At 60.0% G+C, this 455,142-nt stretch carries 416 protein-coding genes, 7 tRNA genes, 5 pseudogenes and 1 riboswitch (2 of these 429 only partly in view); of the genes and pseudogenes, 273 read left to right on the forward strand and 155 right to left on the reverse strand.

Features of this window, described 5'->3' with window-relative positions:
* The 4 genes from ACZ5VE_RS01335 to ACZ5VE_RS01350 form a co-directional block, all read right to left on the reverse strand.
* Positions 1–1,224, reverse strand: the 5' portion of a protein-coding gene (locus ACZ5VE_RS01335; protein ID WP_464456296.1) for a M20 aminoacylase family protein. 15 nt of this gene lie to the left of the window's left edge; 1,224 of the gene's 1,239 nt are visible here — the first part of the coding sequence; its start codon is at positions 1,222–1,224; the stop codon falls past the left edge of the window.
* Between the two features lie 2 nt (positions 1,225–1,226).
* Positions 1,227–2,207 carry an ABC transporter permease gene (locus tag ACZ5VE_RS01340; protein WP_464456297.1) on the reverse strand — a complete coding sequence of 327 codons (981 nt, stop codon included), beginning with the start codon at positions 2,205–2,207 and terminating at the stop codon, positions 1,227–1,229.
* The gene (locus ACZ5VE_RS01345; protein ID WP_464456298.1) at positions 2,207–3,814 is read right to left on the reverse strand and encodes an ABC transporter substrate-binding protein; all 1,608 of its coding nucleotides are present in this window, start codon (positions 3,812–3,814) and stop codon (positions 2,207–2,209) included. The genes ACZ5VE_RS01340 and ACZ5VE_RS01345 overlap by 1 nt, the downstream gene beginning before the upstream one ends.
* 117 nt (positions 3,815–3,931) lie before the next feature.
* Entirely contained in the window at positions 3,932–4,687 is a 756-nt protein-coding gene (locus ACZ5VE_RS01350; RefSeq protein ID WP_464456299.1) for a DUF3047 domain-containing protein, read from the reverse strand.
* Positions 4,688–4,782: 95 nt separating this feature from the next.
* Here ACZ5VE_RS01350 and ACZ5VE_RS01355 point away from each other — a divergent pair, with 95 nt between their 5' ends.
* On the forward strand, positions 4,783–5,757 hold the full coding sequence (locus tag ACZ5VE_RS01355; RefSeq protein ID WP_464456300.1) for a Bug family tripartite tricarboxylate transporter substrate binding protein: 975 nt from the start codon (positions 4,783–4,785) through the stop codon (positions 5,755–5,757).
* A 6-nt stretch (positions 5,758–5,763) separates the two neighbouring features.
* Here ACZ5VE_RS01355 and ACZ5VE_RS01360 read toward each other — a convergent pair whose 3' ends face one another.
* The 7 genes from ACZ5VE_RS01360 to ACZ5VE_RS01390 form a co-directional block, all read right to left on the reverse strand.
* The gene (locus tag ACZ5VE_RS01360; RefSeq protein ID WP_464456301.1) at positions 5,764–7,917 is read right to left on the reverse strand and encodes a glycoside hydrolase family 31 protein; all 2,154 of its coding nucleotides are present in this window, start codon (positions 7,915–7,917) and stop codon (positions 5,764–5,766) included.
* On the reverse strand, positions 7,914–8,954 hold the full coding sequence (locus ACZ5VE_RS01365; RefSeq protein ID WP_464456302.1) for an ABC transporter ATP-binding protein: 1,041 nt from the start codon (positions 8,952–8,954) through the stop codon (positions 7,914–7,916). The genes ACZ5VE_RS01360 and ACZ5VE_RS01365 overlap by 4 nt, the downstream gene beginning before the upstream one ends.
* A gap of 36 nt (positions 8,955–8,990) precedes the next feature.
* Entirely contained in the window at positions 8,991–10,031 is a 1,041-nt protein-coding gene (locus tag ACZ5VE_RS01370; protein ID WP_464456303.1) for a carbohydrate ABC transporter permease, read from the reverse strand.
* 10 nt (positions 10,032–10,041) lie between these two features.
* Positions 10,042–11,019 carry a carbohydrate ABC transporter permease gene (locus ACZ5VE_RS01375; protein ID WP_464456304.1) on the reverse strand — a complete coding sequence of 326 codons (978 nt, stop codon included), beginning with the start codon at positions 11,017–11,019 and terminating at the stop codon, positions 10,042–10,044.
* A 107-nt stretch (positions 11,020–11,126) separates the two neighbouring features.
* The gene (locus ACZ5VE_RS01380; RefSeq protein ID WP_464456305.1) at positions 11,127–12,398 is read right to left on the reverse strand and encodes an ABC transporter substrate-binding protein; all 1,272 of its coding nucleotides are present in this window, start codon (positions 12,396–12,398) and stop codon (positions 11,127–11,129) included.
* A gap of 202 nt (positions 12,399–12,600) precedes the next feature.
* A complete protein-coding gene (locus ACZ5VE_RS01385; protein WP_464456306.1) occupies positions 12,601–13,740 on the reverse strand; it encodes a Gfo/Idh/MocA family protein in 1,140 nt (379 codons plus the stop codon).
* Positions 13,741–13,759: 19 nt separating this feature from the next.
* The gene (locus ACZ5VE_RS01390) at positions 13,760–15,352 is read right to left on the reverse strand and encodes a glycerol-3-phosphate dehydrogenase/oxidase (protein WP_464456307.1); all 1,593 of its coding nucleotides are present in this window, start codon (positions 15,350–15,352) and stop codon (positions 13,760–13,762) included.
* Positions 15,353–15,486: 134 nt separating this feature from the next.
* On the opposite strand from ACZ5VE_RS01390, the gene ACZ5VE_RS01395 reads away from it, so the two are divergent.
* Together ACZ5VE_RS01395 and glpK are read left to right on the forward strand one after the other, a co-directional pair.
* On the forward strand, positions 15,487–16,290 hold the full coding sequence (locus tag ACZ5VE_RS01395) for a DeoR/GlpR family DNA-binding transcription regulator (protein ID WP_464456308.1): 804 nt from the start codon (positions 15,487–15,489) through the stop codon (positions 16,288–16,290).
* The gene (gene glpK, locus ACZ5VE_RS01400; protein WP_464456309.1) at positions 16,287–17,792 is read left to right on the forward strand and encodes a glycerol kinase GlpK; all 1,506 of its coding nucleotides are present in this window, start codon (positions 16,287–16,289) and stop codon (positions 17,790–17,792) included. The genes ACZ5VE_RS01395 and glpK overlap by 4 nt, the downstream gene beginning before the upstream one ends.
* 46 nt (positions 17,793–17,838) lie before the next feature.
* Here the strand turns inward: glpK and ACZ5VE_RS01405 are convergent, their stop codons facing one another.
* Positions 17,839–18,822, reverse strand: coding sequence for a Bug family tripartite tricarboxylate transporter substrate binding protein (locus ACZ5VE_RS01405; protein ID WP_464456310.1), 984 nt, complete (start codon positions 18,820–18,822; stop codon positions 17,839–17,841).
* Between the two features lie 172 nt (positions 18,823–18,994).
* Complete coding sequence (locus ACZ5VE_RS01410) at positions 18,995–20,131, reverse strand: porin (RefSeq protein WP_464457413.1); 1,137 nt, start codon at positions 20,129–20,131, stop codon at positions 18,995–18,997.
* Positions 20,132–20,206: 75 nt separating this feature from the next.
* Here ACZ5VE_RS01410 and ACZ5VE_RS01415 point away from each other — a divergent pair, with 75 nt between their 5' ends.
* Positions 20,207–21,424, forward strand: coding sequence for a hypothetical protein (locus ACZ5VE_RS01415; RefSeq protein WP_464456311.1), 1,218 nt, complete (start codon positions 20,207–20,209; stop codon positions 21,422–21,424).
* A 77-nt stretch (positions 21,425–21,501) separates the two neighbouring features.
* Here the strand turns inward: ACZ5VE_RS01415 and ACZ5VE_RS01420 are convergent, their stop codons facing one another.
* The 3 genes from ACZ5VE_RS01420 to ACZ5VE_RS01430 form a co-directional block, all read right to left on the reverse strand.
* Positions 21,502–22,992, reverse strand: coding sequence for a tripartite tricarboxylate transporter permease (locus ACZ5VE_RS01420; RefSeq protein ID WP_464456312.1), 1,491 nt, complete (start codon positions 22,990–22,992; stop codon positions 21,502–21,504).
* Between the two features lie 77 nt (positions 22,993–23,069).
* The gene (locus tag ACZ5VE_RS01425) at positions 23,070–23,534 is read right to left on the reverse strand and encodes a tripartite tricarboxylate transporter TctB family protein (RefSeq protein ID WP_464456313.1); all 465 of its coding nucleotides are present in this window, start codon (positions 23,532–23,534) and stop codon (positions 23,070–23,072) included.
* Positions 23,531–24,505: a tripartite tricarboxylate transporter substrate binding protein gene (locus tag ACZ5VE_RS01430; RefSeq protein ID WP_464456314.1), complete on the reverse strand. Its 975-nt coding sequence runs from the start codon at positions 24,503–24,505 to the stop codon at positions 23,531–23,533. Before ACZ5VE_RS01430 ends, ACZ5VE_RS01425 begins: the two co-directional genes overlap by 4 nt.
* Before the next feature lie 138 nt (positions 24,506–24,643).
* On the opposite strand from ACZ5VE_RS01430, the gene ACZ5VE_RS01435 reads away from it, so the two are divergent.
* Both ACZ5VE_RS01435 and ACZ5VE_RS01440 read left to right on the forward strand, forming a co-directional pair.
* Positions 24,644–25,336, forward strand: a complete 693-nt coding sequence (locus tag ACZ5VE_RS01435) for a response regulator (RefSeq protein ID WP_464456315.1) — start codon at positions 24,644–24,646, stop codon at positions 25,334–25,336.
* Position 25,337: 1 nt separating this feature from the next.
* A complete protein-coding gene (locus ACZ5VE_RS01440) occupies positions 25,338–26,750 on the forward strand; it encodes a sensor histidine kinase N-terminal domain-containing protein (RefSeq protein WP_464456316.1) in 1,413 nt (470 codons plus the stop codon).
* Between the two features lie 159 nt (positions 26,751–26,909).
* Here ACZ5VE_RS01440 and ACZ5VE_RS01445 read toward each other — a convergent pair whose 3' ends face one another.
* Entirely contained in the window at positions 26,910–27,755 is an 846-nt protein-coding gene (locus ACZ5VE_RS01445; protein WP_019429835.1) for a MurR/RpiR family transcriptional regulator, read from the reverse strand.
* A gap of 163 nt (positions 27,756–27,918) precedes the next feature.
* Positions 27,919–29,382 (reverse strand): glucose-6-phosphate dehydrogenase, encoded by a 1,464-nt coding sequence (gene zwf / locus ACZ5VE_RS01450; RefSeq protein WP_464456317.1) that lies wholly within the window; start codon positions 29,380–29,382, stop codon positions 27,919–27,921.
* Positions 29,383–29,546: 164 nt separating this feature from the next.
* Between zwf and tal the strand changes: the two genes are divergently transcribed.
* From tal to ACZ5VE_RS01495, 9 genes are all read left to right on the forward strand, one after another.
* Positions 29,547–30,494: a transaldolase gene (gene tal, locus ACZ5VE_RS01455; protein ID WP_464456318.1), complete on the forward strand. Its 948-nt coding sequence runs from the start codon at positions 29,547–29,549 to the stop codon at positions 30,492–30,494.
* A 144-nt stretch (positions 30,495–30,638) separates the two neighbouring features.
* Positions 30,639–32,174, forward strand: coding sequence for a glucose-6-phosphate isomerase (gene pgi / locus ACZ5VE_RS01460; protein ID WP_464457414.1), 1,536 nt, complete (start codon positions 30,639–30,641; stop codon positions 32,172–32,174).
* 169 nt (positions 32,175–32,343) lie between these two features.
* The gene (locus ACZ5VE_RS01465; protein WP_464456319.1) at positions 32,344–32,691 is read left to right on the forward strand and encodes a J domain-containing protein; all 348 of its coding nucleotides are present in this window, start codon (positions 32,344–32,346) and stop codon (positions 32,689–32,691) included.
* A gap of 68 nt (positions 32,692–32,759) precedes the next feature.
* Positions 32,760–33,167: a hypothetical protein gene (locus ACZ5VE_RS01470; RefSeq protein WP_464456320.1), complete on the forward strand. Its 408-nt coding sequence runs from the start codon at positions 32,760–32,762 to the stop codon at positions 33,165–33,167.
* Positions 33,168–33,241: 74 nt separating this feature from the next.
* Entirely contained in the window at positions 33,242–34,633 is a 1,392-nt protein-coding gene (locus tag ACZ5VE_RS01475) for a TolC family protein (protein ID WP_464456321.1), read from the forward strand.
* Between the two features lie 2 nt (positions 34,634–34,635).
* The gene (locus ACZ5VE_RS01480; protein ID WP_464456322.1) at positions 34,636–36,051 is read left to right on the forward strand and encodes a multicopper oxidase family protein; all 1,416 of its coding nucleotides are present in this window, start codon (positions 34,636–34,638) and stop codon (positions 36,049–36,051) included.
* A 53-nt stretch (positions 36,052–36,104) separates the two neighbouring features.
* Positions 36,105–36,623, forward strand: coding sequence for a cupredoxin domain-containing protein (locus ACZ5VE_RS01485; RefSeq protein ID WP_464456323.1), 519 nt, complete (start codon positions 36,105–36,107; stop codon positions 36,621–36,623).
* 13 nt (positions 36,624–36,636) lie between these two features.
* A complete protein-coding gene (locus ACZ5VE_RS01490) occupies positions 36,637–37,383 on the forward strand; it encodes a DUF411 domain-containing protein (RefSeq protein ID WP_464456324.1) in 747 nt (248 codons plus the stop codon).
* A gap of 118 nt (positions 37,384–37,501) precedes the next feature.
* Positions 37,502–38,020, forward strand: a complete 519-nt coding sequence (locus ACZ5VE_RS01495) for an acyloxyacyl hydrolase (RefSeq protein ID WP_464456325.1) — start codon at positions 37,502–37,504, stop codon at positions 38,018–38,020.
* A gap of 130 nt (positions 38,021–38,150) precedes the next feature.
* Here ACZ5VE_RS01495 and groL read toward each other — a convergent pair whose 3' ends face one another.
* The 3 genes from groL to ACZ5VE_RS01510 form a co-directional block, all read right to left on the reverse strand.
* Positions 38,151–39,797, reverse strand: coding sequence for a chaperonin GroEL (gene groL, locus ACZ5VE_RS01500; protein ID WP_464456326.1), 1,647 nt, complete (start codon positions 39,795–39,797; stop codon positions 38,151–38,153).
* Positions 39,798–39,885: 88 nt separating this feature from the next.
* On the reverse strand, positions 39,886–40,173 hold the full coding sequence (groES, locus tag ACZ5VE_RS01505; RefSeq protein WP_108285148.1) for a co-chaperone GroES: 288 nt from the start codon (positions 40,171–40,173) through the stop codon (positions 39,886–39,888).
* 152 nt (positions 40,174–40,325) lie between these two features.
* Entirely contained in the window at positions 40,326–40,910 is a 585-nt protein-coding gene (locus ACZ5VE_RS01510) for a helix-turn-helix domain-containing protein (protein WP_464456327.1), read from the reverse strand.
* A gap of 232 nt (positions 40,911–41,142) precedes the next feature.
* Here ACZ5VE_RS01510 and ACZ5VE_RS01515 point away from each other — a divergent pair, with 232 nt between their 5' ends.
* The gene (locus tag ACZ5VE_RS01515; protein ID WP_464456328.1) at positions 41,143–41,976 is read left to right on the forward strand and encodes a lysophospholipid acyltransferase family protein; all 834 of its coding nucleotides are present in this window, start codon (positions 41,143–41,145) and stop codon (positions 41,974–41,976) included.
* 12 nt (positions 41,977–41,988) lie between these two features.
* Positions 41,989–42,855 (forward strand): LpxL/LpxP family acyltransferase, encoded by an 867-nt coding sequence (locus ACZ5VE_RS01520; protein ID WP_464456329.1) that lies wholly within the window; start codon positions 41,989–41,991, stop codon positions 42,853–42,855.
* Here the strand turns inward: ACZ5VE_RS01520 and ACZ5VE_RS01525 are convergent.
* Both ACZ5VE_RS01525 and yihA read right to left on the reverse strand, forming a co-directional pair.
* Positions 42,849–43,802 (reverse strand): alpha/beta fold hydrolase, encoded by a 954-nt coding sequence (locus ACZ5VE_RS01525; protein WP_464456330.1) that lies wholly within the window; start codon positions 43,800–43,802, stop codon positions 42,849–42,851. The two genes, ACZ5VE_RS01520 and ACZ5VE_RS01525, sit on opposite strands and share 7 nt — an antisense overlap.
* A 168-nt stretch (positions 43,803–43,970) precedes the next feature.
* Positions 43,971–44,642, reverse strand: coding sequence for a ribosome biogenesis GTP-binding protein YihA/YsxC (yihA, locus tag ACZ5VE_RS01530; protein WP_464457415.1), 672 nt, complete (start codon positions 44,640–44,642; stop codon positions 43,971–43,973).
* Between the two features lie 170 nt (positions 44,643–44,812).
* Here yihA and ACZ5VE_RS01535 point away from each other — a divergent pair, with 170 nt between their 5' ends.
* From ACZ5VE_RS01535 to ccsB, 3 genes are all read left to right on the forward strand, one after another.
* Positions 44,813–45,445, forward strand: coding sequence for a c-type cytochrome (locus tag ACZ5VE_RS01535; protein WP_464456331.1), 633 nt, complete (start codon positions 44,813–44,815; stop codon positions 45,443–45,445).
* A 183-nt stretch (positions 45,446–45,628) separates the two neighbouring features.
* Positions 45,629–47,764, forward strand: a complete 2,136-nt coding sequence (locus ACZ5VE_RS01540) for a cytochrome c biogenesis protein ResB (protein ID WP_464456332.1) — start codon at positions 45,629–45,631, stop codon at positions 47,762–47,764.
* Positions 47,761–49,074, forward strand: a complete 1,314-nt coding sequence (gene ccsB / locus ACZ5VE_RS01545; protein WP_464456333.1) for a c-type cytochrome biogenesis protein CcsB — start codon at positions 47,761–47,763, stop codon at positions 49,072–49,074. The genes ACZ5VE_RS01540 and ccsB overlap by 4 nt, the downstream gene beginning before the upstream one ends.
* A gap of 32 nt (positions 49,075–49,106) precedes the next feature.
* Here ccsB and ACZ5VE_RS01550 read toward each other — a convergent pair whose 3' ends face one another.
* A complete protein-coding gene (locus ACZ5VE_RS01550; RefSeq protein ID WP_464456334.1) occupies positions 49,107–49,487 on the reverse strand; it encodes a response regulator transcription factor in 381 nt (126 codons plus the stop codon).
* Positions 49,488–49,556: 69 nt separating this feature from the next.
* Positions 49,557–51,032, reverse strand: a complete 1,476-nt coding sequence (locus tag ACZ5VE_RS01555; protein ID WP_464456335.1) for a sensor histidine kinase — start codon at positions 51,030–51,032, stop codon at positions 49,557–49,559.
* 92 nt (positions 51,033–51,124) lie between these two features.
* On the opposite strand from ACZ5VE_RS01555, the gene msrP reads away from it, so the two are divergent.
* The 4 genes from msrP (at position 51,125) to ACZ5VE_RS01575 (ending at position 53,860) form a co-directional block, all read left to right on the forward strand.
* Complete coding sequence (msrP, locus tag ACZ5VE_RS01560; protein ID WP_464456336.1) at positions 51,125–52,120, forward strand: protein-methionine-sulfoxide reductase catalytic subunit MsrP; 996 nt, start codon at positions 51,125–51,127, stop codon at positions 52,118–52,120.
* 64 nt (positions 52,121–52,184) lie between these two features.
* Positions 52,185–52,784: a protein-methionine-sulfoxide reductase heme-binding subunit MsrQ gene (locus ACZ5VE_RS01565; protein ID WP_464456337.1), complete on the forward strand. Its 600-nt coding sequence runs from the start codon at positions 52,185–52,187 to the stop codon at positions 52,782–52,784.
* 313 nt (positions 52,785–53,097) lie between these two features.
* A complete protein-coding gene (locus ACZ5VE_RS01570; RefSeq protein ID WP_464456338.1) occupies positions 53,098–53,628 on the forward strand; it encodes an SRPBCC family protein in 531 nt (176 codons plus the stop codon).
* Positions 53,629–53,713: 85 nt separating this feature from the next.
* A complete protein-coding gene (locus tag ACZ5VE_RS01575; RefSeq protein WP_464456339.1) occupies positions 53,714–53,860 on the forward strand; it encodes a hypothetical protein in 147 nt (48 codons plus the stop codon).
* 4 nt (positions 53,861–53,864) lie between these two features.
* Here the strand turns inward: ACZ5VE_RS01575 and lysA are convergent, their stop codons facing one another.
* Both lysA and lptM read right to left on the reverse strand, forming a co-directional pair.
* Positions 53,865–55,163 carry a diaminopimelate decarboxylase gene (lysA, locus tag ACZ5VE_RS01580; protein ID WP_464456340.1) on the reverse strand — a complete coding sequence of 433 codons (1,299 nt, stop codon included), beginning with the start codon at positions 55,161–55,163 and terminating at the stop codon, positions 53,865–53,867.
* Complete coding sequence (gene lptM, locus ACZ5VE_RS01585; RefSeq protein WP_464456341.1) at positions 55,160–55,465, reverse strand: LPS translocon maturation chaperone LptM; 306 nt, start codon at positions 55,463–55,465, stop codon at positions 55,160–55,162. The genes lysA and lptM overlap by 4 nt, the downstream gene beginning before the upstream one ends.
* A gap of 12 nt (positions 55,466–55,477) precedes the next feature.
* On the opposite strand from lptM, the gene cyaY reads away from it, so the two are divergent.
* On the forward strand, positions 55,478–55,807 hold the full coding sequence (cyaY, locus tag ACZ5VE_RS01590; protein ID WP_464456342.1) for an iron donor protein CyaY: 330 nt from the start codon (positions 55,478–55,480) through the stop codon (positions 55,805–55,807).
* A gap of 56 nt (positions 55,808–55,863) precedes the next feature.
* Here cyaY and ACZ5VE_RS01595 read toward each other — a convergent pair whose 3' ends face one another.
* Complete coding sequence (locus ACZ5VE_RS01595) at positions 55,864–58,254, reverse strand: penicillin-binding protein 1A (RefSeq protein WP_464456343.1); 2,391 nt, start codon at positions 58,252–58,254, stop codon at positions 55,864–55,866.
* A 265-nt stretch (positions 58,255–58,519) separates the two neighbouring features.
* Here ACZ5VE_RS01595 and ACZ5VE_RS01600 point away from each other — a divergent pair, with 265 nt between their 5' ends.
* The 38 genes from ACZ5VE_RS01600 (at position 58,520) to tatC (ending at position 92,510) form a co-directional block, all read left to right on the forward strand.
* On the forward strand, positions 58,520–59,191 hold the full coding sequence (locus tag ACZ5VE_RS01600; RefSeq protein WP_464456344.1) for a hypothetical protein: 672 nt from the start codon (positions 58,520–58,522) through the stop codon (positions 59,189–59,191).
* A complete protein-coding gene (locus tag ACZ5VE_RS01605) occupies positions 59,191–59,772 on the forward strand; it encodes a hypothetical protein (protein ID WP_464456345.1) in 582 nt (193 codons plus the stop codon). Before ACZ5VE_RS01600 ends, ACZ5VE_RS01605 begins: the two co-directional genes overlap by 1 nt.
* A complete protein-coding gene (locus tag ACZ5VE_RS01610; RefSeq protein ID WP_464456346.1) occupies positions 59,769–60,869 on the forward strand; it encodes a hypothetical protein in 1,101 nt (366 codons plus the stop codon). Before ACZ5VE_RS01605 ends, ACZ5VE_RS01610 begins: the two co-directional genes overlap by 4 nt.
* A complete protein-coding gene (locus ACZ5VE_RS01615; protein ID WP_464456347.1) occupies positions 60,866–62,320 on the forward strand; it encodes a type IV pilus secretin PilQ in 1,455 nt (484 codons plus the stop codon). Before ACZ5VE_RS01610 ends, ACZ5VE_RS01615 begins: the two co-directional genes overlap by 4 nt.
* Positions 62,321–62,447: 127 nt before the next feature.
* Entirely contained in the window at positions 62,448–63,011 is a 564-nt protein-coding gene (locus ACZ5VE_RS01620) for a shikimate kinase (RefSeq protein ID WP_464456348.1), read from the forward strand.
* A 32-nt stretch (positions 63,012–63,043) separates the two neighbouring features.
* Positions 63,044–64,156: a 3-dehydroquinate synthase gene (gene aroB, locus ACZ5VE_RS01625; protein WP_464456349.1), complete on the forward strand. Its 1,113-nt coding sequence runs from the start codon at positions 63,044–63,046 to the stop codon at positions 64,154–64,156.
* 9 nt (positions 64,157–64,165) lie between these two features.
* The gene (locus ACZ5VE_RS01630; protein ID WP_464456350.1) at positions 64,166–65,341 is read left to right on the forward strand and encodes a deoxyguanosinetriphosphate triphosphohydrolase; all 1,176 of its coding nucleotides are present in this window, start codon (positions 64,166–64,168) and stop codon (positions 65,339–65,341) included.
* A 66-nt stretch (positions 65,342–65,407) separates the two neighbouring features.
* Positions 65,408–66,607 (forward strand): MFS transporter, encoded by a 1,200-nt coding sequence (locus tag ACZ5VE_RS01635; RefSeq protein ID WP_464456351.1) that lies wholly within the window; start codon positions 65,408–65,410, stop codon positions 66,605–66,607.
* A gap of 62 nt (positions 66,608–66,669) precedes the next feature.
* Entirely contained in the window at positions 66,670–67,224 is a 555-nt protein-coding gene (locus ACZ5VE_RS01640; protein WP_464456352.1) for a DUF1415 domain-containing protein, read from the forward strand.
* The gene (locus ACZ5VE_RS01645) at positions 67,221–68,087 is read left to right on the forward strand and encodes a class I SAM-dependent methyltransferase (RefSeq protein ID WP_464456353.1); all 867 of its coding nucleotides are present in this window, start codon (positions 67,221–67,223) and stop codon (positions 68,085–68,087) included. Before ACZ5VE_RS01640 ends, ACZ5VE_RS01645 begins: the two co-directional genes overlap by 4 nt.
* Before the next feature lie 48 nt (positions 68,088–68,135).
* Positions 68,136–68,843 carry an REP-associated tyrosine transposase gene (locus tag ACZ5VE_RS01650; protein ID WP_464456354.1) on the forward strand — a complete coding sequence of 236 codons (708 nt, stop codon included), beginning with the start codon at positions 68,136–68,138 and terminating at the stop codon, positions 68,841–68,843.
* 133 nt (positions 68,844–68,976) lie between these two features.
* Positions 68,977–73,668, forward strand: a complete 4,692-nt coding sequence (locus tag ACZ5VE_RS01655; protein ID WP_464456355.1) for a glutamate synthase-related protein — start codon at positions 68,977–68,979, stop codon at positions 73,666–73,668.
* Positions 73,669–73,697: 29 nt separating this feature from the next.
* The gene (locus ACZ5VE_RS01660; RefSeq protein ID WP_464456356.1) at positions 73,698–75,179 is read left to right on the forward strand and encodes a glutamate synthase subunit beta; all 1,482 of its coding nucleotides are present in this window, start codon (positions 73,698–73,700) and stop codon (positions 75,177–75,179) included.
* Positions 75,180–75,282: 103 nt separating this feature from the next.
* Positions 75,283–76,098 (forward strand): ABC transporter ATP-binding protein, encoded by an 816-nt coding sequence (locus ACZ5VE_RS01665; protein WP_464456357.1) that lies wholly within the window; start codon positions 75,283–75,285, stop codon positions 76,096–76,098.
* Positions 76,095–76,877: a lipid asymmetry maintenance ABC transporter permease subunit MlaE gene (mlaE, locus tag ACZ5VE_RS01670; RefSeq protein ID WP_464456358.1), complete on the forward strand. Its 783-nt coding sequence runs from the start codon at positions 76,095–76,097 to the stop codon at positions 76,875–76,877. The genes ACZ5VE_RS01665 and mlaE overlap by 4 nt, the downstream gene beginning before the upstream one ends.
* Positions 76,878–76,887: 10 nt before the next feature.
* Positions 76,888–77,367, forward strand: coding sequence for an outer membrane lipid asymmetry maintenance protein MlaD (mlaD, locus tag ACZ5VE_RS01675; RefSeq protein WP_464456359.1), 480 nt, complete (start codon positions 76,888–76,890; stop codon positions 77,365–77,367).
* Entirely contained in the window at positions 77,364–78,095 is a 732-nt protein-coding gene (locus tag ACZ5VE_RS01680) for an MlaA family lipoprotein (RefSeq protein ID WP_464456360.1), read from the forward strand. Before mlaD ends, ACZ5VE_RS01680 begins: the two co-directional genes overlap by 4 nt.
* A 161-nt stretch (positions 78,096–78,256) precedes the next feature.
* Complete coding sequence (locus tag ACZ5VE_RS01685) at positions 78,257–78,829, forward strand: MlaC/ttg2D family ABC transporter substrate-binding protein (RefSeq protein WP_464456361.1); 573 nt, start codon at positions 78,257–78,259, stop codon at positions 78,827–78,829.
* 11 nt (positions 78,830–78,840) lie between these two features.
* Positions 78,841–79,116: an STAS domain-containing protein gene (locus tag ACZ5VE_RS01690; RefSeq protein WP_464456362.1), complete on the forward strand. Its 276-nt coding sequence runs from the start codon at positions 78,841–78,843 to the stop codon at positions 79,114–79,116.
* Positions 79,117–79,200: 84 nt separating this feature from the next.
* Positions 79,201–80,136: an ABC transporter ATP-binding protein gene (locus tag ACZ5VE_RS01695; RefSeq protein ID WP_464456363.1), complete on the forward strand. Its 936-nt coding sequence runs from the start codon at positions 79,201–79,203 to the stop codon at positions 80,134–80,136.
* Entirely contained in the window at positions 80,133–80,888 is a 756-nt protein-coding gene (locus ACZ5VE_RS01700) for an ABC transporter permease (RefSeq protein ID WP_464456364.1), read from the forward strand. The genes ACZ5VE_RS01695 and ACZ5VE_RS01700 overlap by 4 nt, the downstream gene beginning before the upstream one ends.
* Positions 80,889–80,894: 6 nt before the next feature.
* Entirely contained in the window at positions 80,895–81,137 is a 243-nt protein-coding gene (locus ACZ5VE_RS01705) for a BolA family protein (protein ID WP_108313500.1), read from the forward strand.
* 50 nt (positions 81,138–81,187) lie between these two features.
* Positions 81,188–82,453: a UDP-N-acetylglucosamine 1-carboxyvinyltransferase gene (gene murA / locus ACZ5VE_RS01710; protein WP_464456365.1), complete on the forward strand. Its 1,266-nt coding sequence runs from the start codon at positions 81,188–81,190 to the stop codon at positions 82,451–82,453.
* A 1-nt stretch (position 82,454) separates the two neighbouring features.
* A complete protein-coding gene (hisG, locus tag ACZ5VE_RS01715) occupies positions 82,455–83,096 on the forward strand; it encodes an ATP phosphoribosyltransferase (RefSeq protein ID WP_464456366.1) in 642 nt (213 codons plus the stop codon).
* 14 nt (positions 83,097–83,110) lie between these two features.
* A complete protein-coding gene (hisD, locus tag ACZ5VE_RS01720) occupies positions 83,111–84,454 on the forward strand; it encodes a histidinol dehydrogenase (RefSeq protein WP_464457416.1) in 1,344 nt (447 codons plus the stop codon).
* Positions 84,451–85,536, forward strand: coding sequence for a histidinol-phosphate transaminase (gene hisC / locus ACZ5VE_RS01725; protein WP_464456367.1), 1,086 nt, complete (start codon positions 84,451–84,453; stop codon positions 85,534–85,536). Before hisD ends, hisC begins: the two co-directional genes overlap by 4 nt.
* A complete protein-coding gene (gene hisB, locus ACZ5VE_RS01730; RefSeq protein ID WP_464456368.1) occupies positions 85,533–86,123 on the forward strand; it encodes an imidazoleglycerol-phosphate dehydratase HisB in 591 nt (196 codons plus the stop codon). The genes hisC and hisB overlap by 4 nt, the downstream gene beginning before the upstream one ends.
* 2 nt (positions 86,124–86,125) lie before the next feature.
* Positions 86,126–86,782, forward strand: coding sequence for an imidazole glycerol phosphate synthase subunit HisH (gene hisH / locus ACZ5VE_RS01735; RefSeq protein WP_464456369.1), 657 nt, complete (start codon positions 86,126–86,128; stop codon positions 86,780–86,782).
* A 46-nt stretch (positions 86,783–86,828) separates the two neighbouring features.
* Positions 86,829–87,569, forward strand: coding sequence for a 1-(5-phosphoribosyl)-5-[(5-phosphoribosylamino)methylideneamino]imidazole-4-carboxamide isomerase (hisA, locus tag ACZ5VE_RS01740; protein ID WP_108332550.1), 741 nt, complete (start codon positions 86,829–86,831; stop codon positions 87,567–87,569).
* 19 nt (positions 87,570–87,588) lie between these two features.
* Positions 87,589–88,449 (forward strand): D-hexose-6-phosphate mutarotase, encoded by an 861-nt coding sequence (locus tag ACZ5VE_RS01745; protein WP_464456370.1) that lies wholly within the window; start codon positions 87,589–87,591, stop codon positions 88,447–88,449.
* A gap of 27 nt (positions 88,450–88,476) precedes the next feature.
* The gene (gene hisF / locus ACZ5VE_RS01750; RefSeq protein WP_464456371.1) at positions 88,477–89,277 is read left to right on the forward strand and encodes an imidazole glycerol phosphate synthase subunit HisF; all 801 of its coding nucleotides are present in this window, start codon (positions 88,477–88,479) and stop codon (positions 89,275–89,277) included.
* Positions 89,278–89,279: 2 nt separating this feature from the next.
* The gene (gene hisI / locus ACZ5VE_RS01755; protein ID WP_053171708.1) at positions 89,280–89,669 is read left to right on the forward strand and encodes a phosphoribosyl-AMP cyclohydrolase; all 390 of its coding nucleotides are present in this window, start codon (positions 89,280–89,282) and stop codon (positions 89,667–89,669) included.
* Positions 89,670–89,674: 5 nt separating this feature from the next.
* Positions 89,675–90,067 (forward strand): phosphoribosyl-ATP diphosphatase, encoded by a 393-nt coding sequence (locus ACZ5VE_RS01760; protein WP_464456372.1) that lies wholly within the window; start codon positions 89,675–89,677, stop codon positions 90,065–90,067.
* A 24-nt stretch (positions 90,068–90,091) separates the two neighbouring features.
* Entirely contained in the window at positions 90,092–90,454 is a 363-nt protein-coding gene (locus tag ACZ5VE_RS01765) for a DUF4870 family protein (protein WP_464456373.1), read from the forward strand.
* Positions 90,455–90,482: 28 nt separating this feature from the next.
* Entirely contained in the window at positions 90,483–90,839 is a 357-nt protein-coding gene (locus ACZ5VE_RS01770; protein ID WP_464456374.1) for a histidine triad nucleotide-binding protein, read from the forward strand.
* Positions 90,840–90,948: 109 nt separating this feature from the next.
* A complete protein-coding gene (gene tatA / locus ACZ5VE_RS01775) occupies positions 90,949–91,185 on the forward strand; it encodes a Sec-independent protein translocase subunit TatA (protein WP_464456375.1) in 237 nt (78 codons plus the stop codon).
* A gap of 26 nt (positions 91,186–91,211) precedes the next feature.
* Positions 91,212–91,679 (forward strand): Sec-independent protein translocase protein TatB, encoded by a 468-nt coding sequence (gene tatB / locus ACZ5VE_RS01780; RefSeq protein WP_464456376.1) that lies wholly within the window; start codon positions 91,212–91,214, stop codon positions 91,677–91,679.
* Positions 91,680–91,721: 42 nt separating this feature from the next.
* Complete coding sequence (gene tatC, locus ACZ5VE_RS01785; protein WP_464456377.1) at positions 91,722–92,510, forward strand: twin-arginine translocase subunit TatC; 789 nt, start codon at positions 91,722–91,724, stop codon at positions 92,508–92,510.
* Between the two features lie 79 nt (positions 92,511–92,589).
* Here the strand turns inward: tatC and ACZ5VE_RS01790 are convergent, their stop codons facing one another.
* Positions 92,590–93,747, reverse strand: a complete 1,158-nt coding sequence (locus tag ACZ5VE_RS01790) for a S1C family serine protease (RefSeq protein WP_464456378.1) — start codon at positions 93,745–93,747, stop codon at positions 92,590–92,592.
* Between the two features lie 84 nt (positions 93,748–93,831).
* Between ACZ5VE_RS01790 and ACZ5VE_RS01795 the strand changes: the two genes are divergently transcribed.
* Both ACZ5VE_RS01795 and pdxA read left to right on the forward strand, forming a co-directional pair.
* Positions 93,832–94,584 carry a Nif3-like dinuclear metal center hexameric protein gene (locus tag ACZ5VE_RS01795; protein ID WP_464456379.1) on the forward strand — a complete coding sequence of 251 codons (753 nt, stop codon included), beginning with the start codon at positions 93,832–93,834 and terminating at the stop codon, positions 94,582–94,584.
* Between the two features lie 11 nt (positions 94,585–94,595).
* The gene (pdxA, locus tag ACZ5VE_RS01800) at positions 94,596–95,672 is read left to right on the forward strand and encodes a 4-hydroxythreonine-4-phosphate dehydrogenase PdxA (RefSeq protein WP_464456380.1); all 1,077 of its coding nucleotides are present in this window, start codon (positions 94,596–94,598) and stop codon (positions 95,670–95,672) included.
* A gap of 13 nt (positions 95,673–95,685) precedes the next feature.
* On the opposite strand, the gene mscL is transcribed toward pdxA, so the two are convergent.
* Complete coding sequence (gene mscL / locus ACZ5VE_RS01805) at positions 95,686–96,117, reverse strand: large conductance mechanosensitive channel protein MscL (RefSeq protein WP_464456381.1); 432 nt, start codon at positions 96,115–96,117, stop codon at positions 95,686–95,688.
* A gap of 139 nt (positions 96,118–96,256) precedes the next feature.
* On the opposite strand from mscL, the gene petA reads away from it, so the two are divergent.
* From petA to ACZ5VE_RS01835, 6 genes are all read left to right on the forward strand, one after another.
* Positions 96,257–96,853 (forward strand): ubiquinol-cytochrome c reductase iron-sulfur subunit, encoded by a 597-nt coding sequence (gene petA, locus ACZ5VE_RS01810; protein ID WP_464456382.1) that lies wholly within the window; start codon positions 96,257–96,259, stop codon positions 96,851–96,853.
* Positions 96,854–96,864: 11 nt separating this feature from the next.
* Positions 96,865–98,274: a cytochrome b gene (locus ACZ5VE_RS01815; protein WP_464456383.1), complete on the forward strand. Its 1,410-nt coding sequence runs from the start codon at positions 96,865–96,867 to the stop codon at positions 98,272–98,274.
* 20 nt (positions 98,275–98,294) lie between these two features.
* Positions 98,295–99,062 carry a cytochrome c1 gene (locus tag ACZ5VE_RS01820; RefSeq protein WP_464456384.1) on the forward strand — a complete coding sequence of 256 codons (768 nt, stop codon included), beginning with the start codon at positions 98,295–98,297 and terminating at the stop codon, positions 99,060–99,062.
* Positions 99,063–99,154: 92 nt separating this feature from the next.
* A complete protein-coding gene (locus ACZ5VE_RS01825; RefSeq protein ID WP_019429763.1) occupies positions 99,155–99,766 on the forward strand; it encodes a glutathione S-transferase N-terminal domain-containing protein in 612 nt (203 codons plus the stop codon).
* A gap of 18 nt (positions 99,767–99,784) precedes the next feature.
* The gene (locus ACZ5VE_RS01830; protein WP_464456385.1) at positions 99,785–100,231 is read left to right on the forward strand and encodes a ClpXP protease specificity-enhancing factor; all 447 of its coding nucleotides are present in this window, start codon (positions 99,785–99,787) and stop codon (positions 100,229–100,231) included.
* A 57-nt stretch (positions 100,232–100,288) separates the two neighbouring features.
* Positions 100,289–100,364 (forward strand) — tRNA-Thr (locus ACZ5VE_RS01835).
* An 89-nt stretch (positions 100,365–100,453) separates the two neighbouring features.
* On the opposite strand, the gene ACZ5VE_RS01840 is transcribed toward ACZ5VE_RS01835, so the two are convergent.
* Positions 100,454–100,762 carry a hypothetical protein gene (locus tag ACZ5VE_RS01840; RefSeq protein ID WP_464456386.1) on the reverse strand — a complete coding sequence of 103 codons (309 nt, stop codon included), beginning with the start codon at positions 100,760–100,762 and terminating at the stop codon, positions 100,454–100,456.
* A gap of 227 nt (positions 100,763–100,989) precedes the next feature.
* Between ACZ5VE_RS01840 and secA the strand changes: the two genes are divergently transcribed.
* From secA to ACZ5VE_RS01860, 4 genes are all read left to right on the forward strand, one after another.
* A complete protein-coding gene (gene secA / locus ACZ5VE_RS01845) occupies positions 100,990–103,737 on the forward strand; it encodes a preprotein translocase subunit SecA (protein ID WP_464456387.1) in 2,748 nt (915 codons plus the stop codon).
* An 82-nt stretch (positions 103,738–103,819) separates the two neighbouring features.
* Complete coding sequence (gene argJ, locus ACZ5VE_RS01850; RefSeq protein ID WP_464456388.1) at positions 103,820–105,049, forward strand: bifunctional glutamate N-acetyltransferase/amino-acid acetyltransferase ArgJ; 1,230 nt, start codon at positions 103,820–103,822, stop codon at positions 105,047–105,049.
* Positions 105,046–105,936, forward strand: a complete 891-nt coding sequence (locus ACZ5VE_RS01855; protein ID WP_464456389.1) for an ATP-binding protein — start codon at positions 105,046–105,048, stop codon at positions 105,934–105,936. Before argJ ends, ACZ5VE_RS01855 begins: the two co-directional genes overlap by 4 nt.
* Positions 105,933–106,415, forward strand: a complete 483-nt coding sequence (locus ACZ5VE_RS01860) for an NUDIX domain-containing protein (RefSeq protein ID WP_464456390.1) — start codon at positions 105,933–105,935, stop codon at positions 106,413–106,415. The genes ACZ5VE_RS01855 and ACZ5VE_RS01860 overlap by 4 nt, the downstream gene beginning before the upstream one ends.
* Before the next feature lie 30 nt (positions 106,416–106,445).
* On the opposite strand, the gene ACZ5VE_RS01865 is transcribed toward ACZ5VE_RS01860, so the two are convergent.
* The 7 genes and pseudogenes from ACZ5VE_RS01865 to ACZ5VE_RS01895 all read right to left on the reverse strand — a co-directional run bounded on the left by ACZ5VE_RS01865 (position 106,446) and on the right by ACZ5VE_RS01895 (position 112,666).
* Positions 106,446–106,661: a DNA gyrase inhibitor YacG gene (locus tag ACZ5VE_RS01865; protein WP_464456391.1), complete on the reverse strand. Its 216-nt coding sequence runs from the start codon at positions 106,659–106,661 to the stop codon at positions 106,446–106,448.
* On the reverse strand, positions 106,658–107,413 hold the full coding sequence (zapD, locus tag ACZ5VE_RS01870) for a cell division protein ZapD (RefSeq protein ID WP_464456392.1): 756 nt from the start codon (positions 107,411–107,413) through the stop codon (positions 106,658–106,660). Before zapD ends, ACZ5VE_RS01865 begins: the two co-directional genes overlap by 4 nt.
* A 22-nt stretch (positions 107,414–107,435) precedes the next feature.
* The gene (gene coaE / locus ACZ5VE_RS01875; RefSeq protein ID WP_464456393.1) at positions 107,436–108,053 is read right to left on the reverse strand and encodes a dephospho-CoA kinase; all 618 of its coding nucleotides are present in this window, start codon (positions 108,051–108,053) and stop codon (positions 107,436–107,438) included.
* 3 nt (positions 108,054–108,056) lie between these two features.
* A complete protein-coding gene (locus ACZ5VE_RS01880) occupies positions 108,057–108,902 on the reverse strand; it encodes a prepilin peptidase (RefSeq protein WP_464456394.1) in 846 nt (281 codons plus the stop codon).
* 1 nt (position 108,903) lies between these two features.
* On the reverse strand, positions 108,904–110,118 hold the full coding sequence (locus ACZ5VE_RS01885) for a type II secretion system F family protein (RefSeq protein ID WP_464456395.1): 1,215 nt from the start codon (positions 110,116–110,118) through the stop codon (positions 108,904–108,906).
* Positions 110,115–111,317 (reverse strand): annotated as a pseudogene (locus ACZ5VE_RS01890) (GspE/PulE family protein); the annotation flags it as partial. The pseudogene ACZ5VE_RS01890 and the gene ACZ5VE_RS01885, both read right to left, overlap by 4 nt.
* A gap of 188 nt (positions 111,318–111,505) precedes the next feature.
* On the reverse strand, positions 111,506–112,666 hold the full coding sequence (locus ACZ5VE_RS01895) for an ABC transporter ATP-binding protein (protein ID WP_464456396.1): 1,161 nt from the start codon (positions 112,664–112,666) through the stop codon (positions 111,506–111,508).
* 195 nt (positions 112,667–112,861) lie between these two features.
* Between ACZ5VE_RS01895 and ACZ5VE_RS01900 the strand changes: the two genes are divergently transcribed.
* Complete coding sequence (locus tag ACZ5VE_RS01900) at positions 112,862–114,496, forward strand: ABC transporter permease (RefSeq protein WP_464456397.1); 1,635 nt, start codon at positions 112,862–112,864, stop codon at positions 114,494–114,496.
* A 183-nt stretch (positions 114,497–114,679) separates the two neighbouring features.
* On the opposite strand, the gene ACZ5VE_RS01905 is transcribed toward ACZ5VE_RS01900, so the two are convergent.
* Complete coding sequence (locus ACZ5VE_RS01905) at positions 114,680–115,624, reverse strand: ion transporter (protein ID WP_464456398.1); 945 nt, start codon at positions 115,622–115,624, stop codon at positions 114,680–114,682.
* Positions 115,625–115,658: 34 nt separating this feature from the next.
* Positions 115,659–117,173, reverse strand: coding sequence for an acetyl-CoA hydrolase/transferase family protein (locus tag ACZ5VE_RS01910; protein ID WP_464456399.1), 1,515 nt, complete (start codon positions 117,171–117,173; stop codon positions 115,659–115,661).
* A 228-nt stretch (positions 117,174–117,401) separates the two neighbouring features.
* On the opposite strand from ACZ5VE_RS01910, the gene ACZ5VE_RS01915 reads away from it, so the two are divergent.
* The 7 genes and pseudogenes from ACZ5VE_RS01915 (at position 117,402) to ACZ5VE_RS01945 (ending at position 122,761) form a co-directional block, all read left to right on the forward strand.
* Positions 117,402–118,292 carry an MBL fold metallo-hydrolase gene (locus tag ACZ5VE_RS01915; RefSeq protein ID WP_464456400.1) on the forward strand — a complete coding sequence of 297 codons (891 nt, stop codon included), beginning with the start codon at positions 117,402–117,404 and terminating at the stop codon, positions 118,290–118,292.
* Between the two features lie 133 nt (positions 118,293–118,425).
* Positions 118,426–118,737: a c-type cytochrome gene (locus ACZ5VE_RS01920; protein ID WP_464456401.1), complete on the forward strand. Its 312-nt coding sequence runs from the start codon at positions 118,426–118,428 to the stop codon at positions 118,735–118,737.
* A gap of 12 nt (positions 118,738–118,749) precedes the next feature.
* A complete protein-coding gene (locus ACZ5VE_RS01925; protein WP_464456402.1) occupies positions 118,750–120,024 on the forward strand; it encodes an FCSD flavin-binding domain-containing protein in 1,275 nt (424 codons plus the stop codon).
* Positions 120,025–120,037: 13 nt separating this feature from the next.
* Positions 120,038–120,475, forward strand: a pseudogene (locus ACZ5VE_RS01930) (thiosulfate oxidation carrier protein SoxY); the annotation flags it as partial.
* Between the two features lie 39 nt (positions 120,476–120,514).
* Complete coding sequence (gene soxZ, locus ACZ5VE_RS01935; RefSeq protein ID WP_464457417.1) at positions 120,515–120,841, forward strand: thiosulfate oxidation carrier complex protein SoxZ; 327 nt, start codon at positions 120,515–120,517, stop codon at positions 120,839–120,841.
* A gap of 78 nt (positions 120,842–120,919) precedes the next feature.
* Complete coding sequence (locus tag ACZ5VE_RS01940; RefSeq protein WP_464456403.1) at positions 120,920–121,621, forward strand: Crp/Fnr family transcriptional regulator; 702 nt, start codon at positions 120,920–120,922, stop codon at positions 121,619–121,621.
* A gap of 129 nt (positions 121,622–121,750) precedes the next feature.
* A complete protein-coding gene (locus ACZ5VE_RS01945; protein ID WP_464456404.1) occupies positions 121,751–122,761 on the forward strand; it encodes a sulfate ABC transporter substrate-binding protein in 1,011 nt (336 codons plus the stop codon).
* 200 nt (positions 122,762–122,961) lie between these two features.
* Here ACZ5VE_RS01945 and ACZ5VE_RS01950 read toward each other — a convergent pair whose 3' ends face one another.
* Positions 122,962–123,300: an ArsR/SmtB family transcription factor gene (locus tag ACZ5VE_RS01950; protein ID WP_464456405.1), complete on the reverse strand. Its 339-nt coding sequence runs from the start codon at positions 123,298–123,300 to the stop codon at positions 122,962–122,964.
* Positions 123,301–123,425: 125 nt separating this feature from the next.
* Here ACZ5VE_RS01950 and ACZ5VE_RS01955 point away from each other — a divergent pair, with 125 nt between their 5' ends.
* From ACZ5VE_RS01955 to ACZ5VE_RS02010, 12 genes are all read left to right on the forward strand, one after another.
* The gene (locus ACZ5VE_RS01955; protein WP_464456406.1) at positions 123,426–124,481 is read left to right on the forward strand and encodes an efflux RND transporter periplasmic adaptor subunit; all 1,056 of its coding nucleotides are present in this window, start codon (positions 123,426–123,428) and stop codon (positions 124,479–124,481) included.
* Positions 124,482–124,493: 12 nt separating this feature from the next.
* Entirely contained in the window at positions 124,494–127,730 is a 3,237-nt protein-coding gene (locus tag ACZ5VE_RS01960) for an efflux RND transporter permease subunit (protein ID WP_464456407.1), read from the forward strand.
* Between the two features lie 27 nt (positions 127,731–127,757).
* Complete coding sequence (locus tag ACZ5VE_RS01965) at positions 127,758–127,967, forward strand: YgaP family membrane protein (RefSeq protein WP_464456408.1); 210 nt, start codon at positions 127,758–127,760, stop codon at positions 127,965–127,967.
* 29 nt (positions 127,968–127,996) lie between these two features.
* Positions 127,997–129,367, forward strand: a complete 1,371-nt coding sequence (locus ACZ5VE_RS01970; protein WP_464456409.1) for a TolC family outer membrane protein — start codon at positions 127,997–127,999, stop codon at positions 129,365–129,367.
* Positions 129,368–129,403: 36 nt separating this feature from the next.
* Positions 129,404–130,678, forward strand: coding sequence for an NAD(P)/FAD-dependent oxidoreductase (locus ACZ5VE_RS01975; protein ID WP_464456410.1), 1,275 nt, complete (start codon positions 129,404–129,406; stop codon positions 130,676–130,678).
* A gap of 71 nt (positions 130,679–130,749) precedes the next feature.
* Complete coding sequence (locus ACZ5VE_RS01980) at positions 130,750–131,103, forward strand: carboxymuconolactone decarboxylase family protein (RefSeq protein WP_464456411.1); 354 nt, start codon at positions 130,750–130,752, stop codon at positions 131,101–131,103.
* A gap of 238 nt (positions 131,104–131,341) precedes the next feature.
* Positions 131,342–132,334, forward strand: a complete 993-nt coding sequence (locus ACZ5VE_RS01985) for a sulfate ABC transporter substrate-binding protein (RefSeq protein WP_464456412.1) — start codon at positions 131,342–131,344, stop codon at positions 132,332–132,334.
* Positions 132,335–132,344: 10 nt separating this feature from the next.
* A complete protein-coding gene (gene cysT, locus ACZ5VE_RS01990) occupies positions 132,345–133,208 on the forward strand; it encodes a sulfate ABC transporter permease subunit CysT (RefSeq protein WP_464456413.1) in 864 nt (287 codons plus the stop codon).
* Positions 133,205–134,107 (forward strand): sulfate ABC transporter permease subunit CysW, encoded by a 903-nt coding sequence (cysW, locus tag ACZ5VE_RS01995; protein WP_464456414.1) that lies wholly within the window; start codon positions 133,205–133,207, stop codon positions 134,105–134,107. Before cysT ends, cysW begins: the two co-directional genes overlap by 4 nt.
* Before the next feature lie 161 nt (positions 134,108–134,268).
* Entirely contained in the window at positions 134,269–135,363 is a 1,095-nt protein-coding gene (locus tag ACZ5VE_RS02000) for a sulfate/molybdate ABC transporter ATP-binding protein (protein ID WP_464456415.1), read from the forward strand.
* A gap of 87 nt (positions 135,364–135,450) precedes the next feature.
* Positions 135,451–136,386, forward strand: a complete 936-nt coding sequence (locus tag ACZ5VE_RS02005) for a cyanophycinase (protein WP_464456416.1) — start codon at positions 135,451–135,453, stop codon at positions 136,384–136,386.
* A gap of 150 nt (positions 136,387–136,536) precedes the next feature.
* Positions 136,537–137,751, forward strand: coding sequence for a tyrosine-type recombinase/integrase (locus tag ACZ5VE_RS02010; protein WP_464456417.1), 1,215 nt, complete (start codon positions 136,537–136,539; stop codon positions 137,749–137,751).
* Positions 137,752–137,985: 234 nt separating this feature from the next.
* On the opposite strand, the gene ACZ5VE_RS02015 is transcribed toward ACZ5VE_RS02010, so the two are convergent.
* The gene (locus ACZ5VE_RS02015) at positions 137,986–138,108 is read right to left on the reverse strand and encodes a hypothetical protein (RefSeq protein ID WP_464456418.1); all 123 of its coding nucleotides are present in this window, start codon (positions 138,106–138,108) and stop codon (positions 137,986–137,988) included.
* 447 nt (positions 138,109–138,555) lie between these two features.
* Between ACZ5VE_RS02015 and ACZ5VE_RS02020 the strand changes: the two genes are divergently transcribed.
* The 9 genes and pseudogenes from ACZ5VE_RS02020 to ACZ5VE_RS02060 all read left to right on the forward strand — a co-directional run bounded on the left by ACZ5VE_RS02020 (position 138,556) and on the right by ACZ5VE_RS02060 (position 145,072).
* Positions 138,556–138,828, forward strand: coding sequence for a hypothetical protein (locus ACZ5VE_RS02020; RefSeq protein ID WP_464456419.1), 273 nt, complete (start codon positions 138,556–138,558; stop codon positions 138,826–138,828).
* A 285-nt stretch (positions 138,829–139,113) separates the two neighbouring features.
* A pseudogene (locus ACZ5VE_RS02025) lies at positions 139,114–139,473 on the forward strand (JAB domain-containing protein); the annotation flags it as partial.
* Positions 139,470–140,204, forward strand: coding sequence for a hypothetical protein (locus tag ACZ5VE_RS02030; RefSeq protein ID WP_464456420.1), 735 nt, complete (start codon positions 139,470–139,472; stop codon positions 140,202–140,204). The pseudogene ACZ5VE_RS02025 and the gene ACZ5VE_RS02030, both read left to right, overlap by 4 nt.
* Positions 140,205–140,233: 29 nt before the next feature.
* Positions 140,234–140,575 (forward strand): helix-turn-helix transcriptional regulator, encoded by a 342-nt coding sequence (locus tag ACZ5VE_RS02035; protein WP_464456421.1) that lies wholly within the window; start codon positions 140,234–140,236, stop codon positions 140,573–140,575.
* Entirely contained in the window at positions 140,575–140,826 is a 252-nt protein-coding gene (locus ACZ5VE_RS02040; protein ID WP_464456422.1) for a hypothetical protein, read from the forward strand. The genes ACZ5VE_RS02035 and ACZ5VE_RS02040 overlap by 1 nt, the downstream gene beginning before the upstream one ends.
* A 4-nt stretch (positions 140,827–140,830) precedes the next feature.
* Entirely contained in the window at positions 140,831–141,013 is a 183-nt protein-coding gene (locus ACZ5VE_RS02045; protein WP_464456423.1) for a hypothetical protein, read from the forward strand.
* A gap of 4 nt (positions 141,014–141,017) precedes the next feature.
* On the forward strand, positions 141,018–141,302 hold the full coding sequence (locus tag ACZ5VE_RS02050) for a helix-turn-helix domain-containing protein (RefSeq protein WP_464456424.1): 285 nt from the start codon (positions 141,018–141,020) through the stop codon (positions 141,300–141,302).
* Entirely contained in the window at positions 141,299–144,349 is a 3,051-nt protein-coding gene (locus tag ACZ5VE_RS02055) for a DUF927 domain-containing protein (protein WP_464456425.1), read from the forward strand. Before ACZ5VE_RS02050 ends, ACZ5VE_RS02055 begins: the two co-directional genes overlap by 4 nt.
* A 3-nt stretch (positions 144,350–144,352) precedes the next feature.
* A complete protein-coding gene (locus tag ACZ5VE_RS02060) occupies positions 144,353–145,072 on the forward strand; it encodes a hypothetical protein (protein WP_464456426.1) in 720 nt (239 codons plus the stop codon).
* Between the two features lie 773 nt (positions 145,073–145,845).
* On the opposite strand, the gene ACZ5VE_RS02065 is transcribed toward ACZ5VE_RS02060, so the two are convergent.
* From ACZ5VE_RS02065 to ACZ5VE_RS02085, 5 genes are all read right to left on the reverse strand, one after another.
* Positions 145,846–145,920, reverse strand: a tRNA-Arg gene (locus ACZ5VE_RS02065).
* 40 nt (positions 145,921–145,960) lie between these two features.
* A complete protein-coding gene (locus ACZ5VE_RS02070; RefSeq protein ID WP_464456427.1) occupies positions 145,961–147,145 on the reverse strand; it encodes a vWA domain-containing protein in 1,185 nt (394 codons plus the stop codon).
* Positions 147,139–147,768: a GNAT family N-acetyltransferase gene (locus ACZ5VE_RS02075; protein WP_464456428.1), complete on the reverse strand. Its 630-nt coding sequence runs from the start codon at positions 147,766–147,768 to the stop codon at positions 147,139–147,141. Before ACZ5VE_RS02075 ends, ACZ5VE_RS02070 begins: the two co-directional genes overlap by 7 nt.
* Positions 147,765–148,001: a hypothetical protein gene (locus ACZ5VE_RS02080; protein ID WP_464456429.1), complete on the reverse strand. Its 237-nt coding sequence runs from the start codon at positions 147,999–148,001 to the stop codon at positions 147,765–147,767. Before ACZ5VE_RS02080 ends, ACZ5VE_RS02075 begins: the two co-directional genes overlap by 4 nt.
* Positions 148,002–148,010: 9 nt before the next feature.
* Positions 148,011–148,853, reverse strand: a complete 843-nt coding sequence (locus ACZ5VE_RS02085; protein WP_464456430.1) for an AAA family ATPase — start codon at positions 148,851–148,853, stop codon at positions 148,011–148,013.
* Positions 148,854–148,959: 106 nt separating this feature from the next.
* On the opposite strand from ACZ5VE_RS02085, the gene ACZ5VE_RS02090 reads away from it, so the two are divergent.
* Positions 148,960–149,619, forward strand: a complete 660-nt coding sequence (locus tag ACZ5VE_RS02090; protein ID WP_464456431.1) for a c-type cytochrome — start codon at positions 148,960–148,962, stop codon at positions 149,617–149,619.
* 110 nt (positions 149,620–149,729) lie between these two features.
* Here ACZ5VE_RS02090 and grxD read toward each other — a convergent pair whose 3' ends face one another.
* The 4 genes from grxD to hemA all read right to left on the reverse strand — a co-directional run bounded on the left by grxD (position 149,730) and on the right by hemA (position 153,502).
* Positions 149,730–150,053, reverse strand: a complete 324-nt coding sequence (grxD, locus tag ACZ5VE_RS02095) for a Grx4 family monothiol glutaredoxin (protein WP_464456432.1) — start codon at positions 150,051–150,053, stop codon at positions 149,730–149,732.
* A gap of 103 nt (positions 150,054–150,156) precedes the next feature.
* The gene (gene prmC, locus ACZ5VE_RS02100) at positions 150,157–150,990 is read right to left on the reverse strand and encodes a peptide chain release factor N(5)-glutamine methyltransferase (protein WP_464456433.1); all 834 of its coding nucleotides are present in this window, start codon (positions 150,988–150,990) and stop codon (positions 150,157–150,159) included.
* Positions 150,987–152,072, reverse strand: a complete 1,086-nt coding sequence (gene prfA / locus ACZ5VE_RS02105) for a peptide chain release factor 1 (RefSeq protein ID WP_464456434.1) — start codon at positions 152,070–152,072, stop codon at positions 150,987–150,989. Before prfA ends, prmC begins: the two co-directional genes overlap by 4 nt.
* Before the next feature lie 158 nt (positions 152,073–152,230).
* Positions 152,231–153,502 carry a glutamyl-tRNA reductase gene (gene hemA, locus ACZ5VE_RS02110; protein WP_464456435.1) on the reverse strand — a complete coding sequence of 424 codons (1,272 nt, stop codon included), beginning with the start codon at positions 153,500–153,502 and terminating at the stop codon, positions 152,231–152,233.
* Positions 153,503–153,636: 134 nt separating this feature from the next.
* Between hemA and ACZ5VE_RS02115 the strand changes: the two genes are divergently transcribed.
* The gene (locus ACZ5VE_RS02115) at positions 153,637–153,912 is read left to right on the forward strand and encodes a hypothetical protein (protein ID WP_464456436.1); all 276 of its coding nucleotides are present in this window, start codon (positions 153,637–153,639) and stop codon (positions 153,910–153,912) included.
* A gap of 36 nt (positions 153,913–153,948) precedes the next feature.
* On the opposite strand, the gene ACZ5VE_RS02120 is transcribed toward ACZ5VE_RS02115, so the two are convergent.
* The 6 genes from ACZ5VE_RS02120 to ugpB all read right to left on the reverse strand — a co-directional run bounded on the left by ACZ5VE_RS02120 (position 153,949) and on the right by ugpB (position 159,821).
* Positions 153,949–154,782, reverse strand: a complete 834-nt coding sequence (locus ACZ5VE_RS02120) for a dienelactone hydrolase family protein (protein WP_464456437.1) — start codon at positions 154,780–154,782, stop codon at positions 153,949–153,951.
* Between the two features lie 66 nt (positions 154,783–154,848).
* The gene (gene ugpQ / locus ACZ5VE_RS02125; protein ID WP_464456438.1) at positions 154,849–155,583 is read right to left on the reverse strand and encodes a glycerophosphodiester phosphodiesterase; all 735 of its coding nucleotides are present in this window, start codon (positions 155,581–155,583) and stop codon (positions 154,849–154,851) included.
* 9 nt (positions 155,584–155,592) lie between these two features.
* A complete protein-coding gene (gene ugpC, locus ACZ5VE_RS02130) occupies positions 155,593–156,612 on the reverse strand; it encodes a sn-glycerol-3-phosphate ABC transporter ATP-binding protein UgpC (protein ID WP_464456439.1) in 1,020 nt (339 codons plus the stop codon).
* On the reverse strand, positions 156,612–157,466 hold the full coding sequence (gene ugpE, locus ACZ5VE_RS02135; RefSeq protein ID WP_464456440.1) for a sn-glycerol-3-phosphate ABC transporter permease UgpE: 855 nt from the start codon (positions 157,464–157,466) through the stop codon (positions 156,612–156,614). The genes ugpC and ugpE overlap by 1 nt, the downstream gene beginning before the upstream one ends.
* Positions 157,467–157,500: 34 nt before the next feature.
* Positions 157,501–158,382 carry a sn-glycerol-3-phosphate ABC transporter permease UgpA gene (gene ugpA, locus ACZ5VE_RS02140; RefSeq protein WP_464456441.1) on the reverse strand — a complete coding sequence of 294 codons (882 nt, stop codon included), beginning with the start codon at positions 158,380–158,382 and terminating at the stop codon, positions 157,501–157,503.
* Between the two features lie 134 nt (positions 158,383–158,516).
* Positions 158,517–159,821 (reverse strand): sn-glycerol-3-phosphate ABC transporter substrate-binding protein UgpB, encoded by a 1,305-nt coding sequence (ugpB, locus tag ACZ5VE_RS02145; RefSeq protein ID WP_464456442.1) that lies wholly within the window; start codon positions 159,819–159,821, stop codon positions 158,517–158,519.
* 271 nt (positions 159,822–160,092) lie between these two features.
* Between ugpB and ACZ5VE_RS02150 the strand changes: the two genes are divergently transcribed.
* The 10 genes from ACZ5VE_RS02150 (at position 160,093) to aspS (ending at position 172,914) form a co-directional block, all read left to right on the forward strand.
* Positions 160,093–163,971 carry a DUF3683 domain-containing protein gene (locus ACZ5VE_RS02150; protein WP_464456443.1) on the forward strand — a complete coding sequence of 1,293 codons (3,879 nt, stop codon included), beginning with the start codon at positions 160,093–160,095 and terminating at the stop codon, positions 163,969–163,971.
* A 16-nt stretch (positions 163,972–163,987) separates the two neighbouring features.
* Complete coding sequence (locus ACZ5VE_RS02155; protein ID WP_464456444.1) at positions 163,988–164,404, forward strand: gamma-butyrobetaine hydroxylase family protein; 417 nt, start codon at positions 163,988–163,990, stop codon at positions 164,402–164,404.
* A gap of 110 nt (positions 164,405–164,514) precedes the next feature.
* On the forward strand, positions 164,515–165,246 hold the full coding sequence (gene ubiE, locus ACZ5VE_RS02160; RefSeq protein ID WP_464456445.1) for a bifunctional demethylmenaquinone methyltransferase/2-methoxy-6-polyprenyl-1,4-benzoquinol methylase UbiE: 732 nt from the start codon (positions 164,515–164,517) through the stop codon (positions 165,244–165,246).
* 39 nt (positions 165,247–165,285) lie between these two features.
* Positions 165,286–166,266, forward strand: a complete 981-nt coding sequence (locus ACZ5VE_RS02165; RefSeq protein WP_464456446.1) for a Tim44 domain-containing protein — start codon at positions 165,286–165,288, stop codon at positions 166,264–166,266.
* Positions 166,267–166,312: 46 nt separating this feature from the next.
* Positions 166,313–166,870 carry a hypothetical protein gene (locus tag ACZ5VE_RS02170; RefSeq protein WP_464456447.1) on the forward strand — a complete coding sequence of 186 codons (558 nt, stop codon included), beginning with the start codon at positions 166,313–166,315 and terminating at the stop codon, positions 166,868–166,870.
* On the forward strand, positions 166,867–168,432 hold the full coding sequence (ubiB, locus tag ACZ5VE_RS02175) for a ubiquinone biosynthesis regulatory protein kinase UbiB (RefSeq protein ID WP_464456448.1): 1,566 nt from the start codon (positions 166,867–166,869) through the stop codon (positions 168,430–168,432). The genes ACZ5VE_RS02170 and ubiB overlap by 4 nt, the downstream gene beginning before the upstream one ends.
* Positions 168,433–168,472: 40 nt before the next feature.
* The gene (locus ACZ5VE_RS02180; RefSeq protein WP_464456449.1) at positions 168,473–169,918 is read left to right on the forward strand and encodes a high affinity choline transporter 1; all 1,446 of its coding nucleotides are present in this window, start codon (positions 168,473–168,475) and stop codon (positions 169,916–169,918) included.
* An 86-nt stretch (positions 169,919–170,004) separates the two neighbouring features.
* On the forward strand, positions 170,005–170,337 hold the full coding sequence (locus ACZ5VE_RS02185) for an FmdB family zinc ribbon protein (RefSeq protein WP_464456450.1): 333 nt from the start codon (positions 170,005–170,007) through the stop codon (positions 170,335–170,337).
* A 25-nt stretch (positions 170,338–170,362) separates the two neighbouring features.
* Positions 170,363–171,034 carry a DUF502 domain-containing protein gene (locus tag ACZ5VE_RS02190; protein ID WP_464456451.1) on the forward strand — a complete coding sequence of 224 codons (672 nt, stop codon included), beginning with the start codon at positions 170,363–170,365 and terminating at the stop codon, positions 171,032–171,034.
* Positions 171,035–171,099: 65 nt separating this feature from the next.
* The gene (aspS, locus tag ACZ5VE_RS02195) at positions 171,100–172,914 is read left to right on the forward strand and encodes an aspartate--tRNA ligase (RefSeq protein WP_464456452.1); all 1,815 of its coding nucleotides are present in this window, start codon (positions 171,100–171,102) and stop codon (positions 172,912–172,914) included.
* Positions 172,915–173,161: 247 nt separating this feature from the next.
* Here aspS and ACZ5VE_RS02200 read toward each other — a convergent pair whose 3' ends face one another.
* A complete protein-coding gene (locus tag ACZ5VE_RS02200) occupies positions 173,162–173,590 on the reverse strand; it encodes an RNA recognition motif domain-containing protein (RefSeq protein ID WP_019430095.1) in 429 nt (142 codons plus the stop codon).
* A 165-nt stretch (positions 173,591–173,755) separates the two neighbouring features.
* Positions 173,756–174,364, reverse strand: coding sequence for an ABC transporter ATP-binding protein (locus tag ACZ5VE_RS02205; RefSeq protein WP_464456453.1), 609 nt, complete (start codon positions 174,362–174,364; stop codon positions 173,756–173,758).
* Positions 174,365–174,405: 41 nt separating this feature from the next.
* Between ACZ5VE_RS02205 and nudB the strand changes: the two genes are divergently transcribed.
* The 6 genes from nudB to ACZ5VE_RS02235 all read left to right on the forward strand — a co-directional run bounded on the left by nudB (position 174,406) and on the right by ACZ5VE_RS02235 (position 178,918).
* Positions 174,406–174,873: a dihydroneopterin triphosphate diphosphatase gene (nudB, locus tag ACZ5VE_RS02210; protein WP_464456454.1), complete on the forward strand. Its 468-nt coding sequence runs from the start codon at positions 174,406–174,408 to the stop codon at positions 174,871–174,873.
* Positions 174,873–175,625 carry an endonuclease/exonuclease/phosphatase family protein gene (locus ACZ5VE_RS02215; RefSeq protein ID WP_464456455.1) on the forward strand — a complete coding sequence of 251 codons (753 nt, stop codon included), beginning with the start codon at positions 174,873–174,875 and terminating at the stop codon, positions 175,623–175,625. Before nudB ends, ACZ5VE_RS02215 begins: the two co-directional genes overlap by 1 nt.
* Before the next feature lie 2 nt (positions 175,626–175,627).
* Entirely contained in the window at positions 175,628–176,857 is a 1,230-nt protein-coding gene (gene clsB / locus ACZ5VE_RS02220) for a cardiolipin synthase ClsB (RefSeq protein WP_464456456.1), read from the forward strand.
* Positions 176,858–176,943: 86 nt separating this feature from the next.
* The gene (folE, locus tag ACZ5VE_RS02225) at positions 176,944–177,666 is read left to right on the forward strand and encodes a GTP cyclohydrolase I (RefSeq protein ID WP_464456457.1); all 723 of its coding nucleotides are present in this window, start codon (positions 176,944–176,946) and stop codon (positions 177,664–177,666) included.
* A gap of 9 nt (positions 177,667–177,675) precedes the next feature.
* Positions 177,676–178,098 carry a BLUF domain-containing protein gene (locus ACZ5VE_RS02230; RefSeq protein WP_464456458.1) on the forward strand — a complete coding sequence of 141 codons (423 nt, stop codon included), beginning with the start codon at positions 177,676–177,678 and terminating at the stop codon, positions 178,096–178,098.
* 4 nt (positions 178,099–178,102) lie between these two features.
* The gene (locus tag ACZ5VE_RS02235) at positions 178,103–178,918 is read left to right on the forward strand and encodes a DUF429 domain-containing protein (protein WP_464456459.1); all 816 of its coding nucleotides are present in this window, start codon (positions 178,103–178,105) and stop codon (positions 178,916–178,918) included.
* Positions 178,919–179,011: 93 nt separating this feature from the next.
* On the opposite strand, the gene ACZ5VE_RS02240 is transcribed toward ACZ5VE_RS02235, so the two are convergent.
* Entirely contained in the window at positions 179,012–180,292 is a 1,281-nt protein-coding gene (locus ACZ5VE_RS02240; RefSeq protein ID WP_464456460.1) for a Y-family DNA polymerase, read from the reverse strand.
* A 202-nt stretch (positions 180,293–180,494) separates the two neighbouring features.
* On the opposite strand from ACZ5VE_RS02240, the gene ACZ5VE_RS02245 reads away from it, so the two are divergent.
* Complete coding sequence (locus tag ACZ5VE_RS02245; protein WP_464456461.1) at positions 180,495–181,451, forward strand: putative transporter; 957 nt, start codon at positions 180,495–180,497, stop codon at positions 181,449–181,451.
* A 29-nt stretch (positions 181,452–181,480) separates the two neighbouring features.
* On the opposite strand, the gene ACZ5VE_RS02250 is transcribed toward ACZ5VE_RS02245, so the two are convergent.
* The 4 genes from ACZ5VE_RS02250 to ACZ5VE_RS02265 all read right to left on the reverse strand — a co-directional run bounded on the left by ACZ5VE_RS02250 (position 181,481) and on the right by ACZ5VE_RS02265 (position 186,584).
* Positions 181,481–183,166 carry a SulP family inorganic anion transporter gene (locus ACZ5VE_RS02250; RefSeq protein ID WP_464456462.1) on the reverse strand — a complete coding sequence of 562 codons (1,686 nt, stop codon included), beginning with the start codon at positions 183,164–183,166 and terminating at the stop codon, positions 181,481–181,483.
* Positions 183,167–183,189: 23 nt separating this feature from the next.
* Positions 183,190–184,518, reverse strand: coding sequence for a sulfatase family protein (locus ACZ5VE_RS02255; protein WP_464456463.1), 1,329 nt, complete (start codon positions 184,516–184,518; stop codon positions 183,190–183,192).
* 20 nt (positions 184,519–184,538) lie between these two features.
* Positions 184,539–185,513 carry a Bug family tripartite tricarboxylate transporter substrate binding protein gene (locus ACZ5VE_RS02260; protein ID WP_464456464.1) on the reverse strand — a complete coding sequence of 325 codons (975 nt, stop codon included), beginning with the start codon at positions 185,511–185,513 and terminating at the stop codon, positions 184,539–184,541.
* 72 nt (positions 185,514–185,585) lie between these two features.
* The gene (locus tag ACZ5VE_RS02265) at positions 185,586–186,584 is read right to left on the reverse strand and encodes a Bug family tripartite tricarboxylate transporter substrate binding protein (RefSeq protein ID WP_464456465.1); all 999 of its coding nucleotides are present in this window, start codon (positions 186,582–186,584) and stop codon (positions 185,586–185,588) included.
* A gap of 115 nt (positions 186,585–186,699) precedes the next feature.
* Here ACZ5VE_RS02265 and ACZ5VE_RS02270 point away from each other — a divergent pair, with 115 nt between their 5' ends.
* Together ACZ5VE_RS02270 and ACZ5VE_RS02275 are read left to right on the forward strand one after the other, a co-directional pair.
* Positions 186,700–187,224 carry a MarR family winged helix-turn-helix transcriptional regulator gene (locus ACZ5VE_RS02270; RefSeq protein ID WP_464456466.1) on the forward strand — a complete coding sequence of 175 codons (525 nt, stop codon included), beginning with the start codon at positions 186,700–186,702 and terminating at the stop codon, positions 187,222–187,224.
* Positions 187,221–187,718, forward strand: coding sequence for a thermonuclease family protein (locus tag ACZ5VE_RS02275; protein WP_464456467.1), 498 nt, complete (start codon positions 187,221–187,223; stop codon positions 187,716–187,718). Before ACZ5VE_RS02270 ends, ACZ5VE_RS02275 begins: the two co-directional genes overlap by 4 nt.
* A 117-nt stretch (positions 187,719–187,835) precedes the next feature.
* On the opposite strand, the gene ACZ5VE_RS02280 is transcribed toward ACZ5VE_RS02275, so the two are convergent.
* The 3 genes from ACZ5VE_RS02280 to gpmA all read right to left on the reverse strand — a co-directional run bounded on the left by ACZ5VE_RS02280 (position 187,836) and on the right by gpmA (position 190,906).
* Positions 187,836–188,594, reverse strand: coding sequence for a HesA/MoeB/ThiF family protein (locus ACZ5VE_RS02280; protein WP_464456468.1), 759 nt, complete (start codon positions 188,592–188,594; stop codon positions 187,836–187,838).
* Positions 188,595–188,613: 19 nt separating this feature from the next.
* Positions 188,614–190,065, reverse strand: a complete 1,452-nt coding sequence (locus ACZ5VE_RS02285; RefSeq protein ID WP_464456469.1) for a S41 family peptidase — start codon at positions 190,063–190,065, stop codon at positions 188,614–188,616.
* Positions 190,066–190,168: 103 nt separating this feature from the next.
* On the reverse strand, positions 190,169–190,906 hold the full coding sequence (gene gpmA / locus ACZ5VE_RS02290; RefSeq protein ID WP_464456470.1) for a 2,3-diphosphoglycerate-dependent phosphoglycerate mutase: 738 nt from the start codon (positions 190,904–190,906) through the stop codon (positions 190,169–190,171).
* 125 nt (positions 190,907–191,031) lie between these two features.
* On the opposite strand from gpmA, the gene ACZ5VE_RS02295 reads away from it, so the two are divergent.
* From ACZ5VE_RS02295 to ACZ5VE_RS02310, 4 genes are all read left to right on the forward strand, one after another.
* Positions 191,032–191,433: a rhodanese-like domain-containing protein gene (locus ACZ5VE_RS02295; protein ID WP_464456471.1), complete on the forward strand. Its 402-nt coding sequence runs from the start codon at positions 191,032–191,034 to the stop codon at positions 191,431–191,433.
* Between the two features lie 16 nt (positions 191,434–191,449).
* The gene (grxC, locus tag ACZ5VE_RS02300) at positions 191,450–191,710 is read left to right on the forward strand and encodes a glutaredoxin 3 (protein ID WP_464456472.1); all 261 of its coding nucleotides are present in this window, start codon (positions 191,450–191,452) and stop codon (positions 191,708–191,710) included.
* Between the two features lie 138 nt (positions 191,711–191,848).
* Complete coding sequence (gene secB / locus ACZ5VE_RS02305) at positions 191,849–192,310, forward strand: protein-export chaperone SecB (protein ID WP_464456473.1); 462 nt, start codon at positions 191,849–191,851, stop codon at positions 192,308–192,310.
* Positions 192,311–192,328: 18 nt separating this feature from the next.
* The gene (locus tag ACZ5VE_RS02310; protein ID WP_464456474.1) at positions 192,329–193,330 is read left to right on the forward strand and encodes an NAD(P)H-dependent glycerol-3-phosphate dehydrogenase; all 1,002 of its coding nucleotides are present in this window, start codon (positions 192,329–192,331) and stop codon (positions 193,328–193,330) included.
* Positions 193,331–193,566: 236 nt separating this feature from the next.
* Here ACZ5VE_RS02310 and ACZ5VE_RS02315 read toward each other — a convergent pair whose 3' ends face one another.
* The 5 genes from ACZ5VE_RS02315 to metG form a co-directional block, all read right to left on the reverse strand.
* The gene (locus ACZ5VE_RS02315; RefSeq protein ID WP_464457418.1) at positions 193,567–194,403 is read right to left on the reverse strand and encodes a segregation and condensation protein A; all 837 of its coding nucleotides are present in this window, start codon (positions 194,401–194,403) and stop codon (positions 193,567–193,569) included.
* Between the two features lie 97 nt (positions 194,404–194,500).
* Complete coding sequence (locus tag ACZ5VE_RS02320) at positions 194,501–194,704, reverse strand: DUF3460 family protein (RefSeq protein WP_464456475.1); 204 nt, start codon at positions 194,702–194,704, stop codon at positions 194,501–194,503.
* Positions 194,705–194,780: 76 nt separating this feature from the next.
* A complete protein-coding gene (locus ACZ5VE_RS02325; RefSeq protein WP_464456476.1) occupies positions 194,781–196,460 on the reverse strand; it encodes a SulP family inorganic anion transporter in 1,680 nt (559 codons plus the stop codon).
* 39 nt (positions 196,461–196,499) lie between these two features.
* Positions 196,500–197,237: a YoaK family protein gene (locus tag ACZ5VE_RS02330; protein WP_464456477.1), complete on the reverse strand. Its 738-nt coding sequence runs from the start codon at positions 197,235–197,237 to the stop codon at positions 196,500–196,502.
* Between the two features lie 27 nt (positions 197,238–197,264).
* Positions 197,265–199,358: a methionine--tRNA ligase gene (gene metG, locus ACZ5VE_RS02335; protein WP_464456478.1), complete on the reverse strand. Its 2,094-nt coding sequence runs from the start codon at positions 199,356–199,358 to the stop codon at positions 197,265–197,267.
* 70 nt (positions 199,359–199,428) lie between these two features.
* Between metG and apbC the strand changes: the two genes are divergently transcribed.
* Entirely contained in the window at positions 199,429–200,550 is a 1,122-nt protein-coding gene (gene apbC / locus ACZ5VE_RS02340; protein WP_464457419.1) for an iron-sulfur cluster carrier protein ApbC, read from the forward strand.
* Between the two features lie 178 nt (positions 200,551–200,728).
* The gene (locus ACZ5VE_RS02345; protein ID WP_464456479.1) at positions 200,729–203,119 is read left to right on the forward strand and encodes a response regulator; all 2,391 of its coding nucleotides are present in this window, start codon (positions 200,729–200,731) and stop codon (positions 203,117–203,119) included.
* A 93-nt stretch (positions 203,120–203,212) separates the two neighbouring features.
* Here ACZ5VE_RS02345 and ACZ5VE_RS02350 read toward each other — a convergent pair whose 3' ends face one another.
* Together ACZ5VE_RS02350 and ACZ5VE_RS02355 are read right to left on the reverse strand one after the other, a co-directional pair.
* Positions 203,213–204,775, reverse strand: a complete 1,563-nt coding sequence (locus ACZ5VE_RS02350; protein WP_464456480.1) for a benzoate-CoA ligase family protein — start codon at positions 204,773–204,775, stop codon at positions 203,213–203,215.
* A gap of 90 nt (positions 204,776–204,865) precedes the next feature.
* Complete coding sequence (locus tag ACZ5VE_RS02355) at positions 204,866–206,437, reverse strand: 3,4-dehydroadipyl-CoA semialdehyde dehydrogenase (RefSeq protein ID WP_464456481.1); 1,572 nt, start codon at positions 206,435–206,437, stop codon at positions 204,866–204,868.
* A gap of 208 nt (positions 206,438–206,645) precedes the next feature.
* Here ACZ5VE_RS02355 and ACZ5VE_RS02360 point away from each other — a divergent pair, with 208 nt between their 5' ends.
* From ACZ5VE_RS02360 to ACZ5VE_RS02445, 18 genes are all read left to right on the forward strand, one after another.
* Positions 206,646–207,560, forward strand: coding sequence for a helix-turn-helix transcriptional regulator (locus tag ACZ5VE_RS02360; RefSeq protein ID WP_464456482.1), 915 nt, complete (start codon positions 206,646–206,648; stop codon positions 207,558–207,560).
* A gap of 159 nt (positions 207,561–207,719) precedes the next feature.
* A complete protein-coding gene (boxC, locus tag ACZ5VE_RS02365; protein ID WP_464456483.1) occupies positions 207,720–209,378 on the forward strand; it encodes a 2,3-epoxybenzoyl-CoA dihydrolase in 1,659 nt (552 codons plus the stop codon).
* Between the two features lie 83 nt (positions 209,379–209,461).
* Entirely contained in the window at positions 209,462–210,889 is a 1,428-nt protein-coding gene (gene boxB / locus ACZ5VE_RS02370) for a benzoyl-CoA 2,3-epoxidase subunit BoxB (protein ID WP_464456484.1), read from the forward strand.
* Positions 210,890–211,200: 311 nt separating this feature from the next.
* On the forward strand, positions 211,201–212,502 hold the full coding sequence (gene boxA / locus ACZ5VE_RS02375; RefSeq protein WP_464456485.1) for a benzoyl-CoA 2,3-epoxidase subunit BoxA: 1,302 nt from the start codon (positions 211,201–211,203) through the stop codon (positions 212,500–212,502).
* A 6-nt stretch (positions 212,503–212,508) separates the two neighbouring features.
* Positions 212,509–214,230, forward strand: a complete 1,722-nt coding sequence (locus ACZ5VE_RS02380) for an NADH-ubiquinone oxidoreductase-F iron-sulfur binding region domain-containing protein (protein ID WP_464456486.1) — start codon at positions 212,509–212,511, stop codon at positions 214,228–214,230.
* Between the two features lie 121 nt (positions 214,231–214,351).
* Positions 214,352–217,138: a formate dehydrogenase subunit alpha gene (fdhF, locus tag ACZ5VE_RS02385; RefSeq protein ID WP_464456487.1), complete on the forward strand. Its 2,787-nt coding sequence runs from the start codon at positions 214,352–214,354 to the stop codon at positions 217,136–217,138.
* A 79-nt stretch (positions 217,139–217,217) separates the two neighbouring features.
* Positions 217,218–218,702, forward strand: coding sequence for a sensor histidine kinase (locus tag ACZ5VE_RS02390; protein WP_464456488.1), 1,485 nt, complete (start codon positions 217,218–217,220; stop codon positions 218,700–218,702).
* 30 nt (positions 218,703–218,732) lie between these two features.
* Positions 218,733–219,290, forward strand: coding sequence for a DUF3305 domain-containing protein (locus ACZ5VE_RS02395; RefSeq protein ID WP_464456489.1), 558 nt, complete (start codon positions 218,733–218,735; stop codon positions 219,288–219,290).
* Positions 219,287–219,991: a DUF3306 domain-containing protein gene (locus ACZ5VE_RS02400; protein WP_464456490.1), complete on the forward strand. Its 705-nt coding sequence runs from the start codon at positions 219,287–219,289 to the stop codon at positions 219,989–219,991. Before ACZ5VE_RS02395 ends, ACZ5VE_RS02400 begins: the two co-directional genes overlap by 4 nt.
* Entirely contained in the window at positions 219,918–222,068 is a 2,151-nt protein-coding gene (locus ACZ5VE_RS02405; RefSeq protein WP_464456491.1) for a 4Fe-4S binding protein, read from the forward strand. Before ACZ5VE_RS02400 ends, ACZ5VE_RS02405 begins: the two co-directional genes overlap by 74 nt.
* A 9-nt stretch (positions 222,069–222,077) precedes the next feature.
* A complete protein-coding gene (locus tag ACZ5VE_RS02410; protein WP_464456492.1) occupies positions 222,078–222,704 on the forward strand; it encodes a TorD/DmsD family molecular chaperone in 627 nt (208 codons plus the stop codon).
* 253 nt (positions 222,705–222,957) lie between these two features.
* Entirely contained in the window at positions 222,958–223,164 is a 207-nt protein-coding gene (locus ACZ5VE_RS02415; RefSeq protein WP_464456493.1) for a formate dehydrogenase, read from the forward strand.
* 46 nt (positions 223,165–223,210) lie between these two features.
* Complete coding sequence (locus ACZ5VE_RS02420; RefSeq protein ID WP_464456494.1) at positions 223,211–226,171, forward strand: formate dehydrogenase subunit alpha; 2,961 nt, start codon at positions 223,211–223,213, stop codon at positions 226,169–226,171.
* Between the two features lie 10 nt (positions 226,172–226,181).
* Positions 226,182–226,784 (forward strand): formate dehydrogenase FDH3 subunit beta, encoded by a 603-nt coding sequence (fdh3B, locus tag ACZ5VE_RS02425; RefSeq protein WP_108285983.1) that lies wholly within the window; start codon positions 226,182–226,184, stop codon positions 226,782–226,784.
* Positions 226,785–226,786: 2 nt separating this feature from the next.
* Positions 226,787–227,011: a hypothetical protein gene (locus ACZ5VE_RS02430; protein WP_464456495.1), complete on the forward strand. Its 225-nt coding sequence runs from the start codon at positions 226,787–226,789 to the stop codon at positions 227,009–227,011.
* Between the two features lie 17 nt (positions 227,012–227,028).
* A complete protein-coding gene (locus tag ACZ5VE_RS02435) occupies positions 227,029–228,210 on the forward strand; it encodes a formate dehydrogenase subunit gamma (RefSeq protein WP_464456496.1) in 1,182 nt (393 codons plus the stop codon).
* A gap of 14 nt (positions 228,211–228,224) precedes the next feature.
* On the forward strand, positions 228,225–228,560 hold the full coding sequence (locus tag ACZ5VE_RS02440) for a hypothetical protein (protein WP_464456497.1): 336 nt from the start codon (positions 228,225–228,227) through the stop codon (positions 228,558–228,560).
* A 70-nt stretch (positions 228,561–228,630) separates the two neighbouring features.
* Positions 228,631–229,512, forward strand: a complete 882-nt coding sequence (locus ACZ5VE_RS02445) for a formate dehydrogenase accessory sulfurtransferase FdhD (protein WP_464456498.1) — start codon at positions 228,631–228,633, stop codon at positions 229,510–229,512.
* Between the two features lie 86 nt (positions 229,513–229,598).
* On the opposite strand, the gene ACZ5VE_RS02450 is transcribed toward ACZ5VE_RS02445, so the two are convergent.
* Positions 229,599–230,042, reverse strand: a complete 444-nt coding sequence (locus tag ACZ5VE_RS02450) for an REP-associated tyrosine transposase (RefSeq protein WP_464456499.1) — start codon at positions 230,040–230,042, stop codon at positions 229,599–229,601.
* A 200-nt stretch (positions 230,043–230,242) separates the two neighbouring features.
* Here ACZ5VE_RS02450 and ACZ5VE_RS02455 point away from each other — a divergent pair, with 200 nt between their 5' ends.
* The 3 genes from ACZ5VE_RS02455 (at position 230,243) to ACZ5VE_RS02465 (ending at position 234,099) form a co-directional block, all read left to right on the forward strand.
* Positions 230,243–232,813 carry an ABC transporter permease gene (locus tag ACZ5VE_RS02455; RefSeq protein ID WP_464456500.1) on the forward strand — a complete coding sequence of 857 codons (2,571 nt, stop codon included), beginning with the start codon at positions 230,243–230,245 and terminating at the stop codon, positions 232,811–232,813.
* Between the two features lie 150 nt (positions 232,814–232,963).
* On the forward strand, positions 232,964–233,368 hold the full coding sequence (locus tag ACZ5VE_RS02460) for a group II truncated hemoglobin (protein ID WP_464456501.1): 405 nt from the start codon (positions 232,964–232,966) through the stop codon (positions 233,366–233,368).
* A 92-nt stretch (positions 233,369–233,460) separates the two neighbouring features.
* Positions 233,461–234,099: a Smr/MutS family protein gene (locus tag ACZ5VE_RS02465; RefSeq protein WP_464456502.1), complete on the forward strand. Its 639-nt coding sequence runs from the start codon at positions 233,461–233,463 to the stop codon at positions 234,097–234,099.
* A gap of 134 nt (positions 234,100–234,233) precedes the next feature.
* Here ACZ5VE_RS02465 and ACZ5VE_RS02470 read toward each other — a convergent pair whose 3' ends face one another.
* Complete coding sequence (locus tag ACZ5VE_RS02470) at positions 234,234–235,061, reverse strand: symmetrical bis(5'-nucleosyl)-tetraphosphatase (RefSeq protein ID WP_464456503.1); 828 nt, start codon at positions 235,059–235,061, stop codon at positions 234,234–234,236.
* A gap of 118 nt (positions 235,062–235,179) precedes the next feature.
* On the opposite strand from ACZ5VE_RS02470, the pseudogene ACZ5VE_RS02475 reads away from it, so the two are divergent.
* From ACZ5VE_RS02475 to ACZ5VE_RS02610, 28 genes and pseudogenes are all read left to right on the forward strand, one after another.
* Positions 235,180–236,488 (forward strand): annotated as a pseudogene (locus ACZ5VE_RS02475) (hemolysin family protein).
* A 245-nt stretch (positions 236,489–236,733) separates the two neighbouring features.
* A complete protein-coding gene (locus tag ACZ5VE_RS02480; protein WP_464456504.1) occupies positions 236,734–237,033 on the forward strand; it encodes an H-NS histone family protein in 300 nt (99 codons plus the stop codon).
* A gap of 175 nt (positions 237,034–237,208) precedes the next feature.
* On the forward strand, positions 237,209–237,760 hold the full coding sequence (gene nusG / locus ACZ5VE_RS02485) for a transcription termination/antitermination protein NusG (protein ID WP_464456505.1): 552 nt from the start codon (positions 237,209–237,211) through the stop codon (positions 237,758–237,760).
* Positions 237,761–237,824: 64 nt separating this feature from the next.
* Entirely contained in the window at positions 237,825–238,547 is a 723-nt protein-coding gene (uppS, locus tag ACZ5VE_RS02490) for a polyprenyl diphosphate synthase (protein ID WP_464456506.1), read from the forward strand.
* Positions 238,548–238,826: 279 nt separating this feature from the next.
* Positions 238,827–239,699, forward strand: coding sequence for a glucose-1-phosphate thymidylyltransferase RfbA (gene rfbA / locus ACZ5VE_RS02495; RefSeq protein ID WP_464456507.1), 873 nt, complete (start codon positions 238,827–238,829; stop codon positions 239,697–239,699).
* Positions 239,700–239,758: 59 nt separating this feature from the next.
* A complete protein-coding gene (locus tag ACZ5VE_RS02500) occupies positions 239,759–240,058 on the forward strand; it encodes a nucleotidyltransferase domain-containing protein (RefSeq protein ID WP_464456508.1) in 300 nt (99 codons plus the stop codon).
* A 104-nt stretch (positions 240,059–240,162) separates the two neighbouring features.
* A complete protein-coding gene (locus ACZ5VE_RS02505; protein WP_464456509.1) occupies positions 240,163–240,531 on the forward strand; it encodes a hypothetical protein in 369 nt (122 codons plus the stop codon).
* A 7-nt stretch (positions 240,532–240,538) separates the two neighbouring features.
* On the forward strand, positions 240,539–241,087 hold the full coding sequence (rfbC, locus tag ACZ5VE_RS02510) for a dTDP-4-dehydrorhamnose 3,5-epimerase (protein WP_464456510.1): 549 nt from the start codon (positions 240,539–240,541) through the stop codon (positions 241,085–241,087).
* A gap of 132 nt (positions 241,088–241,219) precedes the next feature.
* Entirely contained in the window at positions 241,220–242,680 is a 1,461-nt protein-coding gene (locus ACZ5VE_RS02515; protein ID WP_464456511.1) for a phosphomannomutase, read from the forward strand.
* A gap of 4 nt (positions 242,681–242,684) precedes the next feature.
* Positions 242,685–244,151: a mannose-1-phosphate guanylyltransferase/mannose-6-phosphate isomerase gene (locus tag ACZ5VE_RS02520; protein ID WP_464456512.1), complete on the forward strand. Its 1,467-nt coding sequence runs from the start codon at positions 242,685–242,687 to the stop codon at positions 244,149–244,151.
* Entirely contained in the window at positions 244,152–244,943 is a 792-nt protein-coding gene (locus tag ACZ5VE_RS02525) for an ABC transporter permease (protein ID WP_464456513.1), read from the forward strand.
* Positions 244,943–246,163 (forward strand): ABC transporter ATP-binding protein, encoded by a 1,221-nt coding sequence (locus tag ACZ5VE_RS02530; protein ID WP_464456514.1) that lies wholly within the window; start codon positions 244,943–244,945, stop codon positions 246,161–246,163. Before ACZ5VE_RS02525 ends, ACZ5VE_RS02530 begins: the two co-directional genes overlap by 1 nt.
* Positions 246,160–247,482: a class I SAM-dependent methyltransferase gene (locus tag ACZ5VE_RS02535; protein ID WP_464456515.1), complete on the forward strand. Its 1,323-nt coding sequence runs from the start codon at positions 246,160–246,162 to the stop codon at positions 247,480–247,482. The genes ACZ5VE_RS02530 and ACZ5VE_RS02535 overlap by 4 nt, the downstream gene beginning before the upstream one ends.
* Entirely contained in the window at positions 247,482–251,240 is a 3,759-nt protein-coding gene (locus tag ACZ5VE_RS02540) for a glycosyltransferase (RefSeq protein ID WP_464456516.1), read from the forward strand. Before ACZ5VE_RS02535 ends, ACZ5VE_RS02540 begins: the two co-directional genes overlap by 1 nt.
* 48 nt (positions 251,241–251,288) lie before the next feature.
* Positions 251,289–252,968, forward strand: a complete 1,680-nt coding sequence (locus ACZ5VE_RS02545; protein WP_464456517.1) for an NTP transferase domain-containing protein — start codon at positions 251,289–251,291, stop codon at positions 252,966–252,968.
* A gap of 1 nt (position 252,969) precedes the next feature.
* Positions 252,970–253,359: a GtrA family protein gene (locus ACZ5VE_RS02550; RefSeq protein ID WP_464456518.1), complete on the forward strand. Its 390-nt coding sequence runs from the start codon at positions 252,970–252,972 to the stop codon at positions 253,357–253,359.
* On the forward strand, positions 253,356–254,051 hold the full coding sequence (locus tag ACZ5VE_RS02555; RefSeq protein WP_464456519.1) for a glycosyltransferase family 2 protein: 696 nt from the start codon (positions 253,356–253,358) through the stop codon (positions 254,049–254,051). Before ACZ5VE_RS02550 ends, ACZ5VE_RS02555 begins: the two co-directional genes overlap by 4 nt.
* Positions 254,048–256,078, forward strand: a complete 2,031-nt coding sequence (locus ACZ5VE_RS02560) for a hypothetical protein (RefSeq protein WP_464456520.1) — start codon at positions 254,048–254,050, stop codon at positions 256,076–256,078. The genes ACZ5VE_RS02555 and ACZ5VE_RS02560 overlap by 4 nt, the downstream gene beginning before the upstream one ends.
* A gap of 10 nt (positions 256,079–256,088) precedes the next feature.
* Positions 256,089–256,691, forward strand: a complete 603-nt coding sequence (locus tag ACZ5VE_RS02565) for a phosphatidylinositol-specific phospholipase C/glycerophosphodiester phosphodiesterase family protein (protein WP_464456521.1) — start codon at positions 256,089–256,091, stop codon at positions 256,689–256,691.
* Positions 256,688–258,736: a uridine kinase gene (locus ACZ5VE_RS02570; RefSeq protein ID WP_464456522.1), complete on the forward strand. Its 2,049-nt coding sequence runs from the start codon at positions 256,688–256,690 to the stop codon at positions 258,734–258,736. Before ACZ5VE_RS02565 ends, ACZ5VE_RS02570 begins: the two co-directional genes overlap by 4 nt.
* Positions 258,733–259,485, forward strand: coding sequence for an HAD family hydrolase (locus ACZ5VE_RS02575; protein WP_464456523.1), 753 nt, complete (start codon positions 258,733–258,735; stop codon positions 259,483–259,485). The genes ACZ5VE_RS02570 and ACZ5VE_RS02575 overlap by 4 nt, the downstream gene beginning before the upstream one ends.
* A complete protein-coding gene (locus ACZ5VE_RS02580; protein ID WP_464456524.1) occupies positions 259,482–260,507 on the forward strand; it encodes a class II aldolase/adducin family protein in 1,026 nt (341 codons plus the stop codon). The genes ACZ5VE_RS02575 and ACZ5VE_RS02580 overlap by 4 nt, the downstream gene beginning before the upstream one ends.
* A 19-nt stretch (positions 260,508–260,526) precedes the next feature.
* On the forward strand, positions 260,527–262,266 hold the full coding sequence (locus tag ACZ5VE_RS02585; protein WP_464456525.1) for a hypothetical protein: 1,740 nt from the start codon (positions 260,527–260,529) through the stop codon (positions 262,264–262,266).
* 159 nt (positions 262,267–262,425) lie between these two features.
* Complete coding sequence (gene gmd / locus ACZ5VE_RS02590; protein WP_464456526.1) at positions 262,426–263,460, forward strand: GDP-mannose 4,6-dehydratase; 1,035 nt, start codon at positions 262,426–262,428, stop codon at positions 263,458–263,460.
* Between the two features lie 31 nt (positions 263,461–263,491).
* Positions 263,492–263,779, forward strand: coding sequence for a nucleotidyltransferase family protein (locus ACZ5VE_RS02595; protein ID WP_464456527.1), 288 nt, complete (start codon positions 263,492–263,494; stop codon positions 263,777–263,779).
* Positions 263,776–264,120, forward strand: coding sequence for a HepT-like ribonuclease domain-containing protein (locus ACZ5VE_RS02600; protein WP_464456528.1), 345 nt, complete (start codon positions 263,776–263,778; stop codon positions 264,118–264,120). Before ACZ5VE_RS02595 ends, ACZ5VE_RS02600 begins: the two co-directional genes overlap by 4 nt.
* The gene (locus ACZ5VE_RS02605; RefSeq protein ID WP_464456529.1) at positions 264,117–264,974 is read left to right on the forward strand and encodes an NAD-dependent epimerase/dehydratase family protein; all 858 of its coding nucleotides are present in this window, start codon (positions 264,117–264,119) and stop codon (positions 264,972–264,974) included. The genes ACZ5VE_RS02600 and ACZ5VE_RS02605 overlap by 4 nt, the downstream gene beginning before the upstream one ends.
* Complete coding sequence (locus ACZ5VE_RS02610; protein ID WP_464456530.1) at positions 264,899–266,113, forward strand: glycosyltransferase family 4 protein; 1,215 nt, start codon at positions 264,899–264,901, stop codon at positions 266,111–266,113. Before ACZ5VE_RS02605 ends, ACZ5VE_RS02610 begins: the two co-directional genes overlap by 76 nt.
* Here ACZ5VE_RS02610 and ACZ5VE_RS02615 read toward each other — a convergent pair.
* Positions 266,110–267,249: a glycosyltransferase gene (locus ACZ5VE_RS02615; RefSeq protein WP_464456531.1), complete on the reverse strand. Its 1,140-nt coding sequence runs from the start codon at positions 267,247–267,249 to the stop codon at positions 266,110–266,112. The two genes, ACZ5VE_RS02610 and ACZ5VE_RS02615, sit on opposite strands and share 4 nt — an antisense overlap.
* Before the next feature lie 182 nt (positions 267,250–267,431).
* Between ACZ5VE_RS02615 and ACZ5VE_RS02620 the strand changes: the two genes are divergently transcribed.
* The 6 genes from ACZ5VE_RS02620 to ACZ5VE_RS02645 all read left to right on the forward strand — a co-directional run bounded on the left by ACZ5VE_RS02620 (position 267,432) and on the right by ACZ5VE_RS02645 (position 273,531).
* Entirely contained in the window at positions 267,432–268,889 is a 1,458-nt protein-coding gene (locus ACZ5VE_RS02620; RefSeq protein ID WP_464456532.1) for a lipopolysaccharide biosynthesis protein, read from the forward strand.
* 23 nt (positions 268,890–268,912) lie between these two features.
* Positions 268,913–269,929: an acyltransferase family protein gene (locus ACZ5VE_RS02625; protein ID WP_464456533.1), complete on the forward strand. Its 1,017-nt coding sequence runs from the start codon at positions 268,913–268,915 to the stop codon at positions 269,927–269,929.
* On the forward strand, positions 269,926–270,753 hold the full coding sequence (locus ACZ5VE_RS02630; RefSeq protein WP_464456534.1) for a glycosyltransferase family 2 protein: 828 nt from the start codon (positions 269,926–269,928) through the stop codon (positions 270,751–270,753). The genes ACZ5VE_RS02625 and ACZ5VE_RS02630 overlap by 4 nt, the downstream gene beginning before the upstream one ends.
* The gene (locus ACZ5VE_RS02635) at positions 270,750–271,577 is read left to right on the forward strand and encodes a glycosyltransferase family 2 protein (RefSeq protein ID WP_464456535.1); all 828 of its coding nucleotides are present in this window, start codon (positions 270,750–270,752) and stop codon (positions 271,575–271,577) included. Before ACZ5VE_RS02630 ends, ACZ5VE_RS02635 begins: the two co-directional genes overlap by 4 nt.
* Entirely contained in the window at positions 271,574–272,359 is a 786-nt protein-coding gene (locus tag ACZ5VE_RS02640) for a glycosyltransferase family 2 protein (protein ID WP_464456536.1), read from the forward strand. Before ACZ5VE_RS02635 ends, ACZ5VE_RS02640 begins: the two co-directional genes overlap by 4 nt.
* A 68-nt stretch (positions 272,360–272,427) precedes the next feature.
* Positions 272,428–273,531: a glycosyltransferase family 4 protein gene (locus ACZ5VE_RS02645; protein ID WP_464456537.1), complete on the forward strand. Its 1,104-nt coding sequence runs from the start codon at positions 272,428–272,430 to the stop codon at positions 273,529–273,531.
* A gap of 140 nt (positions 273,532–273,671) precedes the next feature.
* On the opposite strand, the gene ACZ5VE_RS02650 is transcribed toward ACZ5VE_RS02645, so the two are convergent.
* The 6 genes from ACZ5VE_RS02650 to ACZ5VE_RS02675 form a co-directional block, all read right to left on the reverse strand.
* Positions 273,672–274,922: an O-antigen ligase family protein gene (locus ACZ5VE_RS02650; RefSeq protein WP_464456538.1), complete on the reverse strand. Its 1,251-nt coding sequence runs from the start codon at positions 274,920–274,922 to the stop codon at positions 273,672–273,674.
* A gap of 425 nt (positions 274,923–275,347) precedes the next feature.
* Positions 275,348–276,484 (reverse strand): formate-dependent phosphoribosylglycinamide formyltransferase, encoded by a 1,137-nt coding sequence (purT, locus tag ACZ5VE_RS02655; RefSeq protein WP_464456539.1) that lies wholly within the window; start codon positions 276,482–276,484, stop codon positions 275,348–275,350.
* 67 nt (positions 276,485–276,551) lie between these two features.
* Positions 276,552–277,820: a serine hydrolase domain-containing protein gene (locus ACZ5VE_RS02660; protein ID WP_464456540.1), complete on the reverse strand. Its 1,269-nt coding sequence runs from the start codon at positions 277,818–277,820 to the stop codon at positions 276,552–276,554.
* Positions 277,821–277,831: 11 nt separating this feature from the next.
* Complete coding sequence (locus tag ACZ5VE_RS02665) at positions 277,832–278,830, reverse strand: adenosine kinase (RefSeq protein ID WP_464456541.1); 999 nt, start codon at positions 278,828–278,830, stop codon at positions 277,832–277,834.
* Between the two features lie 83 nt (positions 278,831–278,913).
* Positions 278,914–279,840, reverse strand: a complete 927-nt coding sequence (gene ispH / locus ACZ5VE_RS02670) for a 4-hydroxy-3-methylbut-2-enyl diphosphate reductase (protein ID WP_464456542.1) — start codon at positions 279,838–279,840, stop codon at positions 278,914–278,916.
* Positions 279,840–280,283, reverse strand: a complete 444-nt coding sequence (locus ACZ5VE_RS02675; RefSeq protein WP_464456543.1) for an FKBP-type peptidyl-prolyl cis-trans isomerase — start codon at positions 280,281–280,283, stop codon at positions 279,840–279,842. The genes ispH and ACZ5VE_RS02675 overlap by 1 nt, the downstream gene beginning before the upstream one ends.
* Positions 280,284–280,412: 129 nt before the next feature.
* On the opposite strand from ACZ5VE_RS02675, the gene radC reads away from it, so the two are divergent.
* The 6 genes from radC (at position 280,413) to ACZ5VE_RS02705 (ending at position 285,006) form a co-directional block, all read left to right on the forward strand.
* Positions 280,413–281,084 carry a RadC family protein gene (gene radC / locus ACZ5VE_RS02680; RefSeq protein ID WP_464456544.1) on the forward strand — a complete coding sequence of 224 codons (672 nt, stop codon included), beginning with the start codon at positions 280,413–280,415 and terminating at the stop codon, positions 281,082–281,084.
* Positions 281,085–281,343: 259 nt separating this feature from the next.
* Positions 281,344–282,408, forward strand: a complete 1,065-nt coding sequence (locus ACZ5VE_RS02685; protein WP_464457420.1) for an IS110 family RNA-guided transposase — start codon at positions 281,344–281,346, stop codon at positions 282,406–282,408.
* 388 nt (positions 282,409–282,796) lie between these two features.
* Positions 282,797–284,104 carry a serine--tRNA ligase gene (gene serS, locus ACZ5VE_RS02690; protein WP_464456545.1) on the forward strand — a complete coding sequence of 436 codons (1,308 nt, stop codon included), beginning with the start codon at positions 282,797–282,799 and terminating at the stop codon, positions 284,102–284,104.
* Positions 284,105–284,135: 31 nt separating this feature from the next.
* Complete coding sequence (locus ACZ5VE_RS02695) at positions 284,136–284,606, forward strand: hypothetical protein (RefSeq protein WP_464456546.1); 471 nt, start codon at positions 284,136–284,138, stop codon at positions 284,604–284,606.
* Between the two features lie 37 nt (positions 284,607–284,643).
* Positions 284,644–284,733 (forward strand) — tRNA-Ser (locus ACZ5VE_RS02700).
* 99 nt (positions 284,734–284,832) lie between these two features.
* Positions 284,833–285,006 (forward strand): hypothetical protein, encoded by a 174-nt coding sequence (locus ACZ5VE_RS02705; protein ID WP_464456547.1) that lies wholly within the window; start codon positions 284,833–284,835, stop codon positions 285,004–285,006.
* 132 nt (positions 285,007–285,138) lie between these two features.
* On the opposite strand, the gene ACZ5VE_RS02710 is transcribed toward ACZ5VE_RS02705, so the two are convergent.
* The 6 genes from ACZ5VE_RS02710 to ACZ5VE_RS02735 form a co-directional block, all read right to left on the reverse strand.
* Entirely contained in the window at positions 285,139–285,747 is a 609-nt protein-coding gene (locus ACZ5VE_RS02710; RefSeq protein ID WP_464456548.1) for a response regulator transcription factor, read from the reverse strand.
* Positions 285,748–285,834: 87 nt separating this feature from the next.
* Complete coding sequence (locus tag ACZ5VE_RS02715; RefSeq protein ID WP_464456549.1) at positions 285,835–287,151, reverse strand: tryptophan--tRNA ligase; 1,317 nt, start codon at positions 287,149–287,151, stop codon at positions 285,835–285,837.
* Positions 287,152–287,164: 13 nt separating this feature from the next.
* Entirely contained in the window at positions 287,165–287,833 is a 669-nt protein-coding gene (locus ACZ5VE_RS02720) for a site-2 protease family protein (RefSeq protein WP_464456550.1), read from the reverse strand.
* A 185-nt stretch (positions 287,834–288,018) separates the two neighbouring features.
* Complete coding sequence (locus tag ACZ5VE_RS02725; RefSeq protein ID WP_464456551.1) at positions 288,019–288,642, reverse strand: L-threonylcarbamoyladenylate synthase; 624 nt, start codon at positions 288,640–288,642, stop codon at positions 288,019–288,021.
* A 30-nt stretch (positions 288,643–288,672) separates the two neighbouring features.
* Positions 288,673–289,569, reverse strand: a complete 897-nt coding sequence (locus tag ACZ5VE_RS02730) for a DMT family transporter (protein WP_464456552.1) — start codon at positions 289,567–289,569, stop codon at positions 288,673–288,675.
* On the reverse strand, positions 289,566–290,408 hold the full coding sequence (locus ACZ5VE_RS02735; RefSeq protein WP_464456553.1) for a 3',5'-nucleoside bisphosphate phosphatase: 843 nt from the start codon (positions 290,406–290,408) through the stop codon (positions 289,566–289,568). The genes ACZ5VE_RS02730 and ACZ5VE_RS02735 overlap by 4 nt, the downstream gene beginning before the upstream one ends.
* Positions 290,409–290,567: 159 nt before the next feature.
* Here ACZ5VE_RS02735 and ACZ5VE_RS02740 point away from each other — a divergent pair, with 159 nt between their 5' ends.
* Positions 290,568–290,816, forward strand: a complete 249-nt coding sequence (locus tag ACZ5VE_RS02740) for a YfhL family 4Fe-4S dicluster ferredoxin (RefSeq protein WP_019430476.1) — start codon at positions 290,568–290,570, stop codon at positions 290,814–290,816.
* 15 nt (positions 290,817–290,831) lie between these two features.
* On the opposite strand, the gene pth is transcribed toward ACZ5VE_RS02740, so the two are convergent.
* The 7 genes from pth to ACZ5VE_RS02775 form a co-directional block, all read right to left on the reverse strand.
* A complete protein-coding gene (gene pth, locus ACZ5VE_RS02745; protein WP_464456554.1) occupies positions 290,832–291,467 on the reverse strand; it encodes an aminoacyl-tRNA hydrolase in 636 nt (211 codons plus the stop codon).
* 114 nt (positions 291,468–291,581) lie between these two features.
* Complete coding sequence (locus ACZ5VE_RS02750; protein WP_464456555.1) at positions 291,582–292,211, reverse strand: 50S ribosomal protein L25/general stress protein Ctc; 630 nt, start codon at positions 292,209–292,211, stop codon at positions 291,582–291,584.
* A 99-nt stretch (positions 292,212–292,310) separates the two neighbouring features.
* Positions 292,311–293,288 carry a ribose-phosphate pyrophosphokinase gene (locus ACZ5VE_RS02755; RefSeq protein ID WP_464456556.1) on the reverse strand — a complete coding sequence of 326 codons (978 nt, stop codon included), beginning with the start codon at positions 293,286–293,288 and terminating at the stop codon, positions 292,311–292,313.
* A 41-nt stretch (positions 293,289–293,329) separates the two neighbouring features.
* Positions 293,330–293,406, reverse strand: a tRNA-Gln gene (locus ACZ5VE_RS02760).
* Between the two features lie 34 nt (positions 293,407–293,440).
* Positions 293,441–294,286, reverse strand: a complete 846-nt coding sequence (ispE, locus tag ACZ5VE_RS02765) for a 4-(cytidine 5'-diphospho)-2-C-methyl-D-erythritol kinase (protein ID WP_464456557.1) — start codon at positions 294,284–294,286, stop codon at positions 293,441–293,443.
* A 35-nt stretch (positions 294,287–294,321) separates the two neighbouring features.
* Positions 294,322–294,822 (reverse strand): lipoprotein insertase outer membrane protein LolB, encoded by a 501-nt coding sequence (locus ACZ5VE_RS02770; RefSeq protein WP_464456558.1) that lies wholly within the window; start codon positions 294,820–294,822, stop codon positions 294,322–294,324.
* A complete protein-coding gene (locus ACZ5VE_RS02775; protein WP_464456559.1) occupies positions 294,819–296,540 on the reverse strand; it encodes a tetratricopeptide repeat protein in 1,722 nt (573 codons plus the stop codon). Before ACZ5VE_RS02775 ends, ACZ5VE_RS02770 begins: the two co-directional genes overlap by 4 nt.
* 77 nt (positions 296,541–296,617) lie before the next feature.
* Here ACZ5VE_RS02775 and mutM point away from each other — a divergent pair, with 77 nt between their 5' ends.
* Together mutM and mutY are read left to right on the forward strand one after the other, a co-directional pair.
* Positions 296,618–297,433 carry a bifunctional DNA-formamidopyrimidine glycosylase/DNA-(apurinic or apyrimidinic site) lyase gene (gene mutM, locus ACZ5VE_RS02780; protein ID WP_464456560.1) on the forward strand — a complete coding sequence of 272 codons (816 nt, stop codon included), beginning with the start codon at positions 296,618–296,620 and terminating at the stop codon, positions 297,431–297,433.
* Positions 297,418–298,458, forward strand: coding sequence for an A/G-specific adenine glycosylase (gene mutY / locus ACZ5VE_RS02785; protein ID WP_464456561.1), 1,041 nt, complete (start codon positions 297,418–297,420; stop codon positions 298,456–298,458). Before mutM ends, mutY begins: the two co-directional genes overlap by 16 nt.
* Before the next feature lie 94 nt (positions 298,459–298,552).
* Here the strand turns inward: mutY and rapZ are convergent, their stop codons facing one another.
* Genes rapZ through ACZ5VE_RS02800 form a run of 3 tightly spaced genes read right to left on the reverse strand, consistent with a single transcriptional unit; the run spans position 298,553 to position 302,007 of the window.
* On the reverse strand, positions 298,553–299,419 hold the full coding sequence (rapZ, locus tag ACZ5VE_RS02790; RefSeq protein WP_464457421.1) for an RNase adapter RapZ: 867 nt from the start codon (positions 299,417–299,419) through the stop codon (positions 298,553–298,555).
* A complete protein-coding gene (recN, locus tag ACZ5VE_RS02795; RefSeq protein ID WP_464456562.1) occupies positions 299,416–301,110 on the reverse strand; it encodes a DNA repair protein RecN in 1,695 nt (564 codons plus the stop codon). The genes rapZ and recN overlap by 4 nt, the downstream gene beginning before the upstream one ends.
* A gap of 3 nt (positions 301,111–301,113) precedes the next feature.
* Positions 301,114–302,007 (reverse strand): NAD kinase, encoded by an 894-nt coding sequence (locus ACZ5VE_RS02800; RefSeq protein WP_464456563.1) that lies wholly within the window; start codon positions 302,005–302,007, stop codon positions 301,114–301,116.
* A 28-nt stretch (positions 302,008–302,035) separates the two neighbouring features.
* Here ACZ5VE_RS02800 and hrcA point away from each other — a divergent pair, with 28 nt between their 5' ends.
* Together hrcA and ACZ5VE_RS02810 are read left to right on the forward strand one after the other, a co-directional pair.
* A complete protein-coding gene (hrcA, locus tag ACZ5VE_RS02805; RefSeq protein ID WP_464456564.1) occupies positions 302,036–303,040 on the forward strand; it encodes a heat-inducible transcriptional repressor HrcA in 1,005 nt (334 codons plus the stop codon).
* A 36-nt stretch (positions 303,041–303,076) separates the two neighbouring features.
* Positions 303,077–303,153: transfer RNA gene (locus ACZ5VE_RS02810), tRNA-Ile, on the forward strand.
* Between the two features lie 142 nt (positions 303,154–303,295).
* On the opposite strand, the gene ACZ5VE_RS02815 is transcribed toward ACZ5VE_RS02810, so the two are convergent.
* Complete coding sequence (locus ACZ5VE_RS02815) at positions 303,296–314,569, reverse strand: YDG domain-containing protein (RefSeq protein ID WP_464456565.1); 11,274 nt, start codon at positions 314,567–314,569, stop codon at positions 303,296–303,298.
* 211 nt (positions 314,570–314,780) lie between these two features.
* Positions 314,781–316,535, reverse strand: coding sequence for a ShlB/FhaC/HecB family hemolysin secretion/activation protein (locus tag ACZ5VE_RS02820; protein WP_464456566.1), 1,755 nt, complete (start codon positions 316,533–316,535; stop codon positions 314,781–314,783).
* A gap of 208 nt (positions 316,536–316,743) precedes the next feature.
* Here ACZ5VE_RS02820 and ACZ5VE_RS02825 point away from each other — a divergent pair, with 208 nt between their 5' ends.
* Positions 316,744–318,192 (forward strand): sensor histidine kinase, encoded by a 1,449-nt coding sequence (locus ACZ5VE_RS02825; protein ID WP_464456567.1) that lies wholly within the window; start codon positions 316,744–316,746, stop codon positions 318,190–318,192.
* A complete protein-coding gene (locus tag ACZ5VE_RS02830) occupies positions 318,189–318,863 on the forward strand; it encodes a response regulator transcription factor (protein WP_464456568.1) in 675 nt (224 codons plus the stop codon). The genes ACZ5VE_RS02825 and ACZ5VE_RS02830 overlap by 4 nt, the downstream gene beginning before the upstream one ends.
* Positions 318,864–318,943: 80 nt before the next feature.
* Here the strand turns inward: ACZ5VE_RS02830 and ACZ5VE_RS02835 are convergent, their stop codons facing one another.
* The 3 genes from ACZ5VE_RS02835 to ACZ5VE_RS02845 form a co-directional block, all read right to left on the reverse strand.
* On the reverse strand, positions 318,944–320,572 hold the full coding sequence (locus ACZ5VE_RS02835) for a potassium channel family protein (protein WP_464456569.1): 1,629 nt from the start codon (positions 320,570–320,572) through the stop codon (positions 318,944–318,946).
* A gap of 11 nt (positions 320,573–320,583) precedes the next feature.
* Positions 320,584–321,138: a hypothetical protein gene (locus ACZ5VE_RS02840; RefSeq protein WP_464456570.1), complete on the reverse strand. Its 555-nt coding sequence runs from the start codon at positions 321,136–321,138 to the stop codon at positions 320,584–320,586.
* A 192-nt stretch (positions 321,139–321,330) separates the two neighbouring features.
* Entirely contained in the window at positions 321,331–322,353 is a 1,023-nt protein-coding gene (locus ACZ5VE_RS02845) for a P1 family peptidase (RefSeq protein ID WP_464456571.1), read from the reverse strand.
* A gap of 55 nt (positions 322,354–322,408) precedes the next feature.
* Between ACZ5VE_RS02845 and ACZ5VE_RS02850 the strand changes: the two genes are divergently transcribed.
* The 7 genes from ACZ5VE_RS02850 (at position 322,409) to greB (ending at position 328,369) form a co-directional block, all read left to right on the forward strand.
* Entirely contained in the window at positions 322,409–323,374 is a 966-nt protein-coding gene (locus tag ACZ5VE_RS02850) for an ABC transporter permease (RefSeq protein WP_464456572.1), read from the forward strand.
* Positions 323,364–324,209, forward strand: coding sequence for an ABC transporter permease (locus tag ACZ5VE_RS02855; RefSeq protein WP_464456573.1), 846 nt, complete (start codon positions 323,364–323,366; stop codon positions 324,207–324,209). Before ACZ5VE_RS02850 ends, ACZ5VE_RS02855 begins: the two co-directional genes overlap by 11 nt.
* A gap of 6 nt (positions 324,210–324,215) precedes the next feature.
* Positions 324,216–325,220, forward strand: a complete 1,005-nt coding sequence (locus tag ACZ5VE_RS02860) for an ABC transporter ATP-binding protein (RefSeq protein WP_464456574.1) — start codon at positions 324,216–324,218, stop codon at positions 325,218–325,220.
* On the forward strand, positions 325,220–326,062 hold the full coding sequence (locus tag ACZ5VE_RS02865) for an ATP-binding cassette domain-containing protein (protein WP_464456575.1): 843 nt from the start codon (positions 325,220–325,222) through the stop codon (positions 326,060–326,062). The genes ACZ5VE_RS02860 and ACZ5VE_RS02865 overlap by 1 nt, the downstream gene beginning before the upstream one ends.
* Positions 326,059–327,576: an ABC transporter substrate-binding protein gene (locus tag ACZ5VE_RS02870; protein WP_464456576.1), complete on the forward strand. Its 1,518-nt coding sequence runs from the start codon at positions 326,059–326,061 to the stop codon at positions 327,574–327,576. Before ACZ5VE_RS02865 ends, ACZ5VE_RS02870 begins: the two co-directional genes overlap by 4 nt.
* Before the next feature lie 54 nt (positions 327,577–327,630).
* Positions 327,631–327,707 (forward strand) — tRNA-Arg (locus ACZ5VE_RS02875).
* Positions 327,708–327,814: 107 nt separating this feature from the next.
* On the forward strand, positions 327,815–328,369 hold the full coding sequence (gene greB / locus ACZ5VE_RS02880; RefSeq protein ID WP_464456577.1) for a transcription elongation factor GreB: 555 nt from the start codon (positions 327,815–327,817) through the stop codon (positions 328,367–328,369).
* 20 nt (positions 328,370–328,389) lie between these two features.
* On the opposite strand, the gene ACZ5VE_RS02885 is transcribed toward greB, so the two are convergent.
* From ACZ5VE_RS02885 to ACZ5VE_RS02900, 4 genes are all read right to left on the reverse strand, one after another.
* Positions 328,390–330,660: a RelA/SpoT family protein gene (locus tag ACZ5VE_RS02885; RefSeq protein ID WP_464457422.1), complete on the reverse strand. Its 2,271-nt coding sequence runs from the start codon at positions 330,658–330,660 to the stop codon at positions 328,390–328,392.
* Between the two features lie 105 nt (positions 330,661–330,765).
* On the reverse strand, positions 330,766–330,966 hold the full coding sequence (gene rpoZ / locus ACZ5VE_RS02890) for a DNA-directed RNA polymerase subunit omega (protein ID WP_062402588.1): 201 nt from the start codon (positions 330,964–330,966) through the stop codon (positions 330,766–330,768).
* A gap of 31 nt (positions 330,967–330,997) precedes the next feature.
* The gene (gene gmk, locus ACZ5VE_RS02895) at positions 330,998–331,618 is read right to left on the reverse strand and encodes a guanylate kinase (RefSeq protein ID WP_464456578.1); all 621 of its coding nucleotides are present in this window, start codon (positions 331,616–331,618) and stop codon (positions 330,998–331,000) included.
* A gap of 11 nt (positions 331,619–331,629) precedes the next feature.
* Positions 331,630–332,532, reverse strand: coding sequence for a YicC/YloC family endoribonuclease (locus ACZ5VE_RS02900; RefSeq protein ID WP_464457423.1), 903 nt, complete (start codon positions 332,530–332,532; stop codon positions 331,630–331,632).
* 179 nt (positions 332,533–332,711) lie between these two features.
* Between ACZ5VE_RS02900 and rph the strand changes: the two genes are divergently transcribed.
* From rph to hemW, 3 genes are read left to right on the forward strand one after another with little or no spacing between them, the layout of a single operon-like run.
* Positions 332,712–333,473: a ribonuclease PH gene (gene rph, locus ACZ5VE_RS02905; RefSeq protein WP_464456579.1), complete on the forward strand. Its 762-nt coding sequence runs from the start codon at positions 332,712–332,714 to the stop codon at positions 333,471–333,473.
* A gap of 19 nt (positions 333,474–333,492) precedes the next feature.
* Positions 333,493–334,107 (forward strand): RdgB/HAM1 family non-canonical purine NTP pyrophosphatase, encoded by a 615-nt coding sequence (gene rdgB / locus ACZ5VE_RS02910; protein WP_464456580.1) that lies wholly within the window; start codon positions 333,493–333,495, stop codon positions 334,105–334,107.
* A 16-nt stretch (positions 334,108–334,123) separates the two neighbouring features.
* Positions 334,124–335,326 carry a radical SAM family heme chaperone HemW gene (hemW, locus tag ACZ5VE_RS02915; protein ID WP_464457424.1) on the forward strand — a complete coding sequence of 401 codons (1,203 nt, stop codon included), beginning with the start codon at positions 334,124–334,126 and terminating at the stop codon, positions 335,324–335,326.
* Between the two features lie 19 nt (positions 335,327–335,345).
* Here the strand turns inward: hemW and ACZ5VE_RS02920 are convergent, their stop codons facing one another.
* Positions 335,346–335,906: a hypothetical protein gene (locus tag ACZ5VE_RS02920; protein WP_464456581.1), complete on the reverse strand. Its 561-nt coding sequence runs from the start codon at positions 335,904–335,906 to the stop codon at positions 335,346–335,348.
* Positions 335,903–336,271 carry a hypothetical protein gene (locus tag ACZ5VE_RS02925; protein WP_464456582.1) on the reverse strand — a complete coding sequence of 123 codons (369 nt, stop codon included), beginning with the start codon at positions 336,269–336,271 and terminating at the stop codon, positions 335,903–335,905. Before ACZ5VE_RS02925 ends, ACZ5VE_RS02920 begins: the two co-directional genes overlap by 4 nt.
* An 83-nt stretch (positions 336,272–336,354) precedes the next feature.
* Between ACZ5VE_RS02925 and ACZ5VE_RS02930 the strand changes: the two genes are divergently transcribed.
* Entirely contained in the window at positions 336,355–337,320 is a 966-nt protein-coding gene (locus ACZ5VE_RS02930) for a Gfo/Idh/MocA family protein (protein WP_464456583.1), read from the forward strand.
* A gap of 57 nt (positions 337,321–337,377) precedes the next feature.
* On the opposite strand, the gene ACZ5VE_RS02935 is transcribed toward ACZ5VE_RS02930, so the two are convergent.
* The 8 genes from ACZ5VE_RS02935 to ureA all read right to left on the reverse strand — a co-directional run bounded on the left by ACZ5VE_RS02935 (position 337,378) and on the right by ureA (position 342,174).
* Positions 337,378–337,465: transfer RNA gene (locus tag ACZ5VE_RS02935), tRNA-Ser, on the reverse strand.
* Positions 337,466–337,526: 61 nt separating this feature from the next.
* Entirely contained in the window at positions 337,527–338,198 is a 672-nt protein-coding gene (gene ureG, locus ACZ5VE_RS02940) for an urease accessory protein UreG (RefSeq protein ID WP_464456584.1), read from the reverse strand.
* Positions 338,195–338,884: an urease accessory protein UreF gene (locus ACZ5VE_RS02945; RefSeq protein WP_464456585.1), complete on the reverse strand. Its 690-nt coding sequence runs from the start codon at positions 338,882–338,884 to the stop codon at positions 338,195–338,197. The genes ureG and ACZ5VE_RS02945 overlap by 4 nt, the downstream gene beginning before the upstream one ends.
* Positions 338,874–339,446, reverse strand: coding sequence for an urease accessory protein UreE (gene ureE, locus ACZ5VE_RS02950; protein WP_464457425.1), 573 nt, complete (start codon positions 339,444–339,446; stop codon positions 338,874–338,876). Before ureE ends, ACZ5VE_RS02945 begins: the two co-directional genes overlap by 11 nt.
* Positions 339,447–339,601: 155 nt before the next feature.
* The gene (gene ureC / locus ACZ5VE_RS02955; protein ID WP_464456586.1) at positions 339,602–341,320 is read right to left on the reverse strand and encodes an urease subunit alpha; all 1,719 of its coding nucleotides are present in this window, start codon (positions 341,318–341,320) and stop codon (positions 339,602–339,604) included.
* Between the two features lies 1 nt (position 341,321).
* Complete coding sequence (locus ACZ5VE_RS02960) at positions 341,322–341,675, reverse strand: urease subunit beta (RefSeq protein ID WP_464456587.1); 354 nt, start codon at positions 341,673–341,675, stop codon at positions 341,322–341,324.
* Positions 341,676–341,682: 7 nt separating this feature from the next.
* Positions 341,683–341,853 (reverse strand): hypothetical protein, encoded by a 171-nt coding sequence (locus ACZ5VE_RS02965; protein ID WP_464456588.1) that lies wholly within the window; start codon positions 341,851–341,853, stop codon positions 341,683–341,685.
* An 18-nt stretch (positions 341,854–341,871) separates the two neighbouring features.
* The gene (ureA, locus tag ACZ5VE_RS02970; protein WP_464456589.1) at positions 341,872–342,174 is read right to left on the reverse strand and encodes an urease subunit gamma; all 303 of its coding nucleotides are present in this window, start codon (positions 342,172–342,174) and stop codon (positions 341,872–341,874) included.
* 224 nt (positions 342,175–342,398) lie between these two features.
* Here ureA and urtA point away from each other — a divergent pair, with 224 nt between their 5' ends.
* From urtA to urtE, 5 genes are all read left to right on the forward strand, one after another.
* Positions 342,399–343,670, forward strand: a complete 1,272-nt coding sequence (gene urtA / locus ACZ5VE_RS02975; RefSeq protein WP_464457426.1) for an urea ABC transporter substrate-binding protein — start codon at positions 342,399–342,401, stop codon at positions 343,668–343,670.
* Between the two features lie 164 nt (positions 343,671–343,834).
* On the forward strand, positions 343,835–345,418 hold the full coding sequence (gene urtB / locus ACZ5VE_RS02980; RefSeq protein WP_464457427.1) for an urea ABC transporter permease subunit UrtB: 1,584 nt from the start codon (positions 343,835–343,837) through the stop codon (positions 345,416–345,418).
* Between the two features lie 14 nt (positions 345,419–345,432).
* Positions 345,433–346,557, forward strand: coding sequence for an urea ABC transporter permease subunit UrtC (gene urtC, locus ACZ5VE_RS02985; protein WP_464456590.1), 1,125 nt, complete (start codon positions 345,433–345,435; stop codon positions 346,555–346,557).
* On the forward strand, positions 346,554–347,429 hold the full coding sequence (urtD, locus tag ACZ5VE_RS02990) for an urea ABC transporter ATP-binding protein UrtD (RefSeq protein WP_464456591.1): 876 nt from the start codon (positions 346,554–346,556) through the stop codon (positions 347,427–347,429). The genes urtC and urtD overlap by 4 nt, the downstream gene beginning before the upstream one ends.
* 117 nt (positions 347,430–347,546) lie before the next feature.
* Positions 347,547–348,251: an urea ABC transporter ATP-binding subunit UrtE gene (gene urtE, locus ACZ5VE_RS02995; protein ID WP_464456592.1), complete on the forward strand. Its 705-nt coding sequence runs from the start codon at positions 347,547–347,549 to the stop codon at positions 348,249–348,251.
* 6 nt (positions 348,252–348,257) lie between these two features.
* On the opposite strand, the gene ACZ5VE_RS03000 is transcribed toward urtE, so the two are convergent.
* The 11 genes from ACZ5VE_RS03000 to ACZ5VE_RS03050 form a co-directional block, all read right to left on the reverse strand.
* Entirely contained in the window at positions 348,258–349,088 is an 831-nt protein-coding gene (locus ACZ5VE_RS03000) for an urease accessory protein UreD (protein ID WP_464456593.1), read from the reverse strand.
* A gap of 22 nt (positions 349,089–349,110) precedes the next feature.
* The gene (locus ACZ5VE_RS03005) at positions 349,111–349,878 is read right to left on the reverse strand and encodes an ABC transporter permease (protein WP_464456594.1); all 768 of its coding nucleotides are present in this window, start codon (positions 349,876–349,878) and stop codon (positions 349,111–349,113) included.
* 12 nt (positions 349,879–349,890) lie between these two features.
* A complete protein-coding gene (locus ACZ5VE_RS03010) occupies positions 349,891–350,709 on the reverse strand; it encodes an ABC transporter ATP-binding protein (RefSeq protein WP_464456595.1) in 819 nt (272 codons plus the stop codon).
* A 245-nt stretch (positions 350,710–350,954) separates the two neighbouring features.
* Positions 350,955–351,989, reverse strand: a complete 1,035-nt coding sequence (locus ACZ5VE_RS03015; protein WP_464456596.1) for an ABC transporter substrate-binding protein — start codon at positions 351,987–351,989, stop codon at positions 350,955–350,957.
* 172 nt (positions 351,990–352,161) lie between these two features.
* A complete protein-coding gene (locus ACZ5VE_RS03020; RefSeq protein ID WP_464456597.1) occupies positions 352,162–354,459 on the reverse strand; it encodes an NADP-dependent malic enzyme in 2,298 nt (765 codons plus the stop codon).
* Between the two features lie 219 nt (positions 354,460–354,678).
* Positions 354,679–356,166, reverse strand: a complete 1,488-nt coding sequence (locus ACZ5VE_RS03025) for a nucleobase:cation symporter-2 family protein (RefSeq protein ID WP_464456598.1) — start codon at positions 356,164–356,166, stop codon at positions 354,679–354,681.
* A 153-nt stretch (positions 356,167–356,319) separates the two neighbouring features.
* A complete protein-coding gene (locus tag ACZ5VE_RS03030; RefSeq protein ID WP_464456599.1) occupies positions 356,320–357,162 on the reverse strand; it encodes a phytanoyl-CoA dioxygenase family protein in 843 nt (280 codons plus the stop codon).
* Between the two features lie 2 nt (positions 357,163–357,164).
* Positions 357,165–358,418, reverse strand: a complete 1,254-nt coding sequence (locus ACZ5VE_RS03035) for a M20 family metallopeptidase (RefSeq protein ID WP_464456600.1) — start codon at positions 358,416–358,418, stop codon at positions 357,165–357,167.
* Positions 358,415–360,190, reverse strand: coding sequence for a 2-oxo-4-hydroxy-4-carboxy-5-ureidoimidazoline decarboxylase (gene uraD, locus ACZ5VE_RS03040; RefSeq protein WP_464456601.1), 1,776 nt, complete (start codon positions 360,188–360,190; stop codon positions 358,415–358,417). The genes ACZ5VE_RS03035 and uraD overlap by 4 nt, the downstream gene beginning before the upstream one ends.
* Before the next feature lie 83 nt (positions 360,191–360,273).
* On the reverse strand, positions 360,274–361,224 hold the full coding sequence (puuE, locus tag ACZ5VE_RS03045; RefSeq protein WP_464456602.1) for an allantoinase PuuE: 951 nt from the start codon (positions 361,222–361,224) through the stop codon (positions 360,274–360,276).
* Between the two features lie 20 nt (positions 361,225–361,244).
* A complete protein-coding gene (locus ACZ5VE_RS03050) occupies positions 361,245–361,910 on the reverse strand; it encodes a GntR family transcriptional regulator (RefSeq protein WP_464456603.1) in 666 nt (221 codons plus the stop codon).
* Positions 361,911–362,051: 141 nt separating this feature from the next.
* Here ACZ5VE_RS03050 and uraH point away from each other — a divergent pair, with 141 nt between their 5' ends.
* From uraH to ACZ5VE_RS03070, 4 genes are all read left to right on the forward strand, one after another.
* Positions 362,052–362,405 carry a hydroxyisourate hydrolase gene (uraH, locus tag ACZ5VE_RS03055; protein ID WP_464456604.1) on the forward strand — a complete coding sequence of 118 codons (354 nt, stop codon included), beginning with the start codon at positions 362,052–362,054 and terminating at the stop codon, positions 362,403–362,405.
* 131 nt (positions 362,406–362,536) lie between these two features.
* Entirely contained in the window at positions 362,537–364,012 is a 1,476-nt protein-coding gene (xdhA, locus tag ACZ5VE_RS03060; protein ID WP_464456605.1) for a xanthine dehydrogenase small subunit, read from the forward strand.
* Positions 364,013–366,373, forward strand: coding sequence for a xanthine dehydrogenase molybdopterin binding subunit (xdhB, locus tag ACZ5VE_RS03065; RefSeq protein WP_464456606.1), 2,361 nt, complete (start codon positions 364,013–364,015; stop codon positions 366,371–366,373).
* Between the two features lie 322 nt (positions 366,374–366,695).
* On the forward strand, positions 366,696–367,358 hold the full coding sequence (locus tag ACZ5VE_RS03070; protein ID WP_464456607.1) for an HAD family hydrolase: 663 nt from the start codon (positions 366,696–366,698) through the stop codon (positions 367,356–367,358).
* A 6-nt stretch (positions 367,359–367,364) separates the two neighbouring features.
* Here the strand turns inward: ACZ5VE_RS03070 and ACZ5VE_RS03075 are convergent, their stop codons facing one another.
* Entirely contained in the window at positions 367,365–367,883 is a 519-nt protein-coding gene (locus ACZ5VE_RS03075; RefSeq protein WP_464456608.1) for a hypothetical protein, read from the reverse strand.
* A gap of 127 nt (positions 367,884–368,010) precedes the next feature.
* Between ACZ5VE_RS03075 and xdhC the strand changes: the two genes are divergently transcribed.
* The 4 genes from xdhC (at position 368,011) to ACZ5VE_RS03095 (ending at position 371,738) form a co-directional block, all read left to right on the forward strand.
* Positions 368,011–368,787: a xanthine dehydrogenase accessory protein XdhC gene (gene xdhC, locus ACZ5VE_RS03080; RefSeq protein WP_464456609.1), complete on the forward strand. Its 777-nt coding sequence runs from the start codon at positions 368,011–368,013 to the stop codon at positions 368,785–368,787.
* 181 nt (positions 368,788–368,968) lie between these two features.
* A complete protein-coding gene (locus ACZ5VE_RS03085; RefSeq protein WP_464456610.1) occupies positions 368,969–370,180 on the forward strand; it encodes a urate hydroxylase PuuD in 1,212 nt (403 codons plus the stop codon).
* A 125-nt stretch (positions 370,181–370,305) separates the two neighbouring features.
* A complete protein-coding gene (locus tag ACZ5VE_RS03090) occupies positions 370,306–371,235 on the forward strand; it encodes a ZIP family metal transporter (protein WP_464456611.1) in 930 nt (309 codons plus the stop codon).
* Between the two features lie 29 nt (positions 371,236–371,264).
* Positions 371,265–371,738 carry a Dps family protein gene (locus tag ACZ5VE_RS03095; RefSeq protein ID WP_464456612.1) on the forward strand — a complete coding sequence of 158 codons (474 nt, stop codon included), beginning with the start codon at positions 371,265–371,267 and terminating at the stop codon, positions 371,736–371,738.
* A 154-nt stretch (positions 371,739–371,892) separates the two neighbouring features.
* Here ACZ5VE_RS03095 and ACZ5VE_RS03100 read toward each other — a convergent pair whose 3' ends face one another.
* Genes ACZ5VE_RS03100 through ACZ5VE_RS03110 form a run of 3 tightly spaced genes read right to left on the reverse strand, consistent with a single transcriptional unit; the run spans position 371,893 to position 376,355 of the window.
* Complete coding sequence (locus ACZ5VE_RS03100) at positions 371,893–373,626, reverse strand: aldehyde dehydrogenase family protein (RefSeq protein WP_464456613.1); 1,734 nt, start codon at positions 373,624–373,626, stop codon at positions 371,893–371,895.
* Between the two features lie 39 nt (positions 373,627–373,665).
* Positions 373,666–374,712, reverse strand: coding sequence for an alpha/beta fold hydrolase (locus ACZ5VE_RS03105; RefSeq protein ID WP_464456614.1), 1,047 nt, complete (start codon positions 374,710–374,712; stop codon positions 373,666–373,668).
* A 41-nt stretch (positions 374,713–374,753) separates the two neighbouring features.
* Positions 374,754–376,355 (reverse strand): GMC family oxidoreductase, encoded by a 1,602-nt coding sequence (locus tag ACZ5VE_RS03110; protein ID WP_464456615.1) that lies wholly within the window; start codon positions 376,353–376,355, stop codon positions 374,754–374,756.
* 191 nt (positions 376,356–376,546) lie between these two features.
* Between ACZ5VE_RS03110 and ACZ5VE_RS03115 the strand changes: the two genes are divergently transcribed.
* From ACZ5VE_RS03115 to ACZ5VE_RS03130, 4 genes are all read left to right on the forward strand, one after another.
* Entirely contained in the window at positions 376,547–377,506 is a 960-nt protein-coding gene (locus ACZ5VE_RS03115; RefSeq protein ID WP_464456616.1) for a helix-turn-helix transcriptional regulator, read from the forward strand.
* Positions 377,507–377,775: 269 nt separating this feature from the next.
* A complete protein-coding gene (locus ACZ5VE_RS03120; RefSeq protein ID WP_464456617.1) occupies positions 377,776–378,615 on the forward strand; it encodes an oxidoreductase in 840 nt (279 codons plus the stop codon).
* A 43-nt stretch (positions 378,616–378,658) separates the two neighbouring features.
* Positions 378,659–379,675, forward strand: a complete 1,017-nt coding sequence (locus tag ACZ5VE_RS03125; protein WP_464456618.1) for an AraC family transcriptional regulator — start codon at positions 378,659–378,661, stop codon at positions 379,673–379,675.
* A gap of 12 nt (positions 379,676–379,687) precedes the next feature.
* On the forward strand, positions 379,688–380,197 hold the full coding sequence (locus ACZ5VE_RS03130; RefSeq protein WP_464456619.1) for a hypothetical protein: 510 nt from the start codon (positions 379,688–379,690) through the stop codon (positions 380,195–380,197).
* Between the two features lies 1 nt (position 380,198).
* Here ACZ5VE_RS03130 and ACZ5VE_RS03135 read toward each other — a convergent pair whose 3' ends face one another.
* The 3 genes from ACZ5VE_RS03135 to tkt form a co-directional block, all read right to left on the reverse strand.
* Positions 380,199–381,629 carry an 8-oxoguanine deaminase gene (locus ACZ5VE_RS03135; protein ID WP_464456620.1) on the reverse strand — a complete coding sequence of 477 codons (1,431 nt, stop codon included), beginning with the start codon at positions 381,627–381,629 and terminating at the stop codon, positions 380,199–380,201.
* A gap of 168 nt (positions 381,630–381,797) precedes the next feature.
* On the reverse strand, positions 381,798–382,760 hold the full coding sequence (locus tag ACZ5VE_RS03140) for a D-2-hydroxyacid dehydrogenase (RefSeq protein WP_464456621.1): 963 nt from the start codon (positions 382,758–382,760) through the stop codon (positions 381,798–381,800).
* A gap of 33 nt (positions 382,761–382,793) precedes the next feature.
* The gene (tkt, locus tag ACZ5VE_RS03145) at positions 382,794–384,782 is read right to left on the reverse strand and encodes a transketolase (RefSeq protein ID WP_464456622.1); all 1,989 of its coding nucleotides are present in this window, start codon (positions 384,780–384,782) and stop codon (positions 382,794–382,796) included.
* Positions 384,783–385,326: 544 nt separating this feature from the next.
* On the opposite strand from tkt, the gene ACZ5VE_RS03150 reads away from it, so the two are divergent.
* The 4 genes from ACZ5VE_RS03150 to ACZ5VE_RS03165 all read left to right on the forward strand — a co-directional run bounded on the left by ACZ5VE_RS03150 (position 385,327) and on the right by ACZ5VE_RS03165 (position 388,906).
* Entirely contained in the window at positions 385,327–385,932 is a 606-nt protein-coding gene (locus ACZ5VE_RS03150; RefSeq protein WP_464456623.1) for a TetR/AcrR family transcriptional regulator, read from the forward strand.
* A 109-nt stretch (positions 385,933–386,041) separates the two neighbouring features.
* Positions 386,042–387,043 carry an NADP-dependent oxidoreductase gene (locus tag ACZ5VE_RS03155; RefSeq protein WP_464456624.1) on the forward strand — a complete coding sequence of 334 codons (1,002 nt, stop codon included), beginning with the start codon at positions 386,042–386,044 and terminating at the stop codon, positions 387,041–387,043.
* A gap of 66 nt (positions 387,044–387,109) precedes the next feature.
* Positions 387,110–388,078: an alpha/beta fold hydrolase gene (locus ACZ5VE_RS03160; protein ID WP_464456625.1), complete on the forward strand. Its 969-nt coding sequence runs from the start codon at positions 387,110–387,112 to the stop codon at positions 388,076–388,078.
* Between the two features lie 204 nt (positions 388,079–388,282).
* On the forward strand, positions 388,283–388,906 hold the full coding sequence (locus ACZ5VE_RS03165; protein WP_422169347.1) for a tyrosine-type recombinase/integrase: 624 nt from the start codon (positions 388,283–388,285) through the stop codon (positions 388,904–388,906).
* Positions 388,907–389,070: 164 nt separating this feature from the next.
* Here ACZ5VE_RS03165 and ACZ5VE_RS03170 read toward each other — a convergent pair whose 3' ends face one another.
* From ACZ5VE_RS03170 to ACZ5VE_RS03180, 3 genes are all read right to left on the reverse strand, one after another.
* Entirely contained in the window at positions 389,071–389,964 is an 894-nt protein-coding gene (locus tag ACZ5VE_RS03170; protein WP_422169348.1) for a DMT family transporter, read from the reverse strand.
* Between the two features lie 52 nt (positions 389,965–390,016).
* Positions 390,017–390,688 (reverse strand): helix-turn-helix domain-containing protein, encoded by a 672-nt coding sequence (locus ACZ5VE_RS03175; RefSeq protein WP_464456626.1) that lies wholly within the window; start codon positions 390,686–390,688, stop codon positions 390,017–390,019.
* A gap of 342 nt (positions 390,689–391,030) precedes the next feature.
* Complete coding sequence (locus ACZ5VE_RS03180; protein WP_464456627.1) at positions 391,031–391,915, reverse strand: LysR substrate-binding domain-containing protein; 885 nt, start codon at positions 391,913–391,915, stop codon at positions 391,031–391,033.
* Between the two features lie 142 nt (positions 391,916–392,057).
* Here ACZ5VE_RS03180 and ACZ5VE_RS03185 point away from each other — a divergent pair, with 142 nt between their 5' ends.
* The 13 genes from ACZ5VE_RS03185 (at position 392,058) to ACZ5VE_RS03245 (ending at position 403,759) form a co-directional block, all read left to right on the forward strand.
* Positions 392,058–392,807 carry an SDR family NAD(P)-dependent oxidoreductase gene (locus ACZ5VE_RS03185; protein ID WP_464456628.1) on the forward strand — a complete coding sequence of 250 codons (750 nt, stop codon included), beginning with the start codon at positions 392,058–392,060 and terminating at the stop codon, positions 392,805–392,807.
* A 60-nt stretch (positions 392,808–392,867) separates the two neighbouring features.
* Positions 392,868–393,851, forward strand: a complete 984-nt coding sequence (locus tag ACZ5VE_RS03190) for a TRAP transporter substrate-binding protein (RefSeq protein ID WP_464456629.1) — start codon at positions 392,868–392,870, stop codon at positions 393,849–393,851.
* Positions 393,852–393,901: 50 nt separating this feature from the next.
* Positions 393,902–394,420, forward strand: coding sequence for a TRAP transporter small permease (locus ACZ5VE_RS03195; RefSeq protein ID WP_464456630.1), 519 nt, complete (start codon positions 393,902–393,904; stop codon positions 394,418–394,420).
* Positions 394,417–395,676 carry a TRAP transporter large permease gene (locus ACZ5VE_RS03200; RefSeq protein WP_464456631.1) on the forward strand — a complete coding sequence of 420 codons (1,260 nt, stop codon included), beginning with the start codon at positions 394,417–394,419 and terminating at the stop codon, positions 395,674–395,676. Before ACZ5VE_RS03195 ends, ACZ5VE_RS03200 begins: the two co-directional genes overlap by 4 nt.
* Before the next feature lie 64 nt (positions 395,677–395,740).
* Positions 395,741–396,583: a transketolase gene (locus tag ACZ5VE_RS03205; protein WP_464456632.1), complete on the forward strand. Its 843-nt coding sequence runs from the start codon at positions 395,741–395,743 to the stop codon at positions 396,581–396,583.
* Positions 396,580–397,584 carry a transketolase family protein gene (locus ACZ5VE_RS03210; RefSeq protein WP_464456633.1) on the forward strand — a complete coding sequence of 335 codons (1,005 nt, stop codon included), beginning with the start codon at positions 396,580–396,582 and terminating at the stop codon, positions 397,582–397,584. Before ACZ5VE_RS03205 ends, ACZ5VE_RS03210 begins: the two co-directional genes overlap by 4 nt.
* Positions 397,585–397,702: 118 nt before the next feature.
* Positions 397,703–399,010: a glycerate kinase type-2 family protein gene (locus ACZ5VE_RS03215; protein ID WP_464456634.1), complete on the forward strand. Its 1,308-nt coding sequence runs from the start codon at positions 397,703–397,705 to the stop codon at positions 399,008–399,010.
* A gap of 128 nt (positions 399,011–399,138) precedes the next feature.
* Positions 399,139–399,765, forward strand: coding sequence for a Crp/Fnr family transcriptional regulator (locus ACZ5VE_RS03220; RefSeq protein ID WP_464456635.1), 627 nt, complete (start codon positions 399,139–399,141; stop codon positions 399,763–399,765).
* 81 nt (positions 399,766–399,846) lie between these two features.
* Positions 399,847–400,176: a thioredoxin family protein gene (locus ACZ5VE_RS03225; RefSeq protein WP_464456636.1), complete on the forward strand. Its 330-nt coding sequence runs from the start codon at positions 399,847–399,849 to the stop codon at positions 400,174–400,176.
* A gap of 53 nt (positions 400,177–400,229) precedes the next feature.
* Entirely contained in the window at positions 400,230–400,700 is a 471-nt protein-coding gene (locus ACZ5VE_RS03230) for a hypothetical protein (RefSeq protein WP_464456637.1), read from the forward strand.
* Between the two features lie 111 nt (positions 400,701–400,811).
* Positions 400,812–401,894: a PA0069 family radical SAM protein gene (locus tag ACZ5VE_RS03235; protein WP_464456638.1), complete on the forward strand. Its 1,083-nt coding sequence runs from the start codon at positions 400,812–400,814 to the stop codon at positions 401,892–401,894.
* Between the two features lie 44 nt (positions 401,895–401,938).
* A riboswitch (yybP-ykoY riboswitch) is annotated at positions 401,939–402,105 on the forward strand.
* A gap of 12 nt (positions 402,106–402,117) precedes the next feature.
* Positions 402,118–402,696 carry a TMEM165/GDT1 family protein gene (locus ACZ5VE_RS03240; RefSeq protein ID WP_464456639.1) on the forward strand — a complete coding sequence of 193 codons (579 nt, stop codon included), beginning with the start codon at positions 402,118–402,120 and terminating at the stop codon, positions 402,694–402,696.
* 22 nt (positions 402,697–402,718) lie between these two features.
* Positions 402,719–403,759: a DMT family transporter gene (locus ACZ5VE_RS03245; RefSeq protein WP_464456640.1), complete on the forward strand. Its 1,041-nt coding sequence runs from the start codon at positions 402,719–402,721 to the stop codon at positions 403,757–403,759.
* 10 nt (positions 403,760–403,769) lie between these two features.
* Here the strand turns inward: ACZ5VE_RS03245 and ACZ5VE_RS03250 are convergent, their stop codons facing one another.
* Both ACZ5VE_RS03250 and guaD read right to left on the reverse strand, forming a co-directional pair.
* Positions 403,770–404,006 (reverse strand): oxidoreductase-like domain-containing protein, encoded by a 237-nt coding sequence (locus ACZ5VE_RS03250; protein WP_464456641.1) that lies wholly within the window; start codon positions 404,004–404,006, stop codon positions 403,770–403,772.
* The gene (gene guaD, locus ACZ5VE_RS03255) at positions 404,003–405,358 is read right to left on the reverse strand and encodes a guanine deaminase (RefSeq protein WP_464456642.1); all 1,356 of its coding nucleotides are present in this window, start codon (positions 405,356–405,358) and stop codon (positions 404,003–404,005) included. Before guaD ends, ACZ5VE_RS03250 begins: the two co-directional genes overlap by 4 nt.
* Positions 405,359–405,526: 168 nt before the next feature.
* Between guaD and ACZ5VE_RS03260 the strand changes: the two genes are divergently transcribed.
* The 4 genes and pseudogenes from ACZ5VE_RS03260 to ACZ5VE_RS03275 all read left to right on the forward strand — a co-directional run bounded on the left by ACZ5VE_RS03260 (position 405,527) and on the right by ACZ5VE_RS03275 (position 410,246).
* Complete coding sequence (locus ACZ5VE_RS03260; protein ID WP_464456643.1) at positions 405,527–407,068, forward strand: ABC transporter ATP-binding protein; 1,542 nt, start codon at positions 405,527–405,529, stop codon at positions 407,066–407,068.
* A complete protein-coding gene (locus tag ACZ5VE_RS03265) occupies positions 407,055–408,140 on the forward strand; it encodes an ABC transporter permease (RefSeq protein ID WP_464456644.1) in 1,086 nt (361 codons plus the stop codon). The genes ACZ5VE_RS03260 and ACZ5VE_RS03265 overlap by 14 nt, the downstream gene beginning before the upstream one ends.
* On the forward strand, positions 408,140–409,060 hold the full coding sequence (locus tag ACZ5VE_RS03270; protein ID WP_464456645.1) for an ABC transporter permease: 921 nt from the start codon (positions 408,140–408,142) through the stop codon (positions 409,058–409,060). Before ACZ5VE_RS03265 ends, ACZ5VE_RS03270 begins: the two co-directional genes overlap by 1 nt.
* Before the next feature lie 50 nt (positions 409,061–409,110).
* A pseudogene (locus ACZ5VE_RS03275) lies at positions 409,111–410,246 on the forward strand (BMP family ABC transporter substrate-binding protein).
* 105 nt (positions 410,247–410,351) lie between these two features.
* On the opposite strand, the gene ACZ5VE_RS03280 reads toward ACZ5VE_RS03275, so the two are convergent.
* Positions 410,352–410,738 (reverse strand): RidA family protein, encoded by a 387-nt coding sequence (locus ACZ5VE_RS03280; RefSeq protein WP_464456646.1) that lies wholly within the window; start codon positions 410,736–410,738, stop codon positions 410,352–410,354.
* Between the two features lie 151 nt (positions 410,739–410,889).
* On the opposite strand from ACZ5VE_RS03280, the gene ACZ5VE_RS03285 reads away from it, so the two are divergent.
* From ACZ5VE_RS03285 to ACZ5VE_RS03350, 14 genes are all read left to right on the forward strand, one after another.
* A complete protein-coding gene (locus tag ACZ5VE_RS03285; protein WP_464456647.1) occupies positions 410,890–412,425 on the forward strand; it encodes an ABC transporter substrate-binding protein in 1,536 nt (511 codons plus the stop codon).
* A 26-nt stretch (positions 412,426–412,451) separates the two neighbouring features.
* Complete coding sequence (locus tag ACZ5VE_RS03290; protein WP_464457428.1) at positions 412,452–413,411, forward strand: ABC transporter permease; 960 nt, start codon at positions 412,452–412,454, stop codon at positions 413,409–413,411.
* Positions 413,404–414,246: an ABC transporter permease gene (locus ACZ5VE_RS03295; protein WP_108311604.1), complete on the forward strand. Its 843-nt coding sequence runs from the start codon at positions 413,404–413,406 to the stop codon at positions 414,244–414,246. Before ACZ5VE_RS03290 ends, ACZ5VE_RS03295 begins: the two co-directional genes overlap by 8 nt.
* Positions 414,243–415,271: an ABC transporter ATP-binding protein gene (locus ACZ5VE_RS03300; protein WP_464456648.1), complete on the forward strand. Its 1,029-nt coding sequence runs from the start codon at positions 414,243–414,245 to the stop codon at positions 415,269–415,271. Before ACZ5VE_RS03295 ends, ACZ5VE_RS03300 begins: the two co-directional genes overlap by 4 nt.
* Positions 415,268–416,215 carry an ABC transporter ATP-binding protein gene (locus ACZ5VE_RS03305; protein WP_464456649.1) on the forward strand — a complete coding sequence of 316 codons (948 nt, stop codon included), beginning with the start codon at positions 415,268–415,270 and terminating at the stop codon, positions 416,213–416,215. The genes ACZ5VE_RS03300 and ACZ5VE_RS03305 overlap by 4 nt, the downstream gene beginning before the upstream one ends.
* 3 nt (positions 416,216–416,218) lie before the next feature.
* Positions 416,219–417,484, forward strand: coding sequence for an amino acid deaminase (locus ACZ5VE_RS03310; protein WP_464456650.1), 1,266 nt, complete (start codon positions 416,219–416,221; stop codon positions 417,482–417,484).
* Positions 417,485–417,496: 12 nt separating this feature from the next.
* Positions 417,497–418,411: a MurR/RpiR family transcriptional regulator gene (locus ACZ5VE_RS03315; protein ID WP_464456651.1), complete on the forward strand. Its 915-nt coding sequence runs from the start codon at positions 417,497–417,499 to the stop codon at positions 418,409–418,411.
* The gene (locus tag ACZ5VE_RS03320; RefSeq protein WP_464456652.1) at positions 418,408–419,829 is read left to right on the forward strand and encodes an N-acyl-D-amino-acid deacylase family protein; all 1,422 of its coding nucleotides are present in this window, start codon (positions 418,408–418,410) and stop codon (positions 419,827–419,829) included. Before ACZ5VE_RS03315 ends, ACZ5VE_RS03320 begins: the two co-directional genes overlap by 4 nt.
* A 59-nt stretch (positions 419,830–419,888) precedes the next feature.
* A complete protein-coding gene (locus tag ACZ5VE_RS03325; RefSeq protein ID WP_464456653.1) occupies positions 419,889–420,938 on the forward strand; it encodes an adenosine deaminase in 1,050 nt (349 codons plus the stop codon).
* 95 nt (positions 420,939–421,033) lie between these two features.
* The gene (locus tag ACZ5VE_RS03330) at positions 421,034–422,119 is read left to right on the forward strand and encodes a BMP family ABC transporter substrate-binding protein (RefSeq protein WP_464456654.1); all 1,086 of its coding nucleotides are present in this window, start codon (positions 421,034–421,036) and stop codon (positions 422,117–422,119) included.
* Positions 422,120–422,218: 99 nt separating this feature from the next.
* Positions 422,219–422,788: a dCTP deaminase gene (dcd, locus tag ACZ5VE_RS03335; RefSeq protein WP_019425458.1), complete on the forward strand. Its 570-nt coding sequence runs from the start codon at positions 422,219–422,221 to the stop codon at positions 422,786–422,788.
* Between the two features lie 54 nt (positions 422,789–422,842).
* Positions 422,843–424,294, forward strand: a complete 1,452-nt coding sequence (locus tag ACZ5VE_RS03340) for a DEAD/DEAH box helicase (RefSeq protein ID WP_464456655.1) — start codon at positions 422,843–422,845, stop codon at positions 424,292–424,294.
* 176 nt (positions 424,295–424,470) lie between these two features.
* Positions 424,471–426,591 (forward strand): TonB-dependent receptor plug domain-containing protein, encoded by a 2,121-nt coding sequence (locus ACZ5VE_RS03345; RefSeq protein WP_464456656.1) that lies wholly within the window; start codon positions 424,471–424,473, stop codon positions 426,589–426,591.
* A gap of 13 nt (positions 426,592–426,604) precedes the next feature.
* Positions 426,605–427,480 (forward strand): alpha/beta hydrolase, encoded by an 876-nt coding sequence (locus ACZ5VE_RS03350; RefSeq protein ID WP_464456657.1) that lies wholly within the window; start codon positions 426,605–426,607, stop codon positions 427,478–427,480.
* Positions 427,481–427,665: 185 nt separating this feature from the next.
* Here ACZ5VE_RS03350 and ACZ5VE_RS03355 read toward each other — a convergent pair whose 3' ends face one another.
* Both ACZ5VE_RS03355 and ACZ5VE_RS03360 read right to left on the reverse strand, forming a co-directional pair.
* Entirely contained in the window at positions 427,666–428,871 is a 1,206-nt protein-coding gene (locus ACZ5VE_RS03355; RefSeq protein ID WP_464456658.1) for a M20 aminoacylase family protein, read from the reverse strand.
* A gap of 16 nt (positions 428,872–428,887) precedes the next feature.
* Complete coding sequence (locus ACZ5VE_RS03360) at positions 428,888–429,883, reverse strand: Bug family tripartite tricarboxylate transporter substrate binding protein (protein ID WP_464456659.1); 996 nt, start codon at positions 429,881–429,883, stop codon at positions 428,888–428,890.
* Between the two features lie 120 nt (positions 429,884–430,003).
* Between ACZ5VE_RS03360 and ACZ5VE_RS03365 the strand changes: the two genes are divergently transcribed.
* A complete protein-coding gene (locus ACZ5VE_RS03365; protein WP_464456660.1) occupies positions 430,004–430,909 on the forward strand; it encodes a LysR family transcriptional regulator in 906 nt (301 codons plus the stop codon).
* 16 nt (positions 430,910–430,925) lie between these two features.
* A complete protein-coding gene (locus ACZ5VE_RS03370; protein ID WP_464456661.1) occupies positions 430,926–431,657 on the forward strand; it encodes a sulfite exporter TauE/SafE family protein in 732 nt (243 codons plus the stop codon).
* 70 nt (positions 431,658–431,727) lie between these two features.
* Here ACZ5VE_RS03370 and ACZ5VE_RS03375 read toward each other — a convergent pair whose 3' ends face one another.
* Entirely contained in the window at positions 431,728–432,705 is a 978-nt protein-coding gene (locus ACZ5VE_RS03375) for a GMP reductase (protein WP_464456662.1), read from the reverse strand.
* 213 nt (positions 432,706–432,918) lie between these two features.
* On the opposite strand from ACZ5VE_RS03375, the gene ACZ5VE_RS03380 reads away from it, so the two are divergent.
* Positions 432,919–435,345, forward strand: coding sequence for a UvrD-helicase domain-containing protein (locus ACZ5VE_RS03380; RefSeq protein ID WP_464456663.1), 2,427 nt, complete (start codon positions 432,919–432,921; stop codon positions 435,343–435,345).
* A 170-nt stretch (positions 435,346–435,515) separates the two neighbouring features.
* Positions 435,516–435,992, forward strand: coding sequence for an FKBP-type peptidyl-prolyl cis-trans isomerase (locus ACZ5VE_RS03385; RefSeq protein ID WP_464456664.1), 477 nt, complete (start codon positions 435,516–435,518; stop codon positions 435,990–435,992).
* 155 nt (positions 435,993–436,147) lie between these two features.
* Here ACZ5VE_RS03385 and ACZ5VE_RS03390 read toward each other — a convergent pair whose 3' ends face one another.
* The 6 genes from ACZ5VE_RS03390 to ACZ5VE_RS03415 all read right to left on the reverse strand — a co-directional run bounded on the left by ACZ5VE_RS03390 (position 436,148) and on the right by ACZ5VE_RS03415 (position 442,969).
* Complete coding sequence (locus tag ACZ5VE_RS03390; protein ID WP_019429602.1) at positions 436,148–436,870, reverse strand: ABC transporter ATP-binding protein; 723 nt, start codon at positions 436,868–436,870, stop codon at positions 436,148–436,150.
* A gap of 22 nt (positions 436,871–436,892) precedes the next feature.
* Positions 436,893–438,818, reverse strand: a complete 1,926-nt coding sequence (locus ACZ5VE_RS03395; protein WP_464457429.1) for a branched-chain amino acid ABC transporter ATP-binding protein/permease — start codon at positions 438,816–438,818, stop codon at positions 436,893–436,895.
* A gap of 2 nt (positions 438,819–438,820) precedes the next feature.
* Positions 438,821–439,699: a branched-chain amino acid ABC transporter permease gene (locus tag ACZ5VE_RS03400; RefSeq protein WP_019429604.1), complete on the reverse strand. Its 879-nt coding sequence runs from the start codon at positions 439,697–439,699 to the stop codon at positions 438,821–438,823.
* 92 nt (positions 439,700–439,791) lie between these two features.
* Positions 439,792–441,036, reverse strand: a complete 1,245-nt coding sequence (locus ACZ5VE_RS03405; RefSeq protein ID WP_464456665.1) for an ABC transporter substrate-binding protein — start codon at positions 441,034–441,036, stop codon at positions 439,792–439,794.
* Between the two features lie 180 nt (positions 441,037–441,216).
* Entirely contained in the window at positions 441,217–442,002 is a 786-nt protein-coding gene (locus ACZ5VE_RS03410) for a BPSS1780 family membrane protein (protein WP_464456666.1), read from the reverse strand.
* Positions 442,003–442,006: 4 nt separating this feature from the next.
* Positions 442,007–442,969: a homoserine kinase gene (locus ACZ5VE_RS03415; protein ID WP_464456667.1), complete on the reverse strand. Its 963-nt coding sequence runs from the start codon at positions 442,967–442,969 to the stop codon at positions 442,007–442,009.
* A gap of 145 nt (positions 442,970–443,114) precedes the next feature.
* On the opposite strand from ACZ5VE_RS03415, the gene ACZ5VE_RS03420 reads away from it, so the two are divergent.
* A complete protein-coding gene (locus ACZ5VE_RS03420) occupies positions 443,115–443,585 on the forward strand; it encodes an SRPBCC family protein (RefSeq protein ID WP_464456668.1) in 471 nt (156 codons plus the stop codon).
* Positions 443,586–443,639: 54 nt separating this feature from the next.
* Positions 443,640–446,522, forward strand: a complete 2,883-nt coding sequence (polA, locus tag ACZ5VE_RS03425; protein ID WP_464456669.1) for a DNA polymerase I — start codon at positions 443,640–443,642, stop codon at positions 446,520–446,522.
* Between the two features lie 3 nt (positions 446,523–446,525).
* On the opposite strand, the gene ACZ5VE_RS03430 is transcribed toward polA, so the two are convergent.
* The gene (locus tag ACZ5VE_RS03430) at positions 446,526–447,173 is read right to left on the reverse strand and encodes a glutathione S-transferase (RefSeq protein WP_464456670.1); all 648 of its coding nucleotides are present in this window, start codon (positions 447,171–447,173) and stop codon (positions 446,526–446,528) included.
* A gap of 110 nt (positions 447,174–447,283) precedes the next feature.
* On the opposite strand from ACZ5VE_RS03430, the gene ACZ5VE_RS03435 reads away from it, so the two are divergent.
* Complete coding sequence (locus ACZ5VE_RS03435; RefSeq protein WP_464456671.1) at positions 447,284–448,186, forward strand: dienelactone hydrolase family protein; 903 nt, start codon at positions 447,284–447,286, stop codon at positions 448,184–448,186.
* 96 nt (positions 448,187–448,282) lie between these two features.
* Positions 448,283–449,164 carry a ZIP family metal transporter gene (locus ACZ5VE_RS03440; protein WP_464457430.1) on the forward strand — a complete coding sequence of 294 codons (882 nt, stop codon included), beginning with the start codon at positions 448,283–448,285 and terminating at the stop codon, positions 449,162–449,164.
* A 9-nt stretch (positions 449,165–449,173) separates the two neighbouring features.
* Here the strand turns inward: ACZ5VE_RS03440 and ACZ5VE_RS03445 are convergent, their stop codons facing one another.
* From ACZ5VE_RS03445 to ACZ5VE_RS03455, 3 genes are read right to left on the reverse strand one after another with little or no spacing between them, the layout of a single operon-like run.
* Entirely contained in the window at positions 449,174–450,031 is an 858-nt protein-coding gene (locus tag ACZ5VE_RS03445; protein ID WP_464456672.1) for a sulfurtransferase, read from the reverse strand.
* A 15-nt stretch (positions 450,032–450,046) separates the two neighbouring features.
* A complete protein-coding gene (locus tag ACZ5VE_RS03450) occupies positions 450,047–450,934 on the reverse strand; it encodes a DMT family transporter (protein ID WP_464456673.1) in 888 nt (295 codons plus the stop codon).
* 13 nt (positions 450,935–450,947) lie between these two features.
* Positions 450,948–452,075 carry an aromatic ring-hydroxylating oxygenase subunit alpha gene (locus ACZ5VE_RS03455; RefSeq protein ID WP_464456674.1) on the reverse strand — a complete coding sequence of 376 codons (1,128 nt, stop codon included), beginning with the start codon at positions 452,073–452,075 and terminating at the stop codon, positions 450,948–450,950.
* Between the two features lie 260 nt (positions 452,076–452,335).
* Here ACZ5VE_RS03455 and xseB point away from each other — a divergent pair, with 260 nt between their 5' ends.
* The 3 genes in view from xseB to dxs are tightly spaced (at most 3 nt apart) and all read left to right on the forward strand, a layout consistent with a single transcriptional unit that may run on beyond the window.
* Positions 452,336–452,590, forward strand: coding sequence for an exodeoxyribonuclease VII small subunit (gene xseB, locus ACZ5VE_RS03460; RefSeq protein WP_464456675.1), 255 nt, complete (start codon positions 452,336–452,338; stop codon positions 452,588–452,590).
* Positions 452,587–453,492, forward strand: coding sequence for a polyprenyl synthetase family protein (locus ACZ5VE_RS03465; protein WP_464456676.1), 906 nt, complete (start codon positions 452,587–452,589; stop codon positions 453,490–453,492). Before xseB ends, ACZ5VE_RS03465 begins: the two co-directional genes overlap by 4 nt.
* A 3-nt stretch (positions 453,493–453,495) precedes the next feature.
* A protein-coding gene (gene dxs, locus ACZ5VE_RS03470; protein WP_464456677.1) for a 1-deoxy-D-xylulose-5-phosphate synthase crosses the window boundary here: on the forward strand, positions 453,496–455,142 show its 5' portion. 210 nt of this gene lie beyond the right edge of the window; 1,647 of the gene's 1,857 nt are visible here — the first part of the coding sequence; it begins with the start codon at positions 453,496–453,498; its stop codon lies beyond the right edge, outside the window.

Raw genomic sequence — 455,142 nt, forward strand, 5'->3', positions numbered from 1 at the left:
AGGCAAGGCCTGCTCTACCAAACTGGCATGCAATGCAGCGCCCAAGGGCAAGATGTCGTCGTTGAAGTCGTATCGGCTGTTGTGCAGCGGGTGCGGCCCCGGGCCATGCGGCAAGCCTTGCCCGATGCGGATGTAAGCACCCGGCTTGGCCTGCAACATGAAAGAAAAATCTTCACCGCCCATGCTGGGCATCATGTTGCGCCAGACCTTGTCTTCGCCCACCAAAGCGGCGGCCACATCGCAGGCAAACTGCGCCTCGGGCACGGTGTTCACGGTGGCAGGGTACACGCGCTCGTAGTGCAACTCGGCAGAGGCGCCAAAGCCTTGGGCTATGCCGGTGCACAAAGAGCGCAAGCGCTCTTCGATCTGGTCTTGCACGCTCTCGCTGTAGGTGCGCACGGTGCCCACCAAGGTCACTTCACCGGGAATCACGCTCATGGCGCCGGGATGACCGCCCTGCATCGAGCAGATGCTGACCACCGCTTGGTCAAAAGCCGACAGGCTGCGTGACACCACGCTTTGCGCGGCGGTGATGATGTGGCCCGCCACCACCACCGGGTCAATCGCCTGGTGCGGGCGTGCGCCATGGCCGCCTTTGCCGCGAATGTGGATCTCGATCCGGTCCACCGCCGCCTGCATGGGGCCGGGGGTGATGCCAATCACGCCCAAAGGTGTTTCGGGCGAGTTGTGCTGGGCATAGACCTGCTCGCACGGGAAGCGTTCGAACAAGCCGTCTTCCATCATGGCGCGCGCACCCGCATAGCCTTCTTCACCAGGCTGAAAAATCAGCACGGCCGTACCGTCAAAACGCCGGGTTTCGGCCAGGTAACGGGCTGCGCCCATCAGCATGGCGGTGTGGCCGTCGTGGCCGCAGCCATGCATCAGGCCAGGTGTGCCCGACTTCCAGGTGCATTCGTTGAACTCGGTCAGCGGCAGCGCGTCCATGTCGGCGCGCAGGCCGATCATGCGGCCAGGGTTGCTGGCCGCGCGGCCCTGACCGTGCACCAAAGCCACCACGCCGGTTTTGCCAATGCCGGTGTGGATGCTGTCCACGCCGCAGACCTTGAGCATCTCGGCCACGCGGCCCGAGGTGTAGACCTCTTCAAAACCCAGCTCGGGATGGGCGTGCAGGTCGCGCCGAAAGGCGGTGAGTTCGGGGTGAAATTGAGCAATGCGCGCAAACGCGGCACCACGCCCCAAAACGGATTGCAAAGAAGCCCCCATGTTCAGTGCCCCCCAGGCTTGCCCACGCGCAGGCGCGGATCAACCACAAAATAAAGCAAGTCGACGATCAGGTTGATGACCACGAAGATCAAGGCGATCAGGCACAAATAAGCCGCCATGACCGGGATGTCGGCAAAGGTCACCGCCTGAATGAACAGCAAACCCATGCCAGGCCACTGGAACACCGTTTCGGTGATGATGGCAAACGCGATCAAGCCACCCAATTGCAAACCGGTGATGGTGAGCACCGGCACCAGCGTGTTTTTGAGGGCATGGCCAAAATGGATGGCGCGGCTGGACAAACCCCGGGCTCGGGCGAACTTGATGTAGTCGGCGCGCAGCACTTCCAGCATTTCGGCACGCACCAAGCGCATGATCAAGGTCAGCTGAAAAATGGCCAACGTGACCGCAGGCAGCACGATATGGTGCCAGCCCTTGGCCGTGAGCAACCCGCTGGACCACCAGCCCATTTGCACCACATCCCCACGGCCAAAGCTGGGGAACCAGCCCAGGATCACGGCAAACACCAGAATCAGCAAGATGCCGATCAGGAAAGTTGGCAAGGACACGCCGAGCAATGACACGGTCATGATCAACTGGCTGATCCAGGTGCCACGGCGCAGCGCCGCATAGACCCCCATGGGCACTCCGATGGCCAAGGCCAGCGTGGCAGCCACCAGCGCCAGCTCCAGCGTGGCGGGCAAGCGCTCAGCGATCAGGCGCGACACCTTGGCACCTTGGCGCAAGCTCAGGCCGAACTCGCCTTGCACCGCGTTCGACAAGAAGTGCCAGAACTGCACAAAGAAAGGTTGGTCCAGGCCCAGGCCTTCGCGCAATTCCTTGATTTGATCAGGCGTGGCATCTTGGCCGAGCAAGAACACGACCGGATCGCCCACATACTGAAACAGCAAAAAGGCAATGAAGGCCACTGTGATCATGACGACCACCGCCTGAATCAGGCGCTGCAAAATAAAGGCGAGCATCAATTGACCTTGATCAGTGTCCAGTCGAGTCGGTTATCGGCGCGGTGGACCACGTCGACGTTTTTCTTCATCGCCCAAGGGATGACCTGGTTGTGCAGCGGAATGTGAGACACCGTGTCATTGGACAACTGCAAGCCCTCGGTCAACAAGCGGTTGCGCACAGGCAAGTCGGTTTCGGTCTTCACACGGTCCACGACATAGTCCATGCGCGAGTTGCTGTACCGACCCACGTTGTAGTTGCCGTCGCCCCCTGTGCCCACAGTGCGCACCAGCGACTGCAGGCTGTACAAGGCATCAAAAGTGGGGACGCCCCAACCCAGCATGTAAATGCTGGCTTCATAGCGCTGGATCATGGGGAAGTAGGTCACCAGTGGCAGGGTGCGCAGCTTGGCTTTGACACCCACCTTGGCCCACATGGCGGTGATCGCTTGGCAAATTTCTTCGTCGTTGATGTAGCGGTTGTTGGGGCAGGCAAAGTCCACCTCGAAACCTTGCGGATAACCGGCGTCGGCCAGCAGCTTGCGAGAGGCGTCCTGAGAATAAGGGAAGCGCGCATCCACATCCTTGGTCCAACCGTTGACTTGCGGTGCCACCAGCGTTCCCGTGTTTTGCGACAGGCCACGCATGGTCACGCGGTGGATGGTGTCGATGTCGATCGCCTGGTATAAGGCCTTGCGCACCTTCACGTCTTTGAGCGGATTTTTGCCCTTGACGTTGGAGCCTGGCAGCTCATCACGGTGCTGGTCCATGCCCAAAAAGATGGTGCGGTTTTCAACCCCGTCCATCACCTTCAGGTTGGGGTTGTTGCGCATGCGGCCCAGGTCTTGCGGGCTGGGGTCGAGCACAAAGTCGATCTCGCCCGACAGCAAAGCTGCCGCGCGGGTCGCTTCGTTTTTGATAGGGGTGTAGATGATCTCGGTGACGTTGGTGGGCACCTCAGACCAGCCCCACCAGTTGGGGTTTTTCACCAGCACCAGTTTTTGGTCCGGCTGCCATTCTTTGACTGTGTAGGCCCCGCTGCCCATGGCGTTGCGGTGGGCAAAGTTTTCATCCTTGGATTTGGAGTCTTTCGGTTCAACCGACTTGTTCTTTTCGGCCCAGGCCTTGCTCATGATGCGCAGCTCGGTCAGCTGGTTCATCAGGACCGGGTTGGGGCCGCTCAACACAATGTCCACCGTGTTGGCGTCCACCTTCACCACTTTGCTGAAACCTTGTGTGAAGACGTTGAAGTTGGAGGTCTTGGCGCGTGCACGCTCTAAAGAGAACACCACATCGTCCGCAGTCAGGGCCGAGCCATCGCTGAACTTGACGCCTTTGCGCAAATTGAAGCGGTATTGCGTGGCCGACATCTCTTTCCAAGAAGTGGCCAGCTTGGGCTCCACTTTGAAGGTTTTGCTGTTGTAGTACACCAGCGAGTCAAAAATGGCAGCATGCACGCCGTTGCCCAAGGCGTTGTTTTGCGAATGGATGTCGAGCGTGGGGATGTCACTGGCGCTGGACCATTTGAAAGGCTTGGCCTGCACCGCAGTGGCCCCCATCAACCCAGCCAAGCCCAAAGACAGCACCAAGGCCGTGGCGCAGACAGGCAAATTTGCGGCATTTTTCATCAAAGTCACCTTGATCATGAAATGTGTTGGTCAGAGGTGGCTACTATGCAACATTCAGGCCCACCTCAGGGAGAGGGAATTCCCCCAAATGGCGTGTCGCGCACAAGACTGGTGCAATCAATCAAGCCGGATGTCGCCATACCAAGCTCTAACGCTGCTGCGGGTGTTGTCGGAATCGGTCATGATGGCCACACCGACCAAAGCCCCGGGCGCTTCGCCGAACGCCTTTTCAAAATCAGCCCGCACATCACGCTGGTAGTGACGCCACTGCATCAAGTGAGCCGAACCAGACTCCACGACCCACTTGCGCACGCGGTCGGTACGCGGATTAACGATGACCGAATCCACTGGACTGTGATTAGACCAAACATACATCAATGTGGCATAAGGCAAAGGCTCGCCTGTGAGTGCTTCTGTCAAGTCGCTGAGCGTTGCATTTTTGGCAGAAAAACGGCTGCGGTCGCCGTCAAAGGCCAAAATCAAACGCACCGGGGAATCACCACGACCCAGCTCAGCCATATCGGCCGCAGGCATCAGGTTTTCGACTTGCCATTCAAACCGCAAACGCCCTAACTTCTCTGGCACCACGTTCACGCGTTGCCGCAACAAGCTGGCCGACGATTGCGCATGGGCTTGAAGCACTTGGCGATGACCATGCTTTTCCAGTTTGAATGCGGTGCGCAACTTGCCGGGCAAAGACACGGCCTCCCATTGCGCTTTGTCTTGCGGGCGGAAATGCAAGCCACCTGACGCAGACACCGAAGCCCCCACCACAGACTTTTGCTCACTCACGCCATGGCTGGCGCAGCCTCCCAAAACAACCAGACACAGCAAACCCCTAGCGCTCCAGCCCCATGACCCCGTAAAAACCATGAATACCCCTTCAACACCGATGCAAGACAATGGCGCTTGCACACTACTGTTACTTTTGATTCATTTTTTGAATTATTCATTCTGGAAGCATCGACATGTTCAACCGCCGTCATTTGCTGCAATCCTTGGCTTTGAGCACACTGCCCGCAGGCTGGGCACAGGCTCAATCAGCTTTCCCTTCCAAGCCGCTCAAAATCGTGGTGCCCTTTGGCGCTGGCGGCGTGGCCGATCTGACGGCAAGGGCCGTGGCTCAAAAACTGTCCGAGAATTTGGGGCAACCGGTCATCATTGACAACCGCCCCGGCGCAGGCGGTATCGTGGCAGGCGAACTGGTGGCCAAAGCCATACCCGACGGCCACACCTTGCTGCTGATGTCCAACGGCACGGCCGTGAGCGCCGGCTTGTTCAAGACCCTGCCCTTCAACCCCCGGGGTGACTTTGCGCCCGTTTCCTTGCTGGGCCTGTTCGACATTGCCATCGTGGTCCCCGAGTCGTCACCGCACAAAACCCTGGCCGAGCTGGTCAGTTTTGGGCGCGCCAATCCGGGCAAACTGAACATCGGCACCATCAACATCGGCAGTACCCAGCACTTGGCTGCAGAGTTGTTCAGGTCGCAGGCCAATTTGATCAGCCAGATCATTCCCTACAACGGCACCCCGGCCGTGATCAATGCCTTGCGTGGGGGGCAGGTCGATGCGGTGGTGGAAATTCTGGGGCCGCTCAAGCCCCAGATCAGCGCCAAGGCGGTTCGCCTGCTGGGGGTGATGGGCGCATCGCGACCTAAAGACCAGCCGCAAGTTCCAGTGGTGCGTGAGCTGTCGGGTCTGAGCAACTTCAACGTGTCGTCCTGGAATGCCTTGGCTGCACCCGCCAAAACGCCCAAAGCCGTGGTGGATCGCCTCAACGCCGAAGTGGCCAAAGTGCTGTCAGAACCCGAGATGGTCCAGCGCTTGGCCAGTTTCAACGTCGAAGCCAAAGCCAGCACACCTGCGCAATTGGCGCAGTTGCTGGACAGTGACATCAAACGCTGGAGCGACGTGATTCAGAAGGCGGGTATACCGCAGTCCTGAAAAACGTCAAAACACCAGCGTTTCCGACACGGGGTCGTCGAACCTGGGCAAGACCCTGGGTTGAGGATGGGCCACAGGAATCTGCGCGCCAGCGCGGGCAAACAGCGGCAGGTGGTTCAGGGGCGCATCCACCTCATGCTCGGTGCCTGCCGCCATGGGTGTGCGGGTGTGAAAATCAAACCACTGCTCGCCTGGCGGCAGCTGAGGCAAATACACACGGCGTTGCGTGGCGCCTTGCGCCACGACAGGTGCCACCAGCAAGGCATCGCCCAGCATGAAATCGTCGCAGTCCTGCAGGCAACGCGCATCGTTCGGGAAGTTGAAGAATGTGGGCCGAATGATGGGCTCATGCTTGTGACTTGCCGCTTCAAAGCATTGCCACATGTAGGGCAGCAACAGGTAGCGCAAGCGAATGGCCTGGGTGACCGCCTGGGTGACCTCCGGGTGCATCCAGGGCAAATTGCTGACGTTGCCCTCTTTCCATGAGTTCATGACCATGCGTGGGTTCAGGCTGCACGCCTGGACCCAGCGCAAGAACAACTCCGCGTCCGGGATAGGCCCGTAAAAGCCGCCCACGTCATGCCCGATGTTGAACATGCCCGACAAACTCATTTGCAAGCCCGTGCGGATGTTCCACTTCAGGCTGGCCCAACTGGTGGTGTTGTCACCCGACCAGGTTTGGGCATACCGCTGCAAGCCTGGTGGGCCCGCACGGGTGATGGTGAAAACCAGATCATCCTGACCCGTTTCGCGGGCATGGGCTTGCTGCGACTCGAAGGTGGCACGGGTCATCAACAAACCGTGCAAAGGGCGGCTGCGGTGCATCGGCAAGGTCTGCCCCAGGCCCGCACTGTAGGCATCTTCTGCCTGAATGGCGTATTCATTGTTGTCGTTCCAGCCCACGTCGATACCGCGTTGCAAAATCTGCGCCTTGAGCTGTGATTGCCACCACTGAATGGCCTGTTCACGGGTGAAGTCCAAGTGCGAACCCTGACCATCCCAATAAGGCTCCACCACAGGTTGGTGGCTGCCTTCATGCTCGATGAACGCGCCTTGGCTGGCCAATTCGGCATAGGCAGGGTGGTCGTCCAGCAAACAGGGCTTGAGGTTGGCCACCAGCTTCATGCCAGCGGCATGGAATTTGGCATTGACCCGCTCGGGGTCCGGGAACTTGCTGGTGTTCCAAGTGAACACATAGCGCTGCTTGCCCCGGCTCGAATAACCCGAGCCGTAATGGAAAGCCGAAATCGGTACGCCATGTTGCTGGCACTCGTCCACAAAGGACTCCAGCAACGCCTGGGCGTTGGGCGAATCGGCCAAGCCCATGGCCGTTTGGGCAAAACCCAAGGTCCAGCGCGGTGGCAGCAAGGTACCGCCCACCAGTTGCACGAATTGCGCCACCACTTGGGCAGGGGTCTCGCCCACCATCAGGTAATAGTCCAGATCGCCATCGTCAATTTCAGTGGTGCGAAACAAGCCGTGGTAGTTGTCATGTTCACAACCCAGATCGAATGTGCAAGCCGACAAGGTGTCGTAATAAATGCCCACCCACAAACCGTCGACCGTACGGGTCATCAAAAACGGCCAATGCTTGTACAACGGATCGCCATGCTCCGGGTCATAGCCAATGGAGTCCTGGCCCAGACAACGCAAACGCCGGCCATGCAAGTTCAGTGGCCCCGTCTTGTCGCCCAGACCAAAGTAATGCTCCTGCGGATCGCGCACCACACAATGGCGCACCAGGCCAGTGCGCTTTTCGCTCAAATACGCACTGGTTACACGGTCAGACTGAAAAACCTTCCCGCTGCCCGGCTGCGTCCATTCCAGGCGCACAGGGTCTCCGTTGCCGCCCGTCCATTGCACCGCCAGCTTGTCGGTCTGCAAGCCTTGTCCGTTCGCTGCCACCGCCAGTTGGGGGCGGGCAAAGCCAGCCAGACTGGGTCGCTCGCGCCCTTGCCATGGCACATCTTCGCCAGCCACAGGGGCAATCGCCCAGGTTCGAGGCTCTTTGTAACCTTGTTCAGGTTGCCAGCTCACGCGTGCAAGGGTGTTGGACAAAAAGACCACGCTCAGCTGACCGCCAGGGCTGAGTGCGGCCACCGCATCGGCCTCGGGCGCGCCAGGCTGGGTTTGCCAGCCAGAAGTTGCAACGGGTTTCATGCGGCAGTCCTTTCAATGCGTTGATCCTGAGCGTCAAAAACATGCAAGTGGTGTTCGGCCACCGTCATGTGAATGGTCTGCCCCGCAGACAAGGCCTGTTCGCCGTCGACCAGCAGTTCGACGCGCGTCTGGTCGGTCAGTTCAGCATGCACAAGGCGTTGGGCACCCATGTATTCGGCATGGCGCACCGTCATGGACAAACCTTCTCCGGGTCCACACCCTTGCCAATGTTCAGGGCGAATACCCACTTGATGCGCCTGCGACGGCACCCATGCCGCCAAAACCGGGCAGGCCCGGACCAGCGCCGCACGCATGAAGTTCATGCGCGGGCTGCCAATGAACCCCGCCACAAAGGTGTTGCAAGGTTTTTCATACAACGACACCGGTGTCCCCACCTGCTCCACCAAGCCTGCACGCAGCACCACAATCTTGTCGGCCATGGTCATGGCCTCCACCTGATCATGGGTCACATAAATCATGGTGGCCCCCAAACGCTGATGCAGCTCACGCAACTCGCTGCGCATGGACACGCGCAACTCGGCATCCAGGTTCGACAGCGGTTCGTCAAAAAGGAAAATTTTGGGGTTGCGAACAATCGCCCGGCCAATCGCCACCCGCTGACGCTGCCCGCCCGACAACTGGGTGGGGCGCCGTTGCAGCAAGGGGTCCAGCCGGAGCAAGGTCGCCGCCTCGTGCACTTTGCGTTCAATGTCGGCACGCGGCACCTTGGCGTTTTCAAGACCAAATGCCATGTTGTCATACACCGTCATGTGCGGATACAGCGCATACGACTGGAACACCATGGCACAGCCGCGTTCGGCAGCCCCCACGTCATTGACACGCTGCCCATCGATCAGCAATTCACCATCGGTGGGTGTATCCAGCCCGGCGATCATGCGCAAAAGAGTTGACTTGCCACAGCCAGAAGGGCCGACAAACACCACAAACTCGCCATGGGCCACCTGCAAATCCACGCCGTGGATCACCGGGGTTTGGTCGAATTTTTTATAAAGAGAACGTAATTCAAGAGTGGACACGATCGACTACCTGACAAAAATATAAAAACAAACCGCTCACTTCACCCCGGCACCTGCGATGCCGGTGGTGATGTAACGCTGAAGGAAAGCAAACACCAAGGTGACGGGCAACAAGGTGATGACCGTCATGGCCAACAGGTAGTGCCACTGGGTATTGAGCTCACCCTGGAAAGAGTTGAGCGCCAGCTGCAAGGTGAAAAACTCGTTTTTGGACAACACGATCAAGGGCAACAAGAAATCGTTCCAGCGCCACATGACCGAGAAAATAGCCAACACCGCCAATGCGGGTGCCGACAAAGGCAACACGATGCGCCAATAAATGCGCCACTCGCTGGCGTGGTCCATGCGGGCCGCCTCGATCAGCTCATCCGGAATGGTCAGCATGTACTGCCTGAGTAAAAACACCCCGGTGGGCGTGGCCACCGCCGGCAAGATCACGCCCCACAAACTGTTGAGCAAGCCCACCTGATTGATCACCAGAAACACCGGCACCAAGATGATGGTGGGCGGGATCATCAGCGTCGCGATGATCAGAAAGAACACCCCCTTTTGCCCGCGAAACTTGTACTTGGACAAGGCAAATGCAGCCATCGAGTTGAACAACAAGGTCAGCACCGTGGCCACCACCGTGATGAACACACTGTTCCAAAGGTAGGTGCCAAACGTGAACTTGCCAAACAACTCGGTGTAGTTGCCCCAGGCGAATTTCAAGGTATTGACCGGCGTGCGTTGACGGATGTTGACTTGCACCCGCTCCTCTGGTGCCGCCGGGTCCACCATGCTGGCCATGATGCCCATGCGCTGAACCTGTGCCATTTCGCGTTGGCGACCATCGTCTAACGTCACCGTGAACAGCGGCAAGGGCTTGTCATGCCCCGCCACCACCACGGTTTTTTGAGCGTAAGGCATGAAGGTAGGTGGAAATTGCCCAATGGCTGCCTCGGTCTTGAACGACGACATGAGCAGCCAGACCACGGGGGCAAACATGGTGAACAAGCCCACCACAAGGTAGGCGTAACTGAGCACATCGGTCCAATCCAGACGCTGGCGGCCTCGCGTGCGCAACAAAAAATTCATCCAAGCCATCTCAGCGCCCTTTCTGGCCAGCTTCGCTGGCCCGAGTCAGACGCAACTGCGCCAAAGTCAACACAATCAGGAAAAACGCCAATGCCAACGAAGCTGCCGCAGCCAAACCGTACAAATGGATTTGCTCCGCAAAACCGGTCTGGTAAATGAACTGGACAATGAACGTGGTGGCCGAACCCGGACCGCCGCCTGTCAAGACAAACACCTCGTCAAAGACCTGAACCGCACGAATAGCCGCCAGCACCAGAACCACAATGAGGTTGGGCATCAGCAAGGGCAGCGTGATGCGGGTCAAGGTGCGCCAAGGACTGGCACGGTCCATTTCGGCCGCTTCGTACAAGTCTTTCGGAATGGCCTGAAGTCCGGCCAACAAAATCAGGGTGTAAAAACCCATGTGCGCCCAGATCGACACGAACACGGTCCAGAAAAAAGCCCACCCCGACTCGGTCAACCACTGCACAGGTGACATCTCGAACGCCACCAGGCCCGCGTTGAACGCACCCTGGCTTTGCAGCAACCATTTCCAGATCAATGCCACCACCACGGGCGACAACAAGACCGGGTAGAAAAACACCCCACGCCAAAACCCCCGACCCAGGATTTTCCGGTTGAGCACAAGTGCCGTGACCATGGCCAGCAACACCATCAAGCCCACCTGAATGAAGCTGAACTTCACGGTGTTGAAAATCGCCCGCCAGAACACGTCTTTGCGGCAGGTCGACAAGTCCAGGTAATCACCGCATTCGAAGAGAATCTGAAAATTCTCAGCCCCCGTGAACGGTCGACTCAAGGGCATCAGGTTGACGCCGCCTGTGACGGCATAAACCAGGTTGATCAAGATGGGCAAAAAACAAAACAGACCAAAAACAAACAAGTTGGGCGCAACAAACAACCACCCCAGCCGTTGCAGACCCAGGCGCTGCTGACCGAACCTGAAAAAAGGCTCCAGCAGATTGAAAAAGAAAGCAAGAAATCTCATAAAGGAACCTCACCCCGCGTACAAAGCGGGGCGATCTGCAAACTCATAAAAAAAGCGGTGTGGGCATCTGCATGCCCACACCCTCGTTCACCCAAACCGGTCAGTGATTACTTCTGGGCTTGTTTGATCGCGTCTTGCATGTCCGCATTGATTTTGTTGACGGCCTCGTCCGTGCTCATTTCACCCACAATGGCTTGCGTCACACGGCTGACTGTGGGCAGCATGATGGCGCGGTTGAACTTGTAGCCTTGGAATTGATAGGCCACAGGCGCGAGTTGCGCTACACCCGCACTGAACACACCCAAAGCGGCCTTGGCTGCGGGCTTAGCGCTGGCATAGTCCACGCCCTTTTTGGCCAAACCGGCGTGTGCAGGAATGTTGTTGGTGCGGGCGCTGAACTCGGCATAAGCCGCCTCGGACGCCATGAAGTCCATGAAGGCCCCAACTTCTTTGGGCGATTTGCTGGTCTTCAACGCCACCCAGGCCGCACCACCCGGGATGCCCGAGCATGCAGCAGGGCCGCACGGGTTGGGCACCGCCACCCAGTCAAAATTACTGCCTACCTTGTTTTGCAGGTTGCCGATTTGCCAGCTGCCAGCCAACACCATCGCCACATTGCCGTTGATGAATTCATCGATCGACGAAGCGTAGGTCGAGCCCCCTGTGCCTGCCCACACTTCGCGCATCATGCCGCCGTCTTTGTGCCATGCGACAAATTTGTTGACCGTATTTTTGTACCCTGCATCAATGACGGGGTTGCCCTGGGCATCAAAGATTTTGGCGCCATAGCTGATGGCAGGCCCAGCGAAACGGTGGCCAGAACGGTCCCAGGCGGCAGCGGCCTTGAGTTGAGTGGCCTTGGCCACTTTGCGGCTGGCTTCCATCCAGTCGTCCCAAGTGGCTTTGGCACCAGGCATGGGCACTTTGGCTTGCTCAAACAGTGTCTTGTTCACGAAAGGGCCGGTCATGGTCAATTGCGACATGAAACCGTAAATGCCCTTGTCGGTGGCGCTGGGGCGCAACCAAGGGGCTGTTGCGCCAAAGTTGTCATCCCAGTACTTGCGGTTTTTGAGGTGTGCAGAAATGTCCATGTAGTACTTGGACAGCCCACCCAAGTCGGTCACACGGGCAATGTCCGGGCCCTGGCCAGCAGCCAGCTGCACGGGCAGTTGCTCCACGATGGTTTTGTAAGGCACGTTATCGACCACCACTTTGGTGCCCGGATTCTGGGCTTCAAAGCGCTTGGCCATCTCAGCGGTGACCTCGCACTCGATGCCATCCTGGTAGCACATGACACGGATCTCTCCTGCATGGGCCAAACCCGCCAAAGCGGACAGACCAGCGGCCAAGGCCAGGGGACGGATAAAGACAGATTTCATGGTTGACTCCTCGTTTGGTTGTGTGAAATGAATATAGTTGAATGATGCTCAAACATGCATATCGTTTGTACGAATGCAGAATGAATCGCCCCCTTGCGCACGCACTGACCCGAGCACGACATGAGCGCTGCCAACAGACAAAACGCCACACACTTTGTGCGTGATGTCTTGGGCTAATGCAAGCTGCATGGTGTGCATGGCCTTAAATCTGCCCCAGCGCATAAGCACCCTGGGTCAGATCAATGGCCTGGCCTGTGCGAGCGGACTCCTGCGCGGCCAGCCCCATCAGCACTGCCGCCAAGCCATCCTTGAGGCCCACCTCCACCGGACCCTGGCCTCGTACCACCGCATTGAAGCGCTGGTGCTGATAAAAAGTGGAGCCGTTATGGTCTCCAGCGGCCAAGGCCACGGGGTCTACCGGCACATCCAGTTCGCGTGGGCCTTTGGGCTCGCGTGGACTGATCACCACCTTGGGCACAGGGGGTTCACCCAGATGCGCAGGCCAGAAGCGCCCCGGCCCGGGGACAAAGCACTCGGCCTTGCCATGCGAACCCACCAGCGAAATTTCTTCCTGGTAACGAGCGCCCTCGGCGAACATGCACAGCTCCAGCAAAGCGCGCTGGCCGTTGGCAAAGTCCACCACCACATAGGCGTTGTCCAATATGTCGGGCACACCCTCGGCGTAGCGCTCGTCCAGGTGGTTGTGCGCCACCGAAGCGGACGCATACACCCGCACCGGTTCGCTGCGCAGCACATGCCGCATCAGGTCGAAAAAGTGGCAGCACTTCTCGACCAGCGTACCGCCGGTGTAACGGTTGAAGCGATTCCAGTCGCCCACCTTCACCAGGAAGGGAAAACGGTGCTCACGAATAGACAGCATGGCGAGCGGTCCGGTGTTTTGCTGGCTGTGGGCTTCTTCGGTCAAGCGGGCCACCGGTGGCATGTAGCGGTATTCCATCGCCACCCAGATCGGCGCGGGATACGTGCGCCCCAGTTGAGCCAGTTCGCGCAACGCTTCAAGTGAGGTGCATGCAGGCTTTTCCAGCAACACGGGTAAAGGCCGCAACGCGGCGATTTCGGCCAACTGCTCGGCGTGCCTGAAATTGGGGCTGGCCACCAAAAGGCAGTCGACGTCGTGGGCGGTCACGACCTCTGCGAGGTTCGCTGCACGCTGACTGCCTGGTGCCAGCGCCAGACTGGCCGCGGCCATCGCGTCATCCGGCTCGAAAATCCGGGTCACCGATGCACCCGGCAACAAGGCGATGTTGCGCAGGTGCTCCTGCCCCATCATGCCGCAGCCGATGATGCCGTAGCGCACATTGGAAATCGTATCGAGGTTCACAAGCCTGTCTCCATCACATTCATGCGGCCGCCAAATCGGACGGACTCAACTGGTATTGCTGGCACAAGGCCAAAAACGCAGGCAGCGCCGGATCCAGACCCGTTTCCTGCTGCAGCAACTCGGCCACGCGTGGGGCCATTTGTGCGGCCAGGCGTGCGTCCAAAAACAAAACGCGCCAGCGGCGTGCCAGCATGTCTTCCACCGTGATGGCCCATTCTGAACGCGCACAGTAACGCACGATCGCGGCGGTCAAACCCAAACCCAGCAGTTCGTCACAGCCCGGGGCATGCTGCACCGCGTCGGCTTGCGTGCCCAGCAAGTGCATGCCAGGCGCATCACGCAAACTGACAGACCGAACACCCGATGCTGGCGCACCAAACAACCGGTGACTTTCGGTGTGAGCCTCATGCAGGGCGACCGGCAAATCACCCGAGACCACCAGAGCGGCCATCACCTCTTGGGCCATGCTGCGGTAGGTCGTCCATTTGCCACCGGTGACCGTGACAAAGCCTGGTGCCTCAAGGGCAATCAAGTGCTCACGGGACATTTGCGCCGTTGAGCCTGCCTGGGCATCCCCGGTGTCCACCAACGGTCGCAGTCCCACCCAGACGCTTTTCACATCGTGTGCCTGCAGGCGCACGCCCAAGGCCCGTTCGGTCTCGCCCAGCAGAAAAGCCAATTCTTCAGCCATGGGACGCGGCTCCTGCGGAGCATCGTCACGTGGCGTATCGGTCGTGCCGATCACCGTGGCCCCCAACCAGGGCACAGCAAACAACACACGCCCATCTGAAGTTCGCGGCACCAGCACCGCTTCGGTCAACGGCAAACGCGCACGGTCCACCACCAGATGCACCCCTTGGCTCGGCTTGACCAGGCCATGAATGACCGATGAAGCCGCCGACGGATGACGTGACGTGGGCGACAGGGCCAACTGCCGCAAGGCATCGACCCAAACGCCAGTGGCATTGACCACACAGCCAGCAGTCACCACGGCTTGCTGACCGTTCAGGCCGTCTTGCAAAGTGACTTGCCAGCCTGCGCCATGCCGCGCCATGCCGACCACCCGCACATGGTTGCGCACCCGGGCACCGCAGGCCTGCGCTGTTCGGGCCAAAGCCAGTGCCAAGCGGGCGTCCTCAAACTGACCATCCCAGTAGCGGACACCCGCTACAGTGCCGGGCAAGGCCCCCCCGTTGCCTTGCAAGTGGCGCAGACCCAGGGCCTCGGTCGCCCCCAAACTCAGGCGCCCCGCCAGCCATTGGTACAGCTTGAGCCCCACGGTCGTAACAGCCCATGACAGCCAACGCCGCTCATGCACCACAAAAGGCAGGGGCTGCGCCAAATGGGGCGCCAAACCCAGCACGATGGCCCGTTCACGAAGGGCCTCGCGCACCAGCTTGAACCGTCCCTGTGCGAGGTAACGCACCCCGCCATGCAACAACTTGGTCGAGCGCGACGACGTGCCGCAAGCAAAGTCACGCGCCTCCACCAAGGTCACGCTTCGCCCCTCCAATGCAGCCTGCACAGCCACGCCCAAACCGGTGGCACCGCCACCGATCACCAGCACATCGCACGGTGCCCGGGTCCAGTCTGAAAGATCAGGTCGAAACATAATGGAGTGAAAAAATTGATTATTTATGTTCGTTTATTTTCTTTTTATGGTTATACATCCAAAATAAACGATCACATATGCTCGAAATCCCTAGTTTTGCAACATCCAAAAACGGTTACAACAGGGCCATGACCATGGCACTCAATCCCAGACAACAGGCCATGCTGCACCATGTGCGCGAACATGGCAGCCTCAAAACCGAGGCTTTGGCAGCCCAATTCGGCACCACACTGCAAACCATCCGTCGTGACATCCAGCGACTGACCGAAACCGGCGCCATGGAACGGTTTCATGGTGGCGTGCGCGCCATCGACAGCAGCACACGCAACACCACTTACACGCAGCGCCAGCGCACCCACGCCGAGGCCAAACAGCGCATTGCGCGTACTGTGGCGGCCGCCATTCCGCCAGGTGCCAGCCTGTTCATGAACATCGGCACCACCGTCGAAGCCGTGGCCAGCGAACTGCTGCACCATGCCGATTTGCGGGTGATCACCAACAATTTGCATGTGGCACGCACCTTGACGGCCAACCCGCAATGCGAAGTGCTCATGGCCGGGGGCACCGTGCGCCACGAAGACCTGGGTGTAGTGGGAGAAGCGGCCTTGTCATTCATCCGCCAGTTCAAGGTGGACATCGGCCTCATTGGCATCAGCGGCATTGATACCGATGGCACCCTGCGCGATTTCGACATGCGCGAAGTCATGGTGGCCCGCGCCATCGTCGAGCAATCTCGCCAGGTCTGGCTGGTGGCCGACCACAGCAAGTTTGGGCGTGCCGCCATGATCGAAATGGCCCCGCTCAAAGCGCTGCACACCTTGTTCACCGACGCCCCCCTTTCCCCTGATTTTGAGAGCCTCTTGCGCGATCAAGCCGTTCGCTGCGTGGTGGCCCCCTCCAAAGACATGTCTCCGGACACCTCGACCGACAACCCATGACACATCCCACTTATTTGCTGGCCCTGGACCAAGGCACCTCCAGCTCCAGGGCCATTGTTTTCAACGACCACGGCCACATCGTCGGCACGGTGCAACAGGAATTCCCTCAAATCTACCCCCAGCCCGGCTGGGTCGAGCACGACCCACTGACCCTCTGGCAAAGCCAACGCGACACAGCACAAAAAGTGCTTGCCCAATGCGGCTTGACGGCCGCCGACATCCGGGGCGTGGGCATCACCAACCAGCGCGAAACCACCCTGCTCTGGAACCGCCAGACCGGCCAGCCGCTGCACAACGCCATCGTCTGGCAAGACCGGCGCACCGAAGCGCTGTGCCAGCAATGGCGCGAACAAGGGGTGGAGCCTCTTATTGAGCAACGCACCGGCTTGCGACTGGACGCTTATTTCTCGGCCACCAAACTGCGCTGGTTGCTCGACCAAATTCCTGGCGCACGCGCGCAAGCACAAGCAGGCGAGCTGGCCTTTGGCACCGTAGACACCTGGCTCATTTGGCAACTGACCGGAGGCCAAAGCCACCACACCGACACCAGCAACGCCAGCCGCACCCTGCTGCTGAACATCCATACCGGGCAATGGGACGATGAATTGCTGGCCCTGTTCGACATCCCGCGGTCCGTGCTGCCCGCGGTGCAGGCCTCTGTGGCCGATTTTGGACGCGTGCAAAGCGGCTTGCTGGGGCCGGGGCCGGGGCCTGTCATTGGCGGCGTCGCTGGCGACCAACAATCGGCCTTGCTGGGACAAGCTTGCCTGCAGGCGGGCGAAGTCAAAAACACCTATGGCACAGGCTGCTTCATGCTCATGCACACCGGGCACACCGCACTGCAAAGCCACAACGGCCTCATCACCACCTGCGCCGCACACCTGCAGCCCGAAGCCACCCCCGAATACGCCCTGGAAGGCAGCGTGTTCATGGGCGGTGCCGTGGTGCAATGGCTGCGCGATGGCCTCAAAGCCATCACGCACAGCAGTGAAGTGGAGGCACTGGCCTCCAGTGTCAATGACAGCGATGGCGTGGTGTTGGTCCCCGCATTTGCCGGTTTGGGTGCGCCCTATTGGCTGCCCCATGCCCGTGGCAGCATACAAGGCCTGACCCGTGGCAGCAGCGTGGCCCATATTGCCCGTGCAGCACTGGAAAGCATTACCTTGCAAAGCACCGTGTTGCTGCAAGCCATGCAAAACGACGCCAAGCACCTGCCGCATCTGCAAGTCAAGGCCTTGCGCGTGGACGGCGGCGCTTGCACCAACAACCTGCTCATGCAAATGCAGGCAGACCTGACGGGGCTGCCGGTGATCCGGCCTCAAACCACCGAAACCACCGCCTTGGGCGCAGCCTTGCTGGCAGGACTGCAGCAAGCGGTGTTCAGCCACCCCGGCGAGCTGCGTGAACGCCTGGCCACCGAACGTGTTTTTGAACCGCAATGGAGCCGTGACCGAGCAGAGACCAAACTGGCCGCTTGGAATACCGCTGTTCAACGCAGCTGAAAACCACCATATACCCGATGGCGCGTTCAGCGAAAACGACGCTCCCTCAGAGCTGGTCGATCTGAATGCCCTGCTGGCGCACCACTTTTTTCCAACCCTCCAGATCGCTGCGGATGAATTTGTCCATGTACGCCACGCCTTGCGGCGCAGACTCCAGCGCATCGGCCTTGAAGCGTGCCTGCACGTCGGGCATGGCCGTGATGCGCAGCAAGGCCTGGTTCAAGCGATCGACCACGTCGGCAGGCGTACCCTTGGGTGCCACCAAACCAAAATAATTCAAGGCACTCAAATCGGCCAAACCCTGCTCGGCCAGGCCCGGCACTTGCGGCAATGACGGGTGACGATGACCGGTGGTCATGGCCAGGGGCTTGATACGCCCATCGCGCACAAACGGGGCCAAGGCCGGAATGGTGCCGGTCAGCACATGGATTTGGCCACCGATCATGTCCATCGTGGCGGGGGCAATGCCCCGGTAGGGAATGTGCACAATCGACACCCCTTTTTGCGCCTTGAGTTGCTCAAGTACCAGGTGGTTGATGCCGCCTGCGCCGGCCGAGCCGTAATTGAGCTGCCCCGGACGGGTCTTGGCATAAGCCACCAATTCGGCCAGGGTGTTGACCGGCAGGTCTTTGTTGCAAGCCCACATCAAAGGCCCCTGGGCCACCATGCCAACCGGCGCAAAACTGGTCACCGGGTCGTAGCCCGCACTGGGCAACACAGCAGCAACGGTGGTGAAAGGGGCTGCCACCAACAAGAGGGTGTGCCCGTCGGCCGGGCTTTGGGCCACAAATTGCGAACCAATGGCACCGGACGCCCCGGTGCGGTTTTCGACCACCACACTGGTGCCCCACAACTCGCCCAACTTCTGCGCCAGCAGACGCCCCATGGCATCGGTACCCGCCCCTGCTGCAAAAGGCACCACGATGCGCACCGGCTTATCGGGGTAACTGGCCGCATGCGCCCCCAGGGCATTCACAAAACTGCCGGCGGCAGCGTACGCCAGCCATTGGCGGCGAGATAAATGGGGCATGCGCATGGTCGAGCTCAAAACGTCACGAAAAATAAACCAATTGTGATGCACGGACATGTCGGCTGCATGACAAGCATCCATGTGATGGCGGTGCACACAACAAAAAACCCACCGTGTTGCCACGGTGGGTTTTTCAGCTTTTAACTCTCAGCTGGCTTGCGCCAGCGTCAAATTAGAAGGAGTGAGCAATGCCCAGGTCGAAAGATGTGACCTTGCTGTTGCTAGTAGCTGGGTTTGTAGTTTCAACGTTGTTTTTACGTGTTTGCGAAGCCACGTCTGTGTAAACGTAAGTGCGCTTGCTCAGGTCGTATTTCACGCCCAGACCAAACTTGTTGTCGTCTTTCTGACCGGCAGCACCGTTGCCGTTCCACACGCTGTAACCAACGCGCAGTGTGGCTGCACCCAAGGGAGCAGCAGCGCCGATGGTCCAGTTTTTGATCTTGCCATCAGCAGCAACTTGTGAAGTTGCACCACCAGTGGGCACCGCAGAAGCAGGAGCAGAGAAAGTGATGTTGTTACGCTCGGCAGCAGTGCCGCCTTTGATGGTTGCGTAGCTGGCGAACAACTTGGCAGCACCCAGATCGTAGTTACCGTAGACCTGTGTGATGGAGTCACCAGCACGGTTTTCCTCGTTACCCAAACCAACGACCAAAGGACCATTGGCGTAAGTGGCATTCAAAGACAGGCTTTTGCCAGAGTAAGAGGCAGGAACAGCAGGAGCGGTTGCGGCTGCAGTGGCGACAGTCTTAGGCGAGTAGCTACCGCTCACGGTGAAACCACTGAAGGTGGGCGATGTGTACCAGAGTGCACCGTCGATACGGCCTTCACCGCCAGCAGCGTAGTCAGTCGCGAAACCAGCAGCGTAAACGCTACCAGCAACAGTGCTCACACCCCATGGGTCAGAGTTGCCGCCGTTAGGCAATTGCAAAGCGGTCAGGCCGCGGCCCAACATCACGGTACCGAAACCACCAGTCAAACCAATGCGTGTTTCGCCTTGGAAGAGAGGACGTGTAGCGGAGGATTCAGTATTGCCAGTGGCTGGATCGAAACGCATTTGTGCGTTAGCCAGAGCTTTCATGCCACCGCCCAGGTCTTCGGTCACGCTGAAGGCGATGCGGTTGTTGTTACCAGAGCCAACGGAAGTCTTGGCAGCACCAGGAGCAACGTTGCTCACGTTTTTGACGCCAACGTCAAGGATACCGGAGATGGTCACGGTGGATTGTGCGAAAGCAGCGCCTGTGGCAGCAACAGCAGCCAGAGCAGTTAGATTGAATACACAATTACAGAGTGAAAATCTACAGTGACAAATGACAGGCTATACATTTGTACCATGATGAAAGTTAGCCCCTTATTAGCGCCTCTTTGTGCCAGTCTTGATGATTTCATGGCCAAACCACTGGACATCATCCGTTTGTCTGGTGAGTCGGCTGTGGCCATCCTGGACACCAACAAGCCTGTTTTCTATGTGGTGAGTCCTGCCGTTTGGGAGCAAATGGCCAATGCCCGGGTGTTGGGGGAAAAGGCTGTGGCGCAGTCCGAGTTGACGGGTTCAGTGTTGACGCAAGGGCCCATGCGGCTCAACCGGTTTGATGCCTTAGCCGAGCAACTGCTCGAAACAGAGAGCCAGCGGGTCAAGCGGGGTGAGTTGAGTGCGGCCTCTGTGGGCATCTTGCGCAACCGCCTGGACGCGCATGTGCTGCCATTTTTCAAATACATCCCGCCTTCTCAGGTCACGCCTGCCTTGATGGATGGCTTTGTCAAGCGACTGACCGATTTCCAGATGAGTTCTACGACGGTGTCGCAATACCTGGTGGTGATACGCAAGTTGCTGAAGTTGGCCATCCGGCACGGGTTTTTGAATGAAATTCCGGAATTGCCAGAGGTCAAGGTGGCCAATCGACCTCGCTCGATGCTGAGTTTGCAGGAATACACGGCGGTGGTTCGCACGGCGTACAGGTTGTCGCGTCAAGGTGTGAAGGCACCGGCGGTCAAGGCGTCTAGCGGACACCGTGAGCGTTTTTGGGTCGCACCGCGCAACATGAGTCTGGCACCCGATATGGCCTGGGTGATTCGGTTCATGGTCAACAGTTTTGTGCGACCTGGGGATTTGCGTCAGCTCAAGCACAAACACGTGCAGGTGGTGCGTGGCAACGACAGTTTGTATCTGCGCCTGACCCTGCCCGAGACCAAGCGGCACGACACCCCCATGGTGACTTTGCGGCCAGCGGTGCATGTGTACGAAGCTGTGCTGGCTCATGGCAAGAGCCTTGGCTATGGCGGCCCTGAGGATTATGTTTTCTTGCCAGGAGAAACCGACCGCGGCTATGCCTTGGCGGTGCTGGGCTTCTGGTTCAAGTGGGTGATGCGGGAGGCGGGTGTTTCGCCTGCTGATGCATTGGGTCGTTTGCGCACGCTTTATTGCTTGCGCCACACGTCGATCATGTTTCGGCTTTTGTATGGCCAGGGCATTGACATGTTGACGCTGGCCCGCAATGCCCGCACATCGGTGCAGATGATTGAGCGTTTTTACGCTTCGGCCCTTGATGGGGAGATGAATGTGGCCATGTTGCAAAGCCGGCGGACATCAAATAAGAAAGTTTGATGTCCGCGGCTGTGCTTATGTCTTGAATGGATACCCGCGTGCGCGGGCATGACAAATGGGTTAGTCAGGGGCGTCAGTCAACGCGTGGCGGTGTAGCGCTTCCACAGCGCCGGCACGATCAACAGCAGCACCGCCACGGCCATCAAGCTGCCAGACAATGGCCGCGTGAAGAAGGTGGACCATTCGCCTTGGCTGATGGTCAGTGCCTGGCGCATGGATTGTTCGCCCAGTGGCGCAAGGATCAAGCCGACGATCAGGGGCGCAGCCGGGAAGTCAAAGCGGCGCATGATGTAACCCAGCAGGCCGAACACAAACAGCAAGCCCACGTTGAACACCGAGTTGCCTGCACCGTACACGCCCGCCGTCGAGATGACGATGATGCCGGCATACAACCAAGGTGGCGGGATCTTCAGCAGTTTGACCCACAGGCTCACCAACGGCAGGTTGAGCACCAGCAAGATCACGTTGCCGATGTAAAGACTGGCGATCAGCGTCCACACCAGGCTGCCTTGTTGGCTGAACAACTGAGGGCCGGTCTGAATGCCGTAGCCTTCAAAGGCCGACAGCATGATGGCTGCTGTGGCCGAGGTGGGGATGCCCAGTGTGAGCAGGGGCATGAGCACGCCCGCCGCTGCGGCGTTGTTGGCGGCTTCGGGGCCTGCCACGCCTTCGATGGCGCCATGGCCAAACTCTTCGGGGTGTTTGGAGAGTTTTTTCTCGGTGTAGTAAGACAGCAAGGTGGGCAGCTCGGCACCACCTGCAGGCATGGCACCAATTGGGAAGCCAAAGAAGGCGCCACGGAACCAGGGTTTCCAGGAGCGCGCCCAGTCGCTTTTGCTCATCCACAGGCTGCCCGACAGCTTCATCACCTCGCCGGTCTTGGATTCGCGCCCTTGCCAGGCCAGGTACAAGGCTTCGCCTACGGCAAACAAGCCCACTGCAGCCACAGTGACTTCGATGCCGTCTAGCAGTTCAGGTCGACCAAAGGTGAAGCGGGGTTGTCCGGTTTGCAGGTCGACGCCCACCATGCCCAGCAGCAGGCCCAAGCCCAGAGCCACCAAACCGCGCAACATGGAGTTGCCCAGCACCGCCGACACCGCCACGACCGACAGCACCATGAGGCTGAAGTATTCAGCGGGGCCAAAAGCCAGCGCCGCTTCAACCACCCAAGGGGCCACAAAGGTCAGAGCCAGCGTGCCGACGGTGCCCGCCACAAAACTGCCAATGGCAGCAGTGGCGAGGGCTTGACCCGCACGGCCTTTGCGAGCCATTTTGTTGCCTTCAAGCGCGGTGACCACGGCCGACGATTCGCCAGGGGTGTTGAGCAAGATGGAGGTGGTGGAGCCGCCGTAGGCCGCGCCGTAATAAATGCCTGCGAACATGACGAACATGCTGGTGGCAGGCACATGGTAGGTCAGCGGCAACAGCAAAGCGATGGTCAGTGCGGGCCCAATGCCGGGCAGCACACCCACCAAAGTGCCGACAAAGCAACCGACAAACCCCCACATCAAGGTGGTGGGCTGCAAGGCAATGGCAAAGCCACCCATCAGGGCGTTAAAAGCTTCCATGGGGTATCCGATCGAAAAACATTGAACATGTTGAGGCTGAGTTTTTTGAACTCAGCCTCAGACGGGCCAGGCCCGCGTCAAATCAACCAAGGCAGTGCAGGGCCCAAGCCAACGCCCAACAGTTGCGCAAACACAAACCAGAAGGTACTGGCAATTGCAGCGCAGACCATGGCCGATTTGAGACCCAGCGGAGCGTCAAAAGCACGGGCCACACCCATGCCGCACAAGGTGCCGGGAATGACAAAGCCCAGCGAAGTCACCAGCGCAATGAAAGCCACGCCGCCGCCCAGCAAGCTCAGCACGCGGGCATTGGCGCCGGGCAGCGGCGATTGGTCCGGGGCTTGGCTTTCGTCGGCCTGCTTGCCACGCCAAGCGCTGACGCCATAAAGCACGGCGAACACGCTGAGCGTGGCCACAATCACACCCGGGGCCAGTACGGGGCCCACCGTCATCTGCATCAAGGATTCAGGAATGACCGAGACCTGCCATGCGGCCAAGCCGCACAGCGAGATCAACAAGATGGCAACGTGAACCGGTGTCATGCCAGGCCCAGCTCTTTCATGAGGACCACTTTTTCTTCGATGTCCTTGGCCAGATCGCGTTCAAACGGACGCTCGGTCATGAACGCGTCGGTCCACTTGCGTGTTTCCAGTTCTTGGCGCCATGGTGCGGAAGCGTTGAGCTTGGTGACGAAGTCGATCATGGCTTCGCGCTGGGCGACCGAGATGCCGGGTGGCCCGAACACGCCACGCCAGTTGGATTCGGTCACGTTCACACCCAACTCGGTCAGGGTGGGCACGCTCACACCGGGAATGCGGCGCTTGCCGGACACAGCCAGAGGGATCATGCGACCGGCCTTGATTTGTTCTTCAAATTCGGACCAGCCCGAAATGCCTGCGGTGACCTGGCCACCCAAAATGGCTGCGTTGGCGGGGCCGCCGCCAGCAAAAGCCACATAAGCGGCTTCACGGGGGTTTTTGCCCAAGGCTTTGATCAGCATGCCCAAAATCAGGTGGTCGGTGCCGCCTGCGCTGCCGCCTGCGACCGAGACGGCCTTGGGGTTGGCCTTGATGGCAGCTTCCAGGTCTTTCCAGGTTTTGATCTTGCCGTTGGCAGGCACCACGATCACGCCGGCTTCTTCGGTCAGGCGGGCAATCGGGGTCACGTCCTTGATGGTGACGGGGCTCTTGTTGGCAATGCCCGCGCCGATCATGACCGAGCCGCCGACCATGAGCGTGTTGCCCTGACCTTTGCGCTGGTTCACAAAACGGGGCAGACCCACCATGCCGCCAGCGCCGCCGACGTTTTCAAATTGCATATTGCCCACCAAGCCTGCGGCCTTGGCGGCGCGTTCCATGGCGCGGGCCGTGCCGTCCCAGCCACCACCAGGGGCAGCAGGAACAAACATGTTCATGTTGGCAATCAGGGGCTTGGCCTGGGCCCAAGCGGGCAGCGTCATGGATGCACCTGCGGCAGCGCCGAGTGCCAGAAAATCGCGTTTGGACATTTGCATTTCAGTCTCCTGTGTAAAAATGAAACCACGGCTGCCCATATTTCAGGCAGAAGCCGCCATTCTGATGCGGGGCACAGCCCCAAACTGTCAATCACCTGTCAATTCTGTTCAGTGAATACCCTAAAGCCCCAGGTTCTCTTGGTTGAGGACACACCGGACATTTCGTTGTGGCTGGGGACCGCTTTGCGTCAAGGCGGCATGGCGGTCAGTTTTGCCACCGACGGTGTACAGGCCGATCGGTGTTTGCAGCCCGGGCACGGGTTTGATGCGGTTTTGTTGGATTTGCAGTTGCCCGGTCGCGATGGGCTGAGCGTGCTGCAAGCCTTGCGCGAGCGCGGCGATGCGGTGCCGGTTTTGATCTTGACGGCCCGGGCCAGCGTGCCTGACCGGGTGTTGGGTTTGAACATGGGGGCCGACGACTATTTGCCCAAGCCGTTTGACCTGAGCGAACTGGAGGCGCGTTTGCAGGCCTTGCTTCGGCGGCCCGGGCGGGTCAAAACCGCGGTGTTGCGCTGCGGCCCTTTGGCTTTTGACCTCGATGCAGGGGCGGTGCAACTGCACGGGCAACCGTTCCCATTGACCAAACGCGAAGCCGCGGCGCTCAGGGTGCTGCTGGCGTCGCCGCAACGCACTGTCAGCAAGGAGCAGCTCCATGCCGAGGTGTTTGCTGACGAGGCCACGGGGCTGGATGCGGTGGAAGTGCTGATCTACCGCTTGCGCAAAAAACTGGAGGGGGCGTCCGAGACAACACACGGGCAACCCGAAGTGGCGATCACCACGTTTCGCGGCATGGGCTACATGTTGACTTTGCCTGCCGCGCCATCCCGCTGATATGAGCGTGCAGACCCCGCATTCGGCCAAGGCGGCAGCCTCTTTGCGCAGGCGCTTGCTCAGCTGGATTTTGTTGCCACTGGCGGGGCTGATCGGCATCAATGCCTGGGTGGGCTATGGCAATGCCGTGCAGGCCGCCAACGAGGCCTATGACCGCTCCTTGTATCTGGCCGCACGCACCTTGGCCGAAGAGCTGGAGTGGCGCGATGGTCGCTTGCAACTGGATGTGCTCAAGGCGGCGGGGTATTTGTTTGAGAACCACACGGGCTCGCGTCTTTTTTACAAAGTGACGGCCCTGGGCGGGCAATGGCTGGCGGGCGATGCGGCACTGCCCAGCGCCCCTTTGCGTGAAAAAGCGGCGGTCAAATATTTCGCATTGGTGCAGTTTGACGATGGGGTGTATTTGAACCAGCCCGTGCGCCTGGCCGAGCTGACCCACGTCATGGAGGAGTCGGGTCTGGACGACGCGCTGATCAAAATCACCGTGGCCGAAACCATGGAGGCGCGTCAGCAGCTGATTCAGCATATTTTGTGGGACACCTTGGGCAGCCAGGGTTTGCTCTTGCTGGCTGCCGCGTGTTTGGTGATCTTGGGCGTGCAGCGCGGCATTCGCCCGCTGGAGGCGTTTCGCCAGCAATTGGCGCACAAAGCCGATGATGATTTTTCGCCGATCCAGCCACCAGATTTGCCGCGTGAACTGCGGCCCTTGATTGACACCTTGAACAGTTACCTGGAGCGTTTGGGTCGATTGATCGACATTCGAAAGCGGTTTTTGGACAACGCCGCGCACCAGCTGCGCACACCGCTGACCGTGCTCAAGACCCAGCTCACGCTGGCGCAGCGCAACGCCGAGCCGGAGCAAGCCGGTGCGCTGATTTTGGCGGCGCGCCAAACCACCGACGATGCCGTGCGCTTGACCGAGCAGTTGCTGGCCATGACCCGCGTGGAACATGCCCGTGAAATGCACAGCCCGCAAGCCGTGGATTTGGTGGCCTTGGCCAAGCGGGTCACGCAAGAGCACCTGATGCGCGCCCACCAGTTGGGCGACGACTTGGGGCTGGAGGCGCAAGTGGCGCGTTGCGAAGTGCAGGGGGTTGATCTGCTGCTGCATGAAGCCTTGAGCAACCTGATCGACAACGCCATTCACCATGGGCCCGCGGGCGCGCACATCACGGTGCGTGTGGGTGAGCGCTGGCTGGAGGTGGAAGACGATGGCCCGGGCATTGCGCCAGAGCACCAGGCCCATGTGTTCGAGCGTTTCTACCGCGCAGCGCCTGCGGGGCTGCCAGGCAGTGGCTTGGGTTTGGCCATCGTGAAAGAAATCGCGAGCCAGCACGGCGCGCAAGTCAGTGTGCGCAGTCCGGTCGGTGATGGGCACGGTACGGCGATACGCATGAGCTGGGCAGCGAGCTGACGGCCCTTAACCCGGCAGGAGACTGCTTGCTGGGGATGGTGTCACTTGTGGTTCACAACGCATCGCCAGCAGGCTGGCTCCTACAAAAGAAAACATGGGCCGCAGGCTGCCTCCTAACAAATGTGTTTTTGTAGGAGCTTGCCTGCAAGCGATGCTGCTTCAGGTGTAACGCTTGCTGCGCAGGTTGTTTTTCATGTCGCGCAGGTTGGGCTGCAGTTCTTCGCCGATGCGCAACGCCACGGTGGTGGCCAGGATGTCGATGATCAGCAGGTGCAACAGGCGCGAGACCATGGGGCTGTATTTGTCGTAGCCCTCGGGGTGATCAGCCGTCAGGTGGATGTGGCCCGCACTGGCCAGGGGCGAGCCGCTGGCGGTGATCACTATTGTTGTGGCGCCTTGCTTTTTGGCGATGTCGCAGGCGTCCATCAGGTCGCGGGTGCGGCCCGAGTTGGAGATGATCACGGCGCAGTCGCCCGGCTTGAGCATGGAGGCGCTCATGACCTGCATGTGGCCGTCGCTGTAGGCGATGGCGTTCACGCCCAGGCGGAAGAATTTGTGCTGCGCGTCCTGCGCCACGATGCCGGAGTTACCCACGCCATAAAACTCGATGCGTCGGTTGGTTTTTTGGGTGGCGGCCAGCGCTTGTGCGGCGTGCTCCAGCGCGAAGGAGCTGGCGTCGTTGCGGTACTTCAAAAACGCCGCCACGGTGTTGTCGATCACCTTGACGGCGATGTCGCTGGTTTTGTCGTCCACGTCCACGCTGCGGTGGATGAAGGGCACGCCCTCGCTCACGCTGCCAGCCAGTTTGAGCTTGAAGTCCGACAGGCCGTCATAGCCCATGCTGCGGCAAAAGCGCACCACGGTGGGCTTGCTCACATGCGAGCGGTCGGCCAGTTCGGTGACCGGCAAATTGGCAAAGGCCCTGGGGTCCGCCAGCACGAGCTTGCCCACGCGTTGCTCGGCCGGGGCCAAGGAGGGCAAAGAAGCCTTGATTCGTTCGAGCATGGCAGGTCTCCAGTTGAGTTCAAATGTTTTTGTGGACGGAAACGACTTTGTGGGAGCGAGCCCCCGCTCGCGAATGTTGACTTTGAGCTCTTTGTGCATTCGGCCGCAGGGGCAGCCTCCCACAAATTCAAAGCCAGACACAAGGTGTCGATTCCTTCAGCGCTCAGATCTCTTCAGACCAGCAAAAGCCGTCGCGCGCGATCATGGCACTCGATGCGCTCGGGCCCCAGGTGCCTGCGGCGTAGGGGCGTGGGCCGATGGTGTCGTTTTTCCAGTGTTGCAGGATCGGCTCGACCCAGCGCCAGGCTTCTTCTTGTTCGTCGCTGCGCACGAACAGGTTCAGGCGGCCGTCCAGCACGTCCAGCAACAGGCGTTCGTAAGCGCCCACGCGCTGGCTGCCAAAGCGCTTGTCAAAGTCCAGGTCCAGGTGCACCGGGCTCAGGGTGGCACCGCCACTGCCTTCGCCGCGCTTGCTTTGGCCTTGTGCAAACAGGTGCAGCTCCAGGCCGTCCTTGGGTTGCAGGTGGATGACCAGTTTGTTGGCGTGGCCCACGGGGCTCTTGAAAATTTCGTGCGGCGTCTGGCGGAAATTGATCTCGATGTGCGCCTCCCGCGAAGCCATGCGTTTGCCGGTGCGGATGTAAAACGGCACGCCCGCCCAGCGCCAGTTGGCGATCTCGGTGCGCAGCGCCACAAAGGTTTCAGTCGTGCTCTGAGGGCTCACGCCTTGTTCTTCGCGGTAGCCGGGCACGGCGTGGCCGAACACATTGCCTGCGCTGTACTGGCCGCGAATGACGTGCTGGCTCAGTGTCTCGGGGGTCCAGCGCTTTAAGGCGCGCAGCACCTTGAGCTTTTCGTCGCGGATCGCATCGGCGTGGGCGTTGATGGGCGGCTCCATGGCAATGGCGCACAGCAGCTGCAGGGCATGGTTTTGCACCATGTCGCGCAGCGCGCCGGTGGTCTCGTAAAAGCCGCCACGTTTTTCTACACCCAGCTCTTCGGCCATGGTGATCTGGATGTTGGCGATGTGTTCACGCCGCCACAGGGGTTCAAACAAGGCGTTGCCAAAGCGCATGGCAAACAGGTTTTGCACCGCAGGTTTGCCCAGGTAGTGGTCAATGCGGAAGATCTGCTGCTCTTTGAAGACCTTGCCCACCGCCTCGTTGATGGCACGGTTGGAGGCCAGGTCGTGGCCCAGCGGCTTTTCGAGCACGATGCGGGTCTTGGTGGTGTTCAAGCCGTTGGCGGCCAGTTGTTCGCACACGGTGGTGAACAGGCTGGGCGCGGTGGACAAATACATGACCACGTTGTCGGTCTCGCGTTCGGCCAGGCGGGCAGCCAGCGCGGCATAGGCCTCGGGCTTGGACAAGTCCATGCGCACGTAGCACAGCAAGCTGGCAAAGCGGGCGAACTCTTCGGGGTTGGGGCGCTTGTCGCCTTCGACCTGCTCAAAGCGCGACTGGATTTGCTGGCGGTACTGTTCGTCCGTCAGGTCATCGCGGCCCACGCCGATGATGCGACCGCCCTCGGGCAGGGTGTCGTGGCGGTAAGCCTGGAACAGGGCGGGCATGAGTTTGCGCCAGACCAAATCGCCTGTGCCGCCGAAGAAAACAAGATCAAAAGCCATGATGTTCTTGAGTTACATGAAAAATTGATTTGTAATGTAACTTTGTTTCACTGATAATTCAAGTCGGCTTTCAAAATACCGACCCAATACGCCGTCTGTCACCCCAGACTGGACCCGGTATCAGCCCCTTTCATTCCTTTTTGCCTACTTTTGCACGGACCGCCATGAACCAACTCGACGCCCTCAAGCAATTCACCACCGTGGTCGCAGACACCGGTGATTTCAAGCAATTGGCCCAGTTCCAGCCGCAAGACGCGACCACCAACCCGTCGCTGATCCTCAAAGCGGTGCAAAAGCCCGAATACGCGCCCCTGCTGGCCGAAACCGTGGCCGCCCACCGGGGCCAGCCGCTGGATGTGGTGATGGACCACCTGCTGGTGCGTTTTGGCAGCGAGATTCTCAAGACCATTCCTGGCCGTGTCTCCACCGAAGTGGATGCCCGCCTGAGCTTTGACACCGCCGCCACCGTGGCGCGGGCCCGCCGCATCATGGGCTTGTATGAAGCGCAGGGCATTGCCCGCGAGCGCGTGCTGATCAAGATCGCCTCGACCTGGGAAGGCATTCAGGCCGCCGCCGAGCTGGAGCGCGAAGGCATCCGCTGCAACCTGACGCTGCTGTTCGCGTTTTGCCAGGCCGTGGCCTGCGGCCAAGCCAAGGTGCAACTGATCTCGCCCTTTGTGGGCCGCATTTACGACTGGTACAAAAAAACCGCAGGCGCTGCCTGGGACGAGGCTGCCCAATCGGGCGCCAACGACCCCGGCGTGCAGTCGGTGCGAGCGATCTTCAACCACTACAAAAAGCACGGCATCGCCACCGAAGTCATGGGCGCATCGTTTCGCAACATTGGCCAGATCACCGCGCTGGCCGGTTGCGATTTGCTGACCATCAGCCCCGAGCTGCTGGCGCAGCTGGCCGCCACCGACGCGCCGCTTGGCCTGGCTCTGGACGCGGCGGCGGCCCAAGCCATGGACTTGCCCGCAGTGCGTTATGACGAAGCCTCGTTCCGCCTGGCGCTGAACGAAGACGCCATGGCCACCGAAAAACTGGCCGAAGGCATCCGCGCCTTCTGCGCCGATGCGGTCAAGTTGGAAGACCTGATGAAGAAGGCCTGAAACCCGTGCCCACTGTAGGAGCCAGCCCCGCTGGCGATCATTCGCAGACCATACCCTTCGAATCGCCAGCAGGGCTGGCTCCTACAAAAAATCAAACTCTTGTAGGAGCTTGCCTTGCAAGCGATTCAATCATTGAAAGCCCCCATGCGCTGTGACCAGACCCCCGCTTGGAAAAACCTGCAACACCATGCGCAGGCCGTTGCTGGTTTCGATTTGCGCACCGCTTTTGCGCAGGACGCAGGCCGTGCGCAGAGCCTGAGCCAAACCGCACCGCATGTGTTTGCCGACCTGTCCAAAAACCATGTGGACGCCACCACCGAGGCCTTGCTGCAAGAGCTGGCGCGCCAGACCGGGCTGGCATCGCACCGTGACGCCATGTTCCGGGGTGAGCACATCAACCACACCGAAGACCGCCCCGTGATGCACTGGCTGTTGCGCCAGCCCGAGGGCAGCTTGAAAGGTGCGCTGGCCGAGCCGCTGGCGCTGGTGCACGGCACTTTGGCACCCATGCTGGCTTATGCCGAGCAGGTGCGTGGCGACGCGCAGATCACCGATGTGGTCAACATCGGCATCGGTGGCTCTGACCTCGGGCCGCAAATGGCGGTGCTGGCGCTGCAAGACTTCGTCATCCCGGGCAAGCGTTTTCATTTCGTCTCCAATGTGGATGGGCATGAGCTGGCCGGTGTGCTCAAGGGCCTGAAGGCCGAGAGCACCTTGTTTTTGATCGCGTCCAAAACCTTCACCACCATCGAGACCATGACCAATGCCCGCTCGGCGCTGGGCTGGTTCAAGTCGCAAGGCGGCACCGATGTGGCGCGGCATTTTGCGGCGCTGACTACCAACGTGGCGGCTGCGGCCGAGTTCGGCATCACCACCACCTTTGGCTTTTGGGACTGGGTGGGCGGGCGTTATTCGATGTGGTCGGCCATTGGCTTGCCGGTGGCGATCGCCATCGGGGCGCAGGGCTTCAAAGACCTGCTGGCGGGCGCGCATGCGATGGACAAGCACTTTCAGACCGCACCGCTCGAAGCCAACCTGCCGGTGCGCCTGGGTTTGCTCGATGTCTGGTACCGCAACTTCTTGAACTACACCAGCCGCTCGATTGCGCCTTACCACAGCGCTTTGCGCCGGGTGCCCGCGTATTTGCAGCAACTGGAGATGGAGAGCAACGGCAAGCGGGTGGACCGCAATGGCCAGGCCCTGCCGTACGGCACCTCACCCGTGTTGTGGGGCGAGCCCGGCACCAACGGCCAGCATGCCTATTTTCAGATGCTGCATCAGGGCACGGACGTGGTGCCGCTGGAGTTCATCGCCGTCAAAAAGCCCACGCACAGCCTGAAAGACCACCACGAACTGCTGCTGGCCAACGTGATCGCGCAGGCGCAGGCGCTGATGCTGGGCAAGGCCGACGAAGGCGGTCACAAGCACTTCACTGGCAACCGGCCCAGCACTTTCTTGCTGCTGGATGAACTGACGCCCGCCAGCCTAGGGGCACTGATCGCCTTGCAGGAACACCGCGTGTTTGTCAGCGGCTCGGTCTGGGGCATCAACAGCTTTGACCAATGGGGCGTGGAGCTGGGCAAGGTGCTGGCCAAGGACATCCATGCGCGCATCGTTTCGGGCGATGTGGCGGGGCTGGACGCTTCCAGCGCCGCTTTGCTGCAACGCGTGCGGGGTTGACGCGACCGGACTGCGCAAAATCCGGCGTGTTCACCGGCATGTTGGTAGGGGCTTGGGGCCGTTTAGTCTTTGATGGCCAGATGGACTCCAAAGTTCGCTTTTCACAAATTGATACGTTTAAATTACAGATTTATTTAATTTAAAGGTGTTCATATTTTATGATTTGGCCATGCACTCGAACATGGACCTTTACAGCGAACTCGGCGTCACACCTCAGGCTGAGCCCGAAGTCATCCGCGCCGCTTACCGTGCGCTGGCGCTTCGGTACCATCCTGACCGTCAAGCGGGTGCCTTGGCCCATGCCAAGATGGCGCGCATCAACCACGCTTACAGTGTTTTGAGCAAGCCTGAAACCCGCCGCGCATACGACCAAAGCCTGCGCAAGCCCCTGCCCGCGCAGCATGTCCGTTGTGTCGCACCCCAGATTCACGTCACCTCGGGTCGTGCGTTGACCCGCAGTGTCCAGCCGTTCTTGACCACTTACGACCAGCGCGGCCGCCTGCACGCCTTTGTCTGAGCGTTGCCTTTGAAGGGCATGCCGATCTGGCGTGTCTGGCCCTCATAGGCTTGGCTTATGATTTGGCCATGCGCCGACTTTTCCTTTGCTTCCTGCTGTGCCTGATGCCTTTGCGGCTGTGGGCGGGCGTCTGGATGCCCATGGCGCAGAGCGGTTCGCACCATGCCCCCACCTCGGCACATGTCAGCCTGGCCCCGCATGATGAGGCCCAGGCAGCGCATCACTGTCACGAGGCCACGGCGGGATCGGCACAAGAGGCCCAGTTGCAAACACCCGCCTCGCTGGGCACCGCTGTGCAAAAAGTCGACTGCCAGGATGGCACTTGCCAGCTGTGCGGCGTGTGTCATCAAAGCGCAAGCCTCGTGATGTGGCCTGTGTTTGTGCCTGTTTTTCAGGCCCACCCGCTGCCTGTCGGGGCGTCTTTGGCGCATGTGGCCCGCTCGTCTCCGCCACTGACCAAGCCCCCCATTTCCTGAAACTCACGCCACAGGTGCGTCTGCTCGCTTTTGAAGCGGGTCGATGCCGTGTTCGTCTGTTTCTGGAAATCGACATGAATCCCCTTTTGAAAAACGCCTTGGGGCCTTGGGTCTTGGGCCTTGCCATGTGCTCGGGTGCGGGGTCTGCAGTCTGGGCGCAAGCCAAGCCTGCCACAGCACCACCCTCTGCCCATGTGCATGGCGCCCAGCCCGGCACCTCATCGGCCCCTGTACCGTCAAACCCTTTGCCACCGGCCACGCCAGGCCAGCCACCCTTGAGTTGGCAGGATGCCAATCGGGCCGTGGCGCAGTTCCCGCGTGGCCATGTGGACGTGCTGCGCTGGGAGCAAAAGAACATGCCGCCCTTGCAGCCCTTGCAGCCCTTGCAAGATGCGCCCGCGCACCCCGATGCGGGGCAGCTGACGCTGGAGCGCGCCACGCGTTTGGCCCTGCAGGACGAGGCCAAGTGGCTCAAGCCCGGCATGAGTGCCTTGGAGGTGGCCGAAGTGCGCCAGCAAGCGGCGGCCGTGCGCCGGGACGTGCAAAAGCGCTGGGTTGATGCGGTGGCGAGCCGCCAGTCGGTGGCACACAGCCGTGACATTCTGGCCGTGGCGCAAGCCGGGGCCGAGTTGGGCCAGCGCATGGCACAGGTGGGCAACTGGAGCCGTGCAAGGCAAATTCAGGAAGAGCTGCTGCTGTGGGATGCGCGTGCGCGTTTGGACAAGGCGCAGCTGCAAGCCGACAGTGCGCTGCAGGCTTTGTGGCTGCGCGTGGGTGCCGGCATGACGGCGCAGGCCTTGGCGCAGCAGCTGCCCTTGCACCTGCCCTTGAATGTGCCCTTGAATGTGCCCTTGGCAGGTGGCGCTCAGGCCAGGGATTCTGTCGCGTCGGACGATTTGGAAGCTCTGCAGGCGCAGGCCTTGCAGGCCCATTTGCGCTGGCCTTTGGAAGACCTGCAGGCGCGCCGTTTGATTGCTGGTTTGGGCATGAGCGATGCCGAGCTGCAGGCGGCCCAAAAAGCCCTGGGCGAGTTGGCTGGGCAAGAGCAGCCCCAGTGGGACCCGCGCACCATGCGCTGGGGCCATGCCTTTGAAAGCGCTTGGCAAGCCCGCCTGCAAGCCGACCGGCTGGCGCGGCAGGTGCGTGCTGATGTGCAGCTGGCCCTGAACACGCTACAGGCGGCAGGCCAAACTGCGCACCACACCCAAGCCGAAGTGCTTCGGCTGCACACCGAACTCTCGCAGCAAACCGGGCTGCGCTACAACGGCATGCTCAAGAGCACTTGGGATTTGCTGGCCAGCGCCCGCACCCGCATCGACAGCGTGGACGCGGCCTTGCAGGCGCAACGCCAGCTCTGGCTGGCCCATGCCGACCTGATGGCCGTGCTGGCAGGCCTGCCTTATTCGGCCCTGGCCAGCGATGCGTCTGGCGCATCCAGCCCTTCCAACAACCCCGCAGGACACTGAGCATGCAACGCCGAGATTTTTTCCACAAAGCCATGGCCGCTGCAGGCTCCATTGCAGGGGCAGCTGTCGCCACCACCGCCGTCAGCCGCAGCGCGCTGGCCGCCTTGCCCGAGCCCGTCATCCAGACCCGCCCGGACACCGCACCACCCTGGACGCCGCCGGGCGTGACCGGGGCCGGACGCCCCTACAAGCCGGTGGTCACCCTGAACGGCTGGACCTTGCCCTTTCGCATGAAGGACGGCGTGAAAGAGTTCCACCTGGTGGCCGAGCCGGTGGTGCGCGAAATGGCACCGGGCTTTGTCGTCAACATGTGGGGCTACAACGGCCAAAGCCCGGGCCCGACGATCGAGGTGGTCGAGGGCGACAAGGTGCGGATTTTTGTGACCAACAAATTGCCCGAGCACACCACCGTGCATTGGCACGGCCAGCGTCTGCCCAATGGCATGGATGGCGTAGGGGGCTTGAACCAAAAGCAGATTCCCGTGGGCAAGACCTTTGTCTATGAGTTTGTGGCGCGCAGGCCGGGCACCTTCATGTACCACCCGCATGCCGATGAGATGACGCAAATGGCCATGGGCATGATGGGCCTGTGGATCACCCACCCCAAGGCCAAGCACCCGCTGATCGCCGAGGTGGACCGTGATTACGCCTTCTTGCTCAATTCATTCGACGTGACCCCGGGTGCCAAAACGCCCAACGTGAACACCATGCTGGACCAGAACATCTGGAGCTGGAACAGCCGCGTGTTTCCGGGCATCAGCCCGCTGGTGGCGTGCCTGAACGACCGGGTGCGGGTGCGTGTGGGCAACCTGACCATGACCAACCACCCGGTGCACATCCACGGCATCGAGTTCGAGGTGACGGGCACCGACGGCGGCCCTGTGCCCAAAACGGCGCGCTGGCCCGAGGTGACCACCGACGTGGCTGTGGGCCAGATGCGGCAGCTGGAGTTCATCGCCGACGAGCCCGGCGACTGGGCCATGCACTGCCACAAGAGCCACCACACCATGGGCGCCATGGGGCACGATGTGCCCACCATGATCGGCGTGGACCATCGGGGCCTGGTGCAAAAAATCGGCAAACTCATCCCCGACTACATGCTCATGGGCGAACGCGGCATGGCCGACATGGGCGAGATGGAAATGGAACTGCCCGAGAACACCTTCCCGATGATGACCGGCACTGGCCCTTACGGCCCCATCGAGATGGGCGGTATGTTCACCACGCTCAAGGTGCGGGCCGACCAGAAGCCGGGCGACTACAGCGACCCGGGCGATTACAAGCCACCGGCGGGCACGCAGGCCTATGAATACACCGGCCCGGCGGCGGCCACGCCCCGTGCACCGGATGCGGCCTCCACGCCGACTGCGGCACCTGCTGGCCACGTGCGCAAACCCGAAAACCACAAACACCACTGAGTGGTGCCCTTTACCCACGCACCTGTATGCCTGTTTATTTTCAAGGACATGTCATGAACCGTTTGTTGACCGCATTGCTGCTGAGCACGGGCTTGCTGACCCTGTTGGCCCAGCCCATGGCCCACGCACACTCACCTGCTGCCCACCAAGGCCACCACGCCAAAATGCAGGAGGCCACGCCTGCCGAGCATGCCGAGCAAAAAGACTGGGGCATCGCAGGCGATCCGAAAAAAGCCAAGCGCAGCATCCAGATCCGCATGAGCGACGACATGCGTTTCGCGCCCAAAGAGATTCAGGTCAAGCTGGGCGAGACCGTGCGCTTGGTCGCGGTGAACGCGGGCAAGGTCTTGCACGAGATCGTGATCGGCACGCCGCAAGAGCTCAAGGCGCATGCCGAGATGATGAAAAAACACCCCGGCATGGAACACGACGAGCCCTACATGGCGCATGTGAACGCAGGCCAAAAAGGTGCCATCGTCTGGACCTTCAACCGCGCGGGCACGTTTGAATTCGCCTGCCTGATCCCCGGCCATTTCGAGGCGGGCATGATCGGCCGCATCACCGTCAAGTAACAGGAGAAGTGCCATGCAAAGACGTCAATGGCTCCAGGCCGCAGCCCTCGTGGGGCTCACGGCCACCGGCTTTCACCGCACTGCGCTGGCGCAGGCCACCACGGTGCAGGTCTGGAAAGACCCCAACTGCGGCTGTTGCCACCTGTGGGTCGAGCACCTGCAGGCCGGTGGTTTCAAGGTCGAGGTGCGCGACGTGGGCAACACCGCTGCGCGCAAACGATTGGGCATGCCCGAAAAACTGGGCTCCTGCCACACCGCCACCGTGGGCGGCTACGTCATCGAGGGCCATGTGCCCGCCACCGACATCCACCGCCTGCTCAAAGAGCGGCCTGTCGCACTGGGCTTGTCGGTGCCCGGCATGCCCATGGGCAGCCCGGGCATGGACGGCCCCGAATACAAAGGCCGCAAAGACGCCTACGCCGTGCTGCTGGTGCAAAAAGACGGCAGTGCCCAAAGCTTTCAACGCTACCCGGGCCAAGGCCGCATGGCGCAGCGCGGTGGCGTGCAGCGGGTGAGCGATGCGGCAGTGAGCTTGCCCTGGGTCACGGCCGAAGTGCGGCGCATCGACAAGGCGGCTGGCAAGGTGGCGCTCAAGCACGGCGAGATCCCGAATCTGGACATGCCGCCCATGAGCATGGTGTTTCAGGTGAAAAATCCGGTTCAGCTCAATGCCTTGCAAGTGGGCCAAAAGGTGCGCTTTCAGGCGGTGCAGGAAAACGGCGCTTACTGGGTGGTGCAGATCGAGGCAGCGGCCCTTTGACGTTGGGCACCAAGGGGCGCTGATTTTCGGGTTGGCCCGAGTTCAGTGGCTTTGATAACTGTTCTGTTGAAGCTGTTTTCGATAATCAATATTGAAAATACCAACAGAGGAGATGGATGTGCTGAACAGTGCTGCGGCCATTGGCGTTATCTTGGGATCAGCGTGGTTTGCCGCTGTGCCAGAACCCACCTCAGTCAACAAAGAAACCGTGAGCGTTTCCTACATGACCGATGTGCACAACAAAGAATGGGACCTTTCCCTGACAAAAGACAAAAGCGCCATCGATGCGTCTTACCAGTCCAAACCGACCCGTTTTTATGGCCTGAGATACGGTGCTTCGGCCATGCTGAATGCCCAAGGTACTTACATGTTAGGCCCAGGCATCGGCAAAACCATCGATGTCAAAGGTTTTGACATGACGCTGTTCATTTACCCCTCTTATTCGGTCATCAAGGGTGATGACCGCGTTCGTTCATTGAGTGGCAGTTTTAACTTCCGGACAACATTTGATGTCACGTATCGCCTCAACGAGAAGACGAAGTTGGGCATTGGCCTGATGCACATCAGCAATGGCGGCTACAAAGAGCCTAATCACGGGCTGGAAGCTGTTCGACTGACTTTGGGGCGCGACTTTTGAAGCATGGGTCAGTGGCGTTCATTCCGGACTCAGCCAGTCGGCGCAAAAAAGCCCCGCAAGACTTGCATCTTGCGGGGCTTTGTTTTGGGCCGGGCGAGGGCGCAAACCCTCAGTCCGGACAGCCGGGCAATTACATGCCCATGCCGCCCATACCACCCATGCCGCCCATGTCAGGCATGCCGCCAGCGCCGGATTCTTCTTTCGGTGCTTCGGAAACCATGCACTCGGTGGTCAACATCAAAGAGGCCACAGACGCTGCGTTTTGCAAGGCAGTGCGTGTCACTTTGGTGGGGTCCAAGATGCCCATTTCGATCATGTCGCCGTAGGTGTCGTTGGCAGCGTTGAAGCCGTAGTTGCCTTTGCCTGCCAATACAGCGTTCACCACAACAGATGGCTCGCCACCAGCGTTGTAAACGATTTCGCGCAAGGGGGCTTCGATGGCTTTCAACACCAGTTTGATACCGGCGTCTTGGTCAGCGTTGTCACCTTTGATGGTGCCAGCCGTTTGACGTGCACGCAGCAATGCCACGCCGCCGCCAGCCACGATGCCTTCTTCCACAGCAGCGCGGGTGGCGTGCAATGCATCTTCCACGCGGGCTTTTTTCTCTTTCATTTCGACTTCGGTGGCAGCGCCGACCTTGATCACGGCCACACCGCCAGCCAACTTGGCCACGCGCTCTTGCAGCTTTTCGCGGTCGTAGTCAGAAGTGGCTTCTTCGATTTGCACGCGCACTTGCTTGACGCGGGCTTCGATGTCGCCAGCAGCACCAGCGCCGTCGATGATGATGGTGTTTTCCTTGCCCACTTCGATGCGCTTGGCTTGACCCAGATCGGCCAAAGTCACTTTTTCGAGGGTCAGGCCCACTTCTTCAGCGATCACTTTGCCGCCGGTCAGTATGGCGATGTCTTCCAGCATGGCTTTGCGACGGTCACCAAAGCCAGGGGCTTTCACGGCGACAACCTTCAAGATGCCACGGATGGTGTTCACAACCAGAGTCGCCAAGGCTTCGCCTTCGACTTCTTCGGCAATGATCAGCAAAGGACGGCCAGCTTTGGCAACGGCTTCCAGTGTGGGCAGCAGATCGCGGATGTTGCTGATCTTCTTGTCGAACAACAACACGAAGGGGTTGTCCAGCAAAGCGGCTTGCTTTTCGGGGTTGTTGATGAAGTAAGGCGACAGGTAGCCGCGGTCGAACTGCATGCCTTCAACGACGTCGAGTTCGTTGTTCAGGCTCTTGCCGTCTTCCACGGTGATCACGCCTTCTTTGCCCACTTTGTCCATGGCGTTGGCGATGATTTCGCCGATGCTGGTGTCGCTGTTGGCAGAGATTGAACCGACTTGGGCGATTTCTTTGCTGGTTGTCGTAGCCTTGGTGGCCTTCTTCAGCTCTTCGATCAAAGCAGTCACTGCTTTGTCGATGCCGCGCTTCAGGTCCATCGGGTTCATGCCAGCGGCCACGTACTTCATGCCTTCGCGCACGATGGCTTGGGCCAGCACGGTGGCGGTGGTGGTGCCGTCACCAGCGTTGTCAGAAGTCTTGGAAGCGACTTCCTTGACCATCTGAGCGCCCATGTTTTGCAGCTTGTCTTTGAGTTCGATTTCCTTGGCCACGGACACACCGTCCTTGGTCACGGTGGGGGCGCCGAACGAGCGCTCCAGAACCACGTTGCGGCCTTTAGGGCCCAAAGTCACTTTGACCGCATTGGCCAAAATGTTCACGCCTTCAACCATGCGTGCGCGGGCTTCGCCGCCGAAAATTACGTCTTTTGCTGCCATTTTGATAGCTCCTAATGCTTGAAATTATTTAATCGGTTGAGGACAGGGCGAACGGGCGCTTCGCGCGTCGTTCGGACTGTCCCGCAAGTTATTCAACTACCGCGAACAGGTCTTCTTCTTTCATGACCAACAGCTCGTCGCCTTCGACCTTGACGGTCTGGCCGCTGTACTTGCCGAACAACACGCGGTCGCCGACTTTGACGCTCAGGGCTTTGGTCTCGCCTTTGTCGTTGGTTTTGCCAGGGCCGACGGCCAGGACTTCACCTTGATCGGGCTTTTCAGCAGCCGAATCGGGGATCACGATGCCCGAGGCTGTTTTGGTTTCGCTTTCGATACGCTTGACGATCACGCGATCGCCCAAAGGACGCAGTTTCATGGAATCTCCTGGATTTGAAACAAGGGTTGAAAAACAAAAGCACCAGAAAAACAGGTGCTGCTGAAATCTGAGGCGGAATGACTGTTAGCACTCGCTGCCTTCGAGTGCTAATGATAAGGGCATTTGCCCCTATTTCAAGTGCCAGGCATTTTTTACTGGCTGGTCGGGCGGTGTGTGGCTGTCTCGCTGACGTGGGCGCTGCCCAGCATGTAGCCATAGACCAGATCGGTGCTGATGTCACCGTCAAACAGGTTGATCTTTTGGGCCAGATGCAAGGGGCTGCCCGAGGGCAGGTGCGCGCTGTTGTAGACCACGATGTGGGCGGTTTGCATCAAAGTGTCTTGCAGGTGCAGCGGCGCATTGTGCAGCCACGGAATTCGGGCATCGATGAAAAAAGTCCCCACATGCTGGTGAATGCCCATCAAATCCAGCGGGTGGGTGACCAGCTTGACATGGTCCCATTGCCCCAACTGGCCCAAAGCGGGTGGGACGTGTGCGCTGTCGTGCAGGATGCAGATCAGTGGCTTTTCGGGTGCTGCCTGCGGGCCCGAGAAGCCTTGCTGTTTGCAATATTGGGCGAGGGATGACGACAGGATTCGCCGGTGCCCGCCTTGGGTGACATAGGCCTTGAAGATGCCGTTTTCCACCATGCGCTGAACAGTGCCCACCGACAAGCCCAGTATCTTGGCGGCTTGGCTGGTGCTGAAATAGGCTTGGTTGATGCTGCTGTTTTTCATCGTGAATTCCTCAAGAGGGCCACAGAGGGTGAGGTTTGAATTTTTTGGGCTGTTTGGATGTTATGGCCCGTTTGGCCGCTGTGGCGGGGCGTGAACCGGTAGCGCGGTGAACAAAAACAGGTAGCCCCGCCAAGGGGGGCTGGGCAGCGGGGCGGCATTTGTCGGGTGCGCAAGTCCTTGCCTTGTGCCTCGTTGTGGGGACGTGTGTCAGTTCAGGGCAAAATCACCCCCCATGTTGAGTTGGTTCCGCTTTTTTTCCCGTTGGCCTTTGTGGGCCCTGCACGCCATGGGCAGCGTGGGGGGCTGGCTGGCCTGGTGTTTTTCGGGAAGCTACAGACGCCGTTTTCTGAGCAATGTGCGTCAGGCGGGCTTGGGGTGGCGCACGGTGCTGCGCGCCGTAGGACAAGCCGGGCGCATGTCGGCCGAGCTGCCGCGTTTGTGGCTGGGCCGCACGCCACACCTGGCGTGGGCCGATGACCGCGCTGCGGTAGAGGCTTATGCCACTGGCCAAGGTGTGTTGTTCTTGACGCCGCACATGGGTTGCTTCGAAATCACGGCCCAGGCCTTGGCGCTGCGCTTTTCAGCGCAACACGGGCCTTTGACGGTGTTGTACCGCCCCGCCCGCCATGCCGGTTTGGGCGAAGTCATGGGCTTGGCGCGGCAACGCCCGGGTCTGGAAGCGGTGCCCACCACTTTGGCGGGCGTTCGGCAAATGATCAAGGCTTTGCGTTCGGGGCGCGCTGTGGGTTTGTTACCCGACCAGGTGCCGCCCGAGGGCATGGGGCAGTGGGCGCCATTCTTTGGCCAACCGGCTTACACCATGACCTTGGCCGCCCGACTGGCATTGCAAACCGGCGCGCGGGTGGTGCTGATCTGGGGTGAGCGCTTGTCCTGGGGGCGCGGTTACCGTTTGCACACCCAGCCGCTGGGCCATGCCCTTTCAGACGATCTGGACACCGCCGTGGTCCAGATCAACCAAGCCATGGAGTCGTTGATCCTGCAGTGCCCATCGCAGTACATCTGGGGCTATGCCCGTTACAAACATCCCCGATCTGCGTCGGCCTGATCTGTTGAACACATGGTGAATTTGCTGATTGCTTTCATGCGCTTGTGCGCGCGCCTGCCCTTGTCTTGGGTCAGGGCGCTGGGGGTCGGGTTGGGCTGGTTGTTGTGGCACGTGGCACGGGAGCGGCGGCACATTGTCAGGGTCAATTTGCGCTTGTGCATGCCCGAGTTGTCGGAGGCAGAGCTGCAGGTGCTGGCTTATCGCCACTTTTTGGCCTTCGGGCAGTCGGTGCTGGACCGCTCCTGGTTGTGGGATGCGCCGGAGGCGGTGGCGCGCGGCCGACTGCGGTACGTGGGCGATCTGGACGCCTTGACCGCCCCAGGGCCGCTGGTGGTTTTTGCCCCGCATTTTGTGGGGCTGGATGCCGGCGGTCTGGCGGTGGGCTGGTGTGTGCCGCGCAACGTGGCCTTCATCTTCGTCAAACAGTCCAACCCGAAGGTGGAAGCCTGGGTCCGGCATGGCCGTGAGCGTTCGGGCAATGCGCGACCTTATTTCAGACACGAAGGGGTGCGGCAGATATTGGCAGGGCTCAAAAAGGGTGAGCCTTTGCATTTGTCCCCTGACATGGATTTTGGCCGTGGCGAGTCGATTTTTGTGCCCTTCATGGGGGTCGAGAAAGCGGCCACTGTGCCCTCTTTGTCGCGGTTTTCAAGGGTGGGCGGTGCGCGTGTTGTGCCGGTGGTCACGCGCATGACGCCGCAGGGCTATGACATTGAAGTCCATGCGCCGCTGGTCGACTTTCCGAGTGCCGATCTGGCGCAAGACACCATCCGCATGAACGCCTTGCTGGCCGACTGGGTGCGCACCATGCCCGAGCAGTATTACTGGGTGCACAAGCGCTTGAAAACCCGGCCTGAGGGCGAGCCTGGCGTTTACTGATTCGGTGGCGTCAGAAACGCCGTGATTTCGCGGATCACGCGCCCGGGTTTTTCATGCACCACCCAGTGGCTGGCTTTGGCAATGGGCACCAGTTTCAAATCCGGCACATGCTGCGCCAGGCCTTCGGTCAGGCAGGGCAGCAAAGCGACGTCGTCTTGCGCCCAGAGCACCAGGGTGGGCATGCCGATGTGTAAGGCCTCTGGCGGGATCTGAACCGCCGATGCACCCGGGTCTTGCGCCGTGGCGGGGCGCAAAGGCGAGGCCCGGTAATAGTTGAGCCCACCTTGCAGGCCGTGCCGCCAGACCTGGCGATAGCGCTCTTTGACTTCGGCGGTGAGCCAGCGGGCTGGCTCGGGCGCGTTGCTGCCGGGGGGCTGCGTGAGTGAGGGCAGTTCGCTGTCGTGGCCATCCAGAAAACCCAGCAGCCGTTCAAAGTCGTTGGCGGCCAGTTGCGCAGCGGCATCGGGTTGCACCAGAAAGTTCATGTAGGCGCTGGCGGCTTGCTGTTCTGGGTGGCTTTGCAGTGCTTTGAGGAAGGGGCCGGGGTGGGGCGAGTTGACGATGACCAGTTGGCGCAGCCGTTCGGGGTGCTGGTTGGCCATGCTCCAGGCCACGGCACCGCCCCAGTCGTGGGCCACCAAAGCGGCCAGCGGGGCTGAGCCTGATTCATGCGCGATCAGGGCCACGATGTCTTGCACCAGGTGTTTGGCCCGGTAGGCTTTCACATCTTCCGGAGCGCTGGATCGTTCATAGCCGCGCAGATTGGGCGCGATGCAGCGGTAGCCGCCGTTTTCGGGTTTGGAAAAGTGGACCAGCAACGGGTCCCACACCCAAGCAGCTTCGGGAAAACCGTGCAAAAACATCAGCACCGGGCGACCGGGTTCACCGCAAGCGCGGCAGCTCAGGGTGATGCCATGGGGCAGGTCTTGCTGCCAGGTCTGGATCATGGGGCGCTCCTTGATGGGTTGAACATGCAGGCGTTGGCAGGTCGTTGCCCCTTGAATCGCCAGCAGGGCTGGCTCCTACAAAGCCCAGCGCCCGTTGTGTTCTGTGTAGGAGCTTGCCTGCAAGCGATGACTCGCAGACCACAAGCGCTGATATTCAGCAGCCTGGGCTCACTCGTCCAGGGCTTCGGGTTCTTCTTCGGGCGGTTCGGCAGGCACCGGGGCTGGCGCTGCGCCTTCGGCCGGGTGGGTCCAGTCCCACAGCAGTTTGGCCACTTCGTCCACGCCTTGTTTTTTCAGGGCCGAAAAGAGTTTCACCTCACCGCCGCCCGCTTGCAGTCGCGCAATCGACAAGGCTTTGGCCTGCTCGGCGCGGGTCAGCTTGTCGGCCTTGGTCAGGATGATCAAAAACTTCAGGCCTTCTTCGACCCGGGGGCGGATCACTTCGAGCAGGATGTCGTCGAGTTCGGTCAGGCCGTGGCGCGGGTCGCACATCATGACGATGCCGGTCAGGTTTTCGCGGCTGACCAGGTAGTTGGCCATGACCTGTTGCCAGCGCAGCTTGTCCATTTTGGCCACGGCGGCATAGCCGTAACCGGGCAAGTCGGCCAGCACGGCGTCGGTGATGCCTTGCTTGCCTAAAGCGAACAGGTTGATGTGCTGGGTGCGGCCGGGCTTTTTGGAGGCAAAAGCCAGCTGCTTTTTCTGCGTCAGGGTGTTGATGCAGGTGGACTTGCCCGCATTGGAGCGGCCCACAAACGCGATTTCGGGCGTGTCCATCGCGGGCAAATGGTGCAGTTGCGCGGCGGTGGTCAAAAAGCGGGCGGTGTGCATCCAGCCCATGGGCGTGACCGCCGGTGGGGTGGCGGGCGCGGCTTGGGGCGAGGGGGTGGAAACGCGGGGGCTGGAGCTCATAAATCAGGGGGGCCTTGGGTCGTCAGGAAACTGACGCAGACCTCATTGTAGAATCCTTGGGTTTTGCGCCCCCTTCTTCCAACTATTGGACGACGCCCATGAAGTCAATCGCCTCTTTCCTGATGTCCGTCACCCTGTCCGCCGTTGTGGCAGGTTCTGCTTTGGCCAATCCCGCAGCGGCCCCGGCTGCTGTCAAGCCTGATTTGGTCAAGGGCGAAGCCGCATTTGCGATGTGCGTGGCCTGCCACGCCGCTGACGGCAACTCGACCACCCCGGTCAACCCCAAGCTGTCGCAGCAACACCCCGAATACCTGATCAAGCAATTGCAAGAATTCAAATCGGGCAAACGCGCCAACGCCGTGATGAGTGGCATGGTCGCCGGTCTGAGCGATGACGACATGCGCAACATCGCTTACTGGCTCGCATCCAAGCAAGCCAAGCCCGGTTTTGCCAAAGAAAAAGACACCGTGGCCTTGGGTGAGCGCATTTACCGTGGTGGCATTCCAGACCGCCAGATCGCCGCTTGCGCCAGCTGCCACTCGCCCAACGGCGCGGGCATGCCCGCCCAATACCCCCGCGTGTCGGGTCAGCACGCTGACTACACCACCGCCCAACTGGTCGCTTTCCGTGATGGCGTTCGCAAGAACAGCATCCAGATGACCCAGGTCGCCGCCAAGATGAACGACCGCGAAATCAAGGCTGTGTCTGACTACATGGCCGGTCTGCGCTGAGCGCAGTTCGACCTCGCCTGGGGGCTATCCCTTGGGCGCATGGGGTCTTCATTCGGCCTTCAGCAGGCTGAGCCACAATCGGGTCCCCGGCTGTGACGTGACCCATCAAGGCCGGTGATCCGGCCTTTTTTGTTTGTGGCGGGCTGTGGCCCGCTTTTGCTTGCCTGTGGACACTTCTGCACCATGACGACTGTTGCCTCCAGCCCCGAATCCGAACGTGGCGCACCCCGCTGGCAAGCGCTGCTGGAACTGTTGTCGTCCATGCGGTTTGCGATTTCGCTGTTGACCGTCATTTGCATTGCCTCGGTCATTGGCACGGTGCTCAAGCAAAACGAACCTGCCTCGAATTACGTCAACCAATTCGGACCGTTTTGGGCCGAGTTTTTTGCGGCCATGAAGCTCAACGCGGTGTACAGCGCCTGGTGGTTTTTGCTGATTCTGGCTTTCCTGGTGCTCAGCACCAGTCTGTGCATTGCCCGCAACACGCCCAAGATCCTGGCCGATCTCAAGACCTACAAAGAAAACATCCGTGAGCAAAGCCTGAAAGCTTTTCACCACAAGGCCGAAGGCATGCTGCACGAAACGCCTGAGGCGGCGGCGAACCGCTTGGGGCAGTTGCTGGCCACTGGCGGCTGGAAGGTCAAGCTGCAATCGCGTGACACGCCGCAAGGCACAGGCTGGATGCTGGCGGCCAAAGCGGGTGCGGCCAACAAAATCGGCTACATCGCGGCGCACTCGGCCATCGTGTTGGTGTGCGTGGGCGGCTTGCTCGATGGCGATTTGATCGTGCGTGCCCAGATGTGGTTTGGCGGCAAGGCGATTTACAGCGGCGGCGGCCTGATTGCCGATGTGCCTGCGCAGCACCGTCTGTCGGAGCGCAATCCGGCTTTTCGGGGCAACCTGATGGTGGCCGAAGACACGGCTTCCAGCACCGCCATCCTGAGCCAGTCCAGTGGCATCTTGTTGCAAGAACTGCCCTTTGCCATTGAGCTCAAGAAATTCATCGTCGAGTACTACTCGACCGGCATGCCCAAGTTGTTTGCCAGCGACATCGTGATCCACGACAAAGCCACGGGCGAGAAAAAAGAAGCCCGTGTCGAGGTGAACCACCCGGTCAGCTTCAAGGGCATCGAGATTTACCAATCCAGCTTTGACGACGGTGGCTCCAGCGTCAAGCTGCAGGCCGTGCCCATGAGTGCTGCCACCCGGCCTTTTGAGGTGGATGGCACGGTTGGCGGCAGCACCGAGTTGAGCAACGGGCCCGAAAAAATGAGCCTGGAGTTCACAGGTCTGCGCGTCATCAACGTCGAGAACATGGCGGGCAATGGCGCACAAGGGCAGGGCGTGGATGTGCGCAAGGTCGATTTGCGCAGCGCCATCGACCAGCGCATGGGCGCGGGGCATAAAACCACCGAAACCAAAGTGCTGCGCAACGTGGGGCCCAGCGTGAGTTACAAACTGCGCGACGCCGCAGGCCAGGCCCGCGAATACAACAACTACATGCTGCCCGTGGATGCGGGCGATGGCGTGTCGGTGTTCTTGCTGGGCATGCGCGAGAACCCGAGTGAGCCTTACCGTTATTTGCGCCCTCCCGCCGATGAAAACGACAAGCTGGACGGGTTCCTCCGTTTGCGCGCCGCCCTGGCCGACCCTGCGTTGCGCGAGCGTGCGGTGCAGCGCTACGCCCGCAAGGCAGTGGACCCGAAGCGGCCCGAGTTGACGCAGCAATTGGCCGGTTCGGCGGCCCGCGCGTTGGGCCTGTTTGCCGGACAGGAAGAGGTCAAAGGCAAAAAAGTGGCGGGCTTGCAGGCCTTGGCGGATTTTCTGGAAGCCAATGTGCCCGAGGCAGAGCGCGGCCGTGCAGGCGAGATGTTTGTGCGCATCCTGAACGGGGCCTTGCTCGACCTGGACGCCGTGGCCCGCGAGCAAGCAGGGGCCAAGCCTTTGCCTGCGGACAAGGTGCAGGGTTTCATGTCGCAATCGGTGCTGGCGCTGTCGGATGCGCCGTTTTACCCTGCACCCATGACGTTCTTGCTCAAAGACTTCAAGCAGGTGCAGGCCAGCGTGTTCCAGGTGGCCAGAGCCCCGGGCAAGAATGTGGTCTATCTGGGCTGTTTTTTCCTGATCCTGGGTGTTTTTGCGATGCTCTATGTGCGTGAGCGGCGTTTGTGGGTGTGGCTCGCACCACAAGGCAGCAACCCAAGCGACGGCACGCAGGTCACTTTGGCCTTGTCGTCCAACCGCAAAACCCTGGATGTGGACCGTGAATTTGACCAACTGAGCGCCCGTTTGTTGGGACGCTCCGAGAAAAACCCATGATGACTACTGTGACTTTGAACCCCGGTTATTTCTCTCGCCGCAGTGTGCTGGACTGGGGCTTTGCCGCCCTGGCGCTGCTGGGCATGGTGTTTGCCTTCAGCCGCTACAGCCAGTCCATGGACGTGTATGAGCAAGGCATTTTGGTGGCCAGTGTGCCGGCTGCTGTGGCACTGGCTTGGTTCTGGCGGCCCATGCGCACCCTGATGCTGGTGGTGGCCGGTTTGTCCCTGTTTGCCATCAATGCCTACCAGGGCGATTTGGCCCGCGCCGAGCAGGTGTTCTGGCTCAAGTATTTCCTGTCCAGCCAATCCGCCATTTTGTGGATGAGCATGGTGTTTTTCATCAGCACCGTGTTTTATTGGGCGGGCATGTTCATTCGCGGGCAAGGCGACAACCTGGAGACCCTGGGCAGCCGCATGGCCTGGGTGGGTGTGGCGCTGGCCTTGATCGGCACCATGGTGCGCTGGTATGAGAGCTACCTGATCGGTGCCGATGTGGGGCACATCCCGGTCAGCAACCTGTATGAAGTGTTCGTCATGTTCTGCTGGATGACGACCGGTTTTTACCTGTATTACGAAGACCATTACCGCACCCGCACCTTGGGCGCTTTTGTGATGCTGGTGGTCAGCGCCGCGGTGGGCTTTTTGCTTTGGTACACCTTGGTGCGCGAGGCGCATGCCATTCAGCCTTTGGTGCCTGCCCTCAAAAGCTGGTGGATGAAGCTGCATGTGCCGGCCAACTTCATTGGCTACGGCACTTTTGCCTTGGCCGCCATGGTGGCGTTTGCTTACCTGATCAAGCAGACCGCAGGTGAAACCCGATGGTACAAGCTGGCACCTTTGTGGTTGCTGGGCATTGTGTTGTGCTTTGAACCTGTGGTGTTCCGCAAGTCACCCACCGAAGGGGGCAGTGGCTACTGGATGGTTTATTTCGGTATTTCCGCCTTGATCGTGGCGGGCATTTTGTTCGGTCGCCGCCGCATTGCCGAGCGCCTGCCGGCGTTTGAGGTGCTGGACGACGTGATGTACAAATCCATCGCCGTGGGTTTTGCCTTTTTCACCATCGCCACCGTGCTGGGGGCGCTCTGGGCCGCCGAGGCTTGGGGCGGTTACTGGAGCTGGGACCCGAAAGAAACCTGGGCCCTGATCGTGTGGCTCAACTACGCAGCCTGGTTGCACATGCGGCTCATGAAAGGCCTGCGTGGCACCGTGGCCGCCTGGTGGGCGTTGATGGGCTTGGTGGTGACGACCTTTGCGTTCCTGGGCGTCAACATGTTCCTGAGCGGCTTGCACAGCTACGGCACGCTCTGATGCCGTTTGGGTGTGGCGAGCGCCACACCCGGTCAGGACGTTCGGGAGGCCGACAGGGCTTTTTCCAACACCTCGAGCATCTCTTGCGTGTTGAAGGGTTTCCACAAAAAATGCACGGCGCCAGAGTTGTTGGCCAATTGGGTTTCGTGGGGCTGGCTTTCCCCGCTCATGAAAATGACGGGAATGTCGTTGCCATTGGCCTTGAGCTTGGCATTCAGTTCCAGGCCACTCATGCCCGGCATGCGCACATCGAGCAAGAGCACATGGGGTGCCTCGGTGGCAGGCGCGTTCAGATAGGCAAAACCACTCTCATGAACGCGCACGGTGTACCCCTGACGCTCAAGAACCAAGGCCAACATTTGTCGAATGTCGGCGTTGTCATCTACGACATGGATCAAGCCTGATTTGCTCATTTTTAACTAATAGAACTGCAAAAATAAATTTTACAGTTTGACTTGGATGTCGGGTGAATGCCTTGCATTTCAGCCCGCGTGTTCAGACGGAATCAGCCACAACTGGATGCAGGCACCACCCCCTTCGTTGACGGCTGAATTCTCCATCTGGGTATGCCCTCCCCAAAGCCGAACCATGCTTTGGGTCAGCAGCAGGCTGAGCCCGAAGCCGTGCGCTTTGCTGGAGACCACGGGTCCGCTCAATTGCTGAAGCAGCTCGCTCGGCAAACCGGGGCCGTTGTCCTGAATTTGAAGAACCACCCAGTTTTTGTCCTCTTTGTGCAGTGGCAAAAGGGTGATCGCGATGCGCGGTGAGGCTGTGTTCAGGCTCATCAAGGCATCCATGGCGTTCGCGATCAGATTGAACATGATCCGCTGCAGCATCACTTCGTTGGCTTGAACTTTTTGGGGGCCATTCAGCTGGCTCGACAGCAGGATGTCAATGCCCCGTTGGGCCGCTTCACCTTGCAGGATCGGAAAGACAGATTGGATGGCTTGATGCAGATCGACATGCGCCATTTGGTCTTGCCCCCGGACCATCAGGCGGCGCAAGCTGCTGACCATTTCGCTGGCTTTGCCGGACAACACCATGAGGCTGTCCACCCGGGTTTGAAGCTGGGGGGCGTCTTGCATGGGCGCCACCTGGCTGTGCAGATCGTACAAACCCAGCTCCAGCGCTTGCAATGGCTGGCTGATGTCGTGCACCAGCATGGCCGAAAAAGAAGACAGGCTGCTCAAGGCCGACACCCGGGCGTTGAGCATCAGCAACTGGTCACGTTCTTTGACCAGCGCACGCATGGCCTCGCTTTCTGCTTGCGCTTGTTGTTGCCCCTGGAGTGCGTCCTTTTTCTCTTCGTTGGATTTTTCGAGCGAAAAACCCCAATAACCGAAGCAGATCAAGACCATGGCCAGGATGGTGGACAAGGTCACCAGATTGCTGACCCAGGAAAAAGAAAAGACGTTCAAGTAGTTCAAATTGCCGGAAACGGCATATTGGTACAAGCGGTTGAGGTAGGCCGATGCATGGATCGCAAAAGCCACTTGAATCATCATCAAGCTGCGGCTTTGGAATGTTCGCCTCAGTTGCCATATCAAGTAAGACAGCGTCAGATTCAGGCAGACAAAGACGGCTGAATAGGCCAGTACGCCCGTGGTTCTGACACTGCCGGTCTCATACAACCAGACCAACAAGACGGCCCAGCCCATCATGGGGACTGTCATGTAGGGCCAGCGCCAAGCAGGTTTGTTCAATTCGCGGCGCAGCGTTTCAATCATCAACAGCCAGGAGGCGCAGGCACCTGACCACGCCAAGATGTAGGACAGGTATTCCGAGACGAAAGGCCGCAAAGCGATGGAGCACACAGAAAGGCTGTAAACCGAGATGCTGATGAACCACAAGCGCGTGATGTCATTGCGACGGCCCGTCAGCAGCAGCCAAGTGCCCAAAGGCAAGGCGATGTGGATCGCGATCACGACGTAGATCAGCAAACCGATCGCAGGATGCATGGAGGCTCCTTGAATGGCAGACACTGCTTGGGCAAAGGTGTCTTAAAAAGTTCAGAATACACAGCTATTTTCAGCCCAAACCAGGACCGTCCATGATCATTCAGCCAAACAAGTCGGGGTTTCAGCACAGCATCGCCAGCGAAATCACCCCTGAATCGGTCTACCAGACGCGACGCGACATGATTCGCAGCATGGCTGCAGGCTCTGCGGGCTTGGCGTTGACGGCTTGGGGCATGCGCGAAGCCCATGCGCAAACCCCACGGGCAGGCCAGCTGGCTCCGCTGTCCTCGGTGTCATCGGCTGTGCCCGGTGCCCTGACCATGGACAAACTCACCGCCTACAAAGACGCCACCACCTACAACAACTTCTACGAGTTCGGCACCGACAAAGCCGATCCGGCCAAGCGTGCCCACACACTGGTCACCCAGCCCTGGACGGTGGAGATCGAAGGCATGGTCAAAAAGCCCGGGCGCGTGAATCTGGAAGACCTCATGAAATGGGGGGCCATGGAGGAGCGCATTTACCGCCTGCGTTGCGTCGAGGGTTGGTCCATGGTGATCCCGTGGATCGGCTATTCGCTGGCCGATTTGATCCGCAAGGTCGAACCCCAGCCGGGTGCCAAGTTTGTGGAGTTCGTGACCCAGGCCGACCCCAAGACCATGCCCGGCGTGCGCGGTGGGGCTTTGGACTGGCCTTATGTCGAAGGCCTGCGCATGGACGAAGCCATGCACCCGCTGACCCTGCTGGCCTTTGGCATGTATGGCGAGGTCATGCCCAAACAAAACGGTGCGCCCCTGCGCTTGGTGGTGCCCTGGAAATACGGCTTTAAAAGTGGCAAAAGCCTGGTCAAGATCCGCTTCACCGACAAGCAGCCCGTGTCCTCGTGGGAAAAAGCCGCGCCGCAGGAATACGGTTTTTATTCCAATGTGAACCCGAACGTGGACCACCCGCGCTGGAGCCAGGCCACCGAGCGCCGCATTGGTGAGGACGGCCTGCTGGCCAAAAAACGCAAGACGCTCATGTTCAACGGTTACGAAGCGCAAGTGGGGCAGTTGTATGCGGGCATGGATTTGAAGAAGTTCTTCTGATGCAACTCTGCTTTGTTCGGGCTGCCTCTGTCTCGACCCTTGCCCCAGCCCTGATCCCTGCCGCATGAGGGCCTGGTTGCGCACACGCATGGCCTGGTGGGCGCTGCTGGCACTGGGTCTGATGCCACTGGCCTGGCTGGTCCTGCAAACCCTGCAAGACCAACTGGGGGCCAACCCCGCCGAAACCTTGATCCGCGCCACCGGCGACTGGACGCTGCGCGCCCTGTGCGTGGTGCTGGCCGTGACTCCGCTGCGCACAGCACTCGACTGGCCCGAGCTGGTGCGTTTTAGGCGCATGCTGGGTTTGCTGGTGTTTGGCTACGCAAGCCTGCATATGCTGTGCTACGCGGGTTTTGACATGGGTTTTGAATGGGCCGACATGGCCCAAGATATTGCCAAACGTCCTTTCATCCTGGTGGGCTTCACCGCCTTCCTGATCCTGCTGGCCCTTGCGGCCACATCGTTCAACCGTACCATGCGCTGGCTGGGCGGCAAGCGCTGGCAAATGCTGCACCGGGGCGTTTATGCGGTGGCCGTGTTGGCCGTGTTGCATTTCTGGTGGATGCGTTCGGGCAAGCAGAATTTTGCCGAGGTGCTGGTCTATGCGGGTGTGCTGGGCTGCTTGCTGGGGTGGCGGGTCTTGCGATGGTTTAGGCGTTGGTGAAGCCAATGATTTATCTGTGAACGATAACGGCTTGATTTTTGAAAATCCTGTTGTTTGACAATGGCTTAGGTTGCAGTGTCTATGAAGGCTTGCCTGTCCATCTCGATCGGTTATTGACGGGCCAGACGGTGCGCGAAGTCAATGCACAGCGGTTGAAACCCAGTTTTTGAATTTTGAGTCCTTGGAGCACCCCGGTATGCAGGTGATGAGGGATTGAAGTTGGAGCAACTCCTTAGTTTCGAGGGGTCTTAAGTATTATTTTTGATCCCGCCATGGAAAATCACCGGCCTATGCTTGATCAGGAAGGACGTCCATGAAAAAGAAAACCCTATCGTTGCTGGCCGCTCTGATTTTGTGCGCTGGCGGTATGCTGGCCATTGGAGCTCACGCCGAAAAAACGGACTTGTTGACGCACCAGATTGAAACCCGGTTGCAGATACAGGCACCGGCAGAGCGGGTGTGGGCTACATTGCTCGATTTTCCAAAACATGCGCAGTGGAACCCGTTCATCCGGCACATCGAAGGGCAGGTCCTTGTCGGCGAAAAGCTGCAGGTGCGTGTCCAGCCCGTGGGCGGCAACGAGATGGGCTTTTCACCCACCGTGCTGGTCGTCAAGCCTCAAGAGGAGTTGCGCTGGCAGGGCCGGTTCATCCTGCCTGGTTTGTTTGATGGCGAGCATTACTTCTTGCTCCGGCCAGACGGTGCCGGGGGCGTTTCATGGGTGCATGGAGAAAAATTTTCTGGCCTGCTGGTGCCGTTTCTCAAGGGATCGCTAGAGACAGGAACCCGTGCCGGATTTGAGGCAATGAATGAAGGTCTGCGGAAAATTGCAGAACAGCGTTGAGAGGGCTTGGGCAACATGGCCCGGCAAAGCCATGTCGCAGATTGCACAGTAAGCCGGTCTTGGCCGGGAAAGCTTTTACAAGGCCTTGTCACCCGAAGGCAACCCCGAGTTTGTAATCAGCATCAAAGTGGTTCACGCCTTGGCTTGCACTTGTACGCCTGGCCTTCGGTACTCAAGGCCGCCGGTTAAGACTCATTTCACGCACGGGTTGCGTCCGCGTGTTGCGTGGTGATGGCTCAGACCAGTTGTTCTAGCGCAAACGTGTCAAACGCCGACTCGCGCTGGCGGATCAGATGGGCCTTTGTGCCATCGACCAGAATCTCGGCAGCGCGGCCGCGGGTGTTGTAGTTGCTGGCCATGCTCATGCAGTAAGCGCCCGCCGACAGCACGGCCAGCGTGTCACCGGCTTGCACCAGCAATTGGCGGTCGCGGCCGATCCAGTCGCCGCTCTCGCACACCGGGCCCACAATGTCGTACACCGTGCCATCGGCGCTCACAGAGCCCGCACGCGGTGTGACGGGCACGATCTGGTGAAAGGCTTGGTACATCGCCGGGCGGGGCAGGTCGTTCATGGCGGCATCGACGATGCAAAAATTCTTTTGCTCGCCTGGTTTCAGGTACAGCACCTCGGTCAGGCACACACCGGCATTGCCCACCAGTGAACGACCCGGCTCGATCATGAGCTGGCGCTGGCCGTAGCCGCGTGCATCCAGCTTGGCCAGCAACTGCGCCCACAGCACATCGGCTTCGGGCGGCGTGTCGCCGTTGTAGTTGATGCCCAGACCACCGCCAAAGTCGATGTGGTGAATCGGGATGCCCGCTGCTTCGATCTCGCCCACCAGGTCCAGCACGCGGTCCATGGCGTCCAGATAGGGCGTGGCTTCGGTGATTTGTGAGCCGATGTGGCAGTCGATGCCCACGACTTTGAGGCCCGCCAAGCTGGCGGCGTGGCGGTAGGCGCGCAGGGCGTCTTCGTGCGCGATGCCGAATTTGTTGCCCTTCAGGCCCGTCGAGATGTAGGGGTGGGTCTTGGCGTCCACGTTGGGGTTCACGCGCAAGCTGACTGGGGCTTTTTTGCCCAGACTCACGGCCACCTCGCTCAGCACGTCGAGTTCGGCTTCGCTTTCGACGTTGAAGCAGCCAATGCCCACTTGCAGGGCCTGCTTCATCTCGGCGCGGGTTTTGCCCACGCCTGAAAAAATCACCTTGGCCGGGTCAGCACCTGCCGCCAGCACGCGGGCCAGCTCGCCGCCCGAAACGGTGTCAAAGCCGCAACCGGCATCGGCAAAGACCTGCAGCACAGCCAAGGTGGAGTTGGCTTTCATGGCGTAGCAAATTTGCGCGTTGCGGCCCGCAAAGCCCCGCTGGTAGGCAGCCAGGGCCGACAGCATGGCCGCTTTGGAATAGACAAAAAGCGGGGTGCCGTGTTCGCGGGCCAGGTCGGACAAACGCACGCCCTCAACCATGAGCTGATCGCCTTGGTAAGCGATGTGAGGTTGGCCGGGCAGGCCTTGGGGTGTGGCAAAAGCGTTCATCGTGGGGTGGCCGCGGGGGCCTCGGGTGCAGTGAGGGGGGCTGTGGCGGGCGCACCTGAAGGTGCGGCCACAGGCGCAGTGGGTTCGGTTGTGGCGCTGGGTGATGCTGCGGGTGATGCAGCGGGGGCGTTGGATGCCGGTGAGGCTGGCCACAGCTTCAAGGTTTGGGGCAGGGTTGCCCGCCCGGCAGACTCGGGTGTGCGGGGCAAAACCAGCGGGCCTTTTTGGCCGCAAGCGGTCAACATCGCCGCACCGCCGACAAGGGCATGCGCCGTGACTAGAATCTTCAATACCTTCAACATGCAGCGATTGTAATGACCGACCTTGAATTTCTGGACCAAGCTGAACGCCTTCTCGCGGGCGTGGAGATCAGCAGCGATCGCCTGAACGACGACACCGACGCCGACATCGACAACCAGCGCACCGGTGGCATGGTCACCCTCACGTTTCCCAACCGCAGCCAGATCGTGATCAACCTGCAAAAGCCCCTGCACGAGGTGTGGTTGGCGGCCCGTTGCGGTGGTTTTCATTACAAGTTTGATGGTGCCCACTGGATGGACACCAAGGGGCAGGGGGAGTTTTGGGAAAGCCTGTCGCGTTACGCGTCAGAACAAGCCGGGCAAAGCCTGTTGTTCAAGCCCTGAGAAGGGGCCCGACGGCCCCAGCATCCACCGGCGAAAGTGGTTTGCTGGGGACCATTTCAGTTCCTGAACAAATCCAGAATCCGGTTGCGCTCTTCTGCCGGAGGCGTTGCATGCGGGGCTTTGCCTGAAGCCTCGTTGCCCGTGCCCAAGGTGCTGATGCCGCCACCCTTGGCATATTCCTCGTACATCCAGTCACCGCCCACGTTCACCAGGCCTTCTGGCACCGGTGGCTCGGAAACGGGGACGCCACGCAACGCCGTTTCCATGAAACTGATCCACACTGGCAGGCTCAAGCCGCCACCGGTTTCACGGTCACCCAGTTTGCGTGGGGTGTCGTAGCCAATCCAGACCACCGCCGCCAATTGGTGCTGGTAGCCCGCAAACCAGGCGTCCATCGCATCGTTGGTGGTGCCCGTTTTGCCATAAATGTCCGGACGGCGCAGCGTGGCTTGGGCGCGTGCAGCGGTGCCTGAACGCGTGACTTCTTGCAGCAGGCTGGTCATGACAAAGGCATTGCGTGCCGGTATGGCCGAGGACGCCTCGTCTGGCTGTGTGGGCGCAGGGCTTTCCACCAGCACCCGCTCTTTGAAGTCGGTGATGCGGGTGATCAAGTGGGGCTGAACCCGGTGGCCGCCATTGGCAAAGACCGAGTAACCGGTGGCCATTTGCATGGGCGTGACCGATCCGGCACCCAGCGCCATCGTCAGGTAAGCGGGGTGCTTGTCTTCGTCAAAGCCAAACCGGGTGATCCACTCCTGTGCGGGGCGGGCGCCCACGGCTTGCAAGACCCGGATCGAGACCATGTTTTTCGATTTGGCCAAACCGGTGCGCAGGCTCATCGGGCCGTCAAACTTGCCGTCGTAGTTTTTGGGCTCCCAGGGTTGCCCGCCCGTGACGCCGCTGTCAAAGAACAAAGGCGCATCGTTGACCACGGTGGCCGGGGTGAAGCCTTTTTCCAGCGCCGCTGAATAAATGAAGGGTTTGAAGCTGGAGCCCGGTTGGCGCCAAGCCTGCGTCACGTGGTTGAATTTGTTTTTGGCAAAGTCAAAGCCCCCTACCAAGGCCCGAATAGCACCGGTTTGGGGGGTGAGCGCAATAAAGGCACCTTCCACTTCGGGCAATTGGGTGATCTCCCACGCGCCTTTGGCGGTCTGGGTGATGCGCACCAGAGCGCCTTTGCGAACCTGCTTGGCCGGTGGTGTCTTGTCAGACAGACCTGATTGCGCGGGTTTGAGGCCATCGCCCGTGATGCTGATTTGCTCACCGTTTTGACGAACCACCACGACTTTGCGGGGCGAGGCTTCCAGAACCACGGCAGACAGCACATCGCCGTTGTCCGGGTGGTCTTCCAGTGCGTCATCGATCGCGTCTTCCATCTTCTTGGGGTCGGCAGGCAGGTCGATGAATTTTTCGGGCCCACGGTAAATCTGGCGGCGCTCAAAATCCATGATGCCCTGGCGCAGCGCCTTGTAGGCGGCCATTTGCTCGGTCGATTGCACCGTGGTGTACACGTTCAGGCCGCGGGTGTAGGTTTCCTGCCCATATTGGGCAAAGACCATTTGCCGCACGGTTTCGGCCACGTATTCGGCATGCAGGATCTTCTTGTCGGCCGCAGACCGCAATTTGAGGGGCTCGGCTTTGGCCTCTTTGGCCTGGGCGGTGGTGATGTAGCCGTTTTCTTCCATCCGCTCGATGATGTAGAGCTGACGTGACCGGGCGCGTTTGGGGTTGCTGATCGGGTTGTAGGCCGAAGGCGCTTTGGGCAAGCCTGCCAGCATGGCGGCTTCGGCGATGGTGATTTCCTTGAGCGGTTTGCCAAAGTAGATTTCACAGGCGGAGGCAAAGCCATAGGCCCGGTTGCCCAGGAAAATCTGGTTCATGTAGATCTCAAGGATCTGGTCCTTGCTCAACATGTGTTCGAGTTTGTAGGTCAGCAAAATTTCATAAATTTTGCGCGTGTAGGTTTTCTCGGATGACAAATACACGTTGCGTGCCACCTGCATGGTGATGGTCGATGCGCCCTGACTTTTCACACGGCCAATGTTGGCTACACCTGCACGCAAGATGCCCAGATAGTCCACGCCACCATGTTGGTAAAAGCGGTTGTCCTCGATGGACAACACCGCGTCTTTCATCACTTTCGGGATGTCTTTGATCGGGGTCAGGTTGCGGCGCTCTTCGCCGAATTCACCCATCAATTGGCCGTCGGCGGTGTAGATGCGCAAAGGCAGCTTGGGCTTGTAATCGGCCAAGTCTGAAATGTCAGGCAAGTTGGGGTAGGCGATCACCATGGCCACGCCCACCACCATGAGGACGCACAGCAGTCCGGCTGCCATGAGGCCCAGTGCCCACAAGGCCAATTTCACAAACCATGCGGTGGGGGTGGACGCTGGGGCAACCTCTCTGGGGCGTTGCTTTTCTGGAGAGGGGGTGTCTTTGGAGGGCATAGGTGGGCTGGTGGTGCAGCCAACAAGGCGCAGGCTGCCGCACATTATAAAAATCCTAGACTGAGCCTACAGCGGTTCTAAAAGACTTTTTAATTATTTGGTTTTCAAAAAATTGTCATGAACGCTGATTCATGTTACAAAACCTTTCTCTGAAGACCATTCAGGTCTCTTGACGGGGAGGCACAGCATGCAGGCATTGGCGCATTGGTGGCGGCGGTTGACTTCTCGGTCGGCCCGCCAGGCCTGGGGTTTGGCCCCACACGGAATGGCCTGGGATTTGGTGGGATTGACCCGGCAAAGCCATGGCTTGGCCAAGGTGCACACCACGGTGTCTTTGCAGGCACCCGCTGGTTGGGCTTTTGCTGATTTGGCTTGGTTGAGCCAGGCCTTGCGGCACAACGGGCGTTTGCGAGGCGGCGGGCGGCACCGCTTGAACATGGCGCTGCCTGCTGCCCATTTGCAAGAGGGGGTCATCGACTTTCCGGCGCAGTTGCCAGAGGAGGATTGGCTTTATGAAGTGCAGCTGGAGGTCTCTCAGGCACTGCAGTTGTCACCCGATGAGGTGAATTTTGACTTTGAGCCCGCCCCCTTGACCGATGGCCTTGTGCAGCGTGTGCACTGGATAGGATGCGCCCAGGCGCACATGGTGGAGTTCAAGGACTGCACGCGGGCGGCGGGTTGGCGGCTGGCTGCGGTCGAGTCTGAAGCCCAAGCGGCCCAGCGTGGCGTGCGCGCATTGCAAGGGGGCGTGTCCAGTTTGTTGACCCAGGCCCCGCAAGACTGGCAGTTTCGCTTGGCAACGCCAGCCGGTTCGATGGACGACGGCGGATCACCCGATTCGGACGAGGCGATGGATGAGGCCATCAGGCAGGTGCTGAGTACGCCAACGGGCGCCCGCTTGGTGGCATCCGGCCTGGCGCTGAAGGCGTGGCAGTGATGCGTGCGTTCAACTTGCTCCATTACCCGAGCCAGGCTCGGCAGCAAAAGGTTTTTCATCGGTGGTGGAGCAGCTTGGCCGGGCTGCTCTTGGGTGGGGCCATGGCCTGGGGCTGGCTGCAATGGCAAGACCTTCAGACCGCACGGCTTCAGCAAGAGCAAAGCCTCTTGCAAGCGAGCTTGGCCACGCGCACACAGCTGGCCAAAGAAGCGGCGCACCGCCAAACCCAATCGCGCCTGGAAACTGAGCAGGTGGCGCATTTGAAACAGGTCGCGCAACACCAGCAGGCTTGGGCGGCTTTGCATGACAGCTTGCAAACAGAAGCCCGGCAAGGAGGTTTGCGGCTGGAGCGCTTGCAGGCCGAGGCCGAAAAAATCGAGTTTCACGGCACGAGCCTGCATGTGGACGCGATCACCCATGCCCAGCAAAGACTGTCCGAACAGATGGACCATCCCTTGGCGCTGGCGAGCATCACGACCGCACCGCATGAGGGGGTGAGCTTCGTCTGGCAGGCCGTGTGGCCAGCCGTGCAGGGCGCTTCGTTGACGCCGTTGCCGCGCGCATCAGGACCTAAGCCATGAGCCTTGACAAGCAGTCAGGCTACCCGGTGCGCGAACAGTCGGTGTTGGCCGTGCGCTGGCCACACCTGCAACGCTTGCTGGAGCGCTGGCTGCGCCGGTGGGGTTTCGCGATCTCGGGTTGGGTGGTGGGCTTGTCGGGTGTCTGGTTGGCCCAGGCACAGGTCAGCGAAGACCATGCCAGCGCCTTGCAAGCGGTCGAGCGACTGCACCAACAACTGGCGGCCTTGCCTGCTGGCTTGTCGGCCAGCCCTGAAAAGCCATTGGCCCCCGAGCAGCAGAGCCTGCTCACGAGTCTGCCAGTGCAGGCGCGGCAAGGGCAAATCTGGGTCGATTTGCAACAGGCCTTGACGGCAGGTGGATTGAACCTGTTGTCTTTGCGCCCCTTGCCACCGAGCTTGGCGCAAGCAAGCGCTGCACGCCTGCCCAGTCAGGCGGTGGCCGTGCGTTTGCTGGGCCGTTTTGAGGATTGGTCCCGTGTTTGGGCCGCCTTCACCCAAGCCGGACCGGTGTGTTCCATCGACCGGATCAGCATGGCGGCAACCGCTCACTCTGAAGAGGTCCAGATCGATGCGGTGTTGCGGGTTTGGCTGCGCCCCGGCGATGTGGGTGTCCAGGCACAGGCGGAGCCTGAAGGGGCCTGGGACAGGCTCACCTGGCCCGAGCAGAGTCAGCCAGGGCGTTCGGGGGTGACCTTGTTTGCACAGGCCAGACAGGCAGGCTCGCCTTCGAGCGGCGACGCCATGCGCTTGGCCGAATCGACCGATGCCAGCGCCACAGGCGCGTCGGGTGCGACTGCAGCGGCCGCCGTTGCCGCGACAGTTCCGGCGGCGAATGCTTTGCCCGAAGACCCTCGCCAATGGCCTTTGGCCCGTGTGCGTTTGACGGGGCTCTGGCAACAAGGGGCCGATCGGCAAGCGATCTTGTCAGCGGGCCCGCATTGGGCCCGGGTGCGTCAGGGGCAAAGGGTCACACAAGAAGGACACCGGGTCGCGGCCATCACCGAGGCGGGTGTCAGCTTGCGCTTGGCTCAGGGGCCGATGTTCGAGCTGACTTGGGGCGAACGGCGTGACGAACCCAAAGACGGGACCAAGCGATGATCCACTTTCAAAAATCTGTTGTGCAGGCGTGTGTTGGTCTGCTGGGCTTCAGTCTGGCGCTCTCCTCATGGGCGCAATCTGCCGACAAGCCTTTGCCGCAAACCCCCTTGGCGCCCGATGCCGTCATGAACGCAGGGCCGGGTTCTGGCCTGGTCGTGCCAACGCTGGACAATAAGCCGATCAGCTTGAACTTTCAGAACATCGAGTTGAAGGCCTTGCTGCAGGTGTTTGCCGAATTTTCGGGCTTGAATGTGGTGCCCACCGATGGGGTGGTGGGGCAAGTGAGCGTGCGCCTGAACGAGGTGCCGTGGCAGCAAGCCCTGAACATCGTTTTGCAATCGAAAGGGCTGGTCTCTCGCCAAGAGGGCCGCGTGCTCTGGGTGGCGCCGCAAGGTGAATGGACTTTGCGTGAAAAAAAGCAATTGGATTCTCAGGCCGCTTTGGACGCGGTGAGTCCCCTGCACATGCTGTCCTTGCGTTTGCAATATGCCCGTGCCACCGAAGTCGCCCAGCGTTTGCAGGGCGGCGCAGCGGGCAGCACCGGCGGGCGTTGGCTGAGTGCGCGTGGCAGTGTGTTGGCCGAGCCTCGCACCAATCAGCTGTTCATTTCAGATTTGCCCGCGCGCTTGCTCGATCTGGAAAAAATGCTGGCGCAACTGGATGTGCCCGTGCGGCAAATTCTGATCGAAGCCCGCATCGTGGAGGCCGACGACCAGTTTGGTCAGTCGCTCGGTGTGCGCCTGGGGGCGGGGCTGGCCATTCCATTGAAAGTGCAGGGGCGCTCGAACACGCTGAGCGTGGGGGCGACCAACCAGCCTGCGGCCGCGGGTTCGGTGGCAGGCAACCAGGTCAACTTGCCTGCGGGCTCGGCAGGGCAAACGGTCAGTGGTCCGGCCACTTTTGCGGTGTCGCTGTTCAATGCCGCCGCTGACCGGTTCATCAATGTGGAGATTTCGGCACTGGAGGCCGCAGGTCTGGGCAAGGTGGTGTCGCGGCCCCGGGTGGTCACGGCCGACCAGACCAAGGCGCTGATCGAGCAGGGCACCGAATTGCCCTATCAAACCGCTGCAGGCAATGGCGTGACCGTGATTTCATTTCGCAAAGCCAACCTCAAGCTCGAAGTCACGCCGCAAATCACGCCCGACGGCTCGGTCGTGCTCGATGTGGATGTGAACCGCGACAGCGTGGGGCAAATCACCCCGGCCGGTTACGCCATCAACACCAAGCATGTGAAAACCCAGGTGCGGGTGGAGGATGGCGGCACCGTGGTGCTGGGCGGCATTTACGAAGAAACCAGCCGCAACGACGAAGCCAAAGTCCCGGGCTTGGGGGATGTGCCCGGTTTGGGCTGGTTGTTCAAAAAACGCGACCAGACCCAGCGCAAAAGCGAGTTGCTGATTTTCCTCACCCCCCGGGTCATGGCCGACGGCCCCGCCACCGTCCAGCCCTGAGCCTGGCGATCTCGGGCTGCTGCTCGATCAGCGCAAAACAGGTCGAGCCGGTCGAATACACTTGGCGACTCTGAGTTGCTGGCCGTTTTTGTGCAGGGCCAAGCCGATTTTCCAGTGTGAGACTTCCTTGAGCATCATCTTCGTGGGCCTTCCGGGCTCGGGCAAAACCACCATCGGCCGGCAACTGGCGCGCCGTCTGGGGGTGCCCTTTGTCGATTCTGACCATGTGATTGAGCACCGTTTGGGTTGTTCGATCCGGGAGTTCTTTGCACGTGAAGGCGAAGACAGCTTTCGCGATGTTGAGCAACAGGTGCTGGACGATCTGACGCAAACCCATGAAGGCGTGATTGCCACTGGGGGTGGTTCTGTCTTGCGCGAAGCCAATCGCCGTCATTTGCGCGAACGTGGCCATGTGATTTACCTGCGGTCCACACCCGAAGACGTGTTTCGCCGTGTTCGCCACGACACGGCGCGGCCTTTGTTGCAGGTGGACGATCCGCTGGGTCGATTGCGTGCACTGTTTGAGGCGCGTGACCCCTTGTACCGTGAGGCGGCCCACTTCGTCATCGAAACCGGGCGGCCCTCGGTGGCCACGCTGGTCAACATGATCGTCATGCAACTTGAACTGGCCGGGCATTTGCCTGTGCAAGCCCCAACGCCAGCACGCGCACAGCCTGCCGCCAACCCCTGAAATACGGGCCAAAGCCCCTACACTTGGGGGCTATGTCAGAGCACACCCCCACCCTTGAAAAAGTCGCCATTTCGTTGGACGACCGCAGTTACGACATCCACATCGGCCAGGGCCTGATCGGCCGCCCTGACACTTGGGTGGGTTTGCCCAAGGCGCAGACGGCCATGATCGTGACCAACGAGACCATCGCGCCGCTGTACGAAGCTGCTTTGCGCGCGGCCATCGCCCCGCATTACAAGCAAGTCCACACCGTGGTGCTGCCCGACGGCGAGGCCCACAAGGACTGGCCCACCCTGAACCTGATTTTTGACGCGCTGCTGGCCAAAGGCTGTGACCGCAAGACTGTGTTGTTCGCTTTGGGCGGTGGCGTGATCGGTGACATGACCGGCTTTGCCGCCGCCAGCTACATGCGCGGCGTGCCTTTTGTGCAGGTGCCTACCACGCTGCTGTCTCAGGTCGATTCGTCGGTGGGCGGCAAAACCGCCATCAACCACCCGCTGGGCAAAAACATGATCGGCGCGTTTTACCAGCCGGTGCGGGTGGTGTGTGACCTGAACACCTTGCAGACCCTGCCCCCGCGTGAACTGAGCGCGGGCCTGGCCGAAGTCATCAAATACGGCCCGATTGCCGACATGGCGTTTTTGGACTGGATCGAGGCCAACATCGACGCGCTGATCGCACAAGACCCGCAAGCGCTGGCCCATGCCGTCAAGCGCAGCTGCGAGATCAAGGCGGGGGTGGTCGGGCAGGACGAGCGCGAAGCGGGCCTGCGCGCCATCCTCAATTTCGGGCACACCTTTGGCCACGCCATCGAAGCCGGTCTGGGCTTTGGCGTCTGGTTGCACGGCGAGGCCGTGGGCTGCGGCATGGTCATGGCTGCCGAACTGTCGCAGCGTCTTGGCAAGGTCGATGCCGCCTTTGTGGCGCGCCTCAAGGCCTTGATCGAACGCGCCGGTCTGCCGGTGCGCGGCCCGGTGATCGACGCGGCCGACAACGCCGGGCACTACATTGAGCACATGCGCCTCGACAAAAAAGCCGTGGGCGGCGACATCCAGTTTGTGGTGATCGACGGCCCCGGCCAAGCGACTGTGTGCGGCGCGCCCGATGCCATGGTGCGTGACGTGATCAACGCCTGCTGTGCCTGAGGCGATGCCATGTTGATGCGCGATTTGGCTGAAGTTTCCTTTCCGGCCTCCGGCAGTTTGTCGGCCTTGGCCTGCGACCCGGCGCAAACTCGGGGTCGTCGCTTTGCCGAGCCCGCCGCGCCCACGCGCAATGCGTACCAAAGAGACCGCGACCGCATCGTGCACTCCACCGCGTTTCGGCGGCTGGTCTACAAAACACAGGTGTTTCTGAACCACGAGGGTGATCTGTTTCGAACACGCCTGACGCATTCGCTCGAAGTCGCGCAGTTGGGACGCTCGATTGCCCGGGCGCTGGGGTTGAATGAAGACCTGGTCGAGGCTGTGGCGTTGGCGCACGATTTGGGCCACACGCCCTTTGGCCACGCCGGGCAAGACGCGCTCAACGAGTGCATGACCGACCACGGTGGCTTTGAGCACAACCTGCAAAGCCTGCGCGTGGTGGACAAACTCGAAGAACGCTATCCCGCGTTTGACGGCCTGAACCTGAGTTTTGAAACCCGCGAAGGCGTGCTCAAACATTGTTCCCGCACCAACGCCGAGCATCTGGAGTTGGCCGAGCCGGGCGGGGTGGGGCGGCGCTTCATCGACCGCACCCAACCCAGCCTGGAGGCGCAGCTGTGCAACCTGGCCGACGCGATTGCCTACAACGCGCACGACATCGACGACGGCGTGCGCTCGGGCCTGATCAGCACCGATCAATTGCTGCAGGTTGAGCTGTTTGCCCATTACCACCAGCAGGCGCTGGGGGAACACCCGGCGCTGGCGCAAAAGCCCCGTCGGCTTTTGTACGAAACCATCCGTCGCATGCTGAGCGACCAGGTGTATGACGTGATCGACACCACCCGCCAAGCCGTGGCCAAGGCAGGTGTGCGCACGCTGGAAGAAGCCCGACAAGCCGGACCGTTGGTGGCTTTCAGTGCCGACATGAAAGCCCGAAGCAGCGAACTCAAGAAATTCCTGTTTGCCAGCTTGTACCGTCACCCGCAAGTCATGCAGACCACAGGCCAGGCTCAGCAAGCCGTGCGCGAGTTGTTTGAGGCCTATGTGGCGCAGCCCTTTGAGATGCCCACTGACTTTGCCGCCAGCGCCGACCTGCACCGCTCGGTGGCCGACTACATCGCCGGCATGACCGACCGCTTTGCCCTGCGCGAACACGAACGCCTGACTGGGCGCAAGCTGCTGTGAGCCTGTTGAGCGGTTTTTGTGGGAACGAGCCCCTGCTCGCGAATGTGCGAGCAGCCAAGGTGTGTGATGACCGCCCCACGTTCTGACCGCGCCGCTTGGCTGGTCGTGCTGGCCGGAGGCGTGGCCGCCTTGCAGGTCGGCAAACTCCCACCTGCTTTGCCCGCGCTACAGGCTGAGCTGGGCTTGACGCTGGTGCAGTCCGGCTTCCTGTTGTCCATTGTTCAGTTGGCCGGTTTGAGTCTGGCCGTGTTCATGGGTTTGTGGGCCGACGGCATGGGCCTCAAACACAGCATGGTGCGCGGCCTGTGCCTGTTGGCGCTGGCCAGTGGTTTGGGGGGCTTGGCCACCTCGGTCACGGCTTTGCTGGCGCTGCGCGCCCTCGAAGGCCTGGGCTTTTTGCTGGTGGCTCTGCCCGCGCCAGCCTTGATCCGCCGCCTGGTGCCGCCCGCGCAACTGCCCGGCATGTTGGGCGTGTGGGGGGCGTACATGCCCACCGGCACGGCGTTGGCCTTGCTGGCCGGGCCGCTGTTCATTCCTGCTTGGGGTTGGGGGGCTTGGTGGTGGTTGTTTGCCGCCGTGTCCTTGGGCATGGCCGCGTGGCTTTGGCGCAGCGTGCCTGCCGACCCGATCGCCCGCGCCGCTGCGGATGGGCAGGGGCCGGGGCAGGGCGCTTGGCAGCGCTTGCGCCGTACCCTTGGCGCCCGTGGCCCTTGGCTGGTGGCGCTCACTTTTGGCACGTATTCGGGGCAATGGTTGGCGGTGGTGGGCTTTTTGCCATCGATTTACGCCACCGCTGGCGTGAGCGGTGCGCTGCTGGGTGTGCTCACCGCCTTGGCGGCAGCGGTCAACATCGTGGGCAACATGGCCTCGGGCCGACTGCTGCAGCGTGGCTGGGCACCCCGCGCCACGCTGTGGCTGGGCTTTGGCGCGATGGCGCTGGGCAGCACCGTGGCCTTTGCCTCTTTCACTGAAACCCAGCCCTGGCTGCGTTATGCCGGGGTGCTGCTGTTTTCGGGCGTGGGCGGGCTGGTGCCAGGCACGCTGTTCAGTCTGGCGGTGCGGCTGGCCCCGGGCGAGCAGCAGGTGGCCACCACCGTGGGCTGGGTGCAGCAACTCTCGGCCTTGGGCCAGTTTGTCGGCCCGCCCGTGGTGGGTTGGGTGGCGGCGCAGGCTGGCGGCTGGCAACTCACACCGTTGGTCACGGTGGGGTGTTGCGTGTGTGGGGTGGTGCTGGCTTGGATGGCTGGGCGGGAGTTGGCGCGGTAAGCGCACGCACGATGACCACGAGCTGGGCGAAACCCTCACGCCCAGCAGGCACAATCTTGCCCATGACCGACATGAATACCCCCGAAATTACCGACACCGTGCGCTGGCTCGAACGCGCCGTGATCGGCCTGAATCTCTGCCCCTTTGCCAAAGCCCCGCATGTGAAGGGCCAGATCCATTACGTGGTGAGCGAGGCCAAGGGCCTCGAAGGCCTGCGCGATGAGCTGATTGAGCAATTGCAGGCGCTGGCCGCCATGCCTGCTGAAGCGCGCGAAACCGTGCTGCTCATCGTGCCGCAGATGCTGCGTGACTTTCTGGAATTCAACGACTTTCTGGACGAAGCCGATGCCGTGCTGCAAGAGCTGGACATGGAAGGCGAGTTCCAGGTGGCGAGTTTCCACCCCGAGTTCCAGTTTGCCGACACCGAGCCGGACGACATCACCAATTTCACCAACCGCTCGCCTTACCCCACGCTGCACCTGCTGCGCGAAGAAAGCATCGACCGGGCGGTGGAGGCTTTTCCCGAGGCCGAGATGATTTACGAAACCAATATGGCCACGATGGAGAAGTTGGGTGTCGAGGGTTGGAAAAAGCTGGACGTGGGGCCGACGCCATGAAAAAACGCGCCCCCGCGGCAGCGGCCACAACCGAGTTGCCCCCCGAAGTGCGCCCTGGCCAATCGGTTGAATTGCTCAAGCAGCTGCACATCCTGACCCGCGACGGCAAGCTCAACCAGGATTCGCGCCGCAAGCTCAAGCAGGTCTACCACCTGTTCCAGTTCATCGAAAAGCTGCTGCTGGAGCTGCCTGCCAGCGACACCGGCCCCACGCTGGCCGACCACGGTGCTGGCAAGTCGTATCTGGGCTTCATCATTTACGACCTGTTTTTCAAGGCCCTTGGTCAAGGCACGATCTACGGCATCGAAACCCGCAGCGAATTGGTCGAGTCGTCCAAGGCGCTGGCCGAGCGGCTGGGCTTTGCGCGCATGCGCTTTTTGAACGTGAGCGTGGCCGAATCCACCCAAAGCAACGAGCTGCCCGCGCAGATCGACGTGGTGACCGCGCTGCACGCCTGCGACACTGCTACCGACGATGCCATCGCCTTCGGCCTCCAAAAGAAAGCCAAGTACATGGTGCTGGTGCCTTGCTGCCAGGCCGAGCTGGCCCGAGCGCTCAACCAGAACAAGGCGCTCAATTTGCAGCGCACGCCCCTAGCCGAGCTGTGGCGTCACCCCCTGCATACCCGCGAAGTGGGCAGCCAGCTGACCAATGTGCTGCGCTGCCTGTACCTGGAGTCGCAGGGCTACCAGGTCACGGTGACCGAGCTGGTGGGCTGGGAACACTCCATGAAAAACGAGTTGATTCTGGCCAAGTACACCGGCCAGAAAAAACGCGCCTCCGGCGAGCGCCTGCTGGCGCTGCTCAAGGAGTTCGGGGTGGAGGGGCTGATGGGGGCCAGGTATCCGTTGGCCACGAGTTAATTGGGGTCAGATCCCGATTAAACTGGCTGCCTCGCACAGCGCATTCCCATGGCCCGCCAACCCCGCCTCACCGTTGCCGCTTACCCGCACCACGTCATCCAGCGCGGCAATGACCGGCAGGCCATCGTGCGTGACGATGCCGACCGGGAGCGCTTGCTGGCGCTGTGGCAAGAGCACGCCAGGACGTTCAAGGTGGCCATCCATGCCTGGGTGATCATGGACAACCACTTCCATTTGCTGCTCACGCCCGAAACGGACGAGGGCTTGCCGCAGATGATGCAGGCGGTGGGCCGGGCCTATGTGCGGTACTTCAATCTGCGGCACCAGCGCACTGGCACCTTGTGGGAAGGGCGCTACCGCAGCAACCTCATAGAGAGTGAGCGCTATCTTTTGGCGTGCATGGTCTACATCGACCTCAACCCGGTGCGGGCGGGCATGGTGGCGCAGCCTGCCGACTACAAATGGTCGAGCCACAGGCACTGTATTGGGCAGGCGAGTGCCCCATGGGTGACGCCACATGCCCTGTTTTGGGGCCTGGGCAACACCCCGTTTGCCCGCGAGGCGGCGTATGCCGAACTGGTTCAGGCCGGTTTGGCGCAGTCCGAGAAGGACCAGTTGACCCAAAGCGCCCTGTCGGGCTGGGCCCTGGGTTCGGACGATTTTGTGGGGCAATTGCAGCAAACCACGACCCGGCGATTGGTGCCCGGCAAGGCCGGTCGGCCTTTCAAAAAGACGGCCAATTCGGCGTCCGATTGAACCTGTCCCCAATTAAATTCAAGCAGCAAGAAAACAAAAATTAATTGGGATCTGACCCCAATTAATTTTCTTGGCATGCTTGCTGCAGTGCACTATGATCAACCCCCTGCGTAAAAACCCTTAGGAGTGCGCCATGACCACGGCAGCCGATAAAGAACATTTCCAAACCACCGGTCTTTATGACCCGGCCAATGAGCACGATGCTTGCGGTGTCGGCTTTGTGGCCCATATCAAAGGGCACAAGACCCACGCCATCGTGACGCAGGCACTCAAGATCCTTGAAAACCTGGACCACCGGGGTGCTGTGGGTGCGGACGCGCTCATGGGCGACGGTGCCGGTATCCTGATCCAGTTGCCCGATGCGCTGTACCGCGACGAGATGGCCAAACAGGGCGTGAGCCTGCCGCCTTTCGGTGAATACGGTGTGGGCATGGTCTTTCTGCCCAAAGAGCATGCTTCGCGCATGGCCTGTGAGCAGGAGCTGGAGCGCGCCGTCAAGGCCGAAGGCCAGGTGGTGCTGGGCTGGCGCGATGTGCCGGTCAACCGCGACATGCCCATGTCGCCCACCGTGCGCGAAAAAGAGCCGATCATGCGCCAGATCTTCATTGGCCGTGGTGCCGATGTGATCGTGCAAGACGCGCTGGAGCGCAAGCTGTATGTGATCCGTAAGACCGCCAGCGCCGCGATCCAGAACCTGCACCTGACGCACAGCAACGAGTACTACATCCCCAGCATGTCCAGCCGCACCGCGGTGTACAAAGGCCTGCTGCTGGCCGACCAGGTCGGCACCTATTACCTGGACTTGCAGGACGAGCGCTGCGTCTCGGCCCTGGGTCTGGTGCACCAGCGCTTCTCGACCAACACATTCCCTGAGTGGCCATTGGCTCACCCGTACCGCTATGTGGCGCACAACGGCGAGATCAACACCGTCAAGGGCAACTACAACTGGATGAAGGCCCGCGAAGGCGTGATGTCTTCGCCCGTGCTGGCCAATGACCTGCAAAAGCTGTACCCCATCAGCTTCGCGGGTCAGTCAGACACCGCCACGTTTGACAATTGCCTGGAACTGCTGACGATGGCGGGTTACCCCATCAGCCAGGCCGTGATGATGATGATCCCCGAGCCCTGGGAACAGCACACCACCATGGACGAGCGCCGCAAGGCCTTCTATGAATACCACGCCGCGATGCTGGAGCCATGGGATGGCCCCGCCTCGATCGTGTTCACCGACGGCCGCCAGATCGGCGCCACGCTGGACCGCAACGGCCTGCGCCCCTCGCGTTACATCATCACCGACGACGACATGGTCATCATGGGTTCGGAAACCGGCGTGCTGCCGATCCCCGAAAGCAAGATCGTGCGCAAGTGGCGTCTGCAGCCCGGCAAGATGTTCCTGATCGATCTGGAACAAGGCCGCATGATCAACGACGAGGAACTCAAATCGAGCCTCGCCAGCAGCAAGCCTTACAAGCAGTGGATCGAGAACCTGCGCATCAAGCTGGACGATGTGGCCGAAGCCACTGTGGCCCCCGCGTCCGATGTGCCTTTGCTCGACCTGCAACAAGCCTTTGGCACCACGCAAGAAGACATCAAGTTCTTGCTGGCCCCGATGGCCTCGGCCGGTGAAGAAGCCATTGGCTCCATGGGCAACGACAGCCCGCTGGCCGTGCTGTCCGACAAGAACAAGCCGCTTTACAACTACTTCAAGCAGTTGTTTGCGCAAGTGACCAACCCGCCGATTGACCCGATCCGCGAAGCCATCGTGATGTCGTTGGTGTCCTTCATCGGCCCCAAGCCGAACCTGCTGGACATCAACCAGGTCAACCCGCCCATGCGCCTCGAAGTGAGCCAGCCGATCCTGGACTTCGCCGACATGGCCAAGCTGCGCAACATCGAGCAAGCCACCAAGGGCAAGTTCAAGAGCGCCACGCTGGACATCACTTACCCCGCGCTGTGGGGCCGTGAAGGCGTCGAAGCCAAGCTGGCCTCGCTGTGCGCCGAAGCCGTGGACGCCATCAAGGGCGGCCACAACATCCTGATCATCAGCGACCGTGGCGTCAACGCCACCCAGGTGGCTGTGCCTGCGCTGCTCGCGCTGTCGGCCATCCACCAGCACCTGGTGACCGAAGGCCTGCGCACCACCGCTGGCCTGGTGGTTGAAACCGGCACCGCCCGCGAAGTGCACCACTTCGCCGTGCTGGCCGGTTACGGTGCCGAAGCCGTGCACCCCTACCTGGCCATGGAAACCCTGGCCGCGCTGCACAAAGAGCTGCCGGGTGATTTGTCTGCCGACAAAGCCATCTACAACTACGTCAAGGCGATCGGCAAGGGCTTGTCCAAGATCATGTCCAAGATGGGCGTGTCGACCTACATGTCGTATTGCGGTGCGCAGCTGTTCGAAGCCATCGGCATCAACTCTGAGACCATCAACAAGTACTTCACCGGCACCGCCAGCCGCGTGGGCGGCATCGGCGTGTTCGAGATCGCCGAAGAAGCCTTCCGCATGCACACCGCCGCCTTTGGCGACGACCCCGTGCTGGCCACCATGCTCGACGCGGGCGGCGAATACGCCTGGCGCGCCCGTGGCGAAGAGCACATGTGGACGCCCGACGCGATTGCCAAGTTGCAGCACTCCACCCGTGCCAACAACTTCAGCACCTACAAGGAATACGCGCAGATCATCAACGACCAGAGCAAGCGCCACATGACGCTGCGCGGCCTGTTCGAGTTCAAGATCGACCCGTCCAAAGCCATCCCGCTGGAGCAGGTCGAGCCTGCGGCCGAGATCGTCAAGCGTTTCGCCACCGGCGCGATGTCGCTGGGCTCGATTTCGACCGAAGCGCATGCCACCCTGGCCGTGGCCATGAACCGCATCGGCGGCAAGAGCAACACCGGCGAAGGCGGCGAAGACTCGGCGCGTTACCGCAATGAACTCAAGGGCATCCCGATCAAGGTCGGTGATTCGCTCAAGAGCGTGATCGGCGAAGAAAACGTCGAAGTGGACCTGCCGCTGCTGGCGGGCGACAGCCTGCGTTCGCGCATCAAGCAAGTCGCTTCGGGCCGTTTCGGTGTCACCGCCGAATACCTGTCGAGTGCTGACCAGATCCAGATCAAGATGGCCCAAGGTGCCAAGCCCGGCGAAGGCGGTCAGTTGCCCGGCGGCAAGGTGTCCGAATACATCGGCAAGCTGCGGCACTCGGTGCCCGGTGTCGGTCTGATCTCGCCACCACCCCACCACGACATCTACTCGATCGAGGACTTGGCCCAGCTGATCCACGACCTGAAGAACGTGGCACCGCACAGTGACATCAGCGTCAAGCTGGTGTCCGAAATCGGTGTCGGTACGATTGCCGCTGGTGTGGCCAAGTGCAAGGCCGACCACGTCGTGATCGCGGGCCACGACGGCGGTACCGGTGCTTCGCCCTGGTCGTCCGTCAAGCATGCGGGTAGCCCATGGGAAATCGGTCTGGCCGAAACCCAGCAGACCCTGGTGCTCAACGGCCTGCGCGGTCGCATCCGCGTGCAGGCCGACGGTCAGATGAAGACCGGCCGCGACGTCGCCATTGGCGCCTTGCTGGGTGCGGACGAATTCGGCTTTGCCACCGCACCGCTGGTGGTCGAAGGTTGCATCATGATGCGCAAGTGCCACCTGAACACCTGCCCGGTGGGCGTGGCCACGCAAGACCCCACGCTGCGCGCCAAGTTCACCGGCAAGCCCGAGCACGTGGTCAACTACTTCTTCTTCATCGCCGAAGAAGTGCGCCAGATCATGGCCCAGCTGGGCATCGCCAAGTTTGACGACCTGGTGGGCCGTGCCGACCTGCTCGACATGAAGAGTGGCGTGGAACACTGGAAGGCCCGTGGTCTGGACTTCGGTCGCCTGCTGGCCGTGCCGCAAGTGGCCTCCACCGTGGCCGTGCGCCATGTGGACACGCAAAACCACGGCCTCGAAAAAGCCCTGGACAACGTGCTGATCGCCAAGAGCCGCGCCGCCATCGACAAGGGCGAAAAAGTCCAGTTCATGGAAGTGGCCCGCAACGTGAACCGCTCGGTCGGTGCCATGTTGTCCGGTGCCGTGACCAAGGTGCACCCCGAAGGTCTGCCCGACGACACCTTGCGCATCCAGCTCGAAGGAACGGGCGGTCAGTCATTTGGCGCTTTCCTGGCCAAGGGCATCACGCTGTACCTGATCGGTGAAGCCAACGACTACACCGGCAAAGGTCTGTCGGGCGGTCGCGTGGTGGTGCGTCCGAGCCTGGAGTTCCGTGGCGTGGCCGCGCAAAACATCATCGTGGGCAACACCGTCATGTACGGTGCGACCACGGGTGAAGCCTTCTTTGCCGGCGTGGCCGGTGAGCGCTTTGCGGTGCGCCTGTCGGGTGCCACGGCGGTGGTCGAAGGCACTGGCGACCACGGCTGCGAATACATGACCGGCGGCACCGTCGCGGTGCTGGGCAAGACCGGCCGCAACTTCGGCGCGGGCATGAGCGGCGGTATCGCTTATGTGTACGACGAAGACGGCGAATTCGCTTCACGCTGCAACACCGCCATGGTCAGCATGGAAAAGGTGCTGTCTGCCGCTGAGCAGGAAGTGCAGATCGACCGCAATGTGTGGCACCGTGACCAGACCGACGAAGCACAGCTGAAGAAACTGCTGGAAGACCACCACAAGTGGACCGGCAGCCAGCGTGCCCGCGAGTTGCTGGACAACTGGGCCACGGCCCGTGCCAAGTTCGTGAAGGTGTTCCCGAACGAATACAAGCGTGCTCTGGGCGAGATCAACGCCCGCAAAGCAGCCAAGGCCGCCAAGCCCGTGGCCGCCTGAGCCCAACGTCAAGAATCGAAGGAAACATCATGGGAAAAATCACAGGTTTCATGGAATTCGAGCGCATCGAAGAGGGCTACCAGCCCGTGACCGAGCGCCTGAAGAACTACGGTGAGTTCGTGATCGGTCTGACCGAAGAGCAAGCCAAAACCCAGGCTGCGCGCTGCATGGACTGCGGTACGCCGTTTTGCAACAACGGCTGCCCGGTCAACAACATCATTCCGGATTTCAACGATCTGGTCTACCACGCCGACTGGAAGAACGCGATCGAGGTGCTGCACAGCACCAACAACTTCCCCGAGTTCACCGGCCGCATTTGCCCCGCGCCTTGCGAAGCCGCCTGCGTGGTGAACTTCAACGGCGACGCCGTGGGCATCAAGTCGATCGAGCACGCGATCATCGACCGCGCCTGGGCCGAAGGCTGGGTCACCCCCCGTCCTGCCAAGGTCAAGACCGGCAAAAAAGTGGCCGTGATCGGCGCTGGCCCCGCAGGCTTGGCGGCTGCCCAGCAGCTGGCCCGTGCGGGTCACGACGTGACCCTGTTCGAAAAGAACGACCGCGTGGGTGGTTTGCTGCGTTACGGCATCCCCGACTTCAAGATGGACAAGTCGCACATCGACCGCCGCGTCAAGCAGCTCGAAGCCGAAGGCGTGACGATTCGCACCAGCACCCTGGTGGGCAGCTGGCCCAAGGACTCCAAGGTCACCAACTGGGCCAAGGAAACCATTTCTGCCGAGCAGCTCCAGAAAGACTTTGACGCCGTGTTGCTGACCGGTGGTTCCGAGCAGTCGCGTGACCTGCCCGTGCCCGGCCGCGACCTGGATGGCATCCATTTCGCGATGGAGTTCCTGCCCCAGCAAAACAAGGTCAACGCGGGTGACAAGCTCAAGGGCCAACTGCGCGCTGACGGCAAAAACGTCATCGTGATCGGTGGCGGCGACACCGGCAGCGACTGCGTGGGCACCAGCACGCGCCATGGTGCCGTGAGCGTGACCCAGTTCGAGGTCATGCCCGAGCCGCCTGAAAAAGAAAACAAGTCGATGGTCTGGCCTTACTGGCCGATGAAGCTGCGCACCAGCTCCAGCCACGACGAGAGCGCCGAAAAAGGCCTGCTCAAGCGCGAATTCGCCATCTCCACCAAGCAGTTCATTGGTGAAAAAGGCAAGGTCACCGGGCTGAAAACCGTGCACGTCGAGTTCAAGGACGGCAAGATGGTCGAGGTGCCCGGCACCGAGAAGGAATACAAAGCCGATCTGGTCTTGCTGGCCATGGGCTTCACCAACCCGGTCGCCACCGTGCTCGACGCCTTTGGCATCGACAAGGACGCCCGTGGCAACGCCAAGGCCAGCACCGACTTCACCGGCGGCTATGCCACCAACGTGAACAAGGTGTTTGCTGCCGGCGACATGCGCCGTGGCCAGTCCTTGGTGGTTTGGGCGATCCGTGAAGGCCGTCAAGCTGCGCGCGCTGTGGACGAGTTTCTGATGGGCGCAAGCGACCTGCCACGGTGACTTCCAAAGTTCTAGGTAAAATCCCTGAACTGCGCAGGTTGACGAACCGTTAATCTGCGCCATAGACCCTCACAAAAGCCGGTTTGCCCGGCTTTTGTTTTTCATGAGCACATCCAGCCATCCCTCACTCGTTGAACTGAAAGACCTGACCTTCGGGTACGGCGACCGTGTCATTTTGAAGAACCTCAGCTTCAATGTGCCGCGTGGGAAAGTCACGGCCTTGATGGGCGTGTCTGGTGGTGGCAAGACCACGGTGCTGCGCCTGATTGGTGGACAGATCCGGGCCAGTCAAGGGCGTTTGCTGTTTGACGGCGAGGACATCACCTCCATGCGCCAGACCGAGCTGTATGCAGCGCGCCGCCGCATGGGCATGCTGTTTCAGTTTGGCGCTTTGTTCACCGACATGAGCGTGTTCGACAACGTGGCGTTTCCTTTGCGTGAGCACACGACGCTGTCGGAAGACCTGATCCGTGACATCGTGCTGATGAAGCTTGATGCGGTGGGTTTGCGTGGCGCACGTGATCTGCGTCCATCGGAAATTTCCGGGGGCATGAGCCGCCGTGTGGCCTTGGCCCGCGCCATTGCGCTCGACCCTGACCTGATCATGTACGACGAGCCCTTTGCCGGGCTCGACCCGATATCGTTGGGCACAGCGGCACGCCTGATTCGCCGCTTGAACGACAGCTTGGGCATCACCAGTGTGGTGGTGTCGCACGATGTGACCGAGACCTTTGAGATCGCCGACCATGTGGTCATTCTGGCCAATGGGGGTGTGGCCGCGCAAGGCACGCCTGCCGAGTTGCGTGCCAGTGCTGACCCTTTGATCCACCAGTTTGTGCACGCCCTGAGCGATGGCCCGGTGCCCTTCCATTACCCCGCGCCATCGGCTGCGCAGGACTATGACCGGAGGTCGGCATGATCACCAATTTGTTGGGTGCTTTGGGGGCCACCACCCGCCAGATGTTGGCCGATTGGGGCTTTGGTGCCCGTCTGTTCCTTAAGCTGGTGGGCATGTCCGGCGCAGCCCTCAAACGCTTTGGTCTGGTGCGAGACCAGGTGCATTTTTTGGGCAACTATTCTCTGGCCATCATCACCGTATCGGGTTTGTTTGTGGGCTTTGTGCTCAGTTTGCAGGGCTATTACACCTTGCAGCGCTATGGTTCGGCCGAGGCGCTGGGCTTGTTGGTGGCTTTGAGTCTGGTGCGTGAACTCGGCCCGGTGGTGGCGGCTTTGCTGTATGCCGGTCGTGCCGGGGCATCGCTCACGGCCGAGATCGGTCTCATGCGGGCAGGCGAGCAGCTCACGGCCCTCGAAATGATGGCCGTTGATCCGGTGCAGCGCATTTTGGCCCCGCGTTTTTTGGGGGGCATCATCGCCTTGCCCTTGTTGGCGGCGGTGTTCAGTGCGGTGGGCATTTTTGGCGGCTATGTGGTGGGCGTTTTGCTCATTGGCGTCGACGCAGGTTCGTTCTGGAGCCAGATGCAAGGCGGTGTGGATGTCTTTAAAGACGTGGGCAATGGCATCATCAAAAGCGTGGTGTTTGCTGTTGCGGTGACTTTCATTGCCTTGCTGCAGGGCTATGTGGCCAAGCCCACGCCCGAGGGTGTGGCCAGTGCCACCACCCGCAGCGTGGTGGTTTCTTCTTTGTCGGTATTGGGGCTGGATTTCATCCTGACCGCGATGATGTTCAGCATTTGAGGAGGACGGCATGCAACGTTCAAAAAATGATGTGTGGGTGGGGTTGTTTGTGTTAATCGGTGCCGCAGCGGTGCTGTTTTTGGCGCTCAAGTCGGCCAATTTGTTGACGCTGAATTTCAGTTCAGACTACGCCGTCACGGCCAAATTTGACAACATCGGCGGCCTCAAGCCGGGCGCTGCCGTCAAAAGTGCCGGTGTCGTGGTGGGCCGCGTCAAAAAGATCGAATTCGACGGCGAGTCGTTTCAGGCCAAAGTGACACTCGCTTTGCAAGAGCATGTGGCGTTTCCGCAAGACAGCTCGCTCAAAATCCTGACCAGCGGCCTGCTGGGCGAACAATACCTGGACATCACGCCCGGTGCCGACGAGAAAAATCTGGCGGCAGGCGACAAGATCGGCTCCACGCAGTCGGCTGTGATTTTGGAAAACCTGATCAGCCAGTTCCTGTACAGCCAAGCCGAAAAACCAGCAGCAGAAAGCAAGAAGCCATGAAACGCCCGATCCGTAAAATTCTGATGCTGTGTGCTGGCTTTGTTGTGTTGGCTTTGCAAGCTTGTTCGAGTGTCCCGAATGCCGACGCAAGAGACCCATGGGAGTCGATGAACCGTCGCATTTACAGTTTCAATGATGTTTTGGACAACGTTGCCATCAAACCTGCGGCCAAAGTTTATGTCAATGTGCTGCCCAGTCCTGTTCGCACAGGCGTTCACAATTTTCTGGGCAACCTGGGCGATGTGTGGTCGATGGTGAACAGCGCGCTTCAATTGAAGGGTCAGGCCACAGTCGAAACCTTCATGCGCATCAACGTGAATACATTTTTCGGTTTGGGTGGCGTGCTGGATATCGCCACCGAAATGCGGCTTGAAAAGCGCAAAGAGGATTTTGGCCAAACCTTGGGCTACTGGGGTGTCAAGCCGGGTCCCTATGTTGTTATACCTATTTTGGGTCCTTCGACTCTGCGTGACGCCTTGGCCACGCCGCTGGATTTCAAGGGAGATGTGGTTCAGCAGTTCAAGGATTCTGCAACCCGAAATGTGCTGTCCGTAACCCGTGCAGTGGACGCCCGTTCGGACCTGCTTCAGTCGGTTGATGTCATCAAAGAGGCTGCTTTGGATCCTTACTCGTTTATGCGAGACGGGTATTTGCAAAAACGTCAGAACGACGTTTATGACGGCAATCCCCCCGCTGTCTTTGATTACGGTGAGTCAGAGACGCCCTGATTAAAACCCCATCAAATCCGGCTTGCCTCTTGTTACAGTTGTTCACATGTGGCGGGCCAGCTCGCCGTATAGTGACCCATATGAATTTTCCATTCCTATTGCCCTTGAATCGCCGTCAATTTTTAGCCACTGTCAGTGTCTTTGGACTCAGTTCAGTGCAGATGCCAGCGTGGGCCGCAGACGAAGCCCCCGAGGTGTTTATCAAGCGGATTACCAATGACACCCTGGACACAATCAAGGCTGACAAATCGCTGCGCAACGCAGATGTGACCAAAATCATCCAGTTGGTCGATGCCAAGTTGATGCCGCATGTCAATTTCCGCCGCATGACTGCGCTTGCGACCGGACCCGCATGGCGCAAAGCCACGCCAGAGCAACAAAAACGCTTGCAAGAAGAGTTCAAGATTTTGTTGGTGAGGACCTATGCAGGAGCGCTCAGCCAGGTCAGCGACCAGGTCGTGGTGGTCAAACCTTTGCGTGCAGGCCAGGAGGACAAAAACCTGGTGGTTAACACCGAAGTGCGCGGCAAAGGCGATCCGATCCAGCTGGATTACCGCCTTGAGAAAACACCCGGTGAGGGCGCGGGCTGGATGATTTTTGACCTGAATGTCCTCGGTGTCTGGTTGATCGAGAATTACCGCACCCAGTTCACCAAAGAAATCAATGCGGGTGGCATTGATGCGTTGATTGCCAGTCTGGCCGCACGCAACAAGACCAACGCCAAGGCCTCTTGAGCGCCGTCCACATGAGCGCACTGAAGTTACCCCCCAGCTTGTTGCACGAACAGGCCAATGCCTGCCTCGCGCAGTGGGTGGCGCAATTGACGCTCGAAACCCAGGCTGCGGTGGAGGTCGATGCGTCGGCACTCATCGAATTTGACTCCTCGGCTTTGGCGGTCTTGCTGGGTTTGCGGCGGGTCGTCGCGGCGCAAAAGGGCAGCTTGCAAGTGACGGGCATGCCCGCCCGCTTGCGCCAATTGGCCAGCTTGTACGGTGTGCTTGAACTGCTTTCGCCTTCCTGAAAGTCTTATTTCAGGGTCTTTTTGCCCTGATTGCCCCGCTCTTGCCCGGTGTCTGCAGGCCAGCACTTAAAATAGACGTCTCCCATGTCTGCGCTCTCTTTTCAATCCGTCTCCAAAAGCTACCCTGCCAGGCAGGCTGGCGCAACCGCGTTCAAAGCACTCGATCAAGTGAGCTTTGAGGTTCAGGAGGGGGAGTTTTTTGGCTTGCTGGGTCCGAATGGCGCAGGCAAAACCACCTTGATCAGCACATTGGCGGGGCTGTCCCGCCCCACACAAGGCCGCGTGCTGGTGCACGGCCATGATGTGCAGACCGACTACGCCGCTGCACGCCGTTTGCTGGGTGTGGTGCCACAAGAGCTGGTGTTTGACCCGTTTTTCACGGTGCGCGAGTCCTTGCGCATCCAGTCGGGCTATTTCGGCGTCAAGAAAAACGATGCGTGGATCGACGAGTTGCTGGACAGCCTGGGCCTAGCCGACAAAGCCAATGCCAACATGCGTCAGCTGTCGGGCGGCATGAAGCGCCGTGTGCTGGTGGCGCAAGCCTTGGTGCACAAGCCCCGCGTGATCGTGCTCGATGAACCCACGGCCGGTGTCGATGTCGAGTTGCGCCAGACCCTGTGGCAGTTCATTGCCAAACTCAACAAGCAAGGCCACACGGTCTTGCTGACCACCCATTACCTCGAAGAAGCCGAAGCCCTGTGCGGCCGCATCGCCATGCTCAAGCGCGGCCAGTTGCTGGCGCTGGAGCGCACTTCCGACCTGTTGCGTTCGGCCACCAGCCAGGTGTTGCGCTTCAAGCTCGATGGCGAGCTGCCGCCTGCGGTTGCCGCGATCGCCCGTGTCACGGGCCGCATCGTGCAATTGCCGGTGCACAACGCGGTGGAAATCGAACAGCACCTGGCCACCATCCGCACGGCAGGCCTGGTGGCCGAAGACGTCGAGATCCGCCAGGCCGATCTGGAAGACGTGTTCCTTGAAGTCATGAACCGCAAACAACCTGTTCAGGGAGCATCGGCATGACCGGCTGGCAAACTCTTTTGTACAAAGAGGTGCTGCGTTTCTGGAAAGTCGCTTTCCAGACTGTGGCCGCGCCGGTGCTGACCTCGGTGCTGTACATGCTGATCTTTGGCCATGTGCTCGAAGACCACGTCAAGGTCTACGACCAGGTGGCCTACACCTCGTTTTTGCTGCCCGGCTTGATCATGATGGGCGTGCTGCAAAACGCCTTTGCCAACAGCTCGTCGAGTCTGGTGCAAAGCAAGATCATGGGCAGTTTGGTGTTTTTGCTGCTCACGCCTTTGTCGCACCGCAGCTGGTTTGTGGCCTATGTGGGCTCGTCGATAGTGCGCGGCCTGGCTGTGGGTTTGGGCGTGTTCGTCATCACCGGCTGGATGGTCAACATCCATTTCATCTACCCGCTGTGGATTTTGGCGTTTGCTTTCATGGGCGCGGCCATGATGGGCGCATTGGGCGTGATTGCCGGGCTGTGGGCTGAAAAATTTGACCAAATGGCCGCTTTTCAGAACTTCATCATCATGCCGATGACGTTTTTGTCGGGCGTGTTCTATTCCATCCATTCGCTGCCGCCGTTCTGGCAAAAGCTCAGCCACCTGAACCCGTTTTTCTACATGATCGACGGCTTCCGCTATGGCTTTTTTGGCCAAAGTGATGTCTCACCCTGGATCAGTCTGGCCGTGGTGGGCACGGCTTTGGCGCTCATCAGCAGCTTGACCCTTCACCTTTTGCGCACCGGCTACAAAATCCGGAGCTGAACCCCCATGAACGCAGAGCAACTTCAAGCCATCATTGCCGCAGGCCTCGACTGCACCCACCTCACCGTGGAGGGCGATGGCCGTCATTGGAGCGCGGTCGTGGTGTCCGAGGTGTTCGCAGGCATGCGCCCCATTGCACGCCACCAGCGCGTGTACGCCACGCTGGGTCAGAAAATGCACACCGACGAAGTGCATGCCTTGTCGATGAAAACCTACACGCCCGCCGAGTGGGCTGCGCAAGCGAACTGAACACCATCTCTCACTTGAGCCCCCGCTAAAAACGCACACTGAGCTGACCCATGGACAAACTGAAAATTCGCGGCGGCAACCGCCTGCAAGGCACGCTCGATGTGTCGGGCGCTAAAAACGCGGCCCTGCCTGAGCTGTGCGCCGCCTTGCTGAGTGCCGAGCCCGTCACGCTGGCCAATGTGCCGCGTCTGCAAGACGTCTCGACCATGCTCAAGCTGATCCGCAACATGGGCGTGACCGCCGAGCACCACGAAGACGGCCGCGTCACCCTCGATGCCGGTGGCCTGAACAACCCCGAAGCGCCTTACGAGCTGGTCAAGACCATGCGCGCCTCTGTGCTGGCCCTCGGACCTTTGCTGGCCCGTTTTGGCCACGCCAAAGTGTCTTTGCCCGGCGGCTGCGCGATTGGTTCGCGCCCGGTGGACCAGCACATCAAGGGCCTGCAGGCCATGGGGGCCGAGATCACGGTGGACCACGGTTACATGCTGGCCAGCCTGCCTGCAGGCCGCACGCGCCTGAAAGGTGCACACATCACCACCGACATGGTCACCGTCACCGGCACCGAAAACTTCCTGATGGCCGCCGCGCTGGCCGAAGGCGAGACGGTGCTGGAAAACGCGGCGCAAGAGCCCGAAATTCCCGATCTGGCCGAGATGCTGATCAAGATGGGGGCCAAGATCGAAGGCCATGGCACGCGCCGCATCCGCATTCAGGGTGTCGAGCGCCTGCACGGTTGTGAGCACCAGGTGGTGGCGGACCGCATCGAAGCGGGCACGTTTTTGTGCGCTGTGGCTGCCACCGGCGGCGATGTGGTGCTGCGCCATGGCCGTGCTGACCATCTGGAAGTCGTCATTGAGAAGCTGCGCGATGCTGGTGCCACCATCGAAGCTGGCGAGGGCTTTATCCGGGTCAAGGCCGATGGCCGCTTGAAGGCCCAGAGCTTTCGCACCACCGAATACCCCGGCTTTCCGACCGACATGCAGGCCCAGTTCATGGCGCTCAACTGCATTGCGCAGGGTGCCAGCAAGGTGACGGAAACCATTTTTGAAAACCGCTTCATGCACGTCAACGAACTGGTGCGCCTGGGCGCGCACATCCAGATCGACGGCAAGGTGTCGGTGATCGATGGCGTTGAAAAGCTTTCGGGCGCGACCGTGATGGCGACCGACCTGCGCGCCTCGGCCAGCCTGGTGATTGCCGGCCTGGTGGCCGAAGGTGAAACCATCGTCGACCGCATTTACCACCTGGACCGCGGCTATGACCGCATGGAACTGAAACTGCGCGGCCTGGGGGCCGACATTGAACGAGTGAAGTGACATGATCACATTGGCCCTGTCCAAAGGACGTATCTTTGACGAAACCCTGCCGCTGCTGCTGGCCGCTGGCATCGAGGTGCTCGAAGACCCTGAAAAATCCCGCAAGCTGATCCTGCCCACCAACCAGCCCAACGTGCGCGTGGTGCTGGTGCGCGCCAGCGATGTGCCCACCTATGTGGAATACGGCGGGGCCGATCTGGGCGTGACGGGGCTGGACACCCTGATCGAGCACGGTGGCCAGGGCCTTTACCAGCCGCTGGACCTGAACATCGCCAAATGCCGCATGAGCGTGGCGGTGCGCGCCGACTACGACTACGCCGCGCAAGTGCGCACGGGCGCGCGCCTGAAAGTGGCCACCAAATACACCGCCATTGCGCGTGACTTTTTTGCCACCAAGGGCGTGCACGTCGACCTGATCAAGCTCTACGGCAGCATGGAACTGGCCCCGCTCACAGGCCTGGCCGATGCGATTGTGGACTTGGTGTCCACCGGCAACACGCTCAAGGCCAACCACCTGGTCGAGGTCGAGCGCATCATGGACATCAGCTCGCGTCTGGTGGTCAACCAAGCTGCGCTCAAGCTCAAACAAGCGCCGATTCGCGCCATCATCGACGCCTTTGCAGGCGCCGTGAAAAAAGTCTGAAAGACATGAACGCCATGGGTCTGTACGCCAAACCATTGCAACTGAACACGGCGGACGCCGGTTTTGAAGCGGCCTTCGCGGCCCGCCTGCATTGGTCTGCCGACACCGACGCCGCCATCGAGCAGCGCGTGGCCGACATCCTGGCCGATGTGCAGCAGCGCGGCGACGCGGCCGTGCTGGCGTACACCCAGCGCTTTGACGGCCTGCAAGCGGCTGACGTGAAGGCGCTCGAAATTACCCAGGCCGAACTGCAAGCCGCGCTGGACAGCCTGCCTGTCGTGCAGCGCGAAGCCCTGCAAGCCGCAGCAGTCCGTGTGCGCAAGTACCACGAAGCGCAAAAGAAGGCTTCTGGCGAGAGTTGGTCTTACCGTGACGAAGACGGCACCCTGCTGGGCCAGAAAGTCACGCCGCTCGACCGCGTGGGCATTTATGTGCCCGGTGGCAAAGCCGCTTACCCGTCGTCGGTGTTGATGAACGCCATTCCTGCCCATGTGGCCGGGGTGCAGGAAATCATCATGGTGGTGCCCACGCCCGCTGGCGTGCGCAACCCGCTGGTGCTGGCCGCTGCCTGTGTGGCCGGTGTGAGCCGCGCCTTCACCGTGGGCGGCGCGCAGGCGGTGGGGGCGTTGGCTTACGGCACCGCCATCATCCCCAAGGTGGACAAGATCACCGGCCCGGGCAACGCCTATGTGGCCAGCGCCAAAAAGCGCGTGTTCGGCACAGTGGGCATCGACATGATCGCGGGCCCCTCAGAAATTTTGGTGTTGGCCGATGGCAGCACGCCCGCCGAATGGGTGGCGATGGACCTGTTCAGCCAGGCCGAGCACGACGAATTGGCGCAAAGCATTTTGCTGTGCCCCGATGCGGGCTACATCGCCGAAGTGCAGGCCGCCATTGACCGCCTGCTGCCCGAGATGCCGCGCCGCGAGATCATCGCCAAGAGCCTGAACGACCGGGGTGCGCTGATCCTCACGCGCAACATGGAAGAAGCCTGCGCCATCAGCAACCGCATCGCCCCCGAACACCTCGAAGTCTCCAGCCGTGACCCGCACCGCTGGGAACCGCTGCTGCGCCATGCGGGCGCGATCTTTTTGGGCGCGTTCACCAGCGAGTCGCTGGGCGACTACTGCGCAGGTCCCAACCACGTGCTGCCCACCAGCGGCACGGCACGTTTCTCGTCACCGCTGGGTGTGTACGACTTCCAGAAGCGCAGCAGCCTGATCGAGGTCAGCGAAGCTGGTGCCCAGCCGCTGGGCCGCATCGCCGCCGAGCTGGCTTATGGTGAAGGCCTGCAAGCGCACGCCCGCGCTGCCGAATTGCGTTTGAACCCTGTTCCCCCCATGCGAGAGTCCAAATGAGCACCGTGAGTCCGACATTGATGCAACGCATCCGCCAGGACGTGCAGTCCATGCACGCCTACGCCATCCAGGATTCGGTCGGCATGGTCAAGCTCGACGCGATGGAGAACCCACACCGCCTGCCTGCTGATTTGCAAAAAGCCTTGGGCGAGCGCCTGGGCGCGTTGGCGCTCAACCGTTACCCTGATGGCCGCGTGAACGACCTGCGCGCAGCGCTGGCCCAGCACGCGGGCATGCCCGAAGGCTTCGACATCATGCTGGGCAACGGCTCGGACGAATTGATCTCGCTCTTGGCCATGGCTTGCGATGTGCCCGGCGCTTCCATTTTGGCCCCGCTGCCCGGCTTCGTGATGTACGCCATGAGCGCCCAGCTGCAAGGCCTGGCCTTCCACGGCGTGCCGCTGACGGCTGACTTTGAACTCGACGAAGCTGCCATGCTGGCCGCTATTGCCGAGCACAAACCGTCCATCGTTTACCTGGCTTACCCCAACAACCCCACCGGTAACCTGTGGAACGACGAGACGATCGAGAAGATCGTCCTCGCCCAAGGCGCACAAGGCGGTCTGGTCGTCATGGACGAGGCTTATCAGCCCTTTGCCAGCAAGAGCTACATGGACCGCATCACGCGCCATACGCATGTGCTCTTGATGCGCACGCTCAGCAAATTTGGCCTGGCCGGTGTGCGTCTGGGTTACATGGTGGGCCCCAAGGCCCTGGTGGCCGAGATCGACAAGGTGCGTCCGCCCTACAACATCAGCGTGCTCAATTACGAGTGCGCTTTGTTCGCGCTGGAGCACGCCGAGGTGTTTGCCGCTCAAGCCAAAGACCTGCGCGAGCAACGTGCCCGCCTGCATCGTGAACTGGCCGCCTTGCCCGGCGTGACGCCGTTCCCCAGCGAAGCCAACATGATCCTGGCGCGTGTGCCCGATGCGGCCAAAACCTTTGACGGTCTGAAGGCCCACAAAGTGCTGGTCAAGAACGTTTCTAAAATGCACCCATTGCTGGCCAATTGCCTGCGCCTGACGGTGGGCACCGCCGCAGAAAACGACATGATGCTTGCCGCCTTGAAAGAATCGCTATGAACCGTACCGCTGAAGTCACCCGCAAGACGGCCGAGACGAACATCCGTGTCGCCATCAACCTCGACGGCACGGGCCAGGCCAAGCTGGCCAGCGGCATTGGTTTTCTGGACCACATGCTTGACCAGATCGCCCGCCACGGTTTGATCGATCTGGACATCGCTTGCGAAGGCGACCTGCACATCGACGGTCACCACACCGTCGAAGACATTGGCATCACCTTGGGCCAAGCGTTCGCGCAGGCCATTGGCGACAAAAAAGGCATCCGCCGTTATGGTCATGCTTATGTGCCGCTCGACGAGGCTTTGAGCCGCGTGGTGGTCGATTTTTCGGGCCGCCCTGGTTTGCACATGGACGTGAACTTCACCTCCGGTTCGTTGGGTTCTCTCGATACCCAGCTGGTGTACGAGTTCTTCCAGGGCTTTGTGAACCACGCCCTGTGCACGCTGCACATCGACAACCTCAAGGGCGTGAATGCACACCACCAGTGCGAGACCATCTTCAAGGCCTTTGCCCGCGCCGTGCGTGCCGCGCTCGAACTCGATCCGCGCTCTGTGGGCGTGATCCCATCGACCAAGGGAAGTCTCTGAGCATGAGCGTCAACCGTGTCGCCGTCGTCGATTACGGCATGGGCAATCTGCGCAGTGTGGCGCAGGCGGTGATCCATGCAGCGTCCAGCGTGGACCATGCCGAAGTCACCGTGACTTCAGACCCGCAGGTCGTGCGCGATGCGCACCGCGTGGTCTTGCCGGGGCAGGGGGCCATGCCCGACTGCATGCGCGAACTGCGCGAGTCGGGCTTGATGGATGCTGTGCTCGAAGCCGCAGCCAGCAAGCCGCTGTTTGGCGTGTGCGTGGGCATGCAGATGCTGCTGGACCACAGCGACGAGGGCAACACTCCGGGCTTGGGTTTGATCCCTGGGCGCGTGGTCAAGTTCGAGTTGGCCGGACAAATCCAGCCCGACGGCACCCGTTACAAAGTGCCGCAGATGGGCTGGAACCAGGTGTGGCAAAGCACACCACGCCACGCGCTGTGGGATGGCATCGAAGACGGCAGCTGGTATTACTTTGTGCACAGCTTCTATGCCCAGGTGGCCAACCCGGCGCACTGCGCGGCCGAGACCGATTACGGTGGCCGCTTTGCCTGCGCGATTGCCCGTGACAATATTTTTGCGACCCAGTTTCACCCCGAAAAAAGCGCGGCCCAGGGCCTGGCCTTGTTCCGCAATTTCCTCCACTGGCAGCCTTGAGTGGTCTATCACTGCCGTTTTTTCTTTCACCTGCTTTTAATTTGCCATGATTCTGATCCCCGCCATTGACCTCAAAGACGGCCACTGCGTTCGCCTCAAGCAGGGCGATATGGACCAAGCCACGACCTTCGGGGAAGACCCCGCTGCCATGGCCCGCACTTGGCTCGAAAAAGGCGCACGCCGTCTGCACCTGGTTGACCTGAACGGCGCATTTGCAGGCAAGCCGCAAAACTTCGGCGCGATCAAATCCATCCTCAAGGCGGTGGGCGACGACATCCCGGTGCAGCTGGGCGGCGGTATCCGCGATCTGGACACGATTGAAAAATACATCGACAGCGGCCTGCGCTACGTGATCATCGGCACCGCTGCCGTCAAGAACCCCGGCTTTTTGAAAGACGCCTGCACCGCCTTTGGCGGCCACATCATCGTGGGCCTAGACGCCAAGGACGGCAAAGTCGCCACCGACGGCTGGAGCAAGCTCACCGGCCACGAAGTGGTGGACCTGGCCAAGAAGTTCGAAGACTGGGGCGTCGAGTCCATTATTTACACCGACATCGGCCGTGATGGCATGCTCAGCGGCATCAACATCGACGCCACCGTCAAACTGGCCCAGGCCCTGACCATCCCGGTCATTGCCTCGGGCGGCTTGTCCAACATGGCCGACATCGAGCAGCTGTGCGCCGTCGAAGACGAGGGCGTGGAAGGCGTGATCTGCGGCCGTGCCGTGTATTCGGGTGACCTCGATTTCGCGCTGGCGCAGCAACGCGCCGACGAACTCAACGGCTGAACCCCACAGGACTCTCCAGATGACCGCGCTGGCGACTTGTCGCGACACCGTGTTCGCCGGTTTGCCCGCTTGTGAGTTGGCCTTGCCGCAAGGTGACCGCTTGGTGGTGGCCTTGCATGGTGCGCATGTGCTGTCCTGGCAAACCGGTGGCCACGAACGCCTGTACCTGAGCCCGGCCAGCGTGATGAACGGGCAGGGTGCCATTCGCGGCGGTGTGCCGGTGTGCTTTCCGCAGTTCAACCAGCGCGGCCCGATGGCCGACCGACTGCCCAAACACGGTTTTGCCCGCAACGTGGTATGGCAGGCCGATGAGCCGGTGTTGTCCGCACAAGCGGCCAGTCTGACGCTGCGCCTCACTGACAGCACCCAAACCCGCCAATGGTGGCCACAGGCTTTTGAAGCGCAGTTGCAGATCGATCTGACGCCCGGCGATTTGCGCCTGAGCCTGCGTGTGCACAACACCGACACCCAGCCGCTGGCGTTTTCCGGCGCGCTGCACACTTATTTCGCCGTGCCCGATGTGACCCAGACCATCCTGCAAGGGCTGGGTGGGCTGGCCGAATGGGACTCGCTGACCGACACCCACGCACAAGCCCCCGACACGCTGCACTTTGCCGCCGAATTCGACCGGGTTTATACGGCGGCACCACAGCCCATGACGCTGAACCAGAACCTGCGCATCAGCCAAAGCCCCAGCTGGGCCAACACCGTCGTCTGGAACCCGGCGCAAGACCTGTGCAAGCGCCTGGCCGACATGCCCGACGACGGCTGGCGACAGATGCTGTGCGTCGAAGCCGCACAGGTCTATGACCCCATCACCTTGCTTGCGGGCGGGCGGTGGGAAGGTTGGCAGCACCTGCAGGTGCTTGCAAACGCTTGACCACTGAGATTTGAAAAGAGAACCCCCATGCTGGCCAAACGCATCATTCCTTGCCTTGACGTGACCGGCGGTCGCGTGGTCAAGGGCGTCAATTTTGTCGAACTGCGTGACGCCGGAGACCCGGTCGAAATCGCCGCCCGCTACAACGAGCAGGGCGCTGACGAACTCACGTTTTTGGACATCACCGCCACCAGCGACGGGCGCGACGTGATCCTGCACATCATCGAAGCCGTGGCCTCGCAAGTGTTCATCCCGCTCACCGTGGGCGGCGGCGTGCGCACCGTCGAAGACGTGCGCCGCCTGCTGAATGCCGGGGCAGACAAGACCAGCTTCAACTCGGCCGCGATTGCCAACCCGCAAGTCATCCGCGAAGCTTCGGCCAAATACGGTGCGCAGTGCATCGTGGTGGCCATCGACGCCAAACGCCGCACACCTGAAGACGAGCAGCGCATCGGCACGAATGGTTTACCCATGGGCCCGGGCTGGGACGTGTACAGCCACGGCGGCCGCAAAAACGTGGGCCTGGACGCGGTGGCCTGGGCCACCCAAATGGCCGAGTACGGCGCAGGCGAAATCCTGCTGACCAGCATGGACCGCGACGGCACCAAAAGCGGCTTTGATTTGCAACTTACCCGCGCCGTGAGCGACGCCGTCAGCGTGCCCGTGATTGCTTCGGGCGGCGTGGGCAACCTCGACCACTTGGCCGACGGCGTGAGCATCGGCGGCGCGGATGCGGTGTTGGCGGCGAGCATCTTCCATTACGGTGAATACACCGTGCAGCAAGCAAAAGCGCGCATGCGCGAACGTGGCATACAGGTGAGGTTGTGAGCATGAACTGGCTCGACAAAATCAAATGGGATGACAAAGGCTTGGTGCCGGTCATTGCCCAGGAACAAGGCTCCGGCGATGTGCTGATGTTCGCCTGGATGAACCGCGAGGCGCTGCAAAAGACGGCCGAGCTGAAGCGCGCGGTGTATTTCAGCCGCTCCCGCAACAAGCTGTGGTTCAAGGGCGAAGAGTCTGGCCATGTGCAGACGGTGCACGACATCCGCATCGACTGCGACAACGATGTGGTGTTGCTCAAAGTGACGCAGCTGGGGCATGAGCCGGGCATTGCCTGCCACACGGGCCGCCACAGCTGCTTTTTCCAGAGCCTGCAAGCCGATGAGTGGCAGGCGGCGGACCCGGTCTTGAAAGACCCTGAAACCATTTACAAGTGAACACGATGAGTTCTGCTAACACTTTGGCACCGTCTTCAGAAGACACGTTGGCGCGCCTGGCCGCCATCATCGAAAGCCGCAAAGCCATCAACGGCGGCGACCCCGAAAAGAGCTATGTGGCCCGCCTGCTGCACAAAGGTCCGGATGCCTTCTTGAAGAAAATCGGCGAAGAAGCCACCGAAACCGTGATGGCCGCCAAGGATGTAGACCACGGCGGCGATGCGTCCAAGCTGGTCTATGAAGTGGCCGATTTGTGGTTCCACAGCATGATCGCGCTGGCCCACTATGGCCTGACGCCTGCCGATGTGGTGAACGAGTTGGCCCGCCGCGAGGGCCTGAGCGGGCTGGAAGAAAAAGCCTTGCGCAAAGTGCAAGAGCGTGAGCGTTTGGGCGAATAACGTCAACGTTTGGGCGAATAAACCATGACCGACCAGCCCGTGGACGATAGTACCCACACCATCAGCTGGGTGAGTTACATCCTGCACCTGATTGTGGCGGTGAGCGCCATCGTGCCGGGTGCGCAGATGGGCCCGGCTTTGCTGGTCGTGGCGCTGATCATCGACCTGGTCAAAAAAGGCGATACCGCAGGTTGGGAAGCGACCCATTTCAGCTTCCGCATCCGCACGGTGATCTGGGCTGCCTTGCTGTATTTGGTGACTTTCCCGCTCTGGTTTTTCTTTGTGTTCCCAGGTTGGCTGGCTTGGGTGGCCATTTCCATCTGGTTTTTGTACCGCATCGTGCTGGGCATGGTGCGTTTGAACGGGCAGCGCCCGGTGACCGACTGAATTTTTTGACTCAAGAGCCGATCCAACCATGACCGACGCCAACTGTATTTTTTGCAAAATCATCGCGGGCCAGATCCCCTCGCGCAAGGTGCACGAAGACGAGCATGTGTTCGCCTTCCATGACATTGCGCCCTGGGCGCCCATCCATTTCCTGATCATCCCCAAGTTGCACATCCCGTCGATGGCGCAGTTGGCCCCCGAGCATGCGGGCCTGATGGGGCACATGATGACCCTGGCCCCCAAACTGGCCTTGCAAGAGGGCTGCGGGCCTTACCCTGAGGGCGGCTTCCGCATTGTGGTCAACAATGGCCTGGAAGGTGGACAGGAAGTGCACCACCTGCACATGCACGTCATGGGTGGTCCGCGCCCTTGGCTCAGGGGTTGAAACGGGCTTGAAAACACGACGGCAAGCCTCAATTCCTTGCTGGATCCAGGCAGATCGGTTCGGGGGGACGTCTCCCCTTAGAATCCACCACCTACGTTAGGAGATATTCATGGGTTCTTTTTCCATTTGGCACTGGCTGATCGTGCTGTTGATCGTGGTCATGGTGTTTGGCACCAAAAAGCTCAAGAACATGGGCTCCGATCTGGGCGGTGCAGTCAAAGGCTTCAAAGACGGTATGAAAGATGGCGGCAAGCCCGATGAAGCGGCACCTGCTGCTGGTCAAGTGGCCTCTTCGGCACAGGCTGAAAAAACCACCATCGATGTTGAAGCCAAGACCAAGTCTTGATCGCTTGAACGACCGAACGCTGCACTGTGCTTGATTTAGGCATTTCCAAGATGGCGCTGATCGGTGTCGTGGCGTTGATCGTCATCGGCCCCGAGAAGTTGCCCAAAGTTGCGCGCACGCTGGGCACTTTGCTGGGCAAGGCGCAGCGCTATGTGGCCGATGTCAAGGCCGAGGTCAACCGGTCCATGGACCTGGAAGAACTCAAGAAGATGAAAGAGTCGATGGAGTCGGCTGCTCGCGATGTCGAGCAGTCCGTCCAGACGACCGCCTCGGAGTTTGAAAAAGACTGGGCCGAAACCACGACGGGCTTGACCCATGATCTGCCTGCCTACGAGGCACCGCCGCCGACTTACAAAAACCCGGACAAGAATTGGCGCCTCAAGCGGGGTGCTGTGCCGCAGTGGTACAAGGCCCGTTCGGGTGTTCGCACCAAAGCCCTCTCAGGTGCTGCGCGCGTTGCGCGTTACCGTCCCAAGTCCTTCAATTCCCTGTGATGGCTTTGCACCTGGGGTGCTTGCTGTCCAACCCACTTCGCCATGTCTGACTCCCATTCCAAGCCCGAAGACGAACTTGCCGGTTCAGAGCAGCCCTTCGTGGCGCATTTGATTGAGCTGCGCGATCGACTGATTTGGGCGGTGGCTGCCGTGGGGGTGGCTGCAGTGGCTTTGGCGATTTACCCCGGCCCCGGCGATCTGTACGACATCCTGGCAGCGCCCTTGATTGTGCATTTGCCCAAAGGGGCGACTTTGATCGCCACATCGGTGATTTCGCCGTTCATGGTGCCCCTCAAGATTTTGATGATGTCGGCGTTTTTGATCGCCTTGCCCGTGGTGCTTTACCAGGTGTGGGCTTTCATTGCGCCCGGCCTGTACGCCCATGAAAAGAAATTGGTCATGCCGCTGGTGGTGTCCAGCACGGTGCTCTTTTTCATTGGCGTGGCGTTTTGCTACTTCTTTGTCTTTGGCCAGGTCTTCAGCTTCATTCAGAGCTTCGCCCCCAAAAGCATCACGGCCGCTCCTGACATCGAAGCCTATTTGAGCTTTGTGCTGACCATGTTCCTGGCCTTTGGCCTCGCGTTCGAGGTGCCTGTGGCCGTTGTGGTGCTGGCCCGCATGGGCGTGGTCAGTGTGCAAAAACTCAAGGAGTTCCGGGGCTATTTTGTGGTCCTGGCCTTTGTGATCGCCGCGGTGGTCACGCCGCCTGATGTGGTGTCTCAATTGGCCTTGGCCATTCCCATGTGCTTGTTGTACGAGTTGGGCATTTGGGCCGCACAGGTGTTCATCAAACACACACAAGCGCCAACGGAGTCTGAAGACGTGGCTTGACGGCATCAATCCCTTCAAACAAAAGAGGCCGTGAGGCCTCTTTTGCATGGTGCGGGGTTTCGTTCTCCTCGGGCCTGTTTTATTTGCGCTGTTTGCTGGCAGCAGGGCGTTCGGCGGGGGTCAGGCGCAGATTGACTTCGCCCTGGCGGCGCCAGACATTCACCTCGGCCGGGACGCCAGGTTTCAAACTGGCGACCTGGGTCAACAACTCGGCCACATTGCCCACCGGGTGCCCAGCCACTTTGACGATCACGTCACCAGGCCGAATGCCGGCCGTGGCTGCAGGGCCATTTTTGAGCACGCCGGTGATCACCACACCCGATGGCAGGGCCGGGCCTGATTTGGGCAGTTGAAAGCTTTCTGCCAATTCGGGCGACATGTCTTGCGGCTCGACCCCGATCCAGCCCCGGATGACTTTGCCGTTTTTCAGCAAATCCTGCATGACTTGCTTGGCCGTGGAAATGGGGATGGCAAACCCAATGCCCATGCTGCCACCCGAGCGCGAATAAATGGCGGTGTTGATGCCCATCAGGTTGCCGTTCACGTCGATCAGCGCGCCACCCGAGTTGCCGGGGTTGATGGCGGCATCGGTCTGGATGAAGTTTTCGAAGGTGTTGATGCCCAGCTGGCTGCGGCCCAAGGCGCTGACGATGCCCGAGGTCACGGTTTGCCCCACGCCAAAAGGGTTGCCAATGGCCAGCACCACATCGCCCACTTGCAGGTCTTGGGTTTGCCCCAAAACGATCACGGGCAATTTGTCGAGGCTGATTTTGAGCAAGGCCAGATCGGTGTCGGGGTCGGTGCCAATGACTTTGGCCGCTGCCCTGCGGCCATCGGCCAGCACGACCTCAATGTCGTCCGCATCTTCGATGACGTGGTTGTTGGTCAGGATGTGGCCCTCGGGGCTGACGATGACCCCGCTGCCCAAGCCCGCCGGGCTTTGTTCTTCTTGTTCACCGTAGAAAAATTTGAACCAAGGGTCTTGGCTTTGGGCGTTTGGGTTGTTGGCTTTGCTGGTGTTGATGCTGACCACGGCTGGGGAGGCTTGGCGGGCAGGGGCGCTCAGACTGCCGGCCGGGCGATTGAGTGGCGAGCCTGCTGGTGCCTGAAGCAAGGTCATGCCATCGGCTGACCGCTGCGCACTGCGCAGCCAGTCGGGCTGCAAGGTGGCGACCACAAACCAGACAGCCAGCAAGACCGTCACCCACTGGGAAAAGAGAAGCCAATAACGTTTCATGGTTTCAGATTGTCCTTGATTCGGGTCATCTGTTCTGGTGCCTTGCGCCACAATACCCACCCAAGACAGAAAGCCCCCTTTGATATGACCAACGCCAAAATCCTGGGTCAGGCCTTTGATAACCTGCTCCAGCCTGACAAGTTCCGCGATTACGGCCCCAATGGCCTGCAGGTCGAAGGTGACCGTGACGTGACATTGCTGGTCAGTGGCGTCACGGCCAGCCGGGCCCTGATCGAAGCCGCGATTGAAGCCGATGCCGATGCCATTTTTGTGCACCACGGCCTGTTCTGGCGGGGCCAGGACGGGCGCGTCACCGGCTGGATGCGGGAGCGGCTGCGTTTGTTGTTGACCCACGGCATCCACCTGTTCGCTTACCACTTGCCACTCGATGCCCATCCTGAATTGGGCAACAACGCCCAATTGGCCCGTGTGTTGGGTCTGCAGGTCGAGGGGCGATTCGGTGAGCAAGATCTGGGATTCGTGGGCGCTGGCACACAAATTTGGTCTCGGCCCCAGGCACTTGCCGACCATGTCGCGGCGGTGTTGGGGCGTTCTGTGACTTGCGTTGGTGACAGTGATCGGCCCATTCGCCGTGTGGCTTGGTGCACGGGTGGCGCGCAAAGCTACTTTGAGGCAGCCATTGCCCAGGGCGTAGACGCCTTCATCACCGGTGAAATATCCGAACCTCAAGCCCATCTGGCCAAAGAAACAGGCGTGGCTTTTCTGGCGTGTGGTCACCACGCCACTGAGCGTTATGGCGCTCCGGCTGTCGCGGCGCGTGTGGCCCAAGAGCTGGGCCTGCAACACCGTTTCATCGAGATCGATAACCCCGCTTGAGATGAACCCACATGACGTTTGAACCTGACTTGTTGACGCCCCAAATCCAGCAACCCATGGCCATCACGCCAGGCGACCCGTGCGGCATTGGCCCGGAGATCATTGCCCGTGCCTGGTGCATGGCCCCTGAGTTGACGCAGGGCTGTTTTGTGGCGGGCGATGTGGGCTTGATGCGCCGGGCCATGGCTTTGGTGCAGACGCAGCCGAATTTTCCCATCTGTGAAATCCAGACGCCCTCAGAGGCCTTGTCCGTGCCACCGCGCTGCTTGCCCGTGTTGCAGGTTGTGCCCGTGGCCCCTGTGTTGCCCTGGGGTCAGGTCGATGCCCGCGCCGGTCAATTGGCGGGTGAGGCCGTGTTGTGGGCCACCCGTGCGGCTTTACGCGGCGAAGTGGCCGCGCTGGTCACCGCGCCCTTGCACAAAGAAGCTTTGCATGCGGCAGGGGCGCCTTACAACCAATACCCCGGTCACACCGAGTTGCTGCAAGCCGAGGCGGCTAGGCATGTGGGGGTGTCTGTCGAGCAGATGCCCGTGCGCATGATGCTGGCCAACGATGAGCTGCGCACGGTGCTGGTGAGCATCCATGTGTCCTTGCGCGATGCGCTGGCTGCCATCACGGTCGAGCGTGTGTTGCAAACCTTGCGCATCACCGATGCCGCATTGACGACCGTCTTGGGTCGGAAGCCACGCATCGCTGTCGCGGGCGTCAACCCGCATGCAGGCGAGGGCGGTTTGTTCGGGCGTGAAGAAATCGAGGTTTTGCAACCTTGTTTGTCGGTGGCGAGGCAGGAGGGGTTGGATGTGCACGGTCCTTATGCCCCCGATACCGTTTTCATGCGCGCCCGCAAGCAGACCGATGGTCGGCGTGAATTCGACGTGGTCATCGCGATGTACCACGACCAGGGCTTGATCCCGGTCAAATACCTGGGGGTGGAGCAGGGCGTGAACGTCACGCTGGGCTTGCCCTTGATCAGAACCAGCCCGGACCACGGCACAGCCATGGACCTGGCAGGCAAAGGCTTGGCCGATGCCCGCAGCATGATCCAGGCCATCCGCATGGCGCGGCAAATGGTCAGCGGCGTGCACTGACCTTTGGGGTGCTTCAGCCCTTGTTTTTCAGGCTGTCGCGGATTTCGCGCAGCAGCAACACGTCTTCCGGCGTGATGGGGGCAGCAGCGGGTGCCGCAGGTTCAGTCTTGACTGCAGTCAAACGGTTCATCTGTCGGATCATGACAAAGATGATGAACGCCAAAATGATGAAGTTGAGTGCCACTGTGAAAAAGTTGCCGTAGGCGAACACAGCCCCCAGTTTTTTGGCTTCGATCAAGGACAAACCTGCAGCCTGACCGGCCAAGGCGATGTAGTAATTGGAGAAATCCAGACCGCCAAAAATTTTGCTGACCAAGGGCATGATCAGATCGCTGACGGCCGAGTCCACAATTTTGCCGAATGCCCCGCCGATGATCACACCGACAGCAAGGTCCATGACGTTTCCCCTGACAACGAAAGACTTGAATTCTTTGGAAAATGACATTTAAAAATCCTCTAATGATGTGAGTGAACCTCTATTGTGAAGCAAGACCGATAGCGTGACCAAGCTTGTAAGTCGGTTGTCTGTTTCACTCCGCTACAATCCCGGGTTGACCCTGATAACGACTCGCTAGAGGATTCCCATGAGTGACACCCCAGTCGACAGCAGCAAACGGACCTGGCTGATTGCCTCCGGTTGCGCAGGTGCCGTAGGCGCTGGCTTTGTGGCCACCCCCTTCGTCAGCAGCTTTCAACCTTCCGAACGCGCCAAAGCGGCCGGCGCCGCCGTAGAAGTGGATATTTCCGCTTTGAACCCGGGCGAGAAGCTGACCGTCGAATGGCGCGGCAAGCCCGTATGGATCATGAAGCGCTCGCCCGAGCAGCTCGAATCCCTCAAGAAAATCGAAGGGCAGCTGGCCGATCCTGCATCGGCGCGCAATGCTTACCCGACACCCGAATATGCCAAGAATGGACACCGCTCCATCAAGCCTGAAATCATGGTGGCTGTGGGCATTTGCACCCATTTGGGTTGCTCGCCTGGCGATAAATTCGCATCTGGTCCTCAGCCTTCGCTGCCAGATGACTGGCAAGGTGGTTTCCTGTGCGCGTGCCATGGCTCGACATTCGACCTGGCTGGCCGCGTGTTCAAGAACAAACCAGCGCCTGACAACCTCGAAGTGCCTCCGCACATGTACCTGTCTGACACCAAATTGATCATTGGTGAAGACAAGAAGGCTTGATGGAGAACAACATGGCTGAATTCAAAGAAATCTCCCCCAACGCCCCCGCAGGCGAAAAATTGCTCAACTGGGTGGACAACCGCTTCCCCCTGTCCAAGCTCTACAAAGAGCACATGAGCGAGTACTACGCACCCAAAAATTTCAACATCTGGTACGTCTTTGGCGTTCTGTCGATGTTGGTTCTGGTCATCCAGATCGTGACCGGTATTTTCCTGGTCATGCATTACAAGCCTGATGCTGCCGTCGCTTTTGCTTCGGTCGAATACATCATGCGCGATGTGCCGTGGGGCTGGTTGATCCGCTACATGCACTCCACAGGTGCTTCGGCGTTCTTCATTGTGGTGTACCTGCACATGTTCCGTGGCCTGATTTACGGCAGCTACCGCAAGCCACGCGAGCTGGTTTGGATCTTCGGTTGCGCGATCTTCTTGTGCCTGATGGCCGAAGCCTTCATGGGTTACCTGCTGCCATGGGGCCAAATGTCCTACTGGGGTGCCCAGGTGATCGTGAACTTGTTCTCGGCCATTCCTTTCATCGGTCCTGACCTGGCTTTGCTGATCCGTGGCGATTTCGTGGTCGGCGATGCCACCCTGAACCGCTTCTTCAGCTTCCACGTGATCGCGGTGCCTTTGGTTTTGTTGGGCTTGGTTGTCGCGCACATCATTGCGTTGCACGAAGTCGGCTCCAACAACCCCGATGGCGTTGAAATCAAGGGCCCGAACGCTCCCAAGGATGCGAATGGCCACCCTCTGGACGGTATTCCTTTCCACCCTTACTACTCGGTGCACGACATCATGGGCGTGAGCGTCTTCTTGATGGCTTTCACTGCGATCGTGTTCTTTGCGCCTGAATTCGGTGGTTACTTCCTCGAATACAACAACTTCATTCCGGCCGATCCGCTGACCACGCCTTTGCACATTGCACCTGTGTGGTACTTCACGCCGTTCTACTCGATGCTGCGTGCCATCACCAGCGAAATGATGTACGCCTTGATCGCTTGCGTGGTGATCGGTGCCGTGCTGGCCGTGGCCAAGGGCAAGCTGCCTCAGCTGCTCAAGGGTGCCGTGATCGGTGCGGCCGTGGTGATCTCTGCCTTGATGCTGGCCATTGATGCCAAATTCTGGGGTGTGGTCGTCATGGGTGGCGCTGTCGTGATCCTGTTCTTCTTGCCATGGCTCGACAACAGCCCTGTCAAGTCGATCCGTTACCGTCCTGACTGGCACAAGTACCTGTACGCCGTGTTTGTGATCAACTTCCTGATCCTGGGCTACCTCGGTGTGCAGCCGCCATCGCCTATCGGTGAACGTGTCTCCCAAGTCGGTTCCCTGTTCTATTTCGGCTTCTTCCTGTTGATGCCTTGGTGGAGCAAGCTGGGCACGCCCAAGCAGGTTCCTGACCGCGTGACCTTCACGCCTCACTGAGATCACGGAGATTCAAGAACATGAAAAACCTCAAGAAACTCGCACTGGGCTTTGTGATGGCCCTGGGTCTGATGGCTGGTGCTCAAGCCTCTGGCGGCGGTGCAATTGCCTGGGACAAGGCCCCCGTCAAGACCAATGACCTGGCGTCTTTGCAAAACGGTGCCAAGCTGTTTGTCAACTATTGCCTGAATTGCCACTCGGCTGCTTTCATGCGCTACAACCGCTTGAAAGACATCGGTTTGACCGAGCAGCAGATCAAGGACAATCTCTTGTTTGCCACGACCAAAGTCGGCGACACCATGAAGTCGGCGATCGATCCCTTGCAAGCCAAGGAGTGGTTCGGCAAAAACCCACCCGACTTGACCTTGATGACGCGTTCGCGTTCGGGCCACGGCGGCACGGGTGCTGACTACCTCTACACCTACCTGCGCAGCTACCACCGTGATGCGACCAAGCCCACCGGCTGGAACAACATGGCTTTCCCGAACGTGGGCATGCCCAACGTGTTGTGGGAGTTGCAAGGCGAGCGTGAGCCTGTCTTCGAAGAAAAAGAAGAGCACGGCCACACGGTTCAAATCTTCAAAGGCTGGAAGCAAACCAAGCCCGGCACGATGACGCCTTTGCAATATGACCAGGCCGTGGGTGATTTGGTCAACTACATGCACTGGATGGCCGAGCCTGCTCAAAATACCCGAGTCCGTATTGGCGTCTGGGTTCTGATTTTCTTGTCGTTCTTCACCTTTATTGCTTGGCGTCTGAATGCCGCATATTGGAAAGACATCAAGTAATTGATCTTTCACCCGGTTATTCGCCGGGTTCTGTGGAGTGGTGGGTTCAAAAGACCCCCCACTCTTTTTGATTTTTTGAGGAGCTTCTTGCCATGATGGTGCTTTATTCCGGAACCACTTGCCCCTTTTCCCACCGCTGCCGCTTTGTGCTGTTTGAAAAAGGCATGGACTTCGAAATCCGCGATGTGGACCTGTACAACAAGCCCGAAGACATCAATGTGATGAATCCCTACGGGCAGGTTCCGATTCTGGTTGAACGCGACCTGATCCTGTACGAATCGAACATCATCAACGAGTACATTGACGAGCGCTTCCCGCACCCGCAATTGATGCCCGGTGACCCGGTTGACCGCGCCCGTGTGCGCCTGTTCTTGCTCAACTTCGAGAAAGAACTGTTTGCCCATGTGTTGACACTGGAAAACCGTGCCCTCAAAGGCAATGACAAAGCCCTGGAAAAAGCCCGCTCGCACATCCGCGACCGCTTGACCCAATTGGCCCCTGTGTTCCTGAAGAACAAGTTCATGTTGGGTGACAACTTCTCGATGCTCGACGTGGCCATTGCACCGCTGCTCTGGCGCCTCGACTACTACGGCATTGAACTCAGCAAAAACGCTGCACCTTTGCTCAAGTACGCAGAACGCATCTTCTCGCGTCCAGCCTACATTGAAGCGTTGACGCCGTCCGAAAAGGTCATGCGCAAGTAAGTTGGTGTGGAGCCTACGATGATCAGTGCTGCCGAACTGCCTTCCACGCGCCCTTACTTGATCCGTGCGTTGTACGACTGGTGTTCCGAAAACGGTTTCACGCCTTACGTGGCCGTCAAGGTCGACAACTCCGTGCAGGTGCCGCGTGAATATGTGCAAGGTGGTGAGATCGTGCTGAACGTCAGCATGGACGCCACCAGCTCGCTCAAACTGGGCAATGAGTTCATTGAATTCAAAGCCCGGTTTGGTGGCAAGCCGCGCGACATCATGGTGCCGATCCATCGGGTCATGGCCATTTATGCCCGTGAAAACGGCCAAGGCATGGCGTTTCCTGTGAGCGATGACGAGTCGCCTGTCGCTGGTTTATCGGCTGTGGGCGTGTCAGACGCCACTTTGGACGATGGCGACGAGCCCACGCCACCACCGGCAGCACCTGCGCGTCCTGCACTCAAACGGGTCAAGTAAAAAATTAACGAACCCGGTCCCAGATATGGGCCAGGATCAAGTTAGAATCTAGCCCGTGCCGCTTTAGCTCAGTTGGTAGAGCACCCGCCTTGTAAGCGGTAGGTCGTCAGTTCGAATCCGACAAGCGGCACCACAAACCTGAAAAGGCCCTGATCCACGATCAGGGCCTTTTTTTTGGGGTTTTGGCGGGGGTGATGCGTGTAACACGCGAACCGAAGCGGGCTAAACAACCCTGTTTTGAACCTTGATGCGAATCGATGTGACGCTCAGGCTCTTCTGTGCCAAATGGGCCTGAAAAGCGGGCACCAGTTGGCGCAATTTGGCGGCCACGGCATTGGAGCTGACCAACAGGCACCAGCAGCCGTCTTCGATCGGACCTGCTTGTACGCTGGCCCGCAGGGGGGCGGGCAGCAGGGTTTTGATGGCTTGCAAGCGGGCCGACGACTCGCGAATCAGGTCTGCCAAACGTGCAAATGTTGGCGACTCTTGCGCGGCTTGTTGCAGGGGAATGGCGTGGTGTCGTCGTTGCATGGTTGGCTGTGTGTTCGCCCATTATCCGGCAGCTGACAGGGCTTGAGCCAGCTCCTCGAAAACAGCCATGCCCAGAGGCTAAAATCATTGGGTTAAGCGGGCGCCAGTGGCGGCTTGCTGTGGGGTCGGTGGGTTGTATCCCGCGGGCCCGGTTTCCTTTGAACCTTTTAACTTGACAGGATAGACGGTCTGTTTCTCAGCTTTGGCTGAAGGTGGATCTTGTAGACATGGCCATCCCATTCCTCACCAAAATTTTCGGCAGCCGAAACGACCGCCTGCTCAAGCAATACCGCAAAACGGTGGAGCGCATCAACGCACTGGAAGCCGGACTGGAGTCTTTGAGCGACGACGAATTGCGCGCCAAAACCCAAAGCTTCCGCGAGCGCTTTGCCGCTGGCGAAACCCTGGATGCCTTGCTGCCCGAAGCCTTTGCCGTGGTGCGTGAAGGCTCCAAGCGCGTCATGAAGATGCGCCACTTCGACGTGCAGTTGGCAGGTGGCATCGCTTTGCACAACGGCAAGATTGCCGAAATGCGCACAGGCGAGGGCAAAACACTGACCTCCACATTGCCCGCTTACCTGAACGCTTTGGCGGGCAAGGGCGTGCACGTGGTCACCGTGAACGATTACCTGGCCAGCCGTGATGCGAAATGGATGGGCAAGCTCTTCAACTTTCTGGGTTTGTCGGTGGGTATCAACCTGGCCCAGATGGCGCGCGAAGAAAAGCAGGCGGCTTACAACTCGGACATCACCTACGGCACCAACAACGAATACGGGTTTGACTACCTGCGCGACAACATGGTCTATGAAGCCCATGACCGCGTCCAGCGCCCCCTGAACTACGCCATCATCGACGAGGTCGACTCAATCCTGATCGACGAGGCCCGCACGCCTTTGATCATCAGCGGCCAGGCCGAAGACCACACCGCCACTTACCTGTCGATGAAGCAGGTCGTGCCTTTGCTCACCCGTCAGGAAGGCGAAGCCGACCCCCGCACGGGCGAGGGCATCATCACCCCCGGTGACTTCACGCTGGATGAAAAATCGCACCAGATCTTCCTGACCGAGCAAGGTCACGAAAAAGCCGAAGCGGTGTTGGCCCAAATGGGTTTGATCCCTGAAGGGGCGAGCCTGTACGACCCGGCCAACATCTCGTTGATGCACCACCTGAACGCCGCCTTGCGTGCGCAGCACCTGTACCACCGCGACCAACACTATGTGGTGCAAGAGGGTGAGATCGTCATCGTCGACGAGTTCACCGGTCGCTTGATGACGGGCCGCCGCTGGAGTGATGGCCTGCACCAGGCCGTCGAAGCCAAAGAGGGTGTGCAGATCCAGGCCGAAAACCAGACCCTGGCCTCCATCACTTTCCAGAACTATTTCCGCCTGTACAACAAGATCGGTGGCATGACCGGAACGGCCGATACCGAGGCGTATGAATTCCAGGAAATCTACGGTCTGGAGACCGTGGTCATTCCACCGCACCGCAAGAGCCAGCGCGAAGACCAGCTGGACCGTGTGTATAAGACATCGCAAGAGCGCTACACCGCTGCGATTGCCGACATTCGCGAATGCCACGAACGTGGCCAGCCTGTGCTGGTGGGCACCACCTCGATTGAAAACTCGGAGCTGATTGCCCAGCTGCTGACGCAAGAGAAGCTGCCGCACCAGGTGCTCAACGCCAAGCAGCACGCACGTGAAGCCGACATCGTGGCGCAAGCGGGTCGCCCCGGCATGATCACGATCGCCACCAACATGGCCGGTCGCGGCACCGACATCGTTTTGGGTGGCAACATCGAAAAAGACATCCAGGCCGTTGAGGCCGACGAAAGCTTGTCAGAAGAGGCCCGCCAAGCACGCATTGCTGAGCTGCGCGAGCAATGGAAAGCCGTGCACGAACAGGTGAAGGCTTTGGGTGGTTTGCGCATCATCGCCACCGAGCGCCATGAGTCACGCCGAATCGACAACCAGCTGCGTGGCCGTTCGGGCCGCCAGGGTGACCCAGGCTCTTCGCGTTTCTACCTGAGCCTGGACGATCCGCTCATGCGCATTTTTGCGGGCGACCGCGTGCGATCCATCATGGACCGCTTGAAGATGCCCGAAGGCGAAGCCATCGAGGCGGGCATCGTCACGCGCAGCATCGAAAGCGCCCAACGCAAAGTGGAGTCGCGCAACTTCGACATCCGCAAGCAATTGCTGGAGTACGACGATGTGTCGAACGACCAGCGCAAGGTGATCTACCAGCAGCGCAATGACATCCTGGATGCACAAGACCTGAACAGCCAGATCGCATCGTTGCGTGAAGGCTGCTTCACGGATCTGGTGCGTCAATACGTGCCCGCAGAGACCGTGGAAGAGCAGTGGGACTTGGCCAGTCTTGAAAAAGCGCTGACCGATGAGTGGTTGCTCGAGGTCAATTTGCGCGACAAGGTGCAAGCCTCCAATGCCATCACCGACGAAGAAATCCTGGAGACTGTGGTGGCTGCAGCCAATACCCATTTCCAGGCCAAGCTCGACAGCGTAGGGGCGGACAACTTCACCTCTTTTGAACGCATGGTCTTGCTGCAAAGCATCGACACGCACTGGCGCGAGCACCTGAGCGCACTCGACTACCTGCGCCAGGGCATTCACTTGCGCGGTTACGCGCAAAAGCAACCCAAGCAGGAGTACAAGCGCGAAGCGTTTGAGCTGTTTGGCCAGTTGCTCGATGCTGTCAAAAACGAAGTCACCCGCACCTTGATGACGGTGCGCATCGATTCGGGTGACCAGATCGAACAAGCGGCCCACGACATCGAAGAGCGGGCCGAGCACATCAGCAACGTGACCTACAGCGCCCCTGACGAGTCGGGTGAACCCCAAACCGTGGCGGCTGATCTGGCCGGTCTGCAACAAGAGTGGGGCCCTGTGGGCCGCAATGAGCCTTGCCCTTGCGGCAGTGGCAAGAAGTTCAAGCAATGCCACGGCAAACTCGCCTGAGTTTGCTGCGCGGATGAAACGGGCTTCGGCCCGTTTTGTTTGTGTACCGCCCAAACCATCACTGTTTTCCTGAAAGACCACCATGCCTGTGAATTTGCCACCACTGGACCCTGCACAACTCAAGCCCATCGCGGGCGTTCGCATCGGCATTGCCGAAGCCGGTGTGCGCAAAGCCAACCGCAAGGACCTGACCGTGTTTTTGCTGGACGAGGGTGCCAGCGTGGCGGGCGTGTTCACCAGCAACCGCTTTTGTGCAGCGCCGGTGCAGGTTTGCCGTGAACATTTGGCGGTGGGCAGCGCCGTGCGTGCCTTGGTCATCAACACCGGCAACGCCAATGCGGGCACTGGCGCACCGGGCCTGGCCCATGCGCGTCAGACCTGTGACGCGCTGGCCAAGTTGCTGCAATGCACGCCTGCGCAAATTTTGCCGTTTTCGACCGGCGTGATCATGGAGCCTTTGCCGGTGGACCGCATTGTGGCAGGCTTGCCCGCGGCTTTGGCTGACGCACAAGCCGTGCACTGGGCCAAGGCCGCCGAAGGCATCATGACCACCGACACCCAGCCCAAAGCCGCCAGCACGCAAGTGACCGTGGGCGGCCAGAGCGTCAGCATCACCGGCATCAGCAAAGGCGCGGGCATGATCCGTCCCAACATGGCCACGATGTTGGGCTTTGTGGCCACAGACGCCTGCATTGATCCGGCTTTGTTGCCCACGCTGGCCAAGCAACTGGCCGATGGCTCGTTCAACCGCATCACCATCGATGGCGACACCTCGACCAACGATTCCTTCATGCTGATCGCCACGCACAAGGCGGGCAACGCACCCATCACATCGCTGGACAGCGCTGAGGGCCAGGCCTTGCTCAAGGGTTTGATGCAAGTGGCCCGTCAGCTGGCCCATGCGATCGTGCGCGATGGCGAGGGCGCCACCAAGTTCATCACGGTGCAGGTCGAGGGTGGCCGCACGGGCGAAGAGTGCCGTCAGGTGGCGTATGCTATCGCGCATTCGCCCTTGGTTAAAACCGCCTTCTTTGCCAGCGACCCCAATCTCGGCCGCATTCTGGCCGCAGTAGGTTATGCAGGCATCGCCGATCTGGACCAGGGCCTGATTGAGCTGCATCTGGACGACGTGCATGTGGTCTCGCAAGGCGGACGCCGCGCCGAGTACCGCGAAGAAGACGGCCAGCGCGTCATGAAGGGCAGCGAGATCACCGTGCGCGTGGGCCTGGGCCGGGGGACCGCCACCGACACGGTGTGGACCTGTGACCTGAGCCACGAGTACGTCACCATCAACGCGGATTACCGTTCATGACCGCCTCTTCCCATTTAGCATTAGACCAGCTGCTGGCCAAAGTCAGCCAGTTGGTGGACCGCATCGAGTCGGTCTTGCCCCAACCCCTGTCTGCGCCCGACTGGACGCAGGCCATTGCCTGGCGTTACCGCAAGCGCTCGTCCGGCCACGGCGTGCTCGAACCTGTGCGCCATGTGGCGGCCATGACGCTGGCCGACTTGAAAGAAATCGACGACCAAAAAGAAAAGCTGCAGCGCAACACCGAGCAGTTTGTGCAGGGCCGCCCGGCCAACAACGTGCTGCTCACAGGCGCACGCGGCACCGGCAAGTCCTCGCTCATCAAGGCGTGCCTCAACACCTACGCGCCCCAAGGTCTTCGCCTGATCGAGGTGGACAAGGAAGACCTGACCGATTTGCCCGACATCATCGAGGTGGTGGCGGGACGCGACGAAAAGTTCATCGTGTATTGCGATGACCTGAGTTTTGAAGACGGTGAGCCGGGCTACAAGGCCCTCAAGTCGATTCTGGACGGCACCGTGGCGGCATCGACCCCCAATGTGCTGGTCTACGCCACCAGCAACCGCCGCCACTTGTTGCCCGAGTACATGAGCGAGAACCTCACCTACAAGCACACCGACGACGGCGAAGTGCACCCGGGCGAAGGCGTGGAAGAAAAGATTTCCCTGTCCGAGCGCTTTGGCCTGTGGATCAGCTTCTACCCCTTCTCGCAAGACGAGTACCTGACCATCGCCGGCCAGTGGCTCAGCGCCTTGGGCGCCACGCCTGCACAGATCACGGCGGCGCGTCCTGATGCTTTGTTGTGGGCCTTGGAGCGTGGTTCACGCAGCGGCCGTGTGGCCTACCAGTTTGCGCGGGACATGATGGGCCGCCAACCGGGTCAGGCATGAGCAAAGACCTTTTGGTGGCCGACGGCGAGCGTGAGCGCCAAGACCTGAGCGCAGGCCAGGTCGAACGCGCAGTGGTCGATGTGGCCGTGGGCGTGCTGATGCAAGCCGATGGCCATTTTTTGTTGACCTCTCGCCCCGAAGGCAAGGTCTACGCAGGCTATTGGGAATTCCCGGGTGGCAAGCTCGAAGCCGGTGAATCGGTCGAGCAAGCGCTGCGCCGTGAACTGCAAGAAGAGCTGGGCATCACGATCGGTGAGGCGCGGGCCTGGAAAACCCAGATGGTCGATTACCCGCACGCCTTGGTGCGGCTGCACTTTTGCAAGGTGTGGGACTGGCAGGGCGAGTTGCAAATGCGCGAAGCGCAGTCACATGCCTGGCAGACGCTGCCTGTCGCGGTCACGCCCGTGTTGCCGGGCACCATTCCTGTTTTGGCGTGGTTTGCTGAAGAGCGTCAATTCACGGGTGCCACGCACAACTGAATTTTGGCTGGGGCGGCGCGAACTCGGGGCTTATTGCAAACGTGGATCGCCAAACGGCTCGTCGGGCGGCGTGTCGTCGGGCAGTTTGAATTCTTCGCTGGCCCAGGCGCCCAAGTCGACACCTTTGCAGCGGGCGCTGCAAAACGGGCGATAAGGGTTGGTGCTGCTGTAAAGGCTCTGGCCCGCACAAGCCGGGCAGCGCACCTTGCGGGGCTTGAAGTCTTGAGGCTGGTTCGAATCGCTCATGCGCACAAAGACATCTCAAAAGCCACGTCATCGGTGGTGGCCACCAGTTTGCCATCGCTTTGCTGGCGCATCATGCGAATGACCACCAACAAACGGTTGCAGCTGATTTCGGGCGTGATGCCCAGCGACGGATCGATTTTGAGGCGCAGCAACTGAAAAGTGCGCCCTTGCGGTAGGTTTTGTTGCAATTGGCCAGCTGTGGCCATGACTTTTTGGCTGCTGCCGGATTCACGCAGCATTTGCAGCAGCAACTGGATGGCTTGTGCCAAAGGCCCAAACGGTGCCACCCATTGCGCCAAATCGTTGGCACGGCTCGATGCTTCGTGGTGCTGCCAAGCGTAATAGGCGGGCAAATCAAACTCGCAGGTGCCACCCGGAATGACAGCGCGGCTGCGCAAAGCCATCAGGAAATCGTTGTCGTTCAGGCTTTGGCCAATTTTGCCGCTGACCTGGTTGAGCGCTTCGAAGTGCTCATCCAGTTGGGCGATCAGGCCGTCGAGGGCTTTTTCGGAGATGGCCGGGTTGCCGCGGTAGCCGTTGTAAAGCTGCCTTTGGCGTTCCAGGTCTTTCAGAACGTCGGATTTGAGCTCCGAGCGTGAGGCCACTTCGATGATTTCAAACAAAGTGGTCAGCGCAAAGTGGTGGTCCAAGGCCTCGGTGCGGGCCATCAATTGGCCCAGGCGGTTGAACAGTTGTTGCAGGCGCAGGTAAGTGCGGATGCGTTCGTTGAAGGGGTATTCGTACAGTATCACGCGGCGTCTTCCAGTGCCGCCATCATAGCCCGAAGTCAGCAGCCACTTGGGCCACCTGGCCCTCTAATTCGGCCAGACTCAGCCCTTGGTTGAAGATCACCACATCGGCACAGGCCAGGCGTTGTGCCCGGGAGGCTTGCAAGGCGATGATGCGGTCAATTTCTTCGACCGCCAGACCGCTTCGGGCCACGACCCGTTGGCGTTGCGTGGCAGCATCGCAATCGACCACCACCACCCGGTCAACCTGTTTGCGCCACCGCTCGCCCGACTCCACCAGCAGCGGCACATCGAACACGAGGCAACGCTGGCTGTTTTGCAATGCGGCCTGCGCCTGTTCGGCCGTGATCAGGCTGACCAGTGGGTGAATGATGGCTTCGAGCTTGGCTTTGGCATCGGCATTTTTGAAAATCTGCTCCCGCATGGCTTGTCGGTCCATCGCGCCATGGGCATCGATCATGTCCGGGCCAAAGACTTGCGCAATCGGGGCGATCGCCCGCCCGCCCGGTGCGGTCACGCTGCGCGAAATCGCGTCAGCGTCGATCACGGCCGCACCGCGGGCCGCCAACATGGCTGCCACGGTGCTTTTGCCGCTGCCGATGCCACCGGTCAGGCCGATGCGCCAAATACGCTGAGTGTTCATGGTTTAAACAGGCAAGCCGGGCAGGGGGCCAAAGGCCATGACCCACAAACCCGCCAGGGCCAAAAAAGGACCAAACGGAATATAGCCGTCTTCGGGCAGGCGCTGGCGCACACGCAGCCAGATGCCCACGATGGCACCGGTGATGGACGCGATCAGCACCAGCGACAGCAAGGCGGGCCAGCCCAGCCAGGCACCCAGTGCCGCCAGCAGTTTGAAGTCACCTTGGCCCATGCCCTCCTTGCCGGTGACCAGCTTGAACAGCCAATAAACCGACCACAAAAACAAGTAGCCCATGACGGCCCCCCACAAGGCCGTGGACAAGCCGATCTGGCTCAGCCCCAGGCTGGCGGCCAACAAACCCGCCCACACCAAGGGCTGGGTGATGGCATCGGGCAGCAAGGTGGTGTCGGCGTCGATGGCCGCCAGGGTGACCAAAGCGGCGGCAAAACCCGCCCAAGCCAAAGCAGCGCCGCTCAGGCCGTGTTGGGCAAAGCTCCAGACAAACAAACCACTGGTCAACAGTTCCATGACCGGGTAGCGCCAGCCGATCGCGGCGTGGCATTGGCGGCAGCGCCCTTTGAGCCCAAGGTAGCTGAGCACCGGGATTTTTTCGGCCCAGGACAAGACGTGGCCACAGTGCGGGCAATGTGAGCCGGGCACGGCGATGTTGAAAGGCTTGTGCGATGGCTGCTCGGTGTGAGGGTGGCTGTCGGGGGCTTGTTCATGCAGCGCCGCAGCCCATTGGGCCTCCAGCATGCGGGGCAGTCGGTAAATGACCACATTCAGGAAGCTGCCCACCACCAAGCCCAGCAAAGCTGCTGCGCTCAAAACAGGTAAATCAATGGCCATCTCAGAAAACCTGACCGAGGCGAAAAATGGGCAAATACATGGCCACAAGAATACCGCCAATCAGGCCGCCCAACACGACAATGATCAAGGGTTCCAGCAAACTCGACAGGCCGTTCACCCGATCGTCCAGCTCGGTTTCCATCAGGCCACCCGCCCGCGCCAGCAAGTTGTCCATGGCACCAGTCTCTTCGCCCGTGGCGCACAGCTGCACGATCATGGGTGGGAATCGGCCCGTTTGGCCCATGGCTTCGCTCAAGCGGCTGCCTTGCGCCACTTGTCTTTGCAGTTGCAAAGTCACGCGTGCAAATACAGCGTGGTCGCAGGCTTGCGCCACAGGCCCCAATGCTTCTGCCAAGGGCACGCCGGCTGCCAGCAAGGCCGACAAGGTTTGCGCCCAGCGTGCCACCACCGCCGTGCCGATGAGTGGTCCTAGCACGGGCCATTTGAGCAACCAGCGGTCCCGGGTGACGTGGAACCGGGCTTGTGCGGCTTGCGGGCGTTGCCAAAACCAGAGGCACAGCACAACGCCCAAAAACGCGACGGGACCCGAGGCGCTCAAACCATCGCTCAGCGCCACCACCATTTGTGTGGCCCAGGGCAATTCGGCCCCGAATGACTTGAAAACGTCCTCGAATACGGGCACGACAAACACCAAAATCAGCACCAAAACCGCGATGGCCACCCCCATCACCGCCGCGGGGTACATCAGCGCGGAACGCACGCGTGAGCGCAAGGCTTCGTTCTTTTCCAATGTGTGTGCCAAACGCTCCATCATGGTGTCCAGAATGCCAGCCGATTCACCCGCCTGGACCATGCTGCTGTAAAGACCCGTGAAATGCGCCGGGTGCCTGGCCAAGGCCTCGTGCAAAGCCGCGCCGGAAGCCACATCGTTGTGCACCTGTTGCACGATGTCCACCAGCGCAGCAGACGTCAGACTGCGCGACAGCATGTCCAGCGATTGCAAAAGGGGAACCCCCGCGCGCAGCAGTGCCGCCAGTTGTCGGGTCATGAGCGACAGGTCGCCGGGGCGCACACGCGGCGTGCTGTCCCACCACAAGCGCTGCAGCCGCACTTGCTGCACGCCTTGTTTGCGCAATTGGGCGCGGGCCAGTCCGGCAGCGTGGGCATTCACGCGTCCCTGCACGGGACGGCCTTGGGCATCACGCCCCTGCCATGCAAAAACCAGGGGTGGGCGCTGTGTGTCGGGCTGGCTCATGCACCGTACCGGGTGTTGGCCAAAACCTCGTCAAGCGAGGTGATGCCTTTGAGCACTTTGCGCAGACCTGCCAGCCGCAATGTCGCCACACCCTCACGCTGCGCCAGTTGTGTCATTTCCTGGTTGCCCGCATCGGACAAAATCAGAGCCTGCATGTCGGCACTCACAGGCATGACCTGAAAAATGCCGGTGCGCCCGGCAAAGCCCTTATGGCAATGCGCACAACCCACAGGCTTGAAAACCTCGACCGCATCGCCAGGCAACAAAGCCGCAGGCAGGCCTGCTTGCAGCAACACATCCGAAGGCAGGCGAACGCGCTCTTTGCACAAGGGGCACAGGCAACGCACCAGTCGCTGCGCCGTGATCAACGTCACGCTGGCGGCAATGTTGTAAGAGGCGGTGCCCATGTTGCGCAAACGCACCAGGGTGCTGGGGGCGTCGTTGGTGTGCAAGGTGGACAACACCAGGTGGCCCGTCTGCGCGGCCTGAATGGCGATGTTGGCCGTCTCCAGATCACGCACTTCGCCCACCATCAGGATGTCCGGGTCTTGCCGCAAAAAGGCCCGCAAAGCGATGGCAAATGTCAGGCCGGGCTTGTCTTGCACATTCACCTGGTTGATGCCTTGCAGCTGGATTTCGCAAGGGTCTTCGACCGTGGCGATGTTCACTTCGGCCGTGTTGAGCAGGTTCAGGCAGGCGTAAAGCGATTGTGTTTTGCCCGAGCCTGTGGGCCCGGTCACGAGCACCATGCCGTGCGGGCGGTGAATGGCTTCCACCAAGCGAGCCAGGTCTTCGGGCTCGTAACCCAGTTGGTTCAAGTCGAGTTGGGCCTGCGCTGAGTCCAGCACCCGGATGACCAGCTTTTCACCAAACAAGGTGGGCAAGGTACTGACACGCAAGTCCAGTTCGCGGCCACTGGCCAATTGCAGCTTCATGCGCCCGTCTTGCGGCAGGCGTTTTTCGGCAATGTCCAGTCGCGACAACACTTTGATGCGCGAGGCCAGGCGGTCTTTCAGCGCCATGGGCGGTGTTGCCATTTCACGCAACTCGCCGTCGATGCGCATGCGCACCCGGTAATGGTGCTCATACGGCTCAAAGTGCAAGTCCGAGGCTTTGAGTGCGACCGCCTGCTCCAGCAGTTGCTGAACCCAATGGACCACAGGCGCGTCGTCGATGGCCCCCAGCGTTGGGCGGTTGCTGAGCTTGTCCAGCATGGCGTCTCCCTGAATTATTTTGTTTTCTTTTGAAAACGCATCATGAGCCGCCTTGGGCTGTTTGTAAATGCAGGCAGCGAAAGCCGTCAGGCGGCACGGCGGTCAGGTGCGGGGCTTGTGGGTTAGCCGGGATGTGGCAGTCGGCATGACCGCTGCCCAGGCACTTCAGTGCTTCAGACGAATTTGACCGGCTGGTATTGCGGGTCGGTGTGTTCGCATGCTTCTGCCTTGGCGCAGGGCATCTGGCAGAGTTCTCGGTTGTTCACCGGGCAAACACGGTTGAAGGTGACGACGTGGTCCACCTCGGCACGGATGCCGATCCATTCACCCAGTTTGTGGTCGTGGTGGCTGGGCACATGTGCCATCAGCTGTTCGCCTGTGGCCAGGCGCAGGGTGTACAAAAATTCCGAACCGCGAAACGCCTTGCGGATGATTTCCGCCTTCACCGGGGCGTGGTCGTCGTGCACGATGTCGTCGGCCCGCAGCAACACGTCGCATTGACCGCCTTCAAACGCGCAAGGCAAGGGGCATTCGGCCACATCGCGCAGTTCGCCCACCGGGGTGCTGACCAGGATGTGCCCGTCTACTTCGCGCAGCGTGGCGGGGGTGAACACGCCATGACCAATGAAGTCAGCCACGAAGCGGGTGGCCGGGCGGTGGTACAGGCTGTAGGCATCGTCCCACTGGTGGAGTTGGCCTTCGTTCATCACGCCGATCACGTCGCCAATGGCAAAGGCTTCAAGCTGGTCGTGCGTGACCAGCAAGGCGGTGGCCTTGGCGGCTTTCAGGATGTTGCGCACCTCGTGGGCCAAACGCTCGCGCAGGTCGATGTCGAGGTTGGAAAACGGCTCGTCCAGCAGCAGCAAGTCGGGCCTGGGGGCCAAGGCGCGGGCCAAGGCCACGCGTTGCTGTTGCCCCCCCGAGAGTTCGTGCGGGAAACGTTTGTCGGCACCGCCCAAACCCACCAGCTCCAGGACTTCGGCCACGCGTTGCTGGTGTTCGGCCTTGGGCAGATGGTTCAAGCCAAAGCCCACATTGCGGCCCACGTCCATGTGTGGAAACAACGCGTAGTCCTGAAACACCATGCCAATGCGGCGGTTTTCTGCGGCTTCGGTGTGACCCGCTTCGCTGACCACGCGGCCAGACAGCAGGATCTTGCCGCCAGAAACCGGCTCCAGCCCGGCCACGGCACGCAGCAGTGTGGTCTTGCCGCAGCCCGATGGACCGATCAGTACGCCAATGTCACCTGCACGCAAGCCCAGGTTCACGCCGCGCACGGCAGGCGTGGGTCTGCCGGGGTATTGGATGTCCAGTTGGCGAAGTTCTAGAAACATGAGATGGATTGTAGGCAGGTTGGTCGGCCTTTCATGGCGTGGGCTGATCGCCAGCAGGCTGGCTCCTACAGGTCAGAGGATCTGTGGGGGTGGGAGCTTGCCTGCAAGCGATGGGGGCCGCAAGACCCAAGCATCTGATTCGCCAGCAGGCGGGCTCCTACAATAAGCCATGACCTTGTTGAACCCGGTTTCTTGATGCTGCACACCCTGGCTCGCCGCTTGTCGGGTCTTCCCTCGCTGTTTTATGCCTTGTTGGCACTGGCTTTGGCCATGCCGGTGTTGGCCGTGCTCGGCTCGTGGTTGCAATGGAATGGGCAAAGTGCCGAGATTTTGCGGGAGATGGGGCGCACTGTGCTCCCCGATTACGCGCTCACCACCTTGGGCCTTTGCCTCATGGTGGCGGTCGGTGTCACGGTGTTGGGCCTGGCCACGGCAGCGCTGGTCACGCTGTTTGATTTTCCGGGGCGGGGTGTGTTTGAGTGGTTGCTGCTTTTGCCGCTGGCCATGCCCGCTTATGTGGTGGCCTATGCCTACACCGACTTTTTGCAGTTCAGCGGACCGCTGCAAGTGGCTTTGCGTGAAGCGCTGGGTTTGCAAGGTCGCTTGTGGCCCGATGTGCGCAGCGTCTGGGGTGCGGCGCTGGTGTTCACGCTGGCGCTCTACCCCTATGTCTATCTGCTGGCCCGCACCGCCTTGGTCGAGCGGGCTTCGGGCCTGATGGAAGCCGCCCGGCTGCTGGGTGCGCCGCTGTCACGCCGCATTCGCGAGATCGCTTTGCCATTGGCCCGCCCGGCGGTGGCCGCTGGCGTGGCGCTGGCGCTGATGGAAACCCTGGCCGATTTTGGGGTGTCCAGCTATTTCGGCATTCAGACCTTCACGGCCGGCATCTACAAAGCCTGGTTGTCGATGGACAACCGCATTGCCGCAGCGCAACTGGCGACCGTGTTGTTGGCCGTGGTGGTGGTCTTGCTTCAATTGGAGCAGCGGGCTCAAAAACGCATGCGTTTCAACCAGGGGCGTGGTTCACGCCAGGGCTCTGCCGAGGCGCAGCCCCTTTTGCTGCAGGGTGCTCGCCGGGTCATGGCTTGGGCGGTGTGCAGTTTGCCCGTGCTGTTGGGCTTTGTGTTGCCCGTGCTCATCATGCTGCGGGCTTTGGTGGCAGAGACGACCGATTTGCCCTGGGACCGTTTTGGCCAATGGGCGTTGACCAGTTTGCGCTTGGGCGCGGTGACTGCCTTGTTGGCGGTGGGCGTGGCGATGGCGCTGGCTTTCAGCGTGCGCACACGGGCCGACCGCATCAGCCAGGGGGCCATTCAGCTGGTTGGCTTGGGCTACGCCATTCCCGGTGCGGTGGTGGTGGTGGGCTTGCTTTTGCCTGTGGGCTGGATTCAGCAGACCTGGCCTGCATCTTCGGCTGGGGCCTGGATCACGGCCACTTCTTTGGGCTTGGTTTGGGCTTATCTGGTGCGCTTTTGCGCCGTGGCCTTGCAATCGGTGCAAAGCGGTTATGCGCGCATTCCGGCCAGCCTGGACGATTCGGCCCGCATGCTGGGCGTGACCGGTTGGGGCCTGATGCGCCGTGTGCATGCGCCCTTGTTGAAACGCACCACTCTGGCGGCCATGCTGTTGGTGTTTGTGGATGTGATGAAAGAGCTGCCTGCCACCATGGTGTTGAGGCCTTTCAACAGCGACACGCTGGCGGTGGTGGCCTACCAGTTGGCGCGAGACGAGCGCTTGGGCGAGGCCGCTTTGCCCTCGCTGGCGCTGGTGCTGGTGGGTTTGATCCCCGTGATCATGCTGAGTCGCACATTGCGACAGTCAAACAACTGATCTCTCCATTGGGGCGGGCGTTAGCTTGCCACGCACTCAGGCGTGTTTGCGGCCAATCGCTTGCAGGCAAGCTCCTACAAAAGAGGCACGGTATTGGTTTTTGTAGGAGCCAGCCTGCTGGCGAATCAGGTGTGTGCAGCTTTGCTGCCAATCGCTTGCAGGCAAGTTCCTACAAAAGAGGCATCAAATGGGCTTCTTGTCGGTCAGGGATTGTTCTTCGATGATCTGCCGGACGATGGCCCGGGCATGGTCTTCGGTCAGGCTGAATTCCTGGCGCAAGTGTTCAATGGTTCGTCGCTCTTTGGCACTCAGATGGCCGTCTTTGAGGACTTCTTCCACCTCGGTGGTGAATTCAATTTCCTGTGTTCGCACGCGTGTGGCAAACGCCGAGGCCACGATGCCAGTCAGCAGCGCCACCGTGAACACCCCTGACAAGGCGGTAAAGGCCCCGATCACTTTGCCCCAAGCCGAGATGGGCGTGGCATCGCCATAGCCCACGGTGGTGATGGTCACGATGGACCACCACATGGCGTCGGGGATGGTGCCGAATTTGTCGGGCTGCAAGGCATGCTCGGCGTAGTACATCAGGCATGAGGTGATCAGGATCGACAACGCCAGCAAGTAAAGCGCCGAGATGAAGGCATCTCTTTCTGCGTAGATGGAGGCGATCAGGTCCTCCAGCGCCGTGGAGTAATGCGACAACTTCAAGATGCGCATGACCCGGATGACACGCAAGAAGCGCAAATCCAGACCTGGCAACAAGGATTGCAAGAAAAACGGCACGATCGCCAGCAAGTCGACCAGGCCATGAAAACCGAGCATGTAGCGCAGACGCCGACGGTTGGCGTTGGCATGGGCGTTGGTGTGGTGGTTTTTCTCTGCGGCTGTCCAGATGCGCAGCAGGTATTCGATGCTGAAAAAAACAATCGACACCGTGTCGAACCAGGCCAAAGCCTGGTGGTGTTGCGCGCCGATCGAGGGCACGGATTCGATGACGACCGCCACCACATTGCACAGCACCATCAAGGTCAACACCCAGGAAAATACCCAAGCGGTCTTTTGGTCTTTGTGGCTTTTGAGCTCGAGGATCAGAAACAGCCGGTGTCTCAGCGGGTGGTGTGCATTCATGCGCACATCTTAGACAAGAATGCCCGGGCGGCTTTTACATCTGCCCTGTCTTGAGGTAACGGCTGTGCCAGCTCAGCGCTTCGTCCATCATGTGGGGCGTGTGCAGGCCGGCGCCGCTGTGGCGGGCGCGCTCCATGTAGTCCAGCAATTGGGGCCTGAATGAGGGGTGAGCGCAGCGCTCCACAATCAATTTGGCGCGTTGGGTCGGGGCCAGGCCACGCAGGTCGGCCAAGCCTTGTTCGCTCACGATGACCTGCACATCGTGCTCGGTGTGGTCGTGGTGCGACACCATGGGCACGATGGCCGAAATGCGACCTTCTTTGGCCACGGAAGGTGTCATGAAAATCGACAAATAGGCATTGCGCGCAAAGTCGCCCGAGCCACCAATGCCGTTCATGATGCTCGAACCCATGATGTGGGTGGAGTTCACGTTGCCGTAAATGTCAGCCTCGATCATGGCGTTCATGGCGATCACACCCAAACGGCGCACCAGCTCAGGGTGGTTGCTGATCTCTTGTGAGCGCAACACGATGCGTTGGCGGTAAAAGTCGATGTTGTCCTTGAACTCGGCCGCAGCATCGGGGCTGAGCGACAAGGCGGTGGCCGAAGCAAAGGCCAGTTTGCCCGAGCGCAGCATGTCCAGCATGCCGTCTTGCAACACTTCGGTGTAGGCCGTCAGGTTTTCAAAAGGGCCTTGGTTCAGACCGGCGAGCACCGCATTGGCCACATTGCCCACGCCCGATTGCAGCGGCAGCAGTTCTTTGGGCAAGCGACCCACCTTCACCTCATGTGTCAGGAAGTCGATGATGTGGCCCGCGATCCGGGACGACACTTCGCTGGGTGGGTCAAAAGCCGAGTTCCGGTCAGCGTGGTCGGTCACCACCACCGCGATCACCTTGGACGGGTCGCACTGCAGATGGGGCTGACCGATCCGGTCACTGGTTTTGACCAAAGGAATCGGCTGTCGGTGTGGCGGCAATTGCGTGCCGTAGTAAATGTCGTGCATGCCCTCCAGTGCGGGGTCCTGGTGCAGATTGACTTCCAGAATGATCTTGTCGGCTTGGTCCAGCCAGGTCTTGTTGTTGCCCACCGAGGTGGACGGGATCAAGCGCCCATCGGGCAAGATGCCCACCACCTCGATCACGGCCACATCCAGCTGGCCCAGAAAGCCAAACCACGCTGCTTGCGCCACATGCGAGAGGTGCATGTCGGTGTAAAGCATTTGTCCGGCGTTGATCAGCTTGCGGCAAGTCGGGTCTGACTGGTAGGGCAGCCGCATCTCGATGCCTTGGGCCTGGGCCAGTGCGCCGTCCAGCTCGGGGGCGGTGGAGGCGCCCGTCCACAGACCAATGCGGGCATGGGTTTGGCCCGATGCGTGCAAGGCCGCCAGCCGTGCTGCCAAAGCCTGCGGCACCGCCTTGGGGTAGCCTGCACCGGTGAAACCGCTCATGCCCACGTTGGCACCGATCGGGATCAGTTCGGCCGCTTGCGCCGCGGTCATGATTTTGGCGTGCAGGGCAGCATTTTGGATGCGGTCAGGGATGCGCATGGGGGTTTCCGTGTGTGGCAGGGGCTCAGCGCCCGGGTGTCAAAGCTGGTGGCTGTGATCAACGTGAAAAGTCTAACAGGTACTTTTGAAAATATAAGGGTAAACCCTTTGTTGAGGGCGCACGCATCCTCATTGAGCAGGCCTTTTCAGGACGGGGCGTATGCGGGTGCCCCTGCGGTTGAATGTCGATTGCGCCTAAACTCGATTCCATCTTTTCAGACCGACGCCATGAGCCCACTTGCCCCAGCACCCGTCCGTCCCCTGGTCCAAGGCATTTTTGACCCGGCCACCTGGACCGTGACCTATGTGGTCTATGAAGCCGCAGGCACGGCCTGCGCCATCATCGATTCCGTGCTGGATTACGACCCCAAGTCGGGGCGAACTAGCACAGCCAGTGCGGACAAGGTGATTGACTTTGTGCGCAGCAAGGGCCTGCAAGTGGCCTGGATTTTGGAGACCCACGCCCATGCGGACCACCTGAGTGCGGCGCCTTACTTAAAAGCCCAACTGGGTGGCCAAACCGCCATCGGTGCCCACATCACGGCCGTGCAAAAAGTCTTCAAGGGCGTCTTCAACCTGGAGCCCGACTTTGCGGTGGATGGCCGCCAGTTTGACCACCTGCTGGCCGATGGACAGCGCCTGCCTTTGGGCAACTTGCAACTGCAGGCCCTGTCGGTGCCGGGTCACACACCGGCTTGCATGGCCTACCAGGTGGGCGATGCCGTGTTTGTCGGTGACACGCTGTTCATGCCCGATGTGGGATCGGCGCGGTGCGATTTTCCGGGGGGCGACGCCCGGGCCTTGTATGCCTCGGTGCAAAAGATCCTGAGCCTGCCGCCACAAACCCGCTTGTTCATGTGCCACGACTACCCGCCTGAGGGGCGTGCTGTGCAGTACGAAACCACCGTGGCCGCCCAGCGTGCGGGCAACATCCACCTGAAAGAGGGCACCAGCGAAGCCGACTTTGTGCGCATGCGCACGGCCCGTGACGCCGGTTTGGCCATGCCGGTTTTGATCTTGCCTGCGGTGCAGGTCAACATTCGGGCTGGGGCCTTGCCACCGGCCGAAGCCAATGGCGTGGCTTATCTGAAGATCCCGCTGAACGCACCCATATCTTGATTTGTGCATAAGCAAAGAACAAATCAATGGTTTGAAACGGACGGCCAGGTCGCGCAGAATGGTTGCGCGCGCGGACTGCACGGCCATTGACGTGACCATAATGCCGGTGGCGATTATCTTCCGAGGAAAAACAATGAAAATTCAACACATTTTGATGGCATCTGCCGTTTGGATGACGGCGGGGTTGTCGCAGGCCCAGTCTGCCGATTCGGCCCAGGTGCGCAGCTGGGCGGCTTCTTGTGCGGCTTGCCATGGCACCAATGGCCATGCCCAGCCTGGCATGACCGCTTTGGCCGGTGTCCCCAAAGAATGGATTGTGCAAAAAATGCTCGACTTCAAGGCTGGCCGCGCGCCCGCCGCCACCGTCATGCACCAGTTGGCCAAGGGCTATTCTGACGAGCAGATCACGGCCATCGCGGCTTATTTTGCCGCGCAAAAACCATAAGGACACACCGCCATGCAACGTCGTCAATTTTTGCAAACCGGCTCCGCTTTGGGGGCCGTGGGGCTGTTGTCGGGCTGTGCCACTGTGGGCGGTGGCAAAGGCCCCAAGGTGGTCGTCATCGGTGGCGGTTACGCGGGGGCCACGGCCGCCAAATACATCCGCATGTGGTCCGATCAAAAAATCCAGGTCACTTTGGTTGAGCCCAATGAGGTCTTCATCTCCTGCCCGATTTCCAACCTGGTCATCGGGGGCAGCAAAACCATCGCCGACATCACCACGCCTTATGACAACCTGACTAAACGCCACGGCGTGCAGATCGTCAAGGACCGCGTCAACAGCATCGATGCCGACAAACGCACCGTCAAGCTGGCCGGTGGGGCCGAGTTGACGTATGACCGCTTGATCGTCTCACCGGGTGTCGACTTCATGTGGGAAACGCTGCCCGGCATGAACAAGCCCGGTGCCAAAGACAAAGTCATGCATGCTTGGAAGGCTGGCGCACAAACACTCACCCTGCGCAAGCAACTCGAAGCCATGCCCGACGGCGGCGTGTTCGCCATGTCGATCCCGCTGGCACCTTACCGCTGCCCGCCCGGTCCTTACGAGCGTGCTTGCCAGGTCGCCGATTACTTCAGCAAAGTAAAACCCAAGAGCAAAGTCTTGATTTTGGACGCCAACGACGACGTGACCTCCAAGGGCGCGTTGTTCAAGAAGGCCTGGGCCGAGCGCTACAAAGGCATCATCGACTACCGCAACAAGCACAACGTCACCGATGTGGACGCCGCCACCAACACCTTGAAGTTCGAGTTCAACGACGACATCAAGGCCGACGTGCTCAACGTCATTCCCGGCATGCGTGCCGGTGATGTGGCGGTCAACGCGGGTCTGGCCACTGCCAACAAGCGCTGGTGCGAAGTGGACTTCCTGACCTTTGAATCCAAGGTCGCCAAAAACGTGCACGTCTTGGGCGACTCGATCCAGATCGCCCCCGGCATGCCCAAGTCCGGCCACATGGCCAACCAGCACGGCAAAACCTGCGCGGCGGCCGTGGTGGCTTTGCTGACCGATCAGCCTGTCAACACTTTGCCGATCTACAACAACACCTGCTACAGCTTTGTGAGCGCCGAAGAAGTGGTGCACGTGGCCAGCGTTCACCGCTATGACGCCGCGCAGAAAACCATGCTCACGGTGCCGGGCTCAGGCGGATTGTCGGGCGCTGCCAACGCGTTGGAAGGCCACTATGCGCTGGCTTGGGCGCGCAACATCTGGGCCGATACCCTAGCCTGATCTGTCCATGCCCATGATTCCCTCTCGCCGTCACACCCGCCGCCAACTGCTGCAATGCGCCGCAGCTGCTGGCGTGTGCGCATCACTGGGGCCTGTGCAGGCTCTGGCTGCCTCGCCCGCCTTTGAAGGCAAAACCCTGGCGCAGGTGGCCAAGGCCCTGGGGGCCAAATCGGTCGCGGCCAGCGCCGATGTGCGACTGAACACCCTGGACTACGCAGAAAACGGTGCGGCTGTGCCGGTGGACATCGCCACATCGCTGTCCGGTGTCGAGCGCATGGTCTTGTTTGTTGAGAAGAACCCCACGCCCTTGATTGCTGTTTTTCAGCTCAGCGAGTGGGTGGACGGCGCCTTGACGCTGCACACCAAGATGGCCCAGACCTCGGCCGTGTATGCGATGGTGATCATGGCCGATGGCCGTGCCCTGTATGCCAAAAAAGAAGTCAAGGTGGTGTTGGGCAGTTGTGGATCGGTCTCTGAAACGCCGGACAACGTGGATGCCAAACGCCCCACCGAACCCACCCGCATCCGTGCACAAATTCAGGGTGACTCGGCCCTGGTGCGCATGCGCATGGCGCACGAGATGGAGTCGGGCCAGCGCAAGAATGCCGCAGGCAAACTGGTACCCGCCTGGCATATTGACCACGTGTCGATCCAGCTCAATGGCAAACCTGTTCTCACGGCTGATTGGGGTCCGGGTGTCTCGCGCAACCCGTATCTGCAATTAACCCTCAAAAAAGCCAAAGCCGGCGACAAACTCTCGGTCGTCTGGCGGGACAACAAAGGTGCCATGCGCACCGACGATTTGTTGTTGGTTTGATCTGACCCTTTGGCCTACGGGCCTATGCCTCTGGCCCTTGTCAGTGGGGCGCAGTTTGGGCATGCTAAATTCAAAACCATGATTCCCATCCAAACCGACTCCACCTGGAAAGGCACCTCAGACTGCCGCAACTGTGGCATTCGGGACATGGTGTTGTTTGCTGACCTGAACGAGCAAGACTTTGGTGAAATCCACACGCCGATTGACGACATGGTTTTTGCAGTCGACTCAGTCCTTTACAACGAAGGGCAAACGGCATTGGGTGTGTTTACCTTGCGCAAAGGCATGGTCAAGCTGGTCAGAGCCACAGCCGATGGTCGTGAGCGCATTGTTCGTGTTTTGCGGCAGGGTGACGTGTTGGGCTTGGAAGCACTGGCCACCGAACGGTATGACACCGAAGCCATCGCGCTGGTCGAAACCAGCGTGTGCCGCATTCCCTTGTCGGTGCTGCACCACCTGTCTGCCACTTCACCGCGCCTGCACAAACGCCTGATGCAAAAGTGGCAACAAGCCCTCAAGGATGCCGATGACTGGCTGGCCGATCTGAACTTTGGCTCCGCACGTCAGCGCGTGGCCGCGTTGGCACTCAAAATGCGCGACCCCGAGCAGCCCCACTTGACCTCGTTTTTTGCGCGAGATGACATGGGTGCCATGCTCGACATCCAACTCGAAACCGTCAGCCGTGAGATCAGCGGCTTGGTTCGCGACGGTGCCCTCAAGCCCTGCGACAAGCAAGGCCGCCGCTACGAAATTCTGAACGACGCGATGTTGTTGCGCTGATCGGCTTGTACGTTCGCGCTTGATAGATGTTTGCCTTATTAGAAAATGAGAAAACAGTCGTTTGAGTTTTAAGGCTTGGCTTCCAGAATCCATTCCATCAACTTTCTGATGCGAACCCACTGGACACCTATGACAACCCATCGCCGCTTCTTCCATTTGTTGGCCTTCGCCGCCATCGGCCTGACCGCCGTGTGCGCACAAGCCCAAGCGCCCGTCAGCCTGCTCAATGTGTCTTACGACCCGACCCGCGAGCTGTACGCCGAATTCAACCAGGCCTTTGCCAAACACTGGAAGGCCAAGACCGGCCAGGACGTGAGCATCAAACAATCGCACGGCGGTTCGGGCAAGCAAGCCCGCTCGGTGATTGACGGGCTGGATGCCGATGTGGCCACCCTGGCGCTGGCCGGTGACACCGACGCTTTGCACAAAAACGGCAACCTGATCCCCAAAGACTGGCAAAAGCGCTTGCCGCACAACAGCTCGCCCTACACCTCGACCATCGTGCTGGTGGTGCGTCAGGGCAACCCCAAAGGCATCAAGGATTGGGACGATCTGGTCAAGCCCGGCATCAGCGTGATCACGCCCAACCCCAAAACATCGGGCGGTGCCCGCTGGAACTACCTGGCCGCCTGGGAATTTGCCAAGCGCCATTACGGCAGCGAAGCCAAAGCCAAAGACTTCGTGACCGCGCTTTATAAAAACGTGCCCGTGCTCGACACCGGGGCCCGGGGCTCGTCCATCACCTTCGCCCAGCGTGCCCAGGGTGACGTGTTCATCAGCTGGGAAAACGAAGCCAACCTGCTGGAAAAAGAATTCGGCAACAAGATCGACGTGGTCTACCCGTCCATTAGCATCCTGGCCGAGCCCGCCGTGGCCGTGGTCGACAAAAACGTGGACCGCAAAGGCACCCGCGCGGTGGCGCAGGCCTATCTGGACTACCTCTACACCGACGAAGGTCAGGACATCGCGGGCAAAAACTTCTACCGCCCCATCTCGCCCAAGGCCCAGGCCAAATACGCCAAGCAATTCCCCAAGCTCAACCTGTTCACCATCGACCAGGCCTTTGGCGGCTGGGAAAAAGCCGACAAAGCCCACTTTGCAGACGGCGGCAGCTTTGACCAGATTTACACCAAGAAGTGATCTGTCACTGAGAGGTCAAGTTCAAACTTGATCGGGATGCAAAGCCCGCTGGTGATGATCGCTTGTGGGCTTTTTCTATGGTGCTCAGAATTTGGCGTGTGAATGGGCATCACATAAACATTGAATGAGGTCGTCAACAGATGTGGGTTACGCACCACACTGACACATCAGGGTGACCCATTTAGCTTTGGAGCCAACTGTCAGGACAGCGATGTGAACGCAGCACGCCGTTCGGCCGACTTGTTCATCTGGCGGGCGATGTTGCCGCAGACCAGATCGCACAACTCAAAGATCGAAGGGTCGGCGATGCGGTAGTACGCACTGGTGCCTCGGCTTTCGCGCTCGACCAGGCCTTGTTGCGTCATCAGGGCCAGGTGGCGCGAGACGTTGGCGGCAGTGAAGCCACACATCTGGGCCAGCTCGCCCACATTGCGCTCGCCTGAGCGCAGGATGTTGAGGATTTGCAGCCGGGTGGGTTCGGCCAGTACCTGAAAGTAAGCCGCGACTTCCACCAAAGCGCCTTCTGGCAATTGTTCCATGGGGGTGAACTCCTGAGGTTTTGGGTTTTCATCACGCGGTGATTGACCGTCTGATTTTATTGTATCATTGCATAATTAATCAATCAGTTAAATAAGCAAATAAGCAAGTTGAGAAGGACAAGACGATGAACCGCATCCCCATGCTGACCCTGGCCGCTTTGCTATTCCTGTCTGCGCAGGGCGTGGCCATGGCCGCAGAGCCTGCCGCGCTGAAGGTGATCACGGTGGAGGGCAGTGCCGGCCAGGTCGGCAACAGCCTGGACGGCGTGGTCGAGGCGGTGCGCCAAACCACCTTGTCGACCCAGGTGGCGGGGGCGGTGGTGGCTTTGCATGTGAAAGCGGGCGACAAGGTCAGGGCAGGGCAGGAGTTGCTGCGCATCGATGCACGCGCAGCGCAGCAGGGCGTGGTGGGCGCCAGCGCACAGGTGGATGCCGCGCAGGCCAATCTGGCCGTGGCCGGTCAGGAGTTGGAGCGGCAAAAGCAGCTGCTGCAAAAGCAATACATCAGCCAGGCCGCTTTTGAGCGCGCACAGGCGCAGTGGGACGCCGCCAAAGCGCAGGTGAAAGCGCTGCAGGCGCAGACGCAGGCGGCACAAACCCAGTCGGGCTTTTTCATCGTCAACGCGCCTTACGCGGGTGTGGTCAGCGAGGTGTCGGTCACCTTGGGCGACATGGCCATGCCCGGGCGTGCCTTGGTGACGATGCACGACCCCTCGGCCCTGCGCGTGACGGCGGCTGTGCCCCAGGCCTTGCTGGCCGCTGTGAATGCGCAGCAAAAAGCGGTTCGCTACGAGCTGCCCGGTGTGGCGGGTTACGCCACACCACAAATCCCACAGCAGGTGCAGGTGTTGCCCTCGGTGGACCCGGTCACGCACACCGGGCAGATCCGCTTGGGTTTGCCTGCGGGCATGGAAGGGCTCGCACCGGGCTTGTTTGCGCGGGTGTGGTTGCCCACAACGGCGGCCAGCCAAGGGGCGGTTCACCGCGTGTATTTGCCCACCAGCGCCATCGTGCGCCGCGCCGAAATGACAGGTGTTTATGTGATCAACGCGCAAGGCAAGCCCGGCTTGCGCCAGGTGCGTCTGGGCCCAACTTCGGGGGATCGGGTGGAGGTCTTGAGCGGCGTGCGCGCTGGCGACAAAGTCGCAGCCGAGCCGCAACTGGCTGGCGCTGTGCGTTGAAAGGGCTCTGACATGAACGAGCCTAAAAACCAAAGCCTGGCATTGAGCATTTCAGGTCGCATCGCGGCCTTGTTTCAGAGCGCACAGATCACCCCGCTGCTGGCCTTGGTGGCCTTGCTGCTGGGCATTTTTGCGGTCATGGTCACGCCGCGCGAAGAAGAACCGCAGATCAACGTGACCATGGCCAATGTGCTGGTGCCTTTCCCGGGTGCGGCCGTGCGCGATGTGGAGCAGATGGTGGCCATTCCGGCCGAGCAGGTGCTGTCAAAAATTGCGGGCGTGGAGCACGTCATGTCGGTCTCACGCCCCGGTGTGGCGGTGCTGACGGTGCAGTTCAAGGTGGGCGTGCCGCGCACCGAGGCGCTGGTGCGTTTGCACGACACCATTCGCGACAACGCCGACTGGCTGCCCAAAGGCCTGGGCGTGATGGAACCTTTGATCAAGCCCAAGGGCGTGGACGATGTGCCCATCGTCACGCTCACCCTGTTCAGCAAAAGCGATGACGCCAGCGCCTACAACCTGGAGCGCGTGGCGCACAGCATGGAGGCCGACCTCAAGCGCGTCAAAGGCACGCAGGACGTGCAGACGCTGGGCGGGCCTGACCGCGCGGTGCGGGTAGAGATCGAGCCCGAGCGCATGGCCGGTTTTGGCGTCACGGTGAGTGACCTGCGCATGGCCCTGCAGTCGGCCAACTCGGGGCTCCCGGTGGGCGAGCTGATCGCTGGCAACAAGAGCGTGAGCATCGAGGCCGGGCCTTTCCTGTCGCAAGCCAGCGATGTGGCCGACTTGGTGGTGGGCGTGCAGGGGGGGCGTGCGGTGTTCCTCAAAGACGTGGCCAAGGTCGAAGAAGGCCCCTTGCCCGCCACGCGCTATGTGACGCACGGCCTGGGCAAGGCCGCGGGTGGGGGTGAATACCCCGCCGTGACTTTGACCATTACCAAAAAGCCGGGTGAAAACGCCATCGACGTGGCCAACGCCGTGATGGACCGTGTGGCCGCGTTGCGTGGCACGGTGATCCCCGATGAGGTGCAGGTGGCCGAGACGCGCAACTACGGCGCCACGGCCAACGACAAGGCGCAAAAGCTGATCCAGAAACTGCTGTTTGCCACCGCCTCGGTGGTGGCGCTGGTGTTCATTGCGCTGGGCAGGCGCGAGGCGGCGATTGTGGGCACGGCCGTCATTTTGACGCTCACGGTGACGCTGTTCGCCTCGTGGGCTTGGGGCTTCACGCTCAACCGCGTGTCGCTGTTTGCGCTGATTTTTTCAATCGGCATTTTGGTGGACGACGCGATCGTGGTGGTGGAAAACATCCACCGCCACCAGCAGCTGTTCCCGGGTAAAACACTGGCCGAGATCATCCCCGGTGCGGTCGACGAAGTGGGTGGCCCCACGATTTTGGCCACGCTGACGGTGATCGCCGCGCTTTTGCCCATGGCGTTTGTGAGTGGCTTGATGGGCCCGTACATGAGCCCAATCCCGATCAACGCCAGCATGGGCATGCTGCTGTCGCTGGCGATTGCCTTTATGGTCACGCCTTGGCTGGCCCGCATCTGGATGAAAGACCCGCACGCGCATGCAGCGGGTGAACACGCTGCACCGACTGGCTTGGCCGCCAAGCTGGGCCCTTTGTTTGAGAGTGTGTTCACGCCCTTGCTGCACCACGAGCAAGGTGGGCGCAACCGCAAGTTGCTGGGTCTGGGCATCGCTGGCTTGATCGCTTTTTCTCTGGTGTTGCCTGCGACCGGCCTCGTGCTCCTCAAGATGCTGCCCTTCGACAACAAGTCGGAATTTCAGGTGGTGGTGGACATGCCTGCGGGCACGCCTGTCGAAGAAACCGCCGCCGTCATGCGCGAGCTGGGTGCCCACTTGGCGCAACAGCCCGAGGTGACCGACTACCAAGCCTATGCAGGCACTTCGTCGCCCATCAACTTCAACGGCCTGGTGCGCCAGTACTACCTGCGTGCAGGTGGCGAGGTGGGTGACATGCAGGTCAAGCTGGTGGACAAACACGACCGCAAAGACAAGAGCCATGCGATTGCCACACGCTTGCGGCCTGAGCTGCAGGCCATTGGCCAGCGCTTTGGTGCGAACGTCAAAGTGGTGGAAATGCCACCCGGCCCACCCGTGATGGCCCCCATCGTGGCCGAGATTTATGGGCCTGACGCCGAAGGTCGCCGTGGCGTGGCCAAGGCGGTGCGTGCCATTTTTGAAAGGACCAACAACGTGGTGGACGTGGACGACAGCAGCATCGCCGCCGCCCCGCGCAAGCTGCTGCTGGTGGACCGCCGCAAGGCTGCGGCGCTGGGCATTCCCCAGCAGGCCATCGTGACCACCTTGCGCGCAGGCTTGGCCGGAGAGGCCACCACCTACCTGCACGATGGCAGCAAGTACCCGGCTGCGGCTTTGATCCAGTTGCCCGCCGAGCGGCATGGCGACTTGTCGGCCCTGCTGCAACTGACGGTGCGCGGCACATCGGGCAAGCTGGTGCCCATCCGCGAACTGGTCACGGTGAGTGACAGCGAGCGCGAGCAGCCCGTGATCCACAAAGACCTGCTGCCGGTGAACTTTGTGACCGCCGACATGGCGGGTAAGCTCGACAGCCCGCTGTACGGCATGTTCAAGATGCGCAGCGCCATCCAGAAAATCCAGACGCCCGACGGCATAGCCCTGAACGAATACTTCATCAGCCAGCCATCAGACGCATGGCGTGGCTACGCCCTTAAGTGGGATGGCGAGTGGCAGATCACCTACGAGACCTTCCGCGACATGGGTGCTGCCTACGCGGTGGGCTTGGTGTTGATCTATCTGTTGGTGGTGGCGCAGTTTGGCTCTTATCTCACGCCGCTGATCATCATGGCGCCCATCCCGCTGACCCTCATCGGCGTCATGCCCGGGCACGCGTTGCTGCAGTCGCAGTACACCGCGACCAGCATGATCGGCATGATCGCGCTGGCCGGGATCATCGTGCGCAACTCCATCTTGCTGGTGGACTTCATCAACCTGCAGGTCAAAGAGGGCATGCCCTTCAAGCAGGCCATCGTGCAGTCGGCCATCACGCGTGCCCAGCCCATCATGCTGACGGGCGGCGCGGCCATGCTGGGCGCATTCTTCATTCTGGACGACCCGATCTTCAATGGCCTGGCCATCTCGTTGATCTTCGGCATCTTTGTCTCGACCATCCTCACATTGGTCGTGATCCCCACGCTCTACTACGCGGCTTACCGCCGTCAGTACGAGAGCGCCCCATAAGTTTCATCAACCCTTAGGAGCAATCTCATGAAATCCTGGCAAATCGTCCGCCTCGTCGCAGGCACCTTCATCCTCTTGTCGCTGGCCTTGGGCATCGAAGGCAGCCCCATCTTTGTGAGCCCCTGGTGGCTGGCGTTCACCGCCTTTGTCGGGGCCAATCTGCTGCAAAGCGCTTTGACTCAATGGTGCCTGATGGATTCCATCTTGCGCAAATTGGGCGTTGAGCCTGGCTGCTGATTCATCCTGATTCAACACGGAGCGTCAACATGAACCCACGCACGCTGCTTGTGGCCGCTGTTCTGGCGCTTTGCACCACAGCCGCCCTTGCCACCGACCTGTTGCAGGTCTGGGAGGCGGCACGCCAGCATGATCCGCAAGGCGCCATCAGCCAAGCCAGCCGTGCGGCCGGGGGCACACGCCAAGAGCAGGCTGCGGCCTTGTGGCGCCCCAGCGTGGGACTGAGCGCCAGCGCGGGCTGGGCCAACGGGAAAAGCCAAATGAACGGCGCGCAGTTCACCATGCCGGGGGCTGCGCCTGTGGGTGGTGCCTCGTTTGCGACTTCGGTCAACGGTGGCACCGCCACCCGCTGGTCGCTCAACGCCAGACAGGCGCTGTACAACCCCGAGCGCCGCGCCCAAAGTGCCCAGCTGCAAGTAGCCGCACAGGCCAGTGAGCACGAATGGCAACTGGCCCAGCAGGACTGGATGCTCCAGACCACGCAGCGTTACTTTGATGTGGTGCAGGCCGAGCGCCGTCTGGCACTGGTGTTGCAGCAACAGCTGGCGGTGGACAAAGCCTTGACCGAAGCGAAAGACCGCTTCAAGTTGGGCGATGCCCCGGTGACCGACACCCATGAAGCGCAGGCCCGTGCGCAGGCTTTGGCCGCCCAGGCCATTGCGGCCAGCAACGAGCTGGACATGGTGCGGCAGGTGCTGGCTGATGTGACCGGCTTGCCGGTTCAGACGCTGAAGCTGCAAGCGCCCGGTCGTGTGGCCGCAGGCCAGTCCATTGAACCCTTGGCCTCTTGGCTCCAGCGGGCCGAGCAAAACAACCCGATGCTGAAGTTGCAAGAAGCCCAGGCCGATGCCGCGCAGCAGGACATTGAAAAACACCGTGCGGTAGCCTCGCCCACACTGGACCTGGTGGCGCAGGCTTCACGCGACCGGCTCAGTGGCTCGGGTGACTTCGGTTCGGCCAGCAACACGCAGAGCCAACAGATGGTCGGTGTGATGCTGAATGTGCCTCTGTACACCGGTGGCTGGCGCAGCGCCAAGTTGCAGGAAGCCACGCATTTGCATGACAAAGCCCGCGCTGAGTTGGAGCGCAGCCGCCAGCAAGTGGGCCAGATGACACGTGCCGCCTGGCAGGCGGTGCAAAGCGGGCAGGCTCGTCTGGCTGCGCTGGACGCGGCCCGCACGGCCAGCCAGGCGCGACTGGCTTCAACCCAGTTGGGCCGTCAGGTGGGCGATCGCACCACGCTGGATTTGCTCAACGCGCAAAACGATGCCAGTGCTGCCGAGCTGTTCTGGCTGCAAGGCCAGATCGACACCTTGATCGCGCAGTTGCGCCTGCACGCCATGGCCGGGCAGCTCGGTGTGTCCCAGCTGCAGACGCTCAACGCGACGTTGGCGAACTGATTTCAAACCCATTTTTCATTCACCGGAGGAACAACCATGGCCCATATCGTGATTCTTGGTGCAGGCGTGGGCGGCATGCCCGCTGCTTATGAGATGCGTGAACTGCTTGGCAAAGAGCACACCATCACCGTGGTGAGTGCGGTGGATTACTTTCAATTCACACCGTCCAACCCCTGGATCGCGGTCAACTGGCGCCAGCGTGACGACATCACGCTCAAGATTGCCCCCCTGCTGGAGCGCAAAGGCATTGCTTTCATGGCCCAGCCGGTGACCCGCATCCAGGCCGAAGACAACCAGATCACGCTGGCCGATGGTCAAGTCATTTCTTACGACTACCTGGTCATCACCACCGGCCCCAAGCTGAGCTTTGACGAAGTGCCCGGTGCCGGTCCACACGGTGGCCACACGCATTCGGTGTGCACGGTGGACCATGCCGAGTTGTTCTGGAAGGACTACCAGGCCTTTCTGGAGAACCCCGGCCCGGTGGTGATCGGTGCCATGCCGGGTGCCAGCTGCTTTGGTCCGGCCTATGAATTTGCCTTCATCCTGGCCACCGATTTGCGTCGCCGCAAGCTGCGCCACAAGGTGCCCATGACCTACGTCACCAGCGAGCCCTACATCGGGCACCTGGGCCTGGGCGGGGTGGGCGACAGCAAATCGATGCTGGAGCGCGAGTTCCGCAACAACGACATCAAGTGGATCACCAACGCCAAAACCACCAAGGTGGAGGCAGGCAAACTGTTTGTCACTCAGGTGGACGATCTGGGCAACGTTTACAAAGAGCACGAGGTGCCCTTCAAGTTGTCGATGATGTTGCCCGCATTCAAAGGCATCGATGCCGTGGCCGCTGTGCCCGAGCTGTGCAACCCGCGTGGCTTTGTGCTGATTGACGAGTTCCAGCGCAGCAAGAAATTCAAGAACATTTTTGCCGCAGGCGTGTGCGTGGCGATTCCACCGGTCGAGGTCACACCTGTGCCCACGGGTGCGCCCAAGACAGGCTACATGATCGAGACCATGGTGACGGCGATCGCGCACAACATCGCGGCCGATCTGTCAGGCCAGCCCGCCACCGCCAAAGGCACCTGGAACGCCATTTGCCTGGCCGACATGGGCGACACCGGTGCAGCTTTCGTGGCCTTGCCACAGATTCCGCCACGCAACGTCAACTGGTTCAAAAAGGGCAAGTGGGTGCATTTGGCCAAGATCGCTTTTGAAAAGTATTTCCTGAGCAAGATGAAAAGCGGCAATTCCGAGCCGGTGTACGAAAAATACGTGCTCAAGGCTTTGGGCATCTTCCGCCTTGAAAAGTAAACCAGCACTGCGTTGACGAGAATATGAGCCAGCAGGCCATCATGGTGATGACTGAATTAAGAAGGAAGCACATGAGCACGTTTGACCACCCCACGTTGATCCAGAACATCAGCCACGGCATGGGGACTTTGCGTAAAGCACAGCCTGAGGCCATGCAGGGCTTTGGCCAATTGGCCAAAGCCGCCATGACCGAAGGTGCGGTCAGTGAAAAGCACAAGGAGCTGATCGCGCTGGCGATCGGCATCACCCAGCATTGCTCGGGCTGCATCGGCTTTCATGTCAAGGCCTTGCGTCGATTGGGTTGCACGCGCCAGGAGCTGGAAGAAATGCTGGCGGTGTGCGTTTACATGGGCGGCGGCCCCGCTTTGATGTACGCAGCCGAGGCCGAAGCGGCTTGGGATGCGTTTGCACCTGCGCAGGCCTGAACCCGCATTCATTTTCCCTTTGGGGGCTTTGCCAGCCCTTGAGAGACCTTGCTGAAAGCGCACGAATGTCCGATGCACCGGATGTTTATGCGCTTATCTGTTTGCCGATATAAGCAAACAACAAATGATTCGTTTGAGAATGAAGCAGCTGCACCCACAATCGCTGCCATGACTGGATGTCTGCCCATCGTTGCATGGGTAGGCTCAAAAGCCCTTTTCATTTTCGAACTGAATCTCCATGAAAAAACTCACGCATATCGCTTTGGCGGCCACATTGGCCTTGTCAGGCCTGTCGGCCAGTGCCCAGACCTTGCTCAACGCTTCGTATGACGTGGCCCGCGAGTTTTACAAGGACTACAACACGGCCTTTGTGGCGCACTACAAAAAGACCACCGGCAAGGACGTGAAGATCGACCAGGCCCACGGCGGCTCCAGCGCGCAGGCGCGTGCCGTCAACGACGGTCTGGAAGCCGATGTGGTGACCATGAACACCACCACCGATGTGGACTTTTTGGCCAGCACGGGTGTGGTGGCCAAGGACTGGAACAAGCGGTTTCCGCACAGTGCATCGCCCACCACCTCGACCATGCTGTTCCTCACGCGCAACGGCAACCCCAAAGGCATCAAGGACTGGGACGATCTGGTCAAGCCCGGCATCAAGGTGATCGTGGTCAACCCCAAAACCGGTGGCAACGGTCGCATGGCTTATCTGGCCGCCTGGGGCTATGTGAAGAAAAAGGGCGGCTCGGACGCCGATGCGGCCGAGTTTGTGGGCAAGCTCTACAAAAACGTGCCCGTGTTGGCCAAAGGCGGGCGCGATGCGACCACCATCTTCTTGCAACGCAACATCGGCGATGTGCTGGTGACCTTCGAGTCCGAAGTCGTGTCTGTGGACCGCGAGTTTGGTGAAGGCAAGGTGGATGCGATCCACCCCTCCATCAGCATCGTGGCCGAGAACCCGGTGGCCGTGGTGGAGCGCACGGTGGCCAAAAAAGGCACGGGTGCCTTGGCCAAGGCGTATCTGGATTACTTGTATTCCGAAGAAGCGCAAGAGATCGCAGCCCAGCATGCCTTGCGTCCCCGCTCGCCAGCTGTGCTCAAGAAATACAGCAAGACCTTCAAGCCTTTGCAGTTGTTCACCGTGAACGAGGTCTTCGGTTCGTTTGCTGAAGCCCAGAAGGTTCACTTCAACGACGGCGGTCAGTTCGACAAGATTTACACCGTCAAATAAGTTTTTTTCCATGACCGCATTGCCCATTGCGGCGTCTGCCAAACGGCGGACGCCAGTCAAAGTGTTGCCCGGGTTCAACCTGACCCTGGGCTTCACCATTTTTTACCTGAGCCTGATCGTGTTGATCCCCCTGTCGGCGCTCGTCTTCAAAACCTTCACCTTGACCTGGGAGCAGTTCTGGGTTGCCGTGACGGGCCCTCGCGTCATGGCGTCTTACCGCCTGACCTTTGGGGCTTCGCTGATCGCAGCGCTGGTCAATGTGGTGTTTGGCTTGCTGGTGGCCTGGGTGCTGGTGCGCTATGACTTCTTTGGCAAAAAGATCGTCGATGCGTTGGTGGACTTGCCCTTTGCCTTGCCCACAGCGGTGGCGGGCATCTCGCTCACGGCATTGTTGGCGGGCAACGGCTGGGTGGGGCAATACCTGGAGCCCATGGGCATTCAGCTGGCCTTCAACCCCAATGGCGTGGTGATCGCGCTCATTTTCATTGGCTTGCCCTTTGTGGTGCGCACGGTGCAGCCGGTGCTGGAAGACACTGAAAAAGAATTGGAAGAAGCCGCGACCTGCTTGGGCGCAACACGCTGGCAGACCTTCAGCAAGGTGATCTTTCCATCCATTGCGCCCGCATTGCTGACGGGCTTTGCCATGGCCTTTGCCCGCGCCATTGGCGAATACGGCTCGGTCATCTTCATCGCGGGCAACATGCCCATGGTGTCCGAAATCACGCCGCTCATCATCATCGGCAAGCTGGAGCAATACGACTACGCAGGCGCGACGGCGGTGGCCTTGGTCATGCTGGGCTTTTCGTTTGTGTTGCTCTTGGTCATCAACGCCCTGCAAACTTGGCAGCGCCGCCGTTCAGGAGCCTCGTCATGAGCCAAGCACTCACCACCAAAAAGGTCCAGGCCGGCACTACCGAGTCGCGCTGGATTCGCTACAGCCTGATCGGGCTGGCGCTGGTCTTCATGTTCTTGTTCCTGGTCTTGCCCCTGGCAGCGGTCTTTACCGAAGCCTTGCGCAAAGGACTGGATGCTTACTTTGAAGCACTCCAGGAGCCCGATGCCTGGTCGGCCATCCGCCTGACCCTGATCACCGCTGCGGTGGCGGTACCGCTGAATCTGGTTTTTGGCGTGGCAGCAGCTTGGGCGATTGCCAAGTACGAGTTCAAGGGCAAGTCGCTCTTGACCACGCTGGTGGACTTGCCGTTTTCAGTGTCACCCGTGGTCGCAGGTTTGATCTATGTGCTGATGTTCGGTGCCCAGGGCTGGTTTGGCCCTTGGCTGCAGGCGCACGACATCAAGATCGTGTTTGCGGTGCCCGGCATCATCTTGGCCACGGTGTTTGTGACCTTTCCGTTCATTGCCCGCGAGCTGATTCCGCTGATGCAGTCGCAAGGCAATGACGAAGAACAAGCGGCCATCGTGCTGGGGGCCACCGGCTGGCAGACCTTCTGGTATGTCACGTTGCCCAACATCAAATGGGGCCTGATTTATGGCGTGATTTTGTGCAACGCCCGGGCCATGGGCGAGTTTGGTGCGGTGTCGGTGGTGTCGGGCCACATCCGGGGCCAGACCAACACGGTGCCGCTGCATGTCGAGATCCTCTACAACGAATACCAGTCGGTGGCCGCATTTGCCGTGGCATCGCTGTTGGCCTTGCTGGCCCTGGTCACGCTGGCCATTAAGTCGGTGATCGAGTGGCAGCACGAAAAAGACATGAAGGCCGCTGCCGATATGCCGCCTGAGCGACCGTTGACCGAGGTGACGCAGCCATGAACTTTTTTGTGGGAGCGAGCCCCCGCTCGCGAATCTGTGCGGTGGCACAACGTGCATTCGGCTGCAGGGGCAGCCTCCCACAGAGTTTGCAGCCAGCCACGACCTTTTTGTGGTTTTGACCCGTCTGCCACTTCCATACCGAACACACATCAAGACACACCATGAGCATCGAAATCCGCAATGTCCACAAACAGTTTGGCGACTTCACGGCGCTGAACAATGTCAGCCTCGACATCGAATCGGGCGAACTCGTCGCGCTGCTCGGCCCTTCGGGCTGCGGCAAGACCACGCTGCTGCGCATCATCGCGGGCCTTGAAACCGCAGACCAAGGCAGCATCGCCTTCAGCGGCGAAGACACCACCCATGTGCATGTGCGCGAGCGCCAAGTGGGCTTTGTGTTCCAGCACTACGCGCTGTTTCGCCACATGACCGTTTTTGAAAACGTGGCCTTTGGCCTGCGCGTGAAGCCACGCAACCAGCGCCCAAGCGAATCCGAAATCAAACGCAAGGTGCACGAGCTGTTGGGCTTGGTGCAGCTCGACTGGCTGGCCGACCGTTACCCCTCGCAGCTGTCCGGCGGCCAACGCCAACGCATTGCGCTGGCCCGTGCGCTGGCGGTTGAACCCAAGGTGCTTTTGCTGGACGAACCTTTTGGCGCGCTGGACGCCAAGGTGCGCAAGGAGTTGCGTCGCTGGTTGCGCCGCCTGCATGACGAGTTGCATGTGACCAGCATCTTCGTCACGCACGACCAGGAAGAGGCGCTGGAAGTGGCCGACCGCGTGGTGCTCATGAACAAGGGCAACATCGAACAGATTGGATCGCCGCAAGACGTGTGGGACCACCCGGCCAGTCCGTTTGTGTATGGCTTTTTGGGCGATGTGAACCTGTTTCACGGTCGTGCGCATGAGGGTGAAATGCTCATTGGCGCAGACCAGCATGCGATTCGCCTGGACAGCCCGGAGCACGTGCAGGTGCAAGACTCCAAGGCTTTCGCCTATGTGCGTCCGCACGATCTGGATGTGGCCCGTTTCAAGCCGGGTGTTGCCAATACGGGCATCGTGGCCAAACTGACCCGTGCCATTGTGGTCGGGCCCGTGGCACGCCTGGAGCTGGAGCCGGTTGAGGCGGGTATGTTTGGCAAGGACGCGGTCATTGAGGCGCAGTTGTCGGCTGCGCAGTTCCGCCAGGAAGCATTTGTCGAAGGGGATGTTCTGGTGCTGACACCCCGCAAAGCGCGCGTTTTTGTGGAGGGCTGATCGGCGCTGCCTGTCCAAGCTGTCAAAAGCCTTTTTGAGAGACCCGGGACACAGCCTACCGGGTTGTTCATGGTTTAGAGTTCCCGCATGAACCGAAGAGACGTTTTAGGCCGAATGACTGCCGCCGTGGGTACGGCTGCACTGACCATGCCTGCTTGGGCCCAAAGCAGCAAGACCGCCCGATTGGTGATTGTGGGTGGCGCCGAAGACCGCTTGCAGGACCGCATCATCTTGCGCAAATACGCCGACTACTGCGGTGGCAGCCAGGCCCGTATCCGCATCATCACTGCCGCCAGTGGTGATCCGCAGGGCGCCTGGCAAAGTTATCAAAATGTTTTCAGGTCACTTGGCGTGGACGATGTGCAGCGGCTTGCGCTGGATGACCGTGCCAGTGCCCATGCGCCCTCGTTGCAGGCTGAAATTTTGCAGGCCGATGGCATTTTCATGAGTGGCGGAGACCAGTCCAGATTGATGGACACGCTTTGGGACACGCCGGCTTACCAGGCATTGCACCAGTCCTTTCACCTGAACCGTTGCTGCATCGGGGGCACCAGTGCAGGTGCAGCAGTCATGTCGCGCCACATGATCGCTCAGGGGCCTGCGGTGCTGCGGCCCAGCAAGGAAGCGGTCGATACGGACATTGGGTTGGGTTTTTTGTCCCAAGCCGTGGTCGATCAGCACTTTTCAGAACGCAGGCGCCTCGCGCGCTTGCTGTCGACCTTGGCGATGCGCCCGGATTTGCTGGGAGTCGGTATTGACGAGGACACCGCTTTGGTGATCGAGCGGGGCGAGGCCATTGAGGTCATTGGCAAAGGTACGGTGACCCTGGTCGACCCATCGCAAATGCAATCGAATGTGAACGAGCTGGAGAGCCTAGAGCAAATAGAAATGCTGGGGGTTCAGCTGCACCTGTTGCCTGCAGGTCATCGTTACAGTGTGAAGTCCGTTGGTCAAACGCTGCGTGAAGGACCATTGCGTCAGGTCATCCAGCGTTTGGTGGCTGCGGGGCCTATCAGGGGCTGAGCGGCCCGGAATGGGCGGTCAAAGAGTGCGGGTGTGGTGCCCCGACAGTCCTCGAATTTAGGCCGCTAACCCGCATGGAATAAGGGTTTGTTTTTCGCTGTGGTCAAATGTGCCCCCAAATGTGCCCCCAGACTGCGAAGGATACCCCCCATGAAACTGACCGATGCGAAGCTACGGACCCTGACCCAGCCCGGCAAACATGCAGACGGCGAAGGGCTTTACCTGGAACTGACCCCGGCGGGCGGTAAATACTGGCGCATGAAGTATCGCCACGGCGGCAAAGAAAAGCGCCTGGCCTTTGGTGTTTACCCCGCTGTCAGTCTCAAAGACGCAAGGGACCAAGCCCAAGCGGCCCGCAAACTGCTGCAAGCTGGCCAAGACCCCGGCGAAGTGAAGAAGGCTGCAAAGGCTCAAACGGTCTTTGAATCGGCCAACACCCTGCAAGCGGTGGCCACTGATTGGCTGGCCCACCAGTCCACCCGCTGGGAGCCTGCAACCAAGGCCCGGGTTTTGGCTTCGTTGCAAGCCGACATTTTCCCGGCTTTGGGTTCCCGCCCACTGGCCAGCATTCGCCCGGGTGAAGTCATGAAGGCCGTGCAGAAAATCGAAGCCCGGGGCGCTGGCGATCAGGCGGCAAGGGTGATGCAGCGAATCAAACAGGTTTACCGCTGGGCCGTGACCCATGAACGGATCGAGTCTAACCAAATGCTTGACCTGGTGCCGTCCGAAGTGCTCAAACCCCGTGAGGTCAAACACCGGGCCGCTATGTCTGAACGTGACCTGCCCGGGTTTCTGGTGAAGCTGAACGCCTACGAGGGCGACCCCAACACCGTGCAGGCCCTGCGCCTGCTACTGCTGACCACCACGCGCCCGGGTGAAGTGCGGGGCGCACGTTGGAGCGAGTTTCACCCAGCCGATGCACTCTGGATCATCCCCGCCGAACGAATGAAGATGCGCCATGAACACCGGGTGCCCTTGTCACGCCAAGCCCTGCAAGTGCTGGAGACCATGCGCCCGATCAGCGGTGAAAGGGAGTTGGTTTTCCCTTCGCCGTTCTATCCCTCAAAGCCCCTGAGTGAAAACACCTTCAATTCAGCATTGGCTCGCATGGGCTACAAAAACACGGCCACGGCCCACGGTTTCAGGGCGCTGTTTTCCACGGTGACGAACGAGCATGATCGAAGCCTGCGCGATGTGATCGAGCGCCAGTTAGCCCATAAAGAACGCGATCAGGTGCGGGCGGCTTACCACCGATCCACCTACCTGAAAGACCGGGCCGACCTGCTGCAATGGTGGGCCGATTATCTGGACCAAAAGGCAAAGGGGGCCGAAGTGATCGACCTGGAAGCGCACCGGGCCGCATGACCCGCCCGCCCCGGTGCCCAGCGCCAGCGAAAACCGCCCACTGAGGCGGTTTTTTTGCGCCCGGGCGGTGTGCTTTGCATTTTTTGGCGGCTGCTATTTTGAAAAAGTGCGGGGACAGCGGGGACAAATCGCAAGAATTGAGGATTGATGCGGGTTTGCAGCGTTTGAGAGTGCGGGGACAATGCGGGGACAAAACGGGGGCAAAGCGGGGACAGTATCGGTGTGTGAAAAAAATCACTCACTCATATACAAATCGCCTTTTTTCCCCACCTTGCCCCATGCTTTGGCCGATCTGGTGGCCTTGCCCTTGCTGTTGCTTGCCCCTTCGCCTGGTGCTGTATGTTCGGTGCGGGCCATGGCCTGCACCGTGACCCCGGCCTTCGCCCACATTGAACCGCACAGGACACCCCCGGAAATGGCCGCGAAAGGGGTTCTCCCATGGCCCACCTTTTCCGGGCGGTGCGGGCTGGCGCTGCTGCACGGTGCCCACGTTGACCAACACACGGCCACACGCTGTAAGCCTTGACCCCCACGCGATACCCCGTGACATAATCACGGCAACCCCTGACCGGGGCCGGTGCTTCAAAACATCAAACGCAAAGCGGTGCAAGGCCCCCGATAGTGGCCTTTTGTCACGTCTGAACATGCCCACGCCACGGCGGCGGGGGGCTTTGCTTTCGGGCGGGATGGCCGAAGCGGCAACGCCCGGCGCACGTCTTTGCGCGTGTTTTGAACATCCCGCCCACCTGCTGCGCTTCAAAACGCGGCACGTGGTTTTAGAGTCTCGCAAAGGAGCTTGAAGCCATGACACAAAACGTCATTCACCTGACCCGCCGAATCATCCCGGCAACACCCACCAACACCCCGCATGACCTGGCCACGATGGCAGCGCACCAAGAGGCAGAAAACGCCCTGGCGATGGCGCTGCACTACCTGCGATCCAATGCGGGCAACATCCCCGGCGCTACCCGCAAAGCGGTGCAGGCTTTGGGGGCATTGAACCGACTGAGCAAGCCCACCAACACGCCTGCACCTGTTGGCGCTGGTGCCCGCGCCCTTGCATCGTTGGAGGGGTAAGCGATGACCACCAAGACCACCACGCGGCGGGCCGTTAAGGCCAGCGAACGCCCACCCGCCGTCCTGATTGCCGCCCTGCAAGCGATGCCCACGGCAAGCCCACCCAGCCCACGGCAACGCACCACACGCAAAGCCCCGGCCCGGTGCGCTGTGCCCGTGCATCGTGAAGCGCCCGGGGTGCTGTCTGGCCGCTACACCATGCCCGATCACGAACGCGCTGTGATAGATGCAGCCCTGACCATTTTGGGCGGCTACCTGCGCCAGCCCGGGGCGGCTTTACAGGCCCCTGATGCGGTTAAAAAGTATTTGCGCCTGCACCTGGCAAACGAAATGCGCGAACTGTTTGGGGTGATGTTCCTGGACTGTCAAAGCCGTGTAATTGCCTTTGAAGTGATGTTTGTTGGAACTCTTTCACAAACAAGTGTGTACCCCCGTGAAATCGTTTTGGCTGCGCTGCGTCACGATGCGGCGGCTGTGCTGCTGGTGCATAACCACCCCAGCGGATCGGCCCAGCCAAGCCCGGCAGATGAACACCTGACCACCACGCTGAAACATGCGCTTTCATTCGTTGATGTGAGGGTGTTGGATCACATGATTGTGGGCGGCGCTGCTGTGCTGTCAATGGCTGAACAGGGGTTGATGTGAGCGAACCAACAAAACCCAAATCCAAAACAATGGCAACCAAAAACCGCCCATTGATTAGGCCGAACTTTGAGCAAGACGACACCCAAAACCGCACCTTCTGGCCTGGTGGAAACCCGATCAATGAGAGTGACTTCAAAAACCTGCCGCAAAACATCCCGGGCTGCGTGTCAGAGGAAAAGTGCCGCGCTTTTTTGATTGACGTTCTGACGCGGGTTCAAGTCCCGTTACTGCGAAAGAATCAAGGCCCGGCACAAGCGACCAAGGCAAAGATTGAAAAGGTCAAGACTAAAGCCCGAGCCTTATTGCAAAGCCTTGCAGCACTTGACCCCCACGCATTGAGCCTGTTTCGCGCTGGTGCTGTTGAAGTGGCTTTGATGGCCAGCGCACCAAGCGAGGACAACTTTAAAGAGGATGCCCGCCCAATGCTTGCCAGCCCTGGCGCGTTTTGGGATGCCGTGCAAGACCTAGAACATGCGGCAAGCTGTGCGGCCGGTTTGCTTAACCCTAAAAAGGGCAAGGACGATAAAGACGCCCTGAGCCGGGCCATTGTTTGGACAGTTGCCCATGCCTATATGTGTCACTTCGGTAAAGCCCCGCCCTTGTCGGAAAGCGGCTGGTTTACCAAGTGGTTAAGCGACCTGGGTAAAAAGATGGGACACCCATTCAGCGCCAAGCAGGCAGCAACGGCCCTTAAGCGATGGCAGGCCGATCAAGGCCCGCCATACCGTTAAGGCCATTCAACGGCTAAAGGTCGCCTTAAATGCCTGCAAATAGTTTATTTGCGGGGATGGTTTGTTTCTTCGCGTTCTTCGATATTGCACCCGCCTGCACTAATGCGGGCCTTTGCAACTTTCTAGGAAACGCTTTGAGCCAAAAAACACCACCTAACACCCCGGCCCCCGGGCGACTGCTTCGCCTTGATGCTGTTGAAAACCTGACCGGCCTTCGCAAATCGTCAATTTACACCTACATGGCCAGCAAGTCCCACGGATTTCCTACGCCCGTTCGCATTGGTGCCCGTGCTGTGGCCTGGCGTGAATCCGATGTGCTGGCATGGATTGCAGGCCGCACAGAGGCAAGACCGCAAGGGGGCGAGCATTGATGAACGCTCAAATCCAAAACATGCGGGCCGCTGAGGCTTTGGAGTGCCTTCGCTGGGGCTTTGATGCGATGCGATCCACGCCACTGAAAGCCACACACGGGGCGCGGTCTGTGGCCTTGACTGGTGACGGTGTGTTGACCGTGACGGACACCAAAACGGGCCAGCCTTTGGCCGTGTCGGTGCCTGGCATGGTGTGCGAACTGGACCCGGCCTTTGTACCCCCGCCAAGCTTTGCCGAAGAACTGGATTGATGCCATGAAAAGCAGCAAACCCAGCGGCGACACCAAGACCACACAAACCCAGCGGCTGCGGTTGCATGGCCTTGAAGTAATCGAGGGCAGGCAGGGCGGCACGGCCTTTCAAAAGCTGGTGCTGACCCGGCCCACGGCAAGACCCAGCGCCAGCCCAAAGGCCCGGCGCTTACCCTTGCGGCGGTGACTCGATGGACAAACCCACCAACACCCCGCCCCGATACAACGGCATAGAAGGCCAGCGTCTGGCGATCCTGCACAGGCTGGCCAAAGGCCCGGCCACGGTGGACCAACTGTCTGCCGACTGCAATGCACCAGACCCCCGCAAGCGTGTTTCAGAGCTACGGAAACACGGACACCCGATCAAAACCCACAAGACCGACCGCACAAACCCCGATGGTTCCGTGAACCGTGTGGGGCTTTACGTGCTGTCAGTGACGGACACCCGGCAATGTGAATTGAACTTCAACCAATGACCCACCACCACACACACGAAACAACCCGGCAAGCCCTGGCGCACATCCCGGCGAACCTGCCCCGCGATGAATGGGCACGGGTAGGCATGGCGATCAAATCCGAATTTCCCGATGAAGGCGGTTTTGATCTGTTCTTTGAATGGTCTGCCACTGCACCAGATTTCAAGGGCAACGATTGCCGGACGGCCTGGCGATCATTCAAGGCGGGCGGGTCTGTGACCATGGGGTCATTGATCCACCTTGCCAAGCAACACGGATACACCTTGCCCAAAGACGGGCAGGCAGCGGCCAAACCTTCGCCCGAAGTGCTGGCCCAGCGGCAACGCGATCAGGCCGAAGCACAAGCCCGAGAAGCCGAAGCCCAGCGCCAGCGACATGAAGCGGCGGCGGCTGCTGCTGTGAAGGCATGGCAGGCGGGCAGCGATCAAGGCGAGTCCGCTTACCTGGTGCGAAAAGGCGTGAAAGCCCACGGCCTGCGCTTTGGTGCGGTGGATGGCGCTTTGATGATTCCGCTGTTTGACGGTGCGGGCAAGCTGTGGAACCTGCAAGGCGTGACGGCTGAGGGCACAAAACGATTCTTGAAGGATGGCCGTAAATCGGGCCTTTGGCACATGCTGGGTGCGGTGCCTGCCCCGGCTGCTGTGGCTGGCGCTGGTGGCCGCGATGGCAACCAATCGGGCGATCATGCGGGCGATCAAGGGGCGGCTGTGCGCGTCATTTTGGTGGCTGAGGGGTACGCCACGGCGGCAAGCCTGCACGAAGCCACAGGCTACCCGGTGGCGGTGGCCTTTGATGCGGGCAACCTGGACAAAGTGGCCCACGCCCTGCGCCAGCACTACCCGGCGGCGCTGTTGGTGCTGTGTGGTGACGATGACCAAGCCACGTTCACCAAGACAGGCAGCAACCCCGGCAAGATCAAGGCCACGGCGGCGGCTGTGGCGGTGCGGGGTTTGGCCGTGTTCCCGGTTGACCTGGCAGCGGATCAAAGCGACTTCAACGACATGCACCAAGCCCACGGCCTTGACGCTGTGCGTGACTGTGTGTTGTCTGCGATTGCAGAACACGAACTGGCAGCATTGGCCGCACAGGATGACGCGCCCGATGACGCACAGGACGCACCAGACGGGGCCACGCGCCCCGCAAACGCGCCCAGTAAGGCAAAGCCCCAAGCACGAAAGAAAAAGCCTTCAAGCGGGGTCGGTGCTGGCGCTACTGGTGGCGATGGTGGCCACGGCGGTGACGATGCACACACGGGCGGCAAGCCTGCGAACGAGTGGGACAGATTCAGTGTGACCGATGACGGTGTGTTTTATGCGGGTGTGGACAAGGACGGCGAACCCACAAAGGCCGAATGGCTGTGCAGCCGTTTGGACGTGCTGGCCTTGACCCGCGATCATGACGGCGGCGGCTGGGGCTATCACCTGCGCTTTGCCGATCCATTGGGACACATCAAAACATGGGCGATGCCCGCCCGTATGCTGGCGGGTGACGGCGGGGAGTACCGCGCTTTTCTGATGGGGCAGGGTCTGAGAATTGGCACTTCGCCACGCGCCCGAAACCTGCTGACCCAATACATTCAAACGCGCCAGCCTGAGGACTTCACCACCTGCACCGACCGCATAGGATGGCACGGCCTGGCCTTTGTATTGCCACGCGAAACCATGGGCGATGAAGCCGAAAAAATCGTTTTCCAAAGTGACCAAGCCATGGAAAACACATTCACAGTCAAAGGCACGGCTGACCAATGGCGTGACCGTGTGGGCGCGATGTGTGCGGGTAATTCGCGCCTGGTGTTCGCTGTGGCCTGCGCCTTCGCTGGCCCCTTGTTGCGCCCCGCTGGGGTTGAATCGGGCGGCTTTCACTTTCGTGGTGGATCTTCAACGGGCAAGACCACGGCCCTGAAAGTAGCGGCAAGCGTGAACGGTGGCCCTAACTACCTGCAACGCTGGCGCACCACCGACAACGCGCTAGAAGCGATTGCAGCCCAGCACTGTGACTCGCTGCTGGTGCTGGATGAACTGGCACAGGTGGACCCCAAAACGGCGGGCGAGTGCGCTTACATGCTGGCCAACGAATCGAGCAAGGCCCGGGCAACCCGTAACGGCGCACCACGCCCCCGGCTTTCATGGCGGCTGCTGTTCTTGTCTGCTGGTGAATTGGGTTTGGCCGATCACATGGCAGAAGGCATGAAGCGGGCACGGACCGGGCAAGAAGTGCGAATGGCAGATATTCCCGCTGATGCTGGCGCTGGGTGCGGCATGTTGGAAAACCTGCACGGCATGGACGGCGGCGGGTCTGCGTTTTCACGCCACATCGTTGAACAGGCGGGCCGCTGCTACGGCGGGCCTGGCCGCGCCTGGCTGCAATGGTTGACCGAGAACGCACACACATTGAAAGCCGACCTGCGCCAGCGTATGCAAGCGATAGAAGCCCGCATGATCCCTGAGGCCGGGGGCGGACAGGTGCAACGTGTGGGCCTGCGCTTTGCCCTGGTGGGTGCGGCGGGAGAGATGGCCACGGCGGCAGGTCTGACCGGCTGGGAGCCGGGGGAGAGCGAACGGGCAGCAACCACCTGTTTTAACGCCTGGCTGGCCTCACGGGGCGGCACCGGTGACGGCGAAACGGCGGCGATGCTGCGACAGGTGCGGGCTTTCCTTGAAGCGCACGGAGAAGGGCGCTTCACCTGGTGGCACAGGGCAGGCGATGACCATGCAGCCAAGACGCTAAACCGGGCCGGGTTCAGGCGTCTGGTGAGCGAGGACGGCAAGCCGATCAAGAGCGATGCCGAACACCAAAGGGAATACGGGGAGCGCATGGCGTCAACCATGGCCGAATCAGTCAGCACCGAATACTTCATTCACGCTGAGGTTTTCAAGGCTGAGGTTTGCCGGGGCTTTGATGCTGGCGCTGTGGCCCGGGTGTTGCTGGATCGTGGCTGTTTGGTAGGTGAAGAAAAGGGGCGCTATGACTGCAAACCACGTTTGCCCGGTGTTGGCCCTTCGCGCTGCTACCGGATCAGCCCGGCTATCTTTGCCCTGGACCTCTGAACCATGACCACGCCCACCCCCTACAACGAGCAAGACAGCCCCGCCCGGGGCTTGCCGCACCTCATAGACTGCCACGTGCTGGACTTGCCGCGCTTTAACCCTGGCTGGGTCAACGAGATGCGGGCGGACCTGAACGCCCAGCCCGTGAATCAACATTGGTTGCCCGGCATTGAGGGCCAGTTAGGCGAGGCCCGGGCCTGTGGCTTTGCTTTGGGCTGCGCCCCTTTCGTGACTTCGGTTGATCCCGATGACCGAATAAACCCGGGCACGTTTGCCGCGCTGTTGAAGGCGCTGCAAGACAACCCGCAAGCCCCCTTTGCATGGGCTGGCGAACAAATGGTGAATGAGAAGCTGGAAGCCTGGCCAGTGCGCCCCCATGTGTGGCCCGGGGGTTATGACCCGCTGCTACACGTATGCAAGGGCACACACGTTCACGGCGTGAAGCTGTATCGCCGTGAACAGGTCACGCCCCACCTGCCTGCAATGCGAGCAGTGGGGCAGGCTTGCGAGTTTTATTTAGACCTGACCATTGTGAAGCCCTACACCAACCCCCCGCCCACATTGTGGCCTGTGCATGTGCCCATGGTGGGCAGGCTGTGGCGACAACATGACACCAACGGAAGCCGATACTTTGAACAGGAAAGCTTTGCCCGTGCGGCCCTGGCGCTGGGGTTTGAGTCCATGAACGCCCTGCAAGCTGAAACGCGGCGGCGCTGTGTATGAGGGCTTCAATGCTGTGGGCATGACAGCCCGCCCGCTGTGCCGCCCGATAAGGGGGCGGGCGAGGATTCTTTTCGCGCTGGGTATATGTCCTGTGATGCTGAACCATGCAGGGCAGAAACCGATGCCCGGCTACTGCGATGCCCGGGGTGTGTGATGGGTGGACGTTGACGAACTTAAATGCGATTCCCGTTTAATGCTGTCAGCCCCTTTGTAGGCCGCAAGGTTTTTGCTTAATTTTTAATCAAAATCAGTTGATAAGTTGTTTTGCGCTGTGGATAAGTGGCAATTTGTCCCCGCTGTCCCCGCTGCTGAAAATCTGCGGGGACACCTGCAAGCCCCTGTTTATGCGGTGTCCCCGCTGTCCCCGCTGTCCCCGCACAAAATAACGAGGGCGGAAGCAAAACACGCGAACACCTGGCCAAATGTGCCCCCATGTTGGTGCCGCTTTTCTTTCGCGGGTTGAAGCTGGGTTGGTGTCTCGTTTTTCTGTGGATGTGTAGGGGCCATACCCCCCCGGGTGTCTGGGTCCTTCCAGCCCCATGCCCCCACGGGTCGTTGCGAGCCCGGGGTCTGCCTGTTCTGTGCTCCTCCTAAGGGGCTTAAGTGAAGGGTCTAGTAGATGCCCCCACCTTTGGAGAATATGCCCCCATATATGCCCCCAGGCACCCCCGGAAGGTGGCATACTTGAACGGACCACAATGGACGAAGAAAGCGGATTTTAAGAGGGGAAATAAAAAAATCCGCACCGTTTTGAACGTGTGCGGATTCAGGTTTGGTGCCCCCGACAGGAATCGAACCTGTATCACTCCCTTAGGAGGGGAGAGTTCTATCCATTGAACTACGGTGGCAGAGTGATTATTTTACAGGGCGACCCACTGGCCCATGGGCTTACTTGCTGAGCAAACGCATCGCATCTTCCAGCCCCTTGAGGGTCAGCGGGAACATGCGGTTGCTCATCAGCTGCTGGATGATCGAGATGCTTTGGCGGTACTGCCAGACGCCTTGCGGCTCGGGGTTGATCCACGCGAATTTTGGGAAAGTGTGGGTCAGGCGCTGCAGCCACTCGGCCCCGGCTTCTTCGTTGTTGTATTCGACGCTGCCGCCTTTTTGCAAAATCTCATAGGGGCTCATGGTGGCGTCCCCGATGAAGATCAGCTTGTAGTCCTTGTTGTACTTGCGCAGGATGTCCCAGGTCGGGAACTTCTCGGCATAACGGCGCTTGTTGTTCTTCCACATGAAGTCATAAACGCAGTTGTGAAAGTAATAGAAGTCGAGGTGCTTGAACTCGGCCTTGACGGCAGAAAACATCTCTTCGACCCGCGCAATGTGGTCGTCCATGGTGCCGCCCACGTCCATGAGCAGCAGCACCTTCACGTTGTTGTGGCGCTCGGGCCGCATCAGGATGTCCAGATATCCCGCGTTGGCAGCTGTTTGGCGGATGGTGCCGTCCAGATCCAGCTCGTCGTGTGAGCCTTCGCGCGCAAAGCGGCGCAAGCGGCGCAGCGCCACCTTGATGTTGCGCGTGCCCAGCTCTTGCTGGTCGTCGTAATCCTTGTAGGCGCGTTGTTCCCACACCTTGACGGCGCTTTTGTTGCCGCCTTTGCCGCCGATGCGGATGCCCTGCGGGTTGTGCCCGCCGTTGCCAAAGGGCGAGGTGCCGCCCGTGCCAACCCATTTGTTGCCGCCCTCGTGGCGCTCTTTTTGCTCTTCGAGGCGCTTTTTGAGCGTGTCCATCAACTCGTCCCAGCCCATCTTCTCGATGGCGGCTTTTTGCTCGGGTGTGAGTTCCTTCTGAAGAATTTTTTCGAGCCAGTCGAGCGGCACTTCTTTGGTGAAGTCGGTCAACATTTCCACGCCCTTGAAGTAGGCACCGAAAGCCTTGTCGAACTTGTCGAAGTGCTTTTCGTCCTTGACCATCACGGTGCGGGCCAGGTGGTAAAAATCGTCGATGCTGCAGGCGTCCGATGCGGGACCAACCACATTGGCCTGCAGGGCTTCAAGCAGGGTCAGGTACTCGCGTACCGAGACGGGCAACTTGGCAGCACGCAGGGTGTAGAAGAAGTCGATCAGCATGACCGGGCGTCCTTGAGACTGGCGCGGCTCAATTGAAAGTCCAGATGCGCACGCACACTGGTCCATTCACTGGCGATGATGCTGTAGACGCAGGTGTCGCGCAGTGTGCCCGCGGCCAACGGGTGCGGGTTGATCTGGTGGCTGCGCAGGATGCCGTCCAGTTTGGCACCCAAGCGCTCAATGGCCCGGCGACTTTGGTGGTTGAAAAAGTGCGTGCGAAATTCCACCGCGATGCAGTTCAACTGTTCAAAGGCGTGCGCCAACAGCATGCGTTTGGCTTCGGTGTTGAGCTGGCTGCGCTGGACGCTTTGGCGGTACCAGGTGGAGCCGATCTCAACCCGGCGGTTGGCGGCGTCGATGTTCATGTACGTGGTCATGCCCACGGCCCGACCCGATGCGGGATCGATCACGGCAAACGGGCACATGCTGCCCTTGGCTTGCAGGTCCAGCCGACGCGCAATTTCTGCCGCCATGCCTTCAGGAGAGGGGATCGCGGTGTACCAGAGCTTCCACAGCTCGCCGTCGCACACGGCCTCCACCAAGTCATCATGGTGCTCGGCAGACAGCGGCACCAGTGTCACATGCTGGCCAGTCAGGGTGGTGGGGGTGATCCAGGCGCTCATGATGGTGTGTCAGTGTCTTGGGTTTTTTGTTTGCCGCGCCAGAACCGCGCCAGGTGCAAACCACCGCCGCCGCCCAGGCCCACCAGCAAGATGCCGCCGATGCTGGCGTTGTCGTAGCCTGAGCTGAAGATGTTCCAGCCCAGCAGTTTGCCCGCCCAATAGCCGAGCAGTGCGCCGCCCACAAAACCGACAGCGTCTGATAGGCCTTCGAGCAAGGGGTTGGGTGAGGACATGTTGGCCGCTCAGCGGTTGCGCTGGTTCATGAAGACCAGCTTTTCAAACAAGGTCACGTCTTGCTCGTTTTTGAGCAGTGCGCCCACCAGCGGCGGTACCGACACTTTCTGGTCAGCGCTTTGCAGGGCTTCCAGCGGAATGTCTTCGGCCACCAGCAATTTCAGCCAGTCCAGCAGTTCGCTGGTGGAGGGCTTTTTCTTCAGGCCCGGCAGCCCGCGCACGTCGTAAAAGGTTTTGAGGGCCAGAGCCAGCAGGTCTTTCTTGAGTGTGGGGAAGTGCACATCCACGATCTGGCGCATGGTGTCCGCTTCGGGGAACTTGATGTAGTGGAAGAAGCAGCGGCGCAAAAAGGCGTCGGGCAGCTCTTTCTCGTTGTTGGATGTGATGAACACCAAGGGCCGGGTTTTGGCCTTGATCAGCTGGCGCGTCTCGTAGCAATAAAACTCCATGCGGTCGATTTCGCGCAGCAAGTCGTTCGGGAACTCGATGTCGGCCTTGTCGATCTCGTCGATCAGGATGGCCACCGGGGTTTCAGACGTGAAAGCCTGCCAGAGCACGCCCTTGATGATGTAGTTTTCAATGTCCTTGACCTTTTCGTCGCCCAGCTGGCTGTCGCGCAAGCGGCTCACGGCGTCGTATTCGTACAGACCCTGTTGGGCCTTGGTGGTCGATTTGATGTGCCATTGCAACAGGGGCAGACCCAAGGACTGCGCCACTTCCTCGGCCAGCATGGTCTTGCCGGTGCCAGGCTCACCCTTGACCAGCAGAGGGCGTTTGAGGGTGATGGCCGCATTGACAGCCAGCATCAGGTCCTGTGTGGCGACGTAGTTTTCGGTACCTTGGAATTTCATGGTGGGCAGTTCTCAAAAACAGGAAAGAGGCTTGTCAGGATTATGAGGGCCAGCCCGATATAATCCGCAGTTGATTTTTATCAATCATTTGGATTGTGTAAGCAAAATGAACCAGCTCCTGACCTCAATGTTTGCCTTGGCTGTCGCCTCTGTGACCGCCATCTCTGCCCATGCCCAAGAGATCAAGGGCGATGCCAAAGCCGCTGAGCAGAAGATTGCCATGTGCATCGGCTGCCACGGCATCAAAGGCTACCAAGCCAGCTTCCCAGAGGTCTATCGTGTCCCGATGATCTCCGGCCAGAACGCCAAATACATCGCCTCGGCCCTGAACGCCTACAAAAAGGGCGACCGCAAGCACCCCACCATGCGCGGCATTGCCGACAGCCTGAGCGATCAGGACATCGCTGACGTGGCCGCTTATTACGAGCAACACGGCAAAACCGAGGCTGTGGCCACAGCGCCCAAGACCCCCGATGCCAAAGTGGCGGCTTTGCTGCAAAAAGGCGCTTGCGTGTCTTGCCACGGCGACAACTTCTCCAAGCCTGTGGACCCCAGCTACCCCAAGATCGCTGGCCAGCACAAAGACTTCTTGTTTGTGGCTTTGAAGTCCTACAAGGTTGAAAACCAAGCCACCTGGGGCCGCAGCAACGGCGTCATGGGCGGCATTGCCAAACAGTTCTCCAATTCCGAACTGAAGGCTTTGGCCGGTTATGTGTCTAGCCTGGACGGTGAACTCAAAACGGTTCCCCAGTCAAAGTTCCGCTGATCACAGCGAAACCTCCAAAGAAAAAGCCAGTCATTTGACTGGCTTTTTTCATGGGCTCGGGCGTTGTGTGCAACGCCTCGCTCAATCAGGGCCTCACGGCCCTGGGGATATCAGGCCTGGCCGTTGATGACCTGTTGCAGTTCGCCCGATTCGTACATTTCCATCATGATGTCCGAGCCACCAATGAACTCGCCTTTGACGTAGAGCTGGGGGATGGTGGGCCAGTTGCTGTATTCCTTGATGCCCTGGCGAATTTCGGCATCGTCCAGCACGTTCACGGTTTTGACCGTTTTGGGGTCGACACCGACGGCCTTCAGGATTTGAATGGCGCGGCCGGAAAAACCGCACATGGGGAAGCTGGCGCTGCCCTTCATGAACAGGGTGATGTCGTTGCCTTTGACGAGTTCGTTGATGCGTTGTTGGGTGTCGCTCATGGTCTTTACTCCAAATGGTGCCGTTTTCAATGGGATGGATTATCCCTCTGATTGAAAGTCTGCTTTCGACAGAGGGCTGTTGCGGTGTGTCCTGGACCTGATTTCAAAGGGGTTTCATGCCCCCGGTGCAGCGATCAACGCCAGCCAGATCCTGACGGGACTGGACCTGTTCAAACCCCGCTTGGCGCAGCAAGGCCTGCACGGCTTGGGCCTGGTCCCAGCCGTGTTCGAGCAGCAGCCAGCCGCCTGGCGTCAGGCGGCTGGGGGCCTGGGCGATGATCTGGCGGATGTCGTCCAGGCCATCGGTGCCGCTGGTCAGGGCGCTCAGGGGCTCGTGCGTCAGGTCGGCCAGGTGCGGGTCGCCGTCGGCCACATAAGGCGGGTTCGAGACGATCAGCTCAAACGGGCCGGGCACCGCGTCCATCCAGTGGCTCAGCACACATTGCACCGGCAAGCCCAGGCGCTGCGCGTTGGCGCTGGCCACGGCCAGGGCGTCGGCGCTGGCATCCACCGCCGTCACATGGCAGGCGGGGCGCTCATGTTGCAGGGCCAGTGCCACCGCGCCACTGCCGGTGCCCAGGTCGAGCACGCGCTGTGGGGTGTCAGGTGGCAGCCGTTCCAGCGCCCATTCCACTAGGGTTTCGGTGTCGGGGCGCGGGTCGAGCACGCGTGGGTCCACCTGCAGCTGCAGGCCAAAAAATTCTTTGAACCCGGTGATGTAGGCCACCGGCTCGCCCACCAGGCGGCGTTGCAGCAGGGTTTCCAGTTGTTGGGCCACCTCGGCGGGCAGGGTGTCGCTGTCGTGGGCCAGTAGCCAGGCGCGGTCATGGGGTGTACGGCCCAGCGCGTGCAGGTGTAGCACCTGTGCGTCGATGCGGGCCAGGCCCAGCGTCTGGGCGCGTCGCAGGCTTTGGTCCAGGGTCAGGGGCGTGTTCATGCGGCACCTATCTCCAACGCGGCCAGTTGTTCGGCCGCTTCATAGGCTTGCAGGGCGTTGATCACGTCCTGCAAATCGCCTTCCATGATGGTCAGCAGCTTGTAGAGCGTCAGGTTGATGCGGTGGTCGGTCAGGCGCCCTTGCGGAAAGTTGTAGGTGCGAATGCGGTCCGAGCGGTCGCCGCTGCCGATCAGGCTTTTGCGCTCGGCAGCGTCTTTGGCGGCGCGTTCGGCCCGGTCTTTTTCCTGGATACGTGCGGTCAGCACCTTCAGGGCCTGGGCCTTGTTGCTGTGCTGGCTGCGGCCGTCCTGGCACTCGGCCACGATGCCGGTGGGCAAGTGGGTGATGCGCACGGCCGAGTCGGTTTTGTTGATGTGTTGCCCGCCCGCACCGCTGGCGCGGTAGGTGTCGATGCGCAAATCGGACGGGTTGATCTTGATGGCCTCGGCTTCGTCGGGCTCGGCCAGCACCGCCACGGTGCAGGCACTGGTGTGGATGCGGCCTTGCGTCTCGGTGGCCGGCACGCGCTGCACCCGGTGGCCGCCCGACTCGAACTTGAGCGCGCCATACACCTGCTCGCCCTCGATGCGCACCACGACTTCTTTGTAGCCGCCCAGTTCGCTGGCCGATTCGGAGACGATCTCGCACTTCCAGCCCTGGCTTTCGGCATAGCGGGTGTACATGCGCAGCAAATCGCCCGCAAACAGGGTCGACTCGTCACCTCCGGTGCCAGCGCGGATTTCCACAAAAGCCGGGCGAGCGTCGTCAGGGTCTTTGGGCAGCAGCATGCGCTGCAATTCGCCCTCCAGCGTTTGCAGCTCGGCGCTGGCGCTGGCCACTTCTTCTTCGGCCATCTCGCGCAGGTCGGCGTCATCCAGCATGGCTTGGGCGGCAGCCAGATCGGCGTTGCGCTGCTGAAAACGGGCAAAGCGCGAGGCCACGGCGCTGACCTCGGCGTGTTCGCGGGAGAGTTTCAGGAACTGCGTCATGTCGGCCATGATGTCCTCGCGGGACAGCAAAAAGTCCAGCTCGGTCAGCCGCAGGGCGTAGCGTTCGAGTTGTTGGATCAAAAAGGGTTTCATGGGAGGGTGACTTGAATAAGCAGTGCTGTGTAGGAGCTTGCCTGCAAGCGATGGCGGGTTGACCATCAGGCCCCATCGCCAGCAGGCTGGCTCCTACAAAAATGGGATGTTTTCGTGCAGCCGGGTGCTGATCACGGAAGGGCGATCAGTGCCAGCCGCTAACGCTCTTGCCGCAAAAACAGGCGCTGCACAGTCTGCATAGTCTGCTCGCGGTGGTCGGGGTCGGCGCTGCGCAGTTCGGCCAGTGCGCCGTGCAGCATCTTTTGGGTCAGCCCCTTGGCCAGGGCTTCCAGCACGGCTTCGGGGTCGTCGCCTTTGGCCAGCAGCTTGCGGGCACGGGCCAGTTCGGCCTCGCGCCAGCTGTCAGCCTGTTGGTGCAGCTGCTGGATCAGGGGCACTGCATCGCGTTGACCGAGCCAGTGGCTGAAGCTTTGCACGCCCGCATCGATGATGACCTCGGCCTCGACCACCGCCGCCTGGCGCTGGGCCTGGCCGGCTTGCACCACGCTGGCCAGATCGTCCACGGTGTAGAGGTAAACGTCTTCGAGCGCTTTGACTTCGGGTTCGATGTCACGCGGCACGGCCAGATCGACCATGAACATGGGGCGGTGTTTGCGTTTTTTCAATGCCCGCTCGACCGCGCCCAAACCGATCAGGGGCAGCGTGCTGGCGGTGCAGCTGATCACGGCATCGAACTCGTGCAAACGGTCAGGCAGGTCGGCCAGGCGCATGACTTCCGCGCCAAAACGGCTGGCGAGTTTTTCGCCACGTTCCATGCTGCGGTTGGCAATGGCCATGCTGCGCGGCTGTTTGGCGGCAAAGTGGGTCACCACCAGCTCGATCATCTCGCCCGCGCCGACAAACAGCACTTTGATGTCTTTGAGATCTTCAAACAACTGGCTGGCCAGCCGCACCGAGGCGGCCGCCATGCTGATGGAGTGCGCGCCGATTTCGGTGGCCGTGCGCACTTCTTTGGCCACGGCAAAACTGCGCTGAAACAGTTGGTTGAGTGTGCTGCCCAAGGCCCCGGCTTGTTCGGCGGCGCGCACGGCGTCTTTCAGTTGGCCCAGGATCTGGGCTTCGCCCAGCACCATCGAGTCCAGCCCGCTGGCCACCCGGAAGGCGTGCCTTGCAACTTCATTGCCTTCCAATAAATAAGTGTGGGACTGAAGTTCTTGGGTGGACACCCCACCGGCTTCAGCGAGCCAACGCAGGGTGTCGGCGGCGGCGGTCTGGTCGGCGGCGCAATAAATTTCGGTGCGGTTGCACGTGGACAGAATCGCCGCTTCGGGCGTTTGGTCCATGTTCAGGGCCAAATTGGTCCGCAAACCCTGCAAAGTGGGGGCCAGTTGGTCCAAGGCGAAGGCAAACCGGCCGCGCAGATCCAGCGGCGCAGTGGTGTGATTCAAGCCCAGAGTCCAAACTGCCATGCGCCGATTATAGAAACCCCACCCTGGTGGCTGTTGGGCAGCCAGGGCAGGCGGACTTTCAGTGCACAATTGTTGTGCACGAGTTGGGCAGTATTGGCCCACCACTTATTCTGCTCATTACCCGTTCAAGACCCATGACCGTTTGGCAATTGACCCTGCATTTGTTCAATTTCGTGTTGCCAGCGCTGGCCATGGCGCTGCTGATGCCGCTCGCGGGGCGCTGGGTCATGGGGCAAAGCCCGCGTTCCATCACACGCCGCATGGTTATCCACGCCTTGACGGGGACCGCCGTTTTGGCCATTGGCCTGGTGTTGCAAGGCCATGACGGCACCATGGCCACCTACCTCGCGTTGGTGTTGGTGGCAGCCACCACAGAATGGGTCATGCAGCGGGGCTGGGCTCTGCGCTAGGCCAGCCGTTGGCGCGGGGCTTGGCCTGCAGCTGCTTTAGATCTTGAAAAGGTCTTTCAAGAAGCCTTCAACAGGGCCTTTGGCTTGCGGAAACATCAAGACGGTGTGCGGTCCGCCGGGAATCAGCACCACGCTGGCCTTTTTGTTGTTTTTCAAAGCCGCACCGCAATGGCCTGTGGCATTCGGGTTGCCGATCCAGCTGTTGCTGGGTGAAAAATAAGGATCGGTTGAGCTGATGATGTTCAAAACGGGTTGGTCATCCGGAATGGCGGTCTGGTGGGATTCGACAAAATAATTGTCTTCACAGCCCCAAGCAAAGAGGATGCGGCCCATGAACTCTTGGCCTGTGTAACGCGCCACAGGCACCGAGCCTTCGCTGGTGCCAGCCAAGACCCATTTGGCAGGATCTGCCCAGGGCAGTTGGCGCAAGGCTTGCACGGTCAGTGCGATCTCTGAGGCGCGCAGCGCGTGCACTTTTTCGTAGTTGGCCTTGTCAATCGGGGAGCTGTAGGTCATCCGGTGCTTCAGGCCGAAAGAGTCCGGGGCCATGCTGGCGATGCCCATGGCCGCCAGCCACCGCTGCCATTCACCGATGGCCTTGAGCCCCAAACCCGAAGACCCGTGCATGAACACCACCACAGGCACCTGGCTTTTGCCGACCGGTGGCGCGTCCTTCAAGCTGCCCAGGTAAATGCCTGCTTGCGTCAGGGATGCTGGAAGCGCCACCTGTGCACCGCTGATGACCTGCTGGCTTGACTCTGGCGTGTGCACCAACGCGCCCGGTTTGATGTCGCCTTTGGGGGTTTGACCCCAGGCGCTCAATGCCATGAACGAGGAAATCAGTGTCAGGGTGATTTTGGCAAAGCGCATGTTCGTACCTGGGTTGAAGTGGGAATGGCCAAGTGTCGTCCATTTGATCCGGGCACAGGGACCTTTTTACGCAGGGCTGAACAAATCCACCCGGTCGGTGATGATGCCGTCGGTGCCCAGGGTCAGCAGGTGCTGGGCGGCCCATTCGTCGTTGACGGTGTAGCTCAGGCATTTGAGGCCCGCGCCGTGCACGCGGGCCACGGTGGCGGTGTCCCACAGGGTGTAGTTGGCCACCACGGCACAGCAGTTCAGCGACAGGGCTTTTTCAAACCAGCCATCCCACAGCGTGTCGACCAGCAAGCCGCGCGGCAAGTCAGGGGCGGCTTGCTGCGCTGCGGCCAGGGCGTCGGGTTGGAACGAGGTCAACAGCGGCGGCACCTCGGCCCCTTGCCACAGCTGGGCCGCCAAGCGGGCCACGGCTTCGCCGGTGGCCGCTTCGGTGCCAGGCGTGGGTTTGATCTCGATGTTGAGCAGATGGCCATTGGCCCGGCAAAAACGGGCCAGCGCTTCGAGCGTGGGCAGGGGCTCGCCTGCAAAAGCGCGTGAATGCCAGCCGCCGGCGTCGAGCTGCGACAGCGCCTGCCAGGGCTGTTCGCCGCCGATGCCGTGGCCGTTGGTGGTGCGCTCCAGCGTGGCGTCGTGCATCAAAAAAACCACCCCATCGGCGCTGAGCTTGGCGTCGCACTCGAACATGCGGTAGCCGTGCGCGGCCCCCAGCCGGAAGGCGGCCAGGGTGTTTTCGGGGGCGAGCTTGCCTGCGCCTCGGTGGGCGATCCAGCGCGGGTAGGGCCAGTGGTTCATGGGTTCAGGTCAGGCGATGCGTTTTTGGGTGTGCGCGTCAAACCAGTGCACCCGGTCGGCGCGCGGCGTGGCGCAGAAGCTGCTGCCCGGTTGCGGCGCGGGCAGCGACTCGTCCAGACGCAATGTGAGGGTTTCATCGCCCAAGCGGGCGTGCACCAGGCGCTCGGCCCCCAGCAGTTCCACCGTGTCCACGCTAAGTGTCCAGCCGCCGTGCGCGGGAGTTGGCGTGATGTCCAGGTGCTCGGGGCGGATGCCCAAGATGCGGCCTTCGGGCGTGCCGGGGGCGCGGCGCAGCAGGTTCATGGGCGGCGAGCCGATGAAGCTGGCCACAAAGGTGCTGGCCGGGCGGTTGTAGACCTCTTCGGGTGTGCCAAATTGCTCCATGTGGCCACCGTTCATCACAATCATGCGCTGGGCCAGCGTCATGGCTTCGACCTGGTCGTGCGTGACGAACAGGCTGGTGATGCCCAATTCGCGGTGCAGTTTTTGAATCTCCAGCCGGGTCTGGGCGCGCAGCTTGGCGTCGAGGTTGGACAGCGGCTCGTCAAACAAAAACACCTGCGGCTGGCGCACGATGGCGCGGCCCATCGCTACACGCTGGCGCTGGCCACCCGACAGTTCGCGGGGCTTGCGCTGCAAAAGGTGGCTCAACTCGAGGATGCCCGCCGCCTTGTCCACGCGGGCCTTGATTTCGTCGGCCGGGCGCTTGGCGATCTTCAGGCCGTAGGCCATGTTGTCGAACACGCTCATGTGCGGGTACAGCGCGTAGTTCTGGAACACCATGGCGATGTCGCGCTCGGCCGGTTCCAGGTCATTCACCACGCGTTCGCCAATCGAGATCGTGCCGCCCGAGATGTCTTCGAGGCCCGCCACCATGCGCAGCAGGGTGGACTTGCCGCAGCCCGAGGGCCCGACGATGACTACGAATTCGCCGTCGGCGATGCTGGCGTTCAGGTCGTGGATGACGGTGTTGGCCTTGGCGCCAGCACCGTAGGTTTTGAGGATGTGAGAGAGAGTGATGGAAGCCATTATTTTTCCGTATCGACCAGGCCCTTGACGAACCATTTTTGCATCAGCACCACGACCAGCGCCGGGGGCAGCATGGCCAAGATGGCCGCGGCCATGACCACGTTCCATTCGGTCCAGGATTCGCCCGAAATCAGCCGCTTGATGCCCAGCACCACCGGGTACATGTCTTCGTTGGTGGTCACCAGCAGCGGCCAGAGGTATTGGTTCCAGCCGTAAATGAACTGGATGACAAACAGCGCCGCGATGTTGGTGGCCGACAGGGGCAGCAACACGTCTTTGAAAAAACGCATCGGCCCGGCGCCGTCCATGCGGGCGGCCTCGACCAGTTCATCGGGGATGGTCAGGAAAAACTGCCGGAACAAAAAGGTGGCCGTGGCCGAGGCGATCAGTGGCACCGTCAGGCCCGCAAAGCTGTTGAGCATCCCCAGGCCCGCCACCACTTCATAGGTGGGGCTGATGCGCACCTCCACTGGCAGCATCAGGGTGACAAAAATCATCCAGAACACCAGATTGCGCAGCGGAAAGCGGAAGTACACGATGGCAAAGGCCGACAGCAGCGAGATGGCGATCTTGCCAATGGCAATGCCCAAGGCGCTGATCAGGCTGACCTGCATCATGGGCCACATGGCGGGCAGTGGGCTGCCTTGTGAGTTGGGGCCGCCAAACAAGGTCAGGCGGTAGGTTTCCCAAAAGTGGCCACTCGGCAGCATGGACATGGGCACGCTTTGGTTGATTTGCTGGGCGGTTTGGGTGGAGCCGACCAAGGTCAGGTAGAGCGGGAAGGCCACGATGGCCACGCCAATGAGCAAGATGACATGCCGCAATATTTGCAGGCCAGGGCGTCGTTCGATCATGACAGGCCTCCCGAGTGAATGTGGGGGTGCGACATCAGTACTGCACTTTCTTTTCGACAAATTTGAACTGCAAGACCGTGAGCGAGACCACGATCACCATCAGCACCACCGACTGCGCGGCCGAGCTGCCCATGTCCAGCGCCTTGAAACCGTCGTAGTACACCTTGTAGACCAGGATGGCCGTGTCTTTGCCGGGGCCGCCGTGGGTGGTAGCGTCCACGATGGCAAAGGTGTCAAAGAAGGCGTAGACGATGTTGATCACCAGCAAAAAGAAGGTGGTGGGCGACAGCAGCGGGAACACGATGGTCCAAAAGCGCCGCCAGGGGCCTGCGCCGTCAATGGCGGCCGCTTCGATCAGCGACTTGGGGATGGACTGCAAGCCCGCCAGAAAAAACAGGAAGTTGTAGGAAATCTGCTTCCAGACCGCGGCCATCACGATGAGGGCCATGGCGTGGTTGGGGTTGAGCAGGTGGTTCCACTCGATGCCGATAGACCGCAGTGCATAACCCACCACGCCCATGGGCGATGCGAACATGAACAGCCACAACACGCCCGCCACCACCGGGGCCACCGCGTAGGGCCAGATCAGCAGGGTTTTGTACAGGCCCGCGCCGCGCCCGACCCGGTCAGCCATCACGGCCAAGAGCAGCGACACCGACAAGCCCGTCACCGCCACCAAGAGCGAAAACACGGCGGTGGTCTTGAATGAATCGAGGTAGCCGCTGTCGTGCCACAAGCGGGCAAAGTTTTCCAGGCCCACAAACTCGCGCGATGCGCCAAAGGCGTCTTCTTGCAGCACGCTTTGGTACAGCGCTTGCCCGGCAGGCCAGAAAAAGAACACCAGCACGATGCTCAATTGCGGCGCAATCAGCAGCCAGGGCAGCCAGCGGGATTTGAATCGAACGCGTTTTTCCATAAATGCTTTGCAAGGCCTGCGTGTGAAGTGTCAGATCAAAAGTATCCGCCCAAAATGCGCAAAAGCAGAGGCGCTGCCTCTGCTTTTGCGCCATGCCCACCGCCTCGGTGGGCGCATGGGGCATCAGCGGGAGATCACTTGTTGGCTTTTTCGAAGCGTTCGAGCTGTTCGTTGCCGCGTTTGATGGCAATGTCCAAGGCTTCTTTGGTGCCTTTTTTGCCGCTCCACACGCCTTCGAGTTCCTCGTCAATGATGGTGCGGATTTGCACAAAGTTGCCCAAGCGCACGCCACGCGACTTGTCGGTGGTTTTGCGGATCATCTGCGTCACCGACACGTCGGTGCCAGGGTTCTTTTTGTAGAAACCTGATTTTTCGGTCAACTCGAACGAGGCCTTGGTGACGGGCAGGTAGCCAGTGCGCTGGTGGCTGGCTGCGGCCACATCGGCTTTGGACAGGTGGGCAAAGAACTGCGCCACGCCTTTGTATTCGGGGGCTTTTTTGCCGCTCATCACCCAGAGGCTCGCGCCTCCGATGACGGTGTTTTGTGGGGCACCGTTCACATCGGGGTAATAGGGCAGGGTGCCGATGCCGTAGCCGAACTTGCCGTTGCGCACCACGTTGCCATACAGCGCCGAGGAGCCAGTGGCCATGGCGCACTCGCCCGAGACAAAGGTGGCGTCAGCCGCATTGCCACGGCCTTTGTAGACAAACAGGCCCTGCTTGGCCATGTTGGCCAGGTTGTCGATGTGGCGCACATGCAGCGGGGTGTTGAAGGACAGGCGCGCGTCCATGCCGCGCATGCCGTTGCCCTTGGTGGCAAATTCGGTGTTGTGCCAGGCCGAGAAGCTTTCCAGCTGCGTCCAGCTGATCCAGCTGGTGGTGAAGGGGCACTTGTGCCCGCTGGCCTTGAGCTTGGCGGCAGCCAGTGCCACTTCAGGCCAGGTGGTGGGTGGGACATTGGGGTCCAGGCCAGCGGCCTTGAAGGCGTCCTTGTTGTAGTGGAAGACGGGGGTCGAGCTGTTGAAGGGGAAGCTCAGCATCTGGCCGTTGGGCGCGGTGTAGTAACCGGCCACGGCGGGCACATAGGCGTTTTGGTCGAACTTGAGGCCCGCGTCGGTCATGACCTTGCCCACGGGCACGATGGCGCCCTTGCTGGCCATCATGGTGGCGGTGCCCACTTCAAACACCTGCAGGATGTGCGGGGCGTTGCCAGCCCGGTAGGCGGCGATCGCGGCCGTCATGGACTCGTCGTAGTTGCCCTTGAAGGTGGGCACGATTTTGTAATCCTTCTGGCTGGCGTTGAAGTCTTTGGCCAGGTCGTTGACCCACTCGCCCAAGGCGCCGCCCATGGAGTGCCACCACTGGATTTCAGTTTGGGCTTGGGCCGAAAGGCTGGCCAAGCCCAGGGCCAGGGCGGAAAGGGTCAACTTAATTTTCATGACTACTCCTGAATAAATGGATTGTTTTGCTTCATAAATAAGCAATTGCAGAGCAAGTGTGGCGCTGCTTCATGGCTAAAGCATTAAAACGGCATGACTTTTTGGTGACAACCCGGGGTTTCCATGACGCCCGGAGCCTTGCGCGACAGGTGCCCCTCCCTTCGGCGCGTGTTTGCTGCACTGCGGTAACATTCACCCCCAGCCGGTTTGACGCCCCGTCCAGGTCTGGCTGACCGCGTTTTGACCAACGCATTTGACCGCGCCCATCCCTATGAATGCACCCACCACGCTCCAACATTTGATGCAAGCCGACGCCGACGCGCCGCGCCTGCGCGAAATTCCTTACAACTACACGAGTTTTTCGGATCGCGAAATCGTGGTGCGTTTGCTGGGTGAACCGGCATGGGGCTTGTTGAACCAGTTGCGCCAGGAGCGCGGCACGGGCCGTTCGGCCCGCATGCTGTATGAAGTGCTCGGTGACATCTGGGTGGTAGAGCGCAACCCCTATTTGCAGGACGACCTGCTGGACAACCCCGGCCGCCGCAAGCTGCTGGTGGATGCCTTGCAACACCGCCTGGGCGAAGTGCAAAAACGCCGCACCCCCGAGGCCGATGCCTCCCGCGATGCGCTGGTAGGCCAGTTGCTGGCGCTGGCCAAGCAGGCCGTGGCGCAATTCAGCGAACGCTTTGTACGCATGGCCAAGCTGCGCAGCCAGGTGCAAAAGACCTTGGGCCGCCTGACGGCCAAGGACAACATCAAGTTTGACGGCCTCTCGCGGGTGAGCCACGTGACCGACGCCACCGACTGGCGCGTGGAATACCCCTTTGTGGTGCTGACCCCGGACTCCGAGACCGAAATGGCCGGGCTGGTCAAGGGCTGTATCGACCTGGGCCTGACTATTGTGCCCCGGGGCGGCGGCACGGGCTACACCGGGGGTGCGATCCCGCTGACCTGGAAAAGCGCGGTCATCAACACCGAAAAGCTCGAAGCCATGACCGAGGTCGAGATGGTCGATCTGCCGGGCATCGCCCACAAGATCCCAACCATCTACACCGAAGCGGGGGTGGTGACCCAGCGTGTGGCCGATGCGGCCGAGCGCGGTGGTTTTGTGTTTGCGGTGGACCCGACGTCTGCTGAGGCCAGCTGCATTGGCGGCAACATCGCCATGAATGCGGGCGGTAAAAAAGCGGTTTTGTGGGGCACGGCCCTCGACAACCTGGCCAGCTGGCGCATGGTCACGCCCGATGCCGAATGGCTGGATGTGGTGCGCATGGACCACAACATGGGCAAGATCCACGACGCCGAAGTGGCCACCTTTGAGTTGCGTTACTTCAAGGCCGACGGCAAAACCCCGATCCGCACCGAAACCTTGGTGATTCCGGGCAAGACCTTCCGCAAGGAGGGCCTGGGCAAGGACGTGACCGACAAGTTCCTGTCGGGCCTGCCTGGCGTGCAAAAAGAAGGCTGCGACGGCCTGATCACGAGCGCCCGTTGGGTCGTGCACCGCATGCCCACCCACACCCGCACCGTGTGCATGGAGTTCTTTGGCCACGCCCGCGAGGCCGTGCCCAGCATCGTCGAGATCAAAGACTTCATGTTCGCCGAACAAAAGCGCACCGGCACCGTGATGGCCGGTCTGGAGCACCTGGACGACCGGTATCTGCGCGCGGTGGGTTACTCCACCAAGTCCAAGCGTGGGGGCTTCCCCAAGATGGTGCTGATCGGTGACATTGCCGGTGACAACGCCGACGACGTGGCCAAAGCGACCAGCGAAATCGTGCGCATTGCCAACTCGCGCAGCGGCGAAGGCTTCATCGCCATCAGCCCCGAAGCGCGCAAGAAGTTCTGGCTCGACCGCAAGAAAACGGCGGCCATCTCGCGCCACACCAACGCCTTCAAGGTCAACGAGGACGTGGTCATCCCGCTGCCGCGCATGGCCGAATACACCGACGGCATCGAGCGCATCAACATCGAACTGAGTCTGCGCAACAAGCTGCATTTTTGCCGCGAGCTGGAAGCTTTCTTGGAGCGGGGCAACCTGCCGCTGGGCAAACAAGACGACGCCAACGAGGTCGCTTCGGCCGAGCTGCTGGAAGACCGCGTGGCGCAAGCCCTGGCGGTGGTGCGTGAAGTGCAAACGCAATGGCAAGGCTGGTTGACGCAAGTTGACACGCTGTTCCCCGAGCTGCAAGACCATACTTTGCGCGCCAGCTGGAAGACGCAAATCCGCCCGGCTTTCCAGAACATCTTTTCCGGCTCTGCCTTTTTACCGATCCTGAACGAGGTCAACGCCATCCACCAGCGCGTGCTCAAGGGCCGCGTGTGGGTGGCCTTGCACATGCACGCCGGTGACGGCAATGTGCACACCAACATCCCGGTCAACTCCGACAACTACGAGATGCTGCAAACCGCCCACGAAGCGGTGGCCCGCATCATGGTGTTGGCGCGCAGCCTGGACGGCGTGATCTCGGGTGAGCACGGCATTGGCATCACCAAGCTGGAGTTTTTGACCGACGCCGAGCTGGCCAACTTCACTGCCTACAAGGCCAAGGTCGATCCGCAAGGCCGCTTCAACAAGGGCAAGCTGCTGCGCGGCGCGGCCCTGACCGGGCTGGGTGACGATGTGCATGCCGCTGACCTGACGCACGCCTACACGCCCAGCTTTGGCCTGATGGGCCACGAGTCGCTGATCATGCAGCAGTCGGACATTGGCGAAATTGCCGCCAGCGTGAAAGACTGCCTGCGCTGCGGCAAGTGCAAGCCCGTGTGCGCGACCCATGTGCCGCGTGCCAATTTGCTGTACAGCCCACGCAACAAGATCCTCGCCACCTCCTTGCTGGTCGAGGCCTTTTTGTACGAAGAGCAAACCCGCCGGGGCATCTCGATCAAGCACTGGCAAGAGTTTGAAGACGTGGCCGATCACTGCACGGTGTGCCACAAGTGCCTGACACCTTGCCCGGTGAACATCGACTTTGGCGATGTGTCCATGAACATGCGCAACCTGTTGCGCAAGATGGGCCAAAAGAGCTTCCGCCCTGGCAATGCCGCGGCCATGTTCATGTTGAACGCCACCAATCCCGAAACCATCAAGCTGGCCCGCATGGCCATGGTGGGTGTGGGCATGAAGGCGCAGCGTTTTGTGGCCGGTTTGCTCAAGGGCGTTGCCCGCAAGCAAACCAGCGCACCACCTGCCTCGGTGGGCACTGCGCCGATCAAAGAGCAGGTGATCCACTTCATCAACAAGAAGATGCCGGGCAACCTGCCCAAGAAGACAGCGCGTGCTTTGCTGGACATCGAAGACAACGATTACGTGCCGATCATCCGCGACCCGAAAGCCACTTCGTCGGAATCCGAGGCGGTGTTTTACTTCCCAGGTTGCGGCTCCGAGCGCCTGTTCAGCCAGGTCGGCTTGGCCACGCAGGCCATGCTCTGGCATGTGGGCGTGCAAACCGTGCTGCCACCGGGTTACCTGTGCTGCGGTTACCCGCAAAAGGGCTCGGGCCAGTTCGACAAGGCCGAGAAGATCATCACCGACAACCGGGTGCTGTTCCACCGCGTGGCCAACACCCTCAACTACCTCGACATCAAGACCGTGGTGGTCAGCTGTGGCACTTGCTATGACCAGCTGCAGGGCTACCAGTTCGACAAGATCTTCCCTGGCTGCCGCATCATCGACATCCACGAGTTCTTGCTGGAAAAAGGCATGAAGCTGGATGCGGGCGGTGCCTATCTGTACCACGACCCTTGCCACAGCCCGATGAAACAGCAAGAGCCCATGAAGACCGTCAAGGCCTTGATGGGTGACAACGTGATCGAAAGCAAGCGTTGCTGCGGCGAGTCGGGCACGCTGGGCGTGACCCGCCCCGACATCTCGACCCAGGTTCGTTTCCGCAAGGAAGAAGAACTGCTCAAGGGCGAAGCCGCTTTGCGGGGCAGTGGTGCCCTGGCTCCGCAAGCCAACGTCAAGATCCTGACCAGCTGCCCCAGCTGCCTGCAAGGCCTGTCGCGCTATGGCGACGACATGAAAAACGGCCTGCTCGAAGCCGACTACATCGTGGTCGAGATGGCCAAACACATCCTGGGCGAAAACTGGATGCCCGAGTACGTCAGCGCTGCCAATGCCGGTGGCATTGAACGTGTGCTGGTCTAACCCTTGAAAGCAGAACATGGCCGGATTGAAAAAAGAAACGCCCACGCCCGAGTCGCTGACCGTGCACGGCCAGACCAAGGTGCTGGAGATCGGCTTTTCTGACGGGGCGCAGTTTCGCATCCCGTTCGAGCTGATGCGCGTGTACTCGCCATCGGCCGAGGTGCAGGGCCACGGCCCGGGCCAGGAAGTGCTGCAAACCGGTAAGCGCGACGTGACCATTGCCGAGATCGAGCCGGTGGGCAACTACGCGGTCAAGCCCACGTTTTCAGACGGCCACGAGTCGGGCCTGTTCACTTGGGAATACCTGTATTTCCTGGGTGCCGAGCAGGCCGCGCTGTGGCAGCAATACGAAGACCGTTTACAAGCTGCAGGCACGAGCCGCGATGCGCCCATGCCCGAAAAAGCGGGCAGCAGCTGCGGTCACAACCACTGAAGTTGTAGGTCGGTGGCTTCAGCCCCGACATGATTGGCATGGTTCAAGACCATTGTCGGAGCTGAAGCTCCGACCTACTCGTCCAAGCTTGGACTTTTACAATACCCGCCATGAGCACCACCCATTTCGGTTTCAAAACCGTCGACGAAAAAGAAAAGGCCCAACACGTCCGTGGCGTGTTTGATTCGGTGGCGTCCAAATACGACGTCATGAACGACCTCATGTCGATGGGCCTGCACCGCGTATGGAAGGCCTATACCGTGCAGGTGGCCAACCTCAAAGAGGGCGATCAGGTGCTGGACATTGCCGGTGGCACGGGCGATTTGTCGATGGCCTTTGCCAAAAAAGTGGGGGCCACCGGCCGCGTGGTGCACACCGACATCAACGAGGCCATGCTCTCTACCGGGCGTGACCGCTTGGTCGACCACGGGCTGGCGCTGCCCACGCTGGTGTGCGATGCCGAGAAGCTGCCTTTCCCCGACAACCACTTCAACGTGGTCAGCGTGGCCTTTGGCCTGCGCAACATGACGCACAAGGACGTGGCGCTCAAGGAGATGTGCCGCGTGCTCAAGCCGGGCGGCAAATTGCTGGTGCTCGAATTTTCCAAAGTGGCCAAGCCGCTTGAAAAAGTCTACGACTGGTACAGCTTCAAGATCCTGCCGCACATGGGCAAGTTGGTGGCGGGCGATGCCGACAGCTACCGCTACTTGGCCGAATCCATTCGTATGCATCCTGATCAGGAGTCGCTGAAAACCCTTATGAAAAATGCCGGATTTGGCCATGTGGACTTTCACAACTTGTCAGCTGGGGTGGTAGCCTTGCACATGGGTATCAAATGTTGATGCCCATTTGATTATTTTTGGACCGGAGTTGGAGACACCATGAACAAGTTGATGACACTGATACTCGCTGGCGTATTGGCCTTGGGCAGCCTCAATGCCGAAGCCGCCCGCCGCATGGGCGGAGGCAAGTCCATCGGTCAGCAATCGGGTCAGGTCACCAAGCGCGAGGCCGCTGCGCCTGCAGCCCCTGCCCAAAACGCAGCCGCCGCGAATGCCGCCAAGCCTGCTGCTGCGCCTGCCGCCGCTGCACCCAAGAAGCCTTGGGGCGCCATGTTGGGTGGTTTGGCCGCTGGCCTGGGGCTGGCCTGGTTGGCGCATTCTTTGGGCATGGGGGGCGCTTTCGGCAACGTCTTGATGGTCCTGTTGATCGGTGTGGCCGTGATGGCGGCGATTGGCATGTTCATGCGCTCGCGCCGCAATGCAGGTTCGGGTAACCAGGGTGGTTTCGCCTACCAAGGCGCGGGGACCTCGGCCGATCAGCCTGCATCGCTCAAGCAATACAACCCCGAAAAAGTGGGCAATGACGCCTCTGCCCGCCCATGGGAATCCCAAAACACCCGTTTTGACAGCTCGGCAGTCGAGGCCAGCAGTGGCTCCATGATTGGATCGGCCCTGAGTGGCAGCCAGACTTGGGGCATTCCCGCCGGATTTGACGTGGACAGCTTCGTGACGGCAGCCAAGCGCAATTTTGTGACTTTGCAAGACGCCTGGGACCGTTCGGACATTTCCACACTGCGCTCCATGATGACCGACACCATGGTGGCCGAGATCCGCAGCCAGCTGGCCGAACGCGAAAGCCAGTTTCCTGGCCAGCCCAACAAGACCGAAGTGGTCATGCTGGAAGCACAGCTTTTGGGCATCGAAGAGCAGGCCGATGCTTATTTGGCCAGCGTCGAGTTCAACGGCATGATCCGCGAAGACGCTTCGTCAGGCCCCAGCTCATTCCGCGAAGTCTGGAACATGACCAAATCCAAACAAGGCGGCGGCTGGCTGGTGGCTGGCGTGCAAGCGCTGCAATAAAGCCTGGCCCCGGATGGGGCTCCGCTTTCGGGAATAATCGGGGACTATGGCAACACAGTCCCCTTTTTCATGGGCCGCGCAGGCTCTCCCCGACATGCTCAACCAGATGGCCGCGAATTTTCAGCCCCCGGCCTGGGTGGTCGACGAGTCGGTCAACCGTCTCGTGCTCTTCCTCAACCATGTGCTCATGAGTGAGCCCGAGGCCATGGCCCGTTTGGCTCGGCAAAAAGGCCAGCGCATCGAGCTGGTCTGGGACCGCATGCAACTCCAGCTCACACCCACCCCGGCGGGCTTGCTGGAGCGGGGCCGTTTTGACGGCTTTGATCTGCGCCTGTCGGTGACCGAAGCGTCGCCTGTTTCCTTGGCTTCGGCCTTGGCCAAGGGTGACAAGCCCAAGGTGCGCATCGAAGGCGATGTGCAACTGGCGGCCGAAATCAACTGGTTGATCGACCATGTGCGTTGGGATGCCGAAGAAGACCTGGCCCGTTTGATCGGTGATGCACCAGCCCACACCTTGGCCCAAGCCGCCCGCAAAGCCATGGAAGCGCTGCGCGGTTTCGTGGCCCAGCGTGCGCCGGGCACGTCGGTGGGTGCTGCAGCATGAGCCGCATCGGTCGCGGCGCGTTCATCGTCTTCATCGTCCTGCGCTACGGCCTGGATGAGCTGGTGCTCTCCAGCTTTCAAAAACCCTGGATTCGCCTTCTGGCCCGCATTCTGTCGGTGGGCCGTGACCTGCGGTCTCCGCGTGCCGTGCGTCTGCGCGAGGCACTGGAGCGCTTGGGGCCGATATTTGTGAAGTTTGGCCAAGTGCTGTCCACCCGGCGCGATTTGTTGCCCTTGGACATTGCCGAAGAGTTGGCCAAGTTGCAGGACCGTGTGCCCCCTTTCAGCTCCGACATCGCTGTGGCCACCATTGAGCGTGCGTTCCACAAGCCGGTGGACGATATTTTTGAAAGTTTTGAACGCCAGCCTGTGGCCAGCGCCTCCATTGCGCAGGTCCACTTTGCCACCTTGCGCAGCAAAGCAGGGGATGTTCGCGAGGTGGCGGTCAAAGTCCTGCGCCCCGGCATGTTGCCGGTGATTCAAAAAGACCTGAGCCTGATGCGCATGATGGCGGGTTGGGTGGAAAACCTGAGCAGCGATGGCAAACGACTCAAGCCCCGCGAAGTGGTGGCCGAGTTCGACAAATACCTGAACGACGAGCTGGACCTGGTGCGCGAAGCCGCCAATGCAGCGCAACTGCGTCGCAACATGCAAGGCCTTGACCTTGTGTTGATCCCCGAGATGATCTGGGACTTCTGTCAACCCGAAGTGATCGTGATGGAGCGCATGAACGGCGTGCCCATCAGCCATGTGGACCGCCTGCGGGTTGCTGGTGTGGACATTCCCAAGCTGGCCCGCGATGGTGTGACCTTGTTCTTCACCCAGGTGTTTCGCGACGGTTTTTTCCACGCCGACATGCACCCGGGCAACATCCAGGTCAGCCTGGCGCCCGAGACGTTTGGCCGCTATATCTCGCTGGACTTCGGCATCGTGGGCACGCTCACCGAATACGACAAAGAGTATTTGGCGCAAAACTTCACGGCATTTTTCCGCCGCGATTACAAACGCGTGGCCGAGCTGCACATTGAATCCGGTTGGGTGCCCGCAGACACCCGCGTGGACGAACTGGAGTCGGCCATCCGTGCGGTGTGCGAACCCTACTTTGACCGCCCCTTGAAAGAAATTTCGCTGGGCATGGTGCTGATGCGTTTGTTTCAGACCTCGCGCCGCTTTCAGGTCGAGATCCAGCCGCAGCTGGTCTTGCTGCAAAAAACCCTGCTCAACATCGAAGGCCTGGGTCGCCAGCTCGACCCCGAACTGGACTTGTGGAGCACCGCCAAGCCCTTCCTTGAAAAATGGATGCTGGACCAGATTGGCCCCAAAAAATTGCTGGAGCAATTGAAAGACCAGGCCCCGCATTACGCCAAGCTGCTGCCCCAGTTGCCACGCCTGTTGCACGAGTACCTGAAGCAACCGCACGCCAATGAACATCGCCAGATCGCGCAATTGCTGGCCGAGCAGCGGCGCACCAACAACTTGCTGCAAATCTTGCTTTATATGGGCGTTGGTTTTGTCCTGAGCCTGTTGGCTTTGCAGGTCTGGTCGCACATGCAGCTGTATTGATTCCCCGCTTTTCCCAAAAAAATAAACAGGAGACATTGCCGTGTTGCTGACCCTCGTGATCGCCTACCTGCTGGTGACCATTGCGATTGGCCTGGTGGCTGCCAAGCGCGTTAAAAACACCGCCGATTTCGCCATCGCCGGTAGGCATTTGCCTTTGGCCATGATCGTGACCACCACGTTTGCGACCTGGTTCGGCTCCGAGACGGTGCTGGGCATTCCGGCCAAATTCGTCAACAGCGGTTTGAACGGCGTGGTGGAAGACCCTTTTGGCGCGGGCAGTTGCCTGATTCTGGTGGGGCTCTTTTTCGCGGCCAAGCTCTACCGCATGACCTTGCTGACCATCAGCGATTACTTTCGTGAACGCTATGGCCGCAGTGTCGAGGTCATTTGCTCCGTCATCATCATGGTCAGTTACCTGGGCTGGGTCTCTGCCCAGGTCACGGCTTTGGGCCTGGTGTTCAATGTGCTGTCTGACGGAGTCATCAGCATGCCCTTGGGCATGGTGATTGGCGTGTTTTCCATCCTGGCCTACACCTTGTTTGGCGGCATGTGGTCGGTGGCCATCACCGACTTCATCCAGATGATCATTTTGGTGGTGGGCTTGGCGGTGCTGGCGGTGTTTGCTGGCAACCAGGCGGGCGGCGCAGACAAAGTGCTGGCCCTGGCCGTGAGCCAGGACATGTTCAAGTTCTGGCCAGAGCCGAACTTCAAAGACATTCTTTTCTTTTTTGCCGGGGCCATCACGATCATGCTGGGCTCCATTCCCCAGCAAGACGTGTTTCAGCGCGTCATGTCGGCCAACAGCGAGTACGCCGCCACCCGGGGCCCGGTGATCGGTGGCGTCTTCTACATCCTGTTTGCCTTTGTGCCCATGTTTTTGGTGGTCAGCGCCATGATCATCATGCCCGAACAAGCCACCGCGCTGATCAAGGACGACCCGCAAAAGGTGCTGCCCGTGCTGGTCATGACCCAAATGCCTTTCGTCATGCAAGTGCTCTTCTTTGGTGCCTTGCTGTCGGCCATTAAATCCTGCGCATCGGCCACTTTGCTGGCCCCCAGCGTCACGTTCACTGAAAACATCTGGCGTCAGTTTTTCCCGCACCAAAGCGACAAGCAAGAGCTCAAGGCCATGCGGGTGACCGTGTTGGTGTTCAGCATGCTGGTGCTGGGCTACGCCATTGCCATGCAGGGCACTTCGATTTACGAAATGGTCTCGGGCGCGTACCAAGTCACCCTGGTGGGGGCTTTTGTGCCGCTGGCCTTTGGCCTTTACTGGAAAAAAGCCACCACCCAAGGGGCCTTGTTTTCGATTGTTTTGGGCTTGCTCACCTGGCTGCTGTTCATGTTGACGCCTGCCGGAGAGCAGTTTCCGGCCCAATTGGCGGGGGTGTTGGCCAGTCTGACCGGCATGGTGCTGGGCTCGGTGGGGCGGCAGGCCGTTCGCAACCAGCACGGTTCGCACCACAAAGTGGTCGGCCTGGCCTGAGCGGCTGTGAGGGCAGGGGGCTTGAAGCGGTAGCCCCCGCCTATAATTGAGGGTTTTGTGTTTCCAACCTGAAAAGAGCCCTCTTCATGCCCATTTACGCCTACAAGTGCGACGCCTGCGGCCATGCTAAGGATGTGCTGCAAAAAATGTCCGATGCGCCCCTGACCGAATGCCCCGCTTGCGGTGCGCCCAAGTTCAGCAAACAACTGACAGCCCCTGGCTTCCAGCTCAAGGGCACAGGCTGGTACGCGACCGATTTCAAGGGTGGCGGTGCCGCCAGCGCACCCGCTTCTACGGCAGCGGCCTCCGATGCCGCAGCACCTGCTGCTTCTGAAACCTCCAGTTCCAGCGCAGGGGCTGCCGAGTCCAGCGCGCCCGCCGCCTCCGGTGGCTGCGCGCCGTCTTGCGCTTGCCACTGACCTGTCCACCCTTGATCGCCCCTTCATGAAACAACGCAGCTTCAAACAGTATTTCATCACCGGTCTCCTGGTGTGGCTGCCCATGGGCATCACGGTGTGGGTGCTGAACTGGCTGGTGGGTTTGCTGGACGGCATTTTTCTGGCCGTGCTGCTGGCCGCCGACACCCTGATTCCCGGCATGCACAAAGTGGCCGAACTCCTGCGTGGTGTGCCTGGCCTCGGCGTGATGCTGGTGGCCTTGGTGATTTTTGCCACCGGTGTGTTTGTGGCCAACATGTTTGGCCAATGGTGGTTGCGTCAGTGGGACAGCCTGATGAACCGCATCCCGGTGGTGCGCAGCATCTACACCAGCGTCAAGCAGGTGGCCGATACCTTGTTTTCGGGCAGCGGCAATGCGTTTTCCAAGGCCTTGCTGGTGCAGTACCCACGCCAGGGTTCATGGACCATCGCCTTTTTGACCGGCACACCCGGCGGTGAGGTGGCCAAACACCTGGGCCAGCCCATGGTCAGTGTTTATGTGCCCACCACACCCAACCCGACTTCGGGCTTCTTCCTCATGATGCCCAAAGCCGATGTGATCGAACTCGAGATGAGCGTCGACGATGCGTTGAAATACATCATCTCCATGGGCGTCGTAGTCCCAGGTGGCCCCGATGCCTTGCCCGTTGCCTCGGCTGCTCCCCAGCCACCTTTGTGAGTCAGTCGGTCTATTGCCCCCAGCTTGCACGCCAAACCATTTCAGAATCAAGAAAGTCCAACAACATGTCCATGCGTTCCCACTATTGCGGTCTGGTGACCGAAGCCCTGACCGGTCAAACCGTGAGCCTGTGCGGCTGGGTCAACCGCCGCCGTGACCACGGCGGTGTGATCTTCATTGACTTGCGTGACCGTGAAGGCTACGTGCAAGTGGTGTGCGACCCCGATCGCCCCGAGATGTTCAAGGTGGCCGAAGACGTGCGCAACGAGTTTTGCGTGCAGATCAAAGGCGTGGTGCGTGCCCGCCCCGATGGCACGACCAACGACAACATGAAGAGCGGCAAGATCGAAGTGCTGTGCCATGAGCTGATCGTGCTCAACGCCTCCGTGACCCCCCCCTTCCAGATCGACGAAGAAAACCTGTCCGAGACGACCCGCCTCACGCACCGTGTGCTGGACCTGCGCCGTCCGTACATGCAAAACAACCTGATGCTGCGCTACAAGGTGTCGATGGAAGTGCGCAAGTACCTCGATGAAAACGGTTTCATCGACATCGAAACCCCCATGCTCACCAAGAGCACGCCCGAAGGCGCGCGCGACTACCTGGTGCCCAGCCGCGTGCACGACGGCCAGTTCTTTGCGCTGCCCCAGTCGCCCCAGCTGTTCAAACAGTTGCTCATGGTGGCTGGCTATGACCGTTATTACCAGATTACCAAGTGCTTCCGCGACGAAGACCTGCGTGCCGATCGCCAGCCTGAATTCACCCAGATCGATATCGAAACATCGTTCCTGACCGAAGAAGAAATCCGCGACATGTTCCAGAGCATGATCAAGCGCGTGTTCCAGAAAACCATCGGTGTCGACCTGGGCGAGTTCCCGGTCATGACCTACCAGGACGCGATGCACATCTACGGCTCCGACAAGCCCGATCTGCGCGTGAAACTGCAGTTCACCGAAGTGACCGATGTCATGGGCGATGTGGACTTCAAAGTGTTCTCGGGCGCTGCCAACATGAAAGGCGGCCGCGTGGTCGCTCTGCGCGTGCCCAACGGCTCGGTCGAAGGCGGCGGCATCAGCCGTGGCGAGATCGACGCCTACACCGAGTTCGTCAAGATCTACGGTGCCAAAGGCCTGGCCTACATCCGCGTCAACGACCTGTCCAAAGGCCGCGATGGTTTGCAAAGCCCTATCGTCAAGAACATCCACGACGCGGCCTTGACGGCTGTGCTGGAGCGCTCGGGTGCCCAAAACGGCGACCTGATTTTCTTCGGTGCCGACAAGGAAAAGATCGTCAACGACGCCATCGGTGCCTTGCGCATCAAGATCGGCCACAGCGAATTCGGCAAGAAAAACGGTCTGTTCGAAGACCGTTGGGCGCCGATGTGGGTGGTCGACTTCCCCATGTTCGAATACGACGACGAAAACCAGCGTTACACCGCTGTGCACCACCCCTTCACCGCGCCCAAAGACGGCCACGAAGACTGGATGGTCACCGCCCCCGAGAAGTGCATTTCCAAGGGCTACGACATGGTGTTGAACGGCTGGGAAATGGGCGGCGGCTCGGTGCGTATCCACCGCGCTGACGTGCAGCAAAAAGTGTTTGACGCGTTGAAAATCACACCCGAAGAAGCCCAGCTCAAGTTCGGCTTCCTGCTCGACGCGCTGCAATACGGTGCGCCACCGCACGGCGGCCTGGCCTTTGGCCTGGACCGCATCGTGACCTTGATGACCGGTGCCGAGTCGATTCGCGACGTGATCGCTTTCCCCAAGACACAACGTGCCCAGTGCTTGCTGACCCAAGCCCCAAGCCCTGTGGACGAAAAGCAGCTGCGCGAATTGCACATCCGCTTGCGCAATCTGGATGCTGCCAAAGCTGCTTAACCAGCGCTGAACCTGCAAAACGACAACGCCACCTTCGGGTGGCGTTGTCGTTTGTGGATCAGATATGGCAGTCTTCATCGTCACAAAGCGGAAGTCGGCGCAGACGCCTTGCAGGTGTGGCCGTTGTAGCACGCCCACAAAAAAGGCCTCAAAACCGAGGTCTTGAAGCCTTTGATGTCTGTGTCCAGCCGTTAGGCTGAACCAGAAGATTTACAACGGCATGTCTGCCGTTGACAGGGTGCAGGGCTTAGTAGCCGCCGCGACCGCCGCCGCCACCGCCGTAGCCGCCACCGCCGGAGCGATCGCCGCCACCGCCGTAGCCGCCACCACCGGAACGGCCACCGCCGTAGCCGCCACCGCCGGAGCGATCACCGCCACCGCCGTAACCGCCACCACCACCGAAACCACCGGTACGTGGAGGACGTGCCTCCATCGGACGGGCTTCGTTCACGGTGATGCTACGGCCACCCAAAGACTGGCCATTCATGCCAGCGATAGCAGCTTGTGCTTCGGCATCGCTGCCCATTTCGACAAAGCCGAAACCTTTAGAACGACCTGTGTCGCGTTCCATCATGACTTTGGCGCTGGTGATGGCGCCGAATTCGCCGAAAGCCTGTTGCAGGTCTTCGTCGCGGACGGTGTACGGCAGGTTGCCGACGTAAAGTTTATTGCCCATGGAGGACTCCTCAGAAATACAAAAAACAAAGCGATGGGGTCCCGAAAGCACAACAAACTGAAAACTGCCGCCGTAGCGCGCGAAACTGACCGATCACCTGACTTGTGCCGTTTTTTATGACGTACACGCACGCATTATGGGGCATAGATCAGCTTGCGGGGGGGTTTATGCCATTTGCAGCACCGAAGTCTGTGGCAAATCTGCAGGCACTTCATAGTCCGCCACGATCCAGGCACGGCTGGAGTGCTCAGCGTTTTCATGCAAAAAGTCTTTGATCACCCGTATGGAGGCTTGGTCGAGCGAGACAAAGGGCTGATCCAGCAAGGTGACCGTTGCGCCTGATGCCAAGGCCGCCACCAGCATCACTTTGCGGCGGCTGCCGGTGGAGAGCATGTACAGCGGTTTGTGGCGGTGCCGTTCCATGTCGAGTGCTTCGGACAGGTCTTGCAGCAGTTCGCTGCTCCATTGGGGGTATCGCGTTTGCAGTTGGTCCCAGCAGGCTTGCACGGTGGTCTGGTCGTGCTCAGGGCCCTTCAGATCAGCCCAGAAGACGCCGCCAGGTGGCGTTTGGATGGTGCCGCTCAGGGGCTGTAAATCACCCGCCAACAGCCGCAGCAGGGTGGTTTTGCCACAACCTTCGTCGCCACACACCCAGCTCAGGCCCGCAGGCCAAGAGAAATTCAGGTCTTGAAAGACCGCTTGGGCAGCAGGCCCCCCGCTCAGGTTGTGGGCTTGCAGACAAAAGGGGGCGAAATGGGTGGGTGAAGACGACATGGCTCAATCCTAGCAAGACCGGGCCTGCCTAGAATGCCAGCGTGACCTCAACGCTTTACAAAATTCCCCAATCCGTTCTGGTGGTGATCTATACCCCCAGCGGTCAGGTCTTGCTGATTCGCCGGGCTGACGCGGGCACGTGGCAGTCGGTCACGGGCAGCAAGGATTTTCTGGACGAAGACTGGGCCGACACCGCTGCGCGTGAGGTGTTTGAAGAAACCGGCATCGATGCGCGGCACCCCCAATGCCGCTTGCAAGACTGGCAGCTTGAAAACGTGTACGACATTTACCCGGCTTGGCGCTGGCGTTACCACCCTGATGTGAGCCGCAATACCGAGCGGGTGTTTGGGCTGAGCGTGCCCGAACAGACGCCCATTACCCTGAGCCCGGCCGAGCACACCGACTGGCAATGGCTGCATTGGCAGGCCGCAGCGGACCATTGTTTCTCGCCGTCCAACGCCGAGGCCATTTTGATGCTGCCGCGTTTTCAAAACCGGATCGGCCTTTGATGCCCCAGCGACACGAACACCCCATCTTGCGCGTGGCCACCTACAACATCCACAAGGGTGTGCAGGGCTTAGGGCCTGCGCGGCGGCTTGAGATTCACAACCTGGCCCAAGCGGTGGAACAGCTCGACGCCGACATCGTGTGCCTGCAAGAGGTGCGCCGCATGCACCGCCGCGAAGAGCGTTATTTTTCTCACTGGCCCAGCCAGCCGCAAGCCGACTATCTGGCCCCTGAAGGCTATGAGTCGGTTTACCGCACCAACGCCATCACCCGCCATGGCGAGCATGGCAATGCCTTGTTGTCGCGCTGGCCCGTGCTGTCGCACCAGCACCAGGACATGTCGGACCACCGCTTTGAGCAGCGAGGCTTGTTGCACACCACCGTTCAGGTGGTCGACCGCGTGGTGCATGTGCTCGTGGTGCATTTGGGCCTGGTGCCTGCCAGTCGGGTGCGTCAGGTGGTGCAGTTGCTGGCCTTCATTGAGCAGACGATCCCACCCGATGCGCCCGTGTTGGTGGCGGGCGACTTCAATGACTGGGGCACGGGCTTGGGGCGGCGCATGGCCGGGGCAGGCTTTCGTGAATGGCGAGAGCAGCCCACGCCGACTTACCCATCGCGTTTGCCTTTGAACCAGCTCGACCATGTGTATGCAAGGGGGCTGACCCCTGTTCACGCCATGGCACCGGCGGGACGCATTTGGCAACGCATGTCGGACCATCTGCCCTTGGTCGCCGAGTTCGCTTGGACGGACTGAGCATGCGCCACAGCCCGCCCTTGCGAGACGGTCATCAGATCCGCTTGATCGAAGGCGGGCAAGGCTATTTCGAGGCGTTGGTCTCTGCGCTGGAACAGGCCCGGTCGCAGGTGCACATCGAAACCTACATTTTTGATTTTCATGGTGCTGCCGCCATGGTGGCCGAGGCCTTGGAGCGGGCCGCCCTGCGGGGCTTGCGGGTTTGGGTGGTGGTGGATGGGGTGGGCACCCCCGGCTTGCCGCCGGAGTGGCGTGACCGATTTGCCCGTGCGGGGGTGGACTGGCGCGTGTATTCGCCCTTGGGCACTTTGGGCTTGTTGATCCCGAGCCGTTGGCGGCGCTTGCACCGCAAGCTGTGCGTGATCGATGGGCATCTGGCTTTTTGCGGCGGCATCAACATCCTGGACGATTGGTATGACCCTCATCACGGGGCTTTGGTACACCCCCGGCTGGACTTTGCCGTGTGCGCGCGCGGCGCTTTGGTTCAGCAAATGCAGGAAACCATGGCGCAACTGTGGTGGCGCATTCAGGGGGTGCGGCATGTCAGGCAGCAGCAGTTTCCCGAGGCGTTCAGCTCCTTTCGGGCGGCGGGCCTGCATTTGCCCTGGACGCACGAAGACGCGCACGCGCTGGATGGCCGTCTGGTGGCCAAAGCCGGGTTGCTGCTGCGTGACAACGTGTTGAACCGCAGCCAGATCGAACGGGCTTATTTGAAGGCGATTGGTGCAGCCCGGCATGAAATCGTCATCGCGAACGCCTATTTTTTGCCCGGCCGCCGCTTGCGCAAAGCCCTGATCCACGCGGCGCAGCGGGGTGTGCGGGTACGCTTGCTGTTGCAGGGGCGCTACGAATACTTCATGCAGTACCACGCTGTCCGCCCTGTGTATGGCGTGTTGCTGGCCGCTGGCATCGAGATCCACGAGTACAAGGCCAGCTTTTTGCATGCCAAAGTGGCCGTGATTGACCCGAACAACGACCGGCCCTGGGCCACGGTGGGGTCGTCCAACCTGGACCCGCTCAGTTTGCTGTTGGCGCGTGAGGCCAATGTGGTGGTGGCGGACAAGGCTTTTGCCCAGCAGCTTTACCAGCGTTTGCATCTGGCCATCGAGCAGCAAAGCCAGCCAGTGGTGGCTGCGGTTTATGTTCTAAGGCCCTGGCAACAAAGGCTGCGTGACCGGGTGGCCTTTGGCTTGATGCGGCTGGCGCTGTTTTTGAGCGGTAACCGCTACTGAGCGGGTGATCCACCCCTGCCAGGCATGGGCCTTATGTCTCAGGTGAAGCAGGGGTATCAATCGCTGTTACGATCATTGCCATGTTAATGAAAGCCCCAGACGCCATGACTGCTTCTGCCGCCACGCCCGAAGACGAAGGCGTACCCGTTTCCGTCAAGATCCGCGAACGCATCAACGCGGCCCGCAAACGCTTCCACGCCAATGACAACATTGCCGAGTTCATCGAACCCGGCGAGTTGGAAAAGCTGCTGGACGAAGTGACGACCAAGATGGCGGGCGTGCTCGACAGCCTGGTGATCGACACCGTGAACGACCACAACACCGGCGACACCGCCCGCCGTGTGGCCAAGATGTACCTCAAGGAAGTGTTCAAAGGCCGCTATGTCGAAGGCCCGGAGATCACCGAATTCCCCAACGCCGAGCACCTCAACGAGCTGATGATCGTCGGCCCCATCACCGTGCGCAGCGCTTGCAGCCACCACTTTTGCCCGGTGATTGGCAAGATCTGGATCGGCGTGCTGCCCAACGAGCACACCAACGTGATTGGTCTGTCCAAATACGCCCGTCTGGCCGAATGGATCATGGGCCGCCCTCAGATCCAGGAAGAAGCCGTGGTCCAGCTGGCCGACCTGATCCAGCGCAAAACCCAGCCTGATGGCCTGGCCATCGTCATGGAAGCCAGCCACTACTGCATGGGCTGGCGCGGTGTGAAAGACATGGACAGCAAGATGATCAACTCGGTCATGCGAGGAGCCTTCCTCAAAGACCCGAACCTGCGCCGTGAATTTTTGTCATTGATTCCCAAATAAGGACTGACCATGTTGGTACGCCTGCTTTACGCCAGCCGAGTGGTGGATTCCCGCCCGGAAACCATCGACGCCATCCTGACCCAGTCGCGCCAGTACAACCCGTCCAGCGGCATCACAGGCATCCTGTGCTACGGTGGCGGCATCTTTTTGCAAGCCATCGAAGGTGGCCGCAACGCCGTGAGCGAACTGTATGGTCACATCCAGAAAGATGTGCGCCACAAAGACGTGGTCTTGCTGCATTACGAAGAAATCAGTGAACGCCGCTTCGGTGGCTGGACCATGGGCCAGGTCGATGCCTCGCGTGTGAACACCAACATCCTGCTCAAGTACTCCGAGCGCGCTGAGCTAGACCCTTACAGCGTCTCGGGCAAAGTCTCTCTGGCCTTGCTCGAAGAGCTGATGGCCACTGCATCCATCATCGGCCGCGCCTGATCCGATGCAGCTCATCGGCTGCGATTTTTCCAGCAGTCCCAGCAAGCGTAAACCCATTGTGCTGGCGCTGGGCAATGCCCGGCAGGGCAGGGTGCAACTGCAAGCCCTGCACACCTTTGAAACCCTGAACGCATTCGGCCATTGGTTGGCGCAGCCTGCCGACTGGGTGGGCGGTTTTGATTTGCCCTTTGGCTTGCCGCGTGAACTGGTGGAAAGCCTGGGCTGGCCCACCGACTGGGCGGCCTGCATGGACCACTATGGCGCGCTGGAGCGCCCCCAAATTCGCGAACAGTTTGCGGCGTTTTGCAACGCCCGCCCCGTGGGTGGCAAGTTTGCCCACCGCGCCGCTGACCGGCCCGCAGGCTCCAGCCCCTCCATGAAATGGGTCAACCCGCCAGTGGCCTACATGCTGCACGCGGGCGTGCCCCTGTTGCGCCAAGCGGGTGTGCACCTGCCCGGCCTGCACGCAGGCGACACCCGCCGCGTGGCGCTGGAAGCCTACCCCGGCCTGCTGGCGCGTGAGGTCTTGGGCAACCAAAGCTACAAAAGTGACGACAAAGCCAAACAAACCCCCGAGCGCTTGCTGGCCCGGCGTGAACTGCTCAGCGCCTTGGAGCGCGGCCAGACCCGACTGGGCCTGCGCCTGGTGGCCAGCAACGCCCTGTTGGGGCGCTTGGCAGATGACGCCAGCGGCGATGCCCTGGACGCCACCTTGTGCCTGATGCAAGCGGCCTGGGCGCAGCAACAGCACGAAGCCGGGCATCCGCAATACGGCCTGCCGCCGTGCGACCCACTCGAAGGCTGGATCGTCACCGCCTGATGCTGCCACATCTTGTAGGAGCCAGCCCTGCTGGCGATGGGGTGGTTGTGTAACTGCGGTCTATTGCTTGCAGGGCAAGCTCCTACGGTCGACTCAGCGTTCCGTTTCCAGATCCGGAATCCGGTTGAACGCGATGCGCATCGGCGCGGCGTCCAGCGCGTGGTGGGCGCTGGCAAAGTACACCGCGTTCTTGCCATAAGTGCGGTTGAGCACGTCCATGGCCGACATCAGTCGGGTCCGGTCGCGGTGAACTTCTTGGTTTTGCCTTGTCTGCGCAGCACGGGCGGTGGGTTCATCTTCAAGCGAATCAAACAAATCCGGTGTGTGCTGACTCGCCAGCACCAGCCCGCACAGCTGCACGCCCACAGCTTGCGGGCGCTGCAGCAGGTGCAAGCCGCTGAACCAAAGCTGGTCGAGCGTGTGCAGCAAAAAGCCCGTGTCTTGCGTCTCGCCCACATGCACAGCGCGCTCGCCACCGGCCTCGCGTTGCCAACGGTGGTCGCAGCGCACAAACACCTGCATGGCCGTGGCATAAAAACCTTGCTTGCGCAGCCGCATGGCCGCCTTTTGCGTTAAGCGGTGCAGCACTTGGTGCGCGCCTGTGGGGTGGCGCAAATCGGGCGGCAGCACATGCGAATGCCCAAGCGAGCGCGCTACCGTGGCGCGTGGCCCGTACCACTGGCCGCGCAGCCTGTCGTACATGTCGGAACCCGCCAGCCCGCCCCAGGCCGTGTGCAGCAAATCACGCGGCGCGGCATACAGCTGTTCCATGGTCTCGATGCCGCAACGCGACAGGCGCTCGCGCATGCGGGGGCCAATGCCTTGCAGGGCCGAGAGCTTGAGGGGTAACAGCCGCTCGGGCAATTCGTGCTGCTCGATCACCGTCAGGCCATCGGGCTTGTGCATGTCGCTGGCCAGCTTGCCCAGCAGCGTGTTGGGCGCAATGCCAATCGAGGTGCGCATGCACTCGCCCACCTCGGCCAGCAGCGCCGCCTTGATCTGCTGGGCCAGCGCCACAGCGCGTTCACGCTCACGCCAGCGACCGGTCAGCTCGCACTCCATCTCGTCAATGCTCACCACCTGCCGCACTTGCGCCAACCGGTCCACCACGGCCACGGCCTGCTGGTGCACCTGCACATACTTCGCGTGGTCAGCCAACACCAGCGCAATGCCCGGACACATCCGTTTGGCGTCGGCCACCCGCGTGCCCGTTTTGACACCAAAAGCCTTGGCCTCAATGCTGGCCGCAATGCAACTCGACGAATCTGCCATGACCGGCACCACCCCCACCGGCCGCCCACGCAAGGCCGGATCGAGCTGCTGCTCGACCGAAGCGAAGTAGCTGTTGAAGTCGATGAAGAGGGAGCGAAGCATGGCAATATACTGTATTTATGTACAGTATATTGTCAACCTGAAAAATTTAAAACAGAGAGGAAGAGTCATGCGGACGCTGATAATTACCCGCCGCAGGTGACCGCACCGATGACGGCACGGCAACCTGCCCCGAGGCCGATGGGATGTGGCGGCAGCAGGGCGGGCAGTGTTTGTTCTTTCACAAAACCGACAAGGCTTTTTGATGTTTGGCAGTTTCTTTCTTTCACGCCGTTGGGCCTTGTGGGCTTGGGGTGGTTTGTTGGTGTTGGTGGCGCTGGTGTTCATCACGGTGCAGCAGACGGTCAAGCTCAACACCTGGTACGGCCAGTTTTACGACCTGTTGCAAAAGCCCGAGCAAGCAGGCGGGTTGGCCATGTTTTGGGGTTTCATGCAGCAGTTCGCGTGGATCGCGTTCCCCTACATGCTGCTGCGCAGTCTGGAAACGTACCTCGCCTCGCACTACGCCTTTCGTTGGCGTCAGGCCATGACCGAGGTGTATTTGCCGCGTTGGCAAAAGACCAGTGAGACGGTCGAAGGCGCTTCGCAGCGCATTCAAGAAGACTGCATGCGCTTTGCCCGCCAAACCGAAAATCTGGGGCTGGGCTTGGTGCGGGCAGTGCTGACGCTGGCCTCGTTCATCCCGATTTTGTGGGCGCTGTCCAAGGGGATGGCGATTGCCTGGCTGCAGTTTGAGGGCTCGCTGTTTTGGGTGGCTTTGACCACCGCCTTGGGCGGCACCGTGCTGTCGTGGTTTGTGGGCATTCGCCTGCCGGGGCTCGAATACAACAACCAAAAGACCGAAGCCGCATTGCGCAAGAATTTGGTGTATGCCGAAGACGACCGCAGCCGCATGGATTTGCCCACCGTGCTGAACTTGTTCACAGGGGTGCGGCTGAACAACTTCCGTTTGTTCAACCACTATGCTTACTTCAATCTCTGGAGCAATTTTTACAGCCAGACGATGGTGATCTTTCCTTACCTGCTGATGGGGCCGTCGCTGTTCACCGGGCTGATCACGCTGGGCGTGATCCAGCAGGTCAGCAATGCGTTTGGCAAGGTGAACGAGGCTTTTTCATACCTGATCGAGCGCTGGACCGACATCACCGAGCTGCGCTCGATTCACAAGCGCTTGACCGAATTTGAAAAGGGCTTGGCCTGAACCGAGGCCGATGGGCCGATCCGTGCGCCTCAGATGGCTGCAGCGGCCATGTCTGAAGGCAGCGGGTCCAGTGCCTTGAGTGCTTGAATGGCCTCGGCGTCGGTGCGGTACATCTTGAGGAATGGCCCTTCGTCCAGTTCGCCTGCGCGGTGCAAAGCGTTTTCTACAGGCAGCTTGATGCCGCTGATGTGCAGGGTGATGTCCCGGCTAGACAGCTGCCGGTGCAGTTGCCCAAAGGTTTCTACGCCTGTGGCATCGATGCGGTTGATCGGGTGTGCAAACAGGCACACATGTTTTGTGTCGCGGTGACGCGCCAGGTGATCGGCGATGGCGCGCTCAAAGTCGCTTGCGGCAGCAAAGTCCAGCTCGGCGTCCATGCGCAGCGCATACAGGTGCTGCGCCAAGGGCGCTAGCTTCCACAAATGCCGGTCGCGCAGGCTGCCATCAGCATGCAGGCCCACTTCGATGATGCGCGGGTGCAAGCGGGTGTGCAAAAAGTGGCTCAAACCCACCAACACACCGGTCATCACGCCCCAGTAAATGCGCGGTGCGGTGGCCAAGGTGATGGCAAAGGTCACGCCTGCGGTGATCGTTTCGATGCGGTCAATGCGCCAGAGCTTCACGAACTGCCGGGGCTGGAACAGGTTGAGCACGGCCACGATGACCGCTGCGGCCATGACCGAGCGCGGCACGTATTGCAAGGCGGGCATGAGGATCAGCAAGGCCAGCAGCACAAACCCAACCGATGCCACCACGGCCCAGCCAGACCGTGCGCCGGAATACAGCATGAGCGCAGAGCGAGAAAACGAGGTGCTGGTCGGGAAGCTGCCCGAAAACGCCGAGGCCAGTTTGGCCAACCCCTGGCTGAAGAGTTCGGTGCTGTCGTCCCAGCGTTTGCCGTCGCGCTGGCATTCAATGCGGGCGCTGGAGGCGGTTTCCAAAAAGCTCACCAGCGCAATCACCATGGCGGGCACCCACAACTGGTTGAGCACCTCCAAGCCAGGCCAGTGGGGCCAGTAAAAGCTGGGCAAGCCCGAGGGCAGCAGCCCCACGATGGCACCGTGTTCTGCATAGCCGGTGGCATGGCCCACAGCCGAGGCTGCGCCCATCACCAGCATGATGCCCGGCCAGCGCGGTTTGAATTTGCGCAGCAGCAACAAGGCGACCAGACTGGCCAAGCCAAACAGCGCAGGCCAACCGGTCAGCCAGGTGGACCATGTGGTCACGTCCCAGTTCCAGGCCTTGATGCCCAGCAACGCGGGCACCTGCGAGGCCATGATCAGCAAGGAAGCGGCTTGGGTAAAACCCATCATGACGGGGGCACTGACCAGGTTGATGAGCCAGCCGTAATGGCCCAGGCCCAGCAGCAGCTGGATGGCCCCGGACAGCAGCGACAACCACACCGCCAGCGCCACCCACTCGGGCGAGCCGGGCTCGGCCATGCCTGTCAATGAGGCGCCAATCAGGACACAGGTCAAGGCTGCCGGACCTACCGACAAGCGGTTGGCGCTGCCAAAAAGCACGGCCAGAAGGGCCGGAATCAGGCAGGTGTAAAGCCCGGTCACCAAGGGCATGCCCGCCAGGCCCGCATAGGCCACAGCTTGCGGCACCATGACCAGCGCCACAGTCAGACCCGCCAACACCTCGGCGCGCGCCAGGGGGCCGGTCAGGCGGGGCCATTGCTTGAAGGTGAGGAATCGTTCTAGATAAGCCATGCCCGATCTTAGCCGCCTGCGTTTCAGCGCTGTGGCATGTCTTTGACCGAGTAGCCCAGGCTGATGGTGGCGTCTTCGGGGATGGCGGGCACGGTGGTGTCCCAGGCTTCCCAGGCTTGGCGCATGGCCTCCAGCCGAGCGGGCTCGCGCTTGGCCAGGTTGGCCCGTTCGCGCTCGTCGGCCGGGATGTTGAACAGGTAATCGTTGCCGTCGACCCGCAGGTATTTGTAGTCACCCATGCGCAGGGCGCGCTGGCCCCGGTGGTTCATGCGCCAATACAGGGGCCGCTCGAACTGATGCTGTGCGTCGCGCAACACGGGGAGCATGGACACCCCGTCAAAGGGCAAGTCGTCATGGGCCTTGGCACCAGCCAGCTCGACCATGGTGGCCGACCAGTCCATGGTCATGCAGTGCTGTGTGGAGGTGCCCCCGGGTGCGATGACGGCGGGCCAGTGCGCGATCCACGGCACACGGATGCCGCCTTCGGTCAGGTCCATCTTGCCGCCCACCAGCGGCCAGTTGTCGCTGAAGCGCTCGCCGCCGTTGTCGCTGGTGAAGACGATCAAGGTGTTGTCCAGTTGTCCGGTTTTTTTCAGCGCGTCCACCACCCAGCCAATGCCTTCGTCCATGTGGTGGATCATGCGGTGGTAGGTGTGGATGTTGCCGCCGTGCAGGTGGAACAGGTTGTCTTTGACCTCCTGGGCCAATGCGTGGTCTTCGCGGGTTTCCCAGGGCCAGTGCGGTGCGGTGTAGTGCAGGCTCAAAAAGAAGGGCGTGCCCTGCGCAGCGCCCGGGGCCATGCGCTCGACGTAGTCAACCGCTCGTTTGGAAATCAGGTCGGTCAGGTAGCCGTCTTCGGGCGTTTCGTCTTCGCCGCTGTACAGATCGTGCGCACCGCTGGAAGCGCAGTGGGTGAAATAGTCCACCCCACCCGACATGGGGCCAAAGAATTCTTCGTAGCCCGACTTGAGGGGGCTGAAATGCGGCGGGTAGCCCAGGTGCCATTTGCCAATCAATGCCGTGCGGTAGCCGCTGGCCTTGAGCAGAGACGGCAGCGTGGGGTGCTCGGGCGGCAAGCCCAGCACCGCGCTGCCTTTGCTCTTGCTGTTGATGGGCTCGTCGGCACCGCCACGCAGGCGGTACTGGTAGCGGGCCGTCATGAGCGCAAATCGCGTGGGTGAGCACACGGGGGAGTTGGAATAGCCTTGCGTGAACTTGAGGCCCGCAGCAGCGAGCTGGTCGAGCACGGGCGAGACCTTGCCGAACTTCGCGTCACGGCCGCCGTAGCAGCCCAGGTCGGCAAAGCCGAGGTCGTCGGCCACGATGAAGATGATGTTGGGGCGTTGTGTCATGGGTGTTTTCATGCAAAAAATCAGTCGACTTTCATGCCCGTGGACTTGACCACGCGGCCATAGCGCAGGGACTGGTCGCTCAGGCGTTTGACGGCGTCCGGTCCAATCAGGCCTTCGTAGAACAAATCCATGCCCGCCAGTTGGCTCTGTGTGTCGGGGCGCTTCAAGGCCTCGGTGAAGGCTTTTTGCAGCAACTGCACCACAGGCTCGGGCGTGGCGGCGGGCACCATGGCGATGTAGAGCACCTCCAGCTCCAAGTCCTTCAAGCCCACTTCGGCCACGGTGGGAATCTCGAGGGCCGAGCGTGAACGCTGGCGGCTGGTCACGGCCAGGGCGGTGATCTTGCCCGTCTTGACGTAGGGCAGCATGCCCGGCGTGGCCAGCACGCCCGCATCGACTTCACCTGCCAATACGGCGGTCACGGCCGGTGTGTTGCCTTTGTAGGGCACATGCTGGATCTTGATGTTCGCGGCGTCCATGAAGATTTCGGCTGCCAGATGGCCCGGGCTGCCGCTGCCTGCGCTGCTGAAGTTCAGGCCTTTGCCTTTGCCCTGGGCGATCAGGTCTTTGAGCGTTTTGAAGCCGGTGCTGGGGTGTGCGCCCACCAGCAAGCCCGACGAGACCATGACCATGATGGGCTTGAGGTCCGCAGCCTTGAATGCCATGTTTTTGTAGATGTAAGGGTTGACCGTGAAGGTCGTGTCGATGCCGAACAGCACGGTGTACCCATCGGCCGGGCTTTTGGCGACGTAGTCGGCCCCGATGTTGCCGCCTGCGCCGGCCTTGTTTTCCACGACCACGGGTTGCTTGGTTTGGGTGGTGATGAACTCACCCACGCTGCGTGCCAGAAAATCGGCCGGGCCACCTGCCGGAAAGTTGGTGACGAATTTGATGGGTTTGCTGGGGTAGCTTTGCGCCCATGCGGGAACTGAAAAGGTGCACGCGGCAATGCTCAAGCACAGTGCTGTGCGCCAAGTGTGGAGGGAGATTTTCATAAAGACTCGTGAACGTGTGGGGGATTCCCAGCGACAGCGTGCAGCCGTCGCCGGAGAGAAAAAGAAGGCGACTCAGTCCAGCTGAACGCCTGTGGCCTTGATGGGCTTTTCCCAGCGGGCCAGGTCGGCTTTTTGTGCTGCAGCCAGCTCGGTCGAAGTGGAGCCAATCGGCTCGTAGCCCAGCTTGAGCATCTTGTCTTTCATGGCCGGGTCGCGTGCGATTTTCATCATGGCTTTTTCAAGGCGCGTGAGTGCATCGCCTTTCAGGCCGGCTGGGCCGTACATGGCAAACCAGGCCGTGGCCTCCATGTTGATCCCCGATTCCTTGAGGGTGGGCACCTCGGGCACTTGCGGGTCGCGCTGGCTGCCGGTCACGGCAATGATGCGTGCCTTGCCCGCCCGGTGCATTTCGGCGGTCTCAGACACCACGTCAAATTTGTAGCCGATGTGACCGCCCAGCAAGGCGTTGTTGGCAGGCGCGCCGCCCTGAAAGGGCACGTGGTTCAGGCTGATGCCAGCAGACTGCTCCATCAACACGCCCATGAAGTGCGGCAAGGTGCCCGCGCCGGGTGTGCCATAGCTGGCATTGCCCGGGTCGCTCTTGGCTTTGGCCACCATTTCGGCCACGTTCTTCGCGTTGCTGGCGGGGCCGGACACCACGCCAAACTGGAAGCGGGCAATTTGCGAGACGGGCGTGAAGTCTTTCACCGCGTCGTAGTCGAGCTTTTTATAGACATGGGGAAACAGCACCATGGGGCCGCTGGGCAGCACGATCACGGTCTGGCCGTCGGGTTTGGCGGCCTTGACTGCGTTCAGGGCAATGCGCCCACCTGCGCCGGGTTTGTTGTCCACCACGATGGTGCCAAAGTCCTCGCGCAGGGCGTCGGCCACCATGCGGGCCAGAATGTCGGCCGAGCCGCCGGGCGGAAAGCCCACCACGATCTTGAGCGGCGGTTTGTCTTGAGCCTGCAGGCTGGGCGAGAGCGCAGCCAAAGAAAGCGCGAGCAGGCCCAAACTGCGGCGGCTGAAGTGGCGGATGCTGTTGCGGGTGGTGCTTTGGATCGAATTCATGGATGTCTCCGTTTGTGCGGAGCTGAAATGTCCCCTGTTAAAAGCGCAAGCCAACGCAGAATGTAGTGCCTTGACCGACAATTGATCTAATCAACCATCCCCCCGGAAAACCCTGATGTCCTTGTCTCCTTCTCAGCGCCTGGCTTCGATTGAAGACCTGCTTTTGTACAGGCTGGGCCGCTTGTCGAGCGTGGCGGGGGCCATGGTGGTGCGCTTGTGTGAGGGCGGTTATGGCATCACCCGGCGTGAATGGGCCGTGGTGGCCCAACTCTATGAAAACGGCAGCTTGCCGCCGTCGGCCCTGGCCGAGCGCATGCACCGTGACCGTGCGCGCACCTCGCGCACCTTGACGGCTTTGGGCCACAAGCAACTGGTGTTGCGCACCATCCCCGCCAACGACCGGCGCAGCGCATTGATGAGCCTGACGCCAGCAGGTCGGCAGCTTTATGAAGTCTTGATGCCCCAGATTCAGGCCATCAACAGCCAAATCTTGAAGGCACTGCAGCCCGAAGAAGCCGCCCGCTTTGACGAAGCGCTGGAACGCTTGCAAGCCCGCGCCCAAAGCTTGCTCGCCGAGCTGAGCCCCGACTTGCCCAAGGCCAATCGCCGCCAAGGGCAACGCGGCAAGGATGCGGCATGAGGACGTTGACTCGGTGCTTTGTTGTGCTGGCCTTGTCGCTGCCTTGGCTCGTTCAGGCATCGGAGGTCTGGACAGGCTGGGTCAGCTGGGTCATGGATGGCGACACGGTTTTGCTGGTGCGCGACGGGCAGCATGAGCCTGTGAAGCTGCGCATTGAAGGCATTGATGCCCCCGAAATTTGCCAACCCGGCGGGCCTGAAGCGCGCGATGCGATGATCCGCCTGGCGCTGCGAAAACAGGTTCAGGTGCTTGACCATGGCCACGATGTTTATGGCCGACAGATTGGCCGTTTGTCCATGGACGGTGTGGATCTGGGGGCCGAGATGGTGCGCTCGGGCATGGCTTGGGCCTACCGGTTTCGCACGGGCAAAGGCCCGTATGCAGGCCTGCAACGCCAGGCTCAAAAACAAAAGATAGGGGTGTTTGCAGCAGACGAAGTCGCCATGTCGCCACCTGTGTTCAGAAAATTCCATGGCACTTGCCATGGCTTGTGAATGGGTGCGGCTGGTTTGCAGGCATTCGCGAGCAGGGGCTCGCTCCCACGAAGACCCCGGGCATCTCCCCTGTGGGAGGCCGCCCCTGCGGCCGAAGGGTGGCTCGAGCTGGCCGGATCAAGCCTGGCGGTGCGCCGCGCACACCGGGCAGGCCGGGTTGCGTTGCATGCGGATATCGGTCCACGAGAGTTCGCGGCCGTCGAGCATCAGCAAACGCCCGGCCATGTGGCTGCCCATGCCGCTCAAAATCTTGAGAGCCTCGGCTGCTTGCACTGTGCCGATGATGCCCACCAGCGGTGCGAACACGCCCATGGTGGCGCAGCGGGTTTCTTCGGGCAGATTTTCAGGGGGGAAGATGCAGGCGTAGCAGGGTGCATCGGCCTGCGTGCTGTCAAACACCGAGACTTGTCCGTCCATGCGGATGGCGGCACCCGATACCAAGGGTTTGCGGTGTTGCACACAGGCCAGGTTCACGGCCTGGCGGGTTTCAAAGTTGTCGCAGCAATCGATCACTACGTCGGCCTGCGCCACCAGCGTGTCCAGCAAGGCCGCATCGGCCCGTTGGGTGATGGGCGTCACGGTCACGTCAGGGTTGATTTGGGCGATCGCCGTGCGCACAGAATCGGCTTTGTATTGGCCGACCCGATCCAGTGTGTGGGCAATCTGACGCTGCAAGTTGGTGGCGTCGATCTCGTCGTGGTCGACCACGGTGATGTGGCCCACGCCCGCACTGCCCAGATACAGGCTGACCGGGGAGCCCAGACCGCCCGCACCGATGATGAGGGCGTGCGAGGCCAGGAGTTTTTCCTGGCCTTCAAAGCCCAGCTCATTGAGCAGGATGTGCCGCGAATAGCGCAGCAGCTGTGCGTCATTCATGCCGCATCATCCATCGCGCTCATTCGTCTTTCTTCTCAACCTTGCGTTCAGCCAGGGTGCTGCTGGCCTTGACGGGCAGGCCTTTGAGTTTGTTCAAGGCTTGGGTCAGCTGGAAGTCTTTGTCGGAGCCGAACTCGGGCAAGCGCCGTTCAGCCACAGGCTTTTTGGATTCTTCTTCCAGCTTTTTGATCGCGTCTTCGCGGGCTTTTTCGCGCGCCGGGTCTTTTTTCTCTTCGGCATCCTTGCCGTTGGAGAGGTGTTTCTCCAGATCGGCTTCACGGGTGCGCAAAGCAGAAAACACATTGCCGTTTTCGGTTTCGTCCAGCATCACTTCGGGCACGATGCCTTTGGCCTGAATCGAACGGCCACTGGGTGTGTAGTAGCGTGCGGTGGTGATCTTCAGGGCCGTGTCAGGCCCCAGCTGGCGCACGGTTTGTACCGAGCCTTTGCCAAAGGTCTGGCTGCCCATCAGGGTGCCGCGTTTGTAGTCTTGCAGGGCACCGGCCACGATCTCGCTGGCCGAGGCGGAGCCTTCGTTGACCAGCACCACCAAGGGCACTTTTTTCAGCGCACCACCTGTGGCTTGTGTCAGGCGATGGATCGGGTCGTTCGAGGCGTTGCGGCGCCAGAACTGGGGCGAGGCTTTGTAGGTGAATTTGCTTTCTTCGAGCTGGCCATTGGTGGTGACCACCGTGACGTTTTCTGGCAAGAAGGCGGCAGACAAGGCCACAGCCGCGTCGAGCAAGCCACCCGGGTCGTTGCGCAAATCAAGCACCAAGCCTTTGAGCTGGGGGTCTTCCTTGTACATCTCTTCGATCTTGCGGGCGAAGTCGTCGACGGTGCGTTCCTGGAACTGCGACACGCGAATCCAGCCGTAACCTGGCTCGATGATTTTGGATTTGACCGATTGGGTCTTGATCTCTTCGCGAACGATGGTCACCGGGAAGGTGCGGTTTTCGGATTTGCGGAAGATGGTGAGCAGCACCTTGGTTTTGGGCTCACCACGCATGCGTTTGACCGCGTCGTTCAGGCTCAGGCCTTTGACGGCGGTGTCATCGATCTTGGTGATCAGGTCGTTGGGTTTGAGGCCTGCACGGTCAGCAGGCGAGCCTTCGATGGGCGAGACGACCTTGACCAGGCCGTCTTCCTGGCTGATCTCGATGCCCACACCCACAAATTTGCCGGTGGTGCCTTCCGAGAATTCCTTGAAGCTCTTTTTGTCGAAATACTGCGAATGCGGGTCCAGACTGGCCACCATGCCGGAGATGGCTTCGGAGATCAGCTTCTTCTCGTCCACAGGCTCGACGTAGTCGCTTTTGACCATGCCAAAGACGGCAGCCAGTTGCTGCAGCTCTTCGAGTGGCAGGGGGGCCATGTTGCCGCGTGCCACGGTTTGCAATGACACGGTGGTCAGTGCGCCAGCCAATGCGCCCACGCCGATCCAGCCTGCGATCTTGAGTTTCTGTCTCATGTGCTTGTGTGTTCCCAATCAGAAGCGAATCAATATACACCCGCAGGGGGTGTTCGGGGCGGTAAGCCAGCAAATGCCCTGCTGGCCCAGGCAGATTGGCCACTCAGGCCTTGCCTTGGCTGGCCACGGCCGCCGCAGCTTTGGCGGCTGCCTCGGCATCGCCCAGGTAGTAATGGCGGATCGGTTTGAGGTTTTCGTCCAGCTCATACACCAGCGGGATGCCGTTGGGGATGTTCAGGCTCACGATGTCACTGTCGGAGATGCCGTCCAGGTACTTGATCAGGGCGCGGATCGAGTTGCCGTGCGCCGCGATCAGCACGCGCTTGCCCGCCTTGATGCTGGGGGCAATGCTGTCGTTCCAGGCGGGCAACACGCGGGCCACAGTGTCTTTGAGGCATTCGGTCAGCGGCACGGCGCTGGGGTTGGGGTAGCGGCGGTCGCTGCGCTCGCAGCGGGGGTCGGTCGCTTCCAGGGCCGGGGGCGGTGTGTCGTAGCTGCGGCGCCAGACCAGCACCTGCTCGTCGCCAAATTGCTTGGCCATGTCGGCCTTGTTCAGGCCCTGCAGGCTGCCGTAATGGCGCTCGTTCAGGCGGTAGTCCTTGACCACGGGCAGCCAGGTGCGGTCCATTTCGTCCAGGGTGTACCAGAGGGTGTGGATAGCGCGCTTGAGCACCGAGGTGTAGCACAGGTCAAAGTCCCAGCCTTCGGCTTTGAGCAGTTTGCCCGCCGACATGGCCTGGCTCACGCCGGTGGGGGTCAGGTCGACATCGGTCCAGCCGGTGAAGCGGTTTTCGAGGTTCCAGGTGGATTCGCCGTGGCGGATGAGGACGATTTTGTACATGGTCAAGAGACAGCAGAGGCTGTGAAAAACAAGGGATCAAACAGAGGACAAGGCCGTCATTTTAGAATCCGTACTTGGCGGTCCGCTGACGGACCGGTATTTTGTGGCTTACAAAGGTCTGATTCGTGAAATTTCTCCTCGACAACTGGATGCTCATCACCGTGGCTTTGGCTTCGGGCGTGGCTTTGCTTTTTCCTGTTTTGAACAAAGGCAGTGGCCTCAGCCCCCAGGACATGGTGCAGCTGATGAACCGCGAAAAAGCCGTCGTCATTGATGTGTGCGAGCCCGACGAATTTGCCCGCGGCCATGTGATTGGCGCCAAAAACCTGCCTTTGGGTCAACTGGAAGACAAATTGGCCCAAGTGGTCAAAAGCAAATCGGCCCAAGTCGTCATGGTTTGCCAGGTGGGCGCGCGTTCTGCCCGTGCGGCGGCAACGGCTCGCAAACTCGGTTTTGAAAATGTGCAGTCTCTGGCTGGCGGCCTCAAGGCCTGGCAAGCGGCCAGCATGCCGGTTGAAAAAGCCTGATCCCCGAGGAGCCCCCATGCAAGCCGTCAAGATGTACACCACCGCCGTTTGCCCTTATTGCATTCGGGCCAAGCAAATCCTCAAAGCCAAAGGCGTTGAGCAGATTGAAGAAATCCGCATTGACCTGGACCCGGCTCAGCGCGACCACATGATGCAAATCACCGGACGCCGCACGGTGCCTCAAATTTATGTGGGCGATACGCACGTCGGTGGCTGCGATGACCTGATGGCGCTCGATGCCAAAGGCGGCTTGGTGCCTTTGTTGCAGGCAGCATGACCCTTGGTGGGTTCACAAACCCCTAGGGTTTTCACAATCAGGGCGGGCTCAAAGCCGGTTTCTGATCGCCGATAATCCATTTGTTTCATCCTTGGGTGGGCCCTTGCGGACCGCCTGTATTTTTCTCAAGAGAATGCCATGACCGATACCGCTGTCAACACCGAAGCCCAATCCCCTGTTTTCCAGATCCAACGCGTGTACCTGAAGGAGGCTTCGCTGGAGCAGCCCAATTCGCCCGCCATCTTGCTGGAGCAGCAACAACCCAGCGTGGACATCCAGTTGGGCGTGGAAGCCACCCCTGTGGCCGAAGGCGTGTTTGAAGTCTGCGTGACCGCGACCGTGCACACCAAGATCGCCGACAAGACCGTGTTCTTGGTTGAATGCAAGCAAGGCGGCATCTTCGAAATCCGCAACGTGCCCGAAGACCAGATGGGCGCGATCATGGGCATCGCTTGTCCGCAAATCGTGTACCCGTATCTGCGTGCCAGCGTGGCCGACCTGATCACCCGCGCAGGCTTTCCGCCTGTGCACCTGGCCGAAATCAACTTCCAGGCCATGTACGAGCAGCAGCAAGCCCAAGCTGCCGCCACACAGCAGTAAATCCAGAATCCGCCCGGCATGCAGATCACCATCATCGGTGCTGGGGCTTGGGGCACGGCCTTGGCGATCGCCGCCAGCCGCCAGTCGCCAGCCCACCGGGTGAGCCTGCATGCACGCGATGCGGCACAGGCCCAGGCCATGCAGCAGCTGCGGCGCAACGAGCGCTACCTGCCCGGCATCGAACTGCCTGTAGCCCTGGCCGTCACTTCCGGTCCGTTGGATTCACTGTCGCAGTCCGCCCGGGCTGAAGACCTCTTCATCATCGCCACGCCCATGGCGGGCTTGCGCGGCAGCTTGCAGGCGCTGCACAGCGTGCCCGCGTCGGTGGCCTGGCTGTGCAAGGGCTTTGAAGCCGGCACCGGCCTCATGCCCCATGAAGTGCAGGCGCAAGTGGCCCCCCAGTTGCGAGCCGGGGCGCTCAATGGCCCGAGCTTCGCGCAAGAAGTGGCCCGCAGTCAGCCCACCGCATTGGTGGCAGCCAGCCCCCATGCATCGGTGCGTGATGCGCTGGTTCAGGCCTTCCATGGCGGGGCCCTGCGCGTGTACGCCAACGACGACATCGTGGGGGTCGAGGTGGGCGGTGCCGTCAAAAACGTGTTGGCCATTGCCACCGGCTTGTGCGATGGCCTGGACTTGGGGCTGAACGCCCGCGCAGCCCTCATCACCCGTGGCCTGGCCGAAATGACCCGGCTGGGCGTGGCCTTGGGCGCCAAGCCGGAAACCTTCATGGGCCTGTCGGGTTTGGGCGACCTGGTGCTGACTGCCACGGGGGATCTGAGCCGCAACCGCAAAGTGGGTCTGTTGTTGGCGCAGGGCCTTAGCCTCGAACAAGCCGTGGCCTCACTGGGGCATGTGGCCGAAGGGGTCTACAGTGCCCGAACTGTTTGGCAACGTGCCCAAAGCCTGGGTGTGGACATGCCGATCACCGAAGCGGTGGTGGCCTTGCTCGATGGCCGTTTGCAAGCCCGCGAGGCCGTTCAGGTCTTGATGGGGCGTGGCCCTCGGGGCGAATCGGTCTGAGACTTTGGTACCTGCAGCAGAGGGTCTAATGAGGCGCTCAATGCTGGATCAGGCCCGACGAGCTCTGCAATGCGCAGGATGAATGTGCGGTGTAGGAGCCAGCCTGCTGGCGATGCAGCCGTTGGCAGGCTTGAACCATCGCTTGCAGGCAAGCTCCTACAAAACCCGTATACCCGCTTATCCCCTTGCAGCGCAAAGCTTCAAATACCATGGGGCGCATCAGCATCTATATGCGCTCAGTTGGGCGTGTAAGCCAGCCGCACATAAATCGGGGCAAAAGCCTCGGCCTGGGTGATCTCGATCAGGGTTTCCTTGGCCAGTTCGAGCAGGGCAATGAAGGTCACCACCAGCACGGGGGTGCCCAAAGTCGGGTCAAACAGGTTTTCAAACTCGACAAACTTGCGGCCTTGCAGGTGCTTGAGCACGATGGTCATGTGCTCGCGCACGCTGAGCTCTTCGCGGCTGATCTTGTGGTGCTGGACCAGGTTGGCGCGTTTCAAAATGTCGCGCCAGGCCGACTGCAGCTCGTCCATGCTCACATCCGGAAAACGGGGCTGCAGGCTTTGCTCGATGTAGACCTGTGCCTTGAGAAAGTCGCGTCCGTAATGCGGGATCTCGTTGAGCTGCAGCGAGGCCAGCTTCATTTGTTCGTATTCGAGCAAGCGGCGCACCAGCTCGGCCCGTGGGTCTTCGACTTCTTCACCTTCGGCCACTTTTTTGGGCGGCAGCAGCATGCGTGACTTGATCTCGATCAGCATCGCGGCCATCAGCAGGTATTCAGCCGCCAGCTCCAGGTTGTGCTGGCGGATTTCATCGACATAGCTCAGGTACTGGCGCGTCACGCCAGCCATCGGGATGTCGAGGATGTTGAAGTTTTGCTTGCGGATCAGGTAGAGCAGCAAGTCCAGAGGGCCTTCAAATGCCTCCAGAAACACCTCCAGCGCATCGGGCGGGATGTACAGGTCGGTGGGCATGGAAAACAGCGGCTCGCCGTACAGGCGGGCCAAAGCCACTTGGTCCACCACCACGGGCATGGTCGCAGGCGCGCTGTCCGCTGGCTGCGGCAGGGCCATGGGATCGGTGTGCTCGGGGGGCATGGAGTTCACGGGGGTGTTGCGCACAGGAGAGGCTCAGCAGTACGTTGCAGATCGCTCAACGAAGGCCTGTGGGTCAGCCTTTGGTCTGGTAGACGTAGGGCTTCTGGGCGATGCGGCCTTGGCTGAACTCGGCCTGCACGGCGCGGTCAACCTGCTTGTCCCACAACAAGGCACGGCCTTGGCGTTGTTCGGCTTCCAGCTGGGGGTGCTGCGCTTTGAGCTGGTCGATGAATTGGGTTGTGTCTGATGCGTAATCAGGGCGGCGGAAAAAAGACATGAGCGGCATCCGGACAAAGGGTGAACAAAGGGGCTTGACCGACACTGAGGGCAGTCAACACCCGAACAGCGGCATTTTACCGGGCCTGACCGGGTGACCAGCTGACGGCACGTGCCAAGCCTGCGGCCAGGTCGGGTTGCAAGTGGCCTTCCAGGTGCGTCAGCAGGCCGCTGCGCCGAGCGATGTCCAGCGGCTGATGCGACAAGCCGCAGACAATCAGGTGGGTGGTCTTTTTTCGGCAGGTTTCGATCAGGTTCATCAAGGCGTCCGCACCGGACGAGTCGATGTAAATCACGTTTTTCAGGTCCAGCACCAAAACAGGCGTCTGGATGTTGTCCTCGATTTCTTCAATCAGCTTGACCGCACCAAAAAACAAGGCCCCATACAAACGCCAAGCCTGCACTTGGTGCGCGAATTCGGCCAGACCCGGGTGGTCAAGCTGGCTGACCGGTTCGCTTCGGCTGAGGCTGGAGATGCGGTAAATAAATGTCAGACAGGCCGCGATCAGGCCGACCTCGACCGCCACTGTCAGGTCAAACACCACCGTGAGAAAGAAGACGGCCAGCAAAGTGACCCGATAAGGCATGCGGTATTGGCGCAGTTGCCAGAACTCCAGCCACTCGCCCATGTTCCAGGCCACAAACATCAAGATGGCCGCCAGGCAAGCCAATGGGATGTTGCCCGCCCAAGGCGCGGCCACCAGCACCACGGTCAGCAAGGTCAATGCATGCACCATGCCTGAGACAGGGCTGGAGCCACCACTTTTGATGTTGGTGACCGTGCGTGCAATGGTGCCTGTGGCGGGCATGCCGCCAAAAAATGGCGTCACAAAATTGGCCACACCTTGCGCCATCAACTCCTGGTTGGGGTTGTGGCGATCGCCGATCATGCCGTCGGCAATGCGGGCGCAGAGCAAAGACTCGATGGCGCCTAACAGCGCCAGTGTCAGCGTGGGCATGAGCAAGAAACGGGCGCTGTTCCAGCTGAAGTCCGGCCACTGGAATGAGGGCATGGCGGCCGGGATGCCGCCAAATTTGCTGCCGATGGTCTCCACCGGCAAGGACAGCACCCAGGTGGCCAGCGTGGCAAACACCAAGGCGATGATGGAGCCCGGGATCATGCTGACCCAGTGGTATCGGGTCTCGGCCAGGCGGCGGCTCAAGCGCAACCAGCCGATCAGCAGGGACAAGGACGCCAAGGCCAGCAGCACTGCCGCCAGGTTGGTGCTTTGCAGGTTTTGCCAGAGGGCGCCGATGATGCCAAAAAAGTCGGCGGGCATGGCGGTCACTTTCAAGCCCAGCAAATCCTTGATTTGCGAGAGCATGATCAACACCGCAATGCCGTTGGTGAAGCCAATGACCACGGCCACCGGAATGAAACGGATCAGGTTGCCGAGCCGGAAAAGCCCCATCAGGAAAAGCAAAACCCCGGACATGGCCGTGGCCAAAATCAGGTTGGCCAGGCCATAGCGCTCGACGATGCCGTAAACGATGACGATGAAGGCCCCTGCTGGCCCACCAATCTGGACCCTGCTGCCGCCCAAGGCTGAAATGAGGAAGCCCGCGATGATGGCTGTGAAAAGCCCCGCCTCGGGCTTGAGGCCCGAAGCAATGGCAAAAGCCATGGCCAGTGGCAAGGCCACGACGCCGACGGTGAACCCGGCCCCGATGTCCTGCACGAGCCGTTGGCGGTTGTAGCCTTGCAGGCTGTCCAGCAATCGGGGTCTGAAAAAATGGGTTGCTTGCAGCCAGTTCATGGGTCTTGAGATAGGGGCTTTCAGGGCGGAGCCGATAAATTATGCGGCACGCTGGCGCAGGTCATCGAGCAAGGGGCGCAGGCTGAGCAACCACAGCAGGCATGCCAAAGGCACGGTGGTCACGTAGCCCCAATGCTTGAACCCCAATGCCCCCAGCAGCCCGCCCAGAAGGAAACCCAGGACCAGTCCAGCTTGAATTCGCAGGCGTTCGCGGTTGGCCCGCACAGGGGGCGGCTCCTGCAAACGGTTCAGATAAACCCATTTGCCCAGCTCGATGCCGATGTCCGTCACCAAGCCGGTGATGTGGGTGGTGCGGATTTCGGCTTTGGAGATTTTGGTGATGACCGCGTTTTGCAAGCCCATGATGAAGCACAGCAGCACCACGGTGATGGGCAAAAACACCTGTGACCAAGCCGCAATGGCGGTCCCAAACAGGCCAAACACCAGCAGGGCAAACGATTCGAGCAGGAGCGGCAGGCTGTAGCTGCTGCGCAAGTGCTGACGCAGGCCCCAATTGACCATGATGGCCGTGCACATGGCGCCGAGCAAAAAAGCCACCAGGCAAGCCAGCCCCGCCATGGCCAGGTCCAAATGACCCAGCACCACATCGTCGGCCACCGACGACACAATGCCCGTCATGTGCGAGGTGTAGCGGCCCACCGCCAGAAAGCCCCCGGCATTGGTGGCGCCGGCCACAAAGCTCAGCACCAGCCCCAAGCGCAGATTGGCCCCCGGGCTTCGCTGCACATCGGTCCATCCGTGGATCAGGGGAAACATGCGCAGCGATTTCTCGGGGCCAGGGGATCAGTGAATCCGCATGCCGGGTTTGGCACCGGGCCAGGGGTGCAGCACGTGGATGCCCGGCTCGGCTTTTTCGTCGGCATGGCTGGCGGCCAGCACCATGCCTTCACTCACGCCAAACTTCATCTTGCGTGGGGCCAGGTTGGCCACCATCACGGTGAGTTTGCCGATCAGGTCTTCGGGTTTGTACATGCTGGCGATGCCTGAGAACACGTTGCGGGTGCGTCCTTCGCCGACATCCAGTGTCAGGCGCAGCAGCTTGACCGAGCCTTCGACCGGTTCGCAGTTGACGATCTCGGCGATGCGCAGATCGACCTTGGCAAAGTCGTCGATGGAGATGGTCTCTGCAATCGGCTCGCCACCAGGGACGAGCGCAGGCACGACGGGCTCTGGCGCTTCAAAGAGCGATTCAAGTTGCTTGATGTCCACGCGCTGCATCAGGTGCTGGTAGGCGTTGATGCTGTGGCCCGCGCCCAGCAGGGTCTGGGCGGCGTCAAAGCTGAAAGGCGCGACATTGAGGAAGGCCTCGACCTGCGCGGCCAAAGCGGGCAGCACAGGCTTGAGTTGCAGCGTGAGCAGGCGGAAGGCTTCGATGCAGGTGGTGCACACATCGTGCAGGCGGGCGTCCATGCCTTCTTGCTTGGCCAGGTCCCAGGGTTTGTTCTGGTCCACATAGGCGTTGACCTTGTCGGCCAGCAGCATGACTTCACGCAGGGCCTTGCCGTATTCGCGTTCTTCGTAAAAGGCGGCCACGGTGGGGGTGGCGCTTTGCAGCGCGGTCAGCAGGGCCTGACCGTCGGCGCTCACGGTGCCCAGTTGGCCACCAAAACGCTTGGCAATGAAACCGGCCGAGCGCGAGGCGATGTTGATGAATTTGCCCACCAGATCGCTGTTGACACGCGCCATGAAGTCTTCGGCGTTGAAATCGATGTCTTCGTTGCGGCCCGACAGCTTGGCCGCCAGGTAGTAGCGCAGCCACTCGGGGTTCATGCCCAGACTCAGGTACTTGAGTGGGTCCAGGCCCGTGCCCCGGCTCTTGCTCATTTTTTCACCGTTGTTCACCGTCAAAAAACCGTGCACGTTCACCTTGTTGGGTGTCTTGCGGCCACTGAAATGCAGCATGGCAGGCCAGAACAGGGTGTGGAAGGTCACGATGTCCTTGCCGATGAAGTGGATCTGCTCCAGATTCGGGTTGGCCATGTAGGCGGCGTAGTCTTCGCCACGCTTGTCCAGCAGGTTTTTGAGCGACGCCAAGTAGCCCACAGGCGCGTCCAGCCAGACATAAAAGTATTTGCCCGGTGCATCGGGGATCTCGATGCCGAAGTAGGGCGCGTCACGCGAAATGTCCCAGTCGCCCAGGCCCTCGCTGGTCGTGCCATCGGGGTTGGTGCGCACGCTGAACCATTCCTTGACCTTGTTGGCCACCTCGGGTTGCAGCTTGCCGTCTTGTGTCCACTGGGTCAAAAACGCGACGCAGCGCGGGTCGGACAGCTTGAAGAAGAAGTGTTCCGAGGTCTTCAGCTCGGGCTTGGCCCCTGAAAGCGCCGAGAACGGGTTGATCAGGTCGGTGGGGGCGTAGACCGCGCCGCAGACCTCGCAGTTGTCGCCGTACTGGTCTTTGGCATGGCACTTGGGGCACTCGCCTTTGATGAAGCGGTCGGGCAAGAACATGTTCTTTTCGGGGTCGAAGAACTGCTCCACGGCGCGCACCTCGATCAGCGAGCCGCCATCGGCCTCGGAAATGTCGCGCAGGTCCCGGTAAATCTGGCGGGCCAGCTCGTGGTTTTCGGGCGCGTCGGTGCTGTGCCAGTTGTCAAAAGCGATGTGAAAGCCGTCCAGATAAGGCTTGCGGCCCGCCGCGATGTCGGCCACGAACTGCTGGGGCGTTTTGCCTGCTTTTTCGGCCGCGATCATGATCGGTGCGCCGTGGGTGTCGTCGGCGCCCACAAAATTGACCTGGCTGCCCTGCATGCGTTGGAACCGCACCCAGATGTCGGCCTGGATGTACTCCATGATGTGGCCGATGTGGAAGTTGCCGTTGGCGTACGGCAAGGCGGTGGTGACGAAAAGCTGGCGCGGGGCGTTGGGGGCAGACATGGTGGGGTAACTTGTAGGGGAATCGGTGATTTTAGGGTGTACCGGGCTGCATGTCGGTAAACTGCCCCCCATTCTTGGACAGCTCAGAAAGCATCAGACCCCCATGGCGACCACCGAACAACTCCTGCAAGCCCTGCAAACCGTCATCGACCCGAACACGGGCAAAGACTTCGTTTCGACCAAGACCCTCAAAAACTTGCAGGTTGACGGCACTGACGTGTCTTTTGACGTGGAGTTGGGCTACCCCGCCAAGAGCCAGATCCCGATGCTCCGTCAGGCGCTGATTTCGGCGGCCAAAGGTGTGGCGGGCGTGGCCAATGTGTCCGCCAACGTGACCAGCAAGATCACCGCCCACACCGCCCAACGCGGTGTGGCCTTGCTGCCGCAGGTGAAAAACATCGTGGCCGTGGCCTCTGGCAAGGGCGGCGTGGGCAAGAGCACCACCGCTGTCAACCTGGCGCTGGCGCTGGCGGCTGAAGGGGCCAAAGTCGGCTTGCTGGATGCCGACATCTACGGCCCCAGCCAGCCCATGATGATGGGCATCGAAGGCCGCCCCGAAAGCGAAGATGGCCAGACCATGGAGCCGTTGGAGAACTACGGTGTGCAAGTCATGTCGATCGGTTTTTTGGTGGACCCCGACGAAGCCATGATCTGGCGCGGCCCCATGGCCACCCAGGCGCTGGAGCAGCTTTTGCGCCAGACCAACTGGAAAGAACTCGACTATTTGATCGTAGACATGCCACCTGGCACCGGCGACATTCAGCTGACCTTGAGTCAGCGTGTGCCCATGACGGGCGCGGTGATCGTGACCACGCCCCAGGACATCGCTTTGCTGGACGCCAAAAAAGGCATCAAGATGTTTGAGAAGGTGGGCGTGCCGATTTTGGGCATTGTGGAAAACATGGCCGTGCATGTCTGCACGAACTGCGGCCATGTGGAGCACATCTTTGGTGAAGACGGCGGCAAGCGCTACGCGGCAGACAAAGGCATCGACTACTTGGGTGCCTTGCCCTTGAACATGCAGATCCGCTTGCAAGCCGACCAAGGCAAACCCACGGTGGTGTCCGACCCCGACGGTGAAGTGGCCCAGATCTACAAGGCGGTGGCCCGCCAGGTGGCGGTCAAAATCGCGGCCAAGGCCAAGGATTTTTCGAGCAAGTTCCCGACCATCAAGGTCAGCAAGGACACCTGAGCGACAAGGCCGAATCCGTGTTTTCACGGGGGCGGCTTGCCATGGAGGCGGTTGTATGAGACCGCCATCCATTTGAATTCATCGCGGACGATGCTGGTTTTAAAGAGAACACCTAGGTGTTCATTGATATCATCCACTTTGAATACCGGGAAACAAAGTGAATGTTTTAAATCGTCTGATGTCGTCGATTCGCACATTGCTGCTGCGCTGGCCCATGGAATGGCTCGGCGGGGTGTTGATCGTCACGGGGCTGTGGGTCGTCTTCTACACCTACCAGTCGAGCGAGGTTGTGGTGCAGCAATACGCCGCCGAAAGCGCTCAAACCCATGCCGCTTCGGTCACGCAATTTCGAAACTTCTATGCCCAGGAACTGGTGCCTCGGGCGGTCAAAAGCGGCATGGCGGTCACGCACGACTACAAATCGCAAGACAACGCTTTGCCTTTGCCCGCAACCTTGACGATCGATCTGGGTCACTACTTGTCCAAAGTGGATGGCGGTACACAGGTTCGTTTGTACAGTGACTTGCCGTTTCCGTGGCGCGAGTCCGAGCGCTCGCTCGATGATTTCCAGAAGCGGGCATTGCAGCACCTCAAAGAGCAACCGAACAAGCCTTTTGTGCGTGAAGAGGTCATGAACGGCAGCCGTGTGTTGCGCTTTGCGCAGGCCGATCGCATGCTGCCCAATTGTGTGGCTTGCCACAACAGCTATCCCGGCTCGCCTCGCACGGACTGGAAAGTGGGCGATGTGCGCGGTGCACTTGAGGTGGTGTTGCCCGTCTCTCAGTGGCAGCTGGCCAGCACGGGTGTGCTCAACCGCACTTTTGTGGTGCTGCTGGCGCTGTTGTTTTTGGGTTTGTTGTTGATCTGGTTTTCGGTCAAACGAATTCGCGTGGCCTTGATGACCTCTCGCCAGTTATCGACGGAGCGGCAGTTGGCCATTCGTCAGCTCAGCGATGAAATTGCCGAACGCAAACTGGTCGAAGGGCATTTGCGTTTGAGTGAGGGTAAGCTTCACAGCATTTTCAAATCGGTCCCCGAGGCGATTGTGGTGGCCGATTCAAAGGGCAAGATTGTCCAATGCAACGAGGCCACGGCCGCGATTTTCGGCTACAGCATGGAGGCGTTGATGGGGCAGCGCGTCAATTTGCTGATGCCTGCGGCAGAAAACGAGCAGCATGACCAGTACATGCAAACCTACCTGGCCACCGGGCGTAAGAAATTGATGAACCAGCCTCGGGTCATGCGCGGGCGTAGACACGATGGCAGCATGTTTCCCGTGCGTTTGACCATCAGCGAAACCCACCTTGATAACGAACATTTTTTTGTGGGCGTGATGCAGGACTTCACGGCCATTCAGAGTGCGCAAGACCTGCTGATCGAGGCCAAAGACAAAGCCGAGCAGGCCAACCGCATGCGAGGGGAATTTTTGGCCAACATGAGCCATGAAATCCGAACCCCCATGAATGGCATTGTGGGCATGACCGAGTTGGCGCTGGAGACGACGTCGCCGGATCTGCAAAAGGAATATTTGACGTTGGCGCGGGATTCGGCCAACCACCTGCTTCAAATCATCAACGAGATTCTGGATTTTTCCAAGATTGAAGCCAAGGCGCTGGAGCTGGAGCTGCTCGAAGTCAGTCCGGCTCAGTTGATCCGGCACACGGTCCGGTCTCTTGAGCAATTGGCGCGTGTCAAAGGTGTCGCGTTGTTGCTTGAAACGGCGGACGATATCCCTGAGCTGGTCTGGATGGACCCGGTGCGCATGCGGCAAGTGCTGACCAATCTGATCGGCAATGCGATCAAGTTCACCGATCAGGGTTCGGTGACCGTTAAAACCGAAGTGTTTTCAAAGATCGATGACCAGACGGTGCTGCTGCGCATCAGCATCATCGACACAGGCATCGGCTTCGATCCCGAGCGCACAGAAGCCTTGTTCAGTCCCTTCACGCAAGCCGATGGTTCGGTGACGCGGTCCTTCGGTGGCACAGGACTCGGTTTGGCGATCACGCGCAGTTTGTTGCAGTTGATGGGCGGGTACATCACGGCCGAGGGCCATCCAGGCAAAGGCGCGAGTTTTGTGGCGACTTTGCCCGTTAAAAAAATCAGCCCGTCGAGTGTTCAGGCGCTGAGCGTCACGCCCTCTGACAAGTCAGCGGCGCTTTCGCCGGCCATTGCAGGTGCCCCGACTTGGTCTGTTTTGCTGGTCGAAGACCACGAAATCAACCGCAAGTTGGCCGAAATCATGTTGCAACGCATGGGCTATCGCTATGCCATCGCCGCCGATGGCCAAGAGGCGTTGGACCGCTTGGCCGAAGAGCGTTTCGATGTGGTTTTGATGGACGTGATGATGCCTGTGATGGACGGCGTCACCGCTTTGCGCCAATTGCGAATCCAGGAGGCGACGACGGGTCATCGAACGCCTGTGCTGATGGTCACGGCACACGCCATGACGGGTGACAAGGAGCGTTTCATCGCCGCAGGTGCGGACGGCTATGTTTCGAAACCCATGTCTCAGGCCGCCTTGCAAAAAGAAATCACCCGGGTGCTCACACCTGTCGATGGCGCCTGAACCGCGTCTTCAATTCGGTCGCTGAGCCGCCGCTCACCAAGAAAAACAGCCGACTCATTGCGCCATCGGTCGGCGCGTGAGTCGGCTGTTTTTTCAGTGGGCTGATTTTTCCAGGTCACGCAAACGGAAGCGCTGGATCTTGCCGGTGGCGGTCTTGGGCAGTTCGGCCACAAATTCGATGAAGCGCGGGTATTTGTAAGGGGCCAGTCGCTCCTTCACAAAGGCTTTGACTTCTTCTTGCGTCAGGCTTTGGCCCTGTTTGAGCACGATGAAGGCCTTGGTCTTGGTCAGGCCGTCGGTGTCTTCCTTGCCGATCACGGCGGCTTCGAGGATCGCCGGGTGCTGCACCAGCGTGGCCTCGACTTCGAAGGGCGAGACGTAGATGCCGCTGACTTTGAGCATGTCGTCGTTGCGCCCGGCGTAGGTGTAGTAGCCGTCGGGGTCGCGGGTGTACTTGTCGCCGCTCTTGGTCCACACGCCCTGGAAGGTGTCGCGGGTCTTTTCGCGGTTGTTCCAGTACATCAGCGCGGCACTGGGGCCCTGGATGTAGAGGTCGCCGATCTCGTTGTGGCCAGTGACCACGCTGCCGTCTTCGTTGCGCAACTGCACCTCGTAGCCGGGCACGGCCTTGCCGGTGGTGCCGTAGCGCACATCGCCGGGGCGGTTGGACAAGAACACATGCAGCATTTCGGTGGAGCCGATGCCGTCGATGATTTCGCAGCCAAAGTGGGCTGTCCAGCGCTCGCCAATGTCACGCGGCAGGGCTTCACCGGCCGATGAGCACAGGCGCAGCGCGACCTGGTTTTTGGCGGGCAGATCGGGGCTGGCCAGCATGCCGCCGTAGCCGGTGGGCGCACCATAAAACACGGTGGGTTGGTGGTCAACCATGCGCTTGAAAGTCGCTTGTGGGGTGGGGCGCTCGGCCATCAGCACCACGCTGGCGCCCACGCTCAAAGGGAAGGTCAGGGCGTTGCCCAGGCCGTAGGCAAAGAACAGCTTGGCCGCCGAGAACACCACATCGCTTTCGCGCAGTTCCAGCACGCCTTGGCCGTACAGCTCGGCCGTCCAGTACAGGTTGCCCTGGCTGTGCACCGTGCCCTTGGGTTTGCCGGTGGAGCCGGACGAATACAGCCAGAAGGCCGGTTCATCGGCCAGGGTCTGTGCGGGCAGCACCGGGTTGTTCTGGGCCACGAATTCGGCCATGTTGTACTGGCCTTGTGCCAGTGCGCCTGCGGGGCGTGACACCACCACATGCTGCACTTCGGTTTTGACCAAATCCATGGCAGCTTGCAGCGTGGGCAGCAAGGCCCCAGAGACCAGTGCCGCCTGGGCACGGCTGTTGGTGAGCATGAAGGCATAGTCTTCGGCCGTGAGCAAGGTGTTGACCGCCACAGGCACCACGCCCGCGTAGAGCGAACCCAAAAAGGCCACCACCCAGTCGCTGCTGTCTTGCATGAGCAAGAGCACGCGCTCTTCGCGTTTGAGGCCCATGGCCTTGAGGCCACCGGCAAAGCGGCGGATCTGCTCGGTCAACTCGCCATAGGTCAAAGCGCCGACGTCGTCGATCAGGGCGGTTTTGCCAGCGCGCCCGGCGTTGGTGGCGATCAGGTGTTGGGCAAAGTTGAAGTCGGCAGGTGGTGGGGTCACATGGGTCATGGGGAGTCTCCTTGGGGTCTCAATGCGCTTTTAACGGTATTTTGTAGGAGCTTGCCCTGCAAGCGATTGAATCGCCAGCAGGACTGGCTCCTACAAGGCCAGGGCCGCGCCTTGTGCGGCCAGCGCGTCCAGGGCCAGCGAGCTGCCTTGCACGGCGCTGCGGCGGTGGTAAAAGTTCAGGGCGCGCAAGCCCCCCAGCTCTTCGCCACCACCGGCGCGGCCAGGGCCGCCGTGCAGGCTCATGGGCATCACGTTGCCGTGGCCACTGTGCAGGGCTGCCACATCGGGCGAAATCGCATGCACACGGCCGTGGCTGCTGGCCAGGGCCACCGAAGCCTGCGCGGTGAAGGTGGGGTCTTCGCTGTAGACCGAGCAGACCAGTGAGCCTTCGCCCCGGCGGATCATGGCGTAGGCCTCGTCGATGCTGTCGTAAGGCATCAGCGTGGACACCGGGCCGAACACCTCGACCGCGTGCAGCACTTTGGCGCTCATGGGCGATTCGGTGCCCAGCAGCACCGGGGCGACGCAGGCGCTGGCCGCATCGGCATCGACCAGGGCGGCGCTGTTGCCGTCATACAGCACGGTGGCTTCGGTCTTCAATTGCGCCAGACCCGCCAGCACGCTGGCTTTTTGTTCCTGGCTGACCAGTGCGCCCATGCGCACCGTTTCATTGCGCGGATTGCCCACAGTGGTTTTGGCCAGGCGCGCGCCAATGGCTTCTGCGGCGGCTTGGTAGAGCGCTCGTGGCACAAAGATGCGGCGGATCGCGGTGCACTTCTGGCCCGATTTGACGGTCATCTCGCGGGCGACTTCGGCCACCAGCAGCTTGAAGGCTTCGCTGTCTGCCGTGGCTGCGGGCGAGAGCAGGGCGGAATTGAGGCTGTCGGCTTCGATGTTGCAGCGCACCGACAGCTCGGTCACGGCGCGGTGGCTGCGGATGATCTTGCCGGTCTCTGCCGAGCCGGTGAAGCTCACCACGTCAAAGGCTTGCAGTTGGTCCATGAGACCTGCTGACGAGCCGCAGATGACCGACAGTGCGCCCACAGGCAGCACGCCCGCATCGACCACGTCTTTCACCATGCGCTGGGTCAGCCAGGCGGTGGCCGTGGCGGGCTTGATGATGACGGGCACGCCCGACAGCAGGGCGGGCGCAGCTTTTTCCCACAAACCCCAGCTGGGGAAGTTGAATGCGTTGATGAACAGCGCCACGCCCTGCGTGGGCACCTGGATGTGCTGGGTCTGGAAGGCCGGGTCCTTGGCCATGCGGATGCGCTGGCCGTCGAGCAGCAGTGTGGCGTCGCCCAGGGTTGCGCCCTGTTTGGCGTAGTAGCCCAGGGTGAAGATCGCACCGTCGATGTCCACGCCCGAGTCCTTGGCCACGGTGCCGCTGTTGGCGGTGGCGATCTCGTAATAGGCATCGCGGTTGGCCTGCAGCACTTCCGAGATTTTGGTGAGCAATGCGGCGCGCTGGCTGTAGCTCAGGGCGCGCAGGGCCGCGCCGCCTTGTTCACGGGCAAAGGCAAAGCCTTCGGCCAGATCGATGCCTGCATTCGACACGCGCGCCAGCTCGGTGCCCAGCACCGGGTCGAACATGGGCGTGCCTGCGCCCGTGCCGGTTTGCCAGCGGCCTGCGAAGAAGTTGGGGAGCAAAGAGGTCGTCATGTGCGTGGCTTTCAGAGGGTCGATTTCAGGCGACGGGTTCGGGTGAGCATGCAGTGGCATGCAACAAAAAACTGTTCTTGGGGCTCAGTTGGCGGTATAAACAGCAGCTGATGCACTATTGTGCGTGCCTTGGAGTATGCATTAAAGTGCATGTTTTGGGGTTGTTGAAAATAAAGGGTTTTCCCTAGTTTGTGATCAAAGGTTGAGCATGACATCTCAAGAGTCCACGTTGATGGAAGCTTCCGAGCCCGAGACAAAGCGCAGTCCGTTTCTGGAAGCGCTGGGCGAGCGTGTGCGCACCTTGCGTTCGCGCAAGGGCATGACGCGCCGTGCTGTGGCGGTGGCGGCCGACGTGTCCGAGCGCCATCTGGCCAACCTCGAGTACGGCACAGGCAACGTCTCGGTGCTGGTGCTGTTGCAAGTGGCCAATGCCCTGCAATGTTCATTGGCCGAATTGCTGGGCGATGTGACGACCACTTCGCCCGAATGGTTGCTCATCCGTGAATTGCTCTCCAAGCGCAGCGAGGCCGATCTGCGCCGTGCGCGCGTGCAGCTGAGCGACATGTTGGGTGAGGGTGGTAATGCGCAAGAGCGCAAAAACCGCATCGCCCTGATTGGTCTGCGGGGTGCAGGCAAAACCTCGCTGGGCCAGCGCCTGGCCGATGACATGGGCTTCCCTTTCATTGAACTCAGCCGCGAGATCGAGCAGTTTGCCGGTTGCCAGATCAGTGAAATCCACAACCTGTACGGCGCCAATGCCTACCGCCGTTACGAGCGCCGTGCTTTGGAGGAGGCCATTCAAATCTACCCCGAGGTGGTCATTGCCACGCCCGGCGGCCTGGTGTCCGATTCGGCCAACTTCAATTTGCTGCTCTCACATTGCACCACCGTGTGGCTGCAGGCCGATGCCGCCGACCACATGGGCCGCGTGGCCGCGCAAGGCGACATGCGCCCCATGGCGGCCAGCCGCGAAGCCATGGAAGACCTCAAGCGCATTCTGGAAGGGCGCTCGGCCTTTTATTCCAAAGCCGACCTGGCCATCAACACCAGTGCGCGCACCGAAGACCAGGCATTTGATGCCTTGCGTACTTCGGTTCGCCAGCATTTGCAGCTGCCAGCTTGATTTGGGTCTGGGTTTTTCATTTCCTAGGGTAAACACTTAGTAAATGCAATAAAGTGCATGTTGATGTTCTGAATTGTCTGCACTAAACTTCAGCTCAACATGCAATGAAATGCATTTTTTGACCGAAATCAAATCCATCACCCTTCAACGGAGACATCCATGACCGCAGCGCCACAGGTTGACTACCAAACCAACCCCTCCCAATACAAGCACATCAATCTGGCCTTTGATGGCGAGATCGCCACCTTGTCCATCAACATCAACGAAGACGCCGGCATCCGCCCTGGCTACAAACTCAAGCTCAACAGCTACGACCTGGGTGTGGACATCGAACTGCACGACGCACTGCAACGCATCCGTTTCGAGCACCCCGAAGTGCGCTCGGTGGTGGTGACCAGCCTGAAGGACCGTGTGTTCTGCTCCGGCGCCAACATCTTCATGTTGGGCGTGTCCACCCACGGCTGGAAAGTGAACTTCTGCAAGTTCACCAACGAAACCCGCAACGGCATCGAAGACTCCAGCAAGCACGACGGCCTGAAATTTGTCGCGGCCCTGAACGGCGCTTGCGCTGGCGGTGGCTACGAGCTGGCTTTGGCCTGTGACGAAATCGTCTTGGTCGATGACCGCTCCAGCGCAGTGTCTCTGCCTGAAGTGCCTTTGCTGGGCGTGTTGCCCGGCACCGGCGGCCTGACCCGCGTGACCGACAAGCGCCATGTGCGCCACGACCTGGCCGACATTTTCTGCACCAGCGTCGAAGGCGTGCGCGGTCAAAAAGCCGTGGACTGGCGTCTGGTCGATGCGATTGCCAAGCCTGCTGTGTTTAAAGAAGCTGTTCAGGCCCGCGCCACCAAGCTGGCCGCCGGCAGCAATCGTCCCGTGGGTGTCCAAGGCGTGACCTTGACCCCGCTGAACCGCACCATTGCGGCCGACAGCCTGAGCTACACCAACGTGACTGTGGAGATCGACCGCGCCAAGCGCATCGCCACTTTCACTGTCAAGGCCCCTGCCACCGCCCAGCCTACCGACATCGCCGGCATCCAGGCTGCGGGTGTGAACTGGTGGCCCCTGCAAATGGTGCGTGAACTCGACGACGCCATCCTGCACATGCGCACCAACGAACTCGACATGGGCACCTGGGTGCTCAAGACCTCGGGCGACGCTGCTGCCGTGCTCGCGGCGGATGCCGCCATGCTGGCCAACAAAGACCACTGGTTCGTGCGTGAAACCATCGGCCACCTGCGCCGTACTTTGGCCCGCATGGACGTGACCTCACGCAGTCTGTTTGCACTGATCGAAGAAGGCTCTTGCTTTGTTGGCACGCTGGCCGAGCTGGCTTTCTGCGCCGACCGCGCTTACATGCTGGCATTGCCCGATGACGCCGCCAAGGCGCCTAAGCTGCAATTGAGCGAGATGAACTTCGGTTTCTTCCCCATGGTCAACGACCAGACCCGTCTGCAGCGCCGCTTCTACGAAGAAGTGCCTGCGATGGAAGCTGCGCGTGCGGCCATTGGCCAATCTCTGGATGCCGATGCCGCTCTGGCCTTGGGCCTGGTGACGGCAGCCCCTGACGACATCGACTGGGCCGACGAGATCCGTCTGGCATTGGAAGAGCGCACCTCCATGTCGCCCGATGCTTTGACCGGTCTGGAAGCCAACCTGCGCTTTGCCCAGAAGGAAAACATGGCCACCCGCATTTTTGGTCGCCTGACCGCCTGGCAAAACTGGATCTTCCAGCGCCCCAACGCCGTCGGCGAAAAAGGTGCCCTGAAGGTCTATGGCAAGGGCGAAAAAGTCCAGTTCGACCTGAACCGCGTTTGATGACGTTGTGCAGCGTGGTTCCCGGTGGTCCGCGCTGCAACCGAAATTTGACCCCACCGTTGCTTTAATTTCTGGAGACTCTCATGTCCGGTATCAACTACAGCGAAAAAATTCCCAACAACGTCAATCTGTCGGAAGACCGCACGCTGCAACGCGCGCTCGAGCAGTGGCAGCCCAACTTCATCAACTGGTGGGACGACATGGGCCCCGAAGGCTCCACCGATATGGATGTGTACCTGCGCACTGCCGTGAGCGTGGACCCGCAAGGCTGGGCTCAGTTTGGCCACGTCAAGATGCGTGACTACCGTTGGGGCGTCTTTTTGAACCCCGGTGAACAAGACCGCAAGATCCATTTTGGCGACAACATCGGCGAAAAAGCCTGGCAAGACGTGCCTGGCGAACACCGCGCCAACCTGCGCCGCATCATCGTGACGCAAGGCGACACCGAGCCAGCGTCTGTCGAGCAGCAGCGCCACCTGGGCCTGACTGCGCCCAGCATGTATGACCTGCGTAACCTGTTCCAGATCAACGTCGAAGAAGGCCGCCACCTGTGGGCCATGGTGTACCTGTTGCACAAATACTTCGGCAAAGACGGCCGTGAAGAAGCCGACGCGCTGCTGCAACGCAACAGCGGCAACGAAGACAACCCCCGCATCCTGCAAGCCTTCAACGAGAAGACGCCTGACTGGTTGAGCTTCTTCATGTTCACTTACTTCACCGACCGTGATGGCAAGTTCCAGCTGTGCGCTTTGGCCGAGTCCGCGTTCGACCCGCTGGCCCGCACCACCAAGTTCATGCTGACCGAGGAAGCGCATCACATGTTTGTGGGCGAGTCCGGCGTGAGCCGCACCATCCAGCGCACTGTCGATGTGATGAACCAGCTCAAAACCGACGACGTGGCCAAGCTGCGCGCTGCGGGTGTGATCGACCTGCCGACCATCCAGCGTTACATCAACTTCCACTTCTCGGTGACCATCGACTTGTTCGGTGCCGACCAGTCGTCCAACGCCGCCACCTTCTACAGCTCGGGCCTGAAAGGCCGTTACGAAGAAGGCAAGCGCACCGATGACCACGTGCTCAAGGGCAACAGCTACAAGATCCTGTCGGTCGAAGACGGCAAGTTGGTCGAGAAAGAAGTGCCGATGCTCAATGCTTTGAACGAAGTGCTGCGCGACGACTACATCACCGATTCCAAAGGCGGTATCGACCGTTGGAACCGCGTGATCGCCAAGGCCGGCATTCCTTTCACTTTGACTGCCCCGCACAAAGCGTTCCACCGCAACATCGGCTCTTTGTCCGGTGCCAAGATCACGCCCGATGGCCGTGTGGTGACCGACGAGCAGTGGATGGCGCAAGTGGGCGAGTGGTTGCCTACGAACGAAGACCGCGCCTATGTGGCCAGCCTGATGGGCCGTGTCGTCGAGCCAGGCAAGTTCGCCAACTGGATCGCGCCACCCGTCATGGGCATCAACCGCCAGCCTGTGGACTTTGATTACGTCCGCTTCAACTGATTGAGTCTCTGATTTGACTGCTGCCTTTGCTTCGTTGCAGGGGCGGCAGTTGACAGAGGAAGGGGCGGGTTCCTCATACGTGGTACCGGAAAATCGTCACCCGCCCCTTCCTCTGTCAACTGCATGGTGTGCGCAAAGCACACCTGATGCCGGTAGACTGCCATGTTTGCAAAGGCGATGAGCGGCGCTATGGCTTGGGGCCGGGCACCGATTTTCCGGTACCCCGTATGAGGTGCCCGGCCCCAAGCCATAGCGTCGCGGACCCAGCAGACCAAAAACAAAAGCCGAAGACACAACAAGAAAGCCAAGACATGAGCGCCGAATCGATCCTGATCAAACAGCACGTCATCGACCCTGAGATCTGCATCCGCTGCAACACCTGCGAAGCGATCTGCCCGGTGGGGGCCATCACCCACGACTCGCTCAATTACGTGGTCAAGGCCGACATCTGCAACCTCTGCATGGACTGCATCTCGCCATGCCCCACAGGCTCGATCGACAACTGGCGCATGATGCCCAAGGCCAAGGCCTACAGCATCGAAGAACAACTCAAGTGGGATGAATTGCCGCCAGAGCTGAGCGCCGAAGAACTCGCTGCCGCTGGTGGTGGCGATGCAGGCGCAACGCAAGAAGAAGCCCAAGCCGCTGTTCAAGCTGCGGCCTCCTCATCGGCATCGGCGGTCACAACCGCTGTCGCTTCCGGTTTCAACTCGGCCCAGTTTGGTGCCACCATTCCTCCCTGGTCTGCGGCACACGCCTACACCAACCTCTATGGCCCCAAGGCCGCCGAAAAAACCATCACCGCCACCGTGACCGGCAACCTGCGCGTGACCGAAGTCGGCAAAGACTACGACACCCACCACGTCGTACTCGACTTTGGCAACCTGCCTTTCCCGGTGCTCGAAGGCCAGTCGATCGGCATCCTGCCACCCGGTGAAGACGCCAAAGGCAAGCCGCACCACGCCCGCCAATACTCGATTGCCAGCCCCCGCAACGGCGAGCGCCCAGGCCACAACAACCTGTCGCTGACCATCAAGCGCGTGCTCGAAGACCATGACGGCCAACCCGTGCGCGGCGTCGGCTCCAACTACATGTGCGACCTCAAGGTGGGTGACAAAGTGCAGGTGATCGGGCCGTTTGGCGCGAGCTTCCTCATGCCCAACCACCCCAAGAGCAACATCGTCATGATCTGCACGGGCACGGGCTCCGCCCCCATGCGCGCCATGACCGAATGGCGTCGCCGCCTGCGGGCCAGCGGCAAGTTCGAGGGTGGCAAGCTCATGCTGTTTTTTGGGGCCCGCACGCCTGCCGAGCTGCCGTACTTTGGCCCGCTCAACAACTTGCCCAAGGACTTCATTGACATCGAATTTGCCTTCTCACGCGAAACCGGCAAAACCAAGCGTTATGTGCAGGACGCGCTGCGCGACCGCGCCGCCGACGTGGCGGCCTTGCTGAAAGACGGCAACACCTGTTTCTATGTGTGTGGCCTCAAAAGCATGGAAGAGGGCGTGGTCATGGCCCTGCGCGACATCGCACAGAACGCCGGACTCGATTGGGACAGCATTGGCGCTGCACTCAAAAAAGAAGGTCGTTTGCACCTCGAAACCTACTGATTCAGCATGGCGAACGCTACCCACATTGGCTTGGAACAGGTTCGCCAGCAACTGCGCCAACCGCGTTCGCAGCTCAAAGGCCGTCAGGCCAGCGATGAAGCGCGCGCCGAGGTGCGCGCCCTGATCGGTGCACCGCCCGCAGACGGTCACCGCCGGGATCTGTTGATCGAGCACCTGCATGTGCTCAACGACCATTTCCATGGTCTGTTCGAGCGCCACATCGTGGCGCTGGCGGCCGAGATGCGCTTGCCCGTGGTCGAGGTGTTCGAAGTCGCTTCGTTCTACCACCACTTCGAGATACTGAAAGACGAGGACACGGCCCCGCGCATCACCGTGCGGGTGTGCGACAGCCTGAGCTGTAGCCTGGCGGGCAGCGACAGCTTGCTGGGCCAGTTGCAAAATGATCTGCAGAGTCAGGGCTCGGGTGTGAAAGTCGTGCCCGTGCCCTGCCTGGGCCGCTGCGAGCAGGCCCCGGCCGCGCAGGTGGGACAGCAGGCTGTGGCGCATGCGACCTTTGACGCGGTAGCGCAGCGTGTTGCCCTGAATCAGACCGAACCCAACGCCTTGCCCGATGTGATACGCATGGCGGCTTACCAGAACGCTGGTGGCTACCAGCTGGCGCAGCAGGTGGCCGCTGGCCTGAAGGACCACGAATCTGTGATTCAGTGCCTCGAATCCTCGGGCCTGCGGGGTCTGGGCGGCGCGGGTTTCCCGGTCGGCCGCAAATGGCGCATCGTGCGCAGCCAGCCCGGCCCACGCCTGATGGCGGTGAACATCGACGAGGGCGAGCCCGGCACCTTCAAGGACCGCACCTGCCTGGAAGCCGACCCGCACCGTTTTCTGGAAGGCGTGCTGATCGCGGCCAGCGTGGTCGGCTGCGAAGCGGTCTACATCTACCTGCGCGACGAATACCACGAAGCGCGTGTGCTGCTCACGCAAGCGCTGGCCGAGCTGCATGCCAACCCGCCTTGCGCCTTGCCGCGCATTGAATTGCGCCGGGGCGCGGGGGCTTACATCTGCGGCGAAGAGTCGGCCATGATCGAGAGCATCGAAGGCCAACGCGGCGAGCCGCGTCTGCGCCCGCCCTATATCGCCGAGGTGGGCCTGTTTGGTCGCCCGACCCTGGAGCACAACTTCGAGACCCTGTACTGGATTCGCGAACTGCTGGAGCAGGGCGCGGACAGCTTTGCATCGCACGGTCGCCATGGCCGACAAGGCCTGCGCCGCTTCAGCGTGAGCGGGCGCGTGAAGCACCCGGGCGTCAAGCTCGCGCCTGCGGGCATCACGCTGCGCGAACTGGTGGATGAACACTGCGGTGGCATGGCCGAGGGGCACACGCTGTATGCCTACCTGCCTGGTGGCGCCAGCGGCGGCGTCTTGCCCGCGCACCTGGCCGATGTGCCGCTCGACTTTGACACTTTGCAGCCGCATGGTTGCTTCATCGGCTCGGCCGCCGTGATGGTGCTCAGCCAACACGACAGCGCCCGCGAAGCGGCCCTCAACGTGATGCGCTTTTTTGCGCACGAAAGCTGCGGCCAATGCACACCCTGCCGAGTGGGCACAGACAAGGCGGCTCAGTTGATGGCTTCGCCGGTTTGGGATGCCGACACCCTGCAAGACCTGGCGCAGGTCATGGGCGATGCATCCATCTGTGGTCTGGGTCAGGCCGCACCCAACCCGATCCGCTGCGTGTTGCAGTATTTCCCGCACGAAGTGGGGGTGGCATGATGAGCGCTGATGTGTCGTGGGAGCGAGCCCCCGCTCGCGAATGTCAGCCGGAGCCGCGTCGAGCATTCGGCCGCAGGGGCGACCTCCCACAGAGACTGTTCGCCACATTGCGGAGCCGAACATGAGCACCGTTCTATTCACCCTCAATGGCCAAAGCGTCGAGGCACCTGCGGGCCAAAGCATTTTCAACATCGCCAAAGGTTTGGGCATCGCCATCCCGCACCTGTGCCACAAGGAAGGTCTCGCGCCCGATGGCAACTGCCGCGCCTGCGTGGTCGAAGTGGCCGGCGAACGCACGCTCGCGCCCAGCTGCTGCCGCAGCGCCACCCCCGGCATGCAGGTGCAGACGAACAGCGAGCGCGCCGTCAAAAGCCAGAAGATGGTGCTGGAGATGCTGCTGGCCGATCTGCCCGAGCAGGGCCACAAGTGGCTCGATGACCGCGCCGAGGCCCCGCATGGCGAGCTGAGCCAATGGGCCGAGCACCATGGCGTGCAGGTGCGTCCGGCGTTGGCCGCACTCCAGCGCGAGGCGGTGCCCGCTGATCTGTCGCACCCGGCCATGGCCGTGAATTTGGACGCCTGCATCCAGTGCAACCGCTGCGAACGCGCTTGCCGCGACCTGCAGGTCAACGATGTGATCGGTTTGGCCTTTCGGGGTGCGCACACGCAGGTGGTGTTTGACCTGGCCGACCCGATGGGCGGCAGCAGCTGTGTGGGCTGCGGTGAATGTGTGCAGGCTTGCCCTACGGGTGCGCTCATGCCCAAGAGTCACATGGGGCCGCAAAAGGTGGACCGCGAGGTGGACTCCGTCTGTCCGTTTTGTGGCGTCGGTTGCCTTGTCACTTACCAAGTCAAGGATGAAAAAATCGTCAGCGTCCAAGGCCGCGAAGGCCCGGCCAACGAAGGCCGTTTGTGCGTCAAGGGCCGTTTTGGCATGGACTACATCCATAACCCGAACCGCATCACGACGCCGCTGATCCGCAAGCCGGGTGTTGCCAAAGACCTGGGCCTGATCGACGGTCACACCGACTGGCGCGAAGTCTTCCGCGAAGCCACATGGGAAGAAGCGCTCGACATGGCGACGAAACCCCTCAATGCCTTGCGTGAGCAACACGGCCCCAAGTCGCTCGCCGGTTTTGGCTCGGCCAAGGGCAGCAACGAAGAAGCGTATTTGTTCCAGAAGCTGGTGCGCACCGGCTTTGGCAGCAACAACGTGGACCACTGCACGCGCCTGTGCCACGCGTCGAGCGTCGCGGCCTTGCTGGAAGGCGTCGGCTCGGGCGCGGTGAGCAACCCGGTGCGCGATGTCGAGCACTCGGACCTGATCCTCGTGATCGGCTCCAACCCCACCAGCAACCACCCCGTGGCCGCCAGCTGGATGAAGAACGCCGCCCAACGCGGCACACGCATCGTGCTGGCCGACCCGCGCATCACCGACATCGGCCGCCACACCTGGCGCAATCTGCAGTTCAAGGCCGACACCGATGTGGCACTGCTCAACGCGATGCTGAATGTGATCGTGACCGAGAACTTGTGCGACGAAACCTTCTTGCGCGAGCGTGCCGACAACGTGGCCGAACTCAAGGCCCACGTGCAGGACTACACACCCGAGGCCATGAGCCCGATTTGCGGCATCCCTGCAGACAACATTCGCGAAGTAGCACGGGCCTATGCCACTGCCAAAGCCGCCATGATTTTGTGGGGCATGGGCGTGAGCCAGCATGTGCATGGCACGGACAACGTGCGCTGCCTGATCGCGCTGGCAAGCATCACCGGCCAGATCGGCCGGCCCGGCACGGGCTTGCACCCGCTGCGCGGCCAGAACAACGTGCAGGGCGCGAGCGACGCGGGCCTGATCCCGATGATGTACCCCAATTACCAGCGGGTCACCGACAAGTCCGCGCACGACTGGTTTGAGAAGTTCTGGGGCACCCCACTGGACGACCAGCCCGGCTACACCGTGGTCGAGATCATGCACAAAGCGCTGGTGGATGACAGCGACCCGCACAAGGTGCGCGGCATGTACATCATGGGCGAGAACCCGGCCATGAGCGACCCCGACCTGAACCACGCCCGCCACGCGCTGGCGAGCTTGCAGAACCTGGTGGTGCAAGACATCTTTTTGACCGAAACCGCCTGGCTGGCCGATGTGGTGCTGCCCGCCAGCGCCTGGCCCGAAAAAACCGGCACCGTCAGCAACACCGACCGCACGGTGCAAATGGGCCGTCAGGCGGTGCCGCCGCCGGGCGATGCGAAGCCCGATTTGTGGATCGTCCAGCAGATCGCGCAGCGCATGGGCCTGAACTGGGCCTACGCGGGTGAGCACGATGGCGTGGCTGAGGTCTATGAAGAGATGCGCCAGGCCATGGCTCCAGCCATTGGCGGCATCGATTGGGCGCGCCTGAATGCGGGCTCGGTCACTTATCCCTGTGTGAGTGCCGATGACCCGGGCCAGCCCATCGTTTTTCACGACCACTTTCCCACGAAAGACGGCCGGGTCTGGCTGGTGCCCGCCAGCCTAATTGCGGCGGCCGAACAGACCGATGCCGACTATCCCCTGGTGCTCATCACCGGGCGGCAGCTGGAGCACTGGCACACCGGCAGCATGACGCGCCGTGCCACGGTGCTCGATGCGCTGGAGCCTGCGGCCACGGCCTCGATGTGTGGTGCCGACTTGGCGCGCCTGGGTTTGCAGGCCGGGCAGCAGGTGCGCATTGCGTCGCGCCGGGGTGAGGTGCAGCTGCAACTGCGCCGTGACGATGGCACGCCCGCCGGGGCGGTGTTCATGCCGTTTGCCTACGTCGAGGCGGCCGCCAACGAGTTGACCCACGCCGCGCTCGACCCGTTCGGCAAGATCCCGGAGTTCAAATACTGCGCGGTACGGGTCTCGGCGCTGCAGCCCTCATAATCCGGCGCTGTCCACCCCTTGTGCTGAACAGCTTGCAGCACAGGGGCTTCATCCAGCGCACCGGCGGGGGGAATTTCGCTTGAACATTGACGTGCAAACCATCTTCTGGATGGACGCCTTTCTTTACCTGATGCTGCATGCAGCCATCTGGTATGGCCTGGCGCGCTACCGCAGTGGTCTGGTCGCGTTGTGGAGTGTCTCGGGCCTCTTCAGCGCGCTGGCGGTTGCGGTCTTGGGTTGCCGGGGCATCCTGCACACCGATGTGGTGGTCTTCTGGGGTGTGCTGTTCATGGCCTTGGGCAATTTCGGGCGTCAGGCAGCGCTGCGCTCACTGGATGGCCCTGCCAACCGCCGTTGGCTGTGGGGCATGGGCTTGTTCAACGGGGTGTACCTGCTGGTCACCTACGGCTTTTATTTTTCGGGGGGCTCCGAGGCCGGTGTGATCTTGCTGTTTTACGCTTTTTACACCCTCAATTGCCTGGAATACGTGTGGTCAGGCCGGGGCATTGCCGCCACGCATGACCCCTTTGGGTCCCGTGCAGTGCAGTCGGCCGGGTGGTTGCTGGTCGGCAGTTTGGGCATCAAGACCATGGCTTTGCTGGGCGGTTGGGGGGCTGTGGATTTGTATGAAATGTCCTGGGACCAGGCGGTGGTGTTTGGAAGCCAGTTTGTCGCCATCACCATGCTCAGCGTGGGCTTCATGCAGATCTTTGTGGAAAAAATACACAAAGCCCAAATTCAGGCAGAGCAGGGCCTGGCGCGTGAACAGGAGCGCTCGGCCTTGTTCCAGCAACATTCGAAAGATTTGGCGGTGCTGCTCAGTGAACGCGAAGAAATCATCCGCCAATTGACTTTGTCCAACAAAAGCGCGGGCATGGGGGCGTTGGTGGCCAGCATCGCGCACGAGCTGAACCAACCACTGACCACCATCGTCCTCAAAACCGAGTTGATCGAAGCCCACCTGAAAAAAAAGGGCGACCTTGCAGTGGCCGAGACCGAGGCCCAGAAATTGGCCGCCCTGATCCGCGACGACACCCGCCACGCAGCAGCCATCATCCGCACTTTGCGCAGCATGTTTTCCAGTGGCAAGGGCGAGTTTGAACGCATGGACTTGGCCACTTTGGTGCAGGACGTCATCAACATCGTGCGCGTGCGTGCGGAGCGTTGCGGGATTGAACTGGATGTTGATTTGAAAACCCCCTTGCCCATGACGGGGGATGTGACCCAGCTTCAGCAGGTGGTGCTCAATTTGTTGAACAACGCCATCGACGCCTTGGTTGAAAAACCAGCACAGCCGTCGCGCATTGGCGTCACGGGCACGCTTCGCCCCGGCTTTGTGGATTTGAAAATTTCTGACAACGGTTGTGGCATCGATCCTTCACAGCAAGCCGATGTGTTTGCCTTGTTCAAAACCTCCAAATCACAAGGCATGGGTGTGGGCCTGTGGCTGAGTCAGTCCATCGTGGCGTCTCACCGTGGGCATTTGGGTTTTGAGAGCGAGGTCGGACAAGGTACGGTATTCTTGCTCAGCCTGCCATCACACGATTACGTGTTGGCATCTTGATCTTCCATCTCTCCAAGGGTTTTGCTGTCCATGTCTACACGTCCGCAAATTGATGTGGCGGTTCTGATGCGCCGTGAGGCGGTGCAAGGGCCAATGGCACGCTGGCAGGCCTGGCGTTGGGTGCTGGCCGATGTGGTGCCGCACGAAACCGGTTTTGGCACCGAGCCACGTTGCTTGCGCCAAACAGACGGGGAGTCGCTCTGGATGCACCCCGCCCGCGAAGTGGCGCTGTTCACCGACGATGCCGAAGGCTATTGGCTCAACGCCACGTCGCCCACCCCCTGCTACTTTGTCATGTGGCGACCGGTCGATGCCGAAGACGGCGGTGAGCCAGTGGCCATGCCACAAGCTGTGAGTCTGAGTTACCACGATGCAGGCCGTTGGCTGGACGCACAGGAAACCGTGGAAACCGTGCCCGCGCCTGCTGATGTGGTGGCGTGGATGGCCGGTTTTGCCGAGCAGTATTTTGTGCCAGAAGAGAAAAAACGCCAGCGCCCGCAAAGCTTCCAGCGCCTGACGGATCGCTTCGGGCAACCGGTATCGGTCAGCACCGATACCAAGCGCAAAGGCGGAAGGTCTGGGGCATGAGTGAGCATTTTTTCAGCCGTTGGTCGCGCCGCAAACAAGGGCTGGATCAAGGACCGGAGCCAGAGCTTGCCCAAGATGCGTCGCAGCGGACGCTCGCCAGCACAGAGGCCAAAGCGGCTCCAGCAACCCCCCTGTCTCAACAGCCGCCGAAAACGGCAGGCGCCAAGCCCGCTTTTGAAGACGCTTCGGGCCATGCTGCGGGGCATGACCAGCCGCCCATGCCCACCCTTGAAGACGTGCAGGGTCTGACGCCAGCGTCTGACTTTCAGACCTTCATGCGCGAAGGCGTGCCCGGTGAGGTGCGCAACGCCGCCATGAAAAAACTCTTCACCGATCCGCACTTCAACGTGATGGATGGGCTGGACATCTACATTGGTGACTACAACACCCCTGACCCCCTGCCGCCGGGCATGCTGGAAAAAATGGTCGGGGCCGAGTTGTTGAACTTGTTCCCGAAAAAGCCCCAAGACTTGCCAAGCGAGAAGGCCGCACCCCAGGCACAGGAAAACCCTGAGCAAAGTCCTGACGCACCAGAAGGCTCGCCACTTGTGGCACAGTCGCCGCAATCCCAAACGACCCATGCGCTGCAGGCCACCCCTGTCCTGCAGGCAGTTGACCCTTTAGAACATGACCACCCTGATTTGCAACTGCAACCAAACCATGCCCCTGCAAGCCCAGACCTTGGGCAAAGCACTGGGTGAAGACCTGACGCTGCACACCACGCTGTGCCGCCGCGAGGCCGGGCACTTTCAAAAAGCCGTCAAGACCGGTGAGACCGTGGTGGTCGCCTGCACCCAGGAAAAGCGCCTTTTCAGTGAACTGGCCGAGCAGACCGAAGGCGCCATCTCGCCCATCCGCTTCGTCAATATCCGGGAAACCGGTGGCTGGGCCCGCGAAGCCGAACACGCCATGCCCAAAATGGCCGCCCTTTTGGCTGCAGCCCGCCTGCCCGAACCCGAGCCAGTGCCCACCGTGACCTACAAAAGCGCGGGCCGTGTGCTCGTCATGGGTGCGCTGGATGCCGCTGAGCGTGCGGCCAGCTTTTTGTCTGACGCCATGCAGGTCACCATCTGGGCCGAAGGTGCGGGCAATGCTGGCGGCAGCCAGGAGCGCCGTTTCCCGGTAGTGGCCGGGCGCCTGCAAAGCCTCACGGGTTGGCTGGGGGCTTTTGACGTGTCGTGGGACGCCAGCAACCCGATCGATCTGGACCTGTGCACCCGTTGCAACGCGTGCGTGGCCGCTTGCCCCGAGCAGGCCATTGGCCTCGATTACCAGGTGGACCTGTCGCGCTGTACCTCGCACCGCGATTGCGTCAAAGTGTGCGAAGCCGCAGGGGCCATCGACTTCACCCGCGATGCTCGCCCCCAGACCGAACGCTTTGATGTGGTGCTCGACTTGCGTGGCGACAACGCCTCGCCCACTTTCACATCGCACGCCTTGCCGCAAGGCTACTTCCGCTGGGATGGGCAAGACCTGCAAACCTTGCTCAAGGTGCGTGAGCTGGTGGGCGAGTTTGAAAAGCCCCGTTTCTTTGCCTACAAACAAAAGCTCTGCGCCCACAGCCGCAACGAACAAGTCGGCTGCAATGCCTGCGTGGACATTTGCTCGGCCGAGGCCATCAGCTCCGACAAAAGCCGCCAACAAATCGTGATCAACCCCAACCTGTGCGTGGGCTGCGGGGCTTGCACCACGGCTTGCCCCACCGGGGCGCTCACCTATGCCTACCCACGTCCGGCAGAGCAGGGCACCAAAATCCGCACGCTGCTGTCGGCCTACCAGGCCGCAGGTGGGCGCGATGCCGCACTGCTTTTGCACAGCCAGGACAAAGGCCAGGCCCTGATCGACGAACTGGGCCGAGGTGCCCAGCTCAAAGTCATGCAAGGTGTGCCTGCCCGTGTGATGCCCGTGGCCTTGTGGCACACGGCCAGCGTGGGCCTGGAGTTGTGGCTGTCGGCCATCGCCTACGGCGCACGTCAAGTGATGGTGTTGCTCACCGATGAAGAAGCGCCGCAATACCGCGCCGCCCTCATGGAACAAATGGCCGTGGCCCAAAGCCTGCTCAACGGCCTGGGTTACACCGGTGTGCATTTCCAGTTGATCGAGGCCAAAAACCCGACATCGCTCGATGCCGACTTGCAGCGCCTGGCCGCCCGCAGCCTCAAGGCTTCGGCCTTGCCTGCCGGGCCCACCGTAGCGGCTCGCCATGCCGTGCAGGCCGAAAAACGCAGCAACCTGGAGCTGGTCATCGACCACTTGATGGCCCACGCACCTGTGATGGCGCAGGGCGACAGCACGCGCCCCAAGGCGCTGGACTTGCCCGCCGCCGGATCGCCCCTAGGCACCATTGTGGTCGATGGCAGCAAATGCACGCTGTGCATGAGCTGCGTGGGGGCTTGTCCTTCGTCGGCGCTGCAAGACAACCCCTTGCAGCCTGAGATCCGTTTCATTGAGAAAAACTGCGTGCAATGCGGCCTGTGCGCCAAGACCTGCCCCGAAGACGCCATCACGCTCCAATCGCGTTTGTCGCTGTTGCCCGAGCGCCAGCAGCCCCGCGTGCTGCACGGCAGCCCGCCTTATGCCTGCATCCGTTGCAGCAAACCGTTTGGCACGCTCAAAGGCATTGAGACCATGCTGGGTCGTTTGGCCGGGCACAGCATGTTCCAAGGGGCAGCACTCGAGCGCCTCAAAATGTGCGGTGACTGCCGCGTGGTGGACATGTTCACCGACGAGAACCAGGTCCGCATCGCGGGTGCCAACACACCTTCCAAACCTCAATAAATTGTTGCCATGAGTCAAGACCTGAACCTGTCCGCCAGCAGCCATGCACTGGACGAAGAAACCGCCCGGGCCGAAGTCTATGGCCTGCTGTCCCAGCTGTATTACCAAGCGCCCAGTGCCGAGCTGTTGGGCCAGCTGCAAGTGGCGGTGACTGAGGCACCCGATGCAGGCGGCTTTCTGGAGGAGCCCTGGCGTGAGCTGGTGGCCTGTGCCCGCAGCATGAGCCAGGCGCAAATGGCAGCCGAATTCACCAGCCTGTTTGGCGGCGTGGGCAAACCCGAGGTGTACCTGTTTGGCTCGCATTACCTCAGCGGGTTCTTGAACGAAAAGCCCCTGGTTCGGTTGCGCGACGACCTGGCCGAGCTGGGCTTGGCCCGCAGCAACGACATGTCTGAGACCGAAGACCATGTGGCCTATGTGTTTGAGGTCATGCGGTTCCTGATTGCCGGTGACGATGTGTCGGTGTCCAACCTGACCCGTCAGCAAGCCTTTTTCAACCAGCACGTGCAACCCTGGTTGCCTGCCATGTGCCAAACCCTGCAAGCCCAGCCTCGCGCTGTTTTTTATGCCTGTGTGGCCGCATTTACTGCAGCCTTCATCAGCGTGGAGTCGCAGGGCTTTGACTTGGTGGCGTGATTGAAAAAATTTGAAATCGTTTTGCAAAAAATCTCAAATTGAGTCAGCCTGACTTGACTGCTCAGGCGGTAGCTCAGTGTTCGCGAGCACACAAGACCATGGGGTGAGTACTTTGAATCTCATTCGCTGGGCACATCACCAAGCGATGTAAGGGTTTTTACCTTGAGAACGGTCTTTGGGGTCGTTAACATCGTCCTATGCAAAAACTTGCCTAAGTCAATAGGCCATTGGTTCAATCCTCTCTGGAGTCTTCATGTCTTCCAAAACTTCTTCTTTGTCGCGCCGCGGCCTCTTTTCGGGTGCTGCGACCGTAGGCGCTGTGGCTGCGGTCACCGCCGTGTTGCCTGGCGTGGTCAAGTCGACCGCGCCCGTGGCGGCGGCCTTGCCCAAACCCACACGCGGCGGTGGTTACATGCTGAGCGAACACGTTCAGCAGTACTACAAGACCACCCGCGTCTGATCCCGCTTTCGCCTTCTTTTCTGTTGACCCCCAACTGGAGCCCTCCATGTTGCTGACCAAAAAACAAACCGGCACGGCCGGTGTTGAGTCTTCCCCCTTCGTCCACAGCTTGCGCCGTGGTTTGTCGCAGGCTTTGCCCACACTCGATCGCCGCAGCTTTCTGCGCCGCTCGGGTCTGGGTGTTGGTGTCGGCTTGGCCGCATCGCAGCTGAGCCTGGTCAAAAAGGCCCAGGCTGCGACCGATGCTGGCGTGCTTGGCGCAGGCAAGGTTGAAGTCAAGCGCACCGTGTGCACCCATTGCTCGGTGGGCTGCGCGGTCGATGCCGTGGTCGAAAACGGCGTCTGGGTCCGCCAGGAAGCCGTGTTTGACTCGCCGATCAACTTGGGCGCGCATTGCGCCAAGGGTGCCGCCCTGCGCGAGCACGGCCACGGCGAATACCGCCTGCGCTACCCCATGAAGCTGGTCAACGGCAAGTACGAGCGCATCAGCTGGGACACCGCCCTCACCGAGATCAGCGCCAAGATGCTGGAGCTGAAAAAAGCCAGCGGCCCCGACAGCGTGTATTTCATCGGTTCGTCCAAGCACAACAACGAGCAAGCCTATTTGCTGCGCAAGTTCGTCAGCTTCTGGGGTTCCAACAACTGCGACCACCAGGCCCGCATTTGCCACTCCACCACGGTGGCCGGTGTGGCCAACACCTGGGGTTATGGCGCCATGACCAACTCGTACAACGACATGCAAAACAGCAAGGTCGCTTTGTACATCGGCTCCAACGCGGCCGAAGCGCACCCCGTTTCCATGTTGCACATGCTGCACGCCAAGGAAAACGGCTGCAAGATGATCGTGGTCGATCCACGCTTCACCCGCACCGCCGCCAAGGCCGACGAATTCGTGCGCATCCGCTCGGGCACCGACATCCCGTTCCTGTTCGGCTTGCTGTACCACATCTTCAAAAACGGCTGGGAAGACAAGAAGTACATCAACGACCGCGTGTACGGCATGGATGCCGTCAAGGCCGATGTGCTGGCCAAGTGGACACCTGACAAGGTTGAAGAGGCCTGCGGCGTCAAAGAAGACCAGATGTTCAAGGTCGCCAAGATGCTGCACGACCACAACCCAGGCACCATCGTCTGGTGCATGGGCCAGACCCAGCACACTATTGGCAACGCCATGGTCCGCGCCTCCTGCATCTTGCAGCTGGCCTTGGGCAACGTGGGCAAGTCCGGTGGCGGCACCAACATTTTCCGCGGCCACGACAACGTGCAAGGCGCGACCGACGTTGGCCCCAACCCCGATTCGCTGCCCGGTTACTACGGCTTGGCCGAAGGCTCGTGGAAGCATTTCGCCAAGGCGTGGGGGGTGGATTTCGAGTGGATCAAAAAGCAGTTCGCCTCGCCCGCCATGATGGGCAAGAACGGCATCACCGTGTCCCGCTGGATCGACGGTGTGCTCGAAAACAACGAGCTGATCGACCAGGACAGCAACTTGCGCGGCGTGTTCTATTGGGGCCATGCCCCCAACTCGCAGACCCGGGGTCTGGACATGAAGCGCGCCATGGACAAGCTCGACTTGTTGGTGGTGGTGGACCCTTACCCATCGGCCACCGCTGCCATGGCCGCGATGCCCGGCAAAGCCGAAGACCTCAACCCCAACCGCGCCGTGTACCTGCTGCCCGCCGCCACGCAGTTTGAAACCAGCGGTTCGTGCACCGCTTCCAACCGCTCGTTGCAGTGGCGCGAGAAGGTGATCGAGCCTTTGTGGGAAAGCCGCAGCGATCACATGATCATGCACCAGTTCGCCGAAAAGTTGGGCTTTGCCAAAGAGCTGTCCAAGAACTACAAAATGCAAAAAGTCAAAGGCATGGACGAACCCATGCCCGAAGACATCCTGCGTGAAATCAACAAGTGCGTCTGGACCATCGGCTACACCGGCCAGAGCCCTGAGCGCCTGAAGGCCCACATGAAGAACATGAACGTGTTCGACGTGAAAACCCTCAAGGCCAAAGGCGGCAAGGACAAGGAAACCGGCTACGACTTCACGGGTGATTATTTTGGTCTGCCATGGCCTTGCTACGGCACACCCGAGCTCAAGCACCCCGGCTCACCCAACCTGTACGACACCTCCAAGCACGTCATGGACGGCGGCGGTAACTTCCGCGCCAACTTCGGTGTGGAGCGCGAAGGCAAGACGCTGCTGGCCGAAGACGGATCGCACTCGCTGGGTGCAGACATCACCACCGGCTACCCTGAGCTGGACCACATCCTGCTGAAAAAGCTGGGCTGGTGGGACGAGTTGACCGAAGCCGAAAAAACAGCGGCCGAAGGCAAGAACTGGAAGACCGATTCGTCGGGCGGCATGATGCGTGTGTTCATGAAAGAACACGGCTGCCATCCGTTTGGCAACGCCAAAGCGCGTGCTGTGGTCTGGAACTTCCCCGACCCGATTCCGCAGCACCGCGAGCCGCTGTACGGCACGCGCCCCGACATGGCGGCCAAGTACCCCACGCACGAAGACAAAAAAGCCTTTTGGCGTCTGCCCACCCTGTACAAAACTGTGCAGGACAAAAACATCGCCGACAAGGCCTACGAGAAATTCCCGCTCATCCTCACGTCCGGCCGATTGGTCGAGTACGAAGGCGGCGGTGAAGAAACCCGCTCCAACCCCTGGTTGGCCGAGTTGCAGCAAGAGGCCTTTGTCGAGATCAACCCCAAGACCGCCGCTGACCGTGGCATCCGCAACGGCGACCGCGTCTGGTTGTTGGGGGCCACCGGTGCCCGCTTGAACGTGCAGGCTTTGGTGACTGAGCGTGTGGACACCGGCACGGTGTGGATGCCGTTCCACTTCTCGGGGCGTTGGCAAGGTGCCGACATGTTGGCGCACTACCCCAAAGGGGCCGCGCCCATCGTGCGCGGCGAGGCGGTCAACACCGCCACCACCTATGGTTATGACAGCGTCACCATGATGCAAGAGACCAAGACCACCATCTGCAACATCGAGAAGGCTTGAGGAGAACACGATGGCACGAATGAAATTTATTTGCGATGCAGAGCGTTGCATCGAATGCAACGGCTGCGTCACCGCTTGTAAAAACGAACACGAAGTCCCATGGGGCGTGAACCGCCGCCGTGTGGTCACACTGAACGATGGCGTTCCCGGTGAAAAATCGATCTCGGTGGCTTGCATGCACTGCTCGGACGCGCCTTGCATGGCCGTCTGCCCGGTCAACTGCTTTTACAAGACCGAAGAAGGTGTGGTCTTGCACGACAAGGACATCTGCATTGGCTGCGGCTACTGCTCTTATGCCTGCCCGTTTGGCGCGCCCCAGTTCCCTTCCAGCGGCACTTTCGGTGTGCGCGGCAAGATGGACAAGTGCACCTTTTGTGCCGGTGGTCCCGAAGAGCACGGCAGCCAAGCCGAATTCGACAAATACGGCCGCAACCGCCTGGCCGAAGGCAAGCTGCCCGCCTGCGCCGAAATGTGCTCGACCAAAGCCCTGCTGGCGGGGGATGGCGACGTCATCACCGACATCTTGCGCGGCCGAGTGATCAGCCGTGGCAAAGGTGCCGAAGTCTGGGGCTGGGGCACCGCCTACGGCAACCAAGCCAAGCAAGGAGCCTGAGCATGAAAGCAGCCTTCATCATTTGTAGCGCCGTTTTGCTGGTGGCTTGTGGCGAAAAGCCGCAAGAAGTCAAGGGCGTGCGCACCGACAAGCCGGCCCAAAATGGCACTGGCGTGGCCGCGTTCACTGCGCCAGGCTGGCAAGCCGGTGACAAAGACGGGTGGGCCAACCACCTCAAGGCCCGTGCCACTTATGGCATGAACGACCACGTCCGCGCCCCCAAGTGAGCGCCAAGGAGAAGTTCATGCGCCGCTTCTTAGTGTCTATCGGGCTGGCTCTGGCTGCGTGGGGCGTTGCCGCCCAAACGCAGGCACCAGCCACTGCCTCTGCTGCCACACCTGCTGAAACCAGCATGGGTGTTAAAAGCGCCAACATCTTCCAGATCGCGCCCGGTGCGGACGCCGATCCGAAGTACAAAGACCAGACCAACGCCGAACGTGGCCAAGTCCAGCCCGGCAACAACGCGCCCATGTGGCGTTCGGTGGGGCAGGGCGTGACCGGTTACAGCAGCTTGCCCAAAAGCCAGGCGCCCGAAGCCGGCAACCTGATCCAGCCCTTTGTGCAATACCCCGGTTCTCGCCTGGCTTCGGCCGGCGAGTCATGGCGCCAGGTGCGCAACAAGATCATCATCCCTTACGGTGGTGCCTTGTTGTTGATCGCGCTGGGTGCTGTGGCTTTGTTCTATTTTGGCAAGGGCACGCTTGAATTGCATGGCCAAGAAACCGGCCGCAAGATCGAGCGCTTCACCCCCTTTGAGCGCTCAGCCCACTGGGCCAACGCCATCGCATTTTGCTCACTGGCCATCTCGGGCGTGGTCATGGCTTACGGCAAATTCTTTTTATTGCCCGTCATCGGTGCCACGCTGTTTGGCTGGTTGACCTACGCGCTCAAAAACCTGCACAACTTCGCAGGCCCCTTGTTTGCGGTGTCTTTGGTGGTGGTGTTTGTCACCTTCCTCAAAGACAACATGCCCAGTAAGGACGACGTGGTCTGGCTGCTCAAAGGCGGTGGTTTGTTCTCGGGTACCGAAGTGCCTTCACACCGCTTCAATGCGGGTGAAAAGCTGGTGTTCTGGGGCGGTGTGCTGTTCCTGGGCGCGATCGTGGTGGCTTCGGGCCTGGTGCTCGACAAGCTCATTCCCGGCCTTATTTACGAGCGCAGCACGATGCAAATCGCCAACATGGTCCACGGTGTCGCCACCTTGTTCATGATGGCCATGTTCATCGGCCACATCTACATGGGCACCATCGGCATGCGCGGTGCCTACAAGGCCATGCGTGAAGGCTACGTTGACGAAACCTGGGCCAAAGAACACCACCAACTTTGGTACGACGACATCCAGGCCGGCAAGATCCCGGCCCAGCGCTCTGTGCCTGCGGCTGCGTCTGCTGCGTCTGCACCTGTTGCATCTACGGCTTCTGTTTGAGCCAGGAGAACTTCATGAAAAAACACCTGCTTGTCCTGTCCGCTTTGCTTGTCAGCATCGGTGCTGCCGCCAAACTGCCTGCTCTGAGCGAAGAAGGCAAAGCCAAAGCGGCCGAGGCCGCTGCCAAAACCGCACACAGCAACAAAGTGGCCGACTACCAACTTTGCAAGTCACGCGAAAAAGTGGCAGCGCACTATTACAAAACCAACGGAAAAGGCAAGGCTGCACCCACAGCCACCCCCGCTTGTGTGGACCCAGGCGCTTACAAGCCTGCCGAAACCACTGCGGCGGCACCTTCTACTGCGCCTGCCGGTGCCAAGCCAGCGGCAGCACCTGCTAAAAAAGGCTGATCCTTTTTTCAGCGTCCTCGCAAAATCCCCCGTCGGTAACGGCGGGGGATTTTTACGTTAGGCTCAAGCCATGTCTGTAGTTCTGAACGCCCAAGTGGCCACATCGGCCCCGGCCAAGCCCCACATCACCCGAGCGCGTGCGCCCCTCACACGCAGTGTCACTGTGCGCAACGAATTCAGCGAGGTGTCCGACACGCAAATCCCGGCCGAACGCGCGCTCACCATCTATCTGGACAAAAAAGAACTGGTGACCTTGATGACCTTGGGTGCCGAGCCTGAATGGCTGGTGTTGGGCTTTTTGCGCAACCAGCGCCTGATCGATTCGGTGGACCAGATCGAATCCATCACGGTGGACTGGACGATTGGCGAAGGCGAAACGGGCGAGCCTGGTGTGGCGGCTGTCAAAACCCGTCCGAATTCGCAAGTGGTCGTGCAGCGCAGCGCAGACCGCGTGGTCACCACTGGCTGCGGCCAAGGCAGTGTGTTTGGCGATTTGATGGCGCACATCGACGAAATTGAATTACCAGCTGCCCAGATCACGCAAGGCCAGCTCTATGGCTTGGTCAACGCCATCCGCGTGCAGGAGACCACCTACAAATCATCCGGCTCTGTGCACGGTTGCGCGTTGTTTCAGGGCGACCAAATGCTCATGTTCGTCGAAGACGTGGGCCGTCACAACGCGGTGGACACCATCGCCGGCTGGATGTGGATGAACGATGTCAGCGGGCAAGACAAAGTGTTCTACACCACCGGGCGTCTCACAAGCGAGATGGTCATCAAGTCCGCCCAAATGGGCGTGCCCGTGGTCGTGTCCCGCAGCGGCATCACACAAATGGGCCTCGACGTGGCCAAGCGCCTGGGCCTGTGCGCCATCGGCCGCGCCACCAACAAACGCTTCTTGTGTTTCAGCGCCCCCGAACGACTGCTCTGGCAACCTGAGCTGGCTCAATAAACCATTCGCGAGCAGGGGCTCGCTCCCACAAAAGACCAGATGCTGTATCCCTGTGGGAGGCCGCCCCTGCGGCCGAAGGTTTCATATCAAAGCCACATCGCATCCCAATGCGGGTAATCGCCCACGCGCTTGACCAAACCTGCTCGCAAAGGATTGGCCACGATGTACCTGGCCAAGGTCTGCAAGTCTTCTTCTTGGCGCATGGCGCGGTCATGAAAACCCGCCTGCCAGACAGGCATACCCAACGCGCGAGACACCATCGACTTCACACCCTGCACACAACGCACCAAATCCACCTGTTCACCCAGCTGCATCAACCAGTGCAGATGATCCGGCATCAGCACATAAGCCCAAGTGCTGGCTCTGCCCAGACGGTCTTCTGTGTGCAAAGTGCGGATCAGGCAGCGGGCCGCTTGAAACTCCTCAAAGACAGGTTGGCGGTTGAGTGTGACCATCGTCAGCAGATACACCTGACCTGCCTGTGAATGTCGGCCAGTGCGCAGGCGGTGTGACTCGGCTTTTTGTGCCATGTTGTGCTCCCTGTGGTGATGCTAGTGACTGCGCATATCTCTGGCAAGCGGTTTGCCACCATTCGCGAGCAGGGGCTCGCTCCCACAAAAAACCAAACGCCGTATCCCCTGTGGGAGGTCGCCCCCGCGGCCGAATGCTTGAACGGGCACAAAAATGCCTTTTCCGCCGCCGTGATTTCGTTGTGCGGTAAGGTCAGGGCATGAATCAACAAGGATGGATGCACGGTCTGCGGCTGGGTGGGCGCAATTTGTGGCGCGATTTGCGTGCGGGTGAACTGCGGTTGCTCATGCTCTCGGTGGCTTTGGCTGTGGCTGCGCTCACTGCGGTGGGATTTTTGGCCGACCGCATGCAGTCGGGCCTGTGGCGCGATGCGCGTCAGTTGCTCGGTGGCGACGCGGTGGTCGTCAGTGACCAAAGCACCCCGGCGGCCTTTGTGCAGCAGGCCAAAAGCATGGGCTTGCAGACCAACACCAATGTGACTTTCCCGACCATGGCCCGCGCCATGGCCGAACAAGGCGGTGCCAGCCGCCTGGTTGCCCTGAAAGCGGTCGAGCCCGGTTACCCCTTGCGCGGTCAGCTGCTGGTCTTGCCCGGTGTGGTGCAGTCCGGCGCTGAGGTCAACAAATCGGCTGTGCCCGTCGCAGCTGCCAAGACCCCGGCCATTCCGCCCACGGGTGAGGTCTGGGTTGACCCAGCATTGCTCGACAACCTCAGCCTTCAAACCGGCCAACTGCTGGCTTTGGGCGAACGCAGTTTCCGCATCTCGGCCGTCATCGAGCGCGAACCCGACCGGGGCGCAGGCTTCATGACCTTTGCCCCTCGCGTCATGATGAACGCGGCCGATTTGGCCTCCACCGGTTTGGTGCAACCCGCCAGCCGTGTCACTTGGCGCATGGCGGTGGCAGGCGATGCTGCCGCGGCCGAGCGCTTTGTGCAATGGGCCAGGCCCGAGGTGGAACAGTCGCATGTGCGCGGCGTGCAGATCGAGTCGCTTGACAGTGGCCGCCCCGAAATGCGCCAGACGCTGGACCGCGCTTCTCAGTTCTTGAACCTGGTGGCGCTGCTGGCCGCGCTGCTTTGCGCCGTGGCCGTGGCCTTGGCGGCCCGCAGTTTCGCCGAAAGGCAACTCGACGCCTGTGCCTTGCTCAGGGTGTTGGGCCAAAGCCAGCGCACACTCACTTTGAGTTACGGCCTGGAGTTTTTGGGCGCAGGCCTGTTGGCCAGTGCCGTGGGTGTGTTGGCAGGTTATGCCGTGCACCTGGGTTTTGTGTTGTTGCTGGCAGGCTTGGTGGATGCGCAACTGCCTGCCGCCACCGTGCAACCGGCTTTGATGGGCATGGCCATGGGCCTCACGCTGCTGGTGGCTTTTGGCTTGCCGCCTGTGTTGCAGTTGGCGCAAGTGCCGCCGTTGCGCGTCATCCGGCGCGACCTGGGCAGCTTGCAAGTGCGCTCGGGTTTGGTGCTCGCCATGGGCTTGGTGGGCTTTGCGCTGACGCTGGTCATGGTCAGCCGCAATCTGACTTTGGGCTTGATCACCGTGGGTGGGTTCGCAGTGGCCTTGCTGGTGTTTGCTGGTTTGGCCGCCGCCGCGTTGTGGCTGCTGCGTCGCACCGTGCCAGATGAACAAGCGCCGCGCTGGTTGCGTTTGGCCACGCGCCAAGTGGCAGCACGACCCGTGTTTGCCGTGGTCCAGGTCAGCGCCTTGTCGGTGGGCTTGCTGGCTTTGGCCCTGCTGGTGCTGCTGCGCACTGACCTGATCGCCAGTTGGCGTCAAGCCACCCCGGCCAACGCGCCCGACCGTTTTGTCATCAACGTGCAGCCCGAGCAAGCTACCGACTTTTTGGCGAGCTTGAACAAAGCCGGAGTGCAATCGCCCGACTGGTTCCCCATGATCCGGGGCCGCCTGGTGGCCATCAATGGCCGCGAGGTTGGGCCGACTGACTTTGAAGCCGACCGCGCCAAACGCCTGATTGACCGCGAAATCAACCTCTCGCACTCGGCCACCTTGCCCGCACACAACCCCCTCACGGCAGGCCGTTGGGTGCCCGAAGAAGCCGACGGCGTGAGCGTGGAGCAAGGCATTGCCGACACCCTGGGGCTCAAGCTGGGCGACCAGTTGCGCTTCGACATTGCAGGCCAGCTGCGCGAAGCCCGCATCACCAGCCTGCGCAAGGTGGATTGGACCTCCATGCGCGCCAACTTCTTCATGATGTTCCCCGTCTCGCAAATGCCCGACCTGCCCATGACCTACATGGCCGCCTTCCGTTCGCCGCCGGGCCCCGCAGGTTTTGACAACGCGCTGGTCAACCAGTTCCCTAACATCACCAGCGTCGACATGCGCAGCACCCTGGCCCAGGTCCAGCGTGTCATGGACCAGGTGATCCGGGCGGTCGAATATTTGTTTGCCTTCACGCTGGCTGCGGGATTGATGGTGCTCTTGGCCGCCGTGGGTGCCAGCCGCCAAGCGCGTGAGCGCGAATACGCCATCATGCGGGCGCTCGGGGCAGGGCGCACCTTGCTGGCCCAAGTGCAGCGCACCGAGTTGCTGGGCTTGGGTTGGTTGGCGGGTTTCATGGCCAGCAGCATGGCCTTGGTGGTGGGCTGGGCCTTGGCCCGTTTCGCGTTCGAGTTTGCATGGCAACCTCCGCTGTGGGCACCTTTGGCTGGCGGTGTCTTGGGCGCTCTGCTGGCTTGGACAGCAGGCAGCCTCAGCCTGTCCGGCGTGCTGCGCCAACCCGTCATGCAAACCCTGCGGCAATCCACTGAGTGAACGCCGCCCACCACCTCTTTGGCGGCCTTAGGTTCCCTGTGGGAGGCCGCCCCTGCGGCCGAATGTGTGCAGTGGCTCTGGCGGGCATTCGCTAGCAGGGGCTCGCTCCCACACAAAACCGTCATCTGCGCCTCCTGCAAAATACAAACCATGCAAATCGAAGACAAACCCCCGTTTGAAACCCCGTTCGAGTGGATCGGTGGAGAGCCCCGGGTGCGGGCCTTGGTCGACCGCTTTTACGACCTGATGGACCTGGAGCCCGGCTACAAAGAGCTGCGTGCGGCCCACGGCAGCACCTTGCAAGATGCGCGCGACAAACTGTTCTGGTTCTTGTGCGGCTGGCTCGGTGGCCCCGAGCATTACACCGAACGCTTTGGCCACCCGCGCCTGCGCATGCGCCACATGCCGTTTTCGATTGGCGTGATGGAGCGCGACCAATGGCTCGCCTGCATGGACCAAGCCATGCAGGAAACCGGGGTCGATCCCGTGCTGCGCGAACGCCTGAACGCCAGCTTCTTCAAAACCGCCGACTGGATGCGCAACCGCGGCGCTTGAAGTCGCTCCCTGTGGGTGGCTGCCCCTGCGGCCGAAGGTGTGAAAGGGCACACCACCCGTCAAACCACTTTCTTTTGTGGCACGATCAGCGGGTGAAAATCAACTCCCTGCAAGACCTCAAGCAAGTCCAGAAAAAACTGGCCGAGGCCCACCAAAAAGCGCAAGCCGAAGAGGCGGCTCGCATCGCCGCTGCCCGCCAGCGCGAAGCCGAAGCCAACCTGTTTGCCCGGGCGGTCGGGGTGGTTCAGCGCATGCCCCTGAATGCCCAAGTCAGCATCAGTCCACCCGCGCCAGCGCCCGTGGCCGTGCAACGCCAAAAAGACGAAGAAGCCGTGCTGCGCGATGCTTTGAGCGATGGTTTTGACGTCAGCACCTTGCTCGACACCGACGACGCCTTGAGTTTTCGGCGGCCCGGCATCGGCATTGATGTGACCCAAAAACTGCGCAAAGGTGGCTGGTCCATCCAGCGCGAGATTGACCTGCACGGCCTGCGCAGCGACGAAGCCCGCGTGGCACTGGCCGAATTCATCCGCATCGCCCACCGCCAAGGCTTGCGCTGCTTGCGCGTGGTGCATGGCAAAGGCTTGGGCTCGCCCGGCAAAACCTCGGTGCTCAAACCCAAGGTTCACAGCTGGCTGATTCAAAAGAACCAGGTCATGGCCTTTGTCCAGGCCAAGCCCGCAGAAGGCGGTGCCGGAGCCTTGCTGGTCTTACTCAAGCCTGCGGGCTGAGCCACGCCAACCTGTTCGTGGGAGCGAGCCCCTGCTCGCGAATGGTGGCCGGAGCCACTTCACACATTCGGCCGCAGGGGCGACCTCCCACAGAGATTCAATTGGGGTCAGCCCCCATTTATCCAGACATTCATTCACCCCGGCTTCTGCGCCTGTTCGCACTTCACCTGAATCAACTCATGCTGCCCATCGGCACCCAGCCGCATCGCGCTCAGGCAGCCGCCCCACACGCAACCCGTGTCCAGCGCCCACACGTCACGGCGCTTGAGCAAACCCAAGGTCGACCAATGGCCAAAGGCCACCGTCACATCGGCCGTCTGCCTGCCCGGCACGTCAAACCAAGGCATGAAGCCCACAGGCGCTGCATCGGCCCCTTCTTTGGCAGCGAACTCCATCACGCCATCGGCCGAGCAAAAGCGCAGGCGGGTCAGCGCGTTCACCACCACGCGCAGGCGGTCCACGCCCATCAAGTCCTCGCGCCAGGCTGCAGGCGCGTTGCCATACATCTGGTGCAAAAAATCGCTCAAATCAGGCCCACGCAAGACCGCCTCCACCTCGCCCGCCAAAGCCAAGGTTTGCGCCACCGTCCAAGACGGCAACACCCCCGCATGCACCATCAACACGCCATGGTTCCACATGGCCATGCGCTGGTGCCGCAGCCAGTCCAGAAGGGCAGGGCGGTCGACCGCGTGCAAGATGCCGTCCAGCGTGTCCATTGGCTTGAGTCGCCCAGCTCCGGCGGCTACTGCCAGCAAATGCAAATCGTGGTTGCCCAGCACACACTGCACTGAACTGCCCATCGCCATCAAGCGGCGCAGCACTTGTTCCGAAGCAGGCCCCCGGTTCACCAGATCGCCCAACACAAACAAGCTGTCCCGGCTCGCAGAGAAATCAAGCTCGTCCAGCAAGCGCCCCAAAGGCGCATCGCAACCCTGCACATCACCCACCCAATAAACAGCCATAAACACCTCTTGAATGGGATTGTCCCAAATCGCCACACCACCGGGCTGCATATTCACATACGCAGGCCTCAGCCCAATTTGAATCTGACGCCATTCCACTCTTGGCACAATGGCGGTTATGGATTTTTTATTGATTGTCTTCCTCACCCTGCTCAACGGGGTGTTTGCCATGTCGGAGCTGGCGCTGGCCTCCAGCCGCAAAGCCCGTCTGGCCGCTATGGAAGAGGCGGGAGACAAAGGCGCACACGCCGCCCTCAAACTGCTCGAAGAGCCCACCCAGTTCTTGTCCACCGTGCAAGTGGGCATCACCTCCATCGGGGTGCTCAACGGCATCGTGGGCGAGGCCGCTTTCAGTGCCGACTTGGCCCTGCAACTGGTGCAGTTGGGCTTGACTGAACCCGTTGCGGCCATCACGGCCACCGCCATCGTGGTCACCATCATCACCTTCACCACCATCATCTTTGGCGAACTGGTGCCCAAGCGCATCGGCCAGCTCTACCCTGAAGCCGTGGCCCGCTTGGTGGCACGCCCCATGGCCTGGCTGGCCAAAGCGGCGGGGCCCTTTGTCAAACTGCTCTCGCTGTCCACGCAAGGCATGCTCAAGCTCATGCGCATCGACAGCAAAGGCAGCCGCGCCGTGACCGAAGAAGAAATCACGGCCAGCTTGGTCGAAGGCGTGGACGCCGGGCTGATCGAAGAACACGAACACCAAATGGTGCGCAACGTGTTCCACCTCGACGACCGCGCGCTCACCTCCATGATGACGCCCCGCAGCGACATCCAGTGGCTCGAAGCCAGCCTCTCGCCCCAACAAGCCATGGACCGCATCAACCAAATGCGCGGCGAAGGCAACCACTCCTGGTACCACCGTGTGCCGCGACGGCCTGGGCCACATCATTGGCGTCATCAGCCTCTCGCACCTGCTGGCGCTGCCCCACAGCGACGAACGCCCGCTCGAAAATCATGCCCAAACCGCCCACTTCGTGCCCGAAACCCTGACCGGCATGGAGCTGCTTGAGCAAATGCGCGACCAGTCCAGCCGCATGCTCTTTGTGGTCGACGAATATGGCGAAGTGCAAGGCCTGCTTACCCCGCTCGACCTGCTCGAAGCCATCACCGGAGAGCTCAAGCCCGACACCCAAACCGACGCCTGGGCTACGCAAAACGAAGACGGCAGCTGGCTGCTCGACGGCATCATGCCGGTCAACGAACTCAAGGCGCGCTTGGACATCAAGGAACTGCCCGCCGAAGACAAAAACCGCTACAACACCCTGGCGGGTCTGCTCATGTACGCCCTGGGCCAGCTGCCTGCCCAAGGCCAAGTGATCGAGTTGGCCGACTGGCGCTTTGAAGTCGTCACGCTAGACGGTCGCCGCATCGACAAAGTCGCCGCCACGCAGCAGCCAGACACGTTAGAAGCGGCCTGACTGCCATCACCGGTCATTGTTGCCCAAGGTGTCACATGCTGTTTCCAATTCATTATGAATAATGGTTTTCAGACCTGATCCAACTCGACTTTCGGTATTTTTCATAAATCAAGCCGGAAACGTCATTCATTCATTTTTCAACTTGTAAATCAGCCATGAAGAAGGCGTTGTATATCCAAATAGTTGGATATACAGATATTGATTGGTGTATATTCACGATTCTTATCTTTTAATCAGGATTAAACATGACTGCAAGCTACAAAGAGTTATTGGCCCAGCGCGAAGCCCTGGAGCAAGCCATTGCCCAAGCCCGCAAAAACGAAATTTCCAGCGCCGTGGCCAAAGTGCGCGAGCTGGTGGCCGAATACGGGCTGACCGCTCAAGACGTCTTTCCTGGTCGCGCTGCCAAATCCGGTGCCCCCAAAGCGGCCAGCAAAGTGGCCGCTAAATACCGCGATGCCGCCACAGGCCAAACCTGGACAGGCCGTGGCAAAGCTCCAAAATGGATCGAAGGCAAAGACCGCACACCCTTCGTGATCGCCTGAATTCCCGCAAGGGCCTCAGGCCGGCCGGTTAAATAAGCGGACAGCCGCTTTATTTGATTCAAGCCTGCCCACACATAAAACCCCGCACATGCGGGGTTTTGTTTTGGCCACCACCATCCGGGTCAAAGTGTATTGCCACATAAAATACAAGCCGAGACAGCCTGCAAAATACTGAATGACCCAGAATCCGCAAACCCCAGCCCCCCTGTTTGACGAAACCACGGCATCAGACCGCTGGTACCTGGCCTACACCAAACCCCGGCAAGAGCAAATTGCCCAAGTCAACCTGGAGCAGCAAGCCTTCGAGGCTTATTTGCCACTTTACAAAAAGTTCAAAAAAACCGAACAAGGCCCGGTCGCGCTGTTCGAGCCCATGTTCCCGCGCTACATCCTGTTCAGGCCTGGCAAGCCTGAGCAAAGCATTTCGGCCGTGCGCAGCACCAAAGGCATCGCCACCCTCGTGCGCTTTGGGTTTGAGCCCGCAGTGCTGCAAGACGAACTCGTGCAACGCATCCGCCAGCTCGAAGAAGACCGCAACCACGCCACGCTGCAAGAACTCAGCAACCTCAAAGCAGGTCAAACCGTGCGCCTGAAACATACCGCCCTTGGCGGGGTCGAAGGCCTCATTCAAAGCGTCTCCAGCAAACGCGTCGCTGTGTTGCTTGAAATTCTGGGCCGGCCCACTGTGGTCCAGCTTGAACACCATCATGTTGAAGTCAGCAGCTGATTTCGGTCACCCCTCTGGGTCAGATGCCTCTAAAATCTGCAACCATTCAGCCACGCACACTGCCTTGTCTTCCACAGCCCCTCACAACCCCTTGCCGCAGCACATTGCCATCATCATGGATGGCAACCGCCGCTGGGCCAAAAAGCGCTTCATGCCAGCAGCGCTAGGGCATGCCGCTGGGGCCAAGCAAGTGCGCGACATCGTCAAGACTTGTGCCGAAATCGGTGTGACGCACCTCAGCCTGTTCGCCTTCAGCACAGAAAATTGGAAGCGCCCCGAAGAAGAAGTCTCCAGCCTCATGGGGCTGTTCATGTCTTACCTCCAAAAAGAAGTGGACAGCATGAACACCAACGGCGTGCGCCTGAAAGTGGTGGGCGACAAAAGCCGTTTTGCCCCTGCACTGCAAGACCTGATTGCCCGGGCCGAACAACAAACCGCTAACAACACCCGCATCACCCTCACGGTGTGCGCCAACTACGGCGGCCGCTGGGACATGGTGCAAGCCGCCCAAGCCTGGCAACAAGCCCACCCCAACCAAAGCCTGCAAGCCCTGACCGAAGAAGCCTTGGCCCCTTACCTCAGCACGGCTTACGCGCCCGAGGTCGATTTGCTCATCCGTACCGGCGGCGAATCGCGCATCAGCAACTTCATGCTCTGGCAAGCCGCCTACGCGGAACTGTTTTTCACAGACGACCTCTGGCCAGACTTTTCGCCAGCGCGCTTGAAGGAAGCCATCGCCTGGTTCGCCAGCCGCGACCGCCGCTTCGGATCGTCTGCACCACTTTGAGGCTTGGATGGTTAGCCCATCTCGGGTTGACCTGCGGGTTAACCCGGTCTCGAATTCAAAAAATCCCCTGAAAACATTTCGTCTGTGCACTCTTTTGGGGTAGTTTTGGGTAAATCCTTTCTATTCTTAAGAATACAATCATAGGCTGTCCAAAACCCGCCATTTGCCAAGCTTCGCGTCAGTCTGAGCGCCTAAGCTGAAGCCAATGGCCCAGGGCAAAGTCTGCAAAACACCTTGCCGGACTGCGGTAGCCTGCCTGCCACCCCAAAGACACACACCATGACACAACGCAAAGGCATCATCCTCGCTGGCGGCTCGGGCACGCGCCTGTACCCCGTCACCCAGGCCGTGAGCAAACAGCTCATGCCCGTGTACGACAAGCCCATGGTTTATTACCCGCTGACCACGCTCATGCTGGCGGGCATTCAAGACGTGTTGCTCATCAGCACCCCCCAAGACACCCCCCGCTTTGCCGACCTGCTGGGCGACGGCCGCCAATGGGGCATGAACATCCAATACGCCGTGCAGCCCAGCCCCGATGGCCTGGCGCAAGCCTTCATCATCGGCAAAGACTTTGTGGGCAACGACCCCAGTGCGCTCGTGCTGGGCGACAACCTCTTTTATGGCCACGACCTGGTGGGCTTGCTCAACAACGCCAGCCAGCGCACCACAGGCGCCAGCGTGTTTGCCTACCATGTGCAAGACCCCGAGCGCTATGGCGTGGTCGACTTTGACGACCAGCAACGCGCCCTGAGCATCGAAGAAAAGCCCAAAGCCCCCAAAAGCAACTACGCCGTCACGGGCCTGTACTTTTACGACAACCAGGTCTGCGACATCGCCGCCGACATCCAGCCCTCGGCACGCGGCGAGCTAGAAATCACCGACGTCAACAAACGCTACCTGGCGCAAAACCAGTTGAATGTCGAAATCATGGGCCGTGGCTACGCTTGGCTCGACACCGGCACCCACGACAGCCTGCTGGAAGCCGCTGGCTTTATTGCCACCCTGCAAAAACGCCAAGGCCTCATGGTCGCCTGCCCCGAAGAAATCGCCTTCCACCAAAAGTGGATCACCGCAGAAAGCCTGCAAAAGCTGGCCCAGCCCCTGGCCAAAAACGGCTACGGCCAATACCTGCTCAACCTGCTGAAATAAGCCACCAGGCTCCCTGTAGGAGCTTGCCCTGCAAGCGAATGTCAGCAAACCCCCGCCACATGCGCCTAACCCCCGCCCAAATCAGCACCATCAAAAGCACCGCCCAAGCCGTGCTGGGTGAGGGCGTGCAGGTCACCCTGTTTGGGTCGCGGGTGGACGATGCGGCCAAAGGCGGCGATGTGGACCTGATGATCGAGGTCAGCGATGCCTTGCTCGAGCCAGCCTTGGTCTCGGCCCGCATTGCCAGCAGGGTCTCGCGTGCCATGCATGGGCGCAAGGTGGATGTGCTCCTCAAAGCCCCCAACTTGCAGGAACAACCCATTCACCGTATCGCTGCGCAACAAGGGATTGCATTGTGAGGGCAGCAGAAGGCCAATGGGAGCGACTCCAGTTTCTGGCGCGTGTCACCCACAAAGAGTGCCTTTATCTGCAGGAAACTGATAGCCGACTCTTTGCAGACCCCATGACCCTTGAGAGTCTGCAAAAGATGGAGATAGACCCTGTGCTGGCCGAACGGCTGGATGCTTTTGTGGGGCGGTTTGGCCGACTGCAAGACAACTTGGGCGACAAGCTGCTGCCCCAGTTGCTGGACGCCATGGCAGAAAAAACAGGCGCAGTCATTGAAAACCTGGACCGTGCCGAAAAGCTGGGCTGGATCGAATCGGCTGATGTCTGGCTCGAAATGCGCAAGCTTCGCAACCAGATGGTTCATGAATACATCGAAGACATGAACATCCTGATCAGTGCCTTGAAAACCGGTCACGCATTTGTGCCTGTGTTGATCGCCACAGCCCAAAGGTTCGCTGCTCAAATCGTCAAGCTTGCACCTTAAATCCCCCATGCCCTACACCGTCACTCCCACCCACATCCCCGACCTGCTCATCCTCGAGCCCAAGGTCTTTGGCGATGCGCGGGGTTTCTTTTTTGAAAGCTTCAACCAGCAAGACTTCAACCAAGCCACGGGCCTGAACGTGCAATTTGTGCAAGACAACCACAGCCGCAGCGCCCAAGGCGTGTTGCGTGGCCTGCACTACCAACTGCAGCAACCCCAAGGCAAGCTGGTGCGCGTGGTGCGCGGCGCGGTGTTTGATGTGGCGGTCGACATCCGCCAAAACTCCCCCACCTTCGGCCAATGGGCCGGGGTCGAGCTGACCGAAGACAACCACAAACAACTCTGGGTGCCCCCCGGCTTTGCCCACGGCTTTGTGGTCTTGTCAGACAGCGCAGACTTTTTGTACAAAACCACCGACTACTACGCGCCTCAGCACGAACGCTGCATCGCTTGGAACGACCCAGTCATCGGTATCACCTGGCCACCAGGCCTGCAACCGAAACTCTCTGCCAAAGACCAAATAGCCAAACCCTTGGCCGAGGCAGAACTTTTTTAGTTGTCATACCCGCGCATGCGGGTATCCATGCCTTCAAAACCATGGATGCCCGATCAAGTCGGGCATGACAGAACACTAGACAGATGCCCGATCAAGTCGGGCATGACAAAGCAAATAACAAACACTTCACACATGTTCCTCAAAGACCTGGCCCCAGCAGTCGGTTTTGGCACCAGCGGTGTTCGCGCTTTGGTGTCAGACCTCACCGCGCCCGTGGTCGCCACCTATGTGCGTGTGTTCATTCAGCACCTGCGCCAAACAGGGCAACTGCAAGCTGACACCACCCATTGCGTCATTGGCTGGGACTTGCGCCCCAGCAGCCCCGACATTGCCGCCGCCGTGTGTGCTGGCCTTTTGGCAGAAGGTTTGCAAGCCGACTGGGCAGGCTGTTTGCCCACACCCGCTTTGGCATTGCGCGCCTTGCAAATGCGCTGCCCCGGCATCATGGTCACGGGCAGCCACATTCCGTTTGACCGCAACGGCATCAAGTTTTACACCGCCCAAGGTGAAATTTTGAAGGCCGACGAAGCCGCCATGGGGGTCGTGCCCGTGGCCCGCCTGCTGCCGCAAAACGGCATGGTCCAACATCTGGCCGAGTGCATAGCACAGGTCAAAGCCCAAACGGGCGAAAGTGCTGCCCTGCAGGCCTACACCCAACGCTACACCCAGTTGCTGCCCGCACAGGCCTTGCAAGGCTTGCGTATTGGCGTTTACCAACACAGCGCAGTGGGCCGCGACATGCTGTCGCAGCTGCTCGGCCAATTGGGCGCACAGGTCATCAGCCTGGGCCGCAGCGACCAGTTTGTGCCCATTGACACCGAAGCCGTTTCGGCTGCAGACGAATCCATGGCCGCACAATGGTGCGCACAGCACCAGCTGCATGCCGTGGTGTCTACCGACGGTGACGGCGACCGCCCTTGGGTGTGCGACGAGCAAGGCCGCTTCATGCGTGGCGATGTGCTGGGCACCCTCACGGCCATGTGGTTGGGTGTGCAAACCGTGGTCACCCCGGTCAGCTCCAACACCGCCCTCGAAAAATCTGGGCAGTTCAAGCACACACGCCGCACCCGCATCGGCTCGCCTTATGTCATCGAGGCCATGCAAGCCCTGCAAGCGCAAGGCCACACCAGCATGGCAGGGTTTGAGGCCAATGGTGGCTTCTTGCTACAAACCGCACAAAACGGCCTGCAGCCCCTGCCCACCCGCGACAGCACCTTGCCCATCCTGGCCGTGCTGGCCATGTCCCAGCAGCGCCAGCAGCCCCTGTCGGCCTTGCCCGGTTTGCTGCCTGCGCGCTACACGCAGTCTGACCGCATTCAAAACTTGCCCACAGCCAAAAGCCTGCAACTCATCAAGCACCTGGCCAAAGAGGCCGACGCCTTGCAGGCCTTTGTCCAGTTCACCGGCAGCAGCGTGGCCAGCACAGACCAGACCGACGGCCTGCGCATCACAATGGCCAACCAAGACATCGTGCACTTGCGCCCATCGGGTAACGCCCCCGAGCTTCGTTGCTACACCGAAGCCGCCAGCGCACAACAGGCACAGCAACTGCTGGCAGCCAGCCTGAACCAAATAAAAACTATTCTGAGCTAAACATATGAAGCTGATCTCAGTCGTCCTCTCTGGCGGTGCAGGCACCCGCCTCTGGCCTGCATCACGTCAGGCCTATCCCAAACCTTTCATGAAGCTGGGTGGCAGCGCCTTGTTGGAGCAAGCCATAACCCGTGGCCAAGCCTGCGGCACTGACGATCTGCTCATCGTCACCAACCAAGACCACCTGTTCCTCACGCAAAACCTGGTGGCCGAAATGGCCCAGCCACCCCGCGTGAGCTACCTGCTGGAGCCCAAAGGCCGCAACACCGCCCCTGCCATTGCCCTGGCTGTATTGGCCGTGGCCCAGCAGCATGGGCGTGATGCCGTCATGCTGGTGCTGGCGGCAGACCACTTGATCCCTGACACCTCGGCCTTTGTGGCAAACGCCTTGCAAGCGGCCCGCCATGCCCAGCAAGGCCAGCTGGTCGTCTTTGGCATCCAGCCCACCGGCCCCGAAACCGGTTTTGGCTACATCGAAGTGGCCAAAGTGGGTGGCGATGCGCAGACCGTCATCCAATTTGTCGAAAAACCCAACCTGGCCACAGCCCAAGAGTATTTGGCAACAGGCCGCTACTACTGGAACAGCGGCATGTTCTGCTTTAGCGCAGGCACCATGTTGGACGCTTTGGCCCAGCATTCACCCGAAGTGCTGGCCGCCGCACAAAACACCATGGCCAGCAGCCAAGCCCAAGCCGGGCAGGGCACAACAGCAGGCATCACCCGCTTTGAATCCCACGCCTTTGGCCTGCAGCCCGACATCAGCATCGACTATGCAGTCATGGAACGCGCTACCAATGTCACCCTGGTGCCCGCCAAGTTTGGCTGGAGCGACGTGGGCGCCTGGCCCGCTGTGGCTGCAGCCCACACCGCAGACGGCAACGGCAATACCATGGCTTGTGATGACCACATTGACTGGATCGATGTGGACACCAGCAATACCCACATCCACATCGATACCCAAGGGCACAAACAAGTCGTGGCCACCATCGGCATCCACAACACCGTCATCGTGCACACCCCCGATGCCCTGCTGATCGCCGACAAAGCCAAGGCCCAAGACGTCAAGAAAGTGGTCGATGCCCTCAAGCAACGCCACATCGACAGTGCGCAATACCAAAGCACGGTGCTGCCCTCTTCAGTCAACCGCCCATGGGGCACATACACCACCCTGAAGGAAGAGGGCGGCTACAAAGTCAAACGCATCACAGTGCGCCCGGGCGAGAGCCTGAGCCTGCAATACCACCACCATCGCGCAGAGCATTGGACGGTGGTGCGTGGCCATGGCATCGTGCAAATTGGCGATGCGCAATACCCCACTGGGCCAGGTGAATACCGTTACATCCCCCTCAAAGAAACACACCGCTTGACCAATACAGGCGAAGAAGAACTGGTGCTGATTGAGGTGCAGGTGGGCGACTACTTGGGTGAAGACGACATCGTGCGCTTGCAAGACAACTATGGACGCGCATAAATGAACATGGTTAAAGCACTCTGGTCCTATCGCGGTTTCATCCGCGGCAGCGTCCAGCGCGAGTTTCAAAGCAAATACCGCAACTCCTTGCTGGGCGCTGCGTGGAACATCATCAACCCCCTTGCCATGATCGTGGTCTACACCGTCATCTTTGCCCAAGTCATGCGGGCTAAGCTGCCAGGGGTGGACAGCACCTTTGCTTACAGCATCTACCTGTGCGCGGGCTCGTTGACGTGGGGGCTGTTCGCAGAAATGGTGGGTCGCAGCCAAAACATGTTTTTGGACAACGCCAATTTGCTCAAAAAAATCAGCTTCCCCCGCATCACCCTGCCCATCATCGTAGTGGCCAATGCGGGGCTCAACTTTGCCATTGTGTTTGGCTTGTTTTTAGGCTTTTTGGTGGTCAGTGGCAATTTCCCTGGGTGGGTAATATTGGCCATAGTGCCCATTTTGGTTTTGCAAATCGCCTTTGCCATGGGCTTGGGCATGGTGCTTGGTGTGCTGAATGTTTTCTTCAGAGATGTGGGCCAATTCTTTGGCATCTTTTTGCAGTTCTGGTTTTGGCTCACGCCCATCGTCTATCCGGCAGCCATCTTGCCCGAATCTATCAAGCCCTATATGGCCATCAACCCCATGGCTCCTGTCATGGCCGCCTACCAAGGCATTTTGGTCAACCAGCAATGGCCGCAATGGGCCAGCCTGTGGCCTACAGCCTTACTTGCTGCAGCATTGTGTCTACTGGGCCTGCATCTGTTTAAAAAGAATGCTGGCGAAATGGTGGACGAACTCTGATGGGCATGATTGTTGTTTCAAACTTAGGCAAAGCCTATAAGCAATACCCCACCCGTTGGTCACGCCTGCTGGAGTGGATCACCCCTGGCCAAGCCAAGCGCCACCAGCTCAAGTGGGTGCTGCAGGGCATCAACTTCACCGTCAACGCGGGTGAGGCCGTGGGTATCATCGGCATCAACGGTGCAGGTAAAAGCACATTGCTCAAGCTCATCACCGGCACCACACAGCCCACCACAGGCCACGTGCACATGACAGGCCGCGTGGCTGCCATGTTGGAGTTGGGCATGGGTTTTCACCCAGACTTTACCGGGCGGCAAAACGCTTTCATGGCAGGCCAGCTGCTGGGCATCAGCAGCGAAGACATTGCCCATTTGATGCCCGAGATAGAAGCCTTTGCCGAGATTGGCGACTACATCGACCAGCCCGCGCGCGTTTACAGCAGCGGCATGCAAATGCGCTTGGCCTTCAGCGTGGCCACCGCCATTCGGCCAGACATCCTGATCGTGGACGAAGCGCTATCTGTGGGTGACGCGTATTTTCAGCATAAGAGCTTCGACCGCATCCGCGAATTCCGCAAGCAAGGCACCACGCTGCTCATCGTGAGTCATGACAAAGGTGCCATCCAGAGCATCTGCGATCGCGCCATTTTGCTCAACGCCGGCCTCTTGGCCATGGAGGGCGAGCCTGAGGCCATCATGGACTATTACAACGCAATGTTGGCCGACCGCGAAAACCAAGCAGTCAAGCAAGAAGCTCGCGAAGATGGAAAAGTACAAACTATTTCCGGCGGCGGAGAGGCCACAGTCGAAGACATAGTTCTGCTCAACGAAAAGGGCGACCGGATTGAAGTGGTAAATGTCGGGCAAGCCATTCAGCTCCAAATCAAGGTAAGAACCAAGGCTGATCTCCCTGAACTTGTGCTTGGGTACATGATCAAAGACCGGCTGGGTCAGCCGGTCTTTGGTACGAACACCCACCATCTCAAACAAGAGCTGACCCACGTACCGCGAGAAGCCTCCGTAACTTTTGGCTTCAACTTCAACGCCAATCTGGGATGCGGTACCTACTCAGTGGCGGTGGCGCTACATACTGCGGACACCCATATTGCCAACAACTATGAATGGCGCGATCTGGCACTTGTCTTTAATGTTGTTAGCCTGGATAAAGCCACCTTTGTGGGTGTAACCTGGCTGCCCCCAATTTTGACCATAACCCAATGAGTGACGATTTCTACAGGGCATTTGAAGAGCGGCATCGCGGCTCCCGTGAGTTGATCAAATCACGCCAGCGCGTGTATCTGCCATTCATCGAACCTTTGCTTTCTTTTTATAAAGAGGCAAAAGGCATTGACTTGGGTTGTGGGCGGGGCGAGTGGCTTGAACTACTCAAAGAATCGGGCTTCGATGGACACGGAGTAGATCTGGATGATGGCATGCTCGCAGCGTGTCGTGAACACTGCTTGAGTGTGGGCACGGAAGATGCTATATCAGCGCTTAAAGCATTGCCTGATGAAAGCCAAATCATCGTTTCGGGTTTTCACATAGCTGAGCATATTCAGTTTTCTGATCTACAGTTGTTGGTTCAGGAGGCGCTACGAGTTTTGAAACCCGCAGGGCTATTGATACTTGAAACTCCCAACCCTGAAAACATAACGGTCGGAACAGTCAATTTCTATCTTGACCCAAGTCACCAAAGACCAATTCCCCCTCTGTTGCTTTCTTTTTTGCCTGAGTACTATGGGTTTGCTAGGGTCAAGGTCATTCGTCTTCAAGAAGATAAGTCGTTGGCTGGAAAATCCCGAACCTCTTTGCGCGATGTCTTGGGCGGTGTCAGCCCAGACTATGCCGTAGTGTCACAGAAAGCTGCGGATACACCATTACTCGATTGCAACAGCGATGCTTTCGCGAAAGAGTACGGCTTAACGCTGGATGCACTGGTAGAGAAATTTGATCAACAGGTGATGCATACCAGCGAACGTGCCCTCTTAGCAGAAGCGCAAGCCCAGCAAGCCAGCGAACGTGCCGCCTTGGCAGAAGCGCAAGCCCAGCAAGCCAGCGAACGTGCCGCCTTGGCAGAAGCGCAAGCCCAGCAAGCCAGCGAACGTGCCGCCTTGGCAGAAGCGCAAGCCCAGCAGGCCAGCGAACGTGCTGTTAACGCAGCGTCTGCATTAACAGCAGTAGACAATAGCCCGTCATGGCGCCTAACCGCACCATTTCGAATGGCCAGTCGCGCGGTTATTGCTTTTTCGCAAGGGCTAAAAGATCTAAAGCCAGCGATAAAATCGAAAACCAAACTGCTGCTTGCGCACGCAAGCCTTTACGTCACTCGCCGTCCCAAACTCAGACATGCTGCGCTGGCCGTATTAGCCCAATTCCCATCCTTGAAGGCTCGCTTAAAAGTAGCGACGAGGAACAGATCTTTTGCACAAACAACAGTGCCTACCGTTTCGACCGATTTAGCAAACCTGACACCCCGCGCCCGTCAGATTTACGCTGATCTGAAAGACGCGATTGACCGTCGGCAAAAGGAGAATGGCTGATGCGCATCGTGATTGACATGCAAGGGGCGCAAACTGAAAGCCGTTTTCGTGGCATAGGCCGCTATGCCTTATCTTTCGCCCAGGGCATTGTTCGTAACAGGGGTGAACATGAAGTCATCCTGGCGTTAAGCGGTTTGTTTCCCGACACCATCGAATTCATCCGCACCGCCTTCGATGGCTTGTTGCCACAAGAGAATATTCGAGTCTGGTATGCGCCCGGTCCGATAGCAGAAGGTTACACCGAAAACAACGCCCGGCGCGAGGTGGCGGAACTCATTCGCGAAGCATTTCTAGCCAGCCTTCAGCCGGATGTCACTCATGTGAGCAGCCTCTTTGAAGGCTATTGTGATGATGCTGTGACCAGCATTGGGCGATTCGACCAAAGCACGCCGGTTAGCGTCACGCTGTACGACCTCATTCCTCTGTTGAATCCTGACCACTATCTCAAACCCAACCCTAGTTACTCTAAGTATTACTGGCGCAAAGTCGATCACCTTAAGCAAGCATCGGTCTTGTTGTCAATCTCAGAGTACTCGCGTCACGAAGGGCTAGAGCATCTTGGAACTCAGGAGAGCCACATAGTCAATGTCTCGACAGCTATCGAGGAGCATTTTCAGCCACTCCAAATCAACGACGACATCACAACCGAACTACGCCGTAAATTTGGACTTGACCGTCCATTTATCATGTACACCGGCGGTGCTGACGAACGCAAAAACTTGCCGCGCCTGATCCAGGCCTATGCTGCCTTACCGGCCTCGCTGCGTGCTGGGTACCAGTTGCTGATTGCAGGCAAGATATCCCAAGGCGATCTCGCTCGCTTGCAATATGTCGCCAAATCCAGTGGTCTCACGCCGGATGAGTTGTGCTTCATAGGTTACGTGACCGACAAAGAACTCATCCAGCTCTATAACCTCTGCAAACTTTTTGTTTTCCCTTCTTGGCATGAAGGCTTCGGTCTGCCAGTGCTTGAAGCCATGGCCTGCGGTGCGCCAGTGATCGCAGCCAACACATCGAGCCTGCCAGAGGTTATCGGCCTTGATGCCGGGCTGTTCGACCCGCTTGATGTCTCTGCGATGGCCACCAAGATGGCCCAGGCCCTGGAAGACGACACATTTCGCGCCACGCTACGCCAGCACGGATTGCAACAGGCGAAGCGGTTTTCCTGGGACGAATCGGCCAAACGGGCAATTGCGGCATGGGAGTCGCTGCAGAAATCGAAACCCCAACAAAATCCAGCCAGCCAACCAATCGGGCGCAAGCCGAGACTCGCCTTCGTTTCCCCCTTGCCACCGGAACGCACCGGCATTGCCGATTACTGCGCCGAACTGCTACCGGCACTGGGGGAGCATTACGCCATTGAACTTGTTGTGGTTCAGGATCGGGTAGATACGAGTTGGGCCAATGAACATCCTAGCCGAGTGCACGACGTGACCTGGTTACGCACCCACGCCGATGAGATTGACCGGGTGGTCTATCAGATTGGCAATTCGCCTTTCCACCAACACATGCTGCCCTTGCTGCGTGAAATCCCAGGTACGGTGGTGCTGCACGATTTCTATTTGAGCGGGCTCATGGCCTGGTTAGAGATGGTCGCCGGTACGGATCACACCTGGGCCGAAGCGCTTTATGCCGCCCACGGCTATGGCGCCGTGCGTGAGCGCTATCGTGACGCCGAAGTAGCAAAGCGCCAATTCCCGGCCAATTTACACGTCCTGCAGCACGCCCAGGGCTTAATTGTTCATTCTGAGTATTCGCGAAAACTGGCGCAGCAATGCTATGGCAGTGGTTTCGCGGCCGCGTCCGTGGTGATTCCACTTCTTCGATCACCAGCGGAGGCCCTTGATAAGGCTGCCGCCCGAAAACAGCTCGACATCGACGGAGACGATTTCGTCGTTTGTAGCTTTGGTTTTCTGGACTCAACGAAACTCAATCATCGCTTGCTTGGCAGTTGGCTCAGCAGTGCCCTGGCAGGCGATAAACAATGCAATTTGGTTTTCGTCGGCGAAAACCACGGCGGCGACTATGGCTCAAGCCTGTTGCAAACCATCCGATCGAGCGGCTGTGGCAATCGCATCCGCATCACCGGCTTCGCATCGCTGGAAATGTTCCGGCAGTATCTGGTGGCCGCCGACGTAGCGGTGCAGCTTCGCACCCATTCGAGAGGCGAAACGTCCGCTGCAGTTTTGGACTGCATGAACTACTCGCTGCCACTCATCGTTAATGCCAATGGCTCGATGGCGGAACTGGACCCCGAAGCTGTCTGGATGCTCCCCGACGAATTCAACGATGCGGCCATCGTCGAAGCTCTAGAGATCTTATGGCGCGAGCCTGAACGCCGGCGCGCCCTGGGCGAACGAGCACGCGACAGCATCCGCAGCCATCACGCGCCAGCCGAATGCGCCAAACGCTATGCCGATGCGATCGAGCATTTTCATTGCCGCGCCTTAACCGGAACACCGGCTTTGGTAGATGCCATCGCGGCGCAAAAACAGCGTGGTTCCGGCGATGGCGAATTGATTCAGCTCGCCCAAAATATTTCCGCGACGCTGCCCTTGCCGCGCCCGGCAAAGTGCCTGTTTTTGGATGTAACAGCCACCTGCCGCAACGACCTCAAGACGGGCATTGAGCGCGTTACGCGCGCCTTACTGCTGGCGCTGTTGGAGGCCCCGCCTGATGGCTACCGTATCGAGCCCGTGTATCTCAGCGATACCGGCGGGGAATGGTGCTACCGCCACGCACGCCGTTACACCCTCGGTTTGTTGGGTTGCCCGCCAGAGGTGCTTGACGACGAGAGTGTTGAACCCGAAAACGGTGACGTGTTGCTGGGGCTGGATTTATCAGGCGACATGCTGGTTCAGGCGGAGGGGGCAGGCTTGTTTACGGATTACCGTAACCGTGGGGTTGCGGTGCACTTCTTGGTTTTCGATCTGCTACCGGTGCGTATGCCAGATGTATTTCCGCCCGGCGCTGACAGGATTTATGCGCGATGGCTGCAAACGGTTACAAAGTTTGATGGTGCCATCTGCATCTCCAAAGCCGTCGCCGATGATCTTGCTGCATGGCAAGCAGAGATCGGCATTGATTGGAAAGACCGACGGCCTTTCCAGATTGGCTGGTTTCACCTCGGCGCAGACATGGCGAGTTCTGCCCCCAGCCGTGGCCTACCCGACGACGCCAAATGGAAGTTGCGTCAGCTTCAAGCCCGCCCAAGTTTTCTGATGGTTGGCACCATCGAGCCACGCAAGGGGTACCTGCAAATTCTCGAAGCTTTCAGTCAACTCTGGAGTGAAGGCGCCGATGTCAACCTGGTCATCGTCGGTAATGAGGGGTGGAAAGGCCTATCGCAAGATAGCCGGCGCACCATCCCAGAAATCGTAAACCGGTTGCGTAATCATCCCGAACTCGGCAAACACCTTTTTTGGCTTGAAGGCATTAGCGACGAGTATCTCGACAAAGTCTATGCTGCGTCGACCTGCCTGATCGCGGCTTCTGAAGGCGAAGGTTTCGGACTGCCGCTTATTGAAGCTGCGCAACACAAGTTGCCGATCATTGCACGCGACATTCCCGTTCTTAGAGAGGTGGCGGGTGAATGTGCATATTACTTCAGGGCCCGTGAGCCTCAGGCGTTGGCAGATGCGGTAATGAATTGGCTGGCATTGGATGAAGCAAAGAAAGCGCCAGATTCTGTGGGTATGCCTTGGCTAACGTGGAAAGAAAGTGCGCAGCAACTGAAAAATGTACTCTTCGATAGGTAAAAATTCGAGCTTGGTACTTCGTACGATCAATAAAAGAAAGAATATTTTATGCAAATTATTATTCCTATGTCAGGATTTGGTGAGCGATTTCGTCGCGCCGGCTATACCGTACCTAAACCGTTAATAGAAATTGATGGCAAACCAATCATTGCGCATGTCATAGACATGTTCCCCGATGAGCAGGACTTCATTTTCGTCTGCAATCAGGATCACCTTACAAATCCAGACTACCGCATGGAGGCAATCCTTAAGCAGTACTGTCCAACGGGCCGCATTGTCGGAATTGCCCCGCACAAACTAGGCCCGATCCATGCGGTGCTGCAGGTTGAACACCTGATCGACCCGTCGCGTCCGGTGGTGGTGAACTATTGCGATTTCACCTGTTATTGGGACTGGCAACACTTCAAGGGCTTTGTCGCCCAGAGTGCGTGTATTGGTGCCATACCGGCCTATAAAGGCTTTCATCCCCATACACTCGGCAGTACCAACTATGCATACATATGCGAAACCGGCGGCTGGGTCGAGGATATTCAGGAAAAGCAACCTTATACCAACAATAGGATGCAGGAATTTGCATCCAGCGGGACGTATTATTTTGCATCCGGCAGCGTCATGAGTGAAGCCTGCCGCATGACCATGGACCAGAATATCAATGTCGGCGGGGAATATTATGTCAGTCTGGCATACAAACCCCTACTGGCAGCGGGCCGATCAGTAGCCGTGTACCCACTGCAGCATTTCATGCAGTGGGGAACTCCAGAAGACGTGGCTGAATACAACGGTTGGTCGGCCGCTTTCCGACGTCTGGCTGCCGCTGAACCTGCCGCACAAGCAGCTCAAGGCGCACTGGTAATCCCGATGGCTGGGTTGGGCCAGCGCTTCATCAATGAGGGTTACAGCGTGACCAAACCGCTGATCCCAGTGTCTGGCAAACCGATGGTTGCCCAAGCTACGCATGATTTGCCAGCAGCGCTGCAGCACGTGTTTGTGTTGCGAAGCGATATGCCCGGCTTCCAAGAAATTTCCACTGAACTAGCTGACCTGTATCCCGGCGCTGTCATTGAATCAGTGCCTGGCGTCACGGAAGGCCAAGCCTGTACCGCGCTGATCGGACTTGATGCATTGGAGCGTGTGGCTGATGGAGCGGTCGGGCCCGTTACCTTCGGTGCCTGCGACAACGGCGTGCTGTACGATGCCAGCGCCTTCCAACTGCTGGCCGCCAATCCGGACGTTGATGTGATCGTCTGGGGCGCGCGCGGGCTGGCCAATTCCGTGCGCCATCCCACCATGTTCGGCTGGATAAAAGCCGACAATGGTGTGATCAGCGCAATCTCGGTCAAGACGCCACTCGCGGCACCCGAAACCGACCCGATCGTGCTCGGAATTTTTACTTTCCTTCGCGGTGATGATTTCCGCCGCGTGGTAGCTCACTTGATGGCCCGCGATGGCCGCATCAACGGCGAGTTTTATATTGACTCTTGTATTAACGACGCCATTGAGCTGGGCTTGCGCTGTCATTTGTTCGAGGTCGACCATTTGCTATCTTGGGGCACGCCCAATGACTTGCGCACATTTGAATACTGGCAGTCCTGTTTCCACAAGTGGGCCGGCCATCCATATCGTTTGGCGCTTGACGGCCGCATACCTTTAGCAGCGCTGCCTGAACTCGAAGAACGCTATCAAGTGATATTGCCGAAATTACCGGGGAGCACGAATGATAAGGCGTGAGTTGGCCATTTTCCTAATCGTTGGCTCTCTGACCGTCCTTCTCGATTTCCTTTCATACCGCAGCCTGATCTGGATTGGCCTGCTTGGGACGAGTTCGGCAAAGGCTGCCGGCTTTCTGATTGGCACAGTGTTCGCCTATTTCGCCAACCGAGCCTGGACATTCAGGCAAAAGGTGCATTCGCCAGGTAGTGCTTGGCGCTTTACCTTGCTATATGCCGCTACGTTGATGGTGAACGTCTCCGTTAACTCGGCCGCGTTGACGCTGCTGGTCGGCATCGGAATCGCACTGCAGGCAGCATTCCTGCTGGCAACGGGAGTGTCGACCTGTCTCAACTTCCTGGGCATGAAATTCTATGTGTTCAAGTCCCGTGCTGTTTCGGAAACGCTATGAAATTTTCCCTTGTGATCCCCTGCTACAACGAAGCGGCCAATCTTCCCTTGCTTTTAGAGCGGTGCAAAGTCGTGGCCGGCACTGATGCCGAAGTGATACTGGTCGACAACGGCTCGAGCGACTCGAGTCCGCAGGTGTTGCAGAAACTTCTGCCTCAGTATCCCGGCTGCCGTAGCGTACGAGTCGATGTCAATCAGGGGTATGGTTTTGGCATTTTGGCCGGACTTCGCGCGGCCAAGGGTGAGATCTTGGGCTGGACCCACGCCGACCTGCAGACAGACCCACAAGATGTGCTACGAGGACTGGCATTGTTCGATCAGTATGGTCCACAATTATTTGTCAAAGGGCGGCGCCATGGGCGACCTTTTTCTGATGTTGCCTTCACAGTCGGGATGAGTATTTTTGAAACTATTCTGCTGGGAAAGTCACTATGGGACATCAATGCCCAACCAACTATGTTCACGCGCTGCTTTTTTGAGACTTGGTCCGACCCACCGAACGATTTTTCGCTCGACCTTTATGCATATTATTTGGCACGGTACCAAGGACTTCCTATTCAGCGTTTTCCAGTAATGTTTGGTGAGCGCGCACATGGAGTGTCCCATTGGAACATTAATTGGGCTGCAAAACGTAAATTTATACGTAGAACTGTTGAATTTAGCTTGCGACTTCGGCGAGGACTAAAAGCATGAGATCGGGTAGTGAGCCACCATTATCCGCAATCTTATACAAGAAGTGGTTTATCTTATTAGGATTGTTGTTTATTCTCGCCGCTGTTTGGCTATATCCTGCAAACCCAAAGGATGGATGGTCTGATCAGAAATGGGAACATCATATTGCCGGATCAGAATGGTTGTTTTCTAGAAATGATGGTACGGTTCTTGCTAAAAAATTGGTTCTTTCTTCTTTTGGTGAAATCAGAGGGTACGACAATCCAAACGAGCGCCGATGGGAAGTAAAAGATCATGCACTGAACCTGCTGGGTGAGGACGGAAGAGTTACCTCACGTTTTCCATTGGTTGTTTCAGGCACTACAGTTGGATTGCATTTAATTCAACCCCCCGAGTTGGGCCAGCATGAGTTGAAGCAGCGAAGTGACAAGAAAAAAACTCTACTTGTTTTGTTTTTTGCGATAGGTTTCGCACTACTTGTCGTGCCTTTCTGGCGGACATCAGCATTTGCTACCAAGTTTTGTCTTAATTTCGCACCATCTTTTACTGAGGAAAGGGGTAAAGTCGTTGCGGGGGTGCTTTTAATAATATGGCTTTTTGCTGCATGCACGCTGGCTTCCATGCCAACTTATGTGCCTGATGAAGCTTGGTTTCTTGTGGAGGCAATAGCTTCGGGACAGCGCGCATTTATTGATCATGATTGGGTCGTACAACTGGTCTTCCACCATAATGCATTTGGCTATGGGGGTATTTGGTGGTCAATTTATACCGCAATGACCTTGGCGTTAAACGGCTTGCTCGATTTTCTCCGCGCACCGGAAACTTTGGCGTTTATTTCGGAGAACCCCGGCTTTGTCAAAGGAAGGTTTTGGGAATATGCCACCCCCTCATTGGTAGCCCCTATGGTAATGATGCGCTTTCTGGCGCTGTTATCCTTGGCTGTATTTGGGGTGCTTTTGGTTCGGTATGCAAGGACGGCAACCGCCGCCATGCTTTGTACGGTGACGCTAATAACACTACCCATCGCTTGGTGGTCGGGTAAATTAGCATCTCCAGAGTTGATCAGTGCAGCTATATTCGCCGCAGGAGTCCTTTGTTGGTTCGTTTTGCATAGGCCAACTCCCACGTTATTGTTAGCCAGCTTGGCTGTCGCTATAAAGTTAACTGTAATTCCCGTCTATCTAGTGCTATTGGCGTTTGTATTTTGGGATCTGTGGAGAGCTCCGAACCGCTCGATACCTCGGCTCGCCTTATACGTAATGCTGTGCTTGTTGGTTATCCTGCTCGGCAATCTTTGGATTCTAAATAGCCTAGAGGCAGGTATTGAGCAGTTGCTTAACCTATCGAGGACTTTTAAGCCCCATCCCGACTGGCATGTGCAATCCGATTTGCTGTTGTTTTTGCATCCTGAATCCTGGGAGGGAACGAATTACGGATCATTGACTTATTGGTCGGGCGGACTGGTCCTCATTGCAGCGTCGCTCATCGTCGCCATGGTCATTGATCGTAGACTCGGGTTGTTCTTGCTCTTGGGTGGGGGGGGGCAGTATTTATTCATGCTGACACAGCCGCCTCATCCATGGTACTGGTTTCCCGTGATCTTGGCGGCGCTGGTGCCATTTAGCAAGTTGCGTTCAGGTGCTGCTGCGGCCCTTGCTGTGGTATTGTTTTTTTGCCTTTGGCCGTTTGAATTTACGCAGCGTGAATTTTTGTACAGAAATCTGCATCTTAAGGAGCTGCAGGAATTGGCGCGTCAAAAAGGCTGCATAGCCAAAACATTGAGCCAATATCAGCCCGACATTGTGTTCGACATGGTATCAATCGGTACACTTTCGTTGCAGTCGCAAGAAAGTAAATGGACGCTAAAAGATTACCATGACAGTTATGTCTCTATAGCCACGGGCTTACCAAATGTGGCGTCGGGTGAAAAGAGGATATTGATACTGGGTGAAAAAAGCTGGTCAGTTCATGATTTCCTCCGCGCTGCCAGCAATAGGCCTGATAGCCTGCTGGGTAAATGCGGTTCAATTCAATTCGTAAAAATTTAGGATCAATCTCATGAGGCTAATTTCTCATCGTCGCAACACTGCATCCGAGCTAATAAATACGCCTAGGAAGTATGGCGTTGAAGTTGATATCCGCAGCTTTGGCGAGCGGCTCATAATTCACCATGATCCTTGCGTAACTGGCGAATCTTTCGAGGAATGGATTGCTGAGTATAAGCACGGCACCCTTATATTAAATGTCAAAGAAGAGGGGCTTGAAAGTCGTTTGATTTCCCTAATGGAAGTACATGGCATCGACGACTATTTTTTTCTGGACCAGTCTTTCCCATTTCTCGTGAAATGGGCAAGAGCCGGCGAGCGCCGTTGCGCTGTGCGTGTTTCTGAATTCGAATCAGTCGACTCAGCGCTGACGCTGGCCGGCAAAGTCGATTGGGTTTGGGTTGACTGTTTTACGCATTTTCCTTTGAGCGCGCTTGATGGCCGGCGACTGAAGGATGCCGGCTTTAAGTTGTGCATGGTCTCGCCTGAACTGCAAGGCCGCAATGCCGATGTCGAAATACCACAACTGGCAAGGTTGCTAGCTGAGCGCGGCATTGTGGCCGATGCGGTTTGTACCAAGCGGCCCGACTTATGGGAGTTGGTTGCATATTTATGAAGAAACTCCTCTTGAATCCTCTTTTTTGGACGGGCTTGGTGCTGCGTGTCGTGCTGGTGGCACTTGCCTTGCCGACTCCGGTGACCGAGTGGTACGTGCCGTTTCTCGACGCCAGTACCGCGCAGATCAACCTCGATCCGTGGGCGCTATGGTTGGCGCAGGGCGGCACACAGGCCGCGTTCCCTTACGGCTACGTGATGTGGCTGATCTTCCTCCCCCTTACCTTGCTGTGCAAGCTGCTCGGTCTGCCGCTGCTGTTCGGATATGGCGCAACGCTGGCGACGGCCGATTTCGCGCTGCTCCTCTTGCTGCGCCACATGATACAAGTGCGCGATCACTTGCTGTTGGCTACCTACTGGCTATCACCGATTGTGATTTTGGCCAGCTATCTGCTCGGCTTTAATGATCTGATTCCCGTCTTGCTGCTGACGTTGTCGCTGTATCTGGCGCGGCAATCAAGGCTCAGCTGGTCCGGTGCCATTTGCGTGGCGGCGATTTCGGCCAAGCTGAGCATGATACTGGCCTTGCCTTTCTTTCTGATTTACCTGTTGCACAACCGGTCGCTACGACAATATTTACCGCAATTCCTAAAGGGTTTGATGATCGGCGCCTTCGTTGCGGTGCTTCCATTTCTGTTTTCACCGTCCGGTATGAATATGCTGTTCAGTAATCCGGAGATGGGCAAGGTCTATCGGCTTGCATTTAACCTTGACGGCAAGACGGTGATTTATCTGGTGCCGTTGGTCTATCTGTTGATGCTGTACGCAACCTGGCGCATCCGGCGCCTCAATTTCGAGTTGTTCAATGCCATGCTGGGCATGGCCTTCCTGCTGGTGGTGCTGATGACGCCGGCTTCGCCTGGTTGGTTTATCTGGGCCATTCCGCTGCTCGTCACCTACCAAGCCACCAGCGACCGAGTAGGCATCGCGCTGACGGCGATTTTCTCCGTGCTTTATGTGCTCAGCAACCTGTTACTGGCTCCGCATGACCTGACCATGCTCGGGCAGTGGGCTTCGGGAGGCTTTTTGATAGCCGAGCCACTGGCTGGCCTGGTAGCCTTGCTGGTTCACACCACAATGGTGGCGACTGGCATTGTCCTGGCCGTGCGCATCTGGCGCACCAACGTGAGCCGCAATGACTATTTCCGCCTCAGCCGCAAGCCGTTCGTGATCGGAGTGGCCGGCGATTCGGGCGCCGGCAAGGATACCTTTTCCGACGCCATTAAGGGCCTGTTTGGTGGTCACTCGGTGACCACGCTGTCAGGCGATGATTATCATTTATGGGATCGGCAAAAGCCAATGTGGCAAGTAATGACACATCTGAACCCGATGGCAAATGACCTAGAAGGCTTCGCTAATGACCTAATTGCGCTGACAGATGGTAAAGCGATCCATGCCCGGCACTACAACCATCAAACCGGGCGCATGAGCCGGCCCTTTAGCACCCGCAGCAACGATTTCATTATTGCAAGCGGATTACACGCACTGTACATGCCTATCCTGCGCGAGTGCTACAACTTGAGTGTTTACTTAGATATCGACGAAAAACTACGGCGCCACTTCAAGATCGAACGCGACGTGAACAAGCGCGGCCACACGATGGAAAAGGTGCTGGGTTCATTTGAGCGTCGTGAACCGGATTCAGCACGCTTTATTCGGCCGCAAGCACATCATGCCGACTTGGTGTTGTCCTTGATGCCGATCCACTCGCGAATGCTGGAAGACCTCAACGGCAAGCATCCGTTGCGCTTCAAATTGGTGGCGCGCTCTCGCCACGGTCTTAATGAACTGTCGCTGACTCGCGTGCTGGTCGGCATTTGCGGGCTGCACGTTGACATTGTTGTTAGTCATGACGGCACCGAAGTCGAGCTGGCAATTGAGGGTGAAACCTCCGCAAAAGACATCGAAATGGCGGTGAAAATGATTTGCCCGCGCATGTTCGAATTCCTTGATATTCGTCCCGAATGGAAAGATGGTGTTATGGGTTTGATGCAATTGATTACTTTGTCCCATATTAATCAAGCACTCACAAAACGATTCATATGATAAAAATCTATTCTCCTCAGAGTTTTGATCGCCTGCCAGACGCAATTTTGTTCGACACAGACAATACGCTGTATCCGTACGATCCGGCCCACGCAGCTGCCCAGAGCGCGGTCAGAAACAAAGTTGTGAGCACGTTTTCTATCGAGGCTGAAGAATTCGACAAGGCCTTTAAGGAAGCCCGCGAGCAAATCAAAACGAGGCTGAAACATACGGCCTCGTCGCACAGTAGGTTGTTATATTTGCAGCGCATGCTGGAAATCATGGGGCTCGGATCGCAGGTGCTCCTGGCGCTAGACTTTGAGCAAACCTACTGGCGAACATTTTTAAGTAACGCGGTTTTGTTTGACGAGGTCAAGGAATTACTGGATGACCTGCGCCTGCTTGGCGTGCCGACTGCCATAGTGACGGATCTAACTGCCCAGATCCAGTTTCGCAAAGTGGTGTACTTTGGCCTAGACCGATATTTTGATTACATTGTGACGAGCGAAGAAGCGGGCTATGACAAGCCACACGAAGCCCCGTTTCAGATTGCGCTGGAGAAGATGCAGCCGAAAGGAAGTTGCATCTGGATGATCGGGGATAACCCGGTCAACGACATTCGCGGCGCGCGCGAAAAAATCAATGCAGTTACGCTGCAAAAAGTACATCAAGGTACCCCATTGGGTATCGGCGAGAACGCGCCAGATGCATCATTTTCTGATTTCGGTGATTTGAGGCGGTTGATCGCCCGTTTAGGGAGCGGAGCATGATCAACAGCGATGAGGCATTAAGAGCTTCCGTAGTAAGTTATTGTGCGGCCATTGGCAGCGATCCTTTGTTGGTCCAAGGCGCTGGCGGCAACATCTCGTGGAAGGATGCCGGCATTCTCTGGGTCAAGGCATCCGGCACTTGGCTGGCGCAGGCGGCAGAAAAAGACATTTTCGTCCCGGTCGACCTAGCCATGTTGCGCAGCGCAATCGCTCGCGACGACTTTACCGTTACACCAACTGTGTGCGGTGATTCCATGTTACGACCTTCCATTGAAACCCTGCTGCATGCGCTAATGCCACAGCGGGTGGTGTTGCATCTGCATGCGGTTGAAGTGCTTGCGCATCTGGTACGTGCCAGTTGGCAGGCCGATTTTGCTGCGTTACTGGACAAATCCGTTGAGTGGGCTGCGGTTCCGTACAAAAAACCCGGTGCGGACTTGGCTGTCGCTGTCAGCTTGGCGCTGTGCGACAAGGTCGATGCTAACGTCGTGTTTCTGCAAAGCCACGGCGTGGTGATCGGCGGCAACAACATTGACGAAATTGGTGCGACCTTGATCGCCCTGACCGACGCCTTGCGCACCGTGCCGGTAGAAGGCGTTTTGCCCAGCTTACCTGCCGCGCTTGCCATCAATAGCGGCGACTGGTATGAACCGGTGCCCGACCCGGCGCTGCACCGCCTAGCGACCGACGCGGCGTTGTTTGCCCGATTAACATCGCAGTGGGCGCTGTATCCAGATCATGTGGTTTTTTTGGGGGGCGATGCGCATACCTACGCCAATGCTGAAGCATTCCAGAATTCTTTGCATAGCAGCAAAAACCTGCCCGAGCTAATTTTTATTCAGGATGTCGGCGTCTACATCAGGCCTGAATTCAGTATTGCTAAGCTGCTGCAATTGCGATGCTATTACGATGTTTTGGTTCGCCAACATCAAGGTATCAATATTAATACCCTTCTACCCCAGCAAGTCGGTGAACTGTTAAATTGGGATGCTGAGCAGTATCGTATGGGCCTATCAAAATAAAAAATAAATCGGAGTATTTATGGCATTTTTTAAAAAGTATCGAGCTGGTTTCCTGATTGGTCTTATTTTTGCAATTTATACACTTATATCGTTTGGTATTTATGAGGCGCGAACTCTAAATGGGAATATTAATAACCATATTTTATCGGGTGATATGTTTGGTGTTCCTGCGGCACTGAAAGAGCATGGTATCAAACCACTATATTATGGTGCTGGAAACACTGGATGGGATGGTCAATTTTATTACTATATATCCAATGACATATTTGCACTGAAAGATACGTCTATTCATATTGATGCGCCTTCTTATCGCTATCAACGTGTCGGGTTGTCATTGTATGTCGCAACTATTTCCAGTATGCTTGGAAATGACTGGGTATCGCCGGCTACTTTTTTTATCAGTTATTTTTGCCTGATTCTGTCGGCCACCTTTGTAGGAGCACTTTTGCTCATGCGATTCGGTGCGAATCCCGTGCTTATATTATTATGGTCATTTAGTATTGGCACCCAGATAACTTTGTTTAATGCCCTCCCCGATGCCGCTGCCGACGCATTTCTAATTTTAGCGTTAGGAGCTTTATTTTCAGGGCGCCTAAAACTATCAATAATTCCATTTGCACTCTCCGGGTTATCACGCGAAGTCTACGTATTATTCCCTTCCTTTATTTTTGTATTATACGTTTCTAATTCATTTTGCTGTGCTAGAGCCTCTGGGGGCTCTGGAACTAAAGTGCTTGTTCAACTTTTTTTCGTGCGGAAAAAATACTATCTGTTGCTGTTGCCGGGTTTGATAGCGTTTTTTTGGAATATTTACATTACAAGTCATTTCGGAATATCGCCAGCTTCTCAAGCGCATGGTATTCTTGGGCTTCCCTTAGTTGCGTGGACAGAGTATTTGCTTTCAGGGCTTCAAGGTAACCATAAATTGATAGGGGCGGGAGTTTATGCCTACGTGGAAGCCTGGTCTTTAGTCTTGTTCTTGTTGGTGCTCGTTATATCCTTTTGGATTTCAGTGCGAGTGCTTAAAGAGTATTTTCAAAAGACGTCGCCTGTAATGGGAGGGGTTGCAGTAGCAGCTATTAGTTTTATCTTTCTTTATCTCTGCTTTGGTCCGACTGTGATTATGCATTACACCGGTTACTTTAAGGCGCTAGCCATTTTCTTTTTCTTAATCCCCTTATTGCTTACCGCTACAACAGTAACTAGCCCAATAAAAAAACTCATCTACGTATTGCTTTTCATTTCCTTGATTTCTACTACGATATATAATATGAAAACTAGAATATTGCCTTATACTTATAATCATGAGGAACATACGAAGATGCGAGAAATATCCGATAAGTCACGTGTTGAGTGTTTTGGAAAATACAATGCAGATATAAAAGTTAACGCAGTAAGCATTACTCCTAGCTCAGCTATTTCTCATTTTTTTGGGCGAGGCGATCAAGTTGTTGTAGATCTGGAGTTAAAAAATACTGGTGAGTATCCTTTCTGGTCAACTCGAAATTTCGGTAGTGTTTTCATGAGTTATCACTGGATTGACGCTAAAGGAAAGGTAATTCAGGATGGAGTACGGTCAGCTATTCCTGGTGGTTTATTGCCCGGGCAGTCGAAACAAGTAGCGGTAGTATCGAATATACCTGTTAATCCTGGGGATGATATTTCATTAATGCTGAGCCCTGTTCAGGAGGGCTGTGGATGGTTTTATTTGGCAAATCCGAATTATTCCGGTAATGTTAAGCTCAATATAAAAAAATAAGATGGATTGCTATGAGCTAAAAAACAAATTCAAAAGCATATGGACAACCGCCCCAGTAAACGATTGGCATTTAGAACACCCGCAGAGGTGTTCAATCTATCGTTACTCCGTGTTGCAGTTCGTCCTTGAATCCGCCTTTTTAAAAATGAAAGTTCTTATATGAAAAAAGCAATCATCACCGGCATCACAGGCCAAGACGGCGCCTACCTTGCGCAACTACTGCTCGACAAGGGTTACACCGTTTATGGCACCTACCGCCGCACCAGCTCCGTCAACTTCTGGCGCATCGAAGAGCTGGGCATCCAAAACCACCCCAATCTGCATTTGGTTGAATACGACCTGACCGACTTGGGCTCCAGCATCGCCTTGGTGCAAAAAGTCCAGCCCGGCGAAATCTACAACCTGGCCGCGCAAAGCTTTGTGGGCGTGTCTTTTGACCAACCCAGCACCACCGCGCAGATCACTGGCATTGGCTGCCTCAATCTGCTCGAAGCCATTCGCTTGGTCAACCCCAAGATCCGCTTTTACCAAGCCAGCACGTCCGAGATGTTTGGCAAAGTGCAAGCGATACCCCAGATTGAAAGCACACCTTTCTACCCCCGCAGCCCCTATGGCGTGGCCAAGCTGTATGCGCACTGGATGACAGTGAACTACCGCGAGAGCTACAACATCTTTGGCTCCAGCGGCATTTTGTTTAACCACGAAAGCCCGCTGCGCGGACGCGAGTTTGTGACCCGCAAGATCACCGACAGCGTGGCCAAGATCAAGCTGGGCCAGCTGGACTGCCTGGAGCTGGGTAATCTGGACGCCAAGCGCGACTGGGGCTTTGCCAAAGAATACGTAGAAGGCATGTGGCGCATGCTGCAAGCCGACGAGCCCGATACCTTTGTGCTGGCCACCAACCGCACAGAGACTGTGCGCGACTTTGTGCGCATGGCGTTCAAGGGTGCAGGCATCACGGTGGAATTTAAAGGTACCGAAGAGAAAGAAACCGCCATTGACACTTCCACCGGCAAAACGGTGATGCGCATCAACCCCAAGTTTTACCGCCCTGCCGAGGTTGAGCTGCTGATTGGAGACCCAGCCAAGGCCAAGGCCAAGCTGGGCTGGGAGCCCAAGACAACCCTAGAGCAGCTGTGCCAGATGATGGTGGAAGCTGATCTGCGCCGCAATCAGGCGGGGTTCTCGTTTTGACAATACGAGTGTGTTGCTTTAATCTATAAAGATGGACGCACTGATAGTTAGCCACAGACACGGTTTGCAAGCCCTCGCTCAACAGTATGGATTGAGCGAGCTGCTGCTGTTTGGTTCCATGGCCAGAGGCGATGCCACATCGCAAAGTGACGTGGATCTCCTGATCGATAATTCCGCACATTTGACTGGTTTTCAACTCGGTGCTTTGCAAATGGATGCTCAGGATTTATTGGGTCGCCATGTGGATGTCTTGACCATCAGTTCAATCCATCCATTGCTGCGTGAGCGTGTGATGGCTGAGGCAATCTCTCTTTTATGAAGAGTGGTAGTGAAGCGGATCAGGTTTACATCGCTCACATGCTTGAATGCATTGAACGTGTGAAGACCTACACAGCTGATGGCGAATCTGTATTTCGGCAGTCCCGGCTGGTTCAGGATGCCGTGATTCGGAATTTGCAAGTCATGGCTGAATCGAGCCAGCGCTTGAGCGAATCAACCAAAATGATTGCAGCGGATGTGCCTTGGAGGTCTATTTCGGGTTTCCGCAACATCATGGTGCATGATTACCTGGGATTGGATCTGGATGTGATCTGGAGTGTGGTCAGTCAGGAGTTGCTTTCCTTAGAACTGGCTTTATCCAAGATAAAAGGTTTCAATTGAAAATTCTTCTCACAGGTGCGGCCGGTTTTACCGGCCTTTTTTTTAGGTCTGCCGCCGAGGCCGCTGGGCACCAGGTGGTGGCTTTGCAGGCCGATTTGACGGACAAGGCGGCTGTGGCCGCAGAGGTGTTGCAAACCGCCCCTGATGCCGTGGTGCACTTGGCAGCTATCAGTTTTGTGGGCCACGCCGATGACACGGCGTTTTATGGCGTCAATGTGGTGGGCACCATGAATTTGTTGGCGGGTTTGGCGGCCTTGCCAGTCAAGCCGAGCAAGGTATTGCTGGCCAGCAGCGCGAATGTGTATGGCAATTGCGATGCGTCGCCCATCACCGAAGACCAGCCCGCCGCACCGGTTAACCACTACGCCATGAGCAAGCTGGCCATGGAGCACATGGCACGCACTTATCTGGATCGCTTGCCGGTGGTGTTCACCCGGCCATTCAATTACACGGGGCCTGGTCAGGCGCCCAATTTTTTGATTCCCAAACTCATCAGCCATTTTGCCCAGCGTGCGCCAGCCATTGAGCTGGGCAATTTGCATGTGGAACGTGAGTTCAACGACGTGCGCATGGTGTGTGATGCCTACTTGGCTTTGCTGGCGCATGGCGTGCCGGGTGAGGTGTACAACGTGTGCTCTGGCCAGCCTTACACCTTGCAGCATGTGATTGGTTTGTTAAGTGCCATCACGGGCCACACGATGGATGTGAGGGTGAATCCGGCTTTTGTGCGAGCCAACGAGGTGCACCGTTTGTGCGGTAGCCCTACCAAGCTGCTGGCATGCACGGGGCCGCTGCCAGTACCCACGCTGGAAGAAACATTGAGGTGGATGTTGACAGTGAGTGCTGGCGTATGAAACTTGCATTCGATGCAGTGCCTTTGCTATCACCGTTGACCGGAATTGGCCAATACGTTAGGCAATTGGCGTTCGCACTTAATGAAATAAGCTGCATTGAGACCAGATACTTTTATGGTGCGTATTGGTCGAAGAAAATTTTAACGAATGTGCCAGAACAAGTTGGTGGTGCTTTGGGGTGGGTTCGCGGTAATTTGCCTTATGCCTATCAGCTGCGGCAGTGGCTTCAACGGAATCGTTTTGCCGCAGAGATAAGTAAGGCTCAATTTGATCTTTACCACGCGCCAAACAATACGTTATTGCCTTTTGATGGACCTACGGTACTAACGGTTCACGATTTGTCGTGGATTCGGTACCCCGAGATGCACCCTGTTGAGCGGGTTCGGGCCATGGACAAATACTTTGAGCCAGGGCTGCGGCGTGCTTCGCGCATCATCACGGATTCTGCTTTTGTGAAGCAGGAGTTGGTCGACGTGTTTGGCGTGAACCCAAGTACCGTGCACCCTGTGTATTTAGGTGTGGAGCCGTTGTTTGCGCCCTTGCAGCAGGCACAGACCCAAGCGGTGCTGCAGGCTCAGGGGCTTGTGCATGGCCAATACTGGCTAGCGGTGGGTACGCTGGAGCCGCGCAAAAACCTGCAATTGGTTTTGCGGGCGTTCATGCAGTTGCCGCAGCGCGAGCGGCAGGCCTGTCCACTGGTTTTGGTGGGCATGAAGGGCTGGAACACTGGCAAGCTGGAGCAGCAATTGCAGCCTCTGATTGCGGCGGGTGAGGTGCGTCAGTTGGGCTACATCAGCCGTGAAGATTTGGCCGTGGTGATGGCGGGTGCACAAGCCTTGATTTATCCATCGGTCTACGAGGGGTTCGGCTTGCCGCCACTGGAAGCCATGGCGTGTGGTGTGCCAGTCATTGCGTCCAATGTGTCTTCATTGCCCGAGGTGGTGGGGGATGCTGGCATTTTGATCGACCCCCATGATGTGCACAGCTTGGCTGAACATATGCGCGAGCTGCTGGAAGATGATGCTTTGTCGGTGCGTTTGGGCTGTGCTGCCAGGTTGCGCAGTCAACAATTTACATGGCGACAATGCGCTGAAGAGACCACGCAGGTGTACAAGGCTGCACTCAACAAAACGGCTTAATCTGCCGCGTTGGGTGCCAGCCCTTCATACAGACTTGTGTGCCTTTGGCACATGGTCTGCATGGCGTAGGTGGTCAGGGCATGTTGTTGGGCTTGCTGGCCCAAACGGTGGCGAAGTGCCGAATCGAGGCGCAATGTTTCGATGGCTTGACCCAAAGCAATCGGGTCTTGCACAGGCACGGTGAGGCCAGTGATGCCGTGCGGGTTGACGGCGTTGACGCCGTTGTTCAGCTGGGTGCAAATGACAGGTTTGCCACAGGCCATGGCTTCCAGTTGCACCAGGCCAAAGGCCTCGTTGGGCGTGACCGATGGCAGGCAAAACACATCGCACGCCTGATAGCAGGCCGCCATGTCTGCCGCAGACAGCCGGCCGCTGAACCACACGCGGTCTGCAAGGCCCAGTTGCTGGGCCTGCGCTTGCAGCATGCCCCTCAGTGGGCCATCCCCCCCCAAGACCAGATAGGCATCGGTGTGCTGCAAGGCTTCGAGCAGGACATCAAACCCCTTGTAGCCGACATGCCTGCCTAACGCAAAAACCACAAACCGGCCATTTGCGCGGTGGCGTATGGCTTGGGCCATGTCTGCCACTGCGTGGGCATTGGTGTGTTGGGTGTAGTCCAGCCCATAAGGGATGATTTGCCGTTTGGCTAAAGGGTAGCTGGGCGGAATTTGCGTGCTGCTGGAAAAGTGGGCGGCCGTGGGCACAATGATGGCCGCGGACTGCATGATTTGTCTGTATTGCCAGGGGCGGTAAAGCTTGAGCAGCTGTTTTTGCTTGACGATGTCGCTGTGCCAGCTGATGACCCGGGGAATGGACCGGGGCAGAAACATGGCTGCCAGGTGGCTCATGGGGTCAGGAAAGTGCAGATGCACCAAGTCAAACGGCTTTTCTTGGTGCAGACGGCGTGCCGAGCCCACCATGGCCGGGCTGATGGATGTGCTGAAGTAGATGCCCAGGGTAGGGGCTTCGACCACCCGGTAGCCTTCGGTCACAAAATCAGAGGCGGTGGGGCCCGTCGACGAAACCAGGTTGACTACATCCACCCCCAGGCCTGCGAGCCCACGGCACAGGGTCTTGACGTGTGTTTCAATACCACCGTCTTGTGCCCAGTATTTGCCGAAATGCAGTACGCGCATGAAAAAGCTTGATCTCTTGAGTTGTTATGGTCTTGAGTATTGTCGCTGATTGGTTTTGACCCCGTCAGGGAGTTTGCAATTCATTCAACGTCGCTGACAAGTCTGGATGATGACCACACGCGCGCAGACAGTGATCTGAAAATTGTCCCTCATTTACCTTGATATCGCTTAAGCACAATTTTTTGGCAAACAGTTTCAGCCTGGTTTTTGTGACCGTGCTGGCGATTGTGCTGGTGCCGGTTTACTTGCGGTGGTTGGGGCCCGAGGCTTATGGTTTGGTGGGGCTGTTTGCCACTTTGCAGGCCTGGTTCAATTTAATCGATATGGGCCTGACGCCTACTTTGGCCCGAGAGTCCAGCCGGCTGCATGCCGGGGTGGTGGGGGCGCATGCTTTTCGTCAGTTGTTTCGCGCCATGACCATGGTTTTTGTCGGATTGGCTGTCGTGGGGGCGCTAATTTTGTGGTGTTTGGCACCATGGGCCGAGGCCAATTGGTTGCAGCGCCAGGCGTTGCAGGCCAAAGATGTGGTGTGGGCGTTGCGTGCGATGTCGCTGGCGGTGGTCTTGCGTTGGCTGGCTGGTTTGTACCGCGGTTTTTTGAGCGGAACGGACAGACAGATGGGGCTGGCCGCTGTAACCGTTTTGATGGCTTGCTTTCGTTATGGCGGGGTGTTGGTGGCCATGGCTTGGTGGGGGGCAACGGTGGAGGTGTTTTTTGCGTTTCAGTTGGTGGCGGCGCTGTTGGAGACCTTGATTCTGGCGGTGTGGACACATGGCGTTTTGCCCCCAACTGCAGAAACCTTGGCTTGGTCTATTTTGCCCGTGCGTCCGGTCTTGGGCATGAGCTTGTCCTTGGCGTTTGCTTCAAGTGTCTGGGTACTGGTCAACCAGGCTGACAAGCTGTTGTTGTCAGGCTTGTTGCCGTTGGCAGACTATGGTTTGTTTTCTTTGGCTGTGGTGTTGGCGGGTGGTGTGATGGTGTTGAGTGCGTCGCTGGGCCAGGCGCTGATGCCTCGTCTTGCGGCTTTGCACGCACGGGGCCAGAGCTTGGCCATGATGGCGCTGTATCGCCGATCGACGCGATGGATGAGTGCGATGGGTTTGGGGGGGGCCATGGTTTTGGCGCTGCTGGCCGAGCCCGTTTTGCTGGCTTGGACAGGGCAAAAAGACATTGCAAGTCAACAGTCGAATGTCTTGGCGGTGTATGCCTTGGGGTATGGGTTGGCGTGTTTGGCGGTATTCCCCTATTACTTGCAATATGCACTGGGGCAGATGCGTCTGCATGTTTGGGGTAACGCATGGATGTTGCTGGTTCTTGTGCCTGGTGTTTTGTGGATCGCGCCCCGTTGGGGAGCGGCAGGCACCGGGTGGCTTTGGGTGGCGCTCAACTTTTGTTTTGCATTTGTGTGGGGGGGCGTTGTGCATCGGCGCTACTGGCCAAGGCAGCATTGGCGATGGATTTGGTGTGATGTCGTTGTGCCCACCGTTCCGGCGCTGTTGGGTGTGTGGGTTTTTGTTCTATGGACACCAGTGGTCGTTGACCGCTGGGAGGCTTTGATTTTGACAGTGACTGTGGGCGGATTTTTGATCGGACTGAATGTCTTGGTTTTGCACTGGCGCGAGCGCTTGGGTGTGCATTAGTTACCTTTGTGGCGTCCACAAATATGTCTCTTGTTCAATCGGCCAATTCACTGGATCTGCTGCGCTTGGTGGCGGCGTGGCTGGTGCTTTATAGCCACCAATATGCTTTGATGGGCTTGCCCGAGCCGTCGTTTTTGGGGCTCAATACTTTTGGTGGTGCGGGCGTTGCCATATTTTTCTTTTTGAGTGGCAGCCTGGTGTGGGGCAGTTGGCGGCGTGACCCGCATTGGGGGCGCTACTTGGCGCGACGGGCATTGCGCATTTTCCCGGCGCTGTGGGTGGTGGTGTTACTGTCCGTTTTGGTGTTGGGGCCAGCCTTGACCACTTGGGCGCTGGCAGATTATTGGCAGGGGCGTGGCACGGCACGGTATGCGGCCAATTTGCTGCTGATCAACCAATACAACTTGCCTGGCGTTTTTGAAACGAATGCCTTGCGGGCTGTGAACGGATCGCTGTGGACTTTGCCTGCTGAATTCTTGTCTTATTTGTTGGTGGGTGTTTGGGGTGTGGCGCGTTGGCGTGGTTGGGATTGGCGCGTGGCATTGGGTGTGCTGTTGATGGTGCTGGCTTCTTATGCTGTTTGGTTTGTGAGTGGACGAGTAAAACCAGCCATGGAGGTGGTGGTGTTGTTTGCTTGGGGTGCTGTTTATGGCGAGTACCGCTGGATGCGCCAACAGGGGCAGCGTTGGGGCTGGCCCGCTTTGGGGTGTTTGGTCCTGGCGTTTGTGCTTTTTGCCGGGACGACCGATCGGGGGCCAGAGCGTACAGTTTTGATGTTGATAGCGGCTGCAACGGTTCACGCAGCGATGCAGGTGGCTTGGGGGGATGTGTTGACTCGCCGTTTGGGGGATATTTCTTACGGGGTTTACATCTACGCTTTTCCGGTGCAACAAACGTGGGTGTATCTGCAGCCTGATTTGTCTTTTGCGGCGCATTTGGGTTTGTCGACCATGACGACGATGGCGCTGGCCTGGCTGTCTTGGCATGGCGTCGAAAAAGTGGCTTTGCGTTGGAAGCCCAAAGGGCCTGTGACGTCATGAAATCTGTTGCCGTGGTGGTGTTGAATTGGAATGGCTGGCGGGATACCGTTGAGTGCATTCAATCGCTCAAGCGGATGGATTACCCAGACTGCAGCATGGTGCTTGTTGACAATGCGTCGACGGATGATTCTGTGCAGCAGATTCGCATGGCTTTCAATGACTTGGATATTTTGCAGTCGGGTGCCAACTTGGGGTTTGGTGGTGGTTGCAATGTGGGCATCCGCAAGGCGCTTGCACTGGGCGTTGATTACATTTGGTTGATCAACAGCGATACCCGGGTTGCACCTGACGCTTTGTCATGCTTGGTTGCGGTGGCCGAGGCCTCTTCTCAGGTGGGGGCTGTGGGCTCTGTCATTTATGAAATGCATGACCCCGACCGTGTGCAGGTTTGGGGTGGCGGTCTGGTGAATGTGTGGTTGGGGCGGTCACACCATCGGCTCACTGCTGGGCCCGTGGATTTTGTGTCCGGTGCCTCGATGTTGTTGCGGGCTGATGCGGTGCGTGAGGTGGGGATGTTTGATGAGCAAACATTCTTCATGTATTGGGAAGACACGGATTTGGGGTTTCGTCTGCGCAAGCGGGGTTGGCAGCTGGCCGTGAGTGCGCACTCAAGGGTTTGGCACAAGCAGTCGGCCAGCTTGGGGCTGGAGAGTCCGTTGTTGGTCGAGTATGGGACGTCCTCTGCGGTCCGATTTTTGCGACGGCATGCGCCGTGGCCCCTGATTTCAGTCACGTTGATGTTGTCTTTGCGGCTGGGTAAAAGGTTGCTGCGCGGTGACTGGCTTCGGCTGCGGGCTTTGTTGCTCGGGTGGGCCAAAGCATGAAGCCTGTTGTTGATGTGTCGGTGGTGGTGCCTTGTTTTGCTTGTGCAGGCACCATTGAGCGAGCAGTTGCATCGGTTGCAGCGCAAACTTGCAGGCCTTTGGAATTGATCTTGGTGAACGACGCGAGTCTGGATGAGACGGCCGCTTGTTTGCAACGCCTGCATGACCAATACCCGCAATGGGTGCATGTGGTTCATTTGGGTGTGAATGTTGGCGCGGGTGAGGCCAGGAATGCAGGCTGGTCCATGGCCAAAGGCAAGTACATTGCGTTTTTGGATGCGGACGATTCTTGGCATCCACGCAAGCTGGAGTGGCAATTTGCTTTCATGCAGGCGCACCCAGACATTGCCTTATCGGGGCATGCGCATGTGATCGGTTCGGGTGCTGCAGATTTAATGCAAATGCACCTTGAAAGCAGCTTGGTCGACAAGTGGACTGTGTTGGCCAGCAACCCCTTTGTGACGCCTTCTGTGATGTTGCGCAAGGAGATTGCGCAGCGCTTTCGTTTGGGCCAAAGGCACATGGAAGACCATTTGCTTTGGATGAATTTGGTTTGTGATGGGCTTAAGATCGCTCGGCTCAATTTGCCGATGGTCACCGTTCATAAGCCGTTGGTCGGCGTCTCTGGTTTAAGCGGCCAGATTGGGGCCATGTCCAAAGCAGACTGGCGCAACTATGGACTGTTGTTTCAAGCACAACGTTTGCATTGGCATGAGCTGACCTTGGCTTGGATTTGGGTCACGCTTAAATTTATTCGCAGAATGGTGTTGATTTTTGTGCGTCGATTTGCAGGGCGCAAAGGTCTTGGAATGGATCAGAAGTGACTGCAAATTATTCAATTGATATTTCTCTGGTGAGTCATGGACACGGCCTATTGGTCATGCAGGCGCTGGAGTCGTTGGCTTCTTCGTTGGATGGAAGTTGCGTCACAGTTCGTGTTTTGTTGACCCTGAATGTGCCGGAGCCTCATCTTGAACAGATGGTGCAAAACAAGGCATGGCCATTCACTTTGCAGTTGATTGAAAACTCTGTGCCATTGGGTTTTGGAGCCAACCACAATCAGGCCTTTAGTCACTGTGCTGCACCTTGGTTTGCCGTGGTCAATCCGGATATTTTTTGGCCAGCTGAAGACGCATCCTTTTGGACAGCATTGGGACAAGATGCGTGGCCCAAAAGCGTGGGTGTGGTGTGTCCTGCCCAGTATGACGCCGATGGAAAGAGGCAAGATTTCACACGTGTTTTGATGACGCCATGGGAGTTGATCGGTCGTGTTTTTCGACGCTGGTTTGGGGCAGCGCCTTCCAACGTGGCGGCTTCTGTCGAGCAAGCAGACTGGGTCAATGGCGCATGCTTGTTTTTTCGTTCAGAGGCCTTTTCGGAGCTGAAGGGTTTTGATGAGCGCTATTTCATGTATTGCGAAGACACTGATATTTGTTTGCGTTTGCAGTTGGCAGGGTGGTCCATGCAGGGTGCCGATTGGGCCGTGATGCATGACGCACGCCGTAACACAGGACGAAGTTTGCGTCATTTGGGCTGGCATTTGCGAAGTTTGTGGCGTTTGTGGGCGTCTGACTCGTTTTGGGATTTTGTTCGACGTGTGCGCTGATCAGCTTGCGCTGGCGTTCCATTGAGGCGTGCTCATTTAAAATAAATATCTACTTTTGATCGGTTGCTGTGCTTCTTCTCGCATTTTTGAGTTTTGTTGTGTCGTGGATGGCGGTGCGCATGGTGCGCCGCTGGTTCCGTCGGCACGCCGAAAACTATGCAATTGATGCGCCACAGCGATTTCACCGTGGTGCTGTGCCGCGCTTGGGTGGCCTGGGCATGGTGATGGGGTGGCTGGCAGGCTTGACCGCAGCGGTGTTGTTGCCACACCTGGGTGTTTATCCGGGAGTTTCGCTGACTTGGGCCGAGTTTGCAGGTTTTGCACTGGTGGTTTTGTCTGCTGTTTTTGTGGGCTCGGCCGAAGACGCCACTCAACGTGTCTCGGTGCGCTGGCGTTTGTTGGCCACAGGCTTGTCTGGCTTGCTGGCTGTTTGGCTTTTGGATATTTCTGTGCCGCGCTTGGGCTTGGGCTGGTTAGATGTGTGGTGGTCGGCATGGCCTGTATTGGGCATGGCTTTGGCTGTGCTGGCCATCATGGGGTTGCCGCATGCGTTCAACATCATTGATGGCTACAACGGTTTGGCAGGTTCGGTTGCAGTATTGATGGGTTTAGCGCTGGCCCACATCTCATTGCAAGTGGGCGACAGGCAGTTGGCGGCCTTGTCTTTGTGCATGGTGGCGACCACATTGGGTTTTCTGTTCTGGAATTACCCTAAGGGCTTGATTTTTGCGGGTGACGGTGGCGCTTATTTGTGGGGCGTGGTCATTGCGCTGATTTGTATTTTGCTGGTGCAGCGTCATCCCTTGGTATCTCCCTGGTTTGCGGTTTTGTTGTTGATTTATCCGGTTTGGGAAACGTTATTTTCCATTTACCGCAAGTGGGTGCGGGGAGACTCCCCTGGTATGGCTGATGCGCTGCATTTGCATCAGTTGGTTTATCGACGTTTGGTTGGTGTCGTGTTTGATGACGATGAGGCTGGCAGCTTGCTGTCGCGCAACAACCGTACCAGCCCTTATTTGATGGCCTTTACTTTGATGTCAGTCGCGCCAGCGGTGTTTTTTTGGTCCAACACGCCAGTGTTGATCGGCTTTTCTGCGCTGTTTGTGGTGACTTATGTGGGCGCTTATTTGATGATTGTCCGGTTCAAGATTCCTGATTGGCTTAAGCGCTGAGTCGAGTGGCAATTATCGAAGGCATGGATCCGAGATCAAGTCTGGGCAGACACATACCGGGGTCTTCCCCCCTGATCGGGACGGTGGCAGATTCGGGGGACGGTGTTGTCAAAAATTGGATGTGCGAAAAATCAGAGGATTTAGGATTTTTGCGATGACTGATACTGAGCAGACAACAGCAAAAGGCTGACGCTGATGGACAAAATCGTCGGGTAGTAATTGTGAGCAAAGTTCATGTTGGTGAACGCTGTGGTCATGTGCATGCCCAATACAGCCAGCATGCCATTGGCCGATGTGCTTAAGCCCGATTGATAAAGACGCCAGGCACACCATGCCATGCCCACGCTGTAGCAAAAAAAGCTCAGCAAGCCCAAGATGCCAAATTCCACAGCGGTATGAATATAGTCGTTGTGAAAATGCCCTAACGATTTGACCGTGTCTGACTGGCTGTCGGTGGCAGCTTGTTTGATGAGGTCTTTGCCTCCGGTAAAGCCTAAACCCAAACCCCAGTGGTTTTGAAAAGCCTGAAGACCCGCTATCCAGAGCACGACGCGAGCACCGTTGGATGAGTCGGCAATGAAGCTGTCCGAGTCCTTGGTCAAGCCAAGCTCTGCGGCGACTTGGTGAACCCTTTGGAGAGGTGACTCTGAACGCGGAGCAAGAGTAACCGCCACCGATGCGATGATCAAGGCCAGAGCAGTTTTCAAGAGCTTGCCTTTGATAGGGATGGGCGCAGATTTGCGGCTTTGCCACCACCAAAGGGCAGGCCAGATCAATACCAATGCGTAGCTACCTCGAACACCACTGATCAAGACAGCGCAGACGCCCAACAAGCTGCAGATGCGCCAAACGTTGGCAGTTGGGGCGCTGACAGAAATCAGGAAACTCCAAGTCAAAAGCAGACATGACAAGATGGAAACACCTGCTGCCCAAGGGATTCGGTTGGTGGGGGCGGCATGGGATCCCCAAATGGCCGCCAGACCGAAGGCCAGAACACAGGCCACGGACAAAGCGTGCCCTACACCTGTAAACCAGCTTTTGGGCAGTCGTTGGTAATGAATCACCAGGTAGCTGCCGGTGGCACCGATGAGCAGCCTGAATTCAGCATGACGTTCTTCCCATGGCCCCGACCAATAAACCATGGGGATGGTTTTGAGCGCCAGTGCCAGCAAACAAAAGTAAAGCCAGCCTTTGGCAATGGCTTTCAGTGTTGTGTGGATTGGGTGTGTTGAGCCTTGGAATTCAGTTGGTGTTTTTTGAAGCCAGTAATAAATGCCGATCAACACCAATGACAACCAGAAAGCTCCTGCTGCTTTGGTGCTGATTGTTCCTGCGGCCAGCAATAGCAAGCTGGCATAGGTCGGCCATGAAGACAGGAGGGTTCGAAGCATTGTTTATTTTACGGTGCCGAATAATTGGAGCCGGCATCCTATGAGTCTGGCTGGGATATTTTGAACAATGGGTTTGTAGCGGTAGCGAGTTCTGGCTCGCGAATCTAGATCAAAGCCAATAGACATGGCCCCTCCCGATCGAGTCGGGGGTTACAAGTGAGAATTGTCATGCCCGCGAACGCGGGTATCCATGGCGGTCGAAGGCAGCAGATATGGACCCCCGATCAAGTCGGGGGTGACATGTCCAGGTGGCGGGGGTGACAGGAGATTTGTCATACCCGCGCATGCGGGTATCCATGGCAGTCGAAGGCTGCAGTCATGGACCCCCGATCAAGTCGGGGGTGACAAATAAGGCAGGCGGGGGTGACAAGAGATTTGTCATACCCGCGCATGCGGGTATCCATGGCAGTCGAAGGCAGAAGCGCTTAAACCACCACCTTGATCTTGCCCGCAGCGTCCCTTGCGCGTTGCAGCGCGTTAGGGCCTTTGGCCAGGGCCACGGCCATGCGGCGGTAGGGGCGGGTGGTGGGTTTGCCGAAGATGCGCACGTCCACACCCGGCTCGCTCAGGGCTTCGGCGACGCCTGTGAAGCTGGGGTTTGTGCCCTCAATGCCTGCCAACACCACGGCGCTGGCGCCTTCCACACACTCAATGCTCGGAATCGGCAGGCCCAAAATGGCGCGGGCGTGCAAATCAAATTCGCTCAGGTTTTGGCTGATGAGGGTGACCATGCCGGTGTCGTGCGGGCGGGGGCTGAGTTCGCTGAAAATCACTTCGTCTTTGGTCACGAAAAATTCAACCCCAAACAGGCCTGCGCCGCCTAAGTCGGTGGTGACTTTTTCGGCCATGTCTTGCGCGGCTTTGACTTGCTCGGGCGTCATGCCCTGGGGCTGCCAGCTGTACTGGTAGTCGCCGCGCTCTTGCACGTGGCCAATGGGTGGGCAAAACAGCGTGGGGCCCTTGCGCTGGCGCACGGTCAGCAGGGTGATTTCAAACTCGAAGTGGATGAATTCTTCGACGATGACTTTTTGGCGGTCGCCACGCATGCCTGCGCAGGCGTAGTCCCAGCTGGCTTGCACGTCGGCCGCCGTCTTGGCCACGCTTTGGCCTTTGCCCGATGAGCTCATGACGGGTTTGATGACGACCGGGAAACCGATCTCGGTGGCGCGGGCCAGCAGCTCGGCGGCTGAGTCGGCGTAGCTGAACTTGGCGGTGCGCACGCCCAGGCCCACGGCCACGTCGCGGATGCGGTCGCGGTTCATGGTCAGGTTGGCGGCGCGGGCGCTGGGGATGACTTCAAAGCCTTGCTTTTCCACATCGAGCAGCACTTCGGTGCGGATGGCTTCGATCTCGGGTACGATCAGGTCAGGCTGGTATTTGGCAATGGCGGCGCGCAGCGGCGCTTCGTCGAGCATGCTGAAGACGCAAAACTCGTCGGCCACTTGCATGGCAGGCGCACCCGCATAGCTGTCGCAGGCGATGACGTGGCAGCCCAGGCGCTTGGCGCTGATGACGAATTCTTTGCCGAGCTCACCGGAGCCGAGGAGGAGGATTTTTTTCATGGCGATGGGTATCGAGTTGAATTTTTTGGGGGAATGTCGTGGGTATTTTGCAGTGTTGAACGTGTGCTCAATACCTGTCGGTGTTGCCACCCAGAGATTGAAGGACGCCGCCCCAGAATGAGGCTCTTTCGGCATAGGCTTCTGGGTCGAGTACGCCACTGGCCCCTGCGTAGACGGCTGTTTGCACCATCACGATGCCGGTCGCGGGTTGCACAAACACGGTTTGCCCGTGAACCCCTTGCATGCCGAAACTGCGTTCTTTGTGCGGCAGTAGCCAAAATTGGAAGCCGTAACCGGCGCTGGGTGTGGCGCGGTAGGGTTTGAATGCATCAGGCTGGCGTGCGGGGTCTGTTGCGTCCAGCAAGTAGTCTTTGGGGATGACTTGTGTATCACCCACTTTGCCATCCCGAGCCAACATGTGCCCCAAGCGTGCCCAGTCGCGCAAGCTGGCGTTGAAGCAGAAGTAAGCGCCTTCCTGACGGTCTTTGGCGGTGCACCAGAAGGCGTCTTGTTCTGCGCCGATGGGTTTCCAGAGCCATTCAGATGTCAGGTCGGCCATGGTCTTGCCTGTGGCGGCGGTCAGGACGCGGCCCAGTACTTCGGTTTCGGCGCTGGCGTAAATGAATTTTTCGCCAGGGGCACTGTGCCTTTCGGTGAGGCTGCGCAGCACACTGACGACCGAGGGGATGCCTGTGGCCACACTGCGCGAGAGTTTGGCGACATCGTCTTGTCCGTCATAGCGCTCAGTGAATCGAATTCCGGAGCTCATGCGCAACAAATGTCGAATCGACGTTTGGCCATAGGGACTGCCTTCGAGGTCCTTGGCGTAAAGGCCCGCTTGGTCGTCGATGGACTTGATCAAGCCTTTGGACAGCGCACTGCCAATCAACAGGGAGGTGACGCTTTTGGCCATCGAAAACGATAAAAAACGGGCTTGGTCAGAGCGGCCATAGCGGTAGCGTTCGGCGATGATTTCGCCGTTTTTCAGAATCAACAAACCGGTGATGCGTCGACGATCCAGGTAGTCGTCCAGCGTGTAACCCAGGTTGCGGTGGCGATAGCGGATGTCCACCGATGTGGCAGCTTTGGGCAAAGGGGTTGAGGTTTCACCTTTGGCCACCTTGTGGGTCAGCACGCCAGGCACCTTGTTCAGTGCCGACCAGGAGCCAACCCGATACTGCATTTGCGAAAGATTGCCCCCTGGGCTGAGAGGGTAGCCTGCGTTTTTGCCAAGCGCCTCTTCATCTGGCTCGGCGTGTGCCAAGGTGACCAGTGCGCACGCCGACCAAGCCAGCAAGTACCAGCCTGCGCTTTTGAATGTGTGTAGGCCATTCACGGCGAAGAACCTCAGAATTTTTGGAAGTCGGTGTAAATCGCTTGCATTTGCGCCGCCGTCAAGCGGTTGCCGTGCTGGCTGACCACTGCCGCCGCTGTGCGGTTGGCCAGCGCCGCCGCTTGCGCGGGCGTGTGGCCGTGGGTGATGCCGTACAAAAAGCTGCCGGCAAACATGTCGCCTGCGCCGTTGGTATCCACCGCTTTGGTGGGCACTGCGGGCACTTCGGTGCGCTGCTGGCCTTGCACCACGATGCAGCCTTTGGGGCCACGGGTCAGACACACGGTTTTGGCAAGTGGCGAGAGCTGGCCAATGATGGCGTCGAGGTCGGTGCTGCCGCACCAGGTCTGTGCTTCTTCTTCGTTGGCAAACAAATAGTCCAGACCGTCGCCGATCATGGCCTCCAGGCCTGCTTTGCAGAAGTTGATCATGCTCACATCGCTCAGCGTCAGCGCGGTTTGCACCTGGTGATCGATGGCGATTTGGCGGCCTTTCACTGCAGCTTCCAGGCCGGTGGGGGATGCGGCCAGGTAGCCTTCCATGTAATAGATTTTGGATTTGGCGATGTCTTGCGGGTGCAGGGCGCTGGCGTCGAGCTGCGAAGTGGCACCCAGGAAAGTGCACATGCTGCGTTCGGCATCGGGCGTGACCAGCACCATGCAGCTGCCAGTCTGGCCTTCGGTGTGGCGTGTGTGGGTGAGGTTGGTGGCCACGCTGTTGGTTTGCAGGTCTTGCGTGTAAAAAGCGCCCAGCTCGTCGTCGGCCACGCGGCACGAATAAAACGCTTGGCCACCCAATTGCGCCAGCGCCACCACGGTGTTGCCCGCCGAGCCACCACCTGTGCGGCGTGCGTGCAGGCCTTGCACATGGGTCAGTAATTCGGCGCGTTGGGGCGTGTCGATCAGCGTCATGTGCCGCTTGCTCACGCCCATTGCGGCCAGCAGTTCGTCGGAAACTTCGTATTCGGTATCGACCAGGGCGTTGCCAATGGCGTAGAGGTGGTAATGGGACATAGGCCGTAAGGGGATGAGCAAAAGCAAGGAGTTTAGCGGCTGCACCGCCTTGGCACCCCCCACAAGGGGCCGAGGTCAGCGCATCAGAGCTTCAAGCCCTTGGGCAGCGGGAATTTGATGGTTTCCTGAATGCCGTCCAGTGTGCGCACCGACACTGCGCCCAACACGCGCAGGCGTGCAATGACCTCTTGCACCAGCACATCCGGGGCCGAGGCGCCTGCGGTCAAGCCGACTTTTTGGGCGCCCTCAAACCAGGCCGGGTCCAGGTCGGCCGCGCTGTCCACCATGTAGGCGGGCGTGCCCATGCGGTCGGCCAACTCGCGCAGGCGGTTGCTGTTGGAGCTGGTGGGGCTGCCCACCACGATCACCACATCCACCTGCGGGCTCATGAGCTTGACGGCGTCCTGCCGGTTTTGGGTGGCGTAGCAGATGTCTTGTTGCTTGGGCTCGCGCACCTGCGGAAAGCGCGCTTTCACGGCCGCCACAATCTCGGCCGCGTCGTCCACACTCAGGGTGGTCTGTGTGACCACGGCCAGCAAGGCGGTTTGGGTGGGCTGGACTTTGGCCACGTCGGCCACGTCTTCCACCAGGTGAATGCCGCTGTCGAGCTGGCCCATGGTGCCTTCCACCTCGGGGTGGCCTTTGTGGCCGATCATGATGAACTCGTAGCCTTCTTTGTGCAGCTTGGCCAGCTCCACATGCACCTTGGTCACGAGGGGGCAGGTTGCATCAAAAATGCGAAAACCCCGTTGTTCCGCTTCGTCTTGAATCGCCCGGCTCACGCCATGGGCGCTGAAAATCAAGGTTGCCCCAGGCGGCACGTCCGACAACTCTTCAATGAAAATCGCGCCCTTGGCCTTGAGGTCGTTCACCACATAGGTGTTGTGCACGATCTCGTGGCGCACATAAATGGGCCTGCCAAACTTGGCCAACGCATGCTCCACGATGTCGATGGCCCGGTCCACCCCGGCGCAAAAGCCGCGGGGTTCGGCCAAAAAAATCTCCGTCATCACAGCACCCCGATCAGCTCGACCTCAAAGGTCACGGGCTGCCCTGCCAGCGGGTGGTTGAAGTCAAACAGCACCGCGCCCGCTTCGCCCACCTCCAGCACGGTGCCGGCATAAGAGCCCAGGCCATCGGGCGTCGGAAACTGCACCACATCGCCCGCCGCGTATTTTTCGGTCGGGTCGCCCAGCTCGTTGAGCAGCTTGCGGGCCACCCATTGCTGCATGTCCGGAATGTGGTCGCCAAAGGCCTCGCCTGCCGGAATCTCCATCACCACCCGGGTGCCTTCGGCCAGACCCAGCAAACGCTGTTCGACGGCGGGCGATAAAGTGCCCGAGCCCAGCGACAGGGTGGCGGGCTTTTCGTTGAAGGTGTTGATGATGTCCCCCTGCGGCCCTGCCAGGCGGTAGTGAAGCGTCAAGAAAGAACCGGGTTCGACAATGGACATAAGGGTTTTCTGGAATGCCGCAAACGCGGCCAAACAGGCATAAAGAAGGCACTATTGTAAAAAGCCCGGCCGACCCACCCCACAAAAGGGGCAAGAAGGACCGATGGCCGCTCCGGGGAGGGGCATCAGATGAGCATCAAGGACTTGCCGGCCGATGCCCGCCCACGTGAAAAATTGCTCGCCCGAGGCCCCCAGGCCCTGAGCGATGTGGAGCTGCTGGCCATTTTGTTGCGCACCGGCATGGCGGGCAAAAACGTGTTTCAGCTGTCCGAAGAGCTGCTGGGGCCGGACGGCATTGCTGGGCTGCTGCAGGCCACCGCCGCCTCACTCAAAAAGGTCAAGGGCCTTGGGCCTGCCAAACAGGCTGAATTGCTGGCTGTTTTCGAGATGGCGCGCCGGGCCCTGAGCCAGCGCCTGAAAGAGCGCGAGGCCTTTCACACGCCCGATGCGGTCAAGCAGTATTTGCAACTGCAGCTGGCTCACAAAAACCACGAAGTCTTTGCGGTGCTGTTTTTGGACAGCCAAAACCGCCTGCTGGCCATGGAAGAGCTTTTTCGGGGCACGCTCAGCCAGACCAGCGTCTATCCGCGCGAAGTCGTCATGCGCGCCTTGCACCACCAGGCCGCTGCCGTGGTGCTCAGCCACAACCACCCCAGCGGCTCGGTGCAACCCAGCCGGGCCGACGAACACCTGACCCAGACCCTCAAGGCTGCTTTGGCCTTGGTGGACGTGCGCGTGCTCGATCACATCATCGTGGGGCAGGGGCAGGCCCTGTCGATGGCGGAGCAGGGGTTGATGTGATGGCCAACATTCGGCCGCAGGGGCGGCCTCCCACAGGGACAGGGCATCTGGTGTTTCGTGGGAGATGGTATGGATGCCTCCCTCCTTCGGGAAGGGGCAGTGGATTGGGGCAGATGACGGCAACCAGATGGGGTGGACCCTCTGGCGGATACGGCATCAAAGTGCCCAAATCGTGATAGACCAGAGTCTTCACTAACACCGCAGAGGATCCGACATGAATCGTAATACAGGTATGTACGCAGGCCAAGTCATTGGCTGGATGGGTGGACTCCAAGTCGTGGGCATGGACATCGCCAAAAGCGTGTTCCAGCTGCACACGGTGGACATGCACACGGGCGAACTGCAGGACAAGCGTCTGTCGCGCGACAAGGTGCTGGCGTTCTTCAGCAACCGCCAGCCCTGTGTGGTGGCCATGGAGGCATGCGGCGGGGCCCACCACTGGGGGCGCAAGCTCCAGCAAATGGGGCACCAAGTCAGGCTAGTGCACGCCAAAGCGGTGCGCCCCTTTGTGCTGGGCAACAAGACCGATGTGACGGACGCCCGGGCGATCTGGCTGGCGGCGCAGCAATCGGGCATGCGCTTTGTGGCCGTCAAGACCACCGAACAGCAAGCCACGCTGGTGCTGCACCGCCAGCGCCAGTTGCTGGTGAAGATGCGCACGATGGAGCTCAACGCGCTGCGGGGCATGCTCTACGAGTTCGGGGCGGTGTTTCCCAAGAGACGTGATGCGTTGCTGGGGGAGGTGCAGCAGGCGCTGGACAAGTTGCACGATGTGCTGCCCCAAGCGGTGCGAGACAGCCTGAGCGAGCAAGTCCAGCGCATCCGCTGCTGCAGCGAGGCCATTGCGGCCACGGAAATCCGCCTGAAGCAACAACTGGCTGCAGACGAGCAAATGCAGCGGTTGGTAAGTATCCCCGGGGTGGGGTTGCTGACCGCGACGGCGGCCATTGCCACGATGGGCCAGGCCAGCCAGTTCAAGTCGGGGCGGGAGTTTTGCGCCTGGCTGGGGTTGGTGCCAAGGCAAGAGGGCACGGGAGGCAAGGTGCGACTGCTGGGCATCAGCAAACGGGGAGACAGTTACCTGCGCACGCTGCTGGTGCACGGGGCGCGTTCGCTGGTGTGCCGAGGCAAGACACCCAGTGCGTGGCAAAGCGAATTGCTAGAGCGCAGGCACAAGAACGTGGTGATCGTGGCGCAGGCGGCCAAGACGGCGCGGATCATTTGGGCGGTGACGGCCAAAGGACAGGCGTACCAAGGGGGGCATCAAAGCAGCAGGCCAGAGCAAAAGCAGGCTGAACAGGAGAGTGCGATGGCGCAGAGCTGAGAACCTGAAGCCTAAAAATCGAAGCAAACAAAGCGATACAGCCTTGAAAGGCTGACGGGCAGCAAAGCAAGATCATGTGAAACAGGTCAGACCGGGGCAGGCCAAACCTGAGAGGCTCGCGGGACGAGAAAAGTCCGGGTGGGAGATTAAGGCGCTTGCCAGCGGATATCCATGAGGGCCACGGACGAATGTTCGAAACAAGGCCGAATATAAGGATGCAGCCGACTTCTTTACAGAAATCATGCAAAGGTGCTTGTCAACCGGGAGGCATCCATATAAGCGAGCCCCTGCTCGCGAATGCCAGCCGGAGCCACAGCACACATTCGGCCGCAGGGGCTGCCTCCCACAGGGAAGCTGCGCGAATGCCGGACGTCACTACAATGGCGGCATGCTTGATATTGTTCTTCTCCGCAAAGATCTGGACGTTGCTGTGGCGCGTTTGCAGACCCGTAAAAATCCTCAAAACTTCCTGAATGTGGAGGCTTTTCGCGCTTTGGAGGGTGAGCGCAAAACGCTGCAGACCCGCACCGAAGAGCTGCAAAGCCAGCGCAACAACCTGTCCAAGCAAATTGGCATGCTCAAGGGCAAAGGCCAGCACGCCGAAGCCGATGCGGTGATGGCCCAGGTGGGGGCGATCAAGGAAGAGCTGGACGCTTCGGCCCAACGCCTGGACGTGATTCAGGCCGAGTTGCAAACCCTGTTGCTGGCGGTGCCCAATTTGCCGCACGAATCCGTGCCTGTGGGGGCCGATGAGCATGGCAACGTCGAGGTGCGCCGCTGGGGCACGGTGCCGAGCTTTGACTTTGAGGTCAAGGACCATGTGGACATTGGCGAAAAGTTGGGGCTGGACTTTGCCACCGGCACCAAGCTCACCGGTTCGCGCTTCACTTTCATGCGCGGCCCCATGGCCCGTTTGCACCGGGCATTGGCCCAGTTCATGCTGGATGTGCAGACCAACGAACATGGCTACACCGAGTGCTACACGCCTTACATCGTGAACGCCGACACGCTGCGCGGCACGGGCCAGCTGCCCAAGTTTGAAGCCGATTTGTTTGCCGCCAACAAGGGTGGGCAAGAGGGCGAAGAAAGCCAGGCGCTGTATTTGATCCCTACGTCCGAAGTGACGCTGACCAATGTGGTGCGCGACGAGGTTCTGGCGGAAGCCGATTTACCGATCAAGTTGACCGCGCACACACCGTGCTTTCGCTCTGAAGCGGGCAGTGGCGGGCGTGATGTGCGTGGCCTGATCCGCCAGCACCAGTTCGACAAAGTCGAGATGGTGCAGATCGTGCACCCCGAGAAAAGCTACGAAGCCCTGGATGCCATGACCGGCCATGCTGAGGCCGTTTTGCAAAAGCTGGGCTTGCCTTACCGGGTGATGAGCCTGTGCACGGGCGACATGGGCTTTGGCGCCAGCAAGACCTATGACTTGGAAGTCTGGGTGCCTGCCCAAAACACCTACCGCGAGATCAGCTCGGTCTCCAACTGCGAGGCCTTTCAGGCGCGCCGCCTGCAGGCCCGCTTCAAGAACGCGCAAGGTAAAAACGAGTTGGTGCACACCTTGAACGGTTCAGGCCTGGCCGTGGGCCGTGCGCTGGTGGCGGTGCTTGAGAATTACCAGAATGCCGATGGCTCGGTCACCGTGCCTGAGGTGCTGCGCCCCTACATGGGCGGCGTGGCGCTGCTGAGCGTTTGAAGTGGCGTTGGCTAACACCAGGAGTGCGTTGATGAATGGCATGCATCGTGTTTTGTGGGCGTTTCTGGTGGCTGCAGGTTTGGCTGGTGGCTTGGCAGGCTGTGCCACAAGCACCAGCAGCACACCTTCTGTGGGCGTGGGGCCGGACGGTAAGGTTCAGAACCCGGTGCAGTTGCTGGGGCAACTGCCTTTGCCGCCCGGTGCGGTCATTCGCGCCGATCAGTCTTTGATCATTGGCGCGGGTGACAACTGGGTGGGCCGTGTGGTGCTGGATGTGGGGCGCGATTTTGACGCGGCTTACAGGTTCTTCCTTGAGACCTATCCGGCGCAGGGCTGGACCGTGGTGTCGGCTGTGCGTGGCAAGAACAGTTTCATGGTCATGACGCGGCAAGAGCGCACGGCCACGTTAGAGATGGTCGATGGCGGCATGTTGGCGGGCAGTGTGGTGTCAATGACCATGGCCCCACGCAACGCGGCGGTGATGGTGCCCAAAAAGCCCTGAGTGGCTCTGCTAGAATCTCGGCTTCGACAAATACTCAGGAGGGGTGGCAGAGTGGTCGAATGTACCTGACTCGAAATCAGGCGTAGTGGCAACACTACCGAGGGTTCGAATCCCTCCTCCTCCGCCAGTTAGAAACCCCGCATTGGTTTGCCAATGTGGGGTTTTTTTATGACTTTCACGGCGTCCGCTTTCTGTGACGCTTGTTTCAAAACCTCAGACTGTGGTCATGAAATCTCTGTTCTTGTTGCTGTTTGCCGCCTTGGTGGCTACATGTCTGCCGGGTTGTACGCTTGTGGCCATTGCCGATGCGGCGGGTTCTGCGGTGGTTTATGGCCTCAAAACCACGGTGAATGTGTTGGACGCCGTGACGCCCGACATCGTGAACAAGAAGAAAGATTGATCCGCTCGGTGCTGGCTGACGCAAACCTGTAGCGGGAGACTGGATCAGGTCAAACTGCCGCCACAAAGCAAAACCGGCACAGATGTGCCGGTTGCCAGAAACGAAACAGGCACTTGAAGTGCCTGTTGTTTTTTAAATACCCAACCAGCCGTTGGTGCGTGCAAAGTGCAGCGCTTGGGTGCGGCTGTTGACGCCCAAGCGGCGGAACAGGCGCCAGAAGTGCACCTTGACGGTGTGCTCACTGATGTCGAGTTTTTCGGCAATTTCGCGGTTGGACAAACCTTGGTCCAGCATCAGGATCAATTGCTTTTGGCGCTTGGACAGTTTGGTGGGGCCTGCAGGCGTTGCAGATTCTTCTGCTGCGGCTTCTTCTTCTTCAGAGATCAGCAAAGAACGCAAGGCCGCGATGATTTGTGTCGGGCTGTTGGATTTTTCGATGAAGGCGTTGGCGCCGGCTTCAAGGCAACGTGCCTCAAATTCGCTGGCGCTGGCACTTGTGACCACGGCCAGTGGCACATCCGGAAATTTGGATTTCAAAACCTGAACGCCAGACATGCCCAAAGTGTCGGGCAACTGCAAATCGAGACAAAACAGCTCGGGAGCCCCATTTTTTTCGACAGTGGACTCCACCACATTCAATTTGTGGATCGGGATGATTTTGAGGCCGGGTTTGACGCGGTGGACGAGCATTGTCAGCGCATCGCGCATCAATGGGTGGTCGTCGATGACATATACAGTCATGTTTTAGTTCTCTGCAGTAGGCTTAAAGTTTAAGGATACACCTTATTGTGAGTTTTCGCAATATAAATTGTCAAATACCGAAATAATTTATTTGACTGTTTTTGTTGAATTTATCAAGTCGTCCAGTGCCTGGGCCCAAAGTGGCTCGTTTTCTGGTGTGAGTGGCTCCAAGCGTGCACTCAACTCGCTCAGGCAGGCAGCGCCTTCGGATTGCAGGCGCGCCATGGTTTGGGCGGCTTCTTTGGGCGAGGCAAAGCCCAGACTTTGCAAGATCAGCCGGCCTTGTGCATCGACCAGCTTGAAGTAGAACTGACCGTCTTTTTCGCGGTATTGCTTGAAGCTGGGCATGGCCGCTTTGGCTTCTTTGGCCACGGGTGCCGTCGCACCGGATGACAGGGCGCGAAGCCCCACCGCATGGCGCACTTCGCGCATGAACGGTGTGGCCAGTTGGCGGGCTTTGTCGGCACCGGCCAGCAAGATTTTGTCCATCTGGGCGGGGTTGTCGATGAGGGCTTGGTAGTGCTCGCGCATGGGGGCGATTTCGCGGTCGATGCGTTCGAACAGCATTTGTTTGGCATCGCCCCAGCCAATGCCATCGGCATAGGCCTGGGCCATGGCGGCTGTTTCTTCGGCGTTGGCAAAGGCCTGGTAGATCTGGAACAGGGCCGAGCCTTCGGTGGTTTTGGGCTCACCCGGGGCTTTGGAGTCGGTGACGATGCCCGCGATCTGTTTGCGCATTTGCGCGGCCGGGGCAAACAGTGGGATGGTGTTGTCGTAGCTCTTGCTCATTTTGCGGCCGTCCAGGCCGGGCAACAGGGCCACCGATTCTTCGATCACCGCTTCGGGCAGCACGAAGTGTTCGCCATACAAATGGTTGAAGCTCGACGCCATGTCGCGCGCCATTTCGATGTGCTGGATCTGGTCGCGGCCCACCGGCACTTTGTGCGCCTTGAACATCAAGATGTCGGCGCCCATGAGCACCGGGTACATGAACAGGCCTGCGGTCACGTCGGCATCGGTGTCCTTGCCTGCTTCGTTGTTTTTGTCCACCGCCGCTTTGTAGGCATGGGCGCGGTTGAGCACACCTTTGCCGGTCACGCAGGTCAACAACCAGGTGAGTTCAGGAATCTCGGGGATGTCGGACTGGCGGTAGAACGTGACTTTTTCGGGGTCCAGGCCCGAGGCGATCCAGCTGGCCGCGATCTCGAGTGTGGAGCGCTGGATGCGGGCCGGTTCATCGCACTTGATGAGGGCGTGGTAGTCGGCCAGAAAGTAAAAGCCGTCGGTGTTGGGGTCTCGGCTGGCTTGCACAGTAGGGCGGATGGCGCCCACGTAGTTGCCCAAGTGAGGCGTGCCGGTGGTGGTGATGCCGGTGAGGACACGGGTGCGGGGCTTGGAGGTCATGTGAGCAAAAAAATCAACGAAGCAAAAAAGACAGGGGACTGAGCACCAGTTTGATCAGATCAAAGGTCACGCCCATGAGGGGCTGCATCCACAACGCGCTGATGACGCCCGTGATGACCAGCGCCATGACGATGTAAAAACCAAAAGGTTCGACGCGAGAGAACATGACGGCTTGTCGCCAAGGCAGCAAGCCCACCAGAATGCGGCCGCCGTCGAGTGGTGGCAGCGGGAACAAGTTGAAGGCGAACATGACCACGTTGGTCAGCATGCCGGCTTTGCACATTTCAAGAAAGAAGCGCTCGGTGATGCCACTGCCCGCCAGCACATAGAGCAACACGCCCCACAGCAGTGCTTGCAACAAATTGGAGGCTGGCCCCGCCAATGCCACCCAGACCATGTCGCGTTTGGGGTGCCGCAGTTGTTCAAAGCGCACAGGCACGGGTTTGGCGTAACCAAACAAAAAGGCACCGCCGGTGCTGAAGTACAGCAGCAGCGGCAGCAAGATGGTGCCCATCGGGTCAATGTGGGGCAGCGGGTTCAGCGTCACGCGCCCCATCATGGCGGCGGTGTTGTCGCCCAGGCGCTGCGCGGCATAACCGTGCGCGGCCTCGTGCAGGGTGATCGCAAAGATCACCGGCAAGGCATAGATGAGGACGGTTTGGATGAGGTCGGTCATAAGCATCCGATTGTCTCAGACCTGGCTTGTGCTTTGACTTGGGGTGCTGATGTCTTTGTGGGAGGCCGCCCCTGCGGCCGAATGTGCGTCATCGCACGCTGCCTTTGTGGGAGCGAGCCCCTGCTCGCGAATGGTGACTGAGCTGTCTCCGACATTCGGCCGCAGGGGCGACCTCCCACAGGGAAAACCGTTCAGAGGCCCAAGAGCGCCGGGTCGCCTTGGCCGCGCCGCAGTACTTCGGGCGCGTCGCCGCTCATGTCGATCACAGTGGTGGGCTCCAGCGAGCAGGCCCCTGCATCGATGACGGCACCGACCTGGTGTTCCAGGCGTTCGCGGATGTCATCGGGGTCGTTCAGCGGCATGTCTTCGCCGGGCATGATGAGGGTCGCCGCCAACAGGGGGGCACCGTGCAGGGCCAGCAGCTCTTGCAGCACTTTGTGATCGGGCACACGCAGGCCGATGGTTTTGCGCTGCGGGTGGCTGACCCGGCGTGGCACTTCTTTTGTGGCTTCCAGAATGAAGGTGAAGGGGCCGGGCGTGGCTTGCTTGATGGCGCGAAACTGTTGGTTGTCGACCCGGGCGTAGTTGGCCAGCTCGCTCAGGTCTCGGCACAACACGGTCAGGTGGTGCTTGTCGTCTACACCGCGGATACGGCGCAGTTGGTCGGCGGCGTTTTTGTCGTCCAGGTGGCAGACCAGCGCGTAGCTGGAGTCGGTGGGCACCGCCAGCACGCTGCCTTGGTTGAGCAGTTGCACCGCTTGCTTGAGCAGGCGGGCTTGCGGGTTGTCGGGGTGAACGGTGAAAAACTGAGCCATGGTGTCTTGACGAGCGGATGGATACGGAATTCAGGATTCTGGCGGCTGGATGGTGATGCGGTTTTCGCGCACGGTGAGCCAGGCCCCCAAAGCGCCGCACAAGGCCACCAGGCCCATGCCCACAAAGGTCCATTGGTCTGGCAGGTGGCCAAAGACAAGCCAGCCGCCCAGCACGGCAAAGCCGATTTGCGCATACATGTAGGGTGTGAGCGTGGCGGCGGGGGTTCGGCCATAGGCCAGGATCAGCAAGAAATGCCCGATGGATGCGAGCACGCCCATCAGCAAGAGTTGCAGCCAAACCGTCCAGTCCTGGGGCATTTCCCAGACGAAAGGCAGGATCAGCGAGGACAAGATGGTGCCGATCCAGCCTGTGTAGAAGTGCATGGTGATCGGGTCTTCGGTTTTGGCCATCTTGCTGGTCAGGATCTGGAAGCCCGCATTGGTGGCCACCAACATCAGCGGCAGGATCACGGTCCAGTCAAAGTGATGGCTGCCGGGCCGGATGATGACCAGCGTGCCTGCAAAGCCGCCGGCCACCAGCATCCAGCGCAGGGGGCGGATTTTTTCTTTGAGCATCCAGGCGGCCAGCAGCGTGATGACCAGCGGGGCCAACAGCGCGATGGATGTGAATTCGCCAACGGGCATGTATTTGAGGCTGTAAAAAGCCAGGATGCTGCAGGCAAACAGCAACAAGCCGCGCGCCAGCTGAAAGCGCGGGTGTTGCGTCAGCAGCACTTGGCGGCCACGGCCTGGCCAGACCACCACCGTGGTGATGAGCGCCTGAATGGCATAGCGGAACCAAAGTGCCACCAGCACCGACAAGCCCGCACTGATGTGCCGGGTGGTGGTATCCAGGGTGGCGAAGCAGGCGGTGGCCAGAACGGCAAAGCCGATGCCGTGGAGCGTATGGGCGGCGGGTTTTCTCACTGAATGCGGTCGGCCAGCAGTTGCCAGACCGGGGTCAGTTGCCCAGGCAAGAGGGGCAGGGTGCCCAGATCAATGCGGCTTTCAGTGGGGCTGTGAAAGTCACTGCCGCGAGAGGCCACGAGGTCGAATTCGAGGGCGGTTTCGGCGTAACGCACGGCTTCTTGCGAAGAGTGGCTGCCGGTGATGACTTCCACGCCGCGCCCACCGTGGGCCTTGAATTCGCTGAACAGTGCGTATTCTTCGTTGGGCGTGAAGCCATAGCGTGCCGGGTGGGCAATGACGGCGATGCCACCGGCATCGGTGATCCATTGCACCGCTTCTTGCAGACGCGCCCAGCGGTGGGGCACGTAACCGGGTTTGCCTTCGGTCAGGAATTTGCGAAACACCTCCGAGGTGTCGCTGCACACGCCGGTCTCGACCAGGTGGCGTGCAAAGTGGGTGCGTGAAATCAGTTCGGGGTTGCCCACATATTGGAGCGCCCCTTCATAGGCGTTCAGGATGCCGACTTTGGCCAGGCCATCCGACATTTCCTGAGCGCGTTCGCTGCGGCCACCCCGGGTGCGGCGCAAGCCTTCGACCAGCGCCGTGTTGTGGGCGTCAAAGCCCAGGCCCACGATGTGCACGGTCTGGTTGGCAAAGGTGATCGAAATTTCGGTGCCCGTGAGGTAGGGCAGGCCTTGTGCACGGGCTGCGGCCAGCGCGCGGTCTTGCCCACCCACTTCGTCGTGGTCGGTCAGTGCCCATAGTTCGACACCATTGGTTTTGGCGCGTTCGGCCAGAGCTTCGGGGGTGAGGGTGCCGTCAGAGACAACGGAATGGCAGTGCAGGTCAGCGTTCATGGTGGGTTCCTGCGTCTTATTCTAGGCGTTTGAAACGGGGCGGATGCCGTGCCGATGCAAAGCCCTGCCGAGCTGAGCAGCCCTGCCGGTCTTCGGGGTGTTGCAGGTGGCCGATAATCGGGCCATGAATTTGACGCCTACTTGTGTGGAGCTTGTTGCATGGCACTGATGATCACCGATGAATGCATCAACTGCGATGTGTGTGAGCCCGAGTGCCCGAACCAGGCGATTTATCTGGGCGAAGAAATTTACGAAATCGACCCCTCCAAATGCACCGAGTGCGTCGGTCATTTTGACGAACCGCAGTGCGTGCAGGTCTGCCCAGTGGCCTGCATTCCCGTCAACCCCCAGCATGTTGAGAACCAGGAATCGCTGTGGGCCAAATACCGGCGTTTGCAGGGCCAGTGAGCAGGGCGGCCCGAATTACTCGGGGGTGGTGTTCTCTGCCGCCGGGGCCTTGACCGGCTTGGGTGGTTTGGGCCGTGGGGGCTTGCTGGTGTGAATCTTGGCCATGGCTTTTTCCATCTCGCCTGCCAGCAACAGCGGCAAAGCGCTCACCGAGCGGTGGATGCTGTCTTCGATGGCTTTTCGGTGCTCCAGCATCGGCTTCTTTAAAACCCAGCTCACCACTTCGGCCTTGTCGCCAGGGTGGCCCACACCAATGCGCAGGCGCCAGTAGTCTGCAGTGCCCAGCTGCGCATGGATGTCGCGCAGGCCGTTGTGACCGGCATGGCTGCCGCCCAGTTTGAGCTTGGCTTCACCGGGCGGAATGTCCAGTTCATCGTGCGCCACCAGAATCTCTTGCGGCTGGATTTTGAAAAACCGCGCCAACGCACTGACCGATTTGCCCGACAGGTTCATGAAGGTCTGCGGTTCGAGCAACCACACGGTCTGGCCGTTGACCGTGGTGCGGGCCATCAGGCCGTGGTAGCTGCGCTCGGGCACCAACGAGACCTTGAGCTCGCGTGCCACCGCATCGATCCACCAAAAACCGGCGTTGTGGCGGGTGTCTTCGTATTCGCTGCCCGGGTTGCCCAGGCCGACTAGGAGTTTGATCATGGTGTGTGATTATCCTTGTGCTCTTGGCCGTGTTGTCTGAAATGCTTTGGCCCAAAGAAAAAGGCCCGCAGAGCGGGCCTTTGGGCGCAGGGCTTTTCAGCCCAAACAAGAAGATTACTTCTTGCCTTTGCCCTTGCCTTTGGCGTCTGCAGGTGCAGCGGCCACAGGTGCTGCCACCACTTCTTCGACAGGAGCCACCACGGACACGAGGACCGGGTTTTTCTTGCCGTGCGTGATGGCTTTGCAGCCAGCTGGCAAGGTGATGTCGTTCAGGTGCAGGGATTTGCCCATGGTCAGGCCTTTCAAGTCCACCGCGATGAATTCGGGCAGGTTGGCAGGCAAGCAAGCCACTTCGAGTTCAGTCACGACGTGAGTGACGGTGCACTTGTCGGTCTTGACGGCTTCGGACTCTTCTTCGCCGCTGAAGTGCATGGGCACTTTCATGTGCAAAGTGGTGTTGGCGTCGACGCGCTGGAAGTCGATGTGTTGCACCAACTGCTTGTAGGGGTGCATTTGGTAGTCACGCAGCAGCACTTGGCTGGTTTGACCGTTGAATTCCATCTCGAGGATCGAGGCGTGGAAAGCTTCTTTTTTCAGGGCGTGCCACAAAGCGTTGTGGTCCAGCTCGATGAGTTGGGGGGCCGATGTGGAACCGTAAACGATGCCAGGTGTGCGACCGGAATTGCGGAGACGGCGGCTCGCACCCGTGCCCTGCTTAGCGCGCTCAAAAGCGACAAATTTCATACATTTCTCCTTCTAGGGTCCACCGCGACCAGTGCGACCCTGACTCAAAAAAGCCAGCCAGTCCACAAGGACGGCTGGCCGCTGTTGGCCTTTTTCCGATCAGGCTTGATCGGAGAACAGGCTCATCACCGACTCGCCATGCGCAATCCGGTTGATCGTTTCGGCGATCAGCGGAGCCACGGAGAGTTGGCGAATCTTGGAACACGCTGCGGCTTGCGCCGACAGCGGGATGGTGTTGGTGACCACGACTTCGTCGAGGGCTTCGCCCTTGGCAATGCGGTCGATGGCTGGACCCGAGAAAATCGGGTGCGTGCAATAGGCGTAGACCTTTTTGGCGCCGCGCTCTTTGAGCACTTCGGCTGCTTTGACCAAGGTGCCTGCGGTGTCGATCATGTCGTCCATGATCACGCAGTTGCGGCCTTCGATCTCGCCGATCACGTGCATGACTTCGCTGACGTTGGCTTTAGGACGGCGCTTGTCGATGATGGCCAGATCGCAACCGAGCTGCTTGGCCAGTGCGCGTGCGCGCACCACACCGCCCACGTCGGGCGACACGACGATCAGGTCTTCGTAGTTTTTCTGGCGCAGGTCGCCCAGCAAAACAGGGGATGCGTAAATGTTGTCGACCGGGATGTCAAAGAAACCCTGAATCTGGTCGGCGTGCAAGTCCATGGTCAGTACGCGGTCAACGCCGACAGCCTGCAGCATGTTGGCTACGACTTTGGCCGAGATCGGCACACGGCTTGAGCGTGGGCGGCGGTCTTGGCGGGCGTAACCGAAATAAGGAATGACGGCACTGATGCGGCCAGCCGATGCGCGTTTGAACGCGTCGACCATGATCAGCAATTCCATCAGGTTTTCGTTGGTCGGTGCGCAGGTGGACTGAACCACAAACACTTCGCGAGCACGGACGTTTTGCTTGAGTTCGACGGTGACTTCACCGTCAGAGAAGCGGCCCACATCGACGGCGCCGAGCTGTGTGCCCAGGCAACGGGCGATTTCGGCAGCCAATACAGGATTGGCGTTGCCGGTGAACAGCATGAATTCGGGGGGGAGTGAAGCAGGCTGCATGTGCATTCCAGCGATCAGAAAAAAGGGCCTGTACGAGTGAACGTATTTGGCAGGGGAAGAAGGACTCGAACCTTCGAATGCCGGAATCAAAATCCGGTGCCTTAACCAACTTGGCGACTCCCCTACACGGGTTGACCGCTGAAACAGCGATCTACCGATCAACTTTCGCTGGATGCCCAACCTTTTAACGGGTGAACTTCCAAATTGCTGCATTGGCGCACTTGCCAGTGGTCTGGGACCGGACTGGGCGTTGTGCCTGTTGTGCAATGCGCGAACACTGCACTGCCAGAACCCGTCATTCTGCCGCTCATGCCTGCGTTGGAAAGCACTTGGAGCGCTTGTGAAACATCAGGGCATACAGCTTCAGCGATGGGTTGCAGATCATTGTGACCGAAGTCATATGGCTCTGCAGCGAAGACCGAAATTGTAGCAGGCTTTGTGGCCCTTTGAAGCCCCGGATGCTTAAAAATTTGCGCTGTTTCAATTCCGCTGGGGGGTTTGATGACCCAAAAGTGGGCTTGGGGCAAGTCGATCGGGGTGATTTGCTCACCCACGCCCTCCACCCATGCGTTGTGTCCACGCAAGAAAAATGGCACGTCAGCGCCCAGTTGCAGCCCCAGTTTTTCGAGCTCGGGCAGGCCCAGTTTCAAGTTCCACAGCTGGTTGAGTGCCAACAGGCAGGTGGCGGCGTCAGAAGAGCCGCCGCCCATGCCGGCTTGGGCCGGTATCTGTTTCTCGACCGCGATGTGCACGCCCTGTGTGCAACCCATGTGCTGTTGCAGCATTCTGGCGGCGCGGGTGATCAGGTCGTCATCGGGCAGCGGGATGGTCAGGTCCTCGCGGCTGATGGCTTGGCTTGGGCGCTTTTCAAAGTGAAGGGTGTCACACCAATCGATGAGCATGAACACCGATTGCAGCAGGTGGTAGCCGTCAGGGCGCTGGCCTGTGATGTGCAAAAACAGGTTGAGTTTGGCCGGTGCGGGTACGTCGTGCAGCTGTTTCATGGGGACGATTATCGCCAGCGTCCGGACGTGTCCGGTCAGCGGTCGAGCACGATGCGCAAAACGGCTTCGGGTGCGGGCGTGCTTCTGCGTGCGCTCAGGCGGCCTTCCGGGTGGGCGGACAAGTCCACTTGCCAGCCGGGCGCATCGGTGGCTTTGCCTGCCAGCCATTCAAACAGGGCGGCAATGGGCAGGTCTGTGCCTGTCAGGCGCTGGCTCAGGCTTTGCAGGCTGCTGCTCTCAGTTTTGTCCTGGCCTTGTTCCAGCAAGGCGGCTTGGGGTGTCCAGCTCAGGCGCGCCAAGGTGGTGCCAATGGGGCTGAGCAAAGTCATTTGGCCTTGTTCGGCAGAGCCTTGCAGTTCGAAGCTGGCGCTCCAGTTTTGGGGTGGTGTGCTTTGCAGTTGCAGCGCCAGACGGCCGGACCAGAATGACTCGGTGTCAGTGGGTTTGGGGCGAGGCGTCGCACAGCCTGTCAGTGCCAGCAGGCCCAGACCGCAAACGCTCAGCCATGCCCGGCGCTGAAGCCCGTGTGGCGTCATGGCTTGAAGTTGAAGCGTTTGAGGGTCTCGACCAGCGTTTCGTTGTCGGCTTTGAGCAGCAGTCCTTCGCGCCAGATGGTGCCGGCTTCACGGGTTTGGCCAAGGGTCCAGAGCACTTCGCCCAAATGGGCGGCTATCTCTGCATCGGGTTTGGATTGGTAGGCTGCTTGCAAGATGCGCAAGGCCTCCTGGTGCTGGCCTTGGCGAAAAATCACCCAGGCCAGGCTGTCCTGGATGTAGGCGTCTTGCGGAGACAGCTGCACGGCTTTTTCGATCAACTGACGGGCTTCATCCAGGCGGATGTTTCGGTCTGCCAGCGAATAGCCCAATGCATTGAAGGCATGCGCCTCTTCTGGTGCTTTGGCCATGAGTTGGCGCAGCAGCAGCTCCATTTCGTCAAAGCGTTTGAGTTTTTCGCAGATGAGCGCCAACTCGGACAGCAGTTCGTTGTTGTCGGTCTGGCGTTCCCAGGCGGCCTTGACCAGTGTGTAGGCGGCTTGGGCTTCGCGGTGCTCGCGCAGCCAATAAGATTGCGCCAGAATCTTGCGTTGGGCTTGCTCGGCATTGGCGGGTTTGACCTGGGCCAGCACATTGCGGGCTTCGTCCATGCGCCCTTGTTGGGCCAGCAAGTCGGCTTGTCGGCTGGCGAGTTTGATGGGGTCTGCTCCGGCGGGCATTTGGGCCAACCATTGCTTGGCGCGTTCCAGTTGCCCGTTCTTTTGTGCGATCTGCGCCAAAGACATCAAGGCTTCGGCCAGCCCGGCCTGGTGCTCGGGTGACTTGCTTTGGGCCACCCGTTGCACGTATTGCTCCAGGCGTTTTTCGGCTTCGGGCAGTTGGTTGTTTTCTTGCAGTACCAAGCCGTGGATCAGCCAGCCTTCGGCAAATTCGGGGTGCTGGGTGTTGAGCACCACCAGTTGCCGGATGGCGTCAGGCGATAGCTGCAGGGAAACCAGGGTGCGGGCATAGCCCAAACGCAACTCAGGCGCGACATCGGTTTTCATGGCCGCGTCGAGCATGGGCTTGAGGGTGCTGTTGTCTGAGACCATCAAGCTCAAGGCCAGAATCAGGGGGCCTTGGGCCTTGGGATCGGCGGCGTGTCCTTTGACAGACGCGTCGACTGCCGAGGTGATTTGGCCTGCATCGCGGCGCATACGGCCAATGGTGGTCCAGGCTGAGGCCGATGTTTGCGGTTGGGTGAGTGCTTGCGCCAGTGCTTTTTCAACCACGGCAGACGCCAGTGCCTTGTCTTGAACCACGCCAAACAGTCGGGGCACAGAGGCGATGGCAGCCGATTGCTGCTCTAAAGGCACTTCGAGGACGGAGACCGTCAGGGCTTTGCCCGCCTCTTCGACCCGGTTGAGCGCCAACAAGATTTGCAGCACATACCGGCTGGCTTCAACCGCGGACGGGATTTCTTTTTTCCAGGTTTGTGCAGCTTGCAACGCCGCTTCGCCAGAGCGGGCTTGCAGCGCAATGTCGACCGCGCGCTGAAACAAGGCCGGGTCCCGGGTTTTGCGGGCGGCGTCGAGCATGATCGAAAAACCGCTGCCCGGCGAGCCTTGGCGGGCATTCAATTCACCCAACAAGATTTGGTAGAACAGGACGGCGTCCAGTGCCGATTGTTTTGGAGGGGCCTCGGCTTTTGGGGCTGCAGGCTGCGCCCAAGCACCAACGACGCACGAGGACAAGACAGCAAGTCGAAACCAGAATTTCATACAGGCCATCATAATCCAGCCACCTTTTGAACAAGTGCGTCGGGGGCAGATTTCCTGCCTTGACGCCAGATGAATGCATGCCTGAACTCCCGGAAGTTGAAGTGACCCGTCGCAGTTTTGCGGACCGGATAGCCTGCGCCAAAATTTTGGCCTTGCACATGGGCAAGCCCTTGCGTTGGCCTTTGGGGGCGTCGCCTGAAAGCCTGGTGGGCAGGCAGGTGCTGGGTGCCCGCCGTCGGGGCAAGTACCTGTTGCTCGATCTGGATCGGGGGCTGTTGTTGCTGCACCTGGGCATGTCAGGCAGCTTGAACTTTGCGCCCACCCAGCCCGAAGCAGGGCCGCATGACCACATGGATCTGGTGACCGACAGGGGCGTTTTGCGCCTGCACGACCCGCGCCGCTTTGGCGCGGTGGTCTGGGCACCTTCGGAAGACTCGCCTGAAGCCCAAAAATTATTGGGCAGGTTAGGGGTCGAGCCTTTGAATGGCCAGTTTGATGTCGCCGCTTTTGCCGAGGCCCTGAAAAAGCGCCAGTCCCCGATCAAGCAGGTCCTGCTGGCAGGCGATGTGGTGGTGGGCGTGGGCAATATTTATGCATCAGAAGCCTTGTTCATGGCGGGTATTCGTCCGACCACCAAAGCGGCGCGTTTGTCCAGGCCGCGTGTGGCGAAGCTGCATGCCGCCATTGTTCAGGTGCTGACCCGCGCCGTCGAGCAAGGCGGCAGCTCACTCAAGGATTTTGTCAATGCCGAAGGCCGCACGGGTTACTTTCAGCTCGAAGCAGCCGTTTACGGCCGGGCTGGAGAGCCTTGCCGTGTGTGCGGCACCCCGATTCGGTCCATGCTGCAAGGCCAGCGCACCACTTTTTATTGCCCCCAATGCCAGAAACCATGACCCCCTTGTCTGAAGGATTTTCCCGCCGCATGGTGGATTGGCAGCGCCAACACGGCCGCCAAAGCCTGCCCTGGCAAAACACCCAGGACCCTTACCGCGTCTGGTTGTCCGAGATCATGTTGCAGCAAACGCAAGTGAGCACCGTGCTGGATTACTTTCCCCGGTTTTTGGGACGGTTTCCGGATGTGGCCGCTTTGGCGGCTGCCCCGCAAGACGATGTGCTGGCGCTGTGGAGCGGCTTGGGCTATTACAGTCGTGCGCGCAATTTGCACAAGTGTGCGCAAGAAGTGATGGGACGTTTTGGCGGGGCGTTTCCCCGGCGTGCGGAAGACCTGCAAACCCTGCCCGGCATTGGCCGCTCGACCGCAGCTGCGATTGCGGCGTTTTGCTTTCAGGAGCGTGCAGCGATTCTGGACGGCAACGTCAAGCGCGTGCTGACCCGCGTGCTGGGTTATGGCGATGACCTCGCGGTGGCCAAAAACGAGCGTGCCTTATGGGCATTGGCGCAAGACCTGTTGCCTGAAAACCCGGCCGATATGCCGCGCTACACCCAGGCCTTGATGGACTTGGGTGCGACGGTGTGTTTGCCGCGCAAAGCCCAATGCGATGTCTGCCCGGTCAGCGTTGTGTGCCAGGCCAAAGCGCAGGGTGAGCCGCTGGCCTACCCAGTCAAGACCCGCAAACTCAAGCGCAGCAGTGCCACGCTCTGGTTGTTGTGGGCAGTCAATGCACAAGGGCAGGTGTGGCTGCAAAAGCGGCCCGACAAAGGCATCTGGGCGGGCTTGTTCAGCTTGCCTGTGTTTGATTCAGAGGATGAATTGCTGGCCACCTGGGCACAGGGGAAAGACCCCCAATACATCGCGCCCTGGAAGCATGTGCTGACGCACCGCGATCTTCATTTGCACCCCGTGCGGATGACGGGCAGTGTGAAACATTTACCGGCTTGCGATGGGCAGTGGGTGGATGCCGATGTGTGGCCCGAGATGGGCTTGCCAGCACCGATTCGGACCTTGTTGACGGCCTGAGCTGCGGTAGGTCGGTGGCTTCAGCCCCGACATGTGTCCGTGGCGCGCCCGCTGATGTTGGAGCTGAAGCTCCAACCTACAGGAAGAGTGGCGGTCAGAGGAGCGCGTCAAGTTCCCGGTGACGTTTGAGTGTGAGCCAGCGAGCACCAAAGCTTTGTGCCAGCTGCTCGACCATGAAGACCGAGCGGTGTTGCCCGCCGGTACAGCCAATCGCCACCGTCACGTAGCTGCGGTGGTCGCGCTCGATGGCTGGAATCCATTGCTTGAGAAAGCCTTCGATCTGCAATTGCATCTGCACGAATTCTTCCGATTGCCGCAAATAGTCTTGCACCGGGGCGTCGCGACCTGTCAGGGGCTTGAGTGCGCTTTCATAGTGCGGGTTGGGCAGCATCCGGATGTCAAAAACGTAGTCGGCATCGGTGGGAATGCCGCGCTTGAAGCCGAACGATTCGAACACCAGGGTCAGCTGCGCCACGGGGGCACTGACCAGGGTTTTGATGTAAGTCTGCAATTGCGCCGAGCGCAGCAAGCTGGTGTCAATGACGTGGGCGCGTTCGCGCAAGTCGGCCAGCAATTCGCGTTCGAACTCGATGGTCTCGAAAAGCGCTTTGTCGCTTTGCGGTTTGCTGCCGCCAGACAGCGGGTGCTTGCGGCGTGACTCGGAATAGCGGCGCTGCAAGGTGTCAGAGGTGGCGTCCAGAAACACCGATTTCACTGTCATGCCCATGTCGCGCAGCAAGGCCATTTGCTCGGGCATCAGGTGCAAGGAGTTGGCGCTGCGCACGTCAATCGCAATGGCCAGGCGTTGCTCTTTTTGCTGCTCTTCGAGCTTGACGAAGGGGATCAGCAACTCGGGGGGCAAGTTGTCGACGCAGTAATAGCCAGCGTCTTCCAGTGCGTGTAACGCGACCGATTTGCCGGAGCCGGACATGCCGGTGATCAGGATGATGTCCATGCTCAGTTCTGTGCGGCTTTGCGGCCTGCGGGTTTCAAGGGGGCATCGCCCAGCATTTCTCTGGCGTGGGCCAAGGTGGTGGCCGACAGCTTTTCGCCACCCAGCATGCGGGCGATTTCGCTCACACGTTCTTCGCTCGTGACGGCCCGCACCTGGCTGCTGACTTGCCCCTTGCTCGCCGCTTTGCTGACCAGCAAGTGTTTGTCTGCACAGGCGGCCACCTGGGGCAGGTGGGTCACGGCCAGCACTTGGCGGTGCAGGCCCAGCTGTTTCATCAAGCGGCCCACGGTTTCGGCCACAGCGCCGCCCACACCCGAGTCGACTTCGTCAAAAATCAGGGTGCCCGCCTCGCCCAATTCGCTGGTGGTGACCGCAATGGCCAGCGCGATGCGTGACAGCTCGCCCCCCGAGGCCACTTTGCCCACCGGGCGCGGCGTGCTGCCTTCGTGCCCGGCGACCAGAAAGCTGACTTCTTCGAGGCCATACTGTGCAGGCGCATCCAGCGCTTGCAGCTGAACTTCAAAACGTCCGCCTTGCATGCCCAGTTGTTGCATGGCGCTGCTGACGGCTTGGGCCAGTGGTTTGGCGGCTTTCTGGCGTTGGCGAGAGACGGCTTTGGCTTCCTGCATGCAGGCGGCTTGCGCGGCACGCTCGGCTTTTTGCAGGCTGTCCAGATCGGCCGCTGCATCGAGTTGGGCCAATTCCTGGCGCCAGGTTTGCAGGGTCAACGGCAGTTCGTCCGGCGTTTTTTTGTAGCGGCGTGCCAGTGACAGCCACAAGCCCATGCGTTCGTCGAGCTGGGCCAGGTGTCCTGGGTCCAGATCCGTTTTGCGCAAATAACCGTGCAGGCTGTGCGCCACGTCTTCGGCCTGGGCTTGGGCGGAGGTCAGCACGTCGGCCAGGGCGTTGAATTCGGGCTCAAACTGGCCCAGCGATTGCAGCGTCTGGATGGCGCGGGTCAACTGGCGCAAAGCACCACCTTCGCTGTCGTGATCGCCGCCTTCGAGCAGCAGCGTGCCCTGGTTTGCTCCGTCCATCAGGGCCTGCGCATTGGCCAGACGGCTGTGTTGGGTGCTCAGGTCTTGCCACTCGCCCAAGACCGGGTTGAGTTTTTCCAGTTCGCCGATTTGCCAGGCCAGCCGCTCGCGCTCGTTGGCCAATGTGCTTTGCGCTTGGCTCGCGTCGGCCAGGGCTTGCTGAGCTTGTCGCCAAATTTGCCAGGCGGCTTTGAGCGGGCGGATGTCGGTGCCTGCGTAGGCGTCAAGCAGGCCGCGCACGGCGTCAGGGCGGGTCAGGCTTTGCCAAGCGTGCTGGCCATGAATGTCCAGCAGTTGTTCGCCCAACTCGCGCAGTTGTGTGGCGGTGGCCGGGCTGCCGTTGATCCAGGCGCGGCTTTTGCCGGATGTGTCGACGGTGCGGCGCAGCAGCAATTCGGTGGTGGCTTCAAAACCGGCTTCTTCGAGCCAGGCCTGAATGGCGGCCGTCGGTTCAAACTCGGCACACACCTCGCAACGGGTGGCACCTTCGCGTACCACGCCCGATTCGGCTCGGGCACCCAGGGCCAGTTGCAGGGCATCGATCAGGATGGATTTGCCTGCGCCGGTTTCACCCGTCAGCACGCTGAAGCCGCTGCCCAGATCGAGTTCAAGTTCGTGCACGATCACAAAATCGCGCAAAGTGATGTGCGTCAGTGCCACGGCTTAAACGCCCTCATTCCAGTGCATTTTTTTGCGCAAGGTGTCAAAGTAGTTCCAGCCTGCGGGGTGCAAAAAGCGCACTTTGTGCTCTGAGCGCTGCACCGTGATCCGGTCCCCCAGCATGAGTTCGGCCAGTGATTGCATGTCGAAATTGGCGCTGACATAGCGACCGGCCACGATCTCGATGCTGATCTCGGACGACTCGGGCAGCACGATCGGGCGGTTGGACAAGGTGTGCGGCGCGATGGGCGCCATGACCCAGCCGCCAATGGAGGGGTGCATCAAGGGGCCGCCGACCGACAGCGAATAAGCGGTCGAGCCCGTGGGCGTGGCGATGATCAGGCCGTCGGCGCGTTGGGTGGCCACAAAGCGGCCATCGACCTCTACGCGCAGCTCCACCATGCCCGAGGTGCCGCCCCGGTTGACGACCACGTCGTTCATGGCCAGTGCGCTGAAGACGCTGCGTTGGTCACGCAGCACATGCGCTTGCAGCAAGCTGCGGTCTTCGGTCTGGTAATTGCCTTGCAGCATGGGCTGCAGCACATCCTGGTAGCTCTGGATGGGGATGTCGGTGATGAAGCCCAGCCGCCCCTGGTTGATGCCGATCAGCGGCAGGGCGTAGCGGGCCATCTGGCGGCCAATGCCCAGCATGGTGCCGTCGCCGCCAATGACCAGACCCAAATCGCACTGCTTGCCGATCTCGGCCATGTCCAGCATGGGGTATTGGTTCAAGCCGGTGTGCAGGGCGGTTTCTTTGTCCAGCACGACATCGCAGCCTTGCCGTGTCAGGAACTGGGCCACATCGTCCAGAACCCGTCGTGAACTCTCCAGCCCCCCACCGTGGGCGGTGGTGTGGTACTTGCCAAAGAGCGCAACGTGACGGAATTTGGATCTCATGCGCAAATTACATCATTAAAATGGACCGATGCTAGATGATCGTGCCAAGTTATTGCTCAAAGCGCTGGTTGAACGCTATATCGCGGATGGCCAACCTGTGGGCTCACGCACGCTCTCCAAAGCCTCGGGCTTGGACTTGTCGCCCGCCACCATCCGCAATGTGATGTCTGACCTGGAAGAGTTGGGCTTGATCGCCAGCCCGCACACCTCGGCCGGGCGCATACCAACCAGCCGGGGTTACCGCCTGTTTGTGGACACCATGCTCACGGTGCAAAGGGATGGTTTGGAGACCCCGGCGCTCACGCCGGACCAGCCGCAAAAGGTGATTGCCAGCGCGGCCAACTTGCTGTCGAACCTGTCCCATTTTGTGGGCGTGGTCATGACGCCGCGCAGGGCCTCGGTGTTTCGGCACATCGAGTTTTTGCGCCTGTCTGAGCGGCGTTTGCTGGTCATCATCGTCTCGCCCGAAGGGGACGTGCAAAACCGCATCCTGTTCACCGAGACGGACTACTCGCAAAGCCAGCTGATCGAGACTTCGAATTTCCTCAACTCCCACTACGCCGGCATGGCCATCGAGCAGGTGCGCAGCCGGGTGCAGCAAGAGCTGGTCAGTTTGCAAAGCGAAATCGCCACCCTCATGCAAGCCGCTGTTCAGGTCAGCACCGAGGCGCTGGCCGAAGACCAGAACGAGGTGGTGATTGCCGGTGAGCGCAACCTGTTGTCGGTGAGCGACTTTTCCAGCGACATGGGCCACCTGCGCCGGGCGTTTGACCTGTTTGAGCAAAAAACCCAGCTCATGCGTTTGCTGGATGTGTCCAGCCAGGCCGAAGGTGTGCGCATTTATATAGGCGGTGAAAGCCAGATCGTGCCCATGCAGGAGCTGTCGGTCGTCAGCGCGCCTTATGAGGTGGATGGCCAGATTGTGGGCACCCTGGGCGTGATTGGCCCCACCCGCATGCCCTACGACCGGATGATTCAGATCGTCAACATCACCTCGCGTTTGGTCAGCAACGCGCTGAGTCAGTCCAAATAAGCAGCCGACCGGGCCACTACAATCACGGCTTCGGTTGGGGCGTTAGCTCAGTTGGTTAGAGCAGAGGACTCATAATCCTTTGGTCCACGGTTCAAGTCCGTGACGCCCTACCAATCCTTCAAAAGCCACCTTCGGGTGGCTTTTTTTATATATGCGTGTTTCGATAGCATGGGTCAAACCATGTTGGCGAAAGAACATGTCACCCGAGACCGCCAGTGTTCACGCACGGTCCAGGGTTTTTGCAGGGACGACGACTTATTCTGTTCGCTCCGAAATCACCACCGTCACGCGCTGACCGGCCATGGCCACCACCAACTGCATGGGCAGAGCACTGTCGGGCACGGCAGCGGCCTCAAAGCGCATCCCTTGCTGATCGAACTTCAGCCACGACGGCAGGGGACTGCCGTTGCTCTGGGTGATCTGCAGGGCTGTGCTCTGCGTTGCCATCGCCTTCACGGTCTCGGGCAGTTCGAAGCTGAAGCCGGTACCGACCGTCGACGCGCCCTTGGGCAGAGAGACGGCAACCATCAATGGGGTGTCTTGCTGTCCCATGTTGTGAAGATCAACGGTCACGCCAGCGCTGTTGGCTCCCGTCGGAGACGAAGCAGCTGTTGCGGATTCGGTGCTGGAAGACGGTGCGACCGATGACAACACCAAAGGTTGAGGTGTGGTGGTGGCTGCACTGGCGCTGCCCGAAGCACCGGCTGGCTGGCTGCCTTGCACGGTAGCCGCCGCATCAGCAGCCAACTTGCGTGTATCGCCAGTGATGGTGTAGCGGCTGGCCTGTACGGTCACGCCGTTGGGCAGGCTGTTGGCCGCGTTTGTCAACACAATTTCACCGGCGCCAGCGATGAAAGTGCCATGCCCAGTGATGCGAAGAGCCCCACTTTGGGTCATGTTGTCGTTGCCACTGTTGGCCAGCAGGTTGCCAGCCGCCGTGGTGTTGCCTATGTCGAGTGCGCCCGAACTGCTCAGCTTGACGTCACCCAAAGCGTTGACATTGCCCAGTGTCAAGCTGTTGACGTCGTTCAAAGTGACCTTGTTCCCAGAAGCATTGACGGTGCCGTTGAAGTCATTGGCATTGACCAGACTGATGTCAGTGGCCGCCGTCAAGTGGGTTGGGCCGGTGGTGGTAGTCAATGTGCCGCCGGTTTGATTGATGCCGCCGGTGGTGGCCGTTATGCTGAGGCTTGCCGTATTCAAGGTGCCATCCAACGTGATGTCGGTGGCAGCTGTTGCAGCCAAGGTGCTTGTAGCGGTCACATTGCCCAGCGTAAGGCTGTTGATGTCGTTGAGTGTGACGCTCGCACCATGGGCCGATACCGTACCCACGAAGTTGTTGTCGGCGTTGCTGAGAACAATGTCAGCAGACACCACCGGGTTGCTGCCGGTCGAAGCGGTCAAGCTGCTGACGTCCAATGCTGTGATGGATGTACCCGCGGCCTGTGTGATCGCGCCACCGTTGCTGATGATGCTCAGGGGGCCCGTGCTGTTCAAGTTGCCCAGCTGCACCCCACCGCTGGTGTCGGTGATGCTGGTGTTGCCTGCCACGTTGATGCTGCCTGTGCTGCCCTGGCTAAAACCATTGCTCACCGTCAGGTTGCCACCGGCATTGAGTGTGCCGCCAGTCTGCGTCAGGCTGCCCGTGGTGATGGCACCCGTGCCGCTGAAGCTGCCACCAGACTGGCTGAAGTCGGTCACCGTGGTCGTCCCCGCATTGTTCAGGGCGCCACCGCTTTGCGTGTAGCTGGCCAGCAGCATGCCGCCGCTGCCAATGTTGAGTGTGCCATTGGCTTGCGTCAGGCTGCCCTGCGCACCCAGGCTGTCTAGGCTCACCACCCCCGAGGTATCCACCGGGCTTTGGGCGGAAGCCGAGTTGAACGACACATTCACGCCAGATGGAATCACCACATTGGCCACGTTGGCCAGGTCGGGCACCGCCCCACCGGCCCAGTTGGCCGGGTCGAACCAGTTGCCCGACGAACCGCCTGTCCAGGTGACGGCGTTCAGCCGCGTGATGGCACTGGTGTTGTTCGAGCCCAGTGTCACAACGTAGTTGCGCCCGCCATTGCCGTCGTTCAGGCTCACGGAGCTCAGCGCGGCACTCTTGCCTGTGCCCACGTTCTTGTTGTCAAAAGTAAGCGTCGCAGCCGACACGCTGTCACCTGTCACGCCCAGCTGGCTGTCCAGTGCCTGCAGCTCTGTGGTGTTGGCACTCTGCAGGGTCTGGCCGTTGTAGACGCGGGTAACCGGTGCCAGGTTCAGGCTGACGGTCTTGGCGCTCACATCCGCCGTGGTGCTGGCCTGATCGGTGAGGGTGTAGTTGCCTATATCGTTGCCGGTGTAGCTGCTGCTCAATGTGACGGTTTTGCCAGTGCCGACGTGTCGTGTGTCAAACACACCGGTGGCGTTGACTGTGACCTGATCGCCGCTGAACCAGCCAGAGGCATTCGAGGCATTCACGGCCGCGCTTGTGCTGCCGTCATAGACTTTGCCCGCCGCCGTGATGCCGCTGACCGTGATCGCCTTCGGCGTGATGTTGGCGCTCAGGCCCGTGGGTTGCGTCAACGTGTAGTTGCCCACATCCGTGCCGCCAACCGTGTCCGCTGCCGTCACGACCTTGCCGGTGTCGACGTTCTTGTCTGCAAAGGTGCCAGCTTGCATTAGCGTGACGTCCTCAGTGCCCACGACCCCCACCAGGATTCCGCCGCTGAGTGAGGCTGTGGTGGTGCCGTCGTAGACCTTGTTTGCGACGCTGGTGCCAGTGACGGTCAGCGTGGCCTTGTTGATGGTGCTGGTGGTGTTGTCGACATAGCTGATGGCGTAGTTGCTGGTCATGTCGGCACCACTGGCGTCCTTGAGGGTGACGCCCGATGCTTGCACGGTCTTGTTGCCGATGCCAGCGTTTTTGTCGGTGAAAGCCTGAGAACCCGCCGAGTTGACCGTATCGCCAGCACCGGCCAATGCACCAACGGTGCCTGTACCGCTCGCAGCCAAGGTGCCGTCGTAGGTCTTGGTGTCGGCATTAGCGGTCACCGTGAGTGAGGCTTGGTGGATGCTGGCCAAGGTGGTCACCGGGTTGCTTGAGAGGGTGTAGTTGCTGATATCACCCCCGCTCAGAGAAATTCCGTTGAGGGTCACCGTCTTGTTGTCTGCTGCAGACTTGCTGCTGAATGTGGCATTACTGTGGTTGAAGTTGACTGCATCTGTGCCCACAACACCACTGAGCGACCCCGCATTAGCAACGGTAGCCGCAACGGTGCCGTCATACACCTTGTTGTCAGCGGCAAAGCCAGTCAGCGTGAGTGTTTTCGGATCAATGCGCCCGTCGCTGCCAGTGATGCTGGTGGCACCGCCGACGATCATGTAGTTGCTCGCAGAAGTACCACTCAGTTGCAGATCGGCCAAGGTGTAGCTCTTGTTGGCGAGCACATTGTCATTTGCATCCCGGCTGACATTCGCCGAGCTGAAGCTACCCGCGCCGGACACGCTGACCGTGTCACCAGTCACCACGCCGGATGCTGCGACGCCGTTGACCGCAGCCACGGTGATGCTGACACCGTTCATGTCCGTGGTGCCGTCATACACTTTGCTGATGCCGCCAGCAGCCGAGACAGTCACCTCGCGCTTGAAGATCGAGGCAGTCGTGCCCGTCTGGCCGGTGATGGTGTAGTTGCCTGCATCTGCGCCAGAGTAGCTGCTGCTGATCATCACCGCTTTACCTAGGCTGGCGTTGTACTCGGCAAAGGCGCCGGTGGCGTTGACCGTGACGGTATCGCCGCTCACCAGGCCGTTTTTCTGGAGATTCGCGACGTTCAGCGTATCGATGGTTGTTTTGTCGTAAGTCTTGTCTGTGCCGACGATGCCGGAAATGACCAACGAAGCGGGGGTGATTTGGGCAGTTGCCAAACCGGTGGTGCTCGCCAAGTCGTAATTCAGGACATCCGCACCTGAAAGACCCGCACCCGTGATGTTGATGTTCTTGGCGATGACGTTCCCGTTGGTATCGCGAAGTACGTTCTTGGCAGCTTCACCACTGGTGCTGACGAAATTGGCCGTGCGAACGATGCTCAAGGTATCGCCGGTGATGCGGTTGTCGCTGGTCGTCACAGAGGCGGTCGACAGGCCGTCATAGCCCTTGTCCACACCGGTGTAGGCCACCGTCAGCGTTTTGGGCGTGATTTGGCCATCGCTGCCGCTGATGCTGCTGAACAACAGGTAATAGTTGCTGGCATCCGCACCGCTCAGGCCAATGCCAGAGACGGTGTAGGACTTGTTGGCTGCCAGAGCACCTGCATTGCGACTGACGTTCTTGTCGCTGAAGGTGCCCGAACCACTCAGAGTGACCACATCGCGGGTCAGCACTCCGGTAACGGCGGCGTCCAAGTTCAGGCCGTTCATGGCGGCGGTGCCGTCATAGGTCTTGGTCTTGGCCTCAGTGTTCACCAGCGGCGTCAAGGCTGCCTGGTTGACCTGGTGCGTGCCCACCACCACGAGCGAATTGCTGAAATTTCCACTGTTTTCCAGAACGGTCCCGCTGGTGGCCAGCTGGTAGCTGCCTGCCTTGAGTTGACCTGCGCCCGAGGTCTGAGCATTGGCTGGGGCCAAGGTGAAGGTGGCCGAGGCACTGGCCCCGTCAGGCACGGTGAAATTGTTGTTGCCGTTGGGCGTGATGCCCGTGAGCACCACCTCTGCACCTGCGCCCGAGTTGGCCGCCTGATCCCAATACGATGCAGAGGAGATGTTGTATGCCGCTGCACTGCCGTAGGTGCTGGTGCCGCTGGCGCGCACGATCAACTGGTCCGAACTCGCAATGGTGAAGTTGCCGGGGGCGTAATTGACCGTGTAGTTGTTGGCCGCCAAGCCGCTGGCCGTGATGGCACCGGTGTAGGTGCCGGCTAGCGTGTTGCTGCCTGAGGTATTGCCATCGGGTCCGCTGGGCGAGCGTGTCACTGCCAATGTTCCGCTGAGTACGCCAGGGGTGGTGGCGGTCTCGCCATTCACAAAACCACTGTAACTTGCGCTGAATGTCGGATCGGCCTGCGTCACGAACTTGGCTTCGTTGTTGGCCCTCACTGTCAGGGTGGCAGGGTTGATCGTGCCAGAGCCGTTGGTCCAGCTCAGGTTGTAGTTGCCAGCATCGGTGCCACTGAGCGCCACCGTGCCACGTTGTATGGCTTGGGTGATGACTGCGCCAGTGCCGCTATCTCGCGCCACATTGGCGCTGGTAAACACCGGTGCACCCGCTGTGGTGACCGTATCGACGCTGATCACGCCCCCCAGACTTCCCATGGCCGCTGCAGCCGTGTTGGTGCCATCTAGCACCAGCCCCGTTGTGCTGATCGTGCCGTCATAAGTCTTGTTCACGCCGCTTGCACCTGAGAGGGTCAGGTTTTTGGGCGTGATGGTGCCTGTGGCACTGACCAGAGTCACAGCGTAGTTGTTGCCACTATTGCCATCGCTCAGTGTGTAGCCGCTGTCAACACGCAAGGTCGAGCCGTTGGTGCCCTGAACATTCTTGCCGTCAAAAGACTGCGTCAGCCCCGAAATGCTGTCACCTGTTACCAGTGCGCTATAGCTCACGGTGCCGCTGGACGTGGTGGTGCGGTCATACACCTTGGTGTCGCTGCTGGCCGTCAAGGTCAGCGCCGCTTTGTTGATGGTGGCGGTGGTGATCTGGTTGCCAATGGTGTAGTTGGCCGAGTCGGTGCCACTCAGGCTCAGACCGCTCACGCTCACCGTCTTGTTGACGCCGGCGTTCCAGTCGTCGAACGTGCGATTGGCCGCAGTCACGCCCGTGGTCACCAGTGAAATCGCATCGGTGCTGGCGCCACTGCCCATCACGCCCGACAAGGTGCCATAGCTCGAAATGATTGCGGTCGCATCGCGGTTGTAGGTTTTATCGCTGGCCAGCAGGCCGGTCAGTGTCAGTGCCTTTTGCGCCACGCTCAGTGTGGCGTTGGTCACGCTCATGCTGTAGCCCAAACCGGCCAGACCGGTTTCGGTCAGGGTGTAGCTTCCCACCTTGATGTTGCCGCTGCTTGAGTTGAGGCGGCTGTTGATCACGTAATTGACACTGTCGCCATTGACTGCGCCGCTGACGCTGCCTGTGAGCGTTGGCAGTGCATCTCCGTAAGTCATGGACTTGCTGGCGAGTGTGACCGTGGCACTGGGTTGTTGGCGGTAAATCGCGTTGATGCCCGCGCCCAATGCCGTCCAACCCCCCGTTGAAAAGTTGGCCGTCTCGTCCGCGTTGTAGCGGAAGTGGCCCGCAGTTAAACCGCTGAGTTGCGACACTCGCTGGCTGTCGGTGGTGATGCCACCGGTGTAGAGCCTGCCGATGCCGCCGCTGCCCACCGAAATGGTAGGGGTGTAGCTGGGGCTGCTGCTGATCAGGATGTTGCTGAGCAGATCGGCGCCCACGGCGCTGCCGATGCTGGCATTCAAGGTCAGGGCGGTGGCACTGGCATTGGTGGTGACCACATCTTTGCTCACGCGCAGCGAACCGATTTGGCTGCCAATGTCCACCACGCCCGTGGCCGACACACCCGATGTGCTACCCACCGTGCCGATGATCAGGCCGCCGTAATCCAGATAGGTCAGGCCACTGACGCCACTGGCGGCCACGGTGCCCACATCGTTGTTGGCGCTGTTATCCAGCGTCACATTGCCGCCCAACAGCAGCAGGCTACCGCTTCTTTGCCCCAGAGTGGTTTGCTGGCCTGCTTGCACGAAGCCGCTGGCACCATCGGTCACATTGCCTGAGCCTTTGAGGGTGATGATGGCATTGCTGTCGAGAAGTGCCGTGGTCACCAGCCCCGCATTGATGGCAATGTTGCCGCCATAAATGCCGATGGGCCCGGCGATACCGATCGCGTTGGCCACGGTCATGTCGGCTGTGTTGGAGCTCTTGCCAAGGGTCAGGCCAGTCAACGTGGAAGCAAAGGTCCACCCCAATGTGGAAAACGGCGACGTGAAGCTGTTGCTGGCGGTGGCCGGTTCAATGCGCAACTGCCCCGTGCCGGTGAAGTTCTTGCTGCTCGGGTTCGGTGCGTTATTGGACAGCACCAGCACACCGTTGGCGATGGTGTTGGTGCCGGTAAAGGTGTTGTTTTGCGTCAGGGTCAGCGTGCCGCTGCCTTGTTGGGTGAGCGAACCTGCGCCGCCAATGGCGTTGGCTACCGTCACGTTATCCGTGCGGTTGAATACCAGCCCCGCATTGTTTGTTATTGAGCCGAGGCCCAGCGTACCGCTGGTGCCACCAGCGCCAACCTGTAAGGTGCCCGCGCTGACGGTGGTTGTGCCGCTGTAAGTGTTGGCACCGCTGAGTGTGAGCGTACCTGCCCCTGTTTTTGTGAGCGATCCGGTCCCTGTCAGAATCGCAGAAACGGTGCCACCATCTGTACTGGCGTAGCTGCTACCGGTCAACACCCCGGTGCTTCCGGAGATGCTGCCTGTACTGACGGAGATCGCACCCACCGTGTCGTTGAAGGTGCCGACTGAAAAGGTGCCACCACTGACGTTGACCGATCCTGCATCCGCCAGCACGTTACTGGCGCCAAGCGCCAGCGTACCGGCGCTGATGGTCGTGCCACCTGTGTAAGTATTCAACCCACTGAGCGTCAGCGTGCCCGTACCAGCTTTTGTGAATGCCCCGGCCCCCGACATTGCGCCGCTCAGGCTGGTGCTCGTATTGAGCCCACCGGCAGTCAAGGTGATTCCGCTGCCTAACAAAACCGAGCCCGCGCCAGCCAAGGAACCAACCGCATCGGTGGCCGAAACGTCATATGTGGCACCCGAAGCAATTGAAACTGCTGTGCCATCTGCCAAACTGCCCGTCACCTTGAGCGTGCCAGCGCTGATTGTCGTTGCGCCAATATAGGAATTTGCCCCTGCCAAGGTCAGTGTGCCCGAGCCTGCTTTGGTGAAACTGGCACTGCCCGAGACTGCCCCGTTGATGCTAGAGGCGCCGATACTGGTCAATGTGGTATCGCCAAGCAACAACACTGCGCCGCCATACGTTTGGGTGGTGGTCGTTGTAACGCCCCCGTTAAGTTGCGCAACCCCGCTGGTGTCCGTGGCAAACGAGCCTGTCACAACTAAGTTGTGTGGATTGGTTACCGTGCCCATGACAAATCCACCCGTGTTTTTCAATGTGGTGTCAGTGGTCAGAGTCGAGGTACTGGCAGCGACGGACTGACCAATTTTGAGTTGAAAGTTAGTAGCCGCCGTTAGGAGACTGCTGGCGTTCACTCCGCTGCCAATCGTGATGGTGCCCGTTTGCGCGCCCGCGACGTAGGCAATACCGCCTGCCGCAGTGATCATTGCGTATCCGTTGCCAGTATTTCCTGTCATCGAACCGCCTGCGGGGTTGGGCATAGAGGCATTGCCTGAAGCGGTCACACCTCCTGCTACGCCGCCAGCCCAAGATGAGCCACCACCACCACCACCACCACCACCACCATACCAACTAACCGTAGAAGTTGCATTGGCACCGCCGTTTCCACCCGAACCTAAAACGCCATTTGCACCTATTCCTCCGGAAATATTACTACTCTTCAGACGAATCGTCCCACCACCACCACCGCCTCCTCCATAGTAGCCACCGCCACCGCCACCGCCACCGCCAGAGGTGTTGGAAGTCAGAGCACAGGTATTACAAATGGAGAGGTATGTGTTCACCGCGCCACCAAGCCCGCCATTAGCAATTCCCCCAGCTTCTCCGCCATAACCCGGGACAGACATAGATCCCGTACCGCCCGCGCTACCTGCTGCGCCTCCACCCCCTACGAAGATAGCGTCACTACTGTAACCCCCCATCCCACCACCGCCACCAGCTACGAGGAGTCGGTTGTTCGTTGAATAATCCAGACGAATGTCTGTTGCACCGCCCCCGCCATAGCCACTGTAGGAACCACCCCAGCCACCTCCATTCCAGCCACCAGAATAGCTGCCTCGTCCGCCAACCGCCACCACGATGGTCTGCCCTGCAATCAAGTTGTAAGTACCATTGGCATATCCCCCTAGTCCGCCTCCGCCTCCGCCCCCTTGGGCACCCCATACGGAAAAGGTATATGTTCCTGTGCTGGTTGCCGTAAATGTTTGGTAAGAAGCCGTGTAATTAAACGTTTGAGTGACCGGCGCCACGGAAACGGATTCATACCCCAAGCCCAGCGTGCCCAGCGCTGCAATGTTTCCCACGCTGCCCGCTACATTCAGCGCACCCGAGCCCGAGAGTAAATACAGGTTGTTGGCATTCGCCGTGGCACCGTTGATGTTGCCGCTGAAGCCCAAGGCGTTGCCCGCCGAGCCATTGCCCAACGTCGACAAAGCGACATTGGTAGCCGACACCGTGACATTGCCCGTGTACTGCTGTGCACCGCTGGTGATCACATTTGCCCCGAGCGAGATGGTGACACCCGCGTTTGCGGTGAAACTGCCGTTCAATGCCAATGGCGCATTGATGGCGATGTTGCGTGAAGCCGTGAGGGTGAGGCTGTTGGCGCTACTTGAATTAATGGCGCTGGCCACCGTGATATCACCGTTTTGCGTGCCGCTGCTGCCGGTTGCGACCGTGACGTTGTTGGTGCCCAGCGCCGTTTGGAGCGTGCTGACATTGATGACGGCAGAGTTGGCGGTTCCGGTATAACTTGAACTCACACCTGCTTGAGTACCGGCGCTGATGGTGATGTCGTAAGGGTCCAGCAACCATTGGCCTGTGGTGCCCATAGGTGCAACTGTGCTGATCGTGATGTTTTCGACCTGTAGTTGGTGACCTGAGGTTTCCACCTGCCCGCCATTGCCGCCCAGCGCACCACCTTTGGCCAGCACGGTGCCCTGTGCGGTGGTGACGGAATTCGGGTTGTTTACATCACTCCACAGCACCACCTTGCCGCCATCGCCTTGCATGGTGGCGCTGGCGTCGATGCTGACGCCTTCAGCCATCGTCACCGTGGTGGCCTGGTACACGCCGTTGCTGCCCTGCCAGTCGCCGCCCACCAGCACGTTGCCGCCGCCTGCTGATCCTGTGGCGTCGATGTGCGTTGTATCCAGCAAGTCGATCTGGTCGCCCAACAGCGTGGCGCTGCCGCCATTGCCACTGCGCCCACGGATGCTGAGCGTGCTGTTGCCCATGATGGCCAGACGGCCTTGGCCCGGCGCATCCGGCAGCGGGTTCGGGTTGTCCGGCTGGCTGGGTGCCTTTGCTCGCAATGCGATGGCACCGCCTTGGCCGCCGCTGGCGTCCAGCGTGGCGTTGTTCACTTCAATGTCGCCTTGCGCGGCGATGTCGATCTGGCCGCCTTGGGTGGCTGTACCTTCACTGGTTCGGTCTTGTGTGGCCTGCGTGTTCATGCTGCCTTGCAGGTTCGCATTGCCAGTGGTCTGAATCTTGAGCTGCCCGCCTTGCATGGGCGCGCGCAGCTCGATGCTGCCAGTGGCGGTTTGCGTGAAGTTGGTCGCCTGCACCAACACGCTGCCCGCGCTGTGCTGGGTATTGCCCGTGGCACTGATGCTGCCACTGTTGCTCACCGAGGGGGCGCTGATCTCGATCTTGCCTGCAGGCCCTTCGGCTGTGGCGTTGGCGCTGATGCTGCCCGTGTTGTCCACCTTGGTGCTGGCCGACAGTACGAGGCGACCACCTTGCTGCTGCAAGCCGTTGGCCTCGATACGGCCGCTGTTGCGCACCACGCCGCCTACAAGTTGATTCATCGACTGCGCGCTGATGATGACCAGGCCGCCTGGGGCCTGTACCGCATGGCGGTTGTCCACCAAGGCTGCAATCTGGCTTGGCTCCACACGCAGACTGGTCAGGCGGTTGTTGCTGTCAAACTTCAGGTCAATCGCTTCGCCTGATGCCAGCGCCACTGTGCCCATTTGCGCAATGATGGCACCTTGGTTGCGCACCTCAGGCGCGAGCAGCGCAATGTAGCTGCCCAGTGAGGCTTTGAGCTCGCCTTCGTTGACCACGCTGCCGGTGCTGCCGTTGCGTTCGTAGCGGTTTTTGCCCGCCATGAAGTCGGCATCGCTCATGCCATGCGTGGTGGCCACAATGCCGCCAACGTCCACCCGCGCGCTGGGGCTGAAGTACACGCCCGCCGGGTTGGTCAGCACCACCTGCCCATTGGCGCTGATGCGGCCAAAGATCTGGCTGGGGTCACTGGTCATCACACGGTTGAGGGTGACGCTGGCGGCGCTGGGTTGCTGAAACTGCACATGCGCGTCCTTGCCCACGTTGAAGGTTTGCCAGTTGATGGCGGCGCGGTTGCTGCTCTGGTTGATGACCATGTTGGCACCATTGGTGCTGATGCTGGCCTGTCCTGCGCTGAGCTGCCCGCCGGTGGGCAGGGTGTTGGGTGGCGGAGCGATTTGGGCATTGGCTATTGTGCCGAGCAGGCTGCCCATCAGGCCTGCCATGAAAGCGGCCAGTTTGACGCCCGAGCTTGGTTTGCCTTTGGCAGAGACGGTTTCGGCGGCAGCCACGTAGGCTTGTTTGCTGGCGTTCCAGACGCTGTGGAAGGATTTGTTCATGGTCACCTAAGAGGTCAGTGGTCAGTGCGCGCGTTTGCGCGCGAAGGCATTTGGCTGCAGGGGCGGCCTTCTACACGCGGGGATGAGGCAGGCATGGATGCCCGATCAAGTCGGGCATGACGGTCACTTTTGGGTCGGGCATGACAAATTTGTTTGTCATCCTCGGGCTTGGCCCGAGGATCCATCTGCAAGGTCGCGATATGGCTTTTCATCAGAAAGGCACACTCGCGGTGAACCAGAAACGGTTTTTCAGGAGGGTGCCGTCACCGTCGGTGCCCGTCTGGGTGGGCTTGGGGTTGGCACCATCGCGGCGTGACCAAGTGAGCTTGGTGCTGATGCCCATGGGGCCTTGCCAGCTGGCGCTCAGGCCACGACCGCGCAGGCTCAGGCTGCTGCGTTGCTCGTTGGCTGTGGTGGGCATGCTGACTACCCGGCCGTGTTCGACAAAGGCCGACAGCACCCAGGCGGAATCCACTCGCCAGCGCCATTCACCCGTGAGCACTTGTCCGCGCTCACCGCCGAGCTCGCTGACAGGGTAGGCCCTCACCGTTCCTGCACCACCGATGTAGAAGCGCTCAGACGAGTCCAGCACCTGCGTGGCGTGCTGCCCTTGCAAGCTGAGCAGCAGTGAATGCGCGCCCGTCAGTGTTTGCTGTCGGCTGGCGGTGTAGTTGAGCTTTTGGTAGCTGCGCCCGATGGTGTCGATTTGGCTGTGCGCCTGCATGCTGGTCAGGCGTCCCCAGAGCATTTGCATCGAGCCGCTGTTGGCACCGCCACCGCCCAGGTCGTCAAAGCGGTTGCCCGACAAGCCCAGGCGCAGACTGTCGGTTTCGTAGTCGGAGTAACTCTTGGGGTCGGCTGCGTTGCTGTTGCGGTTGTCGCTGTCAAAGCCCTTGTTCTCCAGCCCGCCCGAGAAGTACAGGTTGTGCTGGCGCGCGCGCACCAGCGGGTAGTTCCAGTCCAGGCCCATGCTGCTGGAGCGGCCTTGGATGTTCAAGCTCGTGATGCTGGCGGAGCCGCCAATCACCTTGTAGCTCATGGAAGAGGCACTCACGCCCAAGCGCAGGCCGTTGTGACCATCGGGCACCGTCAGGCCCACGCGGCCATAGTCGCTGCCCTGGGTGTGCAGCAGGTTCAGACTGACCAGTTCACCGCGCCCGCCGGGGCTGTTGATGTTGAGGTTGGCGCTCAGGCGGTTGCTGCCGGTAGAGCGGGCACCGTTGTTGTCCAGGCCCATGTCGCCGTAAATGAAGGGTTCGTCGGTGGTTTGCAGCACCAGGGCGGTTTCGCCCTCTGCAGCGCCAGGTGCCAGCGTGCCGGCCACGCTCACGCCGGGCAGGTCGTCGGCCAGCAGCAGGGCGCGGTCCAGGGCGTTGGCGTTCAGGGGCTGGCCTGTGGCTTGGCGGGTGTTGAACCACGCTTGCAGTTCAGAGGCCATCACCGTTTTGGAGGGTGTGCCTTCAAAACGAACACCTGCAAAGCGGGCCTCGACCACCTGCAGCGTGATGTTGCCCTCGCTCACGTCCTGCTCGGGCAGGTACACGCGCACGAGCCAGCCCGCTTCACGGTAGGCAGAAGAGACTGCTTCAGCGGCATAGCGCAGGCCGGTGTAGTCCATTTCACGGCCAATGAACTCGGCCACTGCAGCGTTCAGTTGTTCTTGGCTGAGCAGCGAGTTGCCGCTGATGCTGAAGGTTTTGACGCGCACGCTCACGCCGGACTCCGATTTGCGCTCAGGCCGCGGTTCGGCGCGTTGCTGCTGTGGGGGCGGCGGCGTAAAGCTGCGTTGTTGCTCGATTTGTTGGCGCAATGTGCCCGCGTCGGGCAGGGCCTGCGCACAGGCGGCTGTCAGGTTGCCGAGCTGTAGGCTGGCAAGTAGGACCATCGGCAGGTAAAGCGACTGCGCGTTGTTGCTCAGGCGTGATGAGCGCGCCGCAGCGCGCTCAGAGAAGGTGTGGGTTTTCATGATCGCGTCCGGGTACTTCGTTGCTTTGCCGGCACTCCACCAGCAAAACGCGTGCGCGAGTTTAGAAAAATGGATGGATTTCTGTTACGTACTTTGGTGCAGTTTTGTTAATTAATTTGCAATTTTTGTAAAAAATGATAGATGCGGTAGTATGTCGCTTGAAATTTGTAATGCTAGACTGCCTACGACCAAGAATTACCTGTAACTTATGAGCGTATTTGCCGCAATTGCCAATATCTACATCCTGATGACGCTGACTGCAACGGCAGTATTGCTCCACTCTTTCAGGCACTCATTTGACGACTCGGCTCGTTATTTCCTGTTTGCAGAAGTGCTGATGACATTGACAGCAGCTTTTGTCAGCTTTACGAGTTTTTATCCGAGTGCCATTACACCCATTACCAACGGTGTACATAATTTCTTCGCTATTTCAGCCGAAGCCATGGTGCTTTTGAGCATCGCTTCACTATCAAAAAAAGTCAGTCTCAAGCTTCTTTTGAGCCTCAATGTTTTATTTGGAATTTGCTGTATTATTCTGGAAGTAATGCGATTGCGTTATGGTTTTTTATTGACTAATTCTTTGTATTTTATTATTTATATTGCAATTTCGATTTTTATTGTCTTTCTTTGCTTTAAACAGTCTGATGCAGATCTAAGGGTAAATAAATTTTTAAGCTGGATTGGAGTATTTGAATGTGGTGTTGTTTTGTTTTACTCGGTCCGTCTTGTGGCCAGTTTTAGTGGCATTTCAATTCACTACAGAGAACCTACATTAGTGAGCATCGGCCTCTTTTCTTTTCTCATTACTTGCAATGTTTTCCGCTATGTTTCTTACATTGGTCTCAGAATCACCTGGGTTGACCGCAGTGCAGTGCGCAGCAATTTGCTCAACGAGCGTCTGGCCAAATCCTTGGAGGAGAAAGACCGGCTTCTGGCTGGTTTGATGAGCTCGAACCGCATGATCGGGATCAGCGCGTTGGCTAGCGCGCTTGCTCACCAGCTGAGCCAACCCTTGACAGCGATCTCACTGCAGGCAAGCACACTCAAGCGAGACTTGTCGCCGATTAGCGAAAAGGACAGTGCGGTTTCAGAATCTTTAGAAGATATTTCTCTGCAATCTGACTATCTTTCCCGCTTGGTGGGTAACTTAAGACAATTGTTCAATTCGCAGAGTTTCAAATACCAGACTGTCGATCTGAGGCTGGTGATTGAACAGATTGCTGAAATAATTCGTCCGACGCTTGAATCAAAAGAAATTACCCTTGAAATCCATTTCAGGAATGATCCGATAGTAATCGGAGATAGACTTCAGATACAGCAGGTATTGATTAATCTTTTGAATAATGCAGCCGATGCCATTGTGCAAGATTCACCCGCTAAGCGTATTGTATCGGTTACGGTATTTGAAGCGGGTGATTATGGTATTTTTGGGGTGGAAGACAGTGCTTCAGGTATTGCTGAAGAAAATTTCCCCCAACTTTTTGAAATCTATCAGACTACAAAAGAGAATGGGCTGGGTGTTGGTTTATGGTTGTGCAAAACCATCATAGACGGACATAAGGGAGAAATCACTGCTAAAAATATCACTGGGTCCGGTGCTTATTTTGAAGTGAAATTACCCCTTCAATTCAATGCAAGTACCGGAGCGAGAAGATGAAACGTATCCTCGTTGTTGAAGACCAAGCAAGCGTTAGGAAAGCGCTGGCGGGCTGGTTTGCCGACGAGTATGAGGTGGTCCAATTCGAGTCGGCTCAAGATTTTTTGCAGTCACTGGATGACTTTGACTATGAAGATGGCATCCCGACTGCGATGCTGTTGGACTTTCAGATGCCTGGCATGACCGGGGTGGCGCTTCAGACCGCCTTGCGGCAATTGAATGTGGCGTTTCCGATTATTTTTATGAGCGGCAATGCAGAGAAAGAAGATGTGATCGAGGCATGGCGCGGCGGGGCCGTTGACTTCATCTTGAAGCCGTTTTCGGGGCCGCAGATCTCTGCCGTGATCAGTGCACTGTTTGAAAAGATGGAAGAGCCATCGATCTCGACGCAGGTTCAGCCCACCACGCGAGACACCGTCGACTTGCCCATCACCCCCAGGGAAGCAGATGTGCTTTTGCTTCTTGGAGAAGGCCACAGGCAAGGCGAGGTGGCTGACCTACTTGGCATTGGGCTGAGAACCGTGAAGATGTACCGAGGCTACCTGAAGGACAAGCTGGGTCTCAACACGCTGGTACAGCTCAGTCGGTTTTATGATCAAAACCGGGACGAGATAAAGAAGCGGGCGAGTGATGTTTCTGGTCGCAAAAGACCTCTGCTGCCCAGGTCGTAAGCTCAACCGACTCCGCGTTCATCGACGCTGTGCCAGTCCATTATTCGGTGAATTCAATCCGCACGCCAGCCTTGAGCACATCAAGGTTTGAGGGGCTCGTCTCCCTGGATCTGCTGCCACAGCGCCCATTCATCCGGCGTGAGTCGTTTTTTCTCTCGGGCCACCGATTCAAACTTGGCTGCATCGGTCATGACACCCAACTGCCGAATTTGAGAGATCAGGACTTTGTAGTGTTCAACGGCGTGCTCTGAGGTGGCTGCGATCTTGTGCAGGGGCAGCACAGAGACGTCTTCCTTCAGCTCCCGTTCCTTGCGCGCCTTGACGATCAGGCGATTGACCTCGTCTTCACTCAGGTGAAGGCGTTTGGCTTCGGCCATGATTTTTTCGTTTTCGGCTTCATCAATCACCCCGTCTGCCAGCATTTCGTACAGTTCGTTTTTCAGCGTTTCCCGCTCAATCCGCAGTTGGTCGGTGAAGGCCGATGACAACAAGGCCGCAGGGATGGCAAAGATGCCGATGCCCAGCAAAGCCAAAATGATGGTCATCACGCGCCCCATGGGCGTGATGGGAGAAATGTCGCCATAACCGACAGACGCCAGGGTGATCACGGCCCAATAAATCGATTGGGGAATGTTTTCAAACTTGTCGGGTTGGGCTTCGTGTTCGAACAGATAGCCCAAGCTGGCCGTCATGATCACCAGCAGTAGCATGATGAACGCCGATGCCGCCAAAACAGGCCATTCGCGCGATATCACGCGCGTGAGTGTGGTGGTGGCACCGGTGTAACGGGTGAGTTTGAGCAGCCGCAGCAAGCGGAAAACCCGAAGGAACCGCAAATCCAGCAAGTGGTGCAGAAAGACTTCGAGGAAGAAAGGCAGGATGGCCAGAAAATCGATGATGGAGCTGGTGGTTTTGGCTTGTTTCAAGCGCCCACTCAATGCCTTTTGCATGCCCGGGTTTTCTACGCAACTGTACAGACGCAAGCAGTATTCCAGCGTGAAGATGCCGACGGCGATGGCATCCAGAATGATGAATTCCAGGTTCAGCAAATACTGGATGCTGTGCACGGACTCGAAAATCACGGCGATCACGGAGACGATCACCCAAATGACAATGAAGTTGTCAAAAATAAGATGCAGCTTCCCCCCGAACTCGCTTGGAAACACCAGGGCATGGACTTTCTGTCTGAAAGTTCGGCCTCGATTGATTGCCATGAATTCGTGGTACGCCGGGATCAAAACCCGAAAGAGTTTGAGAATTCGCAGCAAACGCATCAGTCGCAGCGCGCGCAAATCCAACGGGATGAAGGCTTGCAAATAAAACGGCACAACGGCGATGAGGTCAATCAAGGCAAAAGGACTGCGCACATAGCGCAGCCGTGGGCTTGATGACGTTTGAAATTCGGCATCTTCGGGCGCCAGGTAAAGCCGGAGCAGATATTCAACGGTGAAAATGGTCACCGAAAACACATCAAATGCGTGAAACCAGGTGGCATAGGGTGTGTAAATGGCCGGGATGTGTTCACTCACCAAGGCGGCCAGATTGGCCAGGATCAGTACGCTGATCCAGCGGTCAATCATCTTGTGGTGATTGTCTTTTTGGTGTGGGCACAGCAGCCACAAAAAAAGCCGTCTGCGAATGGTCAAATCAGGCGAAGTCAGATCGATCGAGCCATCGGGCGTGAAATTGAACTGTTTGGGGGTGTCCATGCGCAATGCCCTCAAAATTCCAGCTCACCGATGCGAATCGGGTTGGAGCCGTTGTCGCAGACCGATATTCTGATTTGTATTTTTTCGCCAATACCGTCGCTGTCCAGCAGTGCCGTCATGAGGGTGGGAATGGCAGAGCCTGGTGGGGTTGGGGTGATTTTTTCAAACACCAAGGAGCCCGCCAGCTGTCGGTTTTGCGAGTCGCATTTGGTGATGCGTTGCACTGACGCACCAGAAAATGGATTGCGCTGTGGGCCGAGTGGGCCTTCAGGCGCTGTAAGGCTTTGATAGCAGTTCACCCAGGGCCGTGGTGTTGTGGACAACTGAGCGGCGCAGGCCTCGGGTTGAAAACCGGGCTCATCGCGATGGGCGGCGGCCTCGCTCAACCATTGAAGCCAGGCTTCCCCGTTGCGTTTGCTGGTTTCTTCCAGCTGGCCTTTTTGGTAGGACAGATAGCCGACCCACGTCACGATGCACACCATACCCAACATGAACAGCAGAAAAAACTTGTCTGTGCGCCGCAGTGGCGGCTCGACCGAGTGGACGTTGCCTGATTCTGTATCCATGGTCATTTCTAAAAAGCGCTGAACCGCAAAGTGAGGCCAAGGATCTGGCCTGTTGATGTCGATTTTGGCAATTTACATGTATTTTGTCTACTTTATTTTTGATTTTTGTCTTTATTGATATTTTGGTGAAGTGTTTTTTGCGTGGATCGCGAACCGGAAAGCCGTGCTTCATGGCCCGGTGTTGAACTCGTTTTAAAGTTTTCCGGCGTCATCCCAGAGCTTGTTCATGGCCGGGATGTGTCCCGAATGGGTATGGATTGCGCGCGCATGCCGGATGGCATCCACCGTCGCCAGCGCCGTGGCCTCGGCCGCCATCAGGGTCAGCAGCATCAGGTCCGCCGGGCTTGTTTCAGTGCCAGTGGCCATGGCAAACAAGGTGTCGCCGTCCAGCGTGGTGTGTGCAGGGCGGATGCTGCGGGCCAAACCATCGTGTGCGCTCATGGCCAGGCGTTTGGCTTGCGCTTTGGTCAGGGTGGCGTTGGTGGCGACCACACCGATGGTGGTGTTGGTGCCCGGCAGCGGGCGGTTACCGCGTTCACCATTCAGAAATGCGAGTTGGGTGTCGAGCAGGTTCTGGCCATCGGCCGTGCGGGCACCCGCCAGCACCTGTCCGGTGGCCGGATCGATGACATCCCCGACGGCGTTGCATGCGACCAAGGCACCCACCACCCACGGACCCACCCGCACGCTGGCGTTGCCGATGCCGCCTTTCATGCAACGGTCCAGGCCAAACAGTTTGCCCACACAGGCACCAGCGCCCGCACCCACGTTGCCCGCATCGGGCGTTTTGCGGCTGGCCGCTTCGCAGGCGGCATAACCGGCATCGGGCCCGGGGCGGGCCTTGGGGTCTTCGCCTGGCCTGACCACGGGCAGGTCAAACAACACGGCGGCAGGCACGATGGGCACCCGGCCGTAACCGGTCTCAAAGCCGATGCCATGTTCATCCAGCCAGCGCACCACGCCGCTTGCGGCATCCAGACCGAAGGCGCTGCCCCCACTCAGCAACACGGCATGCACTTTGTCCACCAGGTTGGCGGGGTCCAGCAAATCGGTCTCGCGGGTGCCGGGGGCGGCACCCCGCACATCCACTGCACCGACTGCGCCGTCGGGTGCCAGCACCACCGAGCAACCGGTCAGGCGTTGGCTGAGCGTGAAGTGACCGACTTGCAAACCCGGCACATCCACGATCGAGCCTTGTTCGCTGTTTACAATCATTTGCGATGCCATTGAAAACCCTCTTCATCGTTGCTCACAGACTCAAGGATAGCGTGTGCCCCTGTTTGTCCTGAGAAGGCTGCTGAGCTTTGTGTTGACCCTGCTGGCCACATCGGTCGTGGTGTTTGCTGTGCTTGAGTTGCTGCCAGGCAACGCGGCACAGGTCATTTTGGGGGAGACGGCTACGGCCGAGTCCATTGCCGCGATGGAAGACAAACTGGGCCTGAACCAGCCTGCCGCCGCCCGTTATCTGCAATGGTTGGGTGGCATGCTCAATGGGCAGTCGGGCATGAGCATTTCTTACGACACCCCCACAGCCCAATTGATGGCCGAGCGCATGCAAGTGACACTGCCGCTGGCGGTCATGGCCATGGGGCTGACGGTGGCGCTGGCGCTGGCGCTGGGCATTTATGCGGCGTCGCAACAAAACAAGGCGGGTGATGTGGGCGTCATGACGCTCAGTCAGTTGGGCCTGGCGCTGCCCAATTTCTGGCTGGCCATCTTGCTGATTTTGTTGTTTGCCGTGCACCTGGAATGGGTCAGCGCGGGCGGGTTCCCGGGTTGGTCGCCAGAAGATGGAGTTGGCATCGGGGAGGGCATCAAGGCCTTGCTGCTGCCCGCCATGGCACTGGCCGCGGTGCAAACGGCCATTTTGACGCGGGTGACCCGCTCCGCCGTGCTCGACACCTTGTGCGAAGATTTTGTGCGCACCGCACGGGCCAAAGGACTGTCGCGCCGTCAGGTGCTGTGGCGGCATGTGCTGCGCAACGCGATGATCCCGGTGCTCACCGTGATGGGCCTGCAGTTTGGCAACCTGATCACCAGCGCCATCGTGATCGAGAACGTGTTTGTGCTGCCGGGCATCGGGCGGTTGATTTTTCAGGCCATTGCCAACCGCGATTTGGTGGTGGTGCGTGATGTGGTCATGTTGCTGGCGGCCTTGGTGATCCTGATCAACTTCTTGATTGACGTGTTGTACGCCTGGATTGATCCCCGTTTGAAGGTCGGTCATGCAGGATAAAAACCACGCTTGGCGCCGTGCGCTGCGGCACCCCAGTTTTGTGGCGGGTGGGGCCATGGTGTTGCTGCTGGTGCTCTGCGCGGTTCTTTCCCTGTTTTGGTCACCTTACCCTGTCGCCGACATTGACATCCCCAATAAGCTGGCCTCTCCAAGCGCTGCGCACTGGATGGGCACTGACAGCCTGGGGCGTGACATCGGGTCATTGTTGTTGGTGGGCAGTCAAAACTCTTTGCTGGTGGGCTTCATTGCCGTGGGCATTGGCTTGGGGGTGGGCGTGCCTTTGGGCTTGCTGGCATCGGCCCGACGGGGCTGGGTCGAAGAAGTCATCATGCGGGCCTCGGATTTCACCTTTGCTTTTCCGGCTTTGCTGTCGGCCATCATGCTGACCGCCATATATGGCCCAGGTCTGGTGGTCAGCATTGCCGCCATTGGCATCTTCAACATCCCGGTGTTTGCGCGCATCACGCGGGGTGCTGCCAACGCCGTGTGGTCACGCGACTTCACGGCCGCAGCGCGGGCTGCGGGCAAAGGCCCGGTGAGCATCACCGTGGCGCATGTGCTGCCCAACATCGCGAGCGTGTTGATCGTGCAGGCGACGATCCAGTTTGCCATTGCCATCCTAGCCGAGGCGGCTTTGTCTTATTTGGGGCTGGGCACACAACCGCCGCAACCCAGCTGGGGGCGCATGCTCAATGAGGCGCAATCCCAAATGTTTCAAGCGCCTTTGTTGGCGGTGTATCCGGGGGCTGCGATTGCACTGGCGGTGCTGGGCCTGAACCTGTTGGGCGATGGCCTGCGCGATGTGTTGGACCCGCGTTTGGCGCGGCAACGGTGAACCCGCATGGCTGAGATATCCACCACGACCCCCTTGCTGCAAGTGAATGATTTGCGGGTCAGTTTGCCTACGGCCCGTGGTTGGGCGCAGGCCCTGCGCGGTGTGTCTTTGCGCATGGAGCGCGGCCAGACTGTCGGTTTGATCGGTGAAAGCGGTTGCGGCAAATCGCTCACGGCTTTGGCCTTGATGGGCTTGTTGCCCGAACGTGCACAGGTCAGTGGTTCGATGGTGTTGCAAGGCCAGGAATTGGTGGGCATGCCCGAGCACCAACTTTGCCAGTTGCGCGGGGCCCGCATAGCCATGATTTTTCAGGAGCCGATGACGGCACTCAACCCGCTGCACCCGATCTGGAGGCAAATTGCAGAACCTTTGCGTTTGCACCAGCACATGGGCGTGACCCAAGCCAAAGCGCGCGCACTTGAGCTGCTGGAGCGGGTGCAGTTGCCCAGGGCGAAAGAGCGGCTGGACGCTTACCCGCACCAGCTGTCGGGCGGTCAGCGTCAACGCGTCATGATCTCGATCGCACTTGCCTGCAGCCCCGACTTGCTGATTGCCGATGAACCCACCACCGCGCTCGATGTGACGGTACAAAAAGAGGTGCTGGCCTTGATCAAGCAACTGGTCAACGAAGACGGCATGGGCCTGCTGTTGATCAGCCACGACCTGGGCCTGATGCAAGACCAGGTGGACCGCGTGATGGTGATGTATGGCGGCTCGGTGGTCGAAAGCGCGGCCACGCCCGAATTGTTTGCGCACCGTGCACACCCTTACACGCGGGGGCTGTTTGCGGCCCGGCCGCGCTTGGGTTTGGCCCGGGGCACCCGCTTGACCACCATTCCAGGCAGCGTGCCCGAGCTGATGGATTTGCCTGTTGGCTGTGCGTTTGCCGACCGCTGCACTTGGGCGGCAGACGAATGCCGCCGCACCCCGCCTCAGCCCGAAAACAGCGCATTGCAAAACCCCTTGGGTGAACCCCATACCGTGAGCTGCCCGCGCTGGAGGCTGTCTTGATGAAGCCTCAGTCATCCATCACACCACCCTTGCTGGAAGTGCGGCAATTGGGGCGGCGTTTTGCCATGCCGCGTTCGGCCCTGTGGGGGCCTGCTGGCAGCTTGCAGGCCTTGACCGACGTGAGCTTCAGCCTGCAGGCAGGCAAGAGCTTGGGCATTGTGGGCGAGTCGGGTTCCGGCAAATCCACCTTGGCCCGGCTGGTGATGGCGCTGGACCAACCCACCGAGGGCCATGTGCTGTTCAATGGTGTGGATGTGCACCGGGCCGGCACGTCGCAGCTGCGCCAATTGCGCAGTGGGTTTCAGATGGTGTTTCAAGACCCTTATGGCTCGCTCGATCCGCGGCAAAAAGTGCTGAGCATCGTGACCGAGCCGATCCAGACTTTGGCCAAACCGTCGGATGGCCGCTCAGAGCTTCGCGACCGTGCAGCCCAAGCACTGAATGAGGTCGGCCTCAGAACCGCCGATCTGGACAAATACCCGCACGAATTCTCTGGTGGACAGCGCCAACGCATCGCCATTGCGCGTGCTTTGATCACCCGTCCGGCCCTGATCGTGGCCGATGAGCCCGTGAGCGCTTTGGACGTGTCTGTGCAGGCGCAGGTGCTCAATTTGATGATGGACCTGCAAGACCGGTATGGCCTGAGTTATTTGCTGGTCAGCCATGATCTTGCTGTCGTCAACCTCATGTGCGACGATGTACTGGTTTTGCAATCGGGCCAGGTGGTTGAACAAGGCCCTGCGTCACAAATTTTTCAGCATGCAGAGCATCCGTATACCCGGAAGCTCATTTCATCCGTACCCGGCGCACGGGACGCACTTTTGGAGCAGGAGAAGACATGAACATTCAATTTCCCATGACCCGCCGCACTGCGGGCTTGTGTTCGGCGGCGCTGCTGGCGGTCAGCCTGGCCTGCGCACCTGTGCAGGCGCAGGCCCAATCGCGCAAGGACACCGTGACGCTGGGCATGATTTTGGAGCCCACCAGCCTGGACCCGACCATGGCCCCGGCTGCGGCCATTGGCGAAGTGGTGCACTACAACATCCTGGAGGGCCTGACCAAAATCAACGTGGATGGCTCCGTCACCCCCCTGCTGGCCGAGAGCTGGAAAATGGACGCCGATGGCAAGGCCTACACCTTCAAACTGCGCAAGGGCGTGAAGTTCCAGGACGGCGCAGCGTTTGATTCGGCGGCTGTGAAGTTCAGCTTTGAGCGCGCCAAAGACGCCAAGAGCACCAACAAGGCCAAAGGTGCGGTGTTCAACAACATCAGCCACATCTCCACACCCGATGCGCACACTGTGGTGCTGGTGCTGAACAACCCGGATGGCAACTTTTTGTTCCGCATGGGCGAGAACACCGCCGTGATCTTGCACCCCGACAGCGCGGCCAACGCGGCCACCAAGCCGATCGGCACCGGCCCTTACAAGCTCGACAGCTGGGCCAAAGGCACTGCGGTGACCTTGTCCAAATGGGATGGTTTTCGCGATGCCAGTGCCATCAAGGTGAAAAAAGTCACCTTCCGTTTCATCAACGACTCGGCAGCCCAGGTGGCCGCCTTGTTGGCGGGTGATATCGACGGCATGCCCCGATTCCAGTCGCCGCAAAGCCTCAAGCAGTTCCAGTCAGACAAGCGTTTTGTGGTCGAGTTGGGCAGCACAGCCGGTAAGGGCATCATGACCATCAACAACCGGAAAAAACCGTTTGACGATGTGCGCGTGCGCCGAGCCTTGTCGCATGCGGTGGACAAAAAAGCGTTCATCGATGGCGTTTTTGAAGGCATGGCCAAACCGATCGGCAGTCACATGGCGCCCACCGATGCGGGTTATGTGGAGTTGAGCGGCACCTATGCCTACGATCCTGAAAAGGCCAAAGCCCTGCTCAAGGAAGCCGGGGTGCAGACGCCATTGAATGTCACGCTGACCTTGCCACCACCGCCTTACGCCCGCAAAGGCGGCGAGATTCTCGCGGCTCAACTGGCCAAGGTGGGCGTCATCGCCAAAATTGAAAACGTGGAATGGGCCCAATGGTTGGGTGGCGCCTTCAAAGGCAACTTTGACCTGACAGTCATCAACCATGTGGAGCCGCTCGACTACATGGCTTATGCCAATCCGCAGTATTACTGGGGTTACGACAGCAAAGCATTCCGTGATCTGGCGGCCAAGCACTCGGCGGCCACCACAGCCAAAGAGCGCACACAGCTGTTTGGCGACATGCAGCGCCTGATCGCTAAAGACGCCGTGAACGTGTTCCTGTTCAATGCGTCCAATACAGCGGTCTACCGCAAAGGCCTGAAAGGCCTGTGGTCCAGCTCGCCTGTTTTTGCCAATGACATGTCGGCCGTTTCCTGGCAATAAATTGCAGGCAGGCCCAAATGGGCCTAAAAAGCTTGCTATAATTCGATGCATGATGCGGCTGTAGCTCAGCTGGATAGAGTACTTGGCTACGAACCAAGGGGTCGTGGGTTCGATTCCTGCCAGCCGCACCAAAAATTAGAAAGCCCACAACGAAAGTTGTGGGCTTTTTCTATTTCTGGCCGTCAAAACACGTCGGTCTTTGGCTGGCTTCAAGCCTTATTCCTTTGAGCATCTTCACATGAGCAAAGCATTCACCAAAGAGTCTGACGGCGACGACGATGAAGACTTGGGATTGCCCGCCTTGCCTTCGGGGGCGCGCAATTACATGACCCCTGCGGGCTATGCCCGATTGCGGGCGGAGCTGTTCACCTTGATCGACGATGAGCGGCCCAAAGTGGTTGAGATCGTCCATTGGGCTGCAAGCAACGGCGATCGCTCAGAAAACGGCGATTACCTCTACGGCAAAAAGCGCTTGCGTGAGATCGATCGGCGCATTCGCTTTTTGACCAAGCGTCTGGAGGTGGCCGAAGTGGTGGACCCTGCCGTGCACCATGGCAGCGATCAGGTTTTCTTTGGCGCGACTGTGACCTATGTCGAAGCCACGGGCATTGAGCGGACCGTGACCATTTTGGGCATTGATGAGGCCGACAGCTTGCAAGGGCAGGTCAGCTGGGTGTCGCCGATCGCGCGCACGCTGCTCAAATCACGCGAAGGCGACGAACTCAAACTGGTCACGCCGGCAGGCGTTCTGGACATTGAGGTCTTGCAGGTCCGTTACCCCGAGCCCGATTGAGGGCGGGTGGGCGCCAAGCTTCAGGCCACCGAGTTGCCTTTGTTGGTTTGGCGTTCTGCCTGGATCACGGCAGGGGTTCGCTTGAGGTGGCGCAGCACCTGCTCCAGGTGCGCGGTGTCCCTCACGGCCACCACGAACTTCAATTCGGCCGTGTCTTGTGGCGACTCTTGTCCCATGTCCACGTGAACAATGTCGGTTTCGGCGCTGGCCAATGCGCCAGCTACCCTGGCCAAGACGCCTTTGCCATTGACCACGGTGACGTTGATGGCGGTTTCAAAATTGCGCGTCAATTCGTCGGACCATTCGACGCCAATGAAACGCTCGCGGTCTTTGTGTTCCAGTTTTCGTGCCGTGGCGCAGTCGCGGGTGTGCACGGCCAGGCCTTCACCACGGCCCAGGTAACCCACGATGTCGTCACCCGGCAGGGGGCGGCAGCAGCGTGAATAGACCACGGAGGCGTTTTCGCTGCCGTCCAGGGTAATGGCACCTTGCGAGATGGATTCGTGTGCTGTGAAGCGTTCACGGGTCATCAGCAAGGCATCGGGTTTTTGGCCCAACTCTGAGAGCAAAGCAGCCAAGCGCTTGGCCACGATGGTGGCGATGCGTTTGCCCAAGCCAATGTCCATCAGCAAATCTTGCTGGTTGCGGTTGCCGGTGAAGCGCAACAGCTTTTCCCACAGCGCCTGGTGTGCATCGTCGTCTGCAGGCAGTTTGTCGATGCCTTCTGCGCGCAGTGATTGGGTGAGGAGTTTTTCGCCCAGCTCGACCGACTCGGTCTGCGCCATGGTTTTGAGGTGGTGGCGAATTTTGGAGCGGGCACGTCCGGTGCGCACAAAACCCAGCCACGCCGGGTTGGGGGCAGACACCGGGGCGGTGATCACTTCGATCACATCGCCATTTTTGAGTTCCGTGCGCAGCGGTACCTGATCGCCATTGATGCGTGCAGCCATCGCGTGGTCACCCACCCGGCTGTGGATGGCGTAGGCAAAGTCCACCACCGTGGCACCGCGCGGCAAGGCCATGATCTGGCTCTTGGGTGTGAACACATAGACCGCATCGGGAAAAAGGTCGACTTTGACGTGGTCCCAGAACTCGGCCGCGTCGCGTGTTTCGGTCTGGATGTCCAAAAGCGACTGCAGCCACTGCGTGCCCAAACGCTCCGACTGGGCGCTGGCCGATTCGTGCTCTTTGTAAAGCCAGTGCGCGGCAACACCCGACTCGGCCACCAGGTGCATCGCCTCGGTGCGCATCTGGAACTCCACGTTCACGCCCGATGGCCCAACCAGCGTAGTGTGCAGCGATTGGTAGCCGTTGACCTTGGCAATGGCGATGTGGTCTTTGAACTTGCCGGGGACGGGCTTGTAAATCTGGTGCAGCCAGCCCAGGGCGGTGTAGCAGTCAATGACCGAAGGCACGATGACCCGGAAACCGTAAATGTCGGTCACCTGGGCAAAGCTCAGGTGTTTTTCATCCATCTTTTTGTAGATGGAGTAAAGCGTTTTTTCACGGCCACTGATGCGCACGTCCATCTTGGCCTGGCTGAAAACAGCCTCGACATCGGCCTGCACTTTTTGGATCAGGTCACGACGGCGGTTGCGCGCGCGGGACACGGCCTTGGTCAGCACGGCGTAGCGCCAGGGCAGCAGGTGCTTGAAGGCCAGGTCTTGCAGTTCGCGGTAAATCTGGTTCAAACCCAGGCGGTGGGCAATCGGGGCGTAAATTTCGAGCGTTTCGGAGGCGATGCGGCCCCACTTGCTGCGCGGCATGTCCGACATGGTCCGCATGTTGTGGGTGCGGTCGGCCAGCTTGATGAGGATGACGCGCACATCGCGGGCCATGGCCAGCAGCATCTTGCGAAACGACTCGGCCTGGTTTTCTTCGCGGGTGTTGAACTCCAGCTTGTCCAGCTTGGTCAGGCCATCCACCAGTTCGGCCACCGGGGAGCCAAAGCGCTCAATCAACTCGATCTTGGTGACGCCGCAGTCTTCCATGGCGTCGTGCAGCAAGGCGGCGGCCAGTGCCTGGGCGTCCAGCTTCCATTCGGTGCACAAACCGGCCACCGCAATGGGGTGGGTGATGTACGGCTCACCACTTTTGCGCATCTGGCCCAAATGGGCTTCGTCGGCAAATTTATAGGCTTTGAGCACCATCTCTGTTTCGGCTTCGCTCAGATAACCGAGTTGCGCCTGCAGCACTGCAAAGCTGGCCGCTGCCGCATTGGCCGCAGCCGGTGCCACCGCCTTGGGGCGGCTGTGACCTGCTTTGGAAGAGGGGGGCGTGGCGGTGCTCATGACATCAATGTAACGCAAGCGCTTGCGGGCTTTTTCGTGGGGCAAAAAAAAGCCCCATCACTGGGGCTTTTGTGACCCGGCAGGTACCGGGTGTTGGCTTGCGGCTCAGGAAACGCGTTTGAGCATTTCGATGCCGACTTTGCCTGCAGCAATTTCGCGCAAGGCGGTCACGCCTGGCTTGTTTTTGCTTTCAATGCGGGGGGTGTGGCCTTGGCTCAGCATGCGGGCACGGTAAGTGGCTGCCAAAACCAGCTGAAAGCGGTTCGGGATCTGTTCCAGGCAATCTTCAACAGTGATGCGGGCCATGATGTTTTCCTTGAGAATTTCTGAGCGTGATTCAAGCAATTTTGAGCGCTTGGAAGGTGTCAGGCCGGGCGCGGCGCTGGACGTGGTACTTGAGCCGCTGGGCGTGAACAACCGATTTCAGGTCAAACAGGGCACGATCAAATACTTCGTTGATTATAACGAAGTCGAATTCCTGGGCCTGTGCCATCTCGACGGCAGCGTTTTGCAGGCGCAGCTCGATGATTTCGGGAGAGTCTTCGCCCCGACGCTCCAGCCGTGAGCGCAATTCTTCCCAGCTGGGGGGCAAGATGAAGATCAGCACCGCGTTGGCGTACATCTTTTTGATCTGCAAGGCGCCCTGGTAATCGATTTCCAGAACCACATCAGCCCCTTGGGCCATGCGGTCTTCGATCATTTTCTTGGAGGTGCCGTAGCGCTGGCCGTGCACATGGGCCCACTCGACAAACGCATCACCCAGCACCATGGCGTCAAATTCCTGAACAGACGCAAAAAAGTACTCGCGCCCGTGCTTTTCCTGTCCGCGCGGGGGGCGGGTGGTGTGTGAGACGGTGGGCTGAACGCGCGAGTCCAGCTCCATCAGGGCCTTGACCAGGCTGGATTTACCGGCCCCGCTGGGGGCGGCCACGACAAAGAGGTTTCCGGGGTAATCCATGCTGAGGTTCTTTATTCGATGTTCTGGACTTGTTCGCGCATTTGCTCGATCAGCACCTTCATGTCCACAGAAATGCGGGTCATCTCCAGCACGGCTGATTTGGAGCCCAGCGTGTTGGCTTCGCGGTGCAGTTCCTGAATCAAAAAGTCCAGGCGCTTGCCGATGTCGCCGCCTTTGGTCAGCAGGCGGGAGATTTCGTCCAGGTGTGAACGCAGGCGCGTCAGTTCTTCGGCCACGTCGATGCGGATGGCAAAGGCCGTGGCCTCGGTCAGGGCGCGGTCTTGCGCGGCTTCGGGCAGGTGGCTGCCATCGGCCAGTGCCATGGCGTCTTTCCAGCGCTCCAGAAAGCGCTGGCGCTGCTGCTCGACCAATTGCGGCACCAAAGGCACAGCCTGTTCGGCCAGGCTCAGCAGCTGGGTGATGTGGCCTTGCAGCATCTCGGTCAGGCGTGCGCCTTCGCGGGCGCGGGCTTCGCGCAGGGCGTCAACCGCTTGGGCGGCCAGCTGCATCCAGGCGGTTTCGTCGGGGGCCGCCTGGCCCGAGCTGCCTGCGGTCATGCGCAGCACATCGGCCACGCTCAAGGCGCGCGCGCCGGGCAACCAGTCCTGAATTTTGTCTTGCAGGGCCGCTATTTTTTGCAGCGCCTGGTGGTTGGGGGTTTGCAGGGCAGCGCCATCGCCTGCATCTTGGCTGGCACGCACTTCGACTTTGCCGCGCTTGATTTGGCGGGTGATCAGCTCGCGCAGGCCGGGTTCGAGCTGGCGCAGCTCTTCTGGCAGGCGAAACGACAGGTCCAGAAAACGGCTGTTGACCGAGCGGATTTCCAGGCCCAATCTTGCTGTGGGGCCTGTGCTGGCAGGGGCCTCGCCGTCGGTGGGCAGCGGGCTGTGCTGCACGCTGGCGTACCCGGTCATACTGTAAACTGGCATCGGTCAAATTCCTTGGGACAGCACAGCCCTTCTTCGGTTGCAAGAAAGAGGCTTGAGCGCTGCAAATGGGTCGCACAAGGTGCGAACACCAAACCGTGGATTATCGCAAACTCTCTGGCCTGCCCTCATTCCCGGCACGCTTCCAACGTACTTTTACACACACCATGAACACCACGACTGCCTCTTATGTCCGATCCGGTCGCGCCGCCGATGCTTTGCGCCCTGTGCGCATCACCCGGGGCTACACCGTGCACGCCGAAGGCTCGGTGCTGATCGAGTTCGGTCAGACCCGTGTGCTGTGCACCGCTTCGGTCGAAGAAAAGGTGCCAGGCCATAAAAAAGGCAGCGGCGAGGGCTGGGTGACCGCCGAATACGGCATGCTGCCCCGCGCCACCCACACCCGGGGCGACCGTGAAGCTGCACGCGGCAAGCAAAGTGGCCGCACCCAAGAAATCCAGCGCCTGATCGGCCGGTCACTGCGTGCCGTGTTTGACCTGAAAAAACTGGGCGAACGCACCATTCACCTGGATTGCGATGTGCTGCAGGCCGATGGCGGCACCCGCACCGCCAGCATCACGGGCGCTTTTGTGGCGGCGCAAGACGCCGTGAACTGGCTGATGGCCACCGGCAAACTGAGCGAATCGCCGATCCTGGACCGCGTGGCGGCCATCTCGGTGGGCCTGAAAAATGGCACGGCTTTGCTGGACCTCGATTACCCCGAAGACTCTGCCTGCGACACCGACATGAACGTGGTCATGACCGGAGCCGGTAATTTTGTGGAAGTGCAGGGCACGGCCGAAGGCGTGGCCTTCACCCGCGTCGAGATGGACCGCATGCTGGCCTTGGCCGAAAAAGGCATTGCGCAACTGGTGCAGCTGCAAAAGCAGGCGCACGACGAGCCCAAAACCCTGACTTTTACAGCTTGAAGCGCCGGCGACCGCGTTCATGAAAATCGTTCTCGCCTCCAACAACGCTGGCAAACTGGCCGAGCTGCAAACCCTGTTTGCCCCTCTGCACATGACGCTGGTGCGCCAGTCCGAGCTCAACATCCCTGAGGCCGAAGAGCCGTTCAAAACCTTTGTTGAAAACGCCTTGGCCAAAGCCCGCCATGCGGCACAGCTGAGCGGCTTGCCCGCCTTGGCCGATGACGCTGGTCTGTGTGTGGACGCGTTTGGCGGCCAGCCCGGTGTGGACACGGCGTACTACGCTACCCGCTTTGGCTACCCCAAGAGCGACGACAACAACGTGACCGCGCTGCTGGAACAAATGGAAGGCATTGCCAACCGCCGCGCCGCCATGGTCAGCACCTTGGTGGCCGTGCGCAGTGCCGATGACCCGGAGCCCTTGATTGCTGTGGGCCGTGTGGTGGGCGAGATCACCCGTGAACGTTTGGGCACCAACGGCTTCGGCTTCGATCCGGTCATGTTTTTGCCCGAGTTTGGCAAGACCTTTGCACAGCTGTCCACCGAGGTGAAAAATGCCAACAGCCACCGGGGCCGCGCTGCACAAGCCATGCTGGCGCTGATGCGCGAGCGTTGGATGGACCACACATCTGCATGAGCCACCCATGAGTCAAATGATGGACCCGGTGCACGCCATGCGCCCAGGCTTGCTGCAACTGAACGCTTTGCCGCCGCTGTCGCTGTATGTGCACCTGCCTTGGTGCATCAAGAAATGCCCGTATTGCGACTTCAATTCGCACGAGTTCCGAGCCGGAGCCGACGCGCCTTCCACGCAAGACGCCTACATCAATGCCTTGTTTGCCGACCTGGAAGCCAGCTTGCCGCTGATCTGGGGCCGCAGCATCCAGACCGTGTTTTTGGGCGGCGGCACCCCCAGTTTGTTTTCACCCGAAGCGATTGACCGTTTGATTTCCGGCATCCGTGCCCGTGTGCGCTTGGCGCCTAATGCCGAAGTGACCATGGAAGCCAACCCCGGCACCTTTGAAAAAGACCGCTTCAAGGCATTCCGCCAGGCGGGCGTCACCCGCTTGTCGATTGGCGTGCAGAGCTTTGACAATGCGCACCTGAAGGCGCTGGGCCGGGTGCACGACCGCGATCAGGCGCTGGCCGCCGTGACCGAAGCGGCGCAGGTGTTTGACACCTTCAACCTGGACCTGATGTACGCCTTGCCGGACCAGACGCTCGAAGGCCTGACGCAAGACATCCAGACCGCGCTGGCTTTTGCGCCGCCGCACATCTCGATCTACCACCTGACGATCGAACCCAACACGGTGTTCGCCAAGTTCCCGCCCACTTTGCCCGAAGACGATCTGGCCTACGAGATGATGGACCGCATCACCGAGCTGACCACATCGGCCGGGCTGGACCGGTACGAAGTGTCGGCCTACGCCAAGCCGGGGCACCAGTGCGCGCACAACCTGAACTATTGGCAGTTTGGGGACTACTTGGGCATTGGTGCTGGGGCGCACAGCAAACTCAGTTTTGCGCACCGCGTGCTGCGGCAGGTGCGCTACCGTGAGCCTGCGCTGTACATGCAGCAAGCCATGAAGGGCGAGCCCGTCACGCAAAGCACCGAAGTGTCACGCCAAGAATTGCCTTTTGAGTTCATGCTGAACGCCTTGCGCCTGAAGGGTGGGTTTGATTTGGCCGACTATGTGGACCGCACTGGCTTGGCCATGACGAGCATTCAGCAGGGCTTGCAAGAGGCTGAGAAGTTGGGCTTGATTGGCCGTGACCTGCACCGGGTCTGGCCGACAGAAAAAGGCTTTGATTTCTTGAGCGATTTGCAAGCCTTGTTTTTGACTGAAGCAGATTGATCTGCCCAGTCATGGACCTTTAAATGCGCTTGATTTTGATGCGTGAGAGCAGCAGTTTGAAGCTGTAGAGCATCAGCAACGCGCCAATGGCGTCGCCAATGAACATAGGCCACACGTCGACCCAAATGTTCACATCGGCGCGTTCCAGCAGCAACCAGACGAGGTGATGTGCCACCGCATTGGCCGCTGCAAAAATCAGGGTGAAGTTGAGCAGGCGCTGCACTGTCATGTCTTGCAGCAGGGGCTGCGTGCGTTTGCCGCGCTCAAGGATTTTCAGAACCCACAAAGGTGTGAATCCTGAAACGACACCATTCACGAGTGCCAGCCCCATGCCGGTGGTGCCCAGAGCGTCCCGATCGAGGAACCAAGTCCCCAACATGATGCCCATGGCACCAGACGTGCCCAAGACCAACACCAGGATGACCCGAAAGCCTGCGGGCAAAAACACCCAATTGACGCCTTCGCGGTACGCCAGGCCCGCAAACAGCCATCCGTTGAGTTGAAAGAAGCTCGCAAACAGAAACGCACTGCCAAGGGTCAGTGCGATCGTTTCAAGAGCTTCTTGAATGGAGAGTCTCATGCAGTCAGGGTTTGATGCGCCGCTTGCATGGACTGCCCCAGATGGCTGAAGTAATCCAAGGTCCGTTGGGTCGGAATCAAGAACTTGGCCCGGCGGTCGCCTTCCAAATTCAAGGTGCTGAGCATGTCTTTTTCACGCAGGCGCGTGATGCGTTTGTGCAATGTAGCGGGTGAGCCCAAATCAGCCAGCGCAATGGCTTCGCGCACGGTCATCGGCTGGTTTTCGTACCAGCGCAAGACCACGGCTTGCAGCAAGGCTTTTTCGTTGGCATCCATCTCCATGCCATTGGGCAGGGCTTGAATGACTCTGGTCAACTGCAAAAAGCGCAGATAAGCCGAGGCGAAAGGACTATTGGTGTTTTCCATAAATTTGATTTTATCGAATTTATGTCAAGAATTAAAAACCTTGGGATCATGAATGGTTAAGCTTCAGGGCAAAGGAAACAAACATGACACATCGATTGGCCATCATCGGTCTTGGCATCATGGGCCGACGCATGCTTGAAAACGCGTTGCAACACCCGGCTTTTGAGGTGTCGGGTGTGTGGGACCCGTCTGCCCAGTCGCTTGCCAAAACGCTTGACACCATGCCCGGTGTGGCCGTTCAAGCCAGCGCCGAAGCGGCCATGGCCGGTGCCGATGTGGTTTATTTGGCGTGTCCGCCAGGACCCCGCAAAACCTATGCCTTGCAGGCGGCAGCGGCCGGGCAAGGTGTGTTCATGGAAAAACCCCTGGGCACCGAGAACGCACAAAGCCGCGATCTGGTCGCCCAGTTGCGTCATGCCCGTTTGCCGGGCGTTGTCAACTTCACCCAAGCGGCATCGCGGGGTTTTGAAGAACTGCACCGGGCCATCCATGCGGGTGAAACAGGCGAGATTTTGGGCATTGACATCGTCGTCAATTACCCCGCCTGGCCCCGCGCCTGGCAAAAAGATGCCGATTGGCTGCGATTGCGCCACGAAGGCGGTTACACCCGGGAGGTGATCTCACACTTCCTGTTTTTGGCGGGTCGCTTTTTGGGACCACTGACTTTGCAACAGGCCCTGCCGCGTTACCCCCAAGACCCCACACTGTGCGAGCTGGACATGCTGGCGCGGCTGACCACAGCAGACGGCAAGCCCGTGACGGTGATGGCCACCACTGGGGGGCAGCAGCCCGATCGGCAAGAAGTCACCGTGCGCGGTAGCCGCATGAACCACCAGTTCAGGGAGTTCTACCAACTGTGGCGTTCAGACGGTGGGCCATGGCAGGAGGCACTCGACTGGACCACCGAAGACCCCCGCACCAGCGCGTTGCAGCGTCAGCTGAGCGAAGTGGATTTGTGGCTGCAAGGCAAGCCCCACAAGCTCGCGACAGCCGAAGAAGCACTGGCGGTGCAGGAGCTGGTGGAGGCGATGTTGGTGGGCAAGGCCTGATTGGGCGAGCCCCATGCAAAACGCCCCTCAAGAGGGGCGTTTTGCATGGGGGGTGTCTGGCGGAAGCGGTGAGATTCGAACTCACGGACCCTTTCGAGTCGCCGGTTTTCAAGACCGGTGCAATCGACCACTCTGCCACGCTTCCTTGGGGCCAGATTGTAACGATTTAAAACCGGGGTTTTGTGGGGGTTCCGGCCAGAAACGGGTCAAGCTTGGCTCAGCATGCCCCTTTTCTCAATAAATGCCACCACTTCGGCCAAGCCATCCAGCGTTTTGAGGTTGGTCATGACCCAGGGGCGGGTCTCGGGGTTGGGGCGCATGCGGTCGGTATCGGCCCGCATCACGTCCAGCGATGCGCCCACATGCGGGGCCAGATCGGTCTTGTTGATGACAAACAGGTCGCTCTTGGTGATGCCGGGGCCGCCTTTGCGTGGGATTTTTTCGCCCGCGGCCACATCGATCACATAAATCGTGAGGTCACTCAGCTCGGGGCTGAAGGTGGCGGCCAGGTTGTCACCGCCGCTCTCAATGAAAACCACATCGGCATTGGGGAACTTCTCCAGCATGCGGTCGATGGCTTCGAGGTTGATGGACGCGTCTTCGCGGATGGCCGTGTGGGGGCAACCGCCCGTTTCCACACCCATGATGCGCTCGGCGGGCAAGGCCCCGCTCACGGTGAGCAGGCGCTGGTCCTCTTTGGTGTAAATGTCGTTGGTGATGGCGATCAGGTCCCAGCGCTTGCGCATGGCTTTGCACAGCATTTCGAGCAGGGTGGTTTTGCCGGAGCCGACCGGCCCACCGATGCCCACGCGCAGGGGCGGCAGTTTTTTGGTGCGGTTCGGGATGTGGTGCAGTGCAAAAGAGGATGTGCTGTTCATGATCGGAAGATTCGGGAGTATTGGGTTTCGTGGCGGGCGGACAGGATGGCCAACATGGGGCTGAAGGCCTGGCGGTCTTCATCGTTCAGGTGCATGGCGGTTTGCACCGCCAGCGGTATTTCTCGGGACAGCCGGGCCAGCATGCGCTGCCCTGCGCTTTGGCCCAGAGGCACGGACTTGAGCGCGGCTTGGGTCATGTTTTCGGCCCAGCCAAAGGCACAGGCTTGCAGGGCTTGGTCGATGGGCGTTTGCGCCAGTGACAAGGCCAGCGCCATGGCCAGGGGGTAGGTGGGCGGTAATTTTGCGCAGCAGGCCAACTGCGTGTCGCTCGCTTGTTGCAGGTTGCGCAGCCAGTCGAGCAGTGAGCGGCCCATTTGTTCGGTTTGCAGGCGCATCTCGGCCGTCTCGCGGGTGGCCATGACCCAGTTGTTCAAGGCTTGCAGGCGGGTCGTGTCCATGCACTGCCAGGCGGGGATGGCTTGCGCCAGCACCGCCATGTCGCCGCGCGACTGCGTCAGGTGCAGCTGGTCGACCACCCAATCGGTGGCGCTGTGTTCGTCGTGCACCAGACCTTGCTCGATGGCGGCTTCGAGGCCTTCGGAGTACGAAAAGCCGCCGATTGGCAGTGCAGGTGATGCGAGCCAGATCAGTTGCAACAAACCCGAAGGCGCGGTGTCAGTGCTCATGCTTGCAACCGGGGCCGTGCACATGGGGCTCGGCCCTTGTGGCCTGCTCATCGTGTGAATGTATGTGGTCGTGGTTGTGAACATGACCGCCATGCGAATGGCCACCGTGGTCACCATAAGCGCCGCTTTCGGGCTCAAAGGGCTCCGACACGGTCACCACCGTCATGTGCATGGCACGCAGCATGTCGGCCAGCACATGGTCGGGCTCGATCTTCAGGTGGTCGGGCTGCAGCTCGATCGGTACATGGCGGTTGCCCAGGTGGTAGGCGGCGCGGGTCAGGTCGAAGGGCGAGCCGTGTTCGGCACACGCGGTGATGCGCAGCACCGCTTGCGGTGCAGCCTCCACGCGAATCAGCGAGCCATCTTCGGCCACCAGCACGTCGCCGCCGCGCACCACGGTGCCGCGTGGCAAAAAGATGCCCAGCTGGCGGCTGTTGCTGTCGGTCGCGTCAAAGCGGCTTTTCTGGCGAACGTCCCAGTCGAGGGTGATGGTGCTGGCGCGTTGGACCAGCACGCGGGCCAGGCCGCGGCCTTGCGGCATGAGTTTGGAGCAGTGAATCAGTGTGGACATTGAAAATGGATGTGAATCTGGCGACGACAGACAGTGCCAGAGCATCTGTTTTGTGGGAGGCCGCCCCTGCGGGCGAATGACGGCCAGCGCAGAACGAGCTTTCGCGAGCAGGGGCTCGCTCCCACAAAAACATCGGGCATGGGCGTTCAGAACAAAAAATAGCGTTGCGTCATGGGCAGGCTGGTGGCCGGTTCGCACACCAGCAGCTGGCCGTCGGCGCGCACCGCATAGGTCTGGGCATCGACTTCCATGCAGGGCGCGTAGTCATTGTGGACCATGTCTTTTTTGCCGACTTGGCGAATGTTCTTCACAGCGCTCAGTGTTTTGGCCAAGCCATAACGCGCACCGATGCCCGCCTGCAAACCCGCCTGCGAGACAAAGGTCAGCGAGTTGCGCGTGAGCGCACCCCCAAAGCTGCCAAACATGGGCCTGTAATGCACCGGCTGCGGTGTCGGGATGGACGCATTGGGGTCGCCCATGGCTGCCAGCGCGATGAAGCCGCCTTTCATGATGAGAGCGGGCTTCACACCAAAAAATGCGGGTTTCCAGATCACCAGATCGGCCCACTTGCCCGCTTCGATGCTGCCCACTTCGTGGCTCATGCCGTGCGCAATCGCAGGGTTGATGGTGTATTTGGCGATGTAGCGTTTGACACGGGCGTTGTCGTGGCGGTCCGTGTCGCCGGGCAGGCTGCCGCGTTGCTGCTTCATTTTGTGTGCGGTCTGCCAGGTGCGGATGATGACCTCGCCCACCCGGCCCATGGCCTGGCTGTCGCTGCTCATCATGCTGATGGCACCCAGGTCGTGCAGGATGTCTTCGGCCGCAATCGTTTCCTTGCGGATGCGGCTTTCGGCAAAGGCCAGGTCTTCGGCAATCGCCGGGTCCAGGTGGTGGCAGACCATGAGCATGTCCACATGCTCGTCGAGCGTGTTGATGGTGTAAGGCCGTGTGGGGTTGGTCGACGACGGCAGCACATTGGCTTCGCCCACCACCTTCAAAATGTCGGGCGCATGCCCGCCGCCCGCGCCTTCGGTGTGAAAGGTGTGGATGGTGCGGCCTTTGAAGGCGGCCACCGTGTCTTCGACAAAGCCCGACTCGTTGAGCGTGTCGGTGTGGATGGCCACCTGGGTGTCGGTTTCTTCGGCCACGCTCAGGCAGTTGTCGATGGCTGCGGGCGTGGTGCCCCAGTCTTCGTGCAGCTTCAGGCCAATCGCGCCTGCGCTGATCTGTTCGTGCAGCGCGGCAGGCAAGCTGGCATTGCCCTTGCCCAGAAAGCCCAGGTTCATCGGAAAGGCGTCGGCCGCCTGCATCATGCGTTCGATGTTGAAGGGGCCGGGCGTGCAGGTGGTGGCAAAGGTGCCGGTGGCCGGGCCGGTGCCGCCGCCCAGCATGGTGGTCACGCCGCTGGCGAGCGCTTCGTCAATCTGCTGCGGCGCGATGAAGTGGATGTGGCTGTCGATGCCGCCTGCGGTGACGATCAGGCCTTCGCAACTGATGATCTCGGTGCCGGGGCCAATCACAATGTCCACGCCCGGTTGGGTGTCGGGGTTGCCCGCCTTGCCAATGGCTGCGATGCGGTTGCCTTTGAGGCCGATGTCGGCCTTGACAATGCCCCAGTGGTCGATGATGAGGGCGTTGGTCAGCACGCAGTCCATCGCACCTTCTTTGTTGGTGCGCTGTGATTGCGACATGCCATCACGGATGGTTTTGCCGCCGCCGAACTTGACCTCTTCGCCGTAGCCCCCGGCTTGCAGCGTGAAGTCTTTTTCAACTTCGATCACCAAGGCCGTGTCGGCCAGGCGAACCCGGTCGCCCACGGTGGGGCCGAACATTTCGGCATAAGCGCGTTTGTCGATGTGGGCCATGTCAAGTGGCTTTCTGTGCGTTGTCGTTCAGGAGGATGTCGGGTGCACCGTCAAGTGGCCCGTTGGTCAGGCCCCGAAAACCGAACACCACGCGGTCACCGGCGTAGTCCACCAGTTCTACCGTGCGTTGCTGGCCGGGCTCAAAACGCACGGCGGTGCCCGAGGCGATGTTCAGCCGCATGCCTTGTGCCGCAGCGCGGTCAAAGCGCAGGCCTGCGTTGGTCTCGGCAAAGTGGTAGTGCGAGCCCACCTGAATGGGGCGGTCACTGGCGTTTTGCACCACCAGCGTGCAGGTGCGACGGCCCACGTTCAGGGCGTGTTGGCCGGGGTCAATCAAAAGTTCTCCGGGGGTCATACGCGACTCACTTTTTTCCCAAATAAACAGCCAGGGCCACCAAGCCGGTTGCGACCACAAAGCCGAGCACGTCGGTGCTGTGCCAGTGGGAACCTCCCAGGCCGTGCCCGTCGTGTGCCCAAGCGGCAGAGCCCAGATTCAAGAGGGCGAAAGAAAGTGTCAAAGCCAAATTTTTCATGGGTGTCCTTTTGAATGTTCAAACGATGGGTTGGTGCACGGTCACCAATTTGGTGCCGTCCGGGAAAGTGGCCTCCACCTGGATGTCGGGGATCATTTCGGCGATGCCGTCCATCACGTCGGCACGCGTCAAAACGGTGCGGCCTTCGCTCATGAGTTGGGCCACGGTCTTCCCGTCCCGTGCGCCTTCCATGACGGCGGCGCTGATCAGCGCAATGGCTTCCGGGTAGTTGAGTTGGAGTCCGCGCGCTTTGCGGCGCTCGGCCAAAAGGCCTGCTGTGAAGATCAGCAGCTTGTCTTTTTCTCGAGGGGTTAATTCCATTTTGGTGCGTTCTGAAAGAGTGGGTGCATTGAATGCATCCCATCAAGCAAAGAGCGTGCCCTTTATAGGGGCTTGGAAAATTTCTAGGGCAATGCCATGGCCATGAAGTGGGTGCAAGGGTTCTGCTTTGGGTTGGCACGCCGCTTGCAAGAGAGGTTCCAGCGTTGCAAGCGCTCCGCCCTTTTGTTGAACAAACCTACTTCCCTGATTGGAGTGATCTCATGATGAACCGCCGTGGCAACCTCAAAGCCCTCGCCACCGCCGCAGCCTTGGTGGCGGGCAGTTTGACTTTTTCTGTTCAGGTACTGGCCGCTGACACCATCAAGGTGGGCGTGCTGCACAGCCTGTCGGGCACCATGGCCATTTCCGAGACCGTGTTGAAAGACACCGTGCTCATGGCCATTGACGAGATCAATGCCAAAGGTGGCGTGCTCGGTAAAAAGCTGGAGCCCGTGATCGTGGACCCCGCTTCCAACTGGCCTTTGTTTGCTGAGAAAACCAAGCAGCTGCTCGGTCAAGACAAAGTTTCGGTGATCTTTGGTTGCTGGACTTCGGTGTCCCGCAAATCGGTGTTGCCCGTCGTGGAAGAAATGAACGGCCTGCTGTTCTACCCCGTGCAATACGAAGGTGAAGAGCTGTCCAAAAACGTGTTCTACACAGGCGCAGCGCCCAACCAGCAAGCCATTCCCGCAGTGGATTACCTGATGAGCAAAGAAGGCGGCGCGGCCAAGCGCTGGGTTTTGCTGGGCACCGACTATGTGTACCCCCGCACCACCAACAAAATTTTGCGCGCTTACCTGAAAAGCAAAGGCGTGAAAGATTCCGACATCGATGAGAAGTACACCCCGTTTGGTCACAGTGATTACCAAACCATCGTGGCTGATGTGAAGAAGTTTTCTGCCGGTGGCAAGACCGCTGTGGTCTCCACCATCAACGGCGACTCCAACGTGCCTTTTTACAAAGAACTGGGCAACGCGGGCCTGAAAGCCAAAGACGTGCCCGTGGTGGCCTTCTCGGTGGGTGAAGAGGAATTGCGCGGCGTGGATACCAAGCCCTTGGTCGGTCACTTGGCTGCATGGAACTACTTCATGAGCATCAAGAACCCGGCCAACGACGAGTTCACCAAGAAGTGGGCGGCTTATGCCAAAGCCAAGGGCATCGCCGGTCACAAAGACAAGCCTTTGACCAACGACCCGATGGAAGCGACCTACATCGGCATCAACATGTGGAAGCAAGCCGTTGAAAAAGCCAAGTCGACTGACACCGACAAAGTCATTGCTGCCATGGCCGGTCAAACCTTCAAAGCACCAAGTGGCATCACCAGCAAGATGGACGAGAAAAACCACCACCTGCACAAGTCGGTGTTCATCGGCGAGATCAAGGCCGATGGCCAGTTCAACGTGGTGTGGAAGACACCGGGTCCGGTCAAAGCCAAGCCATGGAGCCCTTACATCCCCGGCAACGACGTCAAGCCTGACGAACCTGCCAAGAAGTGATCGGTTAAGAAGTGATCGTTTGAAAGCGTGAACCCTGTCGGAGTAGAAGCTCCGGCCTACAGGTCAATTTGTACTTTGTAGGTCGGTGGCTTCAGCCCCGACATGACTGTTTGCCGGAGCTGAGGCATCAGTCCGCAGCGTTGTCAGACCCAGAGATGAGCAAAATGAAAAAATGGATGGTGAAAGGTGCGTTGATCGTCAGCGCCGTGTGGGGCCTGACGGCTGCGCACGCCTTGACGGTTCAGGAGGCCCGTGGCATTGCGGTCGGAGAGAGCGATGCCCGCGTGGAAGCACTGGCCAAAGCGGTGGCCCAGGGCGATGAAAAAACGGCAGCCTACCTGCAGGCGCTGTCGGACGATGTCGTCAAGATCAGCAAAGACCAGGTGATCATGGTCCGTGATGGCCAGGGCACAGACCCGGTCACGGGCCAGTCGGTGCCCGTGCCTGCTGATGCCGAAGATGTGATGCTGAACAACCGCCTGCGTGGCGAACTCGACACCGCCTTGGCGGCGCTCAAGTTGTTCAGCCCTGATGTGAAGGTGCGTCGCCTGGCGGCCTTGTCATTGCTCAAAGAACCCGATGCCAGCCGCAAGCCCTTGCTGGACAAGGCCTTGGCTGCCGAAACAGATGCCACCGTGCAAAGCCTGGTGCGTCAGGCCCGCGCTGCAGCGCTGCTGGCCAGCGATGCACCCAACGACCGCTTGCTGGCCGCCCGCGAGCTGGCCGACAGTAAACAGCCCGAGACCTTGTTGTTGCTGAACCAGCGCCTGGCTGATGAGCAAGAGCCTTCGGTCAAGAAACAAATCCAGACATCCTTGGCCACAGTGCAGGACAACTTGCGCTGGGGCGAGCGCTTGGGCGCTTTGTTCACGGGGGCCAGTCTCGGCTCCATCTTGCTGCTGGTAGCGTTGGGTTTAGCCATCACTTATGGCTTGATGGGCGTGATCAACATGGCCCACGGCGAGTTGATGATGATCGGTGCCTATGCCACTTACATGGTGCAAGCCCTGTTCCGTGATCACCTGCCCGGCGCATTTGACGCTTATCTGTTGGTGGCCATTCCGGTGGCGTTCATCGCTTCGGCCCTGGTGGGCGCGGTGATGGAGCGCACTGTGCTCAAGCATTTGTATGGCCGTCCCCTTGAAACCTTGTTGGCCACTTGGGGCATCAGCCTGGTGCTCATGCAAGGCGTGCGCAGCTTGTTTGGTGCGCAAAACGTGGGTGTTGAAAACCCCTCATGGATGAGCGGTTCGCTGCAATTGCTGCCCAACCTGCAATTGCCTTGGAACCGTGTGATCATCATTGTGTTTGCCGCCGCTGTGCTGATCGGCATGTCCTTGTTGATTGCCAAGACGCGGCTGGGCCTGTTTGTGCGTGGTGTCACGCAAAACCGCCCCATGGCTTCGTGCACGGGCGTCAACACCGCCCGCATCGACACCTATGCCTTTGCGCTGGGCTCGGGCATTGCAGGTCTGGCCGGTTGCGCCCTGAGCCAGGTGGGCAACGTCGGCCCCGATCTGGGCCAAAGCTACATCGTGGACGCGTTCATGGTGGTGGTGCTCGGCGGTGTGGGCCAATTGGCGGGCACCGTGTATGCCGCGCTGGGCCTGGGCTTGGTCAACAAGTTACTCGAAGGCTGGACCGGCGCTGTGCTGGCCAAGATCTGCGTGCTGGTGTTCATCATCGTCTTCATCCAGAAGCGCCCGCAAGGCATTTTTGCGATGAAAGGCCGCAGCGCTGAAGCGTGAACAGGGGCATGAACATGACTTCATTTAAATTACCGACTCCTGCGCCCTTGTTGGGGCGTAAAGCCTGGATGGCTTTCTTGCTGGCGCTGATCGCTGTAGGCTTTTTGGCCCCGGTGCTCAATTTGTGGGTGCCTGCGGGCAGCCCCTTGCATTTGAGCGACTTCGCGGTGTCGCTGATCGGCAAGATCATGTGCTACGCCATTTGTGCGCTGGCCATGGACCTGATCTGGGGCTACACCGGCATCCTGTCGCTGGGCCATGGGCTGTTCTTCGCTTTAGGTGGCTATGTGATGGGCATGTACCTCATGCGCCAGATCGGCCAGGACGGCAACTACAAAAGCAATCTGCCCGACTTCATGGTCTTTCTGGACTGGAAAGAGCTGCCTTGGCACTGGCTGCTGTCGGACAGTTTCATCGCCACCGTGTTGCTGGTGGTGTTGGTGCCGGGCTTCATCGCCTTTGTGTTCGGTTACTTTGCTTTCCGTTCGCGCATCAAAGGGGTGTATTTCTCCATCATCACCCAGGCCATGACCTATGCAGCCATGCTGCTGTTCTTCCGCAACGAAACCGGCTTTGGTGGCAACAACGGCTTCACCGACTTCAAGCGGATCTTGGACCTGCCGATTGCCACCCCCAACATGCGCATGGTGCTGTTTGTCATCACCGGTTTGACACTGCTGGGCTTTTACTTGTTCTCGCGCTGGCTGGTGGGCAGCAAATACGGCCGCGTGCTGCTGGCCATTCGCGATGCAGAAACGCGGGTCATGTTTTCGGGCTATTCGCCACTGCCTTACAAGTTGAGCATCTGGGTGATCTCGGCCGTGATGTGCGGCATTGCTGGGGCTTTGTACGTGCCACAAGTGGGCATCATCAATCCGGGCGAGATGAGCGCAGCCAACTCGATCGAGATCGCGGTGTGGGCAGCCGTCGGTGGCCGTGGCACCTTGATCGGCCCGATCGTCGGGGCCTTTTTGGTCAACGGCGCTAAAAGTTGGCTGACGGTCACAGCGCCTGAATTCTGGTTGTACTTTTTGGGTGCGCTGTTCATCGCGGTCACCTTGTATTTGCCGCAAGGCGTGGTGGGCCTGGTTGCCAAGATCAAGGCCCAGCTTCTGACGAAAAAAGGCGGTGCCGCATGACGCCCGATCTCTTGCAAAAAGGGGCCCAGCGTGTGGCCGAACACGCCAAGCTGCTGAGCCAATCGACCGAGTCCGGTGGCCGCAGCGCAGGCTATGGCCGCGTGGTGCAAGACGCCAAAGAGGTCGATGTGACCCATGGCCGCATTCTGTACCTGGAAGACGTGAGCGTGAGCTTTGACGGCTTCAAGGCCATCAACAAGCTGTCGCTCGACATCGCGCCGGGCGAGCTGCGTTGCATCATCGGCCCCAACGGTGCGGGCAAGACCACCATGATGGACATCATCACCGGCAAGACCCGCCCTGACGAAGGCAGCGTGTTCTTTGGCAGCATCATCGATTTGCTGCGCCACAACGAACCCGAGATCGCGCAGCTGGGCATTGGCCGCAAGTTCCAAAAGCCCACGGTGTTTGAACACCTCACGGTGTTTGAAAACCTCGAACTCGCGCTCAAAACCAACAAGGGCGTCAAAGCCTCGATGTTCTTCAAGCTCGATTCAGGGCAGTCAGACCGCCTGGCCGAAGTGCTGCACACCATCCATTTGGCGGACAGCGTCAGCACCCTGGCCGGTGTGCTCAGCCACGGTCAAAAGCAATGGCTGGAGATCGGCATGCTGCTCATGCAAGACCCCAAGCTCTTGCTGCTGGACGAACCCGTCGCGGGCATGACCGACTTTGAAACCGAACGCACCGCCGAGCTGTTTTTGACGCTCAAGGGCAAGCACTCGTTGATGGTGGTGGAGCACGACATGGGCTTCATCCGCACCATCTCGGACATCGTCACCGTGCTGTGCGACGGCTCGGTGCTGGCCCAGGGCACGCTCGATCAGGTGCAGGCCGACGAGCGGGTGATTGAAGTTTATTTGGGGCGCTGATCTTGTGTGCCATGGTGGGAGGTCGCCCCTGCGGCCGAATCCCTGCATAGCCACAGCACATATTCGCGAGCAGGGGCTCGCTCCCACAAGGGATTCAATTGTTCAGGAATTGCAGTCATGCTTGAAGTCAACAACATTCACCAGTACTACGGCGGCTCCCACATCCTGCGCGATGTGAGTCTGAGCGCAGATCTTGGCCAAGTCACCGTGCTGCTGGGCCGCAACGGCGTGGGCAAGACCACGCTGCTCAAATCGCTCATGGGCTTGGTGCCCATCAAAAGCGGCAGCATCAGTCTGGCCGGGCAGAACATCAGTCTGGCCAAACCTTACGAGCGGGCCGCCGCAGGCATTGGCTATGTGCCGCAAGGCCGCGAAATCTTTGCCCGCCTCACGGTGGAAGACAACTTGCTGATGGGCCTGGCCACACAGCCTGGCGGCACATCCATTCCACCCGAGTTGTTTGAACTGTTCCCTGTTCTGAGACAAATGCTGCACCGCCGAGGTGGCGATTTGTCAGGCGGCCAGCAACAGCAGTTGGCGATTGCTCGCGCCTTGGCCGCCAAGCCGCGACTGCTGATCCTGGACGAACCCACCGAAGGCATCCAGCCCAGCATCATCAAGGACATTGGCCGCGTGATCCGCCAGCTGGCCGATGTGGGCCTGCAAGGCCAGCGCATGGCGGTGCTGTTGTGCGAGCAGTACTACGACTTTGCCGAAGAACTGGCGGACCAGTATCTGGTGATGGAGCGCGGCGAAGTCATCGCTCGAGGGCCGGGCAGCGAGATGAAAGAAAAGAGCATTCGGCAACTGGTCGCGATCTGAGCGATATCAGAGATTCCACAGCCGTGGCACCGCCCCCGGCAAGCTCCACATCTCATGCCGCCATGCGGCCCACACTTGCCGCAGCAGCTGCATGGCTGGCTCAGTCACTGGCGAGAGAACCCGCAACACCATGACCTGTTTGTGCGGTGAGGTGGCCCCGGCGGTTAAGCGCAGTGGCGATGCCTCTAGCAAATCACGGGCGCATGCCAAGGCGCGTTCGGTGCGTTCGGCCGCAATGGCGCTGCCCGCCGCAAACACCAGCGTGGCCATGCAGCGTTGACCGGCTAGGCCCAGCGGGCTGTCCATCAGTCGGGTGTCGGTGGCGCTGATCGTGCCGCGCTCCAGCCAGACGCCAGAGATTTCCATGTGTTGGCGAAACGTGCCTTGTGTGAACGGCTGATCGGCGGCGGGCAGGCCCAGCGCCGTGATGTCCCAGGTCATCATCTCGGCAGCGGGTGCCAGATCAAACACGGCGCGGTTGAGGCCGTCACATTGGTTGTAGGCGATGGCTTCGAGCGGTAGCCATTCCAGCCGTGCGTCATCCTCTACCCGCGCATGCACTTGCTGCGTGGCCAGGCCGGCGTCAGAGCGATAAAAGCGCGTGGCCCCCGGCGTGGTGACCAAGCCGTGTGCGCCAGTGCCCACGGTCACCTTCATGTCCAGCGTGTCGCCACCGACCAAGCCGCTGGGCGGGTGCACCAGCACGTTGTGGCAGACCGCATCGCCTTCGGGGTAGAGGCTTTGCAAAATGCGCAGCGGCCCTTGGTGCAGGTAGCGGGCCACAGTGCGGCCTGACTCCAGTGTGTAGTCGAGACTCAGACTGGCGAGCCAGGTCATGCCTTGGCACGCCTCTTGGGCATCATTCGCCTTGCGAGCCGCGATGGGCCCAACCGGTGGTGTGCTTTTCGATGGCGCTGAACAGTTCGTACATGATCATGGCCATCGCGCCCACGACCACCAAGCCCGAAAACGCCAAGCCCATCTGCATGGCCGAACCGGCCGAGATCAGCAGGTAACCGATGCCCTCGTTCGAGGCCGTCATCTCGGAAACCGTGGTGCCCACGAAGGCCAAGGTGATGGCGACTTTGAGCGAGCCATAAAAGTAAGGCATGGAGCGGGGCAGGCCGACTTTGATCAGCACATCCCAGCGTTTGGCACCCAGCACGCGCAACACGTCTTCCAGCTCAGGCTCCAGCGTGGCCAGGCCCGTGGCGATGTTGACCATGATGGGGAAGAAGCTGATCAGGAAAGCCGTGAGGATGGCCGGGCCAATGCCGATGCCGAACCACACCACCAAGATCGGCACGAAGGCCGCCTTGGGCAGGGCGTTGAAGGCGGTCATGAGCGGGTACACGGCGGCATAGGCCAGGCGCGAACTGCCGATGATGAAGCCCAGCAACACGCCCACCACGATGGCGATGCCAAAGCCGACCATGGTCACCCAAAAGGTGCGCCAGGCGTGGCCTGCGATCACATCGCGGTATTCCACCGTTTGCTCGGCAATGCGCCATGGGCTGGGGAAAACGAATTCCGACACGTTGAAGGCGCGGCACAGCACTTCCCAGATCAGGATGCTGACGACCAGCAAAACCCAGGGGGACCAGGTTTCCAGTGTTTTTTGTTTCATGGGGGCTTCCGCTTATTGGTTGATCGCCGCACCGGTCTTGCGCATGGCGCCGATGTGGCCGCGCAGCTCGTGCACGATGTTGGTGAACTCGGGTGTGTAGGTGACTTCCAGGTCACGCGGACGGGGCAGGTCGATCTCGCGCTTGACCACAAAGCGGCCAGGGCTCTTGCTCATCACATACACCGTGTCGGCCAAAAACACCGATTCGCGCAGATCGTGCGTGACCAGAATGACGTTGAACTTTTGCTCGGTCCACAGGTCGCGCAGGATGCACCAGAGTTCTTCCCGCGTGAAGGCGTCCAGCGCGCCAAAGGGCTCATCCAGCAGCAGCATCTTGGGTTCATGGATCAGGGCGCGGCAGATGCTGGCGCGTTGCTGCATGCCGCCTGACAGTTGCCAGGGGAATTTGTCTTCGTAACCGGCCAGGCCCACGGTGTTGAGCAGCTTGCGGGCGCGTTCCACATATTCGGCCTTTTTTTGCTTGAAGTTGGAGCGATAGGGCTCCACGATTTCGAGCGGCAGCAACACGTTGTCGAGTGTGGTGCGCCAAGGCAAAAGGGACGAAGCCTGAAAGGCCATGCCGCTGATCTTGAGCGGGCCGGTCACGGGTTGGCCATCGACCAGAATGCGGCCTTTGCTGGGCATCTTCAGGCCCGTGGTCAGCTTCATGAAGGTCGATTTACCGCAGCCCGATGGGCCGACGATGGCGATGAATTCGCCTTGCTTGACCTGCAGGTTGATGTCTTCCACCGCGAAGTGGTTTTGCGCCAGCAACTCGTCGTTGTAGGCCAGCCAGACATTCTGGAAATCGACGAATGCGTCTTGGGACATGGTGTGAACTCTGAAAAGGTCTTCTATTGATCCGGCCTAATGAAGTCTGTAACTCCAAAAACTGAGCCGTGTTGTAGGAGCCAGCCTGCTGGCGATGCAGCCCCAGGCCCACCGCCCGCCATCGCTTGCAGGCAAGCTCCTACAGAATCCGGTCTACGTAGCCCAACATGACAAACTTCATCGGACCGAATCTACAAGCTGAGTGACATCAGCGTTTGATGACGTTGCCTGCCGGTGTATTCAGCTTACTTCTTGCCCTTGGGCAAGATGTCCAGCTCTTTGCTGGTGGGCAAGAACGCGCCGTTCCAGATGTCGTCGACTTTCACGCGGGTCTTGGTGTTGAACGCGTCGGACACTTGCGAGGCCATCAAGGTCAGGCGAGGGCCGTTGATTTGGCCAAAGCCTTCGGCACGGGCCGATGGGCTGTTGATCACGGTGTCGATGGCCAGTTGCAAGCGGCGGGTTTCGAGCGCCACGTTGATGATGCCGTCACGGGCTTTGACCGATTCGATGGCTTTGGCCGGGTCGGCGATCACGTCTTTGGCACCTTTGGTGAAGGCGGTGAGGAAGGCTTTCACAGCGGCCGGGTTTTCTTTCAGAATCTTGGGCGAAGCGATGATCGCGTTGCCATACAGCTTGACGCCAAAGTCGGGGTACTGCATGACCACCACGTCTTCGGCCTTCACGCCACGCGCTTCGATGTTGAGCAGCGAGGTGAAGGTGAAGCCGGTGATGGCGTCCACGTCGCCGCGCACCAGCATGGTTTCACGCAACGGTGGGTCCATCGCGGTCCAGGCCACATTGCCAATGCTGTTGGCTTTTTGGAAGATGGGGAAGGCACGGCGACCGGCGTCAAACACGGGTGCGCCCAGCTTTTTGCCGGCCAGATCGGCGGGGGTCTTGATGCCGGATTTCTTCAAAGCCATCACCGAGGCGGGCGTGTTGTTGTAGACCATCATGATGGCCACAGGCTTGTTGGGGGCGTCGGGGTTGTTGGCGTGGAATTCCATCAACGCGGCCAAATCGGCAAAGCCCAGGTCGTAAGTGCCCGAAGCGACGCGGGTGACGGCGCCGCCCGAGCCGTTGCCCGAGTCGACGGTCACGTCGAGTTTGGCGTCTTTGAAATAACCCTTGGCACCTGGCACCAGAAAGAAGGCAGCGGGCCCCTCAAAGCGCCAGTCCATCTGGAACTTGATGGGCGTGGTTTGGGCGTGGGCGGTGCCAAAAGCGGCAGCGGCGGCCAGCACAGCGGTGGCCTTGAGGAAGAAACGCTTGTTCATGAGGGGCTCCAGGGTCAATAAACGGTGAATCTTGTCTAGCAAAATCGGTGCCATTATCGACCATGGTCCTGACGGTCTGTGTCAGGTGCATCCCCTAGAAATCCCCACTTTTGGTGCAAACCCGGGCTTGGGTTTGCACCAAAACGGGGCCTTTTGGGCTATTGAATCGGCTTCAGTGGTGGGCTTGAGCGACCGCCAGAGCGGTCATGTTCAGCACCCGGCGCACGGTGGCCGCAGGCGTCAGGATGTGCGCCGTGGCGGCCGTGCCCATCAGGATCGGGCCTACGGTCACGCCACCGCTGGTGGTGGTCTTGAGCACGTTGTACAAAATGTTGGCCGCGTCCAGGTTGGGGCAGACCAGTAGGTTGGCAGAGCCGGTCAGGCTGCTGTCTTCCAGATAAGCGCTGCGGATCTCGGGCTGCAGGGCGGCGTCGCCGTGCAGCTCGCCATCGCACTCGATGTCGGGGTGCTGGGCCACGAACAGGTCACGGGCCAGGCGCATCTTGCGGGCCGATGCGCGTTTGGACGAGCCGTAGCTGGAGTGCGAGAGGAAGGCCACTTTGGGCACGATGCCAAAGCGCTGCACTTCTTGCGCTGCCATGTAGGCGATCTCGGCCAGCTGCTCGGCGCTGGGCTCTTCGTTGACATAGGTGTCGGTGATGAAGAGCGGGCCCTGGTTGGTCATGAGGGCGTTGACGGCGGCGTAGTTGCCCACACAAGCGCGCTTGCCCAGAATGGAATCGATGCGCTCCAGGTGCGTCATGTAGGTACCGGCCAGGCCGCAGATCATGGCGTCGGCATCGCCCAAAGAGACCATCAGCGAGCCGATGATGGTGTTGGAGCGGCGCACCGCGGCCTTGGCGACATCGGGCGTTGCGCCATTGCGTTTCATGAGTTGGTGGTAATGCTCCCAATACTGGCGGAAACGTGGGTCGTCTTCGGGATTGACGTTGTCCACATCCACGCCCAGACGCATGCGCAGGCCGGCTTTTTCGATGCGGGCGGCAATGACCGAGGGTCGACCGATCAGGATCGGGTGGGCCAGCTTCTCGTCAATGGCCATCTGGGCAGCGCGCAGGGCCCGCTGGTCTTCGCCATCGGCGTAGGCCACGCGTTTGGCGCCGTTGGGCACGGCTTTGGCGGCGTTGAAAATCGGGCGCATCAGCAAGCCGGTTTGCGAGACAAAGCTTTGCAACTGCTGGCGGTAGGCCTCCATGTCGGTGATGGGCCGTGCGGCCACACCCGAGTCTGCAGCGGCTTGGGCCACAGCGGGGGCGATGCGCAAAATCAGGCGCGAGTCAAACGGCTTGGGGATCAGGTAATCGCTGCCAAAGGTCAGGTCTTGCCCGGCGTAGGCGCTGGCCACTTCTTCGCTGATGTCGGCCTTGGCCAGATCGGCGATCTGGCGCACGCAGGCGAGCTTCATGGCCTCGGTGATCTTGGTCGCGCCGCAGTCGAGCGCGCCGCGGAAGATGTAGGGGAAGCACAGGACGTTGTTGACCTGGTTGGGGTAGTCCGAGCGGCCGGTGGCGATGATGCAGTCCGGGCGGGCGGCTTTGGCCAGCTCAGGCCGGATTTCGGGCTCGGGGTTGGCCAGCGCTAGGATGATGGGCTTGTCGGCCATGGTCTTGACCATGTCCACCGTCATCACGCCGGGGGCCGAGCAGCCGAGGAACACGTCGGCGCCTTTGACGGCATCGGCCAAGGTGCGGTCTTCGGTCTTTTGCGCGTAGCGGGCTTTGGATTCGTCGTAACCGCCGGGGCGGCCTTCGTAGATCACGCCCTTGGAGTCGCACACAAAGATGTTGCTGGTCTTGACGCCCAGGCCCACCATCACGTCCAGGCAAGCAATGGCCGCAGCGCCTGCGCCCGACACGGCCACTTTGACTGCGCCAATGTCTTTGCCCACCAGCTCCAGTCCGTTGAGCATGGCGGCGGCCGAGATGATGGCGGTGCCGTGCTGGTCGTCGTGGAAGACCGGGATGTTCATGCGCTCGCGCAGCTTCTTCTCGATGTAGAAGCACTCGGGCGCCTTGATGTCTTCTAGGTTGATGCCGCCCAAAGTCGGCTCCATGCTGGCGATGATTTCGACCAGTTTGTCCGGGTCGCGCTCGGCCAGTTCGATGTCGAACACGTCGATGCCCGCGAATTTCTTGAACAGGCCGCCTTTGCCTTCCATGACGGGCTTGCTGGCCAGCGGGCCGATGTCGCCCAGGCCCAGCACGGCGGTGCCGTTGGTGATCACGGCCACCAAGTTGCCGCGTGAGGTGTATTCGTGCGCTTTGGATGGGTCAGCCGCGATGTCCAGGCAGGGGTAGGCCACGCCCGGCGAGTAGGCCAGCGACAGATCGCGCTGGTTGGACATGGGCTTGGTGGGGTTGACCGAAATCTTGCCGCGTGTGGGGTAGCGGTGGTAGTCACGGGCGGCGTCGCGCAAGGCTTGTTCGGCGGGGGAGAGGTTGTCGCTCATTGTTGTTGTCTCAATAGATCAAGTGAAAGTTTTGAAAGCGTAACCCATTTGCAAAGGGGTTTGAGGTGTGGATTACCTGCATAAAACGCAAAAAGCCAAGCACTTGGCTTGGCTTTTTTGACGGATGGATTGTGTAGGAGCCAGCCCTGCTGGCGATGGAGCGCTTGAGGACCATGGGCAATCGCTTGCAGGGCAAGCTCCTACAGGGGCAGGCCTTGTTTAATGCGCCTCGGCTTGCTTGGCGGCTTCGATCGCATCGCGGTCGTCACTGCTGGTGCCATTGAAGAACAGGTTCAGCAACACCGCACTGATGGAGGCCAGCAAGATGCCCGACTCGATCAGGGGGTGCAGGTTGTGTGGCATCCACTGTTTGAAGTTGGGGGCGATCAGCGGGATCATGCCGATGCCGATCGAGATCGCCACGATCATGGCGTTGAAGCGGTTGGTCTTGAAGTCCACCCCGCCCAGAATGCGGATGCCGGTGGCGGCCACCATGCCGAACATCACCAAGCCCGCACCGCCCAGCACCACGGTGGGCAGCGATTCAATCAGGGCAGCCATTTTGGGCAACAAGCCCAGAGCCACCAGAATCAAACCACCGGCCACGCACACAAAGCGGCTCTTGACGCCGGTGACGGCGACCAGGCCCACGTTTTGCGAGAAGCTGGTGTAGGGGAAGGTGTTGAAGATGCCGCCAATCAGCGTGCCCAGACCGTCGGTGCGCAGGCCGCGTGTGAGTGCGGCTTGGTCCACCTTTTTGTCGGTCATCTCGCCCAGCGCGAGGAACATGCCGGTCGATTCGATCATCACCACGATCATCACCAGCGTCATGGTCAGGATCAGCACGGGGTCAAACACCGGCATGCCGAAGTGGAAGGGCAAGACCACGTCAAACCAGGCGGCTTTGCCGACCTTGTCGAAGTTCATTAGGCCCATGGCCGTGGCCACAATGCCACCGATGATGATGCCCAAGAGCACCGAGATGTTGGCCAGAAAACCTTTGGCATAGCGTGCGATCAACATGATGGAGACCAGCACCAAAGCCGCAATGCCCACGCCGGTCAGGTCAGCGTATTTGGGGTTGGGCATCTTGGGCAAGAGCGCCAGATCTTTGGGCACGGCGGGCAGGGTAGAGCCCGGGGCGCTGGCGGCGGCCGCTGCGGCATCGAGCCACTGCTTGTGCTCAGGCGTCACGATGCTGGGTGCCGTGGGGCCAAAGGGGTTGCCAAAAATCCAATTGATGCCGATACGCATCAGGCTGATGCCGATCACGGCAATGATGGTGCCGGTGACCACGGGCGGGAAAAACCGCAGCATGCGGCTGACCAGCGGCGCGATCAGGATCGAGATGATGCCCGCCCCGATGATGGCGCCGAAGATCAACTGCGCCCCCATCTCGCCCGGGTTGGCGTTGGCCATGGCGACCATGGGGGCCACGGATGCGAACGTCACGCCCATCATCACGGGCAGCCGAATGCCAAACCACTGGGTGGCACCGAGCGACTGGATCAATGTGACCAGACCGCAGCAAAACAGGTCGGCCGAAATCAAATAGGCCACGTCTTGTGGGCTCAGCTTGAGGGCGCGGCCCACGATCAGGGGCACGGCCACCGCGCCGGCATACATCACCAGCACATGTTGCAGGCCCAAAGCGGCGAGCTTGCCACTGGGCAATTTCTCGTCCACGGGGTGGAGGGTTGAACTCATGGAGGGGACTCCTTGGGGGTAAACGGTCAGGAAAAATTCAAAGAAACTAGATGTGCGCTTCTTTGTGTTCCAAACTGTATACAAAATAGACGGCGATGTGATCCGTGGAAACCCTGTCTTTTAAAGGGCCTCCAAGCCGTCGCTCAGCGGGTTTCACACCGCCATCAAGGGAAACAGCGCATGGTCCATCGGTGCCCCGGCGGGCAGTTCCTGGTCCAGCCCGGGGAAGGGCGGCGAGGTCACCCAAGGCCTTGGGGCGTGGGTTATGTCGTCGCCCAAAAAGCGCACCGAGTACACGCGCCTGCGCTGGGTGCCGTCCACGCCGGCTGAGGCATGCAGGCTGAGCATGTGAAAACACACCAGATCGCCCGGCTGCAAGTCCCAGCCCAGGATCGGGAAGTCGTCGCGGTGGTTTTCGATGTCGGGCAGCTCGGCCAGCGAGCCTTCGGGGAACCATTTGGCCTGGTTCGTCATGAAGGTGCGTGGCATGAGCCAAGGGCCACGGTGTGAACCCGCGATGAATTCCAGCGTGGAGGGGCGGGACACCGGGTCCACCGGAATCCAGAAGCTGATGTTTTGCAGGCCGTCCACGTTGTAATAAGGCTGGTCCTGGTGCCAGGGCGTGCGCTGGCGCGTGCTGGGTTCCTTGACCAGCAGGTGGTCGTGGTACAGGCGCACCGTGGTGCTTTGCATCAGGCGCTGGGCCAGAGCGGCCAAGGGCGTGTCAAAAATGAAGCGCTTGAACTGCGGGATGTCTTGCCAGTTGCAAAAGTCTTCAAAAAAGCGCCCCGGGTCGTCTGGCCGACTGGCCACCATGCCGCGAGGGCTGGGGTGGGCCAGATTGGCCTCGATGCCATCGCGCAGCAGGGCCACTTCTTCGGGCGTGAACAGCTTGCGGATGCAGACCGCGCCATCGCGCTGGTAGTCGGCCACGTCCTGGTCGGTGGTGCAGGCCTGCACGCGCTGGCGCAGGGTCTCAAGCAGGGGCGCTGTCATGCTCAGGCCAGCAAATCCAAGAGCGTGCGTGCGATCACTTTGGTCGCCCGGCGCAGGTCTTCGAGTTGCACATGCTCGTCCGAGCGTTTGGCGTTGGATTCGCGCACGGTGCGGGGGCCTGCGCCGTAGATCACGCCGGGGATGCCGCGTTCCACGTACAGGCGCACGTCGGTGTAGAGCGGCGTGCCCACGGCGGGGATGGCTTCGCCAAAGACATCGCCGCCATGTTTCTGGATCGCGTCCACCAGCGGCTGGTTGCCTGCCAGCGGCTTCATGGCGTTGGCCAGCAGCATGCGGCGCACATCTACCTTGAGTTGCTTGCCGCCGCGTGGCGGGTTGAAGCTGGCAGCGGCGTCTTCAATCGTTTTACGGATGGACGCTTCGACTTCTGCTGGGTTCTCTTCGGGGATCATGCGGCGGTCGAGTTTGAAGACGACCTTGCCGGGCACCACATTGGTGTTGGTGCCGCCACTGATTTGGCCCACGTTCAGATAGGGGTGGGTGATGCCTTCGACCTGGGAGGTCACTTTCAGGTATTGCGTGTTCAGCGCGTGCAGGGCGTTCAGGATGTGCACCGCGCCTTGCAGCGCGTCGGTGCCGCTGTCGGGGATGGCGGCGTGCGCCATCTCGCCTTGCACGGTGACTTCCATTTGCAGGCAGCCGTTGTGTGCGGTGACGACCTGGTAGCTGAAGCCTGCCGCGATCATCAGGTCGGGCTTGGTCAGGCCCTTGGCCAGCAACCAGCCGGGGCCCATTTCGCCGCCAAATTCTTCGTCGTAGGTGAAGTGCAGTTCCACGCCGCCTTTGAGGGGGGCGTTCAAGGACTCCAGTGCGCGGGTGGCAAAGGTGAAGGTGGAAAAGTCGCACTTGCTCACGGCGGTGGCGCGGCCGTACATCGCACCGTTGTGGATTTCGCCCCCGTAGGGCGGGTGTGTCCAGCCTTCGCCGGGGGGCACCACGTCACCGTGGGCGTTCAGAGCAATGGTTTTGCCCTCGCCATATTGGCGGCGCACGATCAGGTTGGTGATGGACTCCAGGCCGTAGGCTTTGACTTCGGAGGCGGGCACGTGGTGCTTTTCAGCCACAAAGCCCATGGGTGCCAACAGCTCGGCCGTGCGCTCGGCGTGCGGCGCGTTGTTGCCGGGCGGGGTGTCGGTGGGCACCTGCACCAGGGCCTGCAGGAATTTGACCTGCTCGTCGAAGTGCGCGTCGATCCAGGCGTCGAGTTGTGCGTATTGTTGGGCGGTAGCGCTCATGACAGTTCCTGAGTGAGTTGGGTCAAAACATGGGTGAAGGCGTCGACGCACAACTGCATGTCGTCGCTGGTGGTGGATTCGAGCGGGTTGTGGCTGATGCCCGCGTTTTCGCCGCGCACGAACAGCATGGCCTGCGGCATCACTTCGTGCAGCTTCATCGCGTCGTGGCCTGCGCCGCTGGGCAGTTTGAACAGGGGCACGCCCAATGCCTTCACAGCGTTTTCCCAGCGGGCTTGCCACTCGGGGGCGCTGGGCGCGGCGGCGGCGCTCATGGTCATCTCGGCGGTGTGGCGTACGCTGCGGCGTTCGCAGATGACCTGCAGCTGGGCCAAGATGTCGGTCACCAGCGCATCGCGCTGCGCATCGGTGGGGGCGCGCATGTCGAGGCTGAAGGTGCAGCGGCCGGGCACCACGTTGATCGAGCCATTGGGCACATTCAGCTGGCCGATGGTGGCCACCGAATCGCCATCTTTCGCGGCGCGTTGCTCCATGTAGAGCGCCAGTTCGGCCACGGCGCAGGCCGCGTCGCGGCGGCGGTCCATGGGAGTGGTGCCTGCATGGCTGGCGGTGCCAATCACTTCGCACAGGTAACGCACGCTGCCGTTGATGGAGGTGACCACGCCCAGCGGGATGTTCACTTCGTTGAGCACCGGGCCTTGCTCGATGTGCACTTCGACAAAGCCGAGGTACTGCGCCGGGTCGCGTTGAATTTTGGGGATGTCGTCCACGCACAAACCGGCGTGCTGCATGGCCGCACGCATGGTGATGCCGTCGGCGTCCTGCTGCTCCAGCCATTCGGGTTGGAAGTCACCGATCAGCGCACCCGAGCCGAGGAAGGTGGCCTTGTAGCGCTGGCCTTCTTCTTCGGCAAAGGCCACGACCTCGATGCCAAACGGCAGGCGTTTGCCCTGTTTGTGCAGTTCGCTCACGCAGGCCATGGGCACAAAGATGCCCAAGCGACCGTCGTATTTGCCGCCATTGCGCACGGTGTCGTAGTGGCTGCCTGTGAGCAGGTATTTGCCGCCAGCTTTAGCCGGGTGGTAGCGGCCCACCACATTGCCCACGGCGTCGGTGTAAACCTCGTCAAAACCGCAGTCGCGCATGTTTTGGGTGATGCGCTGGGCGCAGGCGCGGTGCGCGTCGGTGAGGTAAGTGACAGTGAGCTGACCCGCTTCGGCAAAGCCGGGGTCCGAGTGTTGCGCGAGTTTTTCCTGCCAATCCCAAACCAAGTGGCCCAGGGTGGGTTCCACGCCGAACTTGTCGTTCAGGCGGATTTCGACGATGCGGTGGATGTTGCGCAGGCACTCTTGCAACTCGAATTCGGGGTGGCCATGCAGGCGGCGCTCAAACGCGTCAATGATCTGCTGCTTGTTATAGCCCACACCGCGTGGGCCGCGCACCGCGAGGATGAAGGGCCAGCCGAATTTGGCGTTGTAGTCGGCGTTGAGCTTCTGGATCTTGGCAAACTCTTCGGGCGTGCAGTCGGTCAGGCCCGCCTTGGTCTGCTCGTTGGTGGACTCGGCCGTCAGCGTCTTGCTGACCATGGCCTTGCCCGCCAGCTCCGGGTGGGCGCGGATCAGGCCCAGCTGCGCGTCGCGCCCGGCCTTGGCCAGCACTTCGCACATGGCGTGCTTCAGGTGGGCCAGTGAGGTGAAGGGGCGTTCATTGAGCGCCTGCTCGGCGATCCAGGGCGAGTGCTCGTACAGGCCATCGAGCATCTGCGCGGCGTCTTCACGGCTGGCGCTGTTGAGTTGTTCCAAAGTGATGGGCATGGATGTCTCTGTGGGAGGCCGCCCCTGCGGCCGAATGTCTTTGGAGTGGGCATTCGGCCGCAGGGGCGACCTCCCACACAATGTCAGTCCTTGTAGGGGTGTGTCGCCTTCCAATGCCGCGCAATGTCCAGGCGCCGTGCCACCCAGACCTTGTCGTGCGACTGGATGTGGTCCAGAAAGCGTTGCAGTGCGGTGATGCGGCCCGGGCGGCCTAGCAGGCGGCAGTGCATGCCGATGCTCATCATCTTGGGGGCGTTGTCGCCATTGGGGTCACCCTCGGCGTACAGCGCGTCAAAGGTGTCCTTCATGTACTGGAAGAATGGGTCGGCGTGCGAATAGCCCTGCGGCAGTGCAAAGCGCATGTCGTTGCAGTCCAAGGTGTAGGGCACGATGAGTTGCGGCGCATCGGTGCCATCGCTTTTGCGCACTTTCATCCAGAAGGGCAGGTCGTCGCCGTAGTAGTCGCTGTCGTACTCAAAGCCGCCAAAGTCGGCGACCAGACGGCGCGTGTTGGGGCTGTCGCGGCCGGTGTACCAGCCCAGGGGCCGTTCACCGGTGAGCTTTTGCAAAATGTCCATGGCCTCGGCCATGTGGGCGCGCTCGGTGGCTTCGTCGATGTTCTGGTAATGAATCCACTTGAGGCCATGGCAGGCGATGTCGTAGCCCAATTCCTTGAAGGCGGCTGTTAACTCTGTGTGCTTTTGCAGCGCGGTGGCCACGCCAAACACGGTGAGCGGCAGCTTGCGTTTTTCAAACTCGCGCAGGATGCGCCAGACGCCCGCACGCGAGCCGTATTCGTAAATGCCTTCCATGCTGATGTGCCGCTCGGGGAAGGACGCCGGGTTGAACATTTCGGACAGGAACTGCTCGGAGCCCGCATCGCCGTGCAGCACCGAGTTCTCGCCGCCTTCTTCGTAATTCAACACAAACTGCACGGCCACACGTGCGCCGCCCGGCCACTGGGCGTGCGGCACATGGCGGCCGTAGCCCTTGAGGTCGCGGGGGTAGGGGAGGGTGGAATCGTAGGTGCTCATGGCGGTGTTCAATGCAAGGGTCAGGCCAGGGCCAGAGAAATGTCGTGAGTGGGCACTTGGCGGTCGAAGGTCAGGCTTTCTTCCACGTGCAGCAAATGCTCGTGCATCAAGCGCACAGCTTGGTCCGCGTCTTGGGCGGCCAGCGCGGCCACGATGGCTTCGTGCTCGTCGGTCGAGTGCTCGGCTTCGTTGCGCGACTGGTACATCAGCGTGATCAGCGCGCAGCGCGAGATCAGCTCGCCCAGCACCTGGGCCAGTACATCGTTGTGCATCAGCTCGGCCATGCGCACATGAAAGTCGCCCAGCAGTTCGGTGCGACCGGTCACGTCGCCCTGGGTCACGGCTTCGCGTTCTTGCTTGATGTGTTCTTTCAGGGCCGTGATCTGCTCAGGCGTGACCTGCTGCACAAAGGCACGGGTCATCTCGGCCTCCAGCATGCGGCGCACAGCAAACACCTGCTGGGCTTCTTCGACCGAAGGGGCGGCCACAAAAGCGCCACGTGCTGGTTCGAGCTTGATCAAACGGTTTTGCGACAACTGGAACAAGGCTTGCCTGACCAGCGTGCGCGAGACGCCAAAGTGGTCGGCCAGCTTTTGCTCGGCCAGTTTGGAGCCGGGCAAGAGCCGGTGTTCGACGATCGCCCGGGTGAGCGATTCGACGATGTGGTGCGTGGTGGATGTTTCCATGTCTCGGTGGCCTCAACGGCTGTTTTTTGAAATGATAGCCACTAAATGCAAAATTGTATACACTTAGGTCGACCGGATTAGGCGATGCCTTTTGCCCTTTTTCTGAACCACCCCAAACACCTTTAAGAAGCGAGCAAAACCATGGGATTGAGCACACACGTTCTGGACACCATGCACGGCTGCCCCGCTGCGGGCATGCAAGTGGCGCTGTACACCACGCAAGGCGATCAGGTCACCTTGGTCAAAAGCTTCACCCTCAACCACGACGGTCGCAACCCCGACGGCATGCTGTACGACCACGCCAGCCTGCGCAAAGGCACCTATCGCCTGGTCTTCAATGTGAGCGACTACTTCAAAGCCAAAGGCGTGGAGCTGCCTGAGCCCAACTTTTTGAACAAAGTGAGCCTGGACTTTGGCGTGGCCCACGAAGACCAGCATTACCACGTGCCGCTGCTGGCCAGCCCCTGGAGCTACTCGACCTACCGCGGCTCCTGAAACCATCGGGATCTGACCCCAATTCATTCAATTGGGGTCAGATCCCGATTAATCCGCTGAAAAAGTCGGTCACCAAGGCCCCGGTTCTTTAAAATCGGGGCCTTACCGTTTATTTACCCCCTCCCCGCACCATGACCCAAGTCACCAACACCGTGCGCTTTGTGCTCGACGGCCAGATCGTCGAAGCCCAGGGCGAACGCCGCACCACCACTGTTCTGGATTATTTGCGCGAGCAAATGCACCGCACCGGCACCAAAGAGGGCTGCGCCGAAGGCGATTGCGGCGCTTGCGTGGTCATGGTGGGTGAGCTCAACGCCGCAGGCACGGGCGTCGACTATGTGGCCACCAACGCCTGCATCCAGCTGCTGCCTTCGCTGGACGGCAAATCGGTCAAGACCGTCGAGAGCCTGAAAAAGGCCGATGGCTCGCTGCACCCGGTGCAGGCAGAAATGGTCAAGTGCCACGGCTCGCAGTGCGGCTTTTGCACCCCGGGCATTGTGATGAGCCTGGTGAACCTGGTTCAGGTGCTGCCCATGCCCAACCGCCAGCAGATCACCGATTCGCTCAGCGGTAACCTGTGCCGCTGCACCGGCTACAAGCCGATCATCGAGTCCGCCACCAAGGCCTGCGCCAAGCCTGAAGGTCTGAAGATCGATGACAGCGCCGATGTGCCTTTGCTCAAAGAAATCAAACGCGCCAGCGTGCCGACCCTGAGCCTGGACGGCGACATCATCGTGCAGCCCGTGGTGCGCACCAAGAAGGGCAACGAATTCGTCTCGCCCGCCACCATTGCCGAAGTGGCCGACTACCTGGTCAAGAACCCTACCACCACCTTGCTGGCTGGCAGCACCGAAATCGGTTTGCAAGTGAACAAGCAGTTCGCGCGTCCCGACCACATCATGTACCTGGGCAATGTGGCTGAGCTGCGTCAGGTCAAAGAGACCGACAAGGCTTGGCGCATTGGCGCGGCCGTGTCGCTGACCCAGGTTGAAGGGCTGATCGCCAAGGCTTACCCCGACTTTGCCGAAGTGCTGCGCCGCTTTGGCTCGCCCCCCATCCGCTCAACCGCCACGCTGGCGGGCAACATCGCCAACGGCTCGCCGATTGGCGACTCCATGCCTTGCTTGCTGGCGCTGGGTGCCAGCCTGGTGCTGCGCCGTGGCGAGAAGACCCGCAACGTGTTGCTGGACAACTTCTACACCGGCATGAAGAAAAACGTGCTCGAGGCGGGTGAGTTCATCGAAGCCGTCGACTTGCCCAAACCTGTGGCGGGCCAAGTGTTCCGCGCCCACAAGGTGAGCAAGCGTTTTGAGCAAGACATTTCGGCCACTTGCGCGGCCATCAGCTACACGCTCCAAGGCGGCAAGTTGAGCGGCGTGAAGCTGGCCTACAACGGCCTGAGCCCGTTCCCAGCGCGTGCGCCCAAGCTGGAAGCCGTGCTCGAAGGCAAAACACCTGCTGATGTGAAGGCCGCCGATCTGGATGCCGCCATTGCTGCGAGCTTCACCGCCCGCGACGGCCTGCGTGCCACATGGGCTTACCGCGCTTTGGTGGCCCGTAACCTGGCCCTCGAGTTCATTGAAGAAAAAACGAAAGAGGTGGCTTGAATGAACGCGCCAACCGCACACAAAAACCTGTTGCCCGCATCGGGCGTTCAGCAAGGCACCGACGTGGTCCATGAATCCGCTCACCTGCACGTGACCGGCACCGCCACCTACATCGACGACATCCCCGAGCACGCGGGCACTTTGTACGCCGCACTCATCTTGTCGCCCGTGGCGCACGGCGAGTTGATCGGCGACGGCATTGACCGCGACGCCATCCTCAAGGAGCACGGCGTGGTCGCGGTTTACACCGCCAAAGACATTCCCGGCGAAAACAACTGCGGCCCCATCGTCCACGATGACCCGTTTCTCGCCGCTGGCAAGGTCGAGTTCATCGGCCAAGCCGTGGCTGTGGTCGTGGCGCGCAACATGCTGTACGCCCGCGAAGCCGCCCACAAAGCCAAGGTGCTGGTGAAAGAACTCAAGCCCATCTTGACGGTGGAAGAGGCCATGGCAGCGAACAGCTTCATCATGCCGCCCAAAGGCATCACGCGTGGTGATGCGGCATCGGCTATTGCCAATGCGCCCCACAAAATCAAAGGCACGACCCGCACCGGCCAGCAAGAGCAGTTTTATCTGGAAGGCCAGATCACCTACGCAGTGCCCAAGGAAGACGGCCAGCTCACGCTGTACGTATCGACCCAGCACCCCGATGGCAACCAGCGCGAAGCCGCGCACGCCCTGAACCTGCACACCAACGATGTGGAGGTGATTTGCCGCCGCATGGGTGGCGGCTTTGGTGGCAAAGAAGGCAACGCCAGCATCTTCAGCCAGAGCGCCGCTTTGGCCGCGCACAAGTTGGGCAAGCCCGTCAAGCTGCGCGTGAACCGCGACGACGACATGACCATCACCGGCAAGCGCCACGATTTCCGCATCGATTACGAAGTGGGCTTTGACGACAACGGCCGCGTTTTGGGTGCCGACATCACGCTCATGTCGCGCTGCGGTTACAGCACCGACTACTCGGGCCCGGTGAACGACCGCGCTTGCCTGCACATCGACAACAGCTACCACATCCCTGCTTTGAAACTGGTGAGCCACCGCTGCAAAACCAACACGCAAAGCGCCACCGCTTTCCGGGGTTTTGGCGGCCCACAAGGCATGTTCGGCATCGAGACGGTGATGGACGAAATTGCGATGACTTTGGGCAAAGATCCCTTGGAAGTGCGCAAGCTCAACCTCTACAAAGACCCTGCCATCAGCGGCACGCCCGACACCATGACCACCCAATACAACCAGCTCATTGAAGACTGGGTGGGTGACAAGGTGATCGATCAGGTCGAGCAGGAATCCAAATACGCCGAGCGCCGCGCAGCGGTGCAAGCCTTCAACGCCAAGAGCAAAACCCGCAAGCGCGGTTTGTCGCTCGTGCCTCTGAAGTTCGGCATCAGCTTCACGGCCACCCACTTGAACCAAGGCGGCGCGCTGCTGGTGGTCTACATGGACGGCTCGGTGAGCTGCAACCACGGCGGTACCGAAATGGGCCAAGGCCTGAACACCAAGATGGCACAGGTGTGTGCCGATGGTTTGGGTATCAGCGTGGACCATGTGCGCATCACCGCCACTGACTCGCAAAAAGTGCCGAACGCTTCGGCCACGTCCGCATCGAGCGGTGCCGACATCAACGGCGCGGCCATCATGAACGCCACCATGCAAATGCGTGAGCGCTTGAAGCCCGTGGCCGCCCGCATGTTGGGTTGCGCTGAAGGCGATGTGACGTTTGCCAACAACGAAGTGCATGGCGGCGGCAAAGCCGTCAAGTGGGCTGACGTGACCAAGCAAGCGTGGCTCGACCGCGTGGGCTTGAGCGTGACTGGCTTCTACATGACGCCTGAAATCAAATACGACTTCACCACCCTGAACGGCCGCGCTTTCTATTACTACTGCTACGGCGCTGCCGTGAGCGAAGTGGAGATCGACACCCGCACCGGCGAGTGGTGGCTCAAGGCCGTGGACATCGTGCACGACGTGGGCCGCAGCATCAACCCCGCATTGGACAAAGGCCAGATCGAAGGCGCGTATGTGCAAGGCATGGGCTGGCTCACCATGGAAGAGTGCATCTGGGACAAGAAGGGCAAGCTGCTCACGCACGGCCCCAGCACCTACAAGATCCCGGTGGCAGGCGACATTCCTGAACACTTCAATGTGTCCTTGTTCGACAACGCCAACCTGAAGCCCACACCGTTCAACAGCAAGGCCACGGGCGAGCCGCCCTTGATGTTGGGCCTGTCTGCCTTCTTCGCCTTGCGCGATGCGGTGGCGGCCAGCGCCGACCACAAAGCCGTGGTCTACATGGACGCGCCTGCAACGCCTGAGCGCATCTTGATGGCGTGCGAAAAAGCCAAGGCCACTGCAGGCCTTTGAGGCGCTTTGCAGGATGCCTGAAGCGTTTTCGGGCATCCTGCAGCCATCATCAAATAAGTTCAGGAGTGGGCCCATGTCAGACGATCCAAGGTGCTGTGGCACCGGCACATGCATCATCAACGACGAAGGCCTTTGCTGGTGTGGTCAGCAGTGGGACGGCGAGAAAATGTGTTTTGCACCAGCACCTGCAAACAAGCAAAACGTGCCGGCCCATGTGCAAGACCCTTCAGATGACCCGGCCTGATCCCTCAAAAGCCCCTGCCTTTGCTCCACGTTCCAAAGGCGGTTTGGTGGTTTCTCCATGGGGCATTGGGGTACAGCCATGAGACCGTTGGCGATCCTGTTTGACCTGGATGGCACGCTGGTAGACAGTGAACGCATCGGACTGGATGTTTTGTACGACAAAGCGCGGGCTTGGGGCTTGCCATGGTCGCGAGAAGCGGCTCATCAGCGGTTCAGGGGGGTCCCCATGCCGCACTGTGTGGCAGAAATTGCACGGCATGCGTCTGCGGACGGGCCCGTTTTGGATGAGGTGCTTTTTCTGAAAGACTTGCGTTTGGCGATGGCGGCGCAATTTCGTTTACAGCTCACTGAAATTCCGGGTGCCAAGGCTTTGCTGAAAAGCTTGCCCATGCCCTTCGCCGTAGCCACCAATGGCCCCCGTGAAAAGGCCGAACTCACGCTGAGCTTGACCGGGATGCGTGATTTGTTGGGGGATCGGATTTTTTGTGCCCCCGATGTGGGCAGCTACAAACCCGAGCCGGGCTTGTTCCACCACGCAGCACAGGCCTTGGGGTGTCCGTCAGCGCATTGTGCTGTGGTGGAAGACAGTTTGCCTGGGTTGCTGGCGGGCTTGGCGGCAGGCATGCAGGTGTTCAGTTTGCATCCGCCACAAGGCTTGCCCACCGAGGTGGCGCGTCAGGTGGTGTTCATTGAGGGGTTGGCCGATTTGCTAGATCGGCTCGTGAGCGCAAAGGCTGACTGAGCCTTTTCAGTCTTGCCCTTCGGTCAAGGTGTCCAGCTGAAACTTGCCGCTTTTGTGCCAAAGCCAGGTGTCGGTGTAGGTCACCTGACTCAGGTGCTTCGGTACCGGATAAGGGGCTGCGGATTTGACCATGCGCTCAATCTCGGCCATGACCTGCGGCACATGTTTGGGGGCGCGCATCCAGTTGACGGATTTCACCGCCCCTTTGTGGTCAATGTCTACATTCAAGACGCCAACCGCTTCCAGCAACGGGGGCATGCGGCCTTTGTAAATGCGTTGGGCATTCATGCCATACAAATGGCCTGCAGCGTCTTTTCGGTATTCTTTGCTGCTGCGAGCGAGTGAGGTAGCACCTGTGGGCGTGCTGACGACCTCAGGCACTTTGGCCACAGGAGGCGGCGGCGTGACAGGCTTGACAGCGGGCGGTGGCGTGCTGCATCCGCTCAAAAAACCCAATCCAATCGCTCCCCAACACAGCAAGGTGTTGGTGATCACATGCTGAAACTGCTGCAAATGTTTGTTCATGGCAAGCCCTTGTCCTTGGCATACTCTGCGGTGGCCACGATTGTGGCACCGACAAAGCCCCTTGGGCAATCAAGCGACAGATAAAACCTTTGAATGGACCGCCAACGTGAATTGGATTGATCAAGCAATGCTGCGCTTGAAAGCAGAAAACGCGGTCATCGTGACTGTGGTGTCGACACAAGGCTCGGTGCCCAGGGGGCCTGGTACGCGCATGGTCGTTTTTGCACACGGCGAGTGCGGCACCATCGGGGGAGGGCATCTGGAGTTTCAGGCCATCGCCCATGCCCACCAGTGGCTGGCAGGCCAGACCCGAGAAGCCACGCTGCGCCATGTGCTGGGCCCCAGTTTGGGGCAGTGCTGCGGCGGCGCCGTCGAACTGGCCTTTGAGCCCGCGACCGCAGCCGACTTGCCGCGCCTGCGTGAGTTGTGGGTGCCGGTCCGCACGCCCTTGGCGCTGTTTGGCGGTGGTCATGTGGGCAAAGCCTTGGTCAAGACCTTGGCGCCTTTGCCGTTTGCTGTGCGCTGGATTGACAGCCGCGACGAGATCTTTCCGTCCGATGTGCCCGAGGTTGTGGAATGCGAACACTCCAACCCGGTGCAAGCCGCTGTGGCCGATCTGCTGCCCGGAAGCCGGGTGCTGATCATGAGCTTCAGCCATGCCGAAGACTTGGACATCGTCATCGCCTGCCTGAAGCGCCAGCGTGAGCGGGGCGATTTGCCTTTTGTGGGCTTGATCGGCAGCAAGACCAAATGGGCCACCTTCAGGCACCGTCTGGAAGACCGGGGTTTTACGGCCAAAGACATCGCCCACATCACTTGCCCGATTGGCGTGCCGGGCATCACCGGCAAAGAACCCGAAGTCATTGCCGTAGCCGTGGCGGCACAACTCTTGCAAACGCTTTGAGGGGTGATTCTGGTTTTTCCCTAGGCGCGGGCTTGGGATGGGGCTGGATTCAGGCGCATAAACTGTATACACTTCGGTGCACTGGTCGCAGCGGCGCAAGAACAAACCCCGGTTTGTCCATGTTCGCGACCGAATGACCGCTCACAGGGCCCGCGGTGGTGAGCTGGTTGGAGAATCCTTCATGGAAACGTATCTGCTGGAATGGGCCAATCTCTTGCTGCGCTGGGTGCACGTCATCACCGCCATCGCCTGGATTGGTTCCTCGTTTTACTTTGTCTTCCTCGACAACAACCTGCAAAAACCCAACTCGCCTGACTTGCTGGAAAAAGGCGTGGGCGGTGCGATGTGGGCGGTGCACGGCGGCGGTTTTTACAACCCGCAAAAGTACATGGTGGCCCCCAAAATCATCCACACCAAACTGCACTGGTTTTATTGGGAAAGCTATTCCACCTGGTTGAGCGGCTTTGCGCTCTTCACCGTGCTTTACCTCTGGAATGCCGGGACGTTTTTGATCGACAAATCGCTGATGGACTGGTCGCCCGTCATGGCCGGGTCTGCGGCCTTGGGCTTTTTGGTGGCTTTCTGGTTTGTCTACGACACCGTGTGCCGACTGTTTGGCTTTCGCAAAAATGGCGAGCTGATCGTGGCCGGGCTGATGATCGTGGTCATCTCGTTTGCGGCTTGGCTGTCGTGCCAGTTGTTCGCCGGGCGTGCGGCCTTTTTGCTGGTGGGCGCGATGATCGCCACATCCATGAGCGCCAACGTGTTCTTCTGGATCATCCCCGGCCAGCGCAAAGTCGTGGCCGCCATGACCAGCGGCGAGGCCTATGACGCCAACGCCCTGGCCATCCATGGCAAGCGCGGCAAGCAGCGCAGCGTGCACAACACCTATTTCACGCTGCCTGTCATCTTCGCGATGCTGAGCAACCACTACAGCTTTTTGTACACGCACGAGCACCGCTGGATCTTGTTGTTCGTGATGATGTTTGCAGGTGCCCTGATCCGCCAGTTCTTTGTGCAGCGCCACGGCTACCATTTGGGCCGCGCTGCCAACCCTTGGCCGTTTGCGGCGGTGGGTGTGGTGTTGATTCTGGGTGTGATCATCGCGCTCAGGCCCGCTGCTCCCGTGGCGTCGGCGGCGCCCGCAGTCTCGGTCAGCTTTGCACAGGTGCAAACCGTGCTGGCACAACGCTGCTACCAGTGCCACGGTGAGCAGGTGCAAATGAAAAATGTGCGCTTGAACAGTCCCGATCTGGTCAAGCAACACGCGCAAAACGTGTACCAGCAAGTGGTGGTGACCCAACAAATGCCCATGAACAACGCCACCGGCATCACCGCCGAAGAGCGCGCCTTGATCGGGCGTTGGTTTCAGTCGGGCGCCAAGATCGATTGACCGCGAATTCGGTCGGCTGAAGTCACAAAGTCATAGGTATAGTCTATCGATAGTTTTAATAAAACAAAATGAGAAACTAATAATTAAAAGCTATCATTGCGGGCAATTATTTCAAAAAGCCCGATATGAACTTATTACTCTTGTCCCCCGATTCTTGGCCACGCTTGCTCACTCGGCATGCGCGCAGCCGTCCGCAAGTCTTGTTGGGATTGCTGATTTCACTGGCAGGACTGTGCGTGCTGTTTGCACAAGGTCAAGTTTGGGTGGTATCGGCCCTGCAAAGCGACTATGTGCGTTGGGCTCTGTGGGGTGGTGCCGCTGGATTTTTGGCCACGACAGTGGGGGCATTGCCCGCCTTGTTCTTGAGCGCACTGAACCAAAAATACGAAGATGCCATGCTGGGTTTGGCTGCTGGCATGATGCTTTCGTCGGCTGCTTTTTCGCTGCTTCTGCCGGGTATTCATGCAGGCACACAAATGAGTGGCAATGCCTTGTTTGGGGTCATATTGGTGGTGTTGGGTATGGCAATGGGCGTGCTGCTGATGTTGGGGCTTGACGCATTTACTCCCCACGAACACGACAAGACAGGCCCTTGTGGCCCGGGATTCGAACGGTGCGAACGTGTTTGGCTGTTTGTGATGGCCATTGCCATCCACAATTTGCCAGAAGGCATGGCCGTGGGCGTGGGCTTTGCGCAAGGCGATATGTCGGTGGGCTTGCCTTTAGCCACGGCCATTGCCTTGCAAGACATTCCTGAAGGCTTGGCTGTGGCCATGACATTGCGAGCCATTGGCATTCCAGTCTGGAAAGCGGTTGGCATTGCCGCTCTGGGTGGCTTGCTTGAGCCTTTGGGCGCGATGATAGGGGTGAGTTTGGTTGGGACCTCGGCCATGGCTTATCCCGTGGGCTTGGGTTTAGCTGCGGGCGCCATGTTGTTTGTGGTGTCGCACGAAGTCATTCCGGAAACTCACCGAAATGGTCATCAAACCACAGCAACATTGGGCCTCATGGCAGGCTTTGCCTTGATGATGGTGTTGGACACCAGTTTGGGTTAATACAGTTTTATTTTTTTAAAGGACGCATCATGAAAATCGATATTGGCATTTCCGAACAAAACCGTCAGGCTATTGCAGACGGCTTGAGTCACTTGCTGGCCGATACCTACACCTTGTACATGACCACACACAACTTCCACTGGAACGTTGCGGGCCCCATGTTCAACAGCTTGCATGTCATGTTCATGCAGCAATACACCGAGCTGTGGAATGCGGTCGACCCCATTGCCGAGCGCATCCGCTCGTTGGGTCATCCAGCACCCGGCTCTTATGCGCAGTTTGTCAAACTCAGCTCCTTGCCCGATGCACCGGCCCAGCCTCCTAAAGCGATGGAGATGGTTGCCATCTTGGCCCAAGGACACGAAGCCGTGGCACGCACAGCACGGGGTTTGTACGAGGTCGTGGGCCAGGCCAACGATGAACCCTCCGCCGACTTGTTGACCCAGCGCATTGGTGTGCATGAGCAAGCTGCGTGGATGCTGCGCAGCATGCTGGAAGAGTAAGCGATGCCTTGCCTGGGCTTTTGATACCTAACGGAAGTCTTGTGCTCAAGGGCCGTGCAAACTTGGAAGTCAACTCGCCCAGCGTCTGAAAATGGTGCACTGTACAGAGGCCTTCAATCATGGTCTCTGTACAGACAACCCAATTGCTTGGACCTTAGCCCAACAATGCATTGAGGAAAATGCGCGGCATTTTCAACAAGCTGGGTCGGTGCTGAAACGCCACCAACAGCTTGCCAAGAATGGCCCCCTTGCGGTTGGTGATGAACCAAGGTGGACGCGGCAGCAAAGTGAACGACAAGCTCAGCAAGTTGCGTGGGAATGGACGAAATGGTGCCTCGACCACGGCGCGTTGAGGTTTGTCAAACAACAGGGTGTTGTGGACCACGCCCATGCCGCTTTGCACATCGGCCAGCGTGTGTCCAGGGAAGGCCCTCCAAGGCGACTGGGCAGACAAAAAGCCCAAGCCCGTCCATGCATTGATGGCGATGGTGCCGTAATGCAGATTGGCCAGAATTTCCTCAAAGCGCTGACGGCCGATTTGGGCGATGGTGGCCGGGTGGATCACGATGTTGGCACCCAAGGTGCCATACAGCTGTTCGTTGGCGAAGGCGATGGCCTGCACCAGATAAGCCTCGGCATCGGCACCACTGATTTCGACCAAGTTGAGTGCAGGCGCAAACACCTCGGTGGACCGGGCCCGGGCATTGCCGATGTCCAGTATCGACATCACCATGTCTTGCGAGCCGGGACGACGGATGGTTTTGAAGGTCGGGTTGTTGGTGCAGAACTCCGCCAGGCGCTCTTTGGCTCCGGGGTAGTAAAGGCCGCGTGGTGGTGCATGGCTCACCACACTTTCAAGAGCGCCCAGAAACGCCGTTTTCTGCGCCCAGTCTTTGGGCATCACCAGCACCTGACAAGCTACACAATTAAAGCCGGAGTTGTGCAGCTTTTGCGTGGCCACTTGCTCGGCCTGGAACTGGATGTCTGCCGCCGACCAAGGGCCGGGCACCACGATGGTGGGGCACACCGCGCCCAGCTCCGAGGTGATCTGTCGGGTGTTGATCGGGGTGTTGGAGGCCTTGTTGGTCTGGCCTTGTGCGCCGGGGCCCCACACGATGGCGTCGTGCGACGCACCCGCGCCCGTGATGTGTAAGGTTTCCACCAAGGGGTGATTGCACAGGTATTGCCCCACATCGGTGCCGCCGCGCACGATGCGCACAAAACCCCGGTTGATCAACGGCTTGAGTGCGGCCTCCAGAAACTCGATCAGGTAGTCGTTGACCGGGTTCATCTTCAGCATGGCCACTTCGTTTTCGGCAAACAGCTTGTGGAACACATCCAGCGGCGCGATGGCTGCGATGTTGCCAGCGCCCAGCACCAGTGCCAACTTGCCGGTCTTGTGCTGCGGGCTGGCCGGGTCATAAATGGCGGCCGTGTGCTCGGCCAGGTTGGCGCGGTTCACGCCCGGCTGCATCCACACGTCCAGTTTGACGCCGCTCAGCAGCAAGTGGTCCCACAGCGAATGCGGCAGCACACGTGCGGCCAGTTGGCCATTGGGCAACTCGCGCACAGGCAGATCGTCAAGGTGGTGTTTGCCTTGCACCTTGGACAAGGTGGCCATCATCTGGTTGCAATAACCCATGACGGTGTAGGGCCCTGACAACCATTCCTCACCTTCGATGGGTGAGCCTTTGGGGATGCCTTTTTGACGCGATGCCGTCTCCGCCCAGGCCTGCGCCACAGGCAGCAAGGCGTCTTTGATCTCGTTCAAGATGGCGATGCGCTCAGCCACCGAGGTCTGCACCCAGCGGTTGCGGTGCTCGGCCAGGGTTTGCAGGTCTTGGTCGATGCTGGATTGGCAATCGGTGAGGGTGGGCAATTGAAGCATGGGTTTCTTCGTGTTGTTGGTGTTGAAAGATGAGGGCATTCAGATCAAGTGGTTCAGGCGCAGAACAGAATCGGCGATGTCTTTGCCACAGTACTCTTCAATGAAGTGGCCGACTTGCGCGTGGCGATGCATGTGTGGAACCGATTGCGGCAAAGCGGTGGTCCACTGCTGGATCACCGATGCTTTGCCGCATGCATCCCAATCGCCGAAATGCCCTGCCACGCCAATGGCTTGTGGCCCTGTGCCCCAGATTGCAGGCAGTTTTTCCTGAATGTTCTTGTAAAACGCGTGGTTGTCTTGCGGGCCATGGCGCGCATCGAGGTAGCTGTATCCATGACCCCAAAACGGGGTTTGCCTGACAAACCGTTTGGAGCTCAAGGCATTGGGTTTGCTGCGGAAAGATTGCGACCACACGTATTCAGGTTCACCTTTTGAAATCCGGCGCGTGGCATGTCGCCACATCCACCGCGCTACCCCCAGCACGAAGGTGGGCCATGCTTGTGGGCTGCCGTGGGAGACCACATAAGCTGCCAGTCCGCCCCAAAGAAAGTTGGGCACGATGCGGGGTGTGATGCACCAGGGAAGCAAGCGGAACGGGAAATTTTGGTAGGTGTAGCCATCGTCAGGCATGGGAAACACGGTGCTGTTCATCACCACCAAATTGCGCACGCGCCAGGCCTCTTCGATGAAGGTACCCACACCGATGGGGCCGCCCCAGTCATGGATGGCCAAGGTGACTTGCTGCAAGTCCAGGTGCCGTACCAGTTGCAACAGGTTGGCAGCATGGTGCATCTCCACCATCTCAAAGTCTGCATCGTCCGAGAGACCAAATCCGATGTGGTCCATCGCCACAATCCGGATGCAGTGGTCGGATGAACGCAGGTGTTCAATGACGTGGCGGTAGGTGTAAGACGATTCCGGGTTGCCGTGAACGAACACCACCGTGGCCTGCGGCGTGCCGGGGCGGTTCTGAAAGTCCAGATAGAAAAGCGACTTGCCTTTGTCGAATCCCTGCTGAATTTCAAACCAGTTCGGTGTGCTGCCGTGGCAGTATTCGGCCGGAAACAGGTTGATGCTTTTTCTCATGCGGTCATCGGTGTGGTCCTGCAGCGTCACAGGGTTTCAGTTCAGGCCTGTCGGATCAGATCGGCCGCTTTTTCGCCAATCATGATGGTCGGGGCGTTGGTGTTGCCGCTGCACACCGTGGGCATGATGGAGGCATCCACCACGCGCAGCCCTTGCAGGCCGTGCACGCGCAGCTGGGCATCCACCACGGCCATTGGGTCACTGGCGGGGCCCATCTTGCAGGTGCCCACCGGGTGGTATTGCGTGTCGGCACGGCGGCGGATGTCGGCCGCGATGGCGGCTTTGTCGTGCTTGTCCACCGGGTAGAGCATCTTGCCGCGAATGGCATCAAAGGGCTTGGACTCGATGATGCTTTGCTGCACCTGCACGCCTTTGACCAGCAAGTCCAGATCGCGCTCGTCGCCCAGAAAGTTGGGGTCGATCAGCGGTGCGGTGCGCACATCAGGGCTGGCCAATGTGACACTGCCTCGGCTGTGCGGGCGGATCACGTCCACATGGCAAGAAAAGCCATGGCCCAGGTGCATCTTGCGGCTGTGGTCGTCCACGATGCCGACCACAAAAACCAGCTGCAGGTCGGGCGCTTGCACCTCGGGTGATGACCGGAAAAACGCGCCCGATTCGGCAAAGGTGCTGGTGACCAGACCCGTGCGTTTTTTCTTCCATTCACCAATGGCCTTGGTGACCTTGACAGTGCCCGTGGCCGACACACCAAAGGTCTCGGAGTTGCTGGGCGCACGCCAGCTTTGCACATGGTCGATGTGGTCGTGCAGGTTTTTGCCCACGCCTTCGAGCGCATGAACCACCGGGATGCCGTGTCGCTGCAGCTCGGCCGCAGGCCCCACGCCCGAGACCATGAGCAACTGCGGTGAGCCAAAGGCACCCGCTGACACGATGACCTCGCGCCGGGCACGCAGCGCGTGCGTCTGGCCGCCCTCTTGTACACGCACGCCCACCGCCCGCTTGCCTTCAAACAGAATTTGGCTGGTGATGGTGTTCGTTTTGACCGTGAGGTTGGTGCGTGACAGGTGGGGCGTGATGTAGGCCTTGGCCGCGCTGTGGCGCTCGCCGTTCTTGTGGAAGACCTGGTACATGAAGGCCCCGAATTGCTCCGCGCCGTTGTAGTCGGCGTTGTGAGGGATGCCGTTCATGGCGCAAGCCTGCAAAAACATCTGGTTGAGCGCGCTGGGGCTGCGCAGTTCGGCCACGTTTTGCGGGCCGCCCGTGCCGTGGTATTCGCTGTTGGTGTGGGTCTCGTTGTGCTCGGCTTTCTTGAAGTAAGGCAGCACGTCTTGGTAAGACCAGCCGCTGTTGCCCAGCGCGGCCCAGTGGTCGTAGTCTTGCCGGTTGCCGCGCACATAAAGCATGGCGTTGATCGAGCTGGAGCCGCCCAGCACTTTGCCCCGGGGCTGGTAGCCCTGGCGGCCGTTCAGGCCTTTTTGCGGCACGGTCTTGTAGGCCCAGTTGTTGAACGGAATGGGCAGCATGGCCACCACACCCGCCGGGGCGTGGATGAACACGCTTTTGTCCGGGCCGCCCACTTCGATCAGGCACACGCTCACATTCGGGTCTTCGGTCAGGCGCGAGGCCAGCACACAGCCGGCAGAACCGCCGCCCACCACGATGTAATCAAATTCAGTGTTCATTGTTGTCTCCTGCCTGTATGGATCAATGGCCATGTCAGTCTAAAAAGACGGTGTGTTGGCGACTATCCAGATTTCTGCAAATGGCGGTCTACCTCATTGGTGATTACCCTCAAATCGAAACGCTGTTCGGGTCAAGTCGGATTGACAGATGCGGTACCAACGCATCAAATCGCGGCTTCATTGCCTATCCCATGTCTGTCGCTCCCCCTGTTCCTGCCGGCTTTGTGACCCAACTCAGTGCTTTTGACCCACAAGCGCTGGTGCTGGCATTGCAAGAAGGCTTTTTGGAGCATGTGCAGCTGGAGCAAGGGCGTTTTGGTGGGCAGATCGTCCACAGCGTCAGCTCGCAGTGCCGCACAGATTGGGGTCAGTACAACCTGGCGCTGCTGGCCAAAGGTGACTTGTCGCGGGAATGGCTGTCGGTGGGCATTTTTCTGCAAGGCCATGGCAGTTGGCGTGTGCAGGGCAAAGCGCTGCGCAATGGCGACTTGGTGGTCTATGCGCAAGGCAGCGAAATGTGCATCAGCTTGCCGCCACAAGCCCAGTGGATGGGGGTGCAAATTCCCCGTGAGCGGCTGGAAGTTCTGGGCTTTCAAATGCCTGCGGGCGTGACCACCTTGCACCTGCCGGGCCAGCTCACGCCAGAAGCCTCGGGCAAGTTGGCTGAACTGTCCTCCGTGCTGGGCCCCGATCGCATGCAAGACCCCGGCAGCGCTGTTATGGAACAGGCCCATGAACAATTGCTGCAAGTCATCTGGAGCGAGTTGGCGCGGCGCTGGCACAAGCCCACGTCCAGCAGCGTGGCGCAGCTGCGAACACGCGAACGCTTGGTCAATTCGGTGCAACAGTGGTGCGAGGACCGCACAGCCACGCCGCTACGCATCGATGCGCTGTGCCAGGATTTGGGTGTGCCCGTCTGGGAGTTGGAGCGCGCGTTCCAGCACACTTATGGCATGGCCCCGCAGCGCTTGATGACCTTGCAGCGCCTGGCCAAAGCGCGGCGGGCGCTGCTGACCCAAACGGCCAGCGTGACCGACATCGCCATGGGGCATGGCTTTTGGCATCTGGGGCGATTTTCGGTGCTCTACAAAAACTATTTTGGTGAGAGCCCGTCAGAAACAGCGCGCTTGGTTCGTCACCAAAGCGTTTGAAGACCCCTATCAAGCACGGCGTGATTCGGGATTTTGGTGATTCAGAACCACCAAGCCACCGCTTGCGGAATCAGCAGCAGTGTTGACCACTGGGTTGCGCTGGCTGCGCTCGTAAAAGGTCAGGCACAGCATGTAAGCGCTGCGCGTCAAAACTCTCTGCCGTCTTTTGGCGCCTTTCGCATGCGCATTGGCGCGATCCGATGGTGACGCATCGCACCTTGGCTGCGACCATCTCTCCATTCGCAACGCCTTCACGAACGGAGTTTTTCATGGCATCCACATCCCCCGCAAAACAAGTAGCGCTCGTCACCGGCGCATCGTCCGGCATGGGCAAAGAGACGGCCAAGCGGCTGTTGCAAGAGGGCCTGTTGGTCTACGTCGCGGCCCGCCGTCTGGCCCAAATGGAAGACCTGCGCGCACTGGGCGCAATACCGCTGCAGATGGACATTTCGGTAGATGCCGACATCGTCTCGGCGGTGAACACCATCGCGGCGGGCCATGGTGGTATTGACGTGCTGGTCAACAACGCGGGTTTCGGCATGTACGGCGCGATGGAAGATTCGACCCTGGCCGATGCCCGTTACCAGTTTGAAGTCAACCTGTTCGGCATGGCGCGGCTCACGCAGTTGGCGCTGCCGCACATGCGCCGCCAAGGGGCGGGCAAGGTCATCAACATCTCGTCCATGGGCGGCAAGATCTACACGCCCCTGGGCTCGTGGTATCACGCCACCAAGCACGCGGTGGAAGGCTGGAGCGATTGCTTGCGCATCGAGTTGGCGCCCTTCGGCATCCAGGTGGTCATCATCGAGCCCGGTGTGATCGCCACCGAGTGGGGCGGCGTGATGCTCGAGCCCATGCTGGCGCGTTCGGGCCAAGGCCCTTACCAGGCGATGACCCAGGCCATGGCCAATGCGATGCGCAGTACCTACGCCAAAAAGGACGCGGCCTCGCCGCCTTCGGTGGTGGCCGATGCCATACTGCAGGCTGTGCGTTCGCGCCGACCCAAAACCCGCTACGTCATCGGCAAAATGGCCAAACCCCTGATGTTCATCCGCAAGTATTTCGGGGACCGCCTCTTTGACATGGCCATCATGAGCCAAGCCAAGTAGCCCGACCCTCGAAACTCCTCGACACGCCAGAAAGGCCCACGCCGTGAAACAGGCCACACGCTTTGCCGTGCAGACGAGCTGGAAACTGCTCATCCTGGACATGGGTTATGCCCCCGCCGATGTGCTGAGTCTGGCGCGTTTGCCGGGTGACCTGTTTGCACGCCCGGGCGCGAGCTTGTCGCCCGCGCAGTACTTTGACCTGTGGCGCGGGCTGGAGCAGGCCGCAGGCAGCGACGAGCTGGCACTGAAGCTCGCGCAGGCCATGTCGGTGGAGGCTTTTGATCCGGCCCTGTTCGCCTGCCTGTGCAGCCCCGACCTGAACACTGCACTGCAACGGCTGGCGCACTACAAACGCTTGATCGGCCCTTTGAACATGGTGGTGGACATCCGATCCGACAGGACCTGGGTCACGCTCAGCTGCTACGGCCAAACCGAGCCCATACCCCGCAGCCTGGGTGTTTCGGAGTTGGTGTTTTTCACGCAACTGGCCCGGCTGGCCACGCGCGAACGGATCGAGCCCTTGGCGGCATCTTTGCCGGATTTGCCGGTGGACTTGGCGGCCTACAAGGCTTATTTGGGCTGCACTTTGGGTGCCTCTGAACAGATTCAAATCGCCTTTTCGGCGCAGGATGCGCGCAGGCCCTTTTTGACAGAAAACATGGCCATGTGGGCGGCGTTTGAGCCAGCACTCAACAGTCGACTCTCCGAGCTGGACGCGCAAGCGAGCATGCGCGAACGCGTTAGGGCCGTGTTGCTGGAGACGCTGCCTGCAGGCATCAGCAGCATCGATGCCGTGGCTCAGCGTCTGGCTGTGAGCAAGCGCTCCTTGCAGCGGCAACTGGCCGACGAGTCGGTGGGGTTTCAAGAAGTGCTGAGCGATGTGCGGCAAGAACTGGCGCGGCATTACCTGAGCCGCACCGACATCTCGGCCGGGGAAATTTCCTGGCTGCTGGGCTTTCAGGAAAGCAACTCCTTCATCCGGGCGTTCAGAAGCTGGACCGGCACCACGCCTGCTGCTTATCGGCAGGGGCGCGCGGGCGTGGATGCCCAGTGGCATTGAGAAAATTTGAACATGAGCACGGGAGACAAACACATGGTGAAAGACATGACAGATTATTTTGTCGGGGAGAAGCAAGAAAGCATGCTCTTCATGTTGGTGGCCTTGATGGCGATGGGTTTGGCGGTCTGGCTGTGGACCCATGGCCACCGCCTGCGCTTCATGGCGCTGCCTTTGGTGGTGGTGGCCCTGATGCAGTTGGTGGTGGGTGTCACCATTTTTACGCGCACCGATGCGCAATTGACGAAGCTGAGCACGCAACTGGCCAGTGCGCCGGCGCAGTTCAAGCAAGCAGAAACCGAGCGCATGCAAACGGTCATGGCCAACTTCAAGCTGTACAAAACCGTCGAGCTGGCGCTGCTCGTAGTGGGGGCCTGCCTGATCGCATTTCTCTCGCAATGGGACGCGGCCACCGGCATCGGTATTGGGCTGGTGGTGCAGGCAGGCTTCACGCTGGCGCTGGACCTGTTTGCCGAGGCGCGCGGGGAGGTTTATTTGGGGGCACTGGCGGGCATCGCCGCCTAGATCAGTTCACGCCCAGGGCCAGCTGCAACGCCAGTTGGTTGTGCCGCTCAATCAGCGGCCCCATGTCCACCGTGACGATCTGGCCTTGGCGCACCACCACGCGACCGTTGACGATGGTGTAGTCGGCGTTGTCGCTGGCGCACAGCAGCAGCGCACCCACGGGATCGTGCACCGCGCCGCCGGCCATGCTCAGCGTGTCGGTGCGGAACATCGCGATGTCGGCGCAATAGCCTTCTTTGATTTGCCCCAGCTCGTGGGCGCGGCCCAACACCTGCGCGCCGCCGCGTGTGGCCAGGCGCAGGGCGTCGCGGGGTGTCATCTCTGCGGGGCCGTGGTCACAACCGAACACGGTGCGCCCGTCTTCGACGCGCGGTGGCTCCATCGCTCTGCCCACACGCGCCAGCAACATGGCCTGACGCGCTTCGTTGAGCAAGTGCGCCGCGTCGTTGCTGGCGCTGCCGTCCACGCCCAGGCCAATCGGCACACCCGCGTCGAGCATTTTGCGCAGGGGCAGGATGCCGCTGGCCAGGCGCATATTGCTGCAGGGGCAGTGGGCAATGCCGGTCCGGGTTTTGGCGAACAGGTAGGTGCCTTCGTCGTCGAGTTTGACGCCATGGGCGTGCCACACATCGTCGCCCACCCAGCCCAGGTCTTGCGCATATTGTGCAGGGGTGCAGTTGAATTTCTCGCGGGTGTAGGCGATGTCGTGGTCGTTTTCGGCCAGGTGGGTGTGCAGGCGCACGCCGTGGGCGCGGGCCAGTTTGGCCGATTCACGCATCAGATCTTGGCTCACGCTGAAGGGTGAGCAGGGGGCCACGGCCACGTGCGTCATCGCGCCGTAGCTCGCGTCATGCCAGGTCTCGATCAGGCGCTGGGTTTCTTTCAAGATAGCGGGTTCTTTTTCAACCACGCTGTCGGGCGGCAGGCCGCCTTGGCTCTCGCCCACGCTCATGCTGCCGCGGGTGGCCGTGAAACGCATGCCGATGGTGTGCGCCGCTTCGATGCTGTCGTCCAGCCGCACGCCGTTGGGGTAGATGTAGAGGTGGTCAGAGCTGGTGGTGCAGCCGCTCAGCAGCAGCTCGGCCATGGCCACCTGGCCCGACACGCGCACCATCTCGGGCGTGAGGCCCACCCAGATCGGGTACAGGCCCTTGAGCCAACTGAACAGCTCGGCGTTTTGCACCGCCGGGATCGCCCGGGTGAGCGACTGGTACATGTGGTGGTGCGTGTTGATCAGGCCGGGCACCACCACATGGTGGCGGGCGTCGATCACTTCGTCGACCTGCTTCAGCAGTTCGTCGATGTTTTCGCTGGCAGGGATGATGCGTTCAATGCGACCATCGCGAATCAGCAGCGAGGCGTCTAGCAGTTCGGTGTTGGCGTCGTCTTGTGTGGCGATGCAGCGGGCGCGGTGGATCAGCAGAGTGGTCATGGACTTGTCCTTGGCAAGGTGTGAAACAAGTCGCGGCCGAATCCCCTGGGCCCCAGCGTGCAGGGGGAGGGCGAGCACCACGTTGCCGCGCGTCCCGGGCTGTGCAGTAGAGGCGATTTTACGTATTCCACATGAGCCCCTCCGGGTGGGGTGCTCGCATGGCCGAGTTCAGACTTTGGGCAACACCACGTTCACCGGCGCACCGCGCACAAACGCTTCCACGTTGTCAATGAGCTGATCTGCCAAGGCCTGAATGGCTTCGGCGCTGGCCCACGCCACATGCGGGGTGAGGATGAAGTCGGGTCGGTCCAGCAACGCCATGAACGGGTGGTCTGCGGGTGGTGGCTCCACACTCGTCACATCAAACGCTGCACCTGCAATGTGACCGGCTTGCAGCGCAGGGCCGACCGCCGCTTCGTCCACCAAGCCACCGCGCCCGGTGTTGATGAGCAAGGGCTTGCGCGCCATCTGTGCAAATTCGGCCGCGCCAATCATGTTTCGGGTGTTGGCGCTGAGCGGGCAGTGCAGGGTGAGTATGTCTGACTGGCGCAGCACCTCTTCAAACGGGGTGTACATGCTGCCTTGGCCGCTTCGGCCCTTATGCGCCGAGAACAGCACGCGCATGCTCAAGGCACGGCCAATGCTGGCCACGGCTTGGCCCAAAACACCGTCCCCAATCACACCCAAGGTCGAGCCTGCGAGGTCGCGAATGGGGTAATCGAAAAAGCAAAACTGTGCGGCCTCTTGCCAGCGCCCAGCCTTCACCGCATCGCGATACGCGCAGATGCTGCGGCGCAGGGCAAAGATCAGCGCAAAGGTGTGCTCGGGCACAGTGTGCTTGGCGTAGTTGCGCACATTGCTCACCACGATGCCGCACTGCTGGCAGGCTTGCAGGTCGATGTTGTCGGTGCCTGTGGCGGCCACTGCAATCAGTTTGAGCTTGGGCGCTTTTGCCAACACCTCAGCAGGGAGTTTGACCTTGTTGACGATGACGATGTCTGCGTCATGAATGCGTGCGGCGGCTTGCTCTGCGGTGGTTCGGTTGTGTTGCTCCCACTCGTGGGCAAACGTGGGGGCGCGCAGTGTGGTGTCGGGCGAGATGGTGTCGCGGTCTAAGAAAACAATTTTCATGAGGGTGTTTGGTTTTTTATTCAACGGTGTGCATCAAGCTGCCAGCAAACGGCGTGCTTCGGCCACCACCGCATCGGGCGTGATGTTGAACAGTTTGTACAACTCGTCAGCAGGGCCGGAGGCCCCAAAGCCGGTCATGCCGACAAAGCCGCCGTCCAACCCCAGGTAAGCATCCCAGCCTTGGCGCACCGCAGCCTCGATGCCCACGCGAACGCCTGTGCCCAACACGCTTTGGCGATAAGCCGTGTCTTGTGCGTTGAACAATTCCCAGCAAGGCATGGACACCACGGCGGTGCCGACGCCAGCCGCTTCGAGCTGCTCGCGTGCTTGCACGGCCAGCAACACTTCAGAGCCCGTGGCCAGCAGCGTGACTCGGCGTGGGCCGCAGGCTGCTTCGTTCAACACATAAGCGCCGCGACGGGTGAGGTTGTCTGTGGTGTGTGTGTGGCGCACCAGCGGCAATGATTGGCGTGCAAACACCAGGCTGACCGGACCGGCTTGGTTTTGCAAAGCCAACGCCCAGCACTCAGCAGCTTCCACCGCATCGGCTGGGCGCATGACCCACATATTGGGCATGGCCCGCAGTGAGGCGATGATTTCCACAGGCTGATGTGTCGGGCCATTGCGGCCAATGCCAATCGAGTCGTGGCTGAACACAAACTTCACGGGCAGGCCCATGAGCGCGGCCATGCGCATGGCGGGGCGTTCGTAGTCGGCAAACGCGAGGTAGGTGACCGACAGCGGAATGACACCGCCGTGTGCGGCCATGCCGTTGGCCATCGAGCCCATCACATGCTCGCGCACGCCGCAGTGCACATACGAGCCTGCGTGGTCTTGCGCGTTGAATGCCGTCAAGCCACGCTTGTGGCTGGTGGGTGCTTCGAGGTCGGCGCAGCCCACCATGCGCTCGGGCAACACGGGGGTGAGCAGGTCGTTGATTTCTGCCGAGATGAAGATGCCGCTGGGCGCGGGGGGCGCTTGCAAGGCTTTTTGTTTGTAGTCCAGCAGCACCTGTTGCCATTGCGCGGGCAGCTCGCCGCGCATCACGCGTTCAAACTCGGCGCGCTCGGCAGCGGGCAGGGCGGCCACGCGGGCTTGCCAGGCTTGGTGTTCAGCCGCGCTGCGTTGACCTGCAGCGTGCCAGGCTTGTTGCACGTCCGCAGGAATTTCAAACGGACTATGCGTCCAGCCCAGCATGTCGCGTGCGGCTTGGGCATCTTCTTCAAACAAGCGACCGCTGTGGCCGCCGCGCTGGCCTTGCAAGCGTGCAATGCCTTTGGCAATCACGGTACGACAGGCCAGCATGGAAGGGCGTGGGTCAAGCCGTGCAGCATCGAGTGCGGTAGACACGGCTTCGATGTCGTGGCCGTCCAGTTCCACCACATGCCAGCCCGCCACGCGGAAGCGCTCGGCCACGTTCTCGCTGATCGACAAGTCGGTGCTGCCGTCATCGGTGATTTGGTTGTCGTCCCACAGCAGCACCAGCTTGCCGAGTTGCAAGTGACCGGCCAGTGAAATCATTTCCTGGCCTACGCCTTCTTGCAGGCAACCGTCACCCACAAACGCGTAGGTGAAGTGGTTGACCAAGTCGTTGCCAAAGCGGGCGTTCAAGTAGGCCTCGGCCACCGCCATGCCAAACGCGTTGGCAATGCCTTGGCCCAAAGGGCCGGTGGTCACTTCAATGCCGTTGGGCTTGTCATGCGGGCGCTCGGGGTGACCCTCGCAGACCGAGCCCAACACGCGAAAACGCTGCACTTCTTCAATCGTAAACGCCGGGTAGCCCGTCAGATGCAGCAGCGAATACAAAAGCATGGAGCCGTGCCCGTTGGACAGCACCACGCGGTCGCGGTCAAACCAACCGGCGTCTTGCGGGTTGAACTTGAGGTGGCGGGTGTACAGCGCGGTGGCGATTTCGGCCATGCCCAGCGGCACGCCTTGGTGGCCTTCCTGGGCTTTGACGATGGCGTCGATGGAAAGAAAACGGATGGCGTGGGCCAGGGCTTGTTGAGGATGTGCGCTCATGGGGTGAGCGCAGGCTCCAGCCGGAACCTGCGCCTGTCTCCTGTGTATGGAATGGGTTGGCCGTGATTTTTGCCAGCTTGATACATGAAGACAAGCGATGAATATTCAGGGTCGGATGAAAGCGGTTCAACTAAGCGAGGAGGGCTGTTGACTGCTGTTGAGGCGTTGTGGGATGCTGCGTCAGCGGTTGAGGGGCTGCGAAGCAGCGGTTGCGGCCAGTCGTCTTTCAGCTCCAGCTTGAAGCCGAATTGGTAAGCGGACTCTCACGCAAGATCATTTCGATCAAGTCCGATGTCCGGTCCGGGGGGTACTGCCGACATTGAAAAATAGCACCTCACAAATTCCCAACCGAACGTCCGCTCTCTTCGCCTGCGACCGGGTGAATTCGACCCAAAGCAGTCTCTGAAGGGTTTTATTTCGACGTCCGGTTCGCAACGATGACTGCCTACGGTAAGTGCGACTTGACCTCACGGCTTGTCTGCCGCAGTGAACTTATTCTGCGACTGCTTACCCCCCCTGGTTGCACGTTCAACGAAAATTTTATATGATGCACATCATGCGAAACGCAGCACACAATATTCGTACCGCAGCAAAAGAGGCCTCACATGAGCGCATCGTGCAGGCGGCTGCCCGCGCCATCCGGCGCAGCGGGTATGACGGGACCGGCGTGGCCGACATCATGAAAGCGGCGGGGCTGACGCACGGGGCGTTCTATGCCCACTTTGAGTCCCGTGAAGCCATGCTGGCCGAGGCGGCAGATCGCGCGGGAGCCGAATCGAACGCCTTCGCGGCCAGTGTCATTGCGGCGGCCCCACCCGAGCAGGCCTTGCAGGCGCTGATGCAGGCTTATCTTTCCAAAGAGCACCTGGCGGGCATCGAGACCGGTTGTCCGGTCTCTGCCCTGGGTTCTGAAATGCCCCGGCAGTCACCCGAAGTGCGCCGTGCAGCCACAGCCCGCATCAAGGAAATGATCGATCTGGTGGCCCGCCAGTCGCCGGACTGGGGGCAGCCCGACGCCCATGAGCGCGCCTTGGTGACGGTGGCGACCATGGTGGGGACCCTGGTAATGGCCCGTGCGGTGGACGATCCGGCGCTGTCGGATGCGCTGTGCAACGCCACACTGAAACATCTGGCGCCTTCTCAAGCCTGACCCTTGGGCCTGTTTTTTTTGCCTTTAAATATGATGATCATCATATTAAATCTCGTCCATCCCGGTCTGCGGGGTGGATCTCTTGCTCACTTTTGAAAAAGGAAACACCATGAAAGCCTTCGTATTGGACCGCTACGGGAAGAAAGAACAACTGCGGGCCACGGATGTGCCGGAACCCGAGTTGCGCGCAGACGATGTGCTGATCGAGGTGCATGCGGCTGCGGTGAACCTGCTGGATGCCAAGCTGCGCAACGGTGAGTTCAAGCTCATCCTGCCGTACCACACGCCCTTGGTCCTGGGCCACGATGTGGCCGGTGTGGTCGTCCGTGTAGGGCCGCAAGTTCGCCAGTTCAAGGTGGGTGATGAGGTCTATGCCCGGGCCGATGATTTCCGCATCGGCACCTTCGCCGAGCGTATTGCCGTTCGGGAAGATTCGGTGGCGATCAAGCCGAAGAACATCTCCATGGAAGAGGCCGCTTCCATCCCCCTGGTGGGCCTGACGGCCTGGCAGGCGCTGGTGGAAAAAGCCAGAGTCAAAAAGGGGCAGAAGGTCTTCATCCAGGCGGGCTCCGGCGGCGTGGGCACGTTTGCCATCCAGCTGGCCAAGCACCTGGGTGCCACGGTGGCCACCACCACCAGCGCGGGCAACACCGCCCTCGTCAAAAGCCTGGGCGCGGATGTGATCGTCGATTACAAGAAGGAAAAATTCGAAGAGCAGCTGAGCAGCTACGACGTGGTGCTCAACAGCCAGGACGGCAAGACCCTGTCGAAGTCCCTGGGTGTGCTCAAGCCCGGCGGCCAACTCATCTCCATCTCAGGCCCCCCCGATCTGCCGTTTGCGCAAGACATCCAGGCCAACTGGCTGCTGCAGCAGCTCATGCGCGTCCTCAGCTTCGGAGCCCGCAGGCAGGCCCGGCGCCTGGGGGTCGGCTATGCGTTCCTGTTCATGAAGGCCAGCGGCAGCCAGTTGCGGCAGATCACGCCGCTGATCGAATCGGGCGCCATCCGCCCAGTGATCGACAAGGTCTTCCCGTTTGACGCCACCAACGAGGCCCTGGCCTACGTCGAAAGCGGCCGGGCCAAGGGCAAGGTGGTCATCAAGGTTCGCTGAGCCGTTCCACGCTAACCGCCTGATTGACCTCTTGACATATGTACGGCACCTGAAACGAAAACCACCATGAAAAACCGACTCAAGGCCATTCTGCTGGGCCTGGCCCTGTCCTCTGCCCTCCAGACCTCGACGCTACTGGCAGCGGAACCTGTCACCACAGCAGCGGCCCCAGCCCCTCTGGCGGCCGAACAAAGGACCGCGCCTGCCTGGAAGAACGTGCCCACCCAGACCCTCACAGCCAAGGGCGTGACCTTCGCGTACCGGGAACTGGGCCAGCACCACGGCGGCACGCCGGTGGTGATGCTGACCCACCTGGCCGCCGTGCTGGACAACTGGGACCCGAGCATTATCGACGGCCTCGCGGCGAAGCACCACGTCATCGCCTTTGACAACCGTGGCATCGGCGCCTCCAGCGGCTCGCCATCGAGTTCGATCGAAGCCATGGCAGACGACGCCATCACCTTCATCCAAGCCAAGGGCTTGCAGAAAGTGGACCTGCTGGGCTTCTCGCTGGGCGGCATGGTCGCCCAGGAGGTCGTGCTCAAGGACCCGCAGCGCGTGCGCAAGATGGTGCTCGCAGGCACAGGCCCTGCGGGTGGCCAAGGCATCAGCACCGTGGCCGGGGTGACCTTCTACGACATACTCCGGGGCTTCTTCACCGGCCAGGACGCCAAGCAATTTCTGTTCTTCACGCGCACCCCGGCTGGCATCGAAGCTGGCAAGGCCTTTCTGGCGCGTCTGAAGGAGCGCACCGAGGACCGGGACACCGAGATCACGGTGAGCGCTTTCCTCGCGCAGCTGGAGGCGCTGCGCGCGTGGGGCCAGAAAGCGCCGGCCGATCTGTCGGTGGTCACGCAGCCGGTGCTGGTGGTCAATGGCGACGACGACCGCATGGTCCCGACGGTCAACACGCGCGACCTGGCCCGCCGGCTGCCGAACAGCCAGCTGATCATCTATCCCGATGCCGGGCATGGCGGCGCCTTCCAGTTCCACGCCGACTTCGTGCGCAGCACGCTTGAGTTTCTGGCTCGCTGAGGCTGCCCCACAGGAGCAGATCTATAAACCGACATCTTTGAGAGCGTTTTCCACAGTCTGCTTCTGGCCGGAGGCGTGAGTTGGCTGCCGCACTCGTTACCAGTCACTTATCGATAGAGTGTTTGGCCGGGCTTGACGCAGCGCAATGAGATGCCGCCTGATCGGCTCATGCTCTGTGCTCCCTCAACTAGATGGGAGACCATCATGGAAACCTCAGCCACCTCACTTCATCATGAGCCATGGAACAAGGGGAAGATCGTAGGCCAGAAGGCCCCCTTCAAGGTGAAGGACATCTGGGCCCTACGCGTACGTCTTCAGATGGAAGGCCGGACCCGTGAACTGGCGCTCTTTAATCTTGGCATTGACAGCAAACTGCGTGGATGCGACTTGGTTGCGCTCAAGGTACGTGATGTATGCCATGGTGATCAAGTGGCTACACGAGCAATCGTCATGCAGCATAAGACCAAGCGTCCAGTTCAGTTCGAGATTACCGCAGTCACAAGGGACGCGTTGCAGGTCTGGATCAAACAGGCAGCCTTAAAGTCAGATGACTTTCTCTTTCCCAGTCGGCTCCACGATTCACCTCATTTAGGTACCCGGCAGTACGCCAGGATTCTCGGCCACTGGGTAGATGAGCTTGGTTTGGATCGCTCCGAGTATGGAACCCATTCGATGCGAAGGACCAAGGCAACGTTGATCTATCGACGCACCAAGAACCTCCGAGCCGTGCAACTTCTACTTGGCCACGCGAAACTGGAGTCCACAGTCAGGTACCTGGGTATCGAGGTCGACGACGCTCTTGAAATCTCAGAACAGACGGAAATTTGAGATAGTCAATCGTGGTGAATTTTCCGCAAGAGTGTGGCAGTCTTCAATGACGGCTATCCGGTATCCCTCAGGAACGGTACTTCCGGCCACGAAGAGTCAATCCATGACGGAGGAGGCCTGGCTTCAGTCTGACTACCTTGAATCGTCATCGATGCTGGTTTCAGCTACTTTATAGATAGCATTTCACTGCGCACCACCAACCAAAGTCCAAGGAGCACGGTCGCAAGACCAAGTCCACCACTGATGCCCGGTTGCTCTCCAACGACCAAAATGGCGAGGGCAAACGCAGTCACTGGTTCGGCCAAGGCCAGCACCACGCCAGTGGCCGCAGAGACGTGGCGAAGCGCATGGCTGAAGATGAGATACGCAATGCCCGTGCTCACCACCCCCAGCCACAAGACGATGGCCACATCACCGGTATGGATGTCAGGACGACCAGAAAGCATGGAGGCGCCAGGTATCGCCATCAGTGCAGCCATGGTGAATACCGTCGCTGTCACTGTGGACGGTGAAGCGTTGCTGACCATATGCTGGTTGGCGATAGCATAGGTGGCATAAGACAAACCCGCCATCAAGCACATCAGCACGCCTGTCCAAGAAACAGATGCCCTTTCACTGTTGCCAGTGACCATGGCCACCACCCCGGCCACAGCGATGCCCGTGCCCACCCACCAAACGCGTTTGGGCAGCTGACGGTTGATCACCACTTGGAGCAAGCCCGCCCAGACCGGCCCACTGCCCAAGGCCAGCGCAGTGCCCACGGCAACACCGGTGTCGCGCACACCCGCAAAGAACGCCAGGTTGTAGACACACATGCAGACAGCAGCCAGTCCTATGCCCCGCCACGGAAGTTGACGCATCAATGCGCCGGTGAAGATCGAGCGGTCCTGTATCCACAACAACGGCCAGAAGAACACCGCCGCCACGAGCAGCCGCAATGCTCCAACCCAATAAGAAGAAAGCTGTGGTGGTGCAAAACTCTGTGCTGTGCCAGTGGTGCCCCAGAGCATGGCGGCAAACACCACCATGGCCATGCCGCGCAAGGATTTGTTGTTCATGCCGCTATCGTGATTGAACCGGTCGATGCAAATGTCGAGCAACGCTTGTCGTTCAGTCGGCCCTCAAAGCCCGGGAGCCCAAGCCTCGCTCGCGGCGCAAGGCATACAACAAGGAGCTGGAGCTGGCGTAGCCCACTTGCGCCGCAGCGGCATCCACGAGCAGTCCCGCGCGCAAAAGACGTTCGGCCTCGTCCAGGCGAAGGTCACGCAACCAGGTTTGCGGCGTCTGGCCAGTCAATTGACGCCATCTGGTATGGAACTGCGGTGCCGACAAGGCAAACCGTGCCGCCATGCGTTCGGTTGTCCAGTTCTCATGCAAGGCCGATTTCACAGCCGTGGCAAGTTCTGCCACTTCGAGCTTTCTCTTTGGGGCTGCACGACGAGCAATTCTTGCCCAATCAAGCCAGTGGGCAACGCTGGTGGTTTGAGGGCGACCGCCTGAAAGCGCCAGTGGTCTCAAACGGTCAAACTCCTGTGAGGGCGGAGAGTCAACCACTAGGACCTGCGCACCATGACGCGATGAAGACGTGTGCGATGAACCCGCCGGAACGATCAATCCTGTCGTGGCATCCACGCGCATGAGGTGACCATCCACCTCAACATCCAGCGCCCCGTCGATGCCAAATAACAGTTGGGCATGGGCGTGCTCATGCGATCCATGGTTTCCGCTGTAACGGCGCAGCTCGGCAATGGCTGACCTTAACGCAGACTTGACCAGTTTCATCTGCGTAATTTTCGCATGAAGGCATCTAATCTGTCTGATCTACTGTCTGCAATGGGTCGGAAGCACCCCATGACCCAGGCCACAAGCAGTCATTCCACGTAGCAATTTCAAGCTGGTTTTTCAGTTGTGACTGCTGTGGGCTTTAGACCGGTCACTGGATGCAATACATAGCGAACGACCGGTAATGGCAGACGCAAAATATCAGTCTCAGCCTAGGGATGTCCGCTACCAGCCTTAAGCTGACGCCAATCCCAAGCGCATAAAGCGCAGCCTTGCCAGAGAAGCGCACTTGGAGTGCGCGGTTTTTAGAGTGACATCACCAGCCACTAAATGCAAGCCCGTTCATCGCTTCACCTCCCCCGCCTCTTCGCGCAACCATTCCACAAAACTCGTCACCTCCGGCCGTGACGCGTGCCGCGCTGGGTAGACCATGAAGTGCGCCCGCACCTGCATGCACATCTCTTCTGCAAAGACCGGTTGCAGCTTGCCGCTGGCGATCAGGGACTGGCCGATGCTGGTGCTTTCCAGGGCCACGCCGAGTTTTTGCACGGCAGCGTCCAGGCTCATCATGGCGCGGTCAAAGCGCAGGCCCATGCGTTCGGGGCGCAGATCGCCACCAAAACGGGCAAACCATTCGGGCCACTGCACCACGCTCACGCTGGATTGGATCAGGGGCACCCGCAGCAGGTCTTTCGGCTCGTGCAGCGCGTGGGTGCGGATGAATTCGGGGCTGGCCAGTGGCAGGATGTGTTCGGTAAAAATCGGCTCGACTTCGAGGTTGGGCCAATTGGGCATGCCATAGCGGATGTCGATGTCCATCTGGCCGAGCTGAAAGTCCGAGTGCACATGCGAGGCCGACAGCACCAGCGAGATGTTGGGGTGCAGTTCGGTGAATCGGGCGATGCGCGGCATCAGCCACAGGCTGGCAAAACTGGGGCTGCTGTGCACATACAGCGTGTCTTGCACGCCATGGCGCAAGTCTTCGGTGGCGGTGTTGATGGCCCCCAAAGCGCTGGCCACGCGTTGCAGGTATTGCTGGCCTGCAGGGGTCAGCTCCACACCTCTGGCCGAGCGTTCAAACAGGCGCACGCCGAGCAGGCTTTCCAGCTTGGCGACCTGGTGGCTTACGGCCGAGGGGGTCAGGTGCAGCTCTTCGGCCGCCAGCGAAAAGCTCTTGCGGCGGGCAATGGTTTCAAAGGCCTGCAAGGCGCTGAGAGGAGGAATCATGGCGCGTGAAGAAAATTGAATCGTTGCGGTGCAACATGAATGAAATTAAACCGGTTGTGAGTTTATATCGTTTGTCTTCATGCAAGGCCTTGACCAAAATCGCGCCACTTACCTGAACGCAGACACACAAAAGGAGACCTGCATGTTGCTCAAAGACAAAGTGGCCGTGATCACCGGTGGCGCTGGCCAAAATGGCCTGGGCTTTGCCACTGCCCGCATGATGGCTGAACAAGGCGCTCGCGTCGTGATCCTGGACTTGGCCGTGGCCGACCCACAAGCCGCTGCGGCGCGCCTGGGCGCACAGCATCTGGGCCTGGTGGCCGACGTGACCGACAAGGCTTCGTGCGAAGCCGCTGCCGCCCAGATCAAGGCCGCCATGGGCCGCATCGATATTTTGGTCAACAACGCCGGTATCACCCAACCTGTGAAGTTCCTCGACATCACCGGCAAAGACTACGACCGCATCATGGATGTGAGCCTGCGCGGCACGCTGTACGCATCGCAAGCCATGCTGCCGACCATGATTGCGCAAAACAGCGGCTCGATTGTTTGCATTTCGTCGGTGTCGGCACAGCGCGGCGGCGGTATTTTGGGCGGCCCGCATTATTCGGCAGCCAAGGCTGGCGTGTTGGGCTTGGCCCGTGCCATGGCGCGTGAATACGGTGGCAACAACATCCGTGTGAACTGCGTGACCCCTGGCCTGATTGCCACCGACATCAACAAGGGCAAGATCCCCGACGACAAACGCCAGGCCATTCTGGACGGCATCCCGCTGGGTCACATTGGCGAGCCCAACGATGTGGCCGGTTGCGTGGTGTTTTTGGCCAGCGACCTGTCCAAGTACTGCACCGGCGTCACGCTCGACGTGAACGGTGGCATGCTGATCCACTGAGCTGATCTTTTCTGCACCCCATGGGCTTCGGCCCAAACCATTAAAACCAAGGAGACATTCATGACACGATTCAACACATTGCGCCGCACTATGCTGGCCACTGCCGTTTTGGCGGCTGCTTCGCTGGCACAGGCCCAAACCGTCAAGCTGACGCTGGGCCATGGCGCTGCGCCTGGCAACCCCCGCCACGAGGCGGCTGTCAAATTTGCCGACACGGTCAAAGCCAAAACCAATGGCCGCATTGAAATTCAAGTGGCCCATTCCGCCCAGCTGGGTGACGATGCCGCCATGGTCACGGCTTTGCGTTCGGGCACCCTCGACATGTCGGCCAACAGCCAAGGTGCGATTGCCAGCGTGGTGCCTGAATACGCCGCATTGGGCATGCCTTTCTTGTTTGCCGATGTGCAAAAGGCCTGGCAAGTGATGGATGGCCCCATCGGCAAAGAACTGGCCGACAAAAGCGCTGCCAAAGGCATGGTCTTGCTGGGTTTGTGGGACAACGGCATTCGCCACATGTCCAACAGCAAGCGTCCGCTGCGCACACCGGCCGACATGAAGGGCCTGAAAATGCGCACGCCACCGGATGCCGTGACCGTCGACATCATGCAGGCCATGGGTGCGGATGCACAGCAGATCAAGTTCTCTGAGTTGTATGTGGCTTTGCAACAAGGTGTGGTTGACGGCCAGGAAAACCCGCTGACCAACATCGCGTCGGCCAAGTTGTACGAAGTGCAAAAGTACATCGCCCTGAGCGGCCACAAGTACGAGTCCACGCCTTTCCTCATGAGCAAGCGTTCATGGGATCGCCTGACCCCAGCCGACCAGAAAGTCTTCATGGATGCCTCTGCAGAAGCGACCCAGATGCAACGTCGCCTGAACAAGGAAGCCGACGACAAGTTGGTGGCTGAACTCAAGACCAAAGGCGTGCAGATCGATACCGTGGACCGCAAGGCCTTCATGGACGCCTCCAAGTCGGTTTACACCAAGTGGTCTTCCAGCCCCATTGGTGATTTCGTCAACCGCGTTGTTCAGCAAGCGCGCTGATCTTTTAACGCTCACGGCCCCGCTCGTCTGCGGGGCCTGAAGGTCTTTTCATGAATTCAATTCTTCAAGCCGTTGACAGCGGCATTGCCTGGGCTTGCCGGGTGGTGCTGTACATCACGCTGGCTTCCGTGTTCCTGATCCTGAGCATCAACGTGGCCTTACGCTATGCGGCCGGTTCCAGCTTGGCTTGGGCCTCGGAGTTGCCCGAGCTGATGTTCCCCTGGATGATCATGGCCGGGGTGATCCTGGCGGCTCAGCACGGCTCGCACATTGCAGTGGTCATCTTGACCCAAAAGTTGGGTGCTGCACGCCGCTGGGTGTTGACGGTAGGCTCTGTGGTGGTGGCCGGTTTGTACGCAGGTTTGGCCATCACGGCCTGGCCCGTGTTCGAGATCGCCGCTGATGAGCGCACGCCCATCATGCAAGTGCCGGGCTCGGTGAGCGTGGGCTGCTTGTTGTTGGGTTTTTTGACGCTGGCAGTGGTCACGCTTTGCCGACTGCCGCTGGTGTGGCAATCGGTGGATGCTGCAGGGCATGACACAGCATCTGACGAAGGAGAGCACGCATGACCACGCTGATCATTGGCCTTTTCATTTTGGCCGCGCTCACCTCGATTCCGATTGCCCATTCGCTGGTGCTGGCTTCGGTGTGTGGTTTGCTGATCATTGACCGGGTGCCTGTGCACTTGGCCATTGAGCAAATGCTGTCGCAAACCCAGAGCTTTCCGCTGATTGCCATTCCGTTTTTCATGATGACCGGTGCCCTGATGGTCAGCGGCCGACTGGGTCAAAGCCTGGTCAACTTGTTGACCATGATGATCGGCCGTGTGCATGGCGGCCCTGCCCAGGTGGGTGTGCTGTCGTCCACCATCTTTGGCGGTGTTTCCGGCTCTGCTGTGGCCGATGCCTCGGCCATCGGCTCGATGCTGATCCCCTGGCTCAAGAAGCTGGGTTACCCCGCGCCCTTTGCTGCGGGCACCCTGGCTGCCGCTGCCACCATCGACATCCTGATCCCGCCTTCGATCCCGATGATCGTGTATGCGCTGGTCTCTGGTGCCTCGATCGGTGCCTTGTTTGTGGCGGGCATTTTGCCGGGCCTCTTGATGTGCGGTGGTTTCATGGCGGTTTGCTATGTGCAGGGCCGTCGCCGCAATTTCCCGCGTGACACCACGCCGTTTGAATGGCCTGCGTTCTGGCTCCAGCTGATGCATGCAGGCCCCGCATTGGCCATGCCTGTGTTGATCATCATTTTCTTGCGCTTTGGCATTGCCACGCCGACCGAGGTCAGCGTGATGTCCACCTTGTATGCGCTGTTGGTGTCGGGTTTGGTCTACCGTGACCTGACGATGGCCAAATTGAAGTCGGCCTCCATCGAGGCAGGCATCTCGACCGGTGTGGTCTTGCTGATCATCATGGCCTCTAGTGTGGTGGGCTGGATCGTGACTTACGAGCAACTGCCTGCCGAGTTCACGCGCTATGCCAAAGAGACCTTGCAGTCGCCTTGGCTGATCATTTTGTCCATGAACCTGATCATGCTGATCACGGGCATGTTCATTGACTTGCCTGCCGCAGTGCTGTTGCTGACGCCCATGTTCGTGCCTTTGGCAGCGGCGGTGGGCATGGACACCATTCAGCTGGGCATCATGATGATCGTGAACCTGTCCATCGGTTTGTACCACCCGCCGATTGGCACCACGCTGTTCATCACCAGCACGATCGCCAAGGTGCGCATTGGTGATGTGGTGATGGAGCTGATTCCGTTCTATGCCGTCGCCATCGCTTTGTTGCTGGGCTTTGCTTACCTGCCCTGGCTCACGCTGCGTTGAGATTTTGGGGTGACGGTGTCGCTGCACCGTCCCCTGCATTTTTTTCATTGATCAGGACATCTCCATGTCAAACCTTCAGGAATTGGCCGAAACGGCCTACCGCATTCGCCGCTTCGCCCTGCGCATGGGCGAAGTGCAAGGCCAAGGCTATATTGGCCAGGCGCTCGGCTATGCCGACGTGCTGGCCGTGGCCTATGGCCATGCGCTGAACTTTCGCCCCCATGATCCCCAATGGGATGGTCGCGACCGCTTTTTACTGTCGCACGGCCACTACGCCATCGCGTTTTATGCCGCGCTGATCGAAGCCAAGATCATCAGCGAAGAAGAACTCGAAACCTATGGCAGCGACGACAGCCGCCTGCCCATGTCGGGCATGGCCAGCTACACGCCAGGTATGGAAATGTCGGGCGGCTCGTTAGGGCAGGGCTTGCCAATTGCCGTGGGCATGGCGCTGTCTTTGCGCCACAAGAACAACCCGGCTTTTGTCTACAACTCCATGTCGGACGGCGAGCTCGACGAAGGCTCGACCTGGGAGGGGGCCATGGCCGCCGCTCACCACGGTCTGGGTAACCTGATCTGCATCGTGGACATCAACAACCAGCAAGCCGATGGCCCGTCGTCCAAGGTGCTGGGCTTTGAACCTCTGGCCGACAAATGGGCTTCGTTTGGTTGGCATGTGCAGCGTGTCGATGGCAACCATCTGCCTGCCGTGTTGCGTGCGTTTGACACGGCGCGCCAGCTTACAGAGGCCAAGCCCCGCGTGATCCTGTGCGACACGCTCATGGGCAAGGGCGTGCCTTTCCTCGAAACCCGCGATAAGAACCATTTCATCCGGGTCGATCCGCCCGAGTGGCAACAAGCCCTGCAAGTGCTGGACGCATCCCAAAATGGAGGACACCCACGATGAACGCCGCCACCGAAAAGAAACCCCGCCTGACCACCTCGGCCATGATTGCCTCGATCGCCTCCGAGGGGCAACGTGTGCAAGCTGCGCCATTTGGCAAAGCCTTGGTCGAATACGCAGCCAACCGCCCCGAGATCGTGGGCATGACCGCCGACCTGGGCAAGTACACCGACATGCACCTGTTTGCGCAGGCTTACCCTGAACGATTTTTCCAGATGGGCATGGCCGAGCAGTTGCTCATGGCCGCTGCCGGTGGCATGGCCAAGGAAGGCTTGGTTCCGTTTGCCACCACCTATGCGGTGTTTGGCACGCGCCGCGCTTATGACTTCATCCACCAGGTCATTGCCGAAGAAAACCTGAACGTGAAGATTTGCTGCGCTTTGCCGGGCTTGACCACCGGTTATGGTCCCAGTCACCAGGCCACCGAAGACCTGGCGATGATGCGCGCCATTCCTGGCCTGACGATCGTGGACCCTTGCGATGCGCTCGACATCGAGCAGGCCGTGCCACAAATTGCCGAGCACAAAGGCCCGGTTTACATGCGCCTCTTGCGTGGCAATGTGCCGCTGGTGCTGGACGAATACAACTACAAGTTTGAATTGGGCAAAGCCAAGATGCTGCGCGAAGGCGCGGATGTGCTGGTGATCTCCAGTGGCTTCATGACCATGCGCACGCTGGAAGTGGCCAAGCAGCTGGAAGCCGACAAGGTCAATGTGGCTGTGCTGCATTGCCCGACCATCAAGCCGCTGGACGAAGCCACCATCTTGGCCGAAGTGCGCAAGCCGGGCCGATTGGTCGTCGTGGCCGAAAACCATTCCATCGTGGGTGGCTTGGGCGAGGCGGTGGCCAGCTTGCTGATGCGCGAGGGTGTGATGCCCACCAAATTCCGCATGCTGGCGCTGCCCGATGCCTTCCTGGACGCGGGGGCCTTGCCCACGCTGCACGACCGCTACGGCATCTCGGCTGAAAAGATGAACAGCCGCATCAAGGCCTGGCTGGCTTGAAGCTTTACACAGGCAGTGCATCGGGTGCTGCCTGTCTTTGCTTCGGCCACATCGGTGGGTGCTTGCTCAGGCTACACTGAAATTTTTGTAGCTTTTACGGGGCCCACTTGTCGTGCCAATGAACGATCCGTCTTCATTCCTGCGTCACCTTTACGACGTCGCTGTCACCCGCGCCTTGCCGCTGCACAACACGGCTGCCCATTTGCCAACGCCGCCAGACCCTGCCAAGGGCCGCACCCTGGTGCTGGGCGCAGGCAAAGCCGGAGGCGCCATGGCGCAGGCGGTCGAGGCTTTGTGGCCCCAAGACGCACCGCTGTCGGGCCTGGTGGTCACGCGCTATGGTCACACACCGCCACGTCCAGAGGGTGTGCCTGAGCGCATCGAGGTGGTCGAGGCCGCGCACCCGGTGCCGGATGCGGCGGGCTTAAAGGCGGCTGAGCGGATTCTTGAGCTGACTCAGGGCCTGACGGCCGATGACCTGGTGTTGTGCCTGATTTCGGGCGGTGGATCGTCCTTGCTGACCTTGCCTGCCGACGGGATCAGTTTGCAGGTCAAGCAAGACATCAACCGCCAGCTGCTGGCCAGCGGGGCCAACATTGCCGAAATGAACTGTTTGCGCAAACACCTCTCGCGGATCAAGGGCGGGCGTTTGGCGGCGGCCTGCGCCCCGGCTCGGGTGGTCACGCTCACCATCAGCGATGTGCCGGGCGACGACCCGTCCATCATCGCCAGCGGCCCCACCGTGGCCGATGCCAGCACCTGCGCCGACGCATTGGCCATCTTGCAGCGCTACGCCATCGCTGTACCGTCCGAGGTGTTGCAAGCCCTGCAAGCTGGTATCTGGGAAACGCCCAAACCCGGTTCGCCCGTGTTTGCAGGCCATGCCCTGCACATGATCGCCACGCCCCAACAATCGCTCGAAGCCGCTGCCGAGGCAGCCCGCGCACAAGGCCTTCATGTTTACATACTGAGTGACGAGATCGAGGGTGAATCGCGTGAGGTGGGCAAGGTGCACGCTGCGCTGGCCCGCGCTGCGGCGAAGGGGCAGGGGCCGTTTCAAAAGCCGTGCGTGATCTTGAGCGGCGGCGAAACCACCGTGACCATCAAGCCCCAACCAGCGGGCACGCCCAAAGGCCGAGGCGGCCGGGCGGGCGAGTTTTGCATGGGCCTGGCCCAGGCCCTGCAAGGCCAGCCCGGTGTGTGGGCCTTGGCCGCCGACACCGATGGCATTGACGGCATCGAAGACAACGCCGGGGCGCAAGTGACCCCCGACACCTTGGCCCGTGCCCAGGCACTGGGCCACAAGGTGGACGAGCACCTGCAGCGCAACGATGCCTACGGCTTTTTTGAGGCATTGGGGGATTTGGTCATCACGGGCCCCACGCACACCAATGTGAACGACTTTCGGGCGATTTTGGTGGTCTGATTTGACGCCACTGAATTGACGCAAATCGGGCGTAAATCGGGCGACTGGCACAAGTCGCAAGAAGCCCCGCCGGGTATTGATGTGTGTCAAACCCGCAGGCCCTGTGATCTGGCACATTCAGGGCCATCATGTTGGATACTTCTTTGCCCCTTTCCTCCGAGCCCGCCACCCGTCTGGAGGCCGGTACCGTCTTGCTGCGACGGGGTGATGCGGTCGATCGCATCGTGCATGTGATGCAGGGCCGGGTGGTTTTGGGGGTGATGACGCAAGGTGAAATGACGCACCAACTGGGTGTGGTCGAAGGGCCTTTCTGGCTGGAGGCCGCTTCTGGCTTGCTGGGCTTGCCACATGCGGTAGACGCTGTGGCCGAATCACCGGTGCAGCTGCACTATGTCAGCGTGCCCGACTTTGTGGCCGAAGTGAAAGCCTTGCCCGAGGCCTCGCAAAACCTGCTGATTGACATGGCGCGTTCGCAGCGCCAACAAACCGAGCTGGGGGTGAGCCGTCTGGCCAAAGACGCCGATGCGCGTTGCGCCGAGTGGCTCTTGCGCCACGCCGAAACTGATGCGCTGGCCGGTGGCCTAGCTGTCACCTTGCGTGAACGCAAACGCACCATTGCCGCCCAATTGGGCATTGCGCCAGAAACTTTTTCTCGGGTGCTGCGCCATTTGCGTGAGCGCCAACTCATCAGTGGCGCGGGGCGTGTGCTGGGCTTGCCCAACCCGCAAGCCTTGCGTGATCTGGCTGGCGTTTGACCGTTTTTGCAGCAGGCTGTGTCTGCAGCCCAAAGCCAAGCTTGCCATACCATTGCCAGCTCAACTCTGCGTCAATTCAACATGCCCGCCCCTTACCTCAGTGAAATCGAAGCCCCCAGCCGCGCCGATGTGGACGCTTGGCGTGGTCTGACCTTACTCGAATTTGGCACCGACTGGTGCGGCCATTGCCGCGCTGCCCAGCCCGCCGTCACACAGGCGATGGCAGAGCACCCGCAATGGCAACACCTCAAGGTGGAAGACGGCTCGGGCCGTGCGCTTGGGCGTTCTTTCCGCGTCAAGCTTTGGCCCACACTGGTGTTTTTGCGTGATGGTCAGGAGATCGCCCGACTGGTGCGGCCCACATCGGTGAGCGAATTGAATGCGGTCTGGGCTGCCATGGACCGGGCTTGAGCGCTGGTTTTTCGGTCTTGAGGAGGGTGCTCCATCCTCTTAAGCTGGCTTTCATGACCGCTCATCAAAATGTGCGGCTTTGGAGGAGTCTTGCAATGAAATCAGTGTTGATGGGGTTGACCCTTGTGTTGTTGGCGGGTTGCGCTCAAGAGGCTGCATGGGACAAAGCCCTGGTGTGTTCCGGAATGGAAGCCACCGCATCGACGGATGCTGGCACCGCCAAGCAGGCCTTGCCCTATCGGATCAGCGTGGATGTTCGCCAGCGTCATGACCAAATTCAGCTCAAGTCACTCAACGCCACGCCTTGGAAAGGCACAGACGGTAAGTTGCATTTTCAGTCGAACTTTGCCGGTGGCTGGCTGGCGGGTCAGCTGGATGAAAACACGGGTGCGATGAACCTCATTGTTGAGCGTCGATTGACGGTGGATGGCGTGCAACAAGCCACCAGAACGGTCGGCGATTATGTCTGTTTGGCCGCGACAGGGCCGATGCTGAAGGGCCGCTCCAACACGCCCACGGTCTGAGCCATCATCTGGTCTGTTGCCGGGCCTGACCGGCAGGGCGGCGGACAAGCGTTGGCGCTGAATGCAGGTGGCGCTTGCATTCAATCAAAATACTGTATGAAAATACAGTTCATGACCATTGCCCACATTCCCATTGCGCTGGACGCCATCAAAGGCCGTGGCAGCGCCACGCGCTTGGCACACCGCTTTGAGCGCGATGCCCGTGAACCGTTTGACGATGGCTGGGCCGTTGAATCCGAAGATGCTCCGCGCATCACCACCACCTGGACCTGGGAACAAGCCAAAAGCGCCATCAGCCGCAACACCTCGCCCGACATCGGCTTTGACCGCTCGATCAACCCTTATCGGGGCTGTGAGCACGGTTGCAGCTATTGCTATGCCCGCCCATCGCACAGCTATTTGGGCCTCTCGCCCGGGCTGGACTTTGAAACCCGGCTGATCGCCAAGCGGGGGCTGGCCGACCACTTGGTGCATGAACTGGCGAGCCCGCGGTACAGCCCCGGCATGATGGCGCTGGGCACCATCACCGACGCCTACCAGCCGCTGGACCGTGAGCTGCGCCTGACCCGCGAGGTGTTGCAGGTGCTGCACGACTGCCACCACCCCATGGCCGTGGTGACCAAGGGCAGCGGCATCGAGCGCGACATTGACCTGCTAGCGCCCATGGCGGCTCGCAAGCAGGCGGGCGTTTATGTGAGCGTGACCACGCTCGACACCGATCTGGCCCGCCGCATGGAGCCGCGGGCTGCTGCGCCCTGGCGACGCTTGCGCACTATCCGCACGCTGGTCGATGCGGGCATTCCGGTGGGGGTGAGTGTGTCGCCGCAAATCCCGTTCATCAACGACGACATGGAGCAGGTGCTGGCCGCCGCCCGCGATGCCGGTGCCACCAGTGCGTTTTATGTGGTGCTGCGCCTGCCGTGGGAGTTGTCGCCGCTTTTCAGGCAATGGCTGGACCTGCACTACCCCGACCGCGCCGCCCGCGTGATGGCCCGCATGCACGACCTGCGCGGCGGCAAGGACTACGACGCCAGCTTTGCCACACGCCGCAGCGGCCAGGGCATCTGGGCCGACCTGATCGCCCAGCGCTTTGACAAGGCTTGCAGGCGGTTGGGCCTGAACCGTCAGCGGCACGACTGGAGTGTGGCGGGTTTCAGGCCGCCGTCTACCGTGGGGCAAATGGGCTTGTTTTGACGAGCGCTGGACCAGGAAAGTGCAGATGACTGCATGGTAAGATCGCCGCCGTCACTGGGGAGTAGCCGCTCTTTCACCCAAGAGGCTTGCGTCAACATACTTGGTCGTTTTTGACCATGGCGCAAGCAGCACCACGCCTGGCAAGACCTTTGACCATGATGCCTCCGTTCAGGCCGGAGACGCGTCGTGGTCATTCGTTTTCGGATCCGGCCTTGGAGCATTCATGGAATCCCTTCTCGTTTCAACTGGCGTTGTGGCCCTCGCTGAAATCGGCGACAAAACCCAGCTTCTCGCGTTCATCCTCGCTGCGCGCTTCAAAAAACCCCTCCCCATCATTGCCGGCATCCTGGCGGCCACCATCGTCAACCATGGTTTGGCAGGTGCCTTGGGTGCCTGGATCACTTCGGCCGTCAGCCCCGAACTGCTGCGCTGGGTTTTGGGTGCTTCCTTCATCGGCATGGCCATTTGGACGATGATCCCTGATGAAATCGAAGAAGACGAAACCCAGGTGGCCAAGCGTTTCGGCGTTTTTGGCGCCACGCTGATCACCTTCTTTTTGGCTGAAATGGGCGACAAGACACAAATCGCCACAGTGGCCATGGCGGCACACTACGCAAACCCCGTCATGGTGGTGATCGGCACCACACTGGGCATGCTGATTGCCGACGTGCCTGCGGTTTTCGTGGGCGACAAACTGGCCAACAAGATCCCGATGAAGCTCGTGCATTCGATTGCCGCAGGTGTCTTTGCCATTTTGGGTGTGGCGACGCTGCTGGGCGCTGGTGCCCGGTTCGGTATCTGACACAACCCAACAAGAGCGATTCATGCGCCACAGTGTTTTATTTGCCCTGGTCGCGGCCGCTTTGTTCGGTGTCAGCACCCCCATTGCCAAGCAGCTGGTCGGAGAAGTCTCGCCACTGCTGTTGGGTGGGCTGTTGTATTTGGGCAGTGGCGTGGGCCTGACCCTCATCAGGCTGGTGCGTGACCGTGGCTGGAAAATCTCAGGACTTTTGGCGCACGAATGGCCATGGCTCCTGGGCGCGATTGTGTTTGGTGGCGTGTTGGGTCCGGTGGCGCTGATGGTCGGTTTGACCTACACCAGTGGTTCGGTGGCCTCTCTGTTGTTGAACCTGGAATCCGTACTCACGGCCGTGTTGGCCTGGCTTGCCTTCAAAGAAAACGCCGATCGGCGCGTGGTGCTGGGCATGCTGGCCATCGTCTGCGGTGGTGTGGTGCTGTCCTGGCCTTCCGGGCAGGCAGACACGGTCCACTGTATGGGGCCCGCAGCCATCGCCTTGGCGTGTTTGTGTTGGGCTGTCGACAACAACCTGACCCGCAAAGTCTCCGCGTCCGATGCCTTGTTCATCGCTGGCACCAAAGGCTTGATGGCGGGCGGCGTCAACACGGCCATGGCCTTGGCCATCGGCTTGAGCTTGCCCAGCGCGATAACCCTCTCGGTGACGCTGTGCGTTGGCTTGGTGGGGTATGGCCTGAGCCTGGTGTTGTTTGTGTTGGCTTTGCGTGGCTTGGGGGCGGCGCGCACAGGCGCTTACTTTTCAACGGCGCCGTTCATGGGGGCGGCGGTGGCTGTGCTGTTTTTGGGCGAAACCACATCGCCCTTGTTCTGGTTGGCCAGTGCGTTGATGGGATTGGGTGTCTGGTTGCATCTGAGTGAACGGCATGATCATGAACACGCCCACGAACCGCTGGAGCACACGCATCAGCACCGACATGACGAGCACCACCAGCATGCGCATGACTTTGCTTGGGATGGCGAAGAGCCTCACAGCCATGGGCATGCTCACCAAGCCATGACGCACAAGCACCCGCATTTCCCGGATATTCACCATCGGCACGGACACTGAGCTTCTTCATTTAACCCACCAACAAAGCCCCCGCATCCTCGTACCAGAACATGAGCGCGGCGTCGTAGCTTTCCCACACGCAGCCGTTGCAGCCACGTCCGCAGCACGATGTGGGCTCGGGCGGTGGTTCCCGAAAATCGTGGCCCCTAGCCTGCAGGCGCTCCTGAAATTGCGCAATGCCTCGGCGCACGGCGGCGCGCTGGGCTTGGTTGGGGTCGATGATGGGGTGTTCGTTGCCTTCGGTCATGCCCTATTCCTATTGTCTGACACGCCCGTGGGCAAGGTTTGGCCCTGAATCACCGTGTGCGCAATCAGCCGTTCATCGCCCAGCACGATCATGGCGAACAGCCATTCGGCCAAGGTCTCGGTTTGCGCGGTGCGGCGGGCCAGCAGGGGCGTGGCTTTCGGGTTGAGCACCACGAAGTCGGCTTCGCAGCCGGGCAGCAAGTTGCCCACTTGGCCGCCCAGGTCCAGCGCGGCGGCAGCGCCTGCCGTGTGTTGCCACCACAGGTGTTCGGGGGCCAGGCTGATGCCGGGGCGGCCCACACTTTGCCTTGCCACCGTGTAGGCCGCGTGCATGGTGTGGAAGGGGCTGAAGCTGGTGCCGCCGCCCACATCGCTGGCCAGGCCGTAGCGCAGACCGGCCGCATCTGAAGCGGTGTAGTCAAAAAAGCCGCTGCCCAGAAACAGGTTGCTGGTGGGGCTGACAGCGGCGGTGGCGCCCACTTCGGCCATGCGGCGGCGGTCGGCTTCGTCCAGGTAGATGCAGTGCGCGTACACCGAGCGCTGACGCAGCAGGCCTGCGCGGTCGTACACGTCCAGATAACTGCGCGCTTCAGGGAAAAGTGCGTGCACCCAGCGGATCTCGTCGAGGTTTTCCGCCACATGCGACTGGATCCACACATCGGGGAATTGCTGCGCGATCTCGCCCGCGCCACACAGCTGTGCATCGGTGCTGGTGGGCGCAAAGCGCGGCGTGATGGCGTAGCCCAGGCGGTCCACGCCGTGCCAGCGGCGGATCAGGTCTTCGGTCTGGCGCAGGCTCAAAGCCGTGTCGGTGTCGCGCAGACCGTCGGGGCTGTGGCGGTCTTGAAGCACCTTGCCGGTGACCATGCGCAGACGGCGCTTTTGCGCCTCGGCCATGAACACATCGACCGACTCGGGATGCGCGGTGGCAAAGCACAGCGCCGTGGTCACGCCGTGGCGCATCAGCTCGCCCAGAAAGAAGCTCGTCACTTCGTGGGCGTAAGCAGGCTCTGCAAAATGCTTTTCGTGCGGAAAAGTGTAGTGCTCCAGCCAGGGCAGCAGGCCCTCGGCGGGCGAGCCGATCACGTCGGTTTGCGGGTAGTGGATGTGCAGGTCCACAAAGCCCGGTGCGATGCACAGGCCGGGCCAGTGGGTCACGGGCAGGTCGGGGTAGTGCGGGGCCAGTTCGCGGTAGGGGCCGATGGCCTGGATGCGCACGATGCCGTCGGCGCTTTGCCCGGTGACCAGCAGGCCGTCGGTTTCGTGCTGGGCCTTGGGATTTTGCGGGTCAGGAAACCACAACAGGCCTGCGCGCCAGCCTTGCAGATCGGTCAATGTCTTGTCAGGGTGCATAGGGCAGGCAGGTGAACAGTGTGCGAGAGAGCAGGGGCAAATACGGGGGAAAACAGGCCTCGCCCGGTGGTACATTGTGCGGCAATCTCTTCGCACGCAAAGCTTGGGCCAGCTCTTTAGGCACGGACTTTGCGTGTGACTTATTTGGATTTTCCATTTCCCCCAGACATGACCACACCCCTTTTGTCTTTGCAGGGCATCACCAAGCGCTACCCGGGCGTGGTGGCCAACCAGGACGTGTCGCTGACCGTGATGCCCGGCCAGGCCCATGCCGTGCTGGGTGAGAACGGCGCGGGCAAGTCCACCCTGATGAAAATCATCTACGGCTCGGTCAAGCCCGACGAAGGCCAGGTGTTCTTCAAGGGCCAGCCGGTCAGCATCCGCAACCCGCAAGAAGCGCGCAAGCTGGGCATCAGCATGGTGTTTCAGCACTTCAGCCTGTTTGATACGCTCACCGTGGCCGAAAACGTTTGGCTCGGTCTGGACAAGACCCTGAGCCTGGCCGAAGTGACCCGCCGCATCACGGCCAAGGCCGCCGAATATGGGCTGGACATCGAAGCCGCCCGCCCGGTGCACACCCTGAGCGTGGGCGAGATGCAGCGCGTCGAGATCATCCGGGCGCTGTTGTCCGAGCCGCAATTGCTGATCCTGGACGAGCCCACTTCGGTGCTGACGCCGCAGGCCGTCGAGAAATTGTTTGTGGTGCTGCACAAGCTGGTCAGCCAGGGCGTGAGCATTCTGTACATCTCGCACAAGCTGCACGAAATTCGGGCGCTGTGCAGCGCCTGCACGGTGCTGCGCGGCGGCAAGCTCACCGGTGTGTGCGACCCGCGTGAAGAAACCAACGCCAGCCTGAGCCGCCTAATGATCGGGGCCGAGCCGCCTGCGCTGGCCCCCACGCCCCGCACGCCGGGCGAGGTGGTGTTGTCGGTCAAGGGCCTGCAACTGGACAAGCAAGACCCGTTTGGTGTGGATTTGCAGGGCATCGACTTGCAGGTGCGCAGCGGCGAGGTGGTGGGCCTGGCCGGGGTCTCGGGCAATGGCCAGCGCGAGCTGATGTGGGCCTTGTCGGGCGAAGACACCCGTTCGCCCGCGGCAGCCATCACGCTGTTGGGGCAAGGTGCTGGACAGCTGCCCCCGCGTGCGCGGCGCAGCCTGGGCCTGCACTTTGTGCCCGAAGAGCGTTTGGGCCGAGGCGCGGTGCCGTCGATGAGCCTGGCGCACAACCTGCTGCTGACCCGCAGCGAGGCGCTGGGCACCGGCGGCTGGATTCGCATGGGGGCGCTGGCCGATCAGGCGCGCAGCATCATTGCGCGCTTCAAGGTCAAGGCCTCGGGGCCGGATGCGGCAGCGCGGTCGCTGTCGGGTGGCAATTTGCAAAAGTTCATCGTGGGGCGCGAGATCAGCGCTTCGCCGAAGCTGCTGATCGTCTCGCAACCCACCTGGGGTGTGGACGTGGGCGCAGCGGCGCAAATCCGCGCCGAGATTCTGGCGCTGCGTGACGCGGGTTGCGCGGTGCTGGTGGTGAGTGAGGAGCTGGAAGAGTTGTTTGAAATTTCTGACCGTTTGCATGTGATCGCCAAGGGCCGTTTGTCGCCCTCGCTGCCCCGGGCCGAGGCCACGGTGGCGCTGATTGGCGAATGGATGAGTGGGCTGTGGCCTGCCGCCAAGGCCGAGATGGCCCAAGGAGCGCAACATGCTCAAGCTTGAAGCCCGCCCTCAGGCTTCGCGCCTGTGGACTTATGCCTCGCCCCTGCTGGCGCTGGCGCTCACGGTGGTGCTGGGCGTGGTGCTGTTCATCGCGCTGGGCAAAGACCCGGTGCGCGCCCTGCAGATGTTTTTCTGGGAGCCCATCAAATCGGGCTACGCCTTGGGCGAGCTGATGGTCAAGGCCACGCCGCTGCTTTTGATCGCGCTGGGGCTGGCTGTGTGCTTTCGCTCCAACGTGTGGAACATCGGGGCCGAGGGGCAGTTTGTCATCGGCGCGGTGTGCGCTGGCGGCGTGGCCATGCTGGCGGGCAAAGACACGGGCCGCTGGGTGGTGTTGGTGATCATGCTGGCGGGCATGTTGGGCGGCATGGCGTGGGCGGGCCTGACTGCTTTGCTGCGCGACCGCTTCAACGCCAGCGAAATCCTCGTCAGCCTGATGCTGGTCTATGTGGCCGACATGGTGTTGAGCTATTTGGTCTATGGCCCCTGGAAAGACCCGGCGGGCTACAACTTCCCGCAGACCAAGACTTTTGAGGCCGTCACGCAGATCCCGCGCCTGATGGCCGGATCGCGCGTGAGCGTGGGCCTGTTGATTGCGCTGGCCTGCGCCGGGGCACTGTGGGTGTTTTTGTTCCGTACCCGGGCGGGCTTTGCCCAGCAGGTGGGCGGGCTGGCGCCCGATGCCGCGCGCTATGCGGGCTTTTCTTCGCGCAAGGCGCTGTGGGTGGCGCTTTTGACTTCGGGTGGCGCGGCCGGTTTGGCAGGCGCTTTGGAAGTGGCCGGGCCCATTGGGCAGCTCACGCCTTATGTGCCTGCCGGTTATGGTTTTGCCGCCATCATCGTGGCCTTTGTCGGGCGCTTGCATCCGGCGGGCATGGTGCTGTCGGCGGTGCTCATGAGCATGTTCTACATCGGCGGCGAGTTGGCGCAATCGCGCCTGGGCCTGCCCAAGTCGATCACCGGCGTGTTCCAGGGCCTGTTGCTGTTTTGTTTGCTGGCGTGTGACACGCTGGTGGCCTACCGTTTGCGCTGGGTGGCTGCCCGGTCTGCGGTGGCAGGAGGGAAAGCCTGATGGAATCGTACGCACTGTTGGTGGCCGCCACGCTGAACGCGGGCACCGTGTTGGCGCTGGCCGCTTTGGGCTTGCTCATCAATGAAAAAGCCGGGGTGCTCAACCTCGGGGCCGAGGGCATGATGCTGTGCGCAGCCATTGCCGGTTTTGCCGCTGTGGTGCACACCGGCAACGACTGGATCGGCTTTGCCGCAGGCATGGGGGCAGGGGCCGTGCTCGCCGCCATCTTTGGCGTGCTGGTCATCTGGCTGGGCACCAACCAATACGCCACCGGGCTGGCGCTGAGCCTGTTCGGTGCGGGTTTCTCGGCCTTTGCGGGCATCGCCTATGTGCAGGAAAAAGTGCCCGAGCGTGCTTCTTATGCCGTGCCTTGGCTGGCCGACATTCCGCTGCTGGGCCCGGCACTGTTTCGCCAGCACCCGCTGGTGTATGTGACCATCGCACTGGTGGCGGGATTGATCTGGTTTTTGTACCGAAGCCGTGCTGGTCTCGTGCTGCGCTCGGTGGGCGAATCGCCCGAAGCGGCCCACGCCCTGGGTTATCCGGTGCGCCGCATCCGCCTGATGGCGGTGGTGGCGGGCGGGGCGCTGTGCGGCCTGTCGGGCGCTTACATCTCGGTGGTCTACACCCCGCTGTGGGTGGAGGGCATGGTGGCGGGCAAGGGCTGGATCGCGCTGGCCCTGACCACCTTTGCCACCTGGCGCCCGGCACGGGTCTTGCTGGGTGCTTACCTGTTTGGCGGTGTGACCATGCTGCAGTTTCACCTGCAAGGCGCGGGCGTGGACATGCCCAGCCAGTTGCTCACGGCGCTGCCTTATGTGTCCACCATCGTGGTGTTGGCGCTGATCTCGCGCAACCCCGCTTGGATCCGGATCAACATGCCCGCGTCACTCGGAAAAGCCTTCCATCCCGGTTCATAATGAGTTTTCTCAACCCCCTGTAACCCTGTTCAATAACAAAAGGAACTGACATGACAGACATCTCCAAACGCGCCATCGTCAAGATGGTCGCCCTGACCGCTGTGGCTGCTGCCGCACTGGTTGGCTGTGGCAAGAAAGAAGAAGCCCCCAAGGCTGAAGCGCCCGCTGCGGCCAAGGCCGAGCCCCTGAAGATCGCGTTGCCTATGTCGGTCCTGTGGGCGACGGCGGCTGGACCTTTGCGCACGACAACGGCCGCAAAGCCCTCGAAGCCGAGTTTGGCGACAAGATCGTCACCAGCTTCGTCGAAAAAGTGCCTGAAAGCGCCGACGCCGAGCGCGTGATCCGCGACATGGCCGGTCAAGGCAACAAGCTGATTTTTGGCACCACCTTCGGCTACATGGAGCCCATGCTCAAGGCCGCTGCCGACCTGAAAGACGTCAAGTTCGAGCACGCCACCGGCTACAAGACCGCCGACAACATGCGGACCTACGACAGCCGCACCTACCAAGGCGCGTACATGGCGGGCGTGATCGCCGGCAAGATGACCAAGACCAACACCGTGGGTGTGGTCGGCTCGATCCCGATTCCTGAAGTGATCCGCAACATCAACAGCTTCACGCTGGGTGCGCAGTCGGTCAACCCCAAGATCAAGACCAAAGTGGTCTGGGTCAATGACTGGTTCAACCCACCGAAAGAAACCGAAGCCGCCACCGCCCTGATCAACGGCGGCGCTGACGTGCTGATGCAAAACACCGACTCGCCTGCCGTGTTGCAGACCGCCGAAAAAATGGGCAAGCGCGCCTTTGGCTGGGACTCCGACATGACCGCCTACGGCCCCAAAGCCCACCTGGGTTCGGCCGTGATCAACTGGGGCCCTTACTACATCAAGGCCACACGTGACGCACTCGAAGGCAAGTGGGCCACCGGTCAAAGCTGGTGGGGCGTGAAAGAAGGCGCGATCGACTTCGTGTCGGTGGCCGCTGACGTGCCCGAAGACGCCAAGAAAAAGCTGGAAGAAGTCAAAGCCGGTCTGAAAGACGGCAGCTTTGAAATCTGGAAAGGCCCGATCGTGGGTCAGGACGGCAAAGAAGTGCTGGCCAAAGACGCTGTGGCCGACGACAAGTTCCTGGGCGGCATCAACTTCTACGTCAAGGGCGTGGAAGGCAAGATCCCTGGCGGCAAGTGATCGCCTGAGGGGCGGGCCCCTGCGTGCAGTCTGCATGCAGTGGTCCACATGAAAAAAGGCTGCAAGGGCTTTAGCCCTTGCAGCCTTTTTCACGTCCGGGCTTGTTCAGCGTGGCTTGTAGGCCGTGATGTCGATTTCGACTTTGGCATCGATCATCAACCGGGACTCCACCGTGGAGCGTGCAGGCCGATGTTCGCCAAAGCACTCCATGTAGACGCGGTTGAAACTGCCGAAGTCACGCGCATCGTCGAGCCAGACGCTGACTTTGCAAACATCGTTCAAGGTGCACCCCGCCAAGGCCAGCGCTTGCTGGATGCGGACAAAGACCTGGCGTGTCTGGGCCTCAATGCCACCGGACACCACTTCGCCTTGGTCGTTGGTTGGCACCTGACCTGACACAAAAACGAAATCGCCAGCGCGTGTGGCGGGGGAAAGGGGGCGGGCTAGGCGATCTGACGCGATGGGGGAGGCCCCCAGCATTTCGACGGTCATGTGTTGTCTCCGTATCGGTTTTTGAAAAAAGAAAAGACATTATTCAACATTTATTTACAGGAAAACCCTGTTTCATCCGCGAGCCAAATTCATTTAGAGTCAAAAATGTAAAAAATTTACATTTTCTTCCCCCCACTTCTAGGAGACCTCCATGCTGCGTTTGCCTCGTCGACACCTGCTGACTCTGCTCTTGGCTGCACTGCCTTTTGCCTCTTTCGCTGCACCGCCCAAAGGGGGGGCGGCCAACTTGGCCATGATCGGTGAACCGCAAAGCTTGGACCCGATGGCTTCGACGGCGGATCTGGTGGGCACGATCATGCAGCACGTGTACGAGACGCTCTACACCTTTGACAGCAAATGGCACGCCACGCCCATGTTGGCCGACGGCATGCCCAAGGTTTCGGCAGACGGTTTGACCTATGCCATCAACATCCGCAAAGGCGTCAAGCTGCACAGTGGCCGTGACCTGGACGCGCAAGATGTGGTGGCGTCACTCAAGCGCTGGATGGAGATGGCACCGCGCGGCAAATCGGTGGCCAAAGACACCGTGAGTCTGGAAGCCAAAGGCAGCCACGCCATCGAGTGGAAATTCAGCGCACCCAGCGCCTCTTTGCTGGCCCAGCTGGCGCTGCCTTCTGGCATGGCGGTGATCATGGCCAAAGAGAGCATTGCCACGCCTTTGGTCTCGTTTGTGGGCACGGGCCCCTACAAATTCAAAGAGCGCCGTCCCGACCAGTATGTGGTCCTGTCCCGTTTTGAAGGCTACAGCGCACGCAGCGAGGCCCCCAACGGTTATGGCGGCAAGCGTGAAGCCTTGCTGGACGAGCTGCGTTTTACCCCCGTGCCCAATGCCAATACGCGTGTAGAAGGCGCTTTGGCCGGGCAGTTCCACTTTGCCGATCAACTGCCGACCGAGGCCTTGGCCCGTGTGGAAAAAGCAGGCCCCTCGGTGGTGCCGATCGTCACACCTTCGTTCGGCTTTCCTTACATGGTGTTCAACACCAAGGAAGGCGTGCTGGCCAACCAGGGTATTCGCCAGGCGATCCAGATCGCCATTGGTGAAGGTGAAATGCTGACAGCCGCCTATGGCGACAAGCGGTTCTTCACGGTAGAGGGCAACCACTTCCCGCAGGGCACACCGTTTTACTCGACCGCAGGCACCGACCAATACAACAAGCAGGACGCCAAGCGTGCCAAGGACATGGCCGAGAAAGCCGGTTATAAGGGCGAGACCATCCGCCTGTTGACCAGCCGCCAATACGAGTTTCACCACACCATGGTGCAGGTCATGGCCGAGCAGTTGCGGGCCGCTGGTTTCAAGCCCGAGATGCAAGTGGTGGACTGGGCCACTTTGGTGCAGCGCCGTGGTGATTCGAAGGTGTGGGACATCTACATGACCCATTCGGGCCAGTTCCCCGAGCCCATGCTCTCGCCACCGCAGTTGGGCGAGGGTGCACCAGGCTGGTGGAGTTCTCCGGCCAAGGCCAAGGCCCTGGGTGACTTCAACCACCAGACCGATCCGGCCAAGCGTGCCCAGCTGTGGAATGCCGTGCAGCAAGTGGTTTACACCGAAGTGCCTTACATCAACGTGGGCAAGTTCAGCAGTTTGTCGGCACGTTCCAGCAAGCTGGAGGGCTACACCCCGTCGACCTGGCCGTTCTTCTGGAACACGGGCCTGGCCAAATAAACCGCAGGAACTGATCAATGTCTCGCATGTCCTGGGCCAGCTTGGGGCGCACTTTGCTGGGCCGCTTGGGCGGCATGCTGGCGGTGCTGTCCCTGGTGTCTGTGTTGGTGTTCTTGCTCACGCGGCTGGCCGCTGGCGACCCGATCGCGGTGTTGCTGGGTGACCAGGCTTCGCTGGAGGACATTGCGCAGGCACGCCAGCGCTACGGGCTCGATCAACCACTGGTCAGCCAATTCATGCTGTGGCTGGGTGAGGTGCTCCAGGGCAATCTGGGGCAATCGATCTTTTTGCAAATGCCGGTCACACAAGTGCTGTGGGAGCGTGTCGAGCCCACGGCGTGGCTGGCCTTCCTGTCGGTGAGCCTGGCCATGCTGATCGGCGTGCCTTGCGGCATTGTGTCGGCCGTGTGGCGTGGGCGCTGGATTGACCAATGCGTGAGCACGCTGGCCATGCTGGGGGCGAGCATGCCCAGTTTCTGGATGGGCTTGATGGTCATCCAGTTGCTGGCGGTGGGCGCAGGCTGGTTTCCGGTGTCAGGGTATGGCGACCCGGGGGCGGGTTTGGCCACGCGCATCCACCATTTGATGCTGCCTGCCTTGGTGCTGGGCACACTCAATTCGGCCTTGATCATCCGGTTCACCCGCGCGTCCATGCTCGACATCCTGAGCGAAGACTACATCCGCACGGCCCGCTCCAAAGGCTTGTCCGAAAGCGTGGTGGTGCTCAAGCACGCTTTGCTCAACGCCCTGGTGCCCATCCTGACGGTGCTGGGTCTGACGCTGGCCTTGATGATCGGGGGGGCCGTGGTGACCGAGACGGTGTTCAACCTGCCGGGCCTGGGCAATCTGGTGGTGCGCGCGGTGTTGCGCCGTGATTACCCGGTGATTCAGGGGGCCTTGCTGGCGATTGCCGGGGTGTACGTCATCATCAACTTTGTGATCGATGTCATGTATGTTTTTGTCGACCCGAGGGTGCGTCATGCTTGAGTGGCGTCGCACCTTGTCGCTGTTGTTTGCCCGCCGGGTGGTGTTGCTGGCCGTGCTGTTGCTGGGCTTGATGCTGTTCATGGCGGTGGCCGGGCAGTGGCTTTTGCCGCATGAGCCCATGGCCATGAAAGTCAGCATGCGCCTGAAGGCCCCCAGTTGGACCTACTGGAGCGGCACCGACGAATTGGGCCGTGACATCACCAGCCGGATTTTTTACGGGGCACGCTATTCACTGGCCATTGGCGCAGGCACTGCCTTTTTGTCGGTGGTGCTGGGCACCTTGCTGGGCTTGCTGGCGGGTTTTTTCAAGCATCTCGATGCCGTGCTGATGCGCTGTGTGGATGCCATGATGGCTTTTCCGGACATCTTGCTGGGCATTGCGCTGGTGTCGATTTTGGGGGCCAGCCCGGTCAATGTGGTGCTGGCGCTGACCTTGGTGTACACGCCGCGTGTGGCCCGGGTGGTGCGCGCTTGCACCTTGGTGATCCGCGAGCTGCCCTATGTCGAGGCGGCCCGTGCCGTGGGCGTGAGCACCCCCAGGCTGCTGCGCGTGCACATCCTGCCCAACCTGATGTCACCCATCCTGGTGCAGCTGAGTTTCATCTTTGCCTATGCTTTGCTGGCCGAGGCGGGCTTGTCCTTTTTGGGCGTCGGGGTGGGGGCAGAAATCCCCACCTGGGGCACCATGGTGGCGGCCAGCACCCAGCATGCCGATCGGGCCGTCTGGACACTTTTTTACCCCGGCATGGCGATTGTTTTGACCGCTTTGTCTTTGCAGTTGCTGGGCGATGGTGTGCGTGATTTGCTCGATCCCCGTTTGAAAGGCACGCCATGAACGCCCCCGAAGCCGCATCTGCTGTGCCACGCTTGCAGGTGCGCGATTTGACCACCACCCTGGTGCAGCGCGAGGGTGCGGTGCCTCTGGTGCGCGGGGTGAGTTTTGATTTGCATGCTGGACAAACGCTGGCGCTGGTGGGTGAGTCGGGCAGCGGCAAATCGCTCACGGCGCTCAGCCTCATGCGTTTGCTGGCACGCAATGCCCGCTGGCAATGTGGTGGGCAAGCCTTGTTCACCGATGCTGCTGGGCAGACACGCGATGTGCTGCAACTGAGCGAGGCCGAGATGCGCCAATGGCGCGGGCACCAGATGGCCATGATTTTTCAGGAGCCCATGACTTGCCTGAACCCGGTGCTGACGGTGAGTGAACAAATTGCCGAGTCGGTTCGCCTGCATTGGGGCTTGGACAAGCGCGCTGCACGCCTGCGCGCTTTGCAGGCGCTGGAGCAGGTGGAGATTCCTGCTGCGCGCCAGCGGCTGGACGAGTACCCGCACCAGTTGTCCGGTGGCATGCGCCAGCGCGTGATGATCGCCATGGCCATGGTTTGCGAGCCACAGGTCTTGATTGCCGACGAGCCGACGACGGCACTCGATGTGACCATTCAGGCGCAGATTTTGGCCTTGATGTCGCGTTTGCAGCGCGACACCGGCATGAGCATGCTGTTCATCACCCACAACCTGGGCGTGGTGGCGCACCACGCTGAACGTGTGGCGGTGATGTATGCCGGTCAGGTGGTCGAGCAGGCGGATGTGCATGCCTTGTTTGCGCAGCCTGCTCACCCCTACACACAAGGTCTGCTGGCGTGTCTGCCTGGTCGCGCCAGGCAGCGGTCATTGCAGGAGGGGCGTCGCATGGCCTTGCAGGACATTCCGGGCCAGGCCCCGGCAATGGACCGCTTGGGCGCAGGCTGCAGTTTTGCCGAGCGCTGCGCATACAGGCTGCCCCTTTGCAGTCTGCATGCCCCCGTTTGGCAAGGCGATGCGGCCCATGCCCGCGCGTGCCATCTGGAGCAGCAGTCATGAAGCCCATGCTGAAGATTGAGGACTTGTCGGTCGAGTTTGGCCGTGGGGCGCAGCGGGTGCGTGCGGTGCGCGGGGTGAGTTTTGACATTGCCCACGGCGAAACCCTGGGGCTGGTGGGTGAATCCGGCTCGGGCAAAAGCACCTTGGGCCGTGCGGTGTTGCAGCTGATTGCGGTCACTCAAGGGTCTGTGCAGCTGGATGGGCGTGAGCTTGTGGGCCTGAGCGCCTCGCAAATGCGCCCTTTGCGGCGTGAAGTCCAAATGGTGTTCCAGGACCCCAGTCTGAACCCCCGTCAACGTGCTGGCGACATGCTGGACGAAGTGCTCAGCACGCACGCCCTGCATGGGGGTGCTGCGCGTGCCCCGCGCATCGCGCAGTTGCTGCAGCTGGTGGGGCTCAAGCCGGAGCACTCCAGCCGTTTCGCGCACGAATTTTCAGGCGGACAAAAGCAGCGCCTGGGCATCGCCAGGGCCTTGGCTGCGGAGCCCCGCTTCATCGTGGCCGACGAGCCGCTGTCGGCGCTGGACATGTCCATACAGGCGCAAATTGTCAACTTGCTGATCAAGTTGCGCGATCAGCTGGGCTTGACGCTGCTGTTCATCTCGCACGACTTGGATGTGGTGCAGTACCTGTGCGACCGTGTGGTGGTGCTGTACCTGGGGCGTGTGATGGAGATCGCGCCGACCACAGACCTGTTTGCATCGCCCGCGCACCCGTACACGCGCGCCTTGCTGTCGGCCGCGCCCATTCCCGATCCCGCGCAAGCGGCCCCCCGGGTTGAGTTGCAGGGCGATCCACCCAGCCCTTTGAATCCACCGTCCGGTTGTGTGTTTCGCACCCGTTGCCCCCATGCGGTGGCCGCCTGTGCCGACACCGTGCCCGAACTCACCCCCACCACAGCAGGCCGCCTGGTGGCCTGCTGGCGACATGAAGAATTGAACTGAGCCATGCAACTGAACCCAGCCTTCAAAGGCTATCCACCGCACCTTGACCCCATCGATCTGAAAGACGCAGGTCGGCAGGGTTGGCAATTGCTTCGGGGCGATTTGCCATTTCCGCTGGCCGTGCTCAAGGACTCTGCGCTGCAGCACAACCTGGATTGGATGCAGGATTTTTGCCGCACGCGTGGGTTGGACATCGCACCGCATGGCAAGACCACCATGTCGCCCGAGCTGTATGCCCGCCAGCTGACGGCTGGCGCTTGGGGCATCAGTTTTGCCACGGTTTTTCAAGCTGCCTTGGGTGCGCGCCATGGTGTGCGCCGCATCATCATCGCCAACCAGGTGCTGCAGGCGGTGGATCTGGACAGCCTGTCGGCTTTGCTGCAAGCGCATGCAGGTTTGCAGGTTTATTTTCTGGTCGATTCGCTGGCCCAATTGCGCTTGATCGAAGCGTGGCGTGTTCAGCGGCAGTCCAGCACGGTGTTCACCGTGCTTGTGGAGCTGGGCCTTGAGGGCAAGCGAACAGGCTGCCGTGACCACCATGAAGCACTTGCACTGGCGCAGGCCATCCGCCGCAGCCCGGCCGTGCAATTGGCAGGCATTGAGTGCTATGAAGGCGCTTTGGCCACTTGCCACCACGAGCATGACCGCGCCAGCGTGGCCGCCTTGATGGCACGCGTGCAGAACATGGCGACGGCCTGCGAAGCCGACGATTGCTTTGAAACCGACGAGGTGCTGATCACGGCGGGTGGCTCGGCCATCTTCGACCTGGTGGCGGAACATTTGAGCCCCCACTTGAGCCGACCTGTGCGGGGCATTTTGCGCTCGGGCTGTTATCTCACGCATGACCATGTGCAATACCGCCAGCATTTGAAGTGTGTTGCAGAGCGTCTGAATTTGCGCGAGACCTTGCGCCCCGCCATTGAGCTGGTCAGCGTGGTCCAGTCCTGCCCTGAGCCGGGGCTGGCCATTTTGTCGATGGGCAAGCGCGATGTGTCGTACGACCTGGACATGCCCGTGCCCGAATGGCGGGCCCAGGTGGGCGATGCCCAAACCCGGGGTGTACCTGTCCATTGGGCTGTGACTGCGCTGAACGATCAGCATGCCTATTTGCGCTTTGATGCGCAGGCCCCCGAAGACCAGCATCCGGTGGTGGGGCAATTGGTCGGTTGCGGCATTTCGCACCCTTGCACGACCTTTGACAAATGGCGCTGGATGCCGGTGGTGGACGATGCTTACCGCGTGGTGGACGCGGTGTCGGTGAACTTTTGAAAACCGTTCGCCATGACTGAGCACCACCCCTCTTTGCTGCAGCGATTGCAGACGGCCGCACCGGGCTTGCCCCGCGCTCAGCAGCAAGTGATTGCGGCTTTGCTTCAGGATCCGGAGGGTGCTTTGTCATTGAGTGTGGACGCCCTGGCCCGACAGGCCCAAGTGTCGATGCCCACCATCATGCGCACAGCCCGTCAACTGGGTTTTGAGGGGGTGCGTGAATTCAAGTTGGCTTTGGCGCAGGATCTGGCGCGCCATGCACCTGTGCACAGCTCGGTCACGATGCACGACAGCACCACCGACATCGTGCACAAAATCCTCAGCGGGGCGGCCGCGTCCATCACGGCCTTGCAACAGCAGCTGGACCCGTTGATCCTCGAAAAGGCCGCCAAGCTTTTGGCGAGCGCCGAGCGCATTGACTGTTATTCGGTGGGGGCCACCTCCGCTTTCATGGCCAGTGACTTGCAAGGCCGCTTGTTTCGACTGGGGCGGCATGCGCATGCGGTGCACGACGCGCACCAGCAACTCATCTCGGCCGCCACCTTGGGCTCTTCGGGTGTTGCTGTCGCGATCTCGCATGTGGGGCGCATGCCGTTCATGCTCGAAGCGGTGGGTTTTGCCCGATCGCAAGGTGCCAAAGTCATCGCCATCACGCAGCCCGATACGGCTTTGGCCCAGATGGCCGATGTGGTGATCGGGGTCAGCGTTCCGCCCGATGCGGTGATGCGCGTGGGCACCGAGGCTTACATCGCCCATTTGTTGGTCATCGAGTTGCTGATGGTGCTGGTGCTGCAAGCCCTGGGGCCGGATGCCGCGCGGCACCTCGCACAGTTCAAGTCGGTCCTGCAGGCGCATGGTCAGGATGTGGACCAACACCCCACCGTGGACTGGGCCTGGTCCAGTGTTGAGAAAGAGACCCAGGCATGAAGACACTTTTGTTGCGCAACACGCAATTGGTCGATGGCACAGGAGCACCTGCACGGATCGCCGATGTTTGGGTGCGCGGTGACCGCATCGCCGCCATCGGCGAAAACCTGGCTGTTGCTGCCGACGAGGTGCTTGACGCGGGTGGCTTGACCGTCGCGCCGGGCTTCATTGACGTCCACACCCACGACGATGCCATCGTCCTGCGCGACCCGGGCATGCTGCCCAAATTGTCACAAGGGGTGACCACGGTCATCACGGGCAACTGCGGCTTGTCGCTGGTGCCATTGGTCAGTGATGCACCGGGGTCACCGCTGGATTTGCTGCACATCTCTGAGTTCCGCTTTGCGCATTTGAACGATTACGCCAAAGCCATTGCAAAAAAGCCACCAGCGGTCAATGTGGGCGCCTTGATCGGTCACACCACTTTGCGCGCAACGGTCATGAAGGATCTCACGCGCGCAGCCAGCCCGCATGAAACCCGCGACATGGCCGCTTTGCTGGACGAGGCTTTGGCCCACGGGGCTTTGGGCCTGTCTTCGGGGCTTTTTTACCAGCAAGCCTATGCCGCTGACATGGCAGAAATGCAAGCCTTGACGCGTGTGGTCGGCCGCCATGGCGGCGTGTATGTGACGCACATCCGCAGCGAGATGGACGACATCTTGAATGCCATGCAGGAAGCGGCCGACACGGCGCAATCGGGCGTAGCCACCTGGATCATGTCGCACCACAAATGCGCAGGCCCCCGCAACTGGGGGCGCACGATCGAAACCCTGGCCTTGCTGGAGCGCCTGAGCCAACGCCAAAGCGTGGGCACCGATGTGTATCCCTACAGCGCAGGATCTACCTTGCTGCGTGAGGACCTGGTGGACGGCATCATCGACATCCTGATCACCCGCAGCGACACCCATCCGGAAATGGCAGGCCGTTATCTGGCGGACATTGCCCAAGAGTGGGGCACGGACCAGTTGCAGGCCTGCAGGCGGTTGATGCCCGGTGGGGCCTGCTATTTCCAGATGCGCGAAGACGATGTGCGCCGTGTGCTGGCTCACCCGATGAGCATGATCGGGTCCGACGGTTTGCCACACGACGAACGCCCGCACCCGCGCCTGTGGGGTGCTTTTGCACGCGTTTTGGGGCATTACTGCCGGGATGAGCAACTCTTCAGCTTGCCCGAGGCGATCCACAAGATGACAGGCCTGTCTGCCCAGCGGTTTGGCCTGCACGATCGGGGTGTGCTGCGTCAGGGGGCGTTTGCCGATTTGGTGTTGCTGGACCCCGCCCGCATTCAGGACAAAGCCACTTACGAAAACCCCCGGCAAATGTGCGAAGGCATCGAGCGGGTCATGGTCAATGGCGAGTGGGCTTTCGCCCATGGCCAGGTTCAAGGGGCTGGAGCGGGACGATTTTTGCGCCGTTGATGATGCTGGGGCGCTGTGCTTGCGCTTAACATGGGTGCCTGTTCACTTGGAGGCCGCTCATGTTCAAAGTCCATGCCATCGACCCGCAACGCTTGCCCACCTTGCTCAAGCGCATGCCCAAGGCCGAGCTGCACATCCACATCGAAGGTTCGCTCGAACCCGAACTGATTTTTGCCTTGGCCAAGCGCAACGGCGTCACTCTGCCTTATGCCGATGTCGAGGCACTGCGCAGCGCCTACGCCTTCACCAACCTGCAAAGTTTTCTGGACTTGTATTACGCCGGGGCCAGCGTGCTGCTGCACGAGCAGGACTTTTACGACATGGCCTGGGCGTATTTTGAAAAAGCCGCTGCAGACCATGTGGTGCATGCCGAGCTGTTTTTTGACCCGCAAACCCACACCGCCCGTGGCGTGGCCATGGGTGCGGTCATCGAAGGGCTGCAACGTGCCTGCCGTGATGCGCAGTCGCAATTGGGCATCAGCGCCGATCTGATTTTGTGTTTCTTACGCCACTTGTCCGAAGACGATGCCCTCGCCACGCTGGAAGAAGCCATGCCTTGGCGCGACCAGTTCATCGGCGTGGGCTTGGATTCGAGCGAAGTGGGGCATTCGCCCGAGAAGTTCGCCCGCGTGTTTGCGCGTGCCCGCGAGCTGGGCCTGCACGTGGTGGCCCATGCGGGAGAGGAGGGGCCACCTGCCTACATCTGGAGCGCACTCGATGTCCTGAAAGTGGAGCGCATCGACCATGGCGTGCAGGCCATTCACGATGCCGCCTTGATGAAACGCCTAGCCGACAGCCAGGTGCCACTCACCGTTTGCCCGCTGTCCAACCTCAAGCTCTGTGTGTTCAACAGCCTGACCGATCACACCCTGGGCCAGATGCTGGACGCGGGTCTGTGCGTCACGATCAACTCGGACGATCCGGCTTACTTTGGTGGCTACCTGAACGACAACTACTTGCAAACCTTCGCCGCCCTGCACCTGAATGCCCAGCAGGCCTACAGGCTGGCGGCCAACAGCATTGAAGCGAGCTTTGCGCCTGAGGAAGACAAACACCGCTGGATGCACGAGCTGAAAACTTGCTTTCAAGGTTTTGCGGAGCAGGACTGACGACCTCGGCACTCTTGCTAAAATCTCGTCCCTGAAGCCCGCTGCCCCGGCGGGCTTCGTTTTGTTCAATCCCCGGGGCCATGTAGAGGACTACCATGTATAAAAACCTCGCTGCCAAGCTCGTGGCCGCCTGCTTTTTTCTTCCTGCCGTTCAGGCGCAATCTCCAAGCAAAGTCACCGAGCCCATCAAGGCGGGTTTTGTCTATGTCTCGCCCATCACCGAGGCCGGCTGGACCAAACAGCACGACGAGGGCCGCAAGGCCGTCGAAAAGGCTTTGGGCGATCAGGTCAAAACCACCTTTGTGGCCGACGTGCCCGAGGGGGCTGACGCCGAGCGCGTGATCCGCGACTTGGCACAGCAGGGCCATCAGATCATCTTCACGCCCAGCTTTGGTTACATGGAGCCCACACTCAAGGTGGCCAAAGAGTTCCCGAATGTGAAGTTCGAGTCGGTCACCGGCTTCAAGACGGCGTTCAACGTGGCGGCCTCGAATGCCCGCTATTACGAAGGCCGCTACCTGGCAGGCATCGCCGCTGGACGCATGACGAAGTCCCATGTGGCGGGTTATGTGGCGGGCTTTCCGATTCCGGAGGTGCTGCAAGGCATCAATGCTTTCACTTTGGGCATGCGCTCGGTCAACCCCAAGGCCACCGTCAAAGTGGTGTGGCTCAACGCCTGGTTCGATCCACCGAAAGAGCGTGAAGCCGCCATGGCCTTGTTCAATCAGCAGGTGGATGTCATTGCTTTTCACACCGGCTCTACGGCTGTGATGGCCGCAGCGCAGGAGCGCGGCAAGATGGCCGTGGCCTACCACTCGGACATGCGCAAGATCGGACCCGATGCGCAAATCATCGCAGTGACCCACCAGTGGGGTGACTACTACACCGCCCGCGTCAAGGCTGCCATGGCGGGGACTTGGGCCTCGGGCAGCGTGTGGGGCGGGGTCAAAGAGGGCATGATCCGCGTGGGCGACTTTGGCCCCAAGGTGCCCAAGAAGGTGCAAGACGAAATTGTGGCCAAACAAAAGCAGGTGGGCGCTGGCAAACTGCAGCCGTTTGCCGGACCGATCGTGGACAACGAAGGTCGTGAGGTGCTGCCTGCAGGTCAGAGCCTGACCGATGCCCAGATTTTGGGCATGAACTACCTGGTGCAGGGCGTGGTGGGGCGCATCAGCCGATGAACCTGCGGACCCGGCACCCCATTGGTGGTGCTGGCGGCCGGTCTGGTCCTGACCCCGGCTGGAGCCTCTAAAATAAACCGATTGACATAAAGGCACACCATGAGCATCAAGAGCGACAAATGGATCCGCCGCATGGCCGAGCAGCACGGCATGATCGAGCCGTTCGAGCCCGGTCAGATCCGCCAGAACGCGGCAGGTCAGAAAATCGTGAGTTACGGCACCAGCAGCTATGGCTACGACATCCGCTGCGCGCCCGAGTTCAAGGTGTTTACCAACATCTACAGCACGGTGGTGGACCCCAAAAACTTCGATGAACGCAGCTTTGTGGACATCGAAGGTGATGTCTGCATCATTCCGCCCAACAGTTTTGCACTGGCCCGCACGGTCGAATACTTCCGCATTCCGCGCAATGTGCTGACCATTTGCCTGGGTAAAAGCACGTATGCACGTTGCGGCATCATCGTCAACGTGACGCCGTTTGAGCCGGAGTGGGAAGGCTATGTGACGCTCGAGTTCAGCAACACCACGCCGCTGCCCGCCAAGATTTATGCGGGCGAGGGTTGTGCCCAAGTGTTGTTCCTGGAGAGCGATGAAGTCTGCGAAACCAGCTACAAAGACCGGGGTGGCAAGTACCAGGGGCAAGTGGGCGTGACCCTGCCCAAAACCTGATGTCCAAAACCCGATTTTTGGCCTGTCACCCCAAAATGCGACAATAGCGGGTTAATGACCGACTCTTTTTCCAATTTATCGCTGGCGCCCACGCTGGCACGAGCCGTAGCCGAAATGGGCTACGAATCCATGACCCCTATCCAGGCCCAAGCCATTCCGGTGGTGTTGACGGGCCAGGACGTGATGGGCGCAGCCCAAACGGGCACCGGCAAGACGGCAGCGTTTTCGCTGCCTTTGCTGCAGCGCCTGCTCAAGCACGAAAACCCCTCCACATCGCCTGCGCGCCACCCGGTGCGCGCCCTGGTGTTGTTGCCCACGCGTGAGCTGGCCGACCAGGTGGCCCAACAAATCAAGATGTACGCCAAGTACACCCAGCTGCGCAGCGCGGTGGTGTTTGGTGGCATGGACATGAAGCCCCAGACGCTGGAGCTGAAAAAAGGCGTCGAGGTGCTGGTCGCCACGCCCGGTCGTTTGCTCGACCACATCGAAGCCAAAAACGCGGTGCTCAACCAAGTGGAATATGTGGTGCTGGACGAAGCCGACCGCATGCTGGACATCGGCTTTTTGCCCGATTTGCAGCGCATTCTGAGCTTTTTGCCCAAGCAGCGCACCACGCTGCTGTTCTCGGCCACCTTCTCGCCCGAGATCAAGCGCCTGGCAGGCAGCTATTTGCAAAACCCCGTCACCATTGAGGTGGCGCGCCCCAACGAAACTGCTTCCACCGTTGAGCAGCGTTTTTACGCCGCCCAAGACGACGACAAGCGTCGAGTGATCCGCAAGGTGCTGGACGATCGGGGCATCAAGCAGGCGTTCATCTTTGTGAACAGCAAGCTCGGCTGCGGCCGTCTGGCCCGTTCTCTGGAGCGTGAAGGCTTGCGCACAGCAGCCTTGCACGGCGACAAGAGCCAGGACGAGCGCCTGAAAGCGCTGGAAGCCTTCAAAAAGGGCGAAGTCGATTTGCTGGTGTGCACCGATGTGGCCGCACGCGGTCTGGACATCAAAGACGTGCCTGCGGTGTTCAACTTCGATGTGCCCTTCAACGCCGAAGACTATGTGCACCGCATTGGCCGCACGGGCCGCGCTGGTGCGTCGGGCCTGGCCGTGACGCTGGTCAGCCCGTCCGACACGCGTTTGGTGGGGGACATCGAAAAGCTGATCAAGAAAAAGCTGGAAGTGGAAACCCTGCCGCTGGACACCCGTCCCGCTGGCCCCGCACCAGAAAAGTGGGGCGAACGCGCCGAGGATCGCCCCCGTTCGCGCGCCTCCGAAGGCCGTCGCCGCGAGCACGATCCCCGTGATGCGTTGGATACGCCCAATGAGCGCCGTGGTGGCTTCCGCCCTGCGCCGATCAACCGTGATCCGTTCTTCCAAAAGCCTTACGAGGCTACGGTTTCGGAAACTGCGCCGAGCTGGGAGCCTAGCGGTCCCAAAACCGTGCGTTCTTCGATTTCGGCCAACATCAAGCCCAAACGCAAGGTGGCCGCCTTGTTCAAGTCGGGCGATTGATCGGGTTTGATCCCCGGTCTTTACCGGGGCTTCAAACGGGCGTCACTTGACGCTGTCAAAATCGGTGGATGCGTGACACCTGCTCCACCCCTCCATTCTCCCTTGTTTCAGACCCTCTGACCGAGCGCTTTGCAGCCTGGCCAAAGGGGTGCGTTGCTTCGGCTGCGGTTTTTCTCTTGCTGCCGAGTGCCGTTTGGGCACAAACCCCATCGGTCGCGCCAGCCACCACCGATCTGGGTCAGGTCGAGATCCGCAGCACCCGCAACAACGACACAGAGGCGCGGCGCGAGTCCACCGCCTCCAAGATCGTGATCGGGCGTGAGGAGATCGACAAGCAAGGCGATGCGACCTTGGGCGAGGTGCTCAAGCGCTTGCCCGGTGTGACGGTGCAAGGTGCACCGGGCCGAGGTGGCGCCATCCGCATGCGCGGCTTGGGCAATGGCTACACCCAGATCTTGCTGGATGGTGAACGCATGCCGCCAGGGTTTTCTGTTGACTCCTTGACCCCTGAGCAGGTTGAAAGAATTGAAATTCTGCGCGCACCGACGGCCGAAACCGGGGCGCGGGCCATTGCGGGCACGATCAACATCGTGCTGCGCGAGGGGCAAAAAGCCAACCCGGATGACTTGAAGCTCACCCGCAGCCAGGAGCATGGACAAGGCTCCAACCAGCTCAATTGGGTGCACAACCTCCAAACCGAACCGGTGAGCGGCACCTTCACTTTGTCGGCGATGGACAGTCGGCGTGCCGACGAAAGCGTGACCGAAATCCTCTCCACTTACCGGGACCCACAGGAGCGCATGTCGGAGTCGGTGGGCCATCGGCAGGGTGTGCACGCCAACGCCCGTTTGCAGTGGAAAGGCGAGCAGGGCAAAAGCCTGACCTTGACCCCTTTTGTTGTTTATTCCGAATATTCGGCCCAGGGGCGCATCGATGCCCGGCGGTTGACCTCTGCCGCCATCACCGACACCGCGCTGACAGACAACCAAAGCCGTTACGCTGCGGCCCGTTTGAACGGCCAGTGGAGTCAGCGCTTGTCAGCCGATGACCGTCTGGAAGTGCGTTTTGGGCTGGGGCAGTCCAAGTACGACCAGCACATCACCCAGACTGCCGTCAGCAGCACCGGGCTTTTGTCCGGCGCCGTGGATGCGCAACGCTTCACTGACCGCAGCACCAGCCTGAATGGCAAATGGACCCGTGTGCTCCAGAATGGCCACCAGTGGGTCAGTGGCTTGGAGCATGAAGGTGTGCGCCGAGTGGAAGAGGCCAGCGCCGGTGCGGGTGATGACAGCGGCAACTTGCACGCTCGCACGGCACGTTGGGCGGCGTACACCCAGGACGAGTTCAAGATCAACCCGAACTGGTCGGCTTATGCCGGCGTTCGCTACGAAAGCATCTTGACCGAGGCCCAAGTGAGCGAGGCCCTCAAAAGCAACAAGAGCCAGGTATGGACACCTTTGCTGCACGCCTTGTGGAAACCCGATCCGGCCAAACGCGACCAATTCCGCATGAGCCTGACGCGCAGCTACAAGACGCCCACGCTCTACAACCTGGTGGCACCGCTGCGGTATTCGCGTGACTATCCTGTTTCGGGCAACAACGTGCCAACACAACCCGACCGCGTGGGCAATCCCGATTTGCGGCCCGAGTTGGCAACCGGCATTGACCTCGGTTTTGAGCGCTATCTGGAAGGCGGCGGTGTGCTCAGCGCAAACGTGTTTCATCGCAACATCAAGGACTTGATCCGGTACCAGACCCGTCTGCAGACGGTACCTTGGTCTGCCCAACAGCGCTGGGTCTCCACCCCCTTGAACGTAGGCGACGCCGTCACCCAAGGCATTGAGCTGGAAGCCAAGTTCCGCCTGAACCAGGCTTGGGCTGAGGCCTGGCCGGTGGACATCCGCAGCAACATCAGCTTCTTTCGCTCGAAGGTGAAAGATGTGCCCGGCCCCGACAACCGCCTGGACCAGCAGCCCGACATGACCGCCAACCTGGGCGCGGATTACCGCTTGCGCGGCTTGCCCTTGACCTTGGGGGGCAATGTCAACTGGAACCCCGATTACGACACCCGTCGCAGCCAGGATCAGTTCTCTTATCAGGGCATCAAGCGCGTGGTCGATGTGTATGGCCTGTGGCGTTTCTCTTCGGCCACGGCCTTGCGTTTGACGGTCAGCAACCTGCTGCCGCGCGATTATTTGACGGCAACCACCTTCAACAACGGCGCTCAGAGCGAGACTGCCCGGACTACCGACCACAATTGGCGCAACATCCAGCTGCGTCTGGAAATGAAAATCTAAAAAGGAGACACCCATGCCCATCAAAGACGCCGCCTGGCACGACCGCATGTACAACAACCGGGCCTTGGTGCCTGACTTTGCCGAACACTTCGCGCATTGGAAGAATGCCTCGGTTCAAGCGCGAGAGACGCTCAAGCCCTTGCTGGACGTGCCTTATGGCAATGGGCCCAATGAAACGCTGGACATCTTTCCGGCCGCAAAAGCCAATGCGCCCGTGGTGATCTTCATCCACGGCGGTTATTGGCGCAGCCTGGACAAATCGGACCACTCCTTTGTGGCCCCTGCGCTGCGCGACATGGGCGCTTGCGTGGTGGTGGTCAATTACGCCTTGTGCCCCGGCACCGAGGCGCAAGCAGTCACGGTGCCCGACATCGCCTTGCAAATGGCCCACGCCACCGCCTGGGTCTGGCGGCACATTGCCGCGCACGGCGGTGACCGCAGCAACATCACCGTGATCGGCCATTCGGCGGGTGGCCATTTGGCGGCCATGCTGCTGGCGTGCGACTGGAAGAAGCTGGGCCGTGATTTGCCCTCGGGCTTGGTGCGCAAAGCTTTGTCGATCTCGGGTCTGTTTGACTTGGAGCCTGTGCGCAAGACGCCTTTTGTGCAGGGCGATTTGCGCCTCACCCCGGCCCATGTGCGCATGGCCAGCCCGGCCAAATGGCAGCGTCCCCGCAAAGGCGTGCTTTACACGGTGGTGGGGGGCGATGAGAGTGCTGAGTTTTTGCGGCACAACCGCTTGATTCACCAGGCTTGGGGGCCCAAGACCGTGCCGATTTGTGAAGCCTTGCCCGGCTTGAACCACTTCAGTGTGGTGACCGAGCTGACGCGCACGGGCTCTCGCCTGAACACGCTGGCGCAGACCTTGATTCAGCAGAAATCGGCCTGAGCAGACGTGTTTCGTTTGGCCGCAGGGGCGGCCTCCCACACACTGACCATGCCTTAAGTGAGAGCTGTGCCTCTGTGGGAGCGAGCCCCTGCTCGCGAATGCAGTCTGAGGTACAGCAAGCATTCGGCCGCAGGGGCGGCCTCCCACAAAAATGCATGCCAGAAAAGGGTTCTGGCTGTCAGGCTTTAGGCCGGTAAAAACCGCTCCACCAGCAGCGACCAAAACGCCGAGCCAACGGCCACGTTCTTGTCGTTGAAGTCATAGCCCGGGTTGTGCACCATGCAAGCGCCGTGGCCATCGCCCGAGCCATCGCCGTTACCGATCAGCAAATAGCTGCCGGGCACTTCTTCGAGCATGAAGGCGAAGTCTTCGCTGCCGTTCAGGGCGCGGCCCTGGCGCACCACTTTGTCGGCACCCACCAGCTCTTCGGCCACGGTACGGGCAAAGTCAGTCTCGGCCAGGTGGTTCACCAGCACGGGGTAGCCGCGTTTGTAGTCGACTTCGGCTGTGACGCCATAGCTTTGGGCCTGTGCATGGACCAGCTCGGTGATGCGCTGTTCGAGCAGGATGCGCACATCGCGGTCGAGTGAGCGCACGCTCAGTTTGAGTGTGGCGGTCTGCGGGATGACGTTGTTGGCCACCCCGGCGTTGAACGCGCCCACGGTGATGATGGCCATTTGCTGCGGGTCGATGTTGCGCGCCACGATGCTTTGCAGTCCCATGACGATGGCCGAGCCAGCCACCACCGGGTCAGCGGCCACATGCGGCATGGCACCATGCCCGCCTTTGCCGTGCAGGGTGATGGTCACGTTGTCAGAAGACGCCATGGCCGAGCCATCGCGCAAGACCAGGTGGCCTTGCGGGTGGCTGGGCATGTTGTGCATGGCAAAGATGGCGTTGCACGGGAACTGCTTGAACAGGCCGTCCTCCATCATCTTTTTCGCGCCGCCCAGGCCTTCTTCGGCCGGCTGAAAAATCAGGTTGACCGTGCCCGAGAACTCGCCTTTTTGGGCAATGTGCTTGGCCGCTGCCAGCAGCATGGCGGTGTGACCGTCATGGCCGCAGGCGTGCATGATGCCCACGTTGCAGCTGGCATAGGGCAGGCCGGTGGCTTCGTCGATGGGCAGGGCGTCCATGTCGGCGCGGATGCCGATGCTTTTGCTGCCCGTGCCCTTTTTGATCTGGCCCACCAGACCCGTGCCGCCCAAGCCGCGCGTGACCTGGTAACCCCAAGCGCTCAGTTGCTCGGCCACCAGGTCGCTGGTGCGGTACTCCTTGTAGCCCATTTCGGGGTGCTTGTGGATGTCGCGGCGCACCGCGATGAACTCATCCGCCTGCGCATGCAGGGCTTGCAGTTTATTGTGCAGAAAAGCTTCGCTGGGGGCGTTCATGGACGTGCCTTTTCGATTACTGGGGTTGCAGGTTAATGGATTTGGCAATGCCCCGGAATTGGGCCGTACCCTCGGTGTAGACCTTGCTCAGCTCACTCAATGGCAAAGGCTTGGCGACCAGCAGGCTGTTGAGATCCAGCCCGTTGCGCACGCCCGAGTCGTTCAATGTCTCGGTGATGGCTTTGTGCAAGGTTTGCACCACGGCTTCAGGGGTGTCTTTCTTGACGAAGTAGCCTGTCCAGATGTTGAAATCAAAGTTCTTGAGCTGTTTGCTTTCGGTGATGGCTTGGTACTGCTTGACACCCTCCAGCCGTTCTTTGTTCAGCATGGCCAGGATCTTGATCTTGCCGCTGTCAGCGAGTTGCTGATAGCTCTTGCCATAGACCGTGATGAAGATGTCCACCTGGCCACCGATCAGGTCCTGGTTGGCTGGTGCACCGCCTTTGTAGGGCACATGTGTCATGGGGATGCCCGTGACTTTGGACAATTGTTCGCCCAAGAGGTGATAGAACGAACCAGGGCCTACGCTGGCATAGGTCAGTGGTTTGCCTGCGGCGGCTTCCTTACGGGCGTAGGTGAGCAGTTCGTCCACTGTGTTGGCGGGCAGGTTGGGGCGTGCATAAATGGCCATTTGCGCTGCACCGATCATCTGTACCAAGCGGAAGTCTTCGCTCTTGAACTTGACTGCCGCGTTGGCCAGTGGCGACAGGATCAACTCATTGGGTGAGCCCTGGAACAGGTAGTAGCCGTCCGATGGGGACGACAGCACTTTTTGTGCAGCGATGGCTCCGCTGACGCCACCCAGGTTTTCTACGATCACGGGCTGGTTCAAATGTTTGGCCAACGGAACGTTGACCAAGCGCGCTAGCACGTCCGACACGCCGCCTGCGGGGTAGGGCACCATCAGGCTCACGGGCTTGGTAGGGAAAGTTTGGGCCAGAGTGCCTTGGGTCAGAACCAAACCGGTCAGGCTGGCTGCGATCAGGCGTTTCAAAAGGCGGGAAGTTTGCATGTCAAAGTCTCCTAATTTGTTGTGATGAAGGCCATCACAGCCCACAAGAAGCATATTAAAAACCACCTTTCGATCTGTCCAATGAATTATTTTCCTGATTTTCATTCTTAAAATGAATAAATGAATCTCAAGCACCTGTCACATTGGCTGGCCTTGGCCGAGACTGGATCTTTCAGCCGGGCCGCAGAAAAGCTGCACATCACCCAGTCGGCGCTCAGCCGCAGCATTCAGGTGCTGGAGGAAGAACTGGGCGGGCCATTGGTGGACCGCATCGGCAAAAAGAACGAGCTGACCCCGCTGGGGCTGTCTGTGCTGGAGCGGGCTCGGCGCATCGTGCATGAGGCGCAAGAACTCAAGCAAGGTGCAGCTTTGTTGCAAGAAGGAGGTTTGGGCAGTTTGCGGGTGGGTTTGGGTTCAGGGCCTGGCGCCATGCTGATGACGCCTTGGCTGTGCCACATGGCAGAGCACCATCCGACGGTGCATGTGTCCGTGTCGCGCGGACCGACCGAGTTGCAGCTGTTGCAGTTGCGAGAGCGCCAGCTGGATGCGCTGGTGGTGGATGTGCGGCGTGTGGTGATCGCACCCGATCTGAGCATCGAACACATTGCAGAGATGCGCGCCGGATTTTTGTGCCGCCAGGGGCACCCGATTTTGGCCCGGCATAGTGGACAGGTGCCGTTTGATTCGCTGCTGGATTACCCGGTGGCCTCAACCCCGCTGTCCCAAGAGGTGGCCCGGATCATGGTGGACCACTTCGGTCCCCGGGCCAACCCGGCGCAGTTGACCACGGTGCAGTGCGAAGAAATCTCCAGCCTGATCGATGTGGTGCGCCAGACCAATGCCATTTTTCTGGGTATTGTGGGTGCAGCGCGACAGGGGTTGGCCGATGGCTCCCTGGTCGAGTTGGCCATGGACCCGCCGTTTCGCGGTGGAGCACGCTTGGCCCTCATCACGCTGGCGGGCCGGACCGAGCTGCCCGTGATGGCTGTTTTTCGGGAATTTGTGTCGAGTCAATTGATCGATTGAAGGGCTGGTAAATATCATGCAAGAGTGGCTGGGACCGATGGGGGTGGTTTTGCTGGGCTACAGCGTGCTGGGTCTGACGGGCTTTGGCTCGGCGCTGGTCATCGTGCCGCTCTTGGCGTGGCAGTGGCCCTTGCCCGAGGTGGTGGCGCTGACTTTGTTGATGGATGTGCCCGCGTCGGCATTTCACAGCGGCCTGAACTGGCGTCAGGTGCAGTGGCATGAGTTGGGGCGTTTGGTGCCCGGGCTGGTGGCGGGCACCTTGGCGGGCTTGTGGCTTTTGCCGCATTTGCACGCGCGCTGGCCACTGTTGCTGCTGGGCTTGTATGTGGCGGGCGTGGGCGTCAATGCGCTGCGCCCGGCGGCTCAGCGCAGAGGTCTGCCTGCGCCTATCTGGGCGCATCCGGTGGGCACGGCCATTGGCTTGGTGGAAATGTTGTTTGGCACCGCGGGGCCGCTCGTGGTGGCCTGGCTGAGCCGCCGTGTGGCCGATGTGCAGCACATGCGCGCCAGCACACCCATGATCATCACCGTGGCGGCCAGCACCGTGTTGGTGGGCATGGCTTGGGAGGGGCGTTTGAGCAGTGACTTGCTCTGGCAACGCTGGCTGGTGTTGATCGGTATGGCCCTGATCGGCGTGTGGTTGGGGCACCGCGTGGCGCACCGGGTGCCGGTAGCGCGTTTGCGCCAGAGCATTTGTGCCTTGCTGGTGGTCAGCGGCATGATGCTCGCGCTGCGGGCCTTGCGCTGAACGCCCCACCTTTGCCATGACAAAAAAGGGGAGCCCATGGGCTCCCCTATCTGCGAACGCGGCAATGGGTTCACATCAGCAGGTGTTCACCCGCGTTGTCGCCGCCCAGGGTCACGTAATTGACCTTGCGGATGTCCATCAGCTTGGTGCCACCGGCGTAGCTGATCGAGCTTTGCACGTCCTGCTCCATCTCAATCAGCGTGTTGGCCAGCTTGCCCTTGATGGGTTCGAGGATGCGCTTGCCTTCCACGTGCTTGTACTCGCCCTTGTTGAAGTCAGACGCCGAGCCGTAGTACTCCTTGAACATCTCGCCATCGACCTCGACGGTCTTGCCGGGCGACTCTTCGTGGCCGGCAAAGAGTGAGCCGATCATGACCATGCTCGCGCCAAAGCGCACGCTCTTGGCGATGTCGCCGTGGCTGCGGATGCCGCCGTCGGCAATGATCGGCTTGGTCGCCACGCGGGCGCACCACTTGAGGGCCGACAGCTGCCAGCCGCCCGTGCCAAAACCGGTTTTGAGCTTGGTGATGCAGACCTTGCCAGGACCCACGCCCACTTTGGTCGCGTCAGCGCCCCAGTTTTCCAGGTCGATCACGGCTTCGGGCGTGGCCACGTTGCCCGCGATGATGAAGCTGGCGGGCAGTTTGCCCTTGATGTAGCCGATCATGTCGCGCACGCTGTCGGCATGGCCGTGGGCGATGTCGATGGTGATGTATTCGGGCACCAGGCCCTCGGCGGCCAGCTGGTCCACCGTGGCGCGGTCGGGGGCCTTGACGCCCAGCGAGATCGAGGCGTAAACGCCCTTGGCGTGCATGTCGCGCACAAACTGGACATTGTCCAGGTCAAAACGGTGCATCACGTAGAAGTAGTCGTTTTGTGCCATCCACAGGCAGATCGACTCGTCGACCACCGTTTTCATGTTGGCAGGCACCACCGGCAGGCGGAACTTGCGGCCACCCAGCTCGACGCCCGCGTCGCACTCGGAACGGCTTTCCACGCGGCATTTGCGTGGCAGCAACAGGATGTTGTCGTAATCAAAAATTTCCATGAGAAAACCAAGCTCCAAAAAAGGATTCGTTGAAAGAACGAGTGAGCGCTTGGCCTGGCCGGTTTTCTGGCCCCTGTGGTGAACCCGTTGCAGGTTCAGGGCAAAAAAAACCGGGCGCAAGAATCTTGGGCCCGGTGTCTGATTCTACCCGCATTGTCTGACGGCACTCAGACGGACGTTTTTTTCTGCGGTAACTTCCTACAATCTCCCCCTATGCTGTCTGACACCTCCTCGAACACTTCTTCCCCCTTGCTCGCCCAGCTCAATGAAGAGCAATACCGTGCGGTGGCCCTGCCGCCCGAGCATGCGCTGATCCTGGCCGGGGCCGGGTCGGGCAAGACGCGGGTGTTGACCACGCGCATCGCCTGGCTCTTGCAGACCTCGCAGGTCTCGCCCGGCGGTATTTTGGCGGTGACCTTCACCAACAAGGCCGCCAAGGAGATGAAGCTGCGCTTGCAGGCCATGCTGCCCGTCAACGTGAACGCCATGTGGATTGGCACCTTTCATGGCCTGTGCAACCGGTTTTTGCGGGCGCATTACCAGCTGGCGGGTTTGCCGCAGACGTTTCAGATTCTGGACACGCAAGACCAGCTCTCGGCCATCAAGCGGCTGTGCAAGCAGTTCAATGTGGACGAAGACCGCTTTCCGCCCAAGCAGGTGCAGTATTTCATTGCCGGTTGCAAGGAAGACGGTCAGCGCCCCGGTGATGTGCCGGTGCGCGACGACGAGACCCGCCGCAAGGTGGAGCTGTACCAGTTGTACGAAGAGCAATGCCTGCGCGAAGGCGTGGTGGATTTTGGCGAACTGATGCTGCGCTCTTATGAATTGCTGCGCGACAACGTGCATGTGCGTGAGCATTACCGCTGCCGCTTTCGCCACATCCTGGTGGACGAGTTCCAAGACACCAACAAGCTGCAATACGCCTGGCTCAAGCAGCTGGCGGGTTTGCCGGGTGAGGGCGGTGAATGTGCCATCTTGGCCGTGGGCGACGACGACCAGAGCATTTACGCCTTTCGGGGCGCGCGCGTGGGCAACATGGCCGATTTTGTGCGCGAGTTCCAGGTCAAGCACCAGATCAAGCTGGAGCAGAACTACCGAAGTTACAGCAACATCCTCGACTCGGCCAACCACCTGATCAGCCACAACAAAACGCGTTTGGGTAAAACCCTGCGCACCGACCAGGGCGCGGGCGAGCCGGTGCGCGTGGTCGAGCAGACCAGTGACTTTGCCGAGGCCCAGTGGCTGGTCGACGAGCTGCGCAATCTGGTCAAGCAAGACGGTTTCGAGCGCAAGGAAATCGCGCTGCTGTACCGCAGCAACGCCCAGAGCCGGGTGCTCGAAACCGCGCTGTTCAATGCCGGGTTCCCGTACCGCGTGTATGGCGGTCTGCGCTTTTTTGAACGGGCCGAGATCAAACACGCGCTGGCCTATTTGCGCCTGATGGAGAACCCCAACGACGACACCAGCTTTTTGCGGGTGGTCAACTTTCCGCCGCGTGGCATCGGGGCCCGCAGCATTGAACAGTTGCAAGACGCGGCCCGCGCCGCAGGCTGCTCATTGCACGATGCCGTGAGCGCCACCACGGGCAAGGCCGGGGCCAATCTGGCCGCGTTTGTGGCCATGGTCGATGTTCTGCGCGAGCAGACTGAAGGGCTGACGCTGCGCGAAATCATTGACCTGGTGTTGGACAAGACCGGCTTGGTCAACCACTACCGCGCCGAAAAAGAAGGTGCCGACCGGGTGGAGAACTTGGAGGAATTGGTCAACGCGGCCGAGAGCTTTGTCACGCAAGAAGGCTTTGGGCGCAGCGCGGTGGCCATGCCGCAAGCCTTGTCGCAAAGCCCCGCCAGCCAAGGCTTGAGCGGTTCGGGCAGTGCTGACTTGGGCACCATTGACGAATTCAGCGAAGACGGCGTGATCATGAGCCCGCTGGCTGCGTTCCTCACGCACGCCTCTTTGGAAGCAGGCGACAACCAGGCGCAAGCAGGGGAAGACGCGGTGCAGCTCATGACCGTGCACGCCAGCAAGGGTTTGGAGTTTGATGCGGTGTTCATCACCGGGCTGGAAGAGGGCCTGTTCCCGCATGAGAACTCGATGAACGACTTTGACGGCCTCGAAGAAGAGCGCCGCCTGATGTATGTGGCCATCACCCGCGCCCGCAAGCGCCTTTACCTGAGCCATTCACAAACGCGCATGTTGCACGGCCAGACCCGCTACAACCTCAAAAGCCGCTTTCTGGACGAGCTGCCCGAGGAGTGCCTCAAATGGATCACGCCCAAACAGGCCGGGTTTGCCAATCTGGGCTCAGGTGGCGGTTATGGCGGTGCGTCCGCAGGTGGGGGCGGCAGTGGTTCTGGTGGCGGTTGGGGCCAGACCCCTGCACAAAGCCGCCACGCCCGTCCGGCCTGGGGCCAAAGCAGCCTGAGCACCGAGACCTACAAAAGCCCGCCAGTGCCGGTGCAAAAGGCCGAGCCCGAGCACGGCATCAGCGCAGGCAAAAACGTGTTCCACACCAAGTTTGGCGAGGGCAAAGTTCTGGCTGTTGAAGGCGTGGGCGCCGATGCCCGGGCACAGGTCAATTTTCCGCGCCATGGTGTGAAATGGCTGGCGCTGAGCGTGGCCAAGCTGACCGTGGTTTGAAATTTTGGTTGCGAGTTCTTTCCCTGTGGGAGGCCGCCCCTGCGGCCGAATGCTCGTCGGCCATGGTCACCATTCGCGAGCAGGGGCTCGCTCTCACAAAGACCTGTGACGTGGACGAATGAGGCCGCGACTGAACGACAATTACCCCATTGATAACCTGGAAACGCTTTATGAAAATCACCAAAGACACCGTTGTCACCATGCACCACAAAGTGGTGAACGCGCAGGGCCAGTTGCTGGACAAGACGCAAGAGCCCACCGCTTACCTGCACGGTGGCTATGACAACACCTTCCCCAAAATCGAAGAAGCGCTGGAAGGCCAGGAAGTGGGCTTTACCACCACCTTGAAGCTGGCTCCGGCCGATGCCTTTGGCGAGCGCGACGAGGCGCTGGTGCAGACCATCTCCAAAAAGGATTTCCCACCTGGTGTCAAAGTGGGTGGCCAGCTGCGTGGCCGCTCTGACGATGGCCAAGAGCAGGTCTTCAATGTGGTCAAGATCAAGGGCGATCAAGTCATTCTGGACGCCAACCACCCCTGGGCTGGGCAGCACCTGACCCTGACCTTGACGGTGCAGGAAGTGCGTGCCGCTTCGGCCGAAGAAATCACCCACCGCCACGCGCACGGCGCGCATGGCCACCACCACTGAGCAGGCCATGTCGGAGCTGAAGCGCTGACCTACCGGCGGCTTGTTGACCGGTAGGTCGGTGGCTTCAGCCCCGACACTGCATCCAGAGTCACCCAAACAAAAGGGGCAGTCCTTGCGGACTGCCCCTTTGTCGTTGTAACGGCTTGAGTGTTGGCTCAGTGACCGCCGCCCAGGTAGGCCGCTTTCACGGCCGGGTCGGTCTTCAGGCGTTCGGCATCGCCGTGCACTGAAATGCGGCCGTTTTCCAGCACGTAGCCATAGTCGGCCACGTTCAGTGCCGCAGCCGCGAACTGTTCGACCAGCAGCATGGTCACGCCTTGCTCTTTCAGGCGGCTGATGATCTTGAAGACCTCTTCCACCAGAATCGGCGCCAGACCCATCGACGGCTCGTCCAGCAGGACCACTTCGGGGTTCAGCATCACGGCGCGGGCCATGGCCAGCATTTGCTGCTCACCGCCCGACAAGGTGCCGGCCAGTTGGTTGCGGCGCTCTTTGAGGCGGGGGAACAGGTCCATCGCACGGTCCAGGTCACCGGCCACATCGCCTTTGGGGCGGCTGCCGGTCAGGCGCGGAAACGCGCCCAGCGTCAGGTTGTCGGTCACTGTCATGGTGGCGAACACGCGGCGGCCTTCGGGCGAGTGGGCCAGGCCCAACTTGGCGATGTGGTACGACTCCATGCCGTCGATGCGCTTGCCGTTCAGCGTGATCTCGCCCGCAGTGGGCTGGATCATGCCGGAGATGGCGCGCATGGTGGTGGTCTTGCCAGCGCCGTTGGAGCCGATCAGGGTCACCACTTTGCCTTTGGGCACCTCGATGCTGATGCCATGCAGGACGTGCACCTTGCCGTAGCCTGCTTCCAGATTTTTGATACTCAACATGTCTTGATACTCCAATCGGCCATCAGGTGGCTGTGCCGCCGAGATAGGCTTCGATGACCTTCTCGTTGGCTTGAACTTCTGCGGGCACACCTTCGGCAATCTTCTGGCCGAAGTCCAGCACCGAGACGGTGTCGCAAATGCTCATGACCACGTCCATGTGGTGCTCGATCAGGATCACGGTGATGCCGTGGTCGCGGATCTTGCGGATGATCTGCACCAACTCCTTGATGTCGGGGGCGGTCAAGCCAGCCGCAGGCTCGTCGAGCAACAGCAGTTGTGGGTCCAACGCCAAGGCGCGGGCAATTTCCAAGAGGCGCTGCTTGCCATAAGGCAGGTTGCGTGCTTCTTCGTTGGCCAGCTCGGCCAGACCTACAAAGTGCAAGAGGCTCATGCCGCGCTCGGTGGCGGACTTTTCTTCTTTGTTGTAGCGCGGCGTGTGCAGCGCCACATCGAGGAAGTTGCTCTTGAAGGTGTGGTGCAAGCCGACCTGCACGTTTTGCAAGGCGGTCATCTCGCCAAACAATTGCACGTTCTGGAAGGTGCGGGCGATGCCGGACAAGGCGATGTCAGACGAGGTGCGTCCCACCACCGAGCGGCCTGCAAAAGCGATGTCACCGGCTGTGGGCACGTAAATGCCGGTCAGCACGTTCATCATGGTGCTCTTGCCCGAGCCGTTGGGGCCGATCAAACCGTGGATCGTGCCGCGTTTGATGTTCAGGTCCACCTGGTTGATGGCTTTGAGGCCACCAAACTGCATCAGCACTTGCTTGGCCACCAGCAAATCGCCGTTGCCGTTTTCAGTGGCGTTGACCAAAGCACCTTGCTGGTTTTTGCCAGCTTCCAGATCAATCACGTTGTCTGAATTGGCAGTCTTGCCCATCAGGCTGCGGGCAAAGCCGACGATGCCGTCTTGCAGGTAGTACACGACAAACAGGATCATCAAACCGAAAATCGACAGACGCCAGTCGGTGATGTTGTCCAGCCAGAACGAGAACGCGGCCAGCGCAGCAGTGCCGACCACCGGCACGAACATGGTTTGCCAGGTGGTGCGGCGGCGGACGATGCAAATCACGGCACCCAACAGCATCAACACCGCCAAACCGCTGGCGACCATGCGGAAGGCTTCCAGATCGTCCAGCAGCTTGGGCAGCAACACGATGATGGTGGCGCCCAGCATGGCGCCCAGACGGGTCTTGCGGCCGCCCATGATGATGGCCAACAAGAACATCACGGTCAGTTCGTTGTTGTAGGTGTTGGGCGAAATGTATTGCTCGGAATACGCATACAGGCAACCGGCCAGACCGGCGAAACCGGCGCTGATCACGAAGGCATAGACCTTGTAGCGGTAGACCGAGACGCCCATGCAGTCAGACGCCACGGGGCTGCCGCGCAGCGCTTCAAAGGCGCGGCCTAGCTGAGAGCGCAGCACGCGGTGCACCAACAACAGCGACAAGGCCAGCATCACGCAGACCACCCAGTAAAACGACTCTTCGGTGAACTTGTAGCCGGCCACTGTGGGCTTGGGGATCTTCAAACCCATGGGGCCTTCGGTCAGGAAGGTCATTTCGTTGATCAGGATCTGGATGATCGTGCCGAACGCCAGCGTGACCATGGCCAGATAAGGCCCGGACACCCGCAGCGCAGGCAAGGCCAGGATCGCGCCAAATACGGCAGTGACCGCGATGCTGGCGGGCAGGATGACCCAAAACGGCGCACCAACCTTGAGGAACAGCACGCCTGCGGTGTAAGCGCCAATGCCGAACAGACCGGCATGGCCCAGCGAGACCTGACCGGTGTAGCCGACCACGATGTCCAGACCGAACAACAAGATCGCGTAGATCATGATGGTCTCGACCAGGTGGATGTAGTAGGGGTTGTGCGTGAAAACAGGCACGAGGCACAAGGCGATGAAGCCCAGCACGGAAGCAATGAAGTATTTGCGATTCATCATCAGACCTTCTTAATCGCAGATTTACCAAACAAGCCAGCGGGCTTGACAGCCAGCACCAGCAAAAGAAGAACCAGACCGGGCACATCCTTGTAGCCGGTGGACAGGTAAAAGCCCGTGGTGGTTTCGGCAATGCCCAAAATGATGCCGCCCACGATGATGCCCATGCCGCTGGTCAGGCCGCCAATGATGGCGACCGCAAAGGCCTTGAGACCCAGCACCGCGCCCATGGTGGCACCCGTCAGAGTCAGCGGGGCAATCAGCATGCCCGCAAACGAAGCGGTCAGTGAGGACAGGGCATACGAGAAGGTGATTACCAGACCGGTGTTGATGCCCATCAGTTTGGCGGCATCGCGGTCATTGAAGGTGGCGACCACGGCTTTGCCGTAAATCGTCTTGCGGTTGAAGAACTCGACCGCCAGCATCATCAGCAAAGCGCCGCCAATGACCAGCAGTTCCATGGGCAGCACGTTGGCACCCAAAATTTTCAGGGGCGATTCAGGCAGGGGCGATGGGAATTTCAGATCGTCGCGGCCCCAGATGTTTTCAGCCACGTTTTTGAAGATGATGCCCAGCGCGATGGTGGACATGATCCAGCCAAATTCGCTTTTGATCTTGATGGCGGGACGCACACCGATGCGTTCGACCAATGCGCCTTGAAACAAGCCAAAGACGCCAACCAGCGGAATCGCCAGCCAATAGTTCATGCCCAGGCGGTCGACCAATGTCAAGGCGACCAATGCGCCCAGCATCAGGGCTTCGCCCTGGCCGAAGTTCAAGGTGTCGGACGTGGCAAAAGTCAGCTGGTAGCCAAAGGCAATGACCGCATAGATCATGCCCAGCGCGATACCGCTGTAAACAAGTTGAAGCAGGATTTCCATAAGGGGACTCAGGAGGTAAGAAGTGAAAAGCTAAGGCACAGAAAAAAACACCGTATCCGCGTGAGCGAATACGGTGTGTGGAAGTTCACAAATTACTTCTTGGCGGGCTGCTTGGCAGCAGCCTCTTTCTTGGCTGCTTTGGTGCGGATGTCAGCGCCTTTTTTGCTGTCTTCTTCATAGGCGTAAACCACACGGCTGCCTTTGACTTCACCAAACACCGGAATGTTGGCGGTGATGGCTTCGTGGTCGTCGTGGGTGAAAGGCTTGTCATACGTGGTGACCACGCCTTCGACCTTGGTTTGCAGGTTTTCCAGGGCTTCGCGGATCTTCACGCCGTCGGTGCTGCCCGCTTGCTTGATGGCAGCGGCCAACAGGTAAACCGAGTCATAACCTTGAGCTGCCGACACAGGCGAGTCGATGCGGTTGTTTTTGGGCTTGAAGGTCTTCAGGTAGCCGTCGATGAAGGCTTTGCGCTTGACGGTGTTGGCTTCCTGGATGAAGGTTTGCGGCATGCGTGCGCCTTCGCCGCCAGGGCCTGCGTTGTCAATGAAGTTGGCCATCGACAAAGTCCAGCTGCCGACCATGGGCACTTTCCAGCCCAGTTTGGTCATGCCGTTGGCGATTTGTGCCAACTCTGGGCCAATCGCGTAGGTCAGGATCGCTTCAGCGCCGGCTTCTTTGGCCTTGAGCAACTGGGCGGTCATGTCCACATCCTTGATGTTGAACTTTTCAACCGCCACAGCCTTCACGCCTTTGGCGGTCAGGGCTTTTTCCAGGTCTTCGCGACCCAGTTGGCCGTAGTTGGTCGAGTCGGCCAGGATGGCGACTTTCTTGAAGCCACGGCGACCGATGGCTTCTTCCACGATCATGGGCGCCTGGATGCTGTCGTGCGCGGCGTTGCGGAAGATGTAGTTGTCTGGGAACTCAGGGGCCTTGAACTGCTGGGTCACGATGGAGCCGGTGGCCACGTTGTTGAAGACGGGGATCTTGGCTTCTTGGTAAAAACGCTGCGAAGCCAGGGCCACGCCGGTGTTGATGAAGCCCAAAGTGGCGACCACTTTTTCTTTGTTGATCAGTTCTTGGGCGATTTGCACGCCACGCTCGTTTTTGGCTTCGTCGTCACGTTCGACAGCTTGCAGCTGACGGCCCAACACGCCACCGGCTTTGTTGATTTCGCTGATGGCCAGTTTGACGCCATCACGCATGCTCACGCCCATGGACGAAGAACCGCCGGTGTAAGGGCCGGTCACGCCGACTTTGATGGGGTCTGCGGCAAAAGCCAGACCGGTGGTCAGCATCAGGGATGCGAGGAGGGTCAAGTGGGTGCGACGTTGCATGTAGAAATCTCCAGATGGATTGAGAAATCTGCCGCAGCCAAGGGTTTTCGAAAATTCCTCGACCAGCAACAGAACTTGCGCTGGTCATTATGTTGGACACTAGGGATGCTATTGGTTAGCGTGAACCCTTGGGTGGCGGGTTTTGGCGTGAATTAAATTGCGGTGGATGCAAAAAATAATTCAAAGAGGGTCTGCATCGGGCCTGGCCGTGGGGGTAAAACAGCTTTGAACCGTAAACAACATCGATGTGAAGAACATCGCGGTCACCATCAAGGCCATGGGCATGAGGATGGCCATCATCAGTTGGGGATCACCCAGCAAGCTGGCCACGAGCAATGCCAAGATGCCTGAGCCGGTGAAAATACCGATCCAGACCAGCACATAGACCGAGAACGCCTTCAGGTTGCGCCAGCAGGCGACCAAGCTGAAAAACAGGCTTTTGCCAGCGGGCAGGCCATGCCAATAGACCAAGGCCGGTGCATGCCAGAACATCATGGACACCGGGATGTAAAGCACCATGGACACCCACAAGGCCAGTTGGAACGATTCAGTGTTGACCGTTTCCGGGGTGATGGCTGCGCCCCCGAAATAAACTTTGGCAAAAGTGCCGCCGTCAGCGAGCATGGAAATCAGCATCACGCCCAGAAACAGCACGGCATACCAGCCACCCAGGTGGAGCATGGTTTTGCGTTGAGGCCCTGCTTTCAATGCCACAAACAAAATACCGGGCATGGGAAATTGGCCTTGCGTGGCTGTTTGCGTGGCCGCCATCATGCCCAGCGTCAGCGCTGGCAGCGCGATCAAAGCCAAAGCACCGCCGATGAAGGGCACCAAGGACAGCACCGACACGGTCGCCATGAACAGGAAAAACAAGCCAGACATGGCCAGTGGCTGACGCCAGAACGTGCGCACGCCTTGAATGGCCCAGTGCAGGCCGGTGCGGGCGGGAACAATTTGCAGGTTCATGGGGTCAGACGAGGGCAGAGGCCAGGACAGGGTGGTCTACGCGGCCACGCAACACGCGTTCGAAGTGCGTGGGGTCGTGGGGCTTGAGCATGGAAGCTTCGCGGGGCAGATGGTAGTCCCACAGCCTTGAAATCCAGAAACGCAAAGCCCCTGCGCGCAAAAGGGCAGGCAGCAATTCGCGTTCTGCGGCACCCAAGGGGCGCACCAGGTTGTAGGCGTTCAGCATGGCCTGGGCGCGTTCGCCATCGTGCACGCCCGTAGGCAAGTCAATGCACCAGTCGTTCAGGCAGACCGCTAGGTCAAACAGCCAGGTGTCCACACCCGCGAAATAGAAATCGAAGAAGCCGGTCAGCTGCTCACCGTCGAACATCACGTTGTCGCGGAACAGATCAGCGTGCACCGGGCCACGGGGCAAGGCGGCATAGGCGGCGCTGGCCGCCATGTGGTTTTGATAAGCCAGTTCGCTGCGCAGCAGGGCGGCTTGGGCTTCATCCATGTAAGGCAGGACCACGGGCACCGTCTCGTTCCACCAGGGCAGGCCGCGCAAGTTGGGTTGGTTGCGGTTGTAGTCGGCCCCGGCCAGGTGCATGCGCGCCAGCATGTAGCCCACAGCAGCAGCGTGCACGACTTGTGGCTGCAACTGGCTCTTGCCTGCCAGCTTGTTGACGACAGCGGCGGGTTTGCCCGCCACGGTGTGAAGGACGTCGCCATCGCGGTTGGCCGCCGGGTCGGGCACCGGAATGCCGCGCCCGGCCAGGTGCTTCATGAGGTACAGGTAAAACGGCAGCTGTTCGTGAGTCAAGCGCTCGAACAGGGTGAGCACGTACTCACCTTGGTCTGTGGTGGCGAAGTAGTTGGTGTTTTCAATGCCACCTTCGATGCCGCGCAAAGCGGTGAGCTGGCCCAGGTTCAGGGCTTGCATCAGGTCATTGGCCTGGGCTTCGGTGACTTCGGTGAATACCGCCATGGTTGCAATCGGTGGGCCTGCAGGGTGGCCCGTATAGAAATGAAGCTGAGATTGTAGGTGGCGGCATGGCCGGGCTGACGTGGGCGGTTCATGGCGAGCGTGTTAACTTCTGCCGCTTCATGCTGACCTCAAACAGGAGTTACCCATGTCCGATAGCAATTCCGACCGCAATTCCGATCGCACAATTCGCCTGCACCGGGTGCTGAAAGCCTCGCCCGAGAAGGTTTACCGCGCATTTCTGGACGCCGAGGCGATGGCCAAATGGCTGCCGCCTTATGGTTTCACCTGCAAAGTGCACCACCTGGAGCCGCGTGTGGGTGGCACGTTCCGCATGTCGTTTCACAATTTTTCGACGGGCAACGGCCATTCGTTTGGTGGCGAGTACCTGGAACTGGTGCCCAACGCGTTGATTCGCTACACGGACCAGTTCGATGACCCGAACTTGCCGGGCGTGCTCGAAGTGACCGTGGCCCTGAAGCCCGTGCTGTGCGGCACCGAGGTCAGCATTTCGCAGGCGGGCATTCCGGACGTGATTCCGCTGGAGATGTGCTACCTGGGCTGGCAGGAGTCGCTGGCGCAGCTGGCCAACCTGGTGGAGCCCGATATTCCGGGTTGACCGTGCCATCCAGCCTGACCGGGTAGGGAGGGGTGGGCCGTGCACAATCGGGGGATGAGCGAAAACACCCCTGACACCGCCCCTGCCACCACACCCGTCACCGCAGCCGACAGCGCCCCAGTCAAACCCAGCTTGCTGCTGGTCGACGGCTCCAGCTACCTGTACCGCGCCTTCCATGCCATGCCCGATTTGCGGGCCGTGCCGGGCGATCCGACCAGCCCCGCCACCGGGGCGATCCGCGGCATGATCAACATGATGGAGCGGCTGCGCAAGGATGTGCCTGCCGTCTATGCCGCCTGCGTGTTCGACGCCAAGGGCCCGACTTTCCGCGACGAGATGTACCCCGAGTACAAGGCCCACCGCAGCCCCATGCCCGACGACCTGCGCAGCCAAATCGAGCCGATCCACGAACTGGTGCGCCTGATGGGCTGGACGGTGCTGGACGTGCCCGGTGTCGAGGCAGACGACGTGATCGCCACCTTGGCCCACACCGCCGCCCAGCAGGGCATCGAGGTGACGGTGTCGAGCGGCGACAAGGACTTGAGCCAGCTGGTCAACGAACACATCACCATCATCGACACGATGAACGGCAAGGTGCGCGATGTGGCGGGTGTGACCGAAGAGTTCGGCGTGCCGCCCTCGCTGATGATCGACTACCAGACCCTGGTGGGCGACCCGGTGGACAACGTGCCCGGCGTGCACAAGGTCGGCCCCAAGACGGCGGCCAAGTGGCTGCTCGAATACGGCTCGCTCGACAACTTGATGGCACACGCCCACGAGATCAAGGGCGTGGCGGGCGAAAACCTGCGCCAGGCGGTGGACTGGCTGCCCAAGGGCCGGGCGCTCGTGACCATGAAAACCGATTGCGATCTGAACGGCTGGGTGCCGGATTTGCCATCGCTCGCCAGCCTGCACCTGCACGCGCCCGACAAGGACAAGCTGCTCAATTTTTACCAGACCTACGGCTTCAAGGGCCTGGTGCAGTCGCTGGGCGGGGCCATGCCTGCGCCTGCGGCCAAGGCCAAAGTGAGCAAGCCCAAAGACACCGGCATGGGCGATTTGTTTGGTGGCTCCGAAGACGACGAAGCCCCGGCATTGCCCGTGCTGGACAACGCCGCCAGCGCGGTGCAAGGCGATCTGAAATACGACACCGTCCTCGACTGGGCCGCGTTCGACACCTGGCTGGCCCGGATCGAGCAAGCACCGCTCACCGCCATCGACACCGAAACGACCTCGCTGGACGCCATGCGTGCCGAGATCGTGGGCATATCGCTGAGCGTCACACCCGGCGAGGCGGCCTACATTCCGCTGGCGCACAACGGCCCGGGCGCGCCCGAGCAGCTGCCGTTGGCAGACGTCTTGGCCAAGCTCAAGCCCTGGCTCGAAAACCCGGCCCGCCACAAGCTGGGCCAGAACATCAAATACGACCGCCATGTGTTCGCGAACCACGGCATCGAGGTGCAGGGCTACGCTCACGACACCATGCTGGAGAGCTATGTGCTTGAAGTGCACAAGCCGCACGGGTTGAGCAGTTTGGCCGAGCGCCATGTGGGCCGCCGGGGCGTGACCTATGAGGACTTGTGCGGCAAGGGCGCGCACCAGATCCCGTTTGCGCAGGTCGATGTGGACAAGGCCGCGCATTATTCGTGCGAAGACTCGGACCAGTGCCTGGACGTGCATTTTGCCCTGTGGCCGCAGATTGAAGCGCATGCGGGCCTCAAGTTTGTGTACGACTTGGAGATCGCCACCAGCGAAGCGCTGTACCGCATCGAGCGCAATGGCGTGCTGATCGACGCGCCCACGTTGGCCGCGCAAAGCCAGGCGCTGGGCGAGCGCATTGTGCAGCTCGAAACCGAGGCTTACGAGATCGCCGGGCAGCCCTTCAACCTGGCCAGCCCCAAGCAGCTGGGCGAAATCTTTTTTGACAAACTGGGCCTGCCGGTGGTCAAGAAAACCGCCACCGGGGCCCGCAGCACCGACGAAGAGGTGCTGGAAAAACTGGCCGAGGACTACCCGCTGCCCGCCCGCATCCTGGAGCACCGGAGCCTGTCCAAGCTCAAAGGCACCTACACCGACAAGCTGGCGCAGCTGGCCCTGCCGCGCACGGGCCGTGTGCACACCAACTACGCGCAGGCCGTGGCCGTCACGGGCCGCCTGTCGAGCAACGAGCCCAATTTGCAAAACATCCCGGTGCGCACCGCCGAGGGCCGCAAGGTGCGTGAGGCCTTTGTGGCCCCCGCAGGCTGCGTGATCGCCAGCGCCGACTACAGCCAGATCGAGCTGCGCATCATGGCGCACCTGAGCGACGACGCGGCCTTGCTCAAAGCCTTCCACGAAGGGCTGGACGTGCACAAAGCCACGGCGGCCGAGGTGTTTGGCGCGACGCCCGACACGGTGAGCAGCGAGCAGCGCCGTTACGCCAAGACCATCAACTTCGGCCTGATCTACGGCATGAGTGCCTTTGGTCTGGCCAAGGCACTGGGCATCGACAACACCGCGGCCAAAAACTACATCACCCGCTACTTCGAGCGCTTTGCGGGGGTCAAGCACTACATGGACAGCACCCGCGAACAGGCCAAGGCGCAGGGCTATGTGGAGACCGTGTTTGGCCGCCGCCTGATGCTGCCCGAGATCAACAGCCCCAATGGCCCGCGCCGCGCCGGTGCCGAGCGCGCCGCCATCAACGCGCCCATGCAGGGCACGGCCGCTGACCTGATCAAGCTGAGCATGGTCGCGGTGCAAAAGGCGCTCGACGAACAAGGCAAGGCCACCAAGGTCATCATGCAGGTGCACGACGAACTGGTGTTTGAAGTGCCCGAATCAGAAGTTGAGTGGGTGCGCACCGAGGTGCCGCGCATCATGGCGGGCGTGGCCGATCTGAAAGTGCCTTTGCTGGCCGAAGTGGGCTTTGGGCCCAACTGGGAACAGGCGCACTGAGCGTCAAGAGCCTTCTTGCCAGGGCACATGCTTGTGCATGATGGCGGCGAACATTTCGGAGGCTTCAAACGCGGTCAGCCAAGCTGCCAAAGCGCCCCAAGGCTGCGCCGCAAACCAGTCGGGGTCGGTGTGGGCGAACTGCCGCACAAAGGGGGCGATGGCGGCATCTGGCAGGCCCAACTGCCCGCCCGCCAAAAAGGGCCGCTCCTGTAAGCGGGCATCGAGGGTGCGCAGCCAGACCGCCGCCGCATCCCGGTCGGCCAAGCCGCTGTCCAGACCTGAGCGGTTGGGGTATTTGTAGCGGTCCAGCTGCTGCTTGAAAGGCCCGTCGTTGTGCGCGATCAGGGCCAGCACATCGGCCATGCCCGCATCGGACTCGGGCAGCCAGTCTTGCGGGTCGTGCTGGCGCAGGGCCCACAGCATGATGTCCAGGCTTTGTTCCAGCACCTGCCTATCGCCTGCGGCGGGCAACCACAAGACCGGCACCGTGCCTTTGGGCGACAGGGCCAGCAGGTGGGCGGGTTTGTTTTTGAGCACCACTTCGCGGTGCTCGTGCGCCACGCCGCTGGCGTGCAGGGCCAGGCGCGCCCGCATGGCGTAGGGGCAGCGGCGAAACGAATACAAAACAGGCAGTGCGGGCAGCTTGGACATGGCCGGAGTCTAAAGGCCTGGCGCGGCACCGGGTCGCAAAGGCCCTGCGCCGGGCAGCATGCAGGCGCTTGTGCCAAGATGACAACCCCTTTCATGCGATGAATTTGGAGATGGCCTTGAACAACGATCTGATTTCCGATGCCCAGGCTTTGCTGGGCGGCCGCATCACCGATGCGGGCACCACGCGCCGCGTGGCTTTGAAGGCTGCTTTGGGCGTGGGTTATGCGGCCGCAGCCGCGCCGCTGATGGCCCAGACCGCCATCCAGACCCCGGCGGACGGGCTGGTGTCGGGGCCGGTCACCATCGACGTGAATGGTTTCAAAATGCCCGCTTACCGCAGCGCGCCCGCAGGCCAAACCGGTTTGCCGGTGGTGCTGGTGATTTCCGAGATTTTCGGGGTGCATGAATACGTGGCCGATGTGACGCGCCGCCTGGCCCGCGCGGGCTACATGGCCGTGGCCCCTGAACTGTTCGTGCGCCAGGGCGATGCCAAGGCTTACACCGACATCGGCAAGCTGCAGGCCGAAGTGATCACCAAGGTGCCCGATGCCCAGGTCATGGCCGACCTGGACGCCACGGTGGCCTGGGCTGCGGCCAACGGCGGCAACACCGGTAAATTGGCCATCACCGGTTTTTGCTGGGGCGGGCGCATCGTGTGGCTGTATGCCGCGCACCAGCCGAAGGTCAAAGCCGGTGTGGCTTGGTACGGTCGCCTGTTGGGCAACGCCTCGGCCCTGACCCCCAGCCACCCGGTGGACTTGACGGGCCAGCTCAAGGCCCCCGTGCTGGGTTTGTATGGCGCAGCCGACACGGGCATTTCGCTGGAAAGCGTTGATAAGATGAAAGCCGCACTCGCGCAAGGCACGGCGGCGGCCAAAACCAGTGAGTTTGTGGTTTATCCTGAGGCTCCACACGCGTTTCATGCCGACTACCGCCCGAGCTTCCGCAAGGCGGCCGCAGAAGACGGCTGGCAGCGCTTGCTGGCGTGGCTGAAAAGCCATGGAGTGGCCTGATTTTTGAATGCAACAACCGCCCTTTGGGGCGTGAGTTATGAAAAACCGCCCTTTGGGGCGGTTTGTTTTGGGGTGCCATGCACGCCGGGAAACATGATGACTTTATTGGCGATTTTGGTAGGGACTTTGGTGGCAGGCATTGGCAGCGTCTGGGTGGCGGCCTGGCTGAGTTTTGGCGTGTTGAGCCGCTACACCCAGCACATGCTCAGTCTGGCGGCCGGGGCCTTGCTGGCCACGTCTTTTTTGCACCTGTTGCCCGAGGCCTTCGAGAGTGAGCTGGAGCCGCACACCTTGTTCATGACCTTGTTGCTGGGTTTGGTGTTTTTCTTTTTGCTCGACAAAGCCGAGCTGTGGCATCACGGGCACGAACACCACCACGGGCACGACCATGCAAACGGGGGGGGGCATGCTCAGGGGCATGACCATGACCGTCACAAAAACCATGTGCACGCCCATGCGCACGCTCACGCTCACGCCGATGCCCATGGTGATCACCACCACAATGCGGATTCCGGCGACCTGCCCCGAGGTCAATGGGCGGTTTTGGCCGGTGACAGCGTGCATTGTTTTGGCGACGGCATTCTGATCGCGTCGGCCTTCATGGCCGATATGCGCCTGGGGGTGATTGCCGCCTTGGCCGTGATGGCGCACGAGGTGCCGCACCACATGGGTGACTTGGCTGTTTTGCGTCAGGGCAGCAGCAGCCGCAAGGCCGCCATCGTCAAGGTCTCCATGGCAGGGGCCATCACAGCGCTTGGCGGTGCCATGGGCTATGTGCTGGTTGATGCCTTGCACGACTGGTTGCCTTACTTCTTGGTGGTGGCCAGCAGCAGCTTCATGTATGTGGCGCTGGCCGACCTGATTCCCCAGTTGCAAAAACGGTTGTCAGCGCGTGAAACCGCATCTCAAATTGTCTGGCTGGCCGTGGGCATGGGCATGGTGGTGCTGGTCAGCACCCTGGCCGGGCACAGCCACTGAAAAAGCGCTTCAGCCCTGGGCGCAGGGCAGGCCCGGGGTGCGGCTCCACTCGCTCCAGCTGCCCGCGTACAGCGCGGTAGGCCCAAAGCCCGCCAGCTCCATGGCGATGATGTTGGGCACGGCGGTCACACCGCTGCCGCAGTGGTGCACCACGCTGCTCGCAGGGCGGCCTGCCAGCACTTGGTCCCATTCGGCTTTGAGTTCGCTGGAACTCTTGAAACGACCATCTTCTGTGAAATTCTCGGTGAAAGGGCGATTGAGTGCCCCGGGAATATGCCCGGCAACCGGGTCCAGCGGCTCGACCTCGCCCCGGTGACGCGCTCCTGCTCGGGCGTCCATGATGGTTTGTGTGGGGCGCCCCAATTGGGCTGAGACCTGTTCGGTCAGCAACAGTTGGCGCAGTGGAGCCTTGAGTTCGAAATGGGCGCTTGAAGCCGGGGTGGCAGCGCCGGATGCCAACGCCCCGCCTGTCGCCTCCCAAGCTTGCAGGCCCCCATCGAGCACAGCCACGGCATCGTGCCCCAGCCATTTGAGCATCCACCACAAACGGCCACAGTAATGGCCTTTGTTGCGGTCATAAGCCACGATTTGCATGCCGTTGTGAATGCCCAGGCTGCCCAACCATTGCGCCACGGTCTCGCGTCGCGGCAGAGGGTGGCGTCCGCCGTTCACAGCCACGCCTGGGGTGTGGGTGCTCAGGTCTTTGTCGAGGTTGGCGGGCAAAGCGCCTGCGATGTGCACCGCCTCAAAAAAAGAGCCCGCCAACTCGGGCTTCATCAGGTCAAAACTGCAGTCGAGCACCGCGCAGGCCGTGCCTTGTTGCTGAAGTTCTTGCAACTCGGCGGGGGTGATGAGCAAGTTGTACATGCGGAGTCTCCGGGGTCAGTGTTCTTCGGCAGGGGCGCTGGGCAGGGTGCGGTTGCGCAAGGCCGTGGCGGCGATGCCGCTGGCGATGATGAGTGCCATCCCCGCCCAGCCAATCAGCGGAATCTGGTCGCCAAACAAGAACAGCCCATAAAGCGCAGCAAACACGATGCCTGAATATTGCAGGTTGGCCACCACCAAGGTGGCGCCTCGGCTGTAGGCCTTGGTCATGCAAAGTTGGCCCAGGGCGGCCAACACGCCAATCGGCAGCAGCCACAAGGCTTCAGGCCAGGTCCAGGCACTGGCGCCCGTGAACAGGATGGCTGCACCCCCTACAACGGTGGTGCCAATCGAGAAGTAAAAAACGGTGCGCGACTCAGGCTCGCCCACTCGGCCCAGTGCGGCCACTTGCATGTAGGCCAGGGCAGCGCCCAAGCCTGACAACAAGCCAATGACGCCTGCAAACAGCTGGTTTTGCTCGATGGTGGGGCGCAAGATCATGACCACACCGCTGAAGCCCGCGATCACGGTCAGGACGATGGGGCCTTGTTTGCCCGCGTCTTGCAAGCGCCCCATGACCAAGGTGCCGCCGATCAAAAAGGCGGCTACCCACACGCCGCTCATGTAGTTGAGCGTCATGGCCGTGGCCAGTGGCAAATGGGCAATGGCATAAAACCAGGCAGACAGCGAGGCCACGCCAATGATGGAGCGCCAGACATGCATCATGGGGATGGCTGTGCGCAGTGACACGTTTTGCACCTTGCACAAGGTGGCCATGAAGGCCATGCCGATCAAGCCTCGATAAAACACCAGCTCAAACGTGTCAAAGTGGGTCGCTGCAAATTTGATGCAAACGCTCATGGTTGCAAAAAAAAGCGACGCCAGAATCATCCACGAGGCTTGCATCGGCGCTTTCCGCTCAGAGCGTGTTCATTTGACGGCGGTACCACTCGTGAAAGTGCTGCATGCCGTCTTCCATGGGGCTTTGGTAGGGGCCGACCTCGTTGTCACCGCGCGCCAGCAGGGCTTTGCGGCCCGCGTCCATGCGTTCGGCAATCTCGTCGTCCTCGATGCAGGTTTCCATGTAGGCGGCCTGCTGGGCTTCGACGAATTCGCGCTCAAACGCCACGATTTCTTCGGGGTAATAAAACTCCACCATGTTCAGCGTTTTGTTGGCGCTGACCGGGTGCAAGGTGGACACCGTGAGCACATGCGGGTACCACTCGACCATGATGTGCGGGTAATACGTCAGCCAGATCGCGCCGCGCTCGGGCAATTGGCCGTTACGGTATTTCAGCAGCACCTCGTGCCATTTTTTGTAGGCATCCGAGCCGGGTTTGCCAAAGCCGCCCGACACGCCCACGGTCTGCACCGAATAGTGTTCCTTGAACTCCCAGCTCAGGTCGTCGCAGGTCACAAACGAGCCCAGGCCGGGGTGGAAGGGGCCGACGTGGTAATCCTCCAGATAGACCTCGATGAAGGTCTTCCAGTTGTAGTTGCATTCGTGCAGCTCGACCCGGTCGAGCGCATAGCCCGAGAAATCGAGTTGCGAGCGGGGGCCCATGCCCGCCAGATCGGCGGCGATGTCGCGGCCATTGTCTTCAAACAACAGGCCATTCCATTCCTGCAGCTTGTAGTTGTTCAGGTTCAGGCAGGGGTCTTGGGCAAAGTGGGGTGCGCCCAGCAATTGACCATCTGGGGCGTAGGTCCAGCGGTGCAAGGGGCAGACGATGTTGCCGCCTGCGCTGCCTTTTTGTTGGGTTTGCAGGTTACCCCGCCCGTTCAGCATGACGGCCTGGCGGTGGCGGCAGACGTTGGAGACGAGTTCGACCCCGCCCTGGGCGTTGCGCACCAAAGCGCGGCCTTGGGCCTCATGAGGCAGGGCGTAATAGTCGCCCGGGTGGGGCACTGCCAGCTGGTGGCCCACATAGCGGGGGCCTTGCCGGAAGAGCGTGTTCAATTCGCGCTGAAACAGCGCTTCATCGAAATAAGTGGAAACTGGTAGTTGGCTTGCGGCCTGCTGCAGTTGAAGACTTAAATCAGACATGGGTGACCTGACCTAGAGACTCCCCCTATGAAGGGGCAGGGACAAAGCGCTGAATTCAAGGAAAACGGCGCAAAAAAATGACAGGAAAACTCCTGCCGATGAACCCCGATTCTACCCCGGAGGGGCATGGGCGCCGGTCTGCCGGGTCACACACTCGGCAAATACGCGGAAATGGCGCTTTGTGAAGGCCCGGCAAAGGGGCTGGCGTCAGCCGGGCCAAGGCTTAACGCCTAAAATTGGTGATTTTTCCGGAACACTTTATGTCCAAGGCTGCCAAATCCGACCTCGCTGACGCCCTTGTGCCGCCTTTGCCGGCGACTTACGAGGCAGCCTTGTCGGAACTGGAGCTTTTGGTGGGGCAGTTGGAGTCGGGTCAGATGCCTTTGGACCAGTTGCTCAGTGGCTACCAACGCGGCGCGGCCTTGCTGGCTTTTTGCCGGGACAAGCTCAAAGCCGTGGAAGACCAGATCCAGGTGCTGGACGGCGGTCAACTCAAACCCTGGAGTGGTGCATGAGTCTTTTTGACCTGAAAGTCTGGATGCAAGGGCATCTGGACCATGTCGAGGCGGCGTTGTCTGCGGGTATCCAGGCCGATTCGGCGGCCCGTTTGGGCGAGGCCATGCGCTACGCCGTGCTGGACGGTGGCAAACGCCTTCGCCCCTTGCTGGTGCTGGCCACGGCCGAGGCCGTGGGCGATGCCCCACAAAGCCCTGCAGCTTTGAATGCGGCCTGTGCGATCGAATTGATCCATGCCTATTCGCTGGTGCACGACGACATGCCTTGCATGGACAACGATGTGCTGCGGCGTGGCAAACCCACGGTGCATGTGCAATTCGGCGAGGCGCAGGCCCTGCTGGCGGGCGATGCCTTGCAAACCCTGGCTTTTGAAATGCTGACGCCTCAGGACGGCAGCGTGCCTGCTTCTGTGCAAGCGTCCTGTGTGGCTTTGTTGGCCCGCGCCTCGGGATACCAGGGCATGGCCGGAGGCCAGGCGATTGACTTGGCCAGCGTGGGGCAGCGTCTGAGTGAAGACCAGCTGCGCCAGATGCACCGCCTCAAGACCGGCGCTTTGCTGTTGTGCAGTGTGCAAATGGGGGTGGCTTGCGTGCCCGGGGTGCCCGCTGCTGTGCAAACCGCCTTGGCCCGTTTCGGGCAGGCGCTGGGCCTGGCTTTCCAGGTGGTGGACGATGTGCTGGACGTGACGGCCGATTCGGCCACGCTGGGCAAGACCGCGGGCAAAGACGAAGCAGCAGACAAACCCACCTATGTGGCCCTGATGGGCCTGGAGGCGGCCAAGGCCTATGCCGACGCGCTGGCCGCTGATGCCATGCAGGCCTTGGTGGACACGGGCCTGCCTGAAGCCCGTTTGGCCGCGCTGCGCGCCTTGACCGCCATGGTGGTACAAAGAAACAACTGATTTATGACCGCTTTACTTCAAACCATCGCCTCGCCTGCAGACTTGCGCCGATTGCCGCGCACCGATTTGCCACGCTTGGCGGATGAGTTGCGCCATTGCGTGCTCGACAATGTCTCGAAAACGGGCGGTCATTTGAGTTCCAACTTGGGCACGGTCGAGTTGACGGTGGCCTTGCACTACGTTTTCAACACCCCGGACGACCGCATCGTCTGGGATGTTGGCCACCAAACCTACCCGCACAAAATATTGACCGGCCGCCGTGAGCGCATGCCCAGTTTGCGCCAGTGGGGTGGTTTGTCGGGCTTTCCGCGCCGCGAAGAAAGCGAATACGACACCTTTGGCGTCGGGCATTCGTCTACCAGCATCTCGGCCGCCTTGGGCATGGCTTTGGCCGCACGTCAAAAAGGCGAGTCTCGCCATTCGATTGCCGTGATCGGCGACGGCGCCATGACCGCTGGCATCGCCTTTGAGGCGCTCAACAACGCAGGCGTCGAAGACTGCAAGCTGCTGGTGATCCTGAACGACAACGACATGTCGATCAGCCCGCCTGTGGGGGCGCTCAACCGCTACCTGGCCCAGCTCATGAGCGGCAAGTTTTATTCGGCCGCCAAGTCCGTCGGCAAGAACGTGCTCAAGAACGCACCGCCGCTGTTTGAGCTGGCCAAGCGCCTCGAAGAACACGCCAAGGGCATGGTGGTGCCTGCCACTTTGTTCGAGAAATTCGGCTTCAATTACATCGGCCCGATTGACGGCCATGATCTGGAGTCCCTGATCCCGACGCTGGAAAACATCAAGCACCTCGATGGCCCGCAGTTCTTGCATGTGGTGACCAAAAAAGGCCAAGGTTACAAACTGGCCGAGGCCGATCCGGTGGCCTACCACGGACCGGGTAAATTCGATCCGAATGTGGGCCTTGTACCCCCTGTCACACCGCCCAAAACCACTTTCACACAGGTGTTTGGCCAGTGGCTGTGCGACATGGCCGAACAAGACCAGCGGCTGGTGGGCATCACGCCCGCCATGCGCGAAGGCTCGGGCATGGTGGAATTTCACCGCCGGTTCCCGGACCGCTATTACGACGTGGGCATCGCCGAGCAGCATGCGGTGACTTTTGCGGCTGGCATGGCCTGCGAAGGCCTCAAGCCTGTGGTGGCCATTTACTCGACGTTTTTGCAGCGGGCCTATGACCAGTTGATCCACGACGTGGCCTTGCAAAACCTGCCCGTGGTTTTTGCGATCGACCGTGCAGGGCTGGTCGGGGCCGACGGCGCGACCCACGCCGGGGCGTATGACATCGCGTTCATTCGCTGCATTCCCAACATGAGCTTGGCTTGCCCGGCTGACGAGCGTGAATGCAGGCAACTGCTCAGCACGGCGTATGCGCAAAAACATCCGGTGGCGGTGCGTTATCCGCGCGGTGCCGGTGTCGGTGCCGTACCGGAACGTGGTCTCGATGCCCTGCCCTTTGGCAAGGGGGAAGTGCGCAGAACAGGCCAAAAAATCGCCATCTTGGCTTTTGGCAGTTTGCTCACGCCTGCACTGCAAGCCGGGGAAGCGCTCAATGCCACGGTGGTCAACATGCGCTGGGTCAAGCCACTCGATACCGCGCTGCTGGCCCAGTTGGCGAAAGACCATGCCTGTCTGGTGACT

The organism is Limnohabitans sp. INBF003 (assembly GCF_055396645.1).

Bases quoted from the DNA above. Each gene is read 5' to 3' on its own strand.
- ACZ5VE_RS01340 (WP_464456297.1), bottom strand. From the start codon at position 2,207: ATGCTCGCCTTTATTTTGCAGCGCCTGATTCAGGCGGTGGTCGTCATG.
- ACZ5VE_RS01345 (WP_464456298.1), bottom strand. From the start codon at position 3,814: ATGAAAAATGCCGCAAATTTGCCTGTCTGCGCCACGGCCTTGGTGCTG.
- ACZ5VE_RS01350 (WP_464456299.1), bottom strand. From the start codon at position 4,687: ATGGTTTTTACGGGGTCATGGGGCTGGAGCGCTAGGGGTTTGCTGTGT.
- ACZ5VE_RS01355 (WP_464456300.1), top strand. From the start codon at position 4,783: ATGTTCAACCGCCGTCATTTGCTGCAATCCTTGGCTTTGAGCACACTG.
- ACZ5VE_RS01360 (WP_464456301.1), bottom strand. From the start codon at position 7,917: ATGAAACCCGTTGCAACTTCTGGCTGGCAAACCCAGCCTGGCGCGCCC.
- ACZ5VE_RS01370 (WP_464456303.1), bottom strand. From the start codon at position 10,031: ATGAATTTTTTGTTGCGCACGCGAGGCCGCCAGCGTCTGGATTGGACC.
- ACZ5VE_RS01375 (WP_464456304.1), bottom strand. From the start codon at position 11,019: ATGAGATTTCTTGCTTTCTTTTTCAATCTGCTGGAGCCTTTTTTCAGG.
- ACZ5VE_RS01380 (WP_464456305.1), bottom strand. From the start codon at position 12,398: ATGAAATCTGTCTTTATCCGTCCCCTGGCCTTGGCCGCTGGTCTGTCC.
- ACZ5VE_RS01390 (WP_464456307.1), bottom strand. From the start codon at position 15,352: ATGTTTCGACCTGATCTTTCAGACTGGACCCGGGCACCGTGCGATGTG.
- ACZ5VE_RS01395 (WP_464456308.1), top strand. From the start codon at position 15,487: ATGGCACTCAATCCCAGACAACAGGCCATGCTGCACCATGTGCGCGAA.
- glpK (WP_464456309.1), top strand. From the start codon at position 16,287: ATGACACATCCCACTTATTTGCTGGCCCTGGACCAAGGCACCTCCAGC.
- ACZ5VE_RS01405 (WP_464456310.1), bottom strand. From the start codon at position 18,822: ATGCCCCATTTATCTCGCCGCCAATGGCTGGCGTACGCTGCCGCCGGC.
- ACZ5VE_RS01415 (WP_464456311.1), top strand. From the start codon at position 20,207: ATGGCCAAACCACTGGACATCATCCGTTTGTCTGGTGAGTCGGCTGTG.
- ACZ5VE_RS01420 (WP_464456312.1), bottom strand. From the start codon at position 22,992: ATGGAAGCTTTTAACGCCCTGATGGGTGGCTTTGCCATTGCCTTGCAG.
- ACZ5VE_RS01425 (WP_464456313.1), bottom strand. From the start codon at position 23,534: ATGACACCGGTTCACGTTGCCATCTTGTTGATCTCGCTGTGCGGCTTG.
- ACZ5VE_RS01430 (WP_464456314.1), bottom strand. From the start codon at position 24,505: ATGCAAATGTCCAAACGCGATTTTCTGGCACTCGGCGCTGCCGCAGGT.
- ACZ5VE_RS01440 (WP_464456316.1), top strand. From the start codon at position 25,338: ATGAGCGTGCAGACCCCGCATTCGGCCAAGGCGGCAGCCTCTTTGCGC.
- ACZ5VE_RS01445 (WP_019429835.1), bottom strand. From the start codon at position 27,755: ATGCTCGAACGAATCAAGGCTTCTTTGCCCTCCTTGGCCCCGGCCGAG.
- zwf (WP_464456317.1), bottom strand. From the start codon at position 29,382: ATGGCTTTTGATCTTGTTTTCTTCGGCGGCACAGGCGATTTGGTCTGG.
- tal (WP_464456318.1), top strand. From the start codon at position 29,547: ATGAACCAACTCGACGCCCTCAAGCAATTCACCACCGTGGTCGCAGAC.
- pgi (WP_464457414.1), top strand. From the start codon at position 30,639: ATGCGCTGTGACCAGACCCCCGCTTGGAAAAACCTGCAACACCATGCG.
- ACZ5VE_RS01465 (WP_464456319.1), top strand. From the start codon at position 32,344: ATGCACTCGAACATGGACCTTTACAGCGAACTCGGCGTCACACCTCAG.
- ACZ5VE_RS01470 (WP_464456320.1), top strand. From the start codon at position 32,760: ATGCGCCGACTTTTCCTTTGCTTCCTGCTGTGCCTGATGCCTTTGCGG.
- ACZ5VE_RS01475 (WP_464456321.1), top strand. From the start codon at position 33,242: ATGAATCCCCTTTTGAAAAACGCCTTGGGGCCTTGGGTCTTGGGCCTT.
- ACZ5VE_RS01480 (WP_464456322.1), top strand. From the start codon at position 34,636: ATGCAACGCCGAGATTTTTTCCACAAAGCCATGGCCGCTGCAGGCTCC.
- ACZ5VE_RS01485 (WP_464456323.1), top strand. From the start codon at position 36,105: ATGAACCGTTTGTTGACCGCATTGCTGCTGAGCACGGGCTTGCTGACC.
- ACZ5VE_RS01490 (WP_464456324.1), top strand. From the start codon at position 36,637: ATGCAAAGACGTCAATGGCTCCAGGCCGCAGCCCTCGTGGGGCTCACG.
- groL (WP_464456326.1), bottom strand. From the start codon at position 39,797: ATGGCAGCAAAAGACGTAATTTTCGGCGGCGAAGCCCGCGCACGCATG.
- groES (WP_108285148.1), bottom strand. From the start codon at position 40,173: ATGAAACTGCGTCCTTTGGGCGATCGCGTGATCGTCAAGCGTATCGAA.
- ACZ5VE_RS01510 (WP_464456327.1), bottom strand. From the start codon at position 40,910: ATGAAAAACAGCAGCATCAACCAAGCCTATTTCAGCACCAGCCAAGCC.
- ACZ5VE_RS01515 (WP_464456328.1), top strand. From the start codon at position 41,143: ATGTTGAGTTGGTTCCGCTTTTTTTCCCGTTGGCCTTTGTGGGCCCTG.
- ACZ5VE_RS01520 (WP_464456329.1), top strand. From the start codon at position 41,989: ATGGTGAATTTGCTGATTGCTTTCATGCGCTTGTGCGCGCGCCTGCCC.
- ACZ5VE_RS01525 (WP_464456330.1), bottom strand. From the start codon at position 43,802: ATGATCCAGACCTGGCAGCAAGACCTGCCCCATGGCATCACCCTGAGC.
- yihA (WP_464457415.1), bottom strand. From the start codon at position 44,642: ATGGGCTGGATGCACACCGCCCGCTTTTTGACCACCGCCGCGCAACTG.
- ACZ5VE_RS01535 (WP_464456331.1), top strand. From the start codon at position 44,813: ATGAAGTCAATCGCCTCTTTCCTGATGTCCGTCACCCTGTCCGCCGTT.
- ACZ5VE_RS01540 (WP_464456332.1), top strand. From the start codon at position 45,629: ATGACGACTGTTGCCTCCAGCCCCGAATCCGAACGTGGCGCACCCCGC.
- ccsB (WP_464456333.1), top strand. From the start codon at position 47,761: ATGATGACTACTGTGACTTTGAACCCCGGTTATTTCTCTCGCCGCAGT.
- ACZ5VE_RS01550 (WP_464456334.1), bottom strand. From the start codon at position 49,487: ATGAGCAAATCAGGCTTGATCCATGTCGTAGATGACAACGCCGACATT.
- ACZ5VE_RS01555 (WP_464456335.1), bottom strand. From the start codon at position 51,032: ATGCATCCTGCGATCGGTTTGCTGATCTACGTCGTGATCGCGATCCAC.
- msrP (WP_464456336.1), top strand. From the start codon at position 51,125: ATGATCATTCAGCCAAACAAGTCGGGGTTTCAGCACAGCATCGCCAGC.
- ACZ5VE_RS01565 (WP_464456337.1), top strand. From the start codon at position 52,185: ATGAGGGCCTGGTTGCGCACACGCATGGCCTGGTGGGCGCTGCTGGCA.
- ACZ5VE_RS01570 (WP_464456338.1), top strand. From the start codon at position 53,098: ATGAAAAAGAAAACCCTATCGTTGCTGGCCGCTCTGATTTTGTGCGCT.
- lysA (WP_464456340.1), bottom strand. From the start codon at position 55,163: ATGAACGCTTTTGCCACACCCCAAGGCCTGCCCGGCCAACCTCACATC.
- lptM (WP_464456341.1), bottom strand. From the start codon at position 55,465: ATGTTGAAGGTATTGAAGATTCTAGTCACGGCGCATGCCCTTGTCGGC.
- cyaY (WP_464456342.1), top strand. From the start codon at position 55,478: ATGACCGACCTTGAATTTCTGGACCAAGCTGAACGCCTTCTCGCGGGC.
- ACZ5VE_RS01595 (WP_464456343.1), bottom strand. From the start codon at position 58,254: ATGCCCTCCAAAGACACCCCCTCTCCAGAAAAGCAACGCCCCAGAGAG.
- ACZ5VE_RS01600 (WP_464456344.1), top strand. From the start codon at position 58,520: ATGGCCTGGGATTTGGTGGGATTGACCCGGCAAAGCCATGGCTTGGCC.
- ACZ5VE_RS01605 (WP_464456345.1), top strand. From the start codon at position 59,191: ATGCGTGCGTTCAACTTGCTCCATTACCCGAGCCAGGCTCGGCAGCAA.
- ACZ5VE_RS01610 (WP_464456346.1), top strand. From the start codon at position 59,769: ATGAGCCTTGACAAGCAGTCAGGCTACCCGGTGCGCGAACAGTCGGTG.
- ACZ5VE_RS01615 (WP_464456347.1), top strand. From the start codon at position 60,866: ATGATCCACTTTCAAAAATCTGTTGTGCAGGCGTGTGTTGGTCTGCTG.
- aroB (WP_464456349.1), top strand. From the start codon at position 63,044: ATGTCAGAGCACACCCCCACCCTTGAAAAAGTCGCCATTTCGTTGGAC.
- ACZ5VE_RS01630 (WP_464456350.1), top strand. From the start codon at position 64,166: ATGTTGATGCGCGATTTGGCTGAAGTTTCCTTTCCGGCCTCCGGCAGT.
- ACZ5VE_RS01635 (WP_464456351.1), top strand. From the start codon at position 65,408: ATGACCGCCCCACGTTCTGACCGCGCCGCTTGGCTGGTCGTGCTGGCC.
- ACZ5VE_RS01640 (WP_464456352.1), top strand. From the start codon at position 66,670: ATGACCGACATGAATACCCCCGAAATTACCGACACCGTGCGCTGGCTC.
- ACZ5VE_RS01645 (WP_464456353.1), top strand. From the start codon at position 67,221: ATGAAAAAACGCGCCCCCGCGGCAGCGGCCACAACCGAGTTGCCCCCC.
- ACZ5VE_RS01650 (WP_464456354.1), top strand. From the start codon at position 68,136: ATGGCCCGCCAACCCCGCCTCACCGTTGCCGCTTACCCGCACCACGTC.
- ACZ5VE_RS01655 (WP_464456355.1), top strand. From the start codon at position 68,977: ATGACCACGGCAGCCGATAAAGAACATTTCCAAACCACCGGTCTTTAT.
- ACZ5VE_RS01660 (WP_464456356.1), top strand. From the start codon at position 73,698: ATGGGAAAAATCACAGGTTTCATGGAATTCGAGCGCATCGAAGAGGGC.
- ACZ5VE_RS01665 (WP_464456357.1), top strand. From the start codon at position 75,283: ATGAGCACATCCAGCCATCCCTCACTCGTTGAACTGAAAGACCTGACC.
- mlaE (WP_464456358.1), top strand. From the start codon at position 76,095: ATGATCACCAATTTGTTGGGTGCTTTGGGGGCCACCACCCGCCAGATG.
- mlaD (WP_464456359.1), top strand. From the start codon at position 76,888: ATGCAACGTTCAAAAAATGATGTGTGGGTGGGGTTGTTTGTGTTAATC.
- ACZ5VE_RS01680 (WP_464456360.1), top strand. From the start codon at position 77,364: ATGAAACGCCCGATCCGTAAAATTCTGATGCTGTGTGCTGGCTTTGTT.
- ACZ5VE_RS01685 (WP_464456361.1), top strand. From the start codon at position 78,257: ATGCCAGCGTGGGCCGCAGACGAAGCCCCCGAGGTGTTTATCAAGCGG.
- ACZ5VE_RS01690 (WP_464456362.1), top strand. From the start codon at position 78,841: ATGAGCGCACTGAAGTTACCCCCCAGCTTGTTGCACGAACAGGCCAAT.
- ACZ5VE_RS01695 (WP_464456363.1), top strand. From the start codon at position 79,201: ATGTCTGCGCTCTCTTTTCAATCCGTCTCCAAAAGCTACCCTGCCAGG.
- ACZ5VE_RS01700 (WP_464456364.1), top strand. From the start codon at position 80,133: ATGACCGGCTGGCAAACTCTTTTGTACAAAGAGGTGCTGCGTTTCTGG.
- ACZ5VE_RS01705 (WP_108313500.1), top strand. From the start codon at position 80,895: ATGAACGCAGAGCAACTTCAAGCCATCATTGCCGCAGGCCTCGACTGC.
- murA (WP_464456365.1), top strand. From the start codon at position 81,188: ATGGACAAACTGAAAATTCGCGGCGGCAACCGCCTGCAAGGCACGCTC.
- hisG (WP_464456366.1), top strand. From the start codon at position 82,455: ATGATCACATTGGCCCTGTCCAAAGGACGTATCTTTGACGAAACCCTG.
- hisD (WP_464457416.1), top strand. From the start codon at position 83,111: ATGGGTCTGTACGCCAAACCATTGCAACTGAACACGGCGGACGCCGGT.
- hisC (WP_464456367.1), top strand. From the start codon at position 84,451: ATGAGCACCGTGAGTCCGACATTGATGCAACGCATCCGCCAGGACGTG.
- hisB (WP_464456368.1), top strand. From the start codon at position 85,533: ATGAACCGTACCGCTGAAGTCACCCGCAAGACGGCCGAGACGAACATC.
- hisH (WP_464456369.1), top strand. From the start codon at position 86,126: ATGAGCGTCAACCGTGTCGCCGTCGTCGATTACGGCATGGGCAATCTG.
- hisA (WP_108332550.1), top strand. From the start codon at position 86,829: ATGATTCTGATCCCCGCCATTGACCTCAAAGACGGCCACTGCGTTCGC.
- ACZ5VE_RS01745 (WP_464456370.1), top strand. From the start codon at position 87,589: ATGACCGCGCTGGCGACTTGTCGCGACACCGTGTTCGCCGGTTTGCCC.
- hisF (WP_464456371.1), top strand. From the start codon at position 88,477: ATGCTGGCCAAACGCATCATTCCTTGCCTTGACGTGACCGGCGGTCGC.
- hisI (WP_053171708.1), top strand. From the start codon at position 89,280: ATGAACTGGCTCGACAAAATCAAATGGGATGACAAAGGCTTGGTGCCG.
- ACZ5VE_RS01760 (WP_464456372.1), top strand. From the start codon at position 89,675: ATGAGTTCTGCTAACACTTTGGCACCGTCTTCAGAAGACACGTTGGCG.
- ACZ5VE_RS01765 (WP_464456373.1), top strand. From the start codon at position 90,092: ATGACCGACCAGCCCGTGGACGATAGTACCCACACCATCAGCTGGGTG.
- ACZ5VE_RS01770 (WP_464456374.1), top strand. From the start codon at position 90,483: ATGACCGACGCCAACTGTATTTTTTGCAAAATCATCGCGGGCCAGATC.
- tatA (WP_464456375.1), top strand. From the start codon at position 90,949: ATGGGTTCTTTTTCCATTTGGCACTGGCTGATCGTGCTGTTGATCGTG.
- tatC (WP_464456377.1), top strand. From the start codon at position 91,722: ATGTCTGACTCCCATTCCAAGCCCGAAGACGAACTTGCCGGTTCAGAG.
- ACZ5VE_RS01790 (WP_464456378.1), bottom strand. From the start codon at position 93,747: ATGAAACGTTATTGGCTTCTCTTTTCCCAGTGGGTGACGGTCTTGCTG.
- ACZ5VE_RS01795 (WP_464456379.1), top strand. From the start codon at position 93,832: ATGACCAACGCCAAAATCCTGGGTCAGGCCTTTGATAACCTGCTCCAG.
- pdxA (WP_464456380.1), top strand. From the start codon at position 94,596: ATGACGTTTGAACCTGACTTGTTGACGCCCCAAATCCAGCAACCCATG.
- mscL (WP_464456381.1), bottom strand. From the start codon at position 96,117: ATGTCATTTTCCAAAGAATTCAAGTCTTTCGTTGTCAGGGGAAACGTC.
- petA (WP_464456382.1), top strand. From the start codon at position 96,257: ATGAGTGACACCCCAGTCGACAGCAGCAAACGGACCTGGCTGATTGCC.
- ACZ5VE_RS01815 (WP_464456383.1), top strand. From the start codon at position 96,865: ATGGCTGAATTCAAAGAAATCTCCCCCAACGCCCCCGCAGGCGAAAAA.
- ACZ5VE_RS01820 (WP_464456384.1), top strand. From the start codon at position 98,295: ATGAAAAACCTCAAGAAACTCGCACTGGGCTTTGTGATGGCCCTGGGT.
- ACZ5VE_RS01825 (WP_019429763.1), top strand. From the start codon at position 99,155: ATGATGGTGCTTTATTCCGGAACCACTTGCCCCTTTTCCCACCGCTGC.
- ACZ5VE_RS01830 (WP_464456385.1), top strand. From the start codon at position 99,785: ATGATCAGTGCTGCCGAACTGCCTTCCACGCGCCCTTACTTGATCCGT.
- ACZ5VE_RS01840 (WP_464456386.1), bottom strand. From the start codon at position 100,762: ATGCAACGACGACACCACGCCATTCCCCTGCAACAAGCCGCGCAAGAG.
- secA (WP_464456387.1), top strand. From the start codon at position 100,990: ATGGCCATCCCATTCCTCACCAAAATTTTCGGCAGCCGAAACGACCGC.
- argJ (WP_464456388.1), top strand. From the start codon at position 103,820: ATGCCTGTGAATTTGCCACCACTGGACCCTGCACAACTCAAGCCCATC.
- ACZ5VE_RS01855 (WP_464456389.1), top strand. From the start codon at position 105,046: ATGACCGCCTCTTCCCATTTAGCATTAGACCAGCTGCTGGCCAAAGTC.
- ACZ5VE_RS01860 (WP_464456390.1), top strand. From the start codon at position 105,933: ATGAGCAAAGACCTTTTGGTGGCCGACGGCGAGCGTGAGCGCCAAGAC.
- ACZ5VE_RS01865 (WP_464456391.1), bottom strand. From the start codon at position 106,661: ATGAGCGATTCGAACCAGCCTCAAGACTTCAAGCCCCGCAAGGTGCGC.
- coaE (WP_464456393.1), bottom strand. From the start codon at position 108,053: ATGAACACTCAGCGTATTTGGCGCATCGGCCTGACCGGTGGCATCGGC.
- ACZ5VE_RS01880 (WP_464456394.1), bottom strand. From the start codon at position 108,902: ATGGCCATTGATTTACCTGTTTTGAGCGCAGCAGCTTTGCTGGGCTTG.
- ACZ5VE_RS01885 (WP_464456395.1), bottom strand. From the start codon at position 110,118: ATGAGCCAGCCCGACACACAGCGCCCACCCCTGGTTTTTGCATGGCAG.
- ACZ5VE_RS01895 (WP_464456396.1), bottom strand. From the start codon at position 112,666: ATGTTTCTAGAACTTCGCCAACTGGACATCCAATACCCCGGCAGACCC.
- ACZ5VE_RS01900 (WP_464456397.1), top strand. From the start codon at position 112,862: ATGCTGCACACCCTGGCTCGCCGCTTGTCGGGTCTTCCCTCGCTGTTT.
- ACZ5VE_RS01905 (WP_464456398.1), bottom strand. From the start codon at position 115,624: ATGAATGCACACCACCCGCTGAGACACCGGCTGTTTCTGATCCTCGAG.
- ACZ5VE_RS01910 (WP_464456399.1), bottom strand. From the start codon at position 117,173: ATGCGCATCCCTGACCGCATCCAAAATGCTGCCCTGCACGCCAAAATC.
- ACZ5VE_RS01915 (WP_464456400.1), top strand. From the start codon at position 117,402: ATGAGCCCACTTGCCCCAGCACCCGTCCGTCCCCTGGTCCAAGGCATT.
- ACZ5VE_RS01920 (WP_464456401.1), top strand. From the start codon at position 118,426: ATGAAAATTCAACACATTTTGATGGCATCTGCCGTTTGGATGACGGCG.
- ACZ5VE_RS01925 (WP_464456402.1), top strand. From the start codon at position 118,750: ATGCAACGTCGTCAATTTTTGCAAACCGGCTCCGCTTTGGGGGCCGTG.
- ACZ5VE_RS01940 (WP_464456403.1), top strand. From the start codon at position 120,920: ATGATTCCCATCCAAACCGACTCCACCTGGAAAGGCACCTCAGACTGC.
- ACZ5VE_RS01945 (WP_464456404.1), top strand. From the start codon at position 121,751: ATGACAACCCATCGCCGCTTCTTCCATTTGTTGGCCTTCGCCGCCATC.
- ACZ5VE_RS01950 (WP_464456405.1), bottom strand. From the start codon at position 123,300: ATGGAACAATTGCCAGAAGGCGCTTTGGTGGAAGTCGCGGCTTACTTT.
- ACZ5VE_RS01955 (WP_464456406.1), top strand. From the start codon at position 123,426: ATGAACCGCATCCCCATGCTGACCCTGGCCGCTTTGCTATTCCTGTCT.
- ACZ5VE_RS01960 (WP_464456407.1), top strand. From the start codon at position 124,494: ATGAACGAGCCTAAAAACCAAAGCCTGGCATTGAGCATTTCAGGTCGC.
- ACZ5VE_RS01965 (WP_464456408.1), top strand. From the start codon at position 127,758: ATGAAATCCTGGCAAATCGTCCGCCTCGTCGCAGGCACCTTCATCCTC.
- ACZ5VE_RS01970 (WP_464456409.1), top strand. From the start codon at position 127,997: ATGAACCCACGCACGCTGCTTGTGGCCGCTGTTCTGGCGCTTTGCACC.
- ACZ5VE_RS01975 (WP_464456410.1), top strand. From the start codon at position 129,404: ATGGCCCATATCGTGATTCTTGGTGCAGGCGTGGGCGGCATGCCCGCT.
- ACZ5VE_RS01980 (WP_464456411.1), top strand. From the start codon at position 130,750: ATGAGCACGTTTGACCACCCCACGTTGATCCAGAACATCAGCCACGGC.
- ACZ5VE_RS01985 (WP_464456412.1), top strand. From the start codon at position 131,342: ATGAAAAAACTCACGCATATCGCTTTGGCGGCCACATTGGCCTTGTCA.
- cysT (WP_464456413.1), top strand. From the start codon at position 132,345: ATGACCGCATTGCCCATTGCGGCGTCTGCCAAACGGCGGACGCCAGTC.
- cysW (WP_464456414.1), top strand. From the start codon at position 133,205: ATGAGCCAAGCACTCACCACCAAAAAGGTCCAGGCCGGCACTACCGAG.
- ACZ5VE_RS02000 (WP_464456415.1), top strand. From the start codon at position 134,269: ATGAGCATCGAAATCCGCAATGTCCACAAACAGTTTGGCGACTTCACG.
- ACZ5VE_RS02005 (WP_464456416.1), top strand. From the start codon at position 135,451: ATGAACCGAAGAGACGTTTTAGGCCGAATGACTGCCGCCGTGGGTACG.
- ACZ5VE_RS02010 (WP_464456417.1), top strand. From the start codon at position 136,537: ATGAAACTGACCGATGCGAAGCTACGGACCCTGACCCAGCCCGGCAAA.
- ACZ5VE_RS02015 (WP_464456418.1), bottom strand. From the start codon at position 138,108: ATGGCCCGCACCGAACATACAGCACCAGGCGAAGGGGCAAGCAACAGC.
- ACZ5VE_RS02020 (WP_464456419.1), top strand. From the start codon at position 138,556: ATGACACAAAACGTCATTCACCTGACCCGCCGAATCATCCCGGCAACA.
- ACZ5VE_RS02035 (WP_464456421.1), top strand. From the start codon at position 140,234: ATGCCTGCAAATAGTTTATTTGCGGGGATGGTTTGTTTCTTCGCGTTC.
- ACZ5VE_RS02040 (WP_464456422.1), top strand. From the start codon at position 140,575: ATGAACGCTCAAATCCAAAACATGCGGGCCGCTGAGGCTTTGGAGTGC.
- ACZ5VE_RS02045 (WP_464456423.1), top strand. From the start codon at position 140,831: ATGAAAAGCAGCAAACCCAGCGGCGACACCAAGACCACACAAACCCAG.
- ACZ5VE_RS02050 (WP_464456424.1), top strand. From the start codon at position 141,018: ATGGACAAACCCACCAACACCCCGCCCCGATACAACGGCATAGAAGGC.
- ACZ5VE_RS02055 (WP_464456425.1), top strand. From the start codon at position 141,299: ATGACCCACCACCACACACACGAAACAACCCGGCAAGCCCTGGCGCAC.
- ACZ5VE_RS02060 (WP_464456426.1), top strand. From the start codon at position 144,353: ATGACCACGCCCACCCCCTACAACGAGCAAGACAGCCCCGCCCGGGGC.
- ACZ5VE_RS02070 (WP_464456427.1), bottom strand. From the start codon at position 147,145: ATGCTGATCGACTTCTTCTACACCCTGCGTGCTGCCAAGTTGCCCGTC.
- ACZ5VE_RS02075 (WP_464456428.1), bottom strand. From the start codon at position 147,768: ATGAGCGCCTGGATCACCCCCACCACCCTGACTGGCCAGCATGTGACA.
- ACZ5VE_RS02080 (WP_464456429.1), bottom strand. From the start codon at position 148,001: ATGTCCTCACCCAACCCCTTGCTCGAAGGCCTATCAGACGCTGTCGGT.
- ACZ5VE_RS02085 (WP_464456430.1), bottom strand. From the start codon at position 148,853: ATGAAATTCCAAGGTACCGAAAACTACGTCGCCACACAGGACCTGATG.
- ACZ5VE_RS02090 (WP_464456431.1), top strand. From the start codon at position 148,960: ATGAACCAGCTCCTGACCTCAATGTTTGCCTTGGCTGTCGCCTCTGTG.
- grxD (WP_464456432.1), bottom strand. From the start codon at position 150,053: ATGAGCGACACCCAACAACGCATCAACGAACTCGTCAAAGGCAACGAC.
- prmC (WP_464456433.1), bottom strand. From the start codon at position 150,990: ATGAACACGCCCCTGACCCTGGACCAAAGCCTGCGACGCGCCCAGACG.
- prfA (WP_464456434.1), bottom strand. From the start codon at position 152,072: ATGAAACCCTTTTTGATCCAACAACTCGAACGCTACGCCCTGCGGCTG.
- hemA (WP_464456435.1), bottom strand. From the start codon at position 153,502: ATGGCAGTTTGGACTCTGGGCTTGAATCACACCACTGCGCCGCTGGAT.
- ACZ5VE_RS02115 (WP_464456436.1), top strand. From the start codon at position 153,637: ATGACCGTTTGGCAATTGACCCTGCATTTGTTCAATTTCGTGTTGCCA.
- ACZ5VE_RS02120 (WP_464456437.1), bottom strand. From the start codon at position 154,782: ATGCGCTTTGCCAAAATCACCCTGACACTGATTTCCTCGTTCATGGCA.
- ugpQ (WP_464456438.1), bottom strand. From the start codon at position 155,583: ATGAACCACTGGCCCTACCCGCGCTGGATCGCCCACCGAGGCGCAGGC.
- ugpC (WP_464456439.1), bottom strand. From the start codon at position 156,612: ATGGCTTCCATCACTCTCTCTCACATCCTCAAAACCTACGGTGCTGGC.
- ugpE (WP_464456440.1), bottom strand. From the start codon at position 157,466: ATGATCGAACGACGCCCTGGCCTGCAAATATTGCGGCATGTCATCTTG.
- ugpA (WP_464456441.1), bottom strand. From the start codon at position 158,382: ATGGAAAAACGCGTTCGATTCAAATCCCGCTGGCTGCCCTGGCTGCTG.
- ugpB (WP_464456442.1), bottom strand. From the start codon at position 159,821: ATGAAAATTAAGTTGACCCTTTCCGCCCTGGCCCTGGGCTTGGCCAGC.
- ACZ5VE_RS02150 (WP_464456443.1), top strand. From the start codon at position 160,093: ATGAATGCACCCACCACGCTCCAACATTTGATGCAAGCCGACGCCGAC.
- ACZ5VE_RS02155 (WP_464456444.1), top strand. From the start codon at position 163,988: ATGGCCGGATTGAAAAAAGAAACGCCCACGCCCGAGTCGCTGACCGTG.
- ubiE (WP_464456445.1), top strand. From the start codon at position 164,515: ATGAGCACCACCCATTTCGGTTTCAAAACCGTCGACGAAAAAGAAAAG.
- ACZ5VE_RS02165 (WP_464456446.1), top strand. From the start codon at position 165,286: ATGAACAAGTTGATGACACTGATACTCGCTGGCGTATTGGCCTTGGGC.
- ACZ5VE_RS02170 (WP_464456447.1), top strand. From the start codon at position 166,313: ATGGCAACACAGTCCCCTTTTTCATGGGCCGCGCAGGCTCTCCCCGAC.
- ubiB (WP_464456448.1), top strand. From the start codon at position 166,867: ATGAGCCGCATCGGTCGCGGCGCGTTCATCGTCTTCATCGTCCTGCGC.
- ACZ5VE_RS02185 (WP_464456450.1), top strand. From the start codon at position 170,005: ATGCCCATTTACGCCTACAAGTGCGACGCCTGCGGCCATGCTAAGGAT.
- ACZ5VE_RS02190 (WP_464456451.1), top strand. From the start codon at position 170,363: ATGAAACAACGCAGCTTCAAACAGTATTTCATCACCGGTCTCCTGGTG.
- aspS (WP_464456452.1), top strand. From the start codon at position 171,100: ATGTCCATGCGTTCCCACTATTGCGGTCTGGTGACCGAAGCCCTGACC.
- ACZ5VE_RS02200 (WP_019430095.1), bottom strand. From the start codon at position 173,590: ATGGGCAATAAACTTTACGTCGGCAACCTGCCGTACACCGTCCGCGAC.
- ACZ5VE_RS02205 (WP_464456453.1), bottom strand. From the start codon at position 174,364: ATGTCGTCTTCACCCACCCATTTCGCCCCCTTTTGTCTGCAAGCCCAC.
- ACZ5VE_RS02215 (WP_464456455.1), top strand. From the start codon at position 174,873: ATGCCCCAGCGACACGAACACCCCATCTTGCGCGTGGCCACCTACAAC.
- clsB (WP_464456456.1), top strand. From the start codon at position 175,628: ATGCGCCACAGCCCGCCCTTGCGAGACGGTCATCAGATCCGCTTGATC.
- folE (WP_464456457.1), top strand. From the start codon at position 176,944: ATGAAAGCCCCAGACGCCATGACTGCTTCTGCCGCCACGCCCGAAGAC.
- ACZ5VE_RS02230 (WP_464456458.1), top strand. From the start codon at position 177,676: ATGTTGGTACGCCTGCTTTACGCCAGCCGAGTGGTGGATTCCCGCCCG.
- ACZ5VE_RS02235 (WP_464456459.1), top strand. From the start codon at position 178,103: ATGCAGCTCATCGGCTGCGATTTTTCCAGCAGTCCCAGCAAGCGTAAA.
- ACZ5VE_RS02240 (WP_464456460.1), bottom strand. From the start codon at position 180,292: ATGCTTCGCTCCCTCTTCATCGACTTCAACAGCTACTTCGCTTCGGTC.
- ACZ5VE_RS02245 (WP_464456461.1), top strand. From the start codon at position 180,495: ATGTTTGGCAGTTTCTTTCTTTCACGCCGTTGGGCCTTGTGGGCTTGG.
- ACZ5VE_RS02250 (WP_464456462.1), bottom strand. From the start codon at position 183,166: ATGGCTTATCTAGAACGATTCCTCACCTTCAAGCAATGGCCCCGCCTG.
- ACZ5VE_RS02255 (WP_464456463.1), bottom strand. From the start codon at position 184,518: ATGACACAACGCCCCAACATCATCTTCATCGTGGCCGACGACCTCGGC.
- ACZ5VE_RS02260 (WP_464456464.1), bottom strand. From the start codon at position 185,513: ATGAAAATCTCCCTCCACACTTGGCGCACAGCACTGTGCTTGAGCATT.
- ACZ5VE_RS02265 (WP_464456465.1), bottom strand. From the start codon at position 186,584: ATGAATTCGATCCAAAGCACCACCCGCAACAGCATCCGCCACTTCAGC.
- ACZ5VE_RS02270 (WP_464456466.1), top strand. From the start codon at position 186,700: ATGTCCTTGTCTCCTTCTCAGCGCCTGGCTTCGATTGAAGACCTGCTT.
- ACZ5VE_RS02275 (WP_464456467.1), top strand. From the start codon at position 187,221: ATGAGGACGTTGACTCGGTGCTTTGTTGTGCTGGCCTTGTCGCTGCCT.
- ACZ5VE_RS02280 (WP_464456468.1), bottom strand. From the start codon at position 188,594: ATGAATGACGCACAGCTGCTGCGCTATTCGCGGCACATCCTGCTCAAT.
- ACZ5VE_RS02285 (WP_464456469.1), bottom strand. From the start codon at position 190,065: ATGAGACAGAAACTCAAGATCGCAGGCTGGATCGGCGTGGGCGCATTG.
- gpmA (WP_464456470.1), bottom strand. From the start codon at position 190,906: ATGTACAAAATCGTCCTCATCCGCCACGGCGAATCCACCTGGAACCTC.
- grxC (WP_464456472.1), top strand. From the start codon at position 191,450: ATGCAAGCCGTCAAGATGTACACCACCGCCGTTTGCCCTTATTGCATT.
- secB (WP_464456473.1), top strand. From the start codon at position 191,849: ATGACCGATACCGCTGTCAACACCGAAGCCCAATCCCCTGTTTTCCAG.
- ACZ5VE_RS02310 (WP_464456474.1), top strand. From the start codon at position 192,329: ATGCAGATCACCATCATCGGTGCTGGGGCTTGGGGCACGGCCTTGGCG.
- ACZ5VE_RS02315 (WP_464457418.1), bottom strand. From the start codon at position 194,403: ATGGCCCTGCCGCAGCCAGCGGACAGCGCGCCTGCGACCATGCCCGTG.
- ACZ5VE_RS02320 (WP_464456475.1), bottom strand. From the start codon at position 194,704: ATGTCTTTTTTCCGCCGCCCTGATTACGCATCAGACACAACCCAATTC.
- ACZ5VE_RS02325 (WP_464456476.1), bottom strand. From the start codon at position 196,460: ATGAACTGGCTGCAAGCAACCCATTTTTTCAGACCCCGATTGCTGGAC.
- ACZ5VE_RS02330 (WP_464456477.1), bottom strand. From the start codon at position 197,237: ATGTTTCCCCTGATCCACGGATGGACCGATGTGCAGCGAAGCCCGGGG.
- metG (WP_464456478.1), bottom strand. From the start codon at position 199,358: ATGTCTGCCCCCAACGCCCCGCGCCAGCTTTTCGTCACCACCGCCTTG.
- ACZ5VE_RS02345 (WP_464456479.1), top strand. From the start codon at position 200,729: ATGTCGTCGATTCGCACATTGCTGCTGCGCTGGCCCATGGAATGGCTC.
- ACZ5VE_RS02350 (WP_464456480.1), bottom strand. From the start codon at position 204,775: ATGACCCATGTGACCCCACCACCTGCCGACTTCAACTTTGCCCAACAC.
- ACZ5VE_RS02355 (WP_464456481.1), bottom strand. From the start codon at position 206,437: ATGACGACCTCTTTGCTCCCCAACTTCTTCGCAGGCCGCTGGCAAACC.
- ACZ5VE_RS02360 (WP_464456482.1), top strand. From the start codon at position 206,646: ATGACATCTCAAGAGTCCACGTTGATGGAAGCTTCCGAGCCCGAGACA.
- boxC (WP_464456483.1), top strand. From the start codon at position 207,720: ATGACCGCAGCGCCACAGGTTGACTACCAAACCAACCCCTCCCAATAC.
- boxB (WP_464456484.1), top strand. From the start codon at position 209,462: ATGTCCGGTATCAACTACAGCGAAAAAATTCCCAACAACGTCAATCTG.
- boxA (WP_464456485.1), top strand. From the start codon at position 211,201: ATGAGCGCCGAATCGATCCTGATCAAACAGCACGTCATCGACCCTGAG.
- ACZ5VE_RS02380 (WP_464456486.1), top strand. From the start codon at position 212,509: ATGGCGAACGCTACCCACATTGGCTTGGAACAGGTTCGCCAGCAACTG.
- fdhF (WP_464456487.1), top strand. From the start codon at position 214,352: ATGAGCACCGTTCTATTCACCCTCAATGGCCAAAGCGTCGAGGCACCT.
- ACZ5VE_RS02395 (WP_464456489.1), top strand. From the start codon at position 218,733: ATGTCTACACGTCCGCAAATTGATGTGGCGGTTCTGATGCGCCGTGAG.
- ACZ5VE_RS02400 (WP_464456490.1), top strand. From the start codon at position 219,287: ATGAGTGAGCATTTTTTCAGCCGTTGGTCGCGCCGCAAACAAGGGCTG.
- ACZ5VE_RS02405 (WP_464456491.1), top strand. From the start codon at position 219,918: ATGACCACCCTGATTTGCAACTGCAACCAAACCATGCCCCTGCAAGCC.
- ACZ5VE_RS02410 (WP_464456492.1), top strand. From the start codon at position 222,078: ATGAGTCAAGACCTGAACCTGTCCGCCAGCAGCCATGCACTGGACGAA.
- ACZ5VE_RS02415 (WP_464456493.1), top strand. From the start codon at position 222,958: ATGTCTTCCAAAACTTCTTCTTTGTCGCGCCGCGGCCTCTTTTCGGGT.
- ACZ5VE_RS02420 (WP_464456494.1), top strand. From the start codon at position 223,211: ATGTTGCTGACCAAAAAACAAACCGGCACGGCCGGTGTTGAGTCTTCC.
- fdh3B (WP_108285983.1), top strand. From the start codon at position 226,182: ATGGCACGAATGAAATTTATTTGCGATGCAGAGCGTTGCATCGAATGC.
- ACZ5VE_RS02430 (WP_464456495.1), top strand. From the start codon at position 226,787: ATGAAAGCAGCCTTCATCATTTGTAGCGCCGTTTTGCTGGTGGCTTGT.
- ACZ5VE_RS02435 (WP_464456496.1), top strand. From the start codon at position 227,029: ATGCGCCGCTTCTTAGTGTCTATCGGGCTGGCTCTGGCTGCGTGGGGC.
- ACZ5VE_RS02440 (WP_464456497.1), top strand. From the start codon at position 228,225: ATGAAAAAACACCTGCTTGTCCTGTCCGCTTTGCTTGTCAGCATCGGT.
- ACZ5VE_RS02445 (WP_464456498.1), top strand. From the start codon at position 228,631: ATGTCTGTAGTTCTGAACGCCCAAGTGGCCACATCGGCCCCGGCCAAG.
- ACZ5VE_RS02450 (WP_464456499.1), bottom strand. From the start codon at position 230,042: ATGGCACAAAAAGCCGAGTCACACCGCCTGCGCACTGGCCGACATTCA.
- ACZ5VE_RS02455 (WP_464456500.1), top strand. From the start codon at position 230,243: ATGAATCAACAAGGATGGATGCACGGTCTGCGGCTGGGTGGGCGCAAT.
- ACZ5VE_RS02460 (WP_464456501.1), top strand. From the start codon at position 232,964: ATGCAAATCGAAGACAAACCCCCGTTTGAAACCCCGTTCGAGTGGATC.
- ACZ5VE_RS02470 (WP_464456503.1), bottom strand. From the start codon at position 235,061: ATGGCTGTTTATTGGGTGGGTGATGTGCAGGGTTGCGATGCGCCTTTG.
- ACZ5VE_RS02480 (WP_464456504.1), top strand. From the start codon at position 236,734: ATGACTGCAAGCTACAAAGAGTTATTGGCCCAGCGCGAAGCCCTGGAG.
- nusG (WP_464456505.1), top strand. From the start codon at position 237,209: ATGACCCAGAATCCGCAAACCCCAGCCCCCCTGTTTGACGAAACCACG.
- rfbA (WP_464456507.1), top strand. From the start codon at position 238,827: ATGACACAACGCAAAGGCATCATCCTCGCTGGCGGCTCGGGCACGCGC.
- ACZ5VE_RS02500 (WP_464456508.1), top strand. From the start codon at position 239,759: ATGCGCCTAACCCCCGCCCAAATCAGCACCATCAAAAGCACCGCCCAA.
- ACZ5VE_RS02505 (WP_464456509.1), top strand. From the start codon at position 240,163: ATGACCCTTGAGAGTCTGCAAAAGATGGAGATAGACCCTGTGCTGGCC.
- rfbC (WP_464456510.1), top strand. From the start codon at position 240,539: ATGCCCTACACCGTCACTCCCACCCACATCCCCGACCTGCTCATCCTC.
- ACZ5VE_RS02515 (WP_464456511.1), top strand. From the start codon at position 241,220: ATGTTCCTCAAAGACCTGGCCCCAGCAGTCGGTTTTGGCACCAGCGGT.
- ACZ5VE_RS02520 (WP_464456512.1), top strand. From the start codon at position 242,685: ATGAAGCTGATCTCAGTCGTCCTCTCTGGCGGTGCAGGCACCCGCCTC.
- ACZ5VE_RS02525 (WP_464456513.1), top strand. From the start codon at position 244,152: ATGAACATGGTTAAAGCACTCTGGTCCTATCGCGGTTTCATCCGCGGC.
- ACZ5VE_RS02530 (WP_464456514.1), top strand. From the start codon at position 244,943: ATGGGCATGATTGTTGTTTCAAACTTAGGCAAAGCCTATAAGCAATAC.
- ACZ5VE_RS02535 (WP_464456515.1), top strand. From the start codon at position 246,160: ATGAGTGACGATTTCTACAGGGCATTTGAAGAGCGGCATCGCGGCTCC.
- ACZ5VE_RS02540 (WP_464456516.1), top strand. From the start codon at position 247,482: ATGCGCATCGTGATTGACATGCAAGGGGCGCAAACTGAAAGCCGTTTT.
- ACZ5VE_RS02545 (WP_464456517.1), top strand. From the start codon at position 251,289: ATGCAAATTATTATTCCTATGTCAGGATTTGGTGAGCGATTTCGTCGC.
- ACZ5VE_RS02555 (WP_464456519.1), top strand. From the start codon at position 253,356: ATGAAATTTTCCCTTGTGATCCCCTGCTACAACGAAGCGGCCAATCTT.
- ACZ5VE_RS02560 (WP_464456520.1), top strand. From the start codon at position 254,048: ATGAGATCGGGTAGTGAGCCACCATTATCCGCAATCTTATACAAGAAG.
- ACZ5VE_RS02565 (WP_464456521.1), top strand. From the start codon at position 256,089: ATGAGGCTAATTTCTCATCGTCGCAACACTGCATCCGAGCTAATAAAT.
- ACZ5VE_RS02570 (WP_464456522.1), top strand. From the start codon at position 256,688: ATGAAGAAACTCCTCTTGAATCCTCTTTTTTGGACGGGCTTGGTGCTG.
- ACZ5VE_RS02575 (WP_464456523.1), top strand. From the start codon at position 258,733: ATGATAAAAATCTATTCTCCTCAGAGTTTTGATCGCCTGCCAGACGCA.
- ACZ5VE_RS02580 (WP_464456524.1), top strand. From the start codon at position 259,482: ATGATCAACAGCGATGAGGCATTAAGAGCTTCCGTAGTAAGTTATTGT.
- ACZ5VE_RS02585 (WP_464456525.1), top strand. From the start codon at position 260,527: ATGGCATTTTTTAAAAAGTATCGAGCTGGTTTCCTGATTGGTCTTATT.
- gmd (WP_464456526.1), top strand. From the start codon at position 262,426: ATGAAAAAAGCAATCATCACCGGCATCACAGGCCAAGACGGCGCCTAC.
- ACZ5VE_RS02595 (WP_464456527.1), top strand. From the start codon at position 263,492: ATGGACGCACTGATAGTTAGCCACAGACACGGTTTGCAAGCCCTCGCT.
- ACZ5VE_RS02600 (WP_464456528.1), top strand. From the start codon at position 263,776: ATGAAGAGTGGTAGTGAAGCGGATCAGGTTTACATCGCTCACATGCTT.
- ACZ5VE_RS02610 (WP_464456530.1), top strand. From the start codon at position 264,899: ATGCACGGGGCCGCTGCCAGTACCCACGCTGGAAGAAACATTGAGGTG.
- ACZ5VE_RS02615 (WP_464456531.1), bottom strand. From the start codon at position 267,249: ATGCGCGTACTGCATTTCGGCAAATACTGGGCACAAGACGGTGGTATT.
- ACZ5VE_RS02625 (WP_464456533.1), top strand. From the start codon at position 268,913: ATGTCTCTTGTTCAATCGGCCAATTCACTGGATCTGCTGCGCTTGGTG.
- ACZ5VE_RS02630 (WP_464456534.1), top strand. From the start codon at position 269,926: ATGAAATCTGTTGCCGTGGTGGTGTTGAATTGGAATGGCTGGCGGGAT.
- ACZ5VE_RS02635 (WP_464456535.1), top strand. From the start codon at position 270,750: ATGAAGCCTGTTGTTGATGTGTCGGTGGTGGTGCCTTGTTTTGCTTGT.
- ACZ5VE_RS02650 (WP_464456538.1), bottom strand. From the start codon at position 274,922: ATGCTTCGAACCCTCCTGTCTTCATGGCCGACCTATGCCAGCTTGCTA.
- purT (WP_464456539.1), bottom strand. From the start codon at position 276,484: ATGAAAAAAATCCTCCTCCTCGGCTCCGGTGAGCTCGGCAAAGAATTC.
- ACZ5VE_RS02665 (WP_464456541.1), bottom strand. From the start codon at position 278,830: ATGTCCCATTACCACCTCTACGCCATTGGCAACGCCCTGGTCGATACC.
- ispH (WP_464456542.1), bottom strand. From the start codon at position 279,840: ATGACGGAGATTTTTTTGGCCGAACCCCGCGGCTTTTGCGCCGGGGTG.
- ACZ5VE_RS02675 (WP_464456543.1), bottom strand. From the start codon at position 280,283: ATGTCCATTGTCGAACCCGGTTCTTTCTTGACGCTTCACTACCGCCTG.
- radC (WP_464456544.1), top strand. From the start codon at position 280,413: ATGAGCATCAAGGACTTGCCGGCCGATGCCCGCCCACGTGAAAAATTG.
- ACZ5VE_RS02685 (WP_464457420.1), top strand. From the start codon at position 281,344: ATGGGTGGACTCCAAGTCGTGGGCATGGACATCGCCAAAAGCGTGTTC.
- serS (WP_464456545.1), top strand. From the start codon at position 282,797: ATGCTTGATATTGTTCTTCTCCGCAAAGATCTGGACGTTGCTGTGGCG.
- ACZ5VE_RS02695 (WP_464456546.1), top strand. From the start codon at position 284,136: ATGAATGGCATGCATCGTGTTTTGTGGGCGTTTCTGGTGGCTGCAGGT.
- ACZ5VE_RS02705 (WP_464456547.1), top strand. From the start codon at position 284,833: ATGAAATCTCTGTTCTTGTTGCTGTTTGCCGCCTTGGTGGCTACATGT.
- ACZ5VE_RS02710 (WP_464456548.1), bottom strand. From the start codon at position 285,747: ATGACTGTATATGTCATCGACGACCACCCATTGATGCGCGATGCGCTG.
- ACZ5VE_RS02715 (WP_464456549.1), bottom strand. From the start codon at position 287,151: ATGACCTCCAAGCCCCGCACCCGTGTCCTCACCGGCATCACCACCACC.
- ACZ5VE_RS02720 (WP_464456550.1), bottom strand. From the start codon at position 287,833: ATGCTTATGACCGACCTCATCCAAACCGTCCTCATCTATGCCTTGCCG.
- ACZ5VE_RS02725 (WP_464456551.1), bottom strand. From the start codon at position 288,642: ATGGCTCAGTTTTTCACCGTTCACCCCGACAACCCGCAAGCCCGCCTG.
- ACZ5VE_RS02735 (WP_464456553.1), bottom strand. From the start codon at position 290,408: ATGAACGCTGACCTGCACTGCCATTCCGTTGTCTCTGACGGCACCCTC.
- ACZ5VE_RS02740 (WP_019430476.1), top strand. From the start codon at position 290,568: ATGGCACTGATGATCACCGATGAATGCATCAACTGCGATGTGTGTGAG.
- pth (WP_464456554.1), bottom strand. From the start codon at position 291,467: ATGATCAAACTCCTAGTCGGCCTGGGCAACCCGGGCAGCGAATACGAA.
- ACZ5VE_RS02750 (WP_464456555.1), bottom strand. From the start codon at position 292,211: ATGAAATTTGTCGCTTTTGAGCGCGCTAAGCAGGGCACGGGTGCGAGC.
- ACZ5VE_RS02755 (WP_464456556.1), bottom strand. From the start codon at position 293,288: ATGCACATGCAGCCTGCTTCACTCCCCCCCGAATTCATGCTGTTCACC.
- ispE (WP_464456557.1), bottom strand. From the start codon at position 294,286: ATGAAACAGCTGCACGACGTACCCGCACCGGCCAAACTCAACCTGTTT.
- ACZ5VE_RS02770 (WP_464456558.1), bottom strand. From the start codon at position 294,822: ATGACGCCACACGGGCTTCAGCGCCGGGCATGGCTGAGCGTTTGCGGT.
- ACZ5VE_RS02775 (WP_464456559.1), bottom strand. From the start codon at position 296,540: ATGAAATTCTGGTTTCGACTTGCTGTCTTGTCCTCGTGCGTCGTTGGT.
- mutM (WP_464456560.1), top strand. From the start codon at position 296,618: ATGCCTGAACTCCCGGAAGTTGAAGTGACCCGTCGCAGTTTTGCGGAC.
- mutY (WP_464456561.1), top strand. From the start codon at position 297,418: ATGCCAGAAACCATGACCCCCTTGTCTGAAGGATTTTCCCGCCGCATG.
- ACZ5VE_RS02800 (WP_464456563.1), bottom strand. From the start codon at position 302,007: ATGAGATCCAAATTCCGTCACGTTGCGCTCTTTGGCAAGTACCACACC.
- hrcA (WP_464456564.1), top strand. From the start codon at position 302,036: ATGCTAGATGATCGTGCCAAGTTATTGCTCAAAGCGCTGGTTGAACGC.
- ACZ5VE_RS02815 (WP_464456565.1), bottom strand. From the start codon at position 314,569: ATGAACAAATCCTTCCACAGCGTCTGGAACGCCAGCAAACAAGCCTAC.
- ACZ5VE_RS02820 (WP_464456566.1), bottom strand. From the start codon at position 316,535: ATGAAAACCCACACCTTCTCTGAGCGCGCTGCGGCGCGCTCATCACGC.
- ACZ5VE_RS02825 (WP_464456567.1), top strand. From the start codon at position 316,744: ATGAGCGTATTTGCCGCAATTGCCAATATCTACATCCTGATGACGCTG.
- ACZ5VE_RS02830 (WP_464456568.1), top strand. From the start codon at position 318,189: ATGAAACGTATCCTCGTTGTTGAAGACCAAGCAAGCGTTAGGAAAGCG.
- ACZ5VE_RS02835 (WP_464456569.1), bottom strand. From the start codon at position 320,572: ATGGACACCCCCAAACAGTTCAATTTCACGCCCGATGGCTCGATCGAT.
- ACZ5VE_RS02840 (WP_464456570.1), bottom strand. From the start codon at position 321,138: ATGGATACAGAATCAGGCAACGTCCACTCGGTCGAGCCGCCACTGCGG.
- ACZ5VE_RS02845 (WP_464456571.1), bottom strand. From the start codon at position 322,353: ATGATTGTAAACAGCGAACAAGGCTCGATCGTGGATGTGCCGGGTTTG.
- ACZ5VE_RS02855 (WP_464456573.1), top strand. From the start codon at position 323,364: ATGCAGGATAAAAACCACGCTTGGCGCCGTGCGCTGCGGCACCCCAGT.
- ACZ5VE_RS02860 (WP_464456574.1), top strand. From the start codon at position 324,216: ATGGCTGAGATATCCACCACGACCCCCTTGCTGCAAGTGAATGATTTG.
- ACZ5VE_RS02865 (WP_464456575.1), top strand. From the start codon at position 325,220: ATGAAGCCTCAGTCATCCATCACACCACCCTTGCTGGAAGTGCGGCAA.
- ACZ5VE_RS02870 (WP_464456576.1), top strand. From the start codon at position 326,059: ATGAACATTCAATTTCCCATGACCCGCCGCACTGCGGGCTTGTGTTCG.
- greB (WP_464456577.1), top strand. From the start codon at position 327,815: ATGAGCAAAGCATTCACCAAAGAGTCTGACGGCGACGACGATGAAGAC.
- ACZ5VE_RS02885 (WP_464457422.1), bottom strand. From the start codon at position 330,660: ATGAGCACCGCCACGCCCCCCTCTTCCAAAGCAGGTCACAGCCGCCCC.
- rpoZ (WP_062402588.1), bottom strand. From the start codon at position 330,966: ATGGCCCGCATCACTGTTGAAGATTGCCTGGAACAGATCCCGAACCGC.
- gmk (WP_464456578.1), bottom strand. From the start codon at position 331,618: ATGGATTACCCCGGAAACCTCTTTGTCGTGGCCGCCCCCAGCGGGGCC.
- ACZ5VE_RS02900 (WP_464457423.1), bottom strand. From the start codon at position 332,532: ATGACCGGGTACGCCAGCGTGCAGCACAGCCCGCTGCCCACCGACGGC.
- rph (WP_464456579.1), top strand. From the start codon at position 332,712: ATGAACACCACGACTGCCTCTTATGTCCGATCCGGTCGCGCCGCCGAT.
- rdgB (WP_464456580.1), top strand. From the start codon at position 333,493: ATGAAAATCGTTCTCGCCTCCAACAACGCTGGCAAACTGGCCGAGCTG.
- hemW (WP_464457424.1), top strand. From the start codon at position 334,124: ATGATGGACCCGGTGCACGCCATGCGCCCAGGCTTGCTGCAACTGAAC.
- ACZ5VE_RS02920 (WP_464456581.1), bottom strand. From the start codon at position 335,906: ATGAGACTCTCCATTCAAGAAGCTCTTGAAACGATCGCACTGACCCTT.
- ACZ5VE_RS02925 (WP_464456582.1), bottom strand. From the start codon at position 336,271: ATGGAAAACACCAATAGTCCTTTCGCCTCGGCTTATCTGCGCTTTTTG.
- ACZ5VE_RS02930 (WP_464456583.1), top strand. From the start codon at position 336,355: ATGACACATCGATTGGCCATCATCGGTCTTGGCATCATGGGCCGACGC.
- ureG (WP_464456584.1), bottom strand. From the start codon at position 338,198: ATGAACAGCACATCCTCTTTTGCACTGCACCACATCCCGAACCGCACC.
- ACZ5VE_RS02945 (WP_464456585.1), bottom strand. From the start codon at position 338,884: ATGAGCACTGACACCGCGCCTTCGGGTTTGTTGCAACTGATCTGGCTC.
- ureC (WP_464456586.1), bottom strand. From the start codon at position 341,320: ATGGCCCACATCGACAAACGCGCTTATGCCGAAATGTTCGGCCCCACC.
- ACZ5VE_RS02960 (WP_464456587.1), bottom strand. From the start codon at position 341,675: ATGACCCCCGGAGAACTTTTGATTGACCCCGGCCAACACGCCCTGAAC.
- ACZ5VE_RS02965 (WP_464456588.1), bottom strand. From the start codon at position 341,853: ATGAAAAATTTGGCTTTGACACTTTCTTTCGCCCTCTTGAATCTGGGC.
- ureA (WP_464456589.1), bottom strand. From the start codon at position 342,174: ATGGAATTAACCCCTCGAGAAAAAGACAAGCTGCTGATCTTCACAGCA.
- urtA (WP_464457426.1), top strand. From the start codon at position 342,399: ATGAACCGCCGTGGCAACCTCAAAGCCCTCGCCACCGCCGCAGCCTTG.
- urtB (WP_464457427.1), top strand. From the start codon at position 343,835: ATGAAAAAATGGATGGTGAAAGGTGCGTTGATCGTCAGCGCCGTGTGG.
- urtC (WP_464456590.1), top strand. From the start codon at position 345,433: ATGACTTCATTTAAATTACCGACTCCTGCGCCCTTGTTGGGGCGTAAA.
- urtD (WP_464456591.1), top strand. From the start codon at position 346,554: ATGACGCCCGATCTCTTGCAAAAAGGGGCCCAGCGTGTGGCCGAACAC.
- urtE (WP_464456592.1), top strand. From the start codon at position 347,547: ATGCTTGAAGTCAACAACATTCACCAGTACTACGGCGGCTCCCACATC.
- ACZ5VE_RS03000 (WP_464456593.1), bottom strand. From the start codon at position 349,088: ATGACCTGGCTCGCCAGTCTGAGTCTCGACTACACACTGGAGTCAGGC.
- ACZ5VE_RS03005 (WP_464456594.1), bottom strand. From the start codon at position 349,878: ATGAAACAAAAAACACTGGAAACCTGGTCCCCCTGGGTTTTGCTGGTC.
- ACZ5VE_RS03010 (WP_464456595.1), bottom strand. From the start codon at position 350,709: ATGTCCCAAGACGCATTCGTCGATTTCCAGAATGTCTGGCTGGCCTAC.
- ACZ5VE_RS03015 (WP_464456596.1), bottom strand. From the start codon at position 351,989: ATGAACAAGCGTTTCTTCCTCAAGGCCACCGCTGTGCTGGCCGCCGCT.
- ACZ5VE_RS03020 (WP_464456597.1), bottom strand. From the start codon at position 354,459: ATGAGCGACAACCTCTCCCCCGCCGAACAAGCCTTGCGCGACGCCGCC.
- ACZ5VE_RS03025 (WP_464456598.1), bottom strand. From the start codon at position 356,166: ATGAGTTCAACCCTCCACCCCGTGGACGAGAAATTGCCCAGTGGCAAG.
- ACZ5VE_RS03030 (WP_464456599.1), bottom strand. From the start codon at position 357,162: ATGACAGCGCCCCTGCTTGAGACCCTGCGCCAGCGCGTGCAGGCCTGC.
- ACZ5VE_RS03035 (WP_464456600.1), bottom strand. From the start codon at position 358,418: ATGAGCGCTACCGCCCAACAATACGCACAACTCGACGCCTGGATCGAC.
- uraD (WP_464456601.1), bottom strand. From the start codon at position 360,190: ATGCCCATCACTTTGGAACAACTCAACAGCGCCAGCCGTGAAGACGCC.
- puuE (WP_464456602.1), bottom strand. From the start codon at position 361,224: ATGAGCACCTACGATTCCACCCTCCCCTACCCCCGCGACCTCAAGGGC.
- ACZ5VE_RS03050 (WP_464456603.1), bottom strand. From the start codon at position 361,910: ATGGAAACATCCACCACGCACCACATCGTCGAATCGCTCACCCGGGCG.
- uraH (WP_464456604.1), top strand. From the start codon at position 362,052: ATGGGATTGAGCACACACGTTCTGGACACCATGCACGGCTGCCCCGCT.
- xdhA (WP_464456605.1), top strand. From the start codon at position 362,537: ATGACCCAAGTCACCAACACCGTGCGCTTTGTGCTCGACGGCCAGATC.
- xdhB (WP_464456606.1), top strand. From the start codon at position 364,013: ATGAACGCGCCAACCGCACACAAAAACCTGTTGCCCGCATCGGGCGTT.
- ACZ5VE_RS03070 (WP_464456607.1), top strand. From the start codon at position 366,696: ATGAGACCGTTGGCGATCCTGTTTGACCTGGATGGCACGCTGGTAGAC.
- ACZ5VE_RS03075 (WP_464456608.1), bottom strand. From the start codon at position 367,883: ATGAACAAACATTTGCAGCAGTTTCAGCATGTGATCACCAACACCTTG.
- xdhC (WP_464456609.1), top strand. From the start codon at position 368,011: ATGCTGCGCTTGAAAGCAGAAAACGCGGTCATCGTGACTGTGGTGTCG.
- ACZ5VE_RS03085 (WP_464456610.1), top strand. From the start codon at position 368,969: ATGGAAACGTATCTGCTGGAATGGGCCAATCTCTTGCTGCGCTGGGTG.
- ACZ5VE_RS03090 (WP_464456611.1), top strand. From the start codon at position 370,306: ATGAACTTATTACTCTTGTCCCCCGATTCTTGGCCACGCTTGCTCACT.
- ACZ5VE_RS03095 (WP_464456612.1), top strand. From the start codon at position 371,265: ATGAAAATCGATATTGGCATTTCCGAACAAAACCGTCAGGCTATTGCA.
- ACZ5VE_RS03100 (WP_464456613.1), bottom strand. From the start codon at position 373,626: ATGCTTCAATTGCCCACCCTCACCGATTGCCAATCCAGCATCGACCAA.
- ACZ5VE_RS03105 (WP_464456614.1), bottom strand. From the start codon at position 374,712: ATGAGAAAAAGCATCAACCTGTTTCCGGCCGAATACTGCCACGGCAGC.
- ACZ5VE_RS03110 (WP_464456615.1), bottom strand. From the start codon at position 376,355: ATGAACACTGAATTTGATTACATCGTGGTGGGCGGCGGTTCTGCCGGC.
- ACZ5VE_RS03115 (WP_464456616.1), top strand. From the start codon at position 376,547: ATGTCTGTCGCTCCCCCTGTTCCTGCCGGCTTTGTGACCCAACTCAGT.
- ACZ5VE_RS03120 (WP_464456617.1), top strand. From the start codon at position 377,776: ATGGCATCCACATCCCCCGCAAAACAAGTAGCGCTCGTCACCGGCGCA.
- ACZ5VE_RS03130 (WP_464456619.1), top strand. From the start codon at position 379,688: ATGAGCACGGGAGACAAACACATGGTGAAAGACATGACAGATTATTTT.
- ACZ5VE_RS03135 (WP_464456620.1), bottom strand. From the start codon at position 381,629: ATGACCACTCTGCTGATCCACCGCGCCCGCTGCATCGCCACACAAGAC.
- ACZ5VE_RS03140 (WP_464456621.1), bottom strand. From the start codon at position 382,760: ATGAAAATTGTTTTCTTAGACCGCGACACCATCTCGCCCGACACCACA.
- tkt (WP_464456622.1), bottom strand. From the start codon at position 384,782: ATGAGCGCACATCCTCAACAAGCCCTGGCCCACGCCATCCGTTTTCTT.
- ACZ5VE_RS03150 (WP_464456623.1), top strand. From the start codon at position 385,327: ATGATGCACATCATGCGAAACGCAGCACACAATATTCGTACCGCAGCA.
- ACZ5VE_RS03155 (WP_464456624.1), top strand. From the start codon at position 386,042: ATGAAAGCCTTCGTATTGGACCGCTACGGGAAGAAAGAACAACTGCGG.
- ACZ5VE_RS03160 (WP_464456625.1), top strand. From the start codon at position 387,110: ATGAAAAACCGACTCAAGGCCATTCTGCTGGGCCTGGCCCTGTCCTCT.
- ACZ5VE_RS03165 (WP_422169347.1), top strand. From the start codon at position 388,283: ATGGAAACCTCAGCCACCTCACTTCATCATGAGCCATGGAACAAGGGG.
- ACZ5VE_RS03170 (WP_422169348.1), bottom strand. From the start codon at position 389,964: ATGAACAACAAATCCTTGCGCGGCATGGCCATGGTGGTGTTTGCCGCC.
- ACZ5VE_RS03175 (WP_464456626.1), bottom strand. From the start codon at position 390,688: ATGAAACTGGTCAAGTCTGCGTTAAGGTCAGCCATTGCCGAGCTGCGC.
- ACZ5VE_RS03180 (WP_464456627.1), bottom strand. From the start codon at position 391,915: ATGATTCCTCCTCTCAGCGCCTTGCAGGCCTTTGAAACCATTGCCCGC.
- ACZ5VE_RS03185 (WP_464456628.1), top strand. From the start codon at position 392,058: ATGTTGCTCAAAGACAAAGTGGCCGTGATCACCGGTGGCGCTGGCCAA.
- ACZ5VE_RS03190 (WP_464456629.1), top strand. From the start codon at position 392,868: ATGACACGATTCAACACATTGCGCCGCACTATGCTGGCCACTGCCGTT.
- ACZ5VE_RS03195 (WP_464456630.1), top strand. From the start codon at position 393,902: ATGAATTCAATTCTTCAAGCCGTTGACAGCGGCATTGCCTGGGCTTGC.
- ACZ5VE_RS03200 (WP_464456631.1), top strand. From the start codon at position 394,417: ATGACCACGCTGATCATTGGCCTTTTCATTTTGGCCGCGCTCACCTCG.
- ACZ5VE_RS03205 (WP_464456632.1), top strand. From the start codon at position 395,741: ATGTCAAACCTTCAGGAATTGGCCGAAACGGCCTACCGCATTCGCCGC.
- ACZ5VE_RS03210 (WP_464456633.1), top strand. From the start codon at position 396,580: ATGAACGCCGCCACCGAAAAGAAACCCCGCCTGACCACCTCGGCCATG.
- ACZ5VE_RS03215 (WP_464456634.1), top strand. From the start codon at position 397,703: ATGAACGATCCGTCTTCATTCCTGCGTCACCTTTACGACGTCGCTGTC.
- ACZ5VE_RS03220 (WP_464456635.1), top strand. From the start codon at position 399,139: ATGTTGGATACTTCTTTGCCCCTTTCCTCCGAGCCCGCCACCCGTCTG.
- ACZ5VE_RS03225 (WP_464456636.1), top strand. From the start codon at position 399,847: ATGCCCGCCCCTTACCTCAGTGAAATCGAAGCCCCCAGCCGCGCCGAT.
- ACZ5VE_RS03230 (WP_464456637.1), top strand. From the start codon at position 400,230: ATGACCGCTCATCAAAATGTGCGGCTTTGGAGGAGTCTTGCAATGAAA.
- ACZ5VE_RS03235 (WP_464456638.1), top strand. From the start codon at position 400,812: ATGACCATTGCCCACATTCCCATTGCGCTGGACGCCATCAAAGGCCGT.
- ACZ5VE_RS03240 (WP_464456639.1), top strand. From the start codon at position 402,118: ATGGAATCCCTTCTCGTTTCAACTGGCGTTGTGGCCCTCGCTGAAATC.
- ACZ5VE_RS03245 (WP_464456640.1), top strand. From the start codon at position 402,719: ATGCGCCACAGTGTTTTATTTGCCCTGGTCGCGGCCGCTTTGTTCGGT.
- ACZ5VE_RS03250 (WP_464456641.1), bottom strand. From the start codon at position 404,006: ATGACCGAAGGCAACGAACACCCCATCATCGACCCCAACCAAGCCCAG.
- guaD (WP_464456642.1), bottom strand. From the start codon at position 405,358: ATGCACCCTGACAAGACATTGACCGATCTGCAAGGCTGGCGCGCAGGC.
- ACZ5VE_RS03260 (WP_464456643.1), top strand. From the start codon at position 405,527: ATGACCACACCCCTTTTGTCTTTGCAGGGCATCACCAAGCGCTACCCG.
- ACZ5VE_RS03265 (WP_464456644.1), top strand. From the start codon at position 407,055: ATGCTCAAGCTTGAAGCCCGCCCTCAGGCTTCGCGCCTGTGGACTTAT.
- ACZ5VE_RS03270 (WP_464456645.1), top strand. From the start codon at position 408,140: ATGGAATCGTACGCACTGTTGGTGGCCGCCACGCTGAACGCGGGCACC.
- ACZ5VE_RS03280 (WP_464456646.1), bottom strand. From the start codon at position 410,738: ATGACCGTCGAAATGCTGGGGGCCTCCCCCATCGCGTCAGATCGCCTA.
- ACZ5VE_RS03285 (WP_464456647.1), top strand. From the start codon at position 410,890: ATGCTGCGTTTGCCTCGTCGACACCTGCTGACTCTGCTCTTGGCTGCA.
- ACZ5VE_RS03290 (WP_464457428.1), top strand. From the start codon at position 412,452: ATGTCCTGGGCCAGCTTGGGGCGCACTTTGCTGGGCCGCTTGGGCGGC.
- ACZ5VE_RS03295 (WP_108311604.1), top strand. From the start codon at position 413,404: ATGCTTGAGTGGCGTCGCACCTTGTCGCTGTTGTTTGCCCGCCGGGTG.
- ACZ5VE_RS03300 (WP_464456648.1), top strand. From the start codon at position 414,243: ATGAACGCCCCCGAAGCCGCATCTGCTGTGCCACGCTTGCAGGTGCGC.
- ACZ5VE_RS03305 (WP_464456649.1), top strand. From the start codon at position 415,268: ATGAAGCCCATGCTGAAGATTGAGGACTTGTCGGTCGAGTTTGGCCGT.
- ACZ5VE_RS03310 (WP_464456650.1), top strand. From the start codon at position 416,219: ATGCAACTGAACCCAGCCTTCAAAGGCTATCCACCGCACCTTGACCCC.
- ACZ5VE_RS03315 (WP_464456651.1), top strand. From the start codon at position 417,497: ATGACTGAGCACCACCCCTCTTTGCTGCAGCGATTGCAGACGGCCGCA.
- ACZ5VE_RS03320 (WP_464456652.1), top strand. From the start codon at position 418,408: ATGAAGACACTTTTGTTGCGCAACACGCAATTGGTCGATGGCACAGGA.
- ACZ5VE_RS03325 (WP_464456653.1), top strand. From the start codon at position 419,889: ATGTTCAAAGTCCATGCCATCGACCCGCAACGCTTGCCCACCTTGCTC.
- ACZ5VE_RS03330 (WP_464456654.1), top strand. From the start codon at position 421,034: ATGTATAAAAACCTCGCTGCCAAGCTCGTGGCCGCCTGCTTTTTTCTT.
- dcd (WP_019425458.1), top strand. From the start codon at position 422,219: ATGAGCATCAAGAGCGACAAATGGATCCGCCGCATGGCCGAGCAGCAC.
- ACZ5VE_RS03340 (WP_464456655.1), top strand. From the start codon at position 422,843: ATGACCGACTCTTTTTCCAATTTATCGCTGGCGCCCACGCTGGCACGA.
- ACZ5VE_RS03350 (WP_464456657.1), top strand. From the start codon at position 426,605: ATGCCCATCAAAGACGCCGCCTGGCACGACCGCATGTACAACAACCGG.
- ACZ5VE_RS03355 (WP_464456658.1), bottom strand. From the start codon at position 428,871: ATGAACGCCCCCAGCGAAGCTTTTCTGCACAATAAACTGCAAGCCCTG.
- ACZ5VE_RS03360 (WP_464456659.1), bottom strand. From the start codon at position 429,883: ATGCAAACTTCCCGCCTTTTGAAACGCCTGATCGCAGCCAGCCTGACC.
- ACZ5VE_RS03365 (WP_464456660.1), top strand. From the start codon at position 430,004: ATGAATCTCAAGCACCTGTCACATTGGCTGGCCTTGGCCGAGACTGGA.
- ACZ5VE_RS03370 (WP_464456661.1), top strand. From the start codon at position 430,926: ATGCAAGAGTGGCTGGGACCGATGGGGGTGGTTTTGCTGGGCTACAGC.
- ACZ5VE_RS03375 (WP_464456662.1), bottom strand. From the start codon at position 432,705: ATGGAAATTTTTGATTACGACAACATCCTGTTGCTGCCACGCAAATGC.
- ACZ5VE_RS03380 (WP_464456663.1), top strand. From the start codon at position 432,919: ATGCTGTCTGACACCTCCTCGAACACTTCTTCCCCCTTGCTCGCCCAG.
- ACZ5VE_RS03385 (WP_464456664.1), top strand. From the start codon at position 435,516: ATGAAAATCACCAAAGACACCGTTGTCACCATGCACCACAAAGTGGTG.
- ACZ5VE_RS03390 (WP_019429602.1), bottom strand. From the start codon at position 436,870: ATGTTGAGTATCAAAAATCTGGAAGCAGGCTACGGCAAGGTGCACGTC.
- ACZ5VE_RS03395 (WP_464457429.1), bottom strand. From the start codon at position 438,818: ATGAATCGCAAATACTTCATTGCTTCCGTGCTGGGCTTCATCGCCTTG.
- ACZ5VE_RS03400 (WP_019429604.1), bottom strand. From the start codon at position 439,699: ATGGAAATCCTGCTTCAACTTGTTTACAGCGGTATCGCGCTGGGCATG.
- ACZ5VE_RS03405 (WP_464456665.1), bottom strand. From the start codon at position 441,036: ATGCAACGTCGCACCCACTTGACCCTCCTCGCATCCCTGATGCTGACC.
- ACZ5VE_RS03410 (WP_464456666.1), bottom strand. From the start codon at position 442,002: ATGAACCTGCAAATTGTTCCCGCCCGCACCGGCCTGCACTGGGCCATT.
- ACZ5VE_RS03415 (WP_464456667.1), bottom strand. From the start codon at position 442,969: ATGGCGGTATTCACCGAAGTCACCGAAGCCCAGGCCAATGACCTGATG.
- ACZ5VE_RS03420 (WP_464456668.1), top strand. From the start codon at position 443,115: ATGTCCGATAGCAATTCCGACCGCAATTCCGATCGCACAATTCGCCTG.
- polA (WP_464456669.1), top strand. From the start codon at position 443,640: ATGAGCGAAAACACCCCTGACACCGCCCCTGCCACCACACCCGTCACC.
- ACZ5VE_RS03430 (WP_464456670.1), bottom strand. From the start codon at position 447,173: ATGTCCAAGCTGCCCGCACTGCCTGTTTTGTATTCGTTTCGCCGCTGC.
- ACZ5VE_RS03435 (WP_464456671.1), top strand. From the start codon at position 447,284: ATGGCCTTGAACAACGATCTGATTTCCGATGCCCAGGCTTTGCTGGGC.
- ACZ5VE_RS03440 (WP_464457430.1), top strand. From the start codon at position 448,283: ATGACTTTATTGGCGATTTTGGTAGGGACTTTGGTGGCAGGCATTGGC.
- ACZ5VE_RS03445 (WP_464456672.1), bottom strand. From the start codon at position 450,031: ATGTACAACTTGCTCATCACCCCCGCCGAGTTGCAAGAACTTCAGCAA.
- ACZ5VE_RS03450 (WP_464456673.1), bottom strand. From the start codon at position 450,934: ATGCAAGCCTCGTGGATGATTCTGGCGTCGCTTTTTTTTGCAACCATG.
- ACZ5VE_RS03455 (WP_464456674.1), bottom strand. From the start codon at position 452,075: ATGTCTGATTTAAGTCTTCAACTGCAGCAGGCCGCAAGCCAACTACCA.
- xseB (WP_464456675.1), top strand. From the start codon at position 452,336: ATGTCCAAGGCTGCCAAATCCGACCTCGCTGACGCCCTTGTGCCGCCT.
- ACZ5VE_RS03465 (WP_464456676.1), top strand. From the start codon at position 452,587: ATGAGTCTTTTTGACCTGAAAGTCTGGATGCAAGGGCATCTGGACCAT.